We start from the raw sequence: 347,374 nt of genomic DNA, 5'->3' as shown, positions 1-347,374 counted from the left end.
AGGCGATGATTTTGCGGACTTCCGCCATGGCTTCCGGGCCGATGCCGTCGCCGGGCAGAAGGAAGAGATTGCGCACTGTCATGGAAAGTCCTTCTCGCGGGGAAAACTTGCGCGCGTCTTAGCGCAACTTCGTATCGAGGGAAATCGTCGCGACGAAAGAATTGTGCGTCGCAATGCCGGTGTGCTGGCTGTTCCCGGCGACAATGCGCATTGGCGGAAAGGCTGGAATTGTTGCGTTCACGGCCTGCAACGCCCACGAAAGGATCGGGACCATGCGCAGCTTCGTCATCGAGATCATAAACCTGCTCGCCGTCAGTCTCGGGAAACTGACCTTCGGCCGCAGCCGGACTGGCGTTTTCGGTCGCTAGCGACACGCCGGCGCCGGCCACGAAGCCGTCGAAGCGCGCCGTCCGCCGTCTTTGCCTGGACATCCGCTGCGTCTTGCCTTTCCGCTTGACGGAATCACCGGCTGGGGATCGAATGGCCGCCGAAACAACCGGGGACCTGCCATGTCTGAAACGCTGCTGATCGGTGCCTTTCTCGCTGCCCTTTCCTATACGCTCATTCCCGGGCCGGCCTTCCTCGCTTTGCTCGGCATCGGTGCCGGCCAGGGCCGCAAGGCGGGCGCGCTGTTCATGGGCGGGCACCTTGCCGGCGATATCCTCTGGTCGGGGCTTGCGCTGGTGGCGATCATCGGCGCCCGTTCGGTCGGAACGACGGTGTTCGATATTCTCGGTCTCTTCTGTGGCCTCTATCTCGGCTGGATCGGATGGACGGCGCTGCGCGCCCGGCCGAAAGGCGATAACCGGGCGCTGATCACCGTGGAGAAGCCGCTTCGGCGCGGGCTGATCTTCGGCCTGACCAATCCCAAGGGCTATCCGGTAGCGCTCGCCACTTTCACCGCGTTGCTCGCGGGCTCCGCCAACGCCTTGGAATTCGACGCGCTGCCGATGCTGCTCGGGGTCTCGCTCATCGGCTTTCTCGTCGCCGACCTGATCCTGATCGTCATCATCGGTGCTTCCGTGGTGCGGCGCTTCTATCGGCGTCATGAGCTGGCGATCGTTCGGCTGTCGGGGCTGCTGTTCATCGGCTTTGCCATCCAGGCCGTATGGCATGCCGCTCCCGGTCTTCTCGGTCTGCGCAAGCCCTGACGCACAAGCCTTGACGTCGAGATCGTCAGCGACCACCTCAAGCTCTTCCGCCCGACGTGCCGCCGGCGTCGCGGGCGCTACCCTCCCGGGCTCCACTCCGGTCTGTGCATGCGAAAGGACCTTTCATGACCGCCAGCACCCCGCTCAATCCCGCCCTGACGACCTGGACCGGACATGAGGGCCTGCCCCGCTTCGACCTGGTAAAGGACACGGACTTCGCACCGGCCTTCGAGGCCGCCTTCAAGGCGCATGAGGCGGAGATCGATGACATTGCCGGCAACCCCGATCAACCGACCTTCGAAAACACGGTGATCGCGCTTGAGATCGCCGGCGACGCGCTTTCGCGGATCTCCTCGATTTTCTGGAACAAGGCCGGCGCCGACACCAACGAGACGATCCAGGCGCTGGAGCGCGACATCGCGCCGAAAATGTCCCGGCACTATTCGAAGATCGGCATGAACGCCGCGTTGTTCAAACGCATCGATACGCTCTGGGAAAACCGGGAAAGTCTCGGCCTCGATCTCGAAGCGACCCGGGTGCTGGAGCGGCACTGGAAGGGGTTCGTCAAGTCCGGTGCGAAGCTGCCAAAGGAGCAGCAGGAGCGGCTGGCCGGTATCAACGAGACCCTCGCCGGTCTCGGTGCCAAGTTCGGCCAGAACGTGCTTGCCGACGAAAAGAACTGGGCCCTGTTTCTGGATAGCGAGGAGGATCTTGCTGGCATTCCCGATTTCCTGCGCGATGCGATGGCATCTGCCGCCAGCGACCGCGGCCAGCAGGGCAAGTACGCGGTGACGCTGTCGCGCTCGATCATCGAGCCGTTCCTCACCTTCTCCGACAATCGCGAGCTTCGGGAAAAGGCGTTCCGCGCCTGGATCGCGCGCGGCGAGAACGGCGGCGAGACCGACAATCGCGGCCTTATCGCCGAAACCCTGGCGCTTCGGGCCGAGAAGGCAAAGTTGCTCGGCTATGACAACTATGCGGCGCTGAAGCTCGACAACACCATGGCCAAGACGCCGGAGGCGGTGAACGGCCTGTTGATGCAGGTCTGGGAGAAGGCTGTTGCCCGTGCCCGCGAGGAGGAAGCCGATCTTGCCACGCTGGTTGCCGCTGAAGGTCGCAATCACGACGTCATGCCATGGGACTGGCGCCACTATGCCGAAAAACTGCGTGCCGAAAAGTTCAACTTCTCGGAAGGCGAGCTGAAGCCGTACCTGCAGCTGGAAAAGATCATCGAGGCCAGCTTCGATGTCGCCCAGCGTCTGTTCGGCATCACTGCGACAGAGAAGAAGGGCGTTGCCGGCTATCACCCCGACGTGCGGGTCTTCGAGATGCGCGATGCGAGCGGCAGGCTTACGGCCCTGTTCCTCGGCGACTATTTCGCGCGGTCGTCGAAGCGTTCGGGCGCCTGGATGAGCTCGTTCCAGTCGCAACACAAGCTGACACTCAAGAACGGTGCCGTCGGCGAGCTGCCGATCATCTACAACGTGTGCAATTTCGCCAAGCCCGCCGAAGGCAAGCCGGCGCTGCTGTCGCTCGACGATGCGCGCACGCTGTTCCACGAATTCGGGCACGCGTTGCATGGCATGCTATCCAATGTCACCTACCCGTCCGTTTCCGGCACTGGCGTGTCGCGTGACTTCGTCGAATTGCCGTCCCAGCTCTACGAACACTGGCTGACGGTTCCTGATATCCTCAAGCGCTATGCGGTGCATTATCGGACCGGCGAACCGATGCCTGAAGCGCTGCTCGACAAGGTGCTTGCCGCGCGCACTTTCAATTCCGGTTTCGCGACGGTGGAGTTCACGTCCTCGGCACTGGTCGACATGGCCTACCACACCGCGCAAGCGCAGGGTGAACCGATGGCGCTCGAAGCGGCGACGCTGGAGAAGATCGGCATGCCGCGGTCGATCGTCATGCGCCACCGCAGCCCGCACTTCCTGCATGTGTTCTCCGGCGACGGCTATTCCGCCGGCTACTATTCCTACATGTGGTCGGAGGTGCTCGACGCGGATGCGTTTGCCGCTTTCGAAGAGACCGGCAATGCCTTCGATCCCGGCATGGCGCAGAAGCTGAAGGACAATGTCTATTCGGTCGGCGGCTCGATCGATCCGGAAGACGCCTACAAGGGTTTCCGCGGCAAGCTGCCGAGCCCGGATGCGATGCTCGCCAAGAAAGGGCTGGCGGCCTGAGCATTGAGGCGGATCTATCGCGCCATCTGGCGCGATCGGCCCGCCCAGAGTGCCCGCGCCGTCTCGCAGGCGGCCTCGAAGTCCGACGAATTGCCGAGGCTCAGAAGGGCGGTCGCCGCCGTGGTGACGATCGTCGTCTCGGCACGTTCGTCGCGGGCCGCTCCCGTCCAGACCGCCTCCCAGTACTCGCGGGTGCTGAGGCCGGTGCGCGCTTCGGCGGGTGGCGCGGTCAATGCGGGAATGACCAGGTCCTCCACCTCGCCGCCAACCAGGCGAAACAACGGCGTCTGGCGATAGGGGGTGAACTCGGCGTGGTCGCGGGTGTTGCCGAGGATCGTCAGTTCCTTGACGCCGAGCAGAAGCGCGATGTCGCGGCTCAGTGTCCTTGCGGCCGTGTTGGCGACCCCGAGCAGGCTGGTGCGCGCGCCCATGGGATTGATCAGATGCACGGCGGAACCGAGCGGGATCCGCATCTCCATCAGCCCATAGAGGCCGAGAAGGCGGTAGATCTGCGGCGATAGTGCCGGTAGCGGCAGATAGACGATCCCGGTCCTTGCCAGCGCGCTTTTGGCATCGTCGAGCGACGCGCAGACGGCGATGCCGCTGCGGGCGGCGGCGATTTCGAGCTTGCCGCGCTCGGCGCCTTGTTCGCCATAATGGCCGTGCAGCACGACGCGGAAGCCGGCGCTCGCCACGAGCCTTGCCGCGTGCAGGAACCATGGCGCGGTCTTCAGCTTCGGTGAGAGATAACATGGCCAGTCGAGATCGGCCGCGCCACGGCTGGTAGCGCCGATGTGGCGGCGGATCGCCCTGACGAAGCCGGCGATCTCCACGGCGGTCGCGCCGCGATACTGCAGGGCCGCCATCAGCGCGCCGATCTGCACGGGATCCGCCTCCCCGGCGAGGATGATCGCCAAGGCATCTTCCGCTTCCGTCTCGCTCAAAGGCCGGCTGCGACCGGCGCCGGTGCCGATGGTAGCAATGTTGCGCGCCAGCCGGCGCTGCGGCGCCGCGTCGTCGCCGATCCGCGCCAGCTTGGCGGCGAAGGCTTCCGGCGTCGGTTCGCCATCCAGCATCAGGCTCGGCCGCGCGGCGAGCGGGGGCGCCGCGATCAGCCCTACCCCTTCCCAGCCGCTGTGCGCCGCGTTGGACGTCGCCGCCGCATCGCCCGACCGATGGAAAAGCGCTTCCGTCTCGGCGGCAAGGGCCCGCACGCGCAACCGCAATGCTTCGGCAAGGGGTGTCGGCCGCAAGCCATGGCCGGTGCGCAGGAACAGCGGGTCGTCATATTGCTCGCGCAGCTGGGAGAGCAGCCTGCTCATGGCGGATGGCTGCAGGCCGACGCTTGCCGCTGCCCGGCTGACGCTGTTCTCGCGCAACAGCGCATCGAGCGCGAGCAACAGGCGTAGCCTGCCCATGTCGGTCTGCCGGTCTTGCGGCGCTGGCGCCATCCGCGCGCGAGTCTTCATCGTCGTCCGTCCCTCAACAGGCTCCGGGCATATTCGAAACCGGTGTTTTGCGCCCATTCACATTTAGAGCTGTTCTAAAACAGCGCCGTTGCCACCAGTTCGGCCATTATCTAAGTGGACCGTAGCACTCAAGTTATTTGTGGGGACAAAGATGAGCATAGAGGCGCGCCGCCCGCTGGATAGCCGTATCGAGCGGCACACATTCGCGTTACCGTTCCGGCGCGGGACCGCGCCGCAGCCGTCTCGGCAGGCGCAGCGGTTCCTCTACGCCTGCCTCGCCGGTACGGCGCTGAGCGTGCCGGTGGAGGCCCTGGCACAGCAAGCCAAAGGCAAGGAGAAGAGCACGGAGCTGGAGCAGATCGTCGTCACGGCGGCCGGCTTCGAGCAGAACGTCAAGGACGCACCGGCAAGCATCACGGTGGTAACTGGCGAGGAGCTGGAAAAAGGCTCATTCCGCGACCTGACCGACGCCCTTCGCGATGCTCAGGGCGTGGCGGTCACCGGCGTTGCCAACGAGCGCGACATCTTCATCCGCGGCCTGCCCGGCTCGTATACGCTGATCCTCGTCGACGGCAAGCGCCAGAGCACGCGTGATGCCCGCACCAACGGCAATTCTGGCTTCGAACAGAGTTTCGTGCCGCCGGCGGCGGCCATCGAACGCATCGAGATCGTGCGCGGGCCGATGTCGTCGCTTTATGGTTCCGATGCCATGGGCGGCGTCATCAACATCATCACCCGCAAGGTTGCAGACACGTGGTCGGGCTCGGTGACCATGGATGGCACGATGCAGCAGCACCAGCGCTTCGGCAATTCGGGACAGACGTCGTTTTACGCCAGCGGCCCGATCCTGAAGGATACGCTCGGCATGCAGATCTGGGGACGCGGGCTGAAGCGCGGCGAGGACAAGTTCCTCTCGGGCATCACCGGTGCCCGCGAGCACGACCTGACGGCGCGGCTTGCCTACACGCCGAACGAGGACCATGACTTCTTCCTCGAGGGCGGCAAGGCGCGGCTGCGGCGTGACGCCAACATCGGCAACACGATCGCGCCGGGTCCCAGGGCCGCCAGCACCTACAACGAGAACGACCGCGATCACTGGTCGTTCTCCCATACCGGGCGCTGGGGGCCGACCACGTCCGAATTCTCGATCCTGCAGGAATGGGCCGAGCGGCGAACCTACAACGACACCCAGGCGGATCGCCGTTTCATCAAGCAGCCGCGCGCGCCGCAGGTGCGCAACACGGTCATCGACGGCAAGTTCACGACGCCGTTCGAGCTCGCAGGCAGCCACACGCTCGTCACCGGAGGACAGTTCTTCGAGGCGCGCCTGTCAGACCAGAACCCCGGACGGCGCACCGCTCTTACGGAAAAATTCTCCGCAACGCAGTGGGCGCTGTTTGCCGAGGACGAATGGCGCATGGTCGACAATTTCGCGCTGACGGGGGGCTTGCGTCTCGATCACCACGAGCAGTACGGCTACCACCTGAGCCCGCGCCTCTATGGCGTCTGGGACGCGACCGACACCTTGACGGTCAAGGGCGGCGTCTCCACCGGCTTCCGTGCACCTGATATCCGCAGCATCGCGCCCGGTTATGCCTATACCACCGGCGGTGGCGGCTGCATCTACGGGCCGGCCGGTAACTGCGGCGTGATCATCGCCGACCCCAACCTGAAGGCCGAATCGAGCACCAGCTATGAAATCGGTGCGGTTTGGGACAATGGCGACGTTATCCTCGGCGGCACCTATTTCTACACCGATTTCAAGGACAAGATCACGAACCTGCCGGTTCTCGATGCCGCCGGAAGGCAGGTGCGCTGGAGCGAGGATCCGAACTACCTGCTCTGGTACAACTACAATATCGACGATGCCGTCATCCAGGGCGTCGAGTTGACGGCGACCTGGAATGCGACCGCCGACCTGACGCTGCGCGGCAGCTACACCTATACGCAGTCCGAACAGATGACCGGAACCTATGCCGGCTTTCCGCTGGCGCGCACGCCGGAGCATATGGCCAATCTCAGGGCAGACTGGTTCACGCCGGTCGAGGGGCTGGAGGCCTGGGCATCGGTCAGCTATCACGGCGCGGAGATTACCGCCGGGGCGCGCATCGGCGCCAACGGCAAGCCGGTGACGATCAACGGCCAGCAGGGCCGCAAGTACGACGCCTACACGACCGTCGATATCGGCACGAAATACGCACTCGGCGAAGGACTGATCCTCAATGCCGCCGTTTACAACCTCTTCGACAAGGAGGTGGAGCCGACGGATTTCAATGCCGTCGGCGAAGGCCGCCGCTTCTGGATGAGCCTGACGGCGACGTTCTGAGGCAAACCAACGAGCCCCTGCCCCGATCATGGACGGCGCCCCCTATGGGCGCCGCTTCCCGTTTCAGCCGGCCTGTTCGACGCCGAGGGTCACAAGAAGGTTCTGCATCCGCTTCACCGCAAGTTCCGGCTGGTCAAGCACATTGGCCCTGTCGGCAAGCCGGAAGATATCAGCATAGTGCAGCAGGCCACGGGCCGATTGCATACCGGCAGGCATGGTGAAATGGTTTTGATGGCCGTTCAGCCAGGCAAGCACTACGACGCCGGCCTTGTAATACTGCGTCGGCGCCTCGAAAATCTTGCGTGACAGCGGCACGGTCGGCTCGATCACGCCGCGGAAGGTGGCGCAGTCGCCCTTGGCCAATGCCGCAAGCGCCTTGGAGGCGGAAGGCGCCACAGCGTCGAAGATGCCGAGCAGCGCATGACTGTATTTTTGCCCGTCGCCCTCGATCAGTTCCGCATAGTTGAAGTCATCGCCGGTGAAGCAGAGCACGCCGTCAGGCAACCGGTTGCGCAGCGCAACTTCCTTTGCGTTGTCGAGCAGCGAAATCTTGATGCCTTCGACCTTGCCGCGGTTGGCCTCGATGATCGACAGCACCGCGTCGAGTGCGTCATCGAAATCGTGCGATCCCCAATATCCCCCAAGTTGCGGATCGAACATGTCGCCGAGCCAGTGCAGCACCACCTTGCCCTTCGTCTGGCGCAGGATGTGGCCGTAGACGTGGCGATAATCGTCGGGCGAACGGGCGACACGGGCAAGCGCGCGGCTTGCCATCATGATGGCGCGGCCACCCTCACCCTCCACGAAGCCGATCTGCTCCTCATAGGCGGCGATGACGTCGTCAAGCGAGCGGGCGTCTGCGGGCGAGAGATGGTCGGTGCCGGCACCGCAGGCAAGGTCTGCCCCGGACACGCTTCGCGCTTCTGCCAGCGACCGGCGGATCAATTGTTGTGCGCCCGGCCAGGCCAGGCCCATGCCGCGCTGGGCCGTGTCCATGGCCTCCGCGATCTTGAAGCCCAGGCTCCAGAGATGATGGCGAAACGCCATCGTCTGTTCCCAGTCGATGGCGGCGTTGCCCCAGGGATCCGTGTCGCGCAGCGGGTCGGAGACCACGTGTGCGGCGGCATAGGCGATGCGGCTGAAGGTCGGCGCAGCGCGCGGCCGCTCAATCGGGGTTCCCGTCAGCCGGTATTGCTCCAGCGAGCCGTCTTGGCGTGGCAACGTCAGGCTTGTCATCGGCTTTCGTCTCCTCCTCGGACCGTTTCATTCGAATAATTTAGATCGTTCCAAATTTCAAGCGGCATTTCTCGCTGCCGCCACGCCAGGCGTCGTCTTTGGCCGGCGGCAGTCGCATTCAGATCTCTATAAGTACCTGTAAAAATATCATATTATGATCATAGAAGGCCTAACTTTTTCGCTGAAGCCATAGTTGATCGCTCAGTTTCGACGATCAACTCTGCTCGATGAAGCCTAGTGAAACGCAAATTTCACTTGACGGATTTGGAACGTTCCAATTATGAATGTGAAAAATAAGGCATGTTTGGGAGGATGGCGTGGTCAAGGAACGGGTAACGGTGGTCGATATAGCGCACGCAGCCGGCGTGTCGAAGTCGACCGTGTCGCTCGTGCTGCAGGGCAGCCCGCTGGTCAACGAGGTCACGCGCGCCAAGGTCAATGCGACCATTCGCGATCTCGGCTACGTCTACAATCGCAGCGCCGCCAATCTGCGCCAGTCGAAGTCGAAGATCATCGGTATCGTCGTCAACGATCTCACCAACAGCTTCTTTGCCGAGCTTGCGGTTGGCGTCGACGTCATGGTGCAGCAGGCCGGCTTCGTCCAGTTTCTTGCCAATACCGGTGAAAAGATCGAACGTCAGCGCGAGGTCGTGGCATCCATGCGCGAGCATGGGGTTTCCGGCCTGATCATTTCGCCGGCACGCGGCACCGAAGCGGCCGATCTGGCGCCGCTGGTCGAGAGCGGCATTCCCGTGGTGCTGGTCGTTCGTGATATCGCCGATGCCGGCGTTTCCTCGCTGACATCCGACAATCATGCCGGCGCCATGGCGGCCGTGCGCCATCTGATCGAGCGCGGGCATCGACGCATCGCCTTCCTTGGCGGCTTTCCCGATACCGCCGTGTTCGAAGCGCGTATGCGCGGCTATCGCGATGCCCTGCTCGAGGCGGGACTCGATGCCACCGAGGCGCTTGTCATCGGCTCGGCGCCATCGCGCGCCGGTGGCGTGACCGCGATCGAGCAGGCGATGATGCTTTCCGACAGGCCGACGGCGGCGCTCTGCTTCAACGATGCGGTGGCCTTCGGCGTCTGTGACGGCCTGCGGGCGCGGCGGCTGGAGCCTGGGGCCGATTTTGCCGTGATCGGTTTCGACGACGTGATCGAGGCAAAGACGGCGGTGCCGGCGCTGACGACCGTCTCGGTCGATCCGCAGGGTATGGGGCAGCGGGCGGCCGAGCTGCTGCTGAAGCAGATCAATGCAGGCAAGGCGCAGGCCGAATCGATCGTCGGTTCGGTGCGCCTCGTCGTTCGCCAGAGCTGTGGTGCTGCGGTCGAGCGCAGAACGAGGGAGGCATTGTCATGACGGGATGGGGTCTGGTCGGCGCGAGCACGATCGCGCGTGAATGGGTCATCGGCGCAATTCGTGCGACGGGCGGCGAAGTTATCTCGGTGATGAGCACCAGCGCCGAGCGCGGCACGCTCTATGCCACGGAAAACGGTATCGGCAAGTCGGTGACGTCGCTGGAAGAACTGGTCGGCGATCCCGATGTCAAGGCGGTCTACGTCTCGACCACCAACGAGCTTCATCGCGAGCAGACGCTGGCCGCCATTCGCGCCGGCAAGCACGTCTTGTGTGAAAAGCCCCTGGCGATGACGCTGGAGGATGCGCGCGACATGGTGGTCGCAGCGCGCGAAGCCGGCGTGGTGCTTGCCACCAACCACCACCTGCGCAATGCCGCCGCCCACAGGGCGATGCGGGACGCCATTGCGCAAGGCCGGATAGGTCGGCCGATCGCTGCCAGGGTCTTCCACGCCGTCTATCTTCCGCCGCATCTGCAGGGCTGGCGGCTCGAACGGCCGGAGGCCGGAGGCGGCGTCATCCTCGATATCACCGTTCACGATGCCGACACCCTGCGTTTCGTGCTCAACGACGACCCGGCCGAAGCCGTTGCCATCAGCCATAGCGCCGGCATGGGCAAGGAAGGGCTGGAGGATGGCGTCATGGGTGTCCTGCGCTTTCGCTCCGGGGTGATCGCCCAGTTCCATGATGCCTTCACCACCAAGTTCGCCGAAACCGGGTTCGAGGTGCATGGCATGGAAGGATCGCTGATCGGCCGCGATGTCATGACGCAAAAGCCGGTCGGCACGGTCACGCTTCGCAATGCCGAGGGCGAAAGCCTGCTGCCGCTCGATCCGGCCAATCTCTACGAAACCGCGCTTACCGCCTTCCACGCAGCCATCGAAGGCGATGGCAGGCCCTCGGCAACGGGTGAGGATGGCGTCTGGTCGCTGGCAACAGGTCTTGCCGTGGTCAAGGCGGCGGCGACCGGCCAGGCGGTGGCGATCGAAACGGGACTCTGAGCTGATGTCGATGAACAAGCATATCTCGCCCACTGAAGCCGCCGCGCTGATCCCGGATGGCGCCGTCGTTTCGGTCTCGTCTTCAAGCGGCCTTGGCTGCCCGGACCTGATGCTGAAGGCCATCGGTGAGCGCTTCGAGGCGACCGGCCATCCGCGCGACCTGACGACGCTGCACCCGATCGCTGCCGGCGACATGAGCGGCATCAAGGGTGTCGATTACATCGCAAGAAAAGGCCTACTGAAGAAGATTATCGGTGGATCCTACCCATCCGGTCCGTCGAGCGCCGAACCGCCCTTGATCTGGCAGATGATCGGCGCCGACGAGGTGGCCGCGTATAACGTACCCTCCGGCATCCTCTTCGACATGCACCGCGAGGCGGCGGCCAAGCGCCCCGGCGTGATAACCAAGGTCGGGCTCGACACCTTCGTCGATCCGTCGCGCGAAGGCTGCGCCATGAACGCTTCGGCAGCAGCCGAACCGGTGGTCAAGAAGGTGTCCTTCGAGGGCGAGGACTGGCTCTATTTCAAGGCGATCGCGCCTCAGGTGGCCATCATCCGTGCGACCACGGCCGACGAGCGCGGCAATCTCACCTATGAGCACGAGGGCGCCTATCTCGGCGGCCTCGACCAGGCGCTGGCCGCCCGCAACAATGGCGGCATCGTCATTGCCCAGGTCAAGCGCATCACCAAGGAAGGCTCACTGAAGCCGCATGACGTGCGGGTTCCCGGCGTGCTTGTCGATTATGTCGTCGTCGACCCCGACCAGAAGCAGACGACGCAGACGCTCTATGATCCGGCGATCTCCGGCGAGATCTTCCGCCCGCTCGACAGTTTCCGCGTGCCGGAGTTCAACATCCAGAAGGTGATTGCCCGCCGGGTGGCGCAGGAGCTGCAGAGCGGCAGCGCCGTCAATCTCGGCTTCGGCATTTCGGCCAATGTACCGCGCATCCTGCTGGAAGAGGGCCTGCATGGTGCCGTCACCTGGGTGATCGAGCAGGGCGCCGTCGGCGGCGTGCCGCTGCTCGATTTTGCCTTCGGCTGTGCCTCGAACGCCGACGCCTTCATGCCGTCGCCCTATCAGTTCACCTATTTCCAGGGCGCGGGCTTCGATGCCTCGCTGCTGTCCTTCCTCGAAATCGACCGCAACGGTTCGGTCAATGTCTCGAAGCTCTCCTTCCGGCCGCATGTGACGGCCGGTGCCGGCGGCTTCGTCGACATCACGGCGCGGGCAAAGAAGATCGTGTTTTCCGGCATGTTCAATGCCGGCGCCAAGCTGGCCGTCGCGGACGGAAAATTGGTGATCGAGAAGGAAGGCAAGCTGAAGAAGCTGGTCAACGAGGTCGAGCACGTCACGTTCTCAGGCCGTCGTGGCATCGAGCAGGGCCAGGACATTACCTATGTCACCGAGCGCTGCGTGATGAAGCTGACGACCGAAGGCGTGATGCTGACCGAGATCGCGCCCGGCGTCGACCTCAAGGCACATATCCTCGACCAGTCCGAATTTCCGCTCATCGTGTCCGATCGGTTGAAGACCATGGATGCGGCCCTGTTCCATGAGGCGCCGATCGGCCTGACATTGCCGGCAAAGCCCGCCCGCACCCTTGCTGGAGGCGCCCGTGTCTGAGGACCGTATCCGGATCGCCGTCGACGGCGCCATCGCGACCATGACGGTTGCCCGTCCCGAGAAGCTCAATGCCTTCGACATCGACATGCTGAAGGCGCTGGCCGATGCCTGCGACACGGTCGAAGCAAACCGCGATATCCGCGTGTTGATCCTGACCGGCGAGGGCAAGGCGTTTTCGGCCGGCGGCGACATCAAGGCGTGGGGCGCCATGGACGCGGCCGCCTTCGGCCATGACTGGGTGCGCTTCGGGCATCGCGTCTTCGAACGGCTGGCAACGCTCAGAATGCCCGTGATCGCGGCCCTCAACGGCCATGCGCTCGGTGGCGGTCTGGAGCTGGCCGCGGCCGCCGACATCCGCATCGCCGAAAGCCAGATCAGGATCGGCCTGCCGGAAACGAGCCTTGGCATGGTTCCCGGCTGGTCGGGCACGCAGCGGCTCGTCACCCGCTTTGGCGCCCAGATTGTCCGGCGCATGGTGCTCGGCGGCGAGATGTTTACCGCCGCGGCGGCCAAGGCTGAAGGCCTGGTCGATGCCGTCGTCGACACCGGTACGGTGATGCAGGCGGCGCGGGACTATGCGGCGCGCGTTGCCAAGCGCGGCCCGGCCGCACTCGAAATTTCAAAGCTGATGATCGCCTGCGCCAACGGTGAGGACAAGGGGGCTGCGGTCGAAGCGCTCGGCTCCATCCTCGTCGCCAAGACCGGCGATCTCAGGGAAGGCGTCGCGGCTTTCACGGAAAAGCGCGAAGCCCAGTTCAAGGGAGAATGGTAATGACGGTTCTGGTGAGGCCCAAGGCACTCGACGATCACAAGGTGCGCACGTACCAGATGCTGATCGACGGCAAATGGGTCGATAGCGCCGACGGGCGCACGATCGATCGCGTCGCACCCGGCCACGGCGTCGTCGTCAGCCGCTATCAGGCGGCATCCAGCGTCGATGCCGAGCGGGCGATTGCCGCTGCCCGCCGCGCCTTCGACGATGGCCCCTGGCCGCGCATGACGGCGTCCGAGCGATCGCTGGTCCTGCTCAAGGCGGCAGACATGATCGCCGCGCGCGCCGACGAGCTTGCCTTCCTCGACGCGATCGAATCGGGAAAGCCGATCAGTCAGGCCAAGGGCGAGCTTGGCGGCGCTGCCGATATCTGGCGTTATGCCGCCGCCCTTGCCCGTGATCTTCACGGCGAAAGCTACAATACGCTGGGAGATGGCACGCTCGGTGTCGTACTGCGTGAAGCAATCGGCGTCATCTCGATCATTACGCCGTGGAACTTCCCCTTCCTGATTGTCAGCCAGAAATTGCCGTTTGCGCTTGCCGCGGGCTGCACCGCCGTGGTCAAGCCGTCGGAGATGACTTCCGCCTCGACGCTGGTGCTGGGTGAAATTCTGGAAGCGGCCGGCGTACCGGCCGGCGTCGTCAACATCGTCACCGGCACGGGTCCGGAGGTCGGCGCGCCGATGACGACGCATGGCGATGTCGACATGATCTCGTTTACCGGTTCCACCGGCGTCGGCCGCTTGACGATGGCGAACGCCGCCCAGACCTTGAAGAAGGTTTCGCTGGAACTCGGCGGCAAGAACCCGCAGATCGTCTTTCCCGATGCCAATCTCGACGAGTTCATCGACGCGGCGGTGTTCGGTGCCTACTTCAACGCTGGCGAATGCTGCAATGCCGGTTCGCGGCTGATCCTTCATCGCGATATTGCCGACGAGGTGACGGAGCGCATCGCGGCGCTGTCGGCCAAGGTGAAGGTCGGCGATCCGCTCGACCCGGACACCCAGGTCGGCGCGATCATCACGCCGCAGCACCTGGAAAAGATTGCCGGCTATGTTTCCGCCGCGTCCAGGGATGGCGCCGCCGTCGCCCATGGCGGCAAGGCGCTCGATCTCGGCATGGGGCAATTCATGGCGCCGACCATTCTCTCGCAGGTACGGCCCGATATGGCCGTCGCCCGCGAGGAGGTTTTCGGACCGGTACTGTCGGTGCTGACCTTCGAGACCACGGATGAGGCGATCCGCATCGCCAATTCGATCGACTACGGGCTTTCGGCCGGGGTCTGGAGTCGCGACTTCGACACGTGCCTGACGATCGGTCGTCGGGTTCGTGCGGGCACCGTCTGGATGAACACCTTTATGGATGGCGCATCCGAGCTGCCGTTCGGCGGCTATCGCCAGTCCGGCCTTGGCCGCGAACTCGGCCGCCACGCGGTCGAGGACTATACCGAAACCAAGACGCTCAACATGCATATCGGCGCGCGCACCGGCTGGTGGATGCCGCGCTGACACGGGCGACAGGAGGAGACGGATGATGAGGGCAGGGGCCGCAACAACGACACGGGACGGGGCGTCATCGACCGCCGCCGTCGGGCTGTTGTCGCGCGGCCTGTCTCGGTCCCTACCAGTTGGAGGGGATTTGCGGAGAGAGCAGCATCTGCACCTTGTCGACGTCGGTCTCGCCGCCAATGCGCTGCAGCAGCACGCGACCCATGTCCTCGCCAGTCGCCGTCAGGTCCTCGTAGATCGTCTCGACCTGGGGCTGGATGGCGCCCAACAGGTGCGACGTCTGCTTGGCGACGATGTCGTATTCCTGGCCGAACGTCAGGCCGCAGTCGCTCATGCCGGTGATGGTGGCGAGTGCGCAGACCTCGCCGCCGCACATGAAGCTGTCGGGCGGATCGGGCTCGCTGTAACGCTGGCGCACCCGGTCGCGAATGTCGCCGGCCGGGCTGTCGAGGTCGATGCCGGAGAGAATTTCGTAAGCGCAGCCCGCCTCGCGCACTGCGGTCATGAAGCCGTGCTGCAGGTGGCCGGCGAAGGTGAAGCCGGCCGGACCGCTGATGAGGGCCGGCTTGCGACGCCCCTTGGCGATCAGCCGACGCGTTGCCTGGTAGGAGAAGGTGAAGTTGTCGTAGTCGACATAGGCGTGCGGCGTCGAAAGCTCGGTGCGGCCGTGGGTGACGAACGGAAAGCCTATTTCGGAAAGCAGCATGACGCGCGGATCGAGTGGTTCGGTGCGCGAGAAGATGACGCCGTCCGCCATGCTGTTGCGGGTGATGTAGTTCACCGCCTCGACATTGGTGGTGTTGAGGAAGTTCGGCATGACGATCACGTGGTAGGACGTGCCCTGCAGCGCCTTGGAGATGCCGCTCATGATCGAGGTGCCGTAGCCGAGGATTTCCTCATGCGGATCGAGCAGCACCGCAATGACGTTGGTGCGCCCGGTCTTCAGACGCTGCGCGGCGCGGTCGGGCGAGTAGCCGATTTCGATCGCCACCTCGCGAACGCGCCTGCGGGTGTCGGCGGAGATCTGCGGCGCTTCGGCAAGGGCGCGCGAAACGGTGGTGACAGCAAGTCCGGTGATCTCGGCGATGGTGCGCAGCGTCGGCTTGCCGCGTCGGCCGGGCTGGCCATTGTCTTCGGAACGGGCGGGCTTGGAGGGATCGGCCAATGCTAGTCATCCTCGAGGCGGTCAGGAGCGGGTTTTGTAACGTGGCACGAACGCTTAGGCAATCGAATCATGAAAACGTTTTAAATCTCGCTTTGCGATATGATTTGCTGCAATGCAAAAAGTCGGAAGTTGCATATAATTCAGCAAATTCAATTGCTTCTTGAGGTGAAGAAGCGCACGCGTGCGGAATGCTTGACTTGCTGAATTTATAACGTTTTAAATTGGCCAGCCGCCGCCTTAGGCGGTGCGATATCCGAGGTGGGAGGAGGTTCCGCCTCGATAACTTGCAAACGGGAGGATAACGATGCGCAAGTTGATGACGACGACGGCTGTTGTGGCGCTGATGATGGCGGCCACCGCCGCGCGCGCGGCAGAAAACGTGGAAGTGCTGCACTGGTGGACATCCGGCGGCGAAGCGGCCGCGCTTGACGTTCTGAAGAAGGACCTCGAAGGCAAGGGCATTTCCTGGACCGACATGCCGGTCGCCGGCGGCGGCGGCACGGAAGCCATGACGGTGCTTCGCGCCCGCGTCACCTCGGGCAACGCTCCGACCGCCGTGCAGATGCTGGGCTTCGACATTCTCGACTGGGCCAAGGAAGGCGCGCTCGGCAACCTGGACGAAACCGCCTCCAAGGAAGGCTGGGACAAGGTCATCCCGACTGCCCTGCAGCAGTTCTCGAAGTATGACGGCCACTGGATCGCCGCTCCGGTCAACGTGCACTCGACCAACTGGGTGTGGATCAACAAGGCGGCTCTCGACAAGGCCGGCGGCAAGGAGCCGACGAACTGGGAAGAGCTCATTGCGCTGCTCGACAACTTCAAGGCCCAGGGTATCACGCCGATCGCCCATGGCGGTCAGCCGTGGCAGGACGCGACGATCTTCGACGCCGTCGTGCTGTCGCTCGGCAATGATTTCTACAAGCAGGCCTTCATCGACCTCGACCCGGCAGCGCTCGGCGGCGACAAGATGAAGGAAGCCTTCGACCGCATGACGAAGCTGCGCTCCTATGTCGACGACAACTTCTCGGGCCGCGACTGGAACCTGGCCTCCGCGATGGTCATCGAGAACAAGGCCGGCCTGCAGTTCATGGGCGACTGGGCCAAGGGCGAATTCCTGAAGGCGAAGAAGGTGCCGGGCACCGATTTCGTCTGCATGCGCTACCCGGGCACGCAGGGCTCTGTCACCTTCAACTCCGACCAGTTCGCGATGTTCAAGGTTGCTGAAGACAAGGTTCCGGCACAGCTCGCCATGGCGTCGGCGATCGAAAGCCCGACGTTCCAGTCGGCCTTCAACGTCGTCAAGGGTTCGGTTCCGGCCCGCACGGACGTTCCGGATACGGACTTCGACGCTTGCGGCAAGAAGGGCATCAAGGATCTCGCCGAAGCCAACACCAATGGCACGCTGTTCGGTTCCATGGCCCATGGCCATGCCAACCCTGCCGCCGTCAAGAACGCGATCTACGACGTCGTGACGCGCGAGTTCAATGGTGAACTGACCTCCGAAGAGGCGGTCAAGGAACTCGTCGCCGCAGTCGCGGCCGCGAAGTAACGGGCAAGACCCGGTCCGGGACGCGAAACCAAGCGTCCCGGACACCCATTCTGACATGCAAGCGTCTTTCAGGCGCCGCGTTGCACCGCGGACGCAGGGAAGCCTTTTGATACCAAAAACCTGCGTGGGTGCCGTATCGGGGAAGGTCTCCGATGGCGCTGCGCCAGAAGTGGTGAACGTTCATGGATAACCGCAGTCGCCTGCAGGACCTGATACCGAAACTGGTCCTCGCCCCGAGCTTCGTTATCGTCCTGATCTTTGTTTATGGTTTCATCGCCTATACCGGCTTCCTGTCGATGACGGACAGCAAGATGCTGCCGTCCTACAATTTCGTCGGTTTCAGCAATTATCAGAAGCTCTGGGCCCTGCCGCACTGGTGGCGGGCGGTGAGCAATCTGGCGATCTTCGCTTCTCTCTATATCGCCATCTGCTCGGTGCTGGGGCTCGCGCTTGCGATCCTGCTCGACCAGAAGATCCGGGCGGAGGGCTTCCTGCGGCCGATCTATCTCTATCCGATGGCGTTGTCGTTCATCGTTACCGGCACGGCCTGGAAGTGGTTTCTCGATCCCGGCATCGGGCTTGAAAACACCATGCACCTCTGGGGCTGGGAAAGCTTTTCGTTCAACTGGATCAAGGACCGCAACTACGCGATCTATTGCGTGGTGATTGCGGCCGTCTGGCAATCGACCGGCTTCATCATGGCGATGTTCCTCGCCGGCCTGCGCGGCGTCGACAACGAGATCATCAAGGCGGCCCAGATCGATGGCGCGCCAACCGCGACGATCTATCGGCGGATCATCATTCCGCTGATGCGACCGGTGTTTCTCTCCGCCTTCGTCGTCCTCGCGCATCTCGCGATCAAGGCCTACGACCTGATCATCGCGCTGACGGGCGGCGGGCCGGGTCAGGCCACCGAACTGCCGGCGACCTTCATGTATTCCTACACCTTCACCCGCAACCAGATGGGCATCGGCGCCTCGTCGGCCATCATCATGCTGGTGATGATCTTCTCGATCATCGTTCCCTATCTCTACTCCGAAATCCGCGGAGGAAAACGCACATGAGCGCTCCCAGCCCAGACAACGTCATCTCGCACAACCGCCTGATGCGGGCGCTGATCTACACGATCCTGATCCTCTTTGCGCTCTATTCGCTGCTGCCGCTCTACGTGATGCTGGCCAACTCGCTGAAGCCGCTCGACGAGATCCGCCAGGGCGGCATGCTCAACCTGCCGCAGACGTTGACGTTCGAGCCCTGGCTTCAAGCCTGGTCGACGGCGCAGATCGGGGTGCAGCCGACGGGCCTGAAGCCGTTCTTCATCAACTCCATCCTGATGGTGGTGCCGGCCGTCGCGATCTCGACGATCATCGGTGCGCTCAACGGCTACGTTCTGACGAAGTGGCGCTTTCCCGGTGCAAACATCTTCTTCGGCATGCTCTTGCTGTCGTGCTTCATCCCGTTCCAGATCGTGCTGATCCCGATGGCGCGCGTGCTGGGGATCATCGGCCTTGCCGGCTCGATCTGGGGCCTGATCTTCGTCCACGTGATCTACGGCCTCGGCTTCACCACGCTCTATTTCCGCAACTATTACGAAGCCTTCCCGACGGAGCTGGTGCGGGCGGCCCAGATCGACGGCGCCAGCTTCTTCCAGATCTTCTGGCGGATCATGCTGCCGTCATCCGGCCCGATCATTGTCGTCTCGGTCATCTGGCAGTTCACCAACATCTGGAACGACTTCCTGTTCGGGGCGTCCTTCTCCGGCGCGTCGTCGACGCCGATGACGGTGGCGCTCAACAATCTCGTTTCGTCGTCGACCGGGGTCAAGGAATACAACGTTCACTTCGCAGGCGCGATCCTCGCCGCCCTGCCAACGCTCATCGTCTACATCGTGTCCGGCCGCTACTTCGTGCGCGGGCTGATGTCCGGCGCCGTGAAAGGATAAGCCATGTCGTTCCTCAAAATCAGCAACCTGCGCAAATCCTACGGCTCGCTGGAGATCCTCAAGGACATCAATCTGGAGATCGACGAGGGCGGTTTCCTCGTGCTCGTCGGCCCTTCCGGTTGCGGCAAGTCCACGCTGCTCAACACCATCGCCGGCCTCGAGCCGATCACCTCGGGCGAGATCGCCATCAACGGGCGGTCGGTTGCCGATCTGCATCCGTCCAAGCGCGACATCGCCATGGTGTTCCAGTCCTACGCGCTCTATCCGAACATGACGGTCGCGGGCAACATCGCCTTCGGCATGGAAATCCGCGGCGTTCCGAAGGACGAACGCGAAAGGGCGATCAAGCAGGTCGCCGACATGCTGCAGATCGGCCATCTGCTCGATCGTAAACCCAGCCAGCTGTCCGGCGGCCAGCGCCAGCGCGTCGCCATGGGCCGCGCGCTCGTGCGCAAGCCGCAGGTGTTCCTGTTCGACGAACCGCTGTCGAACCTCGACGCCAAGCTGCGTGTCGACATGCGCACGGAGATCAAGCGGCTGCACCATCGCATGAAGACGACGATCGTCTACGTCACGCACGACCAGATCGAGGCGATGACGCTGGCGACCAAGATCGCGGTCCTGAAGGACGGCGTGCTGCAGCAGTTCGGAACGCCGGCCGAGATCTACAACAACCCGGCCAACATGTTCGTCGCCGACTTCATGGGCTCGCCGGCCATGAACCTGCTGACGGCGCGCATCGAAAAGAACGGCGCCGATGTCGCCGTCTCGCTGGCGCGCCCGAACGCCGAGCCGATGAAGCTCGCCGTGCCGCATGCCAACGGGGCGCTGTCGGCCTATGCCGGCAAGGACGTCGTCTTCGGCATTCGCCCGGAAGCGCTCACCGATCCTGATGGCGCCGACCGCAATGCCAAGGCGATCGTCGAGGGCGAATGCCTGATCGAGGTGGTCGAGCCTGCCGGTTCGGACACGTTCGCAGTCACGCGGCTGGGCGGCAAGGAAGTCGTCGCCCGTCTTCGCGCCGACGCGCGCATCGCGCCCGGTCAGACGTCGCAGCTTGCCTTCAATCTCGACAAGGCGGTGTTCTTCGATCCCCAGACGCAGCAGCGGATCGCGTAACGAACGATGCAGCAGCCGGATATCGTCATCATCGGGTCGGGCATTGGCGGTTCCACCGTGGCGGCGGGGCTTGCCGGCTCCGGCGCGCGAATCGCCATCCTCGAGCGCGGCGAACGCTTGCCCGATACGCCGGACGCGCGCAGCTACAGCTCGATCTTCGTCAAGGGCCATTTTCGGCCGAAGGAGATGTGGCGCGAAGCCGACGGCACCGAGTTCAATCCGGGAAACTTCTACTTCGTCGGCGGAAACTCCAAGCTCTTCGGCGCGGTGCTGCTGCGGTACCGCGCCGAGGATTTCACCGAGATGCAGCACCTGGGCGGCGTGTCGCCAGCCTGGCCCTTTACCTATGACGAGCTGGAGCCGTGGTACGGCAAGGCCGAGCGGCTGTTCGAGGTGCGCGGTGAATTGGGCGACGACCCGACGGAGCCATTCCATGCCTCGCCCTATCCGCATGGTCCGGTGCCGGACGAACCGGCCATTGCCCGCGCCCGCGCCGAGTTGAAGGCGCAAGGGCTGAACCCGGCGACGTTGCCACTCGGTGTCGACATCGACACCTGGCTTGCCGGCGGGCGCACACCCTGGGATGGGTTTCCGAATACAGGCAAGGGCAAGAAGGACGCCGAGACGGCATCGCTCGCCGCGGCTCTTAACGATCCCAATATCGAGCTGATCACCTCGGCGCATGTCGACACGCTGGAGGCAGGTCCGGGCGGCCGGATCGAGGCGATCCATTACACCCATCGGGGCGAGAAGAAGCGGCTGTCGCCCAAGCTGGTGATCCTGTCGGCCGGCGCGATCAACTCGGCCGCGATCCTGCTGCGGTCGGGCGACGGCAAGGGGCTTGCCAACGGCTCCGACCAGGTCGGCCGCAATTTCATGAACCACAATTGCAGCGCCATGCTGGCGATCAATCCGTTCAAGCGCAACGACAGCATCTACCAGAAGACGCTGATGTTGAATGATTATTACCTGACCGGCGGCCGGGACGGCCTGCCGCTCGGCAACGTCCAGCTGCTCGGCAAGATCAACGGCGACATTCTCAAAGCCAATGCGCCGAAGTGGGCACCGCGTTTCGCGCTGGACTTCATGGCCGGTCACGCGGTCGACTGGTACATGATGACGGAGGATCTGCCGAACCCGGAAAGTCGGATCATGGTCGACGGCCGCGGCATCATCATGCAGTGGCGGCGCTCGAACATGGAAGCGCTGTCCGGGCTCGAAGCCAAGATGCGTGGGCACTTCAAGGCGGCAGGCTATCCGATCGTGCTGTCGCAGGCCTTCGACAAGCGCACCCCGTCGCACCAATGCGGCACCATTCGCATGGGCACCGAACCGGGAAAGGCGCCGCTCGACGTCTATTGCCGCGCGTTCGACCATCAAAACCTCTTCGTCATAGATGCCGGCTTCCTGCCAACTTCAGCCGCCGTCAACCCGGCGCTGACGGTGGCGGCGCAGGCGCTGCGGGTCGCCGACCATATCGTTGCCAAGGAGTTGACAGCATGACGACATCGGCGCGTCCCGTGGCGATCGTGACCGGCGGCCGGCGCGGCATCGGCCTTGGTGTTGCCCGCGCGCTGGCGCGGGACGGCTTCGATATCGCGCTGACCGGGCTCGGTGCCGCGGACCAGACGACCGAGGCGACCCTTTCGGAGCTTTCGGCCGAGGGCGGCCGTGCGCTCTATCTCGAAGCCAATCTCGCCGAAGTCGGTGCCCATACGCAAACCGTCGAGCGTATCCGCAAGGACCTGGGGCCGATCTGCTGCCTCGTCAACAATGCCGGTATAGCCTCGGTGGTGCGCGGCGACTTCCTCGATCTCCAGCCGGAGAATTTCGACACGATCGTTTCCACCAATCTGCGCGGCACGGTGTTCTTCACGCAAGCCGTGCTGCGCGCGATGCTGGCCGACGGACCCGGTGCAGCGGCGCGGTCGATCATCAACATCACCTCGGTTTCGGCGGCCATGAGCTCGCCCGAGCGGCTCGACTATTGCATGAGCAAGGCCGGCCTCGCTGCGTTCAGCCAGGGGCTGGCGCTGCGCCTGGCCGACACCGGCATCGCCGTCTTCGAGATCCGGCCGGGCATCATCCGCTCGGACATGACCGCCGGCGTTTCGGCGAAATACGACGCGCTGATCGATGGCGGCCTGGTGCCGATGAAGCGCTGGGGCGAGCCCGAGGACATCGGCAACATCGCGGCCGGGCTTGCGAGTGGAAAATTCGGCTTTGCCACCGGCTCGGTCATCCAGGCGGATGGCGGCCTTTCGATCGGGCGGCTCTAGGAACAATGCAGGGCAGCGAGCGAGTTTGGAATTGGTCACGTCGAAAATTTGGAACGATCCAAATTCCGACCGTGGAGGAAGACAGACAATGACATACGACTACATCATCACAGGCGCCGGCCCCGCAGGCTGCGTTCTCGCCAACCGCCTGACGGAAGATCCGTCCGTGCGCGTGCTGTTGCTGGAGGCGGGCGGCGGCGACTGGAACCCGCTGTTCCACATGCCGGCCGGCTTTGCCAAGATGACCAAGGGCGTCGCCAGCTGGGGCTGGGAGACCGTGCCGCAGAAGCACATGAAGGGCAGGGTGCTGCGCTATACCCAGGCCAAGGTCATCGGCGGCGGCTCCTCGATCAATGCCCAGCTCTACACGCGCGGCAATGCGGCGGACTACGACCTCTGGGCATCGGAAGACGGTTGCGCCGGCTGGGACTATCGCAGCGTGCTTCCCTATTTCAAGCGCGCCGAAGACAACCAGCGCTTTGCCGACGACTATCATGCCTATGGCGGGCCGCTCGGCGTCTCGATGCCCGTGGCGACATTGCCGATCTGCGACGCCTATATCCGCGCCGGCCAAGAGCTAGGCATTCCCTATAATCACGATTTCAACGGACGCCAGCAGGCGGGCGTCGGTTTCTACCAGCTCACCCAGCGCAATCGGCGCCGGTCGAGCGCCTCGCTTGCCTATCTCTCGCCGATCAAGGATCGCCGGAACCTGACCGTGCGCACCGGCGCGCGCGTTGCCCGCATCGTGCTCGAAGGCTCGCGAGCGGTGGGTGTCGAGGTCGTGACGGCCAAGGGGAGCGAGACGATCCGGGCGGAGCGCGAGGTGCTGGTCACCTCCGGCGCCATCGGCTCGCCGAAACTGCTCCTGCAGTCGGGTATCGGGCCGGCGGATCACCTGAAATCGGTCGGCGTCGGCGTCGGCGTCAAGCATGACCTGCCCGGCGTCGGCGGCAACCTGCAGGACCATCTCGATCTGTTCGTCATTTCCGAATGCACCGGCGACCATACCTATGACGGCGTCGCGAAACTGCATCGTACGCTATGGGCAGGTCTGCAATATGTGCTGTTCCGTTCCGGACCGGTCGCGTCATCGCTCTTTGAGACCGGCGGTTTCTGGTATGCGGATCCCGATGCGCGTTCCCCAGATATCCAGTTCCACCTCGGCCTTGGCTCCGGCATCGAAGCCGGGGTCGAGAAGCTGAAGAATGCCGGCGTGACGCTGAACTCCGCCTATCTGCATCCGCGCTCGCGCGGCACGGTCAGGCTTTCGACGGCCGACCCGGCGGCCGCTCCGCTGATCGATCCCAACTACTGGGAAGACCCGCACGACCGGAAGATGTCGATCGAGGGGCTGAAGATCGCCCGCGAGATCATGCAGCAGGCGGCGCTCAAGCCCTTCGTGCTCGCGGAACGCTTGCCGGGCAACAGTGTCGTTTCCGACGAGCAGTTCTTCGACTATGGCTGCGCCAATGCCAAGACCGACCATCACCCCGTCGGCACCTGCAAGATGGGCACCGACGCCATGGCCGTCGTCGGGCTCGACCTGAAAGTGCGCGGCCTCGAAGGTCTTCGCGTCTGCGACAGTTCCGTCATGCCACGCGTTCCCTCTTGCAACACCAACGGGCCGACGATCATGATGGGCGAAAAGGGCGCCGACATCATCCGCGAACGCCAGCCCCTGCCGCCGGCGATCTTCGCCCATGAACGAAACGATAGCAGGCCGCGCGCCCGCGCCGATATCCGCTGAGGAAAATCATGATCCGTCACTGTGTCTTCATTCGCTTCCGCCCCGAAATTTCGGCGGACGAGAAAACCTTGATCTTTTCCGAGATCGCTGCGCTGAAAAGCCGGCTTTCCGGGCTGCTGGCGACCTATGAGGGCGGCAATGTCAGCCCTGAAGTCGGCATGGACAAGGGCTACTCCGAAGGCTTCATCGTCGATTTTGCCGATGCGGCCGCCCGTGACGCCTATCTCGCCGACCCGGAGCACCAGAAGACCGGCGCCAAGATCGTTGCGGCCGCCAAGGGCGGCATCGATGGCATCTTCGTCTACGATCTCGAAATACCGGGCTGACGCGGCGATGGCGGACCTCGAGGCGCGTGCCTTCCTCACCACCCTTTTTGAGGCCGCCGTTCGTGCTGCCGATCCCTATGAGGCGATACGGACGCATCTGCCGGAAAAGCCGAAGGGGCGAACCATCGTCGTGGGCGCTGGCAAGGCCGCAAGCCAGATGGCGGCGGCCTTCGAGACACTGTGGGATCATCCGCTTGAGGGCATTGTCGTCGCCCGCCATGGCCCGATCGAACCTTGCGCACGCATTCGCGTGCTGCAATCGGCCCATCCGGTGCCGGACGAGGCCGGCCTGCGTGCATCAGAAGCGCTGTTGAAGCGGGTGGAAGGCCTGACTTCAGACGATCTGGTGGTCGCGTTGATCTCAGGCGGCGGGTCGTCGTTGCTGCCAGCGCCACCTGAGGGCCTGACCCTTGCCGACGAGATCGCCGTCAACCGGGCGCTGCTTGCCTCCGGCGCGCCGATCTCGGCGATGAACGTCGTGCGCAAGCACGTGTCGCGCATCAAGGGAGGGCGTCTTGCCGCCGCGGCCGGACCGGCGCGTGTCGTTACCCTCGTCGTCTCTGACGTTCCCGGTGATAACCCCGCCTTCGTCGCCTCAGGCCCGACGGTGCCCGATGGCTCGACGGTGAAGGAAGCGCTGGAGATCGTCAGCCGCTACGGCATGGCTCTTCCCGACGGCGTGATGGCTCATCTGCGATCCGAGCGAGCGCATGCGCCCGATCCGTCCGATGCGGTTTTCGGTCGGCACGAATGCCACGTGATCGCTTCGGCGAGCGTCTCCCTGCAAGCCGCCGCAGACAAGGCGAAGGCGCTGGGCATCGAAGCCCGCATTCTGTCGGACGCCATCGAGGGCGAGGCGCGCGATATCGGTCGTATGCACGCTGCATTGGCGCGTGAAGTCGCGCTGCGCAATCGTCCCTTCGAAAAGCCGGTCGTGCTTTTGTCTGGCGGCGAAACGACGGTGACGATTTCGGGAAAGGACTATGGCAAGGGCGGCCGCAACAGTGAATTGCTGCTGTCACTGGCGCTCGACATCGAAGGGCTCGACGGGGTCGATGCCCTTGCGGCAGACACCGATGGCATCGACGGATCCGAGGACAATGCCGGCGCCTATGCCGATGGCAAAAGCGTTGCCCGCATGCGGGCCGCGGGCGCCGATCCGCGCGCACATCTCGCCCACCACGACGCCTGGTCGGCGTTTTCTGCGAGCGGCGATCTCTTCGTGCCCGGCCCGACCGGAACGAATGTCAATGACTTCAGGGCGATGCTGATCCGATAGGCGCAGATTTACCGCCGAGAGTTTAGCCGGATTCAGCCTTGGATCTGAAAATGTGACACCGCCGCCGAAGATCTCGGCGGCGGTGTCGTTTTGTTTTACTTGGCGCGCTTCAGCGCATCGCCGAGGATCGAGACGATTTCGCCAAAGTGGCTTTCGTCGGCAATCAGCGGCGGCGAGAAAGCGATGATGTCGCCGGTGACGCGGATCAGCAGGCCCTTTTCGAAGCAATCGACGAAGACGTCGTAGGCGCGGGCGCCGACAGCACCGTCGCGCGATTGCAGCTCGATGCCGGCAATCAGGCCGATGGTGCGGATGTCGATGACATAGGGCAGGCCCTTCAGCGAATGCATTGCGTCGTGCCAGGCGTCCTGCAGGTCCACGGCGCGGGTCATCAGCCCCTCGTCGCGGTAGATGTCGAGCGTGGCGATACCGGCGGCGCAGGCGGCCGGGTGACCGGAATAGGTGTAGCCGTGGAAGAGCTCGATCGCGTTTTCCGGACCGTGCATCAGCGCGTCGTGCACCTTGCGGCTGGCAAAGACGGCGCCCATCGGGATCGCGCCGTTGGTCAGCCCCTTGGCAGCCGTCACCATATCAGGCGTCACGCCGAAGAAGTCGGTGGCAAACGCCGCGCCGAGGCGACCGAAGCCGGTGATGACCTCATCGAAAATCAGGAGGATGCCGTGCTTGTCGCAGATGGCGCGCAGCCGCTCGAGATAGCCCTTCGGCGGGATCAGCACGCCGGTCGATCCGGCAACCGGCTCGACGATGCAGGCGGCGATCGTCTCGGCGCCGTGCAGCGCCACCAGCCGCTCGAGATCGTCGGCAAGCTCGGCGCCGTGTTCCGGCTGGCCCTTGACGAAGGCGTTCTTCGCCGGGTCGTGGGTGTGGCGCAGATGGTCGGAGCCGGGAAGCTGCGGGAAGACGCGGCGGTTGTTGAGGATGCCGCCGACGGAAATGCCGCCGAAGCCGACGCCGTGATAACCGCGTTCGCGGCCGATCAGGCGCGTGCGGGTGCCCTGGCCGATCGCGCGCTGATAGGCGATCGCCATCTTCAGCGCGGTGTCGACCGATTCCGATCCTGAGCCGGTGAAGAACACGCGATCGAGCTTCTGGCCTTCAGGGCCCGGCGCGATCTCGGCGAGACGTTCGGCAAAGTCAAAGGCGATCGGATGGCCCATCTGGAACGAGGGCGCAAAATCCATCGTGGTCAGCTGCCGCTCGACGGCGGAAGCGATCTGCCGGCGACCATGGCCGGCATTGACGCACCAGAGGCCGGCCGTGCCGTCAAGGATCGTGCGGCCATCGGTGCTGGTGTAGTGCATGCCCTCGGCGGAGGCGAGCAGGCGCGGTGCCGCCTTGAACTGCCTATTGGCGGTAAAGGGCATCCAGTAGCTGTCGAGTACCGGGGCGTTGGGCTTGGTGTGCTGGTTCATGGCATCCTCCTGAGGTCGGCGATTGACGCCATGATTTGATTTGCCAAACAAGTCCTTTTCTGCTGTCGTTCAAGCTATTGAATTTTATAGGATGAAGGTTTGAGAGTTGCGGTATTCCGAACAACGTGAACACTGGAATGGTCAGCCATGAGCGTCGACATCGGAAACCGGCTTCGTCACCTCAGGCTGATGCACAATCTCTCGCAACGGGAACTGGCCAAGCGCGCGGGCGTGACCAATTCGACGATCTCGCTGATCGAGTCGAACGCCTCCAATCCGTCGGTCGGGGCGCTGAAGCGCATCCTCGACGGCATTCCGATCGGGCTAGCGGAGTTCTTCTCCTTCGAGCCGGAGCGACCGCGCAAGGCGTTCTATGCCGCAGAGGAGCTGGTCGAGATCGGCAAGGGCCCGATCTCCTATCGCCAGATCGGCGAAAACCTCTTCGGCCGCAGCCTGCAGATCCTCAAGGAATGTTACCAGCCGGGCGCCGACACCGGAAAAGTGCCGCTGGTGCATGACGGTGAGGAGGGCGGCATCGTGCTGTCGGGGCGGATCGAGGTCACCGTCGACGACGAGCGGCGGATCCTCGGACCGGGCGATGCCTATTATTTCGAAAGCCGGCGGCCGCACCGGTTTCGCTGCGTCGGGCCGGTGCCCTGCGAGGTGATCAGCGCGTGCACCCCGCCGACATTTTGAGGGGTCAATCCTGCCGAAATGCGGTCGTTCTGGTGGAGTGCACAGATCGCCTATTGAAGGCGGCTATTCGCGCTCGAACCTTGCGACCAGCACCATACCGAGAATGGCCCCCAGGATCGCCCCCAGCGGCATGATGATCGTATAGGTCGGGTGCAGGCATGCAAGGCCCTGGCAGCCGCCGATGATGTTGAAGGCATCGTTGAGGATAATGGTGCCCACCACAGCAAGGAATGCGCCGGCGAACCCGCCAAGCAACCAGATGATGAGTGTCTTGACGATGGCGGAAAGCATGTCGGACATCGCGCTTTACTCCCGGCGAGCGGTGGCTGTCTGGCGCGTGTATATGCCATCCTGGATTGCAGTCAAGGATCCGGCCACAAGTGCCCGCGACCCTGGTCTTCGTCTTGAGAATGCCGACAACAGACGCCGAGGGCGCAACGCGCCCCCGGGTCCGCAAATGTGTCAGCCCTGAAGCCTTGCGCAGGCGTCGGCGATGCGCGTCAGCGCTTCCTTCAGTTCCGCTTCCGACGTCGCATAGGAGATGCGGAAGAACGGCGACAGGCCGAAGGCCGAGCCGGGAACGACGGCGACGTGGGCATCGTCGAGCAGATAGGCGCAGAAGTCCGTGTCCGTCTCGATGGTCTTGCCCGAAGGTGTGACCTTTCCGAGCATGCCGGCGCAGCCGGAGAAGGTGTAGAACGCCCCTTCCGGAACACGGCAGTCGAGGCCGTCGATGGCGTTGAGGCCGGATACGACGAGATCGCGGCGGCGCTGGAAGCTGGCCGTGCGCTCCTTCAGGAATTCCTGCGGTCCGGTCAGCGCTGCCACCGAAGCGGCCTGGCTGACGGACGAAGGGCAGGAGGTTGCCTGGCTCTGAACGACGGCCATCGCCTTGATCAGGTCGCGCGGGCCGCCGGCATAACCGATGCGCCAGCCGGTCATGGCATAGGCCTTGGAGACGCCGTTGACCGTCAGGGTGCGGTCTTTCAGGCGCGGCTCCAACTGGGCCGGCGTGACGAAGCGGAAGCCGTCATAGACGATATGCTCGTACATGTCGTCGACCAGCAGCCACACATGCGGATGGCGCAAGAGCACGTCGAGCAGCGGCCGGTAGTCGTCGGCGCTGTAGGCGGCACCCGACGGGTTCGACGGCGAGTTGAGCAGCACCCAGCGCGTCCTCGGCGTGATCGCCGCTTCCAGCTTGTCGGCGGTCAGGCGAAAACCCGAGGCCGCGTCGCAGGGGATCAGCACCGGCTTGCCTTCGCAGATCTGGACGATATCCGAATAGGAGGTCCAGTAGGGCGTCGGGATGACGACTTCGTCGCCGGCATCGATCGTCGCCATCATGGCGTTGAACAGAATCTGCTTGGCGCCGGTGGCGACCGTGATCTCGTCCTGCTCGTAGGCAAGGCCGTTCTCACGCTGGAACTTTTCGCGGATCGCCTTCTTCAGTTCCGGCGTGCCGTCGAGGGCGGTGTATTTGGTGTCACCACGCTTTATCGCCGCAAAGGCGGCATCCTTGACATAGTCGGGCGTATCGAAGTCCGGCTCGCCGGCGCCCAGAATGATGACCGGCTTGCCCTCGCGCTTCATGGCTTGGGCGCGTGCGCCGATTTTCAGGATTTCGGATACCCCGATCGAGGAGATCCGCGAGGCGGGCTTGAAGCCCGCCTCCTTGACCGTTGCGTTGATGGTCATGGTCGATCCTACTCGATGTCGCCGGTTATTCGATGTCGAACGAAACGCCCTGCGCCAGCGGCAGAGCCTTCGAGTAGTTCACCGTGTTGGTGGCGCGGCGCATGTAGGCCTTCCAGGAATCGGAGCCCGATTCGCGGCCGCCGCCGGTTTCCTTTTCGCCACCGAAGGCGCCGCCGATTTCAGCACCAGAGGTGCCGATGTTGACGTTGGCGATGCCGCAGTCCGAGCCGTCGACGGCGAGGAACCGTTCGGATTCCTGCATGTCGCGGGTGAAGATCGACGAGGAGAGGCCGGCAGCGACCGCATTGTGGTCGGCAACGACGGCGTCGAAGTCGCTATACTTCATCACGTAGAGGATCGGCGCGAAGGTTTCTTCGAGAACCGGACCGGCCTGCTTGGGCATCTCGACCAGAGCGGGCTTGGCGTAGTAGCCGTTGGCATAGCCGAGCTCGACGCGTTCCCCGCCGGTGACGGTGCCGCCATGGGCCTTGGCTTCGCCGATCGCCTTCTGCATGCCGTCAAACGCAGCCTTGTCGACAAGCGGGCCGACGAGGGCGGTGGTTTCGAGCGGGTTGCCGACGGAAACCGAACCGTAAGCCTTCTTCAGGCGCGGAACGAGCTGGTCGTAGACGCTTTCATGCACGAAGAGGCGGCGCATGGTGGTGCAACGCTGGCCGGCGGTGCCCATGGCACCGAAGGCGATGGCGCGCAGCGCCATGTCGAGATCGGCCGACGGGCAGACGATGCCGGCATTGTTGCCGCCGAGTTCGAGGATGGCGCGAGCGAAACGCTTGGCAAGGCGCGGGCCGACGTCGCGACCCATGCGGGTCGAACCGGTTGCCGAAACCAGCGGAACCTTCGGGTTGTCAACGAGCACTTCACCGACGGTGCGGTCGCCGATCAGCACCTGCGACAGGCCTTCCGGCGCATCGCCGAAGCGGGCAAGGGCGCGCTCGAAGATCGCCTGCGATGCAAGGGCCGTGAGCGGGGTCTTTTCCGACGGCTTCCAGACGACGGAGTTGCCGCAGACAAGCGCCAGCGCCGTGTTCCACGACCAGACGGCGACCGGGAAGTTGAAGGCGGAGATGACGCCGACGACGCCGAGCGGATGCCAGGTTTCCATCATGCGGTGGCCGGGGCGCTCGGTGGCGATCGTCAGGCCGTAGAGCTGGCGGGACAGACCGACGGCGAAATCGCAGATGTCGATCATTTCCTGGACTTCGCCGAGGCCTTCGGAGGTGATCTTGCCGGCTTCGATCGAAACCAGGCGGCCGAGGTCAGCCTTGAAGGTACGCAGTTCTTCGCCGAGCAGGCGGATCAGTTCGCCGCGCTTGGGGGCCGGAACCAGGCGCCAGGCCTTGAACGCTTCATGGGCCTTGTCGATCTTGGCGGCGGCTTCCGCTGCCGAAACGGTCTTCAGGCTGGCGATCTGCTCGCCGGTGACCGGGCTGAACGAGGCCATGTCGCCGCCGGTGTAGAGTTCCTTGGCGACGCCCATCTTTTCGAGCAGCGCTGCTGCTTCCTTGGTCACGTCGATCGTCTTCGTTGCAATGTTCATGGTCTGAACTCCCGTTTTCCTGTCTTAGATCATTGGTTAGAGCGGAATGTGGGCGGAAAACCGCGCACGCTTTTCCTCATTCCGCCCTGGCCGGTCCGAAGCGCACGCTGCCGAGTTTCCCCGGCGATGTGAGCGTCTTCAGGCCTGCGGCCATGTCCTTGAGTTTGTCGTTCGTATAAAGGTCGTAATAGGCCTGGTTGCGGCGGCCGATCGCATGTTCCGCGCTGAAGCTGCCGTGATACGTCTCGACGGCCACGGCGAAAACCCATTCGCGCAAACGCGGCTCGAATGTCGGATCGCCGAGAAGAGGGCTGTCTTTCGCCACCACCAGATTGAAGTGCACGCCGCCGTCGCCGATATGGCCGAAGTCGCAGACGGTGACGCCTGGAAACTTTTCCGGCATTTCGGCTTTCATATGGTCGCAGAAGGCCATGATGTCACCCCGGCGGAATGAAACGTCGAAGGCGATCAGCTTGCCCAGGTGCTTCACACCTTCCGAAAGCGCGTGGCGCAGCGCCCAGATTTCGTGCGGCGGGCCGACGAGGGCATCGGCAAGTGGCGCCGTCTCCATCTCCCATACTTCGGCCAGCACGGTTTCGAGTACGGCGTCGAGCGATTGTTCGCCTTCGCGGGGGGCCCAGGTGCGGCTGATTTCGGCCAGGATGACGTAATCGGGCACATGCCCGCCCTGGAACGGGTTTTTCAGCGACGGCACGTGTGCGAACGCCGCCGTGACGGCGTTGCCGGACATGCCCTCGAAGGCCGAGAGATAGGCGCCGAGCCGTTCTTCCATGGCGCGCAGCAGCGGCATCACATGGGCGCCGCTTGCCGGCACCAGCAGCGCCGTTGCCGTCTGTTGCGGCAGGCGCTCCAGGTTGAGCACGCATTCGGTGACGACGCCGAAGGCGCCCGACGTGCCGACAAAGAGCTGCTTCCAGTCGACGCCGGTGTTGTTCTTGCGCAGATCGCACTGAAGATCGAGCACGGTGCCGTCGTCATCGGCAAGGACCACGGTCATGCCCAGCACATTGCGGCGCACGTCGCCGTATTTCAGGAAACGCGAGCCGCCGGTGTTGGTGGCGATCATGCCGCCGATCCGGGGATCGGCGCCGAGATCGATCGGGAAGAAGAGGCCGTGTTCTTCCAGCCGGCGGTTGAGGTCGGATAGCCGCAGCCCGGCATCGACCCGCACCGAGCGGTTGTCGAGATCGAGTTCGAAGGCTTTGGCCAGGCGGTCGAGGCTGAGGATCGCTTCGGTGCCGGATGCGTCGGGGGTCGAGCCGGAGACAAGGCCGGTGTTGCCCGACTGCGGGATCAGGGCGATGCCGTGGCGCACGCAATAGGCGATCGTTGCCGAAGTTTCCGCTGTCGTTGCCGGCCGCAGAACGACCAAAGCCTGGCCGTGATCGTAGCGTGCGCCGGTCTCGTAGGCTTGCCTGTCTTCAGCGCGCTTGACCACACCCTTGTCGCCAAGGATGCAGGTCAGCGCGTCGATGTGTACCTGTTCGATCATCGGGACGACATCATTCCGCAGCGATGGCTGCGGTCAAGGCCCGCATGCAGCTTTCGATCGAAGCCTCTTCGATGCCGGCATAATGATCGAACTCGTTGAGAACGGTAGCGCCGAGGTCGATCTCGAAGCGTTTCTGGTTCGGGCTTGCGACAAAGTCCTGCTGCGCACCGTCGCCAAGATTGGACTGGAAGATGCCCGCGGCGCTGACCGGCAGGAAGTCTTCGTAGACGATGGCGTCGAACTGCACGAGGCAGTCGGCGATCAGCCTGTCGAGCGGGCGGCGGTCGGAGATCCGGGTCTTCAGGCCCTTCTCGGTCAGCGAATAGCTGAAATAGCCAAGTCCGGCTTCGCGAATGCCAGCCCAGGTGTCGGGGAAGCTTTCGAAGGCCTGGGCAAGCGCTGCCTCGTATTCTCGGGCGTTGGAGCCGTCGGCCGCCGGGCGCACGATCTTGCGCGAGGCTTCAAGGAGTTCGTCATAGAGCGCGCGGCCCTTGGGGGTGAGCGCAATGCCGCGCTGCTCGATCTCGCCGAAGCGGGCAGTGTGCGAACCGGCTTTCCACTCGCCGTCGCCATCACGGTAGGAGACGGCTTCTTCCAGCGCCTTGAATGAGGTCTGGCGAAGCAGGATCGGGCATTTGCGCGTCGGCGGCCCCTCGACGACCGCCTTCGGCGCGATACCGTATTCCGGCATCAGCCTCTGAACCTGGTCGATATCGAGCGTGCGCGGCGTCAGGTGGTTGATATGCGGGCCCTTGAACGACACGACGTCGGCGATCAGCCGGTGCGCGTCATGCAGGCGCTTGTACATGTCGGCGCTGACATTGGCCTTGTCGTGCCAGCGGAAGGTTTCCAGCACCTCCAGGACAAAACGTTCGGCGTCGGTCTTGTCGAGGCCGCCGTCACGCTCGGCCTTTTCGGTGAGTTCGATCGCAAGGGGGGTAAAGATCCGGCGCTCGGCAAGAATGGCGGCCGATTCGGTGCGCAGGCTCTCGTCGGCGATCAGGTCGAGGCGGAGAAGCGAGGTGAAGACGCGAAAGGGATTGCGCTTCAGAGCGGCGTCGCCGACCGGACGGAAAGCCGTCGAGTGCACGGGGACGCCGGCGGTCGAGAGATCGTAGTAGCCGACCGGGTACATGCCCATGACGGCATAGACGCGGCGCATCATCGACAGTTCGGCGGGCGTGCCGAGACGGATTGCGCCATGACGCTCCTCGGAGATGCGGTCGAGCGAATCCGTCGCGTCGAGGCGCTCTTTGAGGGCCGGGTCGGCACTGAGCGTATCGTCGTTGACCTTGGCGACCAGCTCCATCAGCGTGCCGTAGGCCGGCACTTCCTCGCGGTACATGACCGACATGGCTGCGGAAAAGGCCGAACGGATGTCATCGGCGGATACGAAACTATTCTCTTTCACTGGGGCTCGCCTCGCGCTATGGGTGAAGGACAAGGTCATTCTCATTTCGGATCATATCTGAAGGAACTGGGCATTGATCGCGTTGCTTGTGACTATGTTGATGCGAGGCTGGAATGAAGTTAAGCCGCAGACTGGTTCCTGACGTCACGACGCTGCAGGCGTTCGAATGCGCGGCGCGACACGGCAGCTTCACGCAGGCGGCCGCCGAACTCAATCTCACCCAGAGTGCCGTCAGCCGTCAGATCAAGGATCTGGAAAACCAGCTCGGCGTGCTGCTGTTCGAGCGCGTGCGCCAGCGCGTCATTCTGTCGGAGGCCGGGCAGAAGTTCCTGCCCGAGGTTCGCCGGCTGCTGAACCAGACGGAAGAGTTGATGGTCAGGGCGATGGCGTCAGCCCGCGCAGACTCGACCCTGTCGATCGCCTCGCTGCCGACCTTCGGCAGCCGCTGGCTGGTGCCGCGGCTTCCCGGTTTCCTGCGCCAGCATCCCGATACGGTGGTCAACATCGCATCGCGATCGGCGCCGTTCGATTTCGACGAGCAGAATTTCGACATCGCCATTCACTATGGTCAGCCTGTCTGGGCGCACGCCACCTGCAGCTATCTCTGCAGCGAGATCATCGTGCCGGCGGCAAGCCCGACGCTGCTTGCCGAAAATCCGGTCGCAACGCTGGAGGATATCGTCGGCGGGCCGCTCCTGCATCTGGCGACGCGGCCGAAGCTCTGGGCGCAATGGTTCGAGACCAACGGCATGGACGGGCGGGGGGCCTATCGCGGCAATCGCTTCGATCAGTTCTCGATGGTGATCGAGGCGGCGACCGCCGGTCTCGGTTTCGCCTTGCTGCCCCGCTATCTGATCGAGCAGGAGCTGGCGGCGGGAACATTGCGCATCGTTCTCGACCGGCCGATGCAGACGGAGAACAGTTATTATCTCGCGGTTCCGGAAGGCAAACTCGAAAACCCGATCAGCCTCGCCTTTCGCGAATGGATCACCGAACAGGTCGGCTCGGTTCCTTTCGCCTCTGCCTGATCGGGTCGTCGATCGGAACCTTCCCGTCGCGGCAGCGTTTGGCGACGGACGGCCACCCAGAGATGCGCCGGGAAGGGGCAAAATTGACAGATCGTTTCGAGGGTGCCATCGGCGGGCAAAGGCGCGTGCGCTTTCGCCCGGTCAGAGTGTGCGCAATTCGTTCAAACTTGAGCCGTCGATCCTTGCAAGCTGTTGGCAGCACGGCTAAAAAATGCCACTTTCATGCATCACGCGGCCTTGAAAACCAATGCGCCGCCGGCTTTGCTTTTTCCGATGCCCAGTTCAAGGGCGGTGCCAGTTTCCGCCAGTTTCCGCTTTGCCGGGAATTGACGGCGGATGGGAGGACACATGACCGTGTCTAGCAACGCGCCGGCCAAGCCTGGAACCTCAGGACCGCAGCCAACCCGGCACAACAACGAGAGCCGGGCCGATCAACCCCGGTTGGATTCAGAACCAGCACCCATGCCCCTTCATAACACGCCGTCCTCCTCTTCTCGCGAACCGGAAGCGAAATTGATCGATTACAACGATTCGATCCGCTCGACCTTTTTCTCGCTGGAGGATCTCAGGCAAAGCGGCGAGACCCTTGCGCTCAAGGGCGCACCGTCGCTGCCGGGCTTCTTCCCGTTCGAGTTCCGTCCGCGCCATCGCGAGAACGAAAACGAAATCCTGAGGGTGTATCGGGCGACGGCCGCCGACGTCGAAGCGGGGGCGTCGATCACGCCGGCCGCCGAATGGCTGCTCGACAACCATCACGTGGTCGAGGAAGCTATCCAGGAAGTGCGCCGCGACTTCCCGCGCAAGTTCTACCGCCAGCTGCCGACGATTTCCGTTGCCGGCACGGTCATACCGCGCACCATGGCGCTGGCCTGGCTCTATGTCGCGCATACGCACAGCACCGTTTCGCGGGAAAGCATCACCGCGATGGTCGAGGGCTTCCAGAAGCACGACACCTTCAAGATCGGCGAGCTGTGGGCTCTGCCGTCGATCCTGCGCTTCGTCCTGATCGAGAATCTCAGGCGCATCGCCATCCGCGTCGAGCGGTCGCGCGGCATGCGGCGCAAGGCCAACGACATCGCCGACCAGATCATCCGGCACAATGACCCGGAAAAATCCCGCGCGCTCTTGTCCGAATCCGAGGCGCTCGCCGCCGACAACACCTTCGTCGCACAGCTGCTCTACCGCATGCGCGACGGCTCGCAGACTTCCGGCTCGGTGATCGCCTGGATCGAAGAGCAGCTCGAAAAGCGCGGCAGCGACGTCGAGGACGCGCTGGTTGCGGAACAGAACCGCCTGTCGTCGGGCAATGCGACGATGAGCAACATCATCCGCAGCCTGCGCGAGATCGACGATACCGACTGGGCCGTCTGGTTCGAAAGCGTCAGCAAGATCGATGCGGCGCTGCGCGAGGGTTCCGACTACGCCGCGCTCGAATTCGGCTCGCGCAACAAGTATCGCGACACGATCGAAAAGCTGGCGCGTCGTTCCGGCCACAGCGAGTACGAAGTCACCCAGATTGCCATCGCGATGGTGAAGGAAGCCGAAGCGGCGGCGGCCGTCGAGCCGCAAATCCACGAGCCGAACGTCGGCTCCTTCCTCGTCGGCAAGCAGCGCAAGGCGCTTGAGCAGAAGATCGGCTACCGCCCATCCGTGCTGCAGAGCATCATCCGCCTCAGCCGCAAGCTCGATTGGTTTGCCATCGCCGGCCCGAACATCCTGCTGACGATCCTGGCGATGTTCGCCGTCTATTCCTTCGTCAGCCCGATGGACATCCCGAACGGCGCCAAGCTGATCATGCTGCTGTTGTTCGCGCTGCCGGCGTCGGAAGGCGCGATGGGGCTTTTCAACACGCTGGTCACGCTCTTCGTCAAACCGTCGCGGCTGGTCGGCTACGAGTTCCTCGATGGCGTGCCGGACTATGCCCGCACGTTGGTCGTCGTGCCCTGCCTGATCTCCAAGCGCGATCATGTCGACGAGCTGGTGCGCAACCTCGAGGTTCATTACCTCGCCAATCCGCGTGGCGAGATCTATTTCGCGCTCCTCAGCGACTGGGTCGACAGCAAGCTCGAGGAAACGGCGGCCGATACCGACGTGCTCGATTATGCCCGTCGCGAGGTTGCCGAGCTTTCGGCGCGCTACGCCTATGACGGCAAGACGCGCTTCTTCCTGCTGCATCGCCGCCGTCTCTTCAACGAGGCGGAAGGCGTGTGGATGGGCTGGGAGCGCAAGCGCGGCAAGCTGCATGAGCTGAACCTGCTTTTGCGCGGCGATCGGGACACCTCGTTCCTCCAGGGCGCAAACACCGTGCCGGAGAACGTCCAGTACGTCATGACGCTCGACGCCGATACGCGCCTGATGCGTGACGCGGTGACGAAGCTCGTCGGCAAGATGTACCACCCGATCAACCGCCCGGTCGTCGACCCCGAGACGCAGAAGGTGATTGCCGGCTACAGCCTGCTGCAGCCGCGCGTGACGCCGTCGCTGACGACGGGAAGCGAAGCCTCGGCCTTCCAGCGCATCTTCTCGGCCAATCGCGGCATCGATCCCTACGTCTTCACCGTTTCCGACGTCTACCAGGACATCGTTGGCGAAGGCAGCTTCACCGGCAAGGGCCTCTATCACGTCGACGCCTTCGAGGCGGCACTCAAGGGCCGGATCGAGGAGAACGCCGTCCTCAGCCACGACCTGCTCGAAGGCTCCTATGTGCGCTGCGCGCTGGTAACCGATGTCGAGCTGGTCGAGGATTTCCCGACCCGCTACGAGGTCGAGATGTCGCGCCAGCATCGCTGGGCCCGCGGCGACTGGCAGCTGCTTCCCTACATCTTCAATCCGTCGAACGGCCTGTCGATGCTCGGCCGCTGGAAGATGTACGACAACCTGCGCCGCTCGCTGATCCCCTGTGCCTGGCTCGTCGCCTCCGTCATGGGCTGGTACTACATGCAGCCGACCGAGGCGCTGATCTGGCAGATCGTGCTGATCTTCAGCCTGTTCGTCGCCCCGACCCTGTCGCTGATCAACGGCCTCCTGCCGCGCCGCAACGACATCGTCGCGCGCGCCCATCTTCACGCGGTGCTGACCGAAGTTCGTGCAGCCAATGCCCAGGTTGCACTTCGCATCGTCTTCATCGCCCATGGCGCTGCGATGATGTGCGACGCGATCGTGCGCTCGCTTTACCGTACCTTCGTCAGCCGCAAGCTAATGCTGGAATGGCGGACCGCCGCTCAGGTGCAGAGTGCGGGACACGGTAGCATCGTCGACTATTACAAGGCGATGTGGATCGCACCGGCGCTGTCGGCGATCTCGCTGGCGCTTGCTGCCATTTCGGATACGGGCCTGCCCTTCATCGGCATTCCCTTTGCGCTGCTTTGGGCCCTGTCGCCCGCCGTCGCATGGTTCGTCAGCCAGTCGGCCGAGACCGAGGACCAGCTGGTGGTTTCCGACGAGGCGATCGAGGAGATGCGCCTGATCGCGCGGCGCACCTGGCGGTATTTCGAGACCTTCGTCACCGCCGAGCAGAACTTCCTGCCGCCGGACAATTTCCAGGAAACGCCGCAACCGGTTCTGGCCGAGCGCACCTCGCCAACCAATATCGGCGTCTACCTGCTCTCGGTGATGTCGGCCCGCGACTTCGGCTGGATCGGCTTCGAAGAAACGATCAACCGCCTGGAACAGACGATCGCAACCATCGACCGGATGCCGAAATATCGCGGCCATCTGTTCAACTGGTACCGCACCAACACGCTTGAGACGATGGAGCCGCGCTACATCTCGTCGGTCGACAGTGGCAACCTGGCCGGCCATCTGATCGCCGTGTCGTCCATGTGCCGCGAATGGGCCGAGGCGCCGTCGGCGCACGTCCAGGGCAGTCTCGACGGCATCGGCGACGTGGTCGCCATTCTCGCCGAAGTGCTGAAGGAGCTGCCGGACGACCGCAAGACTGTTCGTCCGCTGCGCCGCCTGATCGAGGAGCGCATCGCCGGTTTCCAGAACGCGCTCGCCGCCGTCAAGCGCGAGCATGAGTTTGCATCGATCCGCGTGATCAACCTCGCCGTTCTCGCGCGCGACATGCACAAGCTGACCGTCAATCTCGACCACGAGGTGCGCACGGCCCAGAGCAGCGAAGTGACGAAGTGGGCAAACGCGCTCGTCACCACCTGCGAGGCGCATATTGCCGACGGCGTGTTCGATCTTGGCGCCATCGAGGCGCTGCGCCAGCGACTGGCGGTTCTGAAGGATCGCGCCCGCGACATCGCCTTCTCGATGGATTTCGGCTTCCTGTTCCGGCCGGAGCGCCGCCTGCTTTCGATCGGCTTCCGCGTCAATGCCAACGAGCTCGACGAGGCCTGCTACGACCTGCTCGCGTCCGAGGCGCGGCTCACGAGCCTGTTTGCCATCGCCAAGGGGGATCTCCCGACCGAGCACTGGTACAAGCTTGGCCGCCCGATCGTGCCGATCGGCGCGCGCGGCGCGCTGATCTCCTGGTCCGGCTCGATGTTCGAATATCTGATGCCGCCATTGGTCATGCAGGAACGTCAGGGCGGCATCCTCAACCAGACCAACAATCTGGTGGTCAAGGAGCAGATCAATCACGGCCGCCGTCTCGGCACGCCGTGGGGCATCTCGGAAGCCGCGTTCAACGCCCGCGACCATGAGCTGACCTACCAGTACACCAACTTCGGCGTGCCGACGCTCGGCCTCAAGCGTGGTCTCGGCCAGAACGCCGTCATCGCGCCCTACGCCTCGATCCTCGCCTGCATGTACGATCCGAAGGCGGCGCTCGCCAATCTCGGTCGCCTGCGCGAAGTGGGCGCGCTCGGCGTCTACGGCTTCCACGACGCCGTAGACTTCACGCCGACCCGCGTCCCCGAGGGGCAGAAATGCGCCGTGGTGCGCAACTACTATGCCCACCACCATGGCATGTCGATCGCGGCCGTCGCCAACGTCGTCTTCACCGGCAAGCTGCGCGAATGGTTCCATGCCGATCCGGTGATCGAGGCGGCCGAACTGCTTTTGCAGGAAAAGGCGCCGCGCGACATCCCGATCATGAACGCTAAGCGCGAGCCGGAATCGCTCGGCAAGGGCCAGGACGACCTGTTGCGTCCGGAGGTCCGCGTCATCGAAAATCCGCTCGCCCAGGATCGCGAAACCGTGTTCCTGTCGAACGGCCACTACGCCGTGATGCTGACGGCAACCGGTGCCGGCTATGCCCGCTGGAACGGCCAGTCGGTCACCCGCTGGAAGCCCGATCCGGTCGAGGATCGCACCGGCACCTTCATCTTCCTGCGCGATACGACGACGGGCGACTGGTGGTCGGCGACTGCCGAGCCGCGGCGTGCGGTCGGCGAAAAGCTTCTGACCCGCTTCGGCGACGACAAAGCCGAATTCGTCAAGACCGTCGGCGACCTCACCAGCGAGGTCGAGTGCATCGTCGCCACCGAGCACGATGCCGAAGGCCGCCGCGTCATCCTGCTCAACACCGGCACCCAGGACCGCTTCATCGAGGTGACCTCTTACGCCGAACCGGTGCTTTCGACCGACGAGGCCGACAGCGCCCATCCCGTCTTCTCCAAGATGTTCCTGCGCACGGAAATCAGCCGTCGCGGCGACGTCATCCACGTCAGCCGCAACAAGCGCAGCCCCAGTGACCCGGATATGGAAGTGGCGCATCTCGTCACCGACAATGCCGGCAGCGATCGTCCGACCGAGGCCGAGACCGATCGTCGCCGCTTCATCGGCCAGGGGCGCACGCTTGCTGAAGCTGCTGCCTTCGACACCGACGCGGTGCTTTCGGGAACGGACGGCTTCACGCTCGATCCGATCATGTCTCTGCGTCGCGTCGTGCGCGTTCCGGCCGGCAAGAAGGTCAGCGTCGTCTTCTGGACGATCGCCGCACCCAACCGCGAAGCCGTCGATCGCGCGATCGATCGTTACCGGCACACGGAAACCTTCAACCACGAGCTGATCCATGCGTGGACGCGCAGCCAGGTGCAGATGCGCCATGTCGGCGTCACCTCGCAGGAGGCCGCAAGCTTCCAGATGCTCGGCCGCTATCTCGTCTACCCCGACATGCACCTGCGCGCCGATACCGCGACGGTTCAGGCGGGGCTCGCATCGCAGTCGACCCTCTGGCCGCTGGCGATCTCGGGCGACTTCCCGATCTTCTGCCTGCGCATCAACGACGACGGCGATCTCGGCATTGCCCGCGAAGCCCTTCGGGCGCAGGAGTATCTGCGCGCCCGCGGTATTACCGCCGACCTCGTGATCATCAACGAGCGCGCCTCGTCCTATGCCCAGGATATGCAGCACGCGCTCGATTCCATGTGCGAGAACCTGAGGCTTCGCGGCCTCTCGGACGGCCCGCGCCAGCACATCTTCTCGGTGCGCCGCGACCTGATGGAGGCGGAGACCTGGTCGACGCTGCTATCGGCCTCGCGCGCCGTCTTCCACGCCCGCAACGGCACGATCTCCGACCAGATCGCCCGTGCCAACTCGCTCTATTCGACGCCACCGGTGAAGGGCAGCGAAACAAGCGTCCCGCTGTTGGCGGCGCCGCAGCAGCCGGCGGATGCCGTCGATGCGGCGATCGTCGGCGATGGTCTCGATTTCTGGAACGGGTACGGCGGCTTTGCCGAAGGCGGGCGCGAATATGTCGTGCGCCTGCGTGGCGGCGAGGCGACCCCGCAGCCGTGGATCAACGTCATCTCCAACGAGCAGTTCGGCTTCCACGTTTCGGCCGAAGGGGCCGCTTTCACTTGGAGCCGCAACTCACGCGACTACCAGCTGACGCCCTGGGCTAATGACGTGGTCGTCAACCGGCCGGGCGAGGCGATCTTCATTCGCGACATGGCGAGCGGCGCGGTGATGACGCCCTATGCGGCGCTGTCGCGCAATCGGTCGGTCGTTTTCGAGACGCGCCACGGGCTTGGCTATTCGACCTTCCGCAGCACGCAGGACGATCTCGATATCGAGGCCGCGCATTCGGTGCACGCCACCTTGCCGGCAAAGCTCGTGCGAGTCACGATCCGCAACCGCTCGACGTCTGCCCGCCAGCTGAAGGTCTATGGCTTTGCCGAATGGGTGCTCGGCAACAACCGCGCACGCATGGCGCCCTTCGTGCTGTCGAGCTGGGATGAGGCATCCGGTGCACTGGTTGCCACCAACCCCTACAGCATCGATTATGCCGGCCGTTCCGCGTTCTTCGCCGTCGAGGGCGGCGAAGGGTTGAGCCACACGGCCAGCCGCCGCGAGTTCCTCGGTCGGGTCGGTGGCATTCTCGTGCCGCAGGCGGTTCTTGCCGGTGCCGACCTTTCCGGCTCTATCGATGTCGACGGCGACGCCTGCGCGGCGCTGGCGACCGACCTGGTGATCGAGCCCGGCGCCGAAAGGCAGCTTACCTTCATTCTCGGCGATGCCGACACTGAAGAACAGATGCGCGCGGTGCTCGGCGAATTGCGCCAGACCCCATTCGACACGATCATCGATGCAGCCAAATCCTTCTGGAGCGCGTTCACCGACATCGTGAAGGTGGAAACACCGGATGCGGCCTTCAACACCATGATCAACAATTGGCTGCCCTATCAGAGCCTGGGCTGCCGGATCATGGCGCGTTCGGCCTTCTACCAGGCAAGCGGTGCCTTCGGCTTCCGCGACCAGTTGCAGGACACGCTGGCGTTCCTGATCCACCGACCGGAACTGGCACGTGCGCAGATCCTCAACGCAGCTGCTCGGCAGTTCGTCGAAGGCGACGTGCAGCATTGGTGGCTGCCGGGCACCGGTGCCGGCGTGCGCACGATGATCTCCGACGATGTCGTCTGGCTCGCCCATGCCGTCACCCACTACTGCGAAGTGACGGGGTCTGCCGATATCCTCGGTGAGAAGATCGCGTTCATCACCGGCCCGGCGCTCGAGGAAGGCCAGCACGACGCCTTCTACAAGCCTGAGATCTCCGATGAGATCGCCGACGTCTATGAGCATTGCGCCCGCGCGCTCGATCTGGCGATCAAGCGCAGCGGCGAAAACGGCCTGCCGCTCATTCTCGGCGGCGACTGGAACGACGGCATGAACCGCGTCGGCATCGCCGGCCGCGGCACCAGCGTCTGGCTCGGCTGGTTCCTGGCCGGCACCCTGCGCGGTTTCCTGCCCTTTGCGCGCGAGCGCAAGGACAAGGCGCGCGTCACCCATTGGGAGACGCACCTCGCTGCCTTGAAGGCGGTGCTCGACGAGGCAGGCTGGGATGGCGACTACTATCGTCGTGGTTATTACGACGATGGCACGCCGCTCGGCTCGAGCGACAGCGACGAATGCCGGATCGATTCTATCGGCCAGTCCTGGAGCGTGCTTTCGGGCGAAGGTGATGAGCAACGGTCGCAGAACGCGATGGATGCCGTCATGGCCGAACTGGTCGATCCCGACCGCCGCATCGTCCGGCTGTTCACGCCGCCGCTCGAACGAACCAGGCAGGACCCGGGCTACATCAAGGCCTATCCGCCCGGCGTGCGTGAAAACGGCGGGCAATATACCCATGCGGCCACCTGGGTCGCGCTGGCCTTTGCCGAGCAGGGACGGGCTGAGGAAGCCTGGCGTGTTTTCCAGATGCTGAACCCGGTTTCGCATGCGCTCAGCCGCGAAGACGCCGATCACTACCGGGTCGAGCCCTATGTGGTTGCGGCCGATATCTACGGCGAAGGCGCGCTTGCCGGACGCGGCGGCTGGACCTGGTATACCGGGTCGGCCGGCTGGCTCTATCGCGCCGGCGTCGAGGGTATCCTCGGCATTCGCCGGCAAGGTGAGAAGCTCGTCATCCGTCCGGTGCTGCCGGAGGCATGGGACGGCTACTCGGCCGAAGTGACGCTGAACGGCACGAAACACAAGATTTCGGTCACGCGGGATGCGAAAAGCCGCAGCCCGGTCGTCAGCATCAATAATAGTGTCACAAAAAACGCGCATGAAGGCATTTTGCTGTAACTGCCGGCACTGAGTGAACGTTGAAACCGGCTTTGCACCCGAACGGGCAAGGCCGGTTTTTTCTTGCGGATTTGCCGGCTGCGCGAGCCCTGACGGATTTGCGCATCGATCGACGGCATCGGGACATTCGTTGGCTTCCGCCATGGACATTCCGGAGCCCGTTTCAACTGGGGTGGGGCAGGGGCGCCAGATCCTGGATAAAAGACCGCATGCTGCAGAAGACATTTGGGGGCGGCCTGGACCCGACGGTATCCGCTCGCATCGCGCCGGGGGCGCGTGACACGCGCCTCGACGTGTTGAGGGCGCTCTGCCTGCTGACGATCTTCGTCAACCACGTTCCGGGCCAGTATCTCGAATACCTGACCCACAAGAATTATGGCTTTTCGGATTCGGCCGAGGCCTTCGTGCTGATCTCCGGTCTCTCGGTCGGGCTTGCCTATGGCGGCAAGTTCGTCTCAGGCGCGCGGCTGGCGCTTACGCTGAAGATCTGGCGGCGGGCGCTGGCGCTCTATGTCGCCCATATCATGACCAGTATCGTCACCTTGGCTATCTTTGCCGGCGGTGCGCTCTATTTTGGCCGGCAGGACCTGATCGGGGAGATCAACATCCGGCCCTTCGTCGAGCAGACCGAACAGGGCATCGTCGCGATGGTGCTGCTGGGCCACCAGCTCGGCTACAACAACATCCTGTCGATGTATGCGGTTCTGTTCCTGATGCTGCCGGGCATCCTCTGGCTGAACGGCATCAGCAGCCGGCTGCTGCTGATGGCGTCCGCGTTGCTCTGGCTTGTCGCCGGCGTGTTCAAGCTGGTGCCCTCCAACTTCCTCGACGAGGGTTACTGGTTTCTCAATCCCTGGTCCTGGCAGTTCCTCTTCGTCATCGGCATCGTTGCGATGACGGCGATCCGTGGGAGGGCGGTGCTGCCCCGCAGGCCGTGGCTGATCGCGATCGCCGGCGTCTATCTTGCCGTCTCGGCGCTGTGGGTGCTGTTTTCCTGGTGGAGCATCGACCTCTCCTTCGGCCTCCCGGCGGTGCTCACAGGCTTCGACAAGACCTTCCTGTCGCTGACGCGGCTGACGCATGTTCTGGCGCTTGCCTATCTCGTCGCGGTGCTTCCGGCCCTCAACCGCCGCGCCCGGCTCGATGCCGATCATCCGCTGGCGATGCTCGGCCGCCATTCCCTGCCGATCTTCATCTTTGGCACGATCCTGGCGATGGTCGGCCAGGTGCTGTTGTTCGTGACCGGCAAGAACCCGATTGCCGGCACGCTCTTCGTCATCGTCGGCATCGGCCTGCACTTCGGCTACGGCTACTATCTGGAATGGCTGCGCGGCATCACCAACGCCAAGCCGGTGCGCGCGGCCTGAACGAAAAAAGCCCCGGAGACGATCCGGGGCTTTTCGCATTGCGGGGTTTGAAGGCTGCGGCTCAGGCGGCCGTGTGGCTCATGCGGACGTCCTCGTCCGTCAGGATGCCGCTGGCGCGCAGAAGAGCGGCGAAGCGGCCGTTGCTGGCGCTGAGCTCGTTGAAGCCGCCCATTTCGACGATCCGGCCCTGATCCATGAAAATCACCAGATCGGCCTCGCGCACCGTCGACAGGCGGTGGGCGATGATGAAGGTGGTGCGGTCCTTGCGCAGCGCATCGATCGCGTCCTTCACGCGCGCCTCGGTCTCGACGTCGAGCGCGCTGGTCGCCTCGTCAAGCACCAGGATCGGTGCGTTCTTGAGGATGGCGCGAGCGATCGCGACGCGCTGGCGCTCGCCACCCGACAGGCGGTTACCGCGCTCGCCGACGACGGTGTCGTAGCCGTTGTTGCGGCTCTCGATGAAGTCGCTGGCGGCGGCGGCAGAGGCAGCAGCCATCACTTCGTCGAGCGAGGCATCGTCACGGCCAAGCCGGATGTTGTCGCAGATCGAGCGGTTCATCAGGCCGGCGTCCTGGAAGACGGTGGCGATCGAGCGACGCAGCGACTTGCGCGTCACCTTGGAGATATCGACGCCGTCGATCAGGATCTGGCCGTCACGCGGCTCGTGGACACGTTGAAGCAGGTTGACGAGCGTGGTCTTGCCGGCGCCGGTCGGGCCGACGATCGCGATCGTCTGGCCGGCCTTGGCCGTGAAGGACACGTTGCGCACGCCCTGCGTGGTGTTGGCGAAGTCGAAGGAGATATCGCGGAATTCCACTTCGCCCTTGACCGTGCCTAGTTCCGTCGCACCTGCCGGCTCTTCGCGTTCGCGCACCGAATCTTCGAGCTGGAAGAAGTCTTCAAGCTTGGCGCGGGCTTCGAAGATCTGCGTGACGAAGGCCTTCATCTGGTCGAGACGGCCGATCAGCAGGTTGGCAAAGCCGATGAAGGCGATGACTTCGCCAACCCGCAGCTCGCCGCGCTGCACGAGCACGGTGCCGATGACGAGGATCACCATCATGGAGATGGTCGAGGCAACGCGGTTAAGCGCGCTTGCCAGCGCCCACCAGTCGAGCACCGGGAACTGGGCCGAGATCAGGCGCTCGGTGAACTTCTTCAGTTCGCGCGTTTCGGCTTCGATGCGGTTGTAGCTATGGACGACCGAGACGTTGCTGATGGCGTCGGAGACGTGGGAGAAGACCGTATGGTAGTGGTTCTCGACCGAGGCCTGGCCCTCCTTGGTGCGGCTCATCACCACCTTGCTGATCATGACATAGGCAATGCCGAGCACGACGAGCACCAGCGACAGGCGAACGTCCATGGCAAAGGCAGTCGGGATCAGCAGCATCAGGGCAACGGCGGTCGCCAGGTGCTGGCGCATGAACTCGAGCCAGAGACCGAACAGCGTTTCGCAAGCGCGCAGCAGCGTATGCAGCGCATTCGACGTGCCGCGCTGGGTGTGCCAGGACAGCGGCATCGAAACGATGCGGCCGAAGGCCTCCGTCAGAAGCGTTGCCCGGCGGCCATGGGCCAGCCGGTCGGCTTCGCGGGCGACGAGAACGAAGGCGACGGTGTTGAACACGCCAAGCGCTGCCCACATCAGGAGCATCGGCGTGACTTCGCCCTTGGAGGAAATGGCGTCGATGATGCGGCCGAACAGGATCGGCTCGGCAATCGTGATGGCGGCGAGCACGACGTTGGCAAGCACGATCGCCGAGACACGAAACTTGTGAACCGCAAGATACTGGAGCGCTCTCGCATACACTTGGAACAATGACACTGTCTCACCCCTTCCGGGTACCGGATTTTGCGCCGCAGCAAATTTCGCGCGGCAAATGTGTCACGCCTAGACACTCTCCGACATACGGGCACGAGGCTCGTTCTGCCGGCCGTCAAGGCCGCTTTGGGACGGTCATGGCAATAACAAGGGAAATCAGGAGCTTGAGGCGGTATTGATGGCCGAATGCCGGTTGCCCAACTGCGAGCTTGGCGCGAGCATTCATAGTTTGCTATCTTTTCCGCCCAATTCCGATTTCTTGCGATTTTCGCACAAGACCGGGCATGGTATGTCGGATTATCGCGGGTGCAACATGAATGGCCCCTGAACGGTTCATTCATGTCCGCTTTGCGGGCCCCGCACGCCTGTTCTACCTGGAAGGTGACCCATGAATATCACGCTGCTCGTGCAGTTTCTCGCGCTGATCGAAGAGATGAAGACGCGCGAGGAAATCGTGCCGGAATTCGAGCGCTTGCTCGACCGTTGCGGCTTCGACTTCTATGGGGTCGTCAGGCAGCCGAAGCCCCACGAAAACCCGCTGAGGCTGCTGCTTGCCGGTCGCTGGCCCGAAGGCTGGCCACAGATCTACATCCGCAAGAAGTATGTGGTGATCGATCCGACCATCCGCTACCTCGGCCATGCCCAGCGCGGGTTTCGCTGGCGCGACACGCTGTTTGCCTTTCGCTCCGACCCGCATCGCAAGCGCATGGAAAGCATGATGATCGAGGGCCGCAACCACGGTCTTCACGACGGCTACATCTTCCCGGTGCACGGTCGCCGCGGCCTGCTCGGCAACCTGACGGTCGGGGGGCGGGTCGTCGATCTCAGCCCTGTCGAGATCAGCCTGTTCGACCAGATCGCCAAGCGCCTGTTCTGGAAGCTGCTGGAACTGACCGATCCGGAAATCTCGGCCGATCTTGCATCCCGCGTCGAAGTACAGATGACGCGGCGCGAAATGGAAGCGCTCAATTATCTCGCCGACGGCATGACCTCGAACGACATCAGCAAGGTGCTCGACATCTCCAGCCACACGGTCGACTGGTACATGAATGGCATCCAGGAGAAACTGAAGGGCAAGAACCGGCACCATGTGGTGGCGATTGCCTTCCGACTAGGACTGATTTCCTGATCCAATTCTCTCGGATTTCTGCTCGACTCTGAAATTGCGCTTCATTCTGCGACCCGCTAATACTTCATTTCGCGGGTGCAGCATTTCCCGCGTTTCAAGTCTTGAGGAGTCCGACTTGCCCATCTCTAAGATCCTTGTTGCCAACCGTTCTGAAATTGCAATCCGCGTGTTTCGCGCGGCCAATGAACTAGGTCTGAAAACGGTCGCGATATGGGCTGAAGAGGACAAACTGGCGCTGCACCGCTTCAAGGCGGACGAAAGTTATCAGGTCGGTCGCGGCCCGCATCTGGCGCGCGACCTCGGCCCGATCGAAAGCTACCTGTCGATCGAGGAAGTGATCCGCGTCGCCAAGCTATCCGGCGCCGACGCCATACATCCGGGCTACGGCCTGCTGTCGGAAAGCCCTGAGTTCGCCGAGGCCTGTGCGGAGGCGGGCATCACCTTCATCGGCCCGAAGCCCGAAACCATGCGCCAGCTCGGCAACAAGGTTGCAGCCCGCAACCTGGCGATCTCGATCGGCGTGCCTGTCGTGCCGGCAACCGAACCGCTGCCCGACGACATGGCGGAAGTGGCCAGGATGGCTGAGGCGATCGGCTATCCGGTGATGCTGAAAGCCTCCTGGGGCGGCGGCGGGCGCGGCATGCGCGCGATCCGCGACCCGAAGGATCTCGCCCGCGAAGTGACGGAAGCCAAGCGCGAGGCCAAGGCCGCCTTCGGCAAGGACGAGGTCTATCTCGAAAAGCTGGTCGAGCGTGCCCGCCACGTCGAAAGCCAGGTGCTTGGCGATACCCACGGCAATGTCGTTCATCTGTTCGAGCGCGACTGCTCGATCCAGCGGCGCAACCAGAAGGTCGTCGAGCGCGCACCGGCGCCCTATCTCAGCGCCAGCCAGCGCGAGGAGCTTGCCGCCTATTCCAAGCGCATCGCCGAGGCGACGAACTACATCGGCGCCGGCACGGTCGAGTACCTGATGGATGCCGACAGCGGCAAGTTCTACTTCATCGAGGTCAATCCCCGCATCCAGGTCGAGCACACGGTGACCGAGTTCGTCACCGGCATCGATATCGTCAAGGCGCAGATCCATATCCTCGACGGCTATGCCATCGGTACGCCGGAATCGGGCGTGCCCGCGCAGGAAAACATCCGCCTCAACGGCCACGCGCTGCAGTGCCGCATCACCACGGAAGATCCGGAACAGAACTTCATTCCGGATTATGGTCGCATCACCGCCTATCGCGGCGCCACCGGCTTCGGCATCCGTCTCGACGGCGGCACCGCCTATTCGGGCGCCGTCATCACGCGCTATTACGATCCGCTCCTGGAAAAGGTCACTGCGTGGGCGCCGAACCCCGATGAAGCGATCCAGCGCATGATCCGGGCGCTGCGCGAATTCCGCATCCGCGGCGTGGCGACGAACCTGACCTTCCTCGAAGCGATCATCAGCCATCCGAAATTCCACGACAACACCTACACCACCCGCTTCATCGACACGACGCCGGAGCTGTTCCAGCAGGTTCGCCGCCAGGACCGCGCCACCAAGCTGCTCACCTATCTCGCTGACGTCACCGTCAACGGTCACCCGGAAGCCAAGGGCAGGCCGCGCCCGTCGGACGAGATCGCCGCCCCCCTCGTGCCGTTCATCGGTGGCGACATCAAGCCGGGCACCAAGCAGAAGCTCGACGAACTCGGCCCGAAGAAATTTGCCGAATGGGTGAGGGCGCAGCCGCAGGTGCTCGTCACCGACACGACGATGCGCGACGGCCACCAGTCGCTGCTGGCCACCCGCATGCGCACCTATGACATCGCCCGTGTCGCCGGCACCTATGCGCGGGCGCTGCCCAACCTGTTCTCGCTCGAATGCTGGGGCGGGGCGACCTTCGACGTGTCGATGCGCTTCCTCACCGAAGATCCGTGGGACCGGCTGGCGCGCATCCGTGAGGATGCGCCGAACCTGCTCCTGCAGATGCTGCTGCGCGGCGCCAACGGCGTCGGCTACAAGAACTACCCCGACAACGTCGTCAAATACTTCGTGCGCCAGGCGGCAAGGGGCGGCATCGACGTCTTCCGCGTGTTCGATTGCCTCAACTGGGTCGACAACATGCGCGTGTCGATGGAGGCGGTCGCTGAGGAGAACAGGATCTGCGAAGCGGCCATCTGCTATACCGGCGACATTCTGAACGCCGCCCGTCCCAAGTATGATCTCAAGTACTATACCGCGCTTGCCGCCGAGCTTGAAAAGGCCGGCGCCCATATCATCGCGGTCAAGGACATGGCCGGTCTGTTGAAGCCGGCGGCCGCGCGCGTGCTGTTCAAGGCCCTGCGTGAGGCGACGGATCTGCCGATCCACTTCCACACCCACGACACCTCTGGCATCGCGGCTGCCACCGTGCTTGCGGCCGTCGACGCCGGCGTCGACGTCGTCGACGCGGCGATGGATTCGCTCTCCGGTAACACCTCGCAGCCCTGCCTCGGCTCGATCGTGGAGGCGCTTCGCGGCTCCGAGCGCGATCCGGGCCTCGATCCCGAATGGATCCGCCGCATCTCGTTCTACTGGGAAGCTGTGCGCCACCAGTACGCCGCCTTCGAAAGCGACCTCAAGGGGCCGGCGTCGGAAGTCTACCTGCATGAAATGCCCGGCGGCCAGTTCACCAACCTCAAGGAGCAGGCCCGCTCGCTCGGTCTCGAAACCCGCTGGCACGAGGTGGCGCAGGCCTATGCCGATGCCAACCAGATGTTCGGCGACATCGTCAAGGTGACGCCGTCGTCGAAGGTGGTCGGCGACATGGCGCTGATGATGGTGAGCCAGGACCTGACCGTCGCCGATGTCGAGAACCCGGCCAAGGACATCGCTTTCCCGGAATCGGTCGTGTCGATGCTGAAGGGCGATCTCGGTCAGCCCCCGGGCGGCTGGCCGGAAGGCCTGCAGAAGAAGGCGCTGAAAGGCGAGAAGGCCTATGTCGTGCGTCCGGGTTCACTGCTTGAAGCAGCCGATCTCGATGCCGAGCGCAAGGCAATCGAGGAGAAGCTCGAACGTGAGGTCAACGACTACGAATTCGCCTCCTATCTGATGTATCCGAAGGTCTTCACCGACTATGCGCTGGCGGCCGAAACCTATGGTCCCGTCAGCGTGCTGCCGACACCCGCCTATTTCTACGGAATGGCGCCGGGCGAGGAGCTGTTCGCCGACCTCGAAAAGGGCAAGACGCTCGTCATCCTCAACCAGACCCAGGGTGAGATCGACGAGAAAGGTATGGTCAAGGTGTTCTTCGAACTGAACGGCCAGCCACGCCCGATCAAGGTTCCCGATCGCAACCGCGGTGCCTCCAGCGCCATCCGCCGCAAGGCGGAAGCCGGCAACGCCGCGCAGCTCGGCGCGCCGATGCCGGGCGTGATCTCGACGGTCGCGGTCCATGCGGGCCAGGCGGTCAAGGCCGGCGACGTGCTCTTGTCGATCGAGGCGATGAAGATGGAAACGGCGCTGCACGCGGAAAAGGACGGCACGATTGCCGAAGTCCTGGTGCGCGCCGGCGACCAGATCGATGCCAAGGACCTGCTCGTCGTCTTCGGCGGCTGAGGTTTGGTGTAGGCAGGACGACAACGGCCGGATGCGAATCCGGCCGTTTTCTTATGTCTGAGGGGGAGGATGGTCGCTCTCCTGACATAGCCCGTCATTCTCCTCCGTCATCCTCGGGCTTGACCCGAGGATCCATTGCGGACGCAACAAGGTTTGCGCCGCCACCGTTGTTCGACGCGGTGAAGGCCTCGGCTTGTGGTGTGGATCCTCGGGTCAAGCCCGAGGATGGCGGCCTGTCGGAGCCTGACGACAGATCCCGGGGTGATGAACGCGCACCGGAGCTTGGCGAATGCCAGCGGCGGGTGATGGGGCGGACATTCGCCCTCCATCGACCGCGTCGCGATCGCAGCGAGGCGCTGTGCCCCTTAAGCGTTCTTCAGATATCGTAGCTGTGCGGCGCGCTCAGCGAGGCGATGAACTTCTTGGTGCGCTCGCGCTCGGGCGTCGAGAAGATCGTCTTCGGGGCGCCGCTTTCGACGATCACGCCGCCGTCGAGAAACACCACCTTGTCGGCGACGCGGGAGGCGAGCCGGAGGTCGTGGGTCGCCATCACCATGGTCGTGCCTTCGCGGGCAAGCCGGCTCAGCACCTCGACCACTTCTTCGGCCAGTTCCGGATCGAGCGCCGAGGTCGGCTCGTCGCACAGGAGCACGCGCGGCGATGGCGCAAGCGCCCGGGCGATCGCCACCCGCTGCTGCTGTCCGCCCGACAGCGTTGCCGGCCAGGCATCGGCCTTGTGTGCCATGCCGACCTTTTCGAGCAGTTCCATCGCGCGTGCCCGCGCCTTGTCGGCAGGCCATTTCAGGACGGTGACCAGGCCCTCCATGACATTGCCGAGTGCGGTCTGATGCGGGAACAGCTGAAAGTTCTGGAACACCATGCCAGTCTGGCGGCGCAGCCTCTGGATTGCCTGCCAGCCGGTCTTGCGGCCGGGCTCGAAGCTCAACGCCTCGTCACCAAGCCGGATCGCGCCTGACGTCGGGATCTCCAGGAGATTGATGCAGCGCAAAAGCGTGCTCTTGCCGCCGCCCGATGGGCCGACCAGTGCGGTCACGGTGCCTTCCGCCAGCGTGAGGGAAATGTCCTTCAGCACGAGATTGTCGCCGAAGCGCTTTTCGATATGGGAAAGCTCGATCATGTCCGCGCCTCCAGGAAGCCGCCATAGCGGGCGAAGCGGCGCTCCAGCCGTACCTGCAGGGCCGACAGCACCGAACTCATGGCGAGATAGATCAGGGCCGCTTCGATGTAGAGGATCAGCGGCTCGTAGGTGGTGGCGACGATGCGCTGCGCCGTCTGGAAAAGCTCCGGCACGGTGATGGCTGCGGCGAGCGAGGTGTCCTTCACCAGCGAGATGAAGGTGTTCGACAGCGGCGGCACGGCGACGCGCGCCGCCTGCGGCAGGATCGTGCGGCGCATCGCCTGGCTCCAGCTCATGCCGATGGAATAGGCCGCTTCCCATTGGCCGCGCGGCACAGACGAGATCACGGCGCGGATGATCTCCGAGGTGTAGGCGCCGACATTGAGCGTGAAACCGATCAACGCTGCCGGGAAGGCGTCGAGCAGGATTCCCATGCTCGGCAGGCCGTAGAAGATCACGAAGAGCTGGACGAGCAATGGCGTGCCACGGATCACCCAGACGTAGAAGCGGGCGATGGCGACGATCGGCGCCGGACCGAACAGGCGGGCGATCGCCGTTGCGAGGCCCAGCGTCAGGCCGAGAATGAACGACAGCAGCGTCAGCGGGATGGTGAATGTCAGCCCGGCCCACAGCAGGGACGGCAGCGAATCCAGCATGAGTTGGAGCCAGGTTGGCAAGGGACAGGCCTTTCGAAAAAGCGCGATCCGCTCCGGGGGCCGGAACGGATCGTTTTTCATAACCGAGATTGGCCGGCGGAGAAACCGGCGTCGATCTCAGCCAGCTGTTACTTCGAAACGTCGGCGCCGAAGTACTTCTGCGAGATCTTCTCGTAGGTGCCGTCGGCCTTGATGTCGACCAGCGCCTTGTTGATGGCCTCGAGCAGTTCCGGCTCGTCCTTGCGGATGATGATGCCGGAATAGTCGGCATCGGCCTTCTCGGCGGCGATCTTCACATTGGCATCCGGCTTCTGCTTCTTGAAGTCGAGGAAGGAGAGGCTGTCGTTGATGGTCGCGTCGGCCCGGCCGGTGAGCACGAGCTGGATCGACTGGTCGAAGCCGTCGGTGCCGACGAGTTCGGCGCCGGAGGCCTGGGCCAGCTTGCCGAAATTGCTCGTCAGCGACTGGGCGGACTTCTTGCCCTTGAGGTCGGCAAAGTCCTTGATCTCGGCGTCGTCGCCCTTGACGATCAGCACCGCCTTGGAGGCGATATAGGGCTCGGAGAAGTCGTATTTCTTCTTGCGCTCCTCGGTGATGCCGACCTGGTTGATGACTGTGTCGTAGCGGTTGGCATCGAGACCGGCGATCAGGCCGTCCCACTTGCCTTCGAGGAACTCGGCCTTGACGCCCAGCTTTTCAGCGACGGCCTGGCCGATCTCGACGTCGAAGCCGACGAGCGCGCCTGACTTGTCGTGGTAGGTGAAGGGCGCATAGGTGCCTTCGGTGCCGATCTTCAGGACGCCGGCCGACTTGACCTGGTCGAGGTTCTCACCGGCCTGGGCGGGAGCGAGGGCGGCAACCTGCAGGAGGGCGGCGGCAAAGAGCGTGGGGAGGATTTTCATCGTGTCTTTCCATCTTTCTATCTTCCGGCCCGTCGTCCGGATTGAGGGGAGAATCGCACAAAAAAATCGCAGCTTGAGCGCACAAAACTCCAATTCCTGACCGTTTTGATGAAGATTTTTCCCCGGATCGGGAGAATATTCATCCAAAAAGTGCGCCTGTCGCCAAATCTGGCCGTTTTCGATTTTGCCATGGAATCGAGGTTGAAATCGCTTTCAAAATTCGATATGCACATTTTCATCGATTCATGCACGTTTATGCACGGTTTGCCGAGTGTCCACGGAACTTCTTCTTCGCGAACGAAAATCGCTGATTCAGGAACGACTGAAGGTCGATGGCCGAGTGCTGGCGGCAGACCTTGCCGCGGAATTTCGGGTGTCCGAAGACACCATCCGGCGCGACCTGCGTGAGATGGCGGCGGCTGGCCTCTGCGAGCGGGTCTATGGTGGTGCGTTGCCGCTGGCGCCGAGCTCGTTGACCCTCAGTCAGCGCGTCGCCATGGCGCCGGAACGAAAGGCAGCCCTTGCCCGCGCGTCGGTCGGCTTCATCGCGCCTGGAAGCACGGTGTTCCTCGATGCCGGCTCGGCCAACCTCGCCATCGCCCAGCTGATCGCGCCAGAGCTGAAGGCGACCATCGTCACCAATACGCCGCTGATTGCCGCCGCCCTGATGGAGAAGCCTGAGATCGACCTGATCCTCGTCGGCGGTCCCCTCAACCGCGCCGTCGGCGCTGCCGTCGGCGCGCGCGCGCAGCGCGATATCGAGCAGCTGCGGCCTGATCTCTGCATTCTCGGCACCTGTGGCGCCGACGCCGATGCTGGACTGACGGCAATCTATTTCGAAGACGCCGAGTTCAAGCGGCTGGTGGCTTCGCGCAGCCGCGCCGTGCTCGTCGCCGTCACCAACGACAAGCTCGGGACGGCTGCAGCCCACGCGGTTGTCGGCATCGACGCGGTGACGACGCTGGTGCTGGAGGCGGATGCGCCGGGAACATACGTCGCCGCCTTCGGAACTTCTGGAACGGCTATCGTCATGGCGGAGGCAAGCGAGAGATGAGCATCGCACATGTGGCTTTCTGGACCCGGGATCTGGAGGCGGTCGCATCGTTCTGGTCGCGCTTCCTCGGGGCCGCCGTCGGCGAGGTCTATGAGAGCCGCCGTCGACCGGGCTTTCGCTCCCGCTTTCTGACGCTTGGCGATGGGCCGGCCATCGAGATCATGGAGGGCCCCTGGGTCGCTCCGGCCGATCCGGAAGGCACTGAGCGCACCGGTCTTGCCCATGTGGCCCTGTCGCTTGGAAGCGAGGCGGCGGTCGACGCGATGGCGTTGCGGGCCGAAGCCGAGGGCATTCTGGTTGCGCCGGCGCGGTGGACGGGAGACGGCTTCTACGAGGCCGTGCTTCGCGACCCCGACGGTAATCTGATCGAAATCACCAGTTGAGCCGGCACCGTCCGGCATAGAGGCACAGACCCATGGATCAACGTTCCGCATCCACCGCCGTTCGGCAGGGTTACATGACCCGCAACCGGCTTGCCGTGTCGCTGCTGTTCCTGATGAACGGTTTCGTCACGGGAAGCTGGGCGCCGAAAATCCCCGAATTCAAGGATCGCCTGGGCATCAGTGAAAGCGTGCTCGGCCTGCTCATCCTGATGTTCGGCATCGGCTCGCTGGTGCTGATGCCGATTGCCGGCGGCTTCATCGCCCGTGTCGGTTCGCAAAAGGTGGTCAAGGTGACCGCAATCCTGCTGTCGCCGCTGCTCCTGCTCTTGACGCTTCTGCCCAATGTCTGGGCTGCAGCCGTCGGCATGTTCCTGCTCGGCGGTTTCGTCGGCGCCATGGACGTGGCGATGAACGCCAATGCGGTCGAGGTCGAGAAATCGATGCGCCGCGCCATCATGTCGTCCTGCCACGCCTATTGGAGCCTCGGCGGCCTGATCGGCGCCGGCATCGGCGGCTTCCTGATGGCGCATTTCGGCGTGCTGCCGCACGTCATCGTGGTCACGCTGCTGTCGCTGACGGTCATTGCCATTGCCTGTCCGATGATCCTCGCCGACAAGCCGCATGCCGCGGCCACCAAGGAAAAGCTTCGACTGCCGATGACGCCGCTTCCCTGGCTGATCGGCATCATGGCGCTGTTTTCGATGGTGCCGGAGGGGACGGTGCTCGACTGGGGTGCGCTCTACCTGCGCAACGAACTCGGCGCCTCGGTCGAATTGTCGGGCTTCGGCTTTGCCGCCTTCTCGGCGACCATGGCGACCATGCGTTTTGCCGGCGACCATGTGCGCGATCGTTTCGGCGCCAAGCGCACGCTGCGCATCTGCACGGTCACGGCGCTTGTCGGCATGGTGCTCGCAGGCCTGGCACCCAATGCCTATGTCGCCATCGTCGGCTTTGCCATCGCCGGCATCGGCATTTCCAACATGGTGCCGATCGCGTTTTCGGCCGCCGGCAACATGCCGGGCCTGCAGCCGGGCATCGGCCTGTCGGTCGCGACCTTCATGGGCTACTCCGGCATGCTGTTTGCACCGTCGCTGATCGGCTTCGTCGCCGAGCATACCGGCTTTGCCATCATCTTTGCCTCGGTGCCGGTGCTGTTCATCGTCGTGCTCTTGCTGTCGCACCACGCCCACCACGCGGACCACGCAAAGGGGCATTGAGGCCGGGCGCTCGCCATCAAATCGCCGTCAGGGCATGATGTCGCCGTTGACAACAGTGCTTTCCTCATCCACCTGATGGACGAAAAGCAGGAGCGGGACGGGCTGGCGTCCGTGCGGTTTCCGTCCGTATCCCGCTTGCGAAACGATGAGACCAGGTCACCGGTGTGACCTGGGGGACCAAGAGGCCTTCATGTCTGCCGCCTTCGATTTTGATCCGCAGCCCCGCCGCGCGTCCGTCGCCGTCGATGTCGGCGGTGTCATAGTGGGGGGCGGCGCGCCGGTGGTCGTCCAGTCGATGACCAACACCGATACCGCCGATATCGACGGAACGGTGGCGCAGGTGGCAGCCCTTCACAAGGCCGGCTCGGAACTGGTGCGCATCACCGTCGACCGTGACGAGAGTGCGGCCGCCGTGCCGAAGATCCGCGAACGGCTCGAGCGCCTCGGCCTCGACGTGCCGCTCGTCGGCGACTTCCACTATATCGGCCACAAGCTGCTTGCCGACCATCCGGCCTGCGCCGAGGCGCTGGCGAAGTACCGCATCAACCCGGGCAATGTCGGCTTCAAGGACAAGAAGGACAAACAGTTCGCCGAGATCGTCGAAATGGCGATCCGCTACGACAAGCCGGTGCGCATCGGCGTCAACTGGGGCTCGCTCGACCAGGAGCTGCTGACGCGGCTGATGGACGAAAACAAGGCGAACGGCTTTCCGCTGACGGCCCAGGAGGTGACGCGCGAGACGATCGTGCAGTCGGCGCTCTTGTCTGCCGAGCTTGCCGAAGACATCGGGCTTGCGCGCAACCGCATCATTCTCTCCGCCAAGGTTTCGGGCGTTCAGGATCTGATCGCCGTCTATGCCATGCTGTCGGCGCGCTCGGACCATGCGCTGCATCTGGGGCTGACCGAAGCCGGCATGGGTACCAAGGGCATCGTCGCCTCATCGGCCTCGCTGGGCATTCTCATGCAGCAGGGCATCGGCGACACCATCCGCATTTCCCTGACGCCGGAGCCGGGCGGCGACCGCACCCGCGAGGTGCAGGTGGCGCAGGAACTGCTGCAGGTCATGGGCTTTCGCCAGTTCATCCCGGTCGTTGCCGCCTGTCCCGGATGCGGCCGCACGACCTCGACGGTGTTTCAGGAACTCGCCCAGAAGATCCAGGATGATATCCGCCGCAACATGCCGGTCTGGCGCGAGAAGTATCCCGGCGTCGAGGGCCTCAAGGTCGCGGTCATGGGCTGCATCGTCAACGGCCCCGGCGAAAGCAAACATGCCGATATCGGCATTTCGCTTCCGGGCACCGGCGAAACGCCGGCGGCTCCCGTCTTCATCGACGGCCAGAAGGCGATGACGCTGCGCGGACCCAACATCGCCGGCGATTTCGAGACGCTGGTTTCCGACTATATCGAGAAGCGCTACGGCCAGGGGCAGGCCGCGGCCGAGTAGGTCGTCTGCGGGCATGTCCTGACGGCGAACGCCTGGCGATGCTCAGAGCCGCGTGGTCAGCAGCTTCAATCCCGCAAAAGCGAAAAACCCGACCATCAGGCTTTCGATGATCCGTCGCGAATTCAGATAGCCGCGATGCACCGGCGGCAGCGAGAAGACGAGCGCGAAGCCGCAGAACGTCACCAGACCGAGCAGCATGCAGCCGCCGATGAAGGTGGCGGTGACGCCGATCGGTGCGCCCTCGGGCATGCCGAGCGAGACCAGCATGATCCATGAGAAGATCGCCTTTGGGTTGGTCAGATGGATGCCGAGCCCCTTCAAATAGAGCCGCTTCAACGAAGCCTGCGTCTTCGCCACCTGGACGATCGCGCTCCTGTCGCTGCGCATGGCGGCGCGTAGCGCGTTATAGGCGAGCCAGAAGAGATAGCAGGCGCCGGCAATCTTGAGCACGATGATGGCGTGGCCATAGGCGCGGATCAGCGCCGAGAGCCCGGACGCCGTCAGCATCGCCCAGGTATAGCTTCCCGTGAGAACGCCCAAGGCGAGCGCGAGGCCAGCCTTTCGCCCCTCACTGACCGAGGTGGTGATGATTGCGAGGATCGCCGGTCCGGGCGAAGCGGTGGCAATCAGATAGGCTGTCCAGGCGACGAGAAGCTGCGGCAGATAGGGCGTCGGGTCGAACATGCGAGAAACTCCGGCTCGGTCGCCGGAGGCTAGAACAATTCATCGCGTGTCTGAAACGGCGAAATGTGACCGTGACAAGATCTCAGAGGATCTCGTCGAGCGCCTCGATCAGCCGGGCGCATTCGGCATCGGTGCCGATGGTGATGCGCAGGAAATCGGAAATGCGCGGCTTGGCGAAGTGGCGCACCAGCACGGCGCGCTCCCTCAGCGCCTGCATCAGCGCCTCGCCGGAATGGGCGGGGTGGCGGGCGAAGACGAAGTTTGCCGCCGACGGCAGCACCTCGAATCCCCGTTCGGTCAGCTGTTCGGTCAAGCGCCCGCGCGATGCTATGATTTTCTGGCGTGTTGCCTCGAACCACGCCTCGTCCTCGATCGCAGCGGTCGCTCCAGCCTGGGCCGGGCGGCCGAGCGGGTAGGAGTTGAAGCTGTCTTTCACCCGCTCCAGTGCCTCGATCAGCGGCCGCTGGCCGATGGCGAAGCCGACGCGCAGGCCGGCAAGAGCGCGGGATTTGGAGAAGGTCTGGACGACAAGCAGGTTCTCGTATTTCGGCACCAGCGCGATCGCCGACTGGCCGCCGAAGTCGATATAGGCTTCGTCGACGACGACGGGCTGGTCCGGATGGGCGGCAACGAGGCGCTCGATTTCGGCAAGCGGCAGGCCGATGCCCGTCGGGGCATTGGGATTGGGCAGGATAATCGCGCCGCAGGGCCTGTCATAGTCGGCAAGGTCGATGCGGAACTGCGCGTCGAGCGGCACTTCGACGGCGTCGATCGCAAACAGCCGGGCGTAGGTCGCGTAAAAGCTGTAGGAAATGTCCGGGTAGAGCAGCGGAGCGTCGTGCTTCAGCAGGCCCGCGAAGATGTGGGCGAGAACTTCGTCCGAACCGTTGCCGACAAAGACTTCGCCGGCGGTGACGCCGTGACGGGCGGCGATCGTTTCACGCAGGCGAAGCGCAAGCGGATCCGGGTAAAGCCTGAGATCGGCGTTGGCCGCACCGGTGACAGCGCGAAGCACCTTGTCCGACGGGCCGTAGGGGCTCTCATTGGTGTTGAGCTTGACGAGGTTGGCGATACGCGGCTGTTCGCCCGGTACATAGGGCTTGAGCGTCGAAACGATGGGCGACCAGTATTTGCTCACGGTTCAATTCCTGCGATTGGCGATGAAACGGGCGGCTTCGGCGAGGATGGACGCGCGCTCGCCATAGGGCTCGAGCAACGCTTCAGCCTCGGCGACATAGTGCTCCAGCCGCGTTTCGGCCCAGGCCTGTCCGTGCAGGGCGACGAGCGTTCCCTTGCCGCGCGCGGCGTCCTTGCCGGTTGCCTTGCCCATGGTCTCGGCGTCGGCCGTCAGATCGAGCAGGTCGTCGGCGAGTTGGAAGGCGAGGCCGATCTTTTCGCCGAAGCTGCGCAGGCGTTGCCGGTCGGCGGCGCTGGCGCCGGCGACGATCGCGCCCGCCTCGCAGGCAAAGCGCAGCAATGCACCCGTCTTCATGGCTTGCAGCGTCACGATGCCGGCTTCGTCGGGCGCGGATTTCTCGGCCGCAAGGTCGAGCGCCTGGCCACCGGCCATGCCGCCATGGCCGGCCGCGCGCGAAAGCGCCAAAACGAGCGCGGTCTTTTGCGCGTCGGCAAGCGGCGTTTCCGGCGAAGCGATGATGTCGAAGGCGAAGGTCAAGAGACTATCGCCGGCAAGGATGGCGGTCGCCTCGTCGAAGGCCTTGTGCACGGTCGGTTGGCCGCGGCGGATATCGTCGTCGTCCATCGCCGGCAGGTCGTCGTGAACCAGCGAGTAGCAGTGGACGCATTCGAGCGCTGCGCCAACACGGAGCGCCGCATCGACATTGCCGCCGAGCAGGCTGGCGCATTCGATCACCAGAAACGGGCGCAGCCGTTTGCCGCCGTTGAGAACGCCGTGACGCATGGCGCCGAGCAGGTTTTCCGGCCGGCCGATCTCGTCGGGTTCGACGCTCGGACCCAACAGGCGTGCCAGCAGTGTCTCGACCGCAAGCGCGTTGTGTTTCAATCGGGTCTCGAAGGTCGGTGTTTCCTGTCTCATGCAGCGCTCTTTGGCACGGGCGAAAGGCGCTTTCAACGGGCTTTCGTGTCGCGGCGGTGCGCTTTGTCGAGGACAGAGCTGTGAGTGCCTTGCCTTTTGCCAGAAAGCCCGTTCAACTTTGTCAGACCATGCACTAAGAGAAACGGATGGACAGAGAGGTGGACAGTCAGGCCGTGGACATCGTTCCCGAGGCGCGAGAGGAGGGCGACATGCCCGCCAGTCGCTGGTCGTCCCTCCGTCGGACGTTGCGCCTCCATCGTCGTCGCATCGTTCTCGTGGTCGTCGGCCTTGTGCTTCTGCCCTATGCGTTGATCGCGCTCTACCTCATCGATCCCATTCGCCCTGTTTCGACGCTGATGCTGCGCGACCTCGTGCTCTTGCGCGGCTACGACCGGCAATGGGTCGAGTTCGACCAGATCGCTCCGGTCCTGGTGCAGTCGGTGATGATGTCGGAGGATGGCCAGTTCTGCATCCACGACGGCGTCGACTGGGGGCAGATGCGCGGCGTGGTCGAGGACGCGCTTGAAGGGGAATCGACGCGCGGCGCCAGCACGATCCCGATGCAGACGGTCAAGAACCTGTTTCTCTGGAACGGCCGCTCCTTCGTGCGCAAGGCGATGGAACTGCCGCTCGCCATTGCCGCCGACTTCGTCTGGAGCAAGCGGCGGATGATGGAGATCTACCTGAACGTCGCTGAATGGGGCGATGGCATCTATGGCATCGAGGCTGCCGCCCGCCACCATTTCGGCGTTTCCGCCGCCAAGCTCTCCAGGCGCCAGGCAGCGCTTCTCGCCGTGTCGCTGCCCAATCCACGGGAGCGCAATGCCGGAAAACCCGGCCGCGGGCTGAAACGCCTGGCATCGCTGATCGAGCGCCGGGCGAGCCGGTCGGGCGAATACATCACCTGTCTTTATGATTGAGATGACGTCTATTCATTGGTCCTGATGTTCGTCGTGGCTTAAGGGTCGCGAGGGTAAGCACAGGGAGATCCATGCATGGACAAGCTCGTCCTTTACGTTGGCAACAAGAACTACTCCTCCTGGTCTCTGCGGCCGTGGCTGGCGCTGGAAGCTGCCGGCATCGCCTTCGAGGATGTGGTCATCCCCTTCGATTTTGCCGCCGGAAACCCCAAGCTGAAGGAGATCTCGCCGACCGGTCGCGTGCCGTTGCTGGAACATGGCGGCTTCAAGGTCTGGGAATCGCTGGCGATCATCGACTATGTCGCCGAGCTCTTTCCTGACGCAGGACTATGGCCTGAAGGCCAAAAGGACCGGGCGCGAGCCCGCAGCTATGCTTGCGAGATGCTGTCCGGCTTTCGTGCCTTGCGCGGCGCATGCCCGATGAACATTCGTCGCAAGCCGCAGGCGTTCGCGGTATCAAACGAGGTGCGCGCTGACGTCGCCCGCATCGAGACGATCTGGGCTGAAGCACTTGCGCGCTCCGGCGGCCCGTACCTGTTCGGGGCGTTTACGGCTGCCGATGCGATGTACGCGCCTGTGGTTAACCGCTTCGACGTCTACAATCTCGTTAGCGACCCCACGACTTTGGGGTATATGGAACGAATAAAGGCGCACCCGGCATTTGCGAAATGGGAAGCGGACGCACGCGCGGAGCCGTGGATCGTTGCCGAGGACGAAGTCTGAATCGATCTTCCTTGAACGAGGAGTCGAAAAATTGCGCTCGGGGACTGGTCAAGCGGCAGTTCGCCATGTATAAGCGCGCCAAATTTCCGTGATTAACATCTGTTTTATACGGCCATTTCGGCTGCTGAACAGTGTTTTGCCCGATAAGTGGAGAATGAAATGGCTGTACCTAAAAGAAAAACGAGCCCGTCCAAGCGTGGCATGCGCCGTTCCGCCGACGCCCTGAAGACGCCGACCTACATCGAAGACAAGAACTCCGGTGAACTGCGTCGCCCGCACCACATCGACCTGAAGACCGGCATGTACCGCGGTCGCCAGGTTCTGACCCCGAAGGAAAGCGCATAAGCGCTGGAATTGGCGGACCGAGTTAAAGGGCTGGCTTTGCCAGCCCTTTTCTTTTGTAAAGCCGACATCTTCTCGACGGAGAGGATGGGTTAAGTAAGCGTGGTGATCTCTGGCGTCACTTGGCGCATGCGGTGATCACGCATCGAAGAGGGAGCGCATTTTTCCATGCTTGCCGCCATTCCATTGCTGACCCTGCCCTTTGCCGTCTACAATCTCGCCATGCTCGGCCTCTTCGGCGGAACGGCTGGCCTCGGCGCCGGCGTGATGTCGCTGTCGATGCTATCAGGCGCCAAATGGGCCATGAGCTTCGGCGACCTCTTGATCGTCGTTGCGTTGCTTCTGCTCTTCGTGGAAATTCTCAAGGCCACCCGCACAGGCACGCGGGCGCTGATGGACCATCTCTTATCGATGGTGCTGTTCATCGCGTTCCTGGTCGAGTTCCTGCTGGTCGCGCCTGCGGCCACCCAGATCTTCTTCATCCTGATGACGATCAGCTTCATCGACGTCATCGCCGGCTTCTCCGTGTCGATGCGATCGGCCGGCCGGGATGTCTCTATCGGTCTTTGAAGGGGGCTGAAGGGCGTTGGAACGCCGCGCCTCCAGGAGGACAGCGGCGTCGTCACGAAATGCTCAGCCGAGATTGTCGAGCTTGGTCTGAAGGGCGCGCAGCTGCTCCTTCAACTCGTCGATATCCTTGGCTTCCGCCTTCTTGGTCTCCTTGACGGGAGGCGAAGCGATGAAGGGCGAAAACATCTGCATCGCCTGATGGAACATCTCGGTGTTGCGGCGAACCTGCTCCTCGACGAGCTGCATCGGCGCCTGCAGGTTCTTGCCGAGCGGCGTGTCGCCGAAAGCCTTGTTGATCTGCTCGCGCATCTGCACCTGCTGCTCGGTGAAGGCCTGCATCGAGTGTTCGAGATAGCTCGGAACCACCATCTGCATCTGGTCGCCGTAGAACGAGATCAACTGGCGCAGGAACGAAATCGGCAGCAGCGTGTTGCCGGTCTTGGATTCCTGTTCGAAGATGATCTGCGTCAGCACCGAATGGGTGATGTCTTCGCCTGATTTGGCGTCCTGGACGGTAAATTCCTCGCCCTTCTTGACCATCACTGCCAGGTCGTCGAGCGTGACGTAGGTGCTGGTCCCGGTATTGTAGAGCCGGCGGTTCGCATACTTCTTGATCACGATCTGGCCGTCGTTCTTCGCCATCAGGCTCTCCTCATTACCCGCGGTCCGTCTTTTTCTACTTTTCAGAGTATCCGCAAATGAACGCCGCTGACAATGTCTTTGTGCGATGCGGCGACGCAAGTGCGAAATCTCGCAGTCGGCGCGCCGTGACGGTTTTGCGGCAGTGCATCAAGGCGTTTGACTTGCGCTCCGCGCTTTGCCAGTCTGCTGCCTGACCGCAAGAAAATCTGAGGAAACGTCCCCATGAGCAATCCCTCCATCGTGATCGCCAGCGCGGCACGCACCGCCGTCGGATCCTTCAACGGCGCCTTCGGCAACACGCCGGCCCACGAGCTTGGCGCCGCCGTCATCAAGGCCGTGCTCGAACGTGCCGGCGTCGAGGCGAGCGACGTCGACGAGGTGATCCTTGGCCAAGTTCTGCAGGCAGGCGAGGGCCAGAACCCGGCACGCCAGGCGGCGATGAAGGCCGGCATTCCGGCGGAAAAGACCGCCTGGGGCATGAACCAGCTCTGCGGCTCGGGCCTGCGCGCCGTGGCACTCGGCATGCAGCAGATCGCCAATGGCGATGCCGACATCATCATCGCCGGCGGCATGGAGTCCATGTCGATGGCGCCGCACTGCTCGCATCTGCGCGGCGGCGTCAAGATGGGCGATTTCAAGATGGTCGACACGATGATCAAGGATGGCCTGACGGACGCCTTTTACGGCTACCACATGGGCATCACCGCGGAGAACGTCGCGCGCCAGTGGCAGCTGACCCGCGAGGAGCAGGACGCCTTTGCGCTCGCCTCGCAGAACAAGGCCGAGGCCGCGCAGAAGGCTGGCCGCTTCGCCGACGAGATTGTTCCCTTCGTCGTCAAGGGCCGCAAGGGCGACGTCGTCGTCGACCAGGACGAGTATATCCGCCATGGCGCCACGCTCGACCAGATGACCAAGCTGCGTCCGGCCTTCGACAAGGAAGGCACGGTGACGGCCGGCAACGCGTCAGGCCTCAATGACGGCGCTGCCGCCACCCTGCTGATGACAGAGGCGGAGGCCGCCAAGCGCGGCATCAAGCCGCTCGCACGCATCGTCTCCTGGGCCACCGCCGGCGTCGATCCGCAGGTGATGGGCACAGGCCCGATCCCGGCATCGCGCAAGGCGCTGGAAAAGGCCGGCTGGGCGATCGGCGACGTCGAACTCGTCGAAGCCAACGAGGCCTTCGCAGCGCAGGCCTGCGCCGTCAACAAGGACCTCGGCTGGGATCCGTCGATCGTCAACGTCAACGGCGGCGCGATTGCGATCGGCCACCCGATCGGCGCCTCCGGTGCCCGCGTTCTCAACACCCTGTTGTTCGAGATGAAGCGTCGCGGCGTCTCCAAGGGCCTGGCGACGCTTTGCATCGGCGGCGGCATGGGCGTCGCCATGTGCGTCGAGCGCCTCTGACCGGCCGCCGCATGGGTCCTGTCAAGGGATTGATCCTATCGGTGCTGTTCATCACCGTGTCGACGGCTCAGGCGTTTTCGACGCCGCAGCCGCTCGACCAGGACAAGTTGGTCCGGTGCATGCTGGACCACACGACGCCTGGCGACGAGACAGTCTTCAAGAACCTGATGATCGCTGCCCTCAGCGACGACACCGGCGGCGTCAAATCAAGTCTCGTCCAGATGAGCAGCCTGTTGATGAACCTCGCGCTGACCAAGTGCGAGGTTGCGATGTCCATGCTTGCCGATCCGCAGTTCCAGGCCGCGGCCAAGATCTACGGGCAGCATATGGGCGAAAAACTGATGAAGAAGGCCTTTGAAAAACTGAATTGATCTAGTGGGAGGCGAGCATGAGCAGGGTAGCATTGGTTACGGGCGGGTCACGCGGCATTGGCGCCGCGATCTCCATCGCGCTGAAGAATGCAGGATACAAGGTTGCTGCCAACTACGCCGGCAATGACGAGAAGGCAGAGGCCTTCAAGGCGGAGACCGGCATCCCGGTCTACAAGTGGGATGTCTCCAACTACCAGTCCTGCGTCGACGGCATCGCCAGGGTCGAGGCCGATCTCGGGCCGGTCGAGGTGCTCGTCAACAACGCCGGCATCACCCGCGACGCCATGTTCCACAAGATGACGCCGGAACAATGGGGCGAGGTGATCAACACCAACCTCACCGGCCTGTTCAACATGACCCACCCGGTCTGGACGGGTATGCGCGACCGCAGCTTCGGCCGCGTGATCAACATTTCGTCGATCAACGGCCAGAAGGGCCAGATGGGCCAGGCCAACTATTCGGCCGCCAAGGCCGGCGACCTTGGCTTCACCAAGGCGCTGTCGCAGGAGGGCGCTGCCAAGGGCATCACCGTCAACGCGATCTGCCCGGGATACATCGGCACGGAAATGGTGCGCGCCATTCCGGAAAAGGTTCTCACCGAGCGGATCATCCCGCAGATCCCCGTCGGCCGCCTGGGCGAGCCGGAAGAGATCGCGCGCTGCGTGGTCTTCCTTGCATCCGACGACGCCGGGTTCATCACCGGCTCGACCATATCTGCCAATGGCGGGCAATTTTTCGTCTGATCGGGCGATTGAATTTTTTGTTGGACGGCGCTCCCTCGGGGCGCCGTCTTGCCATTCAGCGCATGCCGGGCCCCCGCAGAGACGGTTAACGACAGGCGGAAATTTGCCAAATGGCTGCCAGAAACAGGTCCTGCAGCCGTTGCCCGGCATGGTTCAGCATACTATATGTTGTGGAGAACAAAGATCGAACGAAGGGATGTCGTCGATTCGTCGCCGGTTCGTTCCGGCTTTGGTCAATGTGTTAACGTCGCGATTCCCATTTCCCGATTCCGCTGAATCGGCCGGATTCTTCGGTTAAAATTTCCTAAACTTTCCAGAGTCTTGGATTCCGAATCCTTTGTCGCCTTTAACGCTTGCGCAACCGAGATTAACGTCAACGACCCCTGTCTTACAGGCGGCCCGCGACGGGATTCAGCATGTGGTGCGTGATTGGCGGTTGAAATCTATATGTAGCCGTGAACATACAGTGAATCGACTGGAGTCAGCGATTCGTCGCCGATTCGTTCCATGGCTGTTCCGAACGTTAATATCGCGCCTCCAGATATGGTGGTACGGGCGTGAGCGGATCTGCCGGGAAATGGTTTTAGTTGCCGGCGCCCCTTGCGTTTGCCGCGGTGCGTGGGCATGTGTTTGCCGCCGGCGCTTTAAGGCGCCACTTATGTTTCTGAATGCCCGGGATCGATGACGTGTCCGTTCACCCCATGATCCTGAGCGGCCGCGGCGTTACCGCGGTGCTCGGGCCAACCAACACCGGCAAGACGCACTATGCGATCGAGCGCATGATCGCGCACGACAGCGGCGTCATCGGGCTGCCGCTGCGCCTTCTGGCGCGCGAGGTCTATACCCGTGTGGTCGAAAAGGTCGGTCATCACAACGTCGCGCTGATCACCGGCGAGGAAAAGATCACGCCGCATCGTGCCCGCTATTCGGTGTGTACTGTCGAGGCGATGCCGCGCGAGACGACGGCGTCCTTCGTCGCGATCGACGAGGTGCAGCTTGCCGGCGATCTCGAGCGCGGCCACATCTTCACCGACCGGCTGCTCTATCTGCGCGGCCGTGGCGAGACCTTGCTCCTGGGTGCTGCGACCATGCGGCCGATCCTCGAGCAGCTGCTGCCGGGCATCACCGTGGTCGAACGACCGCGCATGTCGCAATTGCTTTATGCCGGATCGAAAAAAATCACCCGCCTGCCGCATCGCACGGCGATCGTCGCCTTTTCGGCCGACGAGGTCTATGCGATCGCCGAGCTGATCCGTCGTCAGCGCGGGGGCGCCGCCGTCGTGCTCGGCGCGCTGTCACCTCGCACGCGCAACGCCCAGGTCGCACTCTATCAGGAGGGCGACGTCGAATTCCTGGTGGCGACCGATGCGATCGGCATGGGCCTGAACCTCGATGTCGACCATGTCGCCTTCGCGCAGGACCGCAAGTTCGACGGCTACCAGTTCCGCAATCTCAATCCGGCAGAACTCGCGCAGATCGCCGGGCGCGCCGGGCGGCATCTGCGCGACGGCACGTTCGGCGTTACCGGTCGGGTCGATCCGTTCGACAATGAGCTGGTGCACCGTATCGAAGCGCATGAATTCGATCCGCTGAAGGTACTGCAATGGCGCACCAAGGCCTTCGACTATGCGTCGCTGGCGGCCCTGAAGCGCAGCCTTGATGCCGCGCCGACCATTCCGGGTCTCGCGCGCGCACTACCTGCGGTGGATCAGCAGGCGCTCGAACATTTGTCACGCTATCCCGAAGTCGCCGATCTGGCGACGAGGCCGGAGCGGGTGGAGAAATTGTGGGAAGTCTGCGCGTTGCCGGATTATCGCCGCATTACGCCGGCTCAACACGCCGATCTGATCTCCACGATCTATATTGATGTCGTTCGTCGGGGTGCCGTGAACGAGGATTTCATGGCAGAACAGGTCCGACGTGCGGATTCGACCGACGGCGAGATCGACACACTTTCGGCGCGAATCGCGCAGATCAGAACTTGGACCTATGTGTCGAACCGACCCGGATGGCTTGCCGATCCGACACACTGGCAAGAAAAGACGCGGGAAATTGAAGATCGATTGTCCGACGCACTACATGAACGGTTGACGAAACGCTTTGTTGATCGCAGGACATCTGTGCTCATGAAGCGCCTGAGAGAGAATGCTATGCTGGAAGCTGAAATCAGTGTGAATGGTGACGTCTTCGTAGAAGGCCATCACGTAGGACAACTTACCGGTTTCCGGTTTACGCTGGCGACCGGCGGAGACGGACCGGATGCCAAGGCTGTGCAGGGTGCAGCACAGAAGGCGCTGGCGCTCGAGTTCGAGGCGCGTGCGGCGCGTCTGCATGCGTCCGGCAACGGCGACCTTGCGCTGTCTTCGGACGGCCTCGTGCGTTGGCTCGGCGATCCCGTGGCGCGGCTGACCGCCAGCGACCACGTCATGCGCCCGCGCGTCATTTTGCTTGCCGACGAGCAGCTGCAGGCCAATGCCCGCGAGCACGTCGTCGCCCGCATCGAACGCTTCGTGAACCACCATATCGGCACCGTGCTGAAGCCGCTCGACGATATCTCGCGCGCCGAGGACCTCGAAGGCCTCGCCAAGGGTCTGGCGTTCCAGCTCGTCGAGAACCTCGGCGTCCTGTTCCGTCGCGATGTCGCCGAAGACGTGAAGTCGCTGGACCAGGACGGTCGGGCCTCGATCCGCAAGTACGGCGTCCGCTTCGGTGCCTACCACATCTTCCTGCCCGCGCTGTTGAAGCCGGCGCCAGCCGAGCTCATCACGCTGCTCTGGGCGCTGAAGAACGACGGTCTCGACAAGGCCGGCTACGGCGATCTGATCCCGATGCTGGCCGCCGGCCGCACCTCGGTCGTCACCGACCCCTCGTTCGAGCGCACTTTCTACAAGCTCGCGGGTTTCCGTTTCCTCGGCAAGCGTGCCGTTCGCATCGACATCCTCGAGCGCCTGGCGGATCTCATCCGTCCGTTGCTGCAGTGGAAGCCGGGTGCGCAGCCGCGTCCGGAAGGGGCCTATGACGGCCGCCGCTTCACCGCAACGACCTCGATGCTGTCCATTCTCGGCGCAACGCCTGACGACATGGAAGAAATCCTGAAGGGTCTCGGATACCGTGCCGACAGCGTGAAGGCCGAAGACGCCGCCGCGTTCCTGGCAAGCCAGGGCGGCGCTGCCGCCGTTCAGGCCGAGGCTGCCGCTGAAGCGCCCGCCGATCATGACGATGCGGATGCAAGCGTCGAGAGCGAAGCGTCGGCCGAAGCCGAAGCGCCGGCTTCCAGCGAACCGGTCGCGGCCGAAACCGACGTTGCCGTGGCCGACGTTACCGTGGCGGACGCTCCGGTGGAAGAGGGAGCCGAGGCTGCCGAAGCCAAGCCGGTCCTTCTGTGGCGTCCGGGCACCCGCCAGGACAACCAGCGCCAGGGTGGCCGTCATCAGGGCGACCAGCGCCGTGGCAGCGGTCCGCGACAGGGTCACGGACAAGGCCAGGCCCAGGGCGAAGGCCGCGAGGGCCGGGAAGGTGGTGGTCGCAAGGGCGGCGCGCCGGCCCGTGGCAAGCGCCACGACGGCAAGCCAGAGGGTGGCCAGCGGCAGGATCGCCATGATCGTCACGATCGCGGCGGCAAGCCGGCGGCGGCCAAGTTCGAGGCACGCCCGCCCCGCAAGGAGAAGCCGATCGATCCGGATTCGCCCTTTGCCAAGCTCGCTGCTCTCAAGGAGCAGATGAAGAAGTAGGAACGCCATGGAGAAGCAGTCGTCGTCCAACCCGGCATCGCGCCAGCGTCTCGACAAATGGCTGTTCTTCACGCGCCTGATGAAGTCCCGCTCGCTCGCCCAAAAGGCGATCGAGGCGGGGCACGTCATCATCAATGACGAGCGGGTCAAGCAATCCTCCTTCCAGTTGAAGGCCGGCGACGTGCTTGTCCTTTCGCTTGAGCGGCGCGACGTGATCGCGCGCGTGCTTTTGCCAGGTGTGCGGCGCGGCCCCTATGAAGAGGCGCGGCTGCTTTACGAAGACCTGACGCCCACGGAGCCTCGGGAAAAACTCTCCGCTTTCGACCAGGCGACGCGCGAGGCTGGAGCCGGGCGCCCCACCAAGAAGGAGCGGCGTGAAACCGACCGCCTGAAGCCTGGTTTCAATCCGCGCGACGATTAGAAAACTCTGCCTTCAGCGCGGCGTTTCGCGCATTGAATATTCTTGCAAAGGTCCGATAAAGCCTTTACCTGACAAGCCACGTTGGGTGCATCGGTCTTGCTTCGGCAGCTATGCGCGCCGGACATTTCTAGCATGCGCGGACATGAGCATCACCATTGATTGCGGTCTGCCATCAAACGTGAGCCTTGGCTGGAGTACCTCATGACGTATGTCGTGACCGACAATTGCATTCGCTGCAAGTACATGGATTGCGTTGAAGTCTGCCCGGTGGACTGCTTCTACGAAGGTGAGAATTTTCTCGTCATTCATCCCGACGAATGCATCGATTGCGGCGTCTGCGAGCCGGAATGTCCTGCCGAGGCGATCAAGCCGGACACCGAGCCGGGTCTTGATATGTGGTTGAAAGTCAACGCTGATTTTGCGACCAAATGGCCGAACGTCACGATCAAGCGCGACGCGATGCCGGAGGCCAAGGAAATGGACGGGGTCGAGGGCAAGTACGAGCTTTACTTCTCCGCCGAGCCTGGCCAGGGCGACTGATACCCAGGGTTCCGGTTCGTCCATCGCGGATGACGGAACCGAAACACCCCAGCGTCAAATCTGGGGAAAATCACGCTCTGCCCTCGCAGATGCGAGAATGGCGGCTTGATGGCTGCCATGCAGCAAATTATTGATTTCCGCAGTTTTTTGTGATAGGGTCCTTCTACTGATCCACACAGGGTGTTTTTGCGCGCCCGAAAACCTCACGAAAGCAAACGATCTCCACAGCGCGGCTTTACCAGATACGCACCGTTGCGTTTCTCTTTTGTGACCGCGTTTGATGGGATTGTCTGCGTTCCTTTGGACGGACCAGGATGGACCCACCCGGCGGTATCCCCGTCTATCCCGGGCCTCACTGACCCGGCCCCGGCCAACAATGGCCGGGTGCGAAACAGGGAGTTTTTGAAACGAATGACGACCCAGCAGAAAAAATCTTCGACACGCCACGGCTTCAAGACCGGTGAATCGATCGTCTATCCGGCCCATGGCGTCGGACAGATCATTGCTATCGAGGAGCAGGAAGTTGCCGGCATGAAGCTTGAGCTTTTTGTCATCGATTTCGAAAAGGACAAGATGCGCCTGAAGGTGCCGGTCGCCAAGGCCGTCAGCATCGGCATGCGCAAGCTCTCGGAGACCGATTTCGTCGATCGCGCGTTGAAGGTTGTGCAGGGCAAGGCTCGTGTGAAGCGGACCATGTGGTCGCGCCGCGCACAGGAATACGATGCCAAGATCAATTCCGGCGATCTGATCTCGATCGCAGAAGTCGTGCGCGACCTTTATCGTGCCGAAAACCAGCCGGAACAGTCCTATTCCGAACGCCAGCTCTATGAAGCTGCACTCGACCGCATGGCGCGCGAGATCGCCGCCGTGAACAAGATGTCCGAGACCGAGGCCGTGCGCCTGGTCGAGGCCAATCTCAACAAGGGTCCGAAGCGCGGCAAGGCGATCGAAGAAGACGACGCCCAGGACGAGGCGGCTTAAAGAGCGCCAGTCCTTCCCCTGAAGACAAGACGAAGCCCGGCCATCGCGCCGGGCTTTTTCGTTCCTAAATCTGTTGTTTGCGGGTTTCTGCTCCGGTCGACGGAACTTTTTGCGCCGACGCGCATTTATCAAGGCCGGCAGGGATGCGCCGCCTTCCTGCCGGGCCGATCTGGGTGCTCTGATCTACTGTCAGAATTCAGCTTCGTAGTTTGGAAGTAGGGCGCTGCACCGTTTCTTCAAGCTTCGGTGTTGCCGCACCAGCCGCCGCCGGCGCCGGTCGGGTTCCTCCGTCCGGCCCATGGACTTCACCCGCAAGCGGCGTCCAGGCGCCCGCCATGGAGCGATCGATGAGGACTCTCACAGCAGACAGGCGCATGATCAAGATTGCGATGGAGGCCCCTTATCTCGAGCGTGAGGAAGAGCACGCACTGGCGAAGGCCTGGCGCAACGAACACGATCAGGATGCCCGCAACAAGATCGCCATGTCGCACATGCGATTGGTGATTTCGATGGCGACAAAATTCCGCAATTTCGGCCTTCCCATGGGCGATCTCGTCCAGGAGGGCCATATCGGCCTGCTTGAAGCGGCCGCGCGCTTCGAGCCCAGCCGCGAGGTGCGCTTCTCAACCTATGCCACCTGGTGGATCCGGGCGTCGATGCAGGATTATGTGCTGCGCAACTGGTCGATCGTGCGTGGTGGCACCAGTTCGGCGCAGAAGGCTTTGTTCTTCAATCTGCGCCGACTGCGCGCTCGCCTCGCCCAGGGCGATCGCCAACTGACATCGCAGGCCATGCATGAGGAGATCGCCGCGGCACTCGGCGTCAGCATCGCCGACGTCCAGACCATGGATGCCCGCCTTTCCGGCAGCGATACCTCGTTGCAGGCCCCGGTCGGCGGGGCCGATAGCGATGGCGGCGAACGGCTCGACTTTCTCGCAAGCGATGCGCCGCTGCCTGACGAACAGGTGAGCGAGATGATCGACGGCGAGCGTGCCCGGCTGTGGCTACGGGACGCGCTGTGCGCCCTGACCGAGCGCGAAATGCGGATTATCCGCGCCCGTCGCCTGTCAGAGGAAGGCGCGACCCTCGAGGAACTCGGGCTCGATCTCGGCATCTCCAAGGAGCGGGTCCGCCAGATCGAGACGCGCGCACTTGAAAAGCTGCGGGCAGCGCTTGCCACCAAGGCGCCGGCGTTGTCGTCCGTCGTGCATTGAGGCCACGGACGGCGCGCCACGCGTCGTCTAATGGTCTCGGCCGGATGAGCAAAGGTGCGGCTGGTTGGTCGTGCCAGGATCCGGTGGCATCAGGCTGGCGCGACGCGCGCCGACCAGATTTGTTTTGACAGGATAATTGACAGCGTCCGGCCAGACATGGCCGGGCGCTGTTGTCGTTTACTCGGAGATGATCTTGACCCGATCGCCGGGCTTGATGGTCGAGGTCACCTGCATGGCGTTGATCAGCCGGAACAGGTCGAGCTTGCGGTCGGTGCCCATCATCCGGGCGGCCAGGGTGGCGATCGTCTCACCGGGCTTGACCACGGCCACGCGGATGCGCAGCGGCTTCAGCGACTGCGCTTCTGACGGCGTCATCTTGCGGAACGTCGTGCGCAGCTGGTTTGCCGTCGGCTCAAGCGCGCGCGATCCTTTCGGAACGGCGGTGAGGAAGCGGTATATGCGATTGTCGATGCGCACGACCGTCACGTCGAAGTCCCAGCGATCGGCGGACGCACGCGCCGTTGCCGCCTCCAGGCCGTTGACGGAAATGGGACGGATAGTGTCCGGCTGCAGGCCGGTCACCCAGCCGCTGGCGATATAGTCCGTCAGGCTCTTGCGCGCGGTGTCGGCGATGCCGTCGAAGCGGATCGCCACGTCGCCCGGGCCTGTCGCCAGCACGGCTTCCGCCTTGTTGTCGATCTGGAAGCCTGTCGGCACGTCAAATCTGATCCCGAGCTGGCCATGCATGAAGGTCTGGCCGCGGACATAGCCTTCCTGCGGGCTGTCGCCGTAGAGGAGACCGTCGATGCCGGCCAGATAGTAGTCGCGGCCACGGTCGCCGCTCGTGCCCTCGGCGCCGAAGGCGCGCGCATGGCGGCGCGCGAGATCGACGCGCTGCGGCGCGTTCGGGTGGCTCGACAGGAAGTCGAGGCTCTGGTCGGCTTCCGGGTCGACCGCCGAGAAGCGGGCATAGGCCGCCATGGAATCGAGGAAGCGCGCCGCCGCGTAAGGATCGTAGCCGGCTTCGCCGAGCATGCGCACGCCGATGACGTCGGCCTGGAGCTCCTGGTTGCGGGAGAAGGCGGCGAGACGCAGCTTGCCGCGCGCCAGTGCCTGCTTGCCGGCGAGATCCGACGACAGCACCTCGGAGACGACGCGGCTGGCGATGACTTCGGCTTCCTCGCGCTGCTGGCGCTCGATCCCGTGGTTGGCGGTGACGTGTGCCATTTCATGCGACAGAACGGCTGCAACCTCGGAGGCGTCGTCGGCGAGCGCGAGCAGGCCCCGCGTGACATAGAGGTAGCCACCGGGCAGAGCAAACGCGTTGATCGCCGGGGAATTGAGGATGGTGATGCGGTAGGACTGCTGCGGATTTTCCGACACCGCCGTCAGGGCACCGGTAATGCGGGCGACCAGCCGCTCGGTCTTTGCGTCCTTGTATTCGCCGCCATAGCTCGCAACGATGCGCGGATGTTCGCGCGCGCCGAGCTGGGCCCGTGGGTCGTTTTTCTGGACTTCGTCGACGATCTGCGGATTGGAGGACGGCGAAACGGTCGGCTCGTAGGTCTGCTCGATGACGGACTGGCAGGCGGAAAGCAATGTTGTCGCCAGCAATGCAACCACAGCACGTGCCCGGAGGCCACCGCGTTTGCGCGGGAACCGGTCGTTTCTGACTGTATGACGTTCCATGCCTCAGCCCGTTTCCCGTCCAACGCCACCCCATCATTGTATCCAATGGCGTTGAAACTCTTACCTTTTCGGCCGGATACACCTGATCCGGCATGCGTATTCCAGCCCAGGTCTTGCTGTATCTGATTTCAGCGCCACCTGCCTACTGCATAATTCCTTAAACCGGACCCGATCTAGGGATAAAATTGTGCAGCAGTTTCATAGTGCTACAGCGTCCCTCGCGCGTCATGCCCGGCACGCGGGGCTGCAGCATACCCCCACACACATAATTGCCCCGTGGTATCACGGCAACGGATGCGCGAATATTCGCGCCTGTTCCGCCCGGATCATCCGCGCCTCGCATGGCGCAGCGGTCAAATTGTGGCGAAGCACCGGTGCGGCACGATTCTAGGCTGCATCACCGTTGCCGAGAAAGTCGTTGATCGCCGCCACGTCGCGCCGGTTGAGAAAGCGCTCGACCGGGTCATGGGCGATGATACGCCCGCGGTCGAGAAAAAGCACGCTGTCGGCCAGTGCCCTCACGTCATCGGGATGGTGCGTGATCAACAGGATGGTGTTCATTTCCTGGCGATGCAGGTCGCGCAACAACGCCCGCATGCCCGATCTCATGCCGGGATCTAGCGCGGCAAAAGGCTCGTCCAGCAGCAGAAGGGGCCGGTGCCGCACCAGGGCGCGGGCGAGTGCTACGCGCTGGCGCTCGCCACCGGACAAGGTCGACGGCAGGCGCTTGCCGAAACCGTCGAGCCCGACGCGATGAAGTGCGTCGTCGATGCGGCCGCGATCCGCCGTGGAAAGGCGAAACGAGGGGCTGATGCCGAAGCCGACATTGGTGACGACGTCGAGATGCGCAAACAGGTTGTTATCCTGAAAGACGACGGACACCGGCCGTTCCGATGGCGCCCGTCCCGACATAGCCTCGCCGAGAATGCGAACCTCGCCGCTGTCCGGTTGCTCGAACCCCGCAATGACGTGAAAGAGCGTCGATTTTCCCGACCCCGAAGCGCCCGCAACCGCAACGATGCCGCCGGGCGGGACGACGCAATCGAAGTGAAGGGCGGTGGTGTCATAGCGGATATCGACACCGGCAAGTTCTACTGCCGCCTTTGAGTTCATGCGTTGCGCCCTTCCGGCATGCGCCTGTCGCCGGCGGTGCCAAGCATGGTGAAGATCAGGCAGAGGAGGCCGAGAAACAGCGCCAGCCCGGCCGCGTCCGTGGTGCGATAGCTGCCCATCCGGCTATAGAGCAGCCAGGGCAGGGTGACCATGTCCTGCGAACCGAACAGCGCGACGGCGCCGAGATCGCCGAGCGACAGCGCCATGGCAAAGGAGGCGGCCATCAGCAGCGGTTTGCGGAGCGGCGGCAGGTCGATCCATCGCAGGCGATGGAAGCCCCGGATGCCGAGGCTCGCCGTCAATCGGTCGGTGCGCGCCGCATGGGTTGCCATTGCCGGCGCGAGGATGCGGTGAACGAAGGGCAGCGCCATCAGCGCGTTGATGGCAACGACGATGGCGGGTGCGAAACGGGCGACGTCGCCGAATGGCCGCAGAAGCAGGAACCATCCGGCTCCCAGCACGACCGGCGGCACCAGCAGCACCAGGGATGTGCTTGCGGTGATCGTCCCGGCAAAGGCCTTGGCCAGGGTCGGGACGTGCCGGCGCGCCGTGACGGTGCCTCCGGCGCGGATCATCGCAGCGGCAATGGTGACGCACAGCAAAGCCGAGAGGACGGCGATAACGATGCTGGTGATCAGGGCGCGATGGACTGTGCGGTCGCCCGCCAGCTTGACCAGGTCGGCGCTGAGGCCGGACGCAAGGACGGTGATCAGCGGCGCGCCGATAAACAGGAGCGCGAACAGGATCCAGCCGGCATCAAACACCTGCGACCAGCCGCTGCCGGTGTCGTAGCGTCTGGCCGCACCGCCGCCGGTGGCGCCCTCCGCCGGTTCGGTCGCGAGGCGTGCAAGGATCAGCAACAGCACGCCGGTCATGGCGATCTGCAACGCGGACAGGGCGATTGCCCTTTGCGGATCGAAATCGAAGCGCAGCGCCTGGTAGATCGCAACCTCGATGGTGCTGGCGGCCGGCCCACCGCCAAGCGTCAGCACCAGCGTGAAGCTGGTGGCGCAGAGCATGAAGACCAGGCCGGCGGCGCCCGGCAGGAGCCCACGCAGCACCGGCCATTCGACAAAGCGAAAGACCGCGCCTGCCGGCATGCCGAGATTGGCGCTGGTGCGCCAATATTCCGGGGGGATGCGCTCGAGCCCTGAAAGAAAGAGGCGCGCGACCAGCGGCATGTTGAAGAAGACGTGGGCGAGCAGGATGCCGAAGAGGCCGTAGATGCTGACCGGCTGCTGCAGCCCGAGCCCGGCAAGGGCGGTGTTGAGAACACCCTGCCGGCCCCAGATCTCGATCAGGCCGAGAGCGCCGACCAGCACCGGCAGGCCGAGCGGCAGGGCCATGAGCCGCAGCACCCAGACGCGGCCGGGAAAGGCGGAGCGGCGCGCCAATGCGCGGGCGATCGGAATGGCCAGCAGAACCGAAAGCAGCGTCGACAGGGTTGCCTGCAAAAGGGTGAAGCGGGTTACCCGCCAGATATAGGCATCGAACAGCGTGCCATTGCCGAAGTCGCCGCTCGCGAGCAGCAGTGCTGCGACCGCAAGGCAGACGAACAGCACAATGCCGCCGAGGCTGAGGGCCCCGGCGGTTATGATTGTGCGATTTTCGGCAGGCGCGAACAAGTGCGCCTCAGTTCTTGCTCATGGCTGCCAGCCATTCGTCGATCCAGGCCTTGCGGTTTGCCGCGACCTCTTCCGACGGCAGCAGGAACGTCTTTTCCGGATTGACCAGCTTGCCGAAGGCGTCCGGCAGCGGCTCCTTGGTGGCTGCAACCGGCATCATCCAGTTGGTGGTCGGGATGATCGACTGGAACTCCGGACCGGTCATGAAGCCGAGAAACTGCCGGGCAAGGTCCGGTTCCTTGGCGTTCTTGGTCATGCCGGCGACTTCGATCTGGATATAGTGCCCTTCCGAGAATTCGGCTGCCTGATAACGATCCGTGTTTTCGGCCACCATGTGGTAGGCGGGCGAGGTCGTATAGGACAGCACCATCGGTGCCTCGCCCTTGGTAAAGAGGCCGTAGGCTTCCGACCAGCCCGGCGTCACCGTCAGGACCCGGTCCTTGAGCTTCGCCCAGGCGGTGCCGGCCTCGTCGCCATAGACGGCCTTGACCCACAGAAGCAGGCCGAGACCCGGCGTCGAGGTGCGCGGATCCTCGATGACGATCTTCTGCGACGGGTCGCCTTCGACCAGTTCCTTCAGGCTTTTCGGCGGCGTCTTCAGTGTCTGCGTGTCGTAGACGACGGCGAAATGGCCGTAGTCATAGGGAAGGAACGTGTCGTCGGTGAAGCCGCCGGGCACCTTGACATCCTTGGCTTCGATGCCATGCGGCGCGAAGAAACCGGTCGCCTTGGCTTCGGCGACGAGGTTGGTGTCGAGGCCGAGCACGATGTCGGCCTTGGAGGCAGCGCCTTCCAGCTTCAGGCGGGTCAAAAGCTCGACGCCATCAGCGACGCCGACATAGGTGACCTTGCATTCGCAGGTCTTTTCGAAGGCCTCGGCGACCTTGGCGCCCGGGCCCCATTCGGTGATGAAGCTCTCATAGGTGTAAACCGTCAGCGTCTTCTCAGCGGCGGCAGCGCCGGTCGTAAAGACAAGGCTGGCAGCAGCAGCAAGCGCTAGCCGGCTAAGGAGCTTCGTTTGCGGAAAATTGGACATGGCAGGCACCTCTCCCTAAAATTGATGTTGCATGGGAAAAGGGCGTATCGATCCGATCGCGTCTAATCCCTCCGCCGGTATGAGCCGGATCAGGTTCCGCGGGTTGGCGTCAAACGCCTCTCAGCCTTCAGCCGCATGCGGCCGGAAGGCACCCCGTTAGAGCGGGAAGAGATTTACCGCTGCGCCGGTTTGATGGCAAGCGAAGTTTGCTGGCAGCAAAGGCGGTACGCGGCGTTTCGCCTTCCGCGCCATATGCGATAGGTTTGCCGACGGACATGGGAGATCCGGACGCGGAAGGACGCTGCAATGACCGACATGCTCGTTCGCCTTTATGCCCTGCCGGCCCGGCCGACATCGCCGCTTGGTGCGGGGATCGGCATTCACCGTGCGATGGCGCCCGAGCGCCGGCTCGCAGTTGCGTGGATCGAGCAGACCTTCGGCGCCGGCTGGGCGGGCGAGGCGGAGGCCGCCTTCGCTGCGACCCCGACGCGCATGCACATCGCGGTGTTTGAGGAGCGGATCGTCGGATTTGCCTGCCACGACGTCACCGCACTCGGCTTCTTCGGGCCGACGGGTGTCGACGAGGCGATGCGTGGGCGAGGGATTGGCGAGGCGCTCCTGCGCGAGAGCCTGATCGCGATGCGCAATGCGGGCTACGGCTACGCCGTTATCGGCGGCGTTGGCCCGGCCGATTTCTACCGGCGCACCGTTGGCGCCATCGAGATCCCCGATTCCACGCCCGGCATCTATGCGGACATGCTGTTTCCGGAACCCTTGCCCGACCAACACTGACGACAGCGGGCGCAAAATCGCCCGATACCGGCCCTGTTCGGTTTTCTTGCTTTTCCTTGGACGTGCCTTTGCGCTATGGGCTTTGCCATGGCCCGATCCACCTTCACCATTCTGCTCGGCGGTGCGCTGACCCCGACCGACCGCCTAGCGCGACAGCTCGCCGGCAGTCGCTTTGTCGCGGCTGACGGCGGCATGCGGCATGCGCGGACGTTGTCGGTCATGCCCGACGTCTGGGTGGGTGACTTCGATTCGACCGAAGAGGCGCTGCTTGCCGAATTTTCCGGCGTTCCGCGCGAGCCCTATCCTGCCGCCAAGGCTGCGACCGATGGCGAGATCGCCGTCGAGGCCGCGCTTTCGCGTGGTGCGCAAGCCCTGATCTTTGCCGGCGCGCTCGGTGGGTCGCGCAGCGACCATGCTTTCCTGCATCTGCTTCAGGCCGCCTCGCTTGCCGAGCGCGGGCTTCCGGTGTTCATGACCTCGGGCGAGGAAGAGGCCTATCCGCTGCTTGCAGGCGAGATCGACATCGATCTGCCGAAGGGCAGCCTGTTCTCGATCCTCGGACTGACCGATCTCTTCGGGCTGACCATCGTCAATGCGCGCTATCCGCTTGCCGATTTCACCTTGCCGTTCGGATCGTCCCGTACCGTTTCCAATGTTGCGGAGGGTCCCCTTCGCATTTCCCTCGACACCGGCCGGGCGATCGTTCTCGCCCGCCCCTATGACCTTTCCGGAGCCTGAGCCTTGGCGCCTCCCATTCTGAAACTCGACGATATCTTCCTGACCTTCGGTGGCACGCCGCTTCTGGCCGGCGCCAACCTGCAGGTGGAGCCGGGAGACCGCATCTGCCTTGTCGGGCGCAACGGGTCGGGCAAGTCGACGCTGATGAAGATCGCCGCCGGCCTTGCCGAGGCGCAGTCGGGCGAAGTGTTCCGTCATCCGTCCTCGACGGTGCGCTACCTGCCGCAGGCGCCGGATTTTGAAGGGTACGATACGGTGCAGGCCTATGCGGAATCGGGCCTGGGCCCGAGCGACGATCCGTATCGCGTCGCCTATCTGCTGCAGCATCTCGGGCTGACGGGCGAGGAAGATCCGGCGCGGCTTTCCGGCGGCGAGGCGCGCCGCGCGGCGCTTGCCCGGGTGATGGCACCGGAGCCGGATATTCTCCTGCTCGACGAGCCGACAAACCATCTCGACCTGCCGACCATCGAATGGCTCGAAGACGAACTGACACGCAGCCGTTCGGCCCTGGTGCTGATCTCGCACGACCGGCGGTTCCTCGAAAAGGTGTCGACCGCCACCGTCTGGCTCGATCGCGGCCAGTCGCGCCGGCTCGACCGCGGCTTCGGCCATTTCGAGGCCTGGCGCGACGAGGTGCTGGAAGCCGAAGAACTGGAGCAGCACAAGCTCGGCAAGGCGATCGAGCGCGAGGAGCACTGGCTGCGCTATGGCGTGACCGCCAGGCGCAAGCGCAACATGCGCCGTCTCGGCGAATTGCAGGACATGCGCTCGCGCCATCGCGGCCACAAGGGTCCGCAGGGATCCGTCCAGGCGACCGCTTCCGACGCCAAGGAATCCGGCAAGCTGGTCATCGAGGCGGAAAAGATCAGCAAGGTTTACGGCGATCGCACGATCGTCGCGCCGTTTTCGATCCGCGTGCATCGCGGCGACCGGATCGGCCTTGTCGGCCCGAACGGTGCCGGCAAGACCACGCTGTTGAAGATGCTGACCGGGCAGATCGAGCCGGATACCGGCACGGTGAAGCTCGGCACCAATCTTGAAATGGCGACGCTCGACCAGAAGCGCGAAGACCTCAACCTCGAGGACACGCTCGCTCATTACCTGACCGACGGACGCGGCGAGAGCCTGATCGTCAACGGTGAACAGCGCCACGTCACCGGCTACATGAAGGATTTCCTGTTCCAGCCGGAGCAGGCCCGCACCCCCATTCGCGAACTGTCCGGCGGTGAACGCGCGCGGTTGATGCTGGCGCGCATTCTTGCCCGCGCCACCAACTTGCTGATCCTCGACGAACCGACCAACGATCTCGACATCGAGACCCTCGATCTCTTGCAGGAGGTCGTCGCCGGCTTTGCCGGAACCGTCATCCTCGTCAGCCACGACCGCGACTTCCTCGACCGCACCGTCAGCTCGACGATTGCGCCGGCCAACCCGGAAGCGCCTGACGGTCGCTGGATCGAATACGCCGGCGGCTACACCGATATGATGGCGCAGCGCAAGGGCGCCATCGAGGAGCGTCGCAAGGCCGAGAAGGCGGAAAAGGCGAAGGCGTCCGACGCTGCTTCGCCCGTTGCCGAGGCGCCGAAGGCCAAGGGCAAGCTCTCCTACAAGCAGAAATTCGCGCTCGAAAATCTGCCGAAGGAGATCGAAAAGGCGGAAGCGGAGGCGGCCAAGCGCGAGGAGCGCATGGCCGATCCCAATCTCTTTGCCAAGGATCCGAACACATTCGCCAAGCTGGCGCAGGAGCTGGAGAAGCTTCGCGGCGATCTCGCGCGCATGGAAGAGGAATGGCTCGAGCTGGAGATGCTGCGCGAGGAACTCGAGGGCTGAGCCTGCCGGCGTCGCGTTGAATGTTGCCAAGGGGTATGATAAGGAAAGCTTATTATATCTCTTGTGAACGATCCAGATGCCGACAAAACTCGAATCCGAAACCATCGGCATGTTGCTGACCGATGTCTCCAGGCTGCTGCGTGGCGCGTTTGACCGCAAGGTCAATGCGATGGACCTCGGCATCACGCCGGGCGAAGCCCGCACGCTGATCCAGGTGGCGCTGACCGAGGGCATCAAGCAGGCAGAGATCGCAACCCGCATGGGCATCGAGCCGATGACGCTGTCGGCCTATCTCGACCGGCTGGAGGCGATGGGGCTGGTGGCCCGGATGCCGGATCCTGCCGATCGCCGCGCCAAGAACGTCGTCATCACCGACAAGGCCGATCCGTTGCTCGCCGAGCTGATGGCGGGCCTGCGTGAAATGATGAATGCCTATACGGCCGGGCTCGACGAGGAGACGCGCGAGATGCTGCGCGGCAACCTGCGTATCCTGCGCGACAATCTCCGCCGCCTCGACCCGTGCGCCGCCGGCAAGGAGAAGGGGGCGAAGGAATGACGCGCCGCATGAGCGAACGGCGCACCAGCATCATCGGTGCCTTCCTGGTGGCGCTCGGCCCGGTCTCGATGGCGCTTTATACGCCCGCCATGCCCGAACTGGTGCGCGCCTTCTCGTCCAGCGAGGCGGCGATCAAGATGACGCTGTCTCTCTATTTCGCCGGCTTCGCCTTTGCGCAGCTGGTCTCGGGCACGCTTTCCGATGTCATCGGCCGCAGGCGCACGACGCTGATCTTCATGGCCATCTATCTCGCCGGCAGCCTGATGGCGGCCTTCGCGCCGTCGGTCTCGGTCCTGCTCGCGGGACGACTGGTACAGGGCATCGGCGCTTCCGTCGGCATGACGGTCGCACGTGCCATCGTGCGCGACCAGTTCACCGGCCTGCAGGCAGCCCGGATCATGAACATGATCGGCATGATGCTGGCGCTCGGGCCGGCCGTTTCGCCGACACTCGGCGGTCTGGCGCTTGGCCTGTTCGGCTGGCAGTCGATTTTCTTGCTGATGGTCGGCTTTGCCGCCATGGCTTGTATCACCGTGCAGTTCTTCATGGCTGAGACAGCGACACCAGACCCGGCCAAGGGGCACCTGAAGCCGATCCTTGCCGCCTATCGCCTGTTGGTGAGCGACAGCCGTTTCATGTCCTCAACGCTCGTCATCGCCGGGGCGGTCGGCGCGCTCTACGCGTGGGCCACGATGCTCCCCTTCGTGTTGATCAATGAAGTCGGCCTGACGCCGACCCAGTTCGGCGTCGGCATGTTGATGCAATCGGGTCTCTTCTTTTCGGGAACGGTGGTGGTGCGCCTGTTGATGCGTCGCTTCACGCCGCAGGCGCTGGTTCCGGCGGGCCTCGTCTTCATCGGCGCGGCCAGTCTCGTGCTTGCCTATACCATGCACGCACTGCCGCCGAGCTTCCTTTCGGTGATGCTGCCGATTGGTGTCTATGCCTTCGGCATCGCCTTTGTCATGCCTTACATGATGACTGCGGCGATGGCACCCTTTCCCGAGATCGCCGGCACGGCATCGGCGATGATGGGCTTCATCCAGATGGGGTCCGGTCTGCTGGGCGGGGCGATTGCCGCTGCCGTGGGCGTCCCGGTGCTGGCACTCGGCACGATCATTCCCGGTTTTGGCCTCGCCTGCATCCTCAGCTATGTCTGGTATCGGCGCACGGTTCGCCTAAGGCCACTGGCCGCACCGACCGACGGTCAAAATGCGCTGCCGGAAGCGGCTGAATGACAGAGACTCTCGCGCGATATCAAGGCGCATGAAAAAGCCTCCGCGACCCGGGTCGCGGAGGCTTTGTTTTGTGCGGTGTAGGCTGCCGCGTTAGCGGTTGCGCGCAGCCAGCGTACGCAGGCGCAGCGCGTTGAGCTTGATGAAGCCGGCGGCGTCCTTCTGGTCGTAGGCGCCCTGGTCGTCCTCGAAGGTGACCAGCTTGTCGGAGTAGAGCGACTTCTCGCTCTCGCGGCCGGTGACCATGACGTTGCCCTTGTAGAGCTTCAGCGTCACTTCGCCTTCGACATGCTCCTGGCTGCGGTCGATCGCGGCCTGCAGCATTTCGCGCTCGGGCGAGAACCAGAAGCCGTAGTAGATCAGTTCGGCATAGCGCGGCATCAACTCGTCCTTGAGGTGGGCAGCACCCCGGTCGAGCGTGATCGATTCGATCGCACGGTGGGCGGAAAGCAGGATCGTGCCGCCGGGGGTCTCGTAGACGCCGCGCGACTTCATGCCGACGAAGCGGTTTTCGACGAGGTCGAGGCGGCCGATGCCGTTGTCGCGGCCATAGTCGTTGAGCTTGGCCAGCAGATTTGCCGGCGAAAGGCGCACGCCGTTGATCGAGACCGCGTCGCCGCGCTCGAAGCCGATCTTGATGACGGTCGCCTTGTCGGGGGCCGCTTCCGGCGAAATCGTGCGCATGTGCACGTATTCAGGCGCTTCCTGCGACGGATCTTCCAGAACCTTGCCCTCGGACGAGGAGTGCAGCAGGTTGGCGTCGACGGAGAAGGGCGCCTCGCCCTTCTTGTCCTTGGCGACCGGGATCTGGTGCTTCTCGGCGAATTCGAGCAGGTCGGTGCGGCTCTTGAACGACCAGTCGCGCCACGGCGCAATGATCTTGATGTCGGGGTTCAGCGCATAGGCCGACAGCTCGAAGCGGACCTGGTCGTTGCCCTTGCCGGTGGCGCCATGGGCGATCGCGTCGGCGCCGGTCTTCTTGGCGATGTCGATCAGGTGCTTGGAAATCAGCGGCCGGGCAATCGAGGTGCCGAGCAGGTAGACGCCCTCATAGACCGCATTGGCGCGGAACATCGGGAAGACGAAATCCTTCACGAACTCTTCGCGCACGTCCTCGACGTAGATTTCCTTGATGCCGAGCATCTCGGCCTTCTTGCGCGCCGGCTCCAGCTCTTCGCCCTGGCCGAGGTCGGCCGTGAAGGTGACGACTTCGGCGCCGAGTTCGGTCTGCAGCCACTTCAGGATGATCGAGGTGTCGAGACCGCCCGAATAGGCGAGAACGACCTTTTTCACGTCTTTATGCGATGCCATGGTTTCCGTCCGTCTGGTCTTGGGAGAGGGCGGCGTGCCGCCTTGGAAATTCTGCGGCACTTTATCCAGAACACGCCTGGATACAAGCGGAAGAACGCTGCAACAGCCGAATCCGCTCGCAAAAGCCCGCGGGCAGGAATAGACCGGGCGATCGAGTGTTCCGGGGATCGCGCATATGGATTTTCTTCCCAGCCTGCCAACGCTGTTCGGCTTTGCCGCCGCCACGCTTCTGCTTGCGGCGACGCCGGGGCCTGACATGACGCTGTCGATCAGCCGGGCGCTGTCGCAGGGCAAGAAGGCAGCCCTTTTCGTGGTGCTCGGGACGAGCTTCGGCATCGTCGTTCACACGCTGCTGGTTGCCTTCGGCATCTCGGCGCTGATCACCGCCTCGCCGACAGCGTTCCTGGTGCTGAAAACGGGCGGTGCCGCCTATCTGCTCTGGCTTGCGGTCCAGGCGATCCGGCACGGATCCACGCTCTCGGTCAAGGCCGTCGGCGGCGTCAGCGGCACGGCGCTTTCCAATATCTCCTCGGGCTTCTGGGTGAACCTGCTCAACCCCAAGGTCATCATCTTCTTCATGACCTTCCTGCCGCAATTCGTCAGCGCCGGCGATGCGTCGGTGACGGGCAAGCTCCTGTTTCTGGGAGGGTTGTTCATCGTCATCGGCATGCCGGTCAACATGCTCGTGGTGTTTGCTGCCGACGGCCTGTCCTCCTGGCTGCAGAGGAACAAGGGTTTCATGCGGGCGCTGGACTACAGTTTCGCCGGCGTCTTCTCGGTGTTTGCCGCCAAGATCTTCATGACGGCAGCGCGGTAAGTCGTCTTCGGAGGGCTTGGCCCCTCATCTGCCTGCCGGCATCTTCTCCCCGCACGCGGGGAGAAGAGATCGAGCGGCGGCTGCTCGATTCTCTCGTTCGTTGCATTCTTCTAAAAAGCGCGCGCTTCGTGCTCGACATCGCGGCACATGCTCTTCTCCCCGTCTTGACGGGGAGAAGATGCCGGCAGGCAGATGAGGGGCAGACGCGGACGCCGAGGCGGGCGGTCTCAGCCGATCAGCAGCGCGTCGTCGTCGAGCGTCTGTCCGCGGATGCGCCGGAACATGGCGATCAGATCCTCGACCTGCAACTCCTTGCGGCTGTCGCCGGCAACGTCGAGCACGATCTCGCCGCCGTGCAGCATGACCGTGCGATGGCCGTAGTCGAGCGCCTGGCGCATCGAGTGGGTGACCATCATCGTCGTCAGCTTGCGCTCGGACACGATCTTCTGCGTGAGGTTCATGACGAACTCGGCCATGCCCGGGTCGAGGGCGGCTGTATGCTCGTCGAGCAGCAGCACTTCCGAGCCCGCAAGCGTCGCCATGACAAGCGAGACCGCCTGGCGCTGGCCGCCCGAAAGCAGATCCATGCGGTCGCCCATGCGGTTTTCGAGGCCGAGATTGAGTTCGGCGATGCGCTCGCGGAAATGCTCGCGGCGCTTGGGCCCGAGCGCTGCCATCAGGCCGCGCGCTTCGCCACGCTTGGCGGCGAGCGCCAGGTTTTCCTCGATCGAAAGCGCGCCACAGCTGCCTGTCAGCGGATCCTGGAAGACGCGGGCGACGAGCCCGGCGCGGGCGGCGGTGCCCTTGCGGGTGACATCTGTCTTGCCGATCGTCACCTGGCCGGCACTCGGCAGCACGTCGCCGGCGAGAACGCCGAGCAGCGTCGACTTGCCGGCGCCGTTGGAGCCGATGACGGTGACGAAGGAGCCCTGCTCGATCGTCAGGTCGACGCCGTTCAGCGCCTGCTTCTGGAGCGGCGTTCCCTTGCCGAAGACGACCTGGATGTTCTTGACGCTGATCATGCCGCACCTCCGCGACGAAGACGGGGAAGGATGAGGGCGAAGGTCACGAGCACGGCGGTGACGAAATTGAGGTCGGAGGCCTGCAGGCCGAGCATGTCGGTCGACAGCGCCAGCTGGATGGCGATGCGATAGAGGATCGAGCCGAGCACGCAGCCGATCAGCGCGATCAGGATGCCGCGGGCGCCGAGCAGCGTTTCGCCGATGATGACGGCGGCAAGGCCGACGACGATGGTGCCGACACCCGAGGTGACATCGGCAAAGCCGTTGGTCTGTGCAAAGAGCGCGCCGCCGAAGGCAACGAGCGCATTGGAGATCGCCATGCCGAGATAGATCTGCTTGTTGGTGTCGACGCCCTGCGCGCGGGCCATGCGGGCGTTGGCGCCGGTCGCGCGCATCGCAAGGCCCGCGTCGCTTTCAAGGAAGCGCCAGACGACGATGACGGCCACGAGCACGAGCACGCCGATGAACAGCGGGCGTACATAGAATTCGCGAAGCCCAAGGCCGAAGAACGGCGAAAGCATGGTGTCGGCATTGATCAGCGCGACGTTGGGCTTGCCCATGACGCGCAGATTGACCGAGAACAGCGCGATCATCGTCAGGATCGAGGCCAAGAGGTTGAGGATCTTGAAGCGCACGTTGAGCATCGCCGTGACCATGCCGGCGGCGGCCCCCGCCACCATGGCGACGCCGGCAGCGACCCATGGATTGACGCCGGCGATGATGAGCACCGCGGTGACCGCGGCCCCGAGCGGAAACGATCCGTCGACCGTCAGGTCAGGGAAATCGAGAACCCGGAATGCGAGAAAGACGCCGATGGCGACGAAGGCATAGACCAGCCCCAGTTCGACGGCGCCCCATAAAGCGATTTGACTCAAATCCCCGACCCTCTTTTCCTGCCGCGCGCCGCAAGCTTCTATATCGGCGCGGCGTCCCCGGTTGGCGCATGACGCCAAAAGATCCGGCGTCGGCGCAGCTTCAGACTTCAAGGGCAATCCGCACCTTCCGAAGGGAAAACGCAGCCGCCCATAACGAACCGCCCTCGTATGGAACGAGGGCGGCCAAAACGCAATAAACTTGAACCTGAAAAGGCTCGAAGGCTTATTCTACAACGCGTGTGGCGCGCTTGACGACACTTTCCGGAAGCGTGACGCCCATCTTTTCGGCGGCCTTCTTGTTGATCACCAGGTCGGAACCGGCGGCAACCTTGACGGCGATATCGCCCGGGTTTTCGCCCTTGAGGATGCGAACGACGATTTCGCCGGTCTGCTTGCCGACGTCGTAGTAGTTGAAGCCGAGGGCTGCGAGCGAGCCGCGCGAGACCGAGTCCGTGTCGGCGGTGAAGAGTGGCAGCTTGGCTTCCTCGGCCACGGCAACCGCACCTTCGAGTGCCGAGATGATGGTGTTGTCGGTCGGGACATAGATCGCGTCGGCACGGCCGACGAGCGCGCGGGCGGCGCCCTGGACTTCAGCGGACTTCGTCGCGGCGGACTCGACCACCGTCAGGCCGGCCTTTTCGGCTTCCGTCTTCAGCACCGCCAGCAGCGATACGGAGTTGGCTTCGCCTGAGTTGTAGAGGTAGCCGATCGACTTGACGTTCGGCAGGATCTCCTTGATCAGCGCGACGTGCTCGGCGACCGGCGACATGTCGGAAAGACCGGTGACGTTGGCGCCCGGCTTGTCCATGTCCTTGACCAGCTGCGCGCCGATCGGGTCGGAGACTGCGGTGAAGACGACAGGAATGTCGCGCGTCGAGGACACGACGGCCTGCGCCGAAGGGGTGGAGATCGGAACGATCACGTTTGGCGCTTCGCCGGCGAACTGGCGGGCGATCTGGGCTGCGGTTGCCGGGTTGCCCTGGGCCGACTCGTAGAGGAACTTGAGGTTTTCGCCTTCCTTGTAGCCGGCCGCCTTCAGCGCGTCCTTCACGCCGTCGCGGGCTGCGTCGAGAGCCGGATGCTCGACGATCGCGGTTACGGCGACGGTCACCTCATCGGCACGTGCGGGCAGGGTAAATGCCACCGTGGCGGCAAGGGCGATGAGAAGTGAGCGCATGGGTTTCCTCCTGGATTGATTGCCCGCTTTCTTAGGAAACCGAGGCCATGAAATCAATCGATAGGAATTGCATCACTCATCAAAGTTCTTCATCGATCCCGACATGCCTGTGGTTGATGCCGGGGATCGCTGCAATCTTTGGGCGCCGCAAGGCGCTGAAAGCGTGAGATGTCAGGTGCGGCGGGCATAGCGCGCCACATCCGTCGGTCCCTCAATCCTCGCCGTGATTGGCGATCATCATCGCCTCGAAGGCAAGACGGTCGACCTTGCGCATGCGCTCGGACTCGGACTTCAGCTGGCCGCAGGCGGCAAGGATGTCGCGGCCGCGCGGGGTGCGGATCGGCGAGGCGTAGCCAGCCTGGTTGATGAAGTCGGCAAACTTCTCGATCTGCTCCCAGTCGGAACACTGGTAGTTGGTGCCCGGCCAGGGGTTGAACGGGATGAGGTTGATCTTCGCCGGAACGCCCTTCAGAAGCTTGATCAGCTCCTTGGCGTCCTCGAGGCTGTCGTTGACGTCCTTCAGCATCACATATTCGAAGGTGATGCGGCGCGCATTGGACAGGCCCGGATAGGCGCGGCAGGCGTCCATCAGCTGCTTCAGCGGATACTTCTTGTTGATCGGCACCAGCATGTCGCGCAGGTCGTCGCGCACGGCATGCAGCGAGATCGCCAGCATGACGCCGATCTCTTCGCCGGTACGGTAGATTTCAGGCACGATGCCGGAGGTCGAAAGTGTGATGCGGCGCTTGGAGAGCGACAGGCCCTCGCCGTCGGACGCAATCAGCAGCGCAGTCTTGACCTCTTCGAAATTGTAGAGCGGCTCACCCATGCCCATCATGACGATGTTGGTGATCTTGCGGCCCTCGGCCGGCACGATGGCGCCCTGGGGCGTGTCGCGCTCCGGGAAGTCGCCGAGCCGGTCGCGCGCCAGCAGCAGCTGCGCCAGGATCTCTTCGGCCGTCAGGTTGCGCACCAGCTTCTGGGTGCCGGTGTGACAGAAGGAGCAGGTGAGCGTGCAGCCGACCTGGCTGGAAATGCACAGCGTGCCGCGGCCCTCCTCGGGGATGTAGACCGTTTCGATCTCGACCGGGCGGCCGGCGCCGCGCGCGGGAAAGCGCAGCAGCCACTTGCGGGTGCCGTCGCCCGAGGTCTGTTCTTCGACGATCTCGGGCCGGGCGATGGTGAAATGCTGCTTCAGCATCTCGCGCATGTCCTTGGACACGTTCAGCATCTCGTCGAAATCAGAAACGCCGCGCACATAGAGCCAATGCCAGAGCTGGCTGACGCGCATCTTCACCTGACGCTCGGGAACGCCCTTTTCGACCAGCGCCTTGGCCATGTCTTCGCGCAACAGCCCGATCAGCGAAGGCTTTTCGGCCTCAGGGGCGATCCGTGCCTGCGGTGCCCTGACGGGATCCACCCGGTTCAAGATTTCAGTGGCTGCCATGCTCTGGTGTCCTGTCGTACAGAAAGCGCCCGTCCGGAGAGGGGTCCGGAGATCGTCCTGATGCTCGAATTGAAATCGGTCGAGCCTTCAAGCGCGGCCAATGGGGCGCGGGGCTCTGAATTTTCCGGGGCTTTAGCATTGTTTCGGCCCGGAGTCACGCGCAGTCGATCCCGAATGCGAAAAGGCCGGCGTCGGGCGCCGGCCTTCCACTTTGCCTAAGCGCGTTGCGCTCTTTCAGATTCGCGACTGCGCTTCACGTTTTTGTTTTTGCGCATGTCGTTGTCGCAAAACCGCTGCGCACTTTTGCGCGACATGCTCAAGAGGCGAAAACTTACTTGCAGGCTTCGATCTGCTTCAGCGCAGCCGAAATGCCCGACAGCGAATAGGCGTAGGTGGTCGTGGTGCCCTTGCGCGACTTGGCGTTGACCGACATCGCCTTGCCGGACTTCATCGCTGCGACGAGCGCCGGCTCTTCAGCGGCGTTTTCGACCCATGCGGAATTGCCCTTGGTGAACATGACGAAGGTGCGGCCGTCGATGACGACGTTCACCTTGGAGTTCTCCTGCAGCGGGTAGCCCATCATCGCCTGCGGCTCATAGCTGATGTTCTGGCCCGGGCGCTGGGATACCAGGAAGAAGATGTCGCCGTGATCGACGCCGGCCGGGCTCTTTTCCTTCGGAACCGACAGGACGTAGCAGACCTTGCCGCCGCCGGAATTGTAGGAATAGGCGCCCCAGGCGTTGAACTGCTGGATGCGCGTCGGCGACTGGGCGGCAGCCATGCTGGCGGTCGCCAGAACGAGTGCGATTGCAGTTGCGATCTTTCTTACAAACATGAGGTCCTGCCGCTTTTCTTGCTTTTCGATCACCCGAAACAGGTCAGACGGGCGACGCGTAGTCATGATTTCAATTGTTGTGACTTAATTCAGGTTACCAAACCGTCAACAAGGGCCAAAATCCGCTGGTTTCAGCCCCGAAACGAAGCATTTTCGGGCTTCGCTCCAGCATCAGCAGATCGACCGTCCGGTGCTTTTCAAGGCGCGCCTTCGGCGTCGAAAGTTCGCCGCCTTGTACCGCCCTTCCGGATGGTTCCTGCTCCAAGCCATTCCAAACGACACGCGCCCCGACGAGGACGTCTCGACCCGCACCGTTCCGAAATGTCTATGCCACAAAGAATCGGGCAAGAGTTTGACTTTTGGGCAGGAATACGGCGGCGATGCGGATGGACCGCATGTTCTGCGGTTATTCGCCAGGATTGTCGGCCAGCGTTTCGTCGGCTTTCAGATAATGGGCTTCCTTGATCTGTCCGTTGATGGCCGCAAATGCGGCGGTCAGAACCGCGACGTCATCGGAAAAGCCGACGACGGCAAGAAAATCGGGAAGGAAGTCGATCGGCAGCACGAAGTAGGCGAGTGCCGCCAGAAGAATGCCGCGCGTGCGCGTCGGCGTCTTCGGATCTATGGCGCAGTAGTAGGCGGCCACAAGTTCTCGGCTGAACGGTATCTGACGGGCGGCGCGGCGAAAGGTCGGCCAGAAGCGCCGCTTGACGCGCTTTTCCCTGCGTTCCTGCTCCGACTCTTCGCCAGGAAGGAGAATTTCACCAATCTTTACGTCGTCCATCGCCTCTTTCCGATGTTGCAACGCTGATAATATGGGAAGCGCTCGATCTATTTCAAATGATCGGGCATGCGGCCGGCTGCTGCCTTGTCCATGCGGGCGGCCAGTTTGAAGTCCAGTTCGGTCAGGCCCTTGGCGTCGTGCGTCGTCAGCGTCACGTCGACGCGATTGTAGACGTTGAACCACTCGGGATGATGGTCGAGCTTTTCGGCAACGATCGCCATCTCCGTCATGAAGCCGAAGGCCTCGACGAAATTCTTGAAGCGGAAGGCTTTCCAGATCGAGGCGCCGTCCTCGGCCCGGACCCACCCTTCCATCTTGTGCAGCTGCTCGGCGATTGTCGCCTCGTCGAGTTTCTCCGGCCTCATTCGTTCCTCCCTTTCACCGCGTCTGTTCCAAGGCTTTCGAGCCGCGTATAAGTCGGCCCACCTCTTATCTCCTTGAAACGGATAGCATGAAACCGGTGCGAATTCTTTTTGTTTGTCTCGGCAATATCTGTCGTTCGCCGCTTGCCGAAGGCGTGCTTCGCGCGCTCTCGACGCGTCAGGGATTGGCGTCGCAGATCCTTGTCGATTCTGCCGGAACGGGAGGATGGCATGTCGGCGATCCGCCGGACCGCCGTTCTATTGCGGTCGCGCGCCGGCACGGCATCGACATTTCAGGACTTCGTGGGCGCAAGGTCGCAAAAGCCGATTTCGACAGCTTCGACCTGATCCTCGGCATGGACAGCGAGAACGTGAAAACCCTTCGCCAGATCGCGCCGGCCGGTCTCGATGGAAAGATCGCACTGTTCCTGGCTTACGCCGAGGATCGGGACCGGGACGTTCCCGATCCGTATTATGATGGGGAAGAGGCGTTCGAACGCCTCTACCAGATGTTGGAAGCCGGATGCTCGTCGTTGCTCGGAAGGCTGGACGAGCGGGCTTCGTGAAGCGGAAACACCTCTTCGGTGAGGTAAGGCCCGCCGCCGACGGAATCGCGTGACGACAACAGCACGAAACGCGAAACGGTAAAGGGCGAGGCCATGAAGTTGCCGCGACCGGAGAGATACTCGACCACATCCTCCACCCGGCTGGAGCGCAGCCTTGCGAGCGTGACATGCGGCGTGAACTTGCGCGGGTCGGCCGGCAGCCTGAGCCTCTGGCAGATGCGCTCGATCTCGGCCTGAAGCGCGTGCATTTCCGGGTGATTGCTGACGCCTGCCCAGACCGAATGCGGCTTTTTCGAACCGAAGGCGCCGGTGCCGGTCAGCTGCAGCTGGAACTCCGGTCTTTCGATGCGGTCGAGCCTGTCTATGATCTCGTCTGCGGTGCGCCAGTCGACGTCACCAATGAAGCGCAAGGTGATGTGGTAGTTTTCCACATCGATCCAGCGGGCTCCGGGAAGACCTCCGCGCAGCAATGAAAGACTCATCGCAACATTGCGCGGAATTTCGAGGGCGGTGAATAGTCTCGGCATGGCGAGCTCCCCGAATCTCTTGCAGATGTCTCAGCGAATCACGCATCCGATCTGCAGGCAACTACTATTTGACGCTTGCGAATATTAACACTCTCTTAACTGTGGATGATTTGTTCACTCCGCCTTTGCCAATGTTGCAATGAAACGTTCGACCGCCGGCTGCGCCTTCTTGACCATGACGCCGACGCCATCGCCGTTCGGATGCATGCCGTCCTCGAGCTTGAGGGCGGCCTCGGTGACCACGCCGTCGAGGAAGAACGGGTAGAGCTCCAGCCCGTATTTTGCGGCGAGTTCCGGAAAGATCGGGTTGAAGCGGGCGGCATAGTCGGCGCCCATGTTCGGCGGCGCCATCATGCCGACGAGCAGCACGCCGATGCCGCGCTCCTTCAGCCGCGTGATCATCGCCTCGATGTTCTTGCGCGTTTCTTCCGGCGGGATGCCGCGCAGCGCGTCGTTGGCGCCAAGCTCGAGAATGACGCCCTTCGTGCCGTCGGGGATCGACCAGTCGATGCGGGCAAGGCCGCCGGAACTGGTGTCGCCGGAAACGCCGGCATTGGCGACCGTCACCTCGAAGCCGTTGTCCTTCAGCGCCTTTTCGAGCCGGGCCGGGAAGGCATCCTCGGGTGGCAGCTGGTAGCCCGCCATCAGGCTGTCGCCGAAGCCGACGAGGCTGATCGTTTCGGCGCTTGCCGGTGCCGATAACGCAATTGTCATTGCGAGCCCCAAGAAAAACCGTTGAAAACCTTTTAATGCCATGGGTCTGTTCCTAAATCGCGGGAGCCGTTTTCTTTTTCTCTTTCCGTTTCATATAGGGTTATTTCGCTTGGCCAGTACCATCATCGAGCTCAAAAATGCTGACCTCACCCTTGGCGAGGCCGCAGCCTCGGTGCATGTGCTGAAAGGCATGAGCCTGACCATCGACGCCGGACAGTCCGTCGGTATCGTCGGCCCGTCCGGATCGGGCAAGTCTACGCTGCTGATGGTGCTTGCCGGGCTGGAACGGCTCGATCGCGGCGAGATCGTCATCGACGGCACGCCGCTGCATCGGCTGAGCGAGGATCGGGTGGCCGATTTCCGCGGACGCAACATCGGCATCGTCTTCCAGTCCTTCCATCTCATCCCCAACATGACGGCGCTCGAAAACGTCGCCGTGCCACTCGAGCTCGCCAATGTTCCCGGCGCCTTCGAGATCGCCCGCAAGGAGCTTGTCGCCGTCGGACTCGGCGAGCGGCTCAGCCATTATCCCGGCCAGCTTTCCGGCGGCGAACAGCAGCGCGTGGCGATTGCCCGCGCTCTGGCGCCATCGCCGAAACTGCTGATCGCCGACGAGCCGACCGGCAATCTCGACGCAGAAACCGGCCGGCAGATCGCCGACCTGCTTTTCGCCGAACAGCGTGACCGTGGCATGACACTTGTGCTGGTGACCCACGACGCGGCGCTCGCCGCCCGGTGCTCGCGGCAGGTGCGCGTCCGCTCGGGCGAGATCGTGTCCAGCGGCGCGCCCGAAGCGGCCGTCGAAATGCAACGCCCGGAAGCGGCATCCGCATGAGCGACGCATCCTCCATCCGTTTGCGTCCCCTGCTTGCCCTCAGGCTGGCGCTGCGCGAAATGCGCGGCGGCCTCAAGGGCTTCTACATCTTCCTCGCCTGCATCGCGCTCGGGACGGCGGCGATCGCCGGTGTCAACTCGCTGTCGCAGTCGATTACGGCGACGATCGCCTCGCAGGGGCAGGCGCTGCTTGCCGGCGACATCCGCTTCGAGCTCAACAATCGCGTAGCGACCAGCGAGGAGCGGGCGTTCCTCGACGGGCTCGGTCCGGTTTCTGTTTCGGCCGGGCTGCGTTCGATGGCCCGCTTGCCCGACGGCTCAAACCAGGCGCTGGTCGAGTTGAAGGCCGTCGATGCGGCCTATCCGCTCTATGGCACGCTCGAGAGCCAGCCAGACCAGCCGCTTGGCGATCTTCTGGCGCGGCAGGGCGACGGATTTGGCGCAGTGGCGGCACCCCTTTTGCTCGACCGTCTCGGCATTTCCGTCGGCGATGAAATCCTGCTCGGCAATGCCCGCATCCGGATTTCGGGCACGATCGTGCGTGAGCCGGATGCGCTTTCCGACGGCTTCGGCTTTGCGCCGCGGCTCATGGTTTCGGCCGAAGCCCTCGACGCCTCGGGTCTCGTCCAGACGGGAAGCCTTGTCGAGCACGGCTACAAGGTGAAACTCGGCGATCCCGCGCAGGTTGCCGCTGTTCGCAGCGATGCCGAGAAACGCTTTCCGGCCGCCGGCTGGTCGATCCGCACCAGCTCCAACGCCGCGCCGTCGCTGACGGCCAACATCACCCGCTTCTCGCAATTCCTGACGCTTGTGGGCTTGACCGCCCTGATTGTCGGCGGTGTCGGCGTCGCCAACGCGGTGCGCGCCTATCTCGACCAGAAGCGCAGCGTCATCGCCACATTCAAATGCCTCGGCGCACCCGCCTCGCTTGTCGCGATGATCTATCTGGCACAGATCCTGCTGATCGCGCTGATCGGCATCGCGATCGGGCTTTTTCTCGGTGCGCTTATCCCCTTTGTCGCGGCGCAGTTTCTGGCCGATCTCCTGCCGATATCGACGGAGTTCCGGGTCTATCCCGGCGCGCTCGGCATTGCCGCGCTCTTCGGCGTGCTGACGGCGCTTGCCTTTGCCATCCTGCCGCTCGGACGCGCACGTGGCATCCCGGCAACGGCGCTCTTTCGCCAGCAGGGCTTCGATCCCGCCGGCTTTCCGGCCTGGCCCTATCTCGTCGGCGCGCTTGCCTGCCTTGGTGCGCTCGCGGGTCTTGCGATCTTCACCGCCTATGACCGCTATATTTCGCTCGTCTTCCTCGGCGCGATCGCCTTTGCCTTCGTCGTGCTGCGCGGCGTCTCGCTGCTGATTTCCTGGCTTGCGCGCCGCAGCCCGCGCGTCAGTTCGCCATCGTTGCGGCTGGCGATCGGCAACATCCATCGGCCGGGCGCGCTCACGCCCTCCGTCGTGCTGTCGCTCGGCCTCGGGCTCGCGCTGCTCGTCACCCTTGCGCTCATCGACGGCAATCTCAGGCGCGAGCTCACCGGCAGCATGGCCGAACGTGCGCCGAACTTTTTCTTCGTCGATATCCAGGGCAGCGAGATCCAGGGGTTCCGCACCCTGCTCGAAGGATCGATGCCGGATGGCAAGGTCATCGAGGTGCCGATGCTGCGCGGTCGCATCATCGCCTTCAACGGCGAGGACGTGAACGCCCGCAATGTGCCGCCGAGCGGCCAGTGGGTACTGCGCGGCGATCGCGGCATCACCTATGCCAAGAACAAGCCGGAGAATTCGACCTTGGCCGAGGGCACCTGGTGGGCGCCCGATTACAGCGGCGAGCCGCTGGTGTCGTTTTCGGCCGAAGAGGCGGGCGAACTCGGCCTGAAGATCGGCGACAAGGTCACCGTCAACGTGCTCGGTCGCAACGTGACGGCCCGGATCGCCAATTTCCGCAACGTCGAATGGGAATCGCTGTCGATCAACTTCGTCATGGTGTTCTCGCCAAACACATTTGCCGGTGCGCCGCATGCGTGGCTGGCAACGGTGATCGATCCCGGTGCGACGCCTGAGGAAGAGGCGACGGTGCTGAAGGCGGTCACGAACGCCTATCCGACGATCACCAGCGTGCGCGTGAAGGATGCTCTCGACATTGTGAACACGCTGCTCGGGCAATTGGCAACGGCGATACGCGCTGCCGCCGCCGTGGCGCTGGTTGCCTCGGTGCTGGTGCTGGCCGGTGCGCTTGCCGCCGGCAACAGGGCACGTATCCACGATGCAGTGGTGTTGAAGACGCTGGGTGCCACGCGCGCCACGCTGATCCGCGCCTTCAGCTACGAGTACATCATCCTTGGCCTTGCAACGGCGGTGTTTGCGCTGTTTGCCGGCGGGGTCTCGGCCTGGTTTGTCGTCAGCAGGATCATGAAGCTGCCCTCGACTTTCCTGCCGGACGTCGCGATCGCGACCGTTGTCATCGCGCTGGTCATGACTGTCGGCATCGGGCTTGCGGGAACCTGGCGGGTGCTGGGCCAGAAGGCGGCGCCGGTTCTGCGGGAGCTGTGAGCGGGGAAATTAACCGTAAATCCCTGTCATGCAAGGCGATAAACGCCAAGGCTGTGCCGAATCAGGGGGCCGAAGGTCTTGTACGCAAGGGCTTTCGGCATCATATTTATCCACAGGCATGCTGGAGCCCCGCAGCGGCGCCTGGGCATGGGATGATGGCCGATCGGTCAGGTCATCCGCCCGACACCGTAAGTTCAACCGGGGCTTAAATGAGGAAACAATGGCTGATCTGAGAAACTACCAAACCCGAATGTCGCCCGCCGGCGCTCAGGCGGGTGCCGTGATCGACGAAGGCCTTCGCAGCTATATGCTGAAGGTCTACAATCTGATGGCCCTCGGCCTGGCGATCACCGGCCTGGCAGCTTACGGAACATTCGCGCTTGCCGTCTCCAATCCGGCATTCGCCCAGCTTCTCTATGCGTCGCCCCTGAAGTGGGTCGTCATGCTCGCACCGCTGGGTCTCGTGTTCTTCATGAGCTTCCGCATCAATAGCATGAGCGTTTCCGCAGCGCAGATGACGTTCTGGGTCTATGCGGCGCTGATGGGCGTTTCCCTGTCCTCGATCTTCATGGTCTTCACCGGCCAGAGCATCGTGCAGACGTTCTTCGTCACCGCAGCCTCCTTCGGCGCGCTGTCGCTCTACGGCTACACCACGAAGAAGGACCTGTCCGGCATGGGCTCGTTCCTGATCATGGGTCTGTTCGGCGTCATCATCGCGTCGATCGTCAACATCTTCCTCGCCTCTTCGGCGCTCGGCTTCGCGATCTCGGTGATCGGCGTGCTGATCTTCGCAGGCCTCACCGCCTACGACACGCAGAAGATCAAGGAAATGTACTACGATGCCGACGACAGCACCGTGGCAGGCCGCAAGGCGATCATGGGCGCACTGACGCTCTACCTCGACTTCATCAACCTGTTCATGTTCATGCTGCAGTTCATGGGCAACCGGAACAACTAAGCTTGAATGGATTGACGGAAAAGGCGGCTTCGGCCGCCTTTTTTGTTGCGCGGAAAGAGCTTGATCGAGCGGCGTGATCCGTGTGACTGAAGGGCTAGCCAAACCATCAAGAACGCCCCGATGCCCCTGACCTTACGCGACGCCACGATCGCCGATCTGCCCGCCATCACCGAAATCTACCGCGAATCCGTGCTGAACGGCGTGGCGACCTACGAGATCGTGCCGCCTTCGGAGGCGGAGATGACCTCACGTTTTTCCACCATCATCAGCCACGGATATCCCTATATCGTCGCCATCGACGCGGCCGGTACGATTGTCGGCTACGCCTATGCCTCCGCCTTCCGCACGCGTGCGGCCTATCGTTTTCTCGTCGAGGATTCGATCTATCTGGCACCATCGGCACGCGGGCAGGGCGCGGGCAAGATGCTCCTGATTGCCCTCGTCGATCGCTGCACGGCGCTCGGGTTTCGCCAGATGGTGGCGGTCATCGGCGGCGCCCATCCTGCGTCGATCGCGGTCCACCGCTCGGTCGGCTTCGAAGATCAGGGACGAATGAAGGCGACCGGCTTCAAGCATGGGCGCTGGCTCGACACCGCGATCATGCAGCTTGCGCTCGGGGATGGATCGACCAGCGATCCGAAGGACGGCGCCTACCCGGATACGCTCTATCAGGGTTGAGGATGCTTTCGCAGCTCTGAGCGTCGAACCAATAGCGAACAGGCCGAAAGGACGAGGGCGTGGCGGGTGGCCGGGATCGCACTGGCGATCGGACACCCGGTGCCTCAGGTTTCCACCAGCTTGAGCACCTTGTCGAACACCTTCAGCACCTTCCCGAGTTCGTGTCCACGCTTCAGGATCGTGCCGTGGATGTTGAGCACGCTATAGGCGCCCTGCTTGGCCGAAAGCTTCGGGTTTTTCTCGATGCGGTAGAGCGGCATCTCGCCCGATCGCTTGAAAACGGAGAAGACCGCTCGATCCTTCAAGTGGTCGATGGCGTAGTCGCGCCATTCGCCTTCGCCGACCATGCGGCCATAGACCCATAGGATCTGATCGAGTTCCCGACGATGAAAGGTGATGGGAGGGGCGTCGCGGGCGTTCTTGTATTCCGAGAGATCAACGACCACTTCGGACGCGGCCTGGCGCTGATGTCGCGCCTCGCCTCGCGGCAAATCCGGCTCATCGGTCATCGGCAATCCGGCCTTCTGTTGTGACAGAACCATTACAGTTTGCCTGACATGAGCCGAAAAGCAAGCTGGAAGCAGCCGAAGGCGGTGGGCGCAAACGGCATTTCTTGCCTCTGCCCCATTTCAGTCAAAACGGCGCCCCAATTCACCGCAAAACTCGCGGGCGCTGACGGACAGAGTCGTTGCCACCGTATGTCCGCTCAGATCGTCATGCTGCGTGACCTTCAACGCGCGCAGTCATGGCCGGTTCGGTCCGGTAACTTCGAACCCTCAGCCCCAGCCCCTCGATGCTGCCGGGCCGAACCACCCCTTGAAGCGCCAGGCGTCACCACGACGCGCAATAGGCGCAGTGGCAACAGCATCGTTGCCCGATTCTTCCTCAGCCGACCCAATGGCGCAGGCCGCTTCATCGCTCACGATTTGCCCGGCCGACACTTAAAGCTTGCACTCACAGCTTGCCCTGGGGGCCGGCGAGCACGGCGGTCGCGCCGATGATCGGGCCTGGCGTTTCGGCATCCTTCATCGACTGCAGAAGCACCGCACAGCCGCTCTTGCCACGCTGTTCCGTCAGAACTGTCGCCGGAAGGGTAAAGGTCGCGGCCTTGCCGTCCCACATGCCGATGGTCTGGATGTCGCGCACCGCATGCCAGTAGGAAATCTTCTTGCCGCTGTTTTCGCCCTTCTCGACGTCGACGACCCTTGCCCGGTCGAAATAGACGACGACGACATTGGCCTTGCCGTCACCGGCGCCGACCTTGATCGAGATCTCATCGCCGTTGATCTTGGCATCGACGGGAACGGCAAGCCCCTTGCCGTCTGCCTTCATGGCGTCGAGGCGGGATTTGATCGCCTGCAGGTTGGCGCCGTTGATGTGGTCGCGGCCGTTGAGGATCGCCTGCGGCGTGTAGACGCCGTTGCGACCCAGCATGCGCGCATAGGCATATTGCCGGTCGGTGTTGTCGCTGGAGGCCAGCGTGTCCTTCCAGCCGAGGTAATTCCAGTAGTCGACGTGGTAGGAGAGCGCCACCACGTCTCCGTCATCCACCAGCTTCTTCAAGGCGGCATCAGCCGGCGGGCAGGAGGAGCAGCCCTGGCTGGTGAAGAGTTCGACGACGCCCTTGATGACCTTGCCGTCCTGCGCCATCGCCGGAACCGACGCTGCCGCAACAAGCCCGAAAGCCAATGCAACAGGGCGAAGGAAATATCTGTCTGCGAATGTCATGGCGTCACTTCACTGGCGGCCGACAGGCCTACTTCACGGGGGAGATCATTACATACGACGCCGACGCTTCAACGGGAAGTCACGTTGGAGTGAGGATAGCGGCGGCAACCCAAAAGAGAATGTGAAAGGGCCAGGACACCTTTTGGTATCCCGGCCCTTTCATGCTTGGGGTACCCGCAGCGATCAGGCTGCGAGGTCGCGCAGAACCGTCTGCAGGATGCCGCCGTTGTTGACGTAGGTCACTTCGTCGAGCGTATCGATGCGGCAGATGAGCGTAACGTCCTTCACCGTGCCGTCGCCATAGATGACCCGCGCGACGCGCTTTTCGCGCGGCTGGACATTGGCGAGGTTTTCGATCGTGACGATCTCATCGCCCTTCAGGCCAAGCGTCTCCCAGGTCGTGCCCTCTTCGAAGACGAACGGGATGACGCCCATGCCGACCAGGTTCGAGCGATGGATGCGCTCGAAGGACTGGGCGATCACGGCCTTGACGCCGAGCAGGTTGGTGCCCTTTGCGGCCCAGTCGCGCGACGAGCCGTTGCCGTATTCGACGCCGGCGAAGATGACGAGCGGAACGCCCTCTTCCTTGTACTGCATGGCTGCGTCGTAGATCGACATCTCTTCCTTCGAAGGATAGTGGATGGTGTAGCCACCCTCCTTGCCGTTCGGGCCGAGCATGTGGTTGCGGATGCGGATGTTGGCGAACGTGCCGCGCATCATCACCTCATGGTTGCCACGACGGGTGCCGTACTGGTTGAAGTCGGCGACGCCGACGCCATGACCGATAAGGTAGGCACCGGCCGGAGAGGCCGCCTTGATCGAACCGGCCGGGGAGATGTGGTCGGTCGTGATCTTGTCGCCGAACAGGCCGAGGACGCGCGCGCCCTTGATGTCGGAAATGCCCGAGCCGGATTTGCCCATGCCGACGAAATAGGGCGGGTTCTGTACATAGGTCGAACCGTCGTCCCAGGCGTAGGTCTGGCCTGGAGGCACCTGAACGGCCTGCCAGTTTTCGTCGCCCTTGAACACGTCGGCGTACTTGGTCGCGTAGAGCTCACGGGTGACGTATTTGAAGATGAACTCCTGGATCTCCTTGGAGGTCGGCCAGATGTCCTTGAGGAAGATCGGCTTGCCGTCGCGGTCTTCGCCGAGCGGCTCGCTCGTCAGGTCCTTCTGGACGGACCCTGCAAGCGCATAGGCGACGACGAGCGGCGGCGAGGCGAGGTAGTTCGCCTGCACGTCCGGCGAGATGCGGCCTTCGAAGTTGCGGTTGCCGGAGAGAACGCCGGCGGCAATCAGGCCCTTGTCGTTGATCGTCTTGGAGATCGGTGCCGGCAGCGGACCGGAGTTGCCGATGCAGGTGGTGCAACCGAAGCCGACGAGGTTGAAGCCCAGCGCGTCGAGGTCCTTCTGCAGGCCCGACTTTGCCAGGTACTCGCCGACGACCTGCGACCCCGGTGCAAGCGAGGTCTTGACCCATGGCTTCGACTTCAGGCCCTTGGCAACGGCGTTGCGGGCGAGAAGGCCCGCCGCGATCAGCACCGAGGGGTTCGAGGTGTTGGTGCAGGACGTGATCGCGGCGATGGCGACGTCGCCATGGCCGAGATCGAAATCCGTGCCTTCGACGGCGTAGCGGTTGGAAAGCTGGCCCGGCTTCTTGTAGTCGCCTTCAAGTGCGGTCGCGAAGCCCGATGCGATGCTTTCGAGCGGGATGCGGCCCTCGGGACGCTTCGGGCCGGCCATGGCCGGTACGACCTGGCCGAGGTCGAGTTCGAGCGTGTCGGTGAAGACCAGCTCCGAGCCGTCACCGTCGCGCCACATGCCCTGCGCCTTGGAGTAGGCTTCGACGAGCGCGATGCGGTTCTCCTCGCGGCCGGACATGGTGAGGTAGTTGATGGTTTCGCTGTCGACCGGGAAGAAGCCGCAGGTGGCGCCGTATTCCGGGCCCATGTTGCCGATGGTGGCGCGGTCGGCGAGCGTCATGTTGTCGAGGCCCGGACCGAAGAATTCGACGAACTTCGAAACGACGCCCTTCTTGCGCAGCATCTGCACGACCATCAGCACCAGGTCGGTGGCGGTGACGCCTTCCTTGAGCTTGCCGGTCAGCTTGAAGCCGATGACCTCGGGCAGAAGCATGGAAACCGGCTGGCCGAGCATGGCGGCTTCAGCCTCGATGCCGCCGACGCCCCAGCCGAGAACGCCCAGGCCGTTGATCATCGTGGTGTGGCTGTCGGTGCCGACGCATGTATCCGGGTAGGCGGTGATTTCGCCATCTTCTTCGCGGGTCCAGACAGTCTGGCCCAGATATTCCAGATTGACCTGATGACAGATGCCGGTGCCGGGCGGCACGACGCGGAAGTTCTTGAACGCCTGCTGGCCCCACTTCAGGAAGCGGTAGCGCTCGCCGTTGCGCTCGTATTCGAGCTCGACGTTGCGGGCAAAGGCGTTCGGGGTGCCGAATTCGTCGACGATGACGGAGTGGTCGATGACGAGATCGACGGGTACCAGCGGGTTGATCTTTTCCGGATCGCCACCGAGCGAGACCATGGCGTCGCGCATGGCCGCGAGGTCAACGACGGCGGGAACGCCGGTGAAGTCCTGCATCAGGACCCGGGCCGGGCGGTAGGCGATTTCGTTTTCAGCCGTACCCTTGTCGTTCAGCCAGGCAGCGATGTTCTCGATATCCTTCCTGGTGACGGAGCGATCGTCTTCGTTGCGCAGCAGATTTTCGAGCAGCACCTTCATCGAATAAGGAAGTTTCGAAACGCCGGCGAGACCGTTCGCCTCAGCCTTGGGCAGGCTGTAATAGACGTAGTCGACACCGTTGACAGTGAGCGTGGAGCGACAATTAAAACTGTCTAGAGACTTGGACACTGGATGATACCCCGTTCCGTCTGATCGCCAAAAGCTGACGTACGAACGCCCGAGCGCCTGCGAAGCGCGATTTGGGATGCGGGTGCGGCCATTTCCGCTGTCCGCACGTGGAAATTCATTCCATGTTCGGCGCTTGGATGAAATTCACGCCGACCGCTGGCGTGTTGACCGCTATATAGATAATTTCTCCAAATCGTGCCAGACCAACCAAGGTTCAATCGGGACTTTTTTTGCCTTGCGGCATAGAGCGTGAAGGGAAGCTTGAAATTCATGCGCCTGTTGGCTGAAGGTCTGAGTGCGCGGCGCGGCGAAGATCTGATTTTTAATGATATTTCCTTCGTACTCGATGCCGGTGAAGCCCTCCTGGTGACCGGCCCCAACGGGTCTGGAAAGTCGACCTTGCTGCGTGTCCTTGCCGGTCTGCTGACGGCCGAAACCGGCCACCTCAAACTTGAAGGCGGCCCTCCTGAATTGCAGCATCCGTCGGAACTCAGCCACTATCTCGGCCATCGAAATGCGATGAAGCGCGAGCTGACCGTCGCGGAGAATCTTTCCTTCTGGAAGCGTTTCTTGGGCGATTCGTTCGGTGGCGCGGGCTGGGAGATCGGCGCGGCCGCGGAAGCAGTCGGCCTTCCCGGCATCACGCACCTGCCCTTCGGCTATCTGTCGGCCGGCCAGCAGCGCCGCATGGCGATGGCCAAGCTTCTCGTCGCCTACCGGCCGATCTGGATCCTCGACGAGCCGACGGCTGCGCTCGATGCCGCCGCTGACACGCTTTTTGCGGGCTTGGTCAATGCGCATCTGCAACAGGGCGGTATCGTCGTTGCCGCGACGCACCAGCCGCTCGGGCTCGGGCGCGTCAAGGAATTGCGCATGACCGGCTTTGCCGGCGTCGACGGAGGCCTGTGGCATGATGCGTGAACCGACGGCCGACGATCGGGCGATGACGGGATCGCGCAGATGATCGCGCTCTTTTTCCGCGATCTCAAGCTGTCGATCCGCGCCGGTGGCGGCGCGATGATCGGCGTCCTGTTCTTCATGACGGTGGTCGCCGTCATTCCCTTCGGTGTCGGCCCCGACCTTAACCTGCTTTCCCGGATCGGGCCGGCGATCCTGTGGATCGGGGCGCTGCTCGCCTCGCTGCTCGGCCTCGACCGTCTGTTCCAGGCGGAGCGCGAAGACGGGTCTCTGGATCTGATGCTGATGCAGGAAACGCCTCTCATCGCCACCGTGTTCGTCAAATGCGCCGCCCATTGGGCTGCCACCGGCCTGCCGCTGGTGATCGCCGCGCCGCTGCTCGGCCTGTTCATGAACATGGACGAGCTGGCGATCGGCGCCACCATGCTGACGCTGCTTGTGGGAACACCGGCCATCACCTTTATCGGTGCGGTCGGTGCCGCGGTTGCCGTGTCGCTGCCGCGCGGCGGTCTGCTGGTGTCGATCCTGGTGTTGCCGCTTGCCATCCCGGTGCTGATCTTCGGCGTCAGTGCCGTCTATGCGGCGATCGAGGATCCCGCACCGTTCCTGCCGCCGCTGATGATCCTTGCGGCCATCACCCTGTTTTTCGCCGTCATCGGGCCAGTCGCCGCGGCGGCCGCGCTTCGTCATGCGTCCGACTGACGCGGATCACGCCGGTTGGCGAGAAACTGTCTGCCGTTATCGCGCCGTTATCGCACCAACCCTCTGGAATAGAAGGTGTTTATGCCGGCGCTGTCGGCGGGGAGAAAAACGGATCGTGATCACGTGTTTGACGGGGATCAATTGCGAGAACAGGGCTTAAGCGTTAAAGAGCCATCATGAGCGAAAACAGCCTTGCCGTCCGTAAATTCAGCGATCTCGCCAACCCGACGCGGTTTCTGGCGCTGGCCGATCGCGTCCTGCCGTGGCTTTCGGCGCTGACGGCGCTTTTCTTCGTGGTCGGTCTTTGGCTGGCATTCACCACGCAAGGCGACTACCAGCAGGGCGAGACGGTGCGCATCATGTATGTGCATGTGCCGGCCGCCTGGCTGTCAATGATGTGCTACTCGGTCATGGCGCTCGCAGCCCTTGGCACCCTTGTCTGGCGGCACCCGATTGCCGACGTGTCGTCGCGCGCGGCGGCCCCGATCGGCGCCTGCTTCACGTTTCTGGCGCTCGTCACCGGCTCGCTCTGGGGCAAGCCGATGTGGGGCGCCTGGTGGGTATGGGATGCGCGGCTGACGTCGGTGTTCGTGCTCTTCCTCATGTATCTCGGGCTGATGGCGCTCAACCGCGCCATGGACGACCCGGCCCGCTCGTCGCGGGTCTCGGCCGTCCTGGTGCTGGTCGGCTTCGTCAACATTCCGATCATCAAGTTTTCCGTCGAATGGTGGAACACCCTGCACCAGCCGGCCAGCGTCTTGAGGCTTGACGGCCCGACGATCGATCCGGAATTTCTGCGCCCGCTCGTCGTCATGGCGATCGCGTTTACGCTTCTGTTTTTCACGCTGCATATCGCCGCCATGCGCAACGAGATCTGGCGCCGGCGCGTCACGTCGCTGCGCCGGATGGCCGCCCGCAGCGCCGGCCGGGAGGTGTAACCCGATGATGAGCCATGCGGCCTATGTCTTTGCCAGCTACGGGATCGCGACCTTGACGGTCGTCGGCCTCTGTCTCTGGGTGATAACAGATGGACGGGCGCGCCAGCGCGAGCTGCGCGAACTCGAAGCCTCGGGCGTGCGCCGCCGCTCGGCGGAAGCATCAACCGGAGAAACACGATGAGCAGCACCCCTGCACCCGGCAGCGAAGAGCGCAAGCCGGGGCTCCTGCGCGTCGGTCTGGCGCTTCTGCCGCTCGCGATCTTCGCTGCACTTGCCGCCATCTTCTGGAGCCAGCTCAACTCGGGCAAGGATGTGAGCGAAATTCCCTCGGCGCTGATCGGCACCAAGGCGCCGAAACTCGACATGCCGCCGCTCGAGGGTGCGACCCGCAACGACCAGCCGATGCCGGCGCTGACCGATGCGGCCATCAAGGGCAAATTGACGCTCGTCAACGTCTGGGCCTCCTGGTGTGTGCCCTGCCGGCAGGAGCATCCCTTCATCCTGGAACTGTCGAAGGATCCGCGGCTCACCGTCGTCGGTATCAACTACAAGGACCAGAACGAAAATGCGCTGCGTTTTCTCGGCGAACTCGGCAATCCGTTTTCCGCCGTTGGTGTCGACCCGCGCGGCAAGGCAGCGATCGACTGGGGCGTCTACGGTATCCCTGAATCCTATCTCGTCGGCACGGACGGCACGATCCTCTACAAGCGCGTAGGCCCGTTCGACGAGAAAAGCGTGAAGGAAGGGCTGATGCCGGCGATCGAGAAGGCCGCTGCCGGATCGTAAGTGGCACGCGCTACGCATGCGAGAGACCCGATTGAGGGTTGAGAGTGGTTAACTGGCCGACGTTGCCCCCGCCGCATTCTCCCTCATCCCTGTGCTTGTCACAGGGATCGAGCAACGGCGCGTCCGCGGCGCGAGAGAATATCACTCTTCATGCTATGCAATGTGCCTGCGGTAAGTTTCCGCCGCGCGGACGCGCGGCTACTGGATTCCTGTGACGAGCACAGGAATGAGGGCGCTTCTTCTGGTCGACGGTATCCGGCAAAGCGCGATGGTCTCGCGGCTTCTCTGGTGTTTTGGAAAGTGCAGCGGCAGAAGTAGACGCGTGTCGCGGAGGACCGGAGCGCGCCTTAAATCCCCGCCTGCCAGTCGCGGACCGCGTCCAGCGGCCAGACCAGCATAAACACGTTGAGGGTCAGGTTGTCGCGGATCAGCCAGCCGGTGAAGAGTTCGAAGCCGATGGCGATCGTCACCGTCAGCCAGACGGGCATGCGGGCCGCAAACATGAAGCCGGCGACCATGGCCAGCGTGTCCATCGTCGAATTCAAGATACTGTCGCCGAAATAGTCGAGCGAGATCGTTGCCGAGCGATAGCGGTTGATCACCATCGGCGTATTTTCGGCAATCTCCCAGGCGGATTCGATGACCGTTGCCAGGAACAGCTTGGCGGTCAGCGGCTTGCCGCGCAGGAGCAGATGGCCAAGACCGTAGAACAGGAAGCCGTGGATGATGTGCGACGGCGTGTACCAGTCGGCGATGTGTTGCGAGTTGCCGCTCGACTTGACGACGGGTTCGAACAGCTTGACGTAGCCGCAGTCGCAGATCCAGACGCGGCCCATCAGGTGCTGGGTGATGACCTGGATCGCGAGGACGCCGACACAGGCCACAAACCAGGCGAGCGCATGCCGATTGCGACTGTCGTTGCCGTCGAGACTGGTTGTCACTTGGCGTTATCCTGATCGAGCGAATGCTTCATGATCAACGGCATCTGCGCCAGTGTAAACAGGATGGTGATCGGCATCGTGCCCCAGACCTTGAAGGCCACCCAGAAATCCGTGGAGAACGAGCGCCAGATGACCTCGTTGAGCACGGCGAGAACCAGGAAGAAAATCCCCCAGCGCAGCGTGAGCTTGCGCCAGCCGTCTTCGTCGAGCTTGAAGGCGGAATGGAAGACGTAGCCGAGCAGCGACTTGCCGAACAGAAGTCCACCCAGGAGGATGGTGCCGAACAGCGTGTTGACGATCGTCGGCTTCATCTTGATGAAGGTGTCGTTCTGCAGCCAGAGTGTCAGGGCGCCGAAGACGAAGACGACAATGCCCGAGATCAGCGGCATCATTGGTAGCGTGCGGGTCAGCATCCAGGACACGACGAGCGCGATCGCGGTCGCGGCCATGAACAGGCCGGTCGCGATGAAGATCGGGCCGCCGAGTTCGGCAAGCGTCGGGAAATGCCCTGCCAGCCATTCGCCGCGGGAATTGGCGAAGAAGAAGACCATCAAGGGTCCGAGCTCCAGCACCAGCTTCAACAGCGGGCTGACTTCCTTCTGCGGCTTGGTAGCCTCGATCGACGACATCTGGGGATCCTGTTTTCGCATCTGCCTGCCGCTCATAACACCAGCTTTGCGGCAAAACCATATCAAGGCAGCCGGCTTGCGCAAACGCCCAGGCATAATAGCGTAAATCGAAACCGATTTACGGGGTGCATCATGCTCCGGGATGGCGGTTGCCGTCAGGCGGCGACGCCCGCGATCGCCTCGGCGAAATCCTTGGCCTCGAACGGTTCCAGGTCGTCTATGCCTTCACCGACGCCGATGAAATAGACCGGCAGCTTGTGCTTGGCGGAGATGGCGACGAGGATGCCGCCGCGCGCCGTGCCGTCGAGCTTGGTCATGATCAGGCCGCTGACGCCGGCGACATTGCGGAAGATCTCCACCTGCTGCAGCGCGTTCTGGCCCGTGGTGGCATCGAGCGTCTGCAGCACCGTGTGCGGCGCATCCGGGTCGAGCTTGCCGAGCACGCGCACGATCTTTTCGAGCTCGGCCATCAACTCGGCCTTGTTCTGCAGCCGGCCGGCCGTGTCGATGATCAAGACGTCGGCCTTCTTTTCGCGCGCCTGCTGGAACGCCTCATAGGCAAGACCGGCGGCGTCTGCGCCGAGCTTCGATGACACGATGTCGGACTTGGTGCGATCGGCCCAGATCTTCAGCTGTTCGATCGCGGCCGCGCGGAAGGTGTCGCCAGCGGCCAGCATCACCTTGAGGCCGGCGCCCGACAGCTTGGCGGCCAGCTTGCCGATCGTCGTGGTCTTGCCGGTGCCGTTGACGCCGACCACCAGGATGACATGCGGCTTGTGGCTGAGATCGAGTTCCAGCGGCTTGGCGACAGGCGACAGGACCTTGGTGATTTCCCCGGCCATGATGCGCGACACGTCCTCGCCGGATACATCCTTGCCATAGCGCTCGGAGGCGAGTGTGTCGGTGATGCGCATCGCGGTCTCGACGCCGAGATCGGCCTGGATCAGCAGATCTTCCAGATCCTGCAGCGTCGCCTCATCGAGCTTGCGCTTGGTGAAGAGGCTGGCGATCTGGCCGGTCAGCTGCGAGGAGGTGCGCGCAAGTCCGCGGCGCAGGCGCTGATACCAGCTGAGCTTGGCCTCAGGCGCTGCAACGGGCTCGTCCTTCGCGCGGTCAGCGGCGCTGGCAAACCCCTTGGGAAGGCTGGCGGCAATCGCCGCTTCGGCGACCGGCATTTCGAGGATCGTCTCGTCTGCGACGGGCTCTTCCAGAGCTGCGGTTTCGGCCACCGGCGTCTCGGGCGTATCGTCGCTTGCTGCTGCGACGTCCTCGACGGGTTCGGCATCGGCGGCCGGCGCGTGGCTCGCTTCGTCGACGGCTGCAGCTTCAACAGACGCGATTTCCGCCTGTTCGGCCAATGCTTCCGGCTCGACCTGCGTGTCTTCCGGCGCGGTTTCCTGAAGGGCGGCAATGGCGTCCAGCGCCTCTTGCTCGGTCTCCGACAGCTGTTCCGGTTTTGCTTCCGGCTCCAGGGACGCGCCATCCTGGACCACGGTCTCGTCGCGGCGCGTTTCATCCGGCGCCGGTCCGCCGGCGGTCTCGATCTCGGCCGGCAGGATCGGGTCCTCGACGGCAACCGGCAGGGCTTCGACGTCCGCCAGCGGCTCGAGCAGTGCTTCGGATGTGTCTTCGGTCGCCGGCTGCGCAATCACGGGCTCGTCGACAGTCACCTCGAGCGGCGCGATCTCAGCGGGTGGTGCCAGCTCTGGAGCCGGCAGTTCGGCGGAAACCGGGGCTGCGGCGTCAGCTTGCGGCGCGGCATCCTGCGGCTTGGCTTCCTCGACAGTGCCCTTGCCGAAGTTGAAGATCTTCTTGATGAAACCGATTGCCATTCAGGGATTCCGCATAAGTCAGGCCGCAGCCATCTGTTTTATCTGCATCGTCAGGTGCTTGCCATTGTGGCCGGTGATCGTGACCGGCACAAGCGCACGGGGTTTGAGGCCTGCGGCATCGACGAGCGTGAAATTTTCGGTGTGGGCGAGACCGTTGTTCTCAACCAGTATTGTCTGCTCGCTGCCGACCATGCCGTCTAGGTGGCGGGCGTGGAGCCGGGCTCCGGCTGCACGAAGGCGGGCAGCGCGATCCTTGACGAGCGCCCGGTCGAGCTGCGGCATGCGCGCGGCCGGCGTGCCGGGCCGGGGGCTATAGGGAAAGACGTGCAGATGGGCGATGCCGCAATCCTCGGCAAGGCGCACCGCGTTTTCGAACATGTCCTCGGTTTCCGTCGGGAAGCCGGCGATCATGTCGGCGCCGAGGCTGATATCCGGGCGCAGGCGCCGGACCTGGTCGGCAAAGGCGCGGGCATCGGCGCTCGAATGGCGGCGCTTCATCCGCTTCAGGATCATGTCGTCGCCATGCTGCAGCGACAGGTGCAGGTGCGGCATGAAGCGTGCTTCGTCGGCGATCAGGTCGAACAGGTGGTGGTCCGCCTCGATGCCGTCGATCGAGGAGAGACGCAGGCGGCGGATATCCGGTACCTGCTTCAAAAGCGTCTTTGCCAGCAACCCCAGCGTCGGCGTTCCCGGCAGGTCGGCGCCGTAGCTGGTGGCATCGACGCCGGTGAGAACGATTTCGCTATAGCCGCCGTCGACGAGCTTTCGTGCCTGGTCGACCACGGCTCCCATCGGCACCGAGCGGGAATTGCCGCGGCCATAGGGGATGATGCAGAAGGTGCAGCGATGGTCACAGCCGTTCTGCACCTGGATGAAGGCGCGCACGTGGCCGTCGATATGCTTGACCATCTGCGGCGCCGTGGCGCGCACGCTCATGATATCGTTGACGCGCAGCTTTTCTTCCGCCGAGACGCCGAAATCCGGCAGCGAGCGATAGGAGGCGCTTTTCAGCTTCTCCTCGTTTCCGAGCACGGCATCGACCTCGGCCATGCCGGCGAAGACGTCTTTCTCGGTCTGGGCGGCACAGCCGGTGACAATGATGCGGGCATGCGGGTTGTCGCGGCGGGCGCGGCGGATGGCCTGGCGCGCCTGGCGCACGGCCTCGCCGGTCACGGCACAGGTGTTGACGAGGATGGCGTTGTTCAGCCCCGCCTTTTCGGCTTCCGCCCGCATCACTTCGGATTCGTAGGTATTGAGACGGCAGCCGAAGGTTATGACCTCGACGCCACTCAAAGCGCCCGCGCTCCCGCAGATCCGGGTTGGGCTTCATCGCGTTGCCAGGTGCCGGTTGCGGGATCGACGGTTCCCGACCATTCCCATTCGGCAGGTCCGGTCATGACGACATGGTCGTCGTCACGCCACTCGATGGTCAGCCGGGCAGGCAGGGGGGCGGATGCGACGTCGATCGTTACCTTGCGCCCGGTGCGCCCGGTGCGCGCGGCGCTGACGGCGGCCGCGCAAGCGGCCGAGCCGCAGGCAAGGGTCAGTCCGGCGCCGCGCTCCCAGGTGCGGGTGCGCAGCGAGGATGGCGAAAGCACCTGCGCCAGCGTGATGTTGGCGCGCTCGGGAAACATCGGATGGTTCTCGAGCAGCGGGCCGAAACGGTCGAGATCGAAGGACATCGGATCCTTGTCGACCCAGAACACCGCGTGCGGATTGCCCATCGACATGACCGATGGCGAATGCAGGACAGGATTGTCGATCGGGCCGATCTGCAGCTCGATGCGGCTGGTGTCGGCAAACTCCTCGGCAAGCGGGATCCTGTCCCAGGCAAAGACCGGCTTGCCCATATCGATCGATATCGTGCCGTCGTCGTGTTCCCTGGCATTCAGGATGCCGGCGATGGTCTGGAAGGTGAACGTCTTCTTGCCGGTCTCGGCGGCGAGCGCCTGCACGACGCAGCGCGTGCCGTTGCCGCAGGCCTGCGCCATCGAGCCGTCGCAATTGAGGATCTCGATCCAGGCGTCGGTGCCTTCAGCCTTCGGGTCGTGGATCGCCATGATCTGGTCGAAGGCGGTGGCGGGATCTGCCGCGAGCGCGACGGCCGCCGCCGGCGTTACCCGATCCTTCCGACCGCGCATGTCGACGACCAGGATCTTGTTTCCAAGCCCGTTCATTCTGGCAAATTGCACGTTGTCGGCCATGTCGCGATTGTCCAAACCGGCCCCCAAGCGTGGAGCCACTCTTCATTGGGGCTGTATATGACGGAAAAGCCCGGAAATTACCAGTGCCGGCTTCATCGGCCAGCAGGAGCCGAAGGCGGCACTTCGAAGATTTCGCCGGGTCGCATGGCCCGAAAGCGCGAACGGGAAATGCCGGCCTCGTCCAGCGCCCGTTCGAGTGCGCGGGCCGGCGCATCGACGCCTTCGTCGGTCAGGCGAAAGGTTCCCCAATGGTGCCCGGCCACGTGCTCTGCGGCGCAGTCGATCATGCCTTGCACCGCCTCTTGCGGGTTCTGGTGATGATCCTGCATGAACCAGCGCGGTTCGTAGGCGCCGAAAGGCAGGTTGGCGAGGCGGAAGCCGCCGTGCTTTTCGCGCACGGCACGATAGTTGATGCCGCCGTGAAAACCGGTGTCGCCGATATGGTAGATCTTGCCGACGGGCGTTTCGATGACGAAGGCCGCCCAGAGTGCCATGCGCCGGTCGCCCGAGCCGCGCGCGGACCAGTGGTGGCAGGGCTCTGCATGGATTACCAGGCCATTTTCAAGCTGCAGCCGGTCGCCCCAGTCGAGAACCGACAGGGTCGCCTCGGGTGCTGACCGGCGGATGATCGTGTCGTTGCCGAGCGGCGTCACGATGCGCGGCGCATGCTCCTCGTTGAGGGCCGCCAGCGTATCGAGATCGAGGTGGTCGTAGTGATTGTGGGTGACGAGCACCAGATCGATCGGCGGCAGGTCGTCCATCCCGATGCCGGGCGCATTGTGCCTGGCCGGACCGACGAAGGAGAAGGGGCTGACCCTGTGCGACCAGACCGGGTCGGTCAGAATGTTGAAACCATGCACCTGGATCAACAGGCTGGCATGGCCGATCATCGTTACCCTGAGGCGATCGCCCTCGACGCTCAGCTCCGGCTTTGCCGGCTCAAACGGGCTTGGATACTGTGCCGGCCACTTCACCTTGCCGCGCCCGAGCTGCCAGCGCAGGAGTGCGGCCATGCCGCGCGGCTGGCGGCCGTTTGGGTTGAAGAACCGCGTTCCGTCGAAGTGATCGGAGGCAGGCCCCCGGTAATAAGGATTGACCTTCGGCATTCATCGTTTCCCGGAGCATGTTCAGTTGCGGTCGCATCATGAGATAAGGGCGCGGGCGGCGTCGTGACAGGGCGAGAGGCCAAGGTTTAAGAAATTCTTGAAAACAGCAACTGGATTGCTATCGTGTCGCATGCTGGTTCGCTTCGACAAACAGGAACGTCTCTATAAGGCCATCAAGCTGGTCCGGCCGATCCATCTCAACGTGCATCGCTCGATCGAACAGATGCTTAAGGGAGCGGGCATCTCCGTGGCCGAACGGGCGGTGCTCGAGCTTCTCTGCGTCGAGCCGTTGACGGTTCCGGAGGCGGCCAGGCGCCTGTCGATGAAACGGCAGTTCGTGTTGCGCGTCGTCGTCGGGCTGTTGGAAAAGGGGCTCTTGGAAAAGCAGCCCAACCCCGAGCATCGGCGCGCCTATTTCTGCGCACCGAGTGCTGCCGGTCGCGACCTGTTTGCGGCCATCCACCGGCGTGAGCTCGAGCTGCTGCACGCGGTTCTCGGCGATATCAACCAGACCGAAGTGGTGGTGGCGCTCAGGGTCCTGACCCGCGTCGCGAGCGCCTTCGAGGAACTGGCGAGCGCGCTTGGCGCGCCGGAGGGTGCGCAACTTCCGTGAGCGTTGGTTTGCGGGCGCCGTGAGGGCCTTGACGTCGCATTTGCCCGCAGTCCTTGACTTTTCGGCCGCTTTCCTGTTTATCGCGGCGAATTCCTTCGCAAGTGATGACTTCGAAGCCACCGACCGGGCCCCGTCAAGGTATAAAGAGAGCCCGGAGGTCAACATCCGACAGCGCGTTGCGCCCTCGGGTGGTTTTTGGCTTTGCGCCTTGTTTTTCGGGCGAAGGAACCCACGTTTCCGGCGAGTTGCCATGCCACCGGAAACCAGAAGGAAGTGAGAATGTTCGAGAGCCTCCAGGACCGCCTTGGTTCCATATTGAATGGACTGACCGGCCGCGGCGCATTGTCGGAAGCAGATGTTTCCGCTGCGCTTCGCGAGGTGCGCCGTGCGCTGCTCGAAGCCGACGTCGCCCTCGACGTCGTGCGCTCCTTCACCGAAAAGGTTCGCGAGAAGGCGGTTGGCGCCGAGATCCTGAAGTCGATCAAGCCCGGGCAGATGGTCGTCAAGATCGTCCATGACGAGCTGGTCGACATGCTGGGCTCCGAGGGCGTCACCATCGACCTCAACGCGCCCGCGCCCGTCGTCATCATGATGGTCGGTCTGCAGGGCTCGGGCAAGACGACGACGACCGGCAAGATCGCCAGCCGGATGAAGACGCGGGACAAGAAGAAGGTCCTGATGGCCTCGCTCGACACGCGTCGTCCGGCAGCCCAGGAACAGCTTCGCCAGCTCGGCGTGCAGACCGGCGTCGACACGCTGCCGATCATCGCCGGCCAGTCGCCGACCGATATCGCCGCGCGCGCCGTGCAGGCGGCCAAGCTCGGCGGCCACGACATCGTCATCCTCGACACCGCCGGCCGCACCCATATCGACGAACCGCTGATGATCGAGATGGCGGAAATCAAGCGGAAGTCCAATCCGCATGAAATCCTGCTGGTCGCCGATGCGCTGACCGGTCAGGACGCCGTCAACCTTGCCCGCAACTTCGACGAACGCGTCGGGATCACCGGCCTTGTGCTCACCCGCATGGACGGCGACGGCCGCGGCGGTGCAGCGCTTTCGATGCGCGCCGTCACCGGCAAGCCGATCAAGCTCATCGGCGTCGGCGAAAAGATGGGCGAGCTCGAAGAGTTCCATCCGCGCCGCGTCGCCGACCGCATCCTGGGCATGGGCGACATCATCTCGCTCGTCGAAAAGGCGGCCGAGAACATCGACGCCGAAAAGGCGGCGGCCATGGCCGCCAAGATGGCCAAGGGCAAATTCGACCTGAACGACCTTGCCGACCAGTTGCGCCAGATGCAGAAGATGGGCGGCATGGGCGGCATCATGGGCCTGATGCCCGGCATGGCCGGCATGAAGGACAAGATGGCGTCCGCTGGTCTCGACGACAAGCTGTTCGGTCGCCAGATCGCCATCATCTCCTCGATGACGAAGGCCGAGCGCGCCAACCCGGACATGCTCAAGCATTCGCGCAAGAAGCGCATCGCCGCCGGTTCCGGCACCGACGCTGCCGACATCAACAAGCTTCTGAAGATGCACCGCCAGATGGCGGACATGATGAAGATGATGGGCAAGGGCAAAGGCGGCATGATGAAGCAGATGATGGGCGGCCTTGCCAGCAAGATGGGCCTCGGCGGCCTTGGCGGCGGCGGCATGCCCGATCTTTCGAACATCGACCCCAAGCAGCTCGAAGCGTTGCAGAAGCAGGCGGAAGCGGCCGGTCTCAAGCCCGGCGGCATGCCGGGCCTCGGCGGCGGCGGTCTTCCCGGTCTCGGCGGCGCCAAGCTTCCGGGCCTTGGCGGCTTCCCCGGCCTTCCCGGCCTGCCGAAGAAGAAGTGAGGATCGCTAGAGATATGATTGATCCCGAAATCAGACAGGAATTGGCGGGTTACCGGCAGTCGATCGACAATATCGATGCCGCGCTCGTTCACATGCTGGCCGAACGGTTCCGCTGCACCCAGGCGGTGGGCGTTCTCAAGGCCAAGCACCAACTGCCGCCGGCCGATCCGGCGCGCGAAGAATACCAGATCGAACGCCTCCGCCATCTGGCGAAGGATGCCAATCTGGATCCGGATTTCGCCGAGAAGTTCCTGAACTTCATCATCAAGGAAGTCATCCGGCATCATGAAGCCATCGCCGCCGATCGCACGCAGTCCGCGGGCGCCGTCGGCACCACCCATTCCGCTTGAACGAAGCGGTCAAGAAAGCCTGCAAGGAGTTACTCAAATGGCACTGAAAATTCGTCTCGCCCGTGGCGGTTCCAAGAAGCGTCCTTACTACCAGATCGTCGTTGCCGACGCGCGCAGCCCGCGTGACGGCCGCTTCCTCGAGAAGATCGGTTCCTGGAACCCGATGCTCGGCAAGGACGACGAAAAGCGCGTCGAGCTGAACGCCGAGCGTATCACCCACTGGATCGCCCAGGGCGCCCAGCCGACCGACCGCGTTCTGCGCTTCCTCGACCAGGCTGGTATCGCCCAGCGTCCGGCTCGCGCCAACCCGAACAAGGGTCTGCCGGGCAAGAAGGCTCAGGAACGCGCTGCTGAAGCCAAGCAGAAGGCCGAAGACGCCGCTGCTGCTGCTGCCGCAGAATAAGATCCGTCAAACGGATGAAGGAGACGGGCGGCATTTCCATGCCGCCCGTTTTCCGTTATGTGCACCCTGAAATCCTGAAATGGATGCGGATGATGAGCAAACTCGAAAACCCGGTTCTGATGGCGACTATCGGCGCGGCGCAAGGCCTGCGCGGCGAGGTCAGGGTCAAGTCCTTCACCGACGACCCGACGGCGCTCGGCGACTACGGCCATCTGCACAGCGCCGACGGACGCCTGTTCGAAGTGCTGGAAATCCGCGAGGCCAAGAACGTGGTCGTCGTGCGCTTTCGTGGCGTCAACGACCGCAACGCCGCCGAGGCGCTCAACGGTCTTGAACTGTTCATCGACCGGGACAACCTTCCGGACGACGATCTCGACGAAGACGAATTCTTCTATGCCGACCTCGAAGGCCTCGAAGCCGTTGACGGCAGCGGCAAGAGCTACGGCACCGTCACCGGCGTGTTCGATTTCGGCGCCGGCGATCTGCTCGAGTTGAAAGGCCCGGGCAAGCGCCCCGTGCTCATTCCCTTTACCGAATGGTCCGTCCTCGAGATCGATCTCGAAGGCGGAAAGATGCTCGTCGATCCCCTGGCCGCCGGCCTCATCGACGACAAGGACGAGTCGGGCAGCCCGTTTTCGGCCAAGCGCAAGTGAGCGGCAAGGCAATGCCCTTCCGCGCAACGGTGCTCACGCTCTATCCCGAAATGTTTCCCGGTCATCTCGGTGCCTCGCTTTCGGGCCGGGCGCTGGAGCGCGGCCAATGGTCGATCGATGCGGTTCAGATCCGTGATTTCGCCGAGGACAAGCACCGCACCGTCGACGACACGCCGGCCGGCGGCGGCGCCGGCATGGTGCTGAAACCCGACGTGCTTGCCCGTGCGATTGACGCAGTCTCCGGCAGCGATGACCGCCCGCGGCTTCTGATGAGCCCGCGCGGCCGGCCGCTGACGCAGGCGCGCGTGCGCGAACTTGCCGACGGTCCCGGCGTGGTGATTGTCTGTGGCCGCTTCGAAGGCGTCGATCAGCGCGTCATCGACGGGCGCGAACTCGAGGAAGTGTCGATCGGCGACTATATTCTTTCAGGCGGCGAGCCGGCGGCGCTGACGCTGCTCGACGCGGTCGTGCGCATCCTGCCCGGCGTGATGGGCAATGAGCTTTCGGGCGTCCACGAGAGTTTCGAAGGCGGATTGCTCGAGCATCCGCACTACACACGGCCACAGGTGTTCGAGGGCCGGGAGATCCCGGCGGTGCTGACGTCAGGCAATCACGGCGCCATCGCCAAATGGCGCGAGGCGGAGGCCCGCCGGTTGACCGGTGAGCGCCGGCCGGACCTGCTTTCTCAACCGGTGAAGAAGTAGTAGGCGGCGAGCAGCAATCCGACCGCCACCACCAGGGCGCGGATCACTGCCTGCGGCACGCGCCTGGCGGCCCAGACGCCGAGATAGCCGCCGAGCGCCGCACCCGGCACCATGATCGCCGCATGCAGCCACGACACGACGCCGCCGGCGGCGAAAACGACGATGGCGATGGCGGCAATGACGATCGAGATGAAGTTCTTCAGCGCATTCAGGCGGTGATAGCCGCCGCCGGTCGCAAGCCCCAGTACCGCCAGCATCATGATGCCCATGCCGGCGCCGAAGAAGCCGCCATAGATCGAGGTTGCGAACTGGCTGACGATGCCGGCCGGACTGATCGCATGCTCGTCGATGCGGGCCTTGGGCTTCAGAAGCGGGCCGGCGGCAAAGATCGCCGTCGCGGCGATCAGCAGCCATGGCACAAGCGCGCGGAACGAGGCGTTCGAGAGCGAGATCAACAGCACGGCACCGACAAGTCCGCCGATCGCCGAGATGACGCCGAGCTTGATCGCCTGGCTTTTGTCGGCGCGGATCTCCTTGGCATAGGCAAGCGTCGAGGTGATGTAGCCAGGGAGCTGGATGATCGACGAGGTTGCATTGGCGACGATCGGCGGCAGCCCGCCAAGGGTCATGGCACCGAAGGTGAGGAAGGTTCCGCCACCGGCAATCGCGTTGACCATTCCCGACAGCAGGCCGGCAACGAAAAGCAGAAGTATTTCGAAGATATGCATGGCCATCCCTCATCCCCAAGCCGGCATAGCCCGCCGGTTTTGCGGCCGCAAGTCCGCGCACGCACGCTTTTCGATGCGCGTTCATTCGGAATCTCTGATAGAATCCGCGCCGAACGCCTCCATGGCCCGGAAAATATGGCTTGCGGGGATGACAAGCGGGGTTTCTTCGTGTAAGTGCCGCCCCGGTTCGGGTTTTTGCCCGTCGACCACCAACAAAGAATGGTGAATTCGCTCCTGCCGGGATCCGGCAACATCTGAAGGCACGTCCGACAGGTCGATCGAGAGCGCTCTGGCTGTTTCAGAAGAACTTGAAAGGTTAACCCGATGAACATCATCCAGCAGCTGGAAGCCGAACAGGCCGCCAAGATTGCCGCCAAGCGCACGCTCCCCGATTTCTCCGCAGGCGACACGCTGCGCGTCAACGTCCGCGTTGTCGAAGGCTCGCGTACCCGCGTTCAGGCCTATGAAGGCGTTTGCATCGCTCGTTCGGGCGGCGGCATCAACGAGAGCTTCACCGTTCGCAAGATCTCCTACGGCGAAGGCGTCGAGCGCGTATTCCCGGTCTACTCGCCGCTCGTCGAGAGCGTTGAAGTGGTTCGCCGCGGCAAGGTCCGTCGCGCCAAGCTCTACTACCTGCGCGATCGTCGCGGCAAGTCGGCTCGTATCGTTGAAAACACCGGTACGCGCGCTCGCAAGCTGAACGAAGCCGAGCGTCAGGCCGTTGCCGAGGAAAAGGCACGCATCGAAGCTGAAAAGATCGCAGCAGCTCAGGCTCTGGCCGCCGAAAAGGCAGCAGCCGAAGCCGCAGAAGCCAAGGCAGCAGCAGAAGCCGCCAAGGCAGCTGAAGCCGCAGCGGAATAAGTTTTCAATCCTTTCGGATTGTTGGGAAGGCGGCCTCGGGCCGCCTTTCTTTTTTGGTACTATGCGCTTGTCTTTTCTCCGCAATCCGTGACATTTTTCGCTGCCACACTTTTCGGGAGCTCCTCCAATGACAATCCGTCGCCATGTGCTTGCGGGCATCGCAGCCGCACTCGCCGTTCCATTTGCCTTTTCCGCACCGGCTTTTGCCAGCGACCTGCCTGACCTCGGCGGCAAGACGGTCATCGTCGTCACGGAAAATGCCTACCCGCCGCTGCAGTTCGTCGATCCGAAGACCGGCGAGGCGATCGGCTGGGAATATGACGCGATGAACGAGATCGCCAAGCGTCTGAACTTCAAGGTCGAGTACCAGAACACCAGCTGGGATGCGATGATCCAGGCCGTCCATGACGGCCAGTACCAGATCGGCATGACCGGCATCACCATCAAGGACGACCGCAAGGAAAAGGTCGATTTCTCCGACCCCTACATGCGCTCGCAGCAGTTCATGCTGGTGCGCGGCGACGAGACCCGCTTCAACGACGGCAAGAGTTTCGGCGCCTTTGCCGATGGTCTGGTCGGCGCGCAGCCGGGCACCTCGCCGTTCTACACTGCTGTCTACGAAATGCTCGATGGCAACGAGCAGAACCCGCGCGTCAAGCTGTTCGAAACCTTCGGCGCGACGGTTCAGGCCTTGAAGGCCGGCGACGTCGACGTCGTCCTGACCGACAGTGTCGCAGCCAAGGGCTATGTCGATTCCTCCGAAGGCAAGCTGAAGGTCGTCGGCGGTCCGCTCGGCACCGAGGATTTCGGCTTCATCTACCCGAAGGGATCCGATCTCGTTGCGCCGATCAACGCCGCGATCAAGGCGCTGAAGGCAGATGGAACCTTCGACGCCTTGGACAAGAAGTGGTTCCTCGACTACAAGATGGGCGGCTGATCGCAGGCCATGGCCGCCCCACAATCGTCTGACATGTCCGCAAAGGGCGACTATCCCTGGTGGCTGGTCGCCCTTCTGGTGATTGCAGTGGCGCTCGCCGCAATCATCGTCACCAATGACATCTACACCGAAGTCTTCAACGTCGTCCTCAAGGGCATCGGCGTCACCGTCTTCGTAACCCTGATGGGCTTCGTGCTCGCCACCACACTCGGCCTCGGCATCGCGCTGATGGCGCTGTCGGAGCACGCGGCCCCGCGCCAGATCGCACGCTTCTACACCGAGGTCATTCGCGGTGTGCCGATCCTGGTCCTGTTGTTCTACATCGCCTTCGTCGGTGCGCCGGCGCTCGTCACGATCGCCAACTTTATCACCGCTCCCCTGATTTCGGCCGGCTGGATGGAGCCGGTGGTGGTGCGCGACATCTCTTTGATGTGGCGGGCGATCATCGCGCTGATGATCGGCTATTCCGCCTTCATCGCCGAGGTCTTTCGCGCCGGCATCCTCTCGGTCGACAAGGGCCAGGTGGAGGCCGCCAAGGCGCTGGGTCTCACGCGCTACCAGCGGTTTCGCCTGGTGATCTTTCCGCAGGCTGTGCGGGTGATCCTGCCGCCGCTTGGCAACGATTTCGTCGCCATGGTCAAGGACTCGTCGCTGGTCTCGGTACTCGGCGTCGCCGACATCACCCAGATGGGCAAGGTCTATGCGTCCGGCTCCTTTCGCTTCTTCGAGACCTATTCGATCGTTGCCTATGTCTATCTCGTGCTGACGATCGGCCTGTCGCTGGGCCTGAGGGGGATCGAGCGTCGGTTGCGCCGCGCAGAGCAGCGTTGAGGCCGCTTCCACCGATTGCCGAAGTGTCAGAAAATTGATATGTACGGTGTCATGGAATCCAAGTTCGGATGTCGAGAGCAGAAAATTGTCGTGCTGCAAGACCACAAGCGTCTTCCGGCCCGCTTTTTCGCGCGCGTGTCCGGGGCGCTGACAAGCCTCCTATCCTGATCCCTTGATCAGCGTTTCCGGCCGCCTTGCTGCCGGCTTTTCCCTCATTTACGAAAATTCGATGGATATATCGCCATGAGCGCACCGCGTACTCTCTATGACAAGATCTGGGACGACCACCTGGTCAACAGCCAGGACGATGGCACCTGTCTTCTCTACATCGATCGTCACCTCGTTCACGAAGTGACGAGCCCGCAGGCCTTCGAAGGTCTGCGCATGGCCGGCCGCAAGGTGCGCGCGCCGGAAAAGACGCTTGCCGTCGTCGACCACAACGTGCCGACTTCGCCTGATCGCCATCTCGGTATCAAGAACGAGGAAAGCCGTATCCAGGTCGAGGCGCTCGCCACCAACGCGGCCGAGTTCGGTGTCGAATACTACTCCGAGAACGACAAGCGCCAGGGCATCGTGCACATCGTCGGCCCTGAGCAGGGCTTCACGCTGCCGGGCATGACCATCGTTTGCGGCGACAGCCACACCTCGACGCACGGCGCCTTCGGTGCGTTGGCGCACGGTATCGGCACGTCCGAAGTCGAGCACGTGCTGGCGACCCAGACGCTGATCCAGAAGAAGGCCAAGAACATGCTGGTGCGCGTCGACGGCCAGCTGCCGCCCGGCGTCACCGCCAAGGACATCATCCTTGCCATCATCGGCGAGATCGGCACGGCCGGTGGCACCGGCCACGTCATCGAGTTTGCCGGCGAAGCGATCCGCGCGCTGTCGATGGAAGGCCGCATGACCATCTGCAACATGACGATCGAAGGCGGTGCCCGCGCCGGCCTGATCGCGCCGGATGAGACGACCTTCGAATACATCAAGGGCAAGCCGCGCGCGCCGAAGGGCAAGGCGCTCGACATGGCGATCGAGTATTGGAAGACGCTGCACACGGACGAGGGTGCCCATTACGACCGCGTCGTCGTGCTCGACGCCGCCAACCTGCCGCCGATCGTCTCCTGGGGTTCCTCGCCCGAGGACGTGATCTCCGTCCAGGGCATCGTTCCGAACCCGGACGAGATCCAGGAGGAGACCAAGCGCACCTCCAAATGGCGCGCGCTCGACTATATGGGCCTGAAGCCCGGCACCAAGATCACCGACATTGCCGTCGACCGCGTCTTTATCGGTTCGTGCACCAATGGCCGCATCGAGGACCTGCGTGCGGTTGCCGCTGTCGTCGAGGGCCGTCAGGTCGCTCCGACCGTTTCGGCGATGATCGTGCCGGGTTCCGGCCTCGTGAAGGAACAGGCGGAAGCCGAAGGCCTCGACAAGATCTTCCGGGACGCCGGCTTCGACTGGCGCGAGCCGGGCTGCTCCATGTGCCTGGCGATGAACGACGACCGGTTGAAGCCGGGCGAACGCTGCGCCTCGACGTCCAACCGCAACTTCGAGGGACGCCAGGGCTTCAAGGGCCGCACCCATCTGGTGTCGCCGGCAATGGCGGCGGCTGCCGCGGTCGCCGGACACTTCGTCGACATCCGCGAGTGGAAATAATCCGAACCGCGTGAAAGTAAGCCGGTTCTTGAGCTTTTCCGGCGTTGATGGCCGCCCCCCGGGGCGGCCTTTTTTATGGCGTTTCGGCACGACAAAATCAGGGCGCAATGCCAGAATGGTGGAGCGGCTTCAGCATGGGGCGGCATTTGGCGGGAGCGCAGTTCCTATGGCAGAAGATGACGGGGCAAGACCATATCGCCTGATGTTGCTGCGCCACGCGAAATCGGCCTGGCCCGACGGCGTCGACGACCATGATCGCCCGCTTGGCGAACGCGGCCGCAAAGCGGCACCGCTGATGGGCGCCTACATGGCGCGCAAGGGCCTGATACCCGCGCTTGCCATCGTTTCCACGGCGCGGCGCGCGCGGGAAACCTGGGCGCTGGTCAGCGATCGCCTGCCGTCGCCGATCAACTGCCGGGAAACCTCCGACATCTACGAGGTTGGAGCAGCGGCCATCCTGACCACACTTGGCGCTGTCGACCCGGCGATCCGCGACCTGCTGGTCGTCGGCCACAATCCCGGCATGGAGGATCTGGCTGATCGCATTGCCGGGGCTGGCGCGGCGGAGATGCTTGCCCGCATGCGGCAGAAATTTCCGACAGCGGGGCTCGCGGTGTTCTCCTTCGACGGCTCAAGCTGGCAGGACCTCGCCCCGGGTGGGTGTCGCCTCGTCGACTTCGTGACGCCGCGACAGCTCGTCTGACGCCGCGACAGCTCGCCTGACGCCGCTGGCCGTGCCAAGGGTTAACGCAAGACGAGCCGGCGCAGCAGGCCAGCAGGCAGGCGCTTGGCCCATGCTTTGGCCATCGGTTGCAGCCGCGCCAGCACGAGCGTGCGCATCAGCCGGCCGCGCCAGGAGAAAGCGAAGGCGTTGTCGCTGACGGCGACGAGGCCGTCGGCGTGTTGCATCTTGTACTCGTCGGCCGGAGCCAGAAGGTCGAAGACGCGGTTGCCGCGATCGGCGGCTGCGGCGAATGTCCGGTGAATGAGCAGTCTTCCCAGCCCCTCGCGCTCATAGCCCGAGGCAGCCGCAAGGACATGACCGAAGGTGTGTCCCTTGCAATCGAAGGCGAGATCTATGCCGATCGGCCGCCCATCGCAGGCAATGGAAGAGACCCGCAGGCCGGTCGCGGCATCGCCGGCCACATCTTCGAAGAAGGCCTGGAACCTGTTGTCCATGACCGTCGGGGACAGGATGGCGTTTTCGAGCAGCCAGGTCCTCTTGATGGTGATGGCGGTTGCCGCGGCCGCGCTTGCCTCAGGTCCTGGCTCCGGCTCGCTGAAGGTGACTACGCCGCGCTCGTTCAGCCTGCGCAGCCGGCGGCGGTGGTTCGACCGCTCGCGTGGCGAATAGGCGACACCCAGGCCGTCGGGCAGGATCCGCCATGACAGGTTTGCGAAAGGTGCCTTGAGATCGCCAGGCAGGATGGCAATGCCCGGCAGGGGGCAGCCACAAAGAGCGGCGTCGGTGCGCACCCGTCGCGCTTCGAAAAGGTCGACGCCGAGAGAGGCAAGTGCCGTCCAGCTCGCCTGGAGCAAGGCGGCTCTGTTGTCGCCGGCTTCGACAAGCACATCGCCGAACTGGGCCACCGGCGCGCCCATGAAGGAAAGCACCTCGATCCCGAGCTTGCGGTAACGCACCAGCGGCCAGAGAGTGGCGAGACGCCCGTCGATCCGCCCGGCGATGATGGAGAGCTGTGTACGCGCGTCGAGATAATGCCGCGCCCAGTACCGCAGGAAGGCGTGGCGCTGGAACACCTGCTGAGGCGTCGCCGCCCGCTCGAACAGATCGTTCCACTCCTTCTCGAGGGCTTCGAAGCCGTCGAGGGTCGTGACGATGCTGATCTCGACGTCCGATCCGGACACGCGCGAACCCGCGAACATTTCGTTGGCGATCGGCGACGTCGCGCTTTCGGGCATGGTTCAGCGGCTTCGAAAATGATCGACCAGCCGCCGCGTTCCCTTGAGCGGGAAACGGGCGAGATAGGCGACCATGAGGGCGGGATGGAGTGCCGCAAACGGGGCGTCGTTCTCGACGAGGTGGCGGACCGCCAGAACAGGCATCGGCGAGCGCAACGGCCGGAAATCCGGGTTCCACAGGCCGCGATCCTCGGAGCCGGCATGCATCATGCCGATCATGCGGGCGCGCGCCAGCGAATAGAACCGATGGCGCCGCTGGATCCGCTTCAGCATCGCGATCCCGTCGGGACCGGCGCAATCGGGAAAGCCGACGATCACGGTGCGGAAATGCTTCATCGCCGGTTTGCACGGGATCGATTCGAGCGCGCCGAAGGCGCCGCGGATCAGGGCAAAGGCCTTGTCTTCGTCGTTGGCGCCGGCGTTGGAGATCGCCAGCCGGACCGTATCGATCTTCGCGGCCTGACGGGTGAAGGGGCAGACGGCGCCGGTACGCCCGAGATCGGGATGGCTGTTCATCAGATAGGATTCGACCCAGCCATGCAGTGCCGTCATACTGGGATCTGCGAAACCCTCGACGTCTTTCATCCCGATGAACCGTCCGTCGGTCGCCGGTATCGTTTTGCCCGTCTTGGTCGGCATCGGCATCACTCGCCCTGCAAATCTCGCTCGAGGCTACATAGACGTCAGAGCTTGAGGAAGTGTTGATGGTTGCAGACCGTGCGATTTCCCGCAAGGCTCGTGTTTGACGCCGTCTTCGCCCGAGCGTTGCGGCACACCGGTTTCGAGCATTGACGCCATCCCATCAGACAACCTTGACCACTGCTCCGCGACGCAGATGCGGGATCAGCCGGCGCATGGCGGCAAGGCTGATGGCGACGCAGCCTTGCGTCGGCTGGTAGCCCGGGCGGATGAGGTGGAAGAAGATCGCCGAACCGGCGTGCCGGCGCCGGCTGCTGAGGTTCCAGTCCATCACCAGGCAGACGTCGTAGAGCCCGTCGTTGCGCATCATCTCCTCGTGGCTGGGCGAAAAGGGCGCCTTTGCCGGGCGATTGTAGCTGGCATGGGAAGGCGCGTCGCACCAGAGCATGCCCTTGCGGATCGCCCGGGTGGGAAGCGGCGTCGAGGGCAAGGCGACCCTGTCGCGCCTGACATAGCCGCCGACAAGCTTCATCGCTGCGCGCGGCGTCGCACCATCGCCCTCGCGCTTGCGGCTGGTGATGCCGCTGCGGCCGATGGCTGCTTGCTCGGTGTGGCCGTCGAAGGTAACAAGAGCACGCCGGCGATCGCGCGGGGCCGGGCGCACGGTAATCACGGTTTTGGCAGGCCTTGTTCCCGACGTTTTCTTGCGCATCTGTCTCACGGATTTTTGAATTGTCCGTGATTTGGCGGGCACCATAAGCACGGTTGCACATATATCGAGGTTGCAAAGCCGGTTCGCTTGCCAACATTGGCATTTGAGCTAGTTTGAAACCGGAAGCAAACAGGAATTGTCCCATGGCGACCCGTACCATTCTTCTTGTCGACGACGACAATGACCTGCGCGAGACGTTGGTCGAGCAGCTTTCGCTGTATGAGGAGTTCGATCTTCTCCAGGAAGCTTCGGCCGGCAAGGGTATCCAGGCGGCCCGCGCCCAGCAGGTCGACCTGTTGATCATGGATGTCGGCCTGCCCGACATGGATGGGCGCGAGGCGGTCAAGCTGTTGCGCAAGGGCGGCTTCAAGGCGCCGATCATCATGCTCACCGGCCATGATACCGATTCCGACACGATCCTCGGTCTCGAAGCCGGCGCCAACGACTACGTCACCAAGCCGTTCCGCTTTGCCGTGCTGCTCGCCCGCATCCGCGCGCAGCTGCGCCAGCACGAACAGAGCGAAGACGCGACCTTCAGCGTCGGTCCCTACACGTTCAAACCGAGCCAGAAGCTGCTGACGCTGGAAAACGGTCAGAAGATCCGGTTGACCGAAAAGGAAGCGGCCATCATCCGCTATCTCTATCGCGCCGACCAGAAGGTGGTGACGCGCGACGTGCTGCTGGAGGAGGTCTGGGGCTACAATTCCGGCGTGACCACCCATACGCTCGAAACACATGTGTACAGGCTTCGCCAGAAAATCGAGCGCGACCCTTCCAATGCCGAGATTTTGGTGACAGAGAACGGCGGCTACAAGATCGTTCCGTGAGACGTCGACGTCGGACAATTTGTCCTGACGTCAGCTGCTCCGGGCTGTTTGCATCGATTGCGATGCTTTTCGGAGCCGGATCCGGAAGCGTCGTAATTCAGGGAGGTTAGCCGCTTGGCGCTCAACGACGACATCGTTCTCTTGTCCAATGTGCCGCTTTTTGCCGATATCAGCGAGGACAAGCTGAGGCTGATCGCCTTCGGGGCGGAACGTCGCCGCGTGTTTAAAGGGCAGGAGCTGTTTCGCGAGGGGGCGCCGGCCGATTGCGCGTTCGCGATTGCCAGCGGCAGCCTCTCGCTGTCGAAGGCCAATGGCGAAGGCATCATGGAGGACATCACCACCGTCGGCCGCGGCGCGCTTTTATCCGAACTGGCGCTGATCTCGATGGTGGAGCGCAAGTTCACCGCGACTGCGGACGAGGACAGCGAGGTCATCCGCATCAACCGGCCGCTGTTCCGGCGCATGCTGGAAGAATATCCCGAAGTCGCGGCCCTCGTCGAAGCGCGCATCCGCGAAAACCTGCAGGCGATGATCCGCCGCGCCGGCGCGCTTGCCGGCCGTTTCGCCTGACGCACTTCCGATAAACGGTCGAACGCCAGGCGCTCGATCGCCTTAAATGTCGAAGTGGGCGATCACGGGCACATGGTCGGACGGCCGCTCCCAGCCGCGGGCCTCGCGCAGGATATCCACCTTCGTCAGCTTGGGGGCAAGGTCGGCCGACGACCAGATGTGGTCGAGGCGCCGGCCGCGGTCGGCCGCTTCCCAATCCTTGGCGCGGTAGCTCCACCAGGTGTAGAGCTTGGTTGGCGACGGCGTGTGCTGGCGCATCAGATCGACCCAGCCGCCGCCGGTCATCACCGTCGTCAGGCCCTCGGTTTCGATCGGCGTGTGACTGACGATCTTCAACAACTGCTTGTGCGACCAGACGTCGTCCTCAAGCGGTGCGATGTTGAGATCGCCGACGAGGATCGAGGAGATCCCGGCTTCCGCCTCGGCGTGCAACAGCTTCATCTCGTCGACGAAATCGAGCTTGTGACCGAACTTCGCATTGATCGCGCGGTCCGGCTCGTCGCCGCCGGCCGGGACGTAGAAATTGTGAAGCCGGATCTTCTTGCCGCCGGCCGCAAACACCACGGAGAGATGGCGGGCGTCACCGACGCCGCAGTAATCGCGGCGGTCGCTGAGCTCATGAAGCGGCAGGCGCGAGATCGTCGCGACGCCGTGGTAGCCCTTCTGGCCGTGCATCTCGATGTGGTTGTAGCCGAGCGCCTTCAGCGGCTTGGACGGAAACTGGTCGTTCGGGCACTTGGTTTCCTGCAGGCAGAGGATGTCTGGCTGCCAGGTCTTCAGGAGGTGCTCGACCAGCGGCATGCGCAGGCGAACGGAATTGATGTTCCACGTGGCGACGGACAGGGCCATTGCTCATTTCCCATGATCGGTGAGGCCGGGCGTTCGACGAAACGGAAGCCGGCTCAGGACGGATGTTTTCGATGTCCGGGAGGTTTAAGCAGGTCTGGCGCTTCGGGACAAGGAAGCCCTGAAAAAGGCTACCTTCACGTCACGCATCTCAAGGACGCGCAGTGCCGCAACGGGCCGAGCGGGCAGGCAGCCGGCGTGCGCAGGGCTGCCCCGGGGAAAGCTTAGCCGCCGCGCTTGTTGCGGACTTCGTCGTAGGGGATCTTGAACACCTTGTCGTCGAGCGCCATGCCGGTCTGGACGTTGAAGATCATCACCGAGGTGTCCTTCTTCTGCGCATCGGTGATCGTCCACTGGCGCAGGTCGTAGGTCTTCGGATCGAACATCATGGTGATGGTCGAATCGCCGAAGATCGAGCGGTCGCCAAGCACGATGGTGATGAGATCGGACTCTTCCTTGACGTCGCGCACCATCTTGCCCGACAGGTCGATGCGTTCGCTGAGCAGAAGGTTGAGCGGCGTCTTGGAGAGCGGATAGATGTCCCAGGTCTTCAGCTTCATATTGCCGATGACCACCGATTTGCCGTCGGCGATCACCCGCATCGGCGAAGGGGCTTCGTAGTTGAAGCGGATCCGGCCGGGGCGGCGGATGAAGAACTTGCCGCCGGTCTGCTCGCCGCGCGGGCCGAACTGCACGAATTCGCCGGACATGGTCTTCACCGACGAGAAATGGTCGGCGATCCTCTGGGCCGAGCCGGAGGCCTGGGCGAAGGCCTTGGTGACGTCGAGACCGGTGCCACCCATGCCCGCGAGCGCCGCGAGGCCGCAGACGAATACGCGGCGCGACATCGCCGGATTGCTGGCTTGGGTGGTTTTCGCTTCCGTCATCGCAGTCTCCTTCATTTCCTTGATCATCTGGAGCGCAAGTGCGGCACCTTCAAGGCGTTTTTCATCGCCGTCGGCGGCCAGCGCTCTCACATGACCGTTACCGGGCTGCCATGTGCTCCCAGAGATTTGGCCGGATTTACCGGCCGGTGATTTCGGCTTCTGTCGGCACGAGGATTTCGCGTTTTCCGGCATGGTTTGCAGGACCGATAATGCCTTCCTGCTCCATGCGCTCGATCAGCGATGCGGCCCTATTATAACCGATCCCGAGGCGACGTTGCACATAGGATGTGGAGGCCTTGCCATCGCGCAGGACGATCGCCACCGCCTGGTCGTAAGGGTCGTCTGACTCGCTGAGATTGGAGGTGCCGGCCGGGCCGCCGCCGTCATTGTCCTCGTCGTCGTCTTCGGTGATCGCGTCGAGATATTGCGGCGTGCCCTGGGTCTTGAGATAGGCGACGACTTCCTCGACCTCGGTGTCCGAGACGAAGGGGCCGTGCACGCGCTGGATGCGTCCGCCGCCGGCCATGTAGAGCATGTCGCCCATGCCGAGCAGCTGTTCGGCGCCCTGTTCGCCCAGGATGGTGCGGCTGTCGATCTTCGAGGTGACCTGGAAGGAAATGCGGGTCGGGAAGTTGGCCTTGATCGTGCCGGTGATGACGTCGACCGAGGGACGTTGCGTCGCCATGATCACGTGGATGCCGGCGGCGCGCGCCATCTGCGCCAGGCGCTGAACGGCCCCTTCGATGTCCTTGCCGGCGACCATCATCAGGTCGGCCATTTCGTCGATGATGACCACGATATAGGGCATCGGCGACAGGTCGAACTCTTCGGTCTCGTAGATCGCTTCGCCGGTCTGGCGGTCGAAGCCGGTCTGCACGGTGCGGGTGATCGCATCACCCTTGGCCAGCGCCTGCTCGACACGGGTGTTGAAGCCGTCGATGTTGCGCACGCCGATCTTCGACATCTTCTTGTAGCGCTCTTCCATCTCGCGCACGGTCCACTTGAGCGCGACGACGGCCTTTTTCGGGTCGGTCACGACAGGCGAAAGCAGGTGCGGGATGCCGTCATAGACGGACAGTTCGAGCATCTTCGGGTCGATCATGATCAGTCGGCACTGGTCGGGACGCAGCCGATAGAGCAGCGACAGGATCATGGTGTTGATCGCCACCGACTTGCCCGAGCCGGTGGTGCCGGCCACCAGCAGATGCGGCATCTTGGCGAGATCGGCGACAACAGGCTCGCCGCCGATGGTCTTGCCGAGGGCCATGGCAAGGCGCGCCTTCGACGTCTCGAAGTCGCGCGAGCCGACCAGTTCGCGCAGGTAGACGGTTTCGCGGCGCTGGTTGGGCAGCTCGATGCCGATGGCGTTGCGGCCGGGGACCACGGCGACGCGGGCGGCGATCGCGCTCATCGAGCGGGCGATGTCGTCGGCAAGGCCGATGACGCGCGACGACTTGATGCCGGGCGCCGGCTCCAGTTCATAAAGGGTGACAACCGGACCGGGGCGGACATGGATGATCTCGCCCTTGACGCCGAAGTCCTCGAGCACGCCTTCGAGCATACGGGCGTTCTGTTCCAGCGCATCGGCCGAAAGCGAGGCGTCGCGGGTGACGTTCTTCGGTTCGGCGAGGAAATGCATCGGCGGCAGCGCGAAATCGCCGTCGTCCTCGACAAACGAGCGCTGGGCCTCGCGCTCGAAGCGCTGGCCGGTCTTGGGGCGAGGCGCGGGCGTGACGACGCGCGAACCGGCCTTGGGCAGGCCCTGCTTGGGCGGGGCGGACCGCGGCGCCCAGTCGGCCGCCGCGTCGAGATCGTCGTCCTCGTCATCGGGCAGGATGCCGGCCGGGCGGCGGTCGTCCATGTCGAACGGCAGGTCGTCATCGTCGTCGGCCATGATCGGCGGCGGCGTCACGACGCGGCGCTCGGATCTGTCGAGCGAAGGTTCGATGCGGTCGCCGGCAGCCATCGGCTTCGGCCGGGCCGGTTCGTTCAGCGTGCCGAACTCGTCGTTGTTGAAATCGTAGGGCTCGTCGTACTGGCGCTTCGTCGGCGCGCGGGTTCCGCTCATGCCGAAGATGCGGCGCACGCGCGCCTGAACCGTGTAGCGCATATGGGCGAACGAACCCATCAACAGGGTGAATGGGCCTTCGCTGTCGTCCTCGTCCAGCTCGTCGCGCACGGTGCGCGCCTTGCTTGGTGTCGGCTCTTCGATCTCGTCTTCGTCCTCCTCATCGCTGACGCCGATCAGGCCGGCGCTGTAGATCAGGCACCAGGCGGCAGGGGCGGCGAAGATGCAGGCAAGCACGGTGGCAAAGGTGCCGGTCGGGAAGGCGCCGGTGAAGAGCGCGGGGAACCGAAGGATCATGTCGCCAAAGACGCCGCCGAGGCCGTTGGGCAGCGGCCAGGTGATCGGGGCTGGAACGCAGCTTAAGGCAGCACCTGCAAGCACCGATCCGACGAACCAGAGGCCGAGGCGCTTGACGATCTTGTCGAAGCGCCTGCCGCCGATCAGCACCAGCGCCCAGGCAACGGCCGGAAGCAGGGCCACGACGCTGGCAAGCCCGAAGAACTGCATGAAGATGTCGGCAAAGGCAGCGCCCGCATAGCCGAGTACGTTGGTCGGCTCGTCCGATGTGGCGTAGGAGAAGCTCGGGTCGGCAACATTCCATGTCGACAAGGCGGCGATGGCCAGCGCCAGCGCGCCGAACAGCGCGAAGCCCGCCAGCGACGCGATCTGTCGCCAAACGAAGGTGGTTAGCACGAACCGGTTGGAACGGCTGTCAAGCGCTGCCGGATTGCTTCTGCTCATGTTGCCTGCTGCCCGTCTCGATCTCTAGGGCACATTGCGCGCCTTGGAATCAACCTAAGCGAAGCACGGTTAATGCGACATTAACCATGCGCATATGCCGCTAAAATACCGGTGGGCGAGGGGCCACAGGTGGCGAAATCGCGCAAAAAAGCCCGGATCTGTCGATCCGGGCCAAAGGCGATCCGCATCAGACGGACCGCGACGGGAGGATGAGCGGCGCCAATTTAAGGCGCCGCGATTGGCTTAGCTGTGGTAGGCGGCTTCGCCGTGCGACGAGAGATCGAGGCCTTCGCGTTCGGCTTCCACCGAAACCCTCAGACCGACGATCGCGTCGACGACCTTGTAGAGGATGGCCGAGACGATGCCGCACCATACGATGGTGATGGCAACGGCAGTCAGCTGGGTCATGAACTGGCCGCCCATGGTGACGCCGTCGGCATAGCCGATGCCGCCGAGCGAGGACGAGGCGAAGATGCCGGTTGCCAGCGCGCCGAAGAAGCCGCCCACGCCGTGGACGCCGAAGACGTCAGCGGTGTCGTCGTAGCCGAACTTGTTCTTCACCACCGAGACGAAGAAGTAGCACAGCGGCGAAACGATCAGGCCCATGACGATCGCGCCCATCGGACCGGCGATGCCGGCAGCAGGCGTGATGGCAACGAGGCCGGCGATCATGCCGGAGGCCGCACCCAGCATCGAGGCCTTGCCGCGGGTGAAGGTTTCGACGACAGACCAGGAGAGGATGGCGGCAGCCGTTGCGAGGAAGGTGTTGACGGTCGCGAGCATCGCGCCGCCCGATGCCTCGAGGTTGGAGCCGGCGTTGAAGCCGAACCAGCCGAACCACAGCATCGCCGCGCCGACGAGCGTTAGCGTCATGGAATGCGGTGCCATCATGTCGCGGCCGAAGCCGGTGCGATTGCCGACCATGATCGCGCCGATGAGACCGGCCACGCCGGCATTGATGTGGACGACGGTGCCGCCGGCGAAGTCCAGCGCGCCCATGCCGAAGAGCAGGCCGTTGCCGTCCCAAACCATGTGGGCGATCGGGAAGTAGACGAAGGTTGCCCAGAGTACCGAGAAGAGCACGGCTGCCGAGAACTTGATGCGCTCGGCAAAGGCGCCGACGATCAGGGCCGGCGTCAGGGCGGCGAAGGTCATCTGGAACAGCATGAAGATGTATTCCGGAATGACCACGCCTTCGGAGAAGGTGGCGGCCGTGCTGTCAACCGAGACGCCCGAGAGGAACATCTTGGCGAAGCCGCCAAAATAGGGGCTGGTCGAGCCGCCGAACGCGAAGGAATAGCCGTAGACGACCCAGACGATCATCATCGTCGCGCCGATGACGGTGCACTGCATCAGCACCGACAGCATGTTCTTGGCGCGCACCAGGCCGCCGTAGAAGAGCGCGAGACCCGGGATCAGCATGAAGAAGACGAGCAGGGTGGAGATGAACATGAAGGCCGTATCGGCCTTGTCGGGAACGGGGGCTGCGGCAGCGGCAGCGGCGGCTGCCGGTGCTGCTTCCTGGGCAAAGGCTGCGACCGGCGCAAGAAGGGCGGCAGAGGCTGCGCCGATCCTGACCAGAGAGGTGGAAAGTTTGCTTGACGACATCGAGTAGTGCTCCCTGAACGGCGTGGCTTACAACGCTTCTGAATCGGTTTCGCCGGTGCGGATGCGCACGGCATGGTCAATCGAGTAGACAAAGATCTTGCCGTCACCGATCTGGCCGGTCTTGGCAGCAGCGGCGATCGCTTCCACGGCCCTGTCGACGATCTCCGTCGGGACCGCGATCTCGATCTTCAGCTTTGGCAGGAAGCTCACGGCGTATTCGGTGCCGCGATAGATTTCGGTATGTCCCTTCTGGCGGCCGTAGCCTTTGACTTCGGTTACGGTCAGGCCCTGGATGCCAACGGCAGTGAGGGCTTCACGGACCTCATCGAGCTTGAACGGCTTGATAATGGCCATCACAATTTTCATCGTTTCCCATCCTTGTTCGCCTCCGGCGGGAGGCCATCTCTCCTTGCTGCGAACGCTGAAGCGCCTTGCAACCGGACAGCTACATTCAAGGGGCGTGCCAGATTCGTTTCCGCTGGCTAAACCTATGAAAAGGCATGGGAAAATTATCGGTCGCGGCAGATGTGCCGCGACGCGCTAAAAAATCGTCACTTTAGAAGATTAAAAAATAGGCAGAAAAGGTTCGTCGCCTTATTTTTGTTCAGGTGCCTTTTTCCGGATCAGGCCTTCCTGCGCCACCGAGGCGATCAGCACCCCGGAACGATCAAAAAGGCTGCCGCGGGTCATGCCGCGGGCACCGTGGGCGCTGGGGCTGTCCTGGGTATAGAGCAGCCAGTCGTCCATCTTGCACGGACGGTGGAACCACATGGCGTGATCGAGGCTTGCAACCTGCAGGTTGCGATCGAACACCGACGTCCCATGGGCATAGAGCGAGGTGTCGAGCAGCGTCATGTCGGAGAGATAGGCGAGAACGGCCGCCTGCAGATGGCGTTCGTCGGGAACCTGGCCGACGGCCTTGACCCAGACGTCCTGCGTCGGCTTGCCGTCGTTGCGGGCGAAGTAGTGGGTGAGCGAGACCGGGCGGATCTCGATCGGCCGTGGCCGCTCCCAGTAACGCCGGATCGCTTCGGGCGCCTGCGCCAGGAACTTGTCCTTCAGTTCCTGCTCGCCCGGCAGGGTTTCCGGCATCGCCACCTTGGGAATGTCGATCTGGTGATCGAAGCCGTCCTCGTCATACTGGAACGATGCCGACATCGAGAAGATCGCCTTGCCATGCTGGATGGCCACGACGCGGCGCGTGGCAAAGCTCGAGCCGTCGCGGATGCGGTCGACCTCGTAGATGATCGGCACGGAGGGATCGCCGGGCCGCATGAAGTAGGCATGCAGCGAATGCACGTAGCGGCCGTCGTCGACGGTGCGCTGGGCGGCGACCAGCGCCTGCCCGATCACCTGGCCACCGAAAACGCGCTGCCAGCCGACCTGGGGACTGCGGCCACGAAACAGGTTCTCCTCGAGCTTTTCGAGGTCGAGTGTGGCAAGCAGCGCATCCATGGGCGTTGCGGTCTCGGTGGGGCGCGACATTTCGGCAGTCTCCGATGGTAGGAACGGCGATGGCATTGATCTATATAGGCATGAAACGATGCTCAAGTGCGACGGGAGAAAGCGGATGATCGATGTGTTGATTGCCGGTGGCGGCTATGTCGGCCTTTCGCTCGCGGTTTCGCTGAAGAAGGCGGCGCCGCATCTTTCCATCTCCGTCATCGACGGCGCGCCGGAAGGGGCATGGAAGCGCGACGAGCGCGCCTCGGCCGTGGCGTCCGCTGCCGAGCGCATGCTCGATGTGCTCGGCGTCTGGCAGGCGATCGCGCCGGAGGCGGAGCCGATCCGGCGCATGGTCATCACCGATTCGAAGACATCAGATCCGGTGCGTCCGGTGTTTCTCACCTTCGACGGGGAGGGCGAAGAAGGCAGGCCGTTCGCCCATATGGTGCCGAACACGGCCATGATCGGGGCGCTGCGGGCTGCCTGCGACGAATTCGGCGTTACGGTGCGCCAGTCGACGATGGTCGAAACCTTCGAGAGCGGCGACCACGCGGTTGCCGTGACGCTTGCCGGCGGCGAACAGCTGGAAGCCCGGCTGCTGGTTGCCTGCGACGGCGTGCGCTCGAAGCTGCGCGACGCGGCCGGCATCAAGACCGTCGAATTCGACTACGGCCAATCGGGTATCGTCACCACCGTCGAGCACGAGCGCCCGCATGAGGGCACCGCCGAGGAACATTTCCTGCCGGCCGGCCCCTTCGCGACGCTGCCACTCAAGAACAACCGCTCGTCGCTGGTGTGGACCGAGCGTACCGCCGATGCCGAGCGGCTGGTCAAGGGCGACGATTTTCTGTTCGAGGAAGAGCTGGAGCGCCGCTTCGGCCACCGGCTCGGCCATCTCAAGGTCGTCGGCGGCCGCCGCGCCTTTCCGCTCGGCCTGACGCTGGCGCGCGACTTCGTCAAGCCGCGGTTTGCGCTGGCGGGCGATGCCGCCCACGGCATCCATCCGATTTCCGGCCAGGGCCTCAATCTCGGCTTCAAGGACGTGGCGGCGCTGGCCGAAACGATCGTCGAGGCAGACCGCCTCGGGCTCGATATCGGGTCGCTGGCGATCCTCGAGCGCTACCAGAGCTGGCGGCGCTTCGACACGTTCCGCATGGGCGTGACGACGGATGTACTCAACCGGCTGTTTTCGAACGACATCACGCCCGTCAGGATCGCCCGCGATTTCGGACTCGGCCTTGTTGACCGGCTGCCGTCGCTGAAAAGCTTCTTCATCCGCCAGGCGGCCGGGATCGCCGGCGACGCGGACCCGCGGCTCTTGTCCGGTCAGCCGATCTGATCGGCAAGCGCTGCATCCCTGGTATTGCCCCTCACCCTAGCCCTCTCCCCGCTTGCGGGGAGAGGGGATCAGGTCGCGTGCGCGATGATGCCGCCACATTCAAGAGAAGAAATCGGGCACCGAGCGCGCAACGGGTTCCTTCTCCCCGCTTGCGGGAGAAGGTGGCCGGCAGGCCGGATGAGGGGCAGGCGTCGCGAGGAACGCCTCAGTCCTCGATCTTGCGCGCTTCGGAGATCAGCATGATCGGAACGCCGTCGCGGATCGGATAGGCGAGCCGCGCCTTTTCCGAGACGAGTTCGCCGGCGTCGGCGTGGTAGCTGAGCCGGCCCTTGGTCAGCGGGCAGACGAGCAGTTCGAGCAGTTTCGGATCGACCTTGCTGGCGTTGACGTCCATGGTGTCTCGCTTACTGCAGGATGTTGTCGACATCGCCGAAATTGCGTGCAAGCACGATCTCGGTAATGGCGATCAGCGTTTCGGCGCGGGTCTTGAGATCAGGCGCTTCCAGCAGCGCCTGTTTTTCCGCCGGACCATAGGGCGACATCATCGCCATGGAATTGACGAGCGTGCGGTTGCTTGCGCGCTCGACGCTCTCCCAGTCCGCCTTCAGCTTGTTGGCTTCCAGATAGGCCCGGAAGGCAGCCAGCAGTGCGGAGCGATCGACAAGGCTCTCGTCGTCACGATTTTCGAGATCGGCCGTGAAAGGCCCAATGCGGAAGCGTCGGTAGCCGCGGGTGCCTGCGACCTCGCTGAACAGCCGGTAGCGGCACACACCCGTCAGCGAGGTGATGTAGCGACCGTCGCCGGTTTCGGCAAAGGAGGTGATGCGGCCGATGCAGCCGACCTGGCACAGCGCCGGAACGGGGCCATCGCCGATCTCGTTACGGCCTTCGCAGAAGGAGGGCTGCACGATCCCGATCAGCCGGTTGCCCGACAGCGCGTCGTCGAGCATCGCGAGATAACGCGGCTCGAAGATGTTGAGCGGCAGCTGGGCGCCCGGCAAAAGCAGCGCGCCGGTCAGCGGAAACACCGGAATGATCTCCGGCAAGTCCTGCGGACCTAGATAACGTGCATTTCCGACATGCATTCCGATCGACCTTGCCGAAGTCTGGTCTTGCCCCCGCCACGCGCCAGGCGTGACCAACCAGATCAAGAAATGGTGCGCTCCTTGAAAATCTCAAGGGAAAAACGCACCGATCTTGATGTCTAGCTCAGGAAAACGGGCTGGCTCAGGAAAACAGGATCGACGACAGCTTGCGGCGGGCGGCGATCGTTGCCGGATCCTTCGGGCCCCAGACTTCGAAGAAGGAGACGAGCTCGCGGCGTGCGCCGTCGTCGTCGAAGGCCCGGTCGCGTTTCATGATCGTCAGCAGATGGTCGGCGGCGCCGTCGCGGTCGCCTTCGACGTTGCGGATCTTGGCGAGCATCATGCGGGCTTCGTGGTCGTCGGGGTTGGCGGCCAGGCGCTGCTCGAGGGCGTTCGGATCGCCGAGCTTGCGGGCTTCCTCGATCTGGTCGAGCTTCTTGGCGATCGCGCCGATACCGGCATCCTTGGCAAGATCTTCCGGCAGGCCCGACAGCGCTTCGCGCGCTTCGGCGAGCTGGCCGAGCGTGATCATGCAATCGACCATGCCGGCAATGGCCACCACATTGTCCGGGTCCGCCTGCAGCACGGCGCCGAAGAGGCCGGCGGCGTTCTCGGCATCGCCGGTTTCCAGCAACCCCTTGGCGTCGGCGAGGGCTGCCTCGATCTCGGCCTTGCTGTCGTCGACGGCAGGGCCTGCGACCTTTTCGATGAACTGCTTGATCTGGCTTTCCGCCACCGCACCCATGAAGCCGTCGACCGGCCGGCCGCCGACGAAGGCGATGACGGCGGGGATCGACTGGATGCCGAGCTGGCCGGCAATCGACGGGTGGTCGTCGATGTTCATCTTGACGAGCTTCACGCGGCCGGCAGCTTCCGTCACGACCTTTTCGATCACCGGGGTCAGCTGCTTGCACGGACCGCACCAGGGCGCCCAGAAATCGACGAGAACAGGCTGCTGGCGCGACGCGTCGAGCACATCCTTGGAAAAGTTGGCGGTTGTCGTTTCCTTGATCAGGTCACCACCTGCCGGGGCGGCTGCGACCGGCTGGCCGCCGAAGGAAGCCGAAGCGCTCATCTGGTTGCCGAAGGACCCTGCATAGGGATTGTCGTTGCCCGTCATTCTTCTCTCCTCGCCGGCTCTTCATCCGGCTTCCTGCATTCGCGCCAAAGATCGTATGTCAGGCTGTCACTTTCAAGACAAGCGGTTCATGTCCCGTGGCTTCCATGAAGCGCAGCAGATCCTTCGAGCCGATCGAGGTGGTGGCGTCGTTGGAGAGCGGATGGCAGTTGATCACATCGAACTTCATCAGTTCCTCGTCGATGATCACCTTGACGTTGCCGCCGGTGTCGTTGATCGCGCCGAGTGCGGTGACGGCTCCCGGAATGACGCCGAGATATTCCATCAGCTTTTCCGGCTTGCCGAAGGAGACCTTGCTCGACGCGCCGATCACCTGGTGCACCGTCTTCAGGTCGACGGTCGCATGTTCCTCGACGGTCAGCAGGAAGTAGTTATCCTTCTTGTCCTTCACGAACAGGTTCTTGGTGTGACCGCCGGGGATCTCGTCGCGCAGCGCCACCGATTCGGCCACGGTGAACACCGGCTCGTGGTTTTTGGTGCTGTGTTCGATGCCGAGATCGTCGAGAAAACGAAAAAGTTCGTCCGCGGTCTTCGGTTGCGCGTCATTCATCGGGGTGATTCTCCTGCCAAATCGGTTTTTTCCGGTCTGCTTTAGGGGAAAACGTCCGCGCCCTGCAATCTTGCAGGCGGCGGCGGGGCGCGAAAACGCGGCATTTGCGGGCTTCTCGAGGGGCTTCCCAAAAAATATTCGATTTCGCGTCATTTCCCTGTTGCATTCCAAAATCGCTTAGGCCATATACCGCCCGTCGCCGCAAGACACGGCGCCGCCACGGTCCACCGACTACCCCCGGACCGAGGTTAATGAGCGGGTGTAGCTCAGGGGTAGAGCACAACCTTGCCAAGGTTGGGGTCGGGCGTTCGAATCGCCTCACCCGCTCCATTTTTCCCAACCGATCAAATTCAGACGTTCAGGGCCGGCGCCATCGCCTCGGCCTTCTACACCGAGCGCTTATAGCGCAGCCGTTGCGTGCCGGAGTGCCATCTCATTGGCGCGACTGTCGTTTTCTGTTGCAGAACGAAAAAAACGGCGCGGACGTGCCGCACCGTTTTCACGCATTCCCGATCTCATCAGAATTTCATCGTCAGGCCCGCGCGGAAGGTCCGTCCCGGTGCCGGCATCATGCTTTGCGCCAGCGGATCGAGATAGTAGCGGTCGGTGAGGTTTTCGACCGACAGGTTCAGCACCGCGTCTTCGCGCAGCTCGTAGGCAAGGAACGCATCGAAGACCGCGACCGGGTGATAATAGACCTGGGCTGCCGTGACATTCTTCTGCCAGGGCTGGTCGAGCTTTTCCACCGGACCGCTGGTGTAGGTCATGCGGCCGCCGATCGTCAGGGTCTCATCGAGGAAGCGGGCGCCGGCGGTAACGTTCACGGCGTATTTCGGCGGGTTCTGCGTGTTGGCGTAGGAGCCGCTGAAGCCGCCCGGCGTGCAGTTCGGGGTGCCTTCCGTGCGGGTGTATTGACTGGCTGCCGCCCGCAGCTGGGCGGCGACGACGGGATCGCAGGTCTCGGCGTTGAAGTAGTAGGTGGTCGAAAGATCGGCGAAGAACCGGCCCTCGTCGTAATTTGCCTGTAGCTCCAGCCCGGAAACCTTGAAGCTCTCGGCATTGCTCATCAGCATCATGCCGTTGCCTGTGGGGTTGTAGAAGCGGGTTATGTAGTCGTCGATTTTCGTATTGAAGTAGGCGAGCTTGAGCCCGGCAGTGTCGCCGGGCGACAGGAGATCCGATGCCACCGTGCTTGCGCCGATTTCCCAGGCGCGGGAGCGTTCGGGCTTCAGGGTTCCGGCCTGTGTGACCTGTAGTGTGCCCTGCGAGGATTCGAACAGGCCCGGCATGCGCAGGCCTTCGGTGTAATTCACATAGACGAGGGTGTCGTCCGTGATGTTGTGGCTGATGCCGAAGGCCGGCGCAAAGCCGCCGTCCTTGCGTTCGAGCTGATCGCCGTATCGATACTCCTTCACGAACTCGGCGACCTGCGGCGCATAGACGGTGGTCGAGTTATATTTGAGGTCGCCGATCCTGACCTCGGAGTTGTCGGAATAGGTGGTCGCCTTGCCGTCGTTCAGCAGCGGGTTGGTGGCATCGGTGAAGTTGCCGTCCTTGTCGGCGAACCAAGTGGCGTTGGCCACCCAGCTGTTTCCATCCTTCAGCAGGATGTTTCTGTAGGACCTCTTCTCGTAGATCGCTTGCGAATGCCGGTTGTTGTCCTTGCTGTTGAACCTGACATAGCGGCCGCCAAAGCGGACCGAGAGCGCATCCGTCGGCTGCAGCGTGAATTGCCCCGAGAGGCTGCCCTCCTGGCGGTCGCCATCGCGCAGGATCCGGTTGTTGTTGCGGTCATCCAGGGTGATGACGACGCCGTCGGCGGGGCGGATGGTCTCGTTCATGAACGATGCCCCGAAATCGAGCGTCGCCTGACCGAGGCCGGTGTCGAACTCCGCCTTGTTGCTGGCGTCGATGCCCCAGCGGCGGTTCTGCTGGCGCGCCCAGCCGTAATCGTTGTCGAATTCGGACCGCTGGGACCGAGGAACCATCGGTCCGCCGTTCAGCAGTTCGCTGTCGGCATCCGTCATCCAGACGTTGGCCTTGAAGTTGATCAGGTCGTTGTCAGCGGGATCATAGGCGTAACGCGCGTTCAGGGCGTCGATCTCCATCGAACCGAGCGGCCACTGCCCGAGGGTGTCCTTGCTGCCGCGGAAGATGACGGAGGGCATGATCTCGCCGAAGCGGCCGTCGAAATGGCGATAGCCGACATCGAGTGTCTGTTCGTCGGTCGGCCGGATCGTCGCCTTGAGCAGCACCGACTGGGTGTTGCTCGAGGTGTTCATGACCTCCTCGCCCTCCTTGTAGACCTTGGCGACGGACTGCTCCTCATAGAAAGAGGTGCTGCCGTCCCAGCGGCGCTGCGGCGTGAAGATGCGGTAGCGGTCGCGACCATGCGAACCGGCGAAATAGTTGCCCTCGTTGCGCTTGGCCAAGGCGCCGACGAGATCGAAATACTCGTTGCTGTAGGCGACCGCGGCGCTGCCGGACTTGGCATCGGAATTGAAGATGTTGCCGCGCTCCGTGCGAGCGTTGGCGCTGTGCTTTTCCCAGCGCGGAACGCCGCTGCGCGGTTCCTGCGGCGAGATCCCATTGTCCGACATGTCGCCCTTCAGCCTGACGCCGAAGCTCGCTCCGTCCTTGAGAATGTCACCGACGCCGATCGTCTGCATCGCGACGGTGCCGCCGATGGCGCCGGAGGCTCCGGGAGTAACGCTAGGGCCCTTGTTGATCAGCACGCCGCCGATCAGATCGGGATCGATGTAGCTGCGCTGCTGCGTGCCGGCGTAGCCGCGATAGGTGTCGAGCGCCTGCTGGCCGCCGTCGACGGTGACTGCAACGCGGTTTTGGCCCTGGATGCCGCGGATGTTGACGTCGAGGCCGCCGCCGTTGCGGCTGTCGCCCACCTGCACGCCCGGTTGCCCCTTCAGCATGTCGCCGGCGGTGCGATGGCTGAAGCGGTCGATCGTCTCTGAGGAGATGTAGACGGTGGAATTCGGCGCGGTATAGACCTCGTCCTTCGGCGAGCGAACGCGCCCGCCACGCACCGTTATCGCCTCGAGTTGCGTGGAGCCTGTCGCCAGGGACGCGTCCACGGGTGCTGCGGCTTGCCCGAGAACCGCAGCGTTGTCGCCATTGACGTGGAAGCGGATGCCGCTGCCCTGCAGCAGCCGCTCAAGGCCCTGTTGCGCGGTATAGCGGCCGTTCACCGCGGTCGAGGTCACATTGCGGCCAAGGCTTGCCGGTTGCGAAATCTGCAGTCCTGTCTGCCGGCTGAAGGCGCTCAGCGCGCTGGAAAGTGGCTGGGCCGGGATGTTGAACGCATGCACCGTTTCGTTGGTCCGGGTCTCGGCAGGGATCGTCGACCCGTTCGACACGCCTTGCGCATCGACTGTCGTGGCGGTGCAGAACAAAACAAGCGCCGTCGTCGCCATCAGGCCCGCGTAACGCGTCAGCCCTCCATATCTTGTCCCATCGACGAGTGAATGTGCCGGTACCACGGATGCCATTTCAGTACTCTCTCCTGATCTGCAGACGCGGGAAAACGAAGCGCCTCAGAATGCAAGACAAAGTGCGGACGGATTTTTTTCAGCTTTCGAGCCGATCGCTCAAATAAACTTGAATTTTTTTATCCTGTTTTATCAGAGGCGGGTGATGACGCGCAGAAGCGGCGACGCCGACCGCACGGTGCCGCCATAGGGACCGACCAGCGCCCGCAACGCCTGGTCCGGCCTGGTGAGGTCGTAGATGCCGCTGACGCGTTTTGCCGCCAGGCCGCGATCGGGAACGGTGATCCAGGCAGGGTGATAGCGCTGGATCAGCTCCACCACGGAGCCGATCGTCTGGTTGGTGACGTAGAGCCGGCCTTCGCGCCAGGTGGCGATGTCGCTCACGGCGATGGCGCCTCGTGTCTCTGCGCCGCTGTCGCGCTCGATGCTGATGACTTCGCCGGGCGCAAGCGTCGCCTGCGAGCTCATGTCGTCGCGGAATCTCGTCCTGACGCTGCCGTGCGCCAGGGCCACATCGGTGGCGGCGGAGGTCATTCTTACGTCGAAGGCGGTTCCCAGCACCTCGACCTCGACGCCGCCGGCCTCGACGACGAAGGGGCGCCCGTCGGCGACGACATCGAAGAAGGCCTCGCCGGCAAGGAGCGTAATCTTTCGTCCACCGTCGCCAATGGCCGATTTGATCGCGCTGTCGGCGCCGAGCACGACGGTGCTGCCGTCTTCGAGCTTGACGGTCCGGATCTCGGCCGTCGCGGTCAACTGATCGGCCTGAAGGCGGAGCATGACGGCGGGGCCGAAAAACAGCGCGGCGCAAAGGGCGGCCGCTGCCGCCGCGCCAGCCAATCTGGGCCGACCGAGGCGGCCCGCCCATGCCCGCCGCGCGTGAGCGTGGCGCCGATGTGTCGGCGATCTTGGGACGGTGTTTTCACCGCGTGCCGGCGAGAGGCGTCCGTATTCGGCAGGCGCTTCACCGAGGGCATCCCACATCGCCTGGGTCCTGTCCCAGGCCGCCCGATGCTCCGGCGATTGCGATCGCCAGGCCTCGAAGCGCCGACAAAGATCCGCATCCTGCGGGGTCTCGCGTAGCTGCAGCAGCCACTCGGCCGCTTCTTCCAGGACCGCAGGCGTCTTGTCGCTGTCGTCGTTGCCAACTGATTTCATCGCGAAGAATAACTCTTTCCAGCGTATCGATGCGCGGTGTCCATTTACGGCCATCTGCGATGGCCAAACCAGATGTGCCATTGGCTATCCGATGCCCGTGTCCATCTGTTCGGCGAGCCGTGCCATCGCCGCCTTCAGCAGGCGATGGACTGTTGCGATCGACAGGTCGAGGCGGTCGGCAATTTCCTGCAGGGTGTAGCCATCGAAACGGTACATCTCGACGACGACCCTGGCGTCATCCGGCATGGTTGAAAGGATCGAGGCGACGCTGCGCACCTGGTCGCAAAACAGGCTGTGTTGTTCGGGGGTATCGACCGGCTGAGGCTGCCCCCAAAACGGAAGGTTCTCGCACACCTGCTGGTTTTCGTAGCGCTTTCGCTTCTTCAGGTTGAACGCGAGATTGCGGATGATGCGCACAAGGTAAGCCCTCGGCGACAATGCGACCTCCGCGTGCTCTGAAGAGAAGCGGACGAATGCCTCCTGGACCAGGTCTTCCGCCTCGGCCCGCGAGCCTGAAAGCAAACGGGCATAGGCCAGAAGCGCGGGACGATGCGCGATATAGATCGCGTTCCGCTTGTCGTTGTCCCTGCCACCCATATTCCCGCAGTCCGCATTCACTCGGACAGCCCATGCCCTGCCCCAACGCAGAATACTTAACTTTTTTACTCATGTATATTCAAGCGTTTTTTCAGGCGGAATTCCGCCTGTTTCCGTCTCAGCTCTTCATGAACACGTAGTCCGTTTCCTGGCGGCGGATTTCGCCCGGGCGCAGAACGACATTGGGAAAGCCCTGGTGGTTGACGGCGTCAGGCCAGACCTGGGTTTCCAGGCAGAAGCCGGCAAAGGCGCCATAACGACGCCCTTCGAGGCCGGGGACCGGCACGTCGAGCTTGAAGCCGGTGTAAAGCTGAACGCCGGGCTCCGTCGTCAGCACTTCCAGCGTCACACCGGAATTGAGGCTGCGGGCAAGAGCGACCGAGTGTTTCGCCATGCGCTCGCGCGAAAGGCAGAAATTATGGTCGTAGGCGATGCGTTCGCCCTCGGCCTGGCGCTTGAGCGAGGTCATTTCCCGCAGATCGAAGGCGGTGCCTTCGACCGGACGAATTTCGCCCGTCGGGATCTGGTGCTCGTCGGTCGGCAGATAGTGGTCGGCGGCGATCATGATGTCATGGCCAAGCGCATCCGCACCGCCATCGAGATTGAAGTAGCTGTGCTGGCAGACATTGGCGAGCGTCGGGCGGTCGGTCTCGGTCTCGTAGACGACGCTGAGCACGCCACCGTGCTTCAGCTGGTAGGTGCAGCGGACCCGGCAGTTGCCGGGATAGCCGGCGCGACCGTCCGGGTCGGTGATTTCGAGAGTGACGCTGTCGGGGGCCTGTTCGACGATCGTCCAGTTGCGCTTGCCGATGTTGTCGCTGCCGCCATGCAGGTGGGTGACACCCTTCTCGTTCAATTCGAGCTGGTGGGTCTCGCCATCGAGCGTGAACCGGCCATTGCCGATGCGATTGGCGCAGCGGCCGGGCGTCGCGCCGAAATAGGGAGAATGGTCGAGATAGCTTTCGAGATCGGTAAAGCCGAGCACCAGCGGCGGCTCATGCCCCTCCAGCCGCAGGTCCTGGATCACGCTTCCCCAGGTGAGGATATGGGCTGTCAGGCCGCCGCCTGAGAGCACGACACGATGAACCGGTTCGCCCGAAGGCAAGTGTCCGAAAATATCCGTGTCCGCATGCCTGTCCATCGCCTGGTTCTCCCCGTCCTCGCGGCATGCAACCTGCGTCATTTCCCAGGGATCGGCAACCGGAAATCGAGATTTTCTGCGGTAGATTCAGCGTGATAGTTGTCTCGTGGCGTCCTGCAGTCCGGCAAGCGTCAATGGAAACATGCGTCCTGCGAAAAGGGTTTTGATCATGGCGATCGACTGGGTATGGCCCCAGTGCTGTTCGGGGACCGGATTGAGCCAGATGGAGCGGGGAAAGTGGGCGGCGACGCGCGACAGCCAGAGCCCGCCGGCCTCGTCGTTCCAATGCTCGACCGAACCGCCGGGATGGCTGATCTCATAGGGGCTCATCGACGCATCGCCGACGAAGATCGCGCGATAGTCGCTGCCGAAGGTGCGCAGCAGCTCCGTGGTGCGGGTGATGTCGGCCCGGCGGCGGCGGTTGTCCTTCCACACGCCCTCATAGACGCAATTGTGGAAGTAGAAATGCTCCATGTGGCGGAATTCGCCGCGTGCGGCGGAGAACAGTTCCTCGACGATGCGGATATGATCGTCCATCGAACCGCCGACGTCGAAGAACATCAGGAGCTTGACGGCGTTGCGCCGCTCCGGACGCGTCACGACATCGAGATAACCGTGCTCGGCGGTGGCGCGGATCGTACCGGAGAGGTCGAGTTCGTCGGCGGCGCCCGCGCGCACCCAGCGTCTCAGCCGCTTGAGCGCCACCTTGATGTTGCGCGTGCCAAGCTCGACCGTGTCGTCGTAATCCCTGAATTCGCGCCGGTCCCAGACCTTGACGGCGCGGCGATGCCGCGAGCCGTCCTGGCCGATCCTGACGCCTTCGGGATTGTAGCCATAGGCGCCGAAGGGCGAGGTGCCGGCGGTGCCGATCCATTTGGATCCGCCCTGGTGGCGCCCCTGCTGTTCGCCGAGCCTTTGGCGCAAGGTCTCCATCAGCGTCTCGAACCCGCCGAGGCTTTCGACCAGGCGCTTCTCTTCTTCCGTCAGGTATTTCTCGGCCAGCTTGCGCAGCCAGTCCTTGGGGATCGCTGCCTGCTCGAACGCTTCGGGCGGGTCGATGGCCTCGAGGCCGGAGAAGCAATGCCGGAAGACCCCGTCGAACCGGTCGATATGGCGCTCGTCCTTCACCAGCGTCGTGCGGGCGAGAAAATAGAACGCCTCGATATCGAAGGTGGCGATATCGGCCTCCATGCCCTCGATCAAAGACAGAAATTCCCGCAGCGTCACCGGGATTTTCTGAGCCTTCAATTCGAGGAAGAAGGGGATGAACATCGCAGCCTCTGATCCCTAGCCTTTGCCGATCAGGTCCATGTCGTAGGGCGTCGTCTGGTACATTTCGTTGATCCAGTTGCCGAAGAACAGATGCGCGTGACTGCGCCAGCGGTTCTGCGGCGGCAGGGCCGGATCGTTGTGCGGGAAGTAGTCGTGCGGCATCTTGATCGGCACGCCGGCGTCCACGTCGCGGAAATACTCGTCCGACAGCGAGGTGGAATCATACTCCACGTGATTGAACATGTAGAGGCGCTTGCCCTTCTTCTCGTGCACGAGGCAGACGCCCATCTCCTTGGACTCCATCAGGACCTCGAGGTCGGCAACGCCGTTGATGTCGGCGCGGCGCACCTCGGTCCAGCGCGACACCGGTACGGCGAAATCGTCGGAGAAGCCGTTGAGATAGACGGAGGAGGGCTGCAGGTTCTGGTGGCGATAGACGCCGAAGGCCTTCTCCTTCAGCGGATATTTCGGCACGCCGTGGAAATGGTAGATCGCCGCCATCGCGCCCCAGCAGACGTTTAGCGTCGAATGCACGTTGGTCGTCGTCCAGTCGAGGATGCTTTTCAGCTCCTCCCAATAGGTGACGTCCTCGTATTCGAGCGTCTCGACGGGCGCGCCGGTAATGATGAAGCCGTCGAACTTGCGGTCCTTCACCTCTTCCCAGGTCTGGTAGAAGGCGAGCAGGTGTTCTTCCGACGTGTTCTTTGCCCGGTGTGCGCCGATACGGATCAGGGACAGCTCGACCTGCAGCGGCGAGGCGCCGATCAGGCGCGCCATCTGGATCTCGGTCTTGACCTTGTTGGGCATGAGGTTCAGGAGCCCGATCTGGAGCGGGCGGATATCCTGACGGATCGCCACGGTCTCGGTCATCACCCGCACACCCTCGGTTGCGAGGGTTTCGAAGGCGGGCAGCGTATCGGGTATCTTGATGGGCATGGGGCTTCCACTCGATCAATACAAAAAAACCGGCGGCGATTGATCGCGACCGGTCCTCGGAAAATCCACGTTTCCTCGGCCCTTTAGCGATTTGTTTAACGTGGCTGCAAGCCGGCCGGCCAAATCACCACAGGATGCTTGATAGCGCGCCATGGGCGCGGGGGTCAATGAAAAACGATTCGCCGGCTAAACGGCCCCTCATCCGGCTGCCGCCACCTTCTGTCCGCTTGCGGGAAGAGGGCTAGTCCTCGGGTTAAACCCGAGGAGAGGGGCAGTCTCGCAGCAGGCCCAGACTGTCCTCCATGCCATAGCCGAGACGGCGCAAAGCCGCGTCGAAGCCGAGCCAGAAGAAGCGAAAGCGGATCGGCGGGCCACCGCCATCCGGGGTCATTTCGGCATGCAGCCAGGTTTCCCGTTGTTCGCCGGAAAGCTGCGCATGGAAATAGTGCCGACGATGACAGATCTGCCGGCCATCCTTCATGAAGCGATAGTCGTGCGTTGCAAGCGGCCGCAGCGATGCCGGCGGTGCGAGCCCCGTCTCCTCGACGAATTCGCGCAGGGCGGCATCCTCAGGGCTTTCGCCGGGCTCCATCGTGCCGCCTGGGACCTGCAGGTCGACATCGGGAAAGTCAGGCTCGTCGAAGACAAGCAGATGGTCCCGCCAGGTGGCGTAGATCAGGACCTTGTGGGCATCGGGTGTCATTGGTCACGGCGGGCCATGAAGGCCAGGCGTTCGAAGAGGTGGACGTCCTGCTCGTTTTTCAAGAGCGCGCCATGCAGCTTCGGCAGCATGGTCTTTGGATCGGCGCGCAGGTCGGCTGGGTCGATCTCGTCGGCAACCAGCAAGCGGATCCAGTCGAGCGCCTCGGAGGTCGACGGCTTCTTCTTCAGCCCCGGCACCTGGCGGATGTCGTAGAAGGCGGCAAGGGCTGCCGAAAGCAGGGTCTTGCGGATGCCGGGGTAGTGCACCTCGACGATACGGGCGAGCGTGTCGGCGTCGGGAAAGCGGATATAGTGGAAGAAGCAGCGGCGCAGGAAAGCGTCCGGCAGCTCCTTCTCGTTGTTGGAGGTGATGATGACGATCGGCCGCTGGCGGGCCTGGATCGTCTCGTTGGTCTCGTAGACGTGGAACTCCATGCGGTCGAGTTCCTGCAGCAGATCGTTCGGAAACTCGATGTCGGCCTTGTCGATCTCGTCGATCAACAGCACGACGCGCTTTCCTGCCTCGAATGCCTGCCAGAGCTTGCCCTTGCGGATGTAGTTTTTGACGTCGTTGACGCGCGCGTCGCCGAGCTGGCTGTCGCGCAGGCGCGAGACGGCGTCATATTCGTAAAGCCCCTGCTGCGCCTTGGTCGTCGACTTGACGCTCCACTCGATCAGCTCGAGCCCGAGGGCGGCCGCGATCTGGCGGGCAAGCTCGGTCTTGCCGGTGCCGGGCTCGCCCTTGACGAGCAGCGGCCGTTCCAGCCGGATCGCGGCGTTGACCGCGATCATCAGGTCCTTGTCGGCGATATAGTCGGCGGTGCCTTCGAATTGCATGGGGCTTCTTCCGGTCGTGGCGATGCGGGCGACGGCTCTGGCAAGAGCCCGTCATCGTGCCTCTGCACTAGCGCATAAGCAGGGCGGGTGCCAATGCCGTGTCGATTGCCGCCCGCCGGAGGTCAGCCGCGGAAGGCGGTGACCTCGATCTCGATCAGCATTTCCGGGCGGATGAGGTCGCAAACGATCATCGTGGCGGCCGGGCGGATCTCGCCGAACATTTCACCGAAGATCGGAAACACCCGGTCGGCGAAGCTGGCATCGGTGACGTAGTAGTGGTTGCGCACCACGTCCGAAAGCGAGAAGCCCGCTTCCTTCAGCGCGCCCTCGATCGTCTTCAGGCAATTGCGTGCCTGCTCTTCCACCGTTTCTGGCATGGTCATGGTGGCGTAGTCATAGCCGGTGGTGCCGGAAACGAAGCACCAGTCGCCCTTGGCGACGGCACGCGAATAGCCTGCCGTCTTCTCGAAGGGCGACCCGGAAGAGATGAGCTTGCGCGTCATCGCTCGCTTACGCCCAGGGGCGCGAAGCGGCGGTCGACTTTTCGAAGCTGTCGATGGCCGTTGCCTTTTCCAGCGTCAGGCCGATGTCGTCGAGGCCGTTCAGCAGGCAGTGGCGCTTGAAGGCGTCGATCTCGAACTTGACGGTGCCGCCGTCCGGGCCGGTGATTTCCTGGGATTCCAGGTCGATTGACAGGATGGCGTTGGAGCCGCGCGAGGCGTCGTCCATCAACTTGTCCAGGTTCTCCTGGCTGACGACGATCGGCAGGATGCCGTTCTTGAAACAGTTGTTGTAGAAGATGTCGGCAAACGAGGTCGAGATCACGCAGCGGATGCCGAAGTCGAGAAGCGCCCACGGCGCATGCTCGCGCGAGGAGCCGCAGCCGAAGTTGTCGCCGGCGACCAGGATCTTGGCGTTCTGGTAGGCGGGCTTGTTGAGCACGAAATCCGGGTTGACCGAGCCGTCCTCGTTATAGCGCGCTTCGGCGAAAAGCCCGGTGCCGAGGCCGGTGCGCTTGATCGTCTTCAGGTAATCCTTCGGAATGATCATGTCCGTGTCGACGTTGACGACGGGGAGGGGAGCGGCGACGCCGGTGAGCTTGACGAACTTTTCCATAACTTCAGGCCTTCGATTTCAGCGAAATGTTGCGTAAGCGTTTAGATCAGTTTTGCGCCGAAATGAAGGAAAATCTATCCTGAAGACGCCTGCCGGACGGGCGAAATCGCCTGCCCGGCAACTGTTGCCGCGTTTGTTTTGTCCGTCGGAGCGCCTTGCCGGCCCGTCATTGCGCATGCGGGCTGTCGTCAGGTGCCGGTATCAACCTGCCTTGACCGGAGCGTTCAGCGCCCAGAGCACGCCGAAGGGATCGCGCAGCTGCCCGTAGCGGTCGCCCCAGAACATCACCTCGATCGGTATCACCACTTCGGCGCCGGCAGCGACCGCCTTTTCCCACCACGCATCGATGTCGTCGACCGGCAGCATCAGGCTGAAGGCCTGCGGCTTTTCCAGCGGATGGCCATATTCCGGATAGGCGTCGCTGAGCATCAGCGAGCTGCCGTTGATGTGCAGATGGATGTGCATCGTGCGGCCCTGGTCGTCGAGCGGTTGCCTATAGACTTCCTTCGCGCCGAAGGCGTGCTTGTAGAAGTCCGCAGCCTTGGCCGCGCCGGCGACCTGGAGGTAGGGCACGAGCCCGTTGAGGGCCTGCGGCAACTGGTTTGCGTCTGTCTTCTGTGTCGCGCTGTCCATGTCATGCTCCTTCTTGAAGGGTAATGGAGTGGCCGAGACCTTTGCTGGCCTGACACAAGGACGGATGCGCACGGGGCTTGCCGACACGGGTATGGAAAAAAATGTAGGCGGACTTGAACTGACGCGTCGAGTGGCTGCGCCAAACGCTGAGCGCTGGAGCGCTTCCGGGCCTGGTCATGACCAGGCTGGAAACGCCCCGGCAAATGCCTTGGGAGGCACGATTCTCTGGAATCAAGCCGTTGGAGCGTCGTTTGTGCGCTCGTATGAACGCACGGCGCTCTAGAGGTCGATGATCGTGCCGCGACCGTCGTTCCAGATGCGCATTTCGCGCGGGGCGGGGCCAGGGGTCGGGCGGGCCGTTGCACGGGCAGGCCTGAAGTTCAGCCGGGCGGCAATGGCGCTGCCGATCGCGACGACGGCGGCGATGCCGGCGAGTGCAAGTGCCAGCGACGCGGTAAACACGAAGGCCGCCAGCGTGATGGTAATGGCCACGGCCGTAAAGAGAACAGAACGTATGCTTTGCATGATCGTCACCTTTCTGGCTCCGATGTGGGTGTTGCCGCCGCCGCTTGCAAGAGGGGTGCGGCGGTTCGCCTCGCCTTGCGGAAAAAATGAAAGGCGGGCACAACTGCCGCATGACAAAATCGATCGAACATCACCCCGTTCGCCTGCGCCGTTCGGTGCTCTCGGTGCCTGCCGACAATGCCCGCGCACTGGTGAAGGTTTCGCAGCTGGCAGTCGATGCCGCAATCTACGACCTCGAGGATGCGGTGACGCCCGAGCGCAAGGCCGGGGCCCGGGTCGGGCTCGTTCACCATCTCGTCGAAAACCGGCCGGATTGCGAGATCGTCATCCGCATCAACGCGCTCGGATCGGGTTTCGGCCAGGATGACCTGGCAGCGGCTCTTTCGGCAAAGCCCGATGCAATCCTTTTGCCGAAGGTCGAAAGCCCTGGCGATATCCAGATCGCCGCCGACTGGCTGGCGGACAACGATGCGCCGGAGGATGTGCGCCTCTGGGCGATGATCGAGACGCCGCGCGGCGTCGTCAATGCGCCTGCGATTGCCGAGACCGGCCGCACCTTTGGCGGCAGGCTCGATTGTTTCGTCGTCGGTCTCAACGACCTGCGCAAGGAAACCGGGGTTCCCGACCGTCCGGGCCGGCCTTACCTGATCCCCTGGCTGATGCAGATCCTGCTCGCCGCCCGCGGCAGCGGTCTCGATGTCATCGACGCGGTGTTCAACGACTTCCGCGACGCGGATGGCTTCGACGAGGAGTGCCGCCAGGGGCGCGACATGGGCTATGACGGCAAGATGCTGATCCACCCGTTGCAGATCGGCCCGGCCAACGAGCGCTTCGGCGTCGAGCAGGCCGCCGTCGACGAGGCGCGCGCCATCATCGCCGCCTTCGCGCTTAATGAGAACGCCGACAAGGGTGTCATCAATCTTCATGGCAGGATGATCGAGCGGCTTCATCTCGATCAGGCCCTGAGGCTCGCCGCCAAGGCGGCCACGATTGAAAAACGAAAGGCAAGATTTTGAAACTTTACCGCTTCCTCACCGGCCCCGACGATGCGTCCTTCTGCCATAAGGTAACGGCGGCGCTGAACCAGGGCTGGTCCCTGCACGGCTCGCCGACTTACGCCTTCAATGCGGATAAGCAGTACATGCAGTGCGGGCAGGCCGTCTTCAAGGACGTCGAAGGCAAGGATTATAATCCCGACATCAAGCTGTCGGAGCAGTAAGGCGGGCCGTCAGGCCCGTTAGGCCCCCACCTTTGCCTCTCCCCGAAGGCGGGAGAGGCGACGCGGGCGAAAGCTCCGTCGTCACGTGGTATCGTCCCTCTGCGGGGATGCTTTTCAGAGAAGCGATGCCGCGGTGTTTCTTCTCCCCGCTTGCGGGGAGAAGGTGCGGGCGGCGGATGAGGGGCAAAGTGAATAGGCGAGCCTGTCAGTTGCCCACGTGCTCGACGCTTGCCTCGATCCGTTCCATGTCATCGTCGGACAGACCGAAATGGTGGCCGATCTCGTGGATCAGCACATGGGTGATGATGTCACCCAGCGTTTCCTCGTTTTCCGCCCAATAGTCGATGATCGGCCGGCGATAAAGGGTGATCCGGTTCGGAAATTCGCCCGTCTCCATGGTGAAACGTTCGGTGATGCCGCGTCCCTCGAACAGGCCGAGCAGGTCGAACGGCGTTTCCAGCGCCATGTCCTCGAAGACGTCGTCGCTGGGGAAATCGGCAACCTCGATGATGAGGTCGGTCGTCAGCTTGCGGAATTCCTGCGGCAGGTGGCCGTAGGCTTCCACTGCGAGCTGTTCGAATGTCGTAAGCGTCGGTGCATGGCGTTCCCGCCAATCATCGGTCTGGTCAATGCGGGCCATAGGCACTCCTTGTTGTCCTCCATATAGCGATTTTGCCTTTATTTTTCGAGTGTTGAATTCCAGCCGCAAGGGTCAAGGAATAAATTCTTAAATTTGGCTGTTGACTCCTCCGGGCAGCTCTGGAATCTATAAGAACATAACAGGAACATCTTATATGGGAGTTGACCGTCATGGCCGATAACGCCGTGCAGCGGGAGACCGTTCTTTCGCTTCGCGAAACCATAGCGCGGATCGAGAACCGCAGGCTTGCGGGGGTCGTGAAGACGGTCAAGGCGGCCGATCCCGCGGGCTTTCGGCTGAGGCAAGAAGGCACTCCGGCATCCGGCCGCAAGGTCCTGCCGCTCGGTATTCCGGACCTCGACGATCTCCTCGAGGGCGGGCTGCCGCTCGAGGGCATGACGGAGATCCGCAATGCGCAGACGCGCGATGCCGGCGCTGCAGCCGGGTTTGCCACCGCGCTCGGTGCCCTCTGTCAGCGGGCGCGCCAGCAAAAGGGCGACGATGGAGCGCCGGTGCTGTGGATCAGCCAGTCGCTGGCCTCGACCGAGGCGGGCCTGCCCTATGGTCTCGGCCTCAGCGCATATGGGCTCGACATTCGCAGCCTGATCCTCAGCCTGCCACGCACCGTCAAGGACGCGCTCTGGATTGCCGAGACGGCGCTTTCCGTTTCGGCCTTCTGTGCCGTTATTCTGGAAATTCGCGGCAATCCGGCGTCGCTCGCCTTGAGCGAAAGCCGGCGCCTGCATGTTCGTGCCCGCGCCGGCCGCATTCCGCTTCTGCTTCTGCGCCAGTCCGGCCACGAGGAGGCAAGCAGCGCCTTCTTCCGGCTTCATATCGAACCGGCGCCCGCCCGCGAGCGCCCCCTCCCTGACGGCTCGATGCTTTGCGGCAGCATCGGCCATCCCGTCTTTCACGTCATTGCCGAGAAAAGCAGGTCTCCTGCTCCCGTCGGCCTCTTCCTGGAGTGGAATCCCCATGACCGCCGCTTTTACCCCGTCGAGCCCTTGCCAGCCGCTGCTGCGGCAGATCCAGAACCAGCGCATTCTGTCGCTCGACTTTCCGCATCTTCCGGCCGACCGGGTGGCGCGGAGCCGCTGGGGCACCTCCTGGCTTTCCCGCGGGCGTCCTGAGCATCCGCCCGTCGTCTTTGCCGACCGGGTCCGGAATGCCATGCGCCTGGTGGCGCTCGACGGGCTTGCCGAAAAATCCGGGTTCCAGCTGGGCCAGGGCGTTGCCGAGGCGCGGGCCATGTGCCCCGAGGTCGATGTGCTGCCGGCCGACCGGGCGGCGGATCGCGCCCTTCTCGAAGGGCTCGCCGACTGGTGCAGCCGCTATACGCCGCTGGTGGCGCTCGACGGCGAAAGTGGTCTTTATCTCGATATTACCGGCTGCGCCCATCTTCTCGGCGGAGAGAAATCGCTTCTCGACGACCTGCTGGCGCGGCTCTTTCATCTGGGCATCGAAGCGCGCGCGGCGATCTCGTCTTCGGCCGGGCTCTCCTGGGCCGTGGCACGCTTCGGCACGCAGGGCGTGATTGCTGCGGAAGAGGCTGCGGGCGTGCTGGCGCCGCTGCCGATGGCAGCCCTCAGGCTTCCGGCCGAGACGATCGAGACGCTCGGCCGGGTCGGGCTCAAGCAGGTCGGCGACATCATCGAGGCGCCGCGGGCACCGCTCGCCCGCCGCTTCGGATCCATGCTGCTCCTGCGCCTCGATCAGGCGATGGGGCTGGAGGACGAGCCGCTTTCGCCGCGGCTTCCCGTCGCCAGCCTCTCGGCCGAGCGCCGGCTTTCGGAGCCGGTCCAGGGCGAGGACGATATTCTTGTTCTCACGCAGGAGCTGGCGGCACGGCTGAAGCCGGAACTGGAAAAGCGCGGGCAGGGCGGGCGGCTGTTCGAGCTCCTGCTTTTCCGGGTCGATGGCCGGGTCTTCCGCATTGCTGCGGGAACGTCTTCGCCGTTGATCGAACCGGGCCGCATCGCCGGCCTCTTCCGCGAGCGGCTGCAAGCGGTCCATGACGATCTCGATGCCGGTTTCGGTTTCGAGATCCTGCGATTGTCGGTGCCCAGAAGCGAAAAATACGAGGTGATGCAGGAGGATTTTTCCGGCACGCCGGATCGTGAGCGACCGCTTGCTGCCTTTGCCGACAGGGTCATGGCACGGCTGGGGGCGGAAAGCCTGTTTGTGCCCGTGTTGTCCGAGAGCCACATGCCGGAGCGGGCTGCGGTTTTTCAGCCGCTTGCGGATGTGGAGATGCTGAAGACCTTGGGAGAGGCTGTCTGCGCCGTCCCGGCCGCGCTTCTGGCAACCTCCGCCCGGCCGCAGCGGCTGTTTCAAAGTCCGGAACCGGTGGAGGCGGTGGCCGAGGTGCCGGAGGGGCCACCCAGAAGCTTTCGCTGGCGGCGCAGCCTGCACCGTATCGCACGCGCCGAGGGCCCGGAACGGATCGCGGCCGAATGGTGGGTCGATGGCGAGACGGCGGCCGAGCGGGATTATTTCCGGGTGGAGGACGAGAGAGGCCGGCGGTTCTGGCTGTTTCGGGAAGGCCATTATGGCGGACCGACGCAGCCGCGCTGGTTCATGCATGGGGTCTTCGCATGAAAACGCCCTATTTCGAGATCGGCGCCTGGTCGAATTTCTCCTTCCTCGAAGGCGCCTCCCATCCGGGTGAAATGATCGTTGCCGCCAGTCGCCTTGGCCTCACGGGTCTCGGCATTGCCGATCGCAACACGGTGGCAGGCGTGGTGCGCGCCCATGCGCAGGCGAAGGTGGAGGGATATGCCTTCCAGCCCGGTGCCCGCCTTTCCTTCACGGACGATATCCCGGATGTGCTTGCCTATCCGCGCAACCGCCGGGGCTGGGGCAATCTCTGCCGCATGCTGAGTGCGGGCAACCTGCGCTCGACCAAGGGCGACTGCACGCTCTACGAGGCCGATCTTGTCGAATGGGGGGAGGATATCCTGATTGCCGTCGTGCCCGATCCGGTGATCGGTGCGCCGGAGGCCAACAAACTCTCGGCGTTCCTGAAGCGGCTGAAGCCGCAGTTTGCCGACCGGCTCTATCTGGCGCTGGTGCCGCGCTATGACGGTTTCGACCAGCTTGTCTTTGCCGGGCTTGCCACCATCGCCCGCAACGCGGACACGCGTCTGATCGCCACCAACAGCCCGCTGTTCCACGGGCCGGCACGCCGGCCGCTCGCCGATATCGTCACCGCCATCCGCGAGCACGTGACGGTGGCGCAGGCGGGATACAGGCTCCAGGCAAATGCCGAACGACACCTGAAACCGCCGGCGGAAATGGCGCGGATCTTTCGTGACTACCCGCAAGCGATCGACAATACCGGGCATTTTTTTCGCCGGTTGAAGTTCAACCTGCTGGAGCTCGAATATCAATATCCCGACGAGAGTTTTGCCGGCGAAACGACGACCGAGACGCTCAGGCGACTGACCATGGAAGGCGCCCATGTGCGCTATCCGCAGGGCATTCCCGAGAAGGTCTCGACCCAGATCGAGTACGAGCTCGGTCTGATCGCCGACAAGCGCTACGAGCCCTATTTCCTGACCGTGCGCAACATCATGGTGTATGCGCGCAGCGTCGACATTCTCTGCCAGGGGCGCGGGTCGGCGGCGAATTCGACGGTCTGCTATTGTCTTGCCATCACCGAAGTCGATCCGCTTTCGACGACCCTGCTCTTCGATCGCTTCCTGTCGACCGAGCGCGACGAGCCGCCGGATATCGACGTCGATTTCGAGCACGAGAAGCGCGAAGAGGTCATCCAGCATATCTATCGGACCTACGGCAAGGAACATGCAGGGCTGACCGCCGCCGTCATCAGCTACCGGGCGCGCTCTGCCGGCCGCGAAACGGCAAAGGCCTTCGGCTTTTCGGAGGACGTGCAGTCGGCGCTTGCCGGTTCGGTGTGGGGCTGGTCGGCCGCCGACCTGTCGGAGCGGGAAGCCAAGGCCGCCGGCCTCGACACCAAGGATCCGACGACGGTGCGGGTACTCGACTATGCCACCGAACTGATGAGCTTTCCCCGCCATCTTTCCCAGCATGTCGGTGGTTTCGTCATCACCCGCGACCGGCTCGACGAGGTCGTGCCGATCATGAACACGGCGATGCCCGATCGCTACATGATCGAGTGGGACAAGGACGATCTCGATACCCTGAAGATCCTGAAGATCGACATTCTTGCGCTCGGCATGCTGACCTGCATCGCCCGTGCCTTCAAGCTTCTCGACCGGCATTACGGCGTGAAAACGGACCTGCATACGCTCTACAAGGATGAGCAGAAGGCCGTCTACGACATGATCTGCCGGGCCGATACGATCGGCGTCTTCCAGATCGAGAGCCGGGCGCAGATGAGCATGCTGCCGCGGCTCAGGCCCCGCATCTTCTATGACCTCGTCATCGAGGTGGCGATCGTGCGGCCGGGACCGATCCAGGGCAACATGGTGCATCCCTATCTGAAGCGTCGGGAGCAGCGGGATAAAAAAATACCGATCGAATATCCGAGCAAGGAACTGGAAGCGGTTCTGGAGCGGACTTTGGGCGTGCCCTTGTTCCAGGAGCAGGCGATGCAGATCGCCATCACCGCGGCGAAGTTCACGCCCGGACAGGCCGACCAGCTCAGGCGGGCGATGGCGACCTTCAAGCGGACCGGCACCATTCACACCTTCCAGCAAAGGATGGTCGAGGGCATGGTCGACAATGGCTATGATCGGGATTTCGCCGAGCGCTGCTTCAAGCAGATCGAAGGGTTTGGCGAATACGGCTTTCCGGAAAGCCATGCGGCCTCCTTCGCCTTGCTCGTCTACGTTTCCTGCTGGCTGAAGACCTATTATCCCGACGTCTTCTGTGCGGCGCTGTTGAACTCGCAGCCGATGGGCTTTTACGCGCCCGCACAATTGGTGCGGGACGCGCGTGAACATGGGGTGCGGGTGCTGCCGGTCGACATCAACCATTCCGACTGGGATTCGAGCCTCGAAAAGGGCGGGCACGACAGGCGCGCGGTGGAGCCACGCCATCGCGACATGCTGGGTGTGATCAGGACGGACAAGGCCGTCCGTATCGGCTTCAGCCTGGTCAAGGGGCTGCGGGAGGCCGAGATCGTCGACAAGCTCGTCGCCCATCGCGGCGCCGGCTACAGTTCGGTTCGCGATCTCTGGCTGCGTTCCGGATTGCCGCGCTCGGTGCTGGAGAAGCTCGCCGATGCCGATGCGTTTCGCTCGATCGGGCTCGATCGGCGCAACGCGCTCTGGGCGGTCAAGGCGCTGGACGAGAAAAGTGCGGCCGAGCGGCTGCCGCTGTTCGAACAGGCGACGCAGGACGAATTCCAGCTGGAGCCGCCGGTGTCGCTGCCGGTGATGCTGGAGGGCGAGCAGGTGATCAACGACTACCGTTCGCTCACCTTCTCGCTGAAGGCGCATCCGGTTTCCTTCCTGCGGGCGGAGCTTTCGGCGCAGGGACTGGTGGAAAGCCGCGCGCTGGCCACCGCACCCGTCGGCCGCAGGGTGACGGTTGCCGGGCTGGTGCTCGTTCGCCAGCGCCCGGGCTCGGCCAAGGGCGTGATCTTCATGACCATCGAGGACGAGACCGGGGTCGCCAACGCCATCGTCTGGCCGAAGGTCTTCGATCAGTATCGGCCGGTGGTCATGGGCGCGCGTCTCGTCAAGATCCGCGGTCGGCTTCAGCGCGAAAGCGAGGTCATCCATGTGGTGGCGGAGTATATCGAGGACATGACCCCGATGCTCGGGCTTCTGCGCAAGGAAGAGCGTCATTTCGGCGCCAACGAACGCGCCGACGAGGTGCTGCGTCCGACGGCCGATGCCCGTGAGAAGAAGGTGCTGAAGGAGCTGCGGCTGGCGGCTGCCCGCCGCGCTGCCGGCAGTGGCGAGCAGGTCGGCGCAACGGAGGTTGCCGGTGTCATGCCGAAGGGGCGCAATTTCCATTAGCGGCAGGCAGTGGCGGCTGTCCTTGATGGACGACGGGCAGGACGTGGTTTGGACCGCTGATCTCCTGCACACCCGATATCATGTGCGCTTGCGGCACGGTGTTTCCAGGCCGGATTTCCGCTGCGCTCGCCTGGCCTCTTCAATCGGTTGCAGCGAGGCCTTCCGCCTCGTCGTCGCCAGCCCGCCTTTTCGACAGGCCTTGAAAGACCTTCTTTTCGCCACTGTCCCCCGGTTTTCGGCGAGTGCCCGCGCGCTGGCGTCGCAACTGTGTAAAAATGTCGCAGTCTGCCAATGGCGCTCCGTCGAAATCCACAGGCGGAGGTGCCAGCCGTCTTGCGCTAATATTATGAAAATACGATGTTTTTTGTCATGTTTAGATTCGTTCTAATCCATACGCGATTTTCGCTCGCGGACATTTTTGTTGACAATAAATATCCTCTTTTGCTTTATGAGCGAATTCAGGACGTTGCGTATCACAGGCAAGACGACATGCTGGTTTGCAGCTGCAATTTCATCACGGAAAAAGAGATCGAGGATACGATTGTCGGCCTCCTCGACGAGGACTGTTGGCAGCTGATCGTGCCGGCGAAAGTCTATCACGCGATGGAAAAACGTGGCCGCTGCTGCGGTTGTTTCCCCAACGTCGTCGACATCATCATCCGCACCACCGAGCAGTATCACGGCCGTCGCGACTCGACGGATGTCGAGATATTTGATTTCATGACCCGCCTCAAACAATTCCATGAGGATAACCGGAGGGCGGATCTTGAAAGGCGACAAAAAGGTCATCGAGCAGCTTAACGAAGCGCTCTATCTCGAACTCGGTGCCGTCAACCAGTACTGGCTGCATTTCCGCCTTCTCGAAGATTGGGGCTACACGCTCCTCGCCAAGAAGGAACGTGCCGAGTCGATCGAAGAAATGCACCATGCCGACAAGCTCGTGGCGCGCATCATCTTCCTCGAAGGCCATCCGAACCTGCAGACGGTCGGGCCGCTGCGTATCGGCCAGAACGTCAAGGAAGTGCTGAAGGCCGACCTTGCCGGCGAATACGACGCCCGCACGGCCTACAAGAAATCCCGCGACATCTGTCATGAGGCCGGAGACTACGTCTCCATGAAGCTGTTCGAAGAGCTGCTGGCCGATGAGGAAGGCCATATCGACTTCCTCGAAACCCAGCTCGAGCTTCTGGAGAAGATCGGCGAAGAGAAATACGGCCAGCTCAATGCTGCGCCGGCCAACGAAGCCGAAGTCGACTGAGCATCGCACCTGTTCACGCCAAAAGGCCGTCGATCACCTCGGCGGCCTTTTCCATGTCCGGCCCCCTGATCCTTTGGTCGCCGCAGCACGTTCGCCGCACTGGTGTGCCATGGCACCAGACCTCGAGGATGCCTGCCGCAATCACGTCCTTCCCTAGCACATGCATGCGAAACCTTCGTGCGATGGCGACGCGACGTGCGGCGGTGATGGCGATCGACGAGTCGACCATCGCCACAAGCGAGAAAAGGGGATGGCGCGCTGTTTCACACGTGTGGCGGAATTTCCGCTTCAAGCGGCAACCGGTGGCCCAGGTCGTGTCTGGAAAATTGCGGATCAGTTTCCGCCAGGCAAAGACGCTCCGCCCTTCCACTCAGGTCGGAAAGGCTCTTCGGAAGGGCTCTGGGGAGCCGTTCGCGGCGGCTGGCTCGGCGAAGCCAATAGAGGCCGACAGGATGGCCCCGGCCGATGGCGCAGCCGGCTCGATCGACGCTGAGCCTCGGCAGAGCGGCTACCGTCATGATGTGCGCGGTAAACTGCCGCTTGCCTTTCAGCGCCCGTCGCCCGGGGCGATGACGAACGGCAGCCCGCCTGCCGTTTCCGTCGATCGGGCGCGAACCGCTGTGCCGTGCTCCGGCCAGCGGATCAGGCGGACAGATGCGCGAAAGCGGCGACGACCTCTTCGTAGACCTTGCGCTTGAACGGCACGATCATGCCGGGCAGGTCGCGCATCGGCTTCCAGTCCCAGGCGTCGAATTCCGGCTCATGGCCGCCCGGCGGCGGGTTGATGGCGATTTCGCTTTCGTCGCCCTCGAAGCGGAAGGCGTACCAGCGCTGCGTCTGGCCGCGAAACTTGCCCTTCAGGCCGATGCCGATCAGGTGCGCGGGCAGGTCGTAATTGATCCAGCCCGGCGCTTCGGCGAGGAGAGACACCGTGCGCATGCCCGTCTCTTCGTAGAGTTCCCGATAGGCGGCCTTCAGAGGGTCCTCGCCCTTGTCGATGCCGCCCTGAGGCATCTGCCATTGCTGCGGCGATCCGTCATATTCGGAATTGCCGACAGCAATGCGGTGGCCGGCCCAGACAAGGCCGGCACGGTTGAGTACCATCACGCCGACGCAGGGGCGATAGGGCAGGTCTTCCGCCCGCACGGGCGTGTCTTTGTGTTTGCTCATTCGCTGTCCTCTCCTCGGTCAAAGCCGACGCGCCGCCTGGTCGCAGTGGCGCGGTCCTCCAAATGTTCGAACCGTTTCGATGTCTCATCGCACCCTGGTTCCTGGTCTGCAACGGTTTCCTGCCATTCGCCATCGAAGCCGGCCCCCGGACGGGAGGAAGACGTGAGCGCAGGCCGCCCTCCTCATGCTCCGTCCGATCCGAGGAACGGGGCATGGAGCCCCCGGTTTCACCGGTCGACATCGTGATCGCCCAGGCTCTGCCCGGCGCCTATCGCTGCTGCGGATCCTTCACCAGCGCGGAAACGCCAACGATCTCGATGCCGCGCCCTTGCGCCTCGCCGACCCATTGGGCGATCGCAGCGACGCTCTCGTCGAAGGCCGATGCGACGCCGATCGCGGTGCCGTTGCGCCGGGCGATGCGTTCCAGTTCGTCGAGCTTCTTCAGGATCGCGCTGCGGCTGAGCTCGCTGTCGACGGTCATGTCGGCAAAGCCGTGGGGAACGTCGAAGGCGCCCGCGAGCTTGCCGGACAGCGATTGCGCCGAGGTGCCGTCGTCGAGGAAGAGCACGCCGCGCTTGCCGAGGTCGCGCATGATCGGCTCCAGCGCATCGGCATCGGAAAGGAAGCGCCCGCCGAGATAGTTCATGATGCCGGTATAGTTGGTGATCTGCGCCATGCTCTTGTGCAGCGCGGCCAGATTCTTCGTCGCACCGGCAGACAGCCGCAGCGCGTTCGGTCCGGGGTCGTTGTCGGGATAGTCGAACGGCTCCATCGGGATCTGCAGCAGGATCTCGTGGCCGCCGCGTCTTGCCTCCTGCATCCAGCGCTGCAGGCTGTTGCCGGCAGCGGCAAAGGCGAGCGTGACATCCGGCGGCAGGTCGCGGATGGCCTTCTGCGTGCCCGTCTGGCTGAGGCCGAGGCCTCCGACGACAAGGGAGATGCGCGTGCCGCGCGCGCCCGACCACGGGCGGGCATATTGGTCCATCGGCCGCAGCCCGTCTGCGCCGATGATCGGCAGCCGGCCCGCCTTGTCGTCTTCGAGAAGATCGTCATTCGGCAGGGCGGCCATGCGCGCGTCCTGGCCGCGGGTCGGCCCGACATTGATCAGCGCAGGCCCGCTGCCGTCGCGCTGGCGCGGCGTGAACTTGGTGACGGTGGCACCGTCATTGGTCAGGGTTTGCTCGACGTTTGCACCGGAGAAGGCGCTGCCCGGCTTCAGCGTGCCGCCACTGGTATTGGACGCCTGGCCGCTTGTCGGATTGGGTGCCTTGTCCGCCATCTGCGCGGGCTCCGCCGGCGTGGCTTCGACGGGCGTCGAGGGTTGCCTGCGCAAGCCGTCGGGCGAAATGACGTTCCAGGCGGAGAGGCCGATTGTGCAGACGGCAAAGATGCCGACGAGGGAATAGCCGATAAGACGACGGCGGTCGCGCTTTGGCGCGGGCTTTACCCGGCGGTTCTGGCCAAGGGGGGCATTGAGATCTGTTCCCAAACGGAGCCTCGGTCGACCTGAAGGAGCGTTGCCGGTGAGGGATGCGCCGTTTTTCGAGAATCATCTGATATCGACAGCACCTGCTGCCGACATAGTATAAAGGCGCCGGGTTGACCAGCCCGGCGCCTTCGAAGGCTTACTTCTTGAGTTCGGCCTGTTCCGGGCTTGCCGGGAAGGCCTTATCGGACTTCTTGCCGCGCAAGAGGTCGAGCGCGTAGTTGAGCTGCAGGTCGTCCTTGGTTTCCGGCGGCACATAGGCGACCGAGCCGGAACCTTCGTCGGTCTCGCTCTGTCCCTGGATGTGACCGCGCAGATCGGATTCGCCCTGGGCTTCCACCTTGCCGAGCAGTTCCGGCGGCAGCGGCTGTTCGACCTTGATGTCGGGCGTGATGCCCGTACCCTGGATCGATTTGCCCGACGGCGTGTAATAAAGCGCCGTCGTCAGGCGCAATGCGCCAGCTTCGCCAAGCGGAATGATCGTCTGGACAGAGCCCTTGCCGAAGGAACGCGTGCCGAGAACGGTCGCGCGCTTCAGGTCCTGCAGGGCGCCGGCAACGATTTCCGATGCGGAGGCCGAGCCGCCGTTGACGAGAACGATGACCGGCTTGCCGTCGGTCAGGTCGCCAGGGGTGGCGTTGAAGCGGCGGGTCTCGTCCGGATTGCGGCCACGGGTCGAAACGACCTCGCCACGTTCCAGGAAGGCGTCGGACACGTTGATCGCCTGGTCGAGCAGGCCGCCCGGGTTGAGGCGCAGGTCGAGCACATAGCCCTTGAGCTTGTCGGCCGGCACGTCCGCCTTGATCTTCTCGATACCCTTTTTCAGGTCGTCGTAGGTCTTCTCGGTGAACGAGATCACGCGCAGGTAACCGACATCGCCTTCGGTGCGGAACTTGACGGCGCGAACGGCGATGACGTCACGCACGATCGACAGTTCGATCGGCTTGTCGGCGCCCTTGCGCAGGATCGTCAGCTTGATCGGGGTGCCGACAGCGCCCCGCATTTTTTCAACCGCATCTTCAAGCTTCAGGCCACGCACGTCCGCGCCATCGATCTTGGAAATGAAGTCGCCGGCGAGCACGCCGGCACGGGCCGCAGGCGTGTCGTCGATCGGGCTCGTCACCTTGACGAGGTCGTCTTCCATCGTCACTTCGATGCCGAGGCCGCCGAATTCGCCGCGGGTCTGGGTACGCATGTCCTCGGCGTCGGTCGAGTTCATGTAGCTCGAATGCGGATCAAGCGAGGTGAGCATGCCGTTGATGGCATTCTCGATCAGCTTGTCATCCTGCGGAGGGGTGACGTACTGCGCGCGCACGCGCTCGAACACGTCGCCGAAAATCGCCAGTTCGCGATAAGTCGAGGTGTTGGCCGCGACGGCTGGAGCGACAGCCGAATAAACGACGCCCATAGCGGTCGCACCCATCAGCGCCCCGACCAGAACAAGTGAAGCCCTACGTATCATTTCGCGCCTTTCCAGCCTCTGCTGCGGTCCACCATGGTCGGGAATCAACCGGTTTTCCGTCTTTTCGGAATTCAATGTAAAGCGTCGGCCGGTCGGTTTCCAGCGCCAAGGCCGCAGCACTTGCGACTCTTTTTGCGCCCATCGTCGCCAGCGGCTCACCCGCCACGACAAACTGCCCGGTCTGCACGCTCACCGTCTCCATGCCAGATAGCACCACATGGTAGCCGTCACCTGGATTGAGAATGATCATCTGCCCATAACTGCGGAAATTGCCTGCATAGACGATCCAGCCATCTGACGGCGCTGTCACCAGCGCACCGGGGTTGGTTTCCAGCATGATCCCTTGCAGGGAGTGCCCCGTGCCATCGGCATCACCGAACTTTCGCAAAAGCGATCCCGCGGCCGGATAGGCAAGCTTGTTCCTCAGCTCCGAAAACACGTATGCTGGCGCAATGCGGTTTTTGTCGGGCACGGCGCTGCGGGCCAGCTCGCGCGCGGCCTCGCGCTCGGCCTCGCTCATGCGCAGGCGCTCCTGCTCCTGGGCCCGCGCGGCGGCGGCGGCGTCGCGCACCGAGGCGATGTCGTTTTCGAGCGCGCCGATCAAACCTTCGAGATTGGTCGCCTGGGAGGCGAGTTCCTGGGCTTTTCGTTGTTCGGCGGCCAGCTCGGCCGCACTTTTCTGCCGCAGCTTTTCCTTTTCGGTGACGAGCATGGACATGCGGCGCTCTTCCTCGACATTGGCCGTCATGGCCGCCGTCAGTTCCTCGCGCTGCTTGCCGATACCGGCGCGGATGTCGGCAAGCGCCTTCAGGTCGGCGACGAGATTGTCCGTTTCCTCGCGAATGCCCGGAACGACGGCCCCAAGCAGAATGGCGCTGCGAACGGAGCCGAGGGCGTCCTCCGGCGTTACCAGGATCGCCGGCGGCGGATTGCGGCCCATGCGCTGCAGCGCCGCCAGCACCTCCGCCAACACGCCGCGACGGGCGCGCAGCGAGCGGCGCACCTTGTCTTCCTTGGTACGCAAATCGCTCAGCTTCTTTTCGCCGTCGACGATCTGCTGCTCCAGATCCTGTCGCTTCCTTGCGGAATCGACGATGGCGGCGCGCAGTGCCTCATTGCTCTTGTCGATATCGGCGATGGCCGTTGCCAGCGCGTCGGCGCGCTCTTGCGACAGCGTGATGGTTTTCGACAGTGCATCCAGTTCGCTGCGCGTGCTGTCGCGGCGCAGCGTCAGGTCGGCCGCCGGATCGGGCGGTCCCTGTTGCTGGTCGGCGGCCGTGGCATCGGGCGTCGCCGGGGCATCCTGGGCGACAGCCGGAAGCGCCGCGAGAAGCCCGAGCGCCAGCAGTGCCGCGCTGCAGGCGGATCGCCATGCATCGCCACCGATCTTTTTGAAAGCGCTCATCATGCTTCGGCGTGTCATTCGTCCCATGCGTCCAGCCGGACAGTCTGCGTGGATCCGTCCGCCCACCCGATTGGGTTGTCGGCAAACGGCACGTGCGGTTTCCATGTTTCGGCGCTTGGACCGGGCAAGCCTGCCCGGCGTGTGACGCTCTGCTCAAAAAGCCTAGTCTGATTTGGGGGATGCGACCAACACATATTCTCGTTATCGCCGGCGCGCGCCGTTTCTCAGACGCGGTGATAAGGATGGCCGGACAGGATGGTCACGGCGCGATAGAGCTGTTCGGCGATCAGGATGCGCACGAGCTGGTGCGGCCAGGTCATCTTTCCGAGATTGAGCACCGCATCGGCGCGCGCATGAAGGTTCGGGTCGAGCCCGTCGGCGCCGCCGATCGCGATCATCAGGTCACGCTTGCCGCTGTCGCGGAAGCTGCCGAGCAGGGATGCGAAACCTTCGGAATCAAGCGCCTTGCCGCGTTCGTCGAGCAGCACCAGCAGGCTGCCTTCCGAAAGCGCCTTTTCAAGCTGGGCGGCTTCGTCGCGCTTGCGCGTATCGGCGTTGGACGATCGGCTTTCGTTGACTTCGACCACGCGGGAGAGTTCCAGGCCGATCGCCGGACCGGCCTTGGCAAAGCGGTCGAGGTAGCGGGCCGCAAGGTCCTTTTCCGGCCCCGCCTTGAGGCGGCCGACTGCGAAAAGTCCGATACGCATGACCCTATCCGTCTCCGCCTGCGCTGAACCGCGTTACACAGTCCCTGAAACCGGGTTCGGTTCAGGTAGAAACCGTGCAGCGCATGACGCGTGACAGCGACCTTGCGCCTCATGAAGAAGGCGGTGGCGCTGCAAGCTGCAATCAGTCGCAACAATTATCTCGGCTGTGATGCGCCAGGTCGGCGAAAACAGCCACATTCCCAACATGCATGACCGCAACCGGCTCGCGCGACGGCTCAGACGTCCTGCGAACCCGACGGTCTCAATGCAGCGTGCCGTCCTCGATTTCCGGTGTCGCCCACATCTTCTCGATGTTGTAGAACTCCCGGATTTCCGGCCTGAAGATGTGAATGATCACATCGCCGGTATCGATCAGCACCCAGTCGCCTGTTTCCAGACCTTCGACGCGGGCGTTGCCGAAGCCCTCGTCCTTCAGATCCGTCGTCAGGTGGTCGGCAATCGCCGCGACATGCCTGCTCGATCGCCCGGAGACAACGACCATGAAGTCTCCCAGCGCCGACTTGCCGGCAATGTTGATGGTGACGATATCTTCTGCCTTCGAGTCCTCTAGGCTTTCGAGGACCAGTTGAAGCGCACGGACAGCGGCTTCGTCGCTAGATCCCGTGCTGCGTGGGATTGCGGAGGCCGCATATCCCTTGGCGTGTGCTGTTGTCAGGGTTTTTCCTTTCCAAGTGAACAGAACAGGCACTTTCGATTCGACTGTTTCGCTCGAACCGTCAGTAAATGTAGGCATCAAACCACAGCGGTTTCAAGACATGAGAAATGAATCATGTGATTTCACGCTGTGGCGGCAGACCGCAGAGCCGTCGAACTCATCGATGAGCGTGGCCCGTGGATGAAGGTCCAGGCGGGTGCCTGGTGAAAAGCAAGGCGTCGGGCGTCGTCCTCGTCGATGCGGGCATAGTCGAACGTCTTTGCCATGCGCGAGGAGAGATAGGCAAGCGTCGAGCCCGGCCGGTCGATGACGGCGATCGGAAAGGTGCGGGCGATCGTCTGCCAGTTCTGCCAGCGGTGAAAGCTTTTCAGATTGTCGGCGCCCATGATCCAGACGAAGCGGATGTCGCGGTTGCGCGCCTTCACCATCGCCAGCGTTCGGGCGGTGTAGCTCTGCCCCAGAGCCTTTTCGAAGGCAGTCACCTTGATGCGCGGGTCGGGAGCGATCTTTTCGCTGAGCGCGATGCGGTCTGAAAGCGGCGCCAGATTGTCGTGGTTCTTGAGTGGGTTTCCCGGCGTGACCATCCACCAGAGCTGGTTAAGGCCGAGGCGTTGTATCGCCGTTTCGGCAACCAGCACATGTCCCTCGTGCGGCGGGTTGAACGAGCCGCCGAACAGGCCGACCACCATGCCGCTCTCGACATGGGGCATGCGCAGGTAGCGGCCGTTCACGTCCGAAGATGTCACGTCAGGGCCTGACCTGTCCGGCGCCGCGCACGCGATACTTGAACGATGTCAGCTGTTCGACGCCGACAGGACCGCGGGCGTGCATCTTGCCGGTGGCAATGCCGATCTCGCCGCCCATGCCGAATTCGCCGCCATCGGCAAACTGGGTGGAGGCGTTGTGCAGCAGGATGGCGGAATCGATTTCTGCGAAGAAACGCTCCACCACACTGGCATCCTCGGCGATCACCGCCTCGGTGTGCGCCGACGACCAGGTGTTGATGTGCTCGATCGCACCGGAAATACCATCCACCAGCCGGACCGAGATGATCGCGTCGAGATATTCCGTCGACCAGTCCGCCTCGGTCGCGGGCTTGAGCCCGTCGATGCTGCCGGCCAGTTCCCTGGACACCCGCACCTCGCAGCCGGCCGAAAGCAGCGCCTGAAGCAGCGGCTTTGCCAGCCTGTCGGCGTCCTTGCTGTCGATCAGCAGCGTCTCGGCCGCACCGCAGATGCCGGTACGGCGCATCTTGGCGTTGACGACGATCCGTTCCGCCATGGCGAGATCGGCAGACGCGTCGACATAGATGTGGCACAGGCCCTCGAGATGGGCGAAGACCGGCACGCGCGCCTCGTTCTGGACGCGGGCGACCAGGCTTTTTCCGCCGCGCGGCACAATGACGTCGATGGTGCCGCCAAGGCCGGTGAGCATGGCGCCGACGGCGGCGCGATCGGCGACCGGCACCATCTGGATCGCATGTTCGGGCAGGCCGGCGGCTTTCAGGCCCTCGACGAGGCAGGCATGGATGGCGCGCGATGAGTGGAAGCTGTCGGAGCCGCCACGCAGGATGACGGCGTTGCCGGCCTTCAGGCACAAGGCGCCTGCATCCGCCGTCACGTTCGGGCGGCTTTCATAGATGACGCCGATGACGCCGAGCGGCGTGCGGACGCGCTCGATGTGCAGGCCGTTCGGACGGTCCCATTCGGCGATGGTGTCGCCGACCGGATCTTTCAGTTCGGCGATGGCGCGGATGCCGTTCGCCATATCGCGGATGCGGTCTTCCGAAAGCGTCAGCCGATCGATGAAAGAGGCGGCGACGCCGGACTGGCGGGCGTTTTCGAGGTCGATTGCGTTGGCGGCGAGGATTGCGTCGCGCCGATTGACGATGATCTCAGCCATGGCAACCAGGGCCGCGTGCTTGCGCTCGGCGGTGGCGACGGCAAGCGGTCGGCTGGCGGCCTTCGCCTGTCGGCCGATCTCCAGCATGACGTTCTCGACGCTATCCGTCTTCCTGACTTCATCAAGCATGAACTTCATCCCTCCGGCCGTCCTTCTCGTCGGCACGCTTGCCGGTCATCACCAGATCGTCGCGGTGCACCATGGCGGCGCGGCCGGCATAGCCGAGGATGGCAGCGATCTCGGCGGATTTCTTGCCGGCGATCTGACGGGCCTCGTCGGCATCGTAGCCGGCAAGTCCGCGGGCGATCTCGCGGCCCGATGTCCCGGTAATGGCAATTGTGTCGCCACGGCTGAACGTGCCCTTCACGTCGCGCACGCCGGCAGGCAGCAGGCTCTTGCCGGATCGCAGCGCCTCTTCGGCGCCGGCGTCGATCGCAAGCGTGCCGGCTGGCAGCAACTGCCCGGCAATCCAGGTTTTTCGCGCGGTTACTGGCGAGCCCGATGGGGCGAACCAGGACGAACGCGCACCGTCCTCGATGGCGGCCAGCGGGTGATCGGGCTTGCCCGAGGCGATGATCATGGCGCAGCCGGCAGTGGTGGCGATCTTGCCGGCATCGATCTTGGTGCGCATGCCGCCGCGCGACAGCTCGGACGCCGCACCACCCGCCATCGCCTCGATTTCGGGCGTGATCTCGGCGATCGTGTCGAGGAAGCGGGCATCGGGGTCGAGATGCGGCGGGGCGGTATAGAGCCCGTCGATGTCGGACAAAAGCACCAGCAGGTCGGCACCGACCATGGTGGCGACGCGCGCGGCCAGCCGGTCGTTGTCGCCGTAGCGGATCTCGGTGGTGGCGACCGTGTCGTTCTCGTTGATGATCGGCACGGCGCCGAGCTTCAGCAGCTGGTTGATGGTGGCGCGGGCGTTGAGGTAGCGGCGGCGCTCCTCGGTGTCGCCGAGCGTCAGCAGCACCTGGCCGGCAACGATGGCGTCAGCCGATAGGCTCTCCGACCAGGCGCGGGCAAGCGCGATCTGGCCGACGGCGGCTGAGGCCTGGCTCTCTTCGAGCTTCAATGCGCCCGCCGGCAGCTTCAGCACCGTGCGGCCAAGGGCGATTGCGCCGGAGGAGACGACGAGAACGTCGACACCCTTGGCCCTCAACGCGGCGATGTCGGCGCACATGGCGTCGAGCCAGGCTTTTTTCAGCCCGGTCGCGCGGTCGACCAACAGGGCCGACCCTATCTTGATGACGACCCTGCGATACTTTTGAAGCGGCTTGCGGGTCTTCGTCATGTCAGGCGGTCTCTTCTCCGGACTTGGCCGCGACAATGACGGTGCGCAGTGCCCGCAGTGCCTCGGTCATGCCCTTGCTGGTGGCGGCCGAAAGCAGAAGGGGCTGCCCGCCGCAGGCCTTCGCCAGCGCCTTTGCCTTCACCTTCAACTCGTCCTCGTCGAGCACGTCGATCTGCGACAGGGCGACGATCTCGGGCTTGTCCTCAAGCCCGCCGCCATAGGCTTCGAGCTCGTGTTTCACGGTCTTGTAGGCCTTGGCGACATCCTCTTCCTGGGCGGAGACGAGGTGGAGCAGCACGCGGGTGCGCTCGACGTGGCCGAGGAAACGGTCCCCGATACCAACACCTTCATGCGCGCCTTCGATCAGGCCGGGAATGTCGGCGATGATGAACTCGTTACCGTCGATGGTGGCGACGCCGAGGTTCGGATGCAGTGTGGTGAAGGGATAGTTGGCGATCTTCGGCCGTGCCCGGGTGCAGGCGGCAAGGAAGGTCGACTTGCCGGCATTGGGCAGGCCGACGAGGCCGGCGTCGGCAATCAGCTTCAGCCGCAGCCAGACGGTCTTTTCTTCGCCTTCGAGGCCGGGATTGGCCCAGCTCGGCGCCTGGTTGGTGGCCGACTTGAAGTGCGCATTGCCGAAGCCGCCGTTGCCGCCGGCAGCAAGCCGGTAGCGCTGGCCTTCTGCGACCATGTCGACGATCAGCGTCTCGCTGTCTTCCTCGAAGATCTGCGTTCCGACCGGAACCTTCAGCGTCACGTCGGCGCCGCCGGCGCCTGTGCGGTTGCGGCCCATGCCGTGCGTGCCGGTCTTGGCCTTGAAATGCTGCTGGTAGCGGAAGTCGATCAGGGTGTTGAGGCCGTTGACGGCCTCGACCCAGACGTCGCCGCCGCGGCCGCCGTCGCCACCGTCAGGACCACCGAATTCGATGAATTTTTCGCGACGGAACGACACGGCGCCTGCACCGCCGTCGCCGGAGCGTATGTAGACTTTCGTTTCGTCGAGAAATTTCATGGGTCTGCCATCTGTTTTGTGTATTTGCGCGGTCGTATTTTGCCGCCATCGATATAGGCGGTTCATCAAGAGGTCAAAGAATATCGTGCGTTTTGCCAGCTACAACATCCAATACGGCATAGGTCTCGACGGCCGGTTCGACCCCGAGCGCATCGCTGCGTCGCTCGAGGGCGCCGACATCATCGCGCTGCAGGAAGTGACGCGCGGTTTTCACCGCAACGGCCACGTCGATCTGGTCGCCCGTTTCGAGGCGCTTTTCCCCGGCCACTTCACGGCCTTTCACGCCCCTTGCGACATCGATATCGGATCGGCGGTCGAGGACGGCCGCGCCGTCAGTCGGCGCTTCCAGTTCGGCAACATGATCCTGTCGCGCTGGCCGATCCTGTCGACGCGGCTGATCGCGCTGCCACGCACCCGTACCGTCAGCCCGATGAACCTGCAGCGCGGCGCCACCGAAGCGCTGATCGCCACGCCGGGCGGTCCCTTGCGCGTCTATTCCGTGCATCTCGACCATGTCCTTCCCGCCGAACGCATCGCCCAGATCCGCTTCCTCAAGGAGCGGATGCTCGGCTATCCCCTCGAGGGCGGCGGCATCACCGGCGCTGCCGATTTCGGCTATGCCGAGCCGCCGCATCCTGCTGATTTCGTCGTCATGGGCGACTTCAACATGCAACCGGAAACGCCGGAATATTGCGCGATGGTCGGTTCCCGCGATGCCTATTACGGGCGCTCGCTCCGGCTCGAAAACCCGGTCGACACGCTTGCCCATCTCGGCCGGCTGACGCCGGAAAGCTACAGCTGGGTTCATCCCGAGGATCACGATCGGCGCATGCATCTCGACTATAGCTTCATCAGCGCAGGCCTGGTGCCGCGGCTGAAGGATGCCTGGACCGATTATGCCGCGACCGGCTCCGACCATCTGCCGATCGGCTTCGAGCTTGACTGACGGTCGTCCCCCCGCGACGGCATGCCTCGCGGGGGAATGTTCTTGATCAGGTCGCGCGTGATCGCTTCACGCGCGACTTGTTTCAATGCGGCCGGCGCAGATCGGCCGCGGTCATCCGCGTTTCGATATGCGCCACCATCGCATTGCGCGCGAGCGCATAGACTTGGGCGCAGCCCGTGATCTGGAAGCCGAGCTTTTCCTGCACCTTCAGCGACCCCGGATTGTCGGCGAAGACGCCGGAATGCAGGGTTGTCTCCGGCATGCGCCGGAAGAAGCGCTCGATCGCCGCATAGGCCGCCTCGCTCGCCAGGCCCTTGCCCCAGTAGAACCGGTTCAGCCAGTAGCCGACATGCCATTGGCCGTGCATCAGCTCGATGCCGATGCAGCCGATGTGCACGTCGTCGCCGGTGGTGATCGCCAGCGTCCAGTCGGGGGTGAGCCCGGAGGTCTGGCGTGTCAGCCAATCGAACGCGTCCTGCTGATCGTAGGGTGCCGGCACGCGCGCGAGCATGCGCGCCACCTGGAAATCGGCCAGGGACTGGGCGATCGCCTCGGCATCATCCAGCCGGTGTGGTCTGAGCACCAGGCGCCCGGTCTCGATGACAGGGCAGGGGCCGGGACCGAGGCGAGCGACGGTGTGAGACCGATCGGAAGTCAGCGCGTTCATCGCATGCCTCCCCAGCTTCTGAGCGAAACCCAGGTCTTGCGATCGAGCCGGTACCATTCGACCGAGATCGATCCGCCGAGTGCCAGGCTGCCGACCATGCCGCTGCCCTGGAACTGGAAGCCGCACTTCTGGATGACCCGGCGCGATGCCAGGTTCATGACCCTGCAGCGCGCGTCGATCTGGTCGATGTCGCGGGTGCGGAAGGCCATGTCGGTCAGCGCCTGGGCTGCCTCCGTGGCATAGCCCTGGTTCCAGTAGGGTTCGCCCAGCCAGTAGCCGAGTTCAGCCGTCTTGCCATCGGGATGCGGCTCGATACCGCAGCAACCGAGAAATGCGCCATTATCCGCTTTGGTAATTGCGTAGACGCACTTGCCAATCGTGCCGGCTTTCGCGCGTCGCACGAAATCGGCGGCGTCGGCCGTCGTATACGGGTGCGGCATGCGCGAGACCATGGTCGCGACATTGGCGTTGTTGGCAAGATGGGCAAGGGCGTCGATATCGTCTTCATGGGGCGCGCGCAGAACGAGCCGGGGTGACAACAATATCGGGCAATCGGTCCTTGACCTCTGGGGCCTCAGCCTTTGTTCGGGAGACCGTGATTGGTCTTCCCTCAACAGTTCGGTTTGCATGGTTCGTCCTCCAGAACGAGAAAAAGGGGAGTTGGGTATTGCCCCATCTCCCCTTTTCAGGTCTGGCTTGGAACCATCAGGTGCGCCAGCCGGGTCGATGAGACGCCGGCTGTTTTAGAGCGCTACCGGCTTATTCCGCTGCTTCCGCTTTCGGCATTACAGACACGTACACGCGGCCATTGGCCTTCGTACGGAAGTCCACGTTACCCGCCGTAAGCGCAAAAATGGTGTGGTCCTTGCCGAGGCCGACATTGGCGCCCGGATGCCACTTGGTGCCGCGCTGACGCAGAATGATGTTGCCGGCGATGACCTTCTCGCCGCCGAACTTCTTCACGCCAAGGCGCTTGGACTCAGAATCGCGACCGTTGCGCGACGAACCGCCAGCTTTTTTGTGTGCCATTGGTGTTCTCCTTTAAACCTTCGATCCCAAAACTCAGTTTGCAGCTTCAGCGGCGGCTTCAGACTTCTTGGAAGCCTTCTTTGCCTTGCCACCGGCAGCAGCGATGTCCAGGATGCGGACGGTCGTCTGGTGCTGGCGGTGACCGCGCGAGCGCTTGGAGTTCTGGCGGCGACGCTTCTTGAAGGCGATGACCTTCTTGGCGCGGCCCTGTTCAACGACTTCGGCGCTGACGACAGCACCTTCGACAAACGGAGCGCCGATGGTTGCATCGGCGCCGACGCCGACCATCAGGATCTCGGTGAATTCAATCTTGTCGCCTGCTACGCCTTCCAGCTTTTCGATGGTTACGACGTCGTTGGCTGCCACGCGGTACTGCTTACCGCCGGTCTTGATGACTGCGAACATTCTTTATCCTTTCATGTTCGGGCCGGCTCTTTACCCTTGAGGGGGCAAGGCCGTCTTTTTGTCAGTCGACATTTTGAGCAGAATTTCGGGATCATTCCCGAGGTCCTGCCGGTGAATGGGCGCAAATCACACCCGCTGCGGTGAGGGCAAGCCACACCACTTCCATTGCGCGAATTAAGGGAAACCCTGCCCTCTGTCAAGAAGAAGGCACTCGCCACATTGGATAATCTTCATCGAGGTACTTGCCAGCACCCGAATCTGCCGCTATGAACCCGACCGCGCCGAACAAGCGCCGACCGACTATGCGGAGAGGTGGCAGAGTGGTCGAATGCACCGCACTCGAAATGCGGCATACCTGCAAGGGTATCGTGGGTTCAAATCCCACCCTCTCCGCCATCGGGACTTTGATCCTGCCTTAGCCCACATCTCTTCCGGCTCGCCAGAGTGATCTCAGGCGACGGTGGGCTGTTGCCCGCAACGAGGCGGAAGGGCGTTTCCGATCCGGCCGGACGCACGCCCCACCTTCCTTTTTCGCACTTTCCCTCACGAGATGCGTCTTGGCGCTTTCCTGCACATGCGTCAGGCAACCTTCAACGCCGTCGATATTTCCGACAGAGTTGCCTTTTCCGCGTCGCTCACCGCCACGCCGCCAAAGCCGAGGAACCCGCCTTCCTTGGCGGCTTCGGCGACGCGCTGGCTGATCTGGTAGAGCCATGCGGTAAAGGCGGCGGCGTCGCCGGGGGCTTTCGCCTCGACGGTCGTGCGGGCCTGCTGCAGCGTCTCGATGCACCGGGCCTTCATGTCTTCGGGCTTGGCGCCCTTCAGCTTTGTCTGCAGGCCGTCGCGAGCGGTGGTCCGTCCTTGCGACGTTTCGAAGTCGGCGACGAGCGCCTTGACCAGCGGGTTCGCGGCTGCGTCCGTCTTTGCCTGCAGAAGCGCGCTGCTGTTGGCAAGGCCCTCCTTCAGCATGCCCCACAGGCCGCTCGGCTCCGCCGCGGTCACGGCTATGCCCGCCATCATCACGCTCTCCAGAAGCAGCGTCCATTCGTCCGGGGTGAATGTCGATTTGTCAGCCATGGCCGACCCTCCTTCGCTCGGTTTCCGTGTTCAGGACGGGCGTCGCCGCTGCGCGCGGCGCGCCCGTTGCGGTCGATATCGCAACAATTCAGGCCGAGAGGGCCGCAAGCTTCGCCTTCAGCCCGTCGATCGTCGGCTTGAGGACGTCCGAAACGCCGGGAATGGCGAGCACCTTGTCGAACAGGCCGTTGAGCGTCGACATCATCGGGGTGATCAGCGCCGCAAGCGCCGCCTTCTGGCCGGCCGAGAGCTGTCCTGCCACGCCGGTGACCTTGTCGAGCCCGGTCGAGACTTCCTCGAGCTTCGGCACGGCCGCGGTGGCGGAAGCGGCGTCGGTAACGCCTGTCAGCGTCGTCTGGAGGCTTGCCATGGCGTCCCGCACCTGCTGGCCGACATCGATGCCGCCCACTGTGAGGCTTTCTGCCGGCGTACTGGCCTGCGGCGTGACCTGCTCGGGCGTGCCGGCCTGGGGCGTAACCGGCTCACCCGGTCGACCGAAGAGGTAGAACAGCAACCCTGCAAGCACGAGGGCTGCGATTACCCAATAGAGCCAGTTGCGTGACGAACTTGGAACCGCAGCCGCGGCCGCGCGCTGGCTCGCCGCACTTGCTGCCGAAGCCGAGGCCGCGGCGCTGCGGGCAGCCTGGTTGGCCGCCTGGGTCGCGGAGTTGGCAGCGGACTGCGCCGAAGCGCCGAGCGAACCGAGCAGGCCGGTGCCTCCGAGCATTTCCCGGACACCTGGCGGCAATGCGGCGGCGATGTTGTCCTTCTGGCTGGCAAGCAATCCGGCGATGCCGTTGGCGCTCAGGTCTCCGCCGCTCTGCCGGGCGAGGCCGCCCATGACGAGAGGAGCAAGCGTTGCAAGTAGCGAGCCGCTCGCCCGCTGATCGATGCCGGACGCACCGCCCACGGCATTTGCCAGCGCGCTGCCGTTGCTGGCGCCAAACAGCGAGGAAATGATCTGCGAACCGCTCTGGGCAAGCGACGTCTGGTCGCCGCCCGACAGCATGCCTATGAGATTGTCGAGCGAGCCGCCCTGCTGCCTGGCGGTATCGGCGATCTTCTGCGCGCCGTCCGGCTGGGCGGCGACGCCGGTCAGTCCAGCCAGCAACGCAGGCACGGCAGCGGCGACGGCGCCCTGTACCTTGCTGCTGTCGAGGCCCAGCATCGAGGCGATGCGTGCGATCATGTCAGGGGTAAGCATCTGCGCAATGTAGGAAACAAGATTGCTGGCCATTGGCTTTTCCTCCACGTTGATGTCGCCGAAAAACGACTCTGCTCATCGAGCGGGGGCTCGAAGGCGCGGCACTTGGCTGGAAGCAATTCGCGTTTATCTGATTATCGACTGCGAGATTTGTTCGCCAGAAACCCACTGCGCCATACGCCCTTTCGGACGCGCCGAGGTCGCTGAACCATCTGAATTTCTGCATGACGGCGCAATATTAGCACCTGTGGATGTATCGCGCCAGTTCTTGGCAACCTCCGAAACGAGGCCCGGGACATGGACGGCCGCAGCTTTCCGGCAGGGCAACGAATGCCCGCACCGCCGCGCCGCCGCCGTCAGTCTTCGTGCGCGCGCAGCCACATCTCCAGTCCGGCAATCACCGCAAGCCTCAGGCTCGCGTTCTTGGCCAGCGCCCGCGCAAGAGCCTGGCCGTCGGACAGGAAACCCATCTCGGCCATGACATCATCAGGCTTCAGCCGGCGCTTCGCCATGATCGCCCTGATCCGCGTGATGGTGGAGGGAAGCAGATAACGGCCGCTGGCGATGGGGGCACCGGCTGGCGGCAGGGGGGCGGCAGCCGCGACGGTTGATGCCGCAGAAACGGCGGGCAGCGCGCCCGATATCGTCAGCCAGGTCAGAAATCCCTCGCGCTCGCCGGCGGTTGCCTTTGCCCAGGAATTCTTCAGTTTCTCGAGCCGGGTGCGCTGCGCCTTCAGGCCGGCCATGACAAGGGCCTTGCGCAGCGATGGGATCCTGCCCGCCAGCACGTCGCCGTAAAGTTCGGGAAACTCTGCCTTCAATCGCTGCTCGTCATGGGCGTTGTCGCGTTTCGGTTTCTTCGACATTTTCAGTTCCGGCGTTCATCTCCCGCGTCCTCCTAGAGCATCCGGCTCGCAAGTGAAATCACCCGATGCGGATAAGATGCGCGACAAGCGTCCTGTTGGCGTGGCGCACGGGCAAGAGGGCGCGGATGCCGCCGTGTCATCCAGCCTTGCGCAAGTCGGTCTTCATATCATCGCACCAAGAGCCGGGGATGTGACACGGCGAACAAAGGACGATGATATGTCAAACGATGTCGAGCACTATACCGATCCGCAGGATGCGACCGTTGCCCTGTTCCTCAGCAACAATGACGGCGAAGAGTTGACCAACGTGCTGGTCGCAGCCCTCGAGGATGCGTTCCGCATCCTTCGTGACGAGGTTTCCGGCGAAACGATGCACTGAGCCGAAGCGCGTCGTCGCGCCCAAGCGCTGCGGCTTTCCGACGGCATTTCATGCGGGGACCGGGTCGGCTTCGACCCCTCCAACCTTTGCGCTCAGGCTCCGTGCTCGCCGCTTGGCTTGTCGCGCAAGACCGCTTCGACCGTGGCCGCGATCGCCAGCAGCGTCCTGTCCGTTCCGTTCCTGCCCATCAACATCAGGCCAGCTGGCCGGGTCACGCCCGGCATCGGCAGGGTTATGGCGGTGAGGTCGAACTGGTTTGCGACCTGGCAATTGCGCAGGAGCAGGCCCTCGACGCGGTCATATTCCGCTTCGTCCGCCTCCACGGAGGCGATCGACACCGCGGCGATCGGCGTCGTCGGCAGGACGATGAGGTCGTAGGCCGACAGTCTTTCATCCATTGCCTGCGCGAGATCCGCTCTTGTCACAAGCAGCGCGTCGAGTGCGGCCTGCGGCGTCAGCAAGCGCCGCCGGAGCGTCGACGTGACCCTGACATCGACCGGCGCGTCCCGGTCTGGCAGCCACTCGGCATGCAGCCTGCTTGCCTCAAGTCCGGCGATCGAGCCGATCGCGGTTGCCCTGCGCAAGCGATCGATGAGATCGTCGATGCGGCAATCGACAAGCACGGCGCCGGCGGCCGCGAGGCGCTCAAGACTGGCTGCAAACGCGTCTGCGACCGCGGTCGAGAGACCGGCCAGAAGCTGGCCGCGCGGCAGGCCGATGCGCAGGCCCGTCAACGGTCGGGGGACAAGCGCGCTCGCCGGCTCCCCGGCCATGACGGCATCGGCCGCGGCGCAATCCTCGACGGTGTGGCCGAGCGGACCGATCGAATCAAGGCTCGGCGCAAGCGGAAAGGCGCCATCGAGCGGCACGCGGCTTGCGGTCGGCTTGAAGCCGACAAGACCGTTGAGTGCCGCCGGGATGCGCACGGAGCCGCCGGTGTCGGAGCCGATGGCGATGTCGCAGGTGCCTTCGGCGGCCGCAACCGCAGCGCCCGACGACGAGCCGCCGGGGATCAGGCTTTCATCGGTCGCGTTGCCGGGAACAGGGTAATGCGGATTGAGACCGACCGCGGTGAAGGCGAATTCGGTCATGTGGGTCTTGCCGACGATCACGGCGCCGGCAGCGCGCAAGCGCTCGACGATGACGGCATCCCTTTGCGGCGCTGGCGCCGTGCGCTTGATGATCGAGCCGGCGAGCGTTGGTTCACCGATGATGTCGAAGAGGTCCTTGATCGACACGATCCTGCCGTCGAGCGGCCCGAGCGTGGTGCCTTTCTGCCGGCGGCGATCGGAAGCATCGGCCTCGGCGCGGGCGCTTTGCGCATAGAGAGTGACATAGGCCTTTTCGCTGTCCCGACGGGCATCGAGCCTTGCCAGGATCCGTTCGAGATGGTCGCGTGCGGGAGTGGTCGATTGGGACACGATGAGGAACCTGCCGGTATCTGCGGTCGCCGGGCGGCGCGTTGAAGCGTTGCGTCCTCGGCTGGGCGCAGAGCCATGGCCATGGACGAGCATCTTCATAGCAGGGCTTTCGGCAAATGCCATGCGGATGCCGGCACGCAGCCTTACGCAAACCCGGCTCGTCAGCCGGGTTTGCGGGCGCAGACAATGAAGCGGCGGTAGACGAAGGTGCGCAGGCAGTTGCGCAGGTTTGCGGTCCTGCGCTGTGCGGCAGCGATCGGCCGGTGGGATTGGCGTTCGATCGTTCCGAAGCCGGCAGCCTTGAGCATTGGCAGCAGGGTTTCGACCGTGAGGCCGCTGCCGAAGGGTAGGTCCTGCATGATGGCGGCGTGGCGATCGCTGAGCGCGCCATCGTAGTGATTGTCGGGCCCGATCACCCGGTCGATCCCGCGGATCGCCAGGGACGCGAGCCGCCCCACAGTGGTCGGCTTTGCCCAGTCGCCGTCGAAGACCAGCAGCTTGCCGCCGGGCTTCAAGAGCCGGAACCATTCGCCAAGCGTCGCCTGCGGCTCAGTCAGTGTCCACACGAGATGGCGGCAGACAATGGCATCATAACGCTCGTCCGGCTCCATGGTGTTTTCCGCATCGGCAAGCAGGAAACGCAGCCGGGGCTTGCCGGCATGCTTTTTCCTGGAAACGGCAAGCATCGCCTCGGAGAAATCAAGCGCGGTGACGTCATGGCCAAGGTCGTGGATCAGCCGCGTCACCTCGCCGGTGCCGCAGGCGAGTTCGAGCACGTGCAGCGGCTCTTCCCCGAGAAAGGCGCGCACCGGTTGCTGCCAGGCGGCAAATTCCGGACCCGGCGGGATGCGATGGCCGAAGGCGAGGTCGAAGGTTTCGGAACGCTTCGACCAGTAGTCGCGGATCTCGTCCTTGAGATCGATGTTTTTCCGAACGGCGGATCCCGTTGCCTCGGCCGTCCCGCTCATTGGGCCGCTTTCACCTGGTCGATCCGGGCGAAAATCGCATCGAAGCGGCCGCGTGCACGGCCGGGGACCTCGGCCTTGCGGATGGCATCGGTCAGTTCGGCCTCGCCGACCTTGATGAGCATCACCATGCCCATGGCGAAATGCGGCGAGCACTTGATGCCGTAGAAGCCTGATGTCTCGAAGGTGACTTCGATTTCCTCGTTGATCTGGCCCTTGAAGCCGGGATAGCCGGCAGGGGTCATGCCGTCGATCGAGGCGGAGTTGTGGCTCTTGTGCCCGACCCGGAACTTGACGCTGTCGCGGGGCTTCAGCTCGACGTAGTCGGGCTCGAACACCATCGAGCCGTTTTCGCCGCGATTGAGCATTTTGACTTCGATGGTCTCGGCAAGGGTCGGGGTGGCGGCAAGCCCGAAGGCAATGAGGGTGGCGGCGATCCTAGCGCGCATGGTCATGTCTCTTTGTGGTGTCGGATATTAGCTGCAGTTTTGGCCGCGGGCGCCGATAGCGCACGAAGCATGAGCCATCCTCGTCGATCTCCACCGTCGCCGTGACGCCGAAGACGGCGAGAATGCGGTCCTCCGTCAGGATGTCAGTCGGAGTGCCGATGGCAACGATGCGGCCGCGATCCATGACGGCAATGCGGTCGCAGAAGACGGCGGCGTGATTGAGATCGTGAAGCGCCGCCACGACCGTCAGCTTCTGCCCGCGCACGAGTTCGAGCAGGCCGATCTGGTGGTGGATGTCGAGATGGTTGGTCGGCTCGTCGAGCAGCAGGATCTGCGGTTGCTGCGCCAGCGCCCGGGCGATGTGCAATCGCTGACGCTCGCCTCCGGAAAGCGTGTGCCACATGCGACCGGCAAGATCGCTCATGCCCACGTGCGCGAGCGCCCGCTCGACGATATCGGCATCGCGGCTCGACCAGGGCGAAAGCGCGCCGAGGTGCGGGGTGCGGCCGAGTTCGACTGCCTGGCGGGCGGTGATGCGTTCGGTGGTTTCCGCCTGCTGCTCGACCAGCGCGATGCGTTGGGCGATGTCGCGCCGGGTCGTCCTGGCGAGCGGACGCCCTTCGAGGCTGACGATGCCGGATTTTGGCGGGCGGATACCGGCGAGCAGCGAGATCAGGCTGGTCTTGCCGGATCCGTTCGGGCCGATGATGCCGAGAAACTCGCCCGGCACGACCTCGAGATCGACGGCATCGACGATCAGCCGGCCGCCGGCCGACCAGGAGACGGTCTCGGCCCTGAGGCTCATGATGCCGCCCTCCCGCGGCTGAGGATCAGGGCGAAGGCCGGCGCGCCGACAAGTGCCGTGATCACGCCGATCGGCAGCACCTGCCCGGGAATGATGACACGCGACAATATATCGGCCGCTATCATGAAGATTGCGCCGGCAAGGGCCGCGGCCGGCAGCAGCAGGCCGTGGCGCACGCCGACAAGGAAGCGTGCAGCATGCGGGATGACCAGGCCGACGAAGCCGATGGAGCCGACGATGCTGACCATGACCGCCGTCATCAGGGCCGTTGCCGAAATCAGGATGACATAGACCCGCTTGACCGGGATGCCGAGCGAAGCGGCCGATTCCGCGCCGAAGGTGAAGGCGTCGAGCGCGCGGGCGTGCCAGAGGCAGACAAGCAGGCCGCCGAGCGCCACCGGCAGTGCCAGCGCCACATCCGGCCAGCGCACGCCGGAGAGATTGCCGAGCAGCCAGAACATGATGCCGCGGGCCTGCTCGGCATTGGCCGATTTGGTAACGATGAAGGAGGTGAGCGCGTTGAAGAGCTGGGAGCCGGCGACGCCGGCAAGAATGATGGCGCCGGTGCCGCGGCCGGCCCTGAGCGCCAGCAGCGAGACCAGGGCAAAGGCGAAGACTGCCCCGAGGAAGGCGCCGAGCGACAGCGTCAGCATGCCCGCGCCAATGCCGAGAATGGCGACGGCGACCGCGCCGGTCGATGCGCCGGCGGAAATGCCGAGGATATAGGGGTCTGCGAGCGCGTTCCTGAGCAGGGCCTGCAGCACCACTCCGCAGAGCGAAAGCGCTGCGCCGCAGCAGGCGGCCACCACAGCGCGGCTGAGGCGATAGTTCCAGACGATGCCCTCGTCGATCGCATCGAGCGGGTATCCGGCGCCCCACAGGCGGTTGGCAACGGTCTTGCCGACGACGTCGAGCGGAATGGCGGTCTCGCCGATGGCGGCGCCCAGTGCCAGCGCAAGGAAAAGCAGTGCGAGCGCCGTCGAAACGGCGCCCGTGCGGTTGATTGCCAGAGGGGCTGACCTCACTTCGCCAGGCCGGCTTTTTCGACCGCGTCGGCCAACACCTCGATGCCCTCGATGGTTCGGATCGTCGGGTTCATCGCCTGGGCGTCCATGACGACGATATGGTCGGCCTTGACCGCCGGCATCAGGCTGGTGACCGGATCCGACTTCAGGAACTTCATCTTCAGCTCCCAGTCGTCGGCGGGGAAGCGGCGGCGATCCATCTTGCCGATGACCACGATCTTCGGGTCGGCCTTGGCGATGGTTTCCCAGCCGATGGTGGGCCATTCCTCTTCGGTGGACACGACGTTCTTGATGCCGAGCGCCGACAGGATGTAGCCGGGCGCGCCATTGGTGCCGGCGACATAGGGATCGATGTCCATCTCGGCGCTGGAGAACCAGAAGACCGCCGACAGCTTGCCGTCGGCATTGGCGATCTTGCCGCGGGCGGCTTCCTCGCGCGCCTTCAGCTTGGCGATCAGGGCCTCGCCGCGATCCTGCACGTCGAAGATCTCGGAAAGCTCTGATATCTCCTGGTAGATCAGCTCCATCGAGAAGGATTTGTGGCGCACGCCGTCGCCACCGGCGGAGTTGTCCTTGGCGGCGCAATCGGCGGGCGAGACATAGACGGGGATCGACAGTTCGGCAAACTGCTTCGGCGTGGCGACGATGCCCTCCGGCCCGACATGCCATTGGAACTGCGCGGTGACGAGATCCGGCTTGGTGGCAACGACGCTTTCGAAGCTCGGGTCGTTGTCGGCAAGCCGCGGCACCTTGGCGTTGACGTCCTCGTAGCCCTCGATGACAGGGCCGATCCATACGGCGGTGCCGACCACCTTGTCGGCGAGGCCGAGAAGATAAAGAATTTCCGTGGTGCTCTGACCGATCGAGGCGGTGCGCGTCGGCGCCGCCTTAAAGGTAACCTCCTGGCCGCAATTCTTTAAGGTCAGGGGGTAGCTCGTCGCGGCCGCAACAGCGGTCGAGGGAGCGACGGTCAAAAGCAGGGACACGGAAACGGCAAGGGATGGGCAATAGCGCCCGACGGCATTGAAAATGGCTTTCAAGGGAATTCTCTTTTCTCGTGAGCTTGCGAAGGGTCAGCCGAAGCGGCGACAGCCGGCCGGCCGGATTTCGGGAGACAAACGATCGCAAACGTCGAGAAGGACGGGAAAAGAGGGCGCAAAGCCGCCGGGTATGCGGATCATGGACAACTCCTGTTCCGGGCAACCCCGCCCGTGACGCTGGATCTTCTGCTTGACGGCAGGTCTCCTGGCTCGCGGATCAGGCGCCTTTCACCTGCCTTCCCGCAACGCGCCTGGCGCGATCGCAGTGGCATGGCGCGCTGTCGCGCCACGAGGGGTGTTCGGCATTCCGCTTACAGTTGCGGGGGCAGCCACGGTCTCGGTCCCTTTTGGGTCGTCCTCACCGTGTTCCCTATTAATCCCCGTCGGAGTCATCCTTGGGGGAACCGTCGCCGCTACCCTTAGTGTTCCCGTCGGCGTGCCGTCAAGGCGCCAGGTTGCGGAAAATGAGACCGTACGACAGCGGCGTGGCGGCTTACCGTAAAGCGGTGCTCGACCTTGCCTTCACCGATTTGTCGTCAAACCGTTCAAATTCTTTCACGCGGCTGTTAAGTCGCTGACATCAGAACAGCCAAAGGTCCGGTTCGCGAAAACCCCGCTTTCGCGAGGTTCGAACCGGAGGCTTGTTTGGCCGAAATTCTCAGCACGCTGTCGCGCCGCTCCTTCCTTCTATCGGCCGGTGCCGCCGGCCTTGTCGCGTCTTCCGGCCTTGCCACGCCATTCTATGCCCGCGGCTATGGCCGGCCGGAATTCATCCATGGGGTTCAGTCAGGCGATGTCGACACAAGCTCGGGCATGGTATGGACACGGGTCGACAGGCCCTCGCGGGTGGCGGTGGAGTATTCGACAACCGAGAGCTTTTCCAATTCGGTCCGCCTTGCCGATCTCACCGCGACACCGCAGACGGATTGTGCGGTGAAGTGTTCGCTCGAAAACCTGCTGCCCGACCAGGATATCTTTTACCGTTTCGTCGCGACCGATCTTTACGACGTCAATCGAGTGTCCGAACCGGTGACCGGCCGGTTTCGCACGGCGCCCTTGCGCAAGCGCTCGATCCGCTTCGTCTGGTCCGGCGACACGGCCGGCCAGGGCTGGGGCATCGACGATGTCGGCATGAAGACCTATTCCACCATGCGTCTGCACGAGCCGGACTTCTTCATCCACTCCGGCGACACGATCTATGCCGACAATCCCATTCCCGACGAGATATCCTTGCGCGACGGAAGCGTGTGGAAGAACCGGGTGGTCACCCACGAGAAGCGCGACGTGGCGCGCACGATCGAGGAATATCGCGGCCAGTGGAAATACAACCTGCTCGACGCCCATGTGCGCGCGCTCAACGCCGTCTGCCCGACCTTCTATCAATGGGACGACCATGAGGTGCTGAACAACTGGTCGGCCTCCACGGACCTCAGAGACGATCCGCGCTATCCGGAAAAGGACGTCGGCGTCTATGCGGCCCGCGCCGCCCGGGCGTTCAACGAGATGACGCCGATCCGCAACATCCCGACCGAGCCCGGCCGCATCTTCCGCAAGATCGCCTATGGTCCGCTGCTCGATGTCTTTTTCGTCGATCTCAGATCCTATCGCGGCCCCAACCAGGGGGAGGGCGACGGCGGCCTGTTCGGCTGGCGGCAGGCGGACTGGCTGAAGCGGGAGCTTGCCGCTTCGCGTGCCGTGTGGAAGGTGATCGCCTGCGACATGCCGATCGGCCTCGTCGTCTGGGACGACTATGCCAACCGGCGCGGATCCGATGCCATTGCCAACGGCGACGATGGCCCGCCCATGGGCCGGGAGACCGAGTTTGCGGATCTGCTGCGCTTCATCAGGGATAATGCCATCGACAACCTCGTCTGGCTGACGGCTGATGTCCATTACACGGCGGCGCATCACTACGATCCGTCACGGGCGGCGTTCAAGGATTTCCTCCCGTTCTGGGAGTTCGTCTCCGGTCCCCTGCATTCCGGCACCTACGGCCCGAAGGAGCTGGACATGACGTTCGGCCCCGACGTCCGCTTCATCAAGGCGTCGGGTGGCGGCGTCGACAGCAACCTGCCGCCTTCGGCCGGCCTGCAGTTCTTCGGCATCGTCGATATCAACGGCCAGACGAAGCAGATGACGGTGCGGCTGATGGATCGGCAGGACCAGGAACTGTGGCGGGTGACGCTCGATCCGGCTGCTGTCGCATGAGCGTTCGGGCCCTCACCGATCCCTTTCCAAACCCTGCTGGCAAGGCCCATTCCGGTGGCAAACCCATGGCCTGCCGGGACTTCGGGGTCAGGCTCTTGCGCGCGCCCCCCTTTCGCAATCGCAAAAAAACCTGTATGAGCCCGACCATTGAAAAAGCGGCGTGGCCCATTGGGGCGTGCCCTAAACCTTCCGAGACGAAAAATGAGCATTCGTAACATCGCGATTATCGCGCACGTCGACCATGGGAAAACGACCCTTGTCGACGAGCTTCTGAAGCAGTCGGGCTCGTTCCGCGAAAACCAGCGCGTTGCCGAGCGCGTGATGGACTCCAACGACATCGAAAAAGAGCGCGGCATCACCATTCTTGCCAAGGCGACGTCGGTCGAGTGGAAGGGCGTGCGCATCAACATCGTCGACACCCCCGGCCACGCCGACTTCGGCGGTGAAGTCGAGCGCATCCTGTCGATGGTGGACGGCGCCATCGTTCTCGTCGACGCCTCCGAAGGCCCGATGCCGCAGACGAAGTTCGTCGTCGGCAAGGCGCTGAAGGTCGGCCTGAAGCCGATCGTCGCGATCAACAAGATCGACCGTCCGGACGGACGCCACGAAGAAGTCATCAACGAAGTTTTCGACCTCTTTGCAAACCTCGATGCCAGCGACGAGCAGCTCGACTTCCCGATCCTCTACGGTTCGGGCCGCGATGGCTGGATGAACGTTGCGCCTGAGGGTCCGAAGGACCAGGGCATGGCGCCGCTTCTCGACCTCGTGCTCAAGCACGTTCCCGAGCCGACGGTTGCCGAAGGTCCGTTCCGCATGATCGGCACGATCCTGGAAGCAAACCCCTTCCTCGGCCGCATCATCACCGGTCGCATCCACTCCGGTTCGCTGAAGCCGAACCAGCCGGTCCGGGTTCTCGGCCAGGACGGCAAGCTGCTCGAAACCGGCCGTATCTCGAAGATCCTCGCCTTCCGCGGCATCGAGCGCCAGCCGATCGACGAAGCGCATGCGGGTGACATCGTCGCCATCGCCGGCCTGACCAAGGGCACCGTCGCCGACACGTTCTGCGACCCGTCGGTCACCGAAGCGCTGACCGCGCAGCCGATCGACCCGCCGACCGTCACCATGTCCTTCATCGTCAACGACAGCCCGCTTGCCGGCACCGAAGGCGACAAGGTCACGAGCCGCGTCATCCGCGACCGTCTGTTCAAGGAAGCCGAAGGCAACGTTGCGCTGAAGATCGAGGAATCCTCCGAGAAGGATTCGTTCTTCGTGTCCGGTCGCGGCGAATTGCAGCTCGCGGTTCTGATCGAAACCATGCGTCGCGAAGGCTTCGAACTGGCCGTTTCGCGTCCGCGTGTGGTCATGCACAAGGACGACGATGGCCAGCTGCTCGAGCCGATCGAAGAAGTGGTCATCGACGTCGATGAAGAGCATTCCGGCGTCGTCGTTCAGAAGATGTCCGAGCGCAAGGCCGAGATGGTCGAGCTGCGTCCGTCCGGCGGCAATCGCGTCCGTCTGGTGTTCTTCGCTCCGACCCGCGGCCTGATCGGCTACCAGTCGGAACTCCTGACGGATACGCGCGGCACGGCGGTCATGAACCGTCTGTTCCACGCCTACCAGCCGTACAAGGGTGAGATCGGCGGCCGCGTCAACGGGGTGCTGCTCTCCAACGACGCAGGCGAATCGGTCGCCTACGCCATGTTCAACCTGGAAGACCGCGGCCCGATGATCATCGAAGCCGGCGAGAAGGTCTATGCCGGCATGATCATCGGCATCCACACGCGCGACAACGACCTCGAAGTCAACGTGTTGAAGGGCAAGAAGCTCACCAACATGCGCGCATCGGGCAAGGACGAAGCCGTCAAGCTGACCCCGCCGATCCGCATGACGCTGGAGCGCGCCCTGTCCTGGATCCAGGATGACGAGCTCGTCGAAGTGACGCCGAAGTCGATCCGTCTTCGCAAGATGTATCTCGACTCGAACGACCGTAAGCGCTTCGAGAAGTCGCGCACGGCCGGCGCTGCATAAGCCGAGCCGACCATAAACTGCAAATTTCGAAACCCCGGAGCAATCCGGGGTTTTTTGCTGTGTGTGCCAGCGGGGTGCGGCTTGCGGATAAAGTTAAAAAGGCGTTAACCTTCGACAGGATGCCGTTAAAGTTGCCTGTGGGTTAACGCGACGCGGCTCCCGGGCGGGATTCCTGTTCGCCCTGTGTGTGTTTAGAGTCGTGAGTCATGAAGACTGTTTCGATCGAGGTCAGGCCCGGAGAACCGCAGGAGGCGGCGGCAATTGCCGACGTGCACCGCGTTTCGTGGCTGCAGACCTATGGCGGCATCATTCCGCACCGCCCGCTGGTCCAGATGGTCAATCGTCGCGACGAGGTCTGGTGGCGCAAGGCGACGCGCGGTCCGGCGACCCTGCTGGTCGTCGATGTGGCAGGAACGATTGCCGGCTACGCGACGCTCGGTCTCAGCCGCGCCAAGTCGCTGCCGCAGGAAGGCGAAATCTACGAGATCTACCTGCGCCCTGAATATCAGGGCATCGGCCTTGGTCGGGTTCTCTTCGGCGAGGCCAAAAGCCTGCTGCGATCGCTCGGCTGCCGGGGACTTGTAGTGTGGTGCCTCGAAGACAGTGATAACGCCTACCAGTTCTTCCAGGGCGCCGGCGGCAGCGATATCGCCGAAGGCATGGAAGATTTCGGCGACAAGCACCTCAAGAAGGTCGGCTTCGCCTGGAACTGAGCGCGGGGCTCTCTTGCCGGCGCTGGCGATAGCGGCACCTAGAAGATCATTCCGGCAGTTCGTTGGTGGTTTCGGCGGCCTTGTCGCCGCGTTTGCCGTGGAAGGCCGGCTGGTCGACGCCGCAGCGAAATGACGGCGCCACTTCGTCGGCGACCGTCCGGGCGATCGCGTTCGGGTCCGGATTGGCAAGCGCATCGACATAGCCGACGACGCAGCCCTTGCCATCGCTCTTTTCCGCCACCTTGGAGACGACGAGAACCTGTCCCTCCAGCGCCGGCACTGCCTCTGCGGTCTTCGGGTCGGCGTTCTCGATCGTCCAGCGCAGGATCGTGGCAACCGCTAAGCCGCCCTCGGCCACGCGCCATTCCACCACGGTGCCGGCATGGTTGAAGGGGATGAAGCTTTCGAACGCGCCTTCGAGATAGTCCTTGCCGATGTGGCCGAAGGAGACGCTTTGGCGCACATCGATCTCCTTCAAATGCACGGGATAATCACGGTAGCCTGGGCAGGACATCAGGGCATAAATGCCCGGCTCCTCGGCGATCGTCCGGCACTTGTCGCGACTGACGTCGACATAGACGCTGTCATTGGCGATAACAGGGCCTGCAGACGCAAGCATCAGCGTCAGGCATGCAACCCTTCCGTTCATCTTGGCTTCCCTTCGACAGGATTTGGCGAACCGTGCCGGCCGTGCGGACATGGCAAACCGAGCGGTTGAATCTGTGCTGCGGACGAAAGTTATATTGCATCGCGGCATGTTTCCCTTTATCCGACGGGCAAACGTCCCAACCGACCCTGGAGTTAGTCCATGCGCATTGATGCGATTTCCATCGGAAAGAATCCACCAGAAGATGTCAACGTGATCGTCGAGGTTCCCGTTGGCGGCCATCCCATCAAGTACGAGATGGACAAGGAAGCCGGCACGCTCGTCGTCGACCGTTTCCTCTACACGCCGATGCACTATCCGGGGAACTACGGTTTCGTTCCGCACACGCTTTCCGACGATGGTGACCCGATCGACGTTCTGATCTGCAACACCCGTCCGCTGGTTCCGGGCTGCGTCATCAACGTTCGCCCGATCGGCGTGATGATGATGGAAGACAACTCCGGCAAGGACGAAAAGATCATCGCGGTTCCGTCGGGCCACCTGACGCAGCGCTATGACAAGGTCCACGAATACACCGACCTGCCGGAAATCACGCTGAAGCAGATCGAGCACTTCTTCGAGCACTACAAGGATCTGGAGCCCGGCAAGTGGGTCAAGATTTTTGGCTGGAAGGATGCCGCCGTCGCCAAGCAGTTGATCAAGGAAGCTGTCGAGCGCGCTGCGAACGAAAAGAAGTAAGCGTCAGCTCATTTGCCGGCCAGTTCGGCAAGTCGCTCTAAAACATCCTCCGGGTCGGCATCGATCCGGAGGATTTTTTTGCGCTGCGTTTCGCCTGAAATGAAGGATATGCGGTTCTTGGCGATACCGATCGCCTTGGCGAGAACGGCGATCAGGGCCTGGTTGGCCTTGCCCTTTTCGGCAATGGCGCGCACGCGGACCTTGAGATGGTCCTGCCCGTCGGCGCCGCTCTCCACCCCGTCGATCCCGTCGCGTCCGCCGTTCGGTGTCAGCCGGACGGTGACGCGCACGTGATCGTCGTGGGCGGTAAACGCGTGGCCCGTCAACAGATCAGCGCAGCAGGGCCGGCGCGATCGTCGTGTTCAGGAACAGCTGGATGAAATAGAGGATCACCAGCACCACGAGCGGCGAAAGGTCGACGCCACCCATGTTGGGAAGGACCCGGCGGATCGGACGGTAGAGCGGCTCGGTCAGCTGGTAGAGCGAGCGGCCGATCATGTTGATCGCCTGGTTGTTCACGTTGATGACGTTGAACGCGTAGAGCCAGGAAAAGATGGCTGACGCGATGATCAGAAACCACGCGATGTTGATGATAAAGTTCAAGGTGCCGATGACAGCAATCATGCCGGTCTCCAAATCGTTATTGACAGACATGTAGACATTGAGACCTAAACGAGCAAGTACGCCGATTTGCTCTACGCCATCATGTTTAACACGGGTCGGACAAAGATCGGTCTCATCGAGGAGCGCTTTCCCCATGGCCGCCGTTCATGCCACGCACCGTTTCGCCGCCTTCCGGCATATCGGCTACCGGCGTTACTTCTTCTCGCGCTTCCTTGCCTACTTCGCCATCCAGATCATTTCGGTCGCGGTGGGCTGGCAGATCTACGACCTGACGCGCGATCCGTTCGATCTGGGTTTGATCGGGCTTTTCCAGTTCCTGCCATCGCTGGTGCTGATCCTCGTCACCGGCTCGGTCGCCGATCGCTATAACCGGCGCATGATCATGGGTATCTGCATGGTTGTCAGCACGTTGTGCGCCGTGGCGCTGCTCATGCTGACGATCACCGGGCTTTTCTCGCCCTGGCCTGTCTACGCGATCCTGGTCGTGTTCGGCATCGAACGGGCCTTTCTGGCGCCCGCCTCGCAATCGCTGGCGCCCAACCTGGTGCCGCCGGAAGACCTGCCCAACGCGATTGCCTGGAACTCGACGTCCTGGCAGACGGCGATGATCGTCGGCCCGGTTGCGGGTGGCCTGATCTACGGTTTTGGCTCCATCGCTCCCTATGCGGTCGGTGTCTGCTTCTTTGCCGCTGCGGCACTGATGGTGTTTGCGATCCCGAAGCCGGCGGCGCGTTCCAAAGCCCCGGTGCAGAGCTGGGAGACGATCACGGCGGGCTTTCGCTACATCAAGGCCGAGAAGGTGGTGCTGGGCGCGATCTCGCTCGATCTCTTCGCCGTGCTACTCGGCGGCGCCGTCGCGCTGATGCCGGTCTTTGCCCGCGACATTCTTGATCTCGGTCCCTGGGGGCTGGGGTTGCTGCGCGCCGCGCCCGGCGTCGGCGCCGTCGGTATGGCCGTCTGGCTCGCCGCCCACCCCATCCGCCACCGCGCCGGTATTCTGATGTTCACCGGTGTCGCGCTCTTCGGTCTCGGCACCGTCGTCTTCGGTCTGTCGGCAACACCGTGGGTATCGATCGCAGCGCTTGTCGTCATGGGTGCTGCCGACATGATTTCGGTCTATGTGCGCGAAATCCTGATCACGCTGTGGACGCCCGATGAGCTGCGCGGTCGCGTCAATGCCGTCAACATGGTGTTCGTCGGGGCGTCCAACGAGCTTGGCGAGTTCCGGGCCGGCATGATGGCGTCGGGCTTCGGCGCGGTCTTTGCCGTGGCGTTCGGCGGTGCCGGTACGCTGCTGGTCTCTGTGCTCTGGGCGCTCGGCTTCCCGCAGTTGCGCAAGATCGACACGCTCGACGTGCCGGAGCATCGTAAGTAACGGATCGCCGCCACTCTGCGGCATTAAAAATGACAGTTTTTTCCGTCGAAGGTCGGCATTCCCGTGAGAACAATCTTCTTTTGTTTTTTGAGATTGATGCTTAGGCAGGAACAGGCGCGAGGGATGGTTGCGCCAGCAATTTGCATTGTTGTTACATTCTTTATTATGATTTTGTACGCGGCGCTTGTAGAGTATTTAGAAGAAATTACTGCTCTTTCCCAAGATACCATCATTATCGCGACCTATTTTTTAAATATTCCTCTTTTGATCGCGGGCTTCAGTTCTTTCGCCTTGTTGTTCAATGCCTGGTGTGTGCTGATAACCGGGAAGCCATTGTTCGGAACAGAGGCCGATTCTCTTAGAGAGAAAATGCGGCGGACGGCAAAGATATAACGTAGTTAGCGTGAAGTCGGTGCCGACTTCACGCTAACGGAAGGTTCGCTAGGGATCCGAAGAGATCTGACGCGTCCAATCGCCGTCCATCAGGCAGCCTTTTTGACATCTGCCTGCAGGAAGATCAGGTCGAGGAAGTTTTCCATCCAGGTGCGCAGCGGCCCATCGTGCTGCATGCGCCCGTCGAGGTGGGCCTTGCCGATCTGTGCGCCCGGCATCTCGAAGCGATGGGCGCCGTGCACCACCCAGCGATGCATCATGGCGCGCGTCAACTCTCCGTGAAACTGGATGCCCCAGGCGTTTTCGCCATAGCGGAACGCCTGGTTCGGGTAGGTGTCGCCGGTTGCCAGAAGCTCGGCGCCTCTCGGCAGGTCGAAACCTTCGCGGTGGAAGTGATAGACCATGTCGGGCCAGTCCATCAGCGCCCGGCCGGCTTCGGTTGCAACAAGCGGATACCAGCCGATTTCCGTCATGCCCTCGTGATGCGGTGCGACCTTGCCGCCGAGATTGCGCGCCAGCATCTGGGCGCCGAGGCAGATGCCGAGATAGGGCTTGTTTTCCTTGAGTGGCACCGACAGCCAGTCGATCTCGCGGCGGACGAAATCCTCCTCGTCATTGGCGCTCATCGGCCCGCCGAAGATGATCGTGCCGCCATGGTGTTCCAGCGTCGGCGGCAGTTCGTCGCCAAGGGCGGGGCGGCGGATATCGAGGGCAAAGCCCTTCTGCAAGAGGATCTGGCCGACGCGGCCGGCACTCGATCGCTCCTGGTGCAGGACGATGAGGATCGGCTTCCTGTCAGTCTCGGCGGCGATCGGCATCTCAGCTTTCCTGTCGCGGTTCGCCATCTTCCGCCGCATCGAGCCTGGCTGCGACCTCCCGCCGCTTCAACACCCGGTCGCGTCCCGATACGCCGAGCAGATCGGCGATCCGCCAGATCACATGATCTTCCATCTCGCTGCGCTCGCCGTCTGCATAGACGATTTCCCAGAGCATGCCGATCAGCTCGATGCGCTGCTCTTCCGACAAGTGCCGCTTCACTTCGGCGGTGAACTGGTAGAAGTCGATCGCTTCGCTTTCGGCCGACTGGCCAGCCTCGACCAGGGCGTCGAGCGCGGCATCGTCGAGTTCGTAATGCTCTTTGATGATGGCGCGCATCTTGCGCTGTTCGGAGGCGAGGATCTTGCCGTCAGCCTCCATCACCTGAATGCACAGCGCGATGACCGCCACGCGCGGATCATCCCTTGCGATCCGCATCGTCGGGCCTGACAGGCCCTCGAGAAACGTCCTGAAGCGTTCAAACATGGTTTCGCGCAAGGCCCCTCAAAACTCAGAACAACCGGAAACTGGTCTTATCCGGCGCGGGCTCGCCGGGCGCCGGTTCCCGCACGCCCGGATCGTCAGGCGGGCGGCCGAAGAACGGATCTGCGACAGGCTCGCCATTGGATGTGACGTCCTTTTCGCGAGGCTTCTCGACGATGGAGGCCGGCTTTCTGGCTTCCGCCACCTTGATCGGTTCGGGGCGCTCGCGCGGGGTTTCCGGTGCTGCCTCGATGATGACGGGCGTGTCGACGACCTCTCGTTCCGGCGCTGTGCCATGGGTGGCCGGATGGTGTTCGGCGACGACAGGCGGCAGGCTGCGGATCGCCTGATCGGCGCTGAGGTGCCCATCCTCGATCTGGGCCGAAAGCTGAAGCGCCGGTGCCTTCCATTCGAAGGCGTCGAGCCGGCCGCTGACCGGCGAGACCGGCAGCCAGGTCGGCGACGTCACGCCGTCGGCGGTCCAGGCCGGGTCGCGCGGGCTCTTCAGCGCCTGGGCCATCCAGTGGCGGATGCGGCCCTCGTCGCCGGTATCGGCTTCCTCGATGTCGGCGAGCAGCAGGAAGATGCTCTCGGTCGGTTCCAGCCTTGCCGCGGCCTCGGCCTTGGTGCGGGCCAGCAGCAGTTCGCGGGCCTCGAGCGCGACCTCGGCAACGGCGGCCATCGCCACGGCGTTGTTCGGACGCAGCGCCTCGAGTTTTCGCGCCCGTTTCAGCCGGTCGACCGCCGTATCGCCGCCGCGCGCGCGGACGTAAAGACGGGCGACGTCGGGATGCGGTTCGTGCTTCCAGGCTTTTTCGAGGATCGACGCGCCCTTGCGCAGGTTGTCCTCGCGAAACAGCGCCTTGGCGGCGATGAGGGCGGCCGGCACAAGGTGTTCGTCGAGCTTGAGGGCCGCAAGCGCGTCGTCGCGCGCGGACTTCACATCGCCTTCGAGCCGGCTCATCGCGCGGGCGGTCAGGAGCACGGCCTTCTTGCGGTCTGCCTCCTTGCGTTCGAGCACGTGGGCGGTGCGGCTCTGGTCGAGCAGGCGCAGCGCGTCGTTCCACTGGCCGGCCTGGCTCTGGCTGTCGAGCGTCGCCAGGGTCGCCCAGGGCAGATGCGGCGCCTTTTCGGCGGCCCGTTCGGCATATTGGCGCGCCGCCTCGTGCGCGCCCAGCCGCTTGGCTTCGAGATAGAGGCCGCGCAGGCCGAGCTCGCGCGTCTCCGGGTCGTCGGCCATCAGTTCGAACTTCTTGCGGGCGTCGTCGTATTTGCCTTCGATCAGGAAGGTCTGGGCTTCGAGCAGATGGATCAGCGGCTCCTGATCGGCGCTGATCAGCCCGCGGGTGCGCGCCGTCATCTTTCGTGCCTGGTTGGCGTCGCCGGCGCCGGCGGCGATCAGCCCTGTCGACAGCGCCTGGTAACCCCTGTCGCGCTTGCGGGCGCGGAAATAGCGGGTGACGGTGTGCGGCGACAGCCAGACGGTGCGCAGCAGCCAGATGGCGATCAGCACGGCGGCCACGAGCGAGATCAGCAGCGACGCGGCCCGCATCAGGCTCATCTCGATGAGCTGGCCCTGCCAGACGAGCGACAGCTCGCCCGGCCGATCCGCAAGCCAGGCAAAGCCGAGGCCGAGACCGAGCACGATCAGGATGAAGATCAAAATGCGGATCATGTCTGTCTTCCTCAGCCTGCAGTGGCGGACGTGTTCATCGTTGCAGCGACCGCGGCGTCGATGATGCCTTCGACCTTCAGGCGCTGGTCGAGCCTGGCCTTGAACGCTTCGCCGGCGGTCTTGGCCGCAGGCGGCAGGGCGTCCCATTCCAGCGCCGCGCCCTTGAGATCGCCGTTGTTCAGCTTGTCCTCGATGCGGGCGACCACGGCCTCCGGCGTGTCACCTTCGACACTGCCGACGGGGCGCACGCGGATGCCCGACATGGCGCTGGAGACGAGGCGGTCGAAGATGCCTTCGTTCGGATCCGGCTGATGGAGCGTCGCGAGCATGGTGTCGGCCACCGCGCTAAAGTCGCGACGAAGATCGGCGCGTGTCGCGACACCCGTCGTTGCGTCCTGCGCAAGCCCGGTCACGGCCGTTTCGTCCGGCGCAACGCTGCGCAGCGCATCGAGCTCAGCCAGGAATGGCCCGCCACGGTCGATCGCGGTCTTGAGCGCGGTGACGGCGACAGCCTTGGCGAGCTGGATATCGTTGGCAGGTTCGTCGAGTTTCTTCTCGGCAGTTTCGATGCGGCTCGCAAGGTCGGCCCTGGCCGTCGCTGCCGACTGCTGCGCTTCGGCAAGGCCCGACTTCAGCGCGGCAATCTCCTTGGTGAGATTTTCAACCTCGGCCTTGAGCGTGGTCACTTCGCCAGCCGGTGCGCCGCCGGCGTCCGGTGCAACCTGCTCCAGGGCCGCAAGACGGCTTTCGAGCGGCGCGATGTCGACAGTTGCCGTTGGTGCCTGGATGCCGGCCACCTGGTCGCGAAGCGCCTGGATCTCGCTCGAGAGCGTCAGTTCCGTCGACGATGCGCCGCGATCGGGGCCGAGCGCCGGGATATAGCCTGCATATTGCAACACGCCGAAGCCGAGCAGCGTCACCAGGCCGCCGAGGATACCCGCTGCCAATGCGCCGGAGTTGGACGGTGGCTTTTGCACGGGGGTCGCCTCGGGCGCGCGGCCGACATGCGGCGGCTCCTCGGTGAAGGCGGCGGCGGCCGCATCGGCGCGCTGTTCCTCGATCTCCTCTTCGGCGCGCGCTTCCGCAGCGCCATCGGGTTCGATGGACGTCTCGTCGGCATCAGTGGCGCGGCTCGCTGTCGTCTCGGTGTTTTCCGCCACGGACTTTTCCGCTTCGAGATCGATCGTCAGCGGCTCTTTTCCGGCTTTTGAGCGGCGCGGCGGGTTTTCCGATACCATGGTGACCTCCTACCGTTGTTGCCTGTCGGTTCTTGCAACAAACCTAGTCAGGCTGGCCGATGAGGGAAAGCCCCCCTCGTTCCGTTTTTGATCGAATTAGCATTAGAGGAGGCTGAAAAGGCTTTCCTCGTCGGGTCTTGCGGCGATCTCGACCCGTGCTCCTTCCGGCAGAGCTTCGGCAACCACGGCGCTGAGGCATAGGTAGCGTGGCGAGAAGGCGGCGGGCGCAAGGCCCGCTTCGTCAAGCAACGCGGCGAAGCGTCGCGCAGTGTCGTGGGAATAGAGCAGCACGGCGTCCGGCATGCCGTCCGACGTCAGCCTTGCCATGATGTCTTGCGGATGGGCGATCGGCCGCATCCGGTAGCATTCGACAGTGAGATGGGCGATCCGACGTTGCCGCAGCGTGGCCTCAAAACCCTCTGAGCGCGGCGATCCCGCGAGATAGAGGAGCGGCGCTTCAGGTGCGCCAAGCCTGTCGGCGATCAGTTCGGCAAGGCTCCTGCCGGTGCCTGCGGCAGCGTGGAGCGAGCTGAAGCCGAGCTGGCGCGCCGCGCGGGCCGTGGCCTCGCCGACGCAGAAACAGGGCTTTGCGTTATAGGGCTCCAGATCAGCCCCGAGCTTTGCCAGCACCCGCACCGCCTCGGCGCTGGTCAGGGCGATCGCCGCATGCGGCGATCGCAGCGCTGTCAGCGCAGCGTCGGGCAGGTGTTCTGCTTGTGCCAGTGGCAGAAGCAGCGGCCGGTGACCCAGGCGCTCGAGCCGTCCGGCTGTCGCCTCGGCTGCGGGCTGCGGCCGGGTCACGAGCAGCCGCATGGCTCAGGTCCAGCTCGAAAAGAAGCCCGGCCCCGCCTTCGCGCGGATCTCTTCGCCGGCCTTTTGTCCGAGCGCCTCGGCGTCGGCGGACCCGCCCTCGATGGCGACGCGGTGATGGGTCAGGCCATCGGGCGTCAGGATCATGCCGGAGAAGCGGATGTGGGTGCCGTCCGAAATCGCCAGGCCCGCGATCGGCGTGCGACAGGACCCGTCGAGCGTGGCCAGAAAGCCGCGTTCGCAGGCGACTGCCTCATGGGTCCTGGCATCGTCGATGGCGGCGAGCAGGTCGTTGACGCGGTTGTCGCCGATCCTGCTCTCAAGACAGATCGCGCCTTGCGCCGGCGCCGGCGGAAATTCTTCCGCATCGAGCAGTTCGGTCGGCACGTCGGTCATTCCGAGCCGCTTCAGGCCGGCATAGGCAAGCAGCGTCGCATCGACCTGGCCTTCGGAAAGCTTGCGCAACCGCGTCTCGACCTGGCCGCGATAGGTGATGACGTTGATGTCGGGTCTCAGCCTTCGGATCAGCGCCTGGCGGCGCAGCGACGACGAGCCGACGGTGACGCCCTCGGGCAATTCCATCAGCTTCGGCGCGGTACGGCCGATGAAGGCGTCGCGGATATCCTCGCGCGGCAGGAAGGCGGAAAGAAACAGGCCGTCGGGAAGTTTGGTCGGCATGTCCTTGGAGGAGTGCACGGCGAAATCGAGCTCGCCCGAGAGCAATTGCTGCTCGATTTCCTCGGTGAACAGGCCCTTGCCGCCGATCTCGGCGAGAGAGCGATCGGTGATGCGGTCGCCCTTGGTGGAGAGCACGACGACCTCGAACATGTCCGGTGAAAGACCATGCGCGGCGACGAGGCGATCGCGCGTTTCATGGGCTTGAGCGAGCGCGAGCGGGCTGCCGCGCGTGCCGATCCGGAAAGGTTTCGTTTGCATCAAAGGCTATCCATTGTTACCGGAGTTCCGTGTACCCACCTTTCGGTGTGACCGCAATCTTTGAGTAGTTCCTGATGTCCCCGCCCTTGCGCATCCTCGGCATAGAAACAAGCTGCGACGAAACCGCCGCCTCCGTCGTGCTGCGCGACGAAAACGGCCAGGGAAGCATCCTCGGCGACGTGGTTTTGAGCCAGCTGGAAGAGCACAGCGCCTATGGCGGCGTGGTTCCGGAGATCGCCGCGCGCGCCCATGTCGAGGCGCTCGACACGTTGATCGAGGAGGCGCTCTTGCGTGCCGGCGTCACGCTCGACGACATCGATGCCATTGCTGCGACAAGTGGTCCCGGTCTGATCGGCGGCCTGATCGTCGGGCTGATGACCGGCAAGGCGATCGCGCGGGCGACCGGAAAACCGCTCTATGCCGTCAATCATCTCGAGGGCCACGCGCTGACGGCGCGGCTGACCGATGGTCTCTCCTTTCCCTATCTGATGCTGCTGGTTTCGGGCGGCCACACCCAGCTGATCCTGGTCAAGGGCGTCGGCGACTATGAGCGCTGGGGCACGACCATCGACGACGCGCTCGGCGAAGCCTTCGACAAGACGGCAAAGCTGCTCGGCCTTCCCTATCCCGGCGGCCCGGCCGTCGAGCGTGCGGCACTCACCGGCAATGGCGAGCGCTTCGATTTTCCGCGGCCGCTGGTCGGCGACGCCAGGCTCGATTTCTCCTTTTCCGGGCTGAAGACGGCGGTGCGCCAGGCGGCGCAATCGCTGGAGCCGGTGAGCGATCAGGACATCGCCGACATCTGTGCCTCCTTCCAGCGGGCGATCTCGCGCACGCTGAAGGACAGGATCGGCCGCGGCCTGAAGCGGTTCAAGACGGATTATGGCTCGGTCGAGAGGCCGGCGCTCGTCGTTGCCGGCGGCGTTGCCGCCAACCAGGTGCTTCGCGCGACGCTGCAGGAGCTGTGCAACAAAAACGGCTTCGACTTCATTGCGCCGCCGCTTGAGCTTTGCACCGACAATGCCGCGATGATCGCCTGGGCGGGTGCCGAGCGGTTTGCCGCCGGCCTGCCGGCCGACGGTCTCGACGTCGCGCCGCGCTCGCGCTGGCCGCTCGACCAGCAGGCGCAGACATTGCTCGGCTCGGGCAAGCGCGGCGCCAAGGCATGACGGAAATCAGCCAGGGCATGATGGACAGACGATGAATACCAACCCGAAGATCGTGGTGGTCGGTGCGGGTGCCTTCGGCACGGCGCTTGCTGCCGTTGCCGCATCTGCCGACGGCAGTGACGTCACGCTTCTCGCCAGGCGGCAAGAGATTGCAGACGAATGCCGGCGGACCGGTCGCAACGAACAGGCGCTTCCTGGCATCACTTTGCCGGAGGGGCTCAAGCACAGCGCCGATACGGCCGTTCTCGGCGATGCTGACATCGTGCTGTTCGTGATGCCGTCGCAGGCGCATCGGCAAGCGGCGCGCCAGTACGGCGCCTCGATCAATGCCGCGGCGACGATCGTCACCTGTGCCAAGGGCATGGAGCAGGCGACGGGCCGCCTCCTGACCGACGTTCTGGCGGAGGAATTGCCGGGCCACGGCATCGCCGTGCTCTCCGGCCCCGGCTTTGCGGCGGATATCGCCAAGGGGCTGCCGACGGCAATGGTGGTTGCAGCGCACGACAATGCCACGGCGACGCGTCTCGCCGAGGCGCTGTCCGGGCCGACCTTCCGTCTCTATCCTTCGGAAGACCGCATCGGCGTGCAACTCGGCGGCGCGCTGAAGAACGTGCTGGCGATTGCCTGCGGCATCGTCGAGGGCGCCGGGCTCGGCGATAGCGCCCGCGCGGCGCTGATCTCGCGCGGTCTTGCGGAAATGTCGCGCTTCGTCGTCGCCGAAGGCGGGGACGCCGATACGGTTCGCGGTCTGTCGGGTCTCGGCGATCTCGTGCTGACGGCCACCAGCCACCAGTCGCGCAATCTGCGCTTCGGCATTGCGCTCGGCAAGGATGGTCGCGCCAGCGGGCGCCAGGGCGAATTGGTCGAGGGCGCCTTCGCCGCTTCGGTTGCCGCGCGCGTCGCCCACGATCTCGGCGTCGAGATGCCCATCACCGAAGCGGTCGCCGCCATCATCGACGGCAGGCTCGACGTGCGCACCGCCCTTGAACAATTGATGTCCCGTCCGATCACCCAGGAATGAATTGGCAGGCGGGATCAGGAAAAGTGCCAGGCAGTTTTCCCTTTGCATCCCGCACCAAACGAACCCCCAGGAGGAAGCATGCTTTTCGCACTTCAATGCACCGACAAACCAGGCGCGCTGCAGCTTCGGCTCGACACGCGACCTGAGCACGTCGCCTATCTCAACGATCTCAATGCCAAGGGCATCCTGAAGATGGCCGGTCCCTTCCTCGGCGACGACGGCAAGCCGACCGGCAGCCTCGTCATCGTCAAGGCAGAGACGATCGAAGATGCCCGCGCCATTGCGCAAGCCGATCCCTATGCCAGGGCAGGCCTGTTCTCCAACGTCGAAATCAAGGCCTTCAACTGGGTCTTCAACAACCCGGAGGCATAAGGCGTAATGGCATTCTGGCTTTACAAATCCGAACCCTTCAAGTGGTCCTGGCAGATGCAGAAGGATGCAGGCGCCTCGGGCACGGAATGGACCGGCGTTCGCAACTATCTCGCGCGCAACAACATGCGGGCGATGCAGATCGGCGACAAGGGTTTCTTCTACCACTCCAACGAGGGGCTGGAGATCGTCGGGATCACCGAGGTCTGCGCGCTGTCTCATCCGGATTCGACCGCCGAGGGCGACGCGCGCTGGGACTGCGTCGACATTCGCGCCGTCCGCGACGTGCCGCGCCCGGTGACGCTGAAGGAGATCAAGGACAATCCCAAGCTCTCCAACATGGCACTGGTTACCAGCATGCGGCTTTCGGTGCAGCCGGTGACCGAGGACGAATGGATCGAGGTCTGCCGCATGGCCGGGCTCGAACAGCCGCCACGGTAAGCTCGATTTTCGCCTGGACCGCCCGAAAGCCTTTTCGGGCCACGCCTGGAGCCTATGTTGAAGACCGATCCCGAACGCTTCATCCTCGCCAATACCGGCATTCTGTCGCCGCCGCATGTGCCGGAAGTCCGGCTGCATCTTGCGACGGAGGCGCATGAACTCTGGCTGAAGACGGAAGAGGAACTGGAAGAGATCGGCCTGCCGCCGCCGTTCTGGGCTTTTGCCTGGGCGGGCGGGCAGGGGCTTGCGCGCTACATTCTCGATCATCCCGAGGTCGTGCGCGGCCGTCGGGTCGTCGATTTTGCCTCGGGTTCGGGACTGGTCGCGATTGCCGCGATGAAGGCGGGGGCCGCCTCGGTGCTTGCGGCGGATATCGACCCCTGGGCCGAGACGGCGGTGCGCCTCAATGCGGATCTCAACGGCGTCGACATCGGCTATACCGCAGACGACATCACCGGCCGCGATCCGGCAGCCGACGTCTATCTGGCCGGCGACGTCTTCTACGACAAGTCCTTTGCCGAGCGATTGCTGCCCTGGTTCACGGTCCTCGTCGCGGGTGGCTCGGTCGTGATCGTCGGTGACCCCGGCCGCTCCTATTGCCCGCGCGACCGGATGACGGCGCTTGCGACCTATGAAGTGCCGGTGACCCGCGCCCTGGAAGACAGCGAGGTCAAGCGCACGACGGTCTGGCGGTTCGGCGCGCCGGCTCCGGCTGCGGGTTGAAAGACAGTACCGTGACGAACGTCGGCCAATTGCCGTCGTAGGGCGCGCGCCGTTCGAGATCGCTCAACGATCGTCGTGCTCTTGCCCGACAGGAAGGGTTATCGCCGGATGACGCAGACGCCATGCTCATAGGCGCAGGCGCGGTTGAGCATTTTCGGCGAGACGACGATGATCTTGGCGCGGTTCGCCTTCGGCGGCGGCGCGAACTGTTCATCGCCGTAGTAACGGTAATTGCCTTCCTGGCTGAAATAGATGCCGTTGCCCGGATCCCTGTAGGCCGAGATGCCGCCGGCATAGGTGCCGATGCCGCCGATCGTGTCGGGGAAGCCGTCGCCGCCGTAGATATCCGCGCCGTGATCGTAGCGGTCGCCAGAGGTCCAGATGTGGCGCACGGACTGGCCACGTCCTGAGCCGTCGCGGTAGCGCAGCCGCTCCGCATAGCGCCCATCATAAGGCCGATATCGCGGCAGGCGGATGTGCCGGGTGCGGGTCTCCACCTCAGGCGGTCCGCTGCCGAAAGCCCAGTCGCCGCGCGGCAGCTCGTTGCGGCTGCGGGCCACGCGGTAGCCCCGGCTTTCGAACTCTTGACGGCTGAAGGAGCGATGAGGATGCTGCCGGATGTGGCGGGTGCGCGTCTCGACTTCCGGGGGGCCGCCCCAGTCTTGCGCCTTGACCGGCAGGCAGCTTGTCGCAGCGACGAGGCTTGCCAGGGCTAAAACTTTGGTCGCATGGATTGCTCGCAACAGATTCATTCTGTCCGCCCTCCGCAAAACGCTTAACAAATCGTTAAGAGCACTCTGGGGCAATCGGATGCGAAAGTCACGGATTTGCTTGGGGTTTTCGCCCGTATCGTTAATTCGGCCTCATGTCTCGGTCGGACCTCAAAATGCCGCTTTTCGTCTAATCGATTAAATTGATTTTGCACTGCAAACACACTTGTCGTTAAGCAATATGGTGATTAAAGGTCCGAAGGACTGAATTGCGCACAATCAGGTGCGATACCGGACTAAAATCGTCCACTTTTTGGGCGGATATCCGGGCATTTCCGTGAGGTTCCGATGACGGATGTCACAAGAAGCCGGCCGCTGTCGCCGCATCTTCAAATCTATAAACCTATCCCGACAATGGTGATGTCCATTGTGCACCGCATTACCGGCGGCGCGCTCTACTTCGGCACCATTCTTGTCGCCGCCTGGCTGATCGCTGCCGCCTCGGGCGAAGCGTCCTACGACTGGGTGAGCTGGCTGTTCGGCACGCTTCTCGGCAAGCTGGTGCTCTTCGGCTATACCTGGGCGCTGGTGCACCACATGCTCGGCGGGCTGCGCCACTTCATGTGGGACCTCGGCTACGGCTACGAGAAGCACTTCGCCACCAAGATGGCCAAGGCAACGATCGTCGGCTCCGTCGCACTCACCGTGCTGATCTGGGTCGTCGGCTATCTCGTGCGCTACTGAGGGGACACGACCATGAACATGCGTACACCTCTCAGCAAGGTCCGCGGCTACGGTTCCGCCAAGGAAGGCACCGATCACTTCTGGCGCCAGCGCGTCACGGCGGTCGCCAACGTGCCGCTGTTGATCTTCTTTGTCATCTTCCTCGTTCGCTACGCCGGCGCTCCCTATGCGGAGGTCGTTTCGGCTCTGTCGAACCCCTTCGTCGCCGTCGTCATGGGGCTGGTCCTGCTTTCGGGCCTGATCCACATGAAGCTCGGCATGCAGGTGATCATCGAGGACTACGTGCACGGCGAAGGCGCAAAGATCGCCCTTGTCATGCTCAACACATTTTTTACGATCGCGGTTGGTGGACTCTGTCTCTTCGCCATCCTGAAGATCGCTTTTGCAGGGTAATTTCGTCATGGCATCGAACAGTTCACCCGCTGCAAACGGCAAGGCCTATCAGTATGTCGATCACGCCTTCGACGTCGTCGTCGTCGGCGCCGGCGGCGCGGGCCTGCGCGCCACGCTCGGCATGGCCGAGCAGGGCCTGAAGACGGCCTGCATCACCAAGGTTTTCCCGACGCGTTCGCACACGGTCGCGGCCCAGGGCGGCATCGCCGCCTCGCTGCAGAACATGACGCCGGACAGCTGGCAGTGGCACCTCTACGACACCGTCAAGGGCTCCGACTGGCTCGGCGACGTTGACGCCATGCAGTATCTCGCCATGGAAGCGCCGAAGGCGGTCTATGAGCTCGAGCATTACGGCGTGCCGTTCTCGCGCAACGCGGAAGGCAAGATCTACCAGCGGCCGTTCGGCGGCCACATGCAGAACTATGGCGAAGGCCCGCCGGTGCAGCGCACCTGCGCGGCCGCCGACCGTACCGGTCACGCCATCCTGCACACGCTTTATGGCCAGGCGCTCAGGAACAACGCCGAATTCTTCATCGAGTATTTCGCGCTCGACCTGATCATGTCGGACGACGGCCGCTGCACCGGCGTCGTTGCCTGGAACCTCGACGACGGCACCATTCATCGCTTCTCCGCCAAGATGGTGGTGCTGGCGACCGGCGGCTACGGCCGCGCCTACTTCTCGGCAACCTCGGCTCATACCTGCACCGGCGACGGCGGCGGCATGATCGCGCGCGCCGGCCTGCCGCTGCAGGACATGGAGTTCGTCCAGTTCCACCCGACCGGCATCTATGGCGCCGGCTGCCTGATCACCGAAGGTGCACGCGGCGAAGGCGGTTATCTCGTCAACTCCGAAGGCGAGCGCTTCATGGAGCGCTATGCGCCGTCGGCCAAGGACCTTGCGTCGCGCGACGTGGTTTCGCGCTGCATGACGATGGAAATCCGCGAAGGCCGCGGCGTCGGCCGCAACAAGGATCACATCTTCCTGCATCTCGACCATCTCGATCCGGCCGTGCTGCACGAGCGCCTGCCGGGCATCTCGGAATCGGCGAAGATCTTTGCCGGCGTCGACGTGACCCGCGAGCCGATCCCGGTTCTGCCGACCGTGCACTACAACATGGGCGGCGTGCCGACCAACTACTGGGGCGAAGTCCTGAACGCCGACAGCCAGAACCCGGAGCGTATCGCGCCCGGCCTGATGGCCGTCGGTGAAGCCGGCTGCGCCTCGGTGCACGGCGCCAACCGTCTCGGCTCCAACTCGCTGATCGACCTCGTGGTCTTCGGCCGCGCCGCCGCCATCCGCGCCGGCCAGGTCATCGACCGCAACGAGGCGATCCCGGCGCTGAACGTCGCCGCCTGCGACAAGATCATGGCCCGCTTCGACGCCCAGCGTTACGCCAACGGCTCGACGCCGACGGCGGTGCTGCGCGAAAAGATGCAGCGCGCCATGCAGGAAGACGCCGCCGTGTTCCGCACCCAGGAATCGCTGGAATCGGGCTGCAAGCGCATCTCTGCGATCTGGAAGGAACTGCCCGACGTCAAGGTCACAGACCGTTCGATGATCTGGAACTCCGACCTCGTCGAGACGCTGGAACTGCAGAACCTGATGGCCAACGCCATCACCACGATCTACGGCGCCGAAGCGCGCAAGGAGAGCCGTGGCTCGCACGCCCGCGAAGACTATACCGGCGGCGCGCTCGGCGGCCGTGACGACGTCAACTGGCGCAAGCACACGCTCTCGTGGGTCAACGAGGCCGGTGACGTCAAGCTCGACTATCGCCCCGTTCATACCGACCTGATCGCCGAAGGCATCGATCCGAAAAAGATCGAGCCCAAGGCACGCGTCTACTGATCTTGAGGAACTAGCACATGGTTGAACTCGCTCTCCCCAAGAACTCGCAGATGACCGAAGGCAAGGTCTGGCCGAAGCCGGAAGGCGCGACCAATGTCCGCGAATACCGCATCTATCGCTGGAACCCGGATGACGGCGCCAATCCGCGCATCGATACCTTCTATATCGATATCGACGATTGCGGCCCGATGGTGCTCGACGGTCTGCTCTACATCAAGAACAAGATCGACCCGACGCTGACGCTGCGCCGCTCCTGCCGCGAAGGCATCTGCGGCTCCTGCGCCATGAACATCGACGGCACCAACACGCTTGCCTGCACCAAGGGCATGGACGAGGTCAACGGCGCGGTGAAGGTCTATCCGCTGCCGCACATGCCCGTCGTCAAGGACCTGGTGCCGGATCTGACCCACTTCTATGCCCAGCACCGCTCGATCGAGCCCTGGCTCAAGACCGTGACGCCGACGCCGGCCAAGGAGTGGAAGCAGAGCCATGAGGACCGCCTGAAGCTCGACGGTCTCTACGAGTGCATCCTGTGCGCCTGCTGCTCGACCTCCTGTCCGAGCTACTGGTGGAACGGCGACCGTTACCTCGGTCCGGCCGTGCTGCTGCAGGCCTATCGCTGGCTGATCGACTCCAGAGATGAAGCGACCGGGGAGCGCCTCGACAATCTCGAGGATCCCTTCCGGCTTTATCGCTGCCACACGATCATGAACTGCGCCCAGGCCTGTCCGAAGGGCTTGAACCCGGCCAAGGCGATCGGCGAAATCAAGAAGATGCTGGTCGAGCGTCGGGTCTGACCCGCTAGGCCCTGCATCTCTATTGCATGACGCGGCGGGCTCTTTGCCCGCCGTTTGCGTTTGCCGGAAGCCGGTAAGCCAGGTGTCCGGAAATAGGCTGCCAGTCGATCCGGCAATCGTGGATTGTGCCGGTTAAACACAGTCGTTTTTACCGCCTGAAGCAAGATGCGCCGGCCGAGTGCGAGCGATTGTTGCGCCGCCGTAAACGTTTCAATCCTGCCACAGGTGCCATTGAATCGTCGTCCCTTGATTTGACAGGTGGATTTGCTGTATTTCGGCCTATATTATCGCGTTGCATCATGGTTCGCGGAACACATCGGGAGTAAAGATATGCGGGTTATTCATGCGGCGGCGGGGCTGGCGGTTGTGCTTGCGCTGACCGGATGCCAGCGGACCTCCATGGGTGGCTTCAGCGCCCAGGATTCTTCACCTGCTCCCCTCCAGGCCCAGCCCGTGCCGACGGTTTCGTCGAACCAGCTTCCCGATCCGACTGGCAACACGTCGCAATTCCCGGCTGCACCGACGGCCGGAACGGCGGTCGCCGGTGGCGCGCAGGCGGCCGGCACGCAGGTTGCGGCTGCCGCCGGCGGTGGCCTCGATGTCACCAAGGAATCGATGGTCGGCAACTGGCGCGTTTCGAGCGCCGGAAGTTCCTGCGACATGTTCCTGACGCTCACCAACCTCGGCAGCGGTTCGCGCGGCGGCACGCGCGGTTGCGCCGGCGAGCTGACGGCCATGGGCTCCTGGGAAGTGGCCGGCAAGCAGGTCGTGCTCAAGGATCGCACCGGCAACGCCATCGCCCGCCTCTACAAGACGGCCGATGCCCGCTTCGACGGCTCGACCAATGGCGGCCAGCCAGTCAGCCTCAGCCGTTGATGACCTCGAGCCCGGCGAGCCGCCGGGCTTTCTGTTTTCCGGCCCACCTCGGGTGAGACGTGCTCAATCCTGACGATAGCATCCACCGCAAGCTCGAAGCACTCGTCGCGAGCGGCGAGCGAAAACGCGATCCCGCGCAGTTTGCGATCGCGCGGCGATTCGACAATTTGTCGGCAGAACTTCTGGCGAGCAGGCCCTCGCGCAAGACCAACGCGCTCGGTTGGCTTTTTGCGTCGCGCAAGAAGGATCAGCCACCGGTCAAGGGCCTCTACATCCATGGTGGCGTCGGTCGCGGCAAGACCATGCTCATGGACATGTTCTTCGATACGGTACCGATCCAGCGCAAGCGCCGGGCGCATTTCCACGAATTCATGGCCGATGTTCACGACCGTATCTACAAGCACCGGCAGAAGCTGAAGAACGGCGAGACGAAACAGGCCGATCCGATCCCGCCGGTCGCTTCCGATCTTTTCGCCGAAGCGCGGCTTCTCTGCTTCGATGAATTCACGGTCACTGATATCGCCGATGCGATGATCCTCGCCCGTCTGTTCAGCGAGCTTTTCGCCAAGGGCTGCGTGCTGGTGGCGACCTCAAACGTGGCGCCTGACGATCTCTATCGCGATGGGCTCAATCGCGGCCTGTTCCTGCCGTTCATCGATCTCCTGAAGGCAAACACCGAGATCATCTCGCTCGACACCGATACCGACTACCGCCTGATGAAGACCGATGGCAGCCCGGTGTGGATCTCTCCGCTCGGGGACGCGGCAGACGCGGCGCTGGACAAGGCCTGGGCTCGGGAAACCGCTGGCATGGTGGTCGCGTCCGCCGAGGTGCCGCGCAAGGGCCGCAGGATCCCCGTGCCGGCTGCTGCCGGCCAGGTCGCTCGCTTCAGTTTCAACGATCTTTGCCAGCAGCCACTGGGTGCGGCTGACTACCTGGCCATCCTCGAGCGCTACTCAACCCTCTTCGTCGACCACGTGCCGCAACTGGGCCCGCATGTCCGCAACGAAACCAAGCGCTTCATCTTGCTTGTCGATACGCTCTACGATCATGGCGCCCGTCTCTTCGCCTCGGCTGCTGCCGAGCCCCAGAACCTGCTGACCCTGAAGAAGGGCACGGAAGGCTTCGAGTTCGACCGGACCGTTTCGCGGCTGATCGAGATGCAGAGCGAGGAATATGCGGCGGAACATCCTGCAAATATTGCGATTTCGTGACGATCAAGTGACGAAAACTCTTACGTTTACGTAAGAGTTTTATGATCTAACCGATTGAAATCGTTCTCTCCAAAAGTATCATTTGATATTTTAACGATTGCCGTTTAATGGCTTCCGGCGAAGGTTTGGCGTTTGCGGCGTTTCAGGCCTCGATCAGTTTGGGATCACAAAGGAAGCACTTTCATGGCGCGCAACAAGATCGCACTTATCGGTTCAGGGATGATTGGTGGCACGCTGGCGCATCTCGCCGGCCTGAAGGAACTGGGCGACATCGTCCTCTTCGACATCGCCGACGGTATCCCGCAGGGCAAGGGTCTCGACATCGCTCAGTCCTCGCCGGTCGAAGGCTTCGACGCGAACCTGACCGGTGCCAGCGACTATTCCGCCATCGAAGGTGCTGATGTCTGCATCGTCACCGCCGGCGTTGCCCGCAAGCCGGGCATGAGCCGCGACGATCTGATCGGCATCAACCTGAAGGTCATGGAACAGGTCGGCGCGGGCATCAAGAAGTACGCCCCGAACGCCTTCGTCATCTGCATCACCAACCCGCTCGACGCCATGGTCTGGGCGCTGCAGAAGTTCTCCGGCCTGCCGAAGAACAAGGTCGTCGGCATGGCCGGCGTTCTCGACAGCGCGCGCTTCCGCCTGTTCCTCGCCCAGGAATTCAACGTCTCGGTCCAGGACGTCACCGCGTTCGTTCTCGGCGGCCACGGCGACACCATGGTGCCGCTCGCCCGCTACTCGACCGTTGCCGGCATTCCGCTGACCGACCTCGTCGAGATGGGCTGGGTCACCAAGGAGCGCCTCGAAGAAATCATCCAGCGCACCCGTGACGGCGGCGCCGAAATCGTCGGCCTGCTCAAGACCGGCTCTGCCTACTACGCACCGGCCGCTTCCGCGATCGAGATGGCCGAAGCCTTCCTCAAGGACAAGAAGCGCGTGCTCCCCTGCGCCGCTCACCTGACCGGCCAGTACGGCGTCAAGGACATGTATGTCGGCGTTCCCACCGTGATCGGTGCCGGCGGCGTCGAGCGCATCATCGAGATCGACCTCAACAAGGCCGAGAAGGAAGCTTTCGACAAGTCGGTCGCTTCGGTTGCCGGCCTTTGCGAAACCTGCATCGGCATCGCGCCGAGCCTGAAGCAGTAATCGCGTCCCGTTGAGCGGATGCCTGCATTCGCTCGACCTTTTGTTTTTGCCGCATTTTCGCGGGCGGGCAATTGTCCCGCCTGCAGAATGCTCCAGACAGGAAAAACACCATGAACATTCATGAATATCAGGCCAAGGCTCTCTTGAAGAGCTACGGCGCGCCGGTCGCGGAAGGTGTCGCGATCTTCTCCGCCGACGAAGCCGAAGCCGCTGCCAAGTCGCTCCCGGGCCCGCTCTACGTGGTCAAGAGCCAGATCCATGCTGGCGGTCGCGGCAAGGGCAAGTTCAAGGAACTCGGCCCCGAAGCCAAGGGCGGCGTTCGCCTGGCCTTCTCGATCGATGAAGCCAAGGCACATGCCAAGGACATGCTCGGTAACACGCTCGTCACCGCGCAGACCGGTCCGGCCGGCAAGCAGGTGAACCGCCTCTACATCGAGGACGGCGCCGACATCGAGCGCGAACTCTATCTGTCGCTGCTCGTCGACCGCTCGGTCGGCCAGGTTGCCTTCGTCGTTTCGACCGAAGGCGGCATGGACATCGAGGCTGTTGCGCACGACACGCCGGAAAAGATCGTCAACGTCGCGATCAACCCGGAAGCCGGCGTCACCGCCGCTGATCTGGCCAAGCTCACCTCGGCCCTGAAGCTCGAAGGCGAAGCCAAGGCCGACGCCGAAAAGCTCTTCCCGATCCTCTACAAGGCCTTTGTCGAGAAGGACATGAGCCTGCTCGAGATCAACCCGCTGATCGTCATGAAGAACGGCCGCATGCGCGTTCTCGACGCCAAGGTCTCGTTCGACGGCAACGCGCTGTTCCGCCACGACGACATCAAGGCTCTGCGCGACGAAACCGAAGAAGACGCAAAGGAAATCGAGGCCTCCAAGTGGGACCTCGCCTATGTGGCGCTCGACGGCAACATCGGCTGCATGGTCAACGGTGCCGGCCTTGCCATGGCGACGATGGACATCATCAAGCTCTACGGCAAGGAGCCGGCGAACTTCTGCGACGTCGGCGGCGGCGCGGGCAAGGAGAAGGTTGCGGCAGCCTTCAAGATCATCACGGCCGACCCGAAGGTCGAGGGCATCCTCGTCAACATCTTCGGCGGCATCATGAAGTGCGATGTCATCGCTGAAGGCGTCGTTGCGGCCGTCCAGGAAGTCGGTCTCAAGGTTCCGCTGGTCGTTCGTCTCGAAGGCACGAATGTCGAGCTTGGCAAGAAGATCCTGAACGAATCCGGCTTGGCGATCACCGCCGCCGACGATCTGGATGACGCTGCCAAGAAGATCGTTGCCGCGATCAACGGCTAACTGAAGGACCAGACCACATGTCGATTCTCGTCAACAAGAACACCAAGGTCCTCGTTCAGGGCCTGACCGGCAAGACCGGAACCTTCCACACCGAGCAGGCGCTTGCCTATTACGGCACGCAGATGGTCGGTGGCATCCACCCGAAGAAGGGCGGCGAAACCTGGACCGGCTCCAAGGGCGAAACCCTGCCGATCTTCGCTTCGGTTGCCGAAGGCCGTGAAAAGACCGGTGCGGACGCATCCGTGATCTACGTTCCGCCGGCTGGTGCCGCGGACGCGATCATCGAAGCGATCGATGCCGAAATCCCGTTCATCACCTGCATCACCGAAGGCATCCCGGTTGCCGACATGGTCCGCGTCAAGGCTCGCCTCGACCGCTCCAAGTCGCGCCTTCTCGGCCCGAACTGCCCCGGTATCCTGACCCCGGAAGAATGCAAGATCGGCATCATGCCGGGCTCGATCTTCCGCAAGGGTTCGGTCGGCATCGTCTCGCGCTCGGGCACGCTGACCTATGAAGCCGTGTTCCAGACGTCCAACGAAGGCCTCGGCCAGACGACGGCTGTCGGCATCGGCGGCGACCCGGTCAAGGGCACCGAGTTCATCGACGTCCTGGAAATGTTCCTGGCCGACGAAGCCACGACCTCGATCATCATGATCGGCGAAATCGGCGGCTCGGCTGAAGAAGAAGCGGCGCAGTTCCTGATCGACGAAGCCAAGAAGGGCCGCAAGAAGCCGATGGCCGGTTTCATCGCGGGCCGTACCGCGCCGAAGGGCCGCACCATGGGTCATGCCGGCGCCGTCGTTTCCGGCGGCAAGGGCGATGCGGAATCCAAGATCGCTGCGATGGAGCAGGCAGGCATCCGCGTGTCGCCTTCGCCGGCGCGCCTTGGCAAGACGCTGGTCGAAGTCCTCAAGGGCTGACCCTACATAAGCGCCGTCGGGGCTGGCGATATCAACCGGCCCCGACGACCGCAGTTATGACGCATGCCGGGCGCACGTAAGGCGCCTGATAATGATGAACGACCGGGAAAACCCGGCATCCCAACTTAAAGTCAGGAGGCGGACCAAAACGTCCGCGAGAACCCATGGCAAGGCAAGAGGCCAACGAGCAATTCCAGCTCACATCGTTTCTGGACGGCGCGAACGCCGCCTATATCGAGCAGCTCTATGCACGCTACGAAACGGACCCGTCATCCGTCTCGGCTGAATGGCAGGCCTTCTTCAAGGCGCTGGCCGACAAGCCCGAAGATGTGGTGAAGGCCGCCAAGGGCGCCTCCTGGAAGAAGCCCAACTGGCCGATCGTCGCCAACGGCGAACTCGTCTCCGCGCTCGACGGCGACTGGGGCACGGTCGAAAAGGTCATCGAAAAGAAGGTGAAGGCGAAGGCTGAAGAAGCCGCTGCCGTCAGCGGCACGCCGGCAAGCGCTGCCGATATCCATCAGGCGACCCGCGATTCGGTGCGCGCCATCATGATGATCCGCGCCTACCGCGCCCGCGGCCACCTGCATGCCAAGCTCGACCCGCTTGGCCTTGCCGCTCCGGTCGACGACTACAACGAGCTTTCGCCTTCGAACTACGGGTTCGAGGAGAAGGACCTCGATCGCAAGATCTTCATCGACAACGTGCTTGGCCTCGAATACGCGAGCATTCGCGAGATGGTCGAAATCCTCGAGCGCACCTATTGCTCGACGATCGGCGTCGAATTCATGCACATGTCCAACCCGGAAGAGAAGGGCTGGATCCAGGAACGCATCGAGGGCCCGGACAAGGGCGTCGAGTTCACGCCCGAGGGCAAGAAGGCGATCCTGCAGAAGCTGATCGAGTCGGAAGGCTTCGAGCAGTTCATCGACGTCAAGTACAAGGGCACGAAGCGCTTCGGTCTCGACGGCGGTGAATCGCTGATCCCGGCGCTCGAGCAGATCATCAAGCGCGGCGGCCAGGAAGGCCTGAAGGAAATCGTTCTCGGCATGGCCCACCGCGGTCGCCTGAACGTCCTGTCCCAGGTCATGGCCAAGCCGCATCGCGCCATCTTCCACGAGTTCAAGGGCGGCTCCTACGCGCCTGACGACGTCGAAGGTTCCGGCGACGTGAAGTACCATCTCGGTGCTTCCTCCGACCGCGAATTCGACGGCAACAAGGTTCACCTGTCGCTGACGGCCAACCCGTCGCACCTCGAAATCGTCAACCCTGTGGTCATGGGCAAGGCCCGCGCCAAGCAGGACCAGATGGCGACCGTGTTCGAAGGCGACATCATCCCGCTGCGCGAACGCGCCAAGGTCATGCCGCTGCTGCTGCATGGCGACGCGGCATTCGCCGGCCAGGGCGTCATTGCCGAAATCCTGGGTCTGTCGGGCCTGCGGGGTCACCGCGTTGCCGGCACGGTCCACTTCATCATCAACAACCAGATCGGCTTCACCACCAATCCGGCCTTCTCGCGTTCGTCGCCCTATCCTTCGGATGTGGCCAAGATGATCGAGGCGCCGATCTTCCACGTCAACGGCGACGATCCGGAAGCGGTAGTCTACGCGGCCAAGATCGCCACCGAATTCCGGATGAAGTTCCACAAGCCTGTCGTCATCGACATGTTCTGCTACCGCCGCTTCGGCCACAACGAAGGCGACGAGCCTGCGTTCACGCAGCCGAAGATGTACAAGGTCATCCGCGGCCACAAGACCGTCGTCCAGCTCTACTCCGACCGCCTGGTCGCCGAGGGCCTGATGAGCGAAGGCGAAGTGGAGAAGATGAAAGCCGATTGGCGCGCCCATCTCGAGCAGGAGTTCGAGGCTGGCCAGTCCTACAAGCCCAACAAGGCGGACTGGCTGGATGGCGTCTGGTCGGGCCTGCGCTCGGCTGACAACCAGGACGAACAGCGTCGCGGCAAGACCTCCGTGCCGATGAAGCAGTTGAAGGAAATCGGCCGCAAGATCGCCGAGATCCCGGCGGGCTTCAACGCGCACCGCACCATCCAGCGCTTCATGGAAAACCGCGCCAACATGGTGACAACCGGCGAGGGGATCGACTGGGCGATGGCGGAAGCGCTGGCGTTCGGCACGCTCTGCGTCGAAGGCACCAAGATCCGCCTGTCCGGCCAGGACTGCGAACGCGGCACCTTCTCGCAGCGCCACTCGGTTCTCTACGATCAGCAGACCGAAGATCGCTACATCCCGCTTGCGAACCTCGCACCGACCCAGGCCCGCTACGAAGTCATCAACTCGATGCTTTCGGAAGAGGCTGTGCTCGGCTTCGAATACGGCTACTCGCTGGCCCGTCCGAACGCGCTGACCCTCTGGGAAGCCCAGTTCGGCGACTTCGCCAACGGCGCGCAGGTCGTGTTCGACCAGTTCGTCTCGTCGGGCGAACGCAAGTGGCTGCGTATGTCAGGCCTCGTCTGCCTGCTGCCGCACGGTTATGAAGGTCAGGGTCCGGAGCACTCCTCGGCACGCCTCGAGCGCTTCCTGCAGCTTTGCGCGGAAGACAACATGCAGGTCGCCAACGTCACGACGCCGGCGAACTACTTCCACATCCTGCGCCGCCAGGTGAAGCGCGACTTCCGCAAGCCGCTGATCCTGATGACGCCGAAGTCGCTGCTGCGCCACAAGCGCGCGGTTTCGAGCCTGTCGGAAATGGCCGGCGAAAGCTCGTTCCACCGCCTGCTGTGGGATGACGCCGAAGTCATCAAGGACGGCCCGATCAAGCTGCAGAAGGATTCCAAGATCCGTCGCGTCGTGCTTTGCTCCGGCAAGGTCTACTACGATCTGCTCGAAGAGCGCGAGAAGCGTGGCATCGACGACGTCTACCTGCTGCGCGTCGAACAGCTCTATCCGTTCCCGGCCAAGGCGCTGATCAACGAGCTCAGCCGCTTCCGCAACGCGGAAATGGTCTGGTGCCAGGAAGAGCCTAAGAACATGGGCGCCTGGTCGTTCATCGACCCGTACCTGGAATGGGTGCTTGCCCATATCGACGCCAAGTATCAGCGCGTGCGCTACACCGGCCGTCCGGCTGCCGCATCGCCGGCAACGGGCCTGATGTCGAAGCACATGGCGCAGCTGGCCGCCTTCCTCGAGGACGCGCTGGGGGGCTGATTGCCCCCTTGGCGCCGAGCCAATCGATAGAAACAGATATCTGATCAACGGAACAAAAATCATGGCAACAGAAATCCGCGTTCCCACCCTTGGCGAATCCGTCAGTGAAGCGACCGTCGGCACCTGGTTCAAGAAGGTCGGCGATGCCATCAAGGCAGACGAGCCGCTGCTGGAACTTGAAACCGACAAGGTGACGATCGAAGTTCCGGCACCGTCCGCCGGCGTTCTCTCCGAAATCGTTGCCCAGGCCGGCGAGACCGTCGGTCTCGGTGCCCTGCTCGGCCAGATCGCCGCTGGCGCCGGCGCTGCTGCAGCCGCTCCGGCTGCTGCCGAGAAGAAGGCCGAACCGGCTGCTGCCGCTCCGGCTGCCCAGCCTGCCGCTGCTGCTGCGGCCCCCGTCGCATCGTCGATGCCGCCGGCACCGTCCGCCGGCAAGCTGCTTGCCGAAAACAACCTCTCGGCCGACCAGGTCGACGGTTCGGGCAAGCGTGGCCAGGTACTGAAGGGTGACGTGCTTGCTGCCGTCGCCAAGGGCATTTCGGCTCCGGCCGCTGCCGAGCCGGTCAAGGTTCAGGCCCGCGCGCCGTCGACCACCGAGGACGTCGTTCGCGAAGAGCGCGTCAAGATGACCCGCCTGCGCCAGACGATCGCCCGTCGCCTCAAGGACGCGCAGAACACCGCCGCCATGCTCACCACCTACAACGAAGTGGACATGAGCGCGGTCATGAGCCTGCGCAACCGCTACAAGGACATCTTCGAGAAGAAGCATGGCGTGAAGCTCGGCTTCATGGGCTTCTTCACCAAGGCCGTCACCCACGCGCTGAAGGAAATCCCGGCCGTCAACGCCGAGATCGACGGCACGGACGTCATCTACAAGAATTTCTGCCACATCGGCGTCGCCGTCGGTACGGACAAGGGTCTTGTCGTTCCGGTCGTTCGCGATGCCGACCAGATGTCGATCGCCGAGATCGAGAAGGACATCGGCCGGTTGGGCAAGCTTGCCCGCGACGGTCAGTTGTCGATGGCAGACATGCAGGGCGGCACCTTCACCATCTCCAACGGTGGCGTCTACGGCTCGCTGATGTCTTCGCCGATCCTGAATGCACCGCAGTCGGGCATCCTCGGCATGCACAAGATCCAGGACCGTCCAGTTGTCGTCGGCGGCCAGATCGTCATCCGTCCGATGATGTACCTGGCGCTGTCCTACGACCATCGCATGGTCGACGGCAAGGAAGCGGTTACCTTCCTCGTGCGCGTCAAGGACAGCCTCGAGGATCCGGAACGTCTGGTTCTCGATCTCTAAGACAATGACGGGGGCGCAATCGCAGCCCCCGTTTCCTTCTCCGGCCCGATCATCGCGGATCGCACCATGTCGCTGGAACTGACCTATCTGCTCTGGAGTGCCGTGCTGGCCGTCGTCTATGTGATGGCGCAGGCGGGCGCCTATCGGCTGCAGAACGGCATCATCGAAGCCGACACCAACCGCGATGTGGCGACCGAGCCCAACGTGTTCACCGGACGGGCCACGCGGGCGCTGCGCAATTTCCATGAGACCTATCCGGTCTTCATTGCGCTTGCCGTGGTGATCGAGCTTTCCGGCCGCAGCGACGGGCTGACGCAATGGGGCGCAATGATCTGGTTCTGGGCTAGGGTCGCCTACCTGCCGATCTATGTCGGCGGTCTTGGCCTGGTCCGCTCGGCCGTATGGACGGTGTCCGCTGCCGGACTGTTGATGATGCTGGCAGGCATCCTCGTCTAGAGCGCCTGCGGTTTTGCACGGACAACTGGAAATGCTCCTGTTTGTTTTTTAAGCGCTTACTGACGAAAGACCGCTTCGTACTCTTCCTGGAAATGCACTGAACGGAGACGCAAGGACATGGCATTCGGAACCGACGTACCGCCGATCCAGGCCCATATCTGCGTCAGGGATGGGCTGGCCGCCATTGCCTTCTACGAGAAAGCCTTCGGCGCGGTGAACACCTTCCAGCAGATGGCGGAAGACGGCAAACGGGTGATGCATGCCAATCTCGCGATGTTCCGCGGCGAAGTGATGCTGCATGACGAATTTCCCGAGTTCGGTGGCAGTGTTCTCTCGCCGCTGACGGTTGGCGGCACCGGCGTCGCGATCAGCATCAACCTGGCCGAATCCGGCGACGTCGATGCGGCCCATGCGCGGGCGGTCGCTGCCGGGGCATCGACAGTGCTGGAGCCGCAGGATACGTTCTGGCAGGCGCGCTATGCGCGCATCAGGGATCCCTTCGGCCACGTCTGGGCCTTCAACGCACCGGTAGCGCAACCATGAGCCAGTATCTCCTCGAACTCGCGTCGCTGATGGCGATCTTCTCCTTCGCCATCGTTTCGCCCGGCGCCGACCTGGCGATGGTCATGCGCCAGTCGATCGTCCATGGCCGCCGCCCGGCGATCATCACGTCGTTCGGCATCGGCACCTCGCTGATGTTTCACGTCACCTACACGATCCTTGGCCTCGGGCTGATCATTTCGCAGTCGATCTACCTGTTCAACATCGTCAAATGGTGCGGCGTCGCTTACCTGATCTATATCGGCATCAAGGCGCTCAGGGCCGGGCAGACGGATATTTCCGTCGATGCGGGCCCGTCGGGCGAACCTGCGAAGAGCCAGTCGGCCGCCAAGGCCTTCGGTCTCGGCTTTGCCGCCAATGCGCTCAATCCGAAGCCGGTGTTCTTCTTCCTGTCGATCTTCTCGACGGTCGTTCACGCCCACACGCCGATGATGATCAAGTTCGGCTATGGCCTTGTCATGGCCACCTGCCTGATCGCGTGGTTCGTCGGCGTCAGCCTGTTCATGACGACGCCGCGCATGCGCGCCGCCTTCACCCGCGCCAGCAAGTGGATCGATCGCGCCAGCGGCTTCGTGTTCATTGCGCTCGGCCTGAAGCTTGCGACCGAGAAGGCGGCCTGATCATGGTTCTTGCCCGCGCCATTCTCCTTGCTGCACTCGGCGTGGTCGCCGCCACGCCGGCGCTCGGCGCGGAGTGCAGCCAGGCGCGCGCCATCTATGGCGACCGCGATGGCGGATACGAGCTGCGTTTCGAGCCGGTGGGATCGGAAAGTGCCGTTACCAGCAACCATTTCAAAATTGCGGTCTTGAAACCCGGTCTGTTGCTTGATGGCGTCGTCATGCCGGCGGGCGAGCCGGAACGCGCGACCGGCATCGTCATGCACAATTGCCCAGAAGGCGATGCCACCGGCGAGGAGCTCCGCGCCTGCACCGTCTGGCAGGGGACAGTCTATTCCGTCGACAAGGCTGGCGCGATCGCCGAGATCCCGGCTGAAACGGCGCCCGCCGCACACCAGATCCTGTTGCCTGATTTCGGCCCGGCCCTTCGCGCTTCAAGCGCCTGGGGCAATGGCAAGGCCGAAACCGACAGCTGGGATGCCTTCACCCTCAAGGGGTGTGCGGCATGAGGCAAGCGCCCGTCCTACTCGTCACCGGCGGCAGCCGGGGCATCGGGGCCGAGATTTGCCTTGGCGCCGCCAAGGCCGGCTGGTCCGTCGTCGTCAACTATGCATCGAATGCCGCTGCCGCGGATGCGGTCGTCGCGGCGATCGTTGAGGGTGGCGGATCGGCGATCGCGCTCAGAGGCGATGTCGGGTCCGACGCGGACATCAAGTCAATGTTTGCCGCCATCGACAGGGCCTTCGGGCGGCTCGACGGGCTGGTCAACAATGCCGGTATCGTCGGCCCGACCCAGCGTGTCGACGAGATGTCGGTCGAGCGGCTGGAGCGGATGTTCCGCATCAACGTGACCGGCTCGATCCTGTGCGCGGGGCAGGCGGTTCGCCGCATGTCGACGCGCCACGGCGGCAAGGGCGGCGTCATCGTCAATATCTCGTCGGTCGCCGCGGAGCTCGGCTCGCCGGCGCAATATGTCGATTATGCGGCCTCAAAGGGAGCGATCGACACGTTCACCATCGGTCTTGCGCGCGAAGTCGCAACCGAGGGCGTGCGGGTCAACGCCGTTCGCCCGGGGATCATCGACACAGAAATCCACGCGTCCGGCGGGCTGCCGGACCGGGCACGCGATCTCGCGTCAACCATCCCCGTCCAGCGACCCGGCACGGCCGGGGAAGTGGCGGATGCGGTTCTCTACCTCCTGTCCGATAAGGCGACTTACGTGACGGGAGCCATTCTCAATGTCAGCGGCGGACGGTAACCGTCCCTGAAGGAAGGATAATATTATGGCTTATGATCTCATCGTTATCGGCAGCGGCCCCGGCGGCTATGTCTGCGCCATCAAGGCGGCACAGCTCGGCCTGAAGGTCGGCGTCGTCGAAAAGCGCGCCACCTATGGCGGCACCTGCCTCAACATCGGCTGCATCCCCTCGAAGGCGCTGCTGCACGCTTCCGAAATGTTCCACCAGGCCGGCCATGGCCTCGATGCGCTCGGCGTCGAAGTCGCTGCACCGAAGCTCAATCTGACAAAGATGATGGCGCACAAGGATGCGACCGTTAAGGCCAACGTCGAGGGTGTTTCCTTCCTGTTCAAGAAGAACAAGATCGAGGGCATCCAGGGCACCGGCAAGGTTCTCGGCCAGGGCAAGGTCTCCGTCACCAACGACAAGGGCGAAGTCCAGGTGCTCGAGACGAAGAACATCGTCATCGCCACCGGCTCCGACGTTGCAGGCATTCCAGGCGTTGCCGTCGATATCGATGAAAAGGTGATCATCTCGTCGACCGGCGGCATCGCGCTCGACAAGGTTCCGGCCAACATGATCGTCGTCGGTGGCGGCGTCATCGGCCTCGAGCTCGGCTCGGTGTGGGCCCGTCTCGGCGCCAAGGTGACCGTGGTCGAGTATCTCGATGCGATCCTCGGCGGCATGGACGGCGAAGTCTCCAAGCAGTTCCAGCGCATGCTGGCCAAGCAAGGCATGGACTTCAAGCTCGGCGCCAAGGTGACCGGCGTCGTCAAGGACGGCAAGGGTGCCAAGGTGACGTTCGAGCCGGTCAAGGGCGGTGACGCCGTCACGCTCGACGCCGACGTCGTGCTGATCGCCACCGGCCGCAAGCCCTACACCGAAGGCCTTGGCCTTGCCGAAGCCGGCGTGGTCATGGACCCGCGCGGCCGCGTCGAGATCGACAATCACTTCCAGACCAGCGTTGCCGGCATCTATGCCATCGGCGACGTGGTGCGCGGCCCGATGCTGGCGCACAAGGCCGAGGACGAAGGCGTTGCAGTTGCCGAAATCCTCGCGGGCCAGGCCGGCCACGTGAACTATGACGTCATCCCCGGCGTCGTCTACACCCAGCCGGAAGTGGCCTCCGTCGGCAAGACCGAGGAAGAGCTGAAGGCTGCGGGCGTGGCCTACAAGGTCGGCAAGTTCCCGTTCACGGCCAACGGCCGGGCGCGGGCGATGCAGGTGACCGACGGCTTCGTCAAGATCCTTGCCGACAAGGAAACCGACCGGGTTCTCGGCGGTCACATCGTCGGCTTCGGCGCCGGCGAGATGATCCACGAGATTGCCGTGCTGATGGAGTTCGGCGGCTCGTCGGAAGATCTCGGCCGCACCTGCCACGCGCACCCGACCATGTCGGAAGCGGTCAAGGAAGCGGCACTGTCGACCTTCTTCAAGCCGATCCACATGTGACGATTTGGCAGGGGGCTGCGACAAGCGGCCCCCTGCCGCGCGCCTTCATTCGGCGCGATCATCGATCCCATGCGCTAGCGACGGATATCGTCGCTTCTGGCAATCGCGCAATTCCGGTCACTTTCCCGGAGTTGCTCTCGCTATGGCCAAGAGGGATCATGAAACCGAGACCCGCCCCCGTTCATCTGCCGAGCCCGCATCTGCCTAATACCGACTGGGCCGATCGCTTCGAGCTTGCTCTCAATGGCAAGGGGCTGACGGCAATGGAGGCGGCCGAGCGCGCGCTTGGCAATTTACCGCCCTGGGTGAGCGGCCTGATGGCGATGCGCAACCGGCTGGTATCGCTGGTCGGCCTGAAGACCGAGGCGCCCCGGCACGGAAACCAGGGCCTGATCGGGCCATTCCCGGTCGTGTCGCGGACCGACGACGAGGTCGTGCTTGGCTTCGACGATGCGCATCTTGATTTCCGCATCATCGTCGACATCAGGGCAGGATCGGCCGTCAACCAGATCGTCGGAGTGACGACGCTGATCCGGCGTCACAACACGCTCGGGCGCATCTATCTGGCGGCGGTCATGCCGTTTCACAAGGTCATCGTGCCGACGCTGCTGACGGGCGCTGCGGGCGCCCGCGGCTGAGCGGCGTCAGCTTCGGCCCGGTGCCTTCAGACCCGAAAGCAACAGGTCGAGATTGGCAATGGCGCTCGCCAGCCGCGGGGCGGGATCGGCGGCCCCGGCGATCCACAGGGCGGCATCGACAAGCGCACCGTTGATCATGTGCGCCAGCGTCTCGGCGTCACCCCCACGGATCACGCCGGTTGCCATCATCGTTGATAGCCTTTCGGTCAGCGATGTGTGGCACGCGCGCCTGCTTGCCTGCAGATAGTCCGGTCCGAGGAACGTCGGCGCGTCCTTGAGAACGATCCTCTGAATGTCAGGCTCGAGTGCCGTTTCGAGATAGAGCCGGCATCGGCCGACGAAACCCGCCCAAAGGTCCGGCGTCGCGGATACGGCGTTGAGCCTTTCGTCCATCTCGGCATCCATGGCCGTGACCACCGCCCGCAGCAGACCCATTTTGTCACCGAAGTGATGGTAGAGCGCACCGCGGGTCAGGTCCGCGGCGGCGGTCAGGTCATCCATTGACGTGTCGGCATAGCCCAGTCGACCAAAGGCATCGCGCGCCGCTGTTACAAGCTTGCCTCGCGTTTCTTCGATCATTTCGCTGCGCGCACGCCGTGCCATCGGTGCCTCCAAGTTGACATACGTCTCGTATGTCAATTGACATGCAAGGCGTATGTCAGTATCTCTCACATACATCGCGTATGTCAATGCGGGCGCTACACGGCGCGTCGCTGGAGTTTTCATGACAAATCCTTACGGACAGATCTTCGCCGTCCCCGGCACGATTGGCTTCACGCTGGCGGGCCTGGTTTCGCGCCTGCCACTGTCGATGATGGCGATCGGCATCATCACCATGCTGGCCCAGGCGCGCGGCTCCTATGGTCTTGCCGGTGGGGTCGCCGCAGCCTTCACGCTGGCCCTGGCGCTGGTGGCGCCGCAGGTCTCGCGGCTCGTCGATCGTTTCGGCCAGAGCCGCGTCCTGCCGATTGCTGCCGCGCTCAGCATCGCCGGCACTGCGGGTCTGCTGATTGCGACCCACTGGCACGCGCCGGACTGGACTTTGTTCGTCTTCGCGCTCATTGCGGGCTCCGCGCCGAGCATGTCGGCCATGACCAGGGCGCGATGGAGCGAAATCTACCGCGGCCGTCCCGAGTTGAAGACGGCATTCTCCCTGGAATCGGTCTTCGATGAAGTCTGCTTCATCGTCGGCCCGCCGATCGCGGTGGGCCTCAGCGTCGGGTTGTTCCCAGAGGCAGGGCCGCTCGCCGCCGCCGTTTTTCTGGCCATTGGCGTGACCGCCTTCGTGCTGCAGAAGGGTACCGAGCCGCCGGTGCGGCCGCCCGAAACCATCATCACGGGCTCGGCGCTTCGCTACCCCGCTTTGCATGTCCTGATCCTGGCGCTTGCCGGCATGGGCGTGATCGTCGGCACGATCGATGTCGTCAGCGTCGCCTTTGCCCAGGCAGAGGGACAGCCCGCGGCCGCGAGCGTCGTTCTTTCCCTTTATGCGCTCGGGTCCTGCATCGCCGGCCTGACGTTTGGTGCCGTCAGGATCGGTCTGCCACTGCCGAAACTGTTCCTGATCGGAGCGGCAATGACAGCTGCCAGCACCCTGCCGCTGTTGCTGGTCGACGGCGTCACCAGCCTTGCCGCGATGATGTTTCTGTCGGGTGTGTTTTTCGCGCCGACGATGATCGTTGCGCTCAGCATGGGCGAGATCGTGGTGCCGCCGGCCAAGTTGACCGAGGGGTTGACCTGGCTGACGACGGGCTTGGGCATCGGGGCTGCAGCAGGTGCGGCTGCTGCCGGTGTCGTGGTCGCGCGCTTCGGTGTGCAAACCGGCTTTGCCATTGCCGTCGCAGCCGGCGTCCTTATCCTTGCCGCCGCGCTTTGCGGCTATCGTCGCCTGTCGAGGATCGTGGCCGCCCATACCCCGGAAGCCGAAACCGATCCGGATAGCTGCGCCGGCGCAAGCGCCTGAGCGCGGCAAATGTCCTTCGCCGTCGCCGATTGCCGGCGAGCGATCGTCAATCGACGCGGGTGAGGGAGAAGCCCTGGCGCTTCAGAAGCTCGACAAGGCCCTGGTCGCCGGCAAGATGCAGCGCGCCGACGGCCATGAAGGCGTTGCCGCCGGCAAGGATCGGCTCGGCCCGTGTCGCCATCGTCCTGTTGCGGTCGATGATGATGCGCTGCTCGAAGTCGGCATAGCCGGCGTCCTCGCTGGACACATCCTCGGACACGGCCTTCATCATCGGCATGATCATGCCAGTGTCGCCCGAAAGATAGAGGTCGGTTGTGGTGGCGAGCACGTCGTCGATGGTCTTGCCGAGCGCGAGCGTCTCGATAAGCGCGCGCAGGTGCATTTCGGTCGGCAGCGAATCCATCGCGGCCAGCTGCTCGACAAGGGTTTCCAGCCCTTTCAGCGTCTTGCCCTCACGCACGGCATCTTCGGCGAGCTTCTTGTCGAGGAAGGACGCGCCGGCGGCCTTGCGCGTCATCTCGCAGGCGGGCAGCGCCACGAAGCTGGCGATCATCCAGGGCTTCATCTTGGCCACCAGCGTCAGCGGGATGCCGCGCGCCTTCAAGCCCTGTTCGAGCCGGGCGCGATCGTCGGCGCCGAGGAAGTCGTTGATGGTCTTGTTGTCGGCAAACATCGTCAGGTCGGGCCGCATCAGGATGGCGGCGGCCGACTTCTGCTCGTCGATGATCTCATCGGATTCGACGATGACGGTCGACGCCTTGGCAAAAGCGTCCGAAGCGCCCTTGGGCATGGCAAGCACGCGCGGATCGGTCACATGCATGGTGCCGAGCAGCCAGGAGGGCGCAATGCCGTCCTTCTCGATCTTCCAGAAAATGCCACGGCCATTGGGGACGGCGTCCGCTTCCGCCTTCAGCCTCGCGAGCTTTTCCGGATCGGTCTTCTCGAAGCCGGCAATCAGGTTCTTGCCGCCGCAGATCATGTCGGTGGCTGCAGAGGCATCCGAGACCGACAGCACAGCGGCGATCAGGCTTGCCGCCAGAAGCAGATGGATGAGCGCGATCAGCCAGAGGGCCATATCGGCGGCCCTGGCCGCGAGCTGACGGACGGGCTTGGCGATCGAGTACATGATCACTTCCTAATTAAATGCGAGATCAACGGACCCTACGCCTCGTCGGTCACGGCTTCCTTAAAGGGTATGGTTAACGCGCTTGTCCGCCCAAAATCAGGCACGGACCAAATTCGGGCACGGGCGAAATTCAGGCCCGGGGATGCGCCCGGTCGTAGATCTCCAGAAGCCGCGTCGGGTCGACGCCGGTATAAACCTGGGTCGTGGACAGGCTGGCGTGGCCGAGCAGCTCCTGGATTGTCCTGAGATCACCGCCTCCGGCTAGCAGATGCGTGGCGAAGGAATGGCGCAGCGCATGCGGCGTGGCCGTGTCGGGAAGCCCAAGGGCGCCGCGCAGCTTCTGCATCTCGCGCTGGATGATCGCCGGTTGAAGTTTTGCTCCACGGGTGCCGCGGAACATCGGCTGGTCGGCGCCGGCATGATAGGGGCAAAGCCTGAGATAGGTCGCAACCGCGTCGCGCGCGACGGCCATCAGCGGCACGATGCGGGTCTTGCCGCCCTTGCCGTTGATGCGCAGCGACGTTGGCGTTCCGGCAAAGTCGCCCGGGGTCAGGTCCAGCGCTTCTGATATGCGCAGGCCGCAGCCATAGAGCAGCGTCAGCACGGCGGCGTTGCGTGCTGCCACCCAAGGCTCCTCGGCTAGCTGCGCATCCGTCGTGACGACGTTGAGGGCCTCGCGGTCGGTCAGTGGCTTGGGCAGCGATTTCGGCTGCTTTGGCGAGCGCACGGCCGCCGCTCCGGCGGCATTGGCAAGGCCGCTGCGCTCAAGGTAACGCAGGAACGAGCGCAGGCCTGCCAGGCCGCGGCCGAGCGTGCGGGCACCGGCACCGCCCTTGCGGCGCTGGGCAAGGAAGCCGCGAAGGTCGGCTGGGCGCAATGTGCTGATGTCGGAAAGGCGGGGCGGGCCGGCGAGATGGCCGGTGAGGAATGTCAAGAACTGGCGCGTGTCGCGCTCATAGGCCTCGACGGTATTGTCGGACAGGCGGCGCTCCTGCAGGAGCCCTTGCAGCCAGCGCTGGCGCTCTGCAAGCAGGTCCGGATGGCCGATGACGAGCAGCTCGTTCATTGTCGTTTTCCACGATAACAGGTCATCGACAATGCGCTTGCGCCTCTTAGGTTTTTGCTAACGTACCCTTGGAATCTGTCATCCCTAGATCATATTGAATTGCCATGTTCAGCCGGAAAGAATCGGATGAAGCCATGGCGGGACGGGCGACGGTGAACGGGATCGCGCATTTTGCTGAAGTGATCGCCCTGGTCTCGCAAGGGCAGCCCGGGCACATCGTCGATACGCTCATTGCCGAGCGTGGCCAGCGGATCGTCAGGAGCCCGATGTGGCCCGCTATCCGGCCCTTTCTCTACACGCTTCTGAATTATCGAAAGGCGCTGGAATTTGCCGATGCGGTGGCCAACGTCCCTGGTTTTCAGGCTTTTCAGCATCTGAGTTCCCTTCTGTCTCTCGACGTGCGCGTCGACCGGGCCGAGCGGATCCCGGATAAGGGCGGCTTTCTGCTGGTCAGCAACCACCCGACCGGGATCGCCGACGGCATCGCCGTTTTCGATCTTCTGAAGCACCGTCGGCCGGACATGATGTTCTTTGCCAACCGCGACGCGATCCGCGTCAATCCGCGTTTCGTCGAAATGGTCATTCCGGTCGAATGGCGCGAGGAGCACAAGAGCAAGCTGAAAGCCCGCGAAACGCTGCAGGTCACCAACCGGGCGATCGGCGAAGGCAAGGCGACGGTGCTGTTTCCTTCGGGTCGCATCGCCTACTGGGCCGACGGACGGCTCAACGAGCGGCCGTGGAAGACGTCGGCGGTGGGGTTTGCACGCAAATACGGCCTGCCGATCCTGCCGGTGCATATCAGCGCGCGCAACTCCGGGCTGTTCTACTGGTTTGCCAAGTGGTCGACCGAGCTGCGCGACATGACGGTGTTTCACGAGCTGCTCAACAAGAAGGGCGATCTCTTCGATTTCCGCATCGGCAACCTGATCGCGCCGGAGGCGCTCGATGGCGACGCCGGAGAGGTGACGAAGGCCCTGGAGCGCCACACAGTGTTCGACCTTGCACGCGACGCCGATGCGGCGTTTCGGCCCGTGGCGCGCGTCACCGCTACCGCCTGATCCCTTCATGTTGCCAGGGGAATCGGCTAAGCCAGTGCCATGCTGCTTCGCTCGATGTTTGCCGAGAATTACCGTTCGCTGAAGTCGATCAGGATGGACCTGACCGGGGTCAACCTGTTCATCGGCGAGAACGGGGTCGGCAAGTCCAATCTCTACCGGGCGCTGCAACTGGTGCAGGCGGCCGTGCGCGGCAGCCTTGCCTATGAGATCGCCCGGGAGGGCGGCATGTCCTCGGCGCTCTGGAGCGGCCGCAGGCGGGCCGACAAACCGGCGCGCATCCGCCTTGAGACCGAGCTGATGGACGAGGAGCGCGCCATCACCTTCCGCTACCGGATCGAGGCCGGGCTGCGCCCGCCGGTCGCCGCAGCGGGCTTTGCCTTCGAGCCGCAGGTCAAGGAGGAGGAACTGAGCGTCGAAACCGGACGGCGGCCGGTGACGATGATGAAGCGTTCAGGCCCCGGCATCTTCGTGCGTGGCGAGCGTGGTCGGATGGAAGATTATCCCGAGCAGGCGCTGCAATCGGAAACGGCGATCGCGCTTTTGGGCGATGCGGGGCACTATCCGGAGATCGGCACCTTCCGCCGCGCCGTCGACCAGTGGCGGTTCTTCCACGGCTTTCGCACCGATCGCGATTCGCCGTTGCGGCTGCCGTGCCTGGCCGTCACCGCCCCGATGCTCGACGAGGACGGAACCAATATGGCGGCGGTGTTTGCGACGCTCAGGCACACGCGGCAGGATACGGTCGATCTCGACCGTGCCATTGCCGATGCCTTTGGCGGGGCGCATCTCGACGTCCCCGATCCAGGCCAGTTCGCCGAGTTTTCGCTGGTCTTTCCCGATTTCCCGCAGCGGCCGTTTTCGACGCGCGAACTGTCCGACGGGCAGATGCGGTTCCTGGCGCTCGCGGCCGCGCTGTTGTCTTATCGCCGCCCGCCCTTCATCGCCCTCAACGAGCCGGAAACCAGCCTGCACCCGGATATGCTGCCGGCGCTCGCCGACATGATTGCCAGTGCCGCGCGCGACAGCCAGATCTGGATCGTTACCCATTCGGAGCGGCTGGCAGAGGCGATCCGCGAGCGCTGCGGCGTTCGCGCCCGCCGGGTCATCCGCAAGGACAGCGCCACCTGGATCGACGGCATGCGGCTGACCGGCCTGATGGACGACGACGATCCATAAAAAAGGGCCCCGCATCGCTGCGGAGCCCTCGAATGTCTATCGCCGAAAAATCAGGCGATCTTCTGGCCGGTCTTCGCCCAGTCGGCGAGGAAGGTTTCGAGGCCCTTGTCGGTCAGCGGGTGCTTGACCAGTGCCTTCAGCGTCGCCGGCGGCGCGGTGACGACGTCAGCGCCGATGAGCGCAGCTTCCTTGACGTGGTTCACGGTGCGGATCGAGGCCGCGAGGATTTCGGTCTCGTAGCCGTAGTTGTCGAAGATGTGGCGGATTTCGCGGATCAGGTCCATGCCGTCGAACGCGATGTCGTCGAGGCGGCCGACGAAGGGCGAAACGAAGGTCGCGCCGGCCTTGGCGGCGAGCAGCGCCTGGTTGGCCGAGAAGCACAGCGTCACGTTGGTCTGGTGACCGTCCGAGGTCAGCGCCTTGCAGGCCTTGAGGCCGTCGAGCGTCAGAGGCAGCTTGATGCAGATGTTGTCGGCGATCTTCGACAGAACGGCCGCTTCCTTCATCATTTCGGCATATTCGGTCGCGGTCACTTCGGCCGAAACCGGGCCTTCGACGATGCCGCAGATTTCCTTGGTGACTTCGGTGATGTCACGGCCCGACTTGAGAATCAGCGAAGGGTTGGTGGTGACGCCGTCGAGGAGGCCGAGATCGTTCAGCTCGCGGATTTCCTTGACGTCGGCGGTATCAACGAAAAATTTCATGGAGGTCACTCCCTTGGGGCACGATTGCCGTTCGGGCGCATATCTACCGGGAGGAATTCCTGTGGCAGAGATCGCGCGCGTTGAAACTCTGGTGGAACCGTGAGAAACCCTGCGCCGGCAAGGCTGCGGTTCGCAGCGCAGTTTTCTTTAACCGAAAGACGTGGCAAGGTCACGGCAAAATGACTCGCGATTCAACCGATTTATTCGGGCCAGTTTCCGCCCGTCGCGTCGTGCCAGTTCTGGTGCCGATGCCGGCGTCAAAGGCCTATTCCTACGCGGTGCCAGACGGCATGGCGGTCGAGCCCGGCTCGATCGTGCAGGTGCCGCTCGGCCCCCGTCTGGTCGCGGGTGTCGTCTGGGATGGCGACGACGATGGCGGCGTCGATCCGAAAAAGCTGAAGGCGATCGAAAAGGTGTTCGACTGCCCGCCGCTGACCCCCGACATGCGCACGTTTCTCGACTGGGTGGCGACCTACACGGTCACGCCGCCGGGGCTGGTGGCGCGCATGGCATTGCGCGCACCCGCCGCCTTCGATCCGGAGCCGATGGTGGAGGCCCTGCGGCTGACCGACATGCGCCCGGAGCGCATGACGACGGCGCGCGAACGCGTTATCGCGGCTGCCAATGACGGCTTCTCGTGGACGCGCTCGGGGCTTGCGCATGCGGCCGGCACGTCTTCGAGCGTCATTGACGGGCTGACCCAGCAAGGTGTGTTCGAGACCGTGTTCATGGCGCCGCCGCCGGTGGTGGCTGCACCCGACCCCGACTACGCCGCCCCCCGGCTCGAAGGTCCGCAGAAGGATGCGGCCGCCGATCTGCTGGCCGCCGTCGAACAGGGCGGCTTTTCGGTATCGCTGATCGACGGCATTACCGGCTCGGGCAAGACCGAGGTTTATTTCGAGGCGATCGCCGCAACGCTCCGGGCGGGCAAACAGGTGCTGATCCTGCTGCCGGAAATTGCCTTGACGGCAAGCTTCCTCGAACGCTTCCAGGATCGCTTCGGCTCCAAGCCGGCAGAGTGGCATTCGGATCTGGCGCCAAGAACCCGCGAAAAGGTCTGGCGACAGGTGACGACGGGCACGGTGCGCGTGGTCGCCGGTGCGCGCTCGGCGCTTTTTCTCCCTTTCGAGGAACTCGGCCTCATCATCGTCGACGAAGAGCATGACCCTGCCTACAAGCAGGAGGACCGGGTGTTCTACAACGCCCGCGACATGGCCGTGGTGCGCGGGCGCATCACCGGCTTTCCCGTCGTTCTGGTTTCGGCGACGCCGTCGGTGGAAAGCCGGGTCAATGGCGAGGTCGGCCGCTACAAGCCGATCCATCTGCCCACGCGTTTTGGCGACGCGGCGCTGCCGCGCCTCGGCGTCGTCGATATGCGCCAGCATCCCCCGGCGCGCGGCGGCTTCCTGTCGCCCGTGCTGATCAACCAGATCGGCAAGGCGGTCGAACGTGGCGAGCAGGCGCTGTTGTTTCTCAATCGGCGCGGTTACGCGCCGCTGACGCTCTGCCGCGTCTGCGGCCATCGTTTCCAGTGCCCGGATTGTTCAAGCTGGCTGGTCGAGCATCGGTTTCGCGGCCAGATCCAGTGCCACCATTGCGGCTATGCGGAAAAGACGCCGGAAGCGTGCCCGGAATGCGGCACCTTCGATCACCTCGTTGCCTGCGGTCCCGGCGTCGAGCGTATCGCCGAAGAAGTGGAGCGCCATTTTCCAGACGCGCGCACCATCGTGCTCTCGTCCGACCTGATGGGCGTCAAGCGACTGCGGCTGGAGCTGGAGGCGATTGCCCGCGGGGAGGCCGACATCGTCATCGGCACGCAGCTCGTCGCCAAGGGCCACAATTTCCCGCTGATGACGCTGGTCGGCATCATCGATGCCGATCTCGGTCTTGCCAATGGCGATCCGCGTGCGGCCGAGCGGACCTTCCAGCTGTTGTCGCAGGTGACCGGACGCGCCGGCCGAACGGGTCTGAAGAGCCTTGGGCTTTTGCAGACCTACCAGCCGCAGCACCCGGTGATGCAGGCGATCGTTTCCGGTGACGCCGACGCCTTCTACGACCGCGAGATCGCCGAGCGCGAGAAGGCGCTGCTGCCGCCATTCGGCCGGCTGGCGTCGCTGATCGTGTCTGCCGATACCCGCCAGGATGCCGAGACCCATGCACGCGGGCTTCGAAGCGCTGCACCGCGCACCGACGGTATCTCTATTCTCGGGCCGGCCGAGGCGCCGTTGGCGCTGATCCGCGGCCGCCACCGCTTCCGTCTGCTGGTGCACGGCCGCCGCAACAGCGACATGCAGGCTTTCGTCAAGGCGATGATTGCCGCAGGGCCGAAGGAGCGAGGATCGATCAGCGTCCAGCTCGACATCGACCCACAGAGTTTCCTTTAATCGCGGTGGTTAACGAAACGTGGACGATTCACAACCGCCACGACTTGCGCTAGAGGTCTGAGATGCGTCGCTTAGGGCATGGCCCGGATGGCGACACAATCGAGATCGGCGCTCATCTGCGGGAACGGGCATGGAGTTCTACATTCCGGCGGAAACCGGCGAGTTCCTCGCCTTCTGTGCGGCAGCGGCAGCGGCGCTGATCGGCGTCGTCATGCTGTTTGCGCCGCGGCTCACGTTTCGCGCTGCCGGCATCGGCATTGCCGAGGGCCGTCGCGGTGGCCTGGCCGAGGCACGCTCGACCATGGGCGGCATGCATGCCGGCCTCGGCCTTGCCGCCATTCTCCTGGCGCAGCCGATGGTCTATCTCGCGATTGGTGCGGCTTTTGCACTCGCCGCCTTCGGTCGCATCCTGTCGATGATGAGCGACAACGGTGCCACGCTCTACAACTGGGTGGCGCTCGTGGTGCAGGCGACGCTTGCCATTCTTCCGCTTGCCTATGTCTTCGGAATGATCTGATCGCCGTTAGCGCGTTTTCGCGATTCACATCCTCAGAAACCAATTTACGGCAAAATTCGGCCAAACCGGGTCGACTTATGCCGCATTCCTGCCGTTCGCGTGTTGCGAGTCCAAACTTCCTATGCTAGACGAACCGCGAATTGCGGGGGAAGTGGGTCGCCAGGCCTCGATAGCCCGCAAATTATTGCAGCAAATTCAGGACGTTAAGTTGACGGCTCGCCGCCACAACCGTTCTTGGATGAAATTGAGAGAAGCTTGTGCCCGTGGCAGACACATCCCAGCTTATTTCCGGTGTTGCAGAAAGGTATGCGTCCTCGCTTTTTGACCTCGCTCTCGAAGCGGGTTCCGTCGAGGCGGCCGGTGCGGATCTTACCCGCGTCCAGGCCCTGATCGATGGCAGCGAAGACCTGAAGCGGCTGATCGTAAGCCCCGTCTTTTCTGCCGACGACCAGTTCAAGGCCATTTCGGCGATCGTCGCCAAGGCCGGCATCTCTGGCATCGTCGGTAACTTCCTCAAGGTTGTTGCGCGCAATCGCCGCCTCTTCGCGCTGCCGGGCATGATCAAGGCGTTCCGCCTGATCGCCGCGCGCCACCGGGGTGAAATTTCTGCCGACGTTACGTCGGCCCATGCGCTCACCGCAGCGCAGGAAACTGAATTGAAGGCGGCGCTCAAGAGCGTCACCGGCAAAGACGTGACGGTCAACGTCACCGTCGACCCGTCTATTCTTGGAGGTCTGATCGTCAAGGTCGGGTCCCGCCAGATTGACACTTCCCTTCGCACCAAACTCTCTACCCTTAAGCTTGCACTGAAAGAGGTCGGCTGATGGATATCCGCGCCGCGGAAATTTCCGCAATTCTTAAAGATCAGATCAAAAATTTCGGCCAGGAAGCAGAAGTCTCCGAAGTCGGTCAGGTGCTTTCCGTCGGTGACGGTATTGCCCGCGTCTACGGCCTCGACAATGTTCAGGCAGGCGAAATGGTCGAATTCCCGGGTGGAATTCGCGGCATGGCGCTGAACCTCGAAGCCGACAATGTCGGCGTCGTTATTTTCGGTTCGGACCGTGACATCAAGGAAGGCGACACCGTTAAGCGGACCGGCGCCATCGTGGACGTTCCGGTTGGTCCGGAACTGCTCGGCCGCGTCGTCGACGCGCTCGGCAACCCGATCGACGGCAAGGGCCCGATCAACGCCAAGCAGCGCTCGCGCGTTGACGTCAAGGCTCCTGGTATCATTCCGCGCAAGTCGGTGCATGAGCCGATGTCGACCGGCCTCAAGGCCATCGACGCCCTCATCCCGGTTGGCCGTGGCCAGCGCGAGCTCGTCATCGGCGACCGCCAGACCGGCAAGACCGCGATCATCCTCGACACGATCCTCAACCAGAAGGCCATTCACGACAATGGTCCGGAAGGTGACAAGCTGTATTGCGTCTACGTCGCAATCGGCCAGAAGCGTTCGACGGTTGCCCAGTTCGTGAAGGTTCTGGAAGAGCGTGGCGCCCTGCAGTACTCGATCATCGTTGCAGCGACCGCATCCGACCCGGCTCCGATGCAGTACCTCGCACCGTTTGCCGGTTGCGCGATGGGCGAATACTTCCGTGACAACGGCAAGCACGCTCTCATCGGCTACGACGACCTGTCGAAGCAGGCTGTTTCCTACCGTCAGATGTCGCTCCTGCTGCGCCGCCCGCCGGGCCGCGAAGCTTACCCTGGCGACGTTTTCTACCTGCACTCTCGTCTGCTCGAGCGCGCTGCAAAGCTCTCGGACGACAATGGTGCCGGCTCGCTGACGGCTCTGCCGGTCATCGAAACCCAGGGCAACGACGTTTCCGCGTTCATCCCGACCAACGTGATCTCGATCACCGACGGCCAGATCTTCCTTGAAACCGACCTGTTCTACCAGGGCATCCGTCCGGCCGTTAACGTCGGTCTGTCGGTTTCGCGCGTCGGCTCGGCCGCGCAGATCAAGGCGATGAAGCAGGTTGCAGGCTCGATCAAGGGTGAACTGGCTCAGTACCGCGAAATGGCGGCCTTTGCGCAGTTCGGCTCCGACCTCGACGCCGCTACCCAGCGTCTGCTGAACCGTGGTGCACGCCTGACCGAACTCCTGAAGCAGCCGCAGTTCTCGCCGCTGAAGACGGAAGAGCAGGTCGCCGTCATCTTCGCAGGTGTCAACGGCTACCTCGACAAGCTGCCGGTCAACCAGGTTGGCAAGTTCGAGCAGGGCCTGCTTTCGTACATGCGTTCGGAAGGCAAGGACATCCTGGAAACCATCCGCAAGGACAAGGCGATCTCCGACGACGTCAAGGGCAAGCTGAAGGCTGCAATCGACAGCTTCGCCAAGTCTTTCGCCTGAGCGGATTTCATTTAGGACGGATAACGGATGCCTTCACTTAAGGATCTGAAGAACCGGATCGCCTCCGTCAAGGCGACGCAGAAGATCACCAAGGCGATGAAAATGGTCGCCGCGGCGAAGCTTCGGCGTGCGCAGGAGGCGGCCGAGGCCGCCCGGCCTTATTCGCAGCGCATGGCCGCCGTTCTCGCCAACATCGCCCAGGCGGTTGGCGCGGACGACGGTGCGCCTGCCTTGATGACGGGCACCGGCAAGGACGACACCCATCTTCTGGTCGTCTGCACGGCTGAACGCGGCCTTTGCGGCGGCTTCAACTCGCAGATCGCCCGCCACGCTCGCGATCACGTTCGCAAGCTGATTGCCGCTGGCAAGACGGTGAAGATCATCTGCGTCGGCAAGAAGGGCTTCGATATTCTGCGTCGCGAATACGCGTCGCTGATCATCGATCGTGTCGACCTGCGTGAGGTCAAGAAGATCGGCTTCCAGAACGCCGACCAGATTGGCCACAAGGTCATCGCGCTCTTCGAAAAGGGCGAGTTCGATGTCTGCACGCTGTTCTATTCTGAGTTCAAGTCCGTTATCGCCCAGATTCCGACGGCACAGCAACTGATCCCCGCTTCGGCCGGCCCGGTCGCAGCGGAAGCATCTGATGCTTCGGCCGTCTACGAATATGAGCCGGACGCGGGCGCGATCCTGAGCGACCTTATTCCGCGCAACATTTCGGTGCAGATCTTCCGGGCGCTGCTCGAGAACGTCGCAGGCGAAATGGGTGCGAAGATGAGCGCGATGGACAATGCGACGCGCAATGCTGGTGACATGATCAATAAACTGACGCTGAACTACAACCGTCAGCGCCAGGCTCAGATCACCAAGGAACTCATTGAAATCATCTCGGGCGCGGAAGCGCTCTAAGGTTACGAGAAGAGGGTAAGGATTATGGCTAAGGCAGCTACCCCGAAAGAAACCGCAGCGGCGAAGAAGCCGGCTGCACCGAGGAAGGCAGCTTCCGCCAAGACCGCCGTTGCGGCAGCCGGCGCTGTCGGCCGCGTAACGCAGGTCATCGGCGCCGTCGTCGACGTTGCGTTCGACGAAGGCCAGCTTCCGCAGATCCTGAACGCACTGGAAACCGACAACAACGGTAACCGCCTCGTTCTCGAAGTCGCGCAGCACCTCGGCGAAAACGCCGTCCGCACGATCGCCATGGACTCGACCGAAGGTCTCGTCCGCGGCCAGCCGGTCACCGACACCGGTGCACCAATCACGGTTCCGGTTGGCGATGAAACGCTCGGCCGCATCATGAACGTCATCGGCGAGCCGGTTGACGAAGCTGGTCCGCTGGTCACGTCGGGCAAGCGCGCCATCCACCAGGACGCGCCGTCCTACGTCGAGCAGTCGACGGAAGCGCAGATCCTCGTCACCGGCATCAAGGTCGTCGACCTGCTCGCACCTTACGCAAAGGGCGGCAAGATCGGCCTGTTCGGCGGCGCCGGCGTCGGCAAGACCGTTCTCATCATGGAACTGATCAACAACGTCGCCAAGGCGCACGGTGGTTACTCGGTGTTCGCAGGCGTGGGTGAACGTACCCGCGAAGGCAACGACCTCTACCACGAAATGATCGAGTCCGGCGTTAACAAGCACGGCGGTGGCGAAGGTTCCAAGGCTGCGCTCGTTTACGGCCAGATGAACGAACCGCCGGGCGCCCGCGCTCGCGTCGCTCTGACGGGTCTGACGATCGCTGAAGACTTCCGCGACAAGGGCCAGGACGTTCTGTTCTTCGTCGACAACATCTTCCGCTTCACCCAGGCAGGCTCCGAAGTGTCGGCTCTGCTCGGCCGTATTCCGTCGGCTGTGGGTTACCAGCCGACGCTGGCGACCGACATGGGTCAGATGCAGGAACGCATCACCACGACGACCAAGGGTTCGATCACCTCGGTTCAGGCCATTTACGTTCCGGCCGACGACTTGACCGACCCGGCGCCGGCAACCTCGTTCGCCCACCTGGACGCAACGACGGTTCTGTCGCGTTCGATCGCTGAAAAGGGCATCTACCCGGCTGTTGACCCGCTCGACTCCACGTCGCGCATGCTCGACCCGATGATCGTCGGCGAAGAGCACTACGAGATCTCGCGTAAGGTCCAGACGACCCTGCAGCGTTACAAGGCTCTCCAGGACATCATCGCCATCCTCGGCATGGACGAACTGTCGGAAGAGGACAAGCTGGCGGTTGCCCGCGCTCGTAAGATCGAACGCTTCCTGTCGCAGCCGTTCTTCGTGGCCGAAGTCTTCACCGGTTCGCCGGGCAAGCTGGTCGCGCTCGAAGACACGATCAAGGGCTTCAAGGGCCTGGTCAACGGCGACTACGACCACCTTCCGGAAGCCGCCTTCTACATGGTTGGCTCGATCGAAGAAGCGGTCGAAAAGGCCAAGAAGCTGGCTGCCGAAGCCGCTTGATAGCACTGTTAAGCCTCGGCGCAGCCATGTGCCGAGGCTTTCATCCTGCGTTCCGTTGATCGCGGAGCAGGGAAGACATGCACAGCCTGCCACCTCAGGTGGCGCGCCCACGAGAAGTGAATGGTCATGGCCGACAGTTTCAATTTTGAGCTTGTTTCCCCCGAGCGCCTGCTCCTTTCCGCCAAGGTGACGGAAGTCGTCATCCCGGCGACCGAGGGCGAGATGACCGTGATGGCCAATCATGCCCCGACTATGACGACGATCAAGCCTGGCATCGTTACCGTGAAGACGGCTGATGGCAAGACCGAGCGTTTCGTCGTGTTTGGCGGCTTTGCCGATATCCTGCCGACCGGTTGCACCCTGCTTGCCGAATCCGCCGTGCACGTCGACGAACTCGACCGCACCGCGCTGGAAAAGCGCATCGAGGGTGCCCGTGCAGAGCTGGAAGGCGCCGGCGACGAGAAGAAGACGCGCGTCGAACAGTTCATCGCCGAACTGACGAAGCTCGGCGAAATCGTGATCCCGGCCTGAAAGGGACATCCCGACGGGACAAACCAATGAGAAAGCCCCGCCTTCGAGCGGGGTTTTTTGTTGCCCTGCGAAGGCGGCACCGAAGCGGTTCCAACGGAACGCTGGCGCGAGCCAGATGCTTGAGCTGAGGCATTGGGGCGTTGATCCCCTATCCGAATAGGGAGGCACGCCTCGCCTTTGGTGCAGTTTGTCCGCACCGCCGGCTTCAGGCATTCTTTAGCATCGGTCCTGTAAGGATGGATTGTCTTTTGATGCGCACAGAGGCTTGGCATGACGTCTAAGATCGTCCCCGTAATCATGGCGGGTGGAAAGGGTACGCGCCTGTGGCCGCTGTCGCGATCTGGCGCGCCGAAACAGTTCCTGCAGATCCTGTCCGATCGCTCGCTGTTCCAGCAGACCCTGGAACGGGTGAGCGACACCGGGCTCTATGAGCCGGCGATCATCGTCACCAACAGCGATTTCCGTTTCATCGTCGCCGAACAGGCGCGCGCCGTCGGTGCGCCGCTGAGCGATATCCTGCTCGAGCCCGTTGCCCGTAACACGGCGCCCGCATTGGCGGCCGCAGCCTTCGTCGTCCTAGCCAGGTTCGGTGATGCGGCGATCATGCAGGTGCTCGCCTCCGACCACGAGATCGATGCGGGCGCGGTCTATGTGGATTGCATGCTGAAAGCCCAGCAGGCGGCCGCGTCCGGCGAGCTGGTCACGTTCGGGATTACGCCGACGGAACCTGCCACCGGTTATGGCTACATCGAGATTGGGGACGCATTGTCGGCTGGCGCAAACAGGGTCGCCCGCTTCGTTGAAAAACCGGACCACGCCAAGGCGCAGGCCATGCTCGCCACCGGCCGTTATCTCTGGAACTCGGGCCTGTTCATGCTGCCCGTCAAGGCGTTCCTCGAGGAGATGCAACTTTACGCCCCCGAGGTCTATGCGGCGACCAAGGCGGCTGTCGAGGGCCAGAGCAAGGATCTTGATTTCAGCCGGCTGGAGGCGAAGGCGTTTGCGGCCGCACCCGATATCTCGGTTGATTACGCGGTGTTTGAAAAGACCGCCCGTGCCGCCGTCGTTCCCTCCTCTTTCGCGTGGTCCGATCTCGGCAGCTGGGATGCGGTGTGGAAGAGCGGCCGCAAGGATGGAGACGGCAATGTGGTGACCGAGAAGGCATCGGTCGCAAACACCCGCAACTCGCTGGTGCTGTCGCGTGACATCCACCTCGCCGTGCAAGGCCTGGAAGACATCGCCGTGATCGCCAGCGAAGATGCCGTCTATGTCGGTCGCCTCGACGAAAGCCAGGGCGTCGGCAACATCGTCAAGGTGCTCGCACGCTCGCAGGCGACGTCGCGGCTCACTCAGGAACACCCGACGTCCTATCGCCCCTGGGGGGCGGTGTCGTCGGTTTCCAGGGGCGAGCGCTACGAGGTGAAGCGGCTGAAGGTCAGTCCCGGCAAGAAGATCTCGCTGCAGAAACATCACCACCGCGCTGAGCACTGGATTGTCGTGCGCGGCACGGCCGAGATCACCATGGCCGGCGAAACCCGGCTGCTGCACGAGAACGAGTCCGTCTATATCCCGCAGGGAACCGTCCATCGCCTGCATAATCCCGGCAAGATCCCGCTGGAGCTGATCGAGGTTCAGACCGGATCCTATCTCGGCGAGGACGACATCATCCGGATCGAGGACGAGTTCGGCCGGACATAGGGTGTCCAAGGCATGGCGCCCGTGACGTTCGCCCGGACATAAAAAATGCCCGGGCAAAACCCGGGCATTATAGTCAGCGACGTCGGGCCGGCCGGTATCAGCCGGCGACGCGCTCTGCCTCGCCCTTCTGGGCGTAGTAGTGGCCGAAGCGGTTTGCGAGGAAGGTATCGAGCGCGATGTCTTCCTGGCGAACGAAGCCCTTGGATGCGATCTTGCCGTTGGCCAGCAGATCGAGCACGGCGCAGATGCTGCCGGCGGTGGTGATCTGGATGCCGCTCTGCATGCGACCGGCAACGACGCCGCTATAGACCTTGTTGGCGTAAGTTTCCTGAATCAGGCGACCTTCGCGGAAGCCCGAAACCGTGACGAAGATAACGACGACGTCCTGGGTGGTGGTCGGCAGCGCGTTTTCGAAGATGTCCTTCAGGACTTCGCGACGGTGACGCAGGCCGAGGTCGTTGAGGAGCGCCTTCATGATCGCGGCGTGGCCGGGGTAGCGGATCGTCTTGTAGTTCAGCGTGCGGACCTTGCCCTTCAGCGACTCGCAGAGCGTGCCGAGGCCGCCCGAGGTGTTGAAGGCTTCGTAGGTGACGCCGTCGAGCGAGAATTCCTCGCGCTCTTCCATCGCCGGCACTTCGATCAGGCTGCCCTCGACGATCGCTTCGCAGGGCTCGATGTATTCGTTGATGACGCCGTCGGTGCTCCAGGTCAGGTTGTAGTTGAGAGCGTTGGACGGGTACTGCGGCAGTGCGCCGACGCGCATGCGCACGCTTTCGAGCGTCTCGAAGCGGCTGGCCAGATCGTTGGCGACGATCGAGATGAAGCCCGGTGCGAGGCCGCACTGCGGGATGAAGGCGGTGCTGGCCTTAGCGGCAATCGCCTTGACCTGGCGGGTGGATTCGACGTCTTCGGTCAGGTCGAGGTAATGGATACCGGCTTCTGCGGCGGCTTCTGCGATAGCGACCGTCAGGTGGAACGGCGCGGCGCTGAGCACGGCGAACTTGCCGGAGAGGAGGGCCACCAGCGCCTTCTTGTCGCCGATGTCGACAGCGGCCGTGGTGATTGCGTCGTGCTTCTCGATCTGGCCGAGCTGTTCGGCACTGCGGTCGGCAACGCAGACGCTGTAGTCACCGGTGTGCGCGAGCATGCGCGCAATGGTGGAGCCGATCTTGCCTGCTCCGATGACGACGATGTTCTTCATGAGTGTCCCCCAGGGTATGAAATGCGTTTCGACCTCCATTGTCTGGCGGAGAGCTGTTGATTTGAAGCGCTGATATGACTAAATCGCCGATAGATATTCGGCATTTTGCCCAGATGGACCGACGATATGCAAATCACCGACAAAGACCGCGAGCTGCTCGCGGTGCTGAGCGAAAATGCCCGCATGCCGACGGCAACGATCGCCCGCAGGCTCGGCCTGTCGCGAACGACCGTGCAGGCGCGCATCGAGCGGCTGGAACGCGAAGGGGTGATCGCCGGCTATGGTGTCCGCCTGTCGGAGAGCTACGAGAAGGGGCTGGTGAAGGCGCATGTGCTGATCACCATCGCGCCGCGGGCGCTGAGCCGTGTCACCCCGGAACTGGCCGCCATCCGCGAGATCCGCAGCCTGCATTCCGTCAGCGGCAGCTTCGATCTGATCGCCGTTGTTGCCGCCGCTTCGATCAGCGAGCTCGACCTGCTGATTGACCGCATCGGCGAAATCGACGGCGTCGACCGCACGCTGTCGTCGATCATCCTGTCGACCCGGATCGATCGTTGACCTCAGGTCACGGCTTGGTCCTGCCTTCTGCTTTCGCCGTGCCTGCGTCTTCGGTTGACGCCGCGTCCGCCTGGTCGGCGGTTTCGGGTATCTTCGCCGGTCCGTTCCACGCCGTCGGGCCGAGAACGAAGCTGCGGATATCGGCAGTGCCGTAAGGCAGCCATTTCTCGCGATCGAAATAAAGCTCAGCGATTGTCTTCGGGCGGGCGCGGGCCGGCTGGTTGGCGAGGAAATTGTAGCGCGCCGTTGTCTCGTCCGTCTCGCGCTTGAACTGTACCCGGCTGCCGAAGCGCTTGACGTCGAACTCCCTCAGCGCCTGGATCTGCAGCGCGATGGCGCCGCCATCGGCCCAGCGGACGTGATCGAGAAAGACCGATGCGGCGCGCGCGGCGCTGGTGGTCACCACCTGGGCATCCTCGGGGCGCTCGATGTTGAGCTTGACGCGAAACGAGCCGATCTCTTCCTCGCCGCTGCCCTTGATGAAGATGAAGATCGACGAGGTCTTGTCGACGCCCGGTCGCGGGAAGGACACCAGCGACGAGCACTCCCACTGGCCCCGCTCACCGGCGCTCGATTTCCATTCGAGTGCGCGGAAGCCGGCCTCGCGCAGCTCGTCGCAAAGGGCGCGCGGGTCGCTGCGCAGCACCCGCAGGAACTGCTGTTCGGGCGTGTGCAGGTCCTGGAAGGTCCAGACCGGCAGGGCGATGCGCGGCGGCTTTCGCTTGACCTGCGCCGGCGGCTCCGGTGGTTTTGCTTTCTCGAGGAATGCGGTCGGGAGATCCAGCGCGCGCAGCAGCTGCTTGAGGTTGCGCTGTTCATTGGCGAGCAGCACCGTCGCCGCGATTGCCGTGACGATCACCGCAAGCGCGAGGAGGAAGAAGCCCAGGCCAGCACGGCTCTGTCGCTTCGGCGGCGTCGTCGTCGCCTTGGCCCGGCCGCCGCTCACGTCGATCTTCCAAGCGCTGCGTGCAGGCGCAGCACCTCGTCGCGCGATGGCCGGTTGCGCGGCAGGCCGAGATAATAGCCATAGCCGGTGGCAAGCGTCCTGCCGCCAAGGACGAGCAACCGTCCGTCGTCGATATGCTCGCGCAGGAGCCCGAGGCTGCCGAGTGCCACGCCATCGCCGCGCAGGGCGGCGTCGACGGCCATGACATAGGTCGAGAAGGTGTATCGGGGTCGCAATTTCGTGCCCCGTGGGGCAGCCCCGGTGCGCTCGAACCATTGCTGGAAAGAGACCCAGTTGGCATTGAAGCGATCATAGTCGATGAGATCGAGGGTCGAGAGCACCTGCGGCGTCAGGGCCTCCGCGGCGAGCCCGCGTGAGGCGAGATAGTCGGGTGAGGCGACTGGTGCCAGGTCCTCCGCCATCAGCGGCGACAGGTGCCAGCGCGGGTGATCGCCGGTCGAATAGAGAATGACGAGGTCGTTGTTTTCGGATGCCAGCTCCGACGGGCTGTCTGACGTCAGGAGCCGGATCGAGATATCCGGGTTCTCCTTGCCGAACTCGCGCAGCCTGGCGCCGAGCCAGAGATGGGAGACCGAACCGCTGGCGGCGATCGAGATCGCCTGGCCGGTCGCTCCACGGAAGGGCTCGAGGCTTTCTTCGAGATAATCGAGCGAGGCCCGCACGCGTTGAAACAATCTCTCGCCCTGTGGCGTCAGTTCGAGGTTCTTGCCGCGACGGCTGAAGAGCGGGCTACCCAGATGATCCTCGAGCGTCTTGATCCGCCGGCTGACGGCGGCCTGGGTGATGTTGAGCTCCCGACCGGCACGGGAAAAATTCATATGCCGACTGGCGGCGTCGAATACGCGAAAGGCCTCCAGCGGTATGCGATCGAGCAGCCGGTGTTCCATGATCTCAGGTTATCAAAAAGGCCGAAAATTGCGCGGATTTGAAAATATCAGATTGTGATGCAGGGTAAAGCGATCATCCCGCGCGACAGGAAGACGACTTTGTCCTTCTCCACGTCCTTCATTCCCGAAATCCGCCTGGCAGACAATATCCATACGACCATCGGCACGGCCGCGAAAGTCCAGGGGGCAAAAACGGCAACGCTGGTGATCGACGGCTTTCTCGCCCGGTCCGGCCTTGCTGGCCGCATCGTCGAGAGCCTCGAGCAGGAAGGCATCTCAGCCCGCGTCTTTTCCGATTTTGCCGGCGAGCCAAAACTGGCGCATGTGCGGGCAGCCACCGCAGCGGCCATCGGTTCCGATACCGTCATCGGCGTTGGCGGTGGCTCGGCGCTGGATATCGCCAAGATTGCCGCCTGCTGCGCCGCGTCCGGCGAAGATCCGATGTTCTATGCGCTTGCCGCCAATCCATTGCCGAAGGCGCCCTTGAAGAAGATCATGGTGCCGACGACGGCGGGCACCGGTTCCGAGACGTCGGCGACAAACATCTTTGCCGGGCCCGAGGGCAAGAAGCTCTGGATCTGGGGCGCGGAAACCAAGGCCGACCTGGTGCTGCTCGATCCGGTGCTGACGACGACGCTGCCCGCGCAACTGACGGCCTGGTGCGGGCTCGACGCCTTCATTCACGCCTTTGAGGCGGCGACGAACCGCAACAGCCACCGTGGCGCGCAGTTCTACGCCCACGAGGCCATGCGCCTGCTGACCGCGTCGCTGGAAACGGCGGTTCGCGAACCCAATGATCTCCAGGCCCGCGCCGACGTGCTGCTCGGCTCCTGTTATGCCGGCATTGCCATCGACAATTGCGGTACGGCCGTTGCCCACAACATCAGCCATGCGCTGGCAGGATTGGCCCCTGTTCATCATGGGCTTGCGACAGCGCTCGGTTTCGAGGCGACGCTCGGCTGGCTCGTCGATGCCGACACGGCCGAGCTTGAGGCTGCTGCGCGCGCCTGTGGCTTGTCCCGGGTAGCCGACCTTCCGGACTTCGTTTCGCGCCTGATGGATCGCTGTGGCATCGTCAGGGCCCTTCCCGTCGCCTTCGAGGCCTATGGCGCCGCCGATCTCGCAGCGGAAATGAAGGCGCCGGAAAACCAGCCGATGCGGCGCTCGACGATCCGCCCGATCGACGATGCCGATATCGATAACTTTGCAGCAGAGATCATGGCGTTGCCGAAGGCGGCGTGAGCGAAGGGCGAAACGGATGAGCAAGGCCTATAGTCGCGACTATTGGGAAAATGTCCTGTCGGCACTCACGCTGGAGGGAAGGCACTTCGTCGACGGCAAACATCGCGCCAGCATCTCCGGCGAAACGTTCACGCGCGCCCGTCCGATGGATGGCAGAGAGGGTCCGACGATCGCGCGCGGTGGCGCTGCCGATATCGATGCGGCGGTCAGGAGCGGGCGGGCCGCCTTCGAAAGCGGCGTCTGGCGCCGACAAGATCCGCTCGAGAAAAAGAGGATCATGCTCAAATGGGCCGATCTGATCCGCGCCCACGGCGAGGAACTCGCCATGCTCGAAACGCTCGATGTCGGCAAGCCGATCATGGCGTCGCTCAATGTCGACGTCCGGCTCTGCGCCGACGGCATTCAGTTCTACGGCGAGATGATCGACAAGCTCTATGACGAGATCGCCCCCACCGGGCCGAATGCCCGGGCGTTGGTGCGCAAGGTGCCGCTCGGCGTCATCGGCGTGATCACGCCCTGGAACTACCCGATGATCATCGACGCCTGGAAACTCGGGCCGGCGATCGCGGCCGGCAATTCCGTCGTGTTGAAACCGGCTGAGCAATCGTCGCTGACCGCGATCCGCCTTGCAAGCCTCGCCGTCGAGGCAGGCCTGCCCGAAGGCGTCTTCAACGTCGTGACCGGCTATGGCGAGGAGACCGGCAAGCCGCTGGCTTTGCACATGGATGTCGACATGATCGCCTTTACCGGCTCGACCGAGGTCGGCAAGCTGATCATGGGTTATGCGGCGCAGTCGAACGTCAAGCGGGTGGCACTGGAGCTCGGCGGCAAGTCGCCGCTGGTGGTCTTCGAAGATGCCGACCTCGATGCTGCCGCATCCGCCGTCGCCTGGGGCTGCTTCTACAATTCCGGCGAGACCTGCCACGCCTCGACCCGGCTGATCGTGCAGCGGTCCGTCCAGGATGCGCTGGTCAGGAAGATCGAGGCGGTGACGAAGAGCGACATCGCGCTCAGGCATCCGCTCGACCCGGCAGCGCAGATCGGCGCGTTGATCGAGGAGGCGCATCTGGAAAAGGTGCTGTCGTTGATCGCGAGCGGCGAGAAGGAGGGCGCACGCCGTGCCTTCGGGGCCGAGCGGGTGATGGCCGAGAGCGGCGGCTACTATGTCTCGCCCGGCGTGTTCGTCGACATGACCAACGACATGAGGCTGGCGCGCCAGGAGATCTTCGGCCCGGTGCTCGCAGCCATCGCCTTCGATACGGAGGAGGAGGCGCTGGCGATCGCCAACGACACGATCTACGGACTGGCCGGCGCCGTCTTCACCCGGGATATGGACCGGGCACACCGGTTTTCGGAGGCGATCCATGCCGGCACGGTCTGGATCAACACCTACGACATGTCGAATTTCGCCACACCCTTCGGCGGCTTCAAACAGTCGGGCTTCGGTCGCGACCGCTCCGTGCATGCGATCGACAAATATTGCGACTACAAGACCATCTGGCAGCAGTTCGGCTGAGCCTTCGGGGGAGGGACCATGAGCAAGATCGTTTCCATCGAGATCAGCCACCATCGCCTGCCGCTCGATCCGCCGTTCAAGGCGAGCTGGGACGGGCGACCGCGCCGGCAGTTCGACGCCACCATCGTGCGCGTCAGGGACGACGAGGGTCGCGAGGGCATCGGCTCCGGCGACCTGATGAAGGGGTTCGAGGGCCACGAGGACCTGTTCGTCGGCGCGGATCCCCGTCAGCTCGAACGCCATTACGAGGTGCTGTCGCACATCAACTTCCACTATGGTCGCTGCTGGCCGATGGATCTCGCGCTGTGGGACCTCTCGGGCAAGATCACCGGCGAGCCGGTCTGGCGGCTGCTCGGCGGCAGGTCCGATCGGGTGCGCCTCTATGCGTCCTCGGGCGTGCTGCGCGACCCCGGCGCCATGGCGGCGCAAGCCGAAAGCTATGTCGACGAAGGTTTTCCGGCGATGAAGGTGCGCTTCTCATCGTCGGCCGGTGGTCGTGGCACCTGGCGCGACGACGTGCGGGCGCTCGAAGCGATCCGCGCGCGTGTCGGCGACCGGCTGGAGCTGATGGTCGACTGCAACCAGGGTTGGCGGATGCCCTGGGACACGACGCTCTCCTGGACCTTCAAGGATGCGTTGACGGTGGCGCGCGAGCTGGAGAGGCTCGGCATCTACTGGATGGAGGAGCCGCTGCACCGCTCGGACCGCAAGGGCATGCGGCGGCTTTCGGACGCGACGTCGCTGCGCATCGCCGGTGGTGAGATGACCCGCGAGCTCTACGAGTTTCGCGATATCATCGAGGATCGCGCCTTCGACGTGATCCAGCCTGATGTGGCGCTCGTCGGCGGCATCACCGGCTGCCGGCGCCTCGCCTTTCAGGCGCGCGAGGCCGGCGTGATGATGACGCCGCATTCCTGGACAAACGGCATCGGCGTGCTCGCCAACGCCCATCTGACCGCCGGTGTCGGCGACGCGCCGTTCCTCGAATATCCCTACGACAATCCCGAATGGAGCGAGATGCGTCGCGATTATCCGATGATGGCGCCGCTGCGCCATGCAGGCGGCTGGCTCGAGCTCGGCGAGGCTCCCGGGCTCGGCGTCGCGCTCGACGAAGACAGGCTGAAGGCGACGCGGATCGGGTAGGTCGTCTTGCGCCTCAGGCCGGCACGTTGCGATCGCACGACGATCGGTTAAAACAGGCGTCCCGACTTTGGCGAGGCGCTTTTTCGCACATGTCCGACCGATCGACGACCACACCCACCATCGATGCGGCGCTGGTTCGGCGCCTGATCGCCGCGCAGTTTCCGCAATGGACGGGGCTCGACATCAAGCCTTTGCTGCCAGGCGGCTGGGACAACAGGACCTTTCATCTCGGTGAGGACATGATCGTGCGGCTGCCGAGCGCTGCGTCCTATGCGCTGCAGGTGGAAAAGGAGCAGGTCTTTCTGCCGAAGCTCGCCCCGCATTTGCCGTTGCCGATCCCGGTGCCGGTTGCAAAGGGCGTGCCCGGCGAAGGCTACTCATGGCCATGGTCGGTCTATCGCTGGCTGCCGGGAGAGACGGCAGCGGACGAGCGCATCGGCGACCTCAAGGTTTTTGCCGAGGATCTTGCTCGGTTTCTCGTCGCCCTGAGGCACGTGGATCCAAGTGGCGGTCCGCTGCCGGGGCCGCACAATTTCTTTCGCGGCGGGCCGCCTGCCCACTATGACGCTGAGACGCGCCGGGCGCTGACGGCGCTTGAGGGGCGGATCGACACGCAAGCGGCTGTTGATGTCTGGGAGGCGGCGCTTTCCGCGACATGGCAGGGCGCGCCGGTCTGGTTCCATGGCGATATCAGTTGGGGCAATCTGCTGGTGGAAGAGGGCCGCCTCGGTGCCGTCATCGATTTCGGCACGTGCGGCATTGGCGATCCCGCCTGTGATCTCGCCATCGCCTGGACGCTGTTTCGTGGGGAAAGCCGGGAGGCGTTTCGCGCCGGCGTCGCGCTCGATGCCGGCACCTGGGCGCGCGGTCGCGGCTGGGCCCTGTGGAAGGCGCTGATTGTCTATGCCGGCCTCCCTGGCACGAACGCGGCGGAAGCCGACAAGAGCCGCCGCGTCATCGAAGAGGTGTTGGGCGATCACAGGGATTTTGGCTGAACCTCGGCCGGCGGGATGAGCAAGCTTGCGAGGCTGCAGCCCACGCTGCGGGTGCCTGTCGGCTTGACCGCAACAGAAATTATCTCTAGGTCAGGCGCACGCGGGACGACCCGCGTCGATGCTTCGCCTGGGGACGGCCCCACTATCTCGATCCGTGAGATAATGGAGTCGATCGCATCATGCAGCATCCAGGCCTGCGGCACGCCCGCGTGCGCTATCTTTTCCTGACAGAGCCGTTTTGCCTCGGGCGCCAGCGCGTCCCGTCGCGAGCGCGGCTTTCGCCCGTTTCTCCCACAAAGTGATGCGCCCGCGGCCGCCGCAGGCGCGCCGTGGTTGCTCCGTTGCCAACGCACGAGGTTCATGATGGCCGGACCCATCGAACAATTCGAGATCAAGTCGCTCTTCCACATCGCCGAGGTCGGCGGACACGATATCAGCTTCACCAATTCGTCGGTCTTCATGATCGTGACGGTGGCGATCGCCAGCCTTTTCCTGATCCTGTCGACGCGCAGGCGTGGCCTGGTGCCGAACCGGGCACAGTCAGCGGCCGAAATTCTCTACGAGTTCGTGTCGAAGACTTTGCGGGAAAATGCCGGCGAGCACGGCATGCGCTTCTTCCCGCTGGTGTTCTCGCTGTTCATGTTCATCCTGGTCGCGAACCTGATCGGCATGTTTCCCTATGCCTTCACGGTGACGAGCCATATCGCCGTGACTTTCGCGCTGGCGCTGCTGGTGTTCCTGACCGTGACAATCTACGGCCTGGTCAAGCACGGGTTCGGCTTCTTGCGGCTGTTCATGCCGTCGGGCGTGCCCCTGGTGCTGGCGCCGATCATCATCCCGATCGAGGTCGTTTCCTACCTGTCGCGCCCGGTCAGCCACTCCGTTCGTCTGTTCGCCGTCATGCTTGCCGGCCATATCACCTTGAAGGTTTTCGCCGGCTTCGTCGTCAGCCTCAGTGGCTTCGGCGCGCTCGGCATGCTCGGTGCTGTCATGCCCTTGATGATGACCGTGGCGCTGACGGGTCTCGAACTGCTGATGTCGGTCATCCAGGCCTATATCTTCACCATGCTGACCTGCATGTATCTCAACGACGCGCTGCATCCGAGCCATTGAGGTGACAGTGTCGAGGCTCCCTTCCCGCGGAAGGGAGCCTCGAATTCATTCGACCGTCGTCCTCTGCGCCTCGATGCGGGCTGCCCGGAAGGTCGACCAGAGGAAGGCGGCGAGGAAGATCACGGTCATCAGCAGCACGATGGTCGGCGCCGGGGCGCTGTCGATGAAGAACGAGAGATAGACGCCCGTAAACGAGGCGACGGTCGCGACCACCACGGCGACGATGAGCATGCTGCCCATGGTGCGGGTGATCAGGAACGCGATGGCGCCCGGCGCGATCAGCATGGCGATGGCGAGGATCAGGCCGACAGCCTTCAGCGCGCCGACGATGGTCAGCGACAGGATTGCCAAGAGCCCATAGTGCAGCCAGTTGACGCGCAGGCCGACGGCCTTGGCCTGGGCCGGATCGAAGGCGTGCAGCAGGAAATCCCGCCATTTCAAAGCGAGGATCACGGTTGCCACCAGGGCGATCAGGCCGGTCTCGATGATGTCGGGCCAGCCGATACCGAGCATGTCGCCGAAGAGGATGTGGTCGAGATGCACGTCGCTACGGATCTTGGTGTAGAGCACCAGGCCGAAACCGAACATGCCGGAGAAGACGACACCCATCACGGTGTCCTGCTTGATGCGGCTGTTTTCCTTCAGATACCCCGTCAGGAGTGCACAGGACATGCCGGCGGCAAAGGCGCCGACGGCGAGCGGCAGGCCGACGATGTAGGAGATGACGACGCCGGGAAAGACCGCATGCGAAATGGCGTCGCCCATCAGCGACCAGCCTTTCAACACGAGGAAGCACGAGAGCAGGGCGGTCGGGATTGCCACCAGCACCGAGATCAGCAGCGCGTTGCGCATGAACTCGAATTCGAAGACGGCGAGCAAGAGATCGAGCGAAATCATGGTGCGGCCTCCAGGGTTTCGGCGCTGCGCCGGCGGGCCGCCAGCAGCCCATGTTTCGGCGCGAAGACAAAGGCGACAAGAAAGATCAGCGTCTGCAGCACGATGATGATGCCGCCGGTGGCGCCGTCGAGGAAGTAGCTGAAATAGGCGCCGAAGAAACTGGTGAGCGCGCCGATCGTGACGCTGATGACGATCAGCCGCGGGAAACGGTCGGTGAGCAGGTAGGCCGTCGCCCCCGGTGTCACCACCATGGCGATGACGAGGAAGGCGCCGACCGTTTGCAGCGCTGCCACCGTACACGCCGACAGCAGCGTGAAGAACAGGACCTTCAGGAATGTCGTCGGAATGCCGATCGAGCGCGCATGGCTCTCGTCGAAGAAGGTGACCATCAGGTCCTTCCACTTGGCCGTCAGTATGACCAGCGAGATGACGCCGATCAGCGCGAGCTGCAGCGTATCTGCCGGCGTGATGGCGAGGATGTTGCCGAGTACGATGGTCTGGATGTTCACCGAGGTCGGCGACAGCGACACCATGAACAGGCCGAGACCGAAGAACGAGGTGAAGATCAGCCCGATGATGGTGTCTTCCTTGAGCCGGGTGCGCTGGTTGAGAAAGAGCATGGCGCCGGCCGCAAGCCCGCCGGAAAAAAAGGCGCCGAGCGAGAAGGGTAGGCCGAGCATGTAGGCGCCAGCGACACCCGGAACGATCGAGTGCGAGAGCGCGTCGCCAATCAGCGACCATCCCTTCAGCATCAGATAGGACGACAGGAAGGCGCAGACGGCGCCGACCAGGGCGCTGACCCACATGGCGTTGACCATGTAGCTGTAGGTAAAGGGCTCGAAGAGCGTGGCGATCATTTGCCTTCGGCCTCCGGATCGGTCTCGGGCTTGGCCGGCTGCGACACCATCTGCCCCTTGGCGCCGTACATCACCAGCGGCCGCTCGTCGTCGGTAATCACGGAGAGCTGCCGCGGGTCGGCGTCGTCATGCAGGCTGTCGCCGCCGAGCACGAAGTGCCGGAGCACGCCGCCGAAGGCGAGTTCGAGGTTTTCGCGGGTAAAGGTCGTTTCCGTCGGGCCATAGGCAAGCACGGTGTTCTTCAGGAGAACCGTGCGGTCGCAGAATTCCGGCACGCTGCCGAGATTGTGGGTCGAGACCAGCATGACGCGGCCTTCGTCGCGCAGGCCGATCAAAAGCCGGATGATGGCATCCTCGGTCTTGACGTCGACGCCGGTGAAGGGCTCGTCGAGCAGGATGACGCGGCCATCCTGGGCAAGCGCGCGCGCCAGGAATACGCGCTTTTTCTGGCCCCCGGAAAGCTCGCCGATCTGGCGCTTGCGGAAGTCGCTCATGCCAACGCGGGCAAGGGCTGCCTCCACCGCCTCATGGTCGACCTTCTTCGGGATGCGCAGCATGTTCATGTGGCCGTAGCGGCCCATCATCACCACGTCCTCGACCAGCACCGGAAAATTCCAGTCGACCTCCTCGGCCTGCGGCACATAGGCGACGAGGTTCTTCTTCAGTGCCTCTGGAACGGTAAGGCTGAGGATCGAAATCTCGCCCTTTGCCAGCCGGGCAAAACCCATGATCGCCTTGAAGAGGGTAGACTTGCCGCTGCCGTTGACGCCGACAAGGGCGGTGATCGTGCCGGTCGGGATCTCGAAGGAAGCATCGCGAAGCGCACGGTGGCCGTTGCGATAGGTCACGGTCGCGCCGGAGACGCGGATGCCGCTGCCGATATCCCCCGAGCCTGCCGTCGGGCCGGATCCGGGTTTCACCTGAAGGTTCATTGCGAAAGGCCTTTCGCGATGGTTTCGGACGTGACGCGCAGCAGGTCGATATAGGTCGGGACCGGACCGTCCGCCTCGCTCAGGGAATCAACATAGAGCACGCCGCCGTATTTGGCGCCGGTTTCTCGCGCCACCTGCTGGGCCGGATCGGGCGAAATCGTGCTTTCGGAGAAGACCACCGGGATGTTGTGCGCGCGCACCGCGTCGATGACCTTGCGCACCTGTTGCGGCGTGCCCTGCTGGTCGGCGTTGATCGGCCAGAGGTAAAGCTCCTTCAGGCCGAAGTCGCGGGTGAGGTAGCTGAAGGCACCTTCGCTCGACACCAGCCAGCGCCTGTCTTCCGGGATCTTGCCGATCTCGGCGCGGATCGGGGCGATCGTCGCCTCGATCTTCTGCTTGTAGGCTTCGGCATTGGCCTTGTAGGTCTCGGCATTGGCAGGGTCGTACTTCACGAAGGCGTCGCGGATGTTGTCGACATAGATCAGGGCTGCCGACGGCGACATCCAGGCATGCGGGTTCGGCTTGCCGCTATAGGGGCCCTCGGCGATGCCCATCGGCTCGACGCCGTCAGACACGACGACGCCGGGCACGTCATCGAAGTTCTGGAAGAACTTTTGGAACCAGAGTTCGAGGTTGAGGCCGTTCCACAATATCAGCTTGGCATCGTGGGCCTTCAGGATGTCGCGCGGCGTCGGCTGGTAGTTGTGGATCTCGGCACCCGGCTTGGTGATCGATTCGACGACGGCCGCGTCGCCCGCAACGTTCCTGGCCATGTCGGCAATGACGGTAAACGTCGTGACGGCCTTGAATTTCTCCTGCGCCAGCGCGGCACCCGGAACGAGCGCGAAGGCTGCCAAAGCGCCAGCTGCCGCCAGGATCGCACGTCTCGTCTGATCGATCATTCCATACTCCCCGATGTTGTCTTCCACAGGAGTAGGGGAATGATTTGCATAAGTCAATGCAAATGAGAAGCATTCGCAACTGGCTATTTTCAAACTAACCCGGCTTGGCTAGTGTAGGGCCATGAAACAGAACCAGAATCGCGTCAAAGAACTGGAAGGTGTGCTTCGGGACGGTGGTGTGCGCGTAACGCGACAGCGCGCGGCAATCCTGAAAATACTCGCGACCGCCGAAGACCATCCGGACGCGAGCGAACTGCACCGCCGCGCCAAGGAGCTCGATGCCACCGTCTCGCTGTCGACCGTCTACCGGACGTTGTCGGCGCTGGAGCAGCAGGGCGTCGTCCATCGCCACGCCTTTGAAAGCGCCACCGCCCGTTTCGAGACGGCCGATGCGCCGCATCACGATCACCTGATCGACATCGACACCGGTGCCGTGATCGAATTCCGCTCCGACAAGATCGAGCAGCTGCAGGCGGAGATCGCGGCAGAGCTCGGCTATGACCTCGTTCGCCACCGGCTCGAACTCTATTGCCGCAAGCGCAAGGACTGAGCCACATTGCTTCTTAAGGTCGAAAAGGCGCAGCGGGTGATCGCTGCGCCTTTTTTTGTTTTAGCTTGAGCCTAGCCGCGTTCGGCGATGGCGGCTCTCGTTCTGCGTGCTGGAATGGTCATGGCCGCGACACCGATGACGACGCAGGCAAGGCCGATCCAGATCGTGTCCGACAGACGTTCGCCGAGGAAGAGAACGCCGATGCCGACCCCGATCGGCACGCGCAGATAGGCCTGCGCCGTGGTGCCGACCGAGCCGAGCGTCTGGATCAGCCGGAAGTAGATGGCGAAGGCGAGCGCCGTCGAGAACACGGAAAGGCAGACAAGTGCGATCACCGACGGGGCGGAAGGCGCAAGCGTCCATGGCTGGTCGATCACCAGGCTTGCCGGGATGAGAAGCACGGCGCCGGTCAGAAGCGAGCCCGCGGCGGGCACCATCGGATCGAGACCACGGAAATTCTTTCCGAAAATGGCCGCACCCGCATAGCAGGCGGTCGCAAACACCACGGCGAGCTGCGGCAAGAGCTGGTCGCCGAGACCGCCGAAGGCTTCGACGCCGATGATCAGGCTGATGCCGGCCATGCCGGCCACCACGCCGATCAGCTTCCTTGGGGTCGCCGCCTCATGGCGGGTGATCAGCGCCGTCAGCAGGAAGGCGAAGATCGGGGTAGCGGCGTTTAGGATCGAGGCGACACCGGCATCGATCGTCTGCTCCGCCCAGGCGATCATGGTGAAGGGGACGACGCTGTTGAGGCAGGCCTGGAATGCAAAACGCTTCCAGGTGGCCGCGTCTCTCGGCAGCCTGACGCCGCGCAGGCGCAGGATGGCGAGCAGAATGGTGCCGGCGATCAGCGTGCGGGCGGCGATCAGCGTCACCGGCGGGATGGTTTCGACGCCGATCTTGATGAAGGTGTAGGATGCGCCCCACAACGTTGCGAGCACGGCGAGCAGCAGAAGCTCGAGGGTGAGGTTGGTCTTGGCCATGGTGTCTGATCCTTCAGCGCGTTTGCGTCTGCTCTGCTTATCGCGCCATCACCATCGGATGCTTCGCCCGCGATCGAAGTGTCGAACATATCGCAATTGCCCTGACGCAGAAGCCCCGGCCTCCTTGCGGAAGGCCGGGGCCCGATGGTCCTGAGCCGGCTCAGTGGCTGTCGGCGAGCCTTGCCGCATTGATCGAGGCGGAGCGCTCGACGCGCAGGCCATTGAAGAAGGCGTTGAGCACCACGGCCGAGATCGAGGCGAGCACGATGCCCGATTCGATGATCGGGTGGATCGCATGCGGCATCCACATCAGGAAGTTCGGCGCGATCAGCGGGATCAGGCCGAAGCCGACCGAGACGGCGACGACGAACAGGTTGTTGCGCGACGACTTGAAGTCGACCGTCGACAGGATGCGCACGCCGGTGGCCGCCACCATGCCGAACATCACGAGGCCGGCACCACCGAGCACGAATGTCGGCACCGCCTCGACCAGGGCGCCCATCTTCGGGATCAGGCCGAGCACGATCATGATCGCCCCGCCCATGACGCAGACATAGCGGCTCTTCACGCCGGTGACGCCGACAAGCCCCACGTTCTGCGAGAAGCTGGTGTATGGGAAGGTGTTGAACAGGCCGCCGATCATCGTGCCGATGCCGTCGACGCGAAGCCCCGCGGTCAGCTGCTGCTGCGACACCTCCTTGTTGGTGATTTCGCCGAGAGCCAGGAACATGCCGGTCGATTCGATCATCACCACGATCATCACCAGCGACATGGTGGCGATCAGCACCGGGTCGAAGATCGGCATGCCGAAGCGCAAGGGCGTGACGACGGCAAACCAGCCGGCATCCGCCACCCGGTCGAAATGCATCATGCCGAGACCGGCGGCAAAGACGCAGCCGATGACGATGCCGGTGAGCACCGCGATGTTGCTGATCAGCCCGCGGCCGTAGCGCGCAACGACGAGGATGGAGATCAGCACGAAAGCGGCAAGCCCCACATGGCTCGGTTCGGCATAGATGGGGTTCGGCACCGTGGCGCCGAGCACGACGCCATCCGGTACCGCTGCGCCGCCCGTGGTTGCGAGTTTCTTCAGTTCCGCCAGCCATTCGGCATGGGCCGGATCGACCAGCTTGGGCGCCGTCGGGCCGAAAGGATTGCCGAAGATCCAGTTGACGCCGACGCGCATCAGGGTCACGCCGATCACCAGGATGATGGTGCCGGTAACGATCGGCGGGAAGAAGCGCAACAGCCGCCCCATGATCGGGGCGAGCAGCAGCGCGACGAGCCCCGCGCCGATGATGGCGCCGAAGATCAGGCGGGCGCCTTCATGGCCCGGTGTCATCGTCGCCATCGACACCATCGGGCCGACGGAGGCGAAGGTTACGCCCATCATGACGGGCAGGCGGATGCCGACGCTGCGGGTAATGCCGAGCGACTGGATGATGGTGACGAGACCGCAGACGAAAAGATCGGCCGAAATCAGGAAGGCGACGTCCTCAGGGCTGAGCTGCAGCGCCCGGCCGACGATCAGCGGAACCGCGACGGCGCCGCCATACATGACGAGAACATGCTGGATCCCGAGCGTCGCAAGCTTACCGACAGGCAGCTTCTCGTCCACCGGGTGTATGCTGGATGCGTCGCTCATGGTTACTCCTCCCATCACGTCGACCAGTCCGATTCCCCGTCCTCCAACAGGGATCCCCCGTCTTTCGACAGGGGGAAAGGTATCTTTGGTGCCGAGGCAGAATGCCGCAAGTACAACCTAAGAGGAAACACTTTCGCGAATCCGGGGGGAATGGTCGTCGGCGAGGCGGTCTGCCGGGGCGCAACCTTTGCGGATAGGCCGAGAGCCGATGCAATGTTGACGTAATCCGACACAGGCAGTCTCAACCGCGATCGAGGCGAACGCTCGCCCCAACTCTTCCGCCCACGGGACCACGCCTGATGAGACTGTCCTCGCCTGCTGGCATGCTTCGCCGACTGCTCGGTATCCTGATTGCCGTCGTCGTCGTTCTGTGGCCGTTTGCCGCCAACGCGCAGGCCGAGGACTTCCCCGGCCAATGGCAGGAGATGGTCACGGATGCGGGCGCCTGCGACACCTGCTGGCTCGCCATCCGGCAGCACGGGCCGATCCTGAAAGTATCGTCGAGCAACGGCTGGTTTGCCTTTGCCCATGCGGACCTCAAGGCTCGCTCGGGCACTGCGAACGGCATCGGCCGCTGGAGCGAGCGGGCACGCGGTCACTTTGGCGGCAAGCCGTTCGACGTGCGCCTCGTCATTGTCGACAGGCAGCTTCATCTCGACATGGTAGTGCTGATGGATGATGGCACGAAACGGGCGATCCGGGCGATTTTCGACAAGGGCCGGCCCGGCAAGACCGCGCGTCGGGTGATGGTGAAATCGTAAGGCCCAGATTTTCAGTCAAAGCAGGCTCGCCGAACCGCCATTCGCGGGAAACAGATTTATCGCCATGAAGTCGACGAAGGCGCGCAGTTTCGGTGAAAGGTGCCGGCTGGAGGGCCAGAGGATCCGGTAGGTACCGCATCGGCGCAGCTGGTGTTCGAGAACCGGTACCAGCGCGCCCTCGTGCATCTGGCGCCTGACCGTGAAATCCGGAAGACAGGCGATGCCGAGCCCCGCCTCGGCCATATGGATCAGCGGCTCCAGCGCATTGGAGGCCGCCGTCACCGGCAGATCGACATCAAGCGGCGCGCCGTCCTGCATCAGCGGCCAGGGTTCGAGCTTGCCGGTCGAGGGAAAGCGGTGATGCAGGCAGTGATGGCGCTCCAGGTCCCGCGCCTCCTTCGGCGTGCCGTGCTTCTCGAAATATGCGGGTGAACCGACCAGATAGGGGTGAAACGTGCCGAGCTGACGCGTCATCAGGCGGGAGTCGCCGATCTCGCCAGTGCGGACAACCGCATCGAAACCTTCCTCGATGACGTCGACCATCCGGTCAGAAAAGTCGAGATCGATCTCGACCTCAGGATAGGCGCGCATGAAGGCGGCGAGCGTCGGCATCAGCAGCATGCCGGCCATCGGCAGGCTGACGCGCAGCTTGCCGCGCGGCGCCTCCTGGCTCTGCACCAGCTCGGCTTCGGCCGCTTCGATCTCGCAGAAGATCCGTCGGCAACGTTCGAGAAACAGCGTGCCTTCCGGCGTCAGCGTCACGCTGCGCGTGCTGCGATGAAAGAGGCGGACCCGCAATCGCTCCTCCAGGCGAGCAATCGCCTTGCCGACGGCGGATGGCGAAACGCCGAGCTGCGTCGCCGCCACGGTAAAGCTGCGGGCGTCCGCCGCCTGCACGAAAGCGCTGAGCGCACCAAGGCTGTCCATTGTCCGTCCTCGTCCGTTGATTGCGATTGCGGATATTTTTGTCCGTTATCTTCGGATCTGTAGCGCATTTTTCTCCGATTGGAAGCTCGCCATAGTCCGCCTGCCCGACACGGCGCATTGGCCGCCCAACAACACCGTCGGCAAGGAATGGAGAACACATGCACGAGGCACTTTTGGCCGGTTTCCGCGGAAACCCCGAACCAACCGTCTTTATCGTCAACGTCATCCATGCCCACGAGGGCAAGCAGGAAGAGGCGTTCCGCCTGATCCAGGACGTCGTCCACTATGTGGCCGAGCGCAAGGAGGGTTTTCTCTGGAGCAGTCTTGCCAAGAGCACCGACGGCAAGACGGTGGTCAATATCGAAGCGATAGCCGGCGAAGGAAACGTCGAGGAATTCTTCGCCGACGCAGTGTTCCTCGAGAAATTCAAGGCGCTGCATTCGGTGTCGACCTTCGAGTTCCACACCTATCGCGTCGACGATCTGGTGCTGCCCAAGCGTGCCGCCCTGACCGCGTCGGCCTAGGCGGGTTCGCCGCCCGCCTAGGTCGGCGGCGAATGCCTTGCGCGCACTTTCCGTCCGCCATCGCCACTCAGACCGGCGTTCCCGTCGGCCCATCCCGAGAGATAGACTTCATGCCATCCAACGACTGCGCGCTTTCACCTCCGCAGGAAACATTATCGATGCCCGCCGGCGGCGCCCGATTGCCGCTTTCTGCGCTGCTTGCGCTTGCGACCGCCGGCTTCATCACCATCCTCACCGAGGCGCTGCCGGCCGGGTTGCTCACGCAGATCGGCGGCGACCTCGGCGTCTCGCAATCCCTCGTCGGGCAGATGGTGACGATCTATGCGATCGGTTCGCTCGTCGCCGCCATCCCGCTCGTCGCGTTGACGCGGACCTGGCGGCGGCGGCCGCTGTTGATCACCGCGATCTCCGGTTTTGCCGTGGTCAACACGGTGACCGCGCTTTCGCACGATTATGCCCTGACCATGGCGGCGCGCTTTCTTGCCGGTGTGTTTGCCGGGCTGCTCTGGGCGCTTTCCGCCGGCTACGCCACCCGTATGGTGGCGCCGCACCAGCACGGGCGGGCGATCACGATCGCCATGCTCGGCGCGCCGGTGGCGCTGTCGATCGGTATTCCAGCAGGAACGCTGCTCGGGGCCGCCGCGGGCTGGCGCCTGACCTTCGGTCTTCTCAGCGTGGCGGCGATCCTGCTCGTCGGCTGGAGCCTGTGGGCGCTGCCGGATTTTCCGGGCCAGCACGGCGAACGTCGCCAGCGGCTGTCATCCGTGTTCCGGCTGCCCGGGATCCGGCCGGTGCTGTTCGTGATGTTCGCCATCGTCCTCGCTCACAACATTCTCTACACCTACATCGTGCCGTTCCTGCAGCCGTCGGGCCTGGATGCGGACGCCGACAGGGTTCTGCTAGTCTTCGGCGTCGCCTCGTTGGTGGTCATTCCGGTCATCGGGACGTTGGTGGACAGGCGCCTGCGCCTGCTGGTGCTGGCAACCACGGCGCTGTTTGCAGCAGCCTCCCTGCTGCTTGCCGCCTTTATCGATCAGCCGGCAGCTATCTATGTCGGTATCGTTGCCTGGGGTCTTGCCTTCGGTGGTGCGGCGACCCTGTTCCAGACAGCCTCTGCGAAGGCGGCGGGCGCGCAGGCGGATGCGGCACAATCGATGGTCGTCACCGCCTGGAACGCTGCGATGGCCGGCGGCGGGCTTGCGGGCGGTCTGTTGCTAGACAGCGCCGGCGCGGCAAACCTTCCCGTCGTCGTCTTGGCGATACTCGTCCCGGCCCTCGGCGTTGCCTGGTTTGCGCGGCAGGGTTTTCCGCGCGCCTCCAGGTGATCGGCTTTCAGGCAACGAAAAACCGGGGCCGTTGCCGACCCCGGTGCCGCATCTCCTGATCTTTCGGCCGCCCGCTTTCACGGGCGGCCGTCGTCTTGGGGATGTTACTTCTGCCAGCTCTTGACCAGTTCGTCGTAGTTGACGGTCTGGGGCTTGTCCTTCTCGTTCTCGATCTTCAGCTGAGGAGCAAGGTTGCCCTTGGAAACGGCGTCCTTGTTCCAGTATTCGAGGTCGTGTTCCTCGGCGAGCTTCGGACCGATGTCACCCTGGATGCCGGCGCGTTCCAGGCGCTGCATCACCTTTTCCTGTTCGGCGCAGAGCGAGTCCATCGCTTCCTGGGCGGTTTTCGCGCCGGAGGATGCATCGCCGATCGCCTGCCACCAAAGCTGTGCCAGCTTCGGATAGTCAGGAACGTTTGTGCCGGTCGGCGACCATTGCAGGCGGGCCGGCGAACGGTAGAACTCGATCAGGCCGCCGAGCTTCGGCGCGCGGTCGGTGAAGCTCTTGTGATCGAGCGTCGACTGGCGGATGAAGGTCAGGCCGACATGGCTCTTCTTCACGTCGACGGTCTTCGAGGTGACGAACTGCGCATAGAGCCATGCGGCCTTGGCGCGATCCTCAGGCGTGGACTTCAGCAGCGTCCAGGAACCGGCGTCCTGGTAGCCGAGCTTCATGCCGTCCTTCCAGTAGACGCCGTGCGGGCTCGGAGCGAAGCGCCACTTCGGCGTGCCGTCCTCGTTGACGACGGGCAGGCCCGGCTTGACGAAGTCGGCGGTGAACGCCGTGTAGGTGAACATCTGCTGGGCGACTTCGCCCTGCGACGGCACCGGTCCGGATTCCGAGAAGGTCATGCCCTGGGCGGCAGCCGGTGCATAGGCCTTCATCCAGTCGAGGTATTTCTGGATGGAGTAGACGGCGGCCGGGCCGTTGGTGTCGCCACCACGGGCAACGCAGGAGCCGACCGGGCGCGAGTTCTCGTCGACCTTGATGCCCCATTCGTCGACCGGCTTGCCGTTCGGGATGCCCTTGTCGCCGTTGCCGGCCATCGACAGCCAGGCGTCGGTGAAGCGCCAGCCGAGCGACGGGTCCTTCTTGCCGTAGTCCATGTGGCCGAAGACCTTCTTGCCGTCGATCTCGCGGCCGGTAAAGAACTCGGCGATATCCTCATAGGCCGACCAGTTGACCGGAACGCCGAGGTCGTAGCCGTACTTCGCCTTGAAGTCGGCCTTGTTCTTCTCGTCGTTGAACCAGTCGTAGCGGAACCAGTAGAGGTTGGCGAACTGCTGGTCGGGCAACTGGTAGAGCTTGCCGTCCGGCGCTGTCGTGAAGGACTTGCCGATGAAGTCGTCGATGTCGAGGTTCGGGTTGGTGACGTCCTTGCCTTCGTTGGTCATCCAGTCCGTCAGGTTGCGGGCCTGCTGGTAGCGCCAATGGGTGCCGATGAGGTCGGAGTCATTGATGTACGCGTCATAGACGTTTTCGCCCGACTGCATCTGCGTCTGCAGCTTTTCGACGACGTCGCCTTCGCCGATCAGGTCATGGGTGATCTTGATGCCGGTGATGTCGGAAAACGCCTTGGCGAGGGTCTTCGATTCGTATTCATGGGTGGTGATCGTTTCGGAAACGACCTTGATGTCCATGCCGGCAAAGGGCTTTGCCGCATCGACGAACCACTGCATTTCCGCTTCCTGGCCGGCTCGGTCGAGCGCCGACATGTCGCCGATCTCGCTGTCGAGGAACTTCTTGGCCTCGTCCATGCCGGCAAAGGCCGAGCCGGTGAAAGCCAGCAGCATGACTGCCGTCGTTGTCAAAAGGTGCCGTCGCATAATTTCCTCCCTTTGGGTTTTGCGATTGCGTCCATTGCAGTTTCGAGGGGCCCTTCCCGCCCCCCAGTCCGTTCACCTCACACGTAACGGAAGACGCCGATGGCATAGACACCCGAGAGGGCGAGAGCCCACCAGAGGTTTGGTCCGCCAAGGCCGAGCCACGCGAGGTGAATGAAGGCGCTGCCGAGCAGCGATACAAAAAGCCTGTCGCCGCGCGTCGTTTCGAAGCGCAGGATGCCGACGCGCGGGTTGCCGCCCGGCGAGACATATTCCCACACCGCCATGCCGACGAGCAGCAGCGCGATGGTGATGAAGAACAGGGCCGTCGGCAGCGTCCATGCCATCCATGAGAAATTCATGACGAAGCTCCTTTAGACGCGGCCCAGGGCAAAGCCCTTGGCGATGTAGTTGCGCACGAAATAGATGACGAGCGCGCCGGGGATGATGGTCAGCACGCCGGCGGCCGCCAGCACGCCCCAGTCGAGCCCGGAGGCCGAGACTGTGCGGGTCATGATTGCGGCGATCGGCTTGGCGGCCGTGGTCGTCAGCGTGCGGGCGAGCAGCAGCTCGACCCAGGAGAACATGAAGCAGAAGAAGGCCGCGACGCCGATGCCGGACGCGATCAGCGGCGTGAAGATCTTCACGAAGAAGCGCGGGAACGAGTAGCCGTCGATATAGGCCGTTTCGTCGATCTCCTTCGGCACGCCGGACATGAAGCCTTCGAGAATCCAGACCGCCAGCGGCACGTTGAACAGGCAGTGAGCCAGTGCGACCGCTATGTGCGTGTCGATCAGGCCGAAGGCCGAATAGAGCTGGAAGAACGGCAGGGCGAAAACGGCCGGCGGCGCCATTCGGTTGGTGAGCAGCCAGAAGAACAGGTGCTTGTCGCCGAGGAAGCGGTAGCGCGAGAAGGCGTAGGCCGCCGGCAGCGCCACCGAAACCGAGATCACCGTGTTCATGACCACGTAGATGATCGAGTTGATATAGCCCTTGTACCAGGACGGGTCGGTGAAGATCACCATGTAGTTGCGCAGCGTCGGGTTCTGCGGCCACAGCGAAAACGTGCTGAGGATCTCGCTCGTTTCCTTGAAGCTCATGTTGACGAGCCAGTAGATCGGCAACAGCAGGAAGACGATGTAGATCGTCGGAACCAGAAAGGACAGGCGTTGCGAAAGCGGTGCTTTGGTCGTGTTCATTGTCTCTCCTCCCTCCCGGTTCAGCTCTGCGCGTCGCTCGTGGTCATCACGGTGTAGAAGATCCACGAGAGCAGCAGGATGATGAGGAAGTAGATGATCGATAGGGCTGCCGCCGGACCGAGGTCGAACTGGCCGATGGCCATTTTGACGAGGTCGATCGACAGGAAGGTGGTGGAGTTGCCGGGGCCGCCGCCGGTGACGACGAAGGGCTCGGTGTAGATCATGAACGAGTCCATGAAGCGCAGCAGGAAGGCGATCAGCAGAACGCGCTTCATCTTCGGCAGCTGGATGTAGCGGAACACCGACCAGCGCGAGGCGCCGTCGATCTTGGCCGCCTGGTAATAGGCGTCCGGGATCGAGACGAGACCGGCATAGCACAAAAGCACGACAAGGCTCGTCCAGTGCCAGACGTCCATGACGATCAGCGTCACCCAGGCGTCAATCGGGTTCTGCACGTAGTTGTAGTTGATGCCGATCGCTTCCAGCGTGTGACCGAGCAGGCCGATGTCGACGCGGCCGAAGACCTGCCAGATGGTGCCGACGACATTCCACGGGATCAGCAGCGGCAAGGCCATCAGCACGAGGCACACAGGCACGCCGAGGCCCTTCTTCGGCATGTTGAGCGCGATGATGATGCCGAGCGGGATTTCGATGGCAAGGATGATCGCCGAGAAGACCAGGTTGCGGGTGAGCGCGTCCCAGAAGCGGTCGGAGGTCAGGACGTCGACATACCAGTCGGTGCCGGCCCAGAAGAACTCGTTGTTGCCGAAAGTGTCCTGAACCGAATAGTTGACCACCGTCATCAGCGGGATCACCGCCGAGAAGGCGACGAGCACCAGCACCGGCAGGACCATGAACCAGGCCTTGTTGTTCCAGGTCTTTTCCATGATCAGGCCTCCCCGCCGACGCGCCAGGAATCGGCGTAGATGTTGATGGCTTTCTGGTCGAAGGCGATGCGCGGCTCGGCCGGGATCTCGCCGTCCTCGTCGAGAATGATCGAGATCGGCTGGTCGGCGAAGCGGGCGCGCACGATCTTGTGTCGGCCGATATCCTCGACCTTGGTAATCGTCACTGGCATGCCTTCGCGGCCGATCGCCACGAATTCCGGGCGGATGCCGAGTTCGGTCTTGGCGCCGGACTTGATCTCGGGCCTGAAGTTGAGGGCGATGCTCTCGCCGCCGACGGTGGCGGTGCTGCCGTCTATCTTCGCCGGCAGGACGTTCATGCCGGGAGAGCCGATGAAGTAGCCGACGAAGGTGTGGCGCGGCCGCTCGAAAAGTTCGGCCGGCGTGCCGATCTGCACGATCTGGCCGTCATACATGACGACGACCTTGTCGGCGAAGGTGAGCGCCTCGGTCTGGTCGTGGGTGACGTAGACCATGGTGAAGCCGAACTGCTTGTGCAGGCGCTTGATCTGTGAGCGCAGCACCCATTTCATTTCCGGGTCGATGACGGTCAGCGGCTCGTCGAACAGGATGGCGCTGACGTCGGAGCGCACCAGACCGCGACCGAGCGAGATCTTCTGCTTCTGGTCGGCCGTCAATCCTTGTGCCTTCTTGCCCGCCCAGCCGCCAAGGCCGGTCATCTCGATGATCTCCTTGACGCGGCGGTCGACTTCGGTTTCCGGCACATGCCGGTTGCGCAGCGGGAAGGCGAGATTGTCGTAGACCGTCATCGTGTCGTAGATGACCGGGAACTGGAACACCTGGGCGATGTTGCGGTCCTGGGTCGATAGATGCGTCACGTCCTTGCCGTCGAAGAGAATGCGACCTTCCGACGGATTGATCAGGCCGGAGATGATATTGAGCAGGGTGGTCTTGCCGCAGCCCGACGGCCCGAGCAGCGCATAGGCGCCGCCATCGTTCCATTCGTGGTGCACTTCCTTCAGCGCGTAGTCGTTTTCCGACTTCGGCTTGGCGCCATAGGCGTGGCGGATATGTTCGAGATCGATGCGTGCCATTGTCTTTCCTCCCAGCGCCTCCTCAGGCCGTTTCGCCGATCGCGCGCCCATCCGGCCCGAAGGCCATCAGGTGACGGATGTCGACGAACACATTCAGGGTTGCGTCCGGTTCGATGTCGTGGATGCCCGGCGCCAGCATGACCCAGCGCGCGCCGGAAAAGCCGACGTGAATGAAGCTTTCGGAGCCGGCGATTTCCGAAATTGCCGTCTTGACCGTCAGCGGCATGGCGCCGTCGAACGGCGCCTGAAACGACAGGTGGTGCGGCTGGAAGGCGACCGTGCAGGGGCCGTCCGGCAGTGCCGAGAGATGGACCGGGACCGACAGCACGGGCTTGCCGTCGAAGGCGAAGATCGAGCCGGACTTGACGAGCTCGATCGTATTCAGTGGCGGATCGGCGAAGGTGCGCGCCGTCACCAGGTCGACCGGTCGGCGATAGACGTCGATGGTCTTGCCGAATTGGGTGATGCGGCCCTGGCTGAGGGCGGCGGTGTTGCCGCCGAGAAGCAGCGCTTCCGACGGCTCGGTCGTCGCATAGACGAAGATCGCGCCGGAGGCGGAGAAGATCTTCGGCAGTTCCTCGCGCAATTCCTCGCGCAGCTTGTAGTCGAGATTGGCGAGCGGCTCGTCAAGCAGCACCAGATCGGCATTCTTGACGATGGCGCGCGCCAGCGCCGTGCGCTGCTGCTGGCCGCCGGAGAGGCTGAGCGGCGTGCGGTCGAGATAGGGCGTGAGCTTCAGCAGTTCGGCGGCCTTGCGCACTTCGCGGTCGATCGTGGCTGCGTCCGTGCCCTTGATGCGCATCGGCGAGGCGATGTTTTCGTAGACGGTCATCGACGGGTAGTTGATGAACTGCTGGTAGACCATGGCCACGGAACGCTTCTGCACCGGCAGGCCGGTGACGTCGGTGCCGTCGAAGATCAGCGAGCCGGAGGCCGGTTTGTCGAGCCCCGCCATCAGCCGCATCAGCGACGTCTTGCCGGAAAGCGTCGGGCCGAGCAGCACGTTGAGCGACCCCCTTTCCAGCACAAGGTCGGTCGGGTGGATATGCGTCTCCCCACCCACGACCTTGGATATCTTCTTCATTTCAAGCATTGAATTCTCCGGTGTTCCACCCAGCCATCGGCATTCCAGAATGCGGGGTCCTCAGGCGGCGGCGTTGGCCGCGCCCCGCATGTATTCCTCCAGCGCCGCCGCCTCGCCGGGCGTCAGCTTCAATCCCAGTTTGGTGCGCCGCCACAGCACGTCCTCGGCGTGCCTGGCCCACTCCTCAGCGATCAGCCACTTCACTTCCGCCTCATAGAGGTCGGCGCCGAAATGGCGGCCGAGCGCCGCCTCGCTCGATGCCGACCCAAGCAGTGCTGTGGCACGCGTGCCGTAGAGGCGCACCAGCCGGCGCACGTGGCCGGCGGCAAGGAACGGATAGGTCTTGTGAAGCTTGGCGACTTCGTCGGCATAGCCCTTGGCCGGGAAATCCCCGCCGGGCAGGCTCGATCCGGCCGTCCATTTCGCACCCTTGACGCCGATCGCCTCGCCGATCTTTTCGAGCGCGGATTCGCTCAGGCGACGATAGGTCGTCAACTTGCCGCCGAAGACATTCAGGAGCGGTGCGGTCGCCTTGTCGCCTTCGACGCGCAGGACGTAGTCGCGGGTCGCCTCCTGTGCCTTGCTGGCGCCGTCGTCGAACAGCGGACGCACGGCGGAATAGGTCCAGACGATGTCGTCCTTCTCCACCGGCTCGAGGAAATACTCGCTCGCCGCCTTGCAGAGATAATCGACCTCGGCGTCGCTGATCCGCACCTCGGCCGGATTGCCAGCGTAGTCGCGATCGGTGGTGCCGATCAGCGTGAAATCGTCCTCGTAGGGGATGGCGAACATGATCCGGCCATCCGGATTCTGGAAGAAATAGGCGCGGGGGTCGGTGAACTTCTTGCGCACGACGATGTGGCTGCCCTGGACCAGGCGCACATTGTGCACGTCGTTCTTGCCGAGCGCGCCTGCCAGCACCGCGTCGACCCAGGGGCCGGCGGCATTGACCAGCATGCGCGCCCGGATCTGCCGACGCTCGCCGGTTGCTGCATCTTCGGTTTCGATCGCCCAGGTGCCGTTGTCGCGCTTGGCCGAGATGACGCGGGTTCGCGCCATGATCTTTGCCCCGCGGTTGGCGGCATCGCGAGCGTTGAGCACCACCAGGCGGGCATCGTTGACCCAGCCGTCGGAATATTCGAAAGCCTTGGTGAACAGCCGCTTCAGCGGCTTGCCGGCCGGGTCGCGCGTCATGTCGAGCGTAGCCGTTGCCGGCAGCAGCTTGCGGCCGCCGATATGGTCGTAAAGGAACAGGCCGAGGCGGATGAGCCAGGCCGGGCGCGGACCGCCCTTGTGGTAGGGCAGCACGAAACGCATCGGCCAGATGACATGCGGTGCCATCGCCCAGAGCACTTCGCGCTCCATCAGCGCTTCGCGCACCAGGCGGAATTCGTAATGTTCGAGGTAGCGCAAGCCGCCATGGATGAGCTTGGTCGAGCCCGACGACGTGCCGGAGGCGAAGTCGTTCATTTCGGCGAGCGCAACGGAGTATCCCCGACCGACCGCATCACGCGCAATGCCGCATCCGTTGATGCCGCCGCCGATGATGAAGACGTCGAAGATTGCCTGCTCTGCCACTGCTTTTCCCCTCCCGCATTTCGCAATGCACAAATTGATGCAGTCGCGAAAGCGAAATCAGTTAAAGCGAAAATATATCGAATGTCAAACGAATGTTGGGCGAATCTCAGGATCGTCTAAAAAAGCGTTTCTCAAGCCTCTGTTTCGATCAGTCGAACGTCCTGTTCGGCGCAGATTTTCCGCACGTTCTCAACGAGACAGCGATCGGTGATGAAGGTCTGGACCTGGGAGATATGACCGATGCGAACCGGTGCCGTTCTTTCGAATTTGGTCGAGTCGGAAACGAGGATCACGTGTCGGGCATTGGCGATGATCGCCTGGGCGACTTTCACTTCGCGAAAATCGAAATCGAGCAGCGCGCCGTCATGGTCGATGGCCGAGGCGCCGATGACGGCGAAGTCCACCTTGAACTGCTTGATGAAGTCGACGGCCGCCTCGCCGACGATGCCGCCGTCGGAGCCGCGCACGACGCCGCCGGTGATGACCACCTCGATAGACGGGAAGACGCGCAAGTGATTGGCGACGTTGATGTTGTTGGTGATGACCATCAATTCCTTGTGGTCGAGCAGCGCTTCACCCACCGCTTCCGTCGTGGTGCCGATGTTAATGAACAGCGAGGCGTTGTCGGGGATGAGGGCGGCGGCAGCCCTGCCGATCGCCTGTTTCTCCGGTGCGGCGATCTGGCGGCGAGCATCGTATTTGACGTTTTCCTTGCCACTCGGGAAGATCGCGCCGCCATGAATGCGGTTGAGGACCTTGGCGTCGCAGAGGTCGTTGAGGTCCTTGCGGATGGTCTGCGGCGTCACCGAAAAGCGCTGCGCCAGCTCCTCGACGAGCACGCGCCCTTCGTTCTTGGCCAGTTCCAGAATTTCCGCCTGCCGCCCTGTCAGATACATTCCGAAACCTCCCCGTTTTCGTTTTTTTTCATAATATGCAAAAACGAAAGCTGTGCAATTTCAGAAATCGGCGTTTGCGGCGATTCTGCTTTCGTCGTCGGCATGTCGGTTGCACGCGTTGCAATCACCCCGGCGATAGGCGAGTTTGACACCGACGGGAAGAGGGAAAAGACATGTTTCATCCGGCCTTGTTCAAGGGCATGACTGTGGTGGTGACCGGCGGCGGACGCGGCATCGGCCTTGAAGTGGTACGCCAGTTCCTCGATTGCGGCGCGCATGTGTTCGTGCATGCGGGGCGGACGATCGGCGACCTTCCGGATTTCCTGGAGACGGCTGCGACCGAGGGCAGGGCGCATGTGGCGACCGCCGATTTCCTGGCCGAAGGCGGCGTCGAGGCGCTGGCGGACGAGATCCGTAGCCGCTTCGACAGCATCGATATCCTCGTCAACAATGCCGGCACGATGGTCGGCCGCTTTCTAGCGGCGGAACTGACGGACGAGCAGTACCGCACCGTCGTCCAGCTCAACCAGACGTCCGTCGTCGAGATGACGCGGGCGCTGTTGCCGCTGTTGCGCAAGGGCACCCATCCCGCAATCGTCAACACCGTGTCTATCTCGGCGCTGACAGGCGGCAGCGCCGGCTCCTCGATCTATTCGGCGACCAAGGCCTTCGTCTCCACCTATTCCAAGGCGCTGGCGCGCGAACTGGCGCCGGAGGGCATCCGGGTCAATTGCGTCTCGCCCGGCACCATCACCACCGAGTTTCACGAGCGCTACTCGTCGCCGGAAAAGCTGGAGGCGACACGCAGGACGATCCCGCTCGGCAGGCTCGGAACGGCCGAAGACTGCGCGCCGGCCTATCTCTTCCTCGCCTCGCACGCCCTTTCCGGCTACGTCACCGGCCAGGTGCTGGAGGTCAATGGCGGGCAGCTGATTACGTGAGTACAGCAGGTGTAGATGGCCGTGGCGGTCAAGCCCCTCATCCGCCTGCCGGCACCTTCTCCCCGCGAGCGGGGCGAAGGGACATCCGGCGCGCTACGATGCCTTCTCCACGCCTGCGGAGTGTAAGATCTTGCACGGGCCCTGACATTCTTTCGCCGGGATTACCCTTCGGCAGGGATCGGAGCACGTCCCCTCTCCCCGCGTGCGGGGAGAGGGCTAGGGTGAGGGGCATAGCCAAGAACTCCGAAGGTACGGGATGATCGACAAGCTGGAAATGTTTCTGGTTCTGGCCCGCGAAAGGCACTTCGGCCGGGCCGCAGTCGAATGCGGCGTCACCCAGCCGACGCTGTCGGCGGCGATCCGCCAGCTCGAGGACCAGCTCGGCGTGATGCTGGTCAGCCGCGGCTCCCGCTTCCAGGGCCTGACGCCCGAGGGGCAGCGGGTGCTCGAATGGGCGCGCCGCATCGTCGGCGATGCCCGCACCATGCGCGAGGAAATGCGCACGGCGCGCAAGGGCCTGTCCGGACATATCCGGCTGGCAGCGATCCCGACGACGCTTGCCATGGTGCCGATGATCACCGCGCCGTTTCAGGAGAAGCATCCCGACGTGACATTTTCGGTGCTGTCGACCACGTCGCTGCAGATCCTGGCGCTGCTCGAAAACCTCGAGATCGATGCCGGCCTCACCTATCTGGAGAACGAGCCGCTCGGGCGCGTCACCAGCGTTCCGCTGCAGATCGAGCGCTATCATCTCGTCACGGCCGCCGGAACGCCGCTTTCCGATCGCGAAACCGTGACGTGGAAGGAGGTTAGCGCCATTCGGCTTTGTCTATTGACCGCCGATATGCAGAACCGCCGCATCATTAACCAGCATTTTTCCGAGGCTGGCGCCGTTGCCGAGCCGACGCTCGAATCGAACTCGATGATCGTGCTCTTCTCGCATGTACGCACCGGCCGCTGGGCCAGCATCATGCCATTCAACGTCGCGAAATCATTCGGCTTTCACGAAGATATCCGGATGATCCCGATCGTCGAACCGGACGCGCATCACACGGTTGGTCTGGTTGCGACGCATCGTGAGCCGTTCACGCCGTTGGTATCGGCGCTTTTGCATGAAGCCCGCATTCTCGGCGAGCGGAATCAGGTTCAATAGGTTTTTTCTATCAATCAACGAAACAGCCTTATTGACCCTTCCGGCGAGAAGCGCGAAGCTTTTCGTTCATGGGAAAGGGCGCGGAGGAACGGCCCTTCCCGGGCGATGCCAATTGGAGCTGGGCGCGATCCGTAGATTGGCGCTTCAGCCCGCGAGCCGGGAGGGCTCCCCGAGTGAACATTCACCAGCCGCGTGGCGACGTTTCCGGGCGCACGCTCGCGATCGTCGAGGACCTGAAGGGGCTTGAAGGGCCGCTGCTGCCGATCCTGCATGAGATCCAGCAGGAGTTCGGTTACGTGCCGCAGGACTGTCTGCCGGTGATCGCGCGCGAACTCAACCTGTCGCGCGCCGAGGTCTACGGCGTCTTTTCCTTCTACCATGACTTTCGCGAACACCCGGCCGGCCGGCATGTGCTGAAGCTCTGTCGCGCCGAGGCCTGCCAGTCGATGGGTGGCGACCAGCTGGCCGAGCGCGCCAAGCGCCTGCTCGGCATCGATTTCCACGAGACGACGCCCGATGGCGCGGTGACGCTGGAGCCGGTCTACTGTCTCGGGCTCTGTTCCTGCGCACCCTCCGCGATGTTCGACGGAGAGGTGCATGCCCGGGTCGATGCCGACGATCTCGACGCGCTTGTTGCGGAGGCGCGCCGATGAGCGTGAAGATCTACATTCCCCGCGACGCCGCAGCCCTGGCGCTTGGTGCCGACAGGGTGGCGAAGGCGATCGAAGATGCGATCGCCGCGCGCGGCCTCGATGTCACCATCGTGCGCAACGGTTCGCGCGGCCTGCATTGGCTCGAGCCGCTGGTCGAGGTGGAGACGCCTGAAGGCCGCGTCGCCTATGGGCCGGTCAAGGCGCGCGACGTCGCCTCGCTCATCGATGCCGGGCTTATTGAAGGTAGAGATCACGCGCTCTGTCTTGGTAAAACCGAAGACATTCCCTTTCTGAAGCAGCAGACACGGCTGACCTTCGCGCGCTGCGGCGTCATCGATCCGGTATCGCTCGACGACTACCGCGCGCATGGCGGTCTGCGCGGCCTTGAGAACGCCATTGCCCTGGAGCCCACGGCAATCGTTGCCCAGGTGACCGAGAGCGGCCTTCGCGGCCGCGGCGGCGCCGGTTTCCCGACCGGCATCAAGTGGAAGACCGTCCTCGAAGCGACGGGCGGGCGCAAATACATCGTCTGCAACGCCGACGAGGGCGACAGCGGCACCTTCGCCGACCGGATGATCATGGAGGGCGATCCCTTCGTCTTGATCGAAGGCATGGCGATCGCGGGCCTTGCCACCGGTGCGACCAAGGGCTTCATCTACACCCGCTCGGAATATCCGCATGCGATCGCCACGATGGCGCAAGCGATCGAGATCGCGCGACGTGCCGGCCTACTCGGGCGGTCGGTGCTCGGCTCCGGCCGCGCCTTCGACATGGAAGTGCGCACCGGCGCCGGCGCCTATGTCTGCGGTGAGGAAACGGCGCTCTTGAACAGCCTCGAGGGCAAGCGCGGCATCGTCAGGGCGAAACCGCCGCTTCCGGCGCACAAGGGCCTGTTCGACTGTCCGACCGTCATCAACAACGTGATCTCTCTCGCCTCCGTGCCCGTGATCATGGACAAGGGCGCTGCCTTCTACCGCGACTTCGGCATGGGCCGTTCGCGCGGCACGATACCGATCCAGATCGCCGGCAATGTCAAGCACTCCGGCCTGTTCGAGACTGCCTTCGGCCTGGCGCTCGGCGAGATCATCGACCATATCGCCGGCGGCACGGCGAGCGGCCGGCCGGTCAAGGCGGTGCAGGTTGGCGGTCCGCTCGGCGCCTATTTTCCGCGCGCGCTGTTCGACACGCCCTTCGACTACGAAGCCTTCGCCGCCCGCGACGGGCTGATCGGCCATGCCGGCATTGTCGTCTTCGACGACACCGCCGATATGCTGAAGCAGGCGCGTTTCGCCATGGAGTTCTGCGCCATCGCAAGCTGCGGCAAGTGCACGCCCTGCCGCATCGGCTCGACCCGCGGCGTCGAGGTGGCCGACAAGATCGCTGCCGGCATCGAGCCGGAGAAGAACCGCGAACTGCTCGCCGATCTCTGCAACACCATGAAGTTCGGTTCGCTCTGCGCGCTCGGCGGGTTCACCCCCTATCCCGTCGTCAGCGCCATGACGCATTTTCCGGATGATTTTCAGCCGGCTCCGATCGCGGAGGCTGCGGAATGATGGTTGCTGCACATCGAAACTTGCCCCTCACCCTAACCCTCTCCCCGCAGGCGGGGAGAGGGGACGAGGCCCACATGGCTTCAGAAGCGAAGGTGAAGGGTGCGGCATTTCCCTTCGCCCCGCTCGCGGGGAGAAGGTGGCGGCAGCCGGATGAGGGGCGGATGCTTGCATCGGTGCCGATGGTGGCGGACGCGACGTCCTTGAACAAGAATTCCAAGGAGGCCAGACATGTCTCTCATTCATGAAATCGACTATGGCACGCCTGCCTCCCGCTCTGAAACCATGGTGACGCTGACCATCGACGGCCGCGAAGTGACGGTACCCGAGGGCACGTCGATCATGCGCGCGGCGATGGATGCCGGCATCGAGGTGCCGAAACTCTGCGCCTCCGACATGATGGACGCCTTCGGCTCCTGCCGGCTCTGCCTCGTCGAGATCAAAGGGCGCAATGGCATGCCGGCCTCCTGCACCACGCCGGTGGCCGCGGGCATCGAAGTCTCGACCCAGACGCCGCGCCTGAAGGACGTTCGCCGCGGGGTGATGGAGCTCTATATTTCCGACCACCCGCTCGACTGTCTGACCTGTGCTGCCAACGGCGATTGCGAGCTGCAGGACATGGCCGGTGCCGTCGGGTTGCGCGATGTGCGCTACGGTTACGAGGGCGACAACCACGTCAAGGCGCGCAACAACGGCGAGATCAACGCCAAGTGGCTGCCGAAGGACGAATCCAATCCTTACTTCACCTATGACCCGGCGAAGTGCATCGTCTGTTCGCGCTGCGTGCGCGCCTGCGAGGAAGTGCAGGGCACGTTTGCGCTGACCATCGGCGGCCGCGGTTTCGACAGCCGCGTGTCTGCCGGCATGGCCGAAGACTTCATGGCGTCGGAGTGTGTGTCCTGCGGCGCCTGCGTCCAGGCCTGCCCGACGGCCACGCTCACCGAAAAGTCCGTCATCGAGATCGGCCAGCCGGAGCATTCGGTCGTTACCACCTGCGCCTATTGCGGCGTCGGCTGCTCGTTCAAGGCGGAGATGCGCGGCGAGGAACTGGTGCGCATGGTGCCGTGGAAGGATGGGCAGGCGAACCGCGGCCACTCCTGCGTCAAGGGCCGGTTTGCCTATGGCTATTCGACCCACAAGGATCGCATCCTCAACCCGATGGTGCGCGAGAAGATCTCCGATCCCTGGCGCGAAGTGACCTGGGAGGAGGCCTATGCGCATGTGGCCGCCGAGTTCCGCCGCATCCAGTATCAGTATGGCCGCGAATCGGTCGGCGGTATCACCTCTTCGCGCTGCACCAATGAAGAAACCTATCTGGTGCAGAAGCTGGTGCGCGCCGGCTTCGGCAACAACAATGTCGATACCTGCGCACGCGTCTGCCACTCGCCGACCGGATACGGCCTCGGCCAGGCCTTCGGCACGTCGGCCGGCACGCAGAATTTCGATTCGGTCGAGTTCACCGATGTGGCCGTCATCATCGGCGCCAATCCGACCGACGGGCACCCGGTCTTCGGCTCGCGGTTGAAGAAGCGGCTGCGCGAAGGCGCCAAGCTGATCGTCATCGATCCGCGCCGCACCGATATCGTGCGGTCGCCGCATGTGGAGGCCGCCTATCACCTGCCCTTGAAGCCCGGCACCAACGTCGCGATCCTGACGTCGATCGCGCATGTGATCGTCACGGAAGGGCTTGCCGACGAGGCGTTCATCCGTGAGCGCTGCGACTGGTCGGAATATGAGGACTGGGCGGCTTTCGTCGCCGAGCCCTATCACAGCCCCGAGGCGACCGAAGCCTATACCGGCGTTCCCGCCGATCTCGTGCGTGGTGCAGCCCGGCTGTTTGCCACCGGCGGAAACGGTGCGATCTACTACGGCCTGGGGGTTACCGAGCACAGCCAGGGCTCGACCACGGTCATGGCGATCGCGAACCTCGCCATGGTCACCGGCAATATCGGCCGGCCCGGCGTCGGCGTGAACCCGCTGCGCGGCCAGAACAACGTGCAGGGCTCCTGCGACATGGGCTCGTTCCCGCATGAACTGCCGGGCTACCGCCATGTCTCCGACGACGCGACACGCGAGACCTTCGAAAAACTCTGGGGCGTCGAGATTTCCAACGAGCCGGGCCTGCGCATTCCCAACATGCTCGACGCTGCCGTCGACGGCACGTTCAAGGGCATCTACATCCAGGGCGAGGATATCCTGCAGTCGGACCCCGACACCAAGCACGTGGCCGCCGGCCTTGCGGCGATGGAATGCGTGGTCGTGCACGACCTCTTCCTCAACGAGACGGCCAACTACGCGCATGTGTTCCTGCCGGGCTCGACCTTCCTCGAAAAGGACGGCACCTTCACCAATGCCGAGCGCCGCATCAACCGGGTGCGCAAGGTCATGACGCCAAAGAACGGCTATGCCGACTGGGAGGTGACCCAGAAGCTGGCGCAGGCCATGGGCATGAACTGGAACTACCGTCACCCTTCAGAGATCATGGACGAGATCGCTGCGACGACACCGAGCTTCGCTCTCGTTTCCTACGACTACCTGGAGAAGATGGGCTCGGTGCAGTGGCCCTGCAACGAGAAGCACCCCGAGGGCTCGCCGATCATGCATGTCGACGGCTTCGTGCGCGGCAAGGGCAAGTTCATCCGCACCGAATATGTTGCGACCGACGAGCGCACCGGCCCGCGCTTCCCGCTGCTGCTCACCACCGGTCGTATTCTCAGCCAGTACAATGTCGGCGCCCAGACGCGGCGGACCGACAACGTCGTCTGGCATGCGGAGGACCGGCTGGAAATCCATCCGCATGACGCCGAGCAGCGCGGCATCCGCGATGGCGACTGGATCCGGCTGGCGAGCCGCGCCGGCGAGACGACGTTGCGCTCGCTGATCACCGACCGGGTGGCGCCGGGCGTGGTCTACACCACCTTCCACCATCCGACGACACAGGCTAACGTCATCACGACCGACTTCTCCGACTGGGCGACCAATTGCCCTGAGTACAAGGTGACGGCGGTTCAGGTGATGCCGTCCAACGGGCCGTCGGACTGGCAGCAGGACTATGACGAACAGGCGCGGCAGTCGCGCCGGATCGCCGGCAAGCTGGAGGCCGCGGAGTAGTCTTCATGACGGGGCCATCCATGCCGAAATTCCAGCTGTCGAAAACCGTGCCGGAAACCGTCCTGCGCGCTGGAACCTTGCGGGACGGCTCTCGTGCCGTTCCGCAGGAGACGCCTGTGGCGTTCACCTTCGGCGGCTCGACCCATGCGGTGATGATGGCCACCCCCGGCGATCTCGAGGATTTCGCCGTCGGCTTCAGCCTGACCGAGGGCATCGTCACCGAACCCGACCAGATCGAGGCGATCGAGGCTATTGCCGACGAAGTGTCGGGCAATCTCGGCATCGACCTTCAGATTACGCTCAAGGATGAGCAGAACGACGTCCTGCGCCTGCGCCGCCGCCACATGGCGGGGCCTGTCGGCTGTGGTCTCTGCGGCATCGAATCGATCGAGCAGGCGGTACGGCCGACACCCGACGTCTCGGCCTCGAAACTCCGCCTTTCACAGGAGGACGTGGTTCAGGCGGTCGCGTTCTTGAACGGCCAGCAGCCGCTGCACTTCGAAACGCGCGCCGTGCACGGCGCGGCGTTCTACGTGCCGGGCAAGGGCCTGATTGCCGTGCGCGAGGATGTCGGCCGTCACAACGCACTCGACAAGCTCGTGGGGGCCGCCGCCCGTGCCGGATTTCACGGATGTGACGGCGCTGTCGTCGTCACCAGCCGGGTTTCCGTCGAGATGGTGCAGAAGACCGCTATTGTCGGCAGTCCCGTCATCATTGCCATCTCGGCGCCGACGGCACTGGCGATAAGCACGGCGGAAGCCGCCGGCATGACGCTGGTGGCACTGGTGCGCGGCGACGAATTCGAGATCTTCACCCATGCCGAACGCATCAAGTCCGGAGCCGTCGCCGATGTCGCATGACACCAATGCCAAGCTGATCTACATGGCAAACCAGATCGCCACCTTCTTCAAGAGCCAGCCGCAGGACGAAGCCGCCCAGGGCGTTGCCACGCATATCAACAAGTACTGGGAGCCGCGCATGCGCAGGCAATTGTTCCAGCATATCGATGGCGGTGGCGCGGGCCTTAGCCCGCTGGTTCTGGAAGCGGCATCGAAGATCAAGCGCCCGCAGGCAGCTTGAGAAAAGCGCCGGTCTTCGGCTCATTTTGTCTGTTGGAGCAACGGGCGGGGAGTGAACCCGCTGGCAGCGATCCGCCGACATTTCCCGTCAGCATCCGATCGGCTCGCCACTAATCAGGAACGCAGCTGCAAGCAGGTTCCGCGCCGGGCTTCTGACAATCCGAGATCGGTAGGTAAGGGCTGGTGCTTTCAATCGCCAGGTAGCGGCGCTGCCTTGCCTTGCAAAGATTTGAGGGAAGGCGGCGACCGGTCGCCGCCTTCCCCTATTTCTGAGTGCGGGGTGCAGGGATTGCGCTCAGAAATTCTGCCATCCGTCGCTCGATGGGGCGACTGCGAGGGCCTGTCGTTGTCCGCCGCGCAGGGCGCGCGCGGGTGTGTGCATGCGGCTTGTCTGTTGGCGCTCCTCGCCGTGGCGCGGCATCTCGGTTTGCGCCGTCTCGTTGCCGATCCGGAACTGTCTGAGGAGCGCGTGCAGGGCTTCGGCCTCGCGTGACATGTTGTGGCTGGCGGCGGTGCTCTCTTCCACCATGGCGGCGTTCTGCTGGGTCGCCTGGTCCATGGAGTTGACGGCCTGGTTGATCTCCTTCAACCCCGTCGACTGCTCACGGGCTGCCTCGACGATGGCCGAGACATTGAGGTTGATCTCCTGAACTTCGACGAGAATTTCCTCGAGCGCGGTCCCGGTCTGCCCGACGAGCGACACGCCGTTCTTGACGTGACCGCTGGAAGCGGTGATCAGCGCCTTGATTTCCTTGGCGGCCTGGGCCGAGCGCTGAGCGAGTTCGCGCACCTCCTGGGCGACGACGGCAAAGCCCTTGCCGGCCTCGCCGGCACGGGCCGCCTCGACGCCCGCATTCAGTGCGAGAAGATTGGTCTGGAAGGCGATATCGTCGATTACGCCGATGATGTTGGAGATCTCGCGCGAGGATTGTTCGATCTGGTCCATCGCGCCGATGGCGTTCCTGACGACGCCGCCGGAGCGCTCGGCGCCCGCCTTGGTCTTGGCCACCAACCCGCCTGCCTCTTCGGCGCGGCGGCTGGAGTCGGCGACCGTGGTGGTGATTTCATCGAGCGCGGCTGCGGTTTCCTCGACGGAGGCTGCCTGCTGCTCCGTGCGCTTCGACAGGTCGTCGGCGGCGGAGCGGATTTCGCGGGCGCCGGACGCGATGGCGCTGGCATTTTCGCCGACCGTCTGCATTGCCCGGCAGAGCCGGTCTATGGCGCCGTTGAAGTCGGTGCGCACCGCTTCCATGCTGGGAACGAAGGGCGTCGGCAAGTGATGGGTGAGGTCGCCTTCGGCAAGCGCCTGTAGCCCGAGGCCGAGCGCCTTGATTGCGCCCATGCGCTCGCTGACGTCGGTCGCGAACTTGACGACCTTGTAGACCCTGCCGCTGGTGTCGCGGATCGGATTGTAGGCTGCCTGGATCCAGATCTCCTTGCCACCCTTGCCGTAGCGCACGAACTCGTTGGAAATGAACTCGCCTGCGGCCAGCTTTCTCCAGAACTCGGCATATTCTGCGCCTTGTACGTAAGTCTGCTCGCAGAACATGCTGTGATGCCGGCCTTGAATTTCCTTGAGGCTGTAGCCGAGCGCGTTGCAGAAATTGTCGTTGGCCGTCAGAATTTCGCCCGAAGGGGTAAACTCGATCACCGCCTGCGATCGCGATATCGCATCGAGCTTGCCGCCATCCTCGTTGGCCTTGATCTTGGCCGCCGTGATGTCGCTGGCGAACTTCACCACCTTGTAGGGCTTGGCGTTGTGGAACACCGGATTGTAAGTGGCCTGGATCCAGATTTCGCGGCCGCCCTTGGCAATGCGCTTATAGGCGCCGGCGTCAAACTCACCCCGTCCGAGCCGTGCCCAGAAATCCCGATAGTCTTGCGTCTCGACATAGTCCGGCGCGCAGAACAGGCGATGGTGCTGGCCAACGATGTCCTGCAAGGCGTAGCCGAGCGCCTTGCAGAAGTTTTCGTTGGCGGTCAGAATTTTTCCCGTGAGATCGAACTGGATCATGGCCTGCGACTTTGACAGCGCGGCGACGATCTGGCGCGAATCCAGGCTCTGCCCGAAAGAGAACATGATTACCCTCTGATCTGGTTTTTGTTGCTTTACGCGGAAAGCCGGGTCTCGTTTCTTGCGGTGTCGACAGGGCGTGCGGGGCCGAAAGCGGCGCAGGCTCCGGGGACAAGGACAAATGCCGGCTTGCCGAAAATTGTCTGGTCCGTCGTCCGCCGGCCCAAAAGGGGTCAGCGTTTTCGTGCTGTGAGGGGAGTTCGAACTCGTGGGCGTTCATGCCCATGACGTCTTGCTTATGCAATCTAGATTAGTATTAGGATTATTAAGCAGCTGTTAAAATAGCAATTATCAGTTTTTAGTTGTGAAAAGTCACATATTACTTTTTGAGTTGAATTAGCAACTTATCGTTTACGTATCGGCGCCGCATCTTGCCAATACTTGCCTTCCGGACATGATAAAGCCGCCTTGCCGGGTGGCAAGGCGGCTTCGATATGGCGATCCGGCGGATGACCTAGGCGGCCATTTCCTCGACTTCGCGTTCCTTGAACATGCGCGCGAGGTTGAGGAAGCAGATCATGCCGTTCTCGTTGGCGATGATGCCTTCGGCAAAGCTCTTGTCGAAAGAAGCGGTGACCTCGGGAACCGGCTGTACCTGGTTGCCCTGGACCGTGAGGATGTCGGAAACGCGGTCGACAACCAGGCCGATGACCATGTTGTGCACTTCGGCGACGACGATGGCGCTGCGCTCGTTGGCCGTGGTCGACTTCATGCCGAGCTTGTGCGCCAGATCGATGATCGGGATCACGGTGCCGCGCAGGTTCATCACGCCGATGACCTCCGGCGGAGAATGTGGGATCGGGGTCGAGGGCGCCCAACCGCGGATCTCGCGGATCGTGGTGGTCTTGACGCAGAATTCCTGATCGTGGAGGCGGAACGCGATGATTTCCAGCGTCTCGCCGTCGAAACCAGCTGTCCTGAGGGTGCTTGTCATCGAAGGTCCTTCCAGCTTTCCGGTCGACGCCTTGAGGCGCGACACCGCCAAACTCGTTACATCTCCGTGCGGTGCGGTCGCGGCTGGCGCGGCCATTGAGCCGATGGGGAGCGTTTTTCAAAAGTCCGCCGACGACATCCGGCGGGGCGCAGCTGCATCATGCGCGGAGGAACCGCTTTGCGCTTTGGGAAAGGACTATAGGCCGGGATTCGTTAAGACTTGCTTTTGCAAGTGCTAATACCAAAACGCCCCGGTGGATGCCGGGGCGCAAGGGAAAATGCTATGATGGCAGAAGATCAGGCCGAGGCGAGGACCTTCGCGAACTGCTCGACCGCCCAATCCACCTGTTCGGCGGTGATGACAAGCGGCGGGGCGATGCGGATCGTGTCGCCGTGGGTGTCCTTGGCAAGGATGCCGAGCTGCTTCAGCGCTTCGCAATACTTGCGGGCGCCGCCTGCTTCGGGCACCAGCTCGACTGCCAGCATCAGGCCGCGACCGCGCACTTCCTTGATGATGTTGGAGCGGATGTCGGTCAGGCCCTTCTGGAAGCGGTCGCCCATGCGTGCCGAGTTTTCGATCATGCCTTCTTCGGTCAGCGCCTTGAGTGCGGCGCGGGCAATAGCGCAGGCGAGCGGGTTGCCGCCGAAGGTCGAGCCGTGCTGGCCCGGCTTCAAAACACCAAGCACTTCCGAGTTGGAGAGCACGGCAGAGACCGGATAGAACCCGCCCGACAGCGCCTTGCCGATCAGGGTCACGTCGGCCTCGATGCCTTCGTGTTCTTCTGCCAGCAGCTTGCCGGTGCGCCCGAGGCCGGTCTGGATCTCGTCGAGGATCAGCGTGATGCCATGCCTGGTGCAGAGTTCGCGCACGGCCGGGAAATAGCCAGGCGTCGGGACGAGAACGCCGGCTTCCCCCTGGATCGGCTCGACCAGGAAAGCTACGGTGTTTTCGGTGATCGCGGCTCGGAAGGCGTCGATGTCGCCGAAGGGCACCACCTTGAAGCCCGGCGCAAACGGGCCGAAGCCGGTGCGCGCGTCAGGGTCGGTCGAAAACCCGACGATCCCCATGGTGCGGCCATGAAAATTGTTGGAGCAGACGATGATCTCGGCCTTGTTTTCGGCCACGCCCTTGACCTCGTAACCCCACTTGCGCACGGCCTTGACCGCGGTCTCGACGGCTTCGGCACCCGAGTTCATCGGCAGCACCTTGTGCGATCCGGTCAGCGCTGCGATCTCTTCGTAGAAATGCGCGAGCTGGTCGTTGCGGAAGGCGCGGGAGGTGAGGGTCAGTTTCTGCGCCTGCTCCATCATCGCCTGGAAGATCTTCGGGTGGCAGTGGCCCTGGTTGACGGCGGAATAGGCCGAGAGGCAGTCGAGGTAGCGGTTGCCTTCCATGTCCCAGACATAGACGCCTTCGCCGCGCGACAGCACGACGTCGAGCGGCTTGTAGTTGTGTGCGCCGAGCCGGTATTCGGTTTCGATCAGGTCTGCCGTGGTGTTCATCCGTCGTCCTCCGTTGTTTTTTACAGCGCCGCGCGTCTGATCAGACGCGCAAAGGTCGCTGTAGCACTTTGATTTTCTGCATAATTTCCCCTTGAAACGATTTCGTTTCAAGGAATTATGCAGGCCTCAGGCGCTGCGGGTCGGGCGGTCAAGGACGCGGCGGCCGAAAAGGCTCGCGGTCAGCTCGACCAGGACGCGCGCGCTCTTGCCGCGATCGTCGAGGAAGGGGTTGAGTTCGACGACGTCGAGGGAGGAGACGAGATCGCTTTCCCAGAGCATTTCCATGATCAGGTGGGCCTCGCGGAAGGTGGCGCCGCCGGGAACGGTGGTGCCGACGCCCGGTGCGAGCTCGGGATCCATGAAATCGACGTCCAGGCTGACATGCAGCAGGCCATTGGCCGAGCGCACTTCATCGAGGATATGGCGCATGATGTGGGCCATGCCGAGTTCGTCGACGGCGCGCATGTCATAGACGCGCACGCCGTGTTCGGCGATCTCCTCGCGTTCGCGGTCGTCGACCGAGCGGATGCCGACCTGGAAGACCTTGGTCGGATCGACCATCGGCCGGTCCGCCGGCAGGATCGGGGCAAACTCGGCCTTGCCGCAGTAGAAGGCGACCGGCATGCCATGCATGTTGCCCGACGGCGAGGTTGCCGGCGAATTGAAGTCGGCATGGGCGTCGAGCCAGAGCACGAACAGCGGACGGCCGACTTCGGCGGCATAGCGCGCCATGCCGGAAACGCTGCCCATCGACAACGCGTGGTCGCCGCCCAGGATGATCGGGAAATGGCCCTTGCGAACGGTGTCGTGAACGGAATCATGCAAGGCGCGAGCGAAGGCCGCGACGATCTGCAGGTTGTTGGCGCCCGGGTGGTTGGCAAGGTCACGCGCCGGCAACGGCTTGACGTCGCCTTCGTCATAGACGGTATGGCCGAGGTCGCGCAGAACGGTGTCGATGCCGGCGATGCGAAGCGCCGTCGGGCCCATGGCCGCGCCGCGTCGTCCTGAACCTTCCTCGATGGGTGCGCCGATCAGCGTGATTGTCGTCATATCCGCCCGTTCCTTCCTGGTGATTCCTGTGAGTTGCGCGGATTATCGTCAAAACGCGTGACAGCAAAAAGATGGAAAACTGTCGATTGGAAAGCTAAGATCGACAGATTGCCAAGTCTGATTTTACAAAGTGAGAACCATGGACGACCTCGATCAGGCGCTGATCAGTGCGCTTCGCCAGAATGCGCGCCTGCCGGTCTCGACGCTTTCGGCGCGCACGGGCGTGTCGCGCGCGACCGTTGCGGCCCGCATCGACCGGCTGGTCGCCAACGGCACGATCGCCGCCTTTACCATTCGCACCGGCTCCGAAATCCCGGCTTCGGGCGTGCGCGCAGTCGTGATGATCGAGGTCCATGGCAAGATGGCCGACCGGGTCGCCGAGCAATTGCGCGGCCTGCCGCAGGTGCGGGCGCTGCACAGCACCAATGGCCGTTGGGACTTCATCGCTGAACTCGAAGACCGGGACCTTGTGTCGTTCGACGAGACCTTGCGGCGGATCCGGCTGATCGACGGCATCACCGTCACCGAGACCAACATCCTGTTGAAGACCAGCAAGCTGACAGGCGCATTCTAGCCGTTTTCGCCTTCTTCCAAAGGCTGTCGAAAAATGTGGCCGCGAGTCATTTGTTCTTGATTTGTTCCGTTTCGCTTGTATGATGTGCGCCTCACCCGAGACTGGAGGATGTCATGGTCATCAATGGCGGCAGGCTGGCCGATCGGCAGATCTGTGTGAAGCTTTTTGTCCGGCATGGCGACGAGGACCGCGCCATTGCCTTTTATCGCGACGTGCTGGGCGCCGAACTGGTGCAGCGCCACGAGTGGCCGAGCGGCATCCTGACCAGCGCGGATCTGAGGATCGGCGAATCCGTCTTCCGGATCGCCGGCGCCAATCCGCGCCGGGACGCGGAGCCGAAGCTTGGCGGGCCGAGATCGCCGCATGCTCTCGGCACGACGGCGGTCATTCTCGAGTTGCATGTCAAGGATGTCGATAGGGTCATGGGCAGGGCGATCGGTGCGGGTGCAGCGCTCAGGAACCCGGCAGAGACGCTGTCGACCGGAGACCGCGTCGGCGCCTTCATCGACCCGTTCGGCCATATCTGGGCCTTGTTCAACGCCCTTGAGGATACCGACTTTGCAGACGCCGATGTCGTCGATATGAACCTTGAGGCCCGCGCCGCCGCTTGAGGCGGCGCGGGCCATCGTCCTTGCGGGCTCAGAAGAACTCGTCGAGAAGACAGTAGAAATCGAGTTTTGCGCGATCGGCGCGGCGGATGCCGTAGAGATCGAGAAACGGCTGGACCCATTCGTCCCCGAGATTGAAACCGATGCTGCGGCAGGTCAGCGCGAGGTCCTGATAAGGATCGGCAACACCGAGGCGACTGCAGTCGATGAAACCGGCGAAACGGCCATCCCTGACGATGATGTTCGGCAGGCAGGCATCGCCATGGGTAACCACCAGTTTTCCCTCCGGCGGGCGTTTGTTCTCAAGCTCGACGAACAGCTCTTGCGCGGTTTTTCCCAGCCGTTCCTCATCGAAATCGGTGACGTCGACCAGATCCGCGTCCGCCCGCAGCCTGGCGATCGGGATGCGTGCGCCGATCCGGTGATCGAACGGGCAGGCATCGGCATCAAGCGCGTGCATGCGCCTCAGGGCTTCGGCAAGCAGGACGACCTTCTCCGGTGCGGCAAGCGGGCTCGAGGCGAGGTCGACGCCTTCGACGGCCTCCATCAGCAGCCAGTTCTCTTGCGCGTAAACCGCGCGCGCGATGATACGCGGGCAGGGCATGCCCTGACTGCCCAGCCATTCCAGGCGCTCCGCCTCATCGACCAGTTCCGAAATGGGACCGGCCTCTTCGATCTTGAGAACCAGAGGCGGTCGGCCTTCGGCATCGAACAGGAAGACGCTCGATTCCGATTGGCCAAGACTGTCCTTGCGCCAGGAGTAACCTTCGAGCGGCGAACCGAAGCCCGGTGGAAAATTGATGTCGGGAAGCTGAAGAGACAAGAAACACCTGAAAATTGCGTTGTACTGAAAATGTCGACGAGCGCTCCATCCGACCTTCAGGACCGAACGAGCAAGCCGGAGCACCGCGAAACGCCGCACGCTTTCAACCGGAGCCGGGCGCGGCTTGAGACAGGAAGGCATGCAACGGCTGCGCGAGCGCATGTAGGGACGGCGTCGGCCAAAATCCATGGGTCCGGCCGCGATGCGCCCATTCTCCGCCCAATCTTGATACAACGCGCACAGGATGCTGCTTGAGCCGGACCTAGGGTCATAGTTTAGAACCGGAAATCAGGAGGCCGAGATGAGCGACAAGCGACACCATGACCATCTTCTGACCGCTGCCGAATGCGCCGAACGCCTCGGCCTGACGGTCAGGGCGCTGCGCGTCTATGAGGATCGCGGCCTGATTTCTCCGCGCCGGACAGCCAAGAACTGGCGGCTTTATGGCGGTGCGGAGATCGCCCGCCTGACCGAGATCCTTGCCCTGAAGCGTCTCGGCCTCAGCCTGACCCGGATCACCATCCTGCTTGCAGGCACCGCACCGGATCTCGGCCAGACGCTGACGGTCCAGCAATCCGCGCTCGTCGATCTGCGCGATCGGGTCGAACACAGCCTGTCGCTGATCGGTGCGGCTCTCAAGAAGATAGCGAACGGCAACACCGTGTCGGTCGGCGAGCTCATCACTTTGGCCAAGGAGACCGGGATGACCGATCTGTCGCCGGATACAGTTGCATGGCAACGCTATGAGCAGGCGCGTCCGCGCAAGGAGATCGGCTTCGATCCCGAAAGACACGGCGCGCTCGTTGGCGATTTTCAGCTCGACGGTGGCGATGTGCTCAGCATCACCCGTCGCGACGGCGGCCTGATGGCCCAGCTGACCGGACAGAGGGCGGTGGAAATCTATCCGGAAGCAGACGATGCCTTCTTCTACCGGATCGTTCCGGCACAGCTCACCTTCACGCGGGACGAAGAGGGCCGGGCAGAAAGCGTCGTCCTGCACCAGGGCGGCTACGAGCAGGCGGCCCGGCGCATCGACGAGATGAGGGCGCGCACGCTCGTCGAAGACCTGGAGAGGCGGGTGAGGGACAAGATCCCGCTGCCGAACAGCGAGTTTCTGCTGCGCCGCGTCCTTGCCGAGCATCAGATCGGTGCGCCCGACTACGGTGCGATGACGCCGCAGCTCGCGGCTCTGGTGCGCGAGTTGGCGCCGGCGATCTCGCACGAAGTCTGCCGCCTGGGAACGCTGCAGGCGCTGGTGTTCAAGGGCGTCCTGCAGGAGGGGTCCGATGTCTATGACGTCCGATTCGACAAAGGGACGCTGGAATGCGGGTTGAGCCTCGCGCCCGACGGCAAGATCAGCAGCATCTATTTTCGCCCGGCGCTCTGAAGGCGGCTGCCGTCTTTCCGTTTGACACAGACGCCCGTTGGCGGGCGTTACGCGGGACAGGACGTATATCGAGAAGCGAGACGTGGATCGCCGCAGGACAGGCGCAAGTCCGGGGAGAAGGAACACCCCGTCGATTTCGTTGACATCCGAAATGTTCCGGCGACCAGCGACGCGTCTGTCGGTTTCCGCTGCGGCGAGGACCGGGAAGGGGCTCCCGGTCAGTATTCCTTTTCGAAGAAGATGCCGCCCGATGCCGAGCCGTCGCCGGCGGCCGAGCCCTTCAGCTTGACGCCCTTGCCGACGTCGAGATTGATCACGGCCTTGCTGGAACCGGAGTCCGAGCCCTGTTGCAGCTCGATGTAGGTGCGGTCGTTGAGATACTTGCCGGCACGCACCGAGGCGCCGCCCTTCTCGTCGGTCGTGACGTCGAGGTCGTCGACACCGAGCTTGTTGCGCAGGCCGTCGAGCAGCGAGGTCGAGCCGCCGCCCGCCAGCTGGCTGACGGCGGACGCCAGCTGGGCGATCTGGAAGGCCGAGAGGTTGGACAGCGATCGGTTGAAGATCAGCTGCGCCAGGATTTCGTCCTGCGGCAGGGCAGGTGACGAGGAAAAGGTGATCTGCGGGTTGTTGGCAAGGCCCGCGACATTGACGGTGATGGTCGTCGCACCCGCCGTCGATGTCGCCTTGAGATCGAGCGTGGGAACAAGATCGCCGCCAAAGCCGATGGTGCCATCGGTAAAGGTCAGGCGCTTGCCGAGGATTTCGAGCCGCCCGCGGCGCATTTCGAAGCCGCCCGATATCGTCGGCTGCACAGCGGTGCCGCGGATCGTCAGATCACCTCCGAGCTCGGCATCGATACCACGGCCGCGCACGAAAACCTGGTTGGCGGTGACGCCGAGATCGAAGGCGATAACGCCGCTGGCATTGGCGCCCGCCGGTTTTTCGTCCTTGCGCAAGTCCCTTGCCATCTGCTTGACCTTGGCAGGCGCGTTCTTGTGCTTGATGTCGATGGCCGACAGCGAAGTCGGCAGTTTTTCGGGAATGGTGATTGCCGCCTTGCGGATCGTCACCTTGCCGCCGAGCGTCGGCGTGGCGGTCAGCGGTCCCTTCAGCGTCATCTCGCCGGCGAGCTGGGCGTTGAACAGCGTGCCGTCGACATAGCTGGCGTTGTTGAGCCGGATCGTCAGATCGGCCGGGAAGCCGGATCCCGGCACCGTGCCGACCGTACCGGTAACATCCACCGAGCCGCCGGTTGCCAGGTTGGCCGATAGCTTGGTGATCGTCGCCTGCCTGCCGTCGAGCGCCACATTGGCCGTCAGGTTGTTGAGCGCCAGGTTGCGCCGGACGTCGACGAGGCGGCCGCCCGCGGTGGTGATCGTGCCTGCTATCTGCGGAGCTTTTGCCGCGCCCGATATCGAGAGATCGACGGCTGCCTGGCCTGTCAGTGTGAAGCCCTGCTCCGCCATCAGGTTGGCAATGAGCGCAAAGGGTACATTGCCGGTGAACTTCATTGAGATCGGCATGTTGCCGGCGATATCGACATTGCCGCCGCCCTTGAAGGCGAGGCCACCGGCGCCCGAAAGCGTGGTGTCGAGCGTGACGCGGTTGTTGGCGAACTTGCCGTCGGCCGAAATGTCGAAGGCCCCCACGCCGGCGCTGCGCGCTGCCGACAGCGAAGCGCCGGACCATTTGAGGTTATAGGCGACGGCGGGTGCCGCCGGCGTGCCACTGACATCGACGGTGCCGCCGATCGTGCCTTCGGCACCGAGATCGGGGACGACAGCGTTGACGAGGGCGGCGGGCAGGGCGTTGAGTTTCGCGTTGATCGCGAGCTTTTCTCCGGCGGTGCCGCTGACCGCGATCGTGCCCTTCGATGCCTGGATGGTCAGGCCGTTCAGCCGCACGGTGCCCTTGTCGATGGCGATCACGGTGGGTGCCGCGAGCTTCAGGGCAATCTGCTTCGGCGTTGCGCCGAAGGCCGACAGACGGATCTCCGTGCGGCCATTCGCGCTCGTCAGATCGCCCTTGGCCGTCAACGGTCCGCCGTCATACTTGCCGTCGATGGCAAAGCCTGTCCTGCCCGCTTCCTGTGTGAAATCGAGGCTCAAGCCCGAGACCCGGTTTTCACCCTGGGCGATCGTCTCTGCCCGCACGCTGCCCTTGATCGCCAGTGCCGAGAGGTCGGCAATGGTGATGTCAGCCACCGGCTTGGCGATCGTCAGGTCGTCGCGCCTGATGCCACTGCCGCCGGCCTTGAGCACGACGGAGGTGATGCCGTTGGTGGTCTTGATGGTGGCCGATCCGGCGAGGTCGCCCGAGGCCTTCTGCCCGGCCATGGCGGCAAGCAGGCCAAGATCCGGCAGCTTGAAATCGACGGTGCCATCGGGTTTGAAGTCGGGCGTGAAGTTGATGGCGCCGTTAAGCGTGTTGTCGCCGATCTTGGCTTCGAGCACGGGGATCGAGGTGCGGCCATCCTTGGAGACCACATCGGCACGCACGTCGATCGGCTGGCCGTCGAGCGCGCCGGTTGCCGTCAGGCTGGCCTGCGGGCTGCTCTGGTTTGCCGTGGCATCGGCCCTGATGGTGAGGTCGCTGAGCGTGCGGCCGGCGAGCGTCGCCCCGCTCGAGGACAGCTCCGCCTTGATGCCGAGTTCGGCAAGCGGCCCGGTGACGGCGGCGGTGAAGTCGGCCTTGCCCTTGGCGTCGGCAAGCAGCTTGCCGAGATCCGGCAAAACGCCTTTCAGGTCCGCCGTCAGGTTGCCGCCCGTGAGCGCGACCGAGCCGGCCGCTTCGATCGTTCCGGATTTGAGCTCGATGTTTTCGACGGTAACGCTGCCGTCGGCGCCGGTCGCCAGGCTGCCGGCAAGCGCGATGGTGCCATCGAATTTCTCAGCCGCTGCCGGCGGCAGGGCGGCCGGAACGGCGAAGAGCTTGAAGGTCGCGGCAACCGTGTTGGTTTCGCGGGAGAAGGCGCCCTCGACCGTGCCGCCGACGCCGGGGCTTTCGATCGTGACCGGCTTGAAGGCGATGCTGTCCTTGGCAAGTGCGATATCGCCGGCGATCTTCATCGGCGCCTGGACGAGGCGGGCAAGGTCCGCGTTGTCGAAGCCGGCCTGACCGATCTCGACAGCGGTCTTGATCGGGCCCGTTTGCGTTGCGAGGTTGAAGCCGTCGCTTTCGGCCTGAAGCTTGATGGCACTGAGCGCCACGTCCGGCAGGGCGAGCGAGGCGAGATCGGCGGCCATGACCAGCACGGCCGACTGGGCATCGCCGACCAGCGACAGATTGACGGCATTGATCAGAGCTCGGGCTTCGCCCTTTTCCAGCGGCCAGCGGAAATCGACCGCGCCACTGGTGCCGGTGAGCCTTGCCTGCAGGTTGTTCTCACCCTTGCTGTCGAAGGTGCCGAAGGCGCCGAAGGCGAGCGCGCCGGTCGCGACATGACCCTTGTCGACGCGCACCATGCCCTTGCCGTCGAAGGCGGCGGCAAGATCGATGCTGGTCTCGCCCTCGAACATCGGGCGCAATGCCGGCGGCATCAGCGAGCCGAAGCCGCCGCCGCCGGACAGCGTCAGCCGATGCATGCCGTCCGTCGTCTGGACATGGCGGCCGTCGAGCTTGAGGATCTCGGCGCCGTCGAGCGACGCGGTTCCGGTGCCGGCCCAGTCCGAAAGCGGGCCTTCGCCCGTGACCTTGATGTTGACCGCGGGTTCGCCCGGCAGGCGCAGGAGCTTGGCGAGCACGCCGTTCTGGGGCTCATTGACGGTGGCCTCGAGTTTCAACTCGTTGCCCGCAGGATTGAAGACGATGTCGGCGACCGCTCGGGCGTCGGGCCGGTCGCGCTGCGCCGCGGTGATCGCAAGCGCGATGCTTTCGTTGGTGGCGTTGACCTTGCCGGTTGCAGTCAGGAACTGGTCTTCGCCGGCGATCGCCTTGCCGATGACGATTTCCTTGAGGTCGATGGCGTCGATCTTGACGTCGACCGGCAACGCGAAGGTCGAGCGCACTTCCTTGGTTTCGGTCGATGGCACAGGCAGGCGCTCTACGCGGATCGAGCCCGCCGAAATCGCCGCGGCGTCGAAGCGGAACGAGAGGAGGGCCGCGGGCGACCAGGCGAGCTGAAGGTCGCGAACCTCCGCATAGATGCCCTCGCCATCAAACAGCGTCACGCTGCCGGCGGTGAACTGTCCGGTCAGCAGGGGGCTCGGGTCGGAGATCCGCACGATCTGGTCCGGCGTTGCCGCATACTTCTCGATCGCCCAGGCGACCAGACGGGCGCCGGGTGTGGTGAAGCCCACGAAGGCGACGAGAAGAAGGGCTGCGACCGCAAGAACGCCAAGCACATAAAGGCAATAGCGCAGCGTCGCGCGAAGAAAGCGGACGACGTGATTCATGATCTACCCATAACGCAACTTGCGCCGCTGCGGAATCTTTGCAGACAGAAACTGCGCGCGCTCAGGCGAAATTTACCGGCGAAAGCGCAAAACGCGGCGCAAATGGTTGCGGATCAGAAGGATTGGCCGATACCGGCATAGATGCCGTAGCTGGTGCCGCCAGGATATTTGTTGAGCGGCATGGCCACATCGAGGCGGATCGGGCCGAACGGGGTCTGGTAGCGAAGGCCGATGCCGGCGCCGGCGCGAATGTCGGAGAAGTCGGGCGTGGTGCTCGACGATACCGTGCCGGCGTCGATGAAAGGGACGATGCCGATCGTATCGGTGATGCCGATGCGCGCCTCCAGCGATGCATTGACGTAGGAGCGCCCGCCGGTGAGGTCGTTGCTGGCGTTGCGTGGGCTGATCTCCTGATAGGAGTAGCCGCGCACGGAACCGCCGCCGCCGAGATAGAAGCGGCGGTTGGCGGGGATGTCGGCAAGGCCGTCACCGCCGACCAGAACGCCAGCGCCGATCTTGCCGGCAAGCACGAAACGCTTTTCGTCGCCAAGCGCGTGGTAGCCGGATGCGGTTGCCTCGAAGGACGAGAAGAACGTCTGGCCCTTGATCTCGTAGCTCGGCTTGGCGCTGATCAGCGCGCGATAACCCTCGGTCGCGTTCAGCTTGTCGTCGCGGGTGTCGCGGACATATTCGAGCGGGATCGCGGCCGTAAGGTAGGAGTTGGAGCCAAAGGCGTCGTCGACATTCGCCCAGCTGAGTTCGCCGCCGCCCGAGACAGTGTCGGTCGGAGACAGCTCGAATGTCGCGCCGGCCGCACCGGTCAGGATCTTGGCGCGATAGGCGTCGGGATCCTGGATATTGGCCTTGAGGCTTGCGGTAAAGGTCGAGGCCGGGCCAAAGGCGCCGGGCTTGGCAAACAGGATGCCTGCGGAATAATCGAGCTTGTCCAGCTCCTGCGTCTCGCCGATGCGGTCGATCGAGCCTTCAATGCGCAGCGATTCCGCCCGGCCGAACAGGTTGCGGTGTCCCCAATAGCCCGAAAGCCCGAGGCCGTCCGTGGTCGAGACCTGGGCGCCAAAGCCGAAATACTTGTGCTTGCCTTCCGACACCTCGATCTTCATCGGGATCGATCCATCGGGCGCAAGCGTGCTGGCTTCCTTGATGGTGACGCTCGAAAACACGCCGAGCTGGCGTAGCCGCTCGGATGCCCTGCGGATATCCTCGGGCGAATAGGGGCGGCCCTCGTTGAGCCTGGAGAAATCGCGAACGAAGCCGGGATCGACGGTCTTGGTTCCTGAAACGCTGACTTCGCCGACGGGTGCCACGGGACCGCTTTCAGCCGATATCACCACGTCGACGGTCGAATCCGCGTGGTCGGCAACGACGCTGCGCTCGGTCAGCTTGGCAAGCGGCCGTCCCTGCTCACGCAGATCGTCGACGACCTTTTCGCCCGCTTTGATGATGCGCGTCGAATCCGCCCTGGTCCCGAGTGCCAGATCGTAATCGGCGGGATTGAGGCCGGCGGCATCGCCTTCGAACTTGACCGAACCGAGCGTGAAGGTGGGGCCCGGTGTCACATTGACCGTTACGGGGATGGCCTTGCCGTCCGGGAAGGACGGATCGGGCGGCAGGCTGTCGATATCCTGGCCGTTGACGCGGATTGCGACGGTGCCGCCGTAGCGGGCCTTCTCATAGAGCGCGGCCAGCAGGCGGTCGCGGTCGTCGCGGGCGCGGATCGTGAGGCCGAGATCGCCGGAAACAGGCTTTTCCTGTCCCTGGAACAGCTGTGAGCTGTTTTCCAGCGCCTCCTTCAGTTCCTTGTCGTCGGTGCCGGCGTCGAAGGTGAGAGTGTAATTGACGGGGTCGATGACCTGCGCCTCGTCCTCGTCGCCCTCGAAGAACTTCATGCCGAAGATCTTGAACGCATAGGCCTTGCCGGCAGACATGGGGCCGAGCGCGCACGAGGCGGCAACTGCGAGCGCAGTCGCTGCCTTCCAATACGCAATACTCGACCGTGGTGGGGACATTCGCTTCCGCATCCCGTCTTAAGGCGACCCAATACAAACTGCCTTCTATGCGGCGGGGGTCACTATTGCATGCCTAAGGTTTTCCATCTGTTAACGATGACGGCCGCCCGCATCCACCCCCAAGGCCCGGAATCCGGGTCGATTTCCTGGAAAAAGAGCCTGAATGTTGTCATCGCAGCACAAAAACGATGTGCCGCGGCCACAGTGTCGCCGGCGACCGGCTGCCCAGGCACGTCGTTTCCTGGGCAGCGCGTGGCCGGCTCGAGGCGGGTCAGGCCGGCTCCGGCAACGACCTCAACCGGGGGACCTGCGAGGCGATGATCACCAGGAACTGGATGAGGAAACCCGATGTTGCGACCAGGAGGCAGGCGTCCACGCCATAGCGCGTGGCTACGATCGCGCCGAGCGCCGCGCCGATCGGCCTGGCGCCGAAGGTCGCCGTGGTGATGAAGGCAGAGACCCGTCCGAGCATCGCGTTCGGGGTGATCGCTTGGCGGAGCGTCAGCGTTGCGATCGACCAGAGAACCGGCCCGGCGCCGAAGAGGAAGAAGCTCAAGCCTGCCAATGCGCCGGATGGGAACCAGACGGTCAGCAGCACCACCAGGGCTGCGAGCAGGCCGCCAAGCGGGCCGAGCGTGATCAGCACGCCAAACGGCAGACGGCGGGCGAGGGCAGGCGCGGCATAGGCGCCGATCGTCATGCCGGCGCCATAGATGCCGAGCGTGATGCCGACGCCGGTCGCGGTCATTTCGAGCGAGGTGATGGCATAGGCGACATAGACCGCCTGCAGCACGAACCAGGCGATGTTGAAGACGATCGCGGTGACGAGGATCGGCCGCAGGAGCGCATGGCCGGTGAGAAACCGTGCGCCCTCTATGAGGTCATGCAGCAGGTTTCGCCGTGGTCGAGGCTCGGTTTTCTCTTCGCTGATGCCGGCAAGCAGCACGACGGCGAGAAGGGAGAGCGTGGTGGCGGCGACATAGGCAAGTGACGCGCCGGTCCAGGCAACGATCGCCCCGCCGATCGCCGGCCCGCCGGAATAGGCGAGGCTGCGGGCCAACTCCAGCCAGCGATTGGCATCGGCGAGCTGCGCCCGCGGCACGATCGCCGGGATCAGCGCCGGCGCGGCAACGCTGTAGCAGACGGTTCCGATCGCGCCGACAAAGCCCATGACCGCCAGAAGCGGCAGGGTGACATAGCCGGCGACGAGCAGCAGCAGGGTGGCGGCGAGCGACACGGCACGCAGCATTTCCGAGGCGACCATGAGGGTGCGCCTTGAGGCGCGGTCGACGAGCAGGCCGGCGGGAATGGACAGAAGCAGGAACGGCAGCGTCTGCATCATCTGCAGCCAGCCGGTTTCCGCGGGGCCTGCCGAAAGCAGGAGAACGGCGGCGAGCGGTGCCGCCGCCAGCGCGATCTGCTCGGAAAACTGGGCGAAGAGGTTGGACCAGGCGATCCGCTTGAACGCGGGCGGCAGGGCGATGGCTGGTGGTCTCGGCATGGAAAGGTCCTCGAACGGGCTGTTTCGAGAAACCTGACAGTGTTACGGCGCTGCAAGCCACCCGGTTCCTGCGCCATCGAAGACGCGGGCCGGCCGGATCGGCCAAGCGGTCGGAAAAAACGAAAAACCCCTCACGGCGATGCCATGAGGGGTGATGTTCCGTCCGGTCCGCCATGCGGGGCCGGACGTTATGTCGATGCGATCGACCGAGCCTGCGGCTTAGCGCGGGCAGGAGTCGATGTAGCGGCGGCCGTAGCGGTCGCGGTAGTAGCACTGGCCGGGCTGTTCGGTGACATTGCCGATGACCGCGCCGGAAACGCCGCCGATGGCAGCGCCGACAGCCGCGCCACGGACGTCGCCGGTGATCGCGCCGCCGATGATTGCGCCCGAGACGGCGCCGATGCCGGCACCCTTTTCAGTCTGGGTGCAGCTCGCAACCGACAGCGCAACCAGCACAAGTGCGATGGCTTTCTTCATTGTTCTCTCCGATCTCTACGGATCTCAGCCTGTCGCCTCGTCCGTCCCTTGAGTGATTGGCAAAAAGACGGATGTCTTTCTCCACCTGAACTTGCAATTTCAGAAAATAAACCGGCCGCTGTGAATGTCTACAGGAGGTCCGGCGGATTCTCTTCGCCGCCAACATAATGATATCGTTCCTGAACGGGACATGAAGGCGTCATTCCGGCAAACGCAACCATCACGCAAATTTTTTATCGCGGCCGGCGTCCGGGCGGTTGCGACATTCCAAAAAAAGACAATGATACAGACAAGCCACGAGCGTTCCCGGAGGAGCGGGTCTCGCGGCGAAGGGCATCGATAGCAGTTGGCGCGTTCTGGAAGTCGCGTGAACAGATCATCACCCGGCTTTGCGCGCCCGTGTTGGCATTGACCCACCCGGAGGAGCGAAATGGCGAAAATTACAATGACGGTCAACGGCCGTCAGGTGAGCGGTCAGTGCGATGACCGAACGCTGCTGGTGCATTTCATTCGCGAGAACCTTGGACTGACCGGCACCCATGTCGGCTGCGACACGTCGCAATGCGGCGCCTGCGTCGTCCATATGGATGGGCGGTCGATCAAGAGCTGTTCCACCCTCGCCGCGCAGGCGGCGGGCGCTGACATCACCACCATCGAGGGCCTGGCTGCGAACGGCGAGCTGCATCCGGTGCAGGCGGCCTTCAAGGCCAATCACGGCCTACAATGCGGCTTCTGCACGCCGGGCATGGTGATGACCGCCGTCGACATGATCCGCCGGCATGGCGGACAACTCGACGAGGCGACCGTGCGCGCCGAGCTCGAAGGCAATATCTGTCGATGCACCGGCTACCACAACATCGTCAAGTCGATCCTCGCCGCAGCCGCTGAAATGGGCGGGGCCCGCGTCGCTGCCGAATGACATCCGGTCCGCGGCGATGAGTTTGCGCCGCGATCACGTTTCACCGCAGGACTTTCGCTGGATATCTCGGGAGGAGATCGGCAATGGGCGTTGAAGGTATCGGCGCGCGGGTGGCGCGCAAGGAAGACAAGAGGTTCCTGACGGGCAAGGGACGCTACACCGACGACATGTCGGTGCCCGGCATGAAATTTGCGATCTTCGTGCGCAGTCCCTATGCGCATGCGAAAATCAGATCGATCGATGCGACAGCGGCGAAAGCCATGCCCGGCGTGATCGGCGTGCTCGACGGTAAGCAGCTGCTCGCTGACGGCATCGGCAACCTCATCTGCGGCTGGATGATCCATTCCAAGGACGGATCGCCGATGAAGATGGGCGCCTGGCGACCGCTTGCGCATGAGACGGTGCGCTATGTCGGCGATGCCGTCGCCATCGTCGTTGCCGACAGTGTCGCCGAGGCGAAGGATGCGGCCGAAGCCGTCGTCGTCGACTATGAGGAGCTGCCCGTCGTCACCGATGCGACGAAGGCGCTGGAACAGGGCCAGCCGCAGCTGCATCCGGAGGCGCCGAACAATCTGATCTTCGACTGGCAGATCGGCGATCCGGCCGCCACCGACAAGGCGATTGCGGCGGCAGCGCATGTGACCGAGATCACCATCCACAACAACCGCCTGTCGCCGAACCCGATGGAGCCGCGCGCCACGCTCGGGATCTACGACGGCGGCGACGATCATTACACCTGCTACACCACCAGCCAGAACCCGCATGTGGCGCGGCTGGTGATGAGCGCCTTCTACAATGTCGCGCCCGAAAACAAGCTGCGCGTCATCGCCCCCGACGTCGGCGGCGGCTTCGGCTCGAAGATCTACATCTATCCTGAAGAGATCGTCTGTCTCTGGGCGTCCAAGCGCACCGGCGTGCCGGTGAAATGGACCTCCGACCGGACGGAGGCCTTCCTGACGGACGCGCATGGCCGCGACCATCTCTCCAAAGTGAAGATGGCATTCGATGCCAACAACCGGATCATCGGGCTGAAGGTCGACACGGTCGCCAATCTCGGCGCCTATATGTCGCTGTTCTCCTCGGCGGTGCCGACCTATCTCTACGCGACGCTGCTGTCTGGCCAGTACGACATCCCGGCGATCCACGCCAATGTGCGCACGGTCTATACCAACACCGCCCCGGTCGATGCCTATCGCGGCGCCGGCCGGCCGGAAGCGACCTATCTGTTGGAGCGGACGATGGAGACGGCGGCCCGCGAGCTCGGGGTGTCGCCGGCGGAATTGCGGCGGGTGAATTTCATCCGCTCATTCCCGCACCAGACGCCCGTCATCATGAATTACGATGCCGGCGACTACGATGCCTCGCTCGATGCCGCCATGAAGGCGTCCGACTGGAACGGCTTTGCCGCCCGCAAGGCGGAAGCGGCGAGACGAGGCATGAAGCGCGGCATCGGCATGAGCTGCTACATCGAGGCCTGTGGCATCGCGCCGTCGGCGGCGGTCGGATCGCTCGGCGCCGGTGTCGGGCTGTGGGAATCGGCCGAGGTTCGCGTCAATGCCGTCGGGACGATCGAGGTGCTGACCGGCTCGCACAGCCACGGGCAGGGGCATGAAACCACCTTCGCCCAGCTGGTCGCCGACCGTTTCGGCGTGCCGATTGACAGCGTCAACATCGTGCACGGCGATACCGACAAGGTGCAGATGGGCATGGGCACCTATGGCTCGCGCTCGGGTGCCGTCGGCATGTCGGCCGTCGTCAAGGCGCTCGACAAGGTCGAGGCCAAGGCGAAGAAGATCGCCGCCCACCTGATGGAGGCGGATGAAAGCGACATCGTCATCGAGAACGGCGAACTCAAGGTCGCCGGCACCGACAAGTCGGTGCCGTGGTTCCAGATGGCGCTTTCGGCCTATACCGCCCACAACCTGCCATCCGGCATGGAGCCGGGACTGAAGGAGGGCGCCTTCTACGATCCGGCCAACTTCACCTTCCCGGCCGGCTGCTACATCTGCGAGGTCGAGGTCGATCCCGAAACCGGTGTCACCAAGATCATCCAGTTCGTCGCCGCCGACGATTTCGGCAACATCATCAACCCGATGATCGTCGAGGGGCAGGTGCATGGCGGTCTGGCGCAGGGCATCGGCCAGGCGCTGCTCGAGGGCGTTCACTACGATCCGGGCAACGGCCAGCTACTGACGGCGAGCTACATGGACTATGCTATGCCGCGGGCCGACGACCTGCCTTCGTTCACGGTATCGACCTCGAACACGCCCTGCCCGAGCAATCCCCTCGGGATCAAGGGCTGCGGCGAGGCCGGCGCCATCGGTTCGCCGCCGGCGCTGATCAACGCCATCACCGACGCCATCGGCAACAACCGGCTGACGATGCCGGCGACGCCGCAGAAGGTGTGGGCTGCCGCCCACGCCGCCAATTGAGCGGGAGGACGCGCCATGTATGAGACGAATTATCACCGGGCGTCCTCGATTGAAGACGCCGTCAAGCTCAGGCAGGCCGCGGGCGAGGGCAAATACCTCTCCGGCGGCATGACGCTGATACCGACGATGAAGCAGCGGCTTGCCGCTCCGACCGATCTCGTCGACGTCAGGCAGATCCAGGACATGAAGGGCATCAGGGTGACGGGCAGGACTGTCCGGATCGGTGCCGCGACCTCCCATTTCGACGTGGCGTCGTCGGCCGAGCTTGCGGCCGTCTGCCCGGCGATAACAGGGCTCGCCAGCCATATCGGCGACCCGCATGTGCGCCACATGGGCACGATCGGCGGCTCGATCGCCAACAACGATCCGGCCGCCGACTACCCTTCGGCGATGCTGGCGCTCGATGCGACCATTGTCACCGACCGGCGCGAGATTGCCGCCGGCGACTTCTTCACCGGGCTTTTCGAGACGGCGCTGGAGGATGGCGAGCTGGTGACGGCGATCACCTTCGAGGCGCCGGCAAAGGCAGGTTACCAGAAGTTCGCCAACCCGGCGTCGCGCTACGCCATGACCGGCGTCTTCGTGGTGCGGCGGGACAATGGCGATATCCGCGTTGCCGTGACCGGGGCCGGATCGAGCGGCGTCTTCCGCCACAAGGGCATGGAGGCTGCACTTGCCGGCAACTGGTCGCCCGATGCGCTCGCCAGCGTGACGGTCGATGCGTCCGACCTGCTTTCCGATATCCATGCGGATGCGGGCTATCGGGCCAATCTGGTCAAGGTGATGGCAAAACGCGCGGTGGCGGCGGCATGAGCGGATCGGACCCGCTGCGCTGCGACAAAAAGGGGCGGTTTTGGCCGCCCTTTTTTCGTCCAAGCTTGACTTCGATCAAGCTTGACGTGATGAACATGCATTAAAGCTTTCTTTGGAATGTTTCAAAACTAGGGCTGTCCCGGTTGAAACGGTTTCAGGGAAAGCAGCGCAGATGCTCCGGATCAAAAATGCTACGCCAGTTGTGGTGCATTCGTTGGACGGGCAACGCTTGAGGGGCCATTTGCCGCAGTTGGCAGATGCCGGGCATTCCGAGGTTGACCCCAGGCCGCTTTGAATCAAGAAGAGCGGCCGGGCACTGGAGAAAATGATGGATTTCGAGAATTTCTTTAAAACCGAGCTGGACGGGCTGCATCAGGAAGGTCGCTACCGGGTTTTCGCCGATATCGCTCGCCATCGCGGCAACTTCCCGAAAGCGGCGCGCCACACGGCTGAAGGCATCCAGGAAGTCACCGTCTGGTGTTCCAACGACTATCTCGGCATGGGCCAGCATTCCATCGTGACGGAGGCGATGAAGCGCGCCATCGACGAATGCGGCGCCGGCGCCGGCGGTACCCGCAACATCTCCGGAACCAATCACTACCATGTGCTGCTTGAGCGTGAGCTCGCGGATCTGCATGGCAAGGAATCGGCACTTCTGTTCACGTCGGGTTACGTGTCCAACTGGGCCGCGCTCGGAACGCTCTGTTCGAAGATTCCCGGTGTTATCGTCTTCTCAGACGCCGGGAATCACGCTTCGATGATCGAGGGGATCCGTCACTCCAAGTGCGAACGCGTCATCTTCAAGCACAATTCGGTTGCCGACCTCGAAGCCAAGCTTGCTGCAGCCGATCCGCGTGCGCCGAAAATCATCGCCTTTGAATCCGTCTACTCGATGGATGGCGACATTGCCCCGATCAAGGAATTCTGCGACCTCGCCGACAAGTACGGCGCGATGACCTATCTCGACGAAGTGCATGCCGTCGGCATGTACGGTCCGCGCGGCGGCGGCATCGCCGAGCGCGAAGGCCTGATGCACCGCCTGACCGTCATCGAGGGCACGCTCGGCAAGGCCTTCGGCGTCATGGGCGGCTACATCACCGGCTCGACTGCGCTTTGCGATTTCATCCGCTCGTTCGCGTCCGGCTTCATCTTCACGACGGCGCTGCCGCCGACGCTTGCCGCCGGCGCGCTCGCCTCGATCCGCCACTTGAAGGAAAGCCAGGTCGAACGCTTCGCGCACCAGGAGCGCGTGCGCCGGCTGCGCTCGCTGCTCGACCAGCGCGGCATTCCGCACATGCCGAACCCGAGCCATATCGTTCCGGTCATGGTCGGCGATGCCGCCAAGTGCAAGTGGATCTCCGACCTGCTGCTCGACCATTTCGGCGTCTATGTGCAGCCGATCAACTATCCGACGGTGCCGAAGAAGACCGAGCGTCTGCGCATCACTCCGACGCCGCTGCACTCGGATGCGGATATCGACCATCTGGTCGGCGCGTTGCATTCGCTGTGGTCGCGCTGTGCGCTGGCACGGGCTGTCGCGTAAGCTTCGGCTTATGTTTTCAGAAAACTGCCCCTCACCCTAACCCTCTCCCTGCTTGCGGGAAGAGGGGACGAGGACGACGGCGGAGGCTCCGCGTCTGGCGGACGCAGAAGCTGTGTCGGCCTGATGTTGGGGAGCCAAGGCCGAGAACGTCAGCGATTGATTGGAGCGGTTGCAGCAACGTCCCTTCGCCCCGCCTGCGGGGAGAAGGTGCCGGCAGGCGGATGAGGGGCGCACCCCCACGCGATGGCGAAGTGCCCAATCAAGCCAATTATTGCAGCAGCCCGGCCGCCAGTTGCCGGGCTTTTTCGTCGGCGGCGAAGACATCGTCCATGGTGACGGCCGCCGGCAGGTCCGACAGCTTGTCCATGACCTGTTCGACGATTTCCGCCATAGCGAGGAAGCCGACCTTTCCGGCGATGAAGGCTTCAAGCGCCGTTTCCTTGGCACCGTTCAAGACAGCGCCCTGCACGCCGCCCTCTTCCATGGCGCGGCGCGCCAGCCGGATCGCCGGGAAGCGCATCTCATCGGGGGCCTCGAAATCCAGCCGCGACAGCCTGGCGAAGTCGAGCCGCTCGATCGGCAGGTCGCAGCGGCTGGGATAGGAAAGCGCATAGCCGATGGCGGTGCGCATGTCGGGGCAGCCGAGCTGAGCCAGCACCGACCCATCGGTGTAGCCGACCATCGAGTGGATGACCGATTGCGGATGGACGATCACCTCGATCTGCTCCGGCTTCAGCCCGAACAGATGTTTCGCCTCGATCATCTCCAAGGCCTTGTTGAACATGGATGCGCTGTCGATCGAGATCTTCAGGCCCATCGACCAGTTGGGATGGGCGCGGGCGACATCGGCGGTGACGTGTCGCATTTCTTCGAGAGACTTGGTGCGGAAAGGACCGCCGGAGGCGGTGAGGATGATGCGTTCGACGGCGTGGCGCTGGTGCTCTTCCAGCACCTGGAAGATGGCGTTGTGTTCGCTGTCGACCGGCAGCAGCCGGCCGCCGCCCGCCTTCACCGCCTCGATGAACAGGCCACCGGCGGAGACCAGGCATTCCTTGTTGGCAAGCGCGATGTCGGCACCACGGCTGGCGGCGGCGAGTGTCGGGGCAAGGCCGGCATTGCCGACGATCGCCGCCATCACCCAGCCGGCATCACGCTCAGCCGCCTCGATCAGGCCGCTCCTGCCGGATGCGACCGCAATGCCGGTGCCGGCAAGTGCCGCCTTCAGGCTGGCATAGTGGCTGTCGTCGGCGGTGACGGCAAGCTCGGCGCCGTGCACGATCGCTTGGCGCGCCAGAAGCGGAATGTTGCCGTTGCCCGTGAGGGCGACGATCTCGAAGGCGTCGCGACCGCCCAGATGCTCGACGACATCGAGCGTGCTGGTGCCGATGGAGCCGGTCGAGCCGAGGATCGTCAGTCGGCGCTTCGCGTGTTCGCGGGATGCCATGCCAATTCCCATGTTCTTGTTCGCTGTTCCCAGGGGGACGTTCGGCGCATGGCCGTGCCTGCGGCGCTCGCTCCTGCGCCTGGAAGTCGCGTTTTGATTTTGCCGCAAGCCGATGCCGGTCTTGCGGGGTATGGCTAGGCTCTACAGGCGAAATCGACGTGCAACAAGGGCGCGGCCTTCAATCCGACGTGTGATCGGGTTAAGAATCGGGTGACGAGTCGAAGCGCCAAGGAGTTCCCGATGCTGAAAGTCGCCACTGCCCTTTCCTGTGCCTGTGTGCTGATCGAAATGGCCTCGATGCAGACGGTCGCCGCCGAAAACGTGCCGCAGGCGCTGGTCGGTACCTGGCTTGCCGAGGATATCGCCGGCCGCGGCGTCATCGATAATCTGCAGTCAACGCTGGAGATCCGCGACGACGGCACCTATGGCGGCATGGCCGGCTGCAACCATTTCACCGGAACCTTCGGCCTTTCCGGCGCGAAGATAACCTTCGGGCCCGCTGCCTCGACCCGCAAGATGTGCGTGCCGGCGGTGATGGATCAGGAGCGCAAGTTCCTCGACGCGCTGCGCACCGAGCTCACCTGGACGGTGGAAGGCTCCAAGCTGATGCTCGCCAAATCGGCCGGTACACCGGCGCTGACGCTTGCGTCCATGGCGGCAGGCGGAGCGGGCAGCGTCGACATCGCGATTTCGATTCCCGGTGCAGAAACAGTCGATCGCCAGCAGGTGCGCTACGATTGCGGCGGCAAGGCTGTTGATGCCGAGTATATCAATGCCGGCCCCGTCTCGCTCGTCACCTTCACCATCGATGGCAACTTCACCGTCGCGTCCAACGTGATTGCCGCATCGGGCGCAAAATATGTCGGAGGCCAATATATCTGGTGGACGAAGGGCGACGAGGTGACTTTCTACGATGCCACCAAGGGCGACAACGACGCCGGGATCGTCTGCAAGGCGGCGAGTTGATCGGCAGGCTGCCCGCAAAGGCGGCCACCCGGCGTGACGGCGGCCGCGACTGCGGCCGAAAGACCGCTCTACCCCCTCGCGGGGAGCCGCGATCCGGCGCCCGACGGGCTCGCCGATTCGCCACTGGACCGAAATAAGTGTTTGCCGATACTGGAACTTTTCGGCTCGCCTCATAGTTACAAGTGAGACGACTTCGCGTCGCCTTACAAAGGGAGTTTGTCTATGGGGCTTCTCATCAGCATTCTGATCACGTTCCTGGTTATCGTGCTCGTGCTTTATCTGGTCCAGCGCCTGCCGATCGACGGCCGCGCCAAGCAGATCGTCCAGGCGATCGTGCTCATCATCGGCATTATTTCGCTGTTGAAGTACCTGGCTGTCTTCTGACGCAACGGCCGACGTCAACGGTTGGAATGAACCGACAGTGATTTCGCAAGGCCGCCGGCTCCAGTCCTGGAGCGGCGGCTTTTTCGTGTCCTGTTCGGTTCGATGCTGACAGAAATTGACAGTGGCCCACGCTAGCCTGCGATCATCAACAATGGAGATGATCGACGATGCTGAGCCCGAACCTTATCCTGCTTTACGTGGAAGACCCCGAAAAAAGCGCCGCCTTCTATACGCGGCTCTTCGGCCGCGAGCCGGTTGCGGCCTATCCGAGTTATGTCGCCTACGCGCTGGAAAACGGCCTCACCTTCAGCCTCTGGTCCACCGGCGCCGCCAATTTCGTCTCGTCCGGGTACGGCCACCGGATGGAAATCGCCTTCATGGTGACGGATGATGTCGAGGTCGACCGGCTCCACACCGCGTGGCGCGCCGCAGGGGTGGAGATCGAGCAGGAACCGATGACCGCCGTCTTCGGCCGCACCTTCGTCGCGCTCGATCCGGATGGTCATCGCCTGCGTGTCTGCACGCCGGACGAATGACGATACGGATCCCGCGCCTGTCCTAGGCCTGCACGAAGTGCTCGGCCGAAATCTGCCGATATTCCCTGTTGGCCGCGATGTAGTCAGGGGCGCGCATCGGGCTCTTGATCTCGTCGCTCGAGACATTGCGCCTGGTGTGTCGCCGGGTCGGATCGGCGATCGGCACGGCCGCCATCAGCTTGCGGGTATAGGGGTGCTGCGGGTTTTCGAAGATGTCGGCGCGCGGGCCGATCTCGACGATTTCGCCGAGATACATCACGGCGACGCGGTGGCTGACGCGCTCGACCACGGCCATGTCGTGCGAGATGAACAGATAGGCAAGGCCGAGGCTCGCCTGCAGGTCGAGCAGCAGATTGATGACCTGCGCCTTGATCGAGACATCAAGCGCGGAGACGGACTCGTCGGCGACGATGACCTTCGGATCGAGCGCTAAGGCCCGGGCGATGCAGACGCGCTGGCGCTGGCCGCCGGAGAATTCATGCGGATAGCGCGCCGCCATGTCCGCCTGCAGGCCGACACGCTCCAGCAGGTCGGCGACCTTGTCGCGTGCCTGGCTCGCCGTGCCGAGCTTGTGTTCGAGATAGGGTTCGGCGATTGCCGCGCCCACGGTCATGCGCGGATTGAGACTGGCGAACGGATCCTGAAAGATCATCTGCATGGTGCGGCGCATCTCGCGCAGCGCCTTGCTGTCCATCGCCAGCACGTCCTGGCCGTTCAGAACGACCGATCCGCTCTGCGGTTCGATCAGCCGCATGATCGCCCGGCCGGTGGTCGACTTGCCGCAGCCGGATTCGCCGACGAGCGACAGCGTCTCCCCCGGCTGCAGGCTGAAGGAGACGTTCTCGATGGCGTGCACGCGGCCCTGGAGCTTGCCGAGCAGGCCAGCATGGATGTCGAAGCGTTTGACGAGGTTCTTGACCTCGAGGATCGGGCGCGTTTGCGCGACCGTGTTCGTCCCCTCGACCGGCGTATCCGGCAGGCCGGTGGTGCTGTCTATGATGGGAAAACGCAGCGGCTGCGACGTGCCCTTCATCGATCCGAGCATCGGCACGGCCGAGAGCAGCGCCCGGGTATAGGGGTGTTTCGCCCGCAGGAAGATGTCTTCCGTTTGGCCGGTCTCGACCGCTGCGCCGCGGAACATCACCACCGTGCGGTCGGCGATTTCGGCGACGACGCCCATATCGTGAGTGATGAACAGGACCGAGGTTCCTTCCTCCTCCTGCAGCACCTTGATCAGGTCGAGGATCTGTCCCTGGATCGTCACGTCGAGCGCGGTCGTCGGCTCGTCGGCGATCAGCAGCTTCGGGCGGCTGGCAAGCGCCATGGCGATCATCACGCGCTGGCGCATGCCGCCGGAGAAGCGGTGCGGATATTCGTCGAAACGGGAGGCCGCCGAGGGGATGCGGACCTTGTCGAGCAGACGGATGGTTTCGGCCCTTGCCTCCGCCTTGCTCATCGGCCGGTGGCACAGCAGTGCCTCGGAGATCTGATCGCCGATGGTGAACAGCGGATTGAGGCTGGTCATCGGCTCCTGGAAGATCATCGCCACGTCGTTGCCGCGCACGCGGCGCATCTCGTTTTCCGGCAGGTCGAGGATATTGCGGCCGCCGAGCATGACGCGCCCCTCGGTGCGGCTCATGTCCTTCTGCAGAAGACGCATGATCGACAGAGAGGTCACGCTCTTGCCCGAGCCGGATTCGCCGACGATCGCCACCGTCTCGCCCGGCATGACCGAGAAGGAGATGTCCCGCACCACCGGCTTCCAGGCGCCATCGACCAGAAACGAGGTCGTCAGGTTCTCGACCGAAAGCACGGGGTCTTTCGCCGGATTGGTGGCAGCGTCTGTGCGGGTCATGTCTTCCATTCCTTGTCGTTCGGCAACGGTGGCGGCGGGCAGGCTCAGTCGGGCCAGCGCAACAGGCCGGCAAAGCGGCGGGTGTTGCGCTCATGAAGCGGCGTGGCGATGATCTCGTTGGAGCTCTGCGCCTTCGTCAGCTCTTCCGACAGGCGGGTGGCAACGATGGTCTCCTGGCCGGGGTGCAGGTTGCACGGGTCGAGATAGAAGTAGTTATGCTCGACCTCGTGGTCGCGCACGATGATCGGCGGCGTGCCGCGCGCCAGCGCATCGGCAAGGTCCCAGGCGGTGATATGGGCTTCCCGCGGATCGATGTTGATGCGCAGGCGGTCGAGCGGGTTTCCGGTCGGATCGGCCTCGATCACCGGCTTGATGCCGGGGCGGCCATCGAGCGTGTCGCGCCACAGGTTCAGGTAGCCCGCCTCGCGCTCGCGGATGCCCTGGTGATCGCGTGTTTCCCAGGCGATGAGGGCTGCCATGACGCCGAGCATGCTTTCCTTGCCGACCTTCATGCCACGGCCGATGCCGAGGTTCTGCAGGAAGGCGTTGCGCACCAGCGTCTTTTCGCCGGCGACGATGCCCGAGGTCGGACCGCCCAGGAACTTGTGGCCGGAATAGAGAACGATGTCGGCACCCTGCTCGAGGAAGATCTTCAGGTCGTATTCGGACGCGGCATCGACGATGACGGGAACGCCCTTGGCATGGCAGGCCTCGGCGAATTCCTTCAGGCCCACGAGGCCATACTGCACCACGTGGTGGGAGATGACATAGACGGCGGCCGCGGTGCGCTCGTTGATGGCGCCTTCGATATGATAGCGATAGGCCGACGTCGCCTGGCCGACCAGCACCGGCTTGCCGCCGGCAATACGAATTGCCTGGTCGACGGGTGCGCCATAGCTGACCACATGGCCCATCTGGATGATGACTTCGTTTTTCAGTCCGGTGGTGTCGGGCAGGCGCTCGATGGCGGCGAGATCGTTGCCGGTCATGGCACCGGCGACGGCCAGACTGATGCCGGCCGAGCAGGACGCGGTGACGAAGCCGGCCTCGGCCCCCGTCAGCCGGGCAATCACCGGGCTGATCTTGCGCTGCAGGTCGTTGATCTCGACGAATTGCGGCAGTATGCCTGTCATCGCGGCGATCGCCTCCGGGACCACGATCGATGCGCCGAGGCCTGTCATCGTGCCGGATACGTTGATAACGGGACGAAGTCCGAGAGCTTCGCGGATGTCGCGGTCAGGCATGGTGGTCTCCATATGATTTTCTGGCAGTCGTAACCGGCAGGCTATTCCGTTTTCCCGGAATATCTACCATAGTAATGAGATATGAGTGGCGCGGTTCGGATGTCCCGACCGGCCGTGGTTGCGGATGTGGCCGATAGCCGTTGCTGCCCGCCCATCTGTTGCGCATTTCGAATTGCACGGGAGCAGACCCTTGGACAAGACGACGATTGCCGCCGAGCCCGGCGAAGACATGGAGCCGACCGGAAAGACCCGCCGCTCGCGCGTGAGCGGCATGGACCGGGCATTGCAGGTGCTCGACTTCCTCTACGAGACCGGCTCGCCGAGCGGCGTCTACGCCATCGCCAAGGCGGTCGGCGCGCCGCTGTCGACCGCCTATGTCATCGTCGACGACATGGTGGAAAAGAACCTGCTCAGCCGCGATGCCGACGGTCAGGTCTGGCTCGGCGACCGGCTCTACCATTACGGTCTTGCCTATGCGCGCTCGCTCGATTTCCTCGGCGTCGCGACGCGGGAGATGCACGATCTCGGCCGGGAAGTGGCCGAAACCATCCAGCTCTGCGGCCGCGACGGCGACTATATGCAGGTGCTGGCCATGGCCGACGGCCCCGGTCATTTCCAGGTGACCTCCAGGGTCGGCACCCGCGTGCCGCTCAACTGGACGGCATCCGGGCGCCTGCTGGTCGGCCATCTGCCCTCTGACGAACGGCTGGAACTGTTCCGCCGCTGCGCCCGCACGTCGCCGACCGGTCGGGCCGACGTCGATCCGGCAGCCCTGTCGGCCCAGGCGGAGGCGGCGCTGACAGCCAAGCTTTCGATCCAGGCCGGCGAATCCGACTATGCGGTTGCCTGCGTCGCTGCGCCGATCCTCGATGACAAGGGCGGCTGCGTCGCGACCATATCCATCGTTCTGCCGGAGCAGAAGATCCTCGACGATCGCAATTTCTACGCCGATCACGTCAGGGTATCCGCCGAGCGGATCGAGAAGATGATGGGCTGGCGCAGCCATTGATCCGACCTTCCTGTGATCGTCAGTCGTGAAGCGAGACGATCGCTTCGATCTCGACGGTGATGTTGCCGGGGAGCGAGCCGAAACCGACCGCCGAGCGGGCATGCTGGCCCGCTTCGCCGAAGACGTCGACCATCAGGTCGGAGCAGCCGTTGATCACCTGCGGATGATCGGCGAAATCAGGCACGGCGTTGACCATGCCGAGCAGCTTGACGACGCGCTTGACGCGACCGAGGTCGCCGAGCGCATCATGCATCACCGCCAATAGGTTGATGCCCGTCAGCCGGGCGTGCTCATAGGCGCTTTCGACATCGACGTCGGCGCCGACCTTGCCGGCATGGAGATGGCCGTCGACTTCGCGTGGGCCCTGTCCGGAGAGGTAGAGGATATTGCCCTCCTGGACGTGGGTCACGAAATTGGCGATCGGCGGCGGGGCCGGCGGCAGGTCGATGCCGAGCGCTGCGAGCCTCTGGTAGGGCGAAGCCGGCGCACGGCCCTTGGTCTTATGGTCCAAACTGTTCACGCGATATCCTGCCAGTTTCTGTGTTCTGTGATGGTTCAGCGGTAGCTGTAGCCGTGGCTGTGGTCGGGGCATTCCACATGCGGCGGCTGGTATCGGTTTGCCGCCACGACGTCGGTGCCCATGACCGCGTAACGCGGCTCGAAAAGTCGGTTGAGATGCGCCTCGGCGCCGAGCGAATCGAAGACCCGCAGCTCGGAATCGACGAGATCGAACAGGGTGAATTCGGCGCGCGCGCCGACGGCGAGCAGATTGTCCATCGGCAGCCGAATGACCGAAGCGGGCGCCTGGGTGACGGCTTCGACGACCTTTTCGAACGGCATGCCGACGCTCAAGAGCTTCGACATGGTGGTGCCGAGATCCCAGACCGACTGGTTCATGCTGCGCAGATGCACGTCGGTCGAGATCGAGAACGGCAACAGGCCGCGGGCAATGGCGACTTCGGCAACCCGGAACGAGAACGAAGCGCCGCCATGGCCGATGTCGAGGCGGATGCCTTCGCCGGCGCAGCGTTCGGCCAACTCGAACAGGTCCTCGTCCTCGATGATGCTCGATCCGGCCTTGCCGTTGAAGCAATGGGTGACGATGTCGCCGGGGCCGAGGATTTCGAGCACCTCGTCATAGAGAGCCGGCGGCTCGCCGACATGCACCATCATCGGGATCTTCAGGATCTTGGCGATCTTCTTGCCGAGCTTGACCGGGGTGACGCCCCAGGAGCCGGTGATCACATGGCTGGCGCGGACTTTGAGGCCGACGATATGCTCGCGGTTTTCCTGGTAGCAGGCGATGATGCGGTCGATGTCGATCGAGCGGATGTCGCTGAGTTCGCTGACGCGGTTGCAGGCGACGAGGCCGATGGAGCCGAGATTGAGGAAGGCCTTGATGCGTTCGCGGGCCGGCTCGATGATGTATTCGCGGAAGCCGTGGAAATTGGCCTCACCGGCCGAGCCGGCGTCGACGATGGTGGTGACGCCGCGCTCCATGCCGCAGAGCTGCGGCCGGACCGAGATGTCGGTGCCGCCATGCCAGACATGGGCATGCAGGTCGATCCAGCCAGGCGAGATCCAGCCACCCTTGCCGTCGATGCGCTCGGCCCCATCGGGTGCTGTCAAACCATTGCCGATGGCGGCGATAGTGCCGTCGGCGCCGACGAGGATGTCGACGGTTTCGGAAGGGGCCGCCATCCCGAAGGCGACGGGCTTCACGTTGCTGATCAGCACGGGGCTGGCGCTACGGGTTGCGGTGGGCATGGATCAAAGGTCCTTTCTGAGGCGGGGATCGAGCATGTCGCGCAATCCGTCGCCAACCATCTGCAGGGACAGGACCGAAAGCACGATGGCGATGCCGGGAAACAGCGTCACCCAATCGGCCTGTCCGATATATTGCCGGCCCGAGGCGATCATCGTGCCCCAGGTCGGGATTTCAGGGCTGACGCCGACGCCGAGGAAGGAAAGCCCGGCTTCGGCGAGCATCGCATGGGCAAACAGGAACGTGCCCTGCACCAGGATCGGCGAGAGCAGGTTGCGCAGCACATACCGCGTCATGATGTGCGGCGTCGAGATGCCGAGCGCGCGGGCCGCCTCGACATAGGGCAGCTCGCGGATGACAAGCGTGGAGGCGCGCACGACACGCGCCAGCCGTGGCGCGTAGACGACGCTGAGCGCGATGATGACGGTCGTCAGCGAGGGGCCGAGGGCGGCGACGAGCGCGATCGCCAGCAGGATGTCGGGAAAAGCCATCATCGCGTCGATCAGCCGGGCGATCGGCGCGTCGAGCTTTGGGAAGAAACCAGCCAGCAGCCCCATGACGACGCCGACGATCGTTGCGAGCGTGACGACGGCGGCACCGACCAAGAGCGACAGCCGGCCGGCATAGAGCGTGCGTGAAAACACGTCGCGGCCGAATTCATCCGTGCCGAACAGCCACTGCAGGCTTGGTGGCGACAGACGGTTGACGATCGACAGCTTGCCCGGCGCATAGGGCGCGATCAGCGGCGCGAACACCGCAAGCAGCACGAAGGTCACGAGAATGAACAGACCGAAGGCAACGGTCTTGCGCTTCAAGAGGCGGCGCAGGAACTTGGCGCGTTCGCTCATGACAGGGGTTGATACGGCGACGGTCATCAGTAGCGAACCCTTGGATCAACGAGGAGGTAGAGCATGTCGATCGCGAAATTGATCAGCACGTAGAGCGCGGCGATCACGAGGAGCGCGCCCTGGATCACCGGGTAATCGCGACGGAGCACAGCCGAGACCACGAGGTTGCCGACGCCTGGAAGGCCGAAGACGGTTTCGGTGACGACGGCGCCGGAGATCAGCACGGCGGCGGTGAGCCCGACGATCGTCAGGATCGGGATGAGGGCGTTCTTCAGGGCGTGTTTCATCACCACGCGACGTTCGCCCAGGCCCTTGGCGCGGGCGGTGCGGATGAAGTCGTCGCCGAGCACGTCGAGCATCGAGGCGCGGGTGAAGCGCAGGATCAGGGCCGAGGAGACGACCCCGAGCGCAATCGCCGGCAGGGCCAGATGATACATGCGCTCCATAAAGGAGGAGCCCGGTCCGCCGTAGCCCGATACCGGAAACCAGCCGAGGCGCACAGCCAGGAACTGAATGAGGATCAAGCCGAGCCAGAAGCTCGGGATGCTGGCGGCAAGCATGGCGAGCGTGGTGGCCGCCTGGTCGACGAAGGAGCCGCGCCTGTAGGCCGCATAGATGCCGATCGGCAGCGCAATGCCGCTGGCGATCAGGATCGAGAACAAGGTGAGGAAGAATGTCGGCTCGGCACGCTCGGCAAGCGCCGAGGTGACCGGCTGGTTGAGGAAGATCGACTGGCCGAGATCGCCCTTAAGCAACTGCCCGATGTAATAGACATATTGCAGCCCCAGCGACTGGTCGAGGCCGAGCTTGGTGCGCAGTTCGGCGATGTCTTGCTGGGTTGCCTCGGGTCCGAGCATGACGGCAGCGGGGTCGCCCGGCGTCACGCGCACGATGACAAAGACAATGGTGACGACAAGCGCCATGACCACGATCATGCCGAACAGGCGCTGGAGGATATAGCGTATCATGGATGCCTCGAACTTCTTCCGCACGGGCGCCGGACAGGTGGCGCCGGGCTATCCGGCGGGCAGCGATCCCTGAAAGGGATGCCGCCCGCCGAAGGCTTCAAGTGGGTGAAGACTTACTTCTTGATCGAAGCGTTCCAGAAGTAGGGCCACGGAGCCGGGGAGACGCCGTCAAGCGTCTTGGCCTTGGCCGACAGGGCGTTGAAATCGCCGATCTTGATGAACGGAACTTCCTCGTAGATCACCTTCTGCACGTCGGCCCACAGCTCGACGCGCTTGCCGGCATCCGATTCGGCGTTGAAGGCGTCGACGGCCTTGGCGCGGGCCGGGGTATCCCAGTTGCCCGGGGCCTTGGTCGACATCATGCCAATCAGTGCCGGTTCCGGCAGGAACGGGCTGTGGGTGATGTAGATATCCCAGAGCGTCGGGTCGGCACGGCGTTGGGTGAGCGTCGCCCAGTCCACCACCTGCATGTCGACGGTGAAGCCGGCGAGCTTGAGATATTCCGCCGCGACCTGCGCCATCTTGTAATGGAATTCGTACTGGCGGCTGGTCAGGATGCGCAGCGGCTCGCCCTTGTAGCCGGCGGCCTTCAACAGTTCGCCCGCCTTTTCCGGGTCGGCGACATTGTAGCCGCCTTCCGTGCCGGCTTCGGTGCGCCAGACATATTGCGCCGGGTAGAGGGCGGCATCGAGCGCGTAGAAGTCGGTGCTGCCGAAGGCGGCGGCCATCATGTCTTCCATGCTGAGCGCCGTGCGGATCGCCTTGCGCAGTTCCAGGTTCTTGGTCATGCCGTTGCCGGAGTTCAGAACGAAGACCGGCCAGCCGAAGGGTTGCAGCATGACGGGCTCGGAGGCCGAAGAGCCCTTCACCCGCTCGAAGGATTCCACCGGGATGGAATCGACGTAATCGTACTGGCCGGAGACGGCCGCCTCGACGCGGGTGTTCGGATCGGGAACCGGCACGAAGCGGATTTCGTCGGCATATTGATGGCGCGCGCCGCCGTAACCGTTGGCTTCACCTTCGGGGGAGACATAGCCATCGAAGCGGGTCAGCTGGATGTACTGGTCGGCCTTGCGCTCCTTGAGCTGGTAGGGGCCGGTGCCGACGAAATCGACCATCGGCTCGGCCTGCTTTTCGGACGGCAGCACGATTGCGGCGGAATTGTTGAAGGCGAGCAGCGAGACCAGCGGCGCGTAGGGCGTGTTGAGCGAGATCTTCACGGTGGTCGCGTCGACGGCCTCGATGCCGGCGATCGTCGTTGCCGTCTGCTTGCCGCGCGAAGCCGTCTTCGTCCAGCGCTCGAGTGAGGCGACGACATCGGTCGCGTCCATGTCGGTGCCGTCATGGAACTTGACGCCGGAGCGCAGCTTGATCGTGTAGGTTTTGCCGTCGGCGCTGATTTCCGGCATGGCCGCGGCCAGAAGCGGGGTCGGCTTCCAGTCCTTGTCGAAGGTGTAGAGCGTCTCGAACATGTGCTGCGAGACGATGCCGACGAGGTCGGCCGTCGAGGCCATCGGGTCGAGTGTCGGCGGCTCGCCGACCGTGGCGACGTTGATGACGCCGCCCTTCTCCTGCGCGAAGGCAAATGATGCGGAGGCGACGAGCGCCGTTCCCAGAAGCAATGCAATCCTTGTTGATTTCATTTTGTGTTCCTCTCTCTTTTTGTTATTGCATAATTATGTACTACGCTACTTTATATTGGAATGATAAGATCAGGCTTACCGAGATGTCAAGCGGCCGCCGCACGCCATGATGGAAATGGCAGCGGCCAGGGCACGACGGTTCGTAATGGGGGCTCGTAATCTGCAGCAATCGGTGAGGGACGCGATGGCTGCCGGGCACGCGAGTGCGGCGGTCATATGCACTCGGCCGATCGGGGTTCGAACGGACGCGAATTCGAGCTCAATTTCTGGATATTGTGTTTTCCGCCAATCGCTTGGGATTGGGGCCCGCCGCAGGTACGCGGCGGGATCTTCTAGCACAATGCTAGCGATTGGGGGCTAGCGATAGGGGCTAGCGATAGGGCGAGTAGCAGGCCCGGCGCGCACCTTAATAGGGCTGGAAGGTGTTGTCCCAAGCCCTGTACGAGCGGTATCGGCTTTGGCACCAGCGCGCGATCGAGATTGCAGCTCAGGCAACGTGAACCCGATGCACGGTCTACTCGCTGACCTCTTCACGCTTGCTGTCGAAGACCGAGAAGCCGGCGCGGCGATAGGTGTCCTGCGCCTTGGGATGATCCCATTCATCCGTGTGCAGCCACACGCGATCCGGCGCCCGATCCCATAGGGAACGCAACGCGCCGTCGAGGAAGTATGGTCCAAGCCTTCGACCCTGCATTTCGGGGATCAGTCCGAAATGGGTGAGCTCGATATCGGCGCTGTCGACACGATCGAATTCGCAAAGCCCGACCGCACGGCCGTCGACCCGCAGGACGTAGACTACAGTCGACGGGCTGCTCAAAAATGCATCGAGCGCCTCCTCCGGCATGCGCAACCGTTGATCCCAGCGCAAGGGTTCGCCGACGGCGCGATAAAGCGAGAGGAATGCCTCCACCTCCAGCCGCTCAACAGCAAACGATGCGGTCTCGACGGGCGCGGGCAACGGATCGCCGGTCGGTGGAGATTGCATGTCCATGTAGGTGACGAGGATCTGAACCATGATCTCCTGCATCGAAATCGGAGTGGGCGCTGCGCACCTGTGGCCGGCCCACTCTGCCTGGGCTTGCTGGATAAACTTGCCGGTAAGGAGAATGGTGATCCCGGCGCGATTCGAACGCGCGACCCCCAGATTAGGAATCTGGTGCTCTATCCTGCTGAGCTACGGGACCACTTGGATAGCACCCATACAAAAGCAAGGCCTGTTCGCCAAGTGTTTTTGCGGGTCGCTCTGGCGATTCTGGACGCAGCACATCGTGCTGGCCATCGGCGGGAGGTCGGATGTTGCATGCTCGACACGGCGCCGCCCTCTACCGAGGCGTGCCGAAATCGAGGGCTGGTGTTTTCTGTCTTTCGAATGCTAAGCAGTCATGAGCGCCGGCTTGAGGAGGCTGGCGCTCCCTCATTCGACCTTTACCCAGAGACCTGATCCAGCATGTTCATCGGAATTGATTGGGGCGGCACGAAAATGGAAGTCATCGCGCTCGATCGCGATGGCGAAACGCGCGCCCGCCACCGCGTCGCGACCCCGACCAGCGGCTACGACGACTGCATCCGGGCGGTTCTCGACCTTGTTGCCGCCGCCGAACAGACGGCAGGCGAAGAGGGCTCGATCGGCATCGGCATTCCCGGCAGCCCCAATCCGCGTACCGGCATCGTGCGCAACTCCAACGCTGTGCTGATCAACGGCAAGCCGCTCGGTCGCGACCTGGAGCAGGCGCTCGGCCGCAAGGTACGCCTTGCCAACGATGCCAATTGCCTGGCGGTGTCGGAAGCGGTGGATGGTGCCGGCAAGGACGCACAGACCGTGTTCGGCGTGATCGTCGGCACCGGTCATGGCGGGGGGCTGGCGATCGGCAAGAAGGTGCATGCCGGCTATCAGGGCGTTGCCGCCGAAATCGGCCACTATCCGCTGCCGTGGATGACGAAGGACGAATATCCGGGCCACAAATGCTGGTGCGGCAAACACGGCTGCCTCGACATGTATGCCTGTGGAACCGGCGTCGAACTCGACTACCGGCTGACGACGGGCGTCGAAAAGCGCGGGCGCGATATCATCGAGGCCAAGCGCGCCGGTGATCCGGTGGCGACTGGCGTCTACGATCGCTTCGTCGACCGGCTGGCGCGCAGCCTTGCGCTTCTGACCAACATCGTCGATCCGGATGTCTTCGTGCTCGGCGGGGGCATGTCGAATGTCGACGAGATCTACGAGGACGTGCCGCCGCTGGTGGTCGACTATCTCTTTGGCGACAGTTTCGAAACGCCTGTTCGCAAGGCGCTGCACGGGGATAGCTCCGGCGTGCGCGGTGCGGCCTGGCTCTGGAAGGATTGAGCGGAGGCTTCATGAATATCGACAAGGATCTCAAGCGTATCGCCCAGCAGGAGCGCGAACTGCAGTTCGACAGCTTCGACCTCGAGCGGGCGTGGCAGCTCGGTTCGATACTTCGGCGCATGGCGGCCGAACGCAAGCTCGGTGTCGTCATCGACATCACCCTGTTTTCGATGCAGGTCTTCTATGCCGCGCTCGATGGCGCGACGCCCGACAATCCGAACTGGGTGCGCCGCAAGCGCAATACCGTCTTCCGCCTGTTCAAGAGCAGCTATTCGACCGGCCTCGGGCTGTTGAAGCAGCAGACCAACCTGCAGGCAAAGCTCGGCCTTCCCGATGCCGAATATGCCGCCCATGGCGGTAGCTTCCCGATCGTGGTCAGGGGCACCGGCTGTGTCGGCGCAGTGACCGTCTCCGGCCTGCCGCAGCGCGAGGACCACAATCTGGTGGTCGAGGCGCTGGCCGAGTTGCTCGGCAAGACCCATGACGATCTGAAGCTCGAGGACTGAAGCATTGCCGCAGGACATTTTTTCGCAATCCGCCACCCTGTCGGCATGGCTTTCTGAAAAGGCCCTGCCGCTCTGGCGCGACAAAGGCGTCGATGCCTCGGGCGGCGGTTTCGTCGAGACCATCGATATGACCGGCGAGCCGACGCGCGCCAATCGCCGGGCGCGGGTGCAGCCGCGCCAGGTCTATTGTTTCGCCGAGGCCGGCCGGCGCGGCTGGGGCGGAGACTGGAAAAGTGCCGCCGAGGGCGGGCTTGCCTATTTCGACCGCGTCTTTCTTCAGCCGACTGGATTTTACGCAGCCCTTGCCGATGCAGACGGCACGGTGATCGATGCCTCCTTCGATCTTTACAATCAGGCTTTCGCGCTGCTTGCCTTCGCCTATCTGGCTGACGTCTTCCCGGAGCGCAAAGCCGAGATGATCGAGCGCAGCAATCGCCTGCGCCAGCGTCTCGAAGCCCATTGCAAACATCCGTTGATGGGATTCGAGGAGGACGATCCGTCGCGATTGCCGCTCTGCTCCAATCCGCACATGCATCTGTTCGAAGCGTGCCTGGCGAGCGAAGCGGTCGACGGTTTCGACCGGGTCGCATGGTCCAACCTTGCCGACGAGATCGCCCATCTGGCGATGGATCACTTCATCGACGGGGAGACCGGCGCGCTCCGGGAATTCTTCGATCACGACTGGGTGCCCTATCCGGGCGACAAGGGCCGCATCGTCGAGCCCGGCCATCTGTTCGAATGGGCCTGGCTGCTGCTGCGCTGGGCCGAACGGCGCGGCAATGCGGAAGCCATCATCAAGGCGCGGCGTCTGTTTCAGATCGGCGAGGCGCATGGCATCTGCGCCACCCGCAACGTCGCGGTCATGACGCTTCTCGACGATTTTTCGGTTGCCGACCCGATCGCGCGGCTATGGCCGCAGACGGAGTGGCTGAAGGCGTCGGTCCGGTTTGCCGCGCTTGCGAGCGGGGCGGAGCGCGAGCGCTATCTCGCTTCGGCGGCGCGGGCGGCTGCGGCACTCGGCCTTTTCCTGGAGACGCCGGTTGCCGGACTCTGGCGCGACAAGCAAAAGGTCGATGGCGCATTCGTCGACGAGCCGGCGCCGGCGAGCAGCTTTTACCATATCGTTTGCGCCATCTATGAAACCGAGGATTGCCTCGCCCGCCTCTGAGCGCTGGCCGCTATCTCATGTCGATGGCCCGTCGCACCTGCGGCGGGCCATTTTCGTTGTGCCCCTCGTTCAGTCGAAAGACGGAATCGCCTTTCGGTCGCTTTCCTGTGCACACTGAATCGGTGTGCAGGAGGAGCCGGTGGCGGCTCCATCGAGGCAAATTAAGTCCATTCATATGTTGACATAAAGATATCTTTATGTGATTGACTTGACTATTGTTTGTCGTTTTCAGAACGGGAGATTTCCCATGTCCGCCATCGACGCCCTTTTCGGCGACCTTTCCTCCAAGCCGGATGGCTCCGAAGTCATGCGGGCGCTGAAGCAGGCGGCCAGCGAGCGCATCCTGATCATGGACGGCGCCATGGGCACCGAAATCCAGCAGCTGGGTTTCGTCGAGGATCATTTCCGCGGCGATCGCTTTGGCGGATGCGCCTGTCACCAGCAGGGTAACAACGACCTCCTGACGCTGACGCAGCCGAAGGCGATCGAGGACATCCACTATGCCTACGCCATCGCCGGCGCCGATATCCTGGAAACGAACACGTTCTCCTCGACCAGCATAGCCCAGGCCGATTACGGCATGGAAGACATGGTCTACGACCTTAACCGCGACGGCGCACGGGTCGCGCGGCGTGCCGCCAAGCGCGCCGAAGCCCATGATGGCCGTCGCCGTTTCGTCGCAGGCGCTCTCGGCCCGACAAACCGGACCGCGTCGATTTCGCCCGACGTCAACAACCCGGGCTACCGCGCGGTCAGCTTCGACGATCTGCGTATCGCCTACGCCGAACAGATCCGCGGCCTGATCGATGGCGGCGCCGACATCATTCTCATCGAGACCATTTTCGACACGCTGAATGCCAAGGCTGCTATCTTCGCCACCAAGGAAGTGTTTGCCGAGAAGGGCATCGAACTGCCGGTGATGATCTCCGGCACGATCACCGATCTTTCCGGTCGCACGCTCTCCGGCCAGACGCCGACGGCGTTCTGGTATTCGGTGCGTCACGCCGAGCCCTTTACCATCGGTCTCAACTGCGCGCTCGGCGCCAACGCCATGCGCGCGCATATCGACGAGCTTGCCGGTGTCGCCGACACCCTGATCTGCGCCTATCCGAACGCCGGCCTGCCGAACGAGTTCGGGCAGTATGACGAGACGCCGGAGCAGATGGCGGCCCAGGTCGAAGCCTTTGCCCGCGACGGTCTCTTGAACATTGTCGGCGGCTGCTGCGGCTCGACGCCCGCCCATATCAGCGCGATCGCCAAGGCGGTTGCCAAGCATCCGCCGCGCCGCGCTCCCCATGTCGCGCCGCTGATGCGGCTTTCGGGCCTCGAGCCCTTCACGCTCACTGCCGACATTCCTTTCGTCAATGTCGGCGAGCGCACCAACGTCACCGGCTCGGCCAAGTTCCGCAAGCTGATCACCGCCGGCGACTATTCGGCAGCGCTCGATGTCGCGCGCGACCAGGTCGCCAATGGCGCCCAGATCATCGACATCAACATGGACGAGGGCCTGATCGATTCGAAGCAGGCGATGATCGAGTTCCTCAACCTCATCGCCTCCGAGCCGGATATCGCCCGCGTGCCTGTGATGATCGACTCCTCGAAATGGGAGGTCATCGAGGCCGGCCTGAAATGCGTGCAGGGCAAGCCGCTGGTCAATTCGATCTCGATGAAGGAAGGCGAGGCGGCGTTCCTGCATCACGCCCGGCTTTGCCGCGCCTATGGTGCTGCCGTCGTCATCATGGCCTTCGACGAAGTCGGCCAGGCCGATACCAAGGCGCGCAAGGTCGAGATCTGCACCCGCGCCTACAAGCTCCTGACTGAAGAAGCGGGCTTCCCGCCGGAAGACATCATCTTCGATCCGAACATCTTTGCGGTCGCGACCGGGATCGAGGAGCACAACAACTACGGCGTCGACTTCATCGAGGCGACGCGCGAGATCATCGCGACCCTGCCGCACGTGCATATTTCCGGCGGCGTCTCCAACCTGTCGTTCTCCTTCCGCGGCAACGAGCCGGTGCGCGAGGCGATGCACGCGGTGTTCCTCTACCACGCCATCCAGGCGGGCATGGACATGGGCATCGTCAATGCCGGCCAGCTCGCCGTCTACGATGCTATCGATGCGGAGCTGCGCGAGGCCTGCGAGGACGTGGTGTTGAACCGCCGCACCGATTCGACCGAGCGCATGCTTGAGATCGCCGAGCGCTATCGCGGCCAGGGCGGTGCCCAGGCCAAGGAGAAGGATCTCTCCTGGCGCGAGTGGTCGGTGGAAAAGCGGTTGGAACACGCGCTGGTCAACGGCATCACCGAATATATCGAGGCCGACACCGAAGAAGCCAGGCTTGTGAGCGCGCGGCCGCTGCATGTGATCGAAGGCCCGCTGATGGCCGGCATGAATGTCGTCGGCGACCTCTTCGGCTCCGGCAAGATGTTCCTGCCGCAGGTGGTGAAGTCCGCGCGCGTGATGAAGCAGGCGGTTGCCGTGCTGCTGCCGCATATGGAGGCTGAACGGCTGGCCGCCGGCGGCGAAGGCGAACGCCAGAGCGCCGGCAAGATCCTGATGGCGACGGTCAAGGGCGATGTGCACGACATCGGCAAGAACATCGTCGGCGTCGTGCTGGCCTGCAACAATTACGAGATCATCGACCTTGGCGTCATGGTGCCGTCGGCCAAGATCCTCCAGGTGGCCAAGGAGCAGAATGTCGATATCATCGGCCTGTCTGGCCTGATCACGCCGTCGCTCGACGAGATGGTGCATGTCGCCTCCGAACTCGAGCGCGAAGGGTTCGACATTCCTCTCCTGATCGGTGGTGCGACGACCAGCCGGGTGCATACGGCGGTCAAGATCAATCCGCGCTACGACCGCGGCCAGACGGTCTATGTTACCGATGCGAGCCGCGCGGTCGGCGTCGTCTCCAGCCTGTTGTCGCCGGAGGCGAAGGGGTCCTACGTCGAGACGATCCAGGCGGAGTACCGAAAGGTTGCCGACGCCCATGCGCGAAACGAGGCGGAGAAGCGTCGCCTGCCGCTATCGCAGGCGCGCGCCAATGCGCACAAGGTCGATTGGAGCGGTTATCAGGCGAAGGCGCCGTCCTTCCTCGGGACCCGGGTTTTCGAGGGGTGGGCGCTGGACGAGCTGGCGCGCTACATCGACTGGACGCCGTTCTTCCAGACCTGGGAGCTGAAGGGCGTCTATCCGAAGATCCTCGACGACGAGAAGCAGGGCGAGGCCGCCCGCCAGTTGTTCGACGATGCCCAGGCGATGCTTGCCAAGATCATCGAGGAAAAATGGTTCGCGCCGAAGGCGGTCGTCGGCTTCTGGCCGGCCGGAACGGTCGGTGACGACATCCGCCTGTTTGCCGACGAGACACGCGACGCCGAACTCGCCACCTTCTTCACGCTGCGCCAGCAACTGAGCAAACGTGACGGCCGGCCGAACGTGGCGCTGTCGGATTTCGTCGCACCCGCCGACAGCGGAAGCCGAGACTATCTCGGCGGCTTCGTCGTCACGGCCGGCATCGAAGAAGTGGCGATCGCGGAGCGTTTCGAGCGCGCCAACGACGACTATTCGTCGATCATGGTCAAGGCGCTCGCAGACCGCTTTGCCGAGGCCTTTGCAGAACGCATGCATGAATATGTGCGCAAGGAACTCTGGGGCTATGCCGCCGATGAGGCGTTTTCGCCGCAGGATCTGGTCGGCGAACCCTATGCCGGCATTCGCCCGGCGCCGGGCTATCCGGCACAGCCCGACCATACCGAAAAGGCCACCCTGTTCCGGTTGCTCGACGCGGAAAAGACGATCGGGGTGACCTTGACCGAGAGCTATGCCATGTGGCCGGGCTCTTCGGTTTCCGGCCTCTATATCGGCCATCCCGAGGCCTATTACTTCGGTGTCGCCAAGGTCGAGCGCGACCAGGTCGAGGATTATGCGGCGCGAAAGCGCATGCCGGTGCGCGAGGTCGAGCGCTGGCTGTCGCCGATCCTCAACTATGTGCCGATGCCCGAAGCAGAGGCTGCCGAGTAGTTTTCGCGAATCCAGCAACAGAGCTGGCGGGTCATCAAGCCCGCCAGTCTTGCCGTGAAACGATCCGGCCCGAAAGGCTGATCGCCCCCGATGACATTTTAAGCAAAGCCAGGATGAAGCTGCGCCTGGCGACCGCGGACGCCGCTATTGGCCATTCCAGGCGACATTATGCTTCGCCGAGCAGAGCTACTTCTCCACAGTCGCGTTTTATAGTCGAATGAGCCACTATACTTCTTGAGTCATTCAGAAATAACAGGATGGAAAATCCCGGCGGAATTCAACTGAAACGACGATCATTGAACGTTGTTTTCGCGATGCGCTGTCGCATTTGTGGCGGTTTCACAAATGAAACATTGAAAATCCCAAAAAAAGAATTATATGGGTGCAATCGAATATTGCTTGCGACCTTTGTCAAAGCGCTGAAAAGCGTAGTCAGATTTCCTCTCAACATCGACACGGCCCGGCGAATACCCGGCGGGCGAAATCAACGATTGAAAGGAGATCGTTATGAATTCAGGCACAGTCAAGTGGTTCAATGGCACCAAGGGTTTTGGTTTCATCGAGCCCGATGATGGCACGACGGATGTTTTCGTTCATGTTTCCGCTGTAGAGCGTGCAGGCATGGGCTCGCTGGCCGAAGGCCAGAAGGTTACCTACGAAATCGTCCGCGACCGCAAGACCGGCAAGAACTCTGCCGACAACCTGCGGGCTGCTTAATTCGTCGTCTGCCTCCCCCGACCACGGATGTACTGGCTGGGGACGTTTGATCGACGGGAAGAGGTCGGGTGAAGCCCGGCCTTTTTGCGTCCGGACCCTGCACCGCCGGGGAAGGAAACCATCATGACCCGCAGAATTTGTGCCGTTGGCGACACGGTGACCGTAAGGGCCGATTTCACCAAGCTGGCACCGGCCGTCAGGACATGCCGGATTATCGGTGTTCTGCCTGCCGACCACGGCGAAACACAATATCGCGTCCGTTTCGACGGCGAGAACTTCGAACGTCGCATCGTTGCAAGCGACGTCGAGACCACTGAGGCGGCCTCTCCGATCGAAGAGGGACCGTCGCGTAGAATTGCCACGGGTGAGCCCTGGCTGAAACCGTCGCGCATCCGGATCGGAAGATAGCTGCTGCTACCTCCGGTCCATCGATATGCGACCTCCAACCAAAGGGAAGGATACATCTTGCAGGTACTCGTCAGAGACAACAACGTCGACCAGGCACTCCGCATCCTCAAGAAGAAGATGCAGCGCGAAGGGCTGTTTCGCGAATTCAAGGCGCGCAGCGCCTATGAAAAGCCGTCGGAAAAGCGCGTTCGCGAAAAGGCTGAAGCCGTTCGCCGCCAGCGTAAGCTGACGCGCAAGAAGCTGCAGCGCGAAGGCCTGCTGCCGGCACCGAAGAAGGCTGTCCGCACCCGCTAAATCCGAGGTACCGATGCCGATTGCGGCATCGGTCCACGCCCCAGCGAGGAGGCGCGCATGACGTCGACGAAGAAAGATCTTTTCAAGCCGGAACGCGTTTCGGCGGCCGACAAGGCTGCAGCCACCGACCAGACCGCCCGCGGCATCGTCGCGGCGGAAAAATTGGCGCGTGAGAAAAAGACCGAAAAACTCAAAGCCCAAAGACTGCTGCAGGAGGCCGACGCCGAGCCGGTGGCTCCGGCGCCCAAGCGCCAGGTGGCGCGCAAAGGCAAGACCGCCTGACCTTCAGCGCTCCCGGTCCGCCGATGGGCGGGACCGCTCTCTCTCTCCTGCTATCACACATTTCGATGGAAAGCCGATTGCGGCATTCACCGGACGTGCACGGCACCTGCGACAAAGAAGACGGTCGTGCGTTTGGCCGTGGTTCGCCCTCGGCGCCCGTTCCATCGCCCGCCGCCTATCCCGTTCGATCGTCCGCAAACCGCTCCTGGATGGCAAAGCCGGCTAGTTGACCGGGCTCGGCTCGGGAAAGTGCCACTTCCCATCGAGTATTTCCTGGCGCGGACGATAGAGCCGCACCGTGTAGTTCCAGCCTTTCGTGACCGGAAGGCAATTTTCGATCTTGCCGTCGCAGCCACCGAACTGGATGGTGATCGCGCCATCCGGGCCCTTTTTCGCGGTGATGTCGTTGAGTGCGTAAGCACCGAACTGGTTCTTCTCGTAGTAGCCCGAGGCGTTGTAGACGCTGACCGACCAGAAGGCATCGACCGGCACATCCTTGACTTCGAGCTTGTAAACCGTCGTGCCGTCATTCTTGGCGGGAGTGACGTTGAGATAGGTCGCATCCTTGTCCGGATTCCCACCCCAACCGGTCGCGGTGCCGATCAGGTGGCGCACGGGATCGACATCAGCCTTCGTCCCGAAGGCTCTCTTGAAGTCGGGTGTGGTGGCGCCGAGCGCCAGCAGGGCTTCGCGAACCTTCTTCTGGCTCGCCGGGTCCCAGGCGGGTACCTCGAATGCTCCCACGCTCTTCTGGCTGACCTTGATCGCGTCCTGAAGGGCATGGACTGCGTCGACGTCCTTGGGATCGGCTGGGTCCACCAGCGTCCGGACCCCAACCACGGCGTAGCGGGTGCCGACACTCTCTCGGGTCAGCGTATGCTCACCGGCATCGTAGGTGACCTGAGGCACATAGTGGTCCTCATTGACCACCTGCATCGACATGAACCGCTTGCCGGCGTCCGGCATCGTCACCGTGACCGGCCCTGCGTCGAGGTCGAAGATCGCGGACGAATAAAGCGTGTCGCGGTTGAGGCGGATGACCGTCTGGTTGTCGATCGACGCGGGTTCGCGGCGATGCACGAACTTGCCCAGCGCGCCATCCTTGACCATCGACGCCATATACATGTCGCTCTCGGCGCGGACGAAATTGTCGACGTCGACTGTGACGGTATCGGCGGCTGAAGCCTGCAGAGGGGGGATCGCGGCGAGCGCGGCGGTCAAAGCGAAAATGATGCGGGGTAGGGTCATGTGGGCGTCCTCAGCGTTCAATTGACCTGTTGCAGCGGCGGGGCTTTCCATTGGCCGTCGAGCGCTTCCGGCTTCGGCCAGTAGAGGCGCATCGCCATGAAAAACGGGCCGGCGGGGGCCGGCAACCAGTTGGCCTGCCTGTCGGGGCCGGGGTCCTCGTTCTGGATGTAGAGCGTCAGACCGCCATCGGCGTCCTTCTTCAGGCTCGGCAGCATCGGCGAGTTGATCAGGTAGCGGTTGAGCGGATTGGCGTGGAGCAGGCTCGACGGCAGCTCGTAGAGGGTGAGCGACCAGAAGGCGTTGGCGGGCGGCAGTTGCCTGGGTTCGAAATGCAGCGCGTACCTGGCTGCGCCGGACAGCGGCTTTTGCTGGTCATCGGTGAAATAGGCGGGGTAGAGGGCTTCGTCCTTCGAGTTGCCGTAGATACCGAGTGCAGCGCCCGACATGCGCCGCATGTAGTCGTTCTTCAGGAATTCGCGCGTGCCGAATGCGTCGGCGCTCGACGCCTTGCCGGTGTCGATCATCGTCTCCTTGTGTTGCTTGAACGCAGCCCACGCATCCGCCATGCCGTCGGTGATTGCCTTTTGAACATCCGGTGGGAAAGCCTCGAAGTCAAACGTCTTGCCGGCGCCGACGTTCAGATCGGCAAAACGCTGCATGAGCGCCGTCTCGGACGGGTGCGTCGGGCAGAACTGCAGGATGAAGTTGAGCACCTTGAAGAAATCCGGTGAGGTCTTCTCGTCTGGGGCACTCAAGGGGGCGATGAAATCGACGGCGGGGGCGGGGGCCGGTGCCGGCTGACCGAGAAACGTCGACAGAGGCTCGACCTTGTAGCCGGCCTGGATCGTCTTCACGTTTTCGATGTCGCCGGGATTGAAGAGCTGGGTGCGGTAAAGCACGAATGCGAACTCGGTCTCCGAGCGGATGACCGCTTTCACGCCTGAAGGCGTCTCGCCCTTCCAGTTCGGACCCGCCAGCAGGTAGCTGCCGGCTTCGTTACCGGTGGCGCGGCTGCCGACATAGGCGAAGTTGAAGGTATAGAGATCGATGAACTGCAGCGAATAGTACCGGTCCTTGTCGATTGCCGGCACGGTGAAGACCAGCGGCTCGGCCCGCAGATCAGCGCCGACATAGGAGTAGGGCGTATCGGAATTCGGCGTTTGGATCGCCTTGTCTTCCGGTGTGTAGACCCGCGCATTGTTGACGAGCGTGTTCCAGGGTGCCTTGAATTCGGGGCCGCCGGCATCGACGAAGTAGGAGTGCTGGATGCGGTAGTTGTCGACCATGGGGAAGCCGTAGATCGTCGCATCCCTCGCGATCGCCCGCGCCTCGTCGGGTGTGAGCACCGCATCGGCGGCAACGGCCCGCAGCGCCGCGAGCGACGGAAGCGTTGCCGCAAACGCGCCGCAGATCAGAAGGGTCCGTCGTGCGAGCATTCGAAATCCTCCGGGTGGACGCGTGCGCCGCAGGTGGCCAGGGCCACGCGCATGAGCGTGCCGATCAACAATGGTCCGATGGTGGGCGACGGCCGGGAAATCGCAAGTACGTAACAGTTACTACGGCGCTTCGATGCGATGGCGGTGCCTGGCGACCTGCGGTAACATTGCCGTTGGAATACATCGCACGTGAAGAGACCGTCGATGGAGCGCCGCCTTGCAGCCATCCTGATCGCCGACGTCGCCGGATACAGCCGCTTGAGCCGGCTCGACGAGGAGGGAACGCGCGACCGATTCCAGAGCGACCTGCAGGGTATTCTCACGCCGAAATTTTCCGAACACCACGGCCGCCTCGTTAAGACGATGGGTGACGGGCTGCTGGTCGAGTTTCGCAGCGTCGTCGATGCGCTTCGCTGCGCGGTCGAGATCCAGCAGCGAAAGGCCGAACAGGCCGACGAGGTCGCGGATGACCGCCGCCTCGCCTTCCGCATCGGCATCAATCTCGGTGATATCATCGTCGAAGGCGACGACATTCACGGCGACGGCGTCAATACCGCCGACCGGGTGCAGGCGCTGGCCGAGCCGGGGGGCATCGCGATTTCCGGCACCGCTTATGATCAGGTGCGGTCGAAGCTCGGCGTCGGTTTCGCCTCGCTCGGCGAGCAACTGGTCAAGGGCATCACCGAGCCGATCCGCGTCTACCGCGTGCTTCTCGACCCGGATGACGCGGGCAAGACCATCGTCAAGGACCCGAGACGGCGCGGCAGGCGGACGTGGGCGATCGTTGCCGGTGTCGCCGCGCTCGTCCTCGCACTTGCGGTGGCCTGGTGGCAGCCCTGGACGCTCATCCTGAAGGAGGCACAGACCGAGCGCTTTGCCTATCCCTTGCCCGACCAGCCATCCGTCGCCGTGCTGCCGTTCATCAATGTCAGTGGCGACAGGGATCACGATCATCTGGCCGAAGGGCTGACCGACGACCTGATCACCGAGCTTTCAAAGGTGTCGGGGCTATTCGTGATCGCGCGACATTCGGTATTTGCGATCAAGGACAACGCCGCAAAAATCCAGGACGTGGCGGCGGAACTGGGGGTTCACTACATTCTGGAAGGCACCCTGCAGCGGGCCGACCAGCGGCTACGCATCAACGTCAAGCTGATCGATGCGATGAGCGGGCTGTCGCTCTGGGCCGAGCGTTACGACCGGCAATATGTCGATCTCTTTGCCGTGCAGGACGATGTCATCGGCAAGATTATCGCGGCGCTGGAGGTCAAACTCAGCGAAGGCGAGCGCGATCAGCTGGCCCGGATCCCGACCGACAATCTCGAGGCCTACGATTATTACATGCGGGCCGAGCAGCAGGGGTTGATCTACAGCGATGTCGACACCTATCGCCAGACGCTGGCCTTCTATCAGAAGGCGATCGACCTCGACCCGCGCTTTGCCGACGCCCATGCCGGCATCGCGCGCGTCGCTGTCGACGTCTGGCGCAATGACTACAACTCTCTCTGGTCGGCGGCGGTCGCGCGCAAGATCGCCTATGATGCTGCCGGCCAGGCGCTGAAGCTCGATGCCAACAATGCGCGCGCCCACACGGTTCTGGCACTGCTGCAACTCGTCGACGGCCGCGATACGGAGGCGCGACAATCGGCAGCGCGGGCGGTCGCAGCACAACCGAGCGATCCGGAGGCCTATGCCAACCAGGCGCTGATCCTGGCGCAGACGGGGGAACACGAACAGGCGATCGCCGATCTGGAGCGGGCGCTCCGGCTCGACCCGTCGCCGTCCCCAAGCTTGCGGCTGCTCGCCGGCATTGTCTATTACACGGCGCGCGACAACGACCGGGCAATCCCGCTGATCGCGGTTGCCGGCGAGGCCCTGCCGAATGCCGAGGCGGCACGGGAATATCTGGCCGCCGCCTATGCCCAGCGCGGCGACCGGGCCCGCGCGGTGGCCGAAGGGGAGAAGCTGCTAAAACTCTTTCCCGACACCAACCTCACCTATTACAGCTATCTCTACGACTACTGGCGCGAGGAGGACCTGAACCGCCACCTCTACGGCCTGCGTACCGCCGGTATCCCGGAGTGGCCCTTCGGCTTCGTGGGGGCTGCAGCAGACCGGCTCGGACCTGCGGAACTCGGGGCGCTCACCAGCGACAAGACCTGGAGCGGGCAGCACAAGAACGGCACGACGTTCATGCAGTTCTTCGACAAGGCCGGCAACACAGCCTATCGCAGCGCCAACACCAACATCACCGGCCGCATCGAGGTGAAGGGCAACCAGCTTTGCGAGAAGTTCGATGGTTATTTTCTCGATCGCATGGTGTGCGGCTATGTCTACCGTAACACCGCCAAGGGCGAGCGCGGCGCCGACTTCATCCATGTGACGCCGCAGGCTCTGAAATTCTTCTCGATCAAGGCGTGACGGCAGTCGGAATGGAAACGCGTCAGCGCGCCTTCTGCCAGGTGGTGCCGAGCTTTTCCGAAACGAGCGTGTTTTCCACTTCCGACCAGTGCTTCCTGGAATCGACCAGCTTGTTCGGGTTCTTCTCGAAGCCTTCCGCCGCACCCGGATCATAGCTCAGGAACAGCTTGCCATCGATGATCCGCCAGGCCTGCGGATCGATGTTGGTTGTGACCGTTCCGAACGAAACGCCATCGGCGCAGTAACCGCCATATTGCGGGGCATAGCGGGTGGGTTCGCGGATGAACAGTTCGCGGTTTTCGGCGCTGGCAAACTGCCAGTTCGCCCCGAGCCAATGGTAGGTATATTGGGGCGAGCCCTGCAGCGCCTTGCTTTCGGTGAAATAGGCCACCGGGTCATAGCCCTTGATGGCGACATCGCCGAAATAGCCGGTGTTAACGAGATCGTCCGTCAGCGCCGGCGCGGACAATGCGAGAAACGCTGCGGTCGTAAGACCGGCGGCGCAGGCATATCGATGGTAAGACATTCCATTTCTCCGATTTCCGGATGCGGCTGGCGCGCGAGGCGTCACTTCCGCTTGGTGCATTCGGTATAGAGCCAGTCGCCGACGAGATCGGCCTTCTGGCAGGTGGCGCCGGCTTTCAACAACAGTTCGGCGGCGTCCCAGTGCGAGCGCCAGCCGGCCTGCGTCAGCGGCGTGTAGCCGTTGCGTTCCTTCGCCTCCACCTCGGCCTTCTGCGCAAGCAGCACAGCCACGACGTCGGCATGGCCCTCTTCGGCGGCCGCATGCAGAGGTGACATATGGTAGAAGTTCCTGGTGTCGTTGACGTCGGCGCCCTTGGCGACGAGCAGCTTGACGGTGTCGACCTTGCCGCCATAGGCGGCCGCATGCAGGGCGGTGAGCCCGCCCTTGTTGCGGATCTCGATGTCGCAGCCGCGCTCAAGCAGAAGCGTGACCACATCGGGCCGCCCAGCCAGCGACGCGATCAGCAATGCCGGTTCGCCGGCCGCATCCGGCTCGGCGATGTCTGTTCCCTGATCCAGCAACTGCGCGACGCGTTTGATGTCGCCGTCTCTTGCCGCGTCATGCAAGGGGCCCGCCCATGCCGCCGAGGCGAAAAACACCAGCCCGGCGGCCGCAGCACAAACATACCTCATCGCTCAACCTCCGCCCCAGCTTCGGTTTTGCATATAAGAATATACGAAAATAGCACGGAGTCCTTGCCGTCAACAAGGCCATTTGCCGATCCGGGCCGTGCCTGCGGGTCAGGCGTTGACCCGCATCAGACCAAGCACGCGCTCTACGGCACAGGGGATGGGCGCGATAATCGGTGTCGCAAATTGCGGCTGCAGTTGCTCGGCTGCCTGCCCTAGCGGGCCGCCGCCGATGATGACGGCCTCGGCGCCGTCAAGCTCGATGCATTGGCGTACCGCTTCGGCAAGCGCGTCCCGCAGGCGCTGCTCGTCGCCGGCAAGCAAGAGAGGATCGCCGGGGGTGCAGCGGATGCCGGTATATTGACCGGCAAGGCCGAGATCGCGGGCGCGATCGTCGATCGCCTCGATCAGCTCCGGCGTCGTGGTCGCGACGCCGAAGGAGCGGCCATTGCGTGCCGCCTCGATCATCGAGGCCTCACAGATGCCGACGACCGGGACGTCGACGCGGGCTCTGAGGTCGACAAGCCCCGGGTCACCGAAGGCGCTGACGATGATCCCCAGGCAACCGGCGCCGTGGGCGGCGCCGATCTCGATGACCTCGTCGGCCGCAGCGGTCAGCTGCTGCGGCGTGACGATCATCGGCGGGTTGCGCCTGGCCGTGGCGACTGCCACGGCCAGGCGTCCGGTGACAGCCCGTTCGGCGATGGCAACCATCATGTTGCTGGTCGCCTGCGAGCTGTTCGGGTTGATCAAGAGGATATGCGCGGTCACGTTCTGACTTCCATGCCGACATTGATCTTGTTCGGCTCAGCCTTGGCAAGGTCGGCGTCCGCCGGCTGGTCCAGGTCCTCCATCGACATGCCATAGGTCTCAGGACCGAGCTGGATGCAGAATGCGAAGACCGCGTACATGCCGGCGGCGAGCCCGAATACCCCGACCATGCCGTAGGTGTCGAACAGCATGCCGGAGATGGTCGGCACGAAGGAGCCGGCCGCCGATCCCGTTGCCAGGATAAGGGCGACACCGAAGGCACGGATGCGGGTCGGGAAAAGCTCAGGCGCGTAGATCCAGATCGAGGTGTTGAGCAGCAGCACGAAGAACTGGAAGATCGCGCCGAACATCAGCACGAGATAGATGTTGGTGCCGAGATAGGCGATCGAGACCGCGGCCAGGCAGGCAAAGACCGCGCCCAGCGTCAGCACCTTCTTGCGAGGGAAGTAGTAGCCGAACATCGAGGCGGCGATGGCGCCGAGTACGCTGCCGCTCTGGATGATCATGCTGTAGAGCAGGCTGCCCTGGAGGGTGTAGCCCATCGACACGAAGATGATCGGCATCAGGGTCAAGACCGACAGCTGCGCGCCGTAGCTCATCAGGATGGCGATCGCCACGGGAATGGTTCGGCCGATGAACGGGGCGCGGAAGAGCTCCTTCCAGTCGCTCTTGGCCGGTGCTTCGTCCTTAAGGTGTTCCTTGGTCAGGTATTCCTCGACCTTGAGGTTGCGTGGTCGCAACGAGCCGGAGGCAAGGATCGACAGCACCTTGTTGGCCTCGTCGATCTTGCCTTGAGAGGCGAGGAAGCGCGGCGTCTCCGGCACGAAGCGGCGATAGAAGACCACGAGCAGCGCGGGCAGGGCCAAGGCGGCAAACAGCCAGCGCCAGCTGTTTTCGCCGGGGAAGAGCGTGAAGATCAACAGGCCGAAGGCCGGCGCCAGGAAATTGCCGAAACCGCCGGCGCCGACATTGACGAGGCCGGCCGCCGTTCCGCGGAACTTCGGCGAGCAGAACTCCGACAGCATCGTGACGGCAGTGGAGATTTCGCCGCCGACGCCGAAGCCGACGATGGCGCGGGCAAAGCAGAGGGCTGCGAAATTCGGCGCCAACGCGCAGGCGGCCGAACCGATGGTGAAGAGAAGAAGGTTGATCGTCAGCATCACGCGGCGGCCGTAGCGATCGCCGAGGATGCCCGACAGCAACCGGCCGATGGCGGCGCTGCCGAAGGTGATGGTGTTGAGGAAGCCGATGTCGGTGCCGGTCAGGCCCCAATGTTCCTTCAGGAGAGGGCCGGAGATGCCGATGGTGTTCTGCTCGAAACTGTCGAACAGGCAGCCGATCAGGACGAGGGCGATGATCTGCTTGTGGGCGCCGGTGACGCCGATCTTGGTGAAGGCTGATTCCAATTGTCGGATGACCGGCGAAGACTTGCCGGACGGCACCATATTTTCCGCTGCCATGGTTTGTTCCCCTTTATGGCTTAACTGGCGTGAAAACTTAGTTTCATGATGCTACATCAAGAAATCACAGTTTCATACAAGATTCTTGCCGGGAAGCCGATGAACTGGAGGTTTCACGCCTGAAGGGCGCGGTTTGCGACCAGTACAATTCTTCTTCGCAGCAATGCCTTTGAGGAATGCAGGTTTCGTGCCAAGTAATAAGAAACTGTGGTTTCTCTTTTCTATTCAGATATATAGCGACCGTCCGACGCGATTACGGCGCGCGAAACCGGGATTTCGTGCGATCGGATAATGTACTGTCGTTTCGGGCAAGTGCCCAAACAACGATCACAGCTCTTCGAGGGCGTCGTTCAGCGCTTCGATGCCGCGCAGGCGGTTCCGGCCGGTAACGCCGGCTGTTTCGATGCAGCGCGTCGTGAGCAGATGGCAGAGCGCCATGACCGAGACATGGTTGAAAAGAGGGCCCGGTGCCAGCGTCTGGCAGCGGAAATGCCATTCGGCCTGGGTCAGGAAAGGCACGCCCTCATCGGTAATGTACAGCAGGCGTGCGCCGGATCGTTCCACCTGGGCAAGAAGTGTGTCCATCAGGGCGATGCGGCGGCGCAGGCCGAAGACGATGACAACGTCGTCAGGTGTGAAGCTGACGAGATGTTCGCCGAGCGTCTGGCCGCCGCCAGGAATGGCGGAGATATTCTCGATCACCTGCGTCAGTTGCCATTGCAGATAGGTGGCGAAGGAATGGCTGGCGCGAAAGCCGATGACCCACACTTTTCGCGCCTGCAACAGCGCTGCCGACGCGGCATTGATCTGGGCTTCCGATATCGCCAGGAAGGTGGCTTCGATATTGGCGACCCCTTGCGCCACATGGGCGGTGACGGACTGCTCGCCGGCCGTGTCGACGCTGGTTGCCAGGAAAAGGCGCGATCCCGTCTGCTTGTCGGCGCGCGCATGGCGGCGCGCCTCCTCGTAGTTGTCGTAGCCGAGCCGCTGGATGAAGCGCGACACGGTTGCCTTCGACACATGGGCGAGGGCCGCCAGTTCCTGGGCGGAGTAGCTGGCGACTTCGCCGGGAAAGTCGCAGAGAAAGTCGCCAAGGCGCCGTTCCGCCGGATGCAGTTCCGGCAGAACCTGACGAACGCGGGTGAGGAAGGATCGCTCTTTGGGACTCATTACCAATTCCATGAAACTGCCGTTTCACGGACTGTCCGATTTCCAGGCCGCATTGGCAAGGGCGCGAGGTCGCAAAGACGCAAGAGCCTCGCGCTGGCGTCATCAATACTTTGACGGCACGTAAAGCTCTGGCGGCAGTACCTTACGCTCATAGTCGGGGTTGAAGACCCGTTCCGGCAAGGTGATTTCCTCGTGCGGCACGTCCTCGTAGGGGATCTGCTGCAGCAGGTGGTCCATACAGTTCAGCCGCGCCCGCTTCTTGTCGTTGCCTTCGACAATGTGCCACGGCGCTTCGGGGATGTTGGTCCTGGCGAAGGTCTCTTCCTTGGCCTTGGTATAGGCTTCCCAGCGCACGCGCGACTGCAGGTCCATCGGCGACAGCTTCCATTGCTTCAATGGATCGTGAATGCGCACCAGGAAGCGCATCTGCTGTTCCTCGTCCGTGATCGAGAACCAGTATTTGACCAGCCGGATGCCGGAGCGCACCAGCATGCGCTCGAATTCCGGCACGTCGTTGAAGAACTGCTCGACCTGGTCTTCGCTGGCAAAACCCATGACGCGCTCGACGCCGGAGCGATTGTACCAGGAGCGGTCGAACAGCACGATCTCGCCGCCGGCCGGCAGATGCGGCACGTAGCGCTGGAAATACCACTGTGTCTTTTCGCGGTCGGACGGGGCAGGCAGCGCCGCAACCCGGACGACACGCGGGTTGAGCCTTTGGGTGATGCGCTTGATCACGCCGCCCTTGCCGGCTGAATCGCGCCCCTCGAAGATCACCACGACCTTTTCCTTATGATGCACGACCCAGTCCTGCAGCTTGATCAGCTCGGATTGCAGTGCGATCAGGGCGCGAAAATAATCGATGCGCGGCAGCGACGGCGGATGGTTCTTGCGGTAGATCTTGCGGATCTCCTCCGACAGCGCCGGCTCGGAAAGCTCGAGCTCGTAGTCCTCGTCGAGCGTATCGGCGAGTTCCGCCTCAAGCCAGTCCTGCCCTTCGACGTCGCCAATTGACCTGTTCATCGCATCCCTCCAGCGCACAAGCGCGCAATGCCGCCGCACCACGGCAAGATGCGACCATCCCTTGGCTTATTCCATAGCAGCATGAAGGGAATTTGACGCCGTCCTCCGCGGTCGCTGCTTTGTGTCGGAAGCGCTCTACGCCTTGATGTACCAGCCCCAGGGCTCGTCGGCGTCGAAGCGGGTGATCTGTTTGGTTTCGAGATAGTTGGCAAGGCCCCAGCGCCCGAGCTCACGACCGATGCCCGACTGCTTGTAACCGCCCCAGGGCGCCTCGGTGAAGGTGGGTTGCGAGCAATTGACCCAGATGATGCCGGCGCGCAAGGCGCGCGCGACGCGTTCGCAGCGCGCCTCGTCCTTGGACATCACGGCTGCGGCAAGGCCGAAGCGGCTGTCGTTGGCCATGCGCACCGCATCGGCCTCATCTGTAAACGGCTTGACGCAGACGACAGGGCCGAAGATCTCCTCGCGCCAGACATAGCTGTCTTCGCTGATGTCGATCACGACCGTCGGCTCGACGAAATAGCCGCTCTCGAAGCCGGCCGGCCGGCCACCGCCCGCAGCGATGGTTGCGCCGTCCTGGCGGGCGCGGTCGATCGCGGTCAGGATCTTGTCGTACTGGCCTTTTGAGACGATCGGCCCGAGCAGCGTGCCCTCGTCGAGGCCGTTGCCGATCTTGATCTTGGCCACCTCTTCGCAGAGCCGTTTGACGACGGCGTCGTAGATCGGCTCCTCGACCAGCACGCGGGAGGTCGCCGAGCAGACCTGCCCCTGGTTCCAGAAGATGCCGAACATGATCCATTCGACCGCCTTGTCGATGTCGCTGTCGGCAAAGATCACGAAGGGCGATTTGCCGCCGAGCTCGAGGCTGATGTTCTTGATGTCCTGGGCGCCGGCCATCATCACCTTTCGACCCGTGGGCACCGAGCCGGTAAAGGCGAGCTTGTCGACCAGCGGATGCTCCGTCAGCGGCTGGCCCGCATCCTGGCCGGTGCCGGTGATGATGTTGAGCACGCCTGGCGGAAGCTCGATCTCCTCGGCGATGGCGCCGAGCTCCAGAGCCGTCAGCGGCGTCAGCTCCGACGGTTTCAGCACGATGGTGCAACCGGCCGCAAGCGCCGGCGCCACCTTCCACGACACCATCAGCAGCGGATAGTTCCACGGCGTGATCGCGCCGACGATGCCCAGCGGTTCGCGAATGGCGCGGGCGGTGAAGCGGCTGTCGGCGACGGCGATCGTTTCCTCGGCGTTGGCGTCGAGCTCTTCGGCAAGGCCGGCATAGTAGCGAAAGCATCCCGCGGCATCGTCGATATCCCAGAGGGCTTCCGGCAGCGGTTTGCCGTTGTCGGTGACCTCGAGACGCGCCAGCGCATGGCGCCTTTCCTCGATCCTCTCGGCAATTGCGCGCAGATAGACCGCTCTCTCGCTGCCGGAAAGCTTCGGCCATGGGCCACTGTCGAAGGCGATGCGGGCAGCTTTGACGGCGCGGTCGATATCGTCGTAGGTGGCGGCCGGCGCGCGGTGAATGACCTCTTCCGTCGCCGGATCGATGACGTCCAGCGTGCCGCCACGTCGCGGTTTTTCCCATTTTCCGTCGATGAACAATTTGTCCCGCATGCCTGTCCCCTCACCTCAGCCGGGGGAGTATGGCCTCAGCGGTGGCTATCGCGCCAGCCGCCGGCCACACTTTTTTTGCCAAACTTGCTTTTAGCATCGGGACTTAGGTCATCGAGCGTCGTTTTGACGCGTGGCTTTCAGGGCAAGGAATGGAAGCACGGGAAGGATGGCAGCTGTGCTTGCCAGAAACCAGAATTGCCGAAGCGTCATCCAGCCCGAGCCATACAGCATGCCCGTGAGGACGCCCGCCACCATGAACAGATCCATCAGCGGCAGGCTCAAGGCATAGAAGATTGCCTGGCGCTCGAGGGTCAGCCTTTGTTGGATGATGGTGAAATAGGCGGCGAAGGCCACCATCTCGGGGATGCCGCCAAGGACCAGCATGATCGATGCGAGCGTATGGGTGGGCGCAAAGACCAATGCCAGCGTCGTTACGCCTTCCAGGAGGCTGGCAACGAGATAGGCCGTCAGTAGCGACCCTTCGGAGATCAGCTTTCGCGCCAGGCGGCTGGCGATCCATGCGCCGAGGACGGCGCCCGCCCCTTGTGCGGCGATGAGCGTGGTCCACATCGAGGCATCGAGCCCGAACTGGTCGTGATTGAGCCAGAACAGGAAGGGCTGCAGCGCGCCGAGCGAGATCATGTAGCCGAGCGCGGGCAGGACGAGGACTGAGAGTACCGGGCTTTCTCGCATCATCGCCATCGCCTCGCGAAAGAGACCGGCTTTGGCGGCGATCGGCGGTTCGGCCCGCATCTGTCCGGCTGCTGCGATGCCGGTGAAAAGCACGATCGCGGCCAGGAGATGGCCAAGCGCAAGGGCCGCGAAAGCAAAAGCAGGAGCGATCGCCGTCAGTATCAGGCCGGCCGCGGGCGGACCGAAGATCTTGGCAAGCCGGTCGATCGCCTGGAAGGCCGTGTTTGCCTCCATGCTGCGGCCGGCCGGCACGACGGTGGAACGCAGCGCCAGCAGCCCCGGGACGACAATGGTGTCGGCAAGACCGATCGCCAGAACGACGACCTGCAACGCTCCCGCATGCGCAACACTTGAAAGGACGACAAGACACAGTGCCGTGACGACAAGCCCGGCGCAAACGGGCGCAAGAGGACCTGCGCTGCGGATCAACGCGGCGGCGACAGGGGCAAACAGAATGCGCGGGGCAAGTCGGAGCGCGAGGCTGCCGACGAGTTCCGCGCCGGTGCCGAACCGTTGCGCGACGAGAAGCGGCAGCGCCGCAACCAGCATCCATGAGCAGAAGGAATAGAGGGTAAGGGCGAAGCCGACGCGCCGGAAGGCGGCCGATTTCCAGAGAGAGGGAGACGTCATGACAAGCCCGACAGACAGTCGATTGGCCGGCTCCCGACAATAGCGCCCACCGCGGTCGGGTGCTTTGCGTTCAGGAGCGGAGATCAATCGAACAGGAGAAACCAGCCCGTGGGAAACGGGCGACTTTGGGCTCGCGATTGCAAGCCCCGCCTTGCGGGGCTCGTCACGCCATCAGGTGTGGTTGGCTCGACATGGCCACTGACTACCATGATTGCGGCCAAGGCGGCAAGAATTGCACAGGGGTCAACGGGCCTGGCCTGCGAGCGCGGGCAGGGCGCTTGCGAGCTGGGTGATCACCATGCCGCCGATGATCAGTGCAACGCCGACGAGGCGAGCGACGCTCACCGGCTTTTGCGCAAAGCCCATCAGGCCGAAGTGGTCGATGACGATAGAGACCGCCATCTGCCCCGCAATGACGGCAACGATGAAACTGGCGGCGCCGAGTTTCGGCGCAAGCAAAAGGGCGGCGGTGATGTAGACGACGCCGGCCGCGCCGCCGATCCAGATCCACCACGGCCCCTTCAGCGTTGCGCCGAGCGTCGGCATCGGCACGCGAAGCGCGATCATGACGGGGATGATGAGAGCGAGGCTGATGCCGAGCGAAACGACGGTCGCCCACAAGGGGTGGCCGATGAGACGGCCCAGCATGGCGTTGGCGCCGGCCTGGAACGGCACGACGGCTCCGGCAAAGACGGCGGCGAGGATAAGGAGGAGGGAGGAAGCATTTGCCATGACGAAATTCCGATCTGTTTGACCGGCTCATGCTCTGTCATTCAAATCAGGAATGGAAATTCGCATGTGGCACAGACTATATTCATGAAATGAATGATCTCGCCGGAATTGACCTGAACCTGCTCGTCGTGCTCGACGCGCTTCTCGCCGAGCGCCACGTGTCGCGCGCTGCCGTCCGCCTGAACAAGAGCCAGCCTGCGGTCAGCCACGCGCTGGCGCGGCTGCGCCACCTTTTCGACGATCCTTTGCTGGTGCGACACGGCGGACGGCTGGAGCCGACCCTGCGGGCGCTCGAAATCGCGCCTCGACTGACCGAGGCGATGGGGCGGATGCGGTCTTTGCTGACACCTTCCGGTTTCGAGCCGGCAACGCAGCGCCGTGCGTTCCGGATGGCGATGTCGGATTACGGCGCAGCGGTGCTGCTGCCGAGATTGATGGCGACCTTGCGCCAGGAGGCGCCGGAGGTCGACCTGATCGTCAGCCAGGCGAGCCGAGAGGTGATGGCCGCGCAGGTGGCCGATGGCGAGATCGATCTCGCACTCGGCGTGTTTCCCACCCACGGCGAAGGCATTCGGTCGTCGCTGCTCTTTACCGAGACCTTCGCCTGTCTCGCGGACGCGGCGCAACTTGACCGATCGCGGACCATGGATCTGGGCGACTATCTCGCCCGGCCGCATGTGCTGGTGTCGCTACGCGGCGATGTCGGCAACGAGATCGACGTTGCGCTGGCGGCGACAGGCAAGACGCGCCGCATCTGTCTCGCCATCCCGCATTGGAGCATCGCGCCCGGCGTGATCCGCGGCACGGACCTCGTCCTGACCGTGGCGCGCCGCATCCTGTCCCAGGCAGATGGCGATGGCTTCGCCGTGTTCGAGCCGCCCTTTGCCATTCCGCCATTCGACTTCGAGCAGATCTGGCACCGGCGCCGCGATGCGGATCCTGGACATCGCTGGCTGCGGGGACTTGTCACGCGCCTTCTCGGTGGCGCCGAACCGACAGCCGGCCGATGACGCTGCGGCGTTTGCCGCCGGACACGGTGCCCGACCTGCCGTCGCCTTGCTGTCAAAGGCCAAAAAAAGACCCGGACGGATGGGCCGGCCGGGTCTCAAAGGTTTAGTGTGCTGACGTTATCTTACGTGTGTTATCAGGCGTGCCCGACGCCCTGGATGGCAGAGACCTGCCATTCGCCGTCGGCCTTGCGCACGAAGGTCCACAGCTCGACGGCTTCCGTCAGGTTGTCCGGATCGCCGCTGATCACCTTGCCGGTCGTGCGGTCGCGCATCACGTCGATGCTCTCATAGCGCATGGCAACGGTGGCGAAGTCCTTGCCGTCTTCCGACCAGGCCTCGGCGACATCGCCCTGGACGAGGTGGACGTCGGTCACGTCGTTCTTGACGCCGCTGGTGGCGTTGTCGCTCAGTTCCTCGGCGAGATAGGACATGGCTTCCGGTGTCGTCAGGCGACGCAGGGTGCCGTAGTCCTCGGCCGCATAGGCTGCCTGAACGTCCTTCAGCATCTTCTCGAACTGCTCGAGATCCGACTGGCCAATGCCGATTTCATCGGCCGGGCCGTCGGTGACGGGTGCCGGCTGCGGTGCAGCCATCGGGCGCGCGTTGGCCTGGTTGGCCTGTCCGGTTGCCTGGCCACCGCCGATGCTCGGGATCTTGAACGACGGCATGCCGCTTGCAGGCGACGGGTTCGACGACCGTTCCGACGGGCCGGCATAGGCCGTCTGCTGACGGTTACGGCCGAAGAAGCGCATGGCGAGCATGATCACGCCACCGATCAGCAGCATCTGCACGATCAGGCCGAGGAAGCCCGCAGCACCGCCGAAGCCGCCGCCCATGAGCATGCCGATCAGGCCGCCGACCATGAGGCCGCCGAGCAGAGAGCCGCCGAAGCCGCTGAAGAAACCGGGACGAGCGTTGGGCGTGTTGGCAGCACCCGGACGCGTCTGGGCGGCGCCGGGGGTGGCCGATGTCGGGCCGGCATCCTGCCGCGGCGTCATCGAGCGGTCGATCGGCGCCGCGTTGGTCGGGGCGGTACGGGTGACGGGCGGCTGCGAGAACGTGCGTGTACCGCGGCTGCCGAAGCCGCCGCCGGAGCGCCGTGCCTCGGCGACATCCACAACCGTGAGCCCGATCGTGAGACCGATCGCCATCATCGCCAGAGCTCGTCCAAAACGCTGCATTGCCATTCAAACCCCTTATCGTGCTTGGGCCCGCTCAGGGCCTTCGCTGGTTCATATAGAGGTTCCGGTCCCGGAATTTAAGGTTTTCGAGTCGTTTTCGGTCCGGTTTACCGTAATCCCGACCCTGAAATCGGGGCGGAAAAGCCATCAGCGATCGGCAGAAAGGATCAGCGTCGCCGCCTTCTCGGCAATCATGATCGTCGGCGAGTTGGTGTTGCCGGACGTGATCGTCGGCATGATCGAGGCGTCGGCGATCCGCAGGCCCTCCAGCCCGCGCAGGCGCAATTCCGGATCGACGACGCTTGTGGGATCCGCGCCCATCCGGCAGGTGCCGACCGGGTGGAAGATCGTCGTCCCGATGTCGCCGGCAGCCCGTCTGAGATCTTCGTCGCTCTCATAGGATGGGCCCGGCTTGAATTCGACCGGATTGAAACGGGCAAAAGCGGGCTGACTGACGATCCCGCGCGTCAGCCGGATGGAGCGAACCGCAACATCACGGTCGGCCTCGGCTGTCAGGTAGCGTGGGCGAATGTCGGGCGGCGTTGCAAAATCCGGTCCCTTCAGATGCACCGAGCCGCGGCTTTCCGGCCGCAGATTGCAGACGCTGGCGGTAATCGCCGGGAAGGAATGCACGGGTTCGCCGAACCTGTCGAGCGATACCGGCTGGACGTGATATTGCAGATCCGGCGTTTCCTTCTCGGGGCCGGAACGGGTGAAGATGCCGAGCTGGCTCGGCGCCATCGCCATCGGGCCGGAGCGTCTGGCCAGATATTCAAGGCCGATCGCCGCCTTGCCCAGCAAGGTGCTTGCCTTTTCGTTCAGCGTCGGCACGCCCGAGACCTTGTAGGCGAGGCGCAGCTGCAGGTGATCCTGCAGGTTTTCGCCGACACCTGAAAGCTCGTGCCTGACCTCGACGCCGTTGTCCCGCAGCACGCTTCCACGGCCGATGCCCGACAGTTCCAGGATCTGCGGCGATCCGATGGCGCCGGCCGAAAGCACGGTCTCGCGGCGACAGCGCACCCGCTTGACCACGCCGTCATGCTGGAACTCGACACCGGCGATCCGACCCTCCTCGATCACCAGCCGGCGGACATGCGCCTTGGTCAGAACCGTGAGATTGCGCCTCTTGGCGGCCGGCCGCAGAAAAGCCTTGGCCGTGTTCCAGCGGATGCCGGAGCGCTGGTTGACGTCGAAATAGCCCGAGCCTTCATTGTTGCCGCGGTTGAAATCAGGCGTTTCCGGAATGCCGGCCTCGGTTGCCGCTTTCTGGAAGGCGTCGAGAACGGCCCAGCGAACACGCGCCTTTTCCACCCGCCATTCGCCGCCGGCACCATGCATCTCGTCGGCGCCGCGATAGTGATCTTCCGATTTGCGGAAGTGCGGCAGCACGTCGTCCCAGCCCCATCCGGTACAACCGAGCTGGCGCCAGTGATCGTAGTCGCGCGCCTGGCCGCGCATGTAGATCATGCCATTGATCGAGGAGCAGCCGCCGAGCACCTTGCCGCGCGGATAGCCGAGCGCCCGGCCGTTCAGCCCCTCCTCGGCGGCGGTGGTGAAACACCAGTCGGTGCGGGGATTGTTGATGCAATAGAGATAGCCGACCGGAATGTGGATCCAGTGATAATTGTCACTGCCGCCGGCCTCGAGCAGAAGGACGCGGCGGTCCCGGTTTTCGGAAAGGCGGTTTGCCAGAACGCAGCCGGCGCTACCCGCTCCGACGACGATATAGTCGAACGTGTCCATGGGCTCACTCTTCCTGCCGATGACCCGGTCCCGCCGGACCGGGACCGCTCTCTCCCGGGACCGACCCGGCTAGTTCCGGTGCTCGAAGCCGAGCTTGCGGCCAAGCCTCGAATTGTAGAACTCGCCGACGATGCCGCGCCGGAACAGAAGTACACAGACCATGAACACCAGGCCGGTAATGATCGTGACCGGGAATTCGGAAGTGGCCAGGTAGTTCTGCAGGGTCACGACCAGGCCGGCGCCGAACAGCGGCCCGATCAGCGTGCCGATGCCACCGAGCAGCGTCATCAGGATGACTTCGCCCGACATCTGCCAGCCGACATCGGTCAGCGTCGCGAACTGGAACACCAGCGCCTTGACGCCACCGGCAAGTCCGGTCAGCGCCGCCGACATGACGAAGGCCGCAAGCTTGTAGTTGCGCACGGAATAGCCGAGCGACACGGCGCGCGTCTCGTTCTCGCGGATCGATTTCAGGATCATACCGAAGGGCGAGTGGATGATCCGCCAGATGATCGCAACGCCGATGATGAACACGCCGAGCACGAAGTAATACATGTTCGTCGACTGGCTGAGATCGATGAAGCCGAAGAGATGGCCGCGCGGCACGGACTGGATGCCGTCCTCGCCCTTGGTGAACTCGGCCTGCAGGCAGAAGAAATAGAACATCTGCGCCAGCGCCAGGGTGATCATGGCGAAATAGATGCCCTGGCGGCGGATGGCGAGGAAACCGATGACGGCGCCAAGGAACGCCGCGCCGGCGACGCCGACGAGAATGCCGAGCTCCGGCGGCAGCCCCCATTCCTTCACCGCATGGGCGGTGAAATAGGCAGCCCCGCCGAAGAAGGCGGCATGTCCGAAGGACAGAAGGCCGGTATAGCCGAGCAGCAGGTTGAAGGCGCAGGCAAACAGCGCGAAGCACAGCAGCTTCATCAGGAAGACCGGGTAGAAGAACAGCGGTGCGAGCATCAGCAGCGCGAGGCCCGCCGCCAGGAAGATCGTCTGGGCGACGACCGGCTTCTTTTCGCGTGGCTTATCGATATCGAGCGTCAATGTCATATCAAGCATCCCGGCCGAAGAGGCCTGCCGGCCGTATCAGGAGAACGATGGCCATGATCACGAAGATCACGATGTTGGAGGCTTCGGGGTAGAACACCTTGGTCAGCCCCTCGGCGACCCCGAGCAGGTAGCCGGTGACGATCGCCCCCATGATCGAGCCCATGCCGCCGACGACGACCACGGCGAAGACGACGATGATGATGTTGGAGCCCATCAGCGGCGACACCTGGTAGATCGGTGCCGCCAGCACGCCGGCAAGGGCTGCCAGGGCAGCGCCCAGCGCATAGGTCAGCGTCAGCAGGAACGGTACGTTGATGCCGAAGGACTGCACGAGAATGGGGTTTTCGGTGGCCGCGCGCAGATAGGAGCCGAGCTTGGTTTTCTCGATCACCAGCCAGGTACCGATGCACACGACGAGCGAGAAGGCGATGACCCAGCCGCGATAGACGGGCAGGAACATGAAGCCGAGATTGGTGCCGCCGGCAAGGGCTGCGGGCGTCGCATAGGGCTGGCCGGAGGCGCCATAGAGATAGCGGAACGTGCCTTCGATCGTCAGCGCCAGGCCGAAGGTGAAAAGCAGGCCATAGAGCGGATCGAGTGTGTAGAGCCGTCGCAGCATCGTACGTTCGATGATCGCGCCGACAAGGCCGACCGCAAGCGGTGCGATAACCAGCGCCGGCCAGTAGCCGATGCCGAAATAGGAGAGAAGCAACCAGGCGAAGAAGGCGCCAAGCATATATTGCGCGCCGTGGGCGAAGTTGATGACCCGCAACAGGCCGAAGATGATTGCAAGGCCGAGGCTGAGCAGCGCATAGAACGACCCGTTGATGAGCCCGATCAGCAACTGCCCGAGGAAGGCCTGCAGTGGAATTCCGAAAATCATGGTCATGGCTCAGACCCCCAGCACGTCGTGCAGCATGTCCATGCGGGCGGAAAGTTCCGAAACGGGAAACTCGCCGACCATGCGGCCATGGTCCATCAGGTAGAAACGGTCGGCAACCTTGCTGGCGAAACGGAAGTTCTGCTCGACCAGCAGAACGGTCATCCCGCGCGCCTTCAGGGTCTTCAGCACGTCGCCGATGCGCTGGACGATCACGGGGGCAAGACCCTCGGTCGGCTCGTCGAGCAGCATCATGCGCACGCCGGTTCTCAGGATCCGGGCGATCGCCAGCATCTGCTGCTCGCCGCCGGAAAGTTTGGTGCCGGGGCTGTTGCGGCGTTCATGAAGGTTCGGAAAGAGCTCGAAGATCTCGTCGATCGTCATGCCGCCCTTGGCAACCGCCGGCGGCAGCAGCAGGTTTTCGTAGACCGACAGCGTCGAGAAGATGCCGCGCTCCTCGGGAATGAAGCCGATGCCGCGATGGGCGACCCGGTGCAGCGGCACCTTGACGAGATCCTCGCCGGCAAAATCGATCGTGCCCTTGCGGTTGCGCACGATGCCCATGATCGAGCGCAGCGTCGTGGTCTTGCCGACGCCGTTGCGGCCGAGCAGGGTGACCATCTCGCCTTCGCCGACGGTCATGTCGACGCCATGCAGGATATGGCTTTCGCCATACCAGGCGTTGAGGCCGGAGACTTTCAGAAGCGGTTTCATCTCAGGCCTCCTCGGTGCCCATATAGGCGGTGCGGACCCGCGGATCTGCCGAGACTTCCGCATAGTCGCCTTCGGCCAGGATCTCGCCACGTTGCAGCACCGTCACGTGGTGGCAGAGCGTCGAGACGACGGAGAGATTGTGCTCGACCATCAGCACCGCGCGCTCCAACGCCACCTCGCGAATGATTTCGGCCACCATGCCGACATCCTCGTGGCCCATGCCGGCCATCGGCTCGTCGAGCAGAAGCACCTTCGGGTCGAGCGCCAGCGTTGTCGCGATTTCGAGCACCCGCTTGCGGCCGTAGGAAAGATCGGCGGCAATCGCGTTTCTTTCCTTGTCGAGGCCGACGGAGCGGATCAGCTGATCGGCCTTGGCGATCAGCCCGTCGAGCGCCGACATCGGCTTCCAGAACTGGGTCGCAAGGCCGTTCGGCCGCTGCAGCGCCACGCGCACATTGTCGAGCACGCTCATATGCGGGAACACCGCCGAGATCTGGAACGAACGCACCAGGCCCATGCGCGCCACCTTGTCCGGCGCCGTGCGGGTGATGTCCTCGCCGAGCAGCGTGATCGTGCCGTCGGTCGGCTGCAGGAACTTGGTCAGGAGGTTGAAGACCGTGGTCTTGCCGGCGCCGTTCGGGCCGATCAGCGCATGCACGCGGGCATGGTGGACGTCGAGATTGACGTTGTTGACGGCGGTGAAACCGCCGAAGTCGCGACGGAGACCGCGGGCGGACAAAACCACCCGCGGCGCTCCATGCTGTTCTGGCAAGCCGGCCGTCATCGCGAACCGACCGCTCACGACTTCACGAGGTCGCAGCCGCTCTTGGCCGGATCGATGAAGGCTTCCGAACCCGGGATGGTGGCGAGCACCTTGAAGTAATCCCAGGGCTCCTTGCTTTCGTCCGGCTTCTTCACTTCGAGCAGATACATGTCGTGGATCATGCGGCCGTTTTCGGCGACCTTGCCGTTTTCAGCAAAGACGTCGTTGACGGGCAGCGCATGCAGTTCCTTCGACACGGCGTCGGCATCGTCGCTGTCGGCCTTCTCGATCGCCTTCAGATAGGACAGCACGGCGGAGTAGGTGCCGGCATGGACCATGTTCGGCATTTTTCCGGTGCGCTCCATGAAGCGCTTGCCGAACTTCGCCGTCTCCTCGTTGCGGTTCCAGTAGAAGCCTTCGGTCAGTGTCAGGCCCTGCGCCGCTTCGAGGCCGAGGCCGTGCACTTCGGCAAGCGTGAAGAGGAGCGCCGCCAGGCGCTGGCCGCCCTGGACGATGCCGAATTCAGCGGCCTGCTTGATGGCGTTGGCGGTGTCGAGGCCGGCATTGGCAAGGCCGATGACCTTGGCGCCCGAAGACTGCGCCTGCAGAAGGAAGGACGAGAAGTCGGTGGTCGCCAGCGGATGGCGAACCGAGCCAACGACGGTGCCGCCATTTTCCTTGACGTAGTTGCCGGTGTTTTCCTCGAGCGAATAGCCGAAGGCGTAGTCGGCGGTCAGGAAGAACCAGCTGTCACCGCCCTGCTTGACCAGGGCGCCGCCGGTGCCGACGGCGAGCGCATGGGTGTCGTAAGCCCAGTGGAAACCGTAAGGCGAGCACTGCTTGCCCGTCAGTTCCGTAGTGGCAGCACCGGTGTTGATGGTGATCTTCTTCTTTTCCTTCGACAGCGCCTGCACGGCAAGGCCGACCGACGAGCTCGTAAGCTCCATGATGCTGTCGACCTGTTCGGTGTCGTACCACTGCCGGGCGATGTTGGAGGCGATGTCGGCCTTGTTCTGGTGGTCGGCGGTGATCACTTCCACGGGGACGCCGAGCACCTTGCCGCCGAAATCCTCGACCGCCATCAGTGCCGCCTCGTAGGAAGACTTGCCGCCGAAGTCGGCATAGACGCCGGACTGGTCGTTCAGGATGCCGATCTTGACCTTGCCGTCGGATGCGTCGGCAAGCGCCGCAGTGCTGCTGGCAAGCATCAGGGCGAATGCGGTGAGCAGTTTCGTCGTCATCGTGTCCTCCTCCAAGGTTTTCAGGCTGGAACTGCCACGCGAAATCGCGTCTTGCTCCGGCAAAGCGCATGGCATTGCCGGATCGTCAGTCCTGTTCTGTTCAAATTTGGCCAGACATGCTCCTCAGATGTCGGCTCCGGCGCTACAATCCGGAAAAAACCGCTTGGATGCAAGCGCTGCCGCCCGTAAATTACAAACAGGGTCTGTTCATTTTCGAACAGATGGGGGCAATGCCATGAATCCGAACTTCACCTGGGACGATCTTCAGTTCTTTCTGGCGGTCGCGCGCACCGGCCAATTGTCGACGGCGGCAAGGCGGCTCAGGACCAGCCACGCGACGGTGTCGCGGCGCATCGACCGGCTGGAATTCGCGCTCAAGGTCAAGCTGTTCGAGCGCAATCCGCGCGGCTATGTGCTGACGGCGATCGGCCAGCGCTTCGTTGAGACCGCCGAGCGCATCGAGCGCGAGACCGAGCAACTGCAGCTCGACATCAGCGACGGCCTGACGGCGCAGCGCGGCGTGGTGCGGCTGAGCACGCTCGAAGGCTTCGGCAACTTCTTCCTGTCGGACCGGCTGTCGAGTTTTGCCGCGACCTATCCGAACATCTCGCTCGAACTGGTGGCGATCCAGCAGATCATGTCGCTGTCACGCAAGGAGGCGGATCTGTCGGTGGCGCTGACGGCGCCGAAGGCCGGCCCCTATCACTCGGAGGTGCTGACGCCCTATACGCTGCATGTCTATGGCGCGCGCAGCTATCTCGCCAACCACCCACCGATCAGAAGCCGCAACGATCTCGCAGCCCACCAGTTCGTCGGTTACATCGAAGACATGATCTTTGCGCCCGGGCTCGATTATCTCGGCGAGATCCAGCCGGGCCTCAGGGCGCATTTCCAGAGTTCGAGCATCCTCACGCAGTTGAAGGCGGTGCGCCAGGGGCTCGGCCTTTGCGTATTGCCGCATTTCATGGCGCGCGAGGAAAGGGACATCGAGATCGTGTTGCCCGATGAGGTCGAGCTGAAGCGCACGTACTGGATGATCTGTCACCGCGATCTCGTGCCGGTGCCGCGGGTCAGGGCGGTGCGCGAATTCCTGATGCAGATCGTGCGGGAGAACCGGGGTCATTTCACGCGCGAAAGACCGTTTGCGGGTGCTCCGACGGCCCTGGCGCTTGAGCCGAAATAGAGCTTCGCGCATGTCCTCAAGGCGTCTCAGGTGCTTTGGCCTGCCGTTCGACGTCGTTCCAGTCGAAATCGGGACCAGAAATTGCCCCCATTTGCCCTGTTGAAAACCCTCGTCTGAATTTATCGTTTGTTTTCATGTGGTTGTT

At 63.5% G+C, this 347,374-nt stretch carries 317 protein-coding genes, 3 tRNA genes, 1 pseudogene and 3 riboswitches; of the genes and pseudogenes, 159 read left to right on the top strand and 162 right to left on the bottom strand.

The annotated features are described in order from the left end of the window. On the bottom strand, positions 1–431 hold a 431-nt coding region (locus RTP54_RS20520; protein ID WP_312365497.1), incomplete at its 3' end, for a hypothetical protein. A gap of 78 nt (positions 432–509) precedes the next feature. On the opposite strand from RTP54_RS20520, the gene RTP54_RS20515 reads away from it, so the two are divergent. Next, the gene (locus RTP54_RS20515; protein ID WP_112814927.1) at positions 510–1,151 is read left to right on the top strand and encodes a LysE family translocator; all 642 of its coding nucleotides are present in this window, start codon (positions 510–512) and stop codon (positions 1,149–1,151) included. 125 nt (positions 1,152–1,276) lie between these two features. After that, positions 1,277–3,340, top strand: coding sequence for a M3 family metallopeptidase (locus RTP54_RS20510; protein ID WP_312365495.1), 2,064 nt, complete (start codon positions 1,277–1,279; stop codon positions 3,338–3,340). A gap of 14 nt (positions 3,341–3,354) precedes the next feature. Here RTP54_RS20510 and RTP54_RS20505 read toward each other — a convergent pair whose 3' ends face one another. After that, positions 3,355–4,809, bottom strand: a complete 1,455-nt coding sequence (locus tag RTP54_RS20505; protein WP_312365493.1) for a glycosyl transferase family protein — start codon at positions 4,807–4,809, stop codon at positions 3,355–3,357. Positions 4,810–4,960: 151 nt separating this feature from the next. Between RTP54_RS20505 and RTP54_RS20500 the strand changes: the two genes are divergently transcribed. Next, a complete protein-coding gene (locus tag RTP54_RS20500; RefSeq protein WP_112806721.1) occupies positions 4,961–7,135 on the top strand; it encodes a TonB-dependent receptor domain-containing protein in 2,175 nt (724 codons plus the stop codon). Between the two features lie 63 nt (positions 7,136–7,198). Here RTP54_RS20500 and RTP54_RS20495 read toward each other — a convergent pair whose 3' ends face one another. Then, positions 7,199–8,371, bottom strand: coding sequence for a dihydrodipicolinate synthase family protein (locus tag RTP54_RS20495; protein ID WP_312365490.1), 1,173 nt, complete (start codon positions 8,369–8,371; stop codon positions 7,199–7,201). 317 nt (positions 8,372–8,688) lie between these two features. Here RTP54_RS20495 and RTP54_RS20490 point away from each other — a divergent pair, with 317 nt between their 5' ends. Genes RTP54_RS20490 through RTP54_RS20470 form a run of 5 tightly spaced genes read left to right on the top strand, consistent with a single transcriptional unit; the run spans position 8,689 to position 14,634 of the window. Next, positions 8,689–9,732 carry a LacI family DNA-binding transcriptional regulator gene (locus RTP54_RS20490; RefSeq protein WP_312365488.1) on the top strand — a complete coding sequence of 348 codons (1,044 nt, stop codon included), beginning with the start codon at positions 8,689–8,691 and terminating at the stop codon, positions 9,730–9,732. Beyond that, positions 9,729–10,730, top strand: coding sequence for a Gfo/Idh/MocA family oxidoreductase (locus RTP54_RS20485; RefSeq protein ID WP_312365486.1), 1,002 nt, complete (start codon positions 9,729–9,731; stop codon positions 10,728–10,730). Before RTP54_RS20490 ends, RTP54_RS20485 begins: the two co-directional genes overlap by 4 nt. Positions 10,731–10,734: 4 nt before the next feature. Next, a complete protein-coding gene (locus RTP54_RS20480) occupies positions 10,735–12,354 on the top strand; it encodes an acyl CoA:acetate/3-ketoacid CoA transferase (protein ID WP_312365485.1) in 1,620 nt (539 codons plus the stop codon). Then, on the top strand, positions 12,347–13,126 hold the full coding sequence (locus tag RTP54_RS20475) for an enoyl-CoA hydratase/isomerase family protein (RefSeq protein WP_312365483.1): 780 nt from the start codon (positions 12,347–12,349) through the stop codon (positions 13,124–13,126). The genes RTP54_RS20480 and RTP54_RS20475 overlap by 8 nt, the downstream gene beginning before the upstream one ends. Beyond that, positions 13,126–14,634: an aldehyde dehydrogenase family protein gene (locus RTP54_RS20470; RefSeq protein WP_312365481.1), complete on the top strand. Its 1,509-nt coding sequence runs from the start codon at positions 13,126–13,128 to the stop codon at positions 14,632–14,634. Before RTP54_RS20475 ends, RTP54_RS20470 begins: the two co-directional genes overlap by 1 nt. Positions 14,635–14,746: 112 nt before the next feature. On the opposite strand, the gene RTP54_RS20465 is transcribed toward RTP54_RS20470, so the two are convergent. Next, a complete protein-coding gene (locus tag RTP54_RS20465; RefSeq protein WP_312365479.1) occupies positions 14,747–15,799 on the bottom strand; it encodes a LacI family transcriptional regulator in 1,053 nt (350 codons plus the stop codon). Positions 15,800–16,115: 316 nt separating this feature from the next. Between RTP54_RS20465 and RTP54_RS20460 the strand changes: the two genes are divergently transcribed. The 9 genes from RTP54_RS20460 to RTP54_RS20420 all read left to right on the top strand — a co-directional run bounded on the left by RTP54_RS20460 (position 16,116) and on the right by RTP54_RS20420 (position 26,043). Further along, positions 16,116–17,348, top strand: a complete 1,233-nt coding sequence (locus tag RTP54_RS20460) for an ABC transporter substrate-binding protein (RefSeq protein ID WP_409517175.1) — start codon at positions 16,116–16,118, stop codon at positions 17,346–17,348. Between the two features lie 182 nt (positions 17,349–17,530). After that, entirely contained in the window at positions 17,531–18,412 is an 882-nt protein-coding gene (locus RTP54_RS20455) for a carbohydrate ABC transporter permease (protein ID WP_112806704.1), read from the top strand. Further along, positions 18,409–19,290, top strand: coding sequence for a carbohydrate ABC transporter permease (locus RTP54_RS20450; RefSeq protein ID WP_112806702.1), 882 nt, complete (start codon positions 18,409–18,411; stop codon positions 19,288–19,290). The genes RTP54_RS20455 and RTP54_RS20450 overlap by 4 nt, the downstream gene beginning before the upstream one ends. Before the next feature lie 3 nt (positions 19,291–19,293). After that, positions 19,294–20,409: a sn-glycerol-3-phosphate ABC transporter ATP-binding protein UgpC gene (locus RTP54_RS20445; protein ID WP_312365475.1), complete on the top strand. Its 1,116-nt coding sequence runs from the start codon at positions 19,294–19,296 to the stop codon at positions 20,407–20,409. A gap of 6 nt (positions 20,410–20,415) precedes the next feature. After that, positions 20,416–21,912 (top strand): GMC family oxidoreductase, encoded by a 1,497-nt coding sequence (locus RTP54_RS20440; RefSeq protein ID WP_312365473.1) that lies wholly within the window; start codon positions 20,416–20,418, stop codon positions 21,910–21,912. Then, positions 21,909–22,688, top strand: coding sequence for a 3-ketoacyl-ACP reductase (locus RTP54_RS20435; RefSeq protein ID WP_312365471.1), 780 nt, complete (start codon positions 21,909–21,911; stop codon positions 22,686–22,688). Before RTP54_RS20440 ends, RTP54_RS20435 begins: the two co-directional genes overlap by 4 nt. Positions 22,689–22,776: 88 nt before the next feature. After that, complete coding sequence (locus tag RTP54_RS20430; protein WP_312365469.1) at positions 22,777–24,438, top strand: GMC family oxidoreductase N-terminal domain-containing protein; 1,662 nt, start codon at positions 22,777–22,779, stop codon at positions 24,436–24,438. Between the two features lie 8 nt (positions 24,439–24,446). After that, positions 24,447–24,764 carry a Dabb family protein gene (locus RTP54_RS20425; RefSeq protein ID WP_312365467.1) on the top strand — a complete coding sequence of 106 codons (318 nt, stop codon included), beginning with the start codon at positions 24,447–24,449 and terminating at the stop codon, positions 24,762–24,764. A 7-nt stretch (positions 24,765–24,771) separates the two neighbouring features. Further along, a complete protein-coding gene (locus RTP54_RS20420; protein WP_312365518.1) occupies positions 24,772–26,043 on the top strand; it encodes a glycerate kinase in 1,272 nt (423 codons plus the stop codon). A gap of 95 nt (positions 26,044–26,138) precedes the next feature. Here the strand turns inward: RTP54_RS20420 and RTP54_RS20415 are convergent, their stop codons facing one another. After that, entirely contained in the window at positions 26,139–27,476 is a 1,338-nt protein-coding gene (locus tag RTP54_RS20415; RefSeq protein ID WP_312365465.1) for an aspartate aminotransferase family protein, read from the bottom strand. A gap of 147 nt (positions 27,477–27,623) precedes the next feature. Here RTP54_RS20415 and RTP54_RS20410 point away from each other — a divergent pair, with 147 nt between their 5' ends. Beyond that, positions 27,624–28,172 carry a cupin domain-containing protein gene (locus RTP54_RS20410; protein WP_065794728.1) on the top strand — a complete coding sequence of 183 codons (549 nt, stop codon included), beginning with the start codon at positions 27,624–27,626 and terminating at the stop codon, positions 28,170–28,172. Positions 28,173–28,235: 63 nt separating this feature from the next. Here RTP54_RS20410 and RTP54_RS20405 read toward each other — a convergent pair whose 3' ends face one another. The 5 genes from RTP54_RS20405 to RTP54_RS20385 form a co-directional block, all read right to left on the bottom strand. After that, the gene (locus RTP54_RS20405) at positions 28,236–28,472 is read right to left on the bottom strand and encodes a hypothetical protein (protein ID WP_312365461.1); all 237 of its coding nucleotides are present in this window, start codon (positions 28,470–28,472) and stop codon (positions 28,236–28,238) included. A 162-nt stretch (positions 28,473–28,634) separates the two neighbouring features. Beyond that, positions 28,635–29,870, bottom strand: a complete 1,236-nt coding sequence (locus tag RTP54_RS20400; protein ID WP_312365459.1) for a pyridoxal phosphate-dependent aminotransferase — start codon at positions 29,868–29,870, stop codon at positions 28,635–28,637. A 25-nt stretch (positions 29,871–29,895) separates the two neighbouring features. Next, complete coding sequence (locus RTP54_RS20395) at positions 29,896–31,428, bottom strand: aldehyde dehydrogenase family protein (protein ID WP_112806682.1); 1,533 nt, start codon at positions 31,426–31,428, stop codon at positions 29,896–29,898. 76 nt (positions 31,429–31,504) lie between these two features. Then, complete coding sequence (locus tag RTP54_RS20390) at positions 31,505–32,941, bottom strand: FAD-binding oxidoreductase (RefSeq protein ID WP_312365455.1); 1,437 nt, start codon at positions 32,939–32,941, stop codon at positions 31,505–31,507. A 10-nt stretch (positions 32,942–32,951) separates the two neighbouring features. After that, on the bottom strand, positions 32,952–34,352 hold the full coding sequence (locus tag RTP54_RS20385; protein WP_312365453.1) for a VOC family protein: 1,401 nt from the start codon (positions 34,350–34,352) through the stop codon (positions 32,952–32,954). A 113-nt stretch (positions 34,353–34,465) separates the two neighbouring features. Here RTP54_RS20385 and RTP54_RS20380 point away from each other — a divergent pair, with 113 nt between their 5' ends. The 3 genes from RTP54_RS20380 (at position 34,466) to RTP54_RS20370 (ending at position 45,711) form a co-directional block, all read left to right on the top strand. Continuing rightward, positions 34,466–35,380 carry a LysR family transcriptional regulator gene (locus RTP54_RS20380; protein WP_312365451.1) on the top strand — a complete coding sequence of 305 codons (915 nt, stop codon included), beginning with the start codon at positions 34,466–34,468 and terminating at the stop codon, positions 35,378–35,380. Between the two features lie 348 nt (positions 35,381–35,728). Continuing rightward, a complete protein-coding gene (gene ndvB / locus RTP54_RS20375) occupies positions 35,729–44,344 on the top strand; it encodes a cyclic beta-(1,2)-glucan synthase (RefSeq protein ID WP_312365449.1) in 8,616 nt (2,871 codons plus the stop codon). 209 nt (positions 44,345–44,553) lie between these two features. Beyond that, on the top strand, positions 44,554–45,711 hold the full coding sequence (locus tag RTP54_RS20370) for an OpgC family protein (RefSeq protein WP_312365447.1): 1,158 nt from the start codon (positions 44,554–44,556) through the stop codon (positions 45,709–45,711). A gap of 61 nt (positions 45,712–45,772) precedes the next feature. On the opposite strand, the gene RTP54_RS20365 is transcribed toward RTP54_RS20370, so the two are convergent. Next, complete coding sequence (locus RTP54_RS20365) at positions 45,773–47,530, bottom strand: glucan ABC transporter ATP-binding protein/ permease (RefSeq protein WP_112814949.1); 1,758 nt, start codon at positions 47,528–47,530, stop codon at positions 45,773–45,775. A 385-nt stretch (positions 47,531–47,915) separates the two neighbouring features. Here RTP54_RS20365 and RTP54_RS20360 point away from each other — a divergent pair, with 385 nt between their 5' ends. Continuing rightward, entirely contained in the window at positions 47,916–48,656 is a 741-nt protein-coding gene (locus RTP54_RS20360; protein WP_112806667.1) for a helix-turn-helix transcriptional regulator, read from the top strand. 115 nt (positions 48,657–48,771) lie between these two features. Next, positions 48,772–52,230 carry a pyruvate carboxylase gene (gene pyc, locus RTP54_RS20355; protein WP_312365444.1) on the top strand — a complete coding sequence of 1,153 codons (3,459 nt, stop codon included), beginning with the start codon at positions 48,772–48,774 and terminating at the stop codon, positions 52,228–52,230. 376 nt (positions 52,231–52,606) lie between these two features. Here the strand turns inward: pyc and RTP54_RS20350 are convergent, their stop codons facing one another. From RTP54_RS20350 to RTP54_RS20340, 3 genes are all read right to left on the bottom strand, one after another. After that, positions 52,607–53,368, bottom strand: coding sequence for an amino acid ABC transporter ATP-binding protein (locus tag RTP54_RS20350; protein WP_312365442.1), 762 nt, complete (start codon positions 53,366–53,368; stop codon positions 52,607–52,609). After that, the gene (locus RTP54_RS20345) at positions 53,365–54,045 is read right to left on the bottom strand and encodes an amino acid ABC transporter permease (protein ID WP_112806768.1); all 681 of its coding nucleotides are present in this window, start codon (positions 54,043–54,045) and stop codon (positions 53,365–53,367) included. Before RTP54_RS20345 ends, RTP54_RS20350 begins: the two co-directional genes overlap by 4 nt. A gap of 107 nt (positions 54,046–54,152) precedes the next feature. Then, positions 54,153–54,926, bottom strand: coding sequence for an amino acid ABC transporter substrate-binding protein (locus tag RTP54_RS20340; protein WP_112814952.1), 774 nt, complete (start codon positions 54,924–54,926; stop codon positions 54,153–54,155). A gap of 271 nt (positions 54,927–55,197) precedes the next feature. Here RTP54_RS20340 and RTP54_RS20335 point away from each other — a divergent pair, with 271 nt between their 5' ends. The 4 genes from RTP54_RS20335 to ispG all read left to right on the top strand — a co-directional run bounded on the left by RTP54_RS20335 (position 55,198) and on the right by ispG (position 59,024). Next, positions 55,198–55,980: a DeoR/GlpR family DNA-binding transcription regulator gene (locus RTP54_RS20335; RefSeq protein ID WP_312365438.1), complete on the top strand. Its 783-nt coding sequence runs from the start codon at positions 55,198–55,200 to the stop codon at positions 55,978–55,980. Beyond that, positions 55,977–56,363, top strand: coding sequence for a VOC family protein (locus RTP54_RS20330; RefSeq protein WP_112806662.1), 387 nt, complete (start codon positions 55,977–55,979; stop codon positions 56,361–56,363). Before RTP54_RS20335 ends, RTP54_RS20330 begins: the two co-directional genes overlap by 4 nt. Before the next feature lie 32 nt (positions 56,364–56,395). Next, complete coding sequence (locus RTP54_RS20325) at positions 56,396–57,580, top strand: MFS transporter (protein WP_312365435.1); 1,185 nt, start codon at positions 56,396–56,398, stop codon at positions 57,578–57,580. 190 nt (positions 57,581–57,770) lie between these two features. Beyond that, on the top strand, positions 57,771–59,024 hold the full coding sequence (ispG, locus tag RTP54_RS20320; RefSeq protein WP_112806661.1) for a flavodoxin-dependent (E)-4-hydroxy-3-methylbut-2-enyl-diphosphate synthase: 1,254 nt from the start codon (positions 57,771–57,773) through the stop codon (positions 59,022–59,024). A 42-nt stretch (positions 59,025–59,066) separates the two neighbouring features. Here ispG and RTP54_RS20315 read toward each other — a convergent pair whose 3' ends face one another. From RTP54_RS20315 to RTP54_RS20305, 3 genes are all read right to left on the bottom strand, one after another. Next, positions 59,067–59,708 carry a LysE family translocator gene (locus RTP54_RS20315; protein ID WP_312365432.1) on the bottom strand — a complete coding sequence of 214 codons (642 nt, stop codon included), beginning with the start codon at positions 59,706–59,708 and terminating at the stop codon, positions 59,067–59,069. An 82-nt stretch (positions 59,709–59,790) separates the two neighbouring features. Next, entirely contained in the window at positions 59,791–60,846 is a 1,056-nt protein-coding gene (gene hisC / locus RTP54_RS20310) for a histidinol-phosphate transaminase (protein WP_312365430.1), read from the bottom strand. A 3-nt stretch (positions 60,847–60,849) separates the two neighbouring features. Further along, complete coding sequence (locus RTP54_RS20305; RefSeq protein ID WP_112814954.1) at positions 60,850–61,764, bottom strand: polyprenyl synthetase family protein; 915 nt, start codon at positions 61,762–61,764, stop codon at positions 60,850–60,852. Between the two features lie 173 nt (positions 61,765–61,937). Here RTP54_RS20305 and mtgA point away from each other — a divergent pair, with 173 nt between their 5' ends. The 4 genes from mtgA to RTP54_RS20285 all read left to right on the top strand — a co-directional run bounded on the left by mtgA (position 61,938) and on the right by RTP54_RS20285 (position 64,319). Beyond that, positions 61,938–62,684: a monofunctional biosynthetic peptidoglycan transglycosylase gene (mtgA, locus tag RTP54_RS20300; RefSeq protein ID WP_162703302.1), complete on the top strand. Its 747-nt coding sequence runs from the start codon at positions 61,938–61,940 to the stop codon at positions 62,682–62,684. A 75-nt stretch (positions 62,685–62,759) separates the two neighbouring features. Further along, a complete protein-coding gene (locus RTP54_RS20295) occupies positions 62,760–63,407 on the top strand; it encodes a glutathione S-transferase family protein (protein ID WP_312365427.1) in 648 nt (215 codons plus the stop codon). A 159-nt stretch (positions 63,408–63,566) separates the two neighbouring features. After that, positions 63,567–63,752 (top strand): 50S ribosomal protein L32, encoded by a 186-nt coding sequence (rpmF, locus tag RTP54_RS20290; RefSeq protein ID WP_025425225.1) that lies wholly within the window; start codon positions 63,567–63,569, stop codon positions 63,750–63,752. A 165-nt stretch (positions 63,753–63,917) separates the two neighbouring features. Further along, the gene (locus RTP54_RS20285) at positions 63,918–64,319 is read left to right on the top strand and encodes a hypothetical protein (RefSeq protein WP_312365421.1); all 402 of its coding nucleotides are present in this window, start codon (positions 63,918–63,920) and stop codon (positions 64,317–64,319) included. A gap of 63 nt (positions 64,320–64,382) precedes the next feature. On the opposite strand, the gene phaR is transcribed toward RTP54_RS20285, so the two are convergent. Then, complete coding sequence (gene phaR, locus RTP54_RS20280) at positions 64,383–64,961, bottom strand: polyhydroxyalkanoate synthesis repressor PhaR (RefSeq protein ID WP_112806651.1); 579 nt, start codon at positions 64,959–64,961, stop codon at positions 64,383–64,385. A 222-nt stretch (positions 64,962–65,183) separates the two neighbouring features. On the opposite strand from phaR, the gene RTP54_RS20275 reads away from it, so the two are divergent. The 8 genes from RTP54_RS20275 to RTP54_RS20240 all read left to right on the top strand — a co-directional run bounded on the left by RTP54_RS20275 (position 65,184) and on the right by RTP54_RS20240 (position 74,366). Continuing rightward, positions 65,184–66,365 (top strand): acetyl-CoA C-acetyltransferase, encoded by a 1,182-nt coding sequence (locus tag RTP54_RS20275; RefSeq protein WP_112806649.1) that lies wholly within the window; start codon positions 65,184–65,186, stop codon positions 66,363–66,365. Between the two features lie 11 nt (positions 66,366–66,376). Further along, positions 66,377–66,736, top strand: coding sequence for a hypothetical protein (locus RTP54_RS20270; protein WP_112806647.1), 360 nt, complete (start codon positions 66,377–66,379; stop codon positions 66,734–66,736). Positions 66,737–66,753: 17 nt separating this feature from the next. Further along, a complete protein-coding gene (locus RTP54_RS20265; protein WP_112806646.1) occupies positions 66,754–67,479 on the top strand; it encodes a beta-ketoacyl-ACP reductase in 726 nt (241 codons plus the stop codon). 686 nt (positions 67,480–68,165) lie between these two features. After that, positions 68,166–71,210 (top strand): DEAD/DEAH box helicase, encoded by a 3,045-nt coding sequence (locus tag RTP54_RS20260; RefSeq protein WP_312365417.1) that lies wholly within the window; start codon positions 68,166–68,168, stop codon positions 71,208–71,210. A gap of 7 nt (positions 71,211–71,217) precedes the next feature. Beyond that, positions 71,218–71,631 carry an RNA-binding S4 domain-containing protein gene (locus RTP54_RS20255; protein ID WP_112806644.1) on the top strand — a complete coding sequence of 138 codons (414 nt, stop codon included), beginning with the start codon at positions 71,218–71,220 and terminating at the stop codon, positions 71,629–71,631. A gap of 201 nt (positions 71,632–71,832) precedes the next feature. Then, entirely contained in the window at positions 71,833–72,171 is a 339-nt protein-coding gene (fdxA, locus tag RTP54_RS20250; protein WP_112806642.1) for a ferredoxin FdxA, read from the top strand. 411 nt (positions 72,172–72,582) lie between these two features. Beyond that, a complete protein-coding gene (locus RTP54_RS20245; protein WP_112806641.1) occupies positions 72,583–73,152 on the top strand; it encodes a CarD family transcriptional regulator in 570 nt (189 codons plus the stop codon). 347 nt (positions 73,153–73,499) lie between these two features. After that, on the top strand, positions 73,500–74,366 hold the full coding sequence (locus tag RTP54_RS20240; protein ID WP_112806639.1) for an RNA polymerase factor sigma-32: 867 nt from the start codon (positions 73,500–73,502) through the stop codon (positions 74,364–74,366). A gap of 177 nt (positions 74,367–74,543) precedes the next feature. Here RTP54_RS20240 and RTP54_RS20235 read toward each other — a convergent pair whose 3' ends face one another. The 4 genes from RTP54_RS20235 to thiB form a co-directional block, all read right to left on the bottom strand. Further along, a complete protein-coding gene (locus tag RTP54_RS20235) occupies positions 74,544–76,055 on the bottom strand; it encodes a M48 family metalloprotease (protein ID WP_112806637.1) in 1,512 nt (503 codons plus the stop codon). 387 nt (positions 76,056–76,442) lie between these two features. Next, positions 76,443–77,168: an ATP-binding cassette domain-containing protein gene (locus RTP54_RS20230; protein ID WP_312365413.1), complete on the bottom strand. Its 726-nt coding sequence runs from the start codon at positions 77,166–77,168 to the stop codon at positions 76,443–76,445. Beyond that, positions 77,165–78,793: a thiamine/thiamine pyrophosphate ABC transporter permease ThiP gene (thiP, locus tag RTP54_RS20225; protein ID WP_312365412.1), complete on the bottom strand. Its 1,629-nt coding sequence runs from the start codon at positions 78,791–78,793 to the stop codon at positions 77,165–77,167. Before thiP ends, RTP54_RS20230 begins: the two co-directional genes overlap by 4 nt. A gap of 7 nt (positions 78,794–78,800) precedes the next feature. Further along, positions 78,801–79,829, bottom strand: coding sequence for a thiamine ABC transporter substrate binding subunit (gene thiB / locus RTP54_RS20220; RefSeq protein ID WP_312365411.1), 1,029 nt, complete (start codon positions 79,827–79,829; stop codon positions 78,801–78,803). Positions 79,830–79,878: 49 nt separating this feature from the next. Continuing rightward, positions 79,879–79,995, bottom strand: a riboswitch (TPP riboswitch). Positions 79,996–80,135: 140 nt separating this feature from the next. Here thiB and RTP54_RS20215 point away from each other — a divergent pair. From RTP54_RS20215 to RTP54_RS20195, 5 genes are all read left to right on the top strand, one after another. Then, on the top strand, positions 80,136–80,621 hold the full coding sequence (locus RTP54_RS20215; protein ID WP_112806629.1) for a GNAT family N-acetyltransferase: 486 nt from the start codon (positions 80,136–80,138) through the stop codon (positions 80,619–80,621). Positions 80,622–80,708: 87 nt separating this feature from the next. Beyond that, the gene (locus RTP54_RS20210) at positions 80,709–81,359 is read left to right on the top strand and encodes a thiamine diphosphokinase (RefSeq protein ID WP_312365409.1); all 651 of its coding nucleotides are present in this window, start codon (positions 80,709–80,711) and stop codon (positions 81,357–81,359) included. 3 nt (positions 81,360–81,362) lie between these two features. Next, positions 81,363–83,189, top strand: a complete 1,827-nt coding sequence (locus RTP54_RS20205) for an ABC-F family ATP-binding cassette domain-containing protein (protein WP_312365407.1) — start codon at positions 81,363–81,365, stop codon at positions 83,187–83,189. Between the two features lie 76 nt (positions 83,190–83,265). Continuing rightward, complete coding sequence (locus RTP54_RS20200) at positions 83,266–83,745, top strand: MarR family transcriptional regulator (RefSeq protein ID WP_312365405.1); 480 nt, start codon at positions 83,266–83,268, stop codon at positions 83,743–83,745. After that, positions 83,742–84,980 carry a multidrug effflux MFS transporter gene (locus tag RTP54_RS20195; protein WP_312365403.1) on the top strand — a complete coding sequence of 413 codons (1,239 nt, stop codon included), beginning with the start codon at positions 83,742–83,744 and terminating at the stop codon, positions 84,978–84,980. Before RTP54_RS20200 ends, RTP54_RS20195 begins: the two co-directional genes overlap by 4 nt. Before the next feature lie 90 nt (positions 84,981–85,070). Here RTP54_RS20195 and RTP54_RS20190 read toward each other — a convergent pair whose 3' ends face one another. Then, on the bottom strand, positions 85,071–86,288 hold the full coding sequence (locus RTP54_RS20190; protein ID WP_112806621.1) for an argininosuccinate synthase: 1,218 nt from the start codon (positions 86,286–86,288) through the stop codon (positions 85,071–85,073). 175 nt (positions 86,289–86,463) lie between these two features. Between RTP54_RS20190 and RTP54_RS20185 the strand changes: the two genes are divergently transcribed. After that, on the top strand, positions 86,464–87,105 hold the full coding sequence (locus RTP54_RS20185) for a LysE family translocator (protein WP_112806619.1): 642 nt from the start codon (positions 86,464–86,466) through the stop codon (positions 87,103–87,105). 227 nt (positions 87,106–87,332) lie between these two features. Here the strand turns inward: RTP54_RS20185 and RTP54_RS20180 are convergent, their stop codons facing one another. The 7 genes from RTP54_RS20180 to RTP54_RS20150 form a co-directional block, all read right to left on the bottom strand. After that, on the bottom strand, positions 87,333–88,127 hold the full coding sequence (locus RTP54_RS20180) for an ABC transporter ATP-binding protein (RefSeq protein WP_112806617.1): 795 nt from the start codon (positions 88,125–88,127) through the stop codon (positions 87,333–87,335). After that, positions 88,124–89,002, bottom strand: coding sequence for an ABC transporter permease (locus RTP54_RS20175; RefSeq protein WP_112806615.1), 879 nt, complete (start codon positions 89,000–89,002; stop codon positions 88,124–88,126). The genes RTP54_RS20180 and RTP54_RS20175 overlap by 4 nt, the downstream gene beginning before the upstream one ends. Positions 89,003–89,225: 223 nt before the next feature. Continuing rightward, positions 89,226–90,179, bottom strand: coding sequence for an ABC transporter substrate-binding protein (locus tag RTP54_RS20170; RefSeq protein WP_112806613.1), 954 nt, complete (start codon positions 90,177–90,179; stop codon positions 89,226–89,228). A 211-nt stretch (positions 90,180–90,390) separates the two neighbouring features. Then, entirely contained in the window at positions 90,391–91,626 is a 1,236-nt protein-coding gene (gene rlmN / locus RTP54_RS20165; protein ID WP_112806611.1) for a 23S rRNA (adenine(2503)-C(2))-methyltransferase RlmN, read from the bottom strand. A 331-nt stretch (positions 91,627–91,957) separates the two neighbouring features. Further along, entirely contained in the window at positions 91,958–92,461 is a 504-nt protein-coding gene (locus RTP54_RS20160) for an invasion associated locus B family protein (protein WP_112806760.1), read from the bottom strand. A gap of 406 nt (positions 92,462–92,867) precedes the next feature. Next, positions 92,868–93,245 carry a YkvA family protein gene (locus RTP54_RS20155; protein ID WP_112806609.1) on the bottom strand — a complete coding sequence of 126 codons (378 nt, stop codon included), beginning with the start codon at positions 93,243–93,245 and terminating at the stop codon, positions 92,868–92,870. Between the two features lie 47 nt (positions 93,246–93,292). Next, the gene (locus RTP54_RS20150; protein ID WP_112806607.1) at positions 93,293–93,610 is read right to left on the bottom strand and encodes a 4a-hydroxytetrahydrobiopterin dehydratase; all 318 of its coding nucleotides are present in this window, start codon (positions 93,608–93,610) and stop codon (positions 93,293–93,295) included. Positions 93,611–93,696: 86 nt separating this feature from the next. Between RTP54_RS20150 and RTP54_RS20145 the strand changes: the two genes are divergently transcribed. Continuing rightward, positions 93,697–94,173: a low molecular weight protein-tyrosine-phosphatase gene (locus RTP54_RS20145; RefSeq protein WP_312365402.1), complete on the top strand. Its 477-nt coding sequence runs from the start codon at positions 93,697–93,699 to the stop codon at positions 94,171–94,173. Here RTP54_RS20145 and thpR read toward each other — a convergent pair. Both thpR and RTP54_RS20135 read right to left on the bottom strand, forming a co-directional pair. Beyond that, complete coding sequence (gene thpR, locus RTP54_RS20140; RefSeq protein WP_312365401.1) at positions 94,110–94,700, bottom strand: RNA 2',3'-cyclic phosphodiesterase; 591 nt, start codon at positions 94,698–94,700, stop codon at positions 94,110–94,112. The two genes, RTP54_RS20145 and thpR, sit on opposite strands and share 64 nt — an antisense overlap. 114 nt (positions 94,701–94,814) lie before the next feature. Further along, entirely contained in the window at positions 94,815–95,456 is a 642-nt protein-coding gene (locus tag RTP54_RS20135) for an arylesterase (RefSeq protein ID WP_112806595.1), read from the bottom strand. A 67-nt stretch (positions 95,457–95,523) separates the two neighbouring features. Here RTP54_RS20135 and RTP54_RS20130 point away from each other — a divergent pair, with 67 nt between their 5' ends. From RTP54_RS20130 to RTP54_RS20115, 4 genes are all read left to right on the top strand, one after another. Next, complete coding sequence (locus RTP54_RS20130; protein ID WP_112806758.1) at positions 95,524–96,249, top strand: ABC transporter ATP-binding protein; 726 nt, start codon at positions 95,524–95,526, stop codon at positions 96,247–96,249. After that, the gene (locus RTP54_RS20125; RefSeq protein WP_312365400.1) at positions 96,246–98,798 is read left to right on the top strand and encodes an ABC transporter permease; all 2,553 of its coding nucleotides are present in this window, start codon (positions 96,246–96,248) and stop codon (positions 98,796–98,798) included. The genes RTP54_RS20130 and RTP54_RS20125 overlap by 4 nt, the downstream gene beginning before the upstream one ends. 220 nt (positions 98,799–99,018) lie before the next feature. Then, positions 99,019–99,756 carry a Bax inhibitor-1 family protein gene (locus RTP54_RS20120; RefSeq protein ID WP_112806591.1) on the top strand — a complete coding sequence of 246 codons (738 nt, stop codon included), beginning with the start codon at positions 99,019–99,021 and terminating at the stop codon, positions 99,754–99,756. A gap of 120 nt (positions 99,757–99,876) precedes the next feature. Further along, complete coding sequence (locus RTP54_RS20115; protein WP_312365399.1) at positions 99,877–100,434, top strand: N-acetyltransferase family protein; 558 nt, start codon at positions 99,877–99,879, stop codon at positions 100,432–100,434. A gap of 104 nt (positions 100,435–100,538) precedes the next feature. Here RTP54_RS20115 and RTP54_RS20110 read toward each other — a convergent pair whose 3' ends face one another. The 3 genes from RTP54_RS20110 to acnA all read right to left on the bottom strand — a co-directional run bounded on the left by RTP54_RS20110 (position 100,539) and on the right by acnA (position 105,036). Further along, a complete protein-coding gene (locus tag RTP54_RS20110; protein ID WP_162703300.1) occupies positions 100,539–100,943 on the bottom strand; it encodes a DUF2794 domain-containing protein in 405 nt (134 codons plus the stop codon). A gap of 445 nt (positions 100,944–101,388) precedes the next feature. After that, positions 101,389–102,162 carry a DUF1223 domain-containing protein gene (locus RTP54_RS20105; RefSeq protein WP_112806588.1) on the bottom strand — a complete coding sequence of 258 codons (774 nt, stop codon included), beginning with the start codon at positions 102,160–102,162 and terminating at the stop codon, positions 101,389–101,391. A 183-nt stretch (positions 102,163–102,345) separates the two neighbouring features. Next, positions 102,346–105,036: an aconitate hydratase AcnA gene (gene acnA, locus RTP54_RS20100; RefSeq protein ID WP_312365397.1), complete on the bottom strand. Its 2,691-nt coding sequence runs from the start codon at positions 105,034–105,036 to the stop codon at positions 102,346–102,348. A 270-nt stretch (positions 105,037–105,306) separates the two neighbouring features. On the opposite strand from acnA, the gene ccmA reads away from it, so the two are divergent. The 5 genes from ccmA to RTP54_RS20075 all read left to right on the top strand — a co-directional run bounded on the left by ccmA (position 105,307) and on the right by RTP54_RS20075 (position 108,380). Continuing rightward, positions 105,307–105,957 (top strand): heme ABC exporter ATP-binding protein CcmA, encoded by a 651-nt coding sequence (ccmA, locus tag RTP54_RS20095; RefSeq protein WP_312365395.1) that lies wholly within the window; start codon positions 105,307–105,309, stop codon positions 105,955–105,957. A 39-nt stretch (positions 105,958–105,996) separates the two neighbouring features. Further along, a complete protein-coding gene (gene ccmB / locus RTP54_RS20090; RefSeq protein ID WP_312365393.1) occupies positions 105,997–106,656 on the top strand; it encodes a heme exporter protein CcmB in 660 nt (219 codons plus the stop codon). 176 nt (positions 106,657–106,832) lie between these two features. Beyond that, on the top strand, positions 106,833–107,594 hold the full coding sequence (locus RTP54_RS20085) for a heme ABC transporter permease (RefSeq protein WP_112806580.1): 762 nt from the start codon (positions 106,833–106,835) through the stop codon (positions 107,592–107,594). Positions 107,595–107,598: 4 nt separating this feature from the next. Beyond that, positions 107,599–107,775: a heme exporter protein CcmD gene (ccmD, locus tag RTP54_RS20080; protein ID WP_162703292.1), complete on the top strand. Its 177-nt coding sequence runs from the start codon at positions 107,599–107,601 to the stop codon at positions 107,773–107,775. After that, complete coding sequence (locus tag RTP54_RS20075; RefSeq protein WP_112806579.1) at positions 107,772–108,380, top strand: DsbE family thiol:disulfide interchange protein; 609 nt, start codon at positions 107,772–107,774, stop codon at positions 108,378–108,380. Before ccmD ends, RTP54_RS20075 begins: the two co-directional genes overlap by 4 nt. A gap of 347 nt (positions 108,381–108,727) precedes the next feature. Here the strand turns inward: RTP54_RS20075 and RTP54_RS20070 are convergent, their stop codons facing one another. The 6 genes from RTP54_RS20070 to RTP54_RS20045 form a co-directional block, all read right to left on the bottom strand. Then, positions 108,728–109,321, bottom strand: a complete 594-nt coding sequence (locus tag RTP54_RS20070) for a DUF2585 domain-containing protein (RefSeq protein WP_112814974.1) — start codon at positions 109,319–109,321, stop codon at positions 108,728–108,730. Then, positions 109,318–109,950 (bottom strand): septation protein A, encoded by a 633-nt coding sequence (locus RTP54_RS20065; RefSeq protein WP_112806753.1) that lies wholly within the window; start codon positions 109,948–109,950, stop codon positions 109,318–109,320. Before RTP54_RS20065 ends, RTP54_RS20070 begins: the two co-directional genes overlap by 4 nt. 155 nt (positions 109,951–110,105) lie before the next feature. Next, positions 110,106–111,782 (bottom strand): signal recognition particle-docking protein FtsY, encoded by a 1,677-nt coding sequence (ftsY, locus tag RTP54_RS20060; protein ID WP_312365385.1) that lies wholly within the window; start codon positions 111,780–111,782, stop codon positions 110,106–110,108. 18 nt (positions 111,783–111,800) lie between these two features. Further along, on the bottom strand, positions 111,801–113,075 hold the full coding sequence (gene mtaB / locus RTP54_RS20055; RefSeq protein ID WP_312365383.1) for a tRNA (N(6)-L-threonylcarbamoyladenosine(37)-C(2))-methylthiotransferase MtaB: 1,275 nt from the start codon (positions 113,073–113,075) through the stop codon (positions 111,801–111,803). After that, positions 113,072–113,986, bottom strand: a complete 915-nt coding sequence (gene dapF / locus RTP54_RS20050; RefSeq protein ID WP_312365381.1) for a diaminopimelate epimerase — start codon at positions 113,984–113,986, stop codon at positions 113,072–113,074. Before dapF ends, mtaB begins: the two co-directional genes overlap by 4 nt. Before the next feature lie 92 nt (positions 113,987–114,078). After that, complete coding sequence (locus RTP54_RS20045) at positions 114,079–115,092, bottom strand: MBL fold metallo-hydrolase (protein ID WP_312365379.1); 1,014 nt, start codon at positions 115,090–115,092, stop codon at positions 114,079–114,081. Positions 115,093–115,222: 130 nt separating this feature from the next. On the opposite strand from RTP54_RS20045, the gene RTP54_RS20040 reads away from it, so the two are divergent. The 6 genes from RTP54_RS20040 to trmD all read left to right on the top strand — a co-directional run bounded on the left by RTP54_RS20040 (position 115,223) and on the right by trmD (position 119,654). Beyond that, on the top strand, positions 115,223–115,705 hold the full coding sequence (locus RTP54_RS20040; RefSeq protein WP_112806569.1) for a MarR family winged helix-turn-helix transcriptional regulator: 483 nt from the start codon (positions 115,223–115,225) through the stop codon (positions 115,703–115,705). Between the two features lie 279 nt (positions 115,706–115,984). Continuing rightward, complete coding sequence (gene ffh / locus RTP54_RS20035) at positions 115,985–117,544, top strand: signal recognition particle protein (RefSeq protein WP_112806567.1); 1,560 nt, start codon at positions 115,985–115,987, stop codon at positions 117,542–117,544. A gap of 14 nt (positions 117,545–117,558) precedes the next feature. Further along, the gene (locus RTP54_RS20030) at positions 117,559–117,894 is read left to right on the top strand and encodes a chorismate mutase (protein ID WP_112806565.1); all 336 of its coding nucleotides are present in this window, start codon (positions 117,559–117,561) and stop codon (positions 117,892–117,894) included. 37 nt (positions 117,895–117,931) lie between these two features. After that, the gene (rpsP, locus tag RTP54_RS20025; protein WP_112806563.1) at positions 117,932–118,297 is read left to right on the top strand and encodes a 30S ribosomal protein S16; all 366 of its coding nucleotides are present in this window, start codon (positions 117,932–117,934) and stop codon (positions 118,295–118,297) included. Positions 118,298–118,389: 92 nt separating this feature from the next. Next, complete coding sequence (rimM, locus tag RTP54_RS20020; RefSeq protein WP_112806749.1) at positions 118,390–118,950, top strand: ribosome maturation factor RimM; 561 nt, start codon at positions 118,390–118,392, stop codon at positions 118,948–118,950. A gap of 11 nt (positions 118,951–118,961) precedes the next feature. Beyond that, positions 118,962–119,654, top strand: a complete 693-nt coding sequence (gene trmD / locus RTP54_RS20015) for a tRNA (guanosine(37)-N1)-methyltransferase TrmD (RefSeq protein WP_312365372.1) — start codon at positions 118,962–118,964, stop codon at positions 119,652–119,654. Here the strand turns inward: trmD and RTP54_RS20010 are convergent. Then, positions 119,636–120,382 carry a sulfite exporter TauE/SafE family protein gene (locus RTP54_RS20010; RefSeq protein WP_112815072.1) on the bottom strand — a complete coding sequence of 249 codons (747 nt, stop codon included), beginning with the start codon at positions 120,380–120,382 and terminating at the stop codon, positions 119,636–119,638. The two genes, trmD and RTP54_RS20010, sit on opposite strands and share 19 nt — an antisense overlap. Positions 120,383–120,706: 324 nt before the next feature. Between RTP54_RS20010 and rplS the strand changes: the two genes are divergently transcribed. The 5 genes from rplS (at position 120,707) to RTP54_RS19985 (ending at position 125,367) form a co-directional block, all read left to right on the top strand. Then, a complete protein-coding gene (gene rplS, locus RTP54_RS20005; protein ID WP_112814978.1) occupies positions 120,707–121,243 on the top strand; it encodes a 50S ribosomal protein L19 in 537 nt (178 codons plus the stop codon). A 127-nt stretch (positions 121,244–121,370) separates the two neighbouring features. Continuing rightward, positions 121,371–122,180, top strand: a complete 810-nt coding sequence (locus RTP54_RS20000) for a transporter substrate-binding domain-containing protein (RefSeq protein WP_112806557.1) — start codon at positions 121,371–121,373, stop codon at positions 122,178–122,180. 9 nt (positions 122,181–122,189) lie between these two features. Continuing rightward, the gene (locus RTP54_RS19995) at positions 122,190–123,011 is read left to right on the top strand and encodes an amino acid ABC transporter permease (RefSeq protein WP_112806555.1); all 822 of its coding nucleotides are present in this window, start codon (positions 122,190–122,192) and stop codon (positions 123,009–123,011) included. Between the two features lie 243 nt (positions 123,012–123,254). Then, the gene (gene leuC / locus RTP54_RS19990) at positions 123,255–124,664 is read left to right on the top strand and encodes a 3-isopropylmalate dehydratase large subunit (RefSeq protein WP_112806553.1); all 1,410 of its coding nucleotides are present in this window, start codon (positions 123,255–123,257) and stop codon (positions 124,662–124,664) included. Between the two features lie 166 nt (positions 124,665–124,830). Then, positions 124,831–125,367 (top strand): SixA phosphatase family protein, encoded by a 537-nt coding sequence (locus RTP54_RS19985; protein WP_112814979.1) that lies wholly within the window; start codon positions 124,831–124,833, stop codon positions 125,365–125,367. A gap of 41 nt (positions 125,368–125,408) precedes the next feature. Here the strand turns inward: RTP54_RS19985 and RTP54_RS19980 are convergent, their stop codons facing one another. The 3 genes from RTP54_RS19980 to RTP54_RS19970 form a co-directional block, all read right to left on the bottom strand. Further along, positions 125,409–126,584, bottom strand: coding sequence for a GNAT family N-acetyltransferase (locus RTP54_RS19980; RefSeq protein ID WP_312365368.1), 1,176 nt, complete (start codon positions 126,582–126,584; stop codon positions 125,409–125,411). A gap of 3 nt (positions 126,585–126,587) precedes the next feature. Next, positions 126,588–127,223, bottom strand: coding sequence for a DUF6875 domain-containing protein (locus tag RTP54_RS19975; RefSeq protein WP_312365366.1), 636 nt, complete (start codon positions 127,221–127,223; stop codon positions 126,588–126,590). Between the two features lie 163 nt (positions 127,224–127,386). After that, the gene (locus RTP54_RS19970; RefSeq protein ID WP_312365364.1) at positions 127,387–127,935 is read right to left on the bottom strand and encodes a L,D-transpeptidase family protein; all 549 of its coding nucleotides are present in this window, start codon (positions 127,933–127,935) and stop codon (positions 127,387–127,389) included. A 143-nt stretch (positions 127,936–128,078) separates the two neighbouring features. Between RTP54_RS19970 and RTP54_RS19965 the strand changes: the two genes are divergently transcribed. Both RTP54_RS19965 and RTP54_RS19960 read left to right on the top strand, forming a co-directional pair. Then, positions 128,079–128,762 (top strand): response regulator transcription factor, encoded by a 684-nt coding sequence (locus RTP54_RS19965; RefSeq protein ID WP_077500839.1) that lies wholly within the window; start codon positions 128,079–128,081, stop codon positions 128,760–128,762. A 114-nt stretch (positions 128,763–128,876) separates the two neighbouring features. Then, positions 128,877–129,332 carry a cyclic nucleotide-binding domain-containing protein gene (locus RTP54_RS19960; protein ID WP_312365361.1) on the top strand — a complete coding sequence of 152 codons (456 nt, stop codon included), beginning with the start codon at positions 128,877–128,879 and terminating at the stop codon, positions 129,330–129,332. Between the two features lie 42 nt (positions 129,333–129,374). Here the strand turns inward: RTP54_RS19960 and RTP54_RS19955 are convergent, their stop codons facing one another. The 6 genes from RTP54_RS19955 to tesB form a co-directional block, all read right to left on the bottom strand. After that, positions 129,375–130,181: an exodeoxyribonuclease III gene (locus tag RTP54_RS19955; protein ID WP_112814982.1), complete on the bottom strand. Its 807-nt coding sequence runs from the start codon at positions 130,179–130,181 to the stop codon at positions 129,375–129,377. A gap of 221 nt (positions 130,182–130,402) precedes the next feature. Then, entirely contained in the window at positions 130,403–131,065 is a 663-nt protein-coding gene (locus RTP54_RS19950; RefSeq protein WP_112806745.1) for an outer membrane lipoprotein carrier protein LolA, read from the bottom strand. A 136-nt stretch (positions 131,066–131,201) separates the two neighbouring features. Continuing rightward, entirely contained in the window at positions 131,202–133,874 is a 2,673-nt protein-coding gene (locus RTP54_RS19945; protein ID WP_312365356.1) for a DNA translocase FtsK, read from the bottom strand. A gap of 243 nt (positions 133,875–134,117) precedes the next feature. Further along, positions 134,118–135,482 (bottom strand): ammonium transporter, encoded by a 1,365-nt coding sequence (locus RTP54_RS19940; RefSeq protein ID WP_312365355.1) that lies wholly within the window; start codon positions 135,480–135,482, stop codon positions 134,118–134,120. 27 nt (positions 135,483–135,509) lie between these two features. After that, positions 135,510–135,848 carry a P-II family nitrogen regulator gene (locus RTP54_RS19935; RefSeq protein ID WP_112806535.1) on the bottom strand — a complete coding sequence of 113 codons (339 nt, stop codon included), beginning with the start codon at positions 135,846–135,848 and terminating at the stop codon, positions 135,510–135,512. A 228-nt stretch (positions 135,849–136,076) separates the two neighbouring features. Then, on the bottom strand, positions 136,077–136,967 hold the full coding sequence (tesB, locus tag RTP54_RS19930; RefSeq protein WP_112806533.1) for an acyl-CoA thioesterase II: 891 nt from the start codon (positions 136,965–136,967) through the stop codon (positions 136,077–136,079). An 85-nt stretch (positions 136,968–137,052) separates the two neighbouring features. On the opposite strand from tesB, the gene RTP54_RS19925 reads away from it, so the two are divergent. Then, a complete protein-coding gene (locus RTP54_RS19925) occupies positions 137,053–138,267 on the top strand; it encodes a ubiquinone biosynthesis hydroxylase (protein ID WP_312365354.1) in 1,215 nt (404 codons plus the stop codon). A gap of 205 nt (positions 138,268–138,472) precedes the next feature. Here the strand turns inward: RTP54_RS19925 and RTP54_RS19920 are convergent, their stop codons facing one another. The 4 genes from RTP54_RS19920 to RTP54_RS19905 form a co-directional block, all read right to left on the bottom strand. Beyond that, positions 138,473–138,661, bottom strand: coding sequence for a Trm112 family protein (locus RTP54_RS19920; RefSeq protein WP_112806530.1), 189 nt, complete (start codon positions 138,659–138,661; stop codon positions 138,473–138,475). Between the two features lie 10 nt (positions 138,662–138,671). Continuing rightward, positions 138,672–139,352: an LON peptidase substrate-binding domain-containing protein gene (locus tag RTP54_RS19915; protein WP_112814986.1), complete on the bottom strand. Its 681-nt coding sequence runs from the start codon at positions 139,350–139,352 to the stop codon at positions 138,672–138,674. A gap of 142 nt (positions 139,353–139,494) precedes the next feature. Continuing rightward, positions 139,495–140,472 carry a thioredoxin gene (trxA, locus tag RTP54_RS19910; protein ID WP_312365350.1) on the bottom strand — a complete coding sequence of 326 codons (978 nt, stop codon included), beginning with the start codon at positions 140,470–140,472 and terminating at the stop codon, positions 139,495–139,497. A 58-nt stretch (positions 140,473–140,530) separates the two neighbouring features. Beyond that, complete coding sequence (locus RTP54_RS19905) at positions 140,531–141,040, bottom strand: prolyl-tRNA synthetase associated domain-containing protein (protein ID WP_112814988.1); 510 nt, start codon at positions 141,038–141,040, stop codon at positions 140,531–140,533. A 255-nt stretch (positions 141,041–141,295) separates the two neighbouring features. On the opposite strand from RTP54_RS19905, the gene RTP54_RS19900 reads away from it, so the two are divergent. Further along, positions 141,296–141,370 (top strand) — tRNA-Gly (locus RTP54_RS19900). 188 nt (positions 141,371–141,558) lie between these two features. On the opposite strand, the gene RTP54_RS19895 is transcribed toward RTP54_RS19900, so the two are convergent. From RTP54_RS19895 to RTP54_RS19840, 12 genes are all read right to left on the bottom strand, one after another. After that, complete coding sequence (locus RTP54_RS19895; protein WP_312365347.1) at positions 141,559–144,546, bottom strand: TonB-dependent receptor; 2,988 nt, start codon at positions 144,544–144,546, stop codon at positions 141,559–141,561. 132 nt (positions 144,547–144,678) lie between these two features. Then, a complete protein-coding gene (locus RTP54_RS19890; protein WP_312365344.1) occupies positions 144,679–145,704 on the bottom strand; it encodes a FecR family protein in 1,026 nt (341 codons plus the stop codon). 84 nt (positions 145,705–145,788) lie between these two features. After that, positions 145,789–146,301, bottom strand: a complete 513-nt coding sequence (locus RTP54_RS19885) for an RNA polymerase sigma factor (protein ID WP_112806518.1) — start codon at positions 146,299–146,301, stop codon at positions 145,789–145,791. A 118-nt stretch (positions 146,302–146,419) separates the two neighbouring features. Next, on the bottom strand, positions 146,420–147,442 hold the full coding sequence (locus tag RTP54_RS19880; protein WP_312365341.1) for an aldose epimerase family protein: 1,023 nt from the start codon (positions 147,440–147,442) through the stop codon (positions 146,420–146,422). 87 nt (positions 147,443–147,529) lie between these two features. After that, a complete protein-coding gene (locus RTP54_RS19875) occupies positions 147,530–148,714 on the bottom strand; it encodes a VWA domain-containing protein (RefSeq protein ID WP_312365339.1) in 1,185 nt (394 codons plus the stop codon). Between the two features lie 15 nt (positions 148,715–148,729). Continuing rightward, positions 148,730–149,650 carry a homoserine O-succinyltransferase gene (metA, locus tag RTP54_RS19870; RefSeq protein WP_112806514.1) on the bottom strand — a complete coding sequence of 307 codons (921 nt, stop codon included), beginning with the start codon at positions 149,648–149,650 and terminating at the stop codon, positions 148,730–148,732. Between the two features lie 63 nt (positions 149,651–149,713). Beyond that, positions 149,714–149,791: riboswitch (SAM riboswitch) on the bottom strand. A 112-nt stretch (positions 149,792–149,903) separates the two neighbouring features. After that, positions 149,904–150,353, bottom strand: a complete 450-nt coding sequence (locus tag RTP54_RS19865) for an NUDIX hydrolase (protein ID WP_112814992.1) — start codon at positions 150,351–150,353, stop codon at positions 149,904–149,906. Then, positions 150,350–151,189: an AAA family ATPase gene (locus RTP54_RS19860; protein ID WP_112814993.1), complete on the bottom strand. Its 840-nt coding sequence runs from the start codon at positions 151,187–151,189 to the stop codon at positions 150,350–150,352. Before RTP54_RS19860 ends, RTP54_RS19865 begins: the two co-directional genes overlap by 4 nt. A gap of 122 nt (positions 151,190–151,311) precedes the next feature. Next, on the bottom strand, positions 151,312–151,692 hold the full coding sequence (locus RTP54_RS19855) for a RidA family protein (protein ID WP_112806508.1): 381 nt from the start codon (positions 151,690–151,692) through the stop codon (positions 151,312–151,314). 7 nt (positions 151,693–151,699) lie between these two features. Further along, positions 151,700–152,305, bottom strand: coding sequence for a 3-isopropylmalate dehydratase small subunit (gene leuD / locus RTP54_RS19850; protein ID WP_053249188.1), 606 nt, complete (start codon positions 152,303–152,305; stop codon positions 151,700–151,702). A gap of 201 nt (positions 152,306–152,506) precedes the next feature. Beyond that, the gene (locus RTP54_RS19845) at positions 152,507–152,938 is read right to left on the bottom strand and encodes a glyoxalase/bleomycin resistance/extradiol dioxygenase family protein (RefSeq protein WP_312365336.1); all 432 of its coding nucleotides are present in this window, start codon (positions 152,936–152,938) and stop codon (positions 152,507–152,509) included. Between the two features lie 279 nt (positions 152,939–153,217). After that, positions 153,218–153,463, bottom strand: coding sequence for a hypothetical protein (locus RTP54_RS19840; protein ID WP_312365335.1), 246 nt, complete (start codon positions 153,461–153,463; stop codon positions 153,218–153,220). Between the two features lie 110 nt (positions 153,464–153,573). On the opposite strand from RTP54_RS19840, the gene RTP54_RS19835 reads away from it, so the two are divergent. Continuing rightward, entirely contained in the window at positions 153,574–154,479 is a 906-nt protein-coding gene (locus tag RTP54_RS19835) for a CoA ester lyase (RefSeq protein WP_312365334.1), read from the top strand. Further along, positions 154,476–154,682, top strand: coding sequence for a DUF1737 domain-containing protein (locus RTP54_RS19830; protein ID WP_112806500.1), 207 nt, complete (start codon positions 154,476–154,478; stop codon positions 154,680–154,682). Before RTP54_RS19835 ends, RTP54_RS19830 begins: the two co-directional genes overlap by 4 nt. A gap of 205 nt (positions 154,683–154,887) precedes the next feature. On the opposite strand, the gene RTP54_RS19825 is transcribed toward RTP54_RS19830, so the two are convergent. Beyond that, positions 154,888–155,322: a metallopeptidase family protein gene (locus RTP54_RS19825; protein ID WP_112806498.1), complete on the bottom strand. Its 435-nt coding sequence runs from the start codon at positions 155,320–155,322 to the stop codon at positions 154,888–154,890. A gap of 170 nt (positions 155,323–155,492) precedes the next feature. On the opposite strand from RTP54_RS19825, the gene RTP54_RS19820 reads away from it, so the two are divergent. The 5 genes from RTP54_RS19820 (at position 155,493) to bfr (ending at position 162,531) form a co-directional block, all read left to right on the top strand. Further along, complete coding sequence (locus tag RTP54_RS19820; protein WP_312365328.1) at positions 155,493–156,452, top strand: hypothetical protein; 960 nt, start codon at positions 155,493–155,495, stop codon at positions 156,450–156,452. After that, positions 156,403–157,920, top strand: coding sequence for a DNA polymerase Y family protein (locus tag RTP54_RS19815; RefSeq protein WP_312365511.1), 1,518 nt, complete (start codon positions 156,403–156,405; stop codon positions 157,918–157,920). Before RTP54_RS19820 ends, RTP54_RS19815 begins: the two co-directional genes overlap by 50 nt. Next, positions 157,917–161,273, top strand: a complete 3,357-nt coding sequence (locus RTP54_RS19810) for an error-prone DNA polymerase (RefSeq protein ID WP_312365326.1) — start codon at positions 157,917–157,919, stop codon at positions 161,271–161,273. The genes RTP54_RS19815 and RTP54_RS19810 overlap by 4 nt, the downstream gene beginning before the upstream one ends. 489 nt (positions 161,274–161,762) lie before the next feature. Then, a complete protein-coding gene (locus RTP54_RS19805; RefSeq protein ID WP_112806739.1) occupies positions 161,763–162,074 on the top strand; it encodes a (2Fe-2S)-binding protein in 312 nt (103 codons plus the stop codon). Beyond that, on the top strand, positions 162,040–162,531 hold the full coding sequence (gene bfr, locus RTP54_RS19800) for a bacterioferritin (protein WP_112806492.1): 492 nt from the start codon (positions 162,040–162,042) through the stop codon (positions 162,529–162,531). Before RTP54_RS19805 ends, bfr begins: the two co-directional genes overlap by 35 nt. Positions 162,532–163,173: 642 nt before the next feature. Here bfr and RTP54_RS19795 read toward each other — a convergent pair. From RTP54_RS19795 to obgE, 10 genes are all read right to left on the bottom strand, one after another. Next, complete coding sequence (locus RTP54_RS19795) at positions 163,174–163,701, bottom strand: RNA pyrophosphohydrolase (RefSeq protein ID WP_112806490.1); 528 nt, start codon at positions 163,699–163,701, stop codon at positions 163,174–163,176. A 268-nt stretch (positions 163,702–163,969) separates the two neighbouring features. Then, positions 163,970–165,190 (bottom strand): divergent polysaccharide deacetylase family protein, encoded by a 1,221-nt coding sequence (locus RTP54_RS19790; RefSeq protein WP_312365321.1) that lies wholly within the window; start codon positions 165,188–165,190, stop codon positions 163,970–163,972. A gap of 136 nt (positions 165,191–165,326) precedes the next feature. Continuing rightward, positions 165,327–166,649 (bottom strand): S41 family peptidase, encoded by a 1,323-nt coding sequence (locus tag RTP54_RS19785; RefSeq protein WP_112806486.1) that lies wholly within the window; start codon positions 166,647–166,649, stop codon positions 165,327–165,329. Further along, positions 166,639–168,054, bottom strand: coding sequence for a murein hydrolase activator EnvC family protein (locus tag RTP54_RS19780; protein ID WP_409517173.1), 1,416 nt, complete (start codon positions 168,052–168,054; stop codon positions 166,639–166,641). The genes RTP54_RS19785 and RTP54_RS19780 overlap by 11 nt, the downstream gene beginning before the upstream one ends. Before the next feature lie 224 nt (positions 168,055–168,278). After that, complete coding sequence (rlmH, locus tag RTP54_RS19775; RefSeq protein WP_112806482.1) at positions 168,279–168,761, bottom strand: 23S rRNA (pseudouridine(1915)-N(3))-methyltransferase RlmH; 483 nt, start codon at positions 168,759–168,761, stop codon at positions 168,279–168,281. 262 nt (positions 168,762–169,023) lie between these two features. Continuing rightward, complete coding sequence (gene rsfS, locus RTP54_RS19770; RefSeq protein ID WP_112806480.1) at positions 169,024–169,515, bottom strand: ribosome silencing factor; 492 nt, start codon at positions 169,513–169,515, stop codon at positions 169,024–169,026. Positions 169,516–169,559: 44 nt separating this feature from the next. Further along, positions 169,560–170,168, bottom strand: a complete 609-nt coding sequence (locus RTP54_RS19765; RefSeq protein WP_112806735.1) for a nicotinate-nucleotide adenylyltransferase — start codon at positions 170,166–170,168, stop codon at positions 169,560–169,562. A gap of 16 nt (positions 170,169–170,184) precedes the next feature. After that, positions 170,185–171,468: a glutamate-5-semialdehyde dehydrogenase gene (locus RTP54_RS19760; protein ID WP_312365313.1), complete on the bottom strand. Its 1,284-nt coding sequence runs from the start codon at positions 171,466–171,468 to the stop codon at positions 170,185–170,187. Further along, positions 171,461–172,630 (bottom strand): glutamate 5-kinase, encoded by a 1,170-nt coding sequence (gene proB, locus RTP54_RS19755; RefSeq protein ID WP_112806478.1) that lies wholly within the window; start codon positions 172,628–172,630, stop codon positions 171,461–171,463. Before proB ends, RTP54_RS19760 begins: the two co-directional genes overlap by 8 nt. A 1-nt stretch (position 172,631) precedes the next feature. Then, positions 172,632–173,642, bottom strand: a complete 1,011-nt coding sequence (gene obgE / locus RTP54_RS19750) for a GTPase ObgE (RefSeq protein WP_112806476.1) — start codon at positions 173,640–173,642, stop codon at positions 172,632–172,634. An 85-nt stretch (positions 173,643–173,727) separates the two neighbouring features. On the opposite strand from obgE, the gene RTP54_RS19745 reads away from it, so the two are divergent. Next, on the top strand, positions 173,728–174,588 hold the full coding sequence (locus RTP54_RS19745; RefSeq protein ID WP_312365308.1) for an endonuclease/exonuclease/phosphatase family protein: 861 nt from the start codon (positions 173,728–173,730) through the stop codon (positions 174,586–174,588). Positions 174,589–174,670: 82 nt separating this feature from the next. Here the strand turns inward: RTP54_RS19745 and RTP54_RS19740 are convergent, their stop codons facing one another. From RTP54_RS19740 to rplU, 4 genes are all read right to left on the bottom strand, one after another. Then, a complete protein-coding gene (locus RTP54_RS19740) occupies positions 174,671–175,255 on the bottom strand; it encodes a GNAT family N-acetyltransferase (RefSeq protein WP_312365306.1) in 585 nt (194 codons plus the stop codon). After that, complete coding sequence (locus RTP54_RS19735; protein ID WP_025425120.1) at positions 175,252–175,884, bottom strand: GNAT family N-acetyltransferase; 633 nt, start codon at positions 175,882–175,884, stop codon at positions 175,252–175,254. Before RTP54_RS19735 ends, RTP54_RS19740 begins: the two co-directional genes overlap by 4 nt. 130 nt (positions 175,885–176,014) lie before the next feature. Beyond that, positions 176,015–176,284 (bottom strand): 50S ribosomal protein L27, encoded by a 270-nt coding sequence (rpmA, locus tag RTP54_RS19730; RefSeq protein ID WP_025425119.1) that lies wholly within the window; start codon positions 176,282–176,284, stop codon positions 176,015–176,017. 33 nt (positions 176,285–176,317) lie between these two features. After that, on the bottom strand, positions 176,318–176,689 hold the full coding sequence (gene rplU, locus RTP54_RS19725) for a 50S ribosomal protein L21 (RefSeq protein ID WP_025425118.1): 372 nt from the start codon (positions 176,687–176,689) through the stop codon (positions 176,318–176,320). Between the two features lie 306 nt (positions 176,690–176,995). Here rplU and RTP54_RS19720 point away from each other — a divergent pair. After that, positions 176,996–177,085 (top strand) — tRNA-Ser (locus tag RTP54_RS19720). Positions 177,086–177,268: 183 nt separating this feature from the next. Here the strand turns inward: RTP54_RS19720 and RTP54_RS19715 are convergent. The 3 genes from RTP54_RS19715 to RTP54_RS19705 form a co-directional block, all read right to left on the bottom strand. Continuing rightward, a complete protein-coding gene (locus RTP54_RS19715) occupies positions 177,269–177,766 on the bottom strand; it encodes a hypothetical protein (protein ID WP_112806470.1) in 498 nt (165 codons plus the stop codon). A gap of 88 nt (positions 177,767–177,854) precedes the next feature. Next, the gene (locus tag RTP54_RS19710; RefSeq protein ID WP_312365294.1) at positions 177,855–179,003 is read right to left on the bottom strand and encodes a DUF937 domain-containing protein; all 1,149 of its coding nucleotides are present in this window, start codon (positions 179,001–179,003) and stop codon (positions 177,855–177,857) included. A gap of 323 nt (positions 179,004–179,326) precedes the next feature. Beyond that, entirely contained in the window at positions 179,327–179,836 is a 510-nt protein-coding gene (locus RTP54_RS19705; RefSeq protein WP_312365292.1) for a hypothetical protein, read from the bottom strand. 217 nt (positions 179,837–180,053) lie between these two features. Between RTP54_RS19705 and RTP54_RS19700 the strand changes: the two genes are divergently transcribed. Next, complete coding sequence (locus RTP54_RS19700; protein WP_312365290.1) at positions 180,054–180,215, top strand: hypothetical protein; 162 nt, start codon at positions 180,054–180,056, stop codon at positions 180,213–180,215. A 92-nt stretch (positions 180,216–180,307) separates the two neighbouring features. Here the strand turns inward: RTP54_RS19700 and RTP54_RS19695 are convergent, their stop codons facing one another. The 6 genes from RTP54_RS19695 to RTP54_RS19670 form a co-directional block, all read right to left on the bottom strand. Further along, positions 180,308–181,636 (bottom strand): amidase, encoded by a 1,329-nt coding sequence (locus RTP54_RS19695; protein WP_312365288.1) that lies wholly within the window; start codon positions 181,634–181,636, stop codon positions 180,308–180,310. Between the two features lie 161 nt (positions 181,637–181,797). Continuing rightward, complete coding sequence (locus tag RTP54_RS19690) at positions 181,798–182,604, bottom strand: class I SAM-dependent methyltransferase (protein WP_312365286.1); 807 nt, start codon at positions 182,602–182,604, stop codon at positions 181,798–181,800. Beyond that, entirely contained in the window at positions 182,601–183,050 is a 450-nt protein-coding gene (locus tag RTP54_RS19685; RefSeq protein WP_312365284.1) for a pseudoazurin, read from the bottom strand. The genes RTP54_RS19690 and RTP54_RS19685 overlap by 4 nt, the downstream gene beginning before the upstream one ends. Then, on the bottom strand, positions 183,040–183,855 hold the full coding sequence (locus tag RTP54_RS19680; RefSeq protein ID WP_312365282.1) for an ABC transporter ATP-binding protein: 816 nt from the start codon (positions 183,853–183,855) through the stop codon (positions 183,040–183,042). The genes RTP54_RS19685 and RTP54_RS19680 overlap by 11 nt, the downstream gene beginning before the upstream one ends. Further along, a complete protein-coding gene (locus tag RTP54_RS19675; RefSeq protein WP_112815017.1) occupies positions 183,852–184,880 on the bottom strand; it encodes a FecCD family ABC transporter permease in 1,029 nt (342 codons plus the stop codon). The genes RTP54_RS19680 and RTP54_RS19675 overlap by 4 nt, the downstream gene beginning before the upstream one ends. Further along, positions 184,877–185,860 (bottom strand): ABC transporter substrate-binding protein, encoded by a 984-nt coding sequence (locus tag RTP54_RS19670; RefSeq protein WP_409517174.1) that lies wholly within the window; start codon positions 185,858–185,860, stop codon positions 184,877–184,879. The genes RTP54_RS19675 and RTP54_RS19670 overlap by 4 nt, the downstream gene beginning before the upstream one ends. 237 nt (positions 185,861–186,097) lie before the next feature. After that, positions 186,098–186,344: riboswitch (cobalamin riboswitch) on the bottom strand. Between the two features lie 221 nt (positions 186,345–186,565). On the opposite strand from RTP54_RS19670, the gene RTP54_RS19665 reads away from it, so the two are divergent. The 3 genes from RTP54_RS19665 (at position 186,566) to RTP54_RS19655 (ending at position 190,869) form a co-directional block, all read left to right on the top strand. Then, positions 186,566–188,128 (top strand): alkaline phosphatase, encoded by a 1,563-nt coding sequence (locus RTP54_RS19665; RefSeq protein ID WP_312365279.1) that lies wholly within the window; start codon positions 186,566–186,568, stop codon positions 188,126–188,128. Positions 188,129–188,329: 201 nt separating this feature from the next. After that, positions 188,330–190,156 carry a translational GTPase TypA gene (gene typA, locus RTP54_RS19660; protein WP_112806453.1) on the top strand — a complete coding sequence of 609 codons (1,827 nt, stop codon included), beginning with the start codon at positions 188,330–188,332 and terminating at the stop codon, positions 190,154–190,156. A 206-nt stretch (positions 190,157–190,362) separates the two neighbouring features. Beyond that, entirely contained in the window at positions 190,363–190,869 is a 507-nt protein-coding gene (locus tag RTP54_RS19655) for a GNAT family N-acetyltransferase (RefSeq protein ID WP_112806451.1), read from the top strand. A gap of 46 nt (positions 190,870–190,915) precedes the next feature. Here RTP54_RS19655 and RTP54_RS19650 read toward each other — a convergent pair whose 3' ends face one another. Next, entirely contained in the window at positions 190,916–191,518 is a 603-nt protein-coding gene (locus tag RTP54_RS19650; RefSeq protein ID WP_312365277.1) for a hypothetical protein, read from the bottom strand. 159 nt (positions 191,519–191,677) lie between these two features. On the opposite strand from RTP54_RS19650, the gene ppa reads away from it, so the two are divergent. Beyond that, positions 191,678–192,214 carry an inorganic diphosphatase gene (ppa, locus tag RTP54_RS19645; RefSeq protein WP_077500789.1) on the top strand — a complete coding sequence of 179 codons (537 nt, stop codon included), beginning with the start codon at positions 191,678–191,680 and terminating at the stop codon, positions 192,212–192,214. A gap of 8 nt (positions 192,215–192,222) precedes the next feature. Here the strand turns inward: ppa and RTP54_RS19640 are convergent, their stop codons facing one another. Together RTP54_RS19640 and RTP54_RS19635 are read right to left on the bottom strand one after the other, a co-directional pair. Continuing rightward, a complete protein-coding gene (locus RTP54_RS19640; RefSeq protein WP_312365275.1) occupies positions 192,223–192,540 on the bottom strand; it encodes a DUF167 domain-containing protein in 318 nt (105 codons plus the stop codon). Between the two features lie 4 nt (positions 192,541–192,544). Continuing rightward, the gene (locus tag RTP54_RS19635) at positions 192,545–192,838 is read right to left on the bottom strand and encodes a YggT family protein (RefSeq protein WP_025425107.1); all 294 of its coding nucleotides are present in this window, start codon (positions 192,836–192,838) and stop codon (positions 192,545–192,547) included. A 133-nt stretch (positions 192,839–192,971) separates the two neighbouring features. Between RTP54_RS19635 and RTP54_RS19630 the strand changes: the two genes are divergently transcribed. Both RTP54_RS19630 and RTP54_RS19625 read left to right on the top strand, forming a co-directional pair. Beyond that, a complete protein-coding gene (locus RTP54_RS19630; protein WP_312365272.1) occupies positions 192,972–194,213 on the top strand; it encodes an MFS transporter in 1,242 nt (413 codons plus the stop codon). A 63-nt stretch (positions 194,214–194,276) separates the two neighbouring features. After that, the gene (locus RTP54_RS19625) at positions 194,277–194,606 is read left to right on the top strand and encodes a hypothetical protein (protein ID WP_312365270.1); all 330 of its coding nucleotides are present in this window, start codon (positions 194,277–194,279) and stop codon (positions 194,604–194,606) included. An 89-nt stretch (positions 194,607–194,695) separates the two neighbouring features. Here RTP54_RS19625 and RTP54_RS19620 read toward each other — a convergent pair whose 3' ends face one another. The 6 genes from RTP54_RS19620 to hemC form a co-directional block, all read right to left on the bottom strand. Further along, entirely contained in the window at positions 194,696–195,424 is a 729-nt protein-coding gene (locus RTP54_RS19620) for a glutamine amidotransferase (protein WP_312365268.1), read from the bottom strand. A gap of 1 nt (position 195,425) precedes the next feature. Beyond that, positions 195,426–195,908 (bottom strand): TerB family tellurite resistance protein, encoded by a 483-nt coding sequence (locus RTP54_RS19615; protein WP_112806729.1) that lies wholly within the window; start codon positions 195,906–195,908, stop codon positions 195,426–195,428. A gap of 25 nt (positions 195,909–195,933) precedes the next feature. Further along, entirely contained in the window at positions 195,934–197,580 is a 1,647-nt protein-coding gene (locus RTP54_RS19610) for a heme biosynthesis protein HemY (RefSeq protein ID WP_312365263.1), read from the bottom strand. 11 nt (positions 197,581–197,591) lie between these two features. Continuing rightward, the gene (locus RTP54_RS19605; protein ID WP_312365262.1) at positions 197,592–198,818 is read right to left on the bottom strand and encodes a hypothetical protein; all 1,227 of its coding nucleotides are present in this window, start codon (positions 198,816–198,818) and stop codon (positions 197,592–197,594) included. 102 nt (positions 198,819–198,920) lie between these two features. Beyond that, complete coding sequence (locus RTP54_RS19600) at positions 198,921–199,631, bottom strand: uroporphyrinogen-III synthase (RefSeq protein WP_312365260.1); 711 nt, start codon at positions 199,629–199,631, stop codon at positions 198,921–198,923. 3 nt (positions 199,632–199,634) lie between these two features. Continuing rightward, positions 199,635–200,564 (bottom strand): hydroxymethylbilane synthase, encoded by a 930-nt coding sequence (hemC, locus tag RTP54_RS19595; RefSeq protein WP_312365258.1) that lies wholly within the window; start codon positions 200,562–200,564, stop codon positions 199,635–199,637. Positions 200,565–200,638: 74 nt separating this feature from the next. Between hemC and tsaD the strand changes: the two genes are divergently transcribed. From tsaD to RTP54_RS19570, 5 genes are all read left to right on the top strand, one after another. After that, entirely contained in the window at positions 200,639–201,733 is a 1,095-nt protein-coding gene (tsaD, locus tag RTP54_RS19590) for a tRNA (adenosine(37)-N6)-threonylcarbamoyltransferase complex transferase subunit TsaD (protein ID WP_312365255.1), read from the top strand. Between the two features lie 31 nt (positions 201,734–201,764). Then, a complete protein-coding gene (locus tag RTP54_RS19585; protein WP_112806431.1) occupies positions 201,765–202,754 on the top strand; it encodes an NAD(P)H-dependent glycerol-3-phosphate dehydrogenase in 990 nt (329 codons plus the stop codon). Between the two features lie 78 nt (positions 202,755–202,832). Continuing rightward, positions 202,833–203,126 carry a YciI-like protein gene (locus RTP54_RS19580; RefSeq protein WP_112806429.1) on the top strand — a complete coding sequence of 98 codons (294 nt, stop codon included), beginning with the start codon at positions 202,833–202,835 and terminating at the stop codon, positions 203,124–203,126. A gap of 6 nt (positions 203,127–203,132) precedes the next feature. After that, the gene (locus RTP54_RS19575) at positions 203,133–203,564 is read left to right on the top strand and encodes an EVE domain-containing protein (protein WP_112806427.1); all 432 of its coding nucleotides are present in this window, start codon (positions 203,133–203,135) and stop codon (positions 203,562–203,564) included. A 57-nt stretch (positions 203,565–203,621) separates the two neighbouring features. Continuing rightward, positions 203,622–204,287, top strand: coding sequence for a methyltransferase (locus RTP54_RS19570; protein ID WP_312365250.1), 666 nt, complete (start codon positions 203,622–203,624; stop codon positions 204,285–204,287). 98 nt (positions 204,288–204,385) lie between these two features. Here the strand turns inward: RTP54_RS19570 and RTP54_RS19565 are convergent, their stop codons facing one another. Beyond that, entirely contained in the window at positions 204,386–205,039 is a 654-nt protein-coding gene (locus tag RTP54_RS19565; RefSeq protein ID WP_312365248.1) for a hypothetical protein, read from the bottom strand. A 306-nt stretch (positions 205,040–205,345) separates the two neighbouring features. Here RTP54_RS19565 and sdhC point away from each other — a divergent pair, with 306 nt between their 5' ends. The 18 genes from sdhC (at position 205,346) to RTP54_RS19475 (ending at position 223,669) form a co-directional block, all read left to right on the top strand. Beyond that, on the top strand, positions 205,346–205,741 hold the full coding sequence (gene sdhC / locus RTP54_RS19560; protein ID WP_112815028.1) for a succinate dehydrogenase, cytochrome b556 subunit: 396 nt from the start codon (positions 205,346–205,348) through the stop codon (positions 205,739–205,741). Between the two features lie 12 nt (positions 205,742–205,753). Next, positions 205,754–206,134 (top strand): succinate dehydrogenase, hydrophobic membrane anchor protein, encoded by a 381-nt coding sequence (sdhD, locus tag RTP54_RS19555; protein ID WP_112805496.1) that lies wholly within the window; start codon positions 205,754–205,756, stop codon positions 206,132–206,134. 7 nt (positions 206,135–206,141) lie between these two features. Then, positions 206,142–207,983 (top strand): succinate dehydrogenase flavoprotein subunit, encoded by a 1,842-nt coding sequence (sdhA, locus tag RTP54_RS19550; RefSeq protein WP_112805494.1) that lies wholly within the window; start codon positions 206,142–206,144, stop codon positions 207,981–207,983. Positions 207,984–208,000: 17 nt separating this feature from the next. Continuing rightward, positions 208,001–208,780 carry a succinate dehydrogenase iron-sulfur subunit gene (locus tag RTP54_RS19545; RefSeq protein ID WP_112805492.1) on the top strand — a complete coding sequence of 260 codons (780 nt, stop codon included), beginning with the start codon at positions 208,001–208,003 and terminating at the stop codon, positions 208,778–208,780. 330 nt (positions 208,781–209,110) lie between these two features. Beyond that, positions 209,111–209,656, top strand: a complete 546-nt coding sequence (locus RTP54_RS19540; protein WP_112805490.1) for a protease inhibitor Inh/omp19 family protein — start codon at positions 209,111–209,113, stop codon at positions 209,654–209,656. 59 nt (positions 209,657–209,715) lie between these two features. Beyond that, positions 209,716–210,870, top strand: a complete 1,155-nt coding sequence (zapE, locus tag RTP54_RS19535; RefSeq protein ID WP_312365243.1) for a cell division protein ZapE — start codon at positions 209,716–209,718, stop codon at positions 210,868–210,870. Between the two features lie 183 nt (positions 210,871–211,053). Continuing rightward, a complete protein-coding gene (gene mdh, locus RTP54_RS19530) occupies positions 211,054–212,019 on the top strand; it encodes a malate dehydrogenase (RefSeq protein WP_112805486.1) in 966 nt (321 codons plus the stop codon). Between the two features lie 110 nt (positions 212,020–212,129). After that, a complete protein-coding gene (gene sucC / locus RTP54_RS19525; protein WP_112805485.1) occupies positions 212,130–213,323 on the top strand; it encodes an ADP-forming succinate--CoA ligase subunit beta in 1,194 nt (397 codons plus the stop codon). A gap of 17 nt (positions 213,324–213,340) precedes the next feature. After that, positions 213,341–214,243, top strand: a complete 903-nt coding sequence (gene sucD / locus RTP54_RS19520) for a succinate--CoA ligase subunit alpha (RefSeq protein WP_112805483.1) — start codon at positions 213,341–213,343, stop codon at positions 214,241–214,243. 164 nt (positions 214,244–214,407) lie between these two features. Then, the gene (locus tag RTP54_RS19515; protein WP_312365236.1) at positions 214,408–217,404 is read left to right on the top strand and encodes a 2-oxoglutarate dehydrogenase E1 component; all 2,997 of its coding nucleotides are present in this window, start codon (positions 214,408–214,410) and stop codon (positions 217,402–217,404) included. Between the two features lie 61 nt (positions 217,405–217,465). Continuing rightward, the gene (odhB, locus tag RTP54_RS19510) at positions 217,466–218,707 is read left to right on the top strand and encodes a 2-oxoglutarate dehydrogenase complex dihydrolipoyllysine-residue succinyltransferase (RefSeq protein WP_112805479.1); all 1,242 of its coding nucleotides are present in this window, start codon (positions 217,466–217,468) and stop codon (positions 218,705–218,707) included. A 66-nt stretch (positions 218,708–218,773) separates the two neighbouring features. Beyond that, positions 218,774–219,163: an MAPEG family protein gene (locus RTP54_RS19505; RefSeq protein WP_312365234.1), complete on the top strand. Its 390-nt coding sequence runs from the start codon at positions 218,774–218,776 to the stop codon at positions 219,161–219,163. A 117-nt stretch (positions 219,164–219,280) separates the two neighbouring features. Then, positions 219,281–219,706, top strand: a complete 426-nt coding sequence (locus RTP54_RS19500) for a VOC family protein (RefSeq protein WP_312365233.1) — start codon at positions 219,281–219,283, stop codon at positions 219,704–219,706. After that, on the top strand, positions 219,703–220,344 hold the full coding sequence (locus RTP54_RS19495; RefSeq protein ID WP_112805473.1) for a LysE family translocator: 642 nt from the start codon (positions 219,703–219,705) through the stop codon (positions 220,342–220,344). The genes RTP54_RS19500 and RTP54_RS19495 overlap by 4 nt, the downstream gene beginning before the upstream one ends. Before the next feature lie 2 nt (positions 220,345–220,346). Further along, a complete protein-coding gene (locus tag RTP54_RS19490; protein WP_312365231.1) occupies positions 220,347–220,850 on the top strand; it encodes a hypothetical protein in 504 nt (167 codons plus the stop codon). Next, complete coding sequence (locus RTP54_RS19485; protein WP_312365229.1) at positions 220,847–221,599, top strand: SDR family oxidoreductase; 753 nt, start codon at positions 220,847–220,849, stop codon at positions 221,597–221,599. The genes RTP54_RS19490 and RTP54_RS19485 overlap by 4 nt, the downstream gene beginning before the upstream one ends. 25 nt (positions 221,600–221,624) lie before the next feature. Then, positions 221,625–223,031, top strand: a complete 1,407-nt coding sequence (gene lpdA / locus RTP54_RS19480; RefSeq protein WP_112805467.1) for a dihydrolipoyl dehydrogenase — start codon at positions 221,625–221,627, stop codon at positions 223,029–223,031. Between the two features lie 158 nt (positions 223,032–223,189). Beyond that, positions 223,190–223,669 carry a DUF2867 domain-containing protein gene (locus tag RTP54_RS19475; RefSeq protein ID WP_312365225.1) on the top strand — a complete coding sequence of 160 codons (480 nt, stop codon included), beginning with the start codon at positions 223,190–223,192 and terminating at the stop codon, positions 223,667–223,669. Positions 223,670–223,675: 6 nt separating this feature from the next. Here the strand turns inward: RTP54_RS19475 and RTP54_RS19470 are convergent, their stop codons facing one another. Next, positions 223,676–224,272, bottom strand: a complete 597-nt coding sequence (locus RTP54_RS19470; protein WP_312365223.1) for a TetR/AcrR family transcriptional regulator — start codon at positions 224,270–224,272, stop codon at positions 223,676–223,678. 121 nt (positions 224,273–224,393) lie between these two features. Between RTP54_RS19470 and RTP54_RS19465 the strand changes: the two genes are divergently transcribed. Continuing rightward, a complete protein-coding gene (locus tag RTP54_RS19465; RefSeq protein WP_312365221.1) occupies positions 224,394–225,632 on the top strand; it encodes an MFS transporter in 1,239 nt (412 codons plus the stop codon). Between the two features lie 46 nt (positions 225,633–225,678). Here RTP54_RS19465 and RTP54_RS19460 read toward each other — a convergent pair whose 3' ends face one another. Beyond that, positions 225,679–226,758: a TraB/GumN family protein gene (locus tag RTP54_RS19460; protein ID WP_112833292.1), complete on the bottom strand. Its 1,080-nt coding sequence runs from the start codon at positions 226,756–226,758 to the stop codon at positions 225,679–225,681. Positions 226,759–226,888: 130 nt separating this feature from the next. Beyond that, a complete protein-coding gene (locus tag RTP54_RS19455; RefSeq protein ID WP_112805457.1) occupies positions 226,889–227,824 on the bottom strand; it encodes a tyrosine recombinase XerC in 936 nt (311 codons plus the stop codon). A gap of 134 nt (positions 227,825–227,958) precedes the next feature. On the opposite strand from RTP54_RS19455, the gene RTP54_RS19450 reads away from it, so the two are divergent. Both RTP54_RS19450 and RTP54_RS19445 read left to right on the top strand, forming a co-directional pair. Then, entirely contained in the window at positions 227,959–228,882 is a 924-nt protein-coding gene (locus tag RTP54_RS19450) for a GNAT family N-acetyltransferase (protein ID WP_312365217.1), read from the top strand. Between the two features lie 39 nt (positions 228,883–228,921). Next, positions 228,922–230,058 carry an AAA family ATPase gene (locus RTP54_RS19445; RefSeq protein WP_112815038.1) on the top strand — a complete coding sequence of 379 codons (1,137 nt, stop codon included), beginning with the start codon at positions 228,922–228,924 and terminating at the stop codon, positions 230,056–230,058. A gap of 50 nt (positions 230,059–230,108) precedes the next feature. On the opposite strand, the gene fsa is transcribed toward RTP54_RS19445, so the two are convergent. Further along, entirely contained in the window at positions 230,109–230,762 is a 654-nt protein-coding gene (gene fsa / locus RTP54_RS19440) for a fructose-6-phosphate aldolase (protein ID WP_025425070.1), read from the bottom strand. Between the two features lie 179 nt (positions 230,763–230,941). Between fsa and RTP54_RS19435 the strand changes: the two genes are divergently transcribed. The 8 genes from RTP54_RS19435 to RTP54_RS19400 all read left to right on the top strand — a co-directional run bounded on the left by RTP54_RS19435 (position 230,942) and on the right by RTP54_RS19400 (position 240,693). Then, on the top strand, positions 230,942–233,146 hold the full coding sequence (locus RTP54_RS19435) for a primosomal protein N' (protein ID WP_112815039.1): 2,205 nt from the start codon (positions 230,942–230,944) through the stop codon (positions 233,144–233,146). Positions 233,147–233,276: 130 nt separating this feature from the next. Beyond that, the gene (locus RTP54_RS19430; RefSeq protein ID WP_312365211.1) at positions 233,277–233,663 is read left to right on the top strand and encodes a DUF4345 domain-containing protein; all 387 of its coding nucleotides are present in this window, start codon (positions 233,277–233,279) and stop codon (positions 233,661–233,663) included. A gap of 257 nt (positions 233,664–233,920) precedes the next feature. Further along, positions 233,921–234,487, top strand: coding sequence for a F0F1 ATP synthase subunit delta (locus RTP54_RS19425; protein WP_112805449.1), 567 nt, complete (start codon positions 233,921–233,923; stop codon positions 234,485–234,487). Continuing rightward, positions 234,487–236,016: a F0F1 ATP synthase subunit alpha gene (atpA, locus tag RTP54_RS19420; RefSeq protein ID WP_057255020.1), complete on the top strand. Its 1,530-nt coding sequence runs from the start codon at positions 234,487–234,489 to the stop codon at positions 236,014–236,016. Before RTP54_RS19425 ends, atpA begins: the two co-directional genes overlap by 1 nt. A gap of 27 nt (positions 236,017–236,043) precedes the next feature. Then, positions 236,044–236,925, top strand: a complete 882-nt coding sequence (locus RTP54_RS19415; RefSeq protein WP_112805447.1) for a F0F1 ATP synthase subunit gamma — start codon at positions 236,044–236,046, stop codon at positions 236,923–236,925. A 24-nt stretch (positions 236,926–236,949) separates the two neighbouring features. Beyond that, a complete protein-coding gene (gene atpD, locus RTP54_RS19410) occupies positions 236,950–238,464 on the top strand; it encodes a F0F1 ATP synthase subunit beta (protein ID WP_065780748.1) in 1,515 nt (504 codons plus the stop codon). Between the two features lie 126 nt (positions 238,465–238,590). Then, on the top strand, positions 238,591–238,995 hold the full coding sequence (locus RTP54_RS19405) for a F0F1 ATP synthase subunit epsilon (RefSeq protein ID WP_112805510.1): 405 nt from the start codon (positions 238,591–238,593) through the stop codon (positions 238,993–238,995). Between the two features lie 270 nt (positions 238,996–239,265). Then, positions 239,266–240,693 carry a mannose-1-phosphate guanylyltransferase/mannose-6-phosphate isomerase gene (locus tag RTP54_RS19400; RefSeq protein WP_312365204.1) on the top strand — a complete coding sequence of 476 codons (1,428 nt, stop codon included), beginning with the start codon at positions 239,266–239,268 and terminating at the stop codon, positions 240,691–240,693. A 97-nt stretch (positions 240,694–240,790) separates the two neighbouring features. Here RTP54_RS19400 and RTP54_RS19395 read toward each other — a convergent pair whose 3' ends face one another. Then, positions 240,791–241,894, bottom strand: coding sequence for a saccharopine dehydrogenase family protein (locus RTP54_RS19395; protein WP_312365202.1), 1,104 nt, complete (start codon positions 241,892–241,894; stop codon positions 240,791–240,793). Between the two features lie 126 nt (positions 241,895–242,020). Here RTP54_RS19395 and RTP54_RS19390 point away from each other — a divergent pair, with 126 nt between their 5' ends. After that, positions 242,021–242,452 carry an Lrp/AsnC family transcriptional regulator gene (locus RTP54_RS19390; protein ID WP_065780755.1) on the top strand — a complete coding sequence of 144 codons (432 nt, stop codon included), beginning with the start codon at positions 242,021–242,023 and terminating at the stop codon, positions 242,450–242,452. A 7-nt stretch (positions 242,453–242,459) separates the two neighbouring features. On the opposite strand, the gene RTP54_RS19385 is transcribed toward RTP54_RS19390, so the two are convergent. Together RTP54_RS19385 and RTP54_RS19380 are read right to left on the bottom strand one after the other, a co-directional pair. Next, positions 242,460–243,398, bottom strand: coding sequence for a DUF6030 family protein (locus tag RTP54_RS19385; RefSeq protein ID WP_312365200.1), 939 nt, complete (start codon positions 243,396–243,398; stop codon positions 242,460–242,462). Then, positions 243,395–244,306: a LysR substrate-binding domain-containing protein gene (locus RTP54_RS19380; RefSeq protein ID WP_312365198.1), complete on the bottom strand. Its 912-nt coding sequence runs from the start codon at positions 244,304–244,306 to the stop codon at positions 243,395–243,397. The genes RTP54_RS19385 and RTP54_RS19380 overlap by 4 nt, the downstream gene beginning before the upstream one ends. Before the next feature lie 57 nt (positions 244,307–244,363). Here RTP54_RS19380 and RTP54_RS19375 point away from each other — a divergent pair, with 57 nt between their 5' ends. The 5 genes from RTP54_RS19375 (at position 244,364) to RTP54_RS19355 (ending at position 250,315) form a co-directional block, all read left to right on the top strand. Continuing rightward, complete coding sequence (locus tag RTP54_RS19375) at positions 244,364–245,548, top strand: iron-containing alcohol dehydrogenase (RefSeq protein ID WP_312365196.1); 1,185 nt, start codon at positions 244,364–244,366, stop codon at positions 245,546–245,548. A gap of 16 nt (positions 245,549–245,564) precedes the next feature. Further along, positions 245,565–247,064, top strand: coding sequence for an aldehyde dehydrogenase (locus RTP54_RS19370; protein WP_312365194.1), 1,500 nt, complete (start codon positions 245,565–245,567; stop codon positions 247,062–247,064). A gap of 18 nt (positions 247,065–247,082) precedes the next feature. After that, positions 247,083–248,207, top strand: coding sequence for a mandelate racemase/muconate lactonizing enzyme family protein (locus RTP54_RS19365; protein ID WP_312365192.1), 1,125 nt, complete (start codon positions 247,083–247,085; stop codon positions 248,205–248,207). A gap of 89 nt (positions 248,208–248,296) precedes the next feature. After that, complete coding sequence (locus tag RTP54_RS19360; RefSeq protein ID WP_312365190.1) at positions 248,297–249,202, top strand: aminoglycoside phosphotransferase family protein; 906 nt, start codon at positions 248,297–248,299, stop codon at positions 249,200–249,202. Between the two features lie 363 nt (positions 249,203–249,565). Continuing rightward, entirely contained in the window at positions 249,566–250,315 is a 750-nt protein-coding gene (locus RTP54_RS19355; RefSeq protein ID WP_312365188.1) for a F0F1 ATP synthase subunit A, read from the top strand. Between the two features lie 45 nt (positions 250,316–250,360). Here the strand turns inward: RTP54_RS19355 and RTP54_RS19350 are convergent, their stop codons facing one another. The 4 genes from RTP54_RS19350 to RTP54_RS19335 are packed head-to-tail and all read right to left on the bottom strand — an operon-like array spanning position 250,361 to position 253,903. Beyond that, positions 250,361–251,212 (bottom strand): metal ABC transporter permease, encoded by an 852-nt coding sequence (locus RTP54_RS19350; RefSeq protein ID WP_312365186.1) that lies wholly within the window; start codon positions 251,210–251,212, stop codon positions 250,361–250,363. Next, entirely contained in the window at positions 251,209–252,069 is an 861-nt protein-coding gene (locus RTP54_RS19345) for a metal ABC transporter permease (protein ID WP_312365184.1), read from the bottom strand. Before RTP54_RS19345 ends, RTP54_RS19350 begins: the two co-directional genes overlap by 4 nt. Continuing rightward, entirely contained in the window at positions 252,066–253,001 is a 936-nt protein-coding gene (locus RTP54_RS19340; RefSeq protein ID WP_312365183.1) for a manganese/iron ABC transporter ATP-binding protein, read from the bottom strand. The genes RTP54_RS19345 and RTP54_RS19340 overlap by 4 nt, the downstream gene beginning before the upstream one ends. Next, positions 252,998–253,903 carry a metal ABC transporter substrate-binding protein gene (locus RTP54_RS19335; RefSeq protein WP_112805426.1) on the bottom strand — a complete coding sequence of 302 codons (906 nt, stop codon included), beginning with the start codon at positions 253,901–253,903 and terminating at the stop codon, positions 252,998–253,000. The genes RTP54_RS19340 and RTP54_RS19335 overlap by 4 nt, the downstream gene beginning before the upstream one ends. A 121-nt stretch (positions 253,904–254,024) precedes the next feature. Between RTP54_RS19335 and RTP54_RS19330 the strand changes: the two genes are divergently transcribed. Beyond that, complete coding sequence (locus RTP54_RS19330) at positions 254,025–254,453, top strand: Fur family transcriptional regulator (RefSeq protein ID WP_112805424.1); 429 nt, start codon at positions 254,025–254,027, stop codon at positions 254,451–254,453. Between the two features lie 71 nt (positions 254,454–254,524). Here RTP54_RS19330 and RTP54_RS19325 read toward each other — a convergent pair whose 3' ends face one another. After that, positions 254,525–255,436, bottom strand: coding sequence for an EamA family transporter (locus RTP54_RS19325; protein WP_312365180.1), 912 nt, complete (start codon positions 255,434–255,436; stop codon positions 254,525–254,527). A gap of 160 nt (positions 255,437–255,596) precedes the next feature. Further along, positions 255,597–257,081, bottom strand: coding sequence for a nucleobase:cation symporter-2 family protein (locus RTP54_RS19320; protein ID WP_112815049.1), 1,485 nt, complete (start codon positions 257,079–257,081; stop codon positions 255,597–255,599). Between the two features lie 299 nt (positions 257,082–257,380). Here RTP54_RS19320 and RTP54_RS19315 point away from each other — a divergent pair, with 299 nt between their 5' ends. Then, complete coding sequence (locus RTP54_RS19315; protein ID WP_312365177.1) at positions 257,381–257,842, top strand: hypothetical protein; 462 nt, start codon at positions 257,381–257,383, stop codon at positions 257,840–257,842. Positions 257,843–257,857: 15 nt separating this feature from the next. On the opposite strand, the gene RTP54_RS19310 is transcribed toward RTP54_RS19315, so the two are convergent. Continuing rightward, the gene (locus tag RTP54_RS19310; RefSeq protein ID WP_312365175.1) at positions 257,858–258,769 is read right to left on the bottom strand and encodes a LysR family transcriptional regulator; all 912 of its coding nucleotides are present in this window, start codon (positions 258,767–258,769) and stop codon (positions 257,858–257,860) included. A 158-nt stretch (positions 258,770–258,927) separates the two neighbouring features. Between RTP54_RS19310 and RTP54_RS19305 the strand changes: the two genes are divergently transcribed. Both RTP54_RS19305 and RTP54_RS19300 read left to right on the top strand, forming a co-directional pair. Next, positions 258,928–259,293, top strand: a complete 366-nt coding sequence (locus RTP54_RS19305; protein WP_312365172.1) for an antibiotic biosynthesis monooxygenase — start codon at positions 258,928–258,930, stop codon at positions 259,291–259,293. 158 nt (positions 259,294–259,451) lie between these two features. Next, complete coding sequence (locus RTP54_RS19300; RefSeq protein WP_312365170.1) at positions 259,452–260,618, top strand: MFS transporter; 1,167 nt, start codon at positions 259,452–259,454, stop codon at positions 260,616–260,618. Positions 260,619–260,722: 104 nt separating this feature from the next. Here the strand turns inward: RTP54_RS19300 and RTP54_RS19295 are convergent, their stop codons facing one another. The 9 genes from RTP54_RS19295 to RTP54_RS19255 form a co-directional block, all read right to left on the bottom strand. Next, positions 260,723–262,444 (bottom strand): ABC transporter substrate-binding protein, encoded by a 1,722-nt coding sequence (locus tag RTP54_RS19295; protein ID WP_112815054.1) that lies wholly within the window; start codon positions 262,442–262,444, stop codon positions 260,723–260,725. Between the two features lie 77 nt (positions 262,445–262,521). Continuing rightward, on the bottom strand, positions 262,522–262,803 hold the full coding sequence (locus RTP54_RS19290) for a DUF2160 domain-containing protein (protein WP_312365168.1): 282 nt from the start codon (positions 262,801–262,803) through the stop codon (positions 262,522–262,524). 12 nt (positions 262,804–262,815) lie between these two features. Then, on the bottom strand, positions 262,816–263,640 hold the full coding sequence (locus RTP54_RS19285; protein ID WP_112805406.1) for a carbohydrate ABC transporter permease: 825 nt from the start codon (positions 263,638–263,640) through the stop codon (positions 262,816–262,818). A 20-nt stretch (positions 263,641–263,660) separates the two neighbouring features. Further along, positions 263,661–264,527, bottom strand: coding sequence for a carbohydrate ABC transporter permease (locus RTP54_RS19280; RefSeq protein WP_112805404.1), 867 nt, complete (start codon positions 264,525–264,527; stop codon positions 263,661–263,663). A gap of 2 nt (positions 264,528–264,529) precedes the next feature. Next, positions 264,530–265,600, bottom strand: a complete 1,071-nt coding sequence (locus RTP54_RS19275; RefSeq protein ID WP_112815055.1) for an ABC transporter ATP-binding protein — start codon at positions 265,598–265,600, stop codon at positions 264,530–264,532. 22 nt (positions 265,601–265,622) lie between these two features. Further along, complete coding sequence (locus RTP54_RS19270; protein WP_312365160.1) at positions 265,623–266,693, bottom strand: ABC transporter ATP-binding protein; 1,071 nt, start codon at positions 266,691–266,693, stop codon at positions 265,623–265,625. A 51-nt stretch (positions 266,694–266,744) separates the two neighbouring features. Beyond that, positions 266,745–268,262 carry a glycerol-3-phosphate dehydrogenase gene (gene glpD, locus RTP54_RS19265; protein ID WP_312365158.1) on the bottom strand — a complete coding sequence of 506 codons (1,518 nt, stop codon included), beginning with the start codon at positions 268,260–268,262 and terminating at the stop codon, positions 266,745–266,747. Positions 268,263–268,393: 131 nt separating this feature from the next. Beyond that, the gene (locus RTP54_RS19260; protein ID WP_112805396.1) at positions 268,394–269,158 is read right to left on the bottom strand and encodes a DeoR/GlpR family DNA-binding transcription regulator; all 765 of its coding nucleotides are present in this window, start codon (positions 269,156–269,158) and stop codon (positions 268,394–268,396) included. Beyond that, on the bottom strand, positions 269,149–269,340 hold the full coding sequence (locus tag RTP54_RS19255) for a hypothetical protein (protein WP_112805394.1): 192 nt from the start codon (positions 269,338–269,340) through the stop codon (positions 269,149–269,151). The genes RTP54_RS19260 and RTP54_RS19255 overlap by 10 nt, the downstream gene beginning before the upstream one ends. Here RTP54_RS19255 and RTP54_RS19250 point away from each other — a divergent pair. The 7 genes from RTP54_RS19250 (at position 269,332) to RTP54_RS19220 (ending at position 277,646) form a co-directional block, all read left to right on the top strand. Further along, positions 269,332–270,099 (top strand): SDR family oxidoreductase, encoded by a 768-nt coding sequence (locus RTP54_RS19250; RefSeq protein ID WP_312365155.1) that lies wholly within the window; start codon positions 269,332–269,334, stop codon positions 270,097–270,099. The two genes, RTP54_RS19255 and RTP54_RS19250, sit on opposite strands and share 9 nt — an antisense overlap. A 256-nt stretch (positions 270,100–270,355) precedes the next feature. After that, on the top strand, positions 270,356–271,252 hold the full coding sequence (locus RTP54_RS19245) for a LysR family transcriptional regulator (RefSeq protein ID WP_112805390.1): 897 nt from the start codon (positions 270,356–270,358) through the stop codon (positions 271,250–271,252). 173 nt (positions 271,253–271,425) lie between these two features. After that, entirely contained in the window at positions 271,426–271,905 is a 480-nt protein-coding gene (locus RTP54_RS19240) for a formate dehydrogenase subunit gamma (protein WP_112805388.1), read from the top strand. Continuing rightward, positions 271,902–273,458 (top strand): NADH-quinone oxidoreductase subunit NuoF, encoded by a 1,557-nt coding sequence (locus RTP54_RS19235; protein ID WP_312365151.1) that lies wholly within the window; start codon positions 271,902–271,904, stop codon positions 273,456–273,458. The genes RTP54_RS19240 and RTP54_RS19235 overlap by 4 nt, the downstream gene beginning before the upstream one ends. 228 nt (positions 273,459–273,686) lie before the next feature. Continuing rightward, positions 273,687–276,566, top strand: coding sequence for a formate dehydrogenase subunit alpha (gene fdhF, locus RTP54_RS19230; protein WP_312365150.1), 2,880 nt, complete (start codon positions 273,687–273,689; stop codon positions 276,564–276,566). Between the two features lie 5 nt (positions 276,567–276,571). Beyond that, complete coding sequence (fdhD, locus tag RTP54_RS19225) at positions 276,572–277,426, top strand: formate dehydrogenase accessory sulfurtransferase FdhD (protein WP_312365149.1); 855 nt, start codon at positions 276,572–276,574, stop codon at positions 277,424–277,426. Further along, positions 277,416–277,646, top strand: a complete 231-nt coding sequence (locus RTP54_RS19220; RefSeq protein ID WP_312365148.1) for a formate dehydrogenase subunit delta — start codon at positions 277,416–277,418, stop codon at positions 277,644–277,646. Before fdhD ends, RTP54_RS19220 begins: the two co-directional genes overlap by 11 nt. Positions 277,647–277,940: 294 nt before the next feature. On the opposite strand, the gene RTP54_RS19215 is transcribed toward RTP54_RS19220, so the two are convergent. The 4 genes from RTP54_RS19215 to rocF form a co-directional block, all read right to left on the bottom strand. Beyond that, positions 277,941–279,725: a PAS domain-containing methyl-accepting chemotaxis protein gene (locus tag RTP54_RS19215; RefSeq protein WP_312365146.1), complete on the bottom strand. Its 1,785-nt coding sequence runs from the start codon at positions 279,723–279,725 to the stop codon at positions 277,941–277,943. Positions 279,726–280,173: 448 nt separating this feature from the next. Next, positions 280,174–280,653 carry a chemotaxis protein CheW gene (locus RTP54_RS19210; protein ID WP_025425030.1) on the bottom strand — a complete coding sequence of 160 codons (480 nt, stop codon included), beginning with the start codon at positions 280,651–280,653 and terminating at the stop codon, positions 280,174–280,176. A gap of 296 nt (positions 280,654–280,949) precedes the next feature. Then, positions 280,950–282,155 carry an ornithine--oxo-acid transaminase gene (gene rocD / locus RTP54_RS19205; protein ID WP_077502193.1) on the bottom strand — a complete coding sequence of 402 codons (1,206 nt, stop codon included), beginning with the start codon at positions 282,153–282,155 and terminating at the stop codon, positions 280,950–280,952. A gap of 126 nt (positions 282,156–282,281) precedes the next feature. Then, entirely contained in the window at positions 282,282–283,205 is a 924-nt protein-coding gene (gene rocF / locus RTP54_RS19200; RefSeq protein ID WP_112805376.1) for an arginase, read from the bottom strand. Positions 283,206–283,344: 139 nt separating this feature from the next. Between rocF and RTP54_RS19195 the strand changes: the two genes are divergently transcribed. Together RTP54_RS19195 and RTP54_RS19190 are read left to right on the top strand one after the other, a co-directional pair. Next, positions 283,345–283,779: an Lrp/AsnC family transcriptional regulator gene (locus RTP54_RS19195; RefSeq protein ID WP_065780784.1), complete on the top strand. Its 435-nt coding sequence runs from the start codon at positions 283,345–283,347 to the stop codon at positions 283,777–283,779. Positions 283,780–283,892: 113 nt separating this feature from the next. After that, complete coding sequence (locus RTP54_RS19190) at positions 283,893–284,390, top strand: VOC family protein (protein WP_312365125.1); 498 nt, start codon at positions 283,893–283,895, stop codon at positions 284,388–284,390. A 28-nt stretch (positions 284,391–284,418) separates the two neighbouring features. Here RTP54_RS19190 and RTP54_RS19185 read toward each other — a convergent pair whose 3' ends face one another. Beyond that, complete coding sequence (locus tag RTP54_RS19185; protein ID WP_312365122.1) at positions 284,419–285,210, bottom strand: APH(3') family aminoglycoside O-phosphotransferase; 792 nt, start codon at positions 285,208–285,210, stop codon at positions 284,419–284,421. Between the two features lie 301 nt (positions 285,211–285,511). Between RTP54_RS19185 and RTP54_RS19180 the strand changes: the two genes are divergently transcribed. After that, on the top strand, positions 285,512–286,597 hold the full coding sequence (locus RTP54_RS19180) for a MerR family transcriptional regulator (RefSeq protein WP_312365120.1): 1,086 nt from the start codon (positions 285,512–285,514) through the stop codon (positions 286,595–286,597). Between the two features lie 218 nt (positions 286,598–286,815). Here the strand turns inward: RTP54_RS19180 and RTP54_RS19175 are convergent, their stop codons facing one another. The 4 genes from RTP54_RS19175 to RTP54_RS19160 all read right to left on the bottom strand — a co-directional run bounded on the left by RTP54_RS19175 (position 286,816) and on the right by RTP54_RS19160 (position 294,996). Further along, positions 286,816–290,991, bottom strand: coding sequence for a translocation/assembly module TamB domain-containing protein (locus RTP54_RS19175; protein ID WP_312365118.1), 4,176 nt, complete (start codon positions 290,989–290,991; stop codon positions 286,816–286,818). Between the two features lie 113 nt (positions 290,992–291,104). Next, positions 291,105–293,018, bottom strand: coding sequence for an autotransporter assembly complex protein TamA (locus RTP54_RS19170; protein WP_112805366.1), 1,914 nt, complete (start codon positions 293,016–293,018; stop codon positions 291,105–291,107). Positions 293,019–293,289: 271 nt separating this feature from the next. Then, a complete protein-coding gene (locus tag RTP54_RS19165; protein ID WP_312365114.1) occupies positions 293,290–294,519 on the bottom strand; it encodes an MFS transporter in 1,230 nt (409 codons plus the stop codon). 219 nt (positions 294,520–294,738) lie between these two features. Beyond that, positions 294,739–294,996, bottom strand: coding sequence for a YMGG-like glycine zipper-containing protein (locus tag RTP54_RS19160; protein ID WP_065780791.1), 258 nt, complete (start codon positions 294,994–294,996; stop codon positions 294,739–294,741). A gap of 430 nt (positions 294,997–295,426) precedes the next feature. On the opposite strand from RTP54_RS19160, the gene RTP54_RS19155 reads away from it, so the two are divergent. From RTP54_RS19155 to hemA, 4 genes are all read left to right on the top strand, one after another. Then, positions 295,427–295,915, top strand: coding sequence for a (2Fe-2S)-binding protein (locus RTP54_RS19155; RefSeq protein WP_112805362.1), 489 nt, complete (start codon positions 295,427–295,429; stop codon positions 295,913–295,915). Positions 295,916–295,998: 83 nt separating this feature from the next. Further along, complete coding sequence (locus tag RTP54_RS19150) at positions 295,999–298,347, top strand: xanthine dehydrogenase family protein molybdopterin-binding subunit (protein ID WP_312365106.1); 2,349 nt, start codon at positions 295,999–296,001, stop codon at positions 298,345–298,347. Between the two features lie 15 nt (positions 298,348–298,362). After that, positions 298,363–299,160 carry a xanthine dehydrogenase family protein subunit M gene (locus RTP54_RS19145; RefSeq protein WP_312365104.1) on the top strand — a complete coding sequence of 266 codons (798 nt, stop codon included), beginning with the start codon at positions 298,363–298,365 and terminating at the stop codon, positions 299,158–299,160. 328 nt (positions 299,161–299,488) lie between these two features. Then, the gene (gene hemA / locus RTP54_RS19140; RefSeq protein ID WP_112805356.1) at positions 299,489–300,703 is read left to right on the top strand and encodes a 5-aminolevulinate synthase; all 1,215 of its coding nucleotides are present in this window, start codon (positions 299,489–299,491) and stop codon (positions 300,701–300,703) included. A 268-nt stretch (positions 300,704–300,971) separates the two neighbouring features. Here hemA and dxr read toward each other — a convergent pair whose 3' ends face one another. Further along, positions 300,972–302,147, bottom strand: coding sequence for a 1-deoxy-D-xylulose-5-phosphate reductoisomerase (gene dxr / locus RTP54_RS19135; protein ID WP_112805354.1), 1,176 nt, complete (start codon positions 302,145–302,147; stop codon positions 300,972–300,974). A 240-nt stretch (positions 302,148–302,387) separates the two neighbouring features. Here dxr and RTP54_RS19130 point away from each other — a divergent pair, with 240 nt between their 5' ends. The 3 genes from RTP54_RS19130 to RTP54_RS19120 all read left to right on the top strand — a co-directional run bounded on the left by RTP54_RS19130 (position 302,388) and on the right by RTP54_RS19120 (position 304,033). Beyond that, positions 302,388–303,113 (top strand): META domain-containing protein, encoded by a 726-nt coding sequence (locus RTP54_RS19130; RefSeq protein WP_112817803.1) that lies wholly within the window; start codon positions 302,388–302,390, stop codon positions 303,111–303,113. A gap of 222 nt (positions 303,114–303,335) precedes the next feature. Next, positions 303,336–303,497, top strand: a complete 162-nt coding sequence (locus RTP54_RS19125; protein WP_112805350.1) for a Thivi_2564 family membrane protein — start codon at positions 303,336–303,338, stop codon at positions 303,495–303,497. Positions 303,498–303,664: 167 nt separating this feature from the next. Then, positions 303,665–304,033, top strand: a complete 369-nt coding sequence (locus RTP54_RS19120; RefSeq protein ID WP_312365097.1) for a VOC family protein — start codon at positions 303,665–303,667, stop codon at positions 304,031–304,033. Positions 304,034–304,055: 22 nt separating this feature from the next. On the opposite strand, the gene RTP54_RS19115 is transcribed toward RTP54_RS19120, so the two are convergent. After that, positions 304,056–305,888, bottom strand: coding sequence for an ABC transporter ATP-binding protein (locus RTP54_RS19115; RefSeq protein WP_112805504.1), 1,833 nt, complete (start codon positions 305,886–305,888; stop codon positions 304,056–304,058). Between the two features lie 44 nt (positions 305,889–305,932). Next, on the bottom strand, positions 305,933–307,132 hold the full coding sequence (locus RTP54_RS19110; protein ID WP_312365092.1) for an aminotransferase class V-fold PLP-dependent enzyme: 1,200 nt from the start codon (positions 307,130–307,132) through the stop codon (positions 305,933–305,935). A gap of 229 nt (positions 307,133–307,361) precedes the next feature. Between RTP54_RS19110 and RTP54_RS19105 the strand changes: the two genes are divergently transcribed. Beyond that, positions 307,362–308,141 carry an IclR family transcriptional regulator gene (locus RTP54_RS19105; protein WP_112805502.1) on the top strand — a complete coding sequence of 260 codons (780 nt, stop codon included), beginning with the start codon at positions 307,362–307,364 and terminating at the stop codon, positions 308,139–308,141. Between the two features lie 19 nt (positions 308,142–308,160). On the opposite strand, the gene RTP54_RS19100 is transcribed toward RTP54_RS19105, so the two are convergent. The 8 genes and pseudogenes from RTP54_RS19100 to RTP54_RS19065 all read right to left on the bottom strand — a co-directional run bounded on the left by RTP54_RS19100 (position 308,161) and on the right by RTP54_RS19065 (position 314,549). Beyond that, a complete protein-coding gene (locus tag RTP54_RS19100) occupies positions 308,161–308,652 on the bottom strand; it encodes a RidA family protein (protein ID WP_312365503.1) in 492 nt (163 codons plus the stop codon). A gap of 44 nt (positions 308,653–308,696) precedes the next feature. Further along, a complete protein-coding gene (locus tag RTP54_RS19095; RefSeq protein WP_312365090.1) occupies positions 308,697–309,908 on the bottom strand; it encodes an amidohydrolase/deacetylase family metallohydrolase in 1,212 nt (403 codons plus the stop codon). Positions 309,909–309,911: 3 nt separating this feature from the next. Then, on the bottom strand, positions 309,912–310,781 hold the full coding sequence (locus RTP54_RS19090; RefSeq protein WP_409517169.1) for an ABC transporter permease: 870 nt from the start codon (positions 310,779–310,781) through the stop codon (positions 309,912–309,914). Further along, positions 310,781–311,722, bottom strand: coding sequence for an ABC transporter permease (locus RTP54_RS19085; RefSeq protein WP_162703212.1), 942 nt, complete (start codon positions 311,720–311,722; stop codon positions 310,781–310,783). The genes RTP54_RS19090 and RTP54_RS19085 overlap by 1 nt, the downstream gene beginning before the upstream one ends. Before the next feature lie 113 nt (positions 311,723–311,835). Then, the gene (locus tag RTP54_RS19080; protein WP_312365087.1) at positions 311,836–313,365 is read right to left on the bottom strand and encodes an ABC transporter substrate-binding protein; all 1,530 of its coding nucleotides are present in this window, start codon (positions 313,363–313,365) and stop codon (positions 311,836–311,838) included. A 406-nt stretch (positions 313,366–313,771) separates the two neighbouring features. After that, positions 313,772–313,831 (bottom strand): annotated as a pseudogene (locus RTP54_RS19075) (BA14K family protein); the annotation flags it as partial. Between the two features lie 48 nt (positions 313,832–313,879). After that, entirely contained in the window at positions 313,880–314,380 is a 501-nt protein-coding gene (locus RTP54_RS19070; RefSeq protein WP_312365085.1) for a GNAT family N-acetyltransferase, read from the bottom strand. A gap of 92 nt (positions 314,381–314,472) precedes the next feature. Beyond that, positions 314,473–314,549 (bottom strand) — tRNA-Arg (locus RTP54_RS19065). A gap of 263 nt (positions 314,550–314,812) precedes the next feature. Here RTP54_RS19065 and RTP54_RS19060 point away from each other — a divergent pair. The 8 genes from RTP54_RS19060 to RTP54_RS19025 all read left to right on the top strand — a co-directional run bounded on the left by RTP54_RS19060 (position 314,813) and on the right by RTP54_RS19025 (position 323,105). Further along, positions 314,813–315,709: an ROK family protein gene (locus RTP54_RS19060; RefSeq protein ID WP_312365083.1), complete on the top strand. Its 897-nt coding sequence runs from the start codon at positions 314,813–314,815 to the stop codon at positions 315,707–315,709. An 11-nt stretch (positions 315,710–315,720) separates the two neighbouring features. Next, entirely contained in the window at positions 315,721–316,215 is a 495-nt protein-coding gene (locus RTP54_RS19055; RefSeq protein WP_112805333.1) for a heme-degrading domain-containing protein, read from the top strand. A 4-nt stretch (positions 316,216–316,219) separates the two neighbouring features. Continuing rightward, entirely contained in the window at positions 316,220–317,383 is a 1,164-nt protein-coding gene (locus tag RTP54_RS19050; protein WP_312365080.1) for an AGE family epimerase/isomerase, read from the top strand. Between the two features lie 247 nt (positions 317,384–317,630). Continuing rightward, positions 317,631–321,404: a methionine synthase gene (gene metH, locus RTP54_RS19045; protein WP_312365079.1), complete on the top strand. Its 3,774-nt coding sequence runs from the start codon at positions 317,631–317,633 to the stop codon at positions 321,402–321,404. Positions 321,405–321,911: 507 nt separating this feature from the next. After that, positions 321,912–322,121 (top strand): cold-shock protein, encoded by a 210-nt coding sequence (locus RTP54_RS19040; protein ID WP_112805328.1) that lies wholly within the window; start codon positions 321,912–321,914, stop codon positions 322,119–322,121. A 123-nt stretch (positions 322,122–322,244) separates the two neighbouring features. Continuing rightward, the gene (locus tag RTP54_RS19035) at positions 322,245–322,529 is read left to right on the top strand and encodes a cold-shock protein (protein WP_112805326.1); all 285 of its coding nucleotides are present in this window, start codon (positions 322,245–322,247) and stop codon (positions 322,527–322,529) included. A gap of 57 nt (positions 322,530–322,586) precedes the next feature. After that, entirely contained in the window at positions 322,587–322,823 is a 237-nt protein-coding gene (gene rpsU, locus RTP54_RS19030; RefSeq protein ID WP_112805325.1) for a 30S ribosomal protein S21, read from the top strand. Between the two features lie 57 nt (positions 322,824–322,880). After that, on the top strand, positions 322,881–323,105 hold the full coding sequence (locus tag RTP54_RS19025; protein WP_112805323.1) for a hypothetical protein: 225 nt from the start codon (positions 322,881–322,883) through the stop codon (positions 323,103–323,105). A gap of 222 nt (positions 323,106–323,327) precedes the next feature. Here the strand turns inward: RTP54_RS19025 and RTP54_RS19020 are convergent, their stop codons facing one another. Further along, positions 323,328–324,353, bottom strand: a complete 1,026-nt coding sequence (locus RTP54_RS19020) for a DUF1254 domain-containing protein (RefSeq protein ID WP_312365075.1) — start codon at positions 324,351–324,353, stop codon at positions 323,328–323,330. A 17-nt stretch (positions 324,354–324,370) separates the two neighbouring features. Continuing rightward, positions 324,371–325,789, bottom strand: coding sequence for a DUF1254 domain-containing protein (locus tag RTP54_RS19015; protein ID WP_312365073.1), 1,419 nt, complete (start codon positions 325,787–325,789; stop codon positions 324,371–324,373). Between the two features lie 204 nt (positions 325,790–325,993). Between RTP54_RS19015 and RTP54_RS19010 the strand changes: the two genes are divergently transcribed. Then, positions 325,994–328,210 carry a tetratricopeptide repeat protein gene (locus tag RTP54_RS19010; RefSeq protein ID WP_312365071.1) on the top strand — a complete coding sequence of 739 codons (2,217 nt, stop codon included), beginning with the start codon at positions 325,994–325,996 and terminating at the stop codon, positions 328,208–328,210. Between the two features lie 22 nt (positions 328,211–328,232). Here the strand turns inward: RTP54_RS19010 and RTP54_RS19005 are convergent, their stop codons facing one another. The 9 genes from RTP54_RS19005 to RTP54_RS18965 form a co-directional block, all read right to left on the bottom strand. Next, entirely contained in the window at positions 328,233–328,736 is a 504-nt protein-coding gene (locus RTP54_RS19005) for a YHS domain-containing (seleno)protein (RefSeq protein WP_312365069.1), read from the bottom strand. A 41-nt stretch (positions 328,737–328,777) separates the two neighbouring features. Further along, positions 328,778–329,368, bottom strand: a complete 591-nt coding sequence (locus tag RTP54_RS19000; protein WP_112817790.1) for an ankyrin repeat domain-containing protein — start codon at positions 329,366–329,368, stop codon at positions 328,778–328,780. Positions 329,369–329,476: 108 nt separating this feature from the next. Beyond that, entirely contained in the window at positions 329,477–330,136 is a 660-nt protein-coding gene (locus RTP54_RS18995; protein WP_112812038.1) for an aspartate/glutamate racemase family protein, read from the bottom strand. Further along, a complete protein-coding gene (locus RTP54_RS18990) occupies positions 330,133–331,596 on the bottom strand; it encodes an MFS transporter (RefSeq protein ID WP_162703749.1) in 1,464 nt (487 codons plus the stop codon). Before RTP54_RS18990 ends, RTP54_RS18995 begins: the two co-directional genes overlap by 4 nt. Before the next feature lie 327 nt (positions 331,597–331,923). After that, complete coding sequence (locus RTP54_RS18985; RefSeq protein ID WP_312365063.1) at positions 331,924–332,766, bottom strand: MurR/RpiR family transcriptional regulator; 843 nt, start codon at positions 332,764–332,766, stop codon at positions 331,924–331,926. A 102-nt stretch (positions 332,767–332,868) separates the two neighbouring features. Then, entirely contained in the window at positions 332,869–333,789 is a 921-nt protein-coding gene (gene ppk2 / locus RTP54_RS18980) for a polyphosphate kinase 2 (protein WP_112817788.1), read from the bottom strand. A gap of 135 nt (positions 333,790–333,924) precedes the next feature. Next, positions 333,925–335,403 (bottom strand): aldehyde dehydrogenase family protein, encoded by a 1,479-nt coding sequence (locus RTP54_RS18975; RefSeq protein ID WP_312365062.1) that lies wholly within the window; start codon positions 335,401–335,403, stop codon positions 333,925–333,927. A gap of 108 nt (positions 335,404–335,511) precedes the next feature. Then, entirely contained in the window at positions 335,512–336,726 is a 1,215-nt protein-coding gene (locus tag RTP54_RS18970; protein WP_312365060.1) for an MFS transporter, read from the bottom strand. 243 nt (positions 336,727–336,969) lie between these two features. Then, entirely contained in the window at positions 336,970–337,458 is a 489-nt protein-coding gene (locus RTP54_RS18965) for a DMT family transporter (protein ID WP_112812043.1), read from the bottom strand. Between the two features lie 89 nt (positions 337,459–337,547). Between RTP54_RS18965 and RTP54_RS18960 the strand changes: the two genes are divergently transcribed. Continuing rightward, entirely contained in the window at positions 337,548–338,468 is a 921-nt protein-coding gene (locus RTP54_RS18960; RefSeq protein ID WP_312365057.1) for a LysR family transcriptional regulator, read from the top strand. Between the two features lie 134 nt (positions 338,469–338,602). Here the strand turns inward: RTP54_RS18960 and RTP54_RS18955 are convergent, their stop codons facing one another. From RTP54_RS18955 to RTP54_RS18925, 7 genes are all read right to left on the bottom strand, one after another. Beyond that, positions 338,603–339,649, bottom strand: a complete 1,047-nt coding sequence (locus RTP54_RS18955; protein WP_312365500.1) for a Tim44 domain-containing protein — start codon at positions 339,647–339,649, stop codon at positions 338,603–338,605. A gap of 147 nt (positions 339,650–339,796) precedes the next feature. Then, positions 339,797–341,392, bottom strand: a complete 1,596-nt coding sequence (locus tag RTP54_RS18950; RefSeq protein ID WP_312365055.1) for a GMC family oxidoreductase — start codon at positions 341,390–341,392, stop codon at positions 339,797–339,799. Between the two features lie 69 nt (positions 341,393–341,461). Continuing rightward, complete coding sequence (locus tag RTP54_RS18945) at positions 341,462–342,448, bottom strand: branched-chain amino acid ABC transporter permease (protein WP_409517168.1); 987 nt, start codon at positions 342,446–342,448, stop codon at positions 341,462–341,464. 1 nt (position 342,449) lies between these two features. Continuing rightward, on the bottom strand, positions 342,450–343,337 hold the full coding sequence (locus tag RTP54_RS18940; protein ID WP_112812048.1) for a branched-chain amino acid ABC transporter permease: 888 nt from the start codon (positions 343,335–343,337) through the stop codon (positions 342,450–342,452). Between the two features lie 3 nt (positions 343,338–343,340). Next, the gene (locus tag RTP54_RS18935; protein ID WP_112812049.1) at positions 343,341–344,042 is read right to left on the bottom strand and encodes an ABC transporter ATP-binding protein; all 702 of its coding nucleotides are present in this window, start codon (positions 344,040–344,042) and stop codon (positions 343,341–343,343) included. A gap of 1 nt (position 344,043) precedes the next feature. Then, complete coding sequence (locus tag RTP54_RS18930; RefSeq protein ID WP_112812050.1) at positions 344,044–344,826, bottom strand: ABC transporter ATP-binding protein; 783 nt, start codon at positions 344,824–344,826, stop codon at positions 344,044–344,046. Between the two features lie 14 nt (positions 344,827–344,840). After that, positions 344,841–346,046, bottom strand: a complete 1,206-nt coding sequence (locus RTP54_RS18925; protein ID WP_312365048.1) for an ABC transporter substrate-binding protein — start codon at positions 346,044–346,046, stop codon at positions 344,841–344,843. Between the two features lie 235 nt (positions 346,047–346,281). Here RTP54_RS18925 and RTP54_RS18920 point away from each other — a divergent pair, with 235 nt between their 5' ends. Next, positions 346,282–347,229, top strand: a complete 948-nt coding sequence (locus RTP54_RS18920; protein WP_312365045.1) for a LysR family transcriptional regulator — start codon at positions 346,282–346,284, stop codon at positions 347,227–347,229. The last annotated feature ends 145 nt before the right edge of the window (positions 347,230–347,374 follow it).

Source organism: Ensifer sp., from assembly GCF_031989085.1.
In the GTDB taxonomy this organism is placed as follows: domain Bacteria; phylum Pseudomonadota; class Alphaproteobacteria; order Rhizobiales; family Rhizobiaceae; genus Ensifer.
The sequence above is the reverse complement of the archived record's forward strand: the minus strand, read 5'-3'. Positions and strand labels throughout refer to the sequence as shown.

Coding starts and splice junctions, on each gene's coding strand:
- RTP54_RS20515 (WP_112814927.1), top strand. CDS start 510: ATGTCTGAAACGCTGCTGATCGGTGCCTTTCTCGCTGCCCTTTCCTAT.
- RTP54_RS20510 (WP_312365495.1), top strand. CDS start 1,277: ATGACCGCCAGCACCCCGCTCAATCCCGCCCTGACGACCTGGACCGGA.
- RTP54_RS20505 (WP_312365493.1), bottom strand. CDS start 4,809: ATGAAGACTCGCGCGCGGATGGCGCCAGCGCCGCAAGACCGGCAGACC.
- RTP54_RS20500 (WP_112806721.1), top strand. CDS start 4,961: ATGAGCATAGAGGCGCGCCGCCCGCTGGATAGCCGTATCGAGCGGCAC.
- RTP54_RS20495 (WP_312365490.1), bottom strand. CDS start 8,371: ATGACAAGCCTGACGTTGCCACGCCAAGACGGCTCGCTGGAGCAATAC.
- RTP54_RS20485 (WP_312365486.1), top strand. CDS start 9,729: ATGACGGGATGGGGTCTGGTCGGCGCGAGCACGATCGCGCGTGAATGG.
- RTP54_RS20480 (WP_312365485.1), top strand. CDS start 10,735: ATGTCGATGAACAAGCATATCTCGCCCACTGAAGCCGCCGCGCTGATC.
- RTP54_RS20470 (WP_312365481.1), top strand. CDS start 13,126: ATGACGGTTCTGGTGAGGCCCAAGGCACTCGACGATCACAAGGTGCGC.
- RTP54_RS20460 (WP_409517175.1), top strand. CDS start 16,116: ATGACGACGACGGCTGTTGTGGCGCTGATGATGGCGGCCACCGCCGCG.
- RTP54_RS20455 (WP_112806704.1), top strand. CDS start 17,531: ATGGATAACCGCAGTCGCCTGCAGGACCTGATACCGAAACTGGTCCTC.
- RTP54_RS20450 (WP_112806702.1), top strand. CDS start 18,409: ATGAGCGCTCCCAGCCCAGACAACGTCATCTCGCACAACCGCCTGATG.
- RTP54_RS20445 (WP_312365475.1), top strand. CDS start 19,294: ATGTCGTTCCTCAAAATCAGCAACCTGCGCAAATCCTACGGCTCGCTG.
- RTP54_RS20440 (WP_312365473.1), top strand. CDS start 20,416: ATGCAGCAGCCGGATATCGTCATCATCGGGTCGGGCATTGGCGGTTCC.
- RTP54_RS20435 (WP_312365471.1), top strand. CDS start 21,909: ATGACGACATCGGCGCGTCCCGTGGCGATCGTGACCGGCGGCCGGCGC.
- RTP54_RS20430 (WP_312365469.1), top strand. CDS start 22,777: ATGACATACGACTACATCATCACAGGCGCCGGCCCCGCAGGCTGCGTT.
- RTP54_RS20425 (WP_312365467.1), top strand. CDS start 24,447: ATGATCCGTCACTGTGTCTTCATTCGCTTCCGCCCCGAAATTTCGGCG.
- RTP54_RS20420 (WP_312365518.1), top strand. CDS start 24,772: ATGGCGGACCTCGAGGCGCGTGCCTTCCTCACCACCCTTTTTGAGGCC.
- RTP54_RS20415 (WP_312365465.1), bottom strand. CDS start 27,476: ATGAACCAGCACACCAAGCCCAACGCCCCGGTACTCGACAGCTACTGG.
- RTP54_RS20410 (WP_065794728.1), top strand. CDS start 27,624: ATGAGCGTCGACATCGGAAACCGGCTTCGTCACCTCAGGCTGATGCAC.
- RTP54_RS20405 (WP_312365461.1), bottom strand. CDS start 28,472: ATGTCCGACATGCTTTCCGCCATCGTCAAGACACTCATCATCTGGTTG.
- RTP54_RS20400 (WP_312365459.1), bottom strand. CDS start 29,870: ATGACCATCAACGCAACGGTCAAGGAGGCGGGCTTCAAGCCCGCCTCG.
- RTP54_RS20395 (WP_112806682.1), bottom strand. CDS start 31,428: ATGAACATTGCAACGAAGACGATCGACGTGACCAAGGAAGCAGCAGCG.
- RTP54_RS20390 (WP_312365455.1), bottom strand. CDS start 32,941: ATGATCGAACAGGTACACATCGACGCGCTGACCTGCATCCTTGGCGAC.
- RTP54_RS20380 (WP_312365451.1), top strand. CDS start 34,466: ATGAAGTTAAGCCGCAGACTGGTTCCTGACGTCACGACGCTGCAGGCG.
- ndvB (WP_312365449.1), top strand. CDS start 35,729: ATGACCGTGTCTAGCAACGCGCCGGCCAAGCCTGGAACCTCAGGACCG.
- RTP54_RS20370 (WP_312365447.1), top strand. CDS start 44,554: ATGCTGCAGAAGACATTTGGGGGCGGCCTGGACCCGACGGTATCCGCT.
- RTP54_RS20360 (WP_112806667.1), top strand. CDS start 47,916: ATGAATATCACGCTGCTCGTGCAGTTTCTCGCGCTGATCGAAGAGATG.
- RTP54_RS20350 (WP_312365442.1), bottom strand. CDS start 53,368: ATGATCGAGCTTTCCCATATCGAAAAGCGCTTCGGCGACAATCTCGTG.
- RTP54_RS20340 (WP_112814952.1), bottom strand. CDS start 54,926: ATGAAAATCCTCCCCACGCTCTTTGCCGCCGCCCTCCTGCAGGTTGCC.
- RTP54_RS20330 (WP_112806662.1), top strand. CDS start 55,977: ATGAGCATCGCACATGTGGCTTTCTGGACCCGGGATCTGGAGGCGGTC.
- RTP54_RS20325 (WP_312365435.1), top strand. CDS start 56,396: ATGGATCAACGTTCCGCATCCACCGCCGTTCGGCAGGGTTACATGACC.
- ispG (WP_112806661.1), top strand. CDS start 57,771: ATGTCTGCCGCCTTCGATTTTGATCCGCAGCCCCGCCGCGCGTCCGTC.
- RTP54_RS20315 (WP_312365432.1), bottom strand. CDS start 59,708: ATGTTCGACCCGACGCCCTATCTGCCGCAGCTTCTCGTCGCCTGGACA.
- RTP54_RS20305 (WP_112814954.1), bottom strand. CDS start 61,764: ATGAGACAGGAAACACCGACCTTCGAGACCCGATTGAAACACAACGCG.
- RTP54_RS20295 (WP_312365427.1), top strand. CDS start 62,760: ATGGACAAGCTCGTCCTTTACGTTGGCAACAAGAACTACTCCTCCTGG.
- rpmF (WP_025425225.1), top strand. CDS start 63,567: ATGGCTGTACCTAAAAGAAAAACGAGCCCGTCCAAGCGTGGCATGCGC.
- RTP54_RS20285 (WP_312365421.1), top strand. CDS start 63,918: ATGCTTGCCGCCATTCCATTGCTGACCCTGCCCTTTGCCGTCTACAAT.
- phaR (WP_112806651.1), bottom strand. CDS start 64,961: ATGGCGAAGAACGACGGCCAGATCGTGATCAAGAAGTATGCGAACCGC.
- RTP54_RS20275 (WP_112806649.1), top strand. CDS start 65,184: ATGAGCAATCCCTCCATCGTGATCGCCAGCGCGGCACGCACCGCCGTC.
- RTP54_RS20270 (WP_112806647.1), top strand. CDS start 66,377: ATGGGTCCTGTCAAGGGATTGATCCTATCGGTGCTGTTCATCACCGTG.
- RTP54_RS20265 (WP_112806646.1), top strand. CDS start 66,754: ATGAGCAGGGTAGCATTGGTTACGGGCGGGTCACGCGGCATTGGCGCC.
- RTP54_RS20255 (WP_112806644.1), top strand. CDS start 71,218: ATGGAGAAGCAGTCGTCGTCCAACCCGGCATCGCGCCAGCGTCTCGAC.
- fdxA (WP_112806642.1), top strand. CDS start 71,833: ATGACGTATGTCGTGACCGACAATTGCATTCGCTGCAAGTACATGGAT.
- RTP54_RS20245 (WP_112806641.1), top strand. CDS start 72,583: ATGACGACCCAGCAGAAAAAATCTTCGACACGCCACGGCTTCAAGACC.
- RTP54_RS20240 (WP_112806639.1), top strand. CDS start 73,500: ATGAGGACTCTCACAGCAGACAGGCGCATGATCAAGATTGCGATGGAG.
- RTP54_RS20235 (WP_112806637.1), bottom strand. CDS start 76,055: ATGGAACGTCATACAGTCAGAAACGACCGGTTCCCGCGCAAACGCGGT.
- RTP54_RS20230 (WP_312365413.1), bottom strand. CDS start 77,168: ATGAACTCAAAGGCGGCAGTAGAACTTGCCGGTGTCGATATCCGCTAT.
- thiB (WP_312365411.1), bottom strand. CDS start 79,829: ATGTCCAATTTTCCGCAAACGAAGCTCCTTAGCCGGCTAGCGCTTGCT.
- RTP54_RS20215 (WP_112806629.1), top strand. CDS start 80,136: ATGACCGACATGCTCGTTCGCCTTTATGCCCTGCCGGCCCGGCCGACA.
- RTP54_RS20210 (WP_312365409.1), top strand. CDS start 80,709: ATGGCCCGATCCACCTTCACCATTCTGCTCGGCGGTGCGCTGACCCCG.
- RTP54_RS20200 (WP_312365405.1), top strand. CDS start 83,266: ATGCCGACAAAACTCGAATCCGAAACCATCGGCATGTTGCTGACCGAT.
- RTP54_RS20195 (WP_312365403.1), top strand. CDS start 83,742: ATGACGCGCCGCATGAGCGAACGGCGCACCAGCATCATCGGTGCCTTC.
- RTP54_RS20190 (WP_112806621.1), bottom strand. CDS start 86,288: ATGGCATCGCATAAAGACGTGAAAAAGGTCGTTCTCGCCTATTCGGGC.
- RTP54_RS20185 (WP_112806619.1), top strand. CDS start 86,464: ATGGATTTTCTTCCCAGCCTGCCAACGCTGTTCGGCTTTGCCGCCGCC.
- RTP54_RS20180 (WP_112806617.1), bottom strand. CDS start 88,127: ATGATCAGCGTCAAGAACATCCAGGTCGTCTTCGGCAAGGGAACGCCG.
- RTP54_RS20170 (WP_112806613.1), bottom strand. CDS start 90,179: ATGCGCTCACTTCTCATCGCCCTTGCCGCCACGGTGGCATTTACCCTG.
- rlmN (WP_112806611.1), bottom strand. CDS start 91,626: ATGGCAGCCACTGAAATCTTGAACCGGGTGGATCCCGTCAGGGCACCG.
- RTP54_RS20160 (WP_112806760.1), bottom strand. CDS start 92,461: ATGTTTGTAAGAAAGATCGCAACTGCAATCGCACTCGTTCTGGCGACC.
- RTP54_RS20155 (WP_112806609.1), bottom strand. CDS start 93,245: ATGGACGACGTAAAGATTGGTGAAATTCTCCTTCCTGGCGAAGAGTCG.
- RTP54_RS20150 (WP_112806607.1), bottom strand. CDS start 93,610: ATGAGGCCGGAGAAACTCGACGAGGCGACAATCGCCGAGCAGCTGCAC.
- RTP54_RS20145 (WP_312365402.1), top strand. CDS start 93,697: ATGAAACCGGTGCGAATTCTTTTTGTTTGTCTCGGCAATATCTGTCGT.
- thpR (WP_312365401.1), bottom strand. CDS start 94,700: ATGCCGAGACTATTCACCGCCCTCGAAATTCCGCGCAATGTTGCGATG.
- RTP54_RS20135 (WP_112806595.1), bottom strand. CDS start 95,456: ATGGCATTAAAAGGTTTTCAACGGTTTTTCTTGGGGCTCGCAATGACA.
- RTP54_RS20125 (WP_312365400.1), top strand. CDS start 96,246: ATGAGCGACGCATCCTCCATCCGTTTGCGTCCCCTGCTTGCCCTCAGG.
- RTP54_RS20120 (WP_112806591.1), top strand. CDS start 99,019: ATGGCTGATCTGAGAAACTACCAAACCCGAATGTCGCCCGCCGGCGCT.
- RTP54_RS20115 (WP_312365399.1), top strand. CDS start 99,877: ATGCCCCTGACCTTACGCGACGCCACGATCGCCGATCTGCCCGCCATC.
- RTP54_RS20110 (WP_162703300.1), bottom strand. CDS start 100,943: ATGACCGATGAGCCGGATTTGCCGCGAGGCGAGGCGCGACATCAGCGC.
- RTP54_RS20105 (WP_112806588.1), bottom strand. CDS start 102,162: ATGACATTCGCAGACAGATATTTCCTTCGCCCTGTTGCATTGGCTTTC.
- ccmA (WP_312365395.1), top strand. CDS start 105,307: ATGCGCCTGTTGGCTGAAGGTCTGAGTGCGCGGCGCGGCGAAGATCTG.
- ccmB (WP_312365393.1), top strand. CDS start 105,997: ATGATCGCGCTCTTTTTCCGCGATCTCAAGCTGTCGATCCGCGCCGGT.
- RTP54_RS20085 (WP_112806580.1), top strand. CDS start 106,833: ATGAGCGAAAACAGCCTTGCCGTCCGTAAATTCAGCGATCTCGCCAAC.
- ccmD (WP_162703292.1), top strand. CDS start 107,599: ATGATGAGCCATGCGGCCTATGTCTTTGCCAGCTACGGGATCGCGACC.
- RTP54_RS20075 (WP_112806579.1), top strand. CDS start 107,772: ATGAGCAGCACCCCTGCACCCGGCAGCGAAGAGCGCAAGCCGGGGCTC.
- RTP54_RS20065 (WP_112806753.1), bottom strand. CDS start 109,950: ATGTCGTCGATCGAGGCTACCAAGCCGCAGAAGGAAGTCAGCCCGCTG.
- ftsY (WP_312365385.1), bottom strand. CDS start 111,782: ATGGCAATCGGTTTCATCAAGAAGATCTTCAACTTCGGCAAGGGCACT.
- dapF (WP_312365381.1), bottom strand. CDS start 113,986: ATGGCCGACAACGTGCAATTTGCCAGAATGAACGGGCTTGGAAACAAG.
- RTP54_RS20045 (WP_312365379.1), bottom strand. CDS start 115,092: ATGCCGAAGGTCAATCCTTATTACCGGGGGCCTGCCTCCGATCACTTC.
- RTP54_RS20040 (WP_112806569.1), top strand. CDS start 115,223: ATGCTGGTTCGCTTCGACAAACAGGAACGTCTCTATAAGGCCATCAAG.
- ffh (WP_112806567.1), top strand. CDS start 115,985: ATGTTCGAGAGCCTCCAGGACCGCCTTGGTTCCATATTGAATGGACTG.
- RTP54_RS20030 (WP_112806565.1), top strand. CDS start 117,559: ATGATTGATCCCGAAATCAGACAGGAATTGGCGGGTTACCGGCAGTCG.
- rpsP (WP_112806563.1), top strand. CDS start 117,932: ATGGCACTGAAAATTCGTCTCGCCCGTGGCGGTTCCAAGAAGCGTCCT.
- rimM (WP_112806749.1), top strand. CDS start 118,390: ATGAGCAAACTCGAAAACCCGGTTCTGATGGCGACTATCGGCGCGGCG.
- trmD (WP_312365372.1), top strand. CDS start 118,962: ATGCCCTTCCGCGCAACGGTGCTCACGCTCTATCCCGAAATGTTTCCC.
- RTP54_RS20010 (WP_112815072.1), bottom strand. CDS start 120,382: ATGCATATCTTCGAAATACTTCTGCTTTTCGTTGCCGGCCTGCTGTCG.
- rplS (WP_112814978.1), top strand. CDS start 120,707: ATGAACATCATCCAGCAGCTGGAAGCCGAACAGGCCGCCAAGATTGCC.
- RTP54_RS20000 (WP_112806557.1), top strand. CDS start 121,371: ATGACAATCCGTCGCCATGTGCTTGCGGGCATCGCAGCCGCACTCGCC.
- RTP54_RS19995 (WP_112806555.1), top strand. CDS start 122,190: ATGGCCGCCCCACAATCGTCTGACATGTCCGCAAAGGGCGACTATCCC.
- leuC (WP_112806553.1), top strand. CDS start 123,255: ATGAGCGCACCGCGTACTCTCTATGACAAGATCTGGGACGACCACCTG.
- RTP54_RS19985 (WP_112814979.1), top strand. CDS start 124,831: ATGGCAGAAGATGACGGGGCAAGACCATATCGCCTGATGTTGCTGCGC.
- RTP54_RS19980 (WP_312365368.1), bottom strand. CDS start 126,584: ATGCCCGAAAGCGCGACGTCGCCGATCGCCAACGAAATGTTCGCGGGT.
- RTP54_RS19975 (WP_312365366.1), bottom strand. CDS start 127,223: ATGCCGACCAAGACGGGCAAAACGATACCGGCGACCGACGGACGGTTC.
- RTP54_RS19970 (WP_312365364.1), bottom strand. CDS start 127,935: ATGCGCAAGAAAACGTCGGGAACAAGGCCTGCCAAAACCGTGATTACC.
- RTP54_RS19965 (WP_077500839.1), top strand. CDS start 128,079: ATGGCGACCCGTACCATTCTTCTTGTCGACGACGACAATGACCTGCGC.
- RTP54_RS19955 (WP_112814982.1), bottom strand. CDS start 130,181: ATGGCCCTGTCCGTCGCCACGTGGAACATCAATTCCGTTCGCCTGCGC.
- RTP54_RS19950 (WP_112806745.1), bottom strand. CDS start 131,065: ATGACGGAAGCGAAAACCACCCAAGCCAGCAATCCGGCGATGTCGCGC.
- RTP54_RS19945 (WP_312365356.1), bottom strand. CDS start 133,874: ATGAGCAGAAGCAATCCGGCAGCGCTTGACAGCCGTTCCAACCGGTTC.
- RTP54_RS19940 (WP_312365355.1), bottom strand. CDS start 135,482: ATGTCGTCAAGCAAACTTTCCACCTCTCTGGTCAGGATCGGCGCAGCC.
- RTP54_RS19935 (WP_112806535.1), bottom strand. CDS start 135,848: ATGAAAATTGTGATGGCCATTATCAAGCCGTTCAAGCTCGATGAGGTC.
- tesB (WP_112806533.1), bottom strand. CDS start 136,967: ATGTCGCGCCCCACCGAGACCGCAACGCCCATGGATGCGCTGCTTGCC.
- RTP54_RS19925 (WP_312365354.1), top strand. CDS start 137,053: ATGATCGATGTGTTGATTGCCGGTGGCGGCTATGTCGGCCTTTCGCTC.
- RTP54_RS19920 (WP_112806530.1), bottom strand. CDS start 138,661: ATGGACGTCAACGCCAGCAAGGTCGATCCGAAACTGCTCGAACTGCTC.
- RTP54_RS19915 (WP_112814986.1), bottom strand. CDS start 139,352: ATGCATGTCGGAAATGCACGTTATCTAGGTCCGCAGGACTTGCCGGAG.
- trxA (WP_312365350.1), bottom strand. CDS start 140,472: ATGACGGGCAACGACAATCCCTATGCAGGGTCCTTCGGCAACCAGATG.
- RTP54_RS19905 (WP_112814988.1), bottom strand. CDS start 141,040: ATGAATGACGCGCAACCGAAGACCGCGGACGAACTTTTTCGTTTTCTC.
- RTP54_RS19895 (WP_312365347.1), bottom strand. CDS start 144,546: ATGGCATCCGTGGTACCGGCACATTCACTCGTCGATGGGACAAGATAT.
- RTP54_RS19890 (WP_312365344.1), bottom strand. CDS start 145,704: ATGAAATCAGTTGGCAACGACGACAGCGACAAGACGCCTGCGGTCCTG.
- RTP54_RS19885 (WP_112806518.1), bottom strand. CDS start 146,301: ATGGGTGGCAGGGACAACGACAAGCGGAACGCGATCTATATCGCGCAT.
- RTP54_RS19880 (WP_312365341.1), bottom strand. CDS start 147,442: ATGGACAGGCATGCGGACACGGATATTTTCGGACACTTGCCTTCGGGC.
- RTP54_RS19875 (WP_312365339.1), bottom strand. CDS start 148,714: ATGTTCATCCCCTTCTTCCTCGAATTGAAGGCTCAGAAAATCCCGGTG.
- metA (WP_112806514.1), bottom strand. CDS start 149,650: ATGCCCATCAAGATACCCGATACGCTGCCCGCCTTCGAAACCCTCGCA.
- RTP54_RS19865 (WP_112814992.1), bottom strand. CDS start 150,353: ATGACACCCGATGCCCACAAGGTCCTGATCTACGCCACCTGGCGGGAC.
- RTP54_RS19860 (WP_112814993.1), bottom strand. CDS start 151,189: ATGCAATTCGAAGGCACCGCCGACTATATCGCCGACAAGGACCTGATG.
- RTP54_RS19855 (WP_112806508.1), bottom strand. CDS start 151,692: ATGACGCGCAAGCTCATCTCTTCCGGGTCGCCCTTCGAGAAGACGGCA.
- leuD (WP_053249188.1), bottom strand. CDS start 152,305: ATGGAAAAGTTCGTCAAGCTCACCGGCGTCGCCGCTCCCCTCCCCGTC.
- RTP54_RS19845 (WP_312365336.1), bottom strand. CDS start 152,938: ATGGACAGCGCGACACAGAAGACAGACGCAAACCAGTTGCCGCAGGCC.
- RTP54_RS19840 (WP_312365335.1), bottom strand. CDS start 153,463: ATGCAAAGCATACGTTCTGTTCTCTTTACGGCCGTGGCCATTACCATC.
- RTP54_RS19835 (WP_312365334.1), top strand. CDS start 153,574: ATGACAAAATCGATCGAACATCACCCCGTTCGCCTGCGCCGTTCGGTG.
- RTP54_RS19825 (WP_112806498.1), bottom strand. CDS start 155,322: ATGGCCCGCATTGACCAGACCGATGATTGGCGGGAACGCCATGCACCG.
- RTP54_RS19820 (WP_312365328.1), top strand. CDS start 155,493: ATGGCCGATAACGCCGTGCAGCGGGAGACCGTTCTTTCGCTTCGCGAA.
- RTP54_RS19810 (WP_312365326.1), top strand. CDS start 157,917: ATGAAAACGCCCTATTTCGAGATCGGCGCCTGGTCGAATTTCTCCTTC.
- RTP54_RS19805 (WP_112806739.1), top strand. CDS start 161,763: ATGCTGGTTTGCAGCTGCAATTTCATCACGGAAAAAGAGATCGAGGAT.
- RTP54_RS19795 (WP_112806490.1), bottom strand. CDS start 163,701: ATGAGCAAACACAAAGACACGCCCGTGCGGGCGGAAGACCTGCCCTAT.
- RTP54_RS19785 (WP_112806486.1), bottom strand. CDS start 166,649: ATGATACGTAGGGCTTCACTTGTTCTGGTCGGGGCGCTGATGGGTGCG.
- RTP54_RS19780 (WP_409517173.1), bottom strand. CDS start 168,054: ATGAGCGCTTTCAAAAAGATCGGTGGCGATGCATGGCGATCCGCCTGC.
- rlmH (WP_112806482.1), bottom strand. CDS start 168,761: ATGCGTATCGGACTTTTCGCAGTCGGCCGCCTCAAGGCGGGGCCGGAA.
- rsfS (WP_112806480.1), bottom strand. CDS start 169,515: ATGCCTACATTTACTGACGGTTCGAGCGAAACAGTCGAATCGAAAGTG.
- RTP54_RS19760 (WP_312365313.1), bottom strand. CDS start 171,468: ATGCTTGATGAAGTCAGGAAGACGGATAGCGTCGAGAACGTCATGCTG.
- proB (WP_112806478.1), bottom strand. CDS start 172,630: ATGACGAAGACCCGCAAGCCGCTTCAAAAGTATCGCAGGGTCGTCATC.
- obgE (WP_112806476.1), bottom strand. CDS start 173,642: ATGAAATTTCTCGACGAAACGAAAGTCTACATACGCTCCGGCGACGGC.
- RTP54_RS19740 (WP_312365306.1), bottom strand. CDS start 175,255: ATGAACGCGCTGACTTCCGATCGGTCTCACACCGTCGCTCGCCTCGGT.
- RTP54_RS19735 (WP_025425120.1), bottom strand. CDS start 175,884: ATGCAAACCGAACTGTTGAGGGAAGACCAATCACGGTCTCCCGAACAA.
- rpmA (WP_025425119.1), bottom strand. CDS start 176,284: ATGGCACACAAAAAAGCTGGCGGTTCGTCGCGCAACGGTCGCGATTCT.
- rplU (WP_025425118.1), bottom strand. CDS start 176,689: ATGTTCGCAGTCATCAAGACCGGCGGTAAGCAGTACCGCGTGGCAGCC.
- RTP54_RS19715 (WP_112806470.1), bottom strand. CDS start 177,766: ATGGCTGACAAATCGACATTCACCCCGGACGAATGGACGCTGCTTCTG.
- RTP54_RS19710 (WP_312365294.1), bottom strand. CDS start 179,003: ATGGCCAGCAATCTTGTTTCCTACATTGCGCAGATGCTTACCCCTGAC.
- RTP54_RS19705 (WP_312365292.1), bottom strand. CDS start 179,836: ATGTCGAAGAAACCGAAACGCGACAACGCCCATGACGAGCAGCGATTG.
- RTP54_RS19700 (WP_312365290.1), top strand. CDS start 180,054: ATGTCAAACGATGTCGAGCACTATACCGATCCGCAGGATGCGACCGTT.
- RTP54_RS19690 (WP_312365286.1), bottom strand. CDS start 182,604: ATGAGCGGGACGGCCGAGGCAACGGGATCCGCCGTTCGGAAAAACATC.
- RTP54_RS19685 (WP_312365284.1), bottom strand. CDS start 183,050: ATGCGCGCTAGGATCGCCGCCACCCTCATTGCCTTCGGGCTTGCCGCC.
- RTP54_RS19680 (WP_312365282.1), bottom strand. CDS start 183,855: ATGAGCCTCAGGGCCGAGACCGTCTCCTGGTCGGCCGGCGGCCGGCTG.
- typA (WP_112806453.1), top strand. CDS start 188,330: ATGAGCATTCGTAACATCGCGATTATCGCGCACGTCGACCATGGGAAA.
- RTP54_RS19655 (WP_112806451.1), top strand. CDS start 190,363: ATGAAGACTGTTTCGATCGAGGTCAGGCCCGGAGAACCGCAGGAGGCG.
- RTP54_RS19650 (WP_312365277.1), bottom strand. CDS start 191,518: ATGAACGGAAGGGTTGCATGCCTGACGCTGATGCTTGCGTCTGCAGGC.
- ppa (WP_077500789.1), top strand. CDS start 191,678: ATGCGCATTGATGCGATTTCCATCGGAAAGAATCCACCAGAAGATGTC.
- RTP54_RS19635 (WP_025425107.1), bottom strand. CDS start 192,838: ATGATTGCTGTCATCGGCACCTTGAACTTTATCATCAACATCGCGTGG.
- RTP54_RS19630 (WP_312365272.1), top strand. CDS start 192,972: ATGGCCGCCGTTCATGCCACGCACCGTTTCGCCGCCTTCCGGCATATC.
- RTP54_RS19620 (WP_312365268.1), bottom strand. CDS start 195,424: ATGCCGATCGCCGCCGAGACTGACAGGAAGCCGATCCTCATCGTCCTG.
- RTP54_RS19615 (WP_112806729.1), bottom strand. CDS start 195,908: ATGTTTGAACGCTTCAGGACGTTTCTCGAGGGCCTGTCAGGCCCGACG.
- RTP54_RS19610 (WP_312365263.1), bottom strand. CDS start 197,580: ATGATCCGCATTTTGATCTTCATCCTGATCGTGCTCGGTCTCGGCCTC.
- RTP54_RS19605 (WP_312365262.1), bottom strand. CDS start 198,818: ATGGTATCGGAAAACCCGCCGCGCCGCTCAAAAGCCGGAAAAGAGCCG.
- RTP54_RS19600 (WP_312365260.1), bottom strand. CDS start 199,631: ATGCGGCTGCTCGTGACCCGGCCGCAGCCCGCAGCCGAGGCGACAGCC.
- hemC (WP_312365258.1), bottom strand. CDS start 200,564: ATGCAAACGAAACCTTTCCGGATCGGCACGCGCGGCAGCCCGCTCGCG.
- tsaD (WP_312365255.1), top strand. CDS start 200,639: ATGTCCCCGCCCTTGCGCATCCTCGGCATAGAAACAAGCTGCGACGAA.
- RTP54_RS19585 (WP_112806431.1), top strand. CDS start 201,765: ATGAATACCAACCCGAAGATCGTGGTGGTCGGTGCGGGTGCCTTCGGC.
- RTP54_RS19580 (WP_112806429.1), top strand. CDS start 202,833: ATGCTTTTCGCACTTCAATGCACCGACAAACCAGGCGCGCTGCAGCTT.
- RTP54_RS19575 (WP_112806427.1), top strand. CDS start 203,133: ATGGCATTCTGGCTTTACAAATCCGAACCCTTCAAGTGGTCCTGGCAG.
- RTP54_RS19565 (WP_312365248.1), bottom strand. CDS start 205,039: ATGAATCTGTTGCGAGCAATCCATGCGACCAAAGTTTTAGCCCTGGCA.
- sdhC (WP_112815028.1), top strand. CDS start 205,346: ATGACGGATGTCACAAGAAGCCGGCCGCTGTCGCCGCATCTTCAAATC.
- sdhD (WP_112805496.1), top strand. CDS start 205,754: ATGAACATGCGTACACCTCTCAGCAAGGTCCGCGGCTACGGTTCCGCC.
- sdhA (WP_112805494.1), top strand. CDS start 206,142: ATGGCATCGAACAGTTCACCCGCTGCAAACGGCAAGGCCTATCAGTAT.
- RTP54_RS19545 (WP_112805492.1), top strand. CDS start 208,001: ATGGTTGAACTCGCTCTCCCCAAGAACTCGCAGATGACCGAAGGCAAG.
- RTP54_RS19540 (WP_112805490.1), top strand. CDS start 209,111: ATGCGGGTTATTCATGCGGCGGCGGGGCTGGCGGTTGTGCTTGCGCTG.
- mdh (WP_112805486.1), top strand. CDS start 211,054: ATGGCGCGCAACAAGATCGCACTTATCGGTTCAGGGATGATTGGTGGC.
- sucC (WP_112805485.1), top strand. CDS start 212,130: ATGAACATTCATGAATATCAGGCCAAGGCTCTCTTGAAGAGCTACGGC.
- sucD (WP_112805483.1), top strand. CDS start 213,341: ATGTCGATTCTCGTCAACAAGAACACCAAGGTCCTCGTTCAGGGCCTG.
- RTP54_RS19515 (WP_312365236.1), top strand. CDS start 214,408: ATGGCAAGGCAAGAGGCCAACGAGCAATTCCAGCTCACATCGTTTCTG.
- odhB (WP_112805479.1), top strand. CDS start 217,466: ATGGCAACAGAAATCCGCGTTCCCACCCTTGGCGAATCCGTCAGTGAA.
- RTP54_RS19505 (WP_312365234.1), top strand. CDS start 218,774: ATGTCGCTGGAACTGACCTATCTGCTCTGGAGTGCCGTGCTGGCCGTC.
- RTP54_RS19500 (WP_312365233.1), top strand. CDS start 219,281: ATGGCATTCGGAACCGACGTACCGCCGATCCAGGCCCATATCTGCGTC.
- RTP54_RS19495 (WP_112805473.1), top strand. CDS start 219,703: ATGAGCCAGTATCTCCTCGAACTCGCGTCGCTGATGGCGATCTTCTCC.
- RTP54_RS19490 (WP_312365231.1), top strand. CDS start 220,347: ATGGTTCTTGCCCGCGCCATTCTCCTTGCTGCACTCGGCGTGGTCGCC.
- RTP54_RS19485 (WP_312365229.1), top strand. CDS start 220,847: ATGAGGCAAGCGCCCGTCCTACTCGTCACCGGCGGCAGCCGGGGCATC.
- lpdA (WP_112805467.1), top strand. CDS start 221,625: ATGGCTTATGATCTCATCGTTATCGGCAGCGGCCCCGGCGGCTATGTC.
- RTP54_RS19475 (WP_312365225.1), top strand. CDS start 223,190: ATGAAACCGAGACCCGCCCCCGTTCATCTGCCGAGCCCGCATCTGCCT.
- RTP54_RS19470 (WP_312365223.1), bottom strand. CDS start 224,272: ATGGCACGGCGTGCGCGCAGCGAAATGATCGAAGAAACGCGAGGCAAG.
- RTP54_RS19465 (WP_312365221.1), top strand. CDS start 224,394: ATGACAAATCCTTACGGACAGATCTTCGCCGTCCCCGGCACGATTGGC.
- RTP54_RS19460 (WP_112833292.1), bottom strand. CDS start 226,758: ATGTACTCGATCGCCAAGCCCGTCCGTCAGCTCGCGGCCAGGGCCGCC.
- RTP54_RS19455 (WP_112805457.1), bottom strand. CDS start 227,824: ATGAACGAGCTGCTCGTCATCGGCCATCCGGACCTGCTTGCAGAGCGC.
- RTP54_RS19450 (WP_312365217.1), top strand. CDS start 227,959: ATGGCGGGACGGGCGACGGTGAACGGGATCGCGCATTTTGCTGAAGTG.
- RTP54_RS19445 (WP_112815038.1), top strand. CDS start 228,922: ATGCTGCTTCGCTCGATGTTTGCCGAGAATTACCGTTCGCTGAAGTCG.
- fsa (WP_025425070.1), bottom strand. CDS start 230,762: ATGAAATTTTTCGTTGATACCGCCGACGTCAAGGAAATCCGCGAGCTG.
- RTP54_RS19435 (WP_112815039.1), top strand. CDS start 230,942: ATGACTCGCGATTCAACCGATTTATTCGGGCCAGTTTCCGCCCGTCGC.
- RTP54_RS19430 (WP_312365211.1), top strand. CDS start 233,277: ATGGAGTTCTACATTCCGGCGGAAACCGGCGAGTTCCTCGCCTTCTGT.
- atpA (WP_057255020.1), top strand. CDS start 234,487: ATGGATATCCGCGCCGCGGAAATTTCCGCAATTCTTAAAGATCAGATC.
- RTP54_RS19415 (WP_112805447.1), top strand. CDS start 236,044: ATGCCTTCACTTAAGGATCTGAAGAACCGGATCGCCTCCGTCAAGGCG.
- atpD (WP_065780748.1), top strand. CDS start 236,950: ATGGCTAAGGCAGCTACCCCGAAAGAAACCGCAGCGGCGAAGAAGCCG.
- RTP54_RS19405 (WP_112805510.1), top strand. CDS start 238,591: ATGGCCGACAGTTTCAATTTTGAGCTTGTTTCCCCCGAGCGCCTGCTC.
- RTP54_RS19400 (WP_312365204.1), top strand. CDS start 239,266: ATGACGTCTAAGATCGTCCCCGTAATCATGGCGGGTGGAAAGGGTACG.
- RTP54_RS19395 (WP_312365202.1), bottom strand. CDS start 241,894: ATGAAGAACATCGTCGTCATCGGAGCAGGCAAGATCGGCTCCACCATT.
- RTP54_RS19390 (WP_065780755.1), top strand. CDS start 242,021: ATGCAAATCACCGACAAAGACCGCGAGCTGCTCGCGGTGCTGAGCGAA.
- RTP54_RS19380 (WP_312365198.1), bottom strand. CDS start 244,306: ATGGAACACCGGCTGCTCGATCGCATACCGCTGGAGGCCTTTCGCGTA.
- RTP54_RS19375 (WP_312365196.1), top strand. CDS start 244,364: ATGCAGGGTAAAGCGATCATCCCGCGCGACAGGAAGACGACTTTGTCC.
- RTP54_RS19370 (WP_312365194.1), top strand. CDS start 245,565: ATGAGCAAGGCCTATAGTCGCGACTATTGGGAAAATGTCCTGTCGGCA.
- RTP54_RS19365 (WP_312365192.1), top strand. CDS start 247,083: ATGAGCAAGATCGTTTCCATCGAGATCAGCCACCATCGCCTGCCGCTC.
- RTP54_RS19360 (WP_312365190.1), top strand. CDS start 248,297: ATGTCCGACCGATCGACGACCACACCCACCATCGATGCGGCGCTGGTT.
- RTP54_RS19355 (WP_312365188.1), top strand. CDS start 249,566: ATGGCCGGACCCATCGAACAATTCGAGATCAAGTCGCTCTTCCACATC.
- RTP54_RS19350 (WP_312365186.1), bottom strand. CDS start 251,212: ATGATTTCGCTCGATCTCTTGCTCGCCGTCTTCGAATTCGAGTTCATG.
- RTP54_RS19345 (WP_312365184.1), bottom strand. CDS start 252,069: ATGATCGCCACGCTCTTCGAGCCCTTTACCTACAGCTACATGGTCAAC.
- RTP54_RS19340 (WP_312365183.1), bottom strand. CDS start 253,001: ATGAACCTTCAGGTGAAACCCGGATCCGGCCCGACGGCAGGCTCGGGG.
- RTP54_RS19335 (WP_112805426.1), bottom strand. CDS start 253,903: ATGATCGATCAGACGAGACGTGCGATCCTGGCGGCAGCTGGCGCTTTG.
- RTP54_RS19330 (WP_112805424.1), top strand. CDS start 254,025: ATGAAACAGAACCAGAATCGCGTCAAAGAACTGGAAGGTGTGCTTCGG.
- RTP54_RS19325 (WP_312365180.1), bottom strand. CDS start 255,436: ATGGCCAAGACCAACCTCACCCTCGAGCTTCTGCTGCTCGCCGTGCTC.
- RTP54_RS19320 (WP_112815049.1), bottom strand. CDS start 257,081: ATGAGCGACGCATCCAGCATACACCCGGTGGACGAGAAGCTGCCTGTC.
- RTP54_RS19315 (WP_312365177.1), top strand. CDS start 257,381: ATGAGACTGTCCTCGCCTGCTGGCATGCTTCGCCGACTGCTCGGTATC.
- RTP54_RS19310 (WP_312365175.1), bottom strand. CDS start 258,769: ATGGACAGCCTTGGTGCGCTCAGCGCTTTCGTGCAGGCGGCGGACGCC.
- RTP54_RS19305 (WP_312365172.1), top strand. CDS start 258,928: ATGCACGAGGCACTTTTGGCCGGTTTCCGCGGAAACCCCGAACCAACC.
- RTP54_RS19300 (WP_312365170.1), top strand. CDS start 259,452: ATGCCCGCCGGCGGCGCCCGATTGCCGCTTTCTGCGCTGCTTGCGCTT.
- RTP54_RS19295 (WP_112815054.1), bottom strand. CDS start 262,444: ATGCGACGGCACCTTTTGACAACGACGGCAGTCATGCTGCTGGCTTTC.
- RTP54_RS19290 (WP_312365168.1), bottom strand. CDS start 262,803: ATGAATTTCTCATGGATGGCATGGACGCTGCCGACGGCCCTGTTCTTC.
- RTP54_RS19285 (WP_112805406.1), bottom strand. CDS start 263,640: ATGAACACGACCAAAGCACCGCTTTCGCAACGCCTGTCCTTTCTGGTT.
- RTP54_RS19280 (WP_112805404.1), bottom strand. CDS start 264,527: ATGGAAAAGACCTGGAACAACAAGGCCTGGTTCATGGTCCTGCCGGTG.
- RTP54_RS19275 (WP_112815055.1), bottom strand. CDS start 265,600: ATGGCACGCATCGATCTCGAACATATCCGCCACGCCTATGGCGCCAAG.
- RTP54_RS19270 (WP_312365160.1), bottom strand. CDS start 266,693: ATGCTTGAAATGAAGAAGATATCCAAGGTCGTGGGTGGGGAGACGCAT.
- RTP54_RS19260 (WP_112805396.1), bottom strand. CDS start 269,158: ATGTATCTGACAGGGCGGCAGGCGGAAATTCTGGAACTGGCCAAGAAC.
- RTP54_RS19250 (WP_312365155.1), top strand. CDS start 269,332: ATGTTTCATCCGGCCTTGTTCAAGGGCATGACTGTGGTGGTGACCGGC.
- RTP54_RS19255 (WP_112805394.1), bottom strand. CDS start 269,340: ATGAAACATGTCTTTTCCCTCTTCCCGTCGGTGTCAAACTCGCCTATC.
- RTP54_RS19245 (WP_112805390.1), top strand. CDS start 270,356: ATGATCGACAAGCTGGAAATGTTTCTGGTTCTGGCCCGCGAAAGGCAC.
- RTP54_RS19235 (WP_312365151.1), top strand. CDS start 271,902: ATGAGCGTGAAGATCTACATTCCCCGCGACGCCGCAGCCCTGGCGCTT.
- fdhF (WP_312365150.1), top strand. CDS start 273,687: ATGTCTCTCATTCATGAAATCGACTATGGCACGCCTGCCTCCCGCTCT.
- fdhD (WP_312365149.1), top strand. CDS start 276,572: ATGACGGGGCCATCCATGCCGAAATTCCAGCTGTCGAAAACCGTGCCG.
- RTP54_RS19220 (WP_312365148.1), top strand. CDS start 277,416: ATGTCGCATGACACCAATGCCAAGCTGATCTACATGGCAAACCAGATC.
- RTP54_RS19215 (WP_312365146.1), bottom strand. CDS start 279,725: ATGTTCTCTTTCGGGCAGAGCCTGGATTCGCGCCAGATCGTCGCCGCG.
- RTP54_RS19210 (WP_025425030.1), bottom strand. CDS start 280,653: ATGACAAGCACCCTCAGGACAGCTGGTTTCGACGGCGAGACGCTGGAA.
- rocD (WP_077502193.1), bottom strand. CDS start 282,155: ATGAACACCACGGCAGACCTGATCGAAACCGAATACCGGCTCGGCGCA.
- rocF (WP_112805376.1), bottom strand. CDS start 283,205: ATGACGACAATCACGCTGATCGGCGCACCCATCGAGGAAGGTTCAGGA.
- RTP54_RS19195 (WP_065780784.1), top strand. CDS start 283,345: ATGGACGACCTCGATCAGGCGCTGATCAGTGCGCTTCGCCAGAATGCG.
- RTP54_RS19190 (WP_312365125.1), top strand. CDS start 283,893: ATGGTCATCAATGGCGGCAGGCTGGCCGATCGGCAGATCTGTGTGAAG.
- RTP54_RS19180 (WP_312365120.1), top strand. CDS start 285,512: ATGAGCGACAAGCGACACCATGACCATCTTCTGACCGCTGCCGAATGC.
- RTP54_RS19175 (WP_312365118.1), bottom strand. CDS start 290,991: ATGAATCACGTCGTCCGCTTTCTTCGCGCGACGCTGCGCTATTGCCTT.
- RTP54_RS19170 (WP_112805366.1), bottom strand. CDS start 293,018: ATGTCCCCACCACGGTCGAGTATTGCGTATTGGAAGGCAGCGACTGCG.
- RTP54_RS19165 (WP_312365114.1), bottom strand. CDS start 294,519: ATGCCGAGACCACCAGCCATCGCCCTGCCGCCCGCGTTCAAGCGGATC.
- RTP54_RS19160 (WP_065780791.1), bottom strand. CDS start 294,996: ATGAAGAAAGCCATCGCACTTGTGCTGGTTGCGCTGTCGGTTGCGAGC.
- RTP54_RS19155 (WP_112805362.1), top strand. CDS start 295,427: ATGGCGAAAATTACAATGACGGTCAACGGCCGTCAGGTGAGCGGTCAG.
- RTP54_RS19150 (WP_312365106.1), top strand. CDS start 295,999: ATGGGCGTTGAAGGTATCGGCGCGCGGGTGGCGCGCAAGGAAGACAAG.
- RTP54_RS19145 (WP_312365104.1), top strand. CDS start 298,363: ATGTATGAGACGAATTATCACCGGGCGTCCTCGATTGAAGACGCCGTC.
- hemA (WP_112805356.1), top strand. CDS start 299,489: ATGGATTTCGAGAATTTCTTTAAAACCGAGCTGGACGGGCTGCATCAG.
- dxr (WP_112805354.1), bottom strand. CDS start 302,147: ATGGCATCCCGCGAACACGCGAAGCGCCGACTGACGATCCTCGGCTCG.
- RTP54_RS19130 (WP_112817803.1), top strand. CDS start 302,388: ATGCTGAAAGTCGCCACTGCCCTTTCCTGTGCCTGTGTGCTGATCGAA.
- RTP54_RS19125 (WP_112805350.1), top strand. CDS start 303,336: ATGGGGCTTCTCATCAGCATTCTGATCACGTTCCTGGTTATCGTGCTC.
- RTP54_RS19120 (WP_312365097.1), top strand. CDS start 303,665: ATGCTGAGCCCGAACCTTATCCTGCTTTACGTGGAAGACCCCGAAAAA.
- RTP54_RS19115 (WP_112805504.1), bottom strand. CDS start 305,888: ATGACCCGCACAGACGCTGCCACCAATCCGGCGAAAGACCCCGTGCTT.
- RTP54_RS19110 (WP_312365092.1), bottom strand. CDS start 307,132: ATGCCTGACCGCGACATCCGCGAAGCTCTCGGACTTCGTCCCGTTATC.
- RTP54_RS19105 (WP_112805502.1), top strand. CDS start 307,362: ATGGAGCCGACCGGAAAGACCCGCCGCTCGCGCGTGAGCGGCATGGAC.
- RTP54_RS19095 (WP_312365090.1), bottom strand. CDS start 309,908: ATGCCCACCGCAACCCGTAGCGCCAGCCCCGTGCTGATCAGCAACGTG.
- RTP54_RS19090 (WP_409517169.1), bottom strand. CDS start 310,781: ATGACCGTCGCCGTATCAACCCCTGTCATGAGCGAACGCGCCAAGTTC.
- RTP54_RS19085 (WP_162703212.1), bottom strand. CDS start 311,722: ATGATACGCTATATCCTCCAGCGCCTGTTCGGCATGATCGTGGTCATG.
- RTP54_RS19080 (WP_312365087.1), bottom strand. CDS start 313,365: ATGAAATCAACAAGGATTGCATTGCTTCTGGGAACGGCGCTCGTCGCC.
- RTP54_RS19070 (WP_312365085.1), bottom strand. CDS start 314,380: ATGGTTCAGATCCTCGTCACCTACATGGACATGCAATCTCCACCGACC.
- RTP54_RS19060 (WP_312365083.1), top strand. CDS start 314,813: ATGTTCATCGGAATTGATTGGGGCGGCACGAAAATGGAAGTCATCGCG.
- RTP54_RS19055 (WP_112805333.1), top strand. CDS start 315,721: ATGAATATCGACAAGGATCTCAAGCGTATCGCCCAGCAGGAGCGCGAA.
- metH (WP_312365079.1), top strand. CDS start 317,631: ATGTCCGCCATCGACGCCCTTTTCGGCGACCTTTCCTCCAAGCCGGAT.
- RTP54_RS19040 (WP_112805328.1), top strand. CDS start 321,912: ATGAATTCAGGCACAGTCAAGTGGTTCAATGGCACCAAGGGTTTTGGT.
- RTP54_RS19035 (WP_112805326.1), top strand. CDS start 322,245: ATGACCCGCAGAATTTGTGCCGTTGGCGACACGGTGACCGTAAGGGCC.
- RTP54_RS19025 (WP_112805323.1), top strand. CDS start 322,881: ATGACGTCGACGAAGAAAGATCTTTTCAAGCCGGAACGCGTTTCGGCG.
- RTP54_RS19020 (WP_312365075.1), bottom strand. CDS start 324,353: ATGACCCTACCCCGCATCATTTTCGCTTTGACCGCCGCGCTCGCCGCG.
- RTP54_RS19015 (WP_312365073.1), bottom strand. CDS start 325,789: ATGCTCGCACGACGGACCCTTCTGATCTGCGGCGCGTTTGCGGCAACG.
- RTP54_RS19010 (WP_312365071.1), top strand. CDS start 325,994: ATGGAGCGCCGCCTTGCAGCCATCCTGATCGCCGACGTCGCCGGATAC.
- RTP54_RS19005 (WP_312365069.1), bottom strand. CDS start 328,736: ATGTCTTACCATCGATATGCCTGCGCCGCCGGTCTTACGACCGCAGCG.
- RTP54_RS19000 (WP_112817790.1), bottom strand. CDS start 329,368: ATGAGGTATGTTTGTGCTGCGGCCGCCGGGCTGGTGTTTTTCGCCTCG.
- RTP54_RS18990 (WP_162703749.1), bottom strand. CDS start 331,596: ATGGCAGCGGAAAATATGGTGCCGTCCGGCAAGTCTTCGCCGGTCATC.
- RTP54_RS18985 (WP_312365063.1), bottom strand. CDS start 332,766: ATGAGTCCCAAAGAGCGATCCTTCCTCACCCGCGTTCGTCAGGTTCTG.
- ppk2 (WP_112817788.1), bottom strand. CDS start 333,789: ATGAACAGGTCAATTGGCGACGTCGAAGGGCAGGACTGGCTTGAGGCG.
- RTP54_RS18975 (WP_312365062.1), bottom strand. CDS start 335,403: ATGCGGGACAAATTGTTCATCGACGGAAAATGGGAAAAACCGCGACGT.
- RTP54_RS18970 (WP_312365060.1), bottom strand. CDS start 336,726: ATGACGTCTCCCTCTCTCTGGAAATCGGCCGCCTTCCGGCGCGTCGGC.
- RTP54_RS18965 (WP_112812043.1), bottom strand. CDS start 337,458: ATGGCAAATGCTTCCTCCCTCCTCCTTATCCTCGCCGCCGTCTTTGCC.
- RTP54_RS18960 (WP_312365057.1), top strand. CDS start 337,548: ATGAATGATCTCGCCGGAATTGACCTGAACCTGCTCGTCGTGCTCGAC.
- RTP54_RS18955 (WP_312365500.1), bottom strand. CDS start 339,649: ATGCAGCGTTTTGGACGAGCTCTGGCGATGATGGCGATCGGTCTCACG.
- RTP54_RS18950 (WP_312365055.1), bottom strand. CDS start 341,392: ATGGACACGTTCGACTATATCGTCGTCGGAGCGGGTAGCGCCGGCTGC.
- RTP54_RS18945 (WP_409517168.1), bottom strand. CDS start 342,448: ATGACATTGACGCTCGATATCGATAAGCCACGCGAAAAGAAGCCGGTC.
- RTP54_RS18940 (WP_112812048.1), bottom strand. CDS start 343,337: ATGACCATGATTTTCGGAATTCCACTGCAGGCCTTCCTCGGGCAGTTG.
- RTP54_RS18935 (WP_112812049.1), bottom strand. CDS start 344,042: ATGAAACCGCTTCTGAAAGTCTCCGGCCTCAACGCCTGGTATGGCGAA.
- RTP54_RS18930 (WP_112812050.1), bottom strand. CDS start 344,826: ATGACGGCCGGCTTGCCAGAACAGCATGGAGCGCCGCGGGTGGTTTTG.
- RTP54_RS18925 (WP_312365048.1), bottom strand. CDS start 346,046: ATGACGACGAAACTGCTCACCGCATTCGCCCTGATGCTTGCCAGCAGC.
- RTP54_RS18920 (WP_312365045.1), top strand. CDS start 346,282: ATGAATCCGAACTTCACCTGGGACGATCTTCAGTTCTTTCTGGCGGTC.